The sequence below is a fragment of the Burkholderia torrens genome (assembly GCF_984668525.1).
The window spans coordinates 2567747-3024426 of the sequence record NZ_OZ480212.1 but is presented as its reverse complement, the minus strand read 5'-3'; the positions used below and the strand labels follow the sequence as shown (position 1 = coordinate 3024426).

Below are 456680 nucleotides of genomic sequence, written 5' to 3'. Positions count from 1 at the left end.
TCGACGGATGACGGTCGCGATGACCCGGTCGCCCGCTTCGGCGCATGCGTCGCATATCGCGTGCTGTGCGATGCGGCGCGCGGTGCGGTCGAACGCGGCTATGCATCGCGGTTCGATTACGGGCTGGCGTCGGCGTTGCCCGCGATGGGCACACAACCGGCGTTCGAGCGCGGCGCCGTCGATCTGGCATCGGCCGATCCGTTCACGCTTGCCGAGCCGGATCGCGGCACGCGCGCCGGCACGATCACCGGTAGCCTGCACGCGTCGCTGACGCGCGCCGAACTGCCGGCCGGGGTCGCCGCGCAGATCGTCCGCATGCTCGCGGGGCGCGTCGATCCGAAGCAGCGCGGTGTGGTCGGCGATACCTTCCGCGTCGCATTCGAACCGGATAGCAGCGCGATGCGGCCGGGCCGCGTGCGCGTGACGGCGCTCGACATCCGTTTTTGCGGGCAGCATGTGACGGCCGTGTGGTTTGCGCCGCAAGCGGGCTCGCCGGGCGCCTACTACGACCTCGACGGCATGCCGCTCGCCGGCACCCGGTTTGCGATGCCGGTCGCCGCGACGCGGATCAGCTCGCCGTTCGGCACGCGCGTGCATCCGGTGAGCGGCGCGCGCCACGTGCATTCGGGCGTCGATCTCGCGGCGCCGGCTGGCCGTGCGGTGCATGCGTCGGAGCGCGGCGTCGTGACGTTCATCGGCACCGAGCTGAACGGCTACGGCAAGTACGTGGTGATTCGCCACGACGGCGGCTATGCGTCGTACTACGCGCATTTGTCGGCGTTCGAGCCGACGTTGCGAGTCGGTGTGCAGGTCGTGCGCGGCCAGCGCGTCGGGGCCGTCGGCAGCACGGGAACCGCGACCGGCCCGCATCTGCACTTCGAGGTGCGCAGGCATGCGCGCCTTGTCGATCCGATCGAACTGGTGCACGCAGCCGAAGCGGCGAAGCTGAAGGGGGCGCAGCGCGTGGCGTTCAACGGTGTGGCCCGTGATGCGCGCACGCAGCTCGCGTCGGTGGTTGTGCCACAGCCTGTTGCGATGTCGATGCTTTCCCCGTTGTCTGACGGCTGACCGCCAGCCGCCGACCGTCCGTTGATGCCAGTCGCCATGGCCGGCATCGTTGCGTGGGCCCACCGGCGCTCCATCGTCGCGGCATGCGCGCAACGGCGACGCCCGCACAGTCGGACTGGTCTTACGTCCCGCCTGCGATTTCAGCCCGGTCTGATGGTCCCGCTTTTGCTCCGTCGCTAAGATTTTCGTATGCAACGCGTGTGGCGATTTCCACCGATGGTCATCGCTGCCGCGTTCGCTCCGCAATCGACCTGACCATGGACGTCGGATGGTGCCCGGTGAGGCGCCACGCGCGTCATGCATCACGGTCGCTCTACGCAAAACACGGCGCGAAACGCACGACGACACAACCGGATGAAAAGCCATCTATGTCAAAACTGGATCTCACATCGAAACGCACCTGGGGGGCGCTGGCGGCGATCGCCGTCGTTGCCGGCGCATTGACGTCTGCCCTTGCATGGGCGGCGGGCTGGATCGGCTCGCGCACGACCAGCGCATCGCTGGTGTCGGAGACGCCGCAGCCATTCCCGCCCGGCTTTCGCCGCGCGCACGGCAAGGGCATCTGCTTTGCCGGCACCTTCCGTCCCAACAGTGCGGGGGTGCCGTTGTCGACCGCACGCGTTTTCACGCAGGCGAACATTCCTGTCGTCGGCCGGCTCTCGATCGGTACCGGCAGTCCGCATGCGGCGGACGGCTCCACGACGACGCTGAGCATGGCCCTGCGGCTGACGACCGACGACAAGCAGCAATGGCGCATGGCGATGAACAACCAGCCGTACTTCGCGACACACGAACCGGAGGGCTTTCTGGCCATGCAACAGGCGACGGCGCCCGATCCGGCCACCGGCCAACCCGACCCGGCGCGGCTGGCCGCGTTCCTGAAAGCGTACCCGGAGGCGGAGAAGTTCATGAAATGGGCGGCGCAGGAGCCGGCACCCGGCAGCTTCGCCGGCGCGACGTTCTACAGCGTCAATGCGTTCTATTTCGTGGCCGCCGACGGTCACCGGCAGCCGGTGCGCTGGATGATGCGCCCGCATGATCCGTTCATGTCGATGAGCGAGGTGCAGCTGCAGAAGGCCGACCACGACTTCCTGTTCGAAGGCGTGCGCGCGCGGCTCGCGCAGAAGCCGCTCTATTGGGACTACGTGCTGCAACTGGCAGAACCGGGCGATGTGGTCGACGACGCGTCGCAGCCGTGGCCGGCCGATCGCAAGCAAATTGTCGCCGGCACGCTGGAAGTGACGCGTGTCGTCGAGCAGGCAGAGGGCGCATGCCGCGATATCAACTTCGATCCGTCGATCGTGCCCGCGGGCGTCGAGGTCACGAACGATCCGATCCTGAACGCGCGCTCGGGTGCGTACGCGCATTCGTACAATCGCCGCGAACGGGAAATCGGCTACGGCAAGGCGACCGAGGCGGTCGGCAAGCAGGAGGCCAAATGAATACGCAGAAGACTACGAGCGGCGGCGCGCCGCGTCATTTCAACGCGCTGGCCCGAGGCCTGCACTGGCTGATGGCCGTGATGATCCTGGCCATGTTGTTCATCGGCGCGGGCATGATGACGTCGCTACATCATCGGATCTGGCTGATCGACCTGCATCGGCCGTTGGGTATCGCGATCCTGGTGCTGGCGCTGCTTCGCCTCGCAAACCGGCTGCGCAGCCGGCCGCCCGCATTGCCGGAGAGCCTGCCGTCCTGGCAGGTACTGGCGGCCAAGGCATCGCATTGGGCGTTGTATGCGTTGATGCTGGCAATGCCGCTGATCGGCTGGGCGTTGCTGTCGGCGGGCGGTTTCCCGATCGTCCTGTTCAAGGGCGTCAACTTGCCCGCGATCGTACCGGTCAGCCCGACGCTCTTTGCATGGTTGCGCGATGCGCACGGCCTGCTGGCACGGCTGCTGTTCGTGGTCGTGGTGGCCCATCTGTCGGCAGCCCTCGTCCATGCATGGATTTACCGGGACGGCGTTTTCTCCAGCATGGCGAAGGGCGCGCGCCAACGCGGATAAACCGGCTCGATCCTGATCATCGCCGGAGCCGGTCGAATGACGGCTCCAGCGACGGTCGTCGAGCTATCCGAAATACAGGCTGGCCGGCTCGACGATCGAATCGATAAAGGCGTCTGGCCGAGCGGTCGCCCCGGATGCGGACGGCATGGCATCGTGCGAAGCAACATGGCCAAATTGTCCACGTTCAATGCATGGTCAATCCACTGCGACGTTGTGTCATATTTTCCGATTGATTCGCTTCTTGTCGCTACAACGTTCAACGGCCGCGCGAATGCCGGAAAATTCAACCGGGTTTACTCTTTCCCGGCCGCCATCGTCGTTGCGCAATGCTTTGCCGCAACGCAACATCGCGACTACTCTAGTTATTTCCCGATCCGAAATAAATCACGGTGTGATTACCGATATCACGCCATCGGATCTTGCGATTATTTCAAGACAGGTGATATAACCCGTTGCACGCACCGATTTGCAGCAATAACGTCACCAATAATTGCGAGCGGAAAAATGAGAAGAAAGGCGCGGAACCTGGGTTTGGGTGGGATGGCGATCCTGACCGGTGCGATGCCGGTGGGTGCCTATGCGGCATGCTCGGCCACTGCGCCGGGCAGCGGCACGATGGTCACGTGTACCGGCGCGAATGCGCCATCGGTCGTGGCTGCGGCCGGCAGTACCAACGTGACGATCAATCTCGATTCGACTGTGACGGGCAGCTACGTGCTGACGTCCACGCCTACACCGTTCTCCGTTGACACGTCGAGCGCGATTACCAACAACGGCAACCTGTCGATGTCCGGCAACGGCACGGGCGTCGCAAATCGCGGCGCGGTGCTGCTCGGCGTGAACAACGGCAACACGCTCACCAACGGCGCGACCGGCGTGATTTCGACGACGGGAGCCTTCAACGACGGGATGGCCGCGAACGGCAACAACAACACGCTTGTCAACAACGGCACGATTACAACCACCGGCAACAATGCGTATGGGATGACGGCCGCGTGGGGGCAGAGCAATCCCGGCGCGGCAGGCAACCAGATCGTCAACACGGGCGCCGTGACGACGTCCGGCAACAACGCGCGCGCCGCGTCGCTGCTCGGCGGCAACGGCACGATCACCAACAGCGGCACGCTGACGTCGAACGGCCGCGACGCGCCGGCCGTCTACATGCAGGGCAACAACGACACGCTGGTCAACAGCGGCACGATCCAGACGACCGGCACCGCGACGAGCGGCGGCAGCGTCGATGCAGTCGTGTCGAACACGCTCGGCAGCTCGTTCACTGCGACGATCATGAACCAGGCCGGCGGCAAGATCATCAGCAACAACGGGATCGGCATACGTTCGACCAACGGCGCGACGACGATCACCAACGCGGGGTTGATCCAGGGCGGTGGCGGCACCGCGATCCAGGGCGGCAACGGCAACGTGACGCTGATCCTGCAGACGGGCTCGCAGATGGTCGGCACTGCGAACGGTGGCGGCGGCACCAACACGGTGACGCTGCAGGGTACCGGCACCGCGTCGAACGCATTCACGAACTTCCAGAGCCTGACGATGGCCGGCACCGACTGGACGTGGGCCGGTACCGGCACGTTCTCGACCGCGCTCGTGCAGAGCGGCACGCTGAACCTCACCGGCACGCTCGGCACGACGACGGCGTCGGTCGTCTCGACGGTCAACCCTGGTGCGACACTGCAGGCGAATGCGTCGAACCTGCCGCTGTCGGTCACCGACAACGGGCTCGTGCGCTTCCAGCAGGACATCGCCGGCACGTACACGGGCACGATCAACGGCTCGGGCGCGGTGGAGAAAACCGGTTCGGGTACGTTGACGCTCACGCCGTCCGCGGCGGGCGGCAATACGTATTCCGGCGGCACGACGATCACGCAAGGCACGCTGTCGGTCGCGGCGGACAACGCGCTCGGCGCTTCGTCCGGAAGACTGACTTTCAACGGCGGCACGCTGCAGTTCGGCAGCGCGTTCAACCTCGCGTCGAGCCGCGCGATCTCGACCACGCTGAACAACGGCGCGATCGATACGCAGGGGTTCAACACGACAATCATGCAGGACATCACGGGTTCGGGCGGACTCACCAAACTGGGAGGCGGCACGCTGACATTGAATGGCGTACACAGCACGTATTCGGGTGGAACGAACGTGGCTGCCGGCACCCTCATTGTCGGTGATCTCGATGCGGCGGCGGGACTGCGGGGCGGTGGCCCCGTGACCATCGCGCCCGGTGCGACGCTTGGCGGGTATGGCAGTGTGACGGGTAACGTGACGAACAATGGCACGATTTCAGTCGCGAATGCGCTGCCCAGTCTGGCCAGTGGTTTGCCGGGAGACTTCCGGATATTCGGAAACCTGACGAATGCGGGAGTTGTGGAGCTCCGTGGGCGCGTTGTTGGTAACGGATTGGCCGTGTCGGGCAATTATGTCGGGCAGAATGGAGCGGTCAACATGAATACGAAGCTTGCCGGCGACGGTGCGCCATCGGACACGCTGATGATCGGCGGTGTGCCGGCAGCGGCGACGGCAAGCGGCAAGACGACACTGAACGTAACGAACGTCGGTGGTGCCGGCGCGTTGACCACGTCCGACGGTATTCGGCTGGTTTACGCCGTGAACTTTGCGAATACGGGTAACGCGTTTACGTTGTCGGGCGGTACGGTCAGCGCCGGCGCTTACTCCTATTATCTGGTGAAAGGCGGGGTTACCGCCTTGACGGGGGAGGACTGGTATCTGCGCAGCACGGTTCCTCCACGGCCGGATCAGCCAACGCAGCAACCGCCATTCAGTGTTGCCGACGGTACGCCGGAATCGATCGTCGAGGCTGTCAAGAACGCGGCGCCCGACGCCAAGCCGGAACCTGTTTACCGTCCCGAAGTCCCGCTGTACTCGGAAGTACCGGCTGTCGCGCGCCAGCTTGGCTTGCTGCAGATCGATACCTTCCATGATCGCCAGGGCGAACAGGGACTGCTGGCCGAAAACGGCTCGGTGCCGGTATCGTGGTCACGAGTATGGGGCGGCTACAGCAATATCAAGCAGAATGGCGATGTGACGCCGTCCTATGACGGAACGGTATGGGGGATGCAGGTCGGGCAGGATCTCTATGCGGACAACCGGCCGAGCGGACACCGTAACCACTACGGCTTCTTCCTCGGATTCTCGCGCGCGGTTGGGAACGTGAACGGCTTTGCGCTCGCGCAGCAGGATCTGGGCGTGGGTTCGCTGCAGGTGAATGCGTACAACCTCGGCGGCTACTGGACACACATTGGCCCGGGCGGCTGGTATACGGACGCAGTAGTGATGGGGAGCGCGCTGACCGTACGCACGCATTCGAACAACAATGTGAGTGGTTCGACGGACGGCAACGTGGTCACCGGCTCGATCGAAGCGGGCTTGCCGATTTCGCTCGGCTATGGACTGACGCTGGAGCCGCAGGCGCAGTTGCTGTGGCAATGGCTGTCGTTGGCCCGAGTCAACGACGGCGTGTCGGACGTCACGTGGAACAACGGCAATACGTTCCTCGGCCGAATCGGTACGCGGCTGCAATACGCGTTCGATTCGAACGGCGTGAGCTGGAAGCCGTATCTGCGCGTAAACGTGCTGCGTTCGTTCGGCACCGACGACAAGGCGACGTTCGGCGGTTCGACGACGATCGGCACGCAGGTCGGGCAGACGGCCGGCCAGATCGGCGCGGGGCTCGTCGCGCAGCTGACGAAGCGCGGCAGCGTGTATGCGACGGTCAGCTACCTGACGAACCTCGGCGGCGAGCACCAGCGCACGATCACCGGCAATGCGGGCGTGCGGTGGGCTTGGTGAGTCAAAGGGTAACGGTATGTCGATCGATCGGCCGCGGCGCGAGTTATCGCGGCCGATCCGCACACGTCGTTCACGCAGCCTGTTCGACCGGTAACCAGATCTCCAGCACGCCGGCACCCGTCACCGGATCGTAGTCGCCGCTGTAGCGCTCGAACTCCGGCGCATCCACTGCCTTGAATCCCGACGTCGGCAGCCAGCCGTTCCAGATGCTGTAGAAGGTTTGATGCAGCGTGGAGATATGCCCGACGTGTTCGAACACTGCGTACCGCTGCGGCGCCAGTTCGACCGAGCGAAACGGCGCGGGCAGCCGGTCGCGGCTCGTGACTTCCACACCCGCGATGTATTCGAAGCTGCCGTCCGCGTCGGGGTTGCAGCACACGCCATACGTCGCGTCGCCGACCTGGCCGGCGAAGGTACCGAGGTATGGGATGAACGCTTGCCACAGCGCCGGGATCCCTTCGTTGGTTTCGAACGTATAGCGATCGCTCATGCCCGCGATCAGCCGCGTTCCGGCGGTTTCGAAGCGCGATGGCGTCACGTCGATGATCTTCAGCTCTTTCATGCGAAGCGGCTCCACAAGAGACAACCCGTCGAGAGTGCGCCGTGCCCGCACGTCCTCGGGCGTCATGCCGAAGAGATCGCGGAAGGCGCGCGTAAACGCCTCATGGGAGCCATAGCCGGCATCGAGCGCCACGTGCAGGATGTCCGGCGCGCCTTGCGCCAGCGCATGTGCCGCACGCGTGAGCCGCCGCGACCGGACGTAGCGCATCACCGGCCAGCCGGTATTCATCGAGAACAGGCGCGAGAAGCCGAAGCGCGACATGTCGCAGTTCGCAGAAATCGTGTCGAGCGTCAGGTCTTTATCCAGTTTGGTTTCGATAAACCAGAGTGCTTGTCCAACCGGGTTCATGGCGTGCCAATGAGTGTGTCGGGTGGACTATATGGTATCGGCGGACGGAGCATTTGATCGTTCTTGCGCGGCAGCGATGATCTGGCGGATGCACAAAAGCACATCGCCACGCCGGTCGGCGTGGCGATGATCGACAGGCTGCTGCGGTTTAACCCAGCGGCCAGTTCAAAATAGCGATACCGTCGTTGTAATCGCCGTCGCCGCCATCTTCCGACCCGACGAGCCCGAAGTAGGTCTTCTTGAAGATGTCGACCTGACGCGAGCCGATCTTCGACGGCTTGCCGTTCGCCGTCACGACCACGCGCACCTTACCCTTGCCCGAGTTCACGATCTGCGTGTTCAGGTTCGCGTCCTGCGTGCCGGCGCCCTGGAACGTCGCGGCCGGCTTCGCGTTGTCGTCGACGAACACCTCGATCGTCTGCTGCGCCGACGAGTTGACCAGCGCGGTCACGCCGAAAGCGATGTTCGGCGGCAGGTTGAAGATGCCGTCGCGTTCGCCGCCGCCGGTCGTCGTGGGGTCCGGCTGCGCGGGCGGAAGCGGGGCTTTCGAGAAGTAATTGACCACCGCGCCGACGCCGAACTTCGCCGCGGCACCGGGCAACACGCCCGGCGCGCCGGCCCACGTCACCGTGCAGGCGACGACTTGTCCGGCCGCATCGGCTTTCACCTTGTTCTGCCAGCTGCCGACGTCGAAGCTGTACGGGATCGTCGCGATATCGACGAACACGTCGTACTGCGGCAGTTTTTCGACCAGCTGCGCGGTCATGAACTGGCGCATGCGGTCGAGCACGGCCTGGTCGCCGTTGGCTTGTACGGCGGTGGCGTCGTTGCCTGCGAGTTGCAGCAGCGCATACAGATCGTCATGGGTAAACGGTTGTGACATGTCGTCCTCGTCTGGATGGAAGGTCTCGCGTGCGCGGCCGGTGAACGGGCGGCACCGTGCCGCGCGCGGAGCAAAGCGTGGGACTGCTCGAACGATTCGCAATGTGTGGTTGGCCCCGTCGCCATTGCGATGCTGCGTGACTGGCCGTCGCTCAACCGAGCGGCCAGTTCAGGAACACGATGCCGCCGTTGTAGTCGTCATCGGCGCCGTCTTCCGACCCGACGATCCCGAAGTACGACTTCTTGAAGATGTCGACCTGCCGCGAGCCGAGCCGCGACGGCTTGCCGTTCGCCGTCACGATCACGTGCACGCGGCTCGTTTCGGGTTGTCGTCGATAGAGATGTCGATCGTCTGGTCAGCCGATCGGCCACTGGAGCACGACGATGCCGTCGTTGTAGTCGCTGTCGTGGCCGTCTTCCGACACGACGATCCCGAAGTTGACCGTGTACGGCGAGCCGTCCGACTTCTTGCCGTTGATCGGCGCGAGGCGCGCGTCGGTGGCCGACGGCTTGCCGTTGACCGACACTTCGAAGCGGAGCTTGCCGTTGCCGGAATTGAGCGTGGCTTCGCGCGGGCCGTCGCGCGTCGTCAGCTTGTGATACGCGGCGGGTTCCTGGCTGTCGCCGATAAACAGCTTGATGTGCTGCTGCTCGGCGGCATTCGCGAAGAAAATCGCGCGGAAATTGGTATTCGGCGGAATCGAGAACTCGCCGGCACGGTTGGACGACGTTTGAGAATCGGCCATGCTTGCCTCCTGAGGATTGTTGGATAAGGCTTCAGCCTTGTCGCGCAAACGTTTGCTGTTTGAAACGCGACGTACAAAGCATGGCGAAAAATAAATAAAAAAATATTCGATCGGGAATGGTTATTGTTCAGTAAATCGAAAATCAAGATTAATCGATTTAGTAAAATGAAGTTAATGAACCCAATTTCGACGTATTCGGGAAATTATATCGATGCACGTATCGCTTTCTTGAACGATGCGCGGCCGTACCGGAGAGAAGAGAGGCGGGGAGGTACAGCAGGCAATCGGGCTTCGGAGCAGACGCTCGGCGTTCGCATATGGCAGCGTTGTCGTTTCAACATCAGCATCTCGGTCGTGGCCGCGCCCACCGGCCACCGTCGAACGCCCACGCCGAAGCCCGATTACAGGAGGAGGGGGTGCGGCGACCGATGAAGTGGATGGACCGACTCACTCCGAACATGAATAGGACCTCACCGGCGCCGCACCTGAGAAGCATATCGACGGGGCAGGCCGCCGCCTATCGGACAGGACTGATTCTGCGCACAAAAAGCCGCGCGATTTCCGCGCGCCCGGTTGACAGCCCCGGCCGCCCTGTGATTTGATTCCGGCCATGCAAGCCGCCCAGCCCCTCTTCTCGCTACGACTACTAGCCCGTTTCTCCGGGCTGGGTCTGCGGCTGCGCGCTTTCCATCTGCTTCTTTCCTGAAGCGCCAGATTTCCCCCGTATCACCGACCTGGCCCCGGTTATCGACCGGCGCCTGAGTTCGTCTTTTTTCCGTATCGCTCCGCTCCGTCCCGGTCGCTCAACCGCCAAGGCTGTCGTTCGCCGTACCGCTTTGCCGTTGTGCCGTTTCATCGCTGTCACCGCTGCGCGCGCAGCCGGCCTCTCCCGCTGAAGGCCGCCGCGACGCGGTTTCCCGACCAACCGACCGAGGACCGAACACCATGATGCTGAAGAACCCCGCGACGAAGTACCGACCGTTTACGCCCGTCAACCTGCCGAACCGCACGTGGCCGTCGCGCACGATCACGCAGGCGCCGATCTGGATGAGCACCGACCTGCGCGACGGCAACCAGGCGCTGTTCGAGCCGATGGACGCCGCGCGCAAGATGCGGATGTTCAAGACGCTGGTCGCAATCGGCTTCAAGGAGATCGAGGTCGCGTTTCCGTCGGCGTCCGAGACCGATTTCAACTTCGTGCGCGAGCTGATCGAAGGTGGCCACATTCCCGACGACGTGACGATCGAGGTGCTCACGCAGGCGCGCGACGACCTGATCGAGTGCACGTTCGAGTCGCTGCGCGGCGCGAAGCGCGCGATCGTGCACCTGTACAACGCAACGGCGCCGGAATTCCGCAAGATCGTGTTCGGCCTCGAGCGCGACGGCGTGAAGCAGCTCGCGGTTAACGCGGCGCGCACGATCAAGCGCTTCGCCGACGCGGCGACCGACACGCACTTCACGCTGCAATACAGCCCCGAAACCTTCACGGCGACCGAGCTCGACTTCGCGAAGGAAGTCTGCGACGCCGTGTTCGACGTATGGCAGCCGACACCCGCGCACAAGGCGATCGTGAACCTGCCGGCGACCGTCGAAGTCGGCACGCCGAACTTCTACGCGGACCAGATCGAGTGGATGCACCGCAACCTCGCGCGCCGTGACGCGCTGATCCTGTCCGTGCATCCGCACAACGACCGCGGCACCGCGGTCGCGGCGGCCGAGCTCGCGGTGATGGCCGGCGCCGACCGCATCGAAGGCTGCCTGTTCGGCAACGGCGAACGCACCGGCAACGTCGATCTCGTCACGCTCGCGCTGAACCTGTACACGCAGGGTGTCGATCCGGGCCTCGATTTTTCGCAGATCAACGAAGTCGCGCGCACGTCCGAGGAATGCACGCAGTTGCCGATCCACCCGCGCCATCCGTATGTCGGCGACCTCGTGTTCACCGCGTTCTCCGGCTCGCACCAGGACGCGATCAAGAAGGGCTTCGCGGTGCAGCGTCCCGACGCCGTGTGGGAAATGCCGTATCTGCCGATCGATCCGAGCGATCTCGGTCGCACGTACGATTCGATCATTCGTGTGAACAGCCAGTCGGGCAAGGGCGGTATCGCGTACCTGCTCGAACAGGGCTATGGCGTCGCGTTGCCGCGCCGTTTGCAGGTCGACTTCAGCGCGGCCGTGCAGCGCCTGACCGACGACAGCGGCCACGAGGTGACGAGCGCGCAGATCTGGTCGCTGTTCCAGCAGGAATACGTGGAAGGCGATGTGCCGCTGCGTTATGTCGGCCATGAGCTGACCGAGCGCGACGGCCGCGAGACGATCGTGCTGACCGCCGACGTGCACGGCGAGCGCCGCGTGCTGCGCGGCGAAGGCAACGGCCCGCTCGACGCGTTGATGCATGCGCTGCGTACGCCGCTGCGGATCCAGCACTACGAGGAACGTGCGTTGTCGCAGGGCGCCGATGCGAAGGCGATCGCAATTGCCGAGCTGGCCGGTTCCGGCGTGCGCGGCAGCGCGTTCGGCGTCGGCATCGATGCGAACCTGACGACCGCGTCGATCCGCGCGGTGATCAGCGGTGTCAATCGCGCGTATGCGCGCGCCGACGAAGCGGCGCAGGCGACGTTCTTTGACGTCGAGCGTGCGGTGAAGGCTGTCGCGTAAGGGGCGCGGTGATGGCCGCGCCGGGGGGCTCCGGTGCGGCTGCTTCGCTGGCAGTTTTGTTGCTGCTGCACGACCCGGCAAGTGCGTCGTGCAGCGCTTTCTTCATGAAGTCTACCCACGCGCGCGTTTTCGCATCGACGAGCTGGCGCGACGGATACACCAGAAACACTCTCACGTCGTCTGCGCGATAGTCGGGCAGCACGCGCAGAAGCGCACCCGAACGCAGCGCGTCGTCCACCACGAAATCCGGCAGCAGGCCGATACCTGCCCCTTCCGTTACCGCGATCGCCAGCGATGCCGCAATGTCGGCCGTCATGGCCGGTTCGAACGCGATCGTTTCCGAAGCCGAGCCGTTCGTCAGCGTCCATTCACGCGCCGGGTAGGCGGGCGCGACCAGTTGCACGCAGCGATGCCGTGCGAGGGCGCGCGGCGAGTCCGGCGTTCCGTGGCGTGCGACATACGCGGGCGATGCGCACAGCACGCTGCGGATCCTGCCGACGTCGATCGCGACCTGGTCGGAACTCGGCAGGCTCGGCATCGCGATCACCGCGACGTCGTAACTGCCGCGGATCAGGTCCGGCACTTGCGGTGCGAGCGTCAGGTCGACGCAGACGTCCGGATAGCACGCCTGAAAGCGCGCGATGAGCGGCATCACGAAGTGGTTCGCGATACTCGCGCTGCAGTGCGCGCGCAGCCGGCCGTGCGGATGCCGTTGCGCGCCGCGGGCCTCACGTTCGCTCGCGGCGACGGCGAGCACGATGTCGCGCGCCCGTGCGAGGTAGCGTTCGCCGGCTTCGGTCAGGCACATCGAGCGCGTCGTGCGGTTCAGCAGCCGGATGCCGAGGTGCGTTTCGAGCGACGCGATCGTGCGGCTCACGTACGCGGTCGTGAGGTGGAGCCGCTTGCCGGTCTCGGTGAAGGTCCCCGCGTCGGCGAGCGTGACGAAAACCTGCATGCTTTGAATCAGATCCATCGGCGTGGCGCGCATGTCGGGCGATGCCGCGACTGTAGCGAACGACCCGGCGCGCCGCGCGCGTCCGCCAGCAATCGATCGTCGCAAAACGGACAGTGCGGCTCAGCGCCGCCTGAAGTATTCGCTCGGCGGGACGCCGAGTGCCTTGCGGAACATCGCCGCGAATGCGCTCGGGCTGTCGTAGCCGTGTTCGAGCGCGAGTTCGAGGATCGGCGTGCCGGCCGCGAGGCGCGGCAGGCTCAGCAGCAGCCGGGCATGGCGGCACCACGCGCCGTGCGTCATCCCCGTTTCCCGTTTGAAGATGCGCGCGAGCGTGCGCTCGTTCATGTGCGCGCTCCGCGCCCACGACTGCAGCGTGACGGCCGTCGATGGTGCGCTGATCAGTTGCGTACACAGCGCGGCGAGCGCCGCATGGCGCGGCATCGGCACATGCAGCGACAGCAGCGGCGCGATTTCGATTTCATCGAGGATCAGTGCGAGCACGCGGCCCGCGCGGTGCGCGAGGTCATAGTCGGCCGGTAGGTCGCAGGCGGTCACGATCAGTTCGCGCAGCAGCGTACCGACTTCAATCACGCGGCATTCACGCGGCAGGCTCGGCCGCACTTCCTGCGCAACGAACACCGTGCGCATCTGTACGTCACCGGCCATGCGAATCTCGTGCTGCGTGCCACCCGGCACCCAGACCGCTCGGCCCGTCGGCACGACCCAGCTGCCGGCGTCCGCATGCACGAGCATCACGCCGGAAATCGCGTGAATCAGCTGGCCGTGCCGATGCGAATGCGGCGGATAGGCGATGCCGGCCGCCGCGTCCGACGCGACGGCGGCGATCTGCTTGTGCTTGTCCTTGCGCTCGAGCGCGCTGAAGAATTGATTCACGTGTCCTTTTCTCGACGACGAATGCGCTTTGCGCGCGAGATCGACCGACCGGGTCGAAATTACCATAGGCCCATCGTTTTTGTTCGATTGCCATTGCACGATGCGCGCCTCGTTATTGCCCCCGGTTTCCCTTCGTTCGTCCGTCGTCGTTACGCTGCTGAGCGCGGCGATGCTGGCCGCGTGTTCGGTCGGCGAGCCGTACCGTCCACCCGCACTTGACGCGGTGCGCACCGGGCCGTTCGACGCGGTGGCCGACGTGCCGGTCGCGGCGGCCGGTGAACCGCCGGCGCGCTGGTGGCGGCTCTACGACGATCCCGTGCTCGACGGCCTCGTGCGCGATGCGCTCGCCCGGAACCGCGATCTCGCGGCAGCCGTCGCTCGGGTCGAGCGTGCGCGTGCGGTGTTCGACGAGGCCGGCGCCGCACGGCTGCCCGACACGACGGCCGGGTTCGGCGGTGACTACGGCAAACACGCGCCCGATCAGATCGTCGCGGCGGCCAAGGGCACCGACGCGCGTACGCGCTGGGGCTTCGCGCCGTCGTTCTCGCTGTCGTGGGAGGTCGATCTGTGGGGGCGCGTGCGCAGTCTGGTCGACGCCGCGCGCGCGGACGCCGACGCGGTGCAGGCCGCGTCTGACGCGATGCGCGTCGTGGTGGCCGCCGAGACGACGGCCGCGTATGCGCAGGTCTGTGCGTATGGCGAGCGGATCGACGTGGCCGAGCAGTCGGTCGGGATCGCGGACCGGCTGGCTGCGCTGACGGCGAAGCAGCGCGCGCACGGGCTCGTGTCCGATCTCGAAGTGGCGCGTTCGCGCGCATTCGCGGACGACACGCGAGCCGACCTGCCCGCGCTCGTCGGCTCGCGTCGCGCGGCGCTGTACGAACTTGCGGTGCTGACGGGTCGTGCGCCCGGCGCGCTGCCCGACGCAGCCGCGCATTGCCGCACCGCACCGGTGCTCGCACGGCCGTTCCCGGTCGGCGACGGCGCGTCACTGCTGCGCCGCCGCCCCGACCTGCGCGAGAGCGAACGCCAGCTGGCTGCCGCGAATGCGCGGATCGGCGTGGCGACGGCCGAGCTGTATCCGTCGATTTCGCTCGGCGGCTCGGTGAACTGGCTGTCGACCGGCGGCGATCCGTCGACGCTCGGCGACAAGTACGCGATCGCATGGGGCGTCGGGCCGCTGATTACGTGGCGGTTTCCGAACCTGGCGGCGAGCCGCGCACGGCTCGCGCAGGCGCGCGCCGACGACACACTCGCCCGCGTGCAATTCGATGCGCAGGTGTTGCGCGCGCTGAAGGAAACCGAACAGGCGCTCGCGCAGTACGGCGCCGCGTGGCGCCGCCGCGCCGCGCTCGAAACCGCACGTGGCGAGCATGCGCGCGCCTATCGTCTCGCCGAGCTGAACTACGAGGCCGGCGCACTCGATTTCCTCGGCGTGCTCGACGCGCAGCGCAGCCTCGTCGCGGTCGATGCGGCGCTGGCCGAATCGACGCAGCAGGTCGCGCTCGACCAGGTCGCCGTATTCAAGGCGCTCGGAGGTGGCTGGCAACCGTAGCCGGCTGCGCTCGCTGCGCCCCTGTCCGTTCTCTTGCAAGCCCACTCTTCATTCCGATCATGAGCACGACTGCCGTACCCGAAAAAGCCAAAACCGCCCGGTTCTCCCGGCGCCAACTGATTGCCGCGGGCGTCGTGCTCGCCGTCATCGCGTTTGCCGTGTTCGGCTCGCACTGGTGGACCGTCGGCCGTTTCATCGAGGGCACCGACGACGCGTATGTCCGCGCCGACGTCGTGACCGTCAGTTCGCGCGTATCGGGTTACGTCGCGCAGGTCGCCGTCGACGACAACCAGCCGGTGAAGCGCGGCGACGTGCTCGTGCGGCTCGACGATCGCGACTATCGCGCGAAAGTCGACGAGGCGCAGGCTGCCGTCGCGGCGGCCGATGCGACGCTGCAGGCCGAGCAGGCAGCGGCCGCGACGCTCGACGCTCAGATCGGCCAGCAGCGCAGCCAGATCGCGCAGGCCGACGCCGACGCGGCCGCCGCACGTGCCGAGGCCGCGCGGCGCGACGCCGATGCGACGCGCTACCGGCAACTGCTCGCCGAATCGGCTGCGAGCGGACAGCGCTGGGAGCAGGCCTTCGCGGACGCGCTGAAGGCGCGCGCCGAGCTGGCCCGCGCCGGCGCGGCCGTGCGGGTGCAGACCGACCAGCAGACCGTGCTGCAGCGCCGCCGCGAACAGAGCACGGCCGCGATCGCGCAGGCACGTGCGAGGCTCGCGGCCGTCCAGGCGAAGCTTGCGCTCGCGCAGCTCGATCTCGACCACACGGTGATCCGTGCGACGCGCGACGGCAGTGTCGGCCAGCGCGCGGTGCGCGCGGGCCAGTACGTCGAAGTCGGGATGCCGCTGCTCGCGGTGGTGCCGCTGAGCGACGTGTACGTCGTCGCGAACTTCAAGGAAACGCAGCTCGGCGCGATGCACGACGGCCAGCCCGTCGAGATCGACGTCGACACCTATTCGGGCCGCACGCTGCATGGCCGCGTGATCGGCCTGGCACCAGGCTCCGGCGCGCAGTTCGCGCTGCTGCCGCCAGACAACGCGACCGGCAACTTCACGAAGATCGTACAGCGCATCCCGGTGAAGATCCGCGTCGATGCGCCGCCGGCCGGCGTCGTGCTGCGGCCCGGCATGTCGGTGATCGCGCGCGTCGACACGCGCGGCACGCAGGGGGCCGGCTCGTGACCGCGGCGACCGCACAGGCTGCGCACGAAGACGCCGTTTCGCTGCGCGCGTGGGTCGCCGTGCTCGGCGGCGTGTTCGGCTGCTTCATGGCCGGGATGAACGTGCACGTGACCAACGCATCGTTGCCCGACATCCGCGGCTCGCTCGGCGCGAGCTTCGAGGAAGGCTCGTGGATCACCACTGCATACCTGGTCGCCGAGATCGTCGTGATTCCGCTCACCGGCTGGCTCGTGCAGGTGTTTTCCGCGCGGCGCGTACTGCTGGTCGGCGCGACCGGCTTCCTCGCGTTTTCGCTCGCGTGCTCGGTCGCGCCGAGCATCTCGACGATGATCGTCGCGCGTGCGCTGCAGGGCGCGTTCGGCGGCGTGCTGATCCCGCTGTCGTTCCAGCTGATCGTCACTGAATTGCCGTCGTCGAAGCACCCGCTCGGGATGGCCCTGTTCGCGATTGCGAACAACGTTGCGCAGGCGGCCGGCCCGTCGATCGGCGGTTGGCTGACCGACATGTATTCGTGGCGCTGGATCTTCTACCTGCAGATTCCGCCGGCGATCGCGCTGGTCGCAGCGATCGGCTGGGCGATCCGGCCCGTGCCCGTTCAGTTCGGGATGCTCAGGCGGGCCGACTGGTTCGGCATCGCGACGATGGCGGTGGGTTTGAGCGCGCTGCAGATCGTGCTGGAGGAGGGCGGGCGCAAGGACTGGTTCGCATCGGACCTGATCGTCGAGCTGTCGATCGTCGCGGCGGCGGGGCTGGCCGCGTTCGTCGCGATCGAGCTGCGGCGCAAGGAGCCATTCATCAACCTGCGCCTGCTCGGCCAGTACAACTTCGGGATCGCGAGCCTGATGCAGTTCCTGTTCGGCGCGGTGGTGTTCGGCGTGGTGTTCCTCGTGCCGAACTACTTTGCCGAGCTGCATGGCTACAGCGCGCGCGACATCGGCCTCGCGATGATTCCGTACGGGCTCGTGCAGTTCGCGATGTCGTTCCTGACGCCGCCGCTGATGCGTCGCACCAGCCCGCGCACGACGATCGTGCTCGGCTTCGTGCTGGTCGCGGCCGGCTGCCTGATGAACATCCACCTCGACGCCGATGCGGCATCGAACGTGATCGTCCCGTCGCTGATCGTGCGCGGAATCGGGCAGTCGTTCGTCGTGATCGCGCTGGCCGTGATGGCCGTCGACGGGATCGAGAAGGCGCAGCTCGGCTCCGCGTCGGGCGTGTTCAACATGGTCCGCAACGTCGGCGGCGCGATCGGAATCGCGGTGATGAGCCAGATCGTCGTCGAGCGACAGAAGCTGCACGCGATGCGCATCGGCGAGGCCGTCACGCCGTTTTCCGAGGCGTTCCAGGAACGCATGGCAATGCTCGCGCGGCTGCTCGCACGCGTGCATGCGCCGCGCGCGGACGTGCTGCCCGGCGGGTCGATCTCCGGCGTGCACGAGCTGGCGCTCGGACTCGTGAACCAGCGCGTGATGCGCGAGGCGCTGTTGATGGCATACAGCGATACATTCCTGATCGCCGGAATCGCAATGATCGGGTGTACGGCGGCGGCGTTCGTGTTGAAGGGGAAGAAGCAGGCGTGACGGCGGGAGGGCTTGCCACCGCGCCGTTACGCCGCCACTGGTTCCCACGACAGCAGCGGCGCGAGCGATTTCGCCTGCGGCAGCCGCATGATCGTGTCCAGCGCGGTGGCCTCCAGACGGCGGCGTTGCGCGATATCGTGCACCAGCTCGACGCACGTATCGACCAGCGCGTCATACGGCGCCGCGCGGAATCCGGTTACATAGTCGGAATCGACCGACGTCGTCGGCGAGACCTCACCGACGATCGCCTTGCCGTTCGTCATCAGGTAGAACGCGCGCACGACCTCGAAGATGTGCGACGCGTAGTGATGCAGGTTCAGCACGACTTTCGCCCGCGCGATGAACGCATCGCGCTCGGCGCCATAGATGCCGCCGCTGACGATCCCGACATTCAGTCCGCGTGCCTGAAGCGCTTCGAGCACCGCCGCACGACGCGGCCCGATCGTGCCGTAGAACAGCACGTCGATATCCTGCTCGACGTCGCTCGGAATGCGGCGCAGCTTCGGATGAAAACCGAGCGTCAGATAGCGCGCATGGTCGATGCCGAGCGTCTTCAGCTTCGCGATGTTGCGCGCGCTGTAGTCCCAGGTTTCGTATTTCGACGTCCAGCGATAGATGTTCGTGTTCCACGGCTGTTCGTCGACGTGAATCTGCTCGGTGTTGACGACGATCGTGTCGTCCGGCACGTACTCGGTCGCGGCCGGATCGGCGAGATGGCAGCCGATCAGGAAGTTACGCGCGTCGGACCTCATGTCGTTCTCGCTGAAATGCACGACGTGACCGAGATCTTCGAGCCCGTAGGCGATCACTTCGGCGAGTTCGGTGAATGCGCCCGAGTGCGCGTAGCCGGGCGGGCGGACGATGCAGATGTTGTAGTCCATGACGGGCGCCTCCCTCCGGTCAGCCGACGAGATCGCGAAGATCGGCGGCAGCTTCGTCCAGCACCGGGTTCCAGTCGGCGAACGTCTTCTGACGGTACAGCGACGCGCTCGGATAGAACGGGCTGTCGCGCCGGTCGTGCTGCCACACCCAATGCGGATTCGTATCGAGCAGCACCCATGTGAACTGGCCGAGTGCGCCGCACAGGTGCGACATCGACGTGCAGACGGTAATCACGAGATCGAGCGCGCCGACGAATGCGGCGGTGTCGTCGAGCGTCCGCCATTCGCGCGTTAAATCGTTCACGACGAAGCCGTTCGACCGCGCGGCTTCGACGTCGTGCTGCGCACCGGGCTGCAGCGAGTAGAACGCGACATCCTGCTGCAAGCTGCCGAAGGCTTCCGCGAATCGTTCGAGGCCGACACGGCGAAAGCGGTTGCGCTGGTGCGTGAGGCTGCCCGTCCATGCGAGGCCGACTTTCAGCCGCTTCTCGCCGGCGAGCGCGGTGCGCCATGCGTCGATCGCGCCGGCATCGGCGTGGAGGTAAGGCGTCGTCGTGGCGATCGCGTCGTGATCGAGGCCGAGCATGCCCGGAATGCTCATCAGTGGCAGCTCGAAATCGAACGCGGGGAGATCTCCGATTTGCGTGCTGGTGTCGAACATGTCGACATGTTGCGCGAGACTGCGCTCGAACAGCGCACCGAGCGTCGGGAAGGCATTCCACACGATCCGCCCGCCTTCGCGATGCACGCGTTCCGCGAGCAGCGGTACGTAGCGGCAGAACTGCAGCGCGTCGCCCAGGCCCTGTTCGCCCCACACGAGCAGCGTCTTGCCTTTCAGCGAGTCATCGCGCCAGCGCGGGGCGGGAAAAACCGGCAGGTTGCCGCGCAGCTCACCCGAACCCTCCCAGCGCGATTCGTAATTCCGCCATCCCGAGGCGAAATCGCCGCGCGCGAGCTGGAGCAGCGACAGGTTGTGACGGTAGGTCGGGTTGTGCGGTGCGAGTCCGACCGCATGCGCCGCGTAGCGTTCGGCGTCGCCCCACTGCTGCGCTTCCTTCAATGCGGTGGCCGTGTTGTTCACGGCGAGCGCGTTGTCCGGTGCGAGCGCGACCGCTCGCGTGGCGGCCCGCAATGCGCCGTCGAGATCGAAACGGTCGATGCGGGTGATGACGGCGTTGGTCCACGCGCGCTCGTCGTCGGGGTTGTCGTCGAGCGCACCTTCGATGAGCGCGAATTCCACTTCGGGGTCGCCGCCCGTGAGGCGGATCGCCAGCGCGAGGTTGTTCTTGAGCGACGGCCACGACGGCGCGAGTTCGAGCGTGCGGCGATACGGCGCGATAGCGTCCGCGTGGCGCCCGGCCATTTGCATTGCATAGCCGCAGTTGAATGCAGCCGCAGGTGAATCGGGCCGCAGTTCCCAATGCGCGGCGGCGAGCTTGGCGGCGCGGTAGGTTTCGCCGCGATCGATCAGCGTTTGGGTCGCGGTGGCGACGGCTTCGTCATCCACATCGAGCGACGACGCATCGACCAGCGTGGCGAGCATCGTGTTGTCGATGCCGTGGTCCTGCAAAGCGGTGTCGTCGAAGGAAGGCGTGTCGTGGGTCGTCGTGATCTGCATGTCGGGTCGCTCCGGAAGTCAGCCCGCGCATCGTGGCGGCGGGCTCTTGTGGGGTCGGTTCTGACGCGCATGGTGGCTCGTGCCTGTGGGCACAAAACGGTATGGCGTCGTCTTGACCTCAACTTTATGCAGACGTGTCCGATTGCTAAATAGGACGAGTCCGAATTACCGATGCTGTACGAAAGCGAATGGATCGTTGGCGTCGCGACTCGATCCGCTTGTAGTCCCAGTCCTATTTTTACGTTTGCGGCTCGCCAATAAGACCTGTCCGATAGAGATAGCGTCCGACGATCTTTTTAATACGCAGTATTCCGGCCGACATCGTTCGGCAACTATCAGACAGGGAGTACTGACGATGAGCGCGGCAGATTTTCTGGTGAAAGGCACCGTGATCGGGATGGTTGCGAGTGCGGCAACCGTCGGGCTGATTCACGTGGTGGTCGAGTTCGGCACGCGCTGGTCGTCGAACGGCATGGTCGTGACGATCGCGACCGCGTTGCTGATGACGATGGCGTTGCTGGTGCCACCGGCCGTCGCTGCGTGGCGCAATCGTACGGAGGTCGTCGATCCGTTCTACGAGCCGGCGGCATTGAAGCCGATGTTGCAGGGGCGGACGATCGGTATCGTCGTCGGCATCGTGTTCGGTATTTCGATTGTGACGGGGTGGTGACGATGTCGATGCCCGTTACCGACCGAACCGATACGACCATGGCACCCGCAAGCGCTCCCGTGATCGATGTGCCGACCGTCTGCAGGAAACTTCGCGTGATTTCGCTGCGAGGCGAGCGTGGCCGCCGCGATGCGTTTCGCACGAACAACCCGGCACTCGCATTCGAATTCGTCGATGCGATCGACGGCCGGGCGCTGTCGGATGACGATATCGAACGAAGCGGCCTGTTCGCACCGGCGCTGCCGTACACGCGCGGCGCGATCGGCATTGCGATGACCACGCATCGCCTGTGGACCGACATCGCCGCTGGCACCGAACTCGTCACGATCGTCGAGGACGACGCGATCTTCCGCCCGGACTTCGACGAGACGGCGATGCAATTCCTCGCGGCACACGCGGATCGCCACGACTTCGTCGCGTGGGGCTACAACTTCGACTCGATCCTGCGCGGTGCGATCTTCAACAGCCGCGCGCCGGTGACGATGCATTTCGACGAAGCGGCGCTCGCGCAGGCCGTCGACGATTTCCGCACCGACCGCGGCCCCGTGCTCGTGATGGACCTGCTCGAGTTCTACGGGATTTGCGCGTACACGATCTCGCCGGCCGGTGCGCGCTTCCTGCTCGACCATTGTTTTCCGCTGCAACCGGAGACGCTGTTCTCGCACGGGCTCGGCCGCACACTGCCGAACTACGGGATCGACATCGCGATGAACAAGTTCTATGGCGCGATGCGCAGCGTCGCTGCATTTCCGCCGCTGGCCGTGACGATGAATGCGCGCGAGACGTCGACGATCCAGGTGTGATGCCGATGGATGCGGAACACGACGGCCACGCACACGCGTTTGCGCGGAATAGGACCAGGCTGATTGTGCGGATACCGTGCGCGCTTCGACAATGTAGCGGTCGGGCGTTTGCATGGTTTCCGTTCGACACCTTGTGTCCGAAGTACCCGCTTCGGTTGACGCGCTGCCCGGTCCGGGCGGCGTCTTTTTTTACCTGTCCCGCGAGCGCGAATCGCGCGGCACGGGTCGCGCAAACACGCGTGAATGCCTTGCGGCGGCCGGTGGGCTCGGCCGTATCTGCACCTTTGAGGGTCGCAGGTTGGGAGAACGCTGCCTCATGCGAGCGCAGGGCATTCATCCGTGTTTCATGCGTCGCGGCCAACGACGCCATTCCGATTCTCGACGCGGCCGGCGCGGCCGGCCCGTCTTCCCCGCATACCGTTGCGCGATCACATGCGCACGGCCTTGCCGGCGCCGACGCGATCGGCTGCCTGCGGCGATCCCGCCGCCTTCTCCGTTGCCGCCGACACGCGCGGCATCTCCCTCCATCGATGAAGGAATCGTCATGAAGAAGCATCACATTTCCATTGTTTCCACCCTGATCGCACTCGCGTGCGCCTGCGGTGCCCCCGTCGCGCGCGCCGCAGGCACGAAAACCGAAACGCCGCTGCCGTCGGGCGTCGAAGCGGTCGTCAACGACACGCCTATCGCGCGCAGCGATGTGGACGTCCTGATCCATCAATGGGGTCAGGCCGATACGCCGGCGCTGCGCGAGCAGGCCAGGCGCGAGCTGATCGCCCAGCAACTGGTCGAGCAGGCGGCGGAAAAGGCCAACTACGGCAGCCGCGGTGAAGTGAACCGCGTCGTGATGCGTGCGCGCACGGTCGCGGCGGCGGATCTCTACCTGCGCGACAACCTGCACCCGCAAGCGGTGACCGATGCGCAGGTGAAAGCGCGTTACGACGACGTCGTTGCGAATGCCGCGCAGTTTGAATATCGCGCCGATGTAATCGCGGTGGCCGATCCGGCCGAGGTTAACGCGCTGGTCGCGGAGCTGAAGCAGGGCGCCGCGTTCGACGCGGTGGCGAAGAAGTACAACACGACGCAGAACGGTGGTGTTGCGCAGTGGGTCGAGTTGCGTACGCCGGTGGCTGAAGGGAAGACGGGCGGTTTGCCGTTGCCGCTTGCGCAGGCGATTACGTCGCTGAAGCCAGGGGCTGTCGCAGGTCCGATTCGGGTCGGCAATGCGTTCGCAATCGTGAAACTCGACGAGAAGCGCGCGACGGTCGTGCCGACCTTCGAGGCGGCGAAGAACGTGCTGCGCCAGCAGCTGGAAGCGCAGGCGCAGCAGCGCGCGATGACGGCGCTGGTGGACAAGCTGGCCGGGCAGGCGACGATTCAGCAGTGAGCGGCTTGCGGGTCAGGCATGCCTCATGAACATCGGCCCGTTGCTCGAATCGAGTACGGGCCGATTTTATTTCGGGGCGTGGCCGAACAGTCTCGGGTCGAGTGTGAAGGGCACAGTGCCGACTACCTTGACGGCTTTCATGTCCGGATGCAACGGGTTCAACAATAGATTGAAATCAGTCGGACACACCACCGACGGCACACGCATAGCCAGTTGTTTGCCGGCTTCCAGCCATTGCTGGCCCAGCGTCACCGTGGTTTCGGGATCGCGCGTCAAGTCGGTCCAGCCATCCGGCGGTGTCGGAGTGAACGCGTCGTCATAAATGGCGTCTGGTAACTCCAATGCCACCAAGCGATACCCGCCGGCCGGCATCAAGCCGGCCATGTGCACAAGCGCTTCGAGCAACGCGGTTGAGGCATGAAGACATGTGTACACAACGCGCATTCCGCGTGGGTTCCAACGTCCCCCGGCCAATGCGGCGCCATTGCCGCTCAAGTCATCGGCTCGGTAGTAGCCGCGCCGCTCTTTGGCGAGCCGATACAGTTTCATGCGCCAATTCCGTAAATGACGCGCATCAACAGATCCCGTACACGATCATATCCAGGTTGGGAATCCAGGACTTCGAGCGGCCGCAGGCCGGCGAGCTCTGCATGTGGCAGTTGCATCCATTCAGCAGCAAGCGTTTCATTCTCGAATACGTCCATCGCGAGCCGAAAGACGTAGAGTACGCGTGCGACACGATCGGATTCTGCTGGAGATAGACGTTCCTCGCGCGCGATCTTGCGCAGGATCGTGGAACTCGGGAGGCCGAGTCCAGCGAGCAGCGTTTGGACTGGCACATTCAAGAGAGTCTTCGCGACACGGTCGATAATGCTGGCCTCCATCCCCTCACGAATGTGCCGGCGTTGCTCAAGGGCATCGAACTGGCCGAGGAACATCTCGATATCGTGGCCGTGAGCGCTCACTTGCTTAGAGCCGGCGGTCGGCTTGGCCGCTTTCGCGGCGGCCGGACGAGTAGCTGATTGCCGGCCCGCGGATTGATTCCGTGTCATGGCGACATTCCTCTCAAATGAGAATTTCAATATTCTCATTGTAGAGTCGTTCAAGTGAGAGTCAAGACTTTCCCGTTTGGCAATCACGCTGATGCTCCAGAGGTGAGGGTAATCAACCGCGGCTAGGGGACACCACCGTGGGGAGAAGAATCAGCCCAGTCCGATTGGTTGTAACAATCGTTCACGTTAAATTGAACGGGTGTGGCGCCGGAGCCGCTTCGGCGGCGGCCGCTGGGCCCGGCCGTCGTCATGCTATGTGTTTGATAGCACCTACTCCTAACGCTGCCTCATGCGAGCGCCGAGGCGCTTCCGGCCGCCACACATTTCTTTAAGCCTGCCTCGCAGGCCGTCAGACCGAAGCCGTGATCCCCGCGGGCCCCGATTTCCCTGCCGGCCGCACCACGATTTCCACATGCTGGCCGAACGACGCCAGCGTCAGCATCAGTTGATCCAGCGTCACGTTCCGGAGTCGCTCGCGCTGCTCGGGCGTGACCACCGGCCGTGCCATTTCTGCAAGGGCCGCAGCCTCCTCTTCAGTCAGGCCACGCGACGCGATCAACGCGTTGAGCTTCAGCACGAGTACGGACTTGGCCGCCAGTTCGCCGACATCGTAGTAGTCGAAATCGTCCGGCACGTTGTCGGTGTGTTGATTCGATGCGTCGTGGTTCATTACGCCTCCTCCGCCATCACCGAAAGTTGCCGCCGCTGCCCGGTGCCGCAATCGATATCGGGGAATCCTGCCTTCTCGAGCGAAGTGTCATCCGCAACGTCGATCGGCGTGATCACCAGCCGCTTGTGGGACACCTCGATTTTCAGACGCTGCTCGGGATCGAAGCCGGCCGCCTCGATCCATCGGTCGGACAGCTTCGTCCACAGATACACGACGGGCGGCGCCATGTCGGTCAGCCTGATGTGCGGAACAACGCGGTCAGATTGAAAAGACGGTTGCGGGGAGACAAAACAATCGCGGAAATACGTCGGTGCGTTATGATTCGCGCCAGCCATGGTCAACTCCTTTGTTGAGTTGGTTGTGGTCAGCGGCTCGTTGGTGCTGTTCTCACCAGCGGGCCGCGCTCGTTTACGCAGCGGATTCCCGTCGTCACTCCGGTACATGATTGGCATATCGAAATGACGCGAGATTCCTCGCGAGAACGTGTGACCACTCTAGCGGAGATCGACTGGCGTCAGGACACGGTCATGTACGAATTCATCGCGATTGGCCATCAGGCCAGTTCGTCGAATGCTTGCCACATAACGATTCCCGGGTAATCGCGTGGGCTGATCGATTCAGCGCTTGATCACCGATGTGTTAGAAAACGTGTCATTCGATTGCTTCGACTCAGCCGCCGAACGTCGTTCAAGGATCTCATTCGCCTCCCGCCGATAGCGCTCGAACTCCCGCGCGAACGCCGCTGCATCACCCGCCAGCGCCAGCGCTTCGATCGACGCGCACAGCCCGGAGATCTCCCGTTCCCCGATCATCGCGAACGCACCGCGCATGCTATGAATCTCCGAACGCGCGGCCTTCAGGTCGCCATCCTGGAGTGCACGTGCAATGGCGGCATTCGAGCGACGCGTCGCGTCGGCGAGGACCGTATGCAAGTCCTTTGGCAACGGCCCTGCCGGGCGCGGCAACGCGGGCGCATATACCGGCCGCCGCCACGTCCCTGCGTACTTCGCGATCGCCTGTTCAAGCGATTTCAGCGACGTCGGCTTCGTGACGATCTCGTCGATACCCGCTTCCCACGCCAGCCGCAACTCGTCCGGTTCGGCATGCGCGGTCACCGCCAGGATCGGCTGCACGCGGCCGCGTTCGCGCAGCACGCGGGCGAACGCGTAGCCGTCGAGGCCCGGCATGTTGAGATCGGTGAGCACGACCGCGTAGTCGTGGCGATCCACGAGGTCGAGCGCTTCCGCGACATTCGACGCGATATCGGCCTGATAGCCGAGTACGTCCAGCTGATCGTGGACGAGCGAACGATTGACGGGGTTGTCGTCGACGAACAGCACACGTACGTTCGGTGCATCCTCGCCCGACAGCGCCTGCGCGGCGCCCGGCTGTCGGTCGAGCGGCAGCGGCAACGTGACGACGAAGGTCGAGCCCACGCCCGGCACGCTGTTCGCCTCGATGCGCCCGCCCATCGATTCCGCGAGCTTGTAGCTCAGCGCAAGGCCGATACCCGTGCCGCCGAAACGACGCGCGATCGACTCGTCGGCCTGCGCGAACGGCTCGAACACGTGCGCGAGTTGATCGGCCGTCATGCCGATGCCCGAATCGCTGACGCGGATCGTCACGGGCGTCGCGTCGCCGCTCGGTGCCGAGACCGACAACGCCACCGCGCCGCGATCGGTGAACTTGATCGCGTTGCTGACCAGGTTCACGACGATCTGCCGCACGCGCATCGGATCGCCGAGATACGTATGCGTGACCGCTGGATCGACGTCGATGCGCAGCGCGATGCCCTTCGCGCCGGCCACCGGCTCGAACAGGTCCGCGACGTCGCGCATCAGCTCGTCGATCCGGAAGCCGGTCGCCTCGAGCGTCATCCGGTCGGCTTCGATCTTCGTCATGTCGAGCACGTTGTTCAGCATGTCGAGCAGCATCCGCGCGGCCGACGTGACCGCGTGCAGGCGCGGTTTCTGCCGGCTCGGATCGGGCGCCTTGTCGAGGAGTTCGAGATTGCCGAGCATCGCGTTCAACGGCGTGCGAATTTCGTGGCTGATCGTGGCCAGGAACGTCGACTTCGCGCGGTTCGCGCTGTCGAGCGCGCGCTCGGCGTCGGCGCGCGTCGTGATGTCGGAGAAGCTGCACAGCAGCGCGTCCTTGCCCTTGTAGCGGACGCTCACGAAGTTGACGAGCAGGTCGCGCGTGCGGCCGTCGGCGAGCGTCACAGGCAGTTCGACGTCGAGCTGCACGGGCGAGGCGTCCGCGTGCTCGCGGTAGCGCGCCAGCAGCCGCTCGTGCAGCGGCGGATCGCCGGCTTCGCGGTCGTACAGTTCGAGCATCCGGTTGCGCAGCAGCACCTGGTGCGTATCGGGCGACACGAGGCCGATGCCGAACGGCGCGGTCGCGACGATCGTGCGGCTCATCCGCTCGCTTTCGAACACGCGGCGCGAGCGGCGGAACAGCGGCGCGAACACCCGCAGGTCGAACGCGATCACGAGCGTCCATAGCACGATGAGGATGGTCGCGGTCGTGCCGAATTCGCGCAGCATCGTCGACCAGATCGCATAGGCGATCGTGTGCCATGAATACGCATAGACGATCGCGTAGCCGGTATCCGAGATCCTGTCGGTGATCGTGAACACGCCGTGCCGGTAGCTTTCTTCGAAATCCACGAGGCCGCGGCGCCACGACCCTTCGGCGAGCGCGTGCTTCATCAGCGCGGCGCCGTCCTCCGCGTTGTCGGTGCGATCGACGTCCAGCAGCACGCGGCCGTTTTCGTCGATCAGCATCGCGACCGCGTCGTCGGGCGCGTGCTTCATCCGGTCGGCGATCACGTCGACGTCGAAGTCGCTGACGAACGTCATGAAATGCTGCTGCCCGTCGAACGCGGGTTCGACGAGACGGAACACCGTCTTGCCGGTCAACGGATCGATCGCCGGCGCCTGCCACGCGATCCGGCGCGACAGGCGCCAGTAGCGCGCGATGGCGGGATCGGACCAGTCGGCGACGTCGAATGCGAGGTACTGGATCAGCGCATGCGTGTCCGGCACGCCGATGCGCGCGAGCACGTCGTGATACGGCATCGACGGCGGCGGCGTGATCGCGATCACGTTGCGATCGGGGCTGTACGCATAGCCGCGCACCGCGCGCCCGGTCTGGCGCTCGGCGGCCGCGACGGAAATCGTTTGTCGCTCCATCAACTGCACGTAGCGATCGGTTTCGTTGTCGGCCAGCGCTTCGGGCGACGCCGCCACGAAGATCTCGCTCACGCCGCGCATCGGCGCGAGCAGCACGTGGCCGTCCTTGCGCAGTGCGTCGGACGCTTCCCACGCATGCGGCGGATGGCCGTTCCACAGCAGTTCGGCGTTGATCACCGCACGGCGCATCGACGCCTGCTTCGCGTCCATTTCGAGTTGCACGAGCGCCTTGTGCGTGATGAACAGGTCGCGCCGCTCCGCGATGTAGTCGCGCACCGAGCCGACCAGCAGGATGCCGGCCGTGATCAGGATCACGAGCGACAGCACGACCGCGCCGCCGTACAGCGTGAAACGCTGATAGCGGTTCAGCAGGCTCAGGTCGCGCGCGTCGTCGTCGATCGACGCGAACGGCGCGCTGGCGTCCGTGTGGGACGCGAAGAGGTGGCGGATGGGCATGAGACGAAGACCGGTGAATCAATGCGCAAATCAGGAGACGCGCCGCGGCGAGGCCGGAACGCGAACGATATCCGCGAGCCGCATGAAGGCAGCGCGATGCGCCGCCGGCTCGGGGAACGGGAAAATTATCGGGATAGCAGGCGGGTCTGTATGTAGGGCAGTCCGAAACACTCGCGCGCGATGGATAGGACCAGTCCTATTCGTGCAATCGGTTGCGCGCTGCGTATATAAGGCCGGCGATGCGCTCGTGTCAAACGGAATCGATCAAGAGAACGGAGCGTCGGGTCGCGTGTGACACGACTGATTGTCAAGCATCGTTATGTTAGGACTGGGCCTACGAAATAAGTGATCGCACGTCCGGCCGTCTGATTAACCAAATGACAGCCGATCAATACATTGGCATCTGTGGACGTGGAGCGTCCTTCTCCCTTTTTTCTACAGAGGCTATCAACATGAACAAGAGTTATCGCACCGTTTGGAACGCGACGACAGGTACATGGGCGGCAGCGCCCGAAACGGCGCGCATGCGCACGAAATCGAAGTCGAATTCCGCGATGCGGTCGTCGGTGACGGCCGCGGTGGCGGTCATGGCCGGCGTGGGCGGCGGTACGATGGCGGCTGATGCGAATGCGCAGGCCATGACCGGTGGCGGGCTCAACCTGTGTTCGAACACGACCGCGGCGAACGGGGTGCGATACGGGCAGACCTTTGGCGCACTGACCAACACAGTAAATGCCAACTGTGCACCCATCAATACGAGTCTGCCTTCGTATCAAGGGCATGCGCCTTCCTTTATCCTGGGTAACAACGCCAATACGAACGGTGCTACCGGCACTACGCCCACGGCGTCCGTCATGGGTAGCACTGACGGCCATCTGGTCTTGTACGGCCAGAACGGTGTGCACGTCAGTGGTCCGGCCGACTTCGACAATAACGTCAACATGACGAACCATCAGGTCAAGAACCTTGCCGCAGGTACGACAGGGACGGACGCCGTTAACCTGAATCAGTTGAATTCGGCGATTGCTGCGGCGAAGACTACAGCGAATCCGTACGTGGTGACCAATACCGGTACGTATGCTGCCGCGACGGCAGCGCGTGCGGGCAACAGCGCGACGGCGGTCGGTGCGAATGCCAACGCTGGCGGCGTTTCGGCCGTGGCGCTTGGCGGGAATACCGTTGCGACCGGACAGAATGCGGTGGCGCTCGGCACGCTCGCGAATGCAACGGCCAACGAGACGGTCGCGGTCGGTGTGGGCGCGCAGGCAACGGGCAACAACGCGACGGCGCTGGGCCGTGCCGCGGTGGCGGCTGGTAATGGTTCGCTCGCGCTTGGGTCTGCTTCGCAGGTCGATACCATAAGCTCGATTGCAGTAGGGGCGAACGCGCGCGTCATTACGGGCGGTGTCGCGGGGGCGAACTCGTCGATCGCAATCGGCAATGGTGCCGTAGCAGGCGGGACCAACTCGATCGTCATCGGGACGAATGCCCAGCACAGCGGCTCGGGCGCGACCGTGCTCGGGAGCAATGCCAGTGCGATGGGCGGCAGCATGGGTGTTGCCGTGGGCTACAACAGCTCGGCTGCCGGTGCGTCCGCTGTTTCGGTGGGCACGAATGCAATGGCGAGTGGCCGAAATTCGGTTGCGATGGGTCTCGAGGCATCCGCCACCGCTATCAACAGCGTGGTGGTCGGGTACGGGGCCACCGGTGCAGGTGAAACCAGCACCGCAATGGGCACGGGCGCGCGTGCGACCGGCTATCACGCGGTTTCGCTTGGCGCGAATGCGAACTCGGCCGGTAGGGACTCGGTGGCGCTCGGGACTAATGCGAACGCAGCCAATGCGAATTCCGTCGCGTTGGGCAACCAGTCGATTGCGAATCGTGACAATTCTGTTTCCGTCGGTTCCTCGACACTTCAGCGCCAGATCACCAACGTGGCCGCCGGCACGCAGGGCACGGATGCTGTCAACCTCAACCAATTGAATACGGCGATTGCGAACGTTTCGACGGGCGCAAACCCGTACGTCGCCGTGCGCGGCACGACGGCGGCGAACGCGACGGGTTCTCGCTCCATCGCGATCGGCGACGGCGCATTTGCCGCCAACTCGTATGGTGCGGGCTCGGGCGGCGATACCAACATCGCAATCGGCGCAAACGCACGCACGACGGGCGGCTTCGGAGAAATGGCACTCGGTGAGGGCGCTGCGGTGACGGGGCAGGCGGTCGGCGCGACGGCCATCGGCCGCGGTGCAACCGCGCAAGCGAACCAGAGCGTCGCACTGGGTGACGGGGCAATGGCGGATCGGGCAAATACCGTATCGGTAGGGTCCGCCGCGCAGCAACGTCAAATCACCAACGTAGCCGCAGGCACACAAGATACGGACGCGGTGAACGTCTCGCAACTGAAGGGTTCGGGTCTGATCGGCGACGACGGCAAGGCAATCGCCGCGGTGACGTACGACCGTAAGGCGGACGGCACGCCGAACTATGGTTCGGTGACGCTGGGTCATGGTGAGGGTCCGACGCAAATCAAGAACGTTGCTGACGCGACGGATGACCATGACGCACTGAACCTCGGCCAGTTGAAGGATACAGGCTTGGTTGGCGATGACGGCACAGGCAAGCTGACGTCGCTTGCAGTGACGTACGACGATGCGACGAAGGGCAAGGCGACGCTGGCCGGCGCGGACGGCACGACGCTGTCGAATGTGAAGGCCGGTGCGGCCGACATGGACGCGGTGAACGTTTCTCAACTGAAGGGTTCGGGTCTGATCGGAGACGACGGCAAGTCGATCGCCGCGGTGACGTACGACCGGAAGGCGGACGGCACGCCGAACTATGGCTCGGTGACGCTGGGTCATGGTGAAGGCCCGACGCAAATCAAGAACGTTGCTGATGCGACGGATGACCACGACGCCCTGAACCTCGGTCAGTTGAAGAATGCAGGCCTGGTCGGCGATGACGGCGCCGGCAAGCTGACGTCGCTCGCCGTGACGTATGACGATGCGTCGAAGGACAAGGTCACGCTGGCAGGCGCGGACGGCACGACGTTGTCGAACGTGAAGGCGGGCGTTGCCGATATGGACGCGGTCAACGTCTCGCAACTGAAAGACTCGGGTCTGATCGGCGACGACGGCAAGGCAATCGCCGCCGTGACGTATGACGGCGCGACGAAGGACAAGGTCACGCTGGCCGGCACGGACGGCACGACGTTGTCGAACGTGAAGGCAGGCGTTGCTGACATGGACGCAGTGAACGTTTCGCAGCTGAAGGACTCGGGCCTGATTGGCGACGATGGCAAGGCAATCGCCGCAGTGACGTACGACAGCGCCGCGAAGGACAGCGTGACGCTGGGCGGCGTCGGTTCGACGACGCCGGTCGCACTCCACAACGTGGCGGACGGTGTCCTCTCGGCGACGAGCAAGGACGCGGTGAACGGCTCGCAACTGTTCGCGACGAACGAGAACCTGGGCAAGCTGAAGGATTCGCTGGAGCAAGGCGGCGCGATCGACCCGACGACGGGCGAATCGCTGGCCGTGGTGTACGACAGCAACGCGAAGGACACTGTGACGCTGAAGGGCGCGGACGGCACGACGCTGTCGAACGTGAAGGCCGGTGCGGCGGACATGGACGCAGTGAACGTGTCGCAGCTGAAGGGTTCGGGCCTGATCGGCGACGACGGCAAGTCGATCGCCGCGGTGACGTACGACCGTAACGCGGACGGCACGCCGAACTACGGTACGGTGACGCTGGGTCACGGCGCAGGTCCGACGCAGATCAAGAACGTCGCGACCGGCGTCGACGATCTGGACGCGGTCAACGTCAAGCAATTGAACACGGGCCTGTCCGACCTCCGCGACGAGATGTCCGGCGGCAACCTCCGCTTCGTCAAGGTCAACGCCGACCCGGTCACGGGCACGCCTGCGGTCGCAAGCGGCGCGCTGGCTGTCGCCATCGGTTCCGACGCACGGGCGACCAGCGCCAACTCGCTGGCGCTCGGCAGCGGTGCGCGCGTGACCGGCGCCGGTTCGGTCGCGATCGGCTACAACTCGGTCGCGAACCAGAACAACGTCGTGTCGGTAGGCGACGTGGGCCGCGAACGCAAGATCGTCAACGTGGCGGATGGTGACGTCGCATTCCAGAGCACCGACGCGGTCAACGGCGGCCAGCTCTATGCGGCGCTGAACAACCTGTCGACGTCGGTGACCTCGAAGACGCAGCAGGCGATCGATACCTTCTCGTCGGAAATCGACAAGAAAACGCAGGCTGCGATCGACGAAGTGAATTCGCGTTCGATGCAGCCGATGGATGTGAGCGACCCGCTCGTCGCGATCGAAGGCCTGAAGGGCAACAACGTCGCGTCGCTGAATGGTGCGGATCCGACCCAGGCAACGGCGGCCGCGATCGGCTCGTCGACGGCGGCAAGCGGCGCGAATGCGGTGGCCGTTGGTCTCCAAAGCGGGGCGGGTTCCGACAACTCGGTCGCAATCGGCAGCTTCGCGCAGACCGGTGCTGGCCAGGACTACTCGGTGGCGGTGGGTTCGAACGTCCAGACGAACGGCAAGCAGGCCGTTGCGCTGGGGGCGAACGCGCAGGCGAACGGCGAATACGCGCTGGCCGTCGGCAACAACGGTGCCCAGGCAATCGGCGACGGTTCGATCGCGGTCGGTAATGCGGCGAACGTGCGTGCCGGCTCGACCAACGCAATCGCGATCGGTACGGGTGCGAACGTCGCGCGCAGCGTCGAAGGCGCAATGGCATTCGGCGCGAACGCGACCGCAGGCGCGGCCAACAGCATCGCGCTCGGCGCGAATGCGTTCTCGGATCGTGCGAACGCGCTGTCGATCGGCCGTGCGGGCGCGGAACGCCAGATCGTCAACGTCGCGGCCGGTACGCAGGCGACCGATGCAGTGAACGTTAGCCAGCTGAAGGGCGTGACGGATTCGCTCGGCGGCGGCACGACGATCGGCGCGGACGGCAGCATCACGAAGCCGACGTACAAGGTCGACGGTAGCGACTACCACAACGTGGGCGACGCGCTGGACGCGCTCGCGTCGCGCACCCCTGGCGATCCGAACGCGGTGGCATACGACAGCGCGGCGAAGGACAGCGTGACGCTGGGCGGCGCGGGCGCCACGACGCCGGTCGCACTGAAGAACGTCGCCGACGCGAAGGATGATGGCGATGCGCTGAATCTCGGCCAGCTGAAGAACGCGGGCCTGGTCGGCGACGACGGCTCGGGCAACCTGACGTCGGCTGCAGTGACGTACGACAAGAACGCGGACGGCACGATCAACCACGACAAGGCCACGCTCGCAGGCACGGCCGGCACGACGCTGTCGAACGTGAAGGCGGGTGTCGCCGACATGGACGCGGTGAACGTGTCGCAACTGAAGGGCTCGGGCCTGATCGGCGACGACGGCAAGGCAATCGCCGCGGTCACGTACGACCGCAACGCGGACGGCACGCCGAACTACGGTTCGGTGACGCTGGGTAACGGCACGGGTCCGACGCAACTGAAGAACGTCGCGGACGCGACGGACGATGGCGACGCGCTGAACCTGGGTCAGCTGAAAGACGCCGGTCTGGTTGGCGAGGACGGTGCGGGCAAGCTGACGTCGGCAGCGGTGACGTACGACCGCAACGCGGATGGCACGATCAACCACGACAAGGCGACGCTGGCCGGCACGAACGGCACGACGTTGTCGAACGTGAAGGCAGGCGTTGCCGACATGGACGCGGTGAACGTGTCGCAACTGAAGGATGCGGGCCTGATCGACCCGTCGACGGGCAAGCCGGTCGCGGCGGTGACGTACGACAGCGCGGCGAAGGATACCGTCACGCTGGGCGGAGCAGGTGCAACCACGCCGGTCGCACTGAAGAACGTGGCCGACGCGAAGGACGACGGCGACGCGCTGAACCTCGGCCAGTTGAAGAATGCCGGCCTGGTGGGTGACGACGGCACGGGCAACCTGACGTCGCTCGCGGTGACGTACGACGGCGCATCGAAGGACAGCGTGACGCTGGGCGGCACGGGTGCGACCGCGCCGGTGGCGCTGCACAACGTGGCGGATGGCGTTTTGTCGGCGACGAGCAAGGACGCGGTGAACGGTTCGCAGCTGTTCGCGACGAACCAGAACCTCGGCAACCTGAAGGACTCGCTGGAGCAAGGCGGCGTGATCGATCCGGTCACGGGTGAATCGCTGGCCGTCGTGTACGACAGCGCGGCGAAGAATAGCGTGACGCTGGGTAACGCCGGTACGCCGGTTGGCATCCACAACCTCGCAGCCGGCGCCGTCAACGCGACGAGCAACGACGCGATCAACGGTTCGCAGCTGTTCACGGTGTCGAAGAGCGTCGCGGACAAGATCGGCGGCGGCGCGGGCGTCGGCGCGGATGGTTCGATCACGGACCCGACCTACTCGGTCGGCGGCCAGGACTACCACAGCGTGGGCGACGCCCTCGGTGCGCTCGACAAGAACAGCGGCAACAATCCGCTGGCCGTGGTGTACGACGGCGCGGCGAAGGATGCCGTGACGCTGGGCGGTGCAGGCGCCACGACGCCGGTCGCACTGAAGAACGTGGCCGACGCGAAGGACGACGGCGATGCACTGAACCTCGGTCAGCTGAAGAACGCGGGCCTGGTAGGCGATGACGGCACGGGCAAGCTGACGTCGGCAGCGATGACGTACGACAAGAACGCGGACGGCACGATCAACCATGAGCAGGCCACGCTGGCGGGCACGAACGGCACGACGCTGTCGAACGTGAAGGCCGGTGTTGCGGACATGGACGCGGTGAACGTGAGCCAGCTGAAGGATTCGGGCCTGATCGGAGACGATGGCAAGTCGATCGCCGCAGTGACGTATGACAGCCCGGCGAAGGACACCGTGACGCTGGGCGGCGCGGGCGCAACGACGCCGGTCGCACTGAAGAACGTCGCCGACGGTACGGATCGTCACGACGCGATCAACCTTGGCCAGTTGCAGGATGCGGGCCTTGTTACGCCGGTCGATCCGACGGACCCGAGCAAGGGCCTGACATCGCTTGCCGTGACTTATGACAGCGCGGCGAAGGACACCGTGACGCTGGCGGGCACGAACGGCACGACGCTGTCGAACGTGAAGGCCGGTGTTGCTGACATGGACGCAGTGAACGTGAGCCAGCTGAAGGACGCAGGCCTGATCGATCCGTCGACGGGCAAGCCGATCGCGGCGGTGACGTACGACAGCGCGGCGAAGGACAGCGTGACGCTGGGCGGCGCGGGCGCCACGACGCCGGTCGCACTGAAGAACGTCGCCGACGCGAAGGACGACGGCGATGCGCTGAACCTCGGTCAGCTGAAGAACGCGGGCCTGGTGGGCGACGACGGCTCGGGCAACCTGACGTCGGCTGCAGTGACGTACGACAAGAACGCGGACGGCACGATCAACCACGACAAGGCCACGCTGGCAGGTACGGACGGCACGACACTGTCGAACGTGAAGGCCGGTGTTGCCGACATGGACGCAGTGAACGTGTCGCAGCTGAAGGACGCGGGCCTGATCGATCCGTCGACGGGCAAGCCGATCGCGGCGGTGACGTACGACAGCGCGGCGAAGGACAGCGTGACGCTGGGCGGCACGGGCGCCACGACGCCGGTCGCACTGAAGAACGTCGCCGACGGCACGGAGCGTCACGACGCGATCAACCTCGGCCAGCTGCAGGACGCAGGCCTGGTGGGTCAGGACGGTTCGGGAAACCTGACGTCGCTGGCGGTGGCATACGACAGCGCAACGAAGGACGTCGTCACGCTGAAGGGCGCGAACGGCACGACGATCACGAACGTGAAGGCAGGTGCGGTCACGGCCACCAGCACGGACGCGATCAACGGTGCGCAGCTGCACGGCACGGCGCAGAGCGTGGCCGATTCGCTGGGCGGCGGCTCGACCGTCGGCGCGGACGGCAAGGTGACGAACCCGACGTACTCGCTGGCCGACCCGACGGATGCGACGAAGTCGAAGGACTACAGCAACGTGGGCGACGCATTGTCGAACCTCGACGGCCGTACGACGACGAACACGACCAACATCACGGTGATCAACAAACAGCTCGCCGATTCGGGGCTGGTCGATCCGGTGACGGGCCAGTCGATCGCGGCGGTGACGTACGACCGCAACGCGGACGGCACGCCGAACCTCGGTTCGGTGACGCTGGGCGGCGCGGGCGCGACGGCTCCGGTGGCATTGAAGAACGTCGCGGACGGTGTGGATTCGCATGACGCAGTGAACCTCGGTCAGTTGCAGAACGCTGGCCTGGTCGCGCCGGTCGATCCGACGAACCCGGGGGCGGGCCTGACGTCGCTCGCCGTGACGTACGACAAGCACGCGGACGGTTCGGCGAACTTCGACCAGATCTCGCTGAAGGGCGCGAACGGCACGACGCTCACGAACGTCAAGGCGGGCGCGGTGAACGCGACCAGCATGGACGCCGTGAACGGTTCGCAGCTGTACGGCGCATCGAAGAGCGTGGCCGATGCACTGGGCGGCGGTTCGACCGTCGACGCGAACGGCAACGTGACGAACCCGACGTACACCGTGAACGACAAGACGTACAACAACGTCGGCGATGCGATCGAGAACATCTCGAGCAGCCTCGTCCACGGCTCGATCGGCCTCGTCCAGCAGGACGAGGACACGCGCGACATCACGGTCGCGAAGGACACGGACGGCACGACCGTGAACTTCGCGGGCATGGCGGGCGACCGCGTGCTGACCGGCGTGGGTGCGGGTGCGGTGAGCGCGACGAGCAACGACGCGATCAACGGCTCGCAACTGCACGGCACCGCGCAGAGCGTGGCGGACGTGATCGGCGGCGGGACCACGGTCGATGCGGACGGCAAGCTCGCGGATACGTCGATCGAGGTGAACGGCAACAAGTACAAGACCGTGGCCGAAGCAGTCCAGGCCGCGGCGCAGTACGGTGCGACCGATTCGCTCGCGGTGCGCTACGACCTGAACGGCGATGGCACGCCGAACTTCGGTTCGGTCACGCTGGGCGGTTCGGGTGCGGCGCCGGTGCGTCTGACCAACGTCGCGGACGGCGCAAGCAAGTACGACGCCGTGAACTTTGGCCAGCTGAGTGAGCTGAGCGACCGCATCGGCGGCATCGACGACCGCGTCGGTGCGCTGGAGCAGAACCCGAGCAACCCGAATCCGGGTCCTGGCGGCCCCGGCAACGACTACTTCGCCGGCACCGACGTGGGTTCGGACGGCACGACGGCAGCGAACGCCGGCACCGGTACGGGCAACACGGCTGCGGGCTCGGGCGCGATCGTCAGCACGGGCGCGAACAACGCCACTGTGATCGGCTCGAACGCGAACGTGTCGCAGAGCAACGGTACTGCGATCGGCTCGGGTTCGAAGAGCACGGCGGAAGGCGCCACGTCGATCGGCAGCAATGCCAATGCGTCGGGCTCCAAGTCGACCGCGATCGGCGAAGGCGCGAACGCGTCCGGTTCGAACGCGGTGGCGCTGGGCGCAGGCTCGGTGGCAACGGAAGCGAACACGGTGTCGTTCGGTAACGGTACGGATGACGGCAACCGCCGGATCACGAACATCCGCGACGGTATCAACGAGACCGACGCCGCGACGAAGGGGCAGCTCGATCGCGCCATGGGCGGCTTGCAAGGCCAGGTCAACGACCTGTCGCGCAACGCGTACTCCGGTATCGCCGCAGCCACCGCGCTGACGATGATTCCGGGCGTCGATCCGGGCAAGACGATTTCGTTCGGTATCGGCGGCGCGACCTACAAGGGCTATCAGGCAGTGGCGTTCGGCGGCGAAGCCCGCATCACGCAGAACCTGAAGATGAAGGCCGGCGTGGGCATGTCGAGCGGCGGCAACACCGTCGGCGTGGGCGCTTCGTATCAGTGGTAAGCCGCGGGGCGGGGCGCGAGCCCCGCCCGCGTGCATCGTCCGACTGACTCCATTCAACTATTCAGGCGTCCGCCCTCGCGGCGGACGTTTCACCATGACCATGAAAACCTTGTTGTTGCGCGCCGCATCGATTGGCGCGATCGCGATGGCGCTCGGTGCGTGTACGACGCAATCGGGCCTCACCTACGACATCCGCGCGGTGTCGATTCCCGGCAAGCCGGACAACGTGTTCCGCGTGAGCTGCGACGGGCTGCTCGGCAGCGCGAACGCCTGCGCCCGCGCGGCGGAAGAGTTCTGCCAGGGCAAGGGCTTCACGCCGCTCGAGATGATCGACCGCGTGTACAGCCGTGCGCCGATGAAGGACCCGCGCGAGATCACGTTCATGTGCGGCAAGCCGCAGCCGGTCGTGCAGGCCGCACCGCCGGCCCCCGCCCCGCAACCGGCGCCGCAGCCGGTGCCGCAGCGCCAGGTGCTGCTGCAGGGTGACGCGAACTTCGCGCTCGACAGCGCGGCGCTCACGCCCGAAGCGCGCAGCCAGCTCGACCGCTTCGTGCAGATCAACAGCGGCGTCGACTTCCGCCGCGTCGCGATCACCGGCTTCACCGATTCGACGGGCAGCAACACGCACAACCTCGCGCTGTCGGCTTCGCGGGCCCGCAACGTGATGAACTACCTGCGCAGCAATGGCCTGAAGGCGCAGTCGTTCGTCTCCGAAGGCCTCGGCGCCGCCGATCCGGTCGCGTCCAACGCGACGGCCGAAGGCCGTGCGCAGAACCGCCGTGTCGAGATCCGGATCGATGCGAAATAACGCGTACTGGATCACGCTTCACCGGTACGCGCGGGGATCCGGTCGGCACTGAGCCGATCGAGGGACGCTCCATCCGCCCGCCCTGTACCCGGAACCGCCGGCTCGTCATGAGTCGGCGGTTTTTTTATGGCGACGCACCATCCGCTGGCCGCCGCCGGCCGCGCCGATGGCTGATGCGCCCGTTTTCGTGCGAAGATAGCGCCCAATTACGATCCACGACGCCGCGATGCGCGCCGTCGCCGCCCACCGGGCGGCGAACCGGCCGCGACGATTGCCGCGCAAATCTGGACGACTATGGGAAGCTATCTGATACGCGTGGTACTGGCCGACGACCACCCGGCGATGCTGGTCGGCGTCGAGCACGGCCTGTCGTCGGTGCCGACGATCCAGTTGACCGGCAAGGCCGTCAATTCGACCGAGCTGATCCGGCTCGTCGAGGCCGGCGTGTGCGACGTCGTGGTGTCCGACTATGCGATGCCGGGCAGCGCGCACGGCGACGGCATCACGCTGTTCTCCTATCTCCAGCGCAATCACCCTGCCGTGAAGCTGGTCGTGCTGACCATGCTCGACAATCCGGCCGTGATCGGCGCGCTGACGCGGCTTGGCATCGAGTGCATCGTCAGCAAGTCCGACACGATCGACCACCTGATTCCCGCGATTCACGCGGCTGCTACGGGCGGCACGTATTTCTCGCCGTCGGTCGAGAAGGTCGTGCGTACGCTCACGTCGCATTCGAGCGCGCGGGCCGCCGACCAGAAGCGCGAACTCAGCGACCGCGAACTCGAAGTCGTGCGGCTTTATGCGTCGGGCCTCACGGTCAACGAGATCGCCGACAAGCTCAGCCGCAGCAAAAAGACGATCAGCACGCAGAAGGCGCGCGCGATGGAAAAGCTCGGGATCGAGAAGGACATCGATCTGCTGCGCTACGCGATCGAGCACGGGATCGTCGCCGCATCGGCCAGCGAAGGGCGCGGCGGCGACGCCAAGGAAGAAGGCAGCGTCGATCCGGCCTGACGGCGGATGCAACGATGCCCGCCGCATAGGATGGCGGCGATGAAGGAAGGTGAGCGCGCCGGCTCATACCGGCGCACCGAAGCCCCGGCACCGCAAGGTTGCCGGGGCTTTTTGTTTCAGGTCGTGGCTGCAGCGTTATGCGCTGGCTTCGTCGTTGCGCACGGGCGGCGCATAGCCGTAGTCGGTCACGAGCCCGCACGCGATCGCGTAGCGCACCAGGTCGACATCGCGCTCGATGCCGAGCTTCTGCATCGCCGAGCTTTTCTGCGTGCTGATCGTCTTCTTGCTGCGGTTCAGCTTTTCCGCGATCTCGTTGACCGACAGCCCCGACGCAAAGAGGCGAATCACCTCAACCTCGCGCACCGACAGCGCGGGCGCCTTGCCGCCGATGCTGCCCGTGTTGCGCAGGATCCGGTCCATCGACGGCGACAGGTAGCGGCCGCTCGTATAGGCCGCGTGAATCGCCATCGTCAGGTGATTGGGCATGTCCGACTTGCTGACGATGCACGCGATGCCGATATCGATCAGCGCGCGCAACGCCACCGCGTTCTCCATCATCGTCATCACGACGATCTTCAGGCCTGGAAACCGCTTGAGCAGGGTCGTGAACATCGCGAGGCCGTCGCCGTATTCGGTGCCGGGCATCGCATAGTCGGACACCAGCACGTCGCATGGATGGTTCGACAGTGCATTCATCAGCTCCGTCGAATTGTGCGCAGTCGCGACGACCGAGACGGTGTTCGTGGCCGACAGTTCGTAGCGGGCGCCGACGACGACGGCCGGATGATCGTCGGCGATCACGATGCGAATGGGGAAGGTTCTGTTCATGTTGGTCTCACGCGCTTTGCCGCGCATGGCGGCGCGTGCGTATCACTCGGTTGAAAGAAAGGGATTCGGCGCATACGGGCCGCTGCGGGGTGCGCAACCAAAAGCCCCGCTCTCGATGCGGACGCGCCGACGGCCGGTGGCGACTCCTGGCGGAATCGGCACCGGCCGTCGGCCGAACGGCGGGGGGATCGCTCCCCCCGCTTCGGAGCGATGCGCCGCGCGAGGCGGCGCGATCGGGTCAGAACTCATAGCCGACCTGGGCACGCACACCGGCATCGCCGACCGACGTGAGCGACGCCGCGCCGTTCACCAGCCACTTGCCGTTGCGCGAACGGTAGGTCGCGCCGGCGGCGACGGCCGAGCCGCTCTTGAAGTTCGCGGTGCCGACGGCCACGACCGTCTTGCCCGGCGCCGACGGCGTCATGTTCGGCATCGCCATCGCGGCGGCGATACCGGCGTACGCGTTCTTCGCGACGTCGTTGATCGCGCGGTTCGTGTCGTTGAAGCGGGCGTCGACGGATTCCATCGCACGGTCGAGCTGGCCCTTCGTCGCGGCATCGCTGGCGTTGATACCGTCCGCGATGTTGACGAGGCGGCGGTTGCCTTCTTCCGTGCCGTTACCGAACGACACCGTGTTGGCTTCCGTTGCCACGGAACCCTGGCCGATCGCGACCGAGCCGCTGCCCGTGGCCGATGCGCCCTGGCCGAGCGATGTGCTGTTCTCGCCCGATGCGACCGCGCCCTGGCCGACGGCCGAGCTGTTGCTGCCCGACGCCGCCGAGCCTTGGCCGAGCGCCGTGCCGTTTTCGCCCGAAGCTACCGCGCCTTGACCGAGGGCCGAGCCGTTGTCGCCGGATGCGACCGAACCCTGGCCGATAGCCGAACCGTTGTTGCCCGATGCCACCGCGCCCTGACCGACGGCCGATGCGTTTTCACCCGATGCGAGCGCGCTGTCGCCAATCGCCGAGCTGTTCTCGCCGGATGCCACCGCGCCTTCGCCGACGACGGTCGAGCCGTCGCCCGTACCCGGGCCGCCCGTGCCGGGGTTCGCTTCGAGATCGCCGAGGCGGTCGGACAGGTCGCCGAAGCGGCTCGACAGGTCGCCGAGCTGGCCGCTCAGGTCGCCGTACTGCTTCGCGAACTGCTCCTGCAGGTCGAACAGCTGGCTGCCGTTGATCGCGTCCATGCTCGTCGCGCTGATCTCGCCCGCGGCGACACGCTGCAGCTTCGTGCCGAACGTGCCGGCGAACGTCACCGTGTCGAAATTGAGGCCGGAGTCGTACGTAACCGCGCCGACTTCCTTGCCCGTGTAGTCGATCAGGCCGGTTGCGCGCAACTGCGACACCGTCACGACGTCGTCGTCGTCCACGCCGTTCGCGACGCCGGACAGTACGCGTGCGCCGCCGCTGCCGCCGAAGTTCACGGACTTGCCGCCCGTCGCCGCCGCGACCGTGATCGCGCCCGACGCATCCTGCTGGACGAGGCCGACCGAGCCGCTGCCGATCTGGTCGGCCAGCTTCGTGATTGCACCTTCGTTCACCGTCACGCGGTTGTCGACGTTCGTCACGCGGCCGTCGATGGCGGTGATCGCGGTCTCGTTGTTCGTCGTGCGGCCGTCGAGGTTGGTGATCGCGGTCTCGTTGTCCGTCACGCGGCCATCCAGGCCCGCGATCGCATCGTGGGTCTTGGTGAATTCGGCGTTCATCTGGCCGAGGTTCACCGCGTCCGAATCCAGCGTGCCGGCAGCGACGCCCGACAGCTTGCGGTCGCTCGTCTTGCTGGCGAAGTTCACCGTCGCGCCATCCGTGTTCGCGCCGACCGTCAGGTCGTCGCCCGCGTTGGCCTGCTGAACGAGGCCGAGCGATCCGCTGCCGATCTGGTCGGCCAGCTTCGTGATCGCACCTTCGTTCACCGTCACGCGGTTGTCGAGGCTGGTGATCGAGCCTTCGTTCGCCGTCACGCGGTTGTCGATGTTCGTGATCGTGGTCTCGCTGGTCGTCATGCGGCCGTCGAGATTCGTGATCGCCGTTTCGTTCGTCGAGACGCGGCCGTCGAGGCCCGAGATCGCGGCGTTCGTCGTCGCGAAGCCGGCATTCATCTGGCCGACGTTCACGGCGTCCGAATCCAGCATGCCGTCAGCGACGCCGGCCAGCCGGCGGTTGCTCGTGTTGCTGGCGAAGTTCACAGCCGCGCCGTCGGTGTTCGCGCCGACCGTCAGATCCGCGCCGGCCGCCGATTGCTGGACGAGGCCGATCGTGCCGCCCGACAACTCGCTCAACTGATCGTTGATCGACTTGATCTCGGTCGTATGCGTGGCGATGTTGCCCTTCGCGATCGTCATGTCGCCGTCGAGCGCGGCCACCTGCGTGTTGGTCGTCGACAACGCGGCGTTCGTTGCGGCAATGGCGGCGTTCGTCGTCGCGAGGCCGGCGTTCATCTGGCCGACGTTCACGGCGTCGGCATCGTCCGTGCCGGCTTCGATGCCCGTCAGCTTGCGATTGCTCGTCTTGCCGGCGAAGTTCACCGCGGCGCCGTCGGTGTTCGCGCCGACCGTCAGATCGTCACCCGCGTTGGCTTGCTGGACGAGACCGAGCGTACCGCTGCCGATCTGGTCGGCCAGCTTCGTGATCGCCCCTTCGTTCACCGTCACGCGGTTGTCGATGCTCGTGATCGCGCCTTCGTTGGCCGTCGTGCGGCCGTCGAGGTGGGTGATCGACGTTTCGGTGTTCGTGACACGTCCGTCGAGGTTCGTGATCGCGGTTTCGTTGCTCGTCATGCGGCTGCCGAGATCGGTGATTGCGGTCTCGTTGTTGGTCACGCGTCCGTCGATGGCGGTGATTGCACCTTCGTTGGTCGTCACGCGGCCGTTGAGGCTCGTGATCGCGGCGTTCGTGGTCGACAGGCCGGTGTTCATCTGGCCGAGGTTCACGGCGTCCGAATCGAGCGTGCCGTCAGCGATGCCGGTCAGCCGGCGGTTGCTCGTGTTGCTGGCGAAGTTCACTGCGGCGCCGTCGGTATTCGCGCCGACTGTCAGGTCGCTCCCTGCGCCGGCTTGCTGAACGAGACCGATCGTGCCGCTCGACAACTCGCCCAGCTTGTCGTTGAGCTTCGTGATGTCGGACGTGTTGGTCGAGATGCCGGTCTTGGCAGCCGTCATGTCGTTGTTCAGCGCGGTGATCTGGGTATTGGCCGTCGAAAGCGACGCGTTGGTCGCGGCGAGCGTGGTGTTGGTCGTCGACAGTGCCGCATTCGTCGCTGCGATCGAAGCGTTCGTCGTCGACAGGCCAGCATTCATCTGGCCGACGTTCACGGCATCGGTGTCTGCGGTACCAGAGGCGACGTTGGTGATCTGTCGTCGAAGCGTCGACGAACCGACCGACACGCTGTTGTCGCGGTCCGTGGTCGACGTGGCACCGAGTGCTACTGAGTCGGTGTGGGTCGCCTGTGCATTGACGCCCATTGCCACGCCGTGCGAGCCGCTTGCATTCGAACTCGAGCCGATCGCGACAGCGGCGCCGCCCGCGCTGCTCGACTGGAACCCGAGCGCCGTGCTGTTGTTGCCGCTGGCCACTGCACTGTTGCCAATGGCCGTCGCGTAAGTACCCACGGCGTTCGTGTTCGTGCCGATGGCAAGCGCGGCGGTGCCGGCCTGCGCGGCAACCGTGCTGTTACTCGTATCGATCTTGATGTACGTGTCGTTGACCTTCGTCGACAGCGCGGCATTCATCTGACCGACGTTCACGGCATCCGTGTCGTTGATGCCATCGGCCATGTTGACGATCCGGCGCGTAATTTTCGTTCCGTCTGCATTCGAGACGGCACCGACGGACACGGTGTACTGTTCGGTCGCGACGGAACCGGCACCCAATGCCACGGCATTGGCCGCGCCGGCGCTGGAAAGCACGCCGATTGCAACGGAGTTGGTACCTGTCACGGCCGCACCGCGACCGGCTTGAGTTGCCCCGCCGATGGCCACGCCGTAACTCGCGGAAACCGTGGTGTTCGCACCGATCGCTACACCGGCGCTATTTAGTGATGTGGCATTGTTACCCAGAACACTGGAATTTCCGCCGGCAGCCGAGGAGCTGTTGCCAATGGCGATATCGTTGGCGTTGACGGCGCTAGCGGTCTGTCCGGGGGCAGTCGAAATCGAAATGCCGTTGCCGTTGCTCCATCCGCCGGCCATGACACCGATTGCCCCCATCGTGCCGATCGAACCGCCGCCTGCCACTTGGCACACGCCCGCTGCATCGACCGTGCCGCTCGTCCCGTCTTCGGTCGTACACACTTCTGCCGCCGCCGCGCCGCCGATCGCCGCACCACCCAGCGCGATCGCGATCACCGCTTGCCGTGCCGCGCGCGACGAACCCTTCGAATGCGACTTCGCCGTCTCGGCCGCTGCCGTCCACGTGTTCGTCACGGCATTCCAAACGCTGCGATAGGTCTTGTTCATATCCCTACTCCTTTCAGTTTGTCAGTTCACAAACCGATGGTAGGGATCAGCCTTGTCCTAATCAGTCGTCCTTGGCTGATTCGAGATAGCAGCTGTGTGGGCCCAGTCCTACATGCGTGCGATCACCTCGCTGCCGCTTCCGTTTCCGCGGCGTGCGCCGCGCCCGAGCCCTCGGCCCCCGATTCGTAGTAGCTTTTCATGTGCTCGACGAACGCGCGCACGCGTGACGGCGTGTGCCGGTGTCGTGGATAGACCGCGTAGTAGTTCAGTCGCCCGAGCCGGTAGCCGGGCAGGATACGCACGAGCCGGCCCTCGGCAATATCGCGCGCCACCGTGAGATGCGTGAACGCGGCAATGCCGAGCCCCGCAACCGCGGCCGCGTGAACGGCGGTAATGGCGTCGATCCGCAGCGCGGCTTGCCCTGCGATGCTCGTCGTGTCGCCGTCGCCGTCGTCGGCCGTCAACGTCCAGTCGCCGTCGCCCTGCGGCTTGCGATGCATCAGCAGGTCGTGGCCGGCGAGGTCGACCGGCGACCTCGGCAGGCCGCGCCGCGCGACATAGGCAGGCGCGGCGACGAGGATCTCGTCCGAACGCGTCAGCGTCCTCGCGACCAGTTCCGAATCCGACAGCGTCCCGGTGATCCGCAATGCCACGTCGAAGCCGTCCGCGATGAGATTGACGAAGCGGTCGCTGCACGAAATATCCAGTTGGACCTTCGGATAGCGCGCCCGAAACGCCGGCAGCCACGCGCCCATTTCGAACGTGCCGATCGCCATCGGCATCGACACGCGCAACAGCCCGCTCGGCTCCGCCCGTTCGATCGATAGCGCGTCGGCTGCGGCATCGACGCGATCGAGAATGTCGACACACGACGCGTAGTACCGCTCGCCGTCTTCCGTCAGCGAGAAATGGCGCGTGCTGCGCTGGACGAGCTGTACGCCGAGCCGGGCCTCAAGCTGTCGCAACTGGCGCGACACCGTGGAGTGCGTCATGTCCAGCCGATCGCCCGCGATCGAGAAGCTGCGCGTCTCGACCAGCGTGCGGTATACGCGCATTGCCAGCAGTTGATCCATGGAACGGCTTCCTACGCATGTCCGGTTTGTCCGTCGGCCCGACGAAGATCGCTGGCGCACATCTTATCCCGAGCAGCGGATACGGAAGCACCGGCCGGCTCGCGTCGACGAACGAATAGGACCGGTCCTATTCAGTCTCCTTCACCCGTGATCGATACTCGATTCGATCGCGCGGTCACGCCGTCCGGAACTGTGCGCCGCGCGCACAGGTCATGTGCGCTCGCGCGGTAGCCGGATACCAGCCCGCTCCCTAAACTCGCCTCATCCACTGACGAACCGGAGTACAACATGTCTCACCCCACCATCCTCGCCATCGTCGGCGCTTCGCAGCCGACCGAGCTGTCCCGCACCGGCACGGCGCTGCTCGTCATCGACTTCCAGAACGAGTATTTCAGCGGCCGCATGCCGATTCCCGACGGCATGGCGGCGCTGAGCAACGCGAAGCGACTCGTCGGCATGGCAGATCGTCACGCAATGCCGGTGTATCACGTGCAGCACGTGAACCCGGCCGGTGCGCCGGTATTCGCCGAAGATTCGCCGACCGTCGAATTCCACGATGCGCTTCGACCCGAGCCGCATCATCGCATCGTGCAGAAGTCCAACGTCAGCGTGTTTCAGGGTACCGACATCGAACGACGACTGAAGGCCGACGGCATCGGGACCGTGATCATCGCCGGCCTGATGACGCACGCGTGCGTCGCCGGCGCTGCGCGTGATGCGGCGCCAGCCGGGTTCGAGGTGATCGTCGCGTCCGATGCGGCGGCGACGCGCGATATCGATTCGCCGGCCGGCGGAACCGTCGATCATGCCGAGCTGCACGCGGCGTCGCTGGTCACCGTCGCCGATACGTTCGGCGCGGTGATGTCGACCGACGCGATCCTGGCCTTGCACGTTCGCTGATCGGGCGGTCGGTCCATTGCGCGATCGCGCTCCCACAATTTAAGGAATGCAAATGAAATCAATCCATAAGTATCTCGCCGCTGCCACTGCCGTGTTTGCGCTTGCCGCGCCGTTTGCCACCGCAACGCATGCCTCGGAAAGGGCCAAGGCGGCTCCGCAGCCGCTCGTATCCTTTCCCGTCTCCGACCTGAAATGGCGCGAGTTGCCGGGCACCGGCGGCATCAAGGTCGCCGACCTGCGGGGCAGCATCACCGGACACGGTCCGTACGACGCATTCGTGATTTTCCCGGCCGGCAAGGACAATCCGTATCACCTGCATACGCAGAACCTGCCGACGGTCGTGCTGAAGGGCACGTTCTACGCGATCATCGACGGCAAGCGTACCGAGTACCCGGCGGGTTCCTTCTACAATTTGCCCGCCGACATGCCGCATTACAGTGGTTGCGAGAAGGGCGAGGACTGCCTGCTGTTCCAGTACCAGGCCGATCACTTCGATCTCGTGCCGGTGGCGAAGAAGTAAGCCGGGCGGCAAGCTCCACGGGCGCGCTTCGATCGCGCTTTCGCACGGCTGTTTCAGATCGTCGATTGGGCTGACCGAGCCGTATTCAGACGGGCGGCGCTTGCGTCGCGCGCCGTTGAAGCGCTTCCCGCGCCAGCGTTTCCACATCCGCGAGCCGCGTATCGAACGACGTCATGTCGTTGTCGTGTACAAGGGCCTGCAGTTCACCGACCGCATCCGCGACGCCATGCTCGTGAATCGTCGCAAACGCACCACGCAGCGAATGGAGTTCGTGCCGCAGCGCGGCGACGTCATCGCGTGCCCGTGCATCGCGAATCCCCGCGAGCGATTTCACGAGGCTCGTTTCCAGCAACGTGTGAACGTCCGGCGGCAACGGCCCTTCCGCCAGATCGACGAGCGCGCGCCGGGCCGGTGCCTGCGCGGCGACCGCATGCGCATACCGCCGCACGGTGCGGTCGATCGTATCGAGCAGTACCGGCTTCACGAGCACTGCGACGATGCCCGCTTCCGCGCAGCGCGCATGCTCGGCCGCGCTCGCATGCGCGGTGACGGCCACCACCGGCATCTCCGGATACTGCGAACGCAGCACGCGCGCGAGCGTGTAGCCGTCCATGCCCGGCATGTTCAGGTCGGTCATCACGAGGTCGTAGCGCCCATCGGCACAGCGCCGCAGCGCCGCCGCGCCTTCCTCCGCCGCATCCGCCGCATAGCCGAGCGTGACGAGCTGGCCCTGCAGCAGCGTGCGGTTCACCGGATGATCGTCGACGACGAGCACGCGCGCGGTGACGGCCGGCAGCGCGGCATCGTCGGCCTGCGCAGCGTCGTGTTCGGCGACCTGCGCGTCGGTGGCCGGACGCAGCGGCAGCGTGACGACGAAGGTACTGCCCTTGTCGGGCTCGCTCTTCACGTCGACCGTGCCATGCATCATCTGCGTGAGCTGTTTCGTCAGCGCGAGCCCGAGCCCCGTGCCGCCATAGCGGCGCGTGATCGACGTATCGGCCTGCGTGAACGGGCGGAACAGCCCCGCGCGCTGCGCGTCCGTCATCCCGATGCCCGTGTCGCTGACGCCGATCGCGATCGGCGAAGCCGGGTCCGTGTCGTCGCGCAGGTACACCTCGAGCGTGATTTCGCCGTGGTTGGTGAACTTGATCGCGTTGCCGACGAGGTTCGCGGCGATCTGGCGGATCCGCGTCGGGTCGCCGAGATAGCGCGCGGGCAACGCATCGTCGACGAACACGTCGAACTGTAGTCCCTTCGCTGTCGCGAGCGGCTCGAACATCGCGCCGGTCTGCCGGATCGTTTCCGCGAGGTCGAACGGGATTGCCTCGATCGTCATCTGGCCGGCCTCGATCTTCGACAGGTCGAGGATGTCGTTGATCAGGTCGAGCAGCACCGACGACGCGCCTTCCACCGTGTGCAGCCGTTCACGCTGCGTGTCGGCCAGCGGCTCGCGGCCGATCAGTTCGAGGTTGCCGAGGATCGCGTTCAGCGGCGTGCGGATCTCGTGGCTCATCGTCGCGAGGAACGCGGATTTCGCGTTGTTCGCGGCGTCGGCCGCTCGCGCCGCTTCGTCGAGCCGGCGCTCGATGTTCTTCTGCGACGTGATGTCGGAGAAGTTGCACAGCACGACGTCCGTATCGCGAAAGCGCGTGCGGACCAGATTGACGAGCAGGTCGACGGTTTCGCCGCCGGCGGTGGGCAGCGTCACGTGCAGATCGGGTTGCCATGCGGCGGCGGCAGGTGAGCGGTCGAAGCGTTCGAGCAGCCTTGCCGGCAACGAAGGTTCGCCCGCACGGCGCGCATCGTAGTCGCGCATCGTGTCGTTCTGCAGCAGCACCGTGCTGTCCGCGAGCGACAGCAGCGCGATGCCGGACGGCGCGGCTTCGACGATCGTCCGGTTGAGGTTCTCGCTGTCGATCACGCGGCGCGTGCGTGCATCGTCGGGTTTCAGCACGCGGCGGTCGAAGCGCACGAGCAGCCACCAGACGAGCGCGATCACCGCGAGCATGATCGCGACGTACCAGCCGGCACGCAGGCCGATCGTCGCGAGCAGCGAGCGCAGCGTGAATGCCTGCACGAGCGTCCAGTCGGTTTCGGGAATAGGCTGGCTCAGCGAAAACAGGCCGTCGCCGAAGGCCGTGCGCGGGCCGCCGCGGCGCGCTGCCTCGCGCGTCTGCGTATCGAGGCGTTCGATCGTGGCGCGCGTGCGGTCGTCGTCGGCCGCGGTGCCCGCGCGCAGCAACGTGCGGCCGTGCGCATCGACGACGATCGCCGCGTCGGTCGTATCGCCCGCGGACAGACGCGTGCGCAGCACGTCGACCGGCAGCGTCGACAGGAACACGGCGCGCGGCGATTGCCTTTCGTACACGGCGCCGGCGATCCGGAACACGTCGCGTCGCTGCACGGGGTCGTAGACGGGCGGATGCCATTCGTATTGCCCGGGCGGCGGCGTGCCGACGCCGGCGGCGACCTTGGCGACGAGCGTGGCCGCATCGGTGGCGGGCGACGCGGTGAGCGGATCGGGCGGCACCGGCTCCGGAATCACGACGGCGAAGCTCCGGTCGGGGCGATACGCGTAGCCGGCAATCGCGCGGTCGGCATCGTGCTTCGCGACGTACGCGCCGACGCGATAGCTCATGTCGCTCGCCATCGCGAGATCGTGTGCGTAGCTGTCGGCCGGGTGCGCGAGCGACAGGTCGGCCAGCACGAGCGTCGGCGGGAAAGTCGGGCTGCCCTGGATGACCAACCGGCCGTGGCCAGCCGCAAGCGCGGCCACGCGTGCCGGATCGGTTGCGCGGGAATTCCACACGGCTTCGTCGTGCGTGACGAGCGTGTCCATGCCCGTCGTGCGCATCTTGAATTCGATCTGGACGAGGAACTGGCGCACCGCGAACGTCGTATAGCGCGCCTGGATCGCCTCGCGCGCCATTGTGTACAGCATCAACCCGCTCGCGAGCAGGATCGCGACCGTCACGGCCGCGCCGCCGGCATAGAGCAGCGCGCGCTGGCGGCGACCGACGCGGGTCGGCGCGGCGGACGCGTGCGCCGCGGCGGAGCGGGAATGATCGGGTGCGGCGCGGTGGTCCATCGGGAGCGGGGCGGTCGGCCAGGGTGCCCCCATGATAATGGAGTCCGATCAGTGCGCAATGGGCGCCTGTCAGGGTTGCCGGGTGCCGGCGGGCTGGCCGGCGGCACGGCGGCTGCGCCGCCGGACCGGCTATCGTCGCGGCGCCGCTTCGTCGTCGGCGGCCGGCATCCCCGGCTCGCACGTGACGAGCCGATAGCCGAAGCCGTACATCGTCATCATCTTCACGCCGTGCCGGCCGTCGAGTTCGAGACGGTCGCGCAGATACGCGACGTGCGTGTCGAGCCGCCGGCTGGACGCGGCGACGAGCGACCCCCACACGAGCTGGCTCACATGCGCGCGGTCGAGCGCGCGCCCCATGTTCAGGAAGAACGCGGTCGCGATCTGGAAATGCTTCTCTGTCAGCACGTGCTCGCGGCCGGCGACGTTCACGCTGCGCGTGGCCGTATCGAATTCGAACGCGCCGATGCGCCAGTGGCGATGATGGGTCGCGCGATGATGCGACCAGCGCAGCCAGGTCGCGATGCTGGCGATCAGCGTGTCCGGCGGCACGGCGTATGGATGATGCTCGTTCGCGCCGGCGACGAAACACGCGGAACGCGCGAGCTCTGCGTCGCGCTGGCTGATCGACACGATCGCCACGGTGCCGGCGAAACGCGCGCGCAGCGCACGGATCGCGTCCGTCGTGCGCCGGCAGGCCGTCTCGCACTGCACGATGAAGAGATCGAACGCGCGCGTGTCGCAGGCCGCGAGCAGGTCGGGCAGATACTCGAAGCGCGACGGCCGGTAGCCGGCGCGGCGCAGGATGTCGTCGATGCGCAGGCGATCATAGCCGTAACCGGCGCGACGCAGCCGGTCGTCGAACGTGCCGCGGCTCGGATGGTCGATCGTCAGGATCGCGATGGAGGTGGAAGGAGCGTCGGTCACGATGCGGGCGGGCGATGCCGGTGCGGCGCGGATGCGGCGTGCGTACGCGGTCGGACGAAAAGAGGCGGGATCATGGCCGGACAGGTTCCGGGCAGCTAGCGGCGTGACGCCGTCCAAAAAAGTCCCGCCGGGGAGGGCGGGAAAAGTATCGACTATGGAGCCTGTACTCCAGGAGGCAACGGAGAACAAGCAAGCCGATTCTGGTCGGTTCGGAGTCTGAAGAAAATCAGCCCAGTCTGAAATTGCAGGCGGTGCAATCGATGCCGCCGCGGTTTGGGACTGGGCTGACATCCGGCATAACCGGATTCGGACCACGGGCCGTCTCGATTTGCCGACAATGACGGCAACCCGGCGCCGCGTGCGGCAATCGTTTCGCGTCGTGCACCGGCGTGCTTTCCGGCTTGCCATCGAACATGAAACCGTCTTTCCGAATCGCTGCACTGGCCGCGTGGCTCGCACTGAGCCTCGCCGGCACCGCGTTCGTCATCTCGCGCGCCGTGTCCGACGCGTACAACCGCTTCTTCCAGGATTCGAGCATCACGATCCGCCTGCTCGCGCAGAAAGCCGCGCAGCACGAGGCGATCCTCGCGACGCTCGGCGCATCGTCGCTCGCTGCGCCGCCCGCGCACATGCTCGACAACCTGCGCGAGCGGATGCCGCAGCTCGACGGGCTCGCGTACTGGCGGCCGGGCGCGGGCTGGCAGACCGACGGCGGTCCCGCGCCCGCCGCGCTGCCGCAGCAGCGGCCCGGCAAGCCGTTCACGCTCGCGTTCGACGGCCCCGCCGCGTACTGGCTGATCGCGGGGACCGGCTGGGCCGTGCGCGTCGATCCTCGGCAGATGCTGCAGCCGGGCGATTGGTCCACGGCGATTTCGTCTGCGGCGCTGGAATTGCGCGACCGGCGCGTCGAGCTGCTGCAACGCGTGAATGGCGGTGCGACACCGTTGTGGACGATGCATCTCGAGAAACACCTGCCCGCGCAGCCGCAGGCGTTCGTGCTGCGCACGACGCGCACGCTGACGGCCGCCGATCTGCCGTGGCTGCCGATTGCGCTGTGGAATGCGGTGGCGGCGCTGCTCGCGGCGGGCCTGCTCGGCGCATGGCGGTTGCGCGAGGCGCGGCGCCGCGAGGATGCGCGTGCGCGCCTCGACCGCTTCGGCCGGCTCGACACCTTCGGTGAAATGGCCGCCGGCCTCGCGCACGAGCTGAACCAGCCGCTGACGGCGATCATCAGCCACACGCGTGCGGCCGAACGCCTGCTTGATCAACCCGACGAGCGCGACAGCGTGCGCCGCGCGCTGCAGACGAGCGTCGCGCAGGCCAAGCGCGCGGCGGCGATCCTGGAGCGCTTGCGCGAAGCCGTGACGACCGCACACGGCGGCGAGCGCCGCGCGATCGATCCCGATGCGGTCATCGATACGCTGCTGTTCCTGTACCGAGACGACTGCGCACGCGAGCACATCGCGCTGGGCTGGCACAACGCGGCGGCGGGCGAGCGGCCGTTCGCCGAGCCGATCGCGGTCGAGCAGATCCTGCACAACCTGATCCAGAACGCGCGCGACGCGCTGGCCGGCGCCGGTGCGGGCGTAGCACGCGGCGAGATCCGCATCAGCGGCGCGCGCGTCGGCAGGCATTACCGCTTCAGTGTCGTCGACAACGGCCCCGGCGTGCCGGACGACGCGCTGCCGCGCCTGTTCGAACCGTTCTTCACGACGCGCGCCCGCGGGCTCGGTCTCGGGCTGCCGCTGTGCGACACGCTCGCGCAGCGCCAGGACGGTACGCTGACCGTGCGAAATTTGCCGTCGGGCGGTGTCGAGGCTGCATTACTGTTGCCGCTGGCAGGGGAGGCCGCGTGAACGATTCGCTTCAGCCTCATTCACTGAGCGACGCATCGGTCGTCGCGATCGTCGATGACGACGAAGCCGTGCGCGACGGTCTCGCGCTGCTGCTGCGCACGGTAAGCGTCGCGACGCGCTGCTATCCGGACGCATCGGCCTTTCTTGCCGACGCCGACGATCCGGCGCTCGGCTGCGTGCTGCTCGACATCCGGATGCCGGGGATGAGCGGCCTCGACGCGCTCGACGAGCTGCGCGCACGGCGCGACCTGCCGGTGATCGTGATGACGGGCCACGGCAACGTCGACGCATGCCGGCGTGCGTTCAAGCGCGGCGCGCTCGATTTCCTGCGCAAGCCGGTGGACGACGACGAGCTGATCGACGCGGTGCAGCAGGCGCTGCGCCGCCAGGCCGCGCAACGCGGGCAGGACGATGCCGGCCAGACGCGCACGACCCGTGTCGCGACATTGAGTACACGCGAACGCGAGGTGCTGGAAGGGATCGTGCGCGGCTGGAGCAACAAGGAGATCGCACGCGAGCTCGGGCTGTCGCCGCGCACGGTCGAAACCTATCGCGCGAACGTGTTCGACAAGCTGCAGGTCGCGTCGCTGGTCGAACTCGTGCGCGATTACGCGGCGCTCGCGGGTGGGTCGCCTCCGTAGCGCTACGGAGGCGCGCCCCGTACGCGACCGGGTTCAACGATCGTTGTTCGATTCCTACGATGACGGCTTCTCCGACATGCCATTCATCGTCAAGGAATCGAACGAATCATGATCAAGCGCTTTGCCCTGCCGTCCACGCTCGCCCTGCTGTTCTCGGGTACGGCCTTCGCCGACACCGTCACCGCACCGGAAACGAAGAAGGCCGCCGACCTCGGCGACGCCGGCTACTACGCGACCGGCCGCATCATCGGCGCGTTCGACAACGCGGTGAACATGGAGCTGACGAGCCCGCGTGTCGCGAGCCGCGTCGGCGGCCCGGAGACGGGTTCGAACGTCACCGGCTCGCTCGGCCTCGGCTACCAGTTCGGCAACGGCTGGCGCGCGGAAGGCGAATACGTGTTCAAGCGCAACAACAACTTCACCAGCTACTGGGCGCCGTTCGACGCGAACGCGAACGCGTTCCACGTGTCGGCGCAGCGCCTGATGCTGAACGGCTACAAGGACTTCGACCTCGGCCGCGGTTTCTCCGTGTACGGCACGCTCGGCGTCGGTGTCGCGATCGTGTCGGCCGACGGCTGGCAGACCAACGCGTCGCGCCGCTTCGCGTCGAAGACGCAGACGAACCTTGCCTACTCGGCCGGCGCCGGTGTGAGCTACGCGATCAACAAGCGCTTCTCGATCGACCTCGGGTATCGCTATGTCGACATGGGCAACGTCGAGACCGGCTTCAACACGTTCGCGAACCGCATCAACGCGCGCGACGAGCAACTGAAGGCGAAGCTGTCGTCGAACGAAGTGTTCATCGGGTTGCGCGGGCGGTTCTGACGGACACGTCCGCAGCGGAACGATGCGTGGCATGTGCAGGGACGTATCGTTCGCTCCGACCCCAGAGCGGCAGTAGGACCAGGCTGACTGCCGTATCGGACTGAAGTAACACAGTCCGATTTACCGCAACCGGTGCGACGGCGATACTCGGAGCCATTCGTTCAACTACGGGAGCACGGATTGCCGCGGCGGATGTCGCGCAATGCGTCGTCGACATCATGAGCATGCAGGACATCACCGGGCATTACGCGATTCCGCTCGCGCATCCGTTCTCGGATGTGCCGCCGCCGTACGGCCGGCGACGCCGGCCGTTCGTGGCGAGCCGGCGGCCGCAGCCGATCGTGTTCGATCTGAAGGGCGCGAGTCATGCGGCGGCGCCGTCGACAGGGCAGGTTGCGACGGCGTCACGCGCAACGAAGGCGCACAAGGCAGCAAAGGCCGTGCGTGCGGAGGATTTCGGTTCGGACAACAAAGCGTGGGTCAGGCCGCACCCGATGCGCCGTGGCTGGCGGCTGACGCTGATGGCCTGCGCGCTGTTCGGCGCCGCATGCATCCTCGCGACGCATCTGGTCGACGAGCGTCAGCATGCGGCGGGACACGGCGCGGTGTACGAGGCGTCGATCTCGGTGGCGCCGGCGGCTGCGGTCGCTGCCACGCAGGTCGCGAAGGCTACCGGCCGGCCGGCGGAAGTGGCGATCGTGCAGGCCGATCGTGCGTCGCCGGCGAATGAACAGGTGGCCCACGCGGCGACGGTCGCGGCGGAAGCGGCATCCGCCGAATCGCACGCACGGCACGCCGGCCGTGCAGCACCGGCGAGCGCGCCGGTAGCCGTTGCGATGGTCATCGCATCGGATGCCGTCGTCGCGGAAGCAGCGGCGCCGCGTGCCGAACGCGCATCGTCGGCCAGCAGGAAGCCGGTCGCCGTCGCGGCGCGTTCGGCGGCGAAGCCTGCCGCCACGTTGCGCGGCAAGAAGGCGAAGGATGTGGCATCGAATGCGCATGCCGTGCCGAACGCAGCCACGGCGTCTCGTGGGGTGACGACGCATGCATCGCGGGAGCAGGCCGCACGGGTGGCAGAAGCGCCGGCAGCCGCGCCGGTATCGAGTTCGGCCCGGGCCGTCGGCATGACTGCCGCCGAGTTCACGCAATGGCTCGCGGCGACGCGCGACACGCCCCGGCCGGCAGCGGGCGGCACGGACCTCACGGTCGACCTGCCGGGTCACACGCGGTTGATCGGGCACTGACGTACCGATCGATTGCAGGCGATACCGGATCGATACGCGGAAAGTTCTCCGCTCTTGAGCGGCCGCTCGTTTCGTCTGGCCGCATCTTTTTTTGAGGCATGCGTCGGGTCGCCATGCATGCATCGACCAGCATCACCGCGATCGATGCGTAATGTGAACACAGAATCGGACTCGACCGATTCCCAGTGCTTTTCGTTTCCGTGACAATCGAGTTTCTGCGGCCCGGCACACACCCGTGTGCCGGATCATGGAGATATCTCCTCTTGGCGGCCGGTCCTCTCGACTGGTCGCCTTTTTTTATTCCCGTTCGCTACCGGAGCACATGATCGCGATGCAGATCGACCGCCTGATCCCAGAAATCCTGTTCGGCTTCACGGGCCTGATCGGCATCATTAACCCGTTCGGCATGGCGTTCGTGTTTCTCGAACGTACGCAATCGCTGACCGAAGCCGAGCGCGCGACGCTGTCGAAGCAGCTCGCGACGAACGTGTTCTTCACGCTGCTCGTGATCTTCTTCATCGGCGCGCCGGTGCTGAACTTCTTCGGAATCTCGATGGAGGCGTTGCGGATCGGCGGCGGCTTCGCGGTCGCCGTGGCCGGCTGGTCGATGCTGAACGCGCCGGACGTACCGGCCGGCGGCGACGTCGCCGTGCATGGCGACGATCTGCAGAAGTTGATGTCGCGTGCGTTTTTCCCGCTGACGGTGCCGCTGACGATCGGCCCCGGCTCGATCGCGGCCGGCATCGCGCTGCATGCGAACCGTGCGCATACGGCGAGCGACTATCTGTTGTCGGGCGTGGTATCGGTTGCGGTCGCGGCGCTGGTCGCGTTCGCGATCTGGCAGATCTACAGCCGCGCGACGACGCTCGCGCGCTATCTCGGCAGCGAGGGGACGAAGGTCGCGATGCGCGTGTCCGCGTTCCTGCTGCTATGCGTGGGCGTGCAGATCATGCTGACGGGGTTGGCTGCGTTCGTTCAGACTTTGAGCGGGCAGGCGGGTTGACGAGCGATCCGCCGCAATGCGGGCAGCATCGCGTCTCGCCATCAACGGTCGACTGCTTGCGCTCCAGCGCCGACGCCACCAGTTCCGCGCCCATGATCCCCGTCGGGAACGCGATGATCCCGTAGCCGAGCAGGATCGCGCACGACGTGATCAGCCGGCCGAGGGGCGTGACGGGCGTGAGGTCGCCGTAGCCGGTCGTGCTCATCGTCACGGCCGCCCAGTAGACGCCCACCGGAATGCTCGTGATCCCATGCTCGGGCCCTTCGACGAGAAAGATCACGGTGCCGAGAATCACGACGAGCACGAACATCCCGCCGATGAACACGAAGATCTTGCGCCGCGCGCGCGTGAGCGCACGGATCAGCATCTGGCCTTCCTCGAGATAGATCGACAGCCCGAGGATGCGGAACACGCGCAGCAAACGCAGCAGCCGCACGTCGATCAGCGCGTGCAGGCCGGGGAAGAAGAACGCGAGATAGGTCGGCAGCACCGACACGAGATCGACGATCCCGAAGAAACTGCGCGCGTACGCGGCCGGCTTCTTCGCGGTGCAGAGGCGCAGCAGGTACTCGGCCGAGAACAGCAGCGTGAACGCCCATTCGGCCGCGTAGAGCGTGTGGCCGTATTGCGCGTGCAGTTCCTTCACGCTGTCGGCCATGACGACGAGCACGCTCGCGACGATCAATGCGAGCACGGCGACGTCGAGCTTGCGGAGGAACGAAGGGCGGCGCGCGCACTGCGTGACGGCAGCGCGCACCGTGTCGAAGGAGGATTGGATCGGCGAAATCATGCGCCGCAGTTTACGGACGGCGTTTCGCAGAGCCTATAAGACGTGTCTGATTCCGGCGCCGGCCCGGCTGGCCGCGGCCGACGCGCGGATGTGACGATGCGGCCTCGCGCCGCATCTCATCCGCCGGCCAGCATTACTGCCCGAAGCGTTGCGCGACGGCGTCCTTCAGCCGCGCGGCGGTCAGCTCGCCCATGTGCGATTCGACGAGTTCGCCTTTCGCGTTGAAGAACAGCGTGGTCGGCAGTCCGCGCGATCCATAGGCATGCATCGCGTGCAGCGACGGATCGAGCAGCACGTGATCGAAGCGCAGGCCCTTTTGTTCGAGGAACGCACGCACGACTTGCGCACTTTCGCCCTGGTTGATCATCAGCACCGTGATGCCAGGATGGTCACGCTGCGCCTGTTCGAGAATCGGCATCTCGCGCTGGCATGGCGGGCACCATGTCGCCCACAGGTTCACGACGACTGGCTTGCCGACGAAGCTCGCCGGCAGCACGGGCGCTGCATCGAGTGTTTGAAGCTGCATCGAGGCCAGCGGCGGTGCACTCTGCTGCAACGTCGCCAGCGTGCCTTGCGCGACGCCCCACGCACCGAGGCCTGCGACGATGCCGGCCAGCACCGGTCGCCGCAGCGCGGGCAAGCGGCGCAAGCGCCAGCCCGCGAACACCAGGGCGGCCGCCAGGCCGATGCGCCAGTCGAAGCCGCCGTCGCCGAGCGCGATGATCGAGCGCGGCGATGCCGCATAGTCGCTCCACCACTGCGCGATATAGCCGACGCGCGCGGCAACCAGCCCGAGCAGCAGCACGTCGAGGATCAGGCTCGACGCCGTCTTGTGATGCCCGTCAGGCGGGCGGCGCTGGATGAAACGCGCGACGAGCCACGCCAGCAGCGCGGCGGCGGCTACCGCGACGACGCGGATCGAGAAGGGACCGATGCTCAGCATGAAAAGGAACGGTTGGACGTGGACGGGCGTGGGAGGAGAAGTGATTGTCCGCCGCGGCGATGAAACCGTCGACGGCGATGTCGGCGTTTCGACCGGTTGCCACGTATGGGGGTTCCATTCGAGAACGTAACGGCGTATTGCGGATTCGACGCATGCGCATGGGTCAGGACTGCGCGATTTTCATGCAGACGCCGAGCGAATCAGACCAGTCTGATGGTCAGCGGATTTCCGCTCATCAACAATACGCATACCGGTGAGATGTGGTGTCCTCCGGCATCCCGAACAGGGATCTCTCCTTGACGGCCGCTCCTGTCGCGAGTGGCCGCTTTTTTTGGTGTCGTGCGGGCGGGCGTGAATGCCTTGTGGCGGTCGGTGGGCGCGGCCGCATCCGATGCATATCGGCTGGTTCAACGGAATAGGAACGCTGCCAGATGCGAGCACAGGGCATTCACTCGCGCATTGCCTGACACCCGGTTTGCGACCGGAGAGGTCGTCCGTTGGCGGCGGCACAGGGGCTGCCGCCATGGCCCGACGGGCCGCGCATCCGCGATCCGTCGGGCGTCGGGTCTTACAGCTTCTTCGACGCTGCCGCTGCCGCGTCGGTCTGCGTTCCCGCGGTCGCCGGATCGAGCGTCGCGAGCGTCTTCTCGGTGAATTTCTCGTACAGCCAGTCCATGCGCATGCTGTCGATGCCGGCGATACCGCCGAGCGCATACGACGCCGACACCTTGAAGTGGTCGACCGGATGATTGTCGGCATCGGTGAGCGTGACGGTGCCGTCGACGTAATCGCTGCCGGCCATGAAGCCGAACATGACGGCCGAGAAACTCGAGCGCACGCGAATGCCGGTGACTTCGACGTTCAGGTGCATCGCGTCGGTTGCATCCGCTTTGGCCAGCAACTGGCGTGCGTCCAGTGCGTGTTCGATTTTCTCCTGCAGTTTCTTCGCGTCGAACTTCAGGTTGTCTTTCAACGCTTCCTGCGCGGCATTGTCGAGCGTGACCTTCACGATCACGGGTTTCTTGCCGAATGGGGTCGTCGATGCGGTCACGGCGGCCCCTGCCGGACCGCTGGCGTCGCGCGTCACGCTGCTGGCGCAGCCCGACAGGAAGCCGATCGTCACGAATGCCAGGGCGGCATGACGGATAAGAGATTTCATGATTTGGTCTTTTGATTGAGGTTATTTGAATGGGCGCTATGGCCGAGCGGGAATCTAACACGGCGCGATCCGGTTCAATTCGTCGAATAGATCGAGAATCGATTCGGTGTTCGACCGGCGCGGTGCGTTTGCACCGGAGAATGGCCGGGATAATGTGCGGCGAGCGATGGACGGCGTTGGAGATTTGTTATTGCTTTCGCGGCGGCATCTCTTGGCGGGTGATTACCGGCCGTTGTCCGGTACCGCTTCACCCAACCGATACGCCGTAAAGAACTCATACCACTGCGTCCCTTCCCCGACGGGCACGTCGAGCGCCGTCGTCCGCCGTTTCAGCGCGCCGAACACGTCGTCGATGAGCGCCCTCAGCGTACTGTCGCGGAACGGAACCGGTTGTGTCCGCCCCGCGGCGAACGCGCCGTATGCGATGGCCAACAGGCGTGCGCGGTCATCGGTGTCCGCGATGGCCCGGTTGATCGTTTCGACGAAGTGTGGCCGGTCTTCCGCGTGCGGCGTGGACAGGCACAGGTACACGATCGCCGACAGTTCGTGCCGATCCTTCACCCGCAGCAACGCAGGCAGTTGCGCGACGATCCGTTCCACCGGTTCTTCCTGCAGCGCAGTGCCGAAGTCGAGCACGGCGGTCATCGGGTTGCTGTCCGTTTTCAGGCGTTCGAGCGCAGGCGGTGTGCTTGACGCGCCGTTCTGCATGGACCGCAGCGCATCGGCCACCTGCTGCGTCCATTCCGGAAAGATCATCCGCACGTTGCCGAACTGCTCGCCGCCTTCGGCCGCCGGATTCCACCGATAGACGATCGTGCCGCCGCGAATGAACGGCGAATACAGGTGCTCGGGCGTTTGCGGCAGCGGCCGCCGGTTGATCGGCAGCCAGGCGAGCGTCAGCCAGTCGTAGCGGCCTGTCGCGGGCACCGACGGGCTCGAACTCGCGACGACCTGCCACGTGCCGCGGTTCGCATAGCGGCGACGTGCGTCGGGCACGGTGACGGTCCGGCCTTTCGCGGTGTCGAAATACGTCGTGCCGGTGACGCTCTCGCCGCTGTCCGCCGCCGGCGTGATGGTCGAAATGACCCACGATGCACCATCTGCCGAACGGTAGTCGGACAGCTGCAGCGTCGCCACATCGTGCACCATGCGCGTTTCCGCCGCGACGGGGCTCGGGGGGAGATTGGCGGGAGCGGCCAGGATGCTCGGCATGGACTTTCCTCGGAATCGGGTGCGCATCGTCGAGCGGGGGCGAGGCGCGGCGGTGCGGGTTGTTTCTCGTAACTGTAGGACGTCGCTACAGGTATCGCGAGGAATCCGCCGTGCAGGGAGAGGAATGACATGGATCCATGCAGTGTAGTAACGTACCTACATATATGGATTCCAGGAGTTCATCGTGACCATTACCACGCTCTCGAGTCGTGAACTCAACCAGGACGTGACCAAGGCAAAGAAGGCGACAAAGAACGGCCCCGTGTTCATCACCGACCGCGGCAAGCCTGCCCATGTGCTGCTGAGTTTCGAGGAATACCAGCGTCTCACCCGGCAGCGGCGCAACATTGCCGACTCGCTCGCCATGCCAGGTGTCGAGGACATCGAATTCGATCCGCCGCGCGCAAGCGTCAAGACCAAGGCGGTCGATTTCTGATGATGTTCGTTCTCGATACCCATGTGGTTTCGGAACTCCGGAAAGTGCGGGCGGGCAAGGCGGACAGGAACGTGGCGGCCTGGTGTTCGACCGTCGATGCGTCGGCGCTGTTTGTCTCGGCCATCACGATCATGGAACTGGAGACAGGTGTTTTGCAGATCGAGCGCAGAGACGCGGAACAGGGGGCGCTACTCAGGGCATGGCTTGACGGGCACGTCCTGCCCGAGTTCGCGGGTCGCGTGTTACCGGTCGATACTGCTGTCGCCCAACGATGCGCACGGCTCCATGTGCCGGACCGGCGGTCCGAGCGGGACGCGCTCATTGCTGCGACGGCGATCGTGCATGGCATGACGGTCGTGACGCGCAACGTTGCCGATTTTGTTGAAACCGGTGTTGCCATCCTGAATCCATGGGATTGAGCGAATCAGTCAACTGTCTCACGAGGGAAATCGGATTCCGCGCATCACTATCAACTGGCCGACGCGGCGGCGCTGCCGTTCGATGCGGCCAGCTTCGATTTCGTGATGGCGTACAACGTGCTCATGGATCTCGACGACATGCAGCGCGCGTTGATCACGCATCTCCCATCGTGCGCTGCTCTGCCAGCACGTCATCGAGCGTGCGCCCATGGCCGCGCTTCACGATGCGCAGGTCATAGCCGGCGGCCTCCAGGAGGCGAACGAGCGCAGATACGCTCATGTCGCCTTGCGCGAGTGTCTCCATATGTGCGAGCGTCGTCCGCGCGATATCGGCGTGCTCGGCCAGCTCTTTCTGAGAAAGCCCCGCTGCATGGCGAGCATCTCTCAGCATCTCTCCTACATCTGCCAATGTCGTCATTTGTAGCCCAAGAGATACAAAAACGGACGTGAATAGAGATTCTGTGTCCTGGGGGCTACCAGGCCGTCGAAGCGACCACGACTGTGATCGAGCATCCCGCTCGATTGTGCGGATTAATCCAAGCGGCCGGCGCTTGCTCGAGTTCCAGTATCCAGTGCGTTGAAACAGTGGGCGCGTGTGCCGCTGTTTCTGTGGATCAATGCATGGCCGCTGGGGTGGGTGTTCGCTCCGACGCACTCAGCGCGTCAGCGCCTTCCGGTAAACAACGCCACCCGTTTTCTCCGCGACCGTGTCGTAGAGCCGCTGCGCCGTGTGATTCGTCTCGTGCGTTTGCCAGTACACGCGTTCGGCGCGATGCCGGCGCGCGGCGTCGTACACGGCTTCGATCAGTGCGCGGCCGACGCCCTTGCCGCGTTCGCTGTCGAGCGTGAAGAGATCCTGTAGATAGCAGGACGGCCCGGCGTGCGTTGTGCTGCGGTGATACAGAAAATGCACGAGCCCGACGAGCCGGCCGTTGCGCTCGGCGACGAACGCATGCACCGGTTCGTACCCGTCGAAGAAGCGCGACCACGTGAGCTGCGTGACGTGCAGCGGCAGCGCGGTGTCGTCGAAGCGGCCGTAGAAGCGGTTGTAGCCGTCCCACAGCGGCAGCCATTGGTCGTAGTCGTCTTCCCGGACTGCGCGTACGGTCGGGCTGGTGTCGCTGGCGCTCATATTTGCGAACCTTTCAAAGAGGGGGCGCGTTGCCCGTTCGGCGGGCACGTCGCAGGCCTCTACGATAGGAAGTTCGCGACGCGACGGGTAGGCCCATGACGACCTTGCTTTCTGGTGCCACGGCCACGCATCGAGCATCGGCGCGACCGACAGGGTCGCACCGCCGCGTCACCGCCGCCCCTTACCCGCGCATCGGCGGATTCAACCGCGCGAACGCCTCTTGCCGGCGGTACGGGAAGTACGGATAAGGCGCTTCCACTGCACTCGCCGCATCGAGCTTCGCGACCTGCGCATCGGTCAGCGCCCAGCCGACCGCGCCGAGGTTCTGCCGCAACTGTTCCTCGTTGCGCGCGCCGATGATCACCGACGACACGGTCGGCCGCTGCAGCAGCCAGTTCAGCGCGATCTGCGGCACCGTCTTGCCGGTTTCTTCCGCGATCGCGTCGAGTAGATCGACCACGTCGTACAGGCGTTCGTCGTCGACCGGCGGCCCGTAGCTGGCCGTTTCATGCAGGCGGCTGCCTTCGGGCAGCGGCGCATTGCGGCGGATCTTGCCGGTGAGCCGGCCCCAGCCGAGCGGGCTCCACACGAGCGCCCCGAGGCCCTGGTCGGCGCCGAGCGGCATCAGGTCCCATTCGTAGTCGCGGCCGACGAGCGAGTAGTAGACCTGGTTGGCGACATAGCGCGACCAGCCGTGCCGGTCGGCCGCCGCGAGCGACTTCATGATCTGCCAGCCGGCAAAGTTCGACACGCCGAGATAGCGCAGCTTGCCCGCGCGCACGAGATCGTCGAGCGTCGACATCACTTCCTCGACCGGCGTGCCCGCATCGAACGCGTGCAACTGCAGCAGGTCGATGTAGTCGGTGTCGAGGCGGCGCAGCGCGTCGTCGACGGCGCGTACCAGTCTCGCGCGCGACGTGCCCGCGTCGTTCGGGCCGCTGCCGGTCGGCAGGCCCGTCTTCGTCGAGATCAGCACCTGGTCGCGGCGCCCCTTGATCGCGGCGCCGAGCACACGCTCGGATTCGCCGTCCGAATACACGTCGGCCGTGTCGAACAGGTTGACGCCGGCTTCGAGGCAGATGTCGACGAGGCGGCGCGCTTCGTCCGCGCCCGTGTTGCCCCATGCGCCGAACAGCGGGCCGCTGCCGCCGAAGGTGCCTGCGCCGAAGCTCAGGACGGGAACCTTGAGGCCGGAACGGCCGAGCGTACGGTATTCCATGTGCGTTTCCTTGTGTCGTGTGAGCGGGGCGAGGCCGCATGTCGATCGTCAGGCGACCACTGTACCGTTTGCGACTTTTCCTGATAATCCTGAAGATAGCGAAAATATCCTTCGGAAGAGGCGAACAATGCTGCTCGACAACCTCGCGCTGTTCCTGCGCATCGTGGAGAAGGGCGGGCTCGCCGCGGCGGGACGCGAGGTCGGGCTGTCGCCGGCCACGGTGTCCGAGCGGCTGACGGCGCTCGAGCGCCACTACGGCGCGGCGCTGCTCACGCGCACGACGCGTGCGATCAGCCTGACCGACGAGGGCCGCACGCTCGTTGACGGCGCGCGGCGCCTGCTGGCCGAGGCCGACGAACTCGAAAGCCGCGTGCGGCTGGGCGTGCAGACGCTGTCGGGGCCCGTGCGGTTGAGCGCGCCGGCCGATCTCGGGCGCGAGCGCGTGGTGCCCGTCGTCGATGCGTTCCTCGTCGAGCATCCGGGCGTCACGGTCGATCTGCATCTCGGCGACGGCTACGTCGATCTCGTCGGGCAGGGGCTCGATTTCGCGATCCGCCGCGGCACGCTCGCGGACAGTTCGCTGCGCAGTCGTTCGCTCGGCCGCGCGCGGCGCGTGGTGTGTGCGTCTCCCGCGTATCTGGCCGCGCACGGCACGCCCACGCATCCTGACGATCTTGCCGCTCACGACTGCATCGTGATGCGCTTCGGGCCGGACCTGTATGCCGAATGGCCGTTCAGCATCGGTGGCGAACCGAAGCGCGTGATGGTGCGCGGCCGCCGCGTGGCCAACGACGGCGCGCTCGTGCGTGCGTGGTGCGTCGCGGGGCATGGCATTGCGCTGAAGTCGCTGGTCGATGTCGAGCAGGATCTGGCGTCTGGCGCGCTCGTCGAAGTGCTTCGCGACTTCTCGCCGGGCGAAGTCGACTTGCAGATCGTCTATCCGGGCAGCACCGCGCAGCCGCGGCGCGTGCGTGCGTTGATCGACAGGCTGGCGCAGGCGCTGACGGCGGCGTAACACGTCGCCACGCGTTGCCGCGACGATCTCGCTGCGATCGCATCACCGGCTGAAATCCCTCGCCAAACCATTTGCCCACATTTCGTCATTTAGCTAATATTCAAAACGTCAAACGAAACCGCATCCCATGGACGACGTCACCCGCATCAGCGCCTTGGCCAACGAAAGCCGTCTGGCCGTGCTGCGCTGGCTTAAACAGCCGCGCGAGCATTTCCCGCCGCAGCCGCACGGCGACTTCGACGCGCTCGGCGTGTGCTGCACATACATCACCGAGAAGCTCGGCATCGCACCGGCCACGACCACGCGCCACATGCGCATCCTCGCGGATGCCGGGCTCGTGCGGGCGACCCGCGTCGGCAAGTTCACGTACTACAAGCGGATCGACGGCGCGCTGCAGCAGCTCGGCCGCTATCTCTCGCAACTCTGACTCTCACCGAGGCACCCGACATGGACGAACTGGCACTGCTGGCCGACGCCGACCGGCGCGCGCACGCGTATCTGGCTGCAACGAACGAACGGCGCGCGTTTCCCGACGCAGCCGCGCTGGCCGGCCTCGCCGCGTTCGACGAACCGTTGCCCGATGTGGGCCGCCCGGCCGACGACGTGCTGCGCCTGCTCGACGAGCACGGCACGCCCGCGACGGTCGCATCGAACGGCCCGAACTACTTCGGCTTCGTGATCGGCGCGACGCTGCCGGCCGCGGCGGCGGCCGAGCGATTGATGCTCGCATGGGACCAGTGCGCGTCGTCGTATGCGAATTCGCCGGTGGCCGCGACGCTCGAGCGCCAGGCCGCGCGCTGGGTCGTCGATGCGCTCGGGTTGCCGGAAGGCAGTGCGGTCGGCTTCGGCACGAGCGCGACGGCCTGCACGCTCGTCGCGCTGGTGGCCGCGCGACGCGCACTGCTCGCGCGCAAGGGCTGGGATATCGACGAGGACGGCCTGATCGGCGCGCCCGAAGTGAAGGTCGTGATCTCCGCGCTCGCGCACATCACGGTGAAGAAGGCGCTGCGCGTGCTCGGCTTCGGGATGAAGCGCATCGTCGTGGCGCCGGTCGATGCGCACGGCCGTATCGACCCCGCGCAGTTGCCGCCGCTCGACGACATGACGATCCTCTGCGTGCAGGCCGGCGAAGTGAACACCGGCGAATTCGATCCGTTCGCGGCGCTGATCCCGCCCGCGAAGGCGGCCGGCGCATGGGTGCACGTGGACGGCGCGTTCGGCCTGTGGGCGCGCGCATCGTCGAAACGCGCGCTGACGGACGGCATCGACGGCGCAGACAGCTGGACGACCGACGGCCACAAGTGGCTCAACACGCCGTACGACGGCGCGATGGTGATCTGCCGCGACGCGGCCGCGCTCGCGACTGCGATGAACAGCGACGCCGTGTACCTGAGCGGCGCGCAGGATGCGCAGAAGAACCTGAACCTCGAATTCTCGCGGCGTGCGCGCGGTATTCCGGTATGGGCCGCGCTGCGCTCGCTCGGCCGCGCCGGCCTGGCGACGATGGTCGAGCGGCATTGCGCGCAGGCGGCGCGGATCGCGGACGGCTTGCGTGCGGCCGGCTACGACGTGCTGAACCGCGTCGTGCTGAACCAGGTGCTCGTGCGCGCCGGCACCGACGAGGAAACGGCGGCGATCCTCGACGCCGCGCAGGCATCGGGCGACGTGTGGTTCGGCGCAACCGTATGGCAGGGGCGGCCGGCATTCCGGATCAGCGTGTCGTCGTGGCGCACCGAGGATGCGCACATCGATCGGCTCGTCGCGTTGCTGACGAAGCTGCGCGGCGTGCACGTGGGTTGAGCGTCACCCGCCGTCCGCGGCCGTAACGGTTGCGGACGCAACATTCAGGCATTCGACGAAGCGCAGCGGCCGTGCGCACCCTTGCACGCGTGAAAATGTCGGACAATAGCCGCTGCGCGGGCCGCGCCGGCACCGCGTCCAACAGAAGCATTCACGCTTGCGAGATCCCCATGTCGACTCCCTTTCCCCGGGAACTGCTGAAGGCCGCCGATATCGCGAAGATGGAACCGACGCGCGCGGTGCATTCGCTCAATCCCAATGCCGTCCGACTCAAGCGACAACTCAGCGACCTGACCGGCCTGACGCAATTCGGCGTTCACCTGCTCACGCTGATGCCCGGTCACGAATCGGCCGAATATCACCGTCACCTGTACGAAGAAGAGTTCGTGTACGTGCTGTCCGGCACGGGCTCGGTCACGATCGGCGAACGCGCGAGTGAAATCGGGCCCGGCGATTTCATCGGCTTTCCGCGCGGCGGCGAAGCGCATACGGTGCAGAACACCGGCGAGGCACCGCTGGAACTGCTCGTCGGCGGGCAGCGGCTCGAACACGACGTCTGCGAATACCCGCGAATCGGCAAGCGGCTTTATATCGCGGGCGAGCTCGAGGAGTATGTCGAGTTGCCGAAGCGGCCGTGACGGCCGATTGCACGCCATCTCCGGATTCGTGCGCCGAACGAGCTTGATTTCAATGGAACGGCTGCAGCTAGCGGCTGCCTGCTTCGATGCGTCAGATACCTTTTCTCGCTTTTGCGCTCGCGGCCCTCGTGCCCGGCCTGGTATGGTCGTATTTGGCCGACGGTCCCGGGTCGCTCAAGTATTCCGTACCGATCGCGTACCTCGGCACGGCAGCGTTTGCGATTCCGCAATATCTGCTCGTCACGAAATACTGGCGCGTGTCGATGATTTCATCGTGCCTGTGCGGCAGCATCACGGGGCTGCTGACGTGGATTGCCACCTATTTCATTTACACCGCCATCTGGAATGACGATGTTTTCAAGGAAGGCTTGTCGGCCGCTTTGGGGTTCCTGGCGTTCGTGGGCCTGGGGGCAGTGGCGGGCTTTGTGTTCTGGCTGATGCATCGGTGGCAGCGACCCAAGGCATGAATTTGCTTCTCGCGACCCCGTCGCGCTTATGATGCGGGAACGCCACTGAACGGGATCCACGCCATGGACGCGCCGCTTCCGCCGATGTCTGCCCCGATTGCCGAAACGGCCCCCGACACCGAAGCCGCCGTCGAGCCGCGCGCGTCGCGCGTGCAGCGGCCGGTCGCACTCGTCACCGGCTCGACGTCGGGAATCGGCGCAGCCGTCGCGCGCCGCCTGGCGGCGGACGGCTACGCGGTGATCCTGCACTCGCGCAGTTCGGCCGACACCGGGCGTGCGATGGCGCGCGAACTCGGCGGCGCCTACGTGCAGGCCGATCTCGCGGACGATACGGAGCGCGTGCGATTGATCCGAGATGCGCTCGCCGTGCACGGGCGGCTCGACGTGCTGGTCAACAACGCGGGCGTCAGCCGCGTGATTCCGCATGACGACCTCGCGGCGGCCACGCCCGACGTGTGGCGCGAGATGCACGAGATCAACGTGATCGCGCCGTTTCGGCTGGTGGCCGAAGCGGAGGCCGCGCTGCGCGAGGCGGCATCGCACGGGCGCGCCGGGTGTGTCGTGAACATCAGTTCGCACGCGGGCGTGCGGCCGAAGGGCGCGTCGATCCCGTACGCGGCCGCGAAGGCCGCGCTCAATCACACGACACGGCTGCTGGCACGCACGCTCGCGCCGGCGATTCGCGTCAATGCCGTGGCGCCGGGGCTCGTCGATACGCCGCTGACCGCCGACTGGACGGACGCGCAGCAGCTATGGCGCGAGCGGGCGCCGATGCGTCGCGCGGCGACGCCGGACGACATCGCGCAGACGGTCGCGATGCTCGTCGCGTCCGATTACGTGACGGGCGAGATCGTGATGCTCGACGGCGGCTTGAACCTGACGTGAAGGGGGACACGGCGGCGCGTGCGCGACCGCCGCGGTTGTCGGAAGGCGCGGACGATCAGCCGAGATTCGACCGCAGCCGCGCGAGCGCCTGGTCGTGCGTGCGCTCGAACTTCAGCGGCGTGACCGCGATATGGCCTTCGCCGAGTGCGACCGTTTCCGAATCTGCATCGTCGTCGCGCGGGGCACGCGCGAGCTTCAGCCAGTGATAGTCGATCTCGCGCGGATCGCGTCCCGACACGATCTCGACGCCCTGCAGCGTGCCGGCGCCCTGATTCGTCACCTTCAGGCCGCGCACGTCGTCGGCCGGTCGCGGCGGGAAATTCACGTTGAGGCAGGCGTCGCTGTCCCAGCCGGCGGCGACGAGCCGGCGAATGACGTCCGGCGCATGCGCGAGCGCGGTGCTCCACGGCACCGCGTTGCGATCGATGAATGCCTGGCTCAGCGCGATGGCCGGCACGCCGACCAGCATGCTCGTCATCGCGGCGCCGACCGTGCCGGAAAACACCGTTTCGGTGCCGAGGTTCGCGCCGCGGTTCACGCCGGACAGCACAACGTCGGGCCGCGCATCCTTCATCAGGTGGCTGACCGCGATCGCGACGCAGTCGCCGGGCGTGCCGCGCACCGCGAAGCGGCGCTCGCCCTTGCGATGCACGCGCAGCGGTTCGTGCAGGCTCAGCGAGTGCGACGTGCCGCTCTGGTCTTCCGCCGGCGCGACGATCCACACTTCGCGTGCCAGTTGCGTGGCGACCTGTTCGAGTACTTCCAGGCCGGGGGCGTCGAATCCGTCGTCGTTGGTGAGCAGGACGCGGTCGAACAGCGGGCGGGTTTCTTGCATCGGGACGATCCTCGCGGAGATGGGCGATGAGAGGGGGCGTGCAGCGCCGCTGCCTGCGCGGCGCAAGCCACAAGGCTAGCACTCCGGCGTGAGGATCGTCGTGTCACGCATGCGTCGCAGTCTGGCGCGGACGTGAAAACGGGCGCAGCGTGCGCCCGTTCGTCGTTGAATGTGCCGTCGAGGCGGCGGCCGGAAACGCTCAGCCGAGCAGGTAGCGCAGCAGGCCGGCGGACACGACGCCGACGATGACGGTCGGCAGGATCGACAGGCGCGTCGCCGCGACGAGGGTGATCGCGAGCGCGAGCAGGTCGGCGGGGCGCGTCGACACGAAAGCCGGCGCGATCACCGAGATCAGCACGCAGCCCGGCACGTTCTCCATCACCGACGCCATCCGCGGGCTCAGCGTGCGGTTGCGCAGCAGCACGTAGCCGAGGATGCGCGACAGATAGGTCGTCGACGCCATCAGCACGATCGTCGCGACGGTGCTGAAATCCGGAAGCTCAGGCATCCCGCGGCTCCCACAGCAGCGCTGCGATCAGCCCCGCGCACGCGCCGGCCGCGACGTACCATGCGCCGGGCACGGCGAGATGCGTCGCTGCCGCGACGACGAGGCTCACGAACCACGGGCGGCTCGCGCGCATCCCTTTCCACATGCCGCGCAGCAGCACCAGAAACACGGCCGTGAACGCCATGTCGAAGCCGTACTGCTCGACGTTGCCGATCGTCGGGCCGACTGCCGCGCCGAGCGTCGTCATCGAGATCCACGTCAGGTAGAGCCCCATGCAGATGCCCGCGTAATAGGGCACGCTGATGTGCGTGGCCGAGCGGGCCCTCGCGTCGGCGAGCGACATCGCCCAGCTCTCGTCGCACATGAAGAACAGCGCGACGAACGCGCGACGGCGCGGCAGGCGCCGGATATATGGCTCGAATGCGGCGCCCATCAGTATGTGGCGCGAATTCACGAGGAACGACATCGCGACGATCAGCGCGATGTGCGGCGGCGACGTCCACAGATGGATCGCCGCGAATTCCGAGCCGCCGCCGAAGTTCAGGCCCGTCATCATCGGCACCTCGAACAGGCTCAGCCCTTTCTGCGCGGCCTGCGCGCCCAGCACGAGCGCGAACGGCACGAAACCCAGCATGACGGGCAGCGCCGCGCGCAAACCGCGACCCATCTCGGCGACATAGGCGGGCTTGTCGCGAAGCCCGGACGACGTTGAAACGCTACTGCTCATTACTCCTCCTTCGGGGGAGGGATTGTCTGCTTTTTTGACTCGAATCGGGTTGCGTTGTCGCCAGATTTTTCTCAGAATTTGGCATTGAACGCGTAATACGTGAATTTTTTGGAATCGGATGCCAAATGAAACTTGACGCAATCGACCGCCGGATCCTGAGCGCGCTGCAGCGCGACGGCCGGATGCAGAACGTGGAACTCGCGCACGAGGTCGGGCTGTCGCCGTCGCCGTGCCTGCGGCGCGTGCGGCTCCTCGAGGAAGCGGGCGTGATCGAGAAATATGTGGCCGTGCTGAATCCCGCGAAGGTCGGCAAGGGGCTGACGATCTTCACGCGCGTGTGGCTGAAGGGGCAGGACGCGGAATCGGTGAACCGTTTCTCGGAGGCCGTCCAGCAGATGCCGGAAGTCGTCGAATGCCACCTGATGGCCGGCGATTGCGATTTCCTGCTGCGCGTCGTCGCGGCCGACATCGACGACTACCGGCGCTTCCAGATGGAATACCTGACGCGCATTCCCGGCGTGCTCAGCGTGAAGACCGACATTCCGATGCAGAAGGTCAAGCTCACGTCGGCGCTGCCGACATAGTGCGATGCGGGTAGGCGGCGACGCGTCGACGAATGGTCATCGCGCGGTGACAATCGCCGGATAAACTGGCGAGGTCGGTCACGTCACACGCTTTGCCGGGCGATCGTGCGACGTTCGATGCGCAAGCAACTAACGGTCAATGTCGACGCGATCGCGCGCGTGGCGTTGCGCGCCGGGTCATGCGTTGAAGTGAAGGCGTTTCTTCTTGTCGGGCCATTCATGCAGCCAATCAACACCCCGTGGAATTCGCTGGAAATCGTCAAGCTCGTGCTCGGCGTGCTGACGCCGCTGTCGGTCGCGTGTCTCGGCTGGCTCGTCGCGCGCCGGCTGAAGCGGCTCGAACTCGTGCAGTGGACCAACCAGCGGCTGATCGAGAAGCGGCTGGCGCTGTACGACGCCGTCGCGCCGCAGCTCAATGCGCTGCTGTGCTTCTATACGTGGATCGGCTACTGGAAGGACATCTCGCCGGACGACGTGATCCGCGCGAAACGCGACCTCGACCGCACGTTCCACATCTACCGCTACCTGTTCGACGACGACGTATACGACGCGTATCACACGTACATTCACGCGCTGTTCGACGTGCATACAGGCCCGGGCCGTGACGCGCGGATCCGTTCGCTGATCCAGGCGCCCGACGGCGATCGCAGCGTGCACGGTTCGTATGAGTGGAAGCCGGTGTGGGCCGATCGTTTCGCGACCGCGAACGTCGTGCCGAAGGACGACGTGCTGCGGCATTACACGCAGCTGATGGAGCGGCTGCGCGTGGCGCTGGGCGCGACGCGCTGAAGGCCGCGGCGCCTGCGCGCGTCACGCCGGTATCGAAATCCGCCACCGGGCGGCGCGAAACCCCACCCTCGCACATGAAGCGGGTGCGGCGCACGACCACTGCTGACATGCTCGCGCCATCACTACTCGTGCGAGGTCCGTATGGTCGTCGATACCGGCTGCCAGCCGCTCATGATCCGCTCGCCCGGCGCAGGCCGGCGGCATCCCTTCTACGTGGGTTCTCCCGAAACGCATGACGTGCCGTTGCCGGTCGAGCCGGAGATCGGCGACATCGTGTTCATTCGCGTGACCGCGCGGCCGTTTCTCGAAGTGGCGAGCGCGACGCGCTCGTGGACGAATCACGTCGGGATCGTCGTCGGCGCGCGCGGCGGCGAGGTGCTGATCGCGGAGAGCACGTTTCCGCTGTCGCGCGTGACGACGATGTCGCGGTTTCTCGCGCGCTCCGATCGCGGCGCATGCGTGATCGCGCGACTCAAGCAGCCGCTCGATGCCGCGCAGCGGCGCCGGCTCGTCGACGCGGCGATGCGCCGGATCGGCGTGGTGTACGACACGGGTTTCAATCTCGCGTCGCGCCGGCAGTTCTGCTCGCGGTTCGTGCGCGAAGTCGTGCGCGATGCGACACGGATCGTGCTCGGCGACGTCGAGACCTTCGACATGCTGCTGCGCCGGAATCCCGATCATCCGCTCGGTTTCTGGAAGATCTGGTACTTCGGCCGGATTCCGTGGCGCCGCCGCACGGTGACGCCGGCGAGCCTGCTCGATAGCGGCGCATTGCGGGTGGTGGCGGATACGCGCGAGCGTGTTGAAAACGTGTCCGAAGGTGACAATCCAGGCAGCACCTGAATCGGGCAATGACGCAAGCCGGCGTCACTTCACGGTGGGCGTGCTCGTTTTCGAGCCTTCGGCGGTATCGGCTTGCGTCGCACCGGCCGCTCGTCGCGCAGCAAGCATTGCATCGAGCGGCACGAATTCCTCGCGGTTCAGGCGTTCGTATTCGGCACGTACCTCGGGGTCGGCCAATGCACGCTCGCGCGGGGTGTCATACGGTGTCATTTCATACCTCGCTTATTCGATTGCACCGGTGCGATTGCGTGATTCGTTCGCGACTACGGACGCCCCGCCACCGCAAGCCGCGCGGCCAGCCCCACGAACACCGACCCGAGCAGGTACTGCGGCAGCTTCGACGGCCGGCGGCGCGCGCCGATCCGCTGGCTCAGCCGGCTCGCGGAGAGAATCACCGCGCCGTTCACGACGATCCCGATCAGGTTCAGCACCGTCGCGAGCACGAGAATCTGCACGGCGATCGAACCGTGCTCGGGCCGCACGAACTGCGGGAACAACGCGAGCACGAACAGCGCCATCTTCGGGTTCAGCAGGTTCGTCGTCAGGCCCTGACGGAAGATCGCGGCGGTCGAGTGGCGGCGTGGCGACGCGACGGGCGACAGCGCGGTCGTATCCGACCGGAACGTTTTCCACGCGAGATACAGTAGGTACGCGGCGCCCGCGAAGCGCACGGCGTCATACGCGAGCGGCACCGCGACGAAGAGCTGCGACAGCCCGAGCGCGGCCGCGAGCGCGTGGCAGTAGGTACCGGCCTGGATGCCCGCGAGCGTCGCGAAGCCGGCGCGCCGGCCCTGGCTCACGCTGCGGGACGCGATCAGCAGCATGTCGGGGCCGGGCGTGGCCGTCAGCGCGAGACACGCGCTGGAGAACAGCGCGAGTGTGGAGAGGTCGATCATGGCAGTCCCTTTTGTCGGTGCGACGTAAGGGAGGTCAGTTTAGGAGTGCGCGCGCGGCCGGTCAATCGAACGAACGGACGATGGCCGGACGGTGCGGATCGTATCGCGCCGCATGCATTGCGCACGCGCGATCGGCACACCGCTCACTGCTTGCGACACGCCACCTGATAGTCGATCACGGTGTTCGCCGAAGGTTTGTCCGGCTCGCCGCCGACCGTCGTCACGCCGAGCACGCCAGCCGCATTCCGGTAGCGCAGCGCGCAATACCCCATTCCGGTGCCCGAACACGCTTCGGCTTCGATGATGCCGTGCTTCGCGAGCGTCGCCGCGCCGTCCATTGCGTCCGGCTGTTCGCGCGGGCGCAGCGGTTGCCAGCCATGCGCGATCAGGATCCTGCGCGCCGCGTCGAGCGGCTTGCCGTACACGTTCGGCACGACCGCGCGGCCGTTGCAGTGCGTGCTTTCGGCGGCGACACGGGTCAGCCGCAGGCCGCCGTTGTCTTCATGCAGTTCGCCGACCGGCGGCGCCGGGCCGTCGCCGCCCCAGATCAGCAGTGCGCCGCTCTCCAGCCGATCGGCCGAGCCGAGCTGCCAGCCGGCCTTGCGCGCGGTATAGCCGAGTGCGACGAGCGTCGTGCCGTCGAACACGCCGATGTTGCCGTTGCGCGCGAAGCAGATCGCGCTCGTGCCGGCGCTGAAGCCGCTCGAGAACGTGACGACCGTGTAGCGCCCGAGCGACGCCTCGGACGTCACGATCCAGTCGCGCTTCGCGACTTCACGGCCGGCCGCGGTGGTCGTCTTCGCGCGATATTGCGTGCAAAACGGATCGAGCGCTCCGTTCTCCGGCGAATGCGGCAGCACACCGAGCGGCACCAGCGATGCACCGGCGATCTCGGAGGCCGTCCGCAGCGGATCGGCCGATGCCGTGCCGCCGAATGCGGTACAGGCAACGGCCGCGATCGCGGCGGCAGTAGCGAAACGGTGGACCAAGGGCAGGGCAATGAAACGCGGCACGTGGGCAGTCTCCGGAGCGAGAAATACGGATGCGACGATCGCGGCTTTCCGCGCGCGTGCCGCCGACGACTCAGCCTTTCGCGACGACGTCGATCCGCAGCGCTTCGCCGCCGGCGACGATCGCCAGCAGACGATCGACGTTCGGGTGCGCGCCCGGACGGTTGCGCGCGTCGGCCGTATGCTCGGCGAATATCGCGAGGCCGTGCTCGGCGGCGTTCGCGTCGAGCGTGCCGAATGCCTGCTTCAGGTAGTTGTACACCGCGAGCGAGCCCTGCTTGCCCGGCTGGTTCTCGATGGTCGCGACCACGTCGCCGTTCGCGCCGACGAGATCGATGCGCGCGACGCCGTCGATGGCCGGCAGTTGCGCGAGGTTGTCCTTGAATACTTGGGTCGGTTGAATCACTGAAAACACTCCGTCGGTTTGATCATGGGAAGGTGGCCGGCCGTATGTTATCCGATCGGCGACGCTGCACTTTTCGACGTAACCGAGCGATTTGCACGTGGTCCGACCATCCGGTTCGTCGACGATCCCGGGAACACCGGTGCCTGCTTGCCGGCTTGCCACGAAGCAGCACGAACAGGTTGTGAAGTGACGGATGTCATGAGGATGATTGTGTTGTCCTCGGTTGCCGGGGCGCGGCGACTCCGCGGGCGATTCGATCCGCCTGGGTTTCCCGGCTGCTAGCCCGGCCCATCGCTGGCGGCGGCGAGAAGCGGAACGACCAGATCGCTGATCGGCGTCGGAATGCCGTGAGATCGTCCGTATCGCTGCACGACGCCGTTCCGGCAGTCCCATTCGAGCGGTTGGTTGCCTTGCCGATCGGCAAGAATGGACGTACCCAAATCGGGCGGAAAGCCATGGAATCCGTCGATGATCTCCTGCGGCACTTCATCGCCCAGCTTCGCGCCCTCCGCCCGCGCGACCTCGAGACATTCCCGCAGATAGGCGAGCGACAGTTCGGTAATGTCGCTTCGCGAGTACATGCCGGCGCGGCGACCGGTCAGCACCATGAGTCCCGCCACCGCGTTCTGCAGGAGCTTTCGCCAGGCGAGCGAGATGAAATCCTCCGCAACCTCCGGCGCGCAGCGCGTGCCGTGCAAAGCCGAGACCACCACGTTGCTCGCCGGCGTATCGGGCAGGGTGAGCCGGGGCTTGGCCCGCAGCCACACCGATGCGCCCGATTCGCGCTGCGCCGGAAACCAGACGACCGATGGCACGACCGTGGCGCCGGCCGCATACGGCGCGAACGCGGCTTGTTGCTCGACGCCGTTTTGCAGCACGCAGACGACGGTATTCGCATCGCATAGCGCGGAGACCCAAGGGGCCGCGCTCGCCACCTGCGTCGACTTGACCGCGACGAATACGAGATCGACCTTTTCCTTGACCGCTTGCGGGTCGGTCAGTACGGGTCCGGGCACGACGATCTCGCCGCCATCGAAGCGCAATTTCAACTGCTCGTGCGCCGAGCGGCCGCAGATCACCGGCGTGCGGCCGGCTTCGTGAAGGGCCGCGGCGACGGTCGTTCCGATTGCGCCCGGGCCGACAAGGCCGACGGTCGGGTAGTCAGACTTCGTCATGGTGTTCATCCTGTCGAGTCATCCGCCAGATGCGGGCGCAGCGCGAGGGCGAGCGGAAAAATCGCGAGGGCGGTCAACGCGGTCGCATACGTGGCGCCATGCACACCGATCCAGTCGCCCAGGAAACCGTAGAGCACCGGCGATAGCGCGCCCGATGCGATCGTCCCCGTGTAGAAAATCGCGAATGCGCGCTCGGTGCGCTCGGGCGCGGACATCTCCGGAACGGTTCCGTACAGCACCGACGACGTGCCGTTGAGCATCATACCCAGAATCGGCAGCAGCACCATGGTCAGTGCCAACGGGAGATACATCACCGCGACGATGCACGCGGCCGTACCGCCCTCCGTGAGCAGCACCGTACCGACCACACCCATGCGTGCGCCCAGCCAGCCGCACATGAATTTGCCGGCCGCGCCGCCTATGAAAACGAGCGCAAGGGCTGTTCCCAGCAGTTGAGGCGAGACGCCTTTTGCCTTGAGCAGGAAAGGCAGGAAGGTAAGCAGTCCCATGCGTACCGCCGTGTCGAGCACGCCGATGGAAAACAACGTGGGGAATCCGCTTGCGCCGGTACCACTGCGTCGAGCGGACGCGTGCTCCTTGGCCTCCGACTTTCCGGCGCCACGCGGCACGGCGGGAAACCAGAGCGCGATGACGGCGGCCACGACGCAACCCAATCCGGCGACGATCCATAGCGCGTGACGCCACGGCATCATGGTCACGAGCAGCGAAATGGCGGCCGGCAGCGCGGATTTCCCCAGGTCGCCGGAAAAGTTGTAGATGCTCAATGGGCCTCTCGCGTCGCGTCCGTAGATGCGGGAGACGGCGCCCGATGCGACGGGATGCTGCGTGCTGGAGCCGCCGCCCGAAATCGCCAGCGCCACGCCCAGACCGAGCAGGCCACCCGACATGCCCGCGATCGCATAGCCGAGCGCGGCGAGCAGCGTGCCGATTGCGAGGGTCGTGCGGCTGCCCAGGTGTTGCGCGAGACGCCCCGCAGACAACTGCAGCGTCGCCATCGTGCCGGCATAGATGCCGCGCAGGATCGCCAGGGCCGCAAAGTCGAGCCCGAATTCCGACTGCCACACCGGTAGCAACGCGTAGATCATGTCCGTATAGCCGTCGTGCATGGCGTGCGCAACGCAGGATAGCCATAGCACGCGCCGTCGGGGTGGTGCAGTCTCCTGTATCGCGGGAGGGGAAAAAACCGGCAGGTGCATCGTTATTCGCTCCGTGCGAGCGGTCAGCGGAAGCCGCTGGTGGCATCGCTTTCGCGCTCGATAGGGCAATTTTATGGTCGAGGCGACAGCATTTTCAATTGAGCTAAAATTGCGTCACTGGAGAGAAAAAGTCACGTCATGAGCGGAAACCGGGACGCTGCGAAGCACTGGGGCGAGTTGCCCCCGCTCAACGCGCTGCGCGCTTTCGACGCGGTCGCGCGGCACGGCAGCTTCGCAAGGGCTGCGGTGGAGCTGCATGTCACCCATTGGGCCGTAGGCAAGCAGATCAGGTTGCTGGAGGACTGGTTCGGCCTGCCATTGTTCGACCGTCGTCCGCGCGGTGTCGTGCTGACCGACGAAGGGGCCGCGTTGCTGAATGACGTCAGCCACGCGTTCGAGCGTCTCGGTACCGCGGTGGTGCGGCTGCGCCACGATACGTTCGCGCACCGGATCTCGGGCGTCGTGCGGGTGAATGTGCCGATGAGCTTTGCGCTTTGCTGGCTGCTGCCGCGGCTCGCCGATTTCCATTCGCGGTACCCCGAAATCGACGTCAGGGTGTCGACGACATCGCGCAAGTTGCGCTATGTCGCCGACGCCTTCGACATCGGTGTGCGTTCCGGTCCCGAGCAAGGTGCGGGCGTCGTATCGCGCCCGTTGATGCCCGACCTGCGCGTGCCGGCCTGCAACCCCGCATTGCTGCGCCAGCATCCGATACAGAGCGTGGCCGACCTGCGTCATCACGTCCTGCTGCATTCGGCCACGACGCGCTCTGCCTGGTCGCACTGGTTGCGGGAAGCCGGTGCATCCGATCTGCGGGCCGCGCGCCATGTCGAATTCGATCATGTGAATCTGCAGCTCGGCGCGGCCATCGAGGGGCTCGGCGTGGCCCTGGCATCCCTGCCGCTGATCGGGCGCGATCTCGCCGAGGGGCGCCTCGTGTGCCCGATCGCGTCGCCTGTATGGCGTGCCGACGACTACATGCTGGTGACGAACGCCGATCGTGCCGACGATGCCGCGGTGTCCGCGTTCGAGGCGTGGATGAAAGGCATGGCGAGCCGAGAGGCTGAATAGGCTCGCTGATCGGACCACGCGGCACACCTTCCTCGCTCGCCCGTGAACAGCCGCACCGCATACGCGAGGTTGTGCGCATCGATGACCCATGGCAGCGCGCCGACACGCACGCAGACACGCACGCGAACGCGGTGCCGATCGGTTCGGTCGAGAGATCGGCGATCGCGGCGTCGATCTGCGCGCTCGGCACGGCGATGCGCAGGGCCGACAGCATGAGGCGGTGAGCCGCATCGACACCGCCGGTGGAGGCGCGACGAAGCGCCGGGTTCCCTGGCATTTCCCTGGGCGCTTCGTTACCGTCCGGTTCCAGTCAACACGCCCGCTTCACGCGAACGCTCGATGTCGGGGCTGCGATACGCGCGCTCCGGAATCTCGGCGAGCCGCGACGTATGTACCTGCTGCGGCGCCAGCCCGTAGAACTTCTGGAAGCTCATGATCAGCGGCGACCATTTGTCCGGATCGATGCGGTCCGTGTGGCCGTCCATCAGCAGGTCGGGATGCACGTGCACGCGCTGGATGCGCAACTCGAAGATGCGGATATAACCGCGCAGGTCCGGCGCCTCCTCGCCAATCCCGTGTGCGGCTGCGACGACCGCCTCCATGTGCACCGGGCATTCGAGCGCGCGCGGCGGCGCGACGGTTTGCGACGCGGCTTCGGTCAGCCCGGCCGTGCCGAACTTGTCGGGTTCGAATACGTAGCCTTTCGCGCGCTTGCCGTCGGGCACCGGATACGTGCCCGTCGTGCGCGCGATCCTGTCGACCGCGTCCGCCTGCGCCGACGACGGCAGGTTCAGCACGCATTCGCCGGTGCGCAGCAGGTTGCGGGTGGTCTGCGAACTCGCGGCGATGCCGATCACGCCGCGCCAGCCGAGCCAGAACGCGGACGAGATCGGTGCGAGATTGGCCGTGCCGTTTTCGTTCAGCGTGCTGACCAGCACGACGGGCGTGCCGAAATAGAGGATGTTCGGTTCGGTGACGCAATGCGGCGCATTCATGGCGGGTGCCCTCGGTGACGGATCAGTCCGCATGCTGATCCTGTCGCGGCGGCGCAGCGCTCCGAATCTTGTCGTGTCATTCCGGAAGGGGCGCGGCCGGCATCGCGCGAGCTTTTCCGCTAGAGTAGGAAGTCGCAGGCCGCGACCGCCGCACCACGCGCGCGGGGCGCGGCCCCGTTCCGCCAACGCACACGAGGGCCTGATGGACACCGAGCAACGCTACACCGCCAACGCGCCGACGCGCGCGGAAGTCGACGCACTGGGCGGCGCCACCGTCATCGAATTCGGCGCGAACTGGTGCGGGATCTGTGCAGGCGCGCAGCCCGCGATCGTCGCGTCGTTCTCCGCGCATCCTGCCGTGCGACACCTGAAGATCGAGGATGGCCCGGGCCGCCCGCTCGGCCGCTCGTTCGGCGTGAAGCTGTGGCCGACGCTCGTCTTCCTGCGCGACGGTGTCGAAGTCGCGCGCGTCGTGCGCCCCGCCGACGCGAAACAGATCGAAGCCGACGGCTTCGCCGCGCTGGCCTGAGGTCACGGTGATGCAACAGGCCCTCACGCACATCGGCGTCGACACGCGCGGCAGCGGCCTCGTCGAATTCACGCCGCAGGTGCGCGCGTTCGTCGACCAGCAGGCGATCCGCACCGGCCTGCTGACCGTGTTCTGCCGCCACACGTCGGCGTCGCTGCTGATCCAGGAGAATGCCGATCCGTCGGTGCAGCGCGACATCGAACGCTACTTCGCGACGCTCGCGCCCGAGGACGACACGCGCTACGAGCACGACACCGAAGGCGCCGACGACATGCCCGCGCACCTGCGCACGGCACTCACGCAGGTGCAGTTGTCGATTCCGGTCGAGCACGGGCGCATGGTGCTCGGCACGTGGCAGGGGATCTACCTGTTCGAGCATCGCCGCGCGGCGCACCGGCGCGACATTGTGCTGCATCTGATCGGCGAGTAGGCGGGAACGGCCGATGCGCGTGCTCAGGCGAGCAGCTTCTCGACGAGCGCGCCGAGTTCGCGCAGATGGACGGGTTTCGGCAGGAATTCGTCGAATACCTGCTTGTTTTCACGCAGCGCAGCCGATTCATACGCGCTGACGCCGAGGATGGCTGGATGCCGGCCGTCGTCGTCGGGCTCCGCGACCGCGCGAATGCGCCGCGCAACCTCGAAGCCGCTCAGGTCGGGCAGTTCGAGATCGAGCACGACGATGTCGTAGCGGCCCGTGCCGAAGCGCATGACGCCTTCCTGTCCGGTGCCGCACAGATCGGCCTCGATGCCGAGCGCCGACAGCATCGCACCGAGGGTTTCGCGCGCGTTGTCGTTGTCGTCGACCACCAGCGCGCGCCGGTCGCGGAGCGCGATCGCGGGCGGCAGGGCGGGTGCGTCGCCGGCCACGTGGCCGGCCGTATCGATCACCGGCACTTCGGCCGGCAGCGTCACGACGAATTCGCTGCCTTCGCCGACCACGCTGCGCACGTCCACATGCCCGCGCAGCGTCGTCACGATTTCGCGTACGACCGCGAGCCCCATGCCGATTCCGTCCACGTGCAGCCCGACCGCGTCGTTCGCGCGATAGAACGGCTCGAAGATCTTCGACAGGTGTTGCTTCGCGATGCCGGCGCCGGTGTCGCGCACGGCGATCTTCACCTGCTGGCCGGCCGGCGCGTCGACGACCGTGATCGACACCTTGATCGATCCGCCGACCGTGTACTTGACCGAGTTCTCGATCAGGTTCGACAGCACCTGCCGCAGCAGCTTGCGATCGGATCGGATCGCGAGGCCGGCCGGCTCGACCTGTTGCGCGACCGCGATCCGCTTGGCGGCGATCTTCTCGCGCAGCGGCTCGAGCACTTCGGCGAGCAGCGGCGCGATGCCGACGGTATCCAGCTCGGCGAGCCGCTTCGTCGAGCGCAGCTTGATGTAGTCGGTGAGATCCTTGACGAGCGCTTCCAGCGACAACGCGGAATTCTGCAGCCTCCGGATCGTCTTCAGGTTTGCGTCCGACTGCGGGCGTGCGAGCAGGATCTCGATCGACCCGCAGATCGCCTGCAGCGGCGTGCGCAGCTCGTGGCTGACCATCCCGAGGAACGCGTTCTTTGCCTCGATCATTTCGAACGCGCGATCGGACGCCTTGCGCTCCGCGTCGAGCGCTGCATTTTGCCGTTCGAGCAGGTCGTCGCGCGTGCGCATCGTATAGAACAGCAGCAGGAACAGCGCGCACAGGATCACGCCGAGCACGATACCGAGGGTCAGGATCGCGCGCTGCTTCTCCTTCAGCTGATGGAACGTGAAATCGCGCTGCGCCATCTCGATCGCGCGGAAGTAGTTCGCGAGGCCGTTGACCTTCGGCCAGTACGCATTGACTTCGTCGATCACCTGCCGTGCCTGCTGCGGTGAATCACGCAGCAGCGGCACCTCGCGCTTCAGGCGCGTCATGAATTCGCCGAGCGCGTCGATCTCGTTGCGAGCACGCGGGATGCGCAGCCAGTACTGGGACACCTCGGACGGCCGCTGCAGGAACCCGAACGACACCGACAGGCTGTCGAGTTGCATCTGCACGTGGTCGAAGTCGTCGTCCTCGTGCGTCGCATAGAGGATCAGCTGGCGGTCGAAGCGCGTATAGACGTTACGGTATTGCGCGGCGGTCCAGAACACGCCTTCGCGCGGCCCTTCGAGCACGCCCTCGTTGACCGAGGTGGCGAGGAGATCCCACAGCAGGAACGCCCACGCGGCGAACCCCATGATCCACAGCGAGCCGAGGATCAGGATGATCTTTCTGTTTTTCCACCGCCGCCGCGTCATGTCACTTCACGGTCAGGCCGATGATCTGCCACGCGAACTTGGCTTCGCCGAGCGGCGTCTTCAGTTCGTCGGGATACTGGTCGCGCGGATACATGATCCACAGCGGGCCGTAGTTGTCGTTGCCGAGCACCTTGCCGTTCATCGTCCGCGCGAGGATCACGCCGTACTTGTCGGCGTCCGACACGGGAATCGTGAACGTGTATTCGTCGATGCAGCGGAATTCGATCTGCGTGCCGTGCGCGCCGACCGTCTTCAGCACGTCGGACAGGCGCGGGCCGGTGAAGGCCGCCTTCGGCGTCCAGCTCGTCGACGTGACGATCGTATGCTGCGGCAGCGCCATCAGTTCCTGCTCGGAAAAGACGTAGGTCGTCTTCCCCTGCTGGTTGCTCTTGCCGATCTTGCCGTCGACGGTGAACGTGAACGAAGAAGCGGCCCATGCCGCGGCAGCCATGCCGAGCAGGCACGCCGTCAGCAGGCTCTTGATCCAGATGGTTGAAACACGCATGGCTTTCCCTCGGTCCTGTGGTTCGTGTGGTGGTTTGTCGTTCTGTCTCAGTTCGCGGCGGCCGCGGCCGGCAGCGTGATCTTCAGTTCGCGCGCCACTTCGGCGAACAGGATCGGCAGGCGCACCGGCTTTTCCTCGCAGCGCGCGTTGTAGTGCGACACGATGTGCGCGATCTCGTCCTCGCTGGCTTCGCCGGTCGAGATCTTGCCGGTCAGCAGGAAGATCGGCGCGCCGCTGTTCTCGCTCGAACGGATGCCGCGCACGAGTTCGGCGGCCGTCTGGTCGCCGAGCATCCAGTCAAGGATGTAGCCGTCGAAATCCTCGACTTCCAGCGCCTTGCGGAACGTCGCGCCGTCGAAGTACGGAATCGCATTCACGCCTTTCTCGATGAAGTATTCGCACACCGTCTCGGCGACATCCTGCGAATCGTCGACCACCGCGATCCGCGCCGCATACACGTTCGGCTGCGCCGAGCGCAGCTCGATCACGTCGACCGGATAGGTGCGGCCTTCGCGCGCGTGCTGACGTTCGGTGATGATCCATTCGCCCTGCCACTGCAGCGCGACGAAATCCGTCTCGATCTGGCTGCTGGCCTTCGTCGAGATCGCGGCGCGGCAGCGGAAGCGCTTCGATTCGACCACGAACGTCGCGTCGATCATCTCGGCGGCGGCCGGCTGCGTGCCCTTGTCGTCGAGCAGGATTGCGGGCGGCACGCCGAAATGGGTCGCGATGTCCTGCAACTGCGACAGATTCCACGGGATCAGGCCTTTCATCTTGCGCGTGACGACCGAGAAGCTCAGGCCGAGCACGTTCGCGATCGTCGTGTTGTGACTTCGCGGCGGAATACCGTTCCGGTTCAGTAGGTCGCGCACCTTGTTGGCGGTCATGAGATCGACATTGGCCTGCTCGGTGGTGGACATCGCGATGGGGTCTCCAGGGGTTTTGATGAGGGTGAGCATATCAAACCTGACGCGCTACGCAAACTTTGAAAACGCGAAGGACCTTGACATGCCATTTTTCTCCATTATTATTGCTCACCACGTCACTATTGTTTGTCGCGTCATGTTTGGGGGTTGAAGCTGACGCCAGTCCATACAGCGAAAAGCGGCAGCGATGAAGCAGTGACGGAACGATTCAAAGAGAGCCTGAGAGAGCCTAGGGCGCGTGTCGGCGTTGGCGGATGGAATTGTATCCGCTGCGCCGCACGCAACCGGGTACGAGCTCGCGGGGTGGGATAGCTCGAAGAATTGCGGCGCCAATAAAACTTGAGGAAAGTACCAATGTATCGCCGTTTACTCGCACCGGGGCTGCTGTTGCTGTTGGCCGCGTGCGCGCAGGATCCGTCGGTTACCAGCAACACGGTACGGATCTGCGACGACACAGGTTGTTCCGATCGCCCTAAAGATCAGGTCTCCTATCAAAAAAGGGACGACGCGGAGGACCGTGAAGATCCGCGCATCGCCGCGCTGAAGCAGACCGCGAAGACCCAGCCGAAGGCCGCCTACGACCTCGGCCTGCGTTATTTCCGCGGCGACGGCGTGCGCCAGGACAGCTACCAGGCACTCAAGTGGATGCGCGAGGCTGCCGAGCGCGGCGACCTGCAGGCGCAGAAGGCGCTCGGCAGTTTCTACCTGTTCGGCCTCGAGGAAATGGGCTCCGATGCGCGCGAAGCGGAGAAGTGGCTGTCGATCGCGGCCGCCCGCGGCGACAAGGAATCGAAAAAGCTGCTCGATCTCGCGCGCAAGGCCAAGAAGGAAGACGAAGAAGACTGGAAATGGCGCACGCAATGGCGTGACGTCTATTACGGCTACTGGTACTCGGGCTATCCGTACTACGGCGTCTGGCAGCAGACGTACTGGTACTACTGACCGGGGCAAAGCAACGGGGGCAGCCGCGGGGAGACCACCATCGCGCGCCACGCCGGGGGGCTTATCGAAGTTCGCACGGACACATAAGCCGGACAACGACTCTAATCGATCGACAACGACATGAAGACCAACCTTTCCCAACGTCTCACTCAAGGTGCGCTGGTTGCAGCGCTTGGTGCGTCCGTCGCGGGGTGCGGCGGCGTGGTGACGCCCGGCGGCCAGAACGCCGGCGTGACGGGTGCCGCGGCAGGCGGTGCGAGCGCCGGCGCCGATTCGGGGCTGCAGCGCTGCGCGTCGCCGCTCGGCACGATCGCCGTCGACGACGGCCGCAACGCCGACTGGTGGGGCCCGTTCGGCAGCGCGACCAAGATGACGACGATCGATCCGCTGCTGCGCCTGGCGGTCCAGCAGTCGAACTGCTTCGTGATCACGTCGATCGGCAACCAGAAGAGCGACGCGCGCCTGTCGCGCATCACGCAGCTGCAGCGCAACTCGGGCGAATACCGCGCGGGCTCGAAGCAGCAGAAGGGCCAGCGCGTCGCGGCCGACTACTACATGGAACCGCAGATCGTCATCAACGATTCGCCGATCGGCGGCATCGGCAGCATGATCGGCGGGCTGATCGGCAACAGTGCGGTGGCGGCGGTGGCCGGGCACCTGCAGACGAAGGCGTCGGTCGTGACGCTGACGTTGTTCGACGTGCGCTCGGCGGTGCAGATCGCGGCGTCGGAAGGCAGCTCGACGGCGACCAACTACGGCGCGGCGCTGGGCGGCTTCGGCGGCGGCGTGGGCGGTGCGCTCGCGGGCTTCTCGTCGACGCCGGAAGGCAAGGCGACGGTCGTGGCGTTCATCGACGCGTACAACAAGATGGTCGTCGCACTGCGCAGCTACAAGGCGCAGGACGTCAAGGGCGGGCTGGGCCGCGGCGGCCAGCTGCAGGTCAACTGATGTTCCCGGGCCGGTGGTGTGCCGCCGGCCGATTCCTGAATCCTGATTCGTGACTGTCCGTACGTGTGGCGCGATTCGCGCGTACTGGCTTCGTTCGTGCTGTTCATTCAGAAGGTGATTCCGATGAAAGCCGTTGCACTGATCGCATTGACCTGCCTCGCGCTGACCGCTTGCGGCGGCGGCGACGACAATTCCTCGCCCGCCGGCGGATCGGGCACGAGCAACAACGGTGGCAGCGGCGGCACGGGCGGATCGGGTTCGGGCGGTGCGGGAAGCGGCGGCAATGGCGGTTCGGGCGGCTCGGGCGGCAGCACGCTGACGTGGCGCTACGAAGCGCAGCCTGTCGCGGCCGACAAGGCGAGCTTCCTGACGCTGGTCAACAACGAAGGCGCGAAGGGCTACCGCTATCTGGGTGACTACTTTTACAACGCGGGCAACGGCGGGACACAATCGATTTTCGTGAACGACGGCACCGCGCAGACCTACACGTACCAGCTGCAGACGGCGCCGGCCGACATGGCGTCCTTCGTCAACGCGGCCAACGCGCAAGGGGCGAGCGGCTACCGCTACGAAGGGCCGCTCACGTACGGCGATCTCTATCGCAAGGATGGCGGCTCGTCGGCCACCTACACGTACACGACGACCGGCCTGCCGGCCGATGCCAACGCGTTCCTCACGCAGGCGAACGGCCAGGGCCAGTCGGGCTACTGGTTCCTCGGCCCGATGGCGGTGGGTGCAGTGCAGGCGAACGTGTACATGAAGAACAACGCATCGAGCGCGACCTATACATACGATGCGCTGGCGCCGACGACGAACGTCAGCGATTTCATCGCGCAGGCCAACAGCGAAGGCGCGAAGGGCTATCGCGCGAAGGGCGGAATGGTGTTCGGCTCGACGATCTCGTGGGTCTACGTGAAGGACCAGACGCAGTCGCCGACCTTCACGTACCAGTCGGCCACGATCCAGTCGACCGGCGCGAGCTTCGTCCAGCAGGCGAACACGTTCGGCGCACAGGGCACCGCGTATCTGAGCGATATCGCGCTCGGCGTGTCCTCGCCGGTGATGGCGTCGTACTATGTCACGCCGAAGAACTGCACGGGCTTCCTGTGCACGACGCTGAATCCGCTCACGCAGAACTGAGCGGGCGTTTCCGGCGCGGCGGGACGGGGTTTCGTGCCGAACGCGTCGTATCGAGTGCCTCAGGCGCGCTGCGTCTACCGTGGGTGCGCCTTTTGCCGCCGGCTTGCCGGCGGTATTTCATTTGCGCGGCCGCCAGCCGCGGAGCGACGACGCAACTTGTCCGATCGGATAAGTTCCCCTACGCGATTTCGCGATGAACTTTCGTTCAAGTTCAAAATCATCGGTCAATCAAATCGGACGTGTACTAAAAGGATAATGCACGACTGATTTTCGCAGTGTCGTTTGGCATGATCGGGACATCGCTACCCCAAATGTACCCATCGTGATGCCCGGTCCGGCAGGGAATCTGCCGCATGTCCGTACCCTCGGGCGCCGTCACGCCGAGCCATGCCATACAGCACGCTTCAATCCATTCGCCGCTACCAGAGCATCTCGATGTTCGGGGGCGGCATCGTCGTCACGATCCTGATCCTGATCGCCTGCGGGCTCGGGATCACTTCGATCGTTTACGGTTATCTGGACGGCGAGCGGCGCAATTTCCTGAACGGTGTCGAGGAAACCGCCGACCAGGTGCAGGTGGCCGAGACGTCGTTCCGCAACGGCGTCACGAATACGCAATTGATCTGGCGCGAGCTCGGCGCGGCGCCGGCGGACGTCACAAAGGCGTTCTTCGATAACGGTCAGCAGCTTGCGATCACCCCGTTTCCATCGCTCGTGGTCGGCGTGCCGGGCGCAACCGCGCAACGTGACGAGGTCGCGCGTTACCTTGCACTGTCGTTCCTGCTGTCGCGCATCTGCGCGGCGAGCTCGATCAATCGCGGGCGCACGCTCGAGGGCTACCACTACAGCACGCGAACCGGGATGTTCGGGCTGGTGCCGCACCTGTCGCGCGACAACCCGGCGCTCGCGTCGGCCGATGCGCGTGCGAAGGTGTTCGATGCGCTGCACGTGGATTTCGACGTTCGGCCGCCCGCTCCGAACGATGGGCGGCCGAACGTCCGCTGGCTGCCGCCCTATCTCAATCCGGTCACGGGGCAGGTGCGCATCCGGCTGGCCGCCGAGGCGCGATCCGGCGGCCAGCCGTTCGCGGTACTGGTCACCGAATACGCGCCCGACTACCTGCTGTCATGGCTGCCCGAGCGCACGCCGGCCGGCGCGTTCTTCATCATGTCCGCGGACAATCGGCTCATTGCGATCGATCCCGGTGTCGAGCGCACGCACGCGTTGACCGAGCGCCTGTTGAGTCTTGACGTCGCACTGGGCGACCAAGCGTCCGGCGAGCCGCTCTTTCGCGACGGCGCGATTGTGTTCCGCAGCAGGCTCGCGGCCACGGGCTGGACGATCGCCTATGCGCTGTCGTGGGCCGACGTGGCAGCCGGCATCGGCGTGCAGGCCGGTGCGCTCGCGGCGACGACGCTTTTCGCGATCGCCGTGATGTGGCTGCTGCTCGTCCGGTTCCACCGGCGCGTGCTCGTGCCGGTCTACGCGCGCTCGGCGCGCGTGTTCGACAGCGAGGCGTTGTGCCGCAGCGTGATCGCGATGGCGCCCGTCGGCATCGTTCTCGTGTCGTTGTCCGACCGGCGCGTGATGCTTGCGAGCGACGCGCTGACGCAGATGTTGCTGCCGCACGGCGGCGATCATCACGCGCTTTCCGCGCAGGTGCTGGAGAAGTACGACGCGTTCGTCGCGAACGGCGGAGCCGGCCGGACGATGATGACCGAGCTCGCGCTCGATGCACACGGCGATGCGCCGCTCCATCTCGAGGTCATCGCGCACAGTGCGCGTTACCAGGGCGAGGACGTGCTGATCGCGGCGTTCGCCGACACGAGCGCGCAGCGCCGTCTCGTGCATCAACTCGAGGAAGCGGTGCGCGCGGCCGATTCCGCGAATGCGGCCAAGTCGTCGTTTCTTGCCGCGACGAGTCACGAGATCCGCACGCCGCTGAACGTGATCCTTGGCAATCTCGAACTGCTGGAACGCACGGCGCTCGATGCGTCACAGCAGAGCCGCGTGCAGACGCTGCGCGTGTCGGCCGAAGGGCTGCTCGCGATCGTCAGCGACATCCTCGATTTCTCGAAGATCGAAGCCGGTGCGATGTCGGTCGAGTCGATCGAGTTCGACGTGATTGCGGTGATCGAGCGCGAGCTTGCGGCATTCGCGCCGGTTGCGAAGGCGAAAGGGTTGCCGCTGTTTGCCGATATCGACGCGAGCGGCGCACAGCGCATGCGCGGCGACCCGACGCGGCTCGCGCAGGTGGTCGGCAACCTGTTGAGCAACGCAATCAAGTTCACGAGCGAAGGGCGCATCGTCGCGCGCGTGGCGGTGGCGCGAAGCCCGCGCGGTGCGCCCGAGCTCGCGATCGGCATCGAGGACACGGGCATCGGGATCGATCGTACGCAACAGGCCAGGCTGTTCAAGCCGTTTTCGCAGGTCGACGCGTCGATCACGCGGCGGTACGGCGGCACGGGGCTCGGGCTCGCATTGTGCGATCGGCTGGCCGCGGCGATGGGCGGGACGATCACGGTCGACAGTGCGCCGGGGATCGGCAGCCTGTTCACCGTTCGCCTGCCGCTGCACATGGGCATTGCACCGAAATGTCCCGTCGGCGCAGGGGCGGGCGCCGGCCGGACGCTGATCGTCGTGTCGCCGGAGGACGCATGGCGCGCGTTCGCGTTTCCGCATCTGCGTGCATGGGGTTTCGATGTCGCGATGCATCCGAGTCCGATCGGGATTGCCGCCGGGTGCCTCGCGCGTGCTCACGCGATCGTGCTCTTCGGCGATTCAGACCAATGGCGGCGCGAGGAGCTCGACAGCATCGGCGGCGGTACGCCGGTCGTGCTCGCCACGCCGGACGGCCCGCTACGGCCGGACGTCGTGGGCCGTACGATCCGCGTGTCGAGCTATTCGCTGAACGGGCTGCGCTTGGCGATCGAGCAGGCCCGCGTCGCCCCGGCCGAATTGCTGCGCGGGCGGGGCCGCGCGGCCGATGCCGTTCGGCCGGCGCTGGCGGCAATCAGCGCACGTGTGCCACGCGTGCTGATTGCCGACGACGCGTCAGTCAACGGATCGATTTTCCGCGAGCAACTCGATGTGCTCGGCTGCGTGGTCCGGTGCGTGTCGTCCGGCCGCGCGGCGCTCGATACGCTCGCTGGCGGCGCGTGGGATGTGCTGCTGCTCGGTGCCGACCTGCACGACATGTCGGCGCTCGAGCTGGCGGAAGCTGTCCACACCCGTGCGCTGCCGTGCGACATGATCGTCGTCGCGTCGCATCTCGCGCCCGACGACGCCCGGCGTTACGCGGCGTCGAACGTCGAATGCGTGCTGACCAAGCCGGTGACGCTGGCCGATCTGCGCCGCGGCCTGGCACGCATCGCGCGGCGGCGCGGAATCGCATCTCCCGCCGGTGCGGCGGACGAGCCGCCGGGGGCGGCGGTCACGGCCGCCGCCGCGGCGCACTGGCCGGGACGATAAAAAGAGAAACAACGTCGGCGCGCTGTACACCGGCTGCGTCGGAACGGGGAAGGCAGGCACGCCGCATCGCTTCGGTGCCGCGTGATTTCGACTGAAGAAGGAAGGGTAAGGCCGTGCGCTATATGGGAAAGGTGTTCAGGCTGCTGCTCGGATTTGCGACGCTGCCGGAGAAATCCAGACGGGATTTTCTCATGCAGCTGAACGAATTCATGATGATGTCGCCATCGCAGAAGCGGCGGATCATCACCGAGTGGCAGCACGCCGCGGATGACGGATCGGGCGAATCCGACACCTCCGCGGTCAAACGCTAGAGGGCGGCTCCGGCCGCCGTGCGGAACGCGATGGATCGACGGCGTGGGGGCGCCGCCGATCGAACGCGTGTGGGCGTCGGATCCATGCAGGTTCGTGCTGCAACGCCGTGCCCGGCGAGGCTGCGACTGCATCGGATCGGGTGCGGGCGCAGGCCGCCATGCCGCATCGCACCGCCGCGATGCGGAACCCGTCTATTATCTTAAAATTACGCTGCGCACCGCCCGGTTCGCCGAACGTTGCAACGCGACCGTGTTGCGAGACCGATTCGAATCATGGCGCGTCGCACAACATGGCACGTAGGGCCACGTGTTTCGGGAGAAGAATGGAGATGGATGAATTTTTTGTGCGGGTCATGGTGGCGGACGATCATCCTTCGTCTGCACTCGGGATGTCTCAGGCGCTCGAGGGCGCCAGCACGATCAAGCTGCTCGGCGCCGTCTCGAATTCGACCGACCTCGTGGCGATGCTCGACGAGCAGCAGAGCGACGTGCTCGTGGTCGATTACGTGATGCCCGGCGGCAAGTACGGCGACGGCTTGTCGCTGCTGTCGTTTCTCCAGCGTCGCTACCCGGCGCTGCGCCTCGTGACGATCACGATGATCGACAACCCGAGCGTGCTGCTTGCGATCCAGAAGCAGGGCGTCGGGTGCATCCTGAGCAAGTCCGACGCGATTTCGCATCTGGTCGGCGCGGTGCATGCGGCGTTCGTCGGAGCGAACTATCTGTCTCCGTTCGTCAAGAAGCTGCTGGAGGAGTGCCAGCCGTCCGCGGGTATCCGCACGCTGACCGCCCGCGAGATCGAAGTCGTGCGGCTGTACGGGGCCGGCCTGACGGTCGGCGAGATCGCGGTCCAGCTTCATCGCAGCAAGCAGACGATCAGTTCGCAGAAGTCGAGCGCGATGAAGAAACTCGGCATCGTCCGCGATGCCGACCTGATCCGCTATGCAAGCGAGGGGCAGTTGCCCGAATTGCCCGGGACCGATGCCTAGTCGGGCGATCGCGGCGCGCGCCGGGGAGAGACTCCAAGAACAAGCATGCCCACGAAACTGAAAACGCTGCTTGCGCATGCCGCCGCGGCGGGCCGCAAGCCATTCGACCCGGGGCGCGTGCGGCGCCAGCAGCACGCATTGCTGTACGGCAGCGGCGCGGCGATTACGGCGTTTATCCTCGTGTGCGCGGCGCTCGTCGTGCGGCTCGAAGTGCTCGATTACTTCACGCAGGCTTCAGGGGCGTTTCTGCGGCGTGAGGCGCGGCTATCTGCCGAGCTGCAGGCGACGTACCTGCTGTCGGGGCAACAGGCGAACAACGCGATGAACCTCTGGAGGTTCGACAAGCAGGCATCGCGAGACGTTTTGCGAGAATTCACTGAGGGCCGCGGCAGGATAATCTGGCGCCGATCGGGCCAGATCGCGCTGATCGGACTGGCCGACATCACGCAGGATGATCGGGAGAGCCGGTATTCGCGCTATCTCGGCCTGATCATGCCGCAGTTGGAAGTGGCGCCCAAGGTGACCCCGGTTCTCCCGGGGTTCAACATTTACCTGATCGGTATCGACGGGAATTTCGTGGCCGTGGGCGGGGTCGGGGCCGCCACGCAGGCGGCCGCGTTGCCGGATGGGTTCCAGGTGAAGGGGCTGGCACGGCAGCTGATACCGTCCGATGTAGCCATCCCGCACAACGACGCGGTCCTGATCGAGCGGCGTTTCGATCCGCTGCTCGGGCATCCGATCATGCGCTTCGTCCGCCGGCTGTATGACACCGACGGGCAGCCGTTTGCCTGGAGCGTCGTCGCCGTGCGTTCCCAGGTCGATAGCATCCTCGCGCCGCTTTCAGGCGACGAGGACTATGCACTGATCGATACGCGCGCACAACTTCTGGCTGGCGCGCAGCGCAGCAGCGACATGATTCCCCGCGCGCTCGACCATGCGAACGATCCGCAACGCGAGCGGGTGTTCGTGCATCGCGTCGGCACCCGTTTCGTCATCAGCGACCGCTTGCCGAATTCCGATCTGGTGCTGATGGCGACCTTCTCGTGGCGCAGCGTCATGGGCGCCGTCGCGATACCGGCCGGCCTGACGGTCGCCACCGCACTGCTGACCATTGCACTGCTATGGATCTCGATCGTTACGTTCGATCGGCGTGCGTTGCGCCCCGCCAACCGCCGTGCGATTCGCCTGATCGAGAGCGAGGCCCTCAACCGCACGCTGATCCGCACGGCGCCAGCCGGACTCATGCTGCTGTCGCTGGCCAATGGTGACACGATGGTGCGCAATGACGCCGCCGAGGCCTATGGTGACGCCGGAACGGCGCCGTCGCTCGGCAAGCGCATCTGGCAGGCTTACCACGCCAGTATCGCGGGCGGGCGGGCGCCGCGCGTCGTCGTGCACGAGTTGCCGGTCGACCTCGCCCACGGCCGGACGACCTATCTCGCCGCGCATATCGTCCGTACGCGCTATCGCGGCGTCGACGTGCTGCTCTGCACGCTCACCGACATCACCGCGCGCAAGCAGGCCGAGGACAAGCTGCGCGAGGCGCGGGAAGCTGCGGACGACGCGAACAAGGCGAAGTCGACCTTCCTCGCGACAATGAGCCACGAGATTCGTACGCCGCTGAATGCAATCGTCGGCAATCTCGAATTGATGGCGCGCGCGGCGTTGCCGGCGGACGAGCGGCGGCGCCTGCAGACGGTGATGTCGTCATCGGATGCGCTGCTGCGCGTGATCAACGACGTGCTCGACCTGTCGAAGGCCGAATCTAACCAGATGGTGCTGGAGGCCATGCCGTTCGATCTGCGCGCGGTGTTGCACGACGTCGCGGCGATCTTCCGTCCGCTCGCGGAGGCGAAGCACCTGGCGCTCGACTGCCGGATCGCGCCGGAGCTGGCCGACGGCTATATCGGCGATCCGACCCGGCTGCGCCAGCTCGTATCGAATCTCGTCAGCAATGCAATCAAGTTTACGGAACGTGGTAGCGTCAGCATCGGCGCGCGGCTGGCGCCGGCGGCGGGAACCGCGCAGCGGCTCGAGATCGCGGTGCGGGACACGGGCATGGGCATTCCTGCCGACCGCTTGCCGTCTCTATTCGACGTCTACATCCAGACGGATGCGTCGATCTATCGCCGCTTCGGCGGTACCGGGCTCGGATTGCCGCTGTGCCGCCGGATTGCCCGGCTGATGCACGGCGATCTGGCAGTCGACAGCCGGGCGGGCGAAGGCACGGCGATCACGGCCATGTTGCCGCTGCCCGCCGCGCCTGCCGACTGGCGGCTGGCGTTCGAGGAACCGGATGCCGAGGTGCCGGTCGCGCCGGCCTGGCCGCACGAGGACGAAGCGCCGTTGCGTGTACTCGTGGCGGAAGATCATCCGGCGAGCCGCGCGTTGCTGCGAGATCAACTCGATGCGCTGCACTACGACGCGACGATCGTCGCAAACGGCATCGAGGCGATGCGTGCGTATTTTTCACATCCGTTCGACGTCGTGCTGACCGATCTCGGCATGCCGGAGCTCGACGGGTTCGCGCTCGCAAACTTCTTGCGCGAACAGGGTGCGAAGGTGCCGGTGATCGCGATGACCGCGCATGCGACCGACGAAGACCGCCGGAGGTGCACGGAGGTGGGCGCGGTCGAGGTGGTGCTCAAGCCGCTGTCGATCGATGCGCTCGAGGCGGTCTTGCGGCGGCACGGGATGCGTGGCAATTCCGTGAACACGTATTCCGCCGATTCCGAAGTCCTCCAGCCACCGGCGATGACGGACGAAATACGCGACAAGCTGCGTAGCGCGACGCGGCACTCCTTGGCAGTGGTCGAAGATGCGCTGGCGCGCGGCGATGTCGATTGCCTCGGGCGCGAACTCCATTCGATGCGCGGCGGTTTCGCGCTGGCGGGCATGGTTGAGGCAGGTGATGCGTGTGCGCGCGGCGAGCGCCGGCTCGCCGAAGGCGGCGTGAACGCGCTCTTGCTCGACTGGCCGGAAGCGAGGGGCGTCGTCGAGGCCGCACTGTCGAGATTGGCCGGCACCTGAAAAACGTCGGCTTGGCGACCGTGCGAGGTTCAATACGAGGATGTGTTCTACAGACTTGTATTTCGATCAGGACAGCGTTGCAAGACCCTGTTCGGGCACCGGTCGTTATATTCCTCTTGAAAGAAGACTGGCGGTTTTATGACGTCGGCCTGTTTTCGTATCTTCAGTTGATCCCGCTTGTTCATTGGTGGCCGACGTGGCGCGCGGCCGAAATCGGCGGCCACGCTGATTTTCGGTGCTATTTCGGAGCCGGAAAGCGGCGTCGTACCGTGCCGGAACGTTTATTCGCACCCTATCGCGCGTCTTCGGCGAATCCCCCTGCGCTCGACTCACGCTCGTGACTCTCGGTGCATAGGCGTTCGGCAAGCGTCTTGAATCTTTAGAACTATTTTACATTCCGTTGCGCGGGCGGCCAAAAACATTAATTTCGTACTCGTACTAGATATTTGGGGGTTTATATCGGTCGCGGACTAGATACGGATTTCTTATTGATTGGCATCATTGATCCCGCTCTGTAAGGAGTTAATCAATCACGTTTCATTTGGAGAAAATCGTGGCTCTCAACAAGAAGATTCTCGCATTCGCAGCAGTCGCAGGTATGTTCGCAGCTGGTTCGGCCATGGCGGCCGACGGCACCATCAACTTCACGGGCAACATCACCGCGGCATCGTGCTCGATCACCGGCGGCTCGGGCACGAACGTGACGGGCGGCAAGGGTAGCCAGGACATCGCGGTCAACCTCGGCACGGTCGCCGCGGATTCCATCGGCGGCACGGCAGGCCACGGCATCGCCGGCGGCACGTCGATCAACCTGAATCTCGACTGCGGCAACACGGCGACCGACCTGACGCTCGTCAAGATGAAGTTCGATCCGCAGTCGGGCTCGGGCATCGACGGCAAGAACAACAATCTGCTGAAGATCTCGGGCACGGCAACGGGTGTCGGTATCGGTGTGTACGATAGCAACAACAAGCTGGTGAACCTGGCGGCGAACGAAACGGTCAACGCGCCGCTGGTCAAGGGCGGTACGGACGAAGCGCCGGTTTACACCGCCGCACTGAACATGCGTGCCGGTTACGTCGCGAACGGCGAGAAGATCGACGCCGGTACGGCCAACGGCACGCTGCCGTTCACGCTGTCGTACGAGTAAATCCCCCAATCGAGCGGTGGCATGGCACGTCGTGCCGTGTCGCCGCCGCCTCCAGATTCAATTCCGTCATGAAGAAAAAGCTCATTGCCGGGCTGGTCGCGGCCGGCTCGATGTTGTTCGTGTCCATTCCGTCGCATGCCGGCGTTTCGTTGTCCGGCACGCGCATCGTTTATCCGGCGCAAAGCAAGGAGACGTCGGTCATCGTCAAGAATCAGTCGAAAGACGACGTGATGATCCAGTCGTGGCTTGAATTGCCGGACGGCAACAAAGGCGACCTGCCCTTTGCGATCACGCCGTCGCTGAGCCGCCTCGGCGGTGACAAGCAGCAAATCCTCCGGATCTTCCATGCGGGTGAAGGGTTGGCCGCCGATCGTGAATCGGTGTTCTGGCTCAGCGTGCAGGAGATCCCGCAAAAATCCAAGGGCGACAACTCCCTGCAAATCGCGGTTCGGCAGCGGATCAAGCTCTTTTACCGGCCTGCCGATCTATCCGGCAAGCCCGAAGATGCCCCGGGTCAGCTGAAGTGGCGTTGGAGCGAAAGTCATGGCAAGCCGGCACTGGAAGTCGTCAATGACACGCCGTACTTCGTATCGCTCGGCCACGCGAGTCTCAAGGCCGGCGGGAGCACGTACCCAGTCGTGACCGAAATGATCGAGCCCAAGTCGTCGAAGCGCCTCGCTGTCAAGAATTTTTCAGGAAACGCACTGCCGGCGAATACCAAAATTGAATTCAGTTCGATCAACGACTTCGGCGCAACGGTCGATACGCAATCCGACGTGACGAAGTAACGCGACGGTGTGCGGGTCAAATCGATTCTGCAAGTCTTGATAGATACGTTGTACTAACAAATATTGTATGAGAGGCGCGTAGTCGGACATGAACACTACTGTCAAGAAAATCGTAGAGGCATGCCAGCGCGCGTCCTGTCTGATGGCGCTTGGCGCCGCGTTTGCGCCCGTTGCGGCGCAGGCCGCCGAGTTCAACGAGATGTTCCTCAAGAAGGGGGACGGGCCCGTCGAGCTTTCGTATTTCGAAAAAGGCAGTTCGGTTGCACCGGGCATCTACGATGTCGATGTGTCGCTGAACCAGCAACGTGCGAAGCGCGAGTCGATCCTGTTCAAGTCCGATGCATCGGGCGAAGTCCGGCCCGTCATCACCTACGGATTGTTGAAATCGCTCGGCGTCGATGTGAGGCGTCTCGAGCGAGAACACCGGCTGGAGCAGGGGCTGGCGGATGACGCGCAGATCGACTTTGGTGCGCTGGTGGACGGCGCGTCGACGAGTTTCGACGTCGGGACCCTGACGCTCGACGTCAGCGTGCCGCAGATCTATGCGCCTGGGCAAACGCGCGGCTACGTCGATTCGTCGCTGTGGGACGAAGGCATTACTGCCGCCTATTCGAATTATCAGGCCAACTTCAGTCACAACACCGATTCGGGCTACCGAAGCGACTACGCCTACCTCGGGCTGCGCAACGGGCTGAACATTGGTGCATGGCGTTTGCGCAACGAATCGGCGGTGTCGTGGCGGCGCGGTAGCCCGTCGGATTTCGCAGCGAACCGAACCTACGTCGAGCGCGACCTTCAGCGTATCAAGGGGCGGCTCTCCGCGGGCGAAGTGTATTCGTCCGGCGAGATCTTCGACAGCGTGCGCTTTCTCGGCGTGCAGGTCAGCTCCGATACCGGGATGCTGCCGGACAACGAAGTCGGCTATGCGCCGGTCGTGCGCGGCATCGCGCAGAGCAACGCGGTGGTCGAGGTTCGCCAGAACGGCTACGTGATCTATTCGACGTCGGTGACGCCGGGCGCGTTCGAGTTCCGCGATATCTACCCGAGCGGCTCGAACGGCGACCTCGAGATCCGTATCATCGAATCCGACGGTAGCGTGCGCACGTATCGGCAATCGTATTCCTACCTGCCGGTCATGATCCGTCGCGGCACGATGCGCTATGCATTCTCGGCCGGGCAGTATCGCGGGTACGGGCAGTCGCGGCCGAAGTTCGCGCAGGGCACGCTGGTCTACGGCGTGTCCGACAACCTGACCGGCTACGGCGGCTTCATCGGCGCCGAGCGATACGCGGCGGTCGCACTTGGCGTCGGCTACAACTCGCGATTGGGCGGTGTGTCGTTCGACATCACGCACAGCCAGTCGAATGCGCCGGGCCGCAAGGCGAGCGGGCAGAGTTTCCGGTTCCTGTACTCGAAGACGCTGGCGGCAACCGACACGACGTTCACGATGGTCGGCTATCGCTACTCGACCGACGGCTATCGGACGTTGAGCCAGCACGTCGACGATCTCGATCGCCAGTGGGGCAGCGGGTATCGCCGCCAGAAGAGTCGCGTCGACCTGAACATCAACCAGTCGCTAGGCACGCGCGGGTCCGTGTACGCGAGTGTCGGCGATACGAGCTACTGGAACCAGGGCGGTTCGAGCCGCAACATCCAGCTCGGCTATAGCGGTGCGCTGAAAAATCTGAGCTACAGCGTCGCGGTGGCGCACACGCGGGATTCGGGGCCGTTTGGCCGTTCCGATACCCAGTTCACCGCGTCGGTCAGCATTCCGCTCGGCGGCAGCACCCGATCGCATCGCCTGTTCGCGAACACGGTCGCGTCGACGAACGGCGACATGAGTTCGCAAGTCGGCCTGAGCGGCTTCCTGAACGACTCGAATACCGTCAACTATTCGGTGCAGGGCGACTACCGCAAGCACAACGGTGGTTCGGGTGGCGTGGGCCTCGGCTGGGACACGCCGTTGGCCAAGTTGACGACGAACTACAACCAGTCGGGCCATGGGAAGCACGTCGATGTCGGCGTGGCTGGGTCGGTTGTCGCACATGGCGGCGGCATCACGCTGGGGCAGACCGTCGGCGAGACCTTTGCGATCGCCGAGGTGCCGGGCGTGCGCGGCGCGCGTTTCACGTCGTCGACGAGCATCAGCACCGACCGCCGCGGTTACGCGATCCTGCCGTATGCGCAGCCGTATCGCTACAACTGGCTCAACATCGATACCGAGAGCCTCGGCTTCGATACCGACCTGACCGACAACGCGAAGTCGGTGGTGCCGACGCGCGGTGCAATCGTCAAGGCGAAGTTCGCCGCGGAAACGGGGCGACGGGTTCAGTTCGACGTGACGACGGCAAGTGGCGGCAAGGTGCCGTTCGGCGCGACCGCCTATGACGAGAACGACAAGGTACTCGGCATGGTCGACAACGAGTCGCGCGTGCTTGTGTTCGGCATCAAGGAACAGGGGCGTCTGTCGATTCGCTGGAGCGAGGGCTCGTGCGAAGGCGGCTATGCGTTGCCGGAGCGGAAGAAGGCCGTTGCCTATGAGCGCGTGGCGATGAGTTGCAAGATGGCAGGTCGATGAGTGCCACATGAGGTGGCGGAACCGCTCGTTCTGCGAGCCGCGCGTCGGATTGATCGCGTGGCAAATCGATAACGTGGGCTCATGCCTGTTATATGCGGAAATGGATGCGTGGCGCGCACATCACCGAGCGAATGAGAGTTGGAAGCTATTCCGCGCCGGAAGCGAATGTGCGCAACGAGATTGCGTCGTGCGGTCCGTCCTGCAGGCTACGTACCGGAGGTGTTTATGAAATTACTTGTTATGTGTGCTGTCGCCGTCGCGACGTCGATTCCTGTATCGGCTCTTGCGGAATGCTATGTGCAGGAGGATTACCCCAGTGAACAAAAGGTTCCGTATCAGAAGGTCGAGTTTCCTGCGTTTCAGCCCGCTGCTTTCGATCCCGAAGTGCCGGACGGCACCGTCTTGTACACTGGCAAGGGAACAGGAAGTGGGAAGTCCGGCACAGCATACTGCCCAGATGCCAACGGCATCAAACTCCCTATTGGGAACCGGATATATAGAGGCATCGGTGCCTATAACGCGAACTACCATACCTATGCGACTCCCGTGGCAGGCGTCGGTTATCGTATAAAGGGGGGGATCAATCCAAACCAATGGTGGCCGAACCAGGACTATATGCCTTCCACAGGGGGGCCTTTGTCGAGTTCGAGCGGCTTTACCATCGAGCTTGTCAAGACTGGCCCTATCACGGCGGCAGGGTCCCTGTCCGGCGAGATCGGACAAACATACTACCCGGACCACGGATCCGTGGTGCGCCGTCTTTTCTTGACGGGCGGTTTGCCGATTGTCCCTTCCGTGCCGACCTGTACGGTACAGAACAAGGTGATCGGCGTGCCGCTGGGTTCGATTTCGACCAAGGCGCTTGAGACAGGTGGCGCGTCCGACTACCAGTCGTTCTCGATCAATCTGAGGTGCTCGAACGGGACGGCGGGGACATCGACCAGGATGTATATCACGCTGACCGATGCTGCGAGGCCAGGTAACCGCAGCGGCCTGCTGACACTGGCCTCGTCCGGTTCCAATGCCGCGGCTGGAGTCGGAGTGGAAATCCGTCGAGCGAACGATACCATTGTCAGCTTCGGACCGGATTCCCCCGCGTCTGGCAATCCTAATCAGTGGTTCGTCGGGCAGTACGGCAATACCAGCGTGTCCATTCCGTTGAAAGCGCGCTATCTGAGAGGGACCGGCCCGCTGAAGGGGGGATTGGCCAATGCGGCAGCGACGTTCACCATGAGCTACCAGTAGCACGAGACGACACAGGAGCGGCTGTCGGAGTGTTCGACGACCGCTCGGGTCAGTCTGAATCAGCACCCGATATTGTGGGCCATGAGCGGCGCATCGAAGGCGGGGTGCGCCAGCTTCGATCATCGTTCAATCCGGGTTCGAATGTGCCGCGATGGATATCTCGATCTTCAATCGATGCCTTGCGCAGGACGTCTCGGGTAACGGGATACGAGCCAGTCAATCTTCGTGTGGCAGTGACATCATTGATAACTCATCGTGAACGTTGCATTGGCGTTTGCCGTTCCCGACGTAATGCGTGGGCTGGTTTGCACGTAGCGGGCGCGCAGCGGGATGCTCATGCCTGACGCGCCTTGCGCGACTCGCCCACCCAGCCATTGATTGGTGTTGCCGATCGCGGCGGAATCCGGACCGTATCCGAGCACGTCGTCGTCTTTCAGGAGCTGAATGCCTACGCCGGTGGCGGTCGAGTCCCGCGACAGCGATAGCGTTGTTGACGTATTGCCGGGATTCGTCGCATCGGTCAGCGTGACATACACCTTGGCAGACGTTCCCGTATCGCCGCCCGAGCAGGATACGTCGATCTCGAACGATCGGGACGGCGCGGTCGAGCCGACGCCGGTGAAAACGGTCGATGCCATCGTCTCACCCATCGGTACCTGGATGCGTGGCGTCGTGACCGTGCAGCTCGGAACCTTGGGGGTGACGAGGACGGGTTTGGCGAAGCGATATTCCACCAGCACCTGACCCGAGCCGTTGTTCGCCCGGTAGTTCGCATAGGCACCGCTCAATACGCCGCTTTCCGTTACGTTTCCGGTCTTGATCAGCTGGATCGTGGGTGCATAGTATATGTTCCAAGGCTTGACCAGAGTGTTCGACCCTTGTTCGATGAAAGGCGCCACTTGCCCGGTGGGGGATACGACTCGCAATCCGACGTTCGGCACGGAAGTTGGATAAATCTTGTTGGCATCAGGCACCCCAATGCCGGCGATGTACGTATAGGTACTGGTGGAGCAGGTCGATTTAGGACCCCAAGGGTCAGCCGCATTGGTGAAGGTGAGTCCTGATCCTTCGGCTTGATAGATGATCCCACCGATCGGGATGTCACCGGGACTGAAAGGCGGGGGATTGAATCCGCGAACGGAGACGACGAAATAATCCCGCCCGTCTTTCGTGTTGGCTGTGCATGCGGCAACGGCATGAATCGGCAGTAGTGCTAATAACAATATCGAGTATTTAATCTTCATCGTCTTGTAGGAGGAATTGGAGGCGCCGGAATTCTTCCGTGCTGTCGAGCGAGACAAGCACTGGATCTGGAGCCAATGCTTAACGGGCACCAGCGTGGTCTGCTCTTGCAGGTCTACGATTGTCCATTGGGACAGGGAAGATTGAAGTGGGACAAGTACTAAATCCGATTACCGGAAAGCGAGGCAGATGCGATACATAACAGGCAGGCCGTTGCCGTCGTTACCGGATTGTCCGAATCGGTGTCCCCGTGTGAACCGAATTCGCGTGTCATCTTGCTGTTCGTACTGAAAATCCAAAAGACCGGCTCGCCCGGTATTCCCGGTTGGCCGGTCCATGGGCCGGCAGCCCGGAGGCTGCCGGCCACGCGCGCTCATCCTGCTTGCGACGCGTCATGGCGTTCGGGCATCGGTTCGAACTGACGACACCGAACGCCATGCGGATGGCGCTCAGGGCGCCACGTACCCGTAGTTGACGCCGACCAGCGGGCCGTGGAGCTGGTTGTAGCCCGCCTTGACGTCGATACGGCTGGTGGTCGACGAGCCCTCGATGAAGCCGAAGTTTCCGCCGGCGAGGCCGCCGAGTCGTGCATACCTGCCGCCGGAAACCGTGCCGCTCGACGACGACGACGTGACGACGCCACCGTTGCTGCCGACGAGGCCGCCGACGTAGCTGAAGTCTCCACCCTTCGCCGAGCCGGTTGCGTGCGACTGAGAGACCTGGCCGATGAGGCTGCCGACCAACCCGCCGACGTGGCTGTTCGCACCGGCTTCGACATGACCCGACGCGCGCGACTGCTCGATGCGTCCGGAATCGTTGGCGCCGATCAGGCCGCCTGCCTTCGACAGGTCGCCGGCCTTCACGGCACCATCGGCGCGCGTGTCGAGCACGGTGCCCGTGTTGCTGCCGATGAGGCCGCCGGCCGTGGAGGCCATCCCGGCCGATACGTTGCCGAGTGCCCTGGCCGTTTGGACGATGCCACGGTTGGCACCGACGAGCCCGCCGGCCGTGCTCGAGGCGCCGGCGGTCACGTTGCCGGACGCGCTCGACGATTCGATGCGGCCGGTATTGACGCCGGCGAAGCCGCCTGCAGAGCTTGCGTTGCCGGCGATCACGTCTCCGGATGCATCGGATGTCGCGATGGCGCCCGTATTGATCCCGGCAAAACCGCCAACCGTGCTTGCGTGCTCGCCGGTCGCGGTGCCGGCAGCCAGCGACGTCTCGACGAAGCCGTCGTTCCTGCCCGCGAAGCCGCCGATCGTCGATTTGCCCGCAGCCTTGACGTTTCCGTGAGCGCTCGATGCATGGATTCGGCCGGCCGCGTCGTTGCGGCCGACGAAGCCGCCCGCCGTGCTGTCCATACCGGCGATGACGCTGCCGTTGGCGGTCGACGCGTCGATGTCGCCTTCGTTGTAGCCGGCGAAGCCGCCTGCTGCCCAGGTCGAGTTGCCGGCCGCCACGTTGCCGTTGGCGTGCGAAGTCTTGATACGGCCGAGGTTCGAGCCTGCAAAACCGCCGACCATGCCGGAGGCCGTCGCGACAACGTCGCCGTTCGCGGCGGACCGTTCGATCTCGCCGGAGTTCACGCCGACGAAGCCGCCCGCGATGCCGCGATCGCCGACCGTGACCTTGCCGTTGGCGCGAGACGCCAGGATGGTGCCGGCATTGGCGCCGACCAGGCCGCCGGCAACGGCGTTCTGGCGCGCGGTGACGGCCGCGGACGACGAGGAATCCTTGACGACGCCGCCACGTTCATTAATCCCGACCAGGCCACCGACCATCGCCTTGTCGCCCATGCCGATGACGCTGCCCGTGCTCGACGACGCTTCGATGAGCCCCGTGTTCATGCCGACGAGGCCGCCCGTCGCTCCGTCGAGTGCCGCCGTCACGCGCACGTCGGCGTGGCTGTCGCGGATCGTCGCCGCCGGAATCGGCGGCCGCGCCAGCAGCGAACGGTTTTCGCCGGCCAGACCGCCGATCGACAGGGCATCGCGACCGCCGTCGATGCGCCCGGATACTTGCGCATGTTCAATCGTGCCGTAGTTCGCACCGACGAGCCCGCCGACGATCGTGCGCCCCTGCGTCGTGACGACGACGTTGCTGGCCTTCACGTTCGAGATCACGCCGGTGTTCATGCCGGCCAGCGTGCCGACGAACGTCGGCGAACCGTAGGGCAGACCGTTCGCGGTCGTCGCGATGTTAAGCAGGTTGAGGTTCGCGATGCGGCCCGCGTTCTGTTCGAACAGGCCGACGGTGGTTTGGCCCGGGTTCGAGATGATCAGGCGGCTGATCGTATTGCCGAGGCCGTCGAACGTGCCGGAGAACGCGCCGCCGCCGGCGAGGCTGCGGAAGCGCGCGTTCGCGCCGTCGATCGCGTTGCCCATCACGTAGCGGCCCTTGAGGTTCGCGTCGACGTTGCGCAGATCGGCGAGGGTGTGCAGTACCTTGTAGTCGTCGCCGTTCGAGCGGAACGACGCGTTGTCGCCGGACAAGGTCACGGCGGCGTCGTTCGCGAGCGTATGGCCGTTCGTCGAGTTGAGTTCAAGGTGCGCGTTGCGGCCAGTGAGTTTCAGCGCGTCGTTGATGCGGATCTTGTCGGCGGCATTGACGAAGAGGCGCGCATTCGCGCCGGTCGCCGATACTTTCTTCTGAAGATCGACATTGCCCTTGCGCGAGGTCAGCGTCAGCGCGTTGTTGCTGGTCCACGATACGGGGCCGGCGACGCTCAGGTCGCCTTTCGTATTGACCAGTTCGATGTTGGTCAAGTCGAGGTTCCGTGCAAGCGTGCCTGTACCGATGGTGCGGCCGCCGTTCTCGTCAAGCCCGACGTCGTCCACGCCGGCGTTTGCCGCTTCGATCTTCCACGACCCGGTCTGGCCGTTCAAGCCGAGCGTGTCGACGCGTGTGGTGGAGGCAATCGTCACCTGCTCGCCGCGCGTCAGGACCTCGCCGCCGCGTCCGGCCGTTGCGCTGGCGTCGAGCTTGCCGGCAACATGGACCGTCCCCCCGTCGAGCGTGATTTTGCCGCCGTTGCCGGAGAGTCCCTTCGCTTCGATCGTTCCCGCGTTGTTGACGACCGCGCTCAGCAGATCGCCAGCTGCGCGCGCAGTCATCAGCACTTCGCCGCCGTCGGCGTTCAGCAGACCGCCGTTGCTCGCTTGTGCGTCGACGGCGCCGCCTTCGACCTGCAGGTTGAGCAGGCCGTTGCCGTCGAAGGTCACGTTGAATGCATTGCCGGCGCCGAGCGCGACACGCCCCATCTTCGCCTGGATTACGCCGTTGTTCGACACGCGCGCACCGAGCAGCGCGACGCTGCCGCCATCGGCTGCGGTGATCTTGCCGTCGTTGACGATCGATGCATTCGAGTTGCCGGCGAAGCGATAGTTGCCGGCGAGGAAGTCGGCATCGGCGATGTTCTGCGTCGACGCAACGAGGCCGCCGACGTTGATCTGCGCACCGGAGCCGAACAGCACGCCGTTCGGGTTGACGAGGAAGACCTTGCCGTTGGCGTCGATCTGGCCGTGAATCTGGCTGCCGTTGTTGCCGATCACACGGTTCAGTGCGATCGACTGGCTGCCCGGCTGCTGGAACGACACGCGTTCGCCGCCGGCGACGCTGAAGTCCTGCCAGTTGGTGACGAGTTTGTCGGAGTGCTGGTTGATGGACATCGACTTGCCGTCGTCGCCACGGACGATGTCAGCCTTGCCGGAGGTGATTGCTTCGCCGGTGGGCAGTGCAAAGGCGGGCAGCGCGGCGAAGCCGAGCAGCGAGACGGCTGCGGCAGCAAGGCGCTTGCCGCCGCCGGACTTGCCGCGCCGACGCGCGGTTTCCCCGACGGCGCTCCAGCATCGATGGGTCTGGTTCCAGACCAGTGCGTAGGTCTTGTTCATGTTGTTGATGTCCTCTTGATGAGTGCCGTTGAATTGGCTTTGGTACGATCTGTATACCTAAACAAATCGCCGTTCCGGATCGGAAAAAGTCGCCGACCCGTCGTTGCGCGGATGGCATTGCCATCCGCTCGATGCCTGACCCGATTCGCGTCTGGAAGCGGAAGCGGGCCGGGCGCTTGCTGCTGCTCAGAAATATTGCGTGGCCTGTAGCCAGACGCTTGGCGAGCGCGTGACGTTCGCGACGTTCTCGGCCCGGCCGAACGGAAGTGCGGCGGTCACGCTGACTTGCCGGCTCGAACCGAACCAGCTGGCGCCGGCGCCGGCCGACGACAGCTGCAGCGTGTTGCGGTTGCCGTTCCACGGTTGCTTGTTGACCTGGATGCGGCCGGTGTCGACGAATGTGCTGACCTGGATGCCGGGCGCCGCCTGATAGCGCAGCTCCGCGCTCGCTTGCCAGCCCTGATCGCCGCTACCGGCGCCAAGCGCATACCCGCGCACGCCGTAGGGCCCGCCGAGGCTGAATTTCTCGGAGCCGTCCAGGTTGCGAGATGCGAGTTGTGCACCGAATTGCGTCAGGAGCTGCAGTCGCGCGCCGAGCGCCTGCAGCCGCATTGCGTTGACCGTGAGCTTGGTGAAGCGATCATGCGTTCGGTTCAAGTCGTTCATGCCGAGCGCGTCGTTGCCGCGCAGGCGGCCGGTGCCGAGCGTCACCGAGACGCTGCTGCGGCCGCCGCCGAACCAGCCGTCCTGGCCATAGCCGTTGATGCCGAACGACCAGAGATCGACGTGCTTGTCGCTGACGAGGTTGTAGAAACCGTATTCGTCGCGAAGCTGCTTGTTCTCGTAGGTGACCTGTGCGCTGACGCTCGCGCGGCGGCTGCGCACCAGCGGCTGCGTGACGAATGCGCTGCGCACGCTCGCGTTGCCGTGGTAGTCGAGATCCTTGAACGTGCCGCCGAGCCGGTAGGGCATCGTGGAATACGCGACGCCGATGCGTGTCGATGCCGGGCCCACCGGCACCTGGTATGCGGTGCGGAAGTAGCGCTGGGATGTGTTGCTCGTCAGGCCGCGCAGCGAGAGCCGGTCGCCCACGCGCAGCGGCGCGTTGACGTCGACGCTGGCGCTTGCTCGATAGCGGCCGGTAACGGGATCGCCGAAGTTGTCGACTTCGATCGAACCGCTCGCGAACGGGCCACGTTCGGCGTCGATCACGAGATCCGTCGTGCCCGGCTCGGTGCCCGGCCGCAACGTACCCTTGGCGGAGACGCCCGGCATCTCGTCGAGCAGCGTGAGGCTGCGTTCGAGATCATCGGCGTGCACGATGTCGCCGGACCGCAGCGACGCGAGCGGCTGGCGCAGCGCGCGATCGATCACGCGCGTGCGGTTGTGCAGTTCGAGTTGTCCGTAGTGCCCTTCGACGACCGCAATCCGGATGACACCGTCTTCGATGTCCTGACGTGGCAGATAGGCGCGGGCGAGTACGTAGCCGCGCGAACGATAGTAGGCGGTGACGCGTGCGGCGGCCTGCTGCAACTCACCGAAACCGAGGTCGCGGCCGACGAGGTCGGCGAGCGGAAGCGTCAGCTGCGATGTGGTGAAGCGTGTATTGCCTTCGATGTCGAATGCATGAACGGTGACGCGCGGGCCGGCATCGTCCACGGGCGCGGGCGTTGCCTCGGCCGGCGTGATGTCGATTTCGGGGCGGGGCGTGGCGGGCAGCGACGGCCGGACGGTTTCGATATCGCGCATCGACTGCCCGGCATTGGGGACCTGTGCATAGGCGAGACCGGGGAAAAGCAGGGCCGCGACGAAGTATCCGATTTTTCGGTTCGCGACGGGTGGCGCGTGCGCACCGCAGGGTGCCGTTCGCGGTTCGGGACACGGTGTTGGCGGCAGGCCGGAGGCGGTCACCGACATGCGGACGATCATCGGTGGCCGAGTGCGACAGTTGATGTAAATACCTCACCCCGGATTCAGATGCGTGGACCAGTCTCAGCCTTCTGCGATGGTCCGTTATTGATGCCGGGAATAATACGAAAGCGACGCGCACGTGAAAATCGAACTAGTACTAGCGCATTTGCGAAATTACTCTGTCTTGCCTGATTTTCGCGGATGCGCGTTTGACCAATCGTATCGATGCATCGATCGGAGGCATCGCACGGCATTCGTCGGCCGGTAGAACAGGCGTGCCTCGCGCTTTTCGACTGACGCGAAGGCAGGGCGATACGCGTTGCCGTCACTTGACCATTCTTGATTCCTTGAGTAGGTGACGGAGTCCTGTCGATGAATGGGACAAGACTCATCGGGACGCCAATTTATTTAGTACTTGACCGATTTAAAACGGCAAATCGGGATGGCAGTATCGATACCTGACTCATGTCGGTAAGTGGTGGAGCGGCGATAAGCCGAGCGCAGCATGCTTCGGCGAGCGCTCGAACATCGCGGCCGGTTCGTGAAATTTAATGGTTTGTGACATTGATCGAAGCCCGTCTCCACGACATGTATTTCGTATATCTAAATAATGGAAGAAATCGCGAACCTGTTCAGTCATGGATCGGGCCGGTGGAAAGTGTGCGCGTCGAGCGCGCGCTGCCGTCCCGTCGTCATTGGCTTGCGGTGAGTGATCGATCAGGTTTATGCGCTCGTTCAACCCTATTAGAAACGCCCCCGTCGTTCAGGGAAAGAGCCCCTGGCTACGTCTCGCGGACATCGTCCTGCTCGCCGCCACCGCCTGGATGGCGAAGCGCTGGTTCGACGGATCGCAGCAGTCCGTGTCCGATGCAGTCGTGATTGCGCTGTCGATTTCGTGCGCGCTGGTTCTGTTCCCCTCGGTCGGTACGTATGACAGCGCGGAACAGCGAACGTCGTGGCGCCGCATCTGGTGGATGCCAGGCAGCGTTGCAGTCGCATTGTGTGTCGGTGCGGTGACGGCGGTTGCGTTCAATCCTGCGTACGCACGTTCATTGGAGTGGGTGATCGGCTGGTTCGCATTGGCGACGGTGATGCTGTCGGCGTCGCGAGCGGTGTGCTGGTGGCTCGGTATCGGTACGACGCGACGGGCGGCTCGATGCCGGCCCGTCGCGCTTGTCGGGCATCGCGCTCGCTGTCTCGCGCTTGCAGGTCGAGATCGAGATGATCATGTGGCTGACTTGCCGCTTCAGGTGGCAGCGATTCTCGACATATCTGAACCGCCGGCGGCTGACGTCGACGATGCGCACGTGTTTCGCGATCTCGGCACTTTCGTCGAGTGCGTGCGTCGAGTCGATGCCGGGGAAATCCGGATCGTGCTGCCGTTGTCGGAGGCCGATCGCGTCGGCGCGATCGTTCGCGCGTTCGACAAGGACCTTGTCGACATCCGGTTCATGCCCGACCTGACGGAGGTGACGCCACTGCGCCCTCGCGCGACACGTTCCGGCTATTCGCTCGATCTCGTGGCATCGCCGCTGTCGGCACGGGCACGTGTCGGCAAGGCAATTTTCGATCGCATGTTCGCCGGTCTCGCGCTGATCGCGATCGCGCCGCTGCTGGCGGCGATCGCGATCGCCGTGAAGCTGTCGTCCCGGGGGCCGGTGTTGTTCCGGCAGCGACGCAAGGGCGCTTACGGGCGCGTATTCACGATCTACAAGTTCAGGACGATGCGCGAGCACGACGCATCCGCATCGGGCGAAGTCCGGCAGGCGACACGAGGCGATCCGCGCATCACGCGCGTCGGCGCGCTGTTGCGGCGCACGAGCCTCGACGAGCTGCCGCAGTTCTTCAACGTGCTGATGGGCGACATGTCGGTGGTCGGGCCGAGGCCGCATGCGGTGGAACACGACCTCGTCTACCAGGAGCTCGTCGATGGCTATATCCAGCGCTACCGGGTCAAGCCCGGCATTACCGGCTGGGCGCAAGTCAACGGGCTGCGAGGCGAGACCGACCGTATCGAAAAAATGCAGCGGCGAATCGAGCACGACTTGTACTACCTGCGGAACTGGTCCCTTGCGTTCGACGTGCGCATCGTGCTGGCGACGCTGTTTCACGGGAAGGCACACAGCAATGCGTATTGACGAACACACTTCACGGCAGGCGCGCGTCGCGTCCGCTTGCCGTTTTCTGCCGAAGCCGCGCCACGCAACTGCATGGCTGATGTGCGCCGTACTGACCGGGTGCGCCTATGCGCCGGGCATGCGAATGGCTGCACCGGCAGATGCGCGGAATCCGCAGGCTGTCTATGTCGATGCGGACAGCGACGGCGTGCGAGCCGATCGGCATATCCCGATCGTCGAACTCGATCTCGGTCGCGTCCGACAGATGCGCGGCCACGCCGCGCAGACGTCGCTCGACGTGTCGCGCGCGCTCGCCGGAACGCCGGCGCCGTACACGATCGGTCCCGGCGACGTGCTGCGGATCGTCGTCTGGAACCACCCGGAGCTGGCCGCCGCGCAGGGGCCGCAGCAACCGGGTGCCACGCGCGACGCCGATCCGGCCGCCGGCTTCGTCGTCGATCAGGACGGCGCGCTGTCCTTTCCGTACGCGGGCCGGATCGAGGTCGCCGGGTTGCGGCCGGAACAGGCGCGCGACCGTCTCGCGGCGGCGTTGTCCCGCTACTTCCGCGATCCCCAGATCACGCTCGGAGTTGCGTCGTTCAGGTCGCGGCAGGTGCTGGTCGAAGGCGAGGTGCGCAATCCGGGCGTCCTGCCGCTGAACGATGTTCCGACGACGCTTTACGAGGCGATCGGTCGTGCGGGCGGATTGAGCGATTCGGCCGATCGCAGCCGGATCGAACTGGTTCGCGACGGCACGGCGTACACGCTCGACCTGACGCAACGAACGACCGCGCAAAGCGGCGCGGCGCGCGTTGCGCTGAAGCCGGGCGATCTGCTGCGCGTCGCGTCGCGCAACGACAGCCTCATCTATGTGATCGGCGAGGTCGGCAAGCCGGTGGCCGCGACGCCCGATCGCAACGGGCGCATCACGCTGGCCGATGCATTGGTGCAGGCCGGTGGCCTGAATTCCGGTTCGGCCGATGCCGCACAGATGTACGTGATCCGCGGCTCGCTCGACGAGCAGCCGCAGGTGTTCCACCTCGACGGCACGTCGCCGGTCTCGATGCTCGTCGCGAAGGAGTTCGACCTGCAGCCGAAGGACGTCGTCTATGTCGACGCGAACGGCCTGGTGCGCGCGAGCCGCGTGCTGAACCTGCTGCTGCCGGCCATCAACGCCGGCCTGACGGCCGGGCTGGTGACGAAGTGATGCATGGCGCCGCCGCGCGCCTGTCCCGATACCTCTTATGTATTCCGAATTCATGATCTCCCGCGTTCTCTTCGTTTGCAGCGGCAATCTGTGCCGCAGCCCGATGGCCGCCGGCCTGTTCGCCCGATTGCTGCCCGAGGTGACGGTGATGTCGGCCGGCCTCGATGCGCCGGTCGGCGAACCCGCAGCACCGGAAGCCGTCGCGGTGCTGCGATCGCACGGCATCGATCTGTCCGGCCATCGCGCGGCGCGCCTGTCGGACGCGATGTGCCGGGCGGCCGACCTGATTCTCGTGATGACCGTGGCGCAACGGCGCGAACTCGAAGCACGGCATCAGTTCACGCGCGGCAAGGTGTTTCTCGTGCGCGCGTTCGACCAGGTCGACGTGTTCGATCCGGTCGGCGAACCGCGCGAGCGCTTCGACGCGTGCTACGCACTGCTCGCGACCGGCCTGTCCGACTGGATCGCCCACCTCGGCTACGCGGGCCGGCGTCGATCGGGAGGCTGGCAATGACGAGAACCTCAGCCCAGGAAGGCACATTCGATTTCGCCGCATTGCTCGACACGTTCTTGATCCAGCGCCGGACGATGGCGGTGGTCTTCGCGACGTTCGCGATCGCGGGCGTCGCGTGGGCGATGCTGTCGGCGCCGGTTTATCAGGCCGACATCCTCGTGCAGGTCGAGGACAGCAGCACGGATTCGATGGCACGTTCCGCGTTCGGCGACCTGTCGTCGATGTTCGGCGTCAAGACGTCCGCCGAGACCGAAAAACGTGTGCTCGGATCGCGCTTTGTCGTCGCGCGCGCCGTCGACCGGCAGCGCCTGTTCATCGATGCGCGGCCGGTGCGTTTTCCGCTGATCGGCGGTGCGCTCGCACGAATGAAGGGCGCGGGTGAATCGCCGGACGCGTCCGGATGGGGCGGCTATGCGTGGGGCGACGCGCAGGCGGCGATCGACGTGTTCGACGTGCCGGCACGATTCGAAGGAGAACGGTACGCGCTCGTCGTGCTGCCCGGCGGGCGCTATGTGCTGTCGGGGCCGGGGCTTGCCGGGCCCGCGACCGGCGAGGTCGGGCGGCGCATGCAGTTCGACGGCGCGAGCGGGCCGGTCGCGTTGAAGATCGATGCGCTGCAGGCGGCGCCGGGTACGCGCTTCGCACTGGTCCGGCATGCGCGCCTCGACGCGATCGTCCGGTTGCAGGACGCACTCGGCGTGGCCGAAGCGGGCAAGGATTCGAACGTGCTGAGTGTCCGGCTGCGAGGTACCGACGCACACCGGATCACGGCGACGCTCAACGAAATTGCCGGGTTCTACGTCGAGCAGAATGCTGCGCGCAAGGCGGCCGAGGCCGCGCGATCGCTCGATTTTCTCGAGCGGCAGCTTCCGGAGCTGCGCCGCACGCTCGACGATTCCGAGGCACGGCTGGCTGCCTTGCGCAGCAAGCTCGGATCGGTCGACGTTGCAGGCGACGCGCAGGCGATCCTGCAGGCGGCGGCCGACAACGAGACGCAACGCGTGCAGTTGCGCCAGAAGCGCGCCGAACTGTTGGGCCGCTTCACGGCGGAGCACGAATCGGTCGTGTCGCTCGACCGGCAGATTGCCGTGCTCGATGCGCAGGCAAACGAAATCGGCACCCGGATCGCACAGTTGCCGAAGCGGCAAGGCGAGCTCGTGCGGCTGGAGCGCGACGTGAAGGTGAACAGCCAGCTTTACGTCGGCCTGCTCGACAACATCGAGCAACTGAAGCTGCTGCGCGCGAGCCGTATCGGCAACGTGCGCGTGCTCGATCTGGCCGAGGAACCTCAGCGGCCGATCCGCTTCCGGCGGGTGCTCGGGATCGCGGGCGCATGCCTGCTCGGCGCGCTGCTGGCGATGGCGGCCGCCTACGGACGCGGGCTGCTTTGCCGGGCACCGTCCGATCCGGCGGAACTCGAGGACGCGACCGGCCTGCGGGTGGCTGCCGCCGTGCCGCGCGTGATCGGCAGGCGCGGCGCTGGCTCGGGTCCGCTCGCGAGCAGCGATCCAGACGATCCGGCGATCGAGGCCCTGCGCAGCCTGCGTGCGACGTTGCGGTTCTCGATGCGCACGTCGGGCAACAACGTCGTGCTGGTCACGGGCCCGACGCCCGGCGTCGGCAAGTCGTTCGTGTCGGCCAATCTCGCGCTGGTGCTCGCGGCGGTCGGCCAGCGTGTGCTGCTGGTCGACGGCGACTTGCGCCGCGGCCGGCTCGACGCGATGTTCGGCACCGCGCCGGCCGGTTTCGCCGACGTGCTCGCGGGCGACGCGTCGGTCGATGGCGCGATTCGCGCCACGCGTCATGCCAATGTCGATTTCCTGGCGTCCGGTGTGGGCCGCCGCAATGCCGCGGACCTGCTCAACGCCGGGACGCTGTCGGCCGTCATGGCCGAGCTGGCGAGCCGTTACGACGTCGTCGTGATCGACAGTCCGCCGCTGTTGCTGGTCACCGACGCGACGCTGCTGGCGCCGTTTGCGGCAGGCAATGTCTACGTGGTGGCGCGAGCCGGGCGCACCGAGCGCGGCGAACTGCAGGAAGCGGCGCGCCGTCTGCGCCAGGTCGGCGTCGAGCTCGACGGCGTGATCCACAACGGTATCGATCCGCATGCCGGTCGGTTCCGCTACGGCATGAAGTACGCGACCTATCGATATGGCGCGACGAAGACGCGTGCCGGCGAACCTGGGCAGGAGGTTCGGTCATGACGCGTGCGACGAGACGCGATGCGACGGCGCTCGTACTGCTGGTGCTGAGCGCGGGTGGTGCGGCGGTGCTGGCATTCGCGGTGCAGGCCGTGCTTGCCCGCGCGTGGGATGTCGAGGCCTATGGCCATTTTTCGACGGCGCTGGCCGTCGTGACGATCGCCGCGCCGGCGATCGGGTTCGGCATACCTGCGTTCTGGCTGCGTGCCTACGGGGTTGAAGGGGCGCGCGCGGCGCGCTGGGTGCCGGCGTCGCTGCACTTCATCTGCATCAGTGCGGTGGTCACCGCCGCGGCCGTCACTGCATGGGCGAGCGTCGGCGTGCGCGAGCACGACACGGCGCACCTGTTGCTTTGGATGCTGCCGGCGTTGCTGGGCCAGAGCGCCGTCGAGCTGTGTGGCGCGCGTTACCAGCTCGAAGGCCGATTTGCACGGGTGAGCGCATGGCAGCTCGCTCAGCATGCGGCACGGTTCGTCGTCGCGGTGCTGGCCGTCCGGCTGCATGCCGGCACGACGTTCGTCGCCATCGCATTCGGCGCGATTGCCGTCGGCATGACGGTCGGCGCGTGGCGGTCGATGCGCGTGCTGCGCAACGGGCATGCCGTACTCGATGGCCATGGCAACGGGACGGACGCGGGCGGCCCGGCCGAACCGGTGCCCGGTGTCGCACAGGTTGCGCGGCAGGCACTTCCGTTCGGCGTCGCGAGCCTGCTTTATTTCGCCTATGCGCAGGGCGGCCTGATCGTGGCGGCCGTCATGCTCGGGCCGCGCGATGCGGGCACGTACAACGTCGTCGTCACGACGCTCGCCGCGGTCTACCTGTTGCCGGCCGTGTTGTTCCAGAAGCTGCTGATGCCGCGTCTGCATCGATGGGCGGTGACGGACCCGGCGCGCCTGCGGCATGCGTTTCATGTCGGCAATCGCTGGATGGTGCTGGCGGGCCTGGCAGTGGGTGTGGCGCTCGCCGTGGTTGCGCCGGCCGTCGTGCCGTTCGCGTTCGGCGAGCGCTATCGCGACGCGGTTCCGCTCGTGCAATGGATGGCAGTCTGCGCGCCGCTGCGGTTCGTGACAACCAGCGCATCGTCGGTGATGACGACACGCGATTTTATCGTGCTCCGGAATCGGTGCGCGTTCGTCGCGCTCGCCGTCGGCATCGGGCTCGGCGTGGGCTTGATGCCGGGCTGGGGATTGCCCGGCGCGGTGGCTGCGGCGATTGCGGGCGAGGTGCTCTGGTGTGCGCTGGCATGGGCGACGGGGCGGCGTTGCGTGGCAGCGGTGTCATCCGGGCACGTTCCTGACGGATGCGCCGATGCACGGGCGGCGACGCACGGCGTGTCGGCCGCAGCTGCAGCACGGGCCGAGGCCGATCGTCCGCCGGTCGCGCCGGTCAGCGTGATCGTGCCGTGTCATCGCAGCGTCGCGACGCTCGAGCGGGCGGTTGCGTCGGTTTACGCGCAGACGTGGCGCCCCGCCGAGCTGATCCTGGTCGACGATGCGAGCCCCGACGACACGCTCGCATGCATCGAAAGCCTGCGAACGCGATACGGCGGCGACTGGATTCGCGTGATCGCGTTGTCGCGCAACGGTGGCCCGGGCGTGGCGCGCAACGTCGGCTGGTTGTTCGCGACGCAGCGCTTCGTCGCGTTCCTCGACGCGGACGATACGTGGCATCGCGACAAGATCGCGCGCCAGTGCGGCTGGATGGAAGCCCGGCCCGAAGCGGCCATCACGGGCCATCCGGTGCAGCAGCTGCCGGAGGGGGCCGCGTTGCCGGCCGATCGTGCGGCGCATCGTCCGCCCGTGCCGGTGTCGCGTCGCGCCGTACTGTTCTCGAATCGCTTCACGCCGTCGAGCGTGATGGTGCGCGCCGATGTCGCGGCCCGCTTCGACGAGCGCAAGCGTCACGCCGAAGACTATTTCATGCTGCTGCAGCTCGTACTGGTCGAGCGCGGTGCCGCCTATCTGTTCGACATGCCGCTGTCGCATGTCTACAAGGCGCAGTTCGGCGTCGGTGGGCTGAGCGGCCAGTTGTGGAAGATCCAGCAGGGCGAGCAGCACAACTACCGGCACTTCCGTCGCGTCGGCGCGATCGGCGTCGGCGAATGGTGCGTCCATGCGGCGCTGAGCTTCGCCAAGTATCTGCGGCGATGCGCGCTGTCGGGGCGGTTCGCATGAACGGTCGCGCGTCGTGGGTGCGGAGCGCCCGATGATCCACTACATCGTTCCGCTCGCGATCTTCTATTTCGGCGTCGCACTGTGCGCAACTTATGGCGGCACGAGCCGGGCGGTACTGCTGGCGGCCGCGTTGCCGATGATCGCGCTCGTCGTGTTGCGCGGGCATGCCGGTACCGACACCGCCGCGTATTACGCCGCGTTTTCCGGGCTGGACACGGGGAGCGGCTACGGATCGGAGCCGCTCTTCCACGCGCTGACCACGCTGCTCTGGTCCATCTGGCCCGACCCGCGCTTCGTCGTCAACGGCATCTCGCTGCTGATCGCTTTGACCCTGATGTGGGCGCTCGGCGGCGCGCGATACGGCGCGTGGTTCGGCGGGCTGCTGATCGTACCCGGCATGTTCTACGAGCTGTCGATGAACGTGATGCGGTTCGGGCTCGCGGCGTCGCTGTTCCTGCTGGCGACGCGCGTGCCGGCGCACGAGCGGCCGTGGCGCTACCTCGCCTTCACGGTGCTCGGAACCGGCATGCATTACTCGTCGATCCTGCTCTTCGTCCTGTTTCCCGCCGCGACGCGCCGTGGGCAGGGTCCGGCACTCGCGTTCGGCGTGCTGTGCGCGTGCGTGGCGGCCGTCGCGATGCCGGTCTATCTCGGCGACAAGACCGATCTGTATTCGGGCATGGCCGCGCCGAATGCGTCGTCGGGCTTGCTGTTCGTGCTGTTGCAGACAGCCATGCTCGTCACGTTGTGGCGCTTCCGCGCCGACTTCTCGGTGCCGCGCACCGGCTTCTGGCTGCTTGCCGTGCTGGAGGCGGCGTTCTATGGCCTCACGCGGGTCAGCTATGCCGGCATCCGCTTCCAGCTGCTGCTCACGTTCCTGATGGCCGTGGTGATGCTGCGCCAGTACCGGCCCGCGAGCGGCCGCATGTCGCATGCCCTTGCCGTGTGCCTTTTCCTCATCGGCCTCGTCGCGCTGGCGGGGCGGTTCAACAACATGCTCGACGAGGCCGGTCGCGGCGCCTCTCCGTTCCTGCCGTATCGCGCGCTGCCCGCGCTCGATGCGATCTATCGATAAACAGAAAACCAGACCATGAAAGCTTCTCCCCGAAAAATCGTACACATGACGGAGGCGCTCGGCGGTGGCGTGCTCCACTGCGTCGCGCTGCTCGCGAATGCGCAGGCCGCGGCCGGTGATCAGGTGATCGTCGTGCATTCGATTCGGCCGGATACGCCGTCGCCGGACGTGCTTGACACGTGGTTCGATGCCCGCGTCGAACGTCGCGTGCTGCCGATGTCGACCTCGATCGGGCCGCGCGACGTGCTCGCGCTGTTCCGGGTCGCCGTCTGCTTGCTGCGCCTGCGCGCCGACGTGATCCATCTTCATTCGTCGAAGGCCGGCGCGCTCGGCCGAATGGCTGCGCGCCTGCTCGGCTGCGCCAAGCGAACCCTGTACTCGCCGCACGGCTTCGCGTTCCTGCGCCGCGACATTTCGCGGCGGCGGGCGCAAGTGCTGATCGGCATCGAACGGGTTCTGCACGCGATCGGCGGCCCGCTGGTCGCCTGTTCGCGCAGCGAGGCGCACTATGCGGCGATGCTGCTGTCGCGCAAGCGCGTGTTCGTGGTCGACAATGCAATCGACCTGAGCCGCTTCGTCGAGACCGGCGACGCGCCGGCGCGCGCGGCCGCGGTGGTCTGCACGTCCGGCCGCGTCGTTTATCAGAAGGCGCCCTGGCGGTTCGCGCGGCTCGCACAGTCGCTTGCCGGCCGCTGCGACGTGCGCTGCGTATGGCTTGGCGACGGTGCGCCCGATCAGGTTCGCGCGTGGCTTGCCGATACGCCCGTCGAGCAGTCCGGCTGGATCGGCCCGGATGCGATGCGCGATGCGCTGGCGCGCAGCGACGTCTACGTGTTGCCGTCGCTGTGGGAAGGCATGCCGATCGCGCTGATCGAAGCGCAGGCCATGGGGTTGCCGGCCGTGGCGAGCCGCATCGTCGGCAATCGCGACATCGTCGAGCACGGCGTGACCGGTTTTCTCGTCAACGACGATGACGAATTGCGGCATTACACGGAGCGGCTGCTGCACGATGCGGCGCTGCGGCGACGCATGGGTGATGCGGCCCGTGAACGCGCGTTCGCCCGATTCGGCGCCGTGCGCTTCGTGCGGGAGTTCGATGCGCTGTACGAGGCCGCACACGGGCGCCGCGTGCCACGCGTGCCCGTGCGCCGCGGATGGCGGGAGGAGACGCCATGAGCGAGTCGACCGACATCACGCATCGGGACGTGTGCGCCCGGCCGACGAGGCGACGCGCGGTGCGCATCGCGTTCTTCGGCTTTTACGGCCGCCACAATTTCGGCGACGACCTGTTCGGCTACGTGCTGCAGCGGCTGGCCCGGCGCGCGGGCAATGTACGCCCCATGCTCGTCGGCGCGCCGGTTCGGCCCGAACTGAGCGCGGCATGGCGATGGAAGCCGTTCTCGCGCAGCTTCGGGTGCAGTGGCAGGATCGGCACGATCGCGCGTTTTGCGACCTACTGCGCGGCGCTGGTGCGGGCTGACGTCGCCGCATTCGGTGGCGGCTCACTGTTCGGCGCCCATGCATCGCTGGCATTCGCGCGCCTGATCGTCTTCGGCGGCGCGCTGATGCGCAAGCCGGTCGCCGCACTCGGCGTTTCCGTGGGCCCGTTCGACGACGGCGGGCGCCGCATGCAATTCCTCGCCCTGACGGCGCGGCTCGGCGCGCTCGCGGTGCGCGACGCAGCCTCGCTGGAGGAACTGAACGGCGCCTTCGTGCGGCGGCCCGCCGAGCGGCTTGGCGATCTCGCATTCGCATTGCCGGCGCTTTATCGGCCCGCGCGCGCCGACGGGGCGCGCACGCTGGTTGTCGCGGTGCATTTGATGGGCTATGTCGAGCATGCGGCGGCCATTCTGCGCGACGCGGATCGAAGCGGCCGTTTCGACCGTGTTCGCTTCGTTGCGCTGGACGATGCCAGCGCGCGGGTGGCTGACGCGATACGCAGTCGCCATTCGTCGCGGACAATGGAAATCGATGATGTTCGCTACGGCGATTCGGTCGAGTCGATCGTCGACGTGCTGGCGTCGGCATCGTGCGTCGTGACGTCGAAGCTGCATGGGGCGATCACGGCGCATGCGTACGGCGTGCCGGTGCTGCTGTTCTGCTATCAGCGCAAATGCGCCGATTTTCTCGACGATCGCGGATTGCCCGGGCCGCGCGACCCGATGCCGGCCCCGAGCGATTGCGTGGCGGCGATCGGTGCGCTGAAGGACGTACCGCGCGACGCTGTCGAAGAAGCGTGCTACCTGCGCGCGGAACGGTATCGCCGTGGATTCACCGATTTCATCCGCACCGTTGCCGGATTGCGCGACTGACGATGCTTGAAGCCATGCGGGGGCGGCGGCGCGATGCGCGCCGGTATGGCCCGCCTCGCGCATGCGGCCGCCTCGTCACCCCTCCCCAAAAATCCCGCTATACGCACTCAACGCCGGCACTCCGCCGAGATGCGCATACAGTACCTTCGACCCCGCTTCGAAATCCCAGCACCGTCCCTTGTCGATCACCCCGTGCACCGATTGCCGTTCGTGAACGGGATCGGCCAGCACGCCTTGCACGAACCGTTCTGGCGCATTGGCGCGTCGAAACAGCATGCGCCGGGTGCTGGGCACGGCCGCTGGAGAAGACTGGTGCCAGGCTCACGCGAACCATGCCGCACGGATCCTGACGATCGTGCGACGCATCTGCCCGAACCAGCTCAAAGCGGATAAGCCTGCCACGGCCGGTATCAAGAATGGATGCCGCGAGACCGGCTCCCGTGATTCCTGCCGTGCAGCCGTTCTCCGCGTGCGGCATGTCGTGCGAGTGCCGCGGCCGAGGTCATGCGCGGCACTGTCCAACAGCGATGAAGCACGAGTGCGCGGACGGCGTGCCTGACGATAGGTACATGCAATTGCTTGACATCGATCGACTCGTTAGGTAGCGGACGTGGTCTGGTTGAGAAATAGGACAAAACACGTGAAGATCTCAATATATTTAGTACGTGTCCTATTATGAATGACTTTTTACGATGGCAGTATACGGAATCGCGTTGATTTGGTCCGAAAAACTCTGGAGAAGGGTGCGGCGAGTCCGAGTGTCATTTGGATCAGTATCGTATTGCGTTAATACTATATTTGACGGTTTATGACGATTGTGTGGTTATTCGTCATCAGTCGTTTTTTGTTTTTTGAAATGGCAGGGTAAAACCCGTCGTCGATCTGGCAATCGATCCGTGTCGACGCGACCGCGCGGTGTAAATGCGGCCACGATTACGAGGTGTGCTGGTCGACGGTGATTCCTGCGGACGACCGGTTCGATTCGAGGCAGCTGGAACGCATCGTATGGTTGCAGCAGGGCGTCAGCGACGGATCGCCGCCCTTTGCGCTGTTGTTGAACGACGGGAAATGCCGGGTCGACGTGCGTGGTGCGCCGGGTACGCCGAGTCTGACAATTGCGCTCGGCGAACCGGGGGCAGGCGATCCGATAGGTGCTGCGATCTCGGCCCGACGTTCGCGGTGGCGACGCGCTGACGGATGTCTTTCGAAACGGCAAACGCGTCGCGTCCGTCATGGGCGTATCGAACACGTTTTCGCACGACCGTTACGCCCGCTTCAGGCGCGGTCTCTACAAATGGTGGCGGAAGACACGCCCCTCCGATGTAACCCGATGGCCGATATACCACGGCGACATCGAGATAAAGACACTGCACGGTTCAGTCCCGTGACAGGTATTGAACCGGCCGGTGGATAGGCACGGCTGCAATACCGAAAGGCGCCGCCGTGTCTCTCCCGGGCCGTCGTGATGCTCGATCTCGGTTGGCGCAACTTTTCAGGGCGGCCCGATGCGATCAAACTCGAACGTGATTGCCGTACTCGCCCTATATTTTTGAGGTGGATCGAGATAGGTCTGATTTTGCATCATGGTCGTGATTAACAAAATTAATGCTTTGCTTATCCATAATTTTTGACGTCAAAGAGAAAATAAGTGAATTTCATTTATTTCAAAAACTTCTACGGAGCGAGGATGTGTCGTATCCGGTTGCTGGTGAAGAGCTTTTTTTGGGGGGTGGCCTGTCTGCTGGCTCCGCAAACGAACGCGCTGGCGTGTGAGTTGGGCGTATTTTCGTCAAGCACTTCGGTGAAGGTTCCGGCGAACATCACGGCCTCGCGAGACGCATACGTACCGGGGACACTGGTTGGTCCGAACGCGTTGACATCGGAGAAGACGAGCGTGATTTATAACGATTGCAAAGCGGAGATGACCATTACGGCAACCGCATTGGGGACACCGGTTCCGGGTGTCACGTATCGTGTGGATGGGCAAACTCATCCTGTTTATGAAACGGGTGTTCCCGGTGTCGGCTTTGCCGTCATGGCAGGCGTTCAGCAACAAAGCACGGGCGGATGGACGGTGCTCGGACCCGGGGAAATCGAGGTTGCCAAGGTCCCCGCGAGCAATTACAAGTGGTATACCGTTTTTCGCGTCGCGCTTGTATTTTCGGGTCAGATAGTGACAGGCTCACATACGTCGAAGCCGCGTCCGATGTTCAGATTCAGAATCTCCGGCTCGAACGGATATTCCGACACCCGCACCATTTCGCTCGACCCTTTTACGCTAAATGTAACGGCGAGCGGCTGTTCGCTGACGTCGGCCGCGACCAGCAACATTTCGCTGTCGCGAGTTTATGCCGGCAAGTTGGCTGCGGTCGGCGACGTCTCGGACGTGGTGGGCACGACATCGTTGCAGGTCAGTTGTCGGGGCACGGTCGACGTCTATGTGACGATGACCGACGTCGCGAATCCGGTCAATACCACGGATGTCCTGAGCTTGTCGCCCGGCTCGACGGCGCGCGGTGTCGGTCTCCGGCTTTACCGGGCGAACGACGCGAGCAAGATTTCGTTCGGCCCGGATTCGAGCGCGAAAGGCAACACCAATCAATGGTTCGTGGGCAGGGGCAGGGACAACGCGCTGTCCATCCCGCTGGCTGTGCGGTACGTCAGAACCGGGCTTCTTACGGCGGGGACGGTGAACGCGGCCACGACGTTCACCTTTTCCTATCAATAGCGCCGCCGGTCGGATTGCGAAGCGCGCGCCGGTCGGTCGACGTAGCGGCGCTGCATCAACCCTCGCGGAAGGTGTCGCTATACGCACTCAACGCCGGCACCCCGCCGAGATGCGCATACAGCACCTTCGACCCCGGCTCGAATTCCCCGAGCCGCACCTTGTCGATCATTCCGTGCATCGACTTCCCTTCGTAGACGGGATCGGTCAGCATCCCTTCCAGCCGCGCGCACAGTCGAATCGCTTCGAGCGTGCCGTCGCTCGGCAGCCCATATTCGGGCCCGCCATATCGCGTATCCAGCACGACGTCCTGTTCGACGATATCGCGGCCGAGGCCGACCAGCTCGGCCGTATGCCGCGCAATCCGCGTGATCTGTTCGCGCGTCTGCTCGGGCTTCGCCGATGCATCGATGCCGATCACGCGATCTGCGCGCCCGTCGGCCGCGAAGCCGACGACCATCCCCGCCTGCGTGCTGCCCGTCACCGAGCAGACGACGACGTAATCGAACTTGAACCCGAGTGCCGCTTCCTGCGCACGCACTTCTTCCGCGAAGCCGACGAACCCGAGCCCGCCGAGCGGATGCTCGGAACAGCCGGCCGGAATCGGATACGGCTTGCCGCCGGCCTGTCGCACGCTCTCCATCGCCTCTTCCCAGCTGCGGCGAATGCCGATGTCGAAGCCGTCCGGCACGAGCCGCACGTCGGCGCCCATCATCCGCGATAGCTGGATGTTGCCGACCCGGTCGTACACCGGATCTTCATAGTTGACCCAGTGCTCCTGCACGAGCACGCACTTCATCCCGAGATGCGCGGCGACGGCCGCGACCTGGCGCGTTTGGTTCGACTGCACGCCGCCGATCGACACGAGCGTGTCCGCACCCTGCGCGAGCGCATCGGGGACGAGGTATTCGAGCTTGCGCGTCTTGTTGCCGCCGAATGCGAGGCCGCTGTTGCAGTCCTCGCGCTTCGCATACAGCTCGACCTTGCCGCCGAGATGCGCGCTCAAGCGCTTGAGCGGCTGGATGGGCGTCGGGCCGAACGTCAGCGGATAACGGGGGAAGCGTTGCAGGTTCATCGGCGGGCTCCGGAAGCAATGGACTGGGCGGGACATCGGATCGATCGGGCGGGCCGGCAGGCCGTGCCCCGATGAGAAAAATGATAGGCAGAAGCTCGGGAAATGAGCTTGCGAAATAAATTGCCGTGACCTACGTTATCGACGATAAGTGTGAGAGATAAACAATTTTGGTTCGCTGAAATGGAGATTGACGCAATGAAATTAGATCGCAGCAGCGCAACGGCGGCCGACGCCGCACCGGCGCTCGATCGCATCGACCGCGCGATCCTGCGGCAGCTGCAGCAGGACGCGTCGATCTCGAACGTGAGCCTCGCGGCGAAGGTGAAGCTGAGCGCGCCGGCCTGCCTGCGGCGTGTCGAGCGGCTGAAGGAAATGGGGCTGATCCGCGGCATCGTCGCGTTGCTCGATCCGAAGCCGCTCGGTGCCGGGATGCTGGTGGTGATCGGCTTCGTGCTCGATCGCTCGACGCCGGAAGCGTTCGCCGCGTTCGAGAAGGCGGCGCAGAAGGTGTCGGGATGCGTCGAGTGCCACGTCGTGACCGGCGAATTCGACTACTTCATGCTGGTGCGCACGCGCGACAACGACAGCTTCAACCGGCTGCACGCCGAGCAGCTGCTTTACCTGCCGGGCGTACGGCAGGTGCGCTCGTTCATGGTGCTCAAGGAGATCCTGTCGACGCATGCGCTGCCGCTGTAGCGCGACGAAAAGGCCGATTTCGCGTGGGTGTTCCGCGCGGAACAATTCGCGATTGCACCGTTCAGACGTCATTTCGCGTCCTTGACTATCATGCGCCCATGCGGGGCAGATGCCGCATGTCGCGACAACCCAACTGTGAGGGCATCATGGCAAGACAGACGATGGCGGAATATCTCGCGAAAACGCTCGCGGCAGCAGGCGTCGAGCGCATCTGGGGCGTGACGGGCGACAGCCTGAACGGCCTGTCGTTCAGCCTGAGCCAGATCGGCTCGATCCGCTGGATGCATACGCGGCACGAGGAGAGCGCTGCGTTCGCGGCCGGCGCCGATGCGGCGTCGACCGGTCGGCTCGCGGTGTGCGCGGGCAGTTGCGGCCCCGGCAACCTGCACCTGATCAACGGGCTGTACGACTGCCACCGCAATCACCAGCCGGTGCTCGCGATCGCCGCGCACATCCCGTCGACCGAGATCGGCCTCGGCTACTTCCAGGAAACTCATCCGCAGGAACTGTTCCGCGAGTGCAGCCACTTCGCCGAACTCGTGACGAACGCGTCGCAATTTCCGCGCGTGCTCGCTCGCGCGATGCGCACCGCGATCGAGGAGCGCGGCGTCGCGGTGATCGTGCTGCCGGGCGACATCGCGCTCGGCGACGGCCCGGAAGAAGCGCCGGCATGGAGCGATTCCGCGCCGCCGTCGATCCTGCCGGCCGATGCCGATCTCGACCGGCTCGCGGCGCTGCTCAACGCGTCCGACGCGGTCACGCTGCTGTGCGGCAGCGGCACGCAGGGCGCGCACGACGAAGTGGTCGCGCTGGCCGACGCGCTCGGCGCACCGGTCGTGCATGCGCTGCGCGGCAAGCAGTTCGTCGAATGGGACAATCCGTTCGACGTCGGGATGACGGGGCTGATCGGTTTCAGCTCGGGCTATCACGCGATGGAATCGTGCGACACGCTGCTGATGCTCGGCACGGATTTCCCGTATCGGCCGTTCTATCCGACGAACGCCAAGGTCGCGCAGATCGACTGGAAGGGCTCGCAGCTCGGCCATCGCGCGCCGCTTGCGCTCGGTCTCGTCGGCACGGTGAAGGAAACGATCGCGGCGCTGCTGCCGCGCCTGACGCGCAAGACGCAGCGGCGCTTCCTCGAGAACGCGCTGAAGCACTACGCGGCCGCGCGCAAGGGGCTCGACGATCTCGCGGTGGCCGAGCCGCCGGGCCGCGCGATCCATCCGCAATACCTGACGAAGATCGTCGACGAAGTCGCGGCCGACGACGCGATCTTCACGGCAGACGTCGGCACGCCGACGCTGTGGGCCGCGCGCTACCTGACGATGAACGGCAAGCGGCAACTGCACGGCTCGTTCAATCACGGGTCGATGGCGAACGCGATGCCGCAGGCGCTCGGCGCGCAAGGCGCGCATCCGGGGCGGCAGGTCGTATCGCTGTCCGGCGACGGCGGGCTGTCGATGCTGCTCGGCGATCTGCTGAGCGCGCGTCAGCTCAACCTGCCGATCAAGATCGTCGTGTACAACAACAGCCTGCTGGGCTTCGTGTCGATGGAACTGAAGGCGGCCGGCTATCTCGATACGAACGTCGACCTGAGCCCGACCGATTTCGCGGCAATCGCGAAGGGGGCCGGCATCTTCAGCGTACGCGTCGAGCATTCGGAGAACGTCGAGGAAGCGCTGCGCATGGCGTTCGCGCATGACGGGCCGGCCGTCGTCGACGTCGTCACGTCGAAGTACGAACTCGCGATGCCGCCGAAGATCGAACTCGCGCACGCGAAGGGCTTCAGCCTGTTCATGCTGCGCGCGATCCTCAGCGGGCGCGGCGATGAAATCGTCGAGCTCGCGAGAACCAACCTGCGGTGAGGAGGGACGGGGGCGCGTCGGGGCCGCGCTGGCCCGGTGTCTGTCGGTTGATCGGGCACGAATTGATCAGTCAAATCAGGGTCAATCTTCACGTCGCCTTAAGTTTGCGTTTCCTAGAATCGATTTGATCGTCGCGCTTCCTGCGGCGGACCGATTCGTCCAGGAGGATGCGCATGCCCAAGCCCCGTGTCGCCGTAGCCCTGTTCCACGAAGCCGCCGGCACGTCGAAGCCGGCGGCGCAACTGCTCAAGGTCTGCCCATGATGTGGCCGAACGCATGGCGGGTCTCGGCACTGTTCGTGCGCGAGTGGGTCGGCCGTCCGGCTGCGGTGGGTGCGTTGTGCCCGAGTTCGCGGCATCTGGCGCGCGAGATGGCCGATGCGGTGCCGGACGGCGACGGGCTGGTCGTCGAGCTCGGCGGCGGCACCGGCGCGATCACCGCGGCGTTGCTCGAACGCGGCGTCGCGCCACGGCGCCTCGTCGTGGTCGAACGCTCGCCGGCGTTCGTGCAGCATCTGCGACGGCGCTTTCCCGGCATCTCGATCGTCTCGGGCGACGCGCGGCAGCTCGAGCGGCTGCTGCCGCCCGATGCGCGCGTCGATGCGATCGTGTCGTGCCTGCCGCTGCGCACGCTGCCGCGCGAGGCCGTGGCGGCGATCGTCGATCAATGCCATCGCGTGCTGTCGGCCGACGGCGTGATGATCCAGTTCACGTACGACCTGCGGCCGCCCGGCCGCCATCCGCTCGGCGATTCGGCATTTGTTGCCGGTGGCAGCCGGATCGTCTGGGCAAATATTCCGCCTGCGCGCATCGTGACCGTGCGCAGCGCTGCCGCCGAACACGCCGGGTGACGCCGCCGCGCGCAGGGCGCACCGATGCAGCGCCCTGCCAAATGCTTTCATCAGTCGTACGAATCCTTCGAATCTCCATTCGCGAGATCTTCTCCGACGAGTCTCACGAGGACTCGTGCCTCCTGGCAGCGGCACTGCACGTCAATCTACCGGGCGGGGACCTAGCGTCGCGCGTAGCCCGCCGGACATGAGTCTGCCGACGGCCGCTACACGCGCGCGTCGTCCGCCACGCGTATCGCGGGCCGCGTCGCGACGCGCTTGAAGAAGCGATCGAGCGGCGTCGCATAGCCGCGCGCGATGGCGGCGCTCAATCCGGCCGACAGCACCAGATACGCGACGAGCAACGCCAGCTTGCCGTCGCCGTGCATGCTCGAAGGCGGCCAGAACGTACGCAGCGCGCCGAGCACGATCAGGTGGAACAGATACAGCTCGTAGCTGAGCCGGCCGCTCCAGCGCAGCGGCGCGAGCACGCGGCCGTGCGCGGGCGTGCGTTCCGCATGCGCGCCGATCAGCAGCACGGCCGTGCCGAGCGCCATCGCGGTGACGCCGAGTACGTGGCTTTCGGCGATCGGCCATGCGAGATAAAGCACGACCATCAACGTTGCCGTAAGCCATTGCACGGGCGCTGCCGCAAGCCTCTGCCAACGTGCGCGTTCGGCCAGCAACGCGGTGCAGCAGCCGATCGCGATCCCGTCGAACGACGCGAAGTACGCATAGAGGAACCCGCCTTCGTCGCCGGTGTGCGTGAAGCGGTACACGGGCCCGATCGCGGCGATGAGCACCCAGAACGCGGCCAGCCGCGCGTCGCGGCGCAATGCGATGCATAGCAGCGGAAACGACAGGTAGAACACCTCTTCAACCGACAGCGACCACAGCACGCCGAGCGCGTAGTTGACCCACCCGTACGTGCCGATCAGCACGTTCATCCAGAACGTCAGCGATGCGAGATTCACGAGCCAGAACGACACGGCGATGCCCTCCGGCGCATGGTTCTGGAAGATCGGCACGCCGGCCGCCGCGAGGCCGTTGACGAGCGCGAGCAGCAGGAGCAGGCACGGGACGATGCGCGCGACACGCGACACGTAGAACGCACGCACGTCGACCGCGCCGAGGCTGCCCCAGCGGCGGCGCGCATTCGACGTGATCAGGTAGCCGGAGATCACGAAGAACATCGTCACGCCGTAGTTGCCGTTGCGCGCGATCGCATGCACGGTATCCCAGCCGAATACGCGTGCGAGCGACGTGTCGCGCAGCGAGTAGGGGATGTTGAAGTGATGCAGCAGGACGAGCACGATCGACACGCCGCGCAGCAGGTCGATCCGCGCGTTGCGCGGGCCGGTGCTCATTGCGGCCTGCCCGTTTCGGCGAGGGCCGGCAGCGTCGCCAGGAACGTATCGCGTGCGCGCAGGCCGGCGTTCGGCGTCTGCCGCTCGTCGTCCTGGATCAGGTACGCGAACGCGACCTTGCGCGGCCCCTTGGCCGCCCAGCCGACGAACCAGCCGTACGCGTGCGACGCATCGTACTTGCGCCCCGGCGACCCGGTACCCGTCTTGCCATGCACGATCCAGCCGCCGGGCTGCGTGTCGATCAGCGTGATGCGCTCGGTCATGTCGTACGCGTGCGCGCTGACGGGCAGTGTCCGGTTCGCGACCTTGCGCATGAAGTCGACCTGTTCGAGCGGCGAGATGCGCAGCGACGCGTTGACCCACGCGCCCATCACGCCGTTCAGTTCGCCCGTTGGACTGGTCGCGTCTTCGTTGCCGTAGCCGAACGCGCTCGTGTACTGCTGGAAGCGTGCCTGTCCGAGCGCCTGCGCGACCTGCTCCGAATACCAGAAGATCGACAGTTTCATCCAGCGTGCCGGGTCGGTCGGTTCGCGCCACGGCGCACCGCCCCAGTCGGGGTAGCCGGTGTGGAAGTCGAGCGTGGGTGCGTGCTCGTCCTTCAGCACGCCGGCGTCGAAGCCCATCAGGCTGATCGCGACCTTGAACGTCGATGCCGGCGTCACGCGGGTCGCGCAATCGCCTTGCTGTACGAGCACCCGGCCGGTGGCGGCGTCGGCGACGACGGTGCAGACGGGATGGGCGTGGGAGGACGCAGCGGCCGCGAGGCCGGCGGCGACGGCGAACAGCGCGCGGCGCGAGTGCTTCAAGTGACACTCCTTCGGAGATGGGCGGCAAGCGCGCGGTGCGGGCCGATAGCGGTAGGCCGCGCGCAATGAAGGCGGCGGCCGGCATCGAGGATCGTGGGGATGGCGGCCGTCGCGGAAGCGCACAGTGTATCGACGGATGGTCGTTCGTTGACCTGTCACGGTTGACGGGACAAGCGCACCTTTTCCACCGATGCCGGCGACATCGGCCGGTCGCGCGTTGCGACGACCCATGAAAAAACCCGCCGGCAGGCTTGCGCTTGCGGGCGGGCAAAGACACCTCGGGCAGACCCGCGCGGGTGTCGCGTGAAGAACGGAGAACCGGGTTACATCAGAACTTGTGGCGCAGCGCGACGCGCACGGCCACCTGGTTCGACGTCGACGACGGCGCGTCGGTACCGGGGATGAACGCGTTGTCGAGGATCGAGTTCGTCTTGTCGCCGGCGATGTGCTGGTACGCGGCCTGCACGTACACGTCGGTGCGCTTCGACAGGTTGTAGTCGGCCATCAGCCCGACCGAGTGGATCTTCGGCTTCGCGTCGCCGGTCGACGCGTCGTACTTCTCGAGCGACAGCACATACTGCGCGCCGACCATGAACGCCGGCGTGATCTGGTACGAGCCGTTCACTTCGAAGTTCTGGTACTTGATCGCGCTGACCGTCGCCCCCGGCGCGATGATCGCGCCCGGCGTGCCGAGATAGCCGTTGCCGGTCGGGTTCTTGTAGTTCGAATTCGTGTACGCGAAGCCGACCGTCGCGGGCCCGAACGTGTAGTTGATGCCCGCGCCGAACACGCGCATGCGCTCGGCGATGTAGCTCGCGTCGTTCGCGGTGATCGCGCCGGCCGAGCCGTTGCCCGGACGGTTCGCCTGCAGGTAGGCCGCGCCGATCAGGAGCCCGTTGTTCTGGTACTGCGCGCCGAAGCTGTACGCGCGGTTGTCCGAGAAGTTCGTGCTGTTGCTGAAGCTGTACGCACCGCCGAACTGGAAGCCGCCGAAGTTCGGACTCGCGTACTTCACCGTGTTGTCGAGGCGGAACGAGTTGTCGGTGTTGTCGTTGTCGAACGGGTGCGCGAGCAGGTAGCCGCCCCAGTTGCCGTTGGCGGTGGTCGGCGCGAGATAGTCGACGACGGAGTCGTACTGGCGGCCGAACGTCAGCGTGCCGTACTGCGTCTGGCTCAGGCCGACGTAGGCCTGGCGGCCGAACATGCGGCCGCCCTGGTTGAGGCGGCCGGTGTTCACGTCGAAGCCGTTTTCGAGCTGGAAGATCGCCTTCATGCCGCCGCCGAGATCCTCGCTGCCCTTCAGGCCCCAGCGGCTGCCCTGCGCGTAGCCGCTGGCCATCTCGTAGACGTGGCCGGTGCCGACGTTGTTCGTGTAGTTCAGGCCTTCGTCGATCACGCCGTACAGCGTGACGCTGCTCTGCGCGAACACGGGGGCCGCGAAGGTTGCCGTTACGGCGAGCGCCGTCAGGGTCTTTTTCATTGATGAGATCTCCGGGATATCCAGCTTGTATCGGTTGTCGTGAGCGCGTCCGGCGAGGCGCGCCCCGTCATCCGGGGCGGTCCGGCGCAGCGCGTGCGGCGCGGCAACCGGCGGCGTCGGGCCGTGTCTCCTCCGATGACACCGCGCATTCTTCCGAAGCCAAAACGGATCCGGAAGCGAGTAATTTCGATGGATGGGATCGGGTTCGCCAATGGAGGCGCGACGGGCCGTTTCGACTGTCGAAACGGCGGCCGCGGCACCGCCGTTCAACACGGGCCCGGCAACGGCGGAACGCGGTCGCGAGGCCGCTCGCGCCAGACCGTATCCAGCTGCGTGAATCCCCCCGGGAAGCCCGTCCGGCGGGCCTGACAGCGCATCCAAAGATCGATTGGCGCCGCCGATCGCAATGATCGGAATTACTCGTTTCCCTAAACAAATTGACCGCTCAAACATGCAGGCTGATCGGACGTGGATGCGTTCACGATTCGCCGGTCGCCGCGCATGCCGCGACGCACAAACAACAGATTCGATTCGGAGACGACCCACCATGCAGATTCGACGACTGAAAACGGTCCTTCTCGCCGCCGCGGCGATCCTGTCCGCGCCGGCGGCCCACGCGGCCGCCGGCGCGTGCGCCGACGGCAAGACGGTCCACTTCGCGGGCATCACGTGGGAAAGCGGGTCGTTCGCGACCGAAGTGCTGCGGCAGATCATGGAGAAGGGCTACGGCTGCAAGACCGACGTCGTGCCGGGCAGCACGGCCGCGACCGAAACGGCGCTCGCGCGCAACGACCTGCAGATCTGGGCCGAGCAGTGGACGGGCCGCAGCGAGATCACCGAGAAGGCCGTCTCGTCGGGCGCCGTGAAGCTGATCGGCGACACGCTGCCGGGCGGCACGACCGAAGGCTGGTTCGTGCCCGACTACGTGGTGAAGGGCGATCCGGCGCGCAACATCAAGCCGGTCGCGCCGGGGCTCGCGTCGATCGACGACCTGCCGAAGTACAAGCAGGTGTTCGCCGACGAGGAGGAACCGGACAAGGGCCGCTTCCTGAACTGCCCGACGGGCTGGGATTGCGAACGCGTGAACACGCGCCTGCTGCGCGTGCTGAAGCTCGACCAGTCGTACACGAATTTCCATCCGGGCACGGGGGCGGCGCTGGATGCGGCGATCGTGTCCGCGTACCAGCGCGGCGCGCCGATCGTGTTCTATTACTGGGGCCCGGCCGCGCTGATGGCGAAATACAAGTTCACGGCGCTGAAGATGCCGGCCTACAAGGAAGCATGCTGGAAGACGTTGCGCGACGAGAGCAGCACGCACCAGTGCGCGTCGTCGTACATGGTGTCGCGGCTGACGGTCGGCGTGTCGAAGCCGTTCGCCGATGCGAACCCCGATCTCGTCGGCGTATTCGGCAAGGTGCGCTTTCCGATGAACTTCCTGAACCAGACGATCCTCGAGATGACGACGAAGAAGATCGACGGCGCGGCGATGGCCACGCAGTTCCTGAAGACCCGCCCGGACATGTGGAAGCAGTGGGTGCCGGCCGACGTTGCGCAGAAGATCGCCGGCAGCCTGAAGGGCGCGTAACCTGCGCGCGGCGGCGGGCCCGCGCCCGCCGCCGCCGTCACGCGCCTTCGCGGCGCGACGGAGAATCATCATGAACGGCTTCTTCCTGCACCTGTCGATCGCCGACTGGGTCAACGGCGCGCTCGAGACTTTCGTCGCGCAATACGGCGACGGCTTCCATCACTTCAGCATCCTGGTACTGCGCTACCTGCTCGTGCCGCTCGAAGGCGTGCTGCGCGTGGCGCCGCCGTGGCTCGTGCTGCTGGTCGTCGGCGCGATCGCGTGGAATGCGACGCGCCGCATCGGTCTCGGCGCCCTCTTCATGCTGCTGCTCTACGCGATCGGCTGCTTCGGCCTGTGGGACAAGCTGATGCAGACCCTTGCGCTGATGCTCGTCGCGACGGTGCTGTCGGTCGCGATCGGCGTGCCGGTCGGTATTCTGGCGTCGCGCAGCGCGTGGTTGCGGCGGATGCTGCTGCCGGTGCTCGACGTGATGCAGACGCTGCCGAGCTTCGTGTACCTGATCCCGGTGCTGATGCTGTTCGGCCTCGGCAAGGTGCCCGCGATCCTCGCGACGATCATCTACGCATTGCCGCCGCTGATTCGCCTGACCGATCTCGGCATCCGCCAGGTCGATCCGGACGTGACGGAAGCCGCGCGCGCGTTCGGCACGACGCGCTGGCAGTTGCTCGTCAACGTGCAACTACCGCTCGCGCGGGCGAGCATCATGGCCGGCATCAACCAGACGACGATGATGGCGCTGTCGATGGTCGTGATCGCGTCGATGATCGGCTCGCGCGGGCTCGGCGAGGACGTGCTCGCCGGCATCCAGACGCTCGACGTCGGCAAGGGCACGCAGGCCGGCCTTGCGATCGTGATCCTCGCGATCGTGATCGACCGGATCAGCCAGGGCTTCGGCCAGGAACGGCGCGCGCGGCGACGGCTCGCGCAGCAGCGCCGGCAGAAGGGTGCGTCGCGCGTGCCGTACCGGCTGCCGCGCAAGGCGTCGCCGGCGGGCGTCGATTCGAATCAGGCGACGCAATCGTCGCGCGCATAGGAACGGAGGCAGACATGGCGACCATCGACGTCAAACACGTGTACAAGCTGTTCGGGCCGCAGGCCGCGCATGCGCGCGTGCTCGACCTGCTGCGGTCCGGCAGGCGCAAGGCCGAGGTGCTGGCCGAAACGGGCTGCAGCGTCGGGCTCAACGACGTGAGCCTCGGCATCGAGTCGGGCGAAATCTTCGTGATCATGGGGCTGTCGGGTTCCGGGAAATCGACGCTCGTGCGGCACTTCAACCGGCTGATCGAGCCGACGGCCGGCGAGATCGTGATCGACGGCAGCGACGTGATCAAGCTCGACGCGCACGGGCTGCGCGAACTGCGCCGCTTCAAGGTCAGCATGGTGTTCCAGAACTTCGGGCTGTTGCCGCACCAGACCGTGCTCGACAACGCCGCGTATGCGCTGCGCACGCGCGGCGAGAAGCGGCATGATGCGGCCGACGCGGCGCGCAACTGGCTGACGAAGGTCGGGCTCGACGGCTACGGCGATCATTACCCGGACGAACTGTCGGGCGGGATGCGCCAGCGCGTCGGGCTGGCGCGCGCGCTCGCGGCCGACACCGACGTGCTGCTGATGGACGAGGCGTTTTCGGCGCTCGATCCGCTGATCCGCACCGAGATGCAGGATCAACTGCTCGAACTGCAGGCGACGCTCGCGAAGACGATCGTGTTCATCACGCACGATCTCGACGAGGCATTGCGCATCGGCGACCGGATCGCGATCCTGCGCGACGGCACGCTGGTGCAGGTCGGCACGCCGGACGACATTCTGTCGCGGCCGGCGGACGAGTACGTGCGGCGGTTCGTGGAGAAGCGCACGAGCGTGAACTGAGCCGGCGCGAGAACGGCGCAACGCAGCGCGGGGCGCCGTTTCGAGCGGACGGGAGCCGAAGAAAGAGCGTCCTATCACATTCGAAACATTTCCGAATGGCGCTTTATCCGGGTTTTTAACGCCTTGGCGGAATGAATTCGCACGCGTCCCTGCCGCCGCGCGGGTTTGCGATCGAGATCGAATATCCTGCGCGGCAGGCATACCCGGATGCGCCCCGGCGGCAGTCTCAAAAATGAAACATGGCGCACGTGCCGTGCCCGCTCCGGCTTGATCGGCAAGCACATGAATGCAAAGGGGAAAAGCAGTCGCGCACCACGGATGCCGCGGTACCGTGCCGATCGGCACGTTTCAAAGTTGAATCATGAATGGCGTGCCGGAGTCGGGCGAGGCAGGCCATGTCGCGTGAAAAATCCAACGGTCTCTTTGTATTCGGGCCGCTTGAAGGAGTGGCATCGCCGATGCGTGGTGTCGTCCGGATTGGTGCGGTCGGCCAAGCCGTTCCTCGTTACTTCAGGAGGATTTCATGCGTAAAACTTTATTGGCGTCCGCTGCGCTTCTCGCCTTGGGATGCAGTGGCTACGCGATGGCGAATCCATGCAGCAGCAATGCCAGTTCGACCTGCAGCCAGAAAGCGGATGACGGATCGAACACGCTCAGCAATTCGGTCAGCTCGAGCCAGACCAGCACCACCGGGTCCAATGCAAATGAAGTCTCGCCTGGCGCGAGTGTCTATCAGGATTCGTACAACAGTACCAAGATCGTCGCGATCAGCAAACTCGACGGGTACGTGAGCAATGTCCAGGTCTGGGGCATTGGCAACAGCGCGACCAATTCGGGCAGCGCGGCCGGCGGAAGCGGTGGCAAGGGCGGCAACGGCTACGGCTACGGCGGCGCGGGTGGTAACGGCGGCGGCGGCGGCGCAGGTGGCGCCGGCGGGAAAGGCGGCAGCGCGCATAACGGCAGCGCCACGGCAGGCAACGCCAGCAATGGCAGCGCGACGGCCGGCACCGGCAACGGCGGCGGCGGCGGCACCGGCGGTTCGCCCGACGCCAGCGGCGGGACTGGCGGCAATGCCACGGCGAGCGGCGGCTATGGCTCCGGCAAGGGCGGCGGCGCCATCGCGGCTTCGGTCGGCGTAGGCGGCTCCGGCACGGGCGCCGGCACAGGCTGGGGCGGTGGCACCGGCACGGCCGGTGCCGGTTCCGCGTGGGCCAAGAATCATGGCAGCGGAAGCGCGTCGGCATCGGCCGGCAGCGGCACCGGCACGGGTACGGGCACCGGCAGCGGCTCGGGTAGCGGCATGGGCGGCGCAGGGTCGGCGGGTACGTCGACGGCTTCGGGCGGATCGGGCTCGGGTACCGGCGGCTCGGGTGCGGCGGCGGGCGGCAACGGCGGCGCGGCGGCAGCTACGGCCGGCAACGGCGGAGCCGGCGGCGCGGGCGCGGGCGGCGGTGCGACGAACGGTGGCGCGACGACGACGGCCAGCAACGGCAGCGCCACCGCGGGTAGCGGCGCGGTGGGCGCGATGGGCGGCGCGGGCGGCGCAGGCGGCACCGGCAGCGGCGGCGTCGGTAACGGCGCGGTCGGCGGCGCGGGTGGCGCAGGCGGAGCCAATGCGGTCAATGCGGGGACATTCAACATGTCCAACGCAATGGCGAGCGTTGGCCAGACCGCGGCGGGCATCATGGTCGCCAACCAGAACAGCGGCATGGCGTCGCTCGTTCAGCAGGCTGTGACCGTGCAGGCGAACCTGTCGGTAGGACGTTAGAACGGCCGGTGGGTCCCGGCGGGCCGGATGCATCGACGTGGGCGCAGGCGCTTTCGCGGCTCGCGTTCGATCGCAGATGGACTGACGTGCCGGCAAGGGCGGGACGGCCGAATGGCCGTCTCGCTCTCGTTGGCGCCGGCCGGGCCGATTTCCGTCGATCGACGGTCACGCGGATTCCGCTCCCCGTGCGCCGGGTTCGTACCGGCACGCGCAGGGACCAAGGAGACAGCCATGCGAATCCGAACGGCACTTTCGCAGGTGATATTGCCCGCAGCACTGCTGCCGGGGCTGACGGCCCATGCCACGGCTGACGAGGCGCGAACCGTTGCGGTCGAGGCAGCAGTCGGCGTTGCGCCGGGAGCCGCTCCTTCCCCACCCGCCGCACGCGCGGATCAGGCCGATCCGGCCGCGGCCGTCGCACCCCAGGCGACAGCGACTCTCTCCGCGACTGGCGCCGCGACCGCGCAAGCGGCCAGCTTCGGCGTCGCGATGACGCCGGACCAGCTCGACGAGCATCGGGGCGGCGATGCGCTGATCGGCCAGAATTATCTGACCGGCGCGGTGGCCGATAACGTCGCGAACCGGGTGTCGACCGGCTCGAATTCGATCGCCGACGGCTCGTTCGCCAATGCGAGCGGTCTGCCGACGGTCATCCAGAATACCGGCGCGAACGTGCTGATTCAGAACGCGACGGTGCTCAACGTGCGCTTCGGGAATTGAGCGATGAGACAGGTTGCTGCCGCGTGCGCCGTGGCGCTCGCGTACGCGCTGTCCGGCCCGGTTGCATCGGCGGACGAGATGACGATCGTCGATCCGGCGGGCGCCGGTTATGCGATGCACGTCACGAGTCTCAAGGAAGCGCGGTTCAAGCGCACCGTCAAGCAGCAGTTCGATTTCAGCTGCGGGTCGGCGGCCGTCGCGACGCTGCTGACTTATCAGTACGACTATCCGATGACCGAGCAGACCGCCTTCGCCCAGATGTGGGAGAACGGCAATCAGGAGAAGATCCGCCAGCAGGGCTTCTCGCTGCTCGACATCCGGCGCTTTCTCGAAGCGCACGGCTTCGTCGCGGACGGCTTCGAGTTGCCGTTGCAGACGCTTGCCAGGACGCACACGCCGGCGATCGTGTTGATCACCGAGCACGGCTATCACCATTTCGTGGTCGTGAAGGGGCTGCGTGACGGGCGAGTGCTCGTCGGCGATCCGGCCACCGGCACGCGGCCGATGTCGCTGGCGAGTTTCGAGCAGAAGTGGGAAGACCATGTGATTTTCGTGATCCACAACCGGCCCGGGCTGGCGGTGTTCAACGACCCGCGTGACTGGCGCGTCGCGCCCGGCGCGCCACTCTACACCGGCATCGCTCGCGACGGCCTGTACAACGTCGTGATGCCGAAGCACGGCCCGAGCGACTTTTGAGGATCGTCATGAGATCCGAGACCAGGAAGATCGCCGGCATCGCCGCGCTGGTATGCGGCGCGGCGACGTCCGTGAGTGCGGCGGCGATGCAGGACGGCCTGCCGGCCGCGACCGTCGAGCCTGTCGCGCAGGCGAGCAGTCTCGTGCCGGCAGCCGCCACGAACGCGGGCGTCGATACGGCGGCTGCGGAGTCGGGGGCCGGGGGCGCGCCGATCCTGCGTGCCGGGCCGCTCGCGATGGCGGAGTGCGCGGCCGGGCCGCCGGCCTCGGAATCGGAGTCGGGCGGCGCGCAACGACGGAACTGGCCGGCAACCGGTGCGATCGCGCTCAGCGACGTACGCCTCGATGGGATGCGCGGCGGCTTCGATATGCCGAGCGGCCTGAAGATTTCGTTCGGCGTGTCGCGGGTCGCGTTCGTGAACGGCATTCTGGTCACGACGACCAGCTTCAACATCCCGGACATCAGTCATATCACCGCGCAACAGGCGCAGGCGCTGGCGGCCGCGAACGCGGGCGCACTGATCCAGGTTGGCGCCGGCAACGCCGCGCAGCCCGCCGCGCTGCCTGCGCTGACCGGCGCGGTGATCCAGAACACGTTGAGCAACCAGCAAATCCAGGCGCTGACGACGATCAACACGACCGTCAACACACTGGCGACGTTCAAGAACCTGAACGTGATGTCGACGCTGAACAATGCGCTGCTCGGCGCGTTGCCGGGACGATGAGGCTCGGCGAGTGGCAGACGCGCGGGTAATGGCCCGCCGTCGGCGCACATCGGCGATCAGAATGCAATCGGCACGCGCAGCGTCATGACCACGTCCGGCGTGTCGCGCGTGAGGCCGGCGCCGATCGAAAGATTCAGCGTGGTCTTCGGCGACAGCCGGTACGAGTAACCGAGGAGCAGTGAGCCGAGGATCACGCGTACCGAGCTTGGAATCGTCTGGCCGTTCTGTTTCGTGGGCAGCACGATGCTTTGGTCGTAGCCGAGGCTCACCGCCGCTTTCTCGTTCAGCGCGAGGCCCATGCCGATATTGAAACCCCAGATGTCGCCGGGCTGCAGTTTTCCGATGAAGTCTTTCTGCCCGTCGCGAATCGTGAGGCTGAGATTGTCGCGGCTGAAGCTGTGCAGATAGCTCAGGTTGCCGAAGAACACGACCGGGTCGGATGGAAAGAGCCACGTGAGGCCCGGCTGGACCGCATAGAAGCCCGAGCCCGTCGGCTGCTCGAGCGGCAGGCCGGTGCCGGTGGCATTGCCGACGCAGCGCGTGACGCAGTCGGTGACGACGTCGAACGGACTCTTGCCGGTGGCGGTCTTGAAGCGCAGCCAGCCGATGTAATAGAACTTGTCGGGGCCACCGGTATTGAACTGATAGCGCAGCGTCATCTCGACGTCGCCGAGGCCCTTGCCGTGGCTGTTGAACGCGTTGTCCTGCGCGGAACCGGTGAAGATCTCGCGGCTGATCGTGTCGTTCGTCGAGTACACATAGGGGACGCGGACTTCGACTTCCATCCGGTTGGTGATCCCGTAGCGTACCGCGACCGCGCCGGTCAGCGTGGTCGTCTTGACTTCCCGCACGTCGACCAGGCCGATCAGCAGCGCGGGGATGATCGTGTAGCCGACGAGTGCGACGCGGTTCGACGACGAATAGTTGAACTGGAGCGACGGCTCGACGACGAACTTGTGCTTCGGCGTCAGCACGCCGGGCTGGTCGAAGATGGGCGCGACGGGCGGCGGTGCGGTTTCCGCCACCGGCGCCTGGCCGACCGGCCGGTTCGGTGGCGCGGCGGGCCCGGCCGCGGATTGCACGTTGCCTGGGGCGTTGCCTGCCGTGCCGGCTGCGCCGCCCGGGGCGCCGGTATCGGCCTGCGGCGCCGCGTCGCCGGAGCCGCCGGCGTCCCCGGTGCCCGTACCGCGCCGGGCCGCGAGTTCCCGGTTGTCCAGCGCCCGGCTCAGGCGCGAGAGATTGGCTTCTTCGTCGGCCAGCTTGCGCTTGAGCGCGCTCAGTTCCTGCAGATGATGATCGACTTCATGGCGCAGTGCGGAAATGTTCTCCTGGGTCGACTGGGCGTCCAGCGACTGCGCCTGCGCCTGGGCCTGAAAGAGCAGCACGCTTGCATAGCTGATGGCATGGATGCAGCGAAATGGCATGCGTTTCACGGCGCGTCTCCACGATCGGGCCTGTGGTTTCTCCCGGGACACACCGACGGCAGGCCGCCGTGCGCGTTGTCCGGGATCGCTTCGCGTCACGATCGGAAGCCAACCAGACAAACCCTCGCTCGTGTACGGCGATCGGCGGTCGACGGTCGACACGGCGACCCCCGTTTCTCGGGGACTTTCGTCATAACCGAATGCACGTTTCGAGCCTGTGCGCGCGGGCCGCGCGGTGTGTTCGTGGCAGTGTTTTCCCGTGTGCCGGCGGACGTTGTTCCGACCGGACGATGCATGGGCCGGCGCGTCAGTGCGGGACGGTTTCGCGGGCACGCGTCGGCGCACCGGTGGTTTCCGTGCGTTGCGCATCCGCCAGAATCAGGTCCGCGCCTTTCTCCGCGACCATCATCGTCGGTGCGTTGATGTTGCCCGACGTGATGTTCGGGAACACCGATGCATCGACGATCCGCAGCGCCTGCAGCCCGTGCACGCGCAGCGATGCATCGACCACCGACGTCGCCGCGTCCGGCCCCATCGCGCAAGAGCCGCACAGGTGGTAGATCGAGCCTGACTGCTCGCGGAAATACTGGAGTATCGCTTCGTCCGAATCGACCTGCGGCCCCGGCGAGATTTCCTCGACGGTCATCGACTTCAGCGCCGGCGCGCGCATCAGCGCACGGATCACCTTGCTGCCCTGCACGGCCTCGTCGAGGTCCTTCTGCGTCGTGAGCGCGTTGATGTGGATCTTCGCGGCATCTTCCGCGCGGTTCGACGCGATCTCGATCGTGCCGCGGCTCGTCGGCCGGCACGGATTGAACGCGATCAGGAATCCGGAGTATGGCTCGGGCTTGATGCTCGCGCGGTCGCTCTTCGGAATCCGGTACGACAGCGGGTTGAAGTAGAGCTGGAGGTTCGGTTCCTGCGTATCGCTCGAGCCGCGGAAAAAGCCGCCGGCCTGGTTCACGCTCATCGCGAGCGGGCCGCGCTTCGTCAGCAGGTAGCGCAAGCCGATCTTCATCTTGCCGATGAGCGTACCCATCTCGTCGTTCAGCGTCGGCCGGTTCGCCTTGAAGTAGAAGCTCACGCACAGGTGGTCCTGCAGGTTGCGTCCGACGGCCGGCAGCGCATGCACGAGCGGCACGCGGTGACGCGCGAGCAATGCCGGATCGCCGACGCCCGACAGCTGCAGCAGCTTCGGCGTATCGACCGCGCCCGCCGCGAGGATCACCTCGCGTGCGGCGACGAGCGTTTCGTCGCCATGCTCGCCCGCGACGACCACGCCCGCCGCACGCGTGCCGTCGAACGTCACGCGCCGCACGAGCACGCCCGAGCGCAGCGTGAGGTTCGAGCGGCCCAGCGCGGGACGCAAGTACGCGAAGCTGCTGGAGCAGCGCTCGCCGTTCTTCGTGTTCAGGTCGTAGATGCCGGCGCCTTCGAACCGCGCGCCGTTGAAATCGTCGGTGCTCGGCAGGTTCAGTTGACTGCAGCCCTTCAGGAATTCGTGGACGATCGGATGCACGTCGGCCTTCATCGACGTGATGTGGATCGGCCCTGTCGAGCCGTGATGCTGCGGGTCGGTCGCGCCGGCCGCGTGCGTTTCGAGCTTGCGGAAATACGGCAGCACGTCGTCATACGCCCAGCCGGGATTGCCGGCGTTCGCCCAGTCGTCGTAGTCGCTGCGCTGGCCGCGCACATAGACCATCGCGTTGATCGACCCCGACCCGCCGACGACCTTGCCGCGCGGGCAGTACAGCTTGCGGTCGGCGAGTTGCGCCTCGGGCTCGCTGTAGTACATCCAGTTGTAGCGGCGGTTGTAGTAGGTCTTCGTGAAGCCGACCGGCACCTTGAACCAGAACGACGCGTCGCGTTCGCCCGCTTCGAGCAGCAGCACCGAGTGCCGGCCCGATTCGCTGAGGCGGTTCGCGAGGATGCAGCCGGCCGAGCCCGCGCCGACGATGATGTAGTCGTAGCTCATGTCGTGTCCTGTGCGCTCAGCCCTTCGCGGGCGCGAGATCCTTCACGTCGACGGGTTGCTCGCCCATCTGCAGGTGCAGCCGCTCGCCCGTGTACGGCGTATGCCGGCGCACGACCTCCATGTCGAGCTCGATGCCGAGGCCCGGCTCGTTCGACGGGACGATGTAGCCGTCTTCCCAGCGGATCGGCGTCTTCACGACTTCGGAATGAAACCCGCCCCACGTCATGATGCTTTCCTGGATCAGGAAGTTCGGCGTGCAGGTCGCGAGCTGGATGCTGGCGGCCGCACCCACCGGCCCGTTGTACAGGTGCGGTGCGATCTGCGCGTAGTGCACTTCCGCGAGCGTTGCGATCTTCTTCGCTTCGAGCAGGCCGCCCACGCGCGCGACGTTCAGTTGCAGGATCGATGCGCCGCCAGCCTGCAGCAGCTTGTGGAATTCGTACTTGGTCGTCAGGCGCTCACCGGTCGCGATCGGGATCGACGTGTGCTTCGCGACTTCGGCGATGGCGTCTTCCTGCCCCGGCGGCACGGGTTCCTCGAACCACAGCGGATCGTACTTCTCGAGCCGCTTCGCGAGCCGGATCGCCGACGACGGCACCATCTGCCCGTGCGTGCCGAACAGCAGGTCGGCCTTGCTGCCGACGGCTTCGCGCACGCGCCGGCAGAACAACTCGCAGCGGTCGAGCACGTCGAGCGACAACTGGTGGCCCGAGTAGGCCGTGTACGGGCCGGCCGGATCGAACTTGACGGCCGTGAAGCCGAGCTTCACGTTCTCGGCCGCGCATTCGGCCGCGAGGTCGGGGTCGTCGTAGTCGTACTCGCCCTTCGCGTTCTTCGGATACAGGTACGTGTACGAGCGCAGCCGCTCGTGGACCTTCCCGCCGAGCAGTTCGTACACGGGCTTGCCGGCGGCCTTGCCGATGATGTCCCAGCACGCCATCTCGAGGCCGCTGACGACGCCCATCATCGTCAGGTCGGGCCGTTGCGTGAAGCCGCTCGAATACGCCTGGCGGAACAGCCGCTCGACGTGGTGCGGGTCGTGGTTCAGCAGGTAGCGGTCGAACACGTCGTCGATGATCGGCGCCATTGCCTTCGGGCCGAACGTCGCCGAATAGATCTCGCCGACGCCTTCGATGCCGTCGTCGGTCTTCAGCTTCACGAAGATCCAGTACATCCCGCCGACATGCGGCGGCGGCACGGCGACGATATGGGTTTCGAGCGAAACGATCTTCATGCGGACTCCTGGATGCGGTCGAGGCGGGTTTTGAGGTACGCGGCGGCGCCCGCGCCGCAGAGCGCGATCGCCGCGATATAGCCGAAATAGAGCTGGTAGCCGTGCGCGCCCGGGTACGTCTGCGTCACGTAGCCGTTGATCAGCGGCACGAACACGTCGGGCGAATAGCCGAGCACCGAGATCAGGCCGATTGCGAGACCCGCGCAGTGCGTCGGCACCTTGCAGTCGTCGAGCAGCGACCAGTACAGGCCGCGGATCGCATAAGTCAGGATGCCGATGAACAGCACGAGCACGACGAGCATTGCCTGCGGGCTATGCGCGGGCGCTGCGATCAGCCCGACCAGCGACAGCGCGGCGAGCACGAGCGCCCAGAACAGCACGGACACCTTTGACACACGGTCGCCGAGGAAGCCGCCGCCGATGCCGCCGACCGGCCGCATCCACAGCTTGAGCGTCGTGATGAAACCGGCCGCCGTCGCGCTGAGTCCGAAATTGCCTTCGTGCAGGTACGCCGAGAAGCTGTAGGTCGCCCAGAACACCTGGTAGCCGCAGAACACGATCGCCGCGACGAGCCACAGTTCGGGAATCGCCGCGAGCGTCTTCAGATCGCTCAGGACATTGCCCTTCGCGCGCTTCGTGGCCGCTGCACGGTCGCCGGTGCGCGACGGATCCTTCACCAGTGCCAGCAGGATGCCGAGCGCGATGCAGCAGAACGCGTACAGGTGCACGACGAGCTTGAAGCCGGCTGCATCGGTGCCGCCATGCGTTTGCGTCACGTACGCGAACAGCGTGATCGCGATCGTCGCGAGCAGTGCCTCGACGAGCCCGCGACCGCCGTCGAGCAGCCCGAAGAAGCGGCCCTGTTCGTCGGAGCCGGCGATCATGTTCACGCGCTTGATCACGGCCGCCCAGAACGTGAGGCCGGTGGTCAGCCCCCAGCCGCCGAAGATCAGCACGAGCGTGTTGAACGACGGCCCGGTCGCGTAGACGAGCCCGAGCGCACCCGTCGCGAGCAGCGAGAAGCAGATCAGCCAGCGCGGCGACAGGCGGTCGGCGAGCCAGCCGCTCGGCAGATAGCTGACGAGAAAGATCGTGCCCAGCGACGAGTACAGGTAGCCGAGCTGCACGTCGTCGATCCGGAAGAACTGCAGCATCGTCGGCTGGTACACCTGACGCAGGTACAGCATCGGGTAGATCGCGCCCGCGGCGATCACGAGCAGCAGCAGTTGCAGGTAGCGTTGCGCGCGGGCGGGCTGCGTCGCGTGCGCGTTGTCGTGCAACGCGAGCGATGCGGCTGGTGTCGACGGTTGGGTCGGCATGATGTCTTCCTCCATCAGACTTCCTTCGTCAGGAAGCCTGCAGATTTGTTTTGTGTGGGTTCGTCGGGTCAGGGGTGGCGCGCGCGGCGTGGTGTCGTGACGCGCGCGCCGGAAATGGTGCGTCGGCTTTGCGTCAGTACTTCATGACGACGAGGCGCGTCTGCGTGAATTCGAGCATCCCGTGCTTGCCGTCGTCGCCGCCGAGGCCAGAGCGCTTCCAGCCGGCGTGGAAGCCCTGGTACGGGTCGGCCGGCGTGCGGTTCACGTACAGCTCGCCAGCCTCGATCGCGTTTGCGACGGTCATCGCGGTGCGGTAGTTCTCGGTGTAGAGCACCGACGACAGCCCGAACTGGTGGTCGTTCGCGAAGCCGATGGCTTCGTCGATGGTCCGGTAGCGCAGCACGGGCATGATCGGGCCGAAGGTTTCCTCCTGAACGATCTCCATGTCCTGCCGGCAGTTCGTCAGCAGCGTGGCCGGGTAAAAGAAGCCGCGGCCGTCGGGGATCTTCCCGCCGGTTTCGAGCGTCGCACCGGCCGCGACCGCGCGTTCGACCATGCCGTGGATGTGTGCGCGCGCCGACGCGCTGACGAGCGGACCCATCCGCGTCGCGTCTTCCGAGCGGTCGCCGCTGCGCACGGCCGCCATCTTTTCCTTCAGCAACGCGACGAAGCGGTCGTGCACGCTGTCGTGCACGTACACGCGCTCGATCGCCGTGCACAGCTGGCCGCTATGGGTCGTCTTCGACGCGACGAGCGCGGCGGCCGCGCGTTCGAGATCGGCATCGGGCTCGATGATCGCGGGCGTCTTGCCGCCGAGTTCGAGCGATGGCTTCGCGATGTTCGCCTTGCAGTAGTCGAGCACCTTGCGGCCCGCGTTCACGCTGCCGGTCAACGTGATCATGCCGACCGCCGGATGCGTGCACAGCGCCTCGGCCGTCGCGTGATCCATCGTCAGGATGTTGACGACACCCGACGGGAAGCCCGCATCGTCGACGGCCTTGGCGATCTCGAACGCGGACACCGGCGTGTGGTTGCTCGGCCGCACGACCACGGTGTTGCCGGCGATCAGCGCGGGCGCAACCTTGCGCAGCAGCGTGTAGACGGGATAGTTGAACGGGATGAGGCACGCGACGACGCCGATCGGCTCGCGCTGCAGGAACAGGTTCTCGTCGGGCGTGTCGCTCGGGATGATCTCGCCCTCGATCCGGCGCGCCCACTCGGCGTGGTAGCGCGTGATCTGGCCGGCATAGACGGCTTCGTTCGACGCGTCCTCGACGCTCTTGCCGGATTCCTGCGCGAGCGCCGCGCCGATGTCGGCCGCGCGGGCGGTCAGCGCGTCGGCGAGGCGGTGCAGACAGGTCGCGCGCTCGGCGCTCGGCAGCTTGCGCCATGCCTTCTGCGCGGCCGCCGCGGCCTCGACGGCAGCGAGTGCGTCTGCCGGCGTGGCGGCCGGCACGCGCGCGAACGGCGCCTCGGTGGCGGGATTGTGGACGACGATGAACGCGTCGCTTTGGGGGGCGACGAAACGGCCGTTCACGTAGTTGCGTTCGGTGCGCATGAAGTGACTCCTCCGATGAATGCAGGCGGATCGCTTCGGATGGCGACACGCGCGGTACGGGACGGAGTCATTCTGTTCATGCATTTAGTGCACGACAAACGACTTATTTTCGTGTCGGGCATGAGAAAAACGCACGTTACTCGGTGAATCGACCGGATTCTCCCGTCCGGCAACGCGATTGCGGCCGACGACGCACGCGGCGCAGGCGCCGGCCTTCGGGTATTTTCCGACGGGTCCGAGTGCGGACGGGCGCCGGAGCGGGTAAGGTGTTGCCCGCGATTGGCGGTAGCAGGCTGATCGGGGCCGGGAGGAGCGGCTCGGCTCGCGTGCTAGGTCAGCGGCACCTGCGGCAGCGGCGACGACGGTTCGAGGTGGCGTTTCGCGAGCCAAACTTCCTGCTGGAGCCAGTCGCGGAACTGGACGATGTGCGGCAGGTTCGTCTGCTCGGGACGCGTGACGAACCAGTACGACTGATGGCCGTCGACGTGCACGTTGAGCACTTGCATCAGTTGCCCGGTGGCGAGCTCGCGCGCAACCATGTGGCGGTCGGCGATCGTGATGCCGAGACCGTCGATCGCCGCGCGGATCGCATGGTCGAGCAGGTCGAATTCGTAGCCGCCGCGCGTGTCGACGTCGGCGATGCCGGCCGCCTTCAGCCAGTGGTGCCAGGTCAGGTAGCGCTGGTCGTCGGTCGCGAGCACGTGCAGCAGCGTGAAGCGGTTCAGGTCGATCGGCGCGCCGTCCTGCCGCAGCCGCGCAACCAGCGCGGGCGCGCAGACCGCGATATGCTGCTCCTGCATCAGCAGCGCGTTGTCGAAGCCGTCCCATTCGCCGTCGCCGAACCGGATCGCGCAGTCGAGCACGCGGGATTCGCCGAGGCTGTCGTGGATCCGCGTCGTGAGGCTCAGCTCGAATTCGGGATGCGCGTCGCGCAGCCGGCCGAGGCGCGGCATCAGCCAGCGCGCGGCGAAGGTCGGCGGCACGTTCGCACGCAGGCGGTTCAGGTGGGTTTTTTCCTGCAGGCTGCGCACGGTCAGCTCGATCTTGTCGAACGACTGCTGCAGCGCGCGCAGCAGCACGCGGCCGGCCGCGGTCAGTTCGAGCTGGTGATGGCGGCGCTCGAGCAGCGTTTCGCCGAGTTGGCCTTCGAGCTGGCGGACCTGACGGCTCACCGCGCTCTGCGTCACGTTGAGCAGTTCGGCCGCGCGCGTGAAGCTGCCGGTGCGGCCGGCCATCTCGAAGGCTTTCAGCGCATTCAGCGCCGGCATCTTGCGTCTCACGGGGCGGTGTCGAGTCTGGTGCGGGATGCTCATTGTAGGCGGGAGCCTGGCGCCGCGGGGATGATGAATGACGCGGGGGAGGGCGCCGGACCTCGGGTTTTCACGGCATGACGGCCGGCGCGCTTTTCTGCGATAAAGCTGCCCGCAGGATGGCCGGCGGCGGCGCCCGGCAACAAAGCGAACGATACGAACGAGACGAAAGAAGGGGACACACATCATGCGACGCCTGCCATCGTTGATCGCGCTGCGATTTTTCGAGGAGACCGCGCGTCACCTGAGCTTCAATCGCGCGGCGGTTTCGCTGTGCGTGACGCAAGGCGCGGTGAGCCGGCAGATCCGGCTGCTCGAGGAGGCGCTCGGCGCGCGGCTGTTCGAGCGCGATCACAAGGGCGTGCGCCTGACCGATGCGGGCCAGCGGTTGCTGCCGTTCGTCGGGCAGGCGTTCGACACGATCGAGCGCGGCGTCGACGAAATCGCGGCGACGCGGCCGGGGGCGAAGCGGCGCCTGACGGTGTCGCTGCCGCCGACCTTCGCGACGCAGTGGTTCTCACCGCGGCTCGGCACGCTCGCGGAGGCCGTGCCCGACGTCGAGCTGTCGATCCGCACCGAGCCGGCCGACGATTGTCATTGCCATATCCGCTTCGGGCGCGCGGCACGTGCGGGGATGCAGTCGGAACTGCTGATGATGGAGCGGCATGCGCTCGTCGGCGCGCCGCGCTATCGCGGCGACGCGCTCGATGTGCTGCTCGGCCGGCTGCCGTCTCTGCATGTGCTGCATGAAGGCAAGCGCCTGACGCTGTGGGCCGACTGGTGCGAGCAGGCGGGCGTGCCGGTCGAGCGGATCGGCGACGGCATCGAGTTTTCCACGCTCGAGCAGGCGATCCGCGCGGCGCGCAAGGGCGCAGGGCTCGCGGTGGTCGACCTGAACATGATCGAGGAGGAGATCGGCGAGGGCAGCCTCGTGCGGTTGTCGCCGGTGCAGCCGATCGGGCCGTTCGGGTATTGGCTCGATGTCGAGCCGGAGAGTGTCGCGGTCGAGCATGTGGTCGCGTTTGCCGCGTGGTTGAGGGGGCAGGTGGTGAGGCGGGGGTAGGGGCGTAGACAGTGCGGTACGTGACTGATCGTTCCATGGAGCCGATCGATTCTGTCCGCATCTGTCGTGTATTGCTTCCGGCCTCTGTCAGTGTAAAAGATCGTTACGAGCTGGAGAGCGGCCCTATCGACGTCGAATCGAGCCGAGCCGTCGCTTTCCGTCGCCTCGGGTTACAGATTGGGGTCTAGCCCGAAGTGCATCAGTGTTTCGCGGCGACAACGCGCTTGTGCGTCGGCCATCGTTATGACCTGCAGTTTGCTCTTCGAACGATCGATGCGCCCCTCGGTGAAGACTTTTTTGTGCGGCGGTAATGCCGGCTTGCCAGCCGGTTGCGCGCTGTATTCGACCGCGGGCGAAAGCGCCCCCTGCGCTTGACCGTGATGACATACGCTCGCGACGAGTTCGCCCATGAGCAGCCGGATTTCCGCGAGACGAACAGGGCGATTCTCATTCATCGTGCGACTGCGCCGGGCTACCGGCTTCGCGATCCGGAAGCCGGCGATCGGACGGTGCTTTTCGGTCATTCGTAAATTCCTTTCTCGATCAAGTAATTCTGCAACGCCAGCACTGAATGGCCATGCGGTGCAACTTCGAATGTCATCCAGCGATGTGACCCGACGACTCGCCAGAAGTCTCGCCCGAATCGTGTCGCGTAGAGTGCGCGTAGTGAACGAAGTGAATAGTCCGCCAGACCGACCGGATATCCCGGGAAATACTGGAACAGTCCAGCCTCGTCACCCTGCCGATTTGGAATGGGGGCATCGAAGCCGAACCTGGGCCATGCGTAGTACCCGTGGAGCCGCGGCCCGCCGGGTTCAGGTGCGGCTTTGCGACCGCCTATCGCAAAGGCAATGATTCGGGCAATCCCCAACCTATCGCATGCTCTGACGATCCGCCATAGCATTACTGCACCGAGCCCGGTGACAGCATCATCGACAAGATCGATGGTTCCCAGTTCGAGTATGAACTTGTCCCGGGTGTTAAGCACGGCGACGCGATTCTCGGACAGTATCAACTCAGGGTGCGTGACGCTGAACGTCAACCTGTTCGTGCTGTCGAGATATGCCTGAATGTCCGACCCTGCAGGTGCCCCGCACAACGAAACCAGCAGATCGTCGGAAACGTCGCCGTCCACGCCGAGCAATGCAGCGATATCGAGATCGTTTCGATCGACCGCGAGCCGATCGTCGAAGTACATCGTCTCGTAAGGCAGGACATGGCTTAGGTCGACACGCTGGGCGGGCATGGCTGTGGTGGGAGAGCGGAAAGTCCCCAGCATATCGTCGCGGATGCAGTTCGGAGAGTCCGCCGAACGGCCAGTGCGAGGCGGAATATTCGTGTCCGTGCTCAGCTTGATGCCCCCTCGAACGTCGGCAGCGCCACGCGGCTGTTCGGTTCGTAAAACGACAGAACCCATCCGCGCCCGTCGCGCGCGACAGCAGACTCGGCGAACACGTCGGCATCGGCGGGATAGACCGTCAGGCCGGGTTGAGCCGCGACGATCTTTTCAATCATGATCGGCGTTCGCACGGTGAGGGTTCCGCAAGCCTGCCCTTGCGCGAAAGCCGGACGAATGCCCGCGCCACTGCGCGACCGATCAGCGTCCCGTTCCATTCCATCCATCCGATCGGCGGTAACCGCATGCGTACCGATCCATCCGGAGATCGTCTTCTTGATAATAGTTAATAGCCACGCTACGCTTCGTGCATCGAATTCATTGCGGTCGGGAGGTCGACATGATCAGTGCGGAACTGGGGCAGCAACTGGAGGCTTACGTCGCGAAGCTGGTCGAGTCAGGGCGTTACGGGTCCAAGAGCGAAGTGCTTCGGGAAGGCGTGCGGCTGATCCAGGATCGCGAGGCACAACTGAATGCGCTGGATGCGGTGATCGCGCGCAGCCTGTCGGATGCGGAAGCAGGACGCGGCGCCGATGCGGCAGAGGTCTTCGATCGTCTCGAGGCGAAGTATCGGGCCCAGGCGGATCGCCAGGCGTGACAACCGTGCGAGTGTCCGATTTTGCGATTGCCGAACTCGAAGCGATCGCCGATTGCATCGCACGCGACAATCCGCAACGCGCCATGACGTTCGTACGGGAAATCCGCGACAAGTGCCTGAGCCTCGCCGCGATGCCGCTGGCTTTTCCGCTGGTGCCGCGCTTCGAGCGTCACGGTGTGCGGCACCGCGTGTACGGCAACTATCAGATCTTCTATCGAGTCGTCGGCGATCCGCCGGTGCGGATCGACATTCTTCATGTCCTGCATGGCGCGCGGGACTACGCATCGATTCTGTTCTGAGCCACCGCGAAGCCCATCGTGTCCGAAAGGCACGAACCCGGCCGTGGCCGGGTTCGTGCGTATCGCGTTCGGCTATTGTCGCCGCGCACCGCCAGCCTACCGATGCGAACGCGTCGCTCGCGGTGAAGCCGGCGGGCATGAACCCCGCCCCCACCCTCAATGCCCCGACGCCTCCTCCAGCGTCAGATGCTTCGTCTCCGGCGCCCACGCGATCGATACGATCATCCCCACCAGCAGCACGCCGGCCAGCGCGAACATCGTCGCGTGGAACCCGAGCGTCGCGATGCCGACCGGCAGCAGGAACGTGCCGATCGCCGAGCCGAGCCGGCTGCACGCGATCGCGAGGCCGACGCCGCATGCGCGCACTTCCGTCGGGAAGCACTCGGGCGGGAATACGCCGACGAGATTGCTGAACGCCGACATCGTCAGCGTGAAGACCGCGAATGCGACGATCATTGCGAGCGCTGCCGACGACGGCAGCACCGCGAGCGCGACGAGCGATGCGCACGTCACCGCGAACGAGCCGATCAGGAATCCGCGTCGCGACAGCCGGATCGTCAGCCAGATGCCGATCAGCGCGCCCAGCACGAGGAAGCCGTTCAGCAGCAGGTCCGCGCCGAAGCCTTCGGCGAGGCCGATCGTCGTCAGGATCGTCGGCAGGAACGTGTAGATCGCGAAGTACGGAATCACGAGGCACACGAAGAACGCGCAGTTGAAGAGGGTTCGACGGATCAGGTCGCGCCGGAACAGTCGCGCGAAGCCCGTGTTCGCGTGCGGCTCTGCCGAGCCGTCGAGCATCACGTGCGGCCCGAAATGCTTCGCGACGATCGCGCGTGCTTCCTGCACGCGGCCCTTGCCGAGCAGCCAGCGCGGCGATTCGGGCGTGCCGATCCGCAGCACCAGCACGATCAGCGCGGGCAATGCGGCCGACGCGAGCAGCCAGCGCCATGCATCGGGTGTGACGTCGCTGTACGTGAGGCCCAGCACGTTCGCGGCCACATAGCCGATCGTCCAGATCACGCTGAACGAACCGAGCAGTGCGCCGCGATGCTTGCGCGGCGAGAATTCGGCGAGAATCGCATGGCCGACCGTGAAGTCGCCGCCCATCCCGAAGCCGATCAGCACGCGCAGCACGCACAGTTCGAGCGGCGAGCTCACGAAGCACTGTGCGAACGCGGCCGCCGTGATGATCACGAAGCTCGTCAGGAAGATCTTCTGCCGGCCCATCCGGTCGGACAGCCAGCCGAACACGAGGCTGCCGAAGAAGATGCCGATCAGCGCCGAGCTGCCGATCATCCCCATCCAGAACGCGTCGATCGGCATCTGCTTGCCGAGCGCGGCCAGTGCATAGCCGATCGTGCCGAGCGTGTAGCCCTCGGTGAAATGCGCGCCGAACGTCAGGCCGGCGATCTTCACGTGGAAACGGTTGAGCGGCACGTCGTCGAGCGCGACGGGGTGGTGCGGCGCATCGGCGCCGCGCGACAGCGGCAACGCGCGCGCGGTGCCGGATTGAACGTTGGCTTGGGTCAAGCTGCCTCCTGGATTGTTATGCATGCGGCGCACGGGCGTCGGCCGACGCCGCGTGAGCCGTGCGAGGCGCCGCGCGGCCGGGCGGCGCGCGGCGCGGATCGACCGCGGGGAGCGGTCAGCGGCCGAGGCCGGCCATCAGCGTGTACTTGAGTTCCACGTATTCGTCGAGGCCGTACTTCGAGCCTTCGCGGCCGAGCCCCGATTGCTTCACGCCGCCGAACGGCGCGACTTCGGTCGAGATGATCCCGTCGTTGACGCCGACCATCCCGCTTTCCAGTGCGCCCGACACGCGCCATGCGCGGCCGAGGTCGCGCGTGTAGAAGTACGCGGACAGCCCGAACGGCGTGTCGTTGGCCGCCGCGACGGCTTCGTCCTCGGTCGCGAAGCGGAAGCAGCCGGCGACGGGCCCGAAGGTTTCCTCCTCGGCGATCAGCATGTCGAACGTCATGCCTGCCAGCACGGTCGGCTCGTAGAACGTGCCGCCGAGCGCGTGACGCCGGCCGCCCGTCAGCGCGTGCGCACCCTTCGCGATCGCGTCGGCCACGTGCCGCTCGACCTTGTCGAGCGCCGCTTCGTTGATCAGCGGTCCCTGGTCGACTTCACCGGCGAGCGCATTGCCGACGCGCAGCGTGCGCACGGCATCCGCGAGCTTGCGCGTGAACGCGTCGTACACGCCGTCCTGCACGAGGAAACGGTTCACGCATACGCAGGTCTGCCCGGTATTGCGGAACTTCGACGCGATCGCGCCTTCGACTGCCGCATCGAGATCGGCATCGTCGAACACGATGAACGGCGCATTGCCGCCGAGTTCGAGCGACAGCTTCTTCAGCGTGTCGGCCGATTGCTTCGCGAGCAGCTTGCCGACGCGCGTCGAGCCTGTGAACGACAGCTTGCGCACGACGGACGAACCCGTCAGCGTCTCGCCGATCGCGACCGCATCTCCCGACACGACGTTGAACACGCCGGCCGGCACGCCCGCACGCTCGGCCAGCACCGCGAGCGCGAACGCCGACAACGGAGTCTCCTCGGACGGCTTGAGCACCATCGTGCAGCCGGCCGCGAGTGCGGGGCCGGCCTTGCGCGTGATCATCGCGAGCGGGAAATTCCACGGCGTGATCGCCGCGACGACGCCGACCGGCTCGCGCGTGACGACGATCTGCGCATTCGGCTTCGGACTCGGAATCACGTCACCATACATGCGCTTCGCTTCTTCCGCGAACCATTCGAGAAAACTCGCCGCGTAGGCCACTTCGCCGCGTGCTTCCGCGAGCGGCTTGCCTTGCTCGCGGGTCAGCAGCTCGGCGAGCGCATCGCGGTGTTCGAGCATCAGCTCGCCCCAGCGCTTCACGCGGGCGCCGCGTTCCTTCGCGGTCAGCGCGCGCCATGCGGGAAACGCGCGCGCGGCGGCGTCGATTGCGCGCTGGGTGTCGTCGGCGCCGCCTTTCGCGACCTTTGCGATCGTCTCGCCGGTCGCCGGGTTCAGCACCGGATAGGTCGCGTCGCTCGCGCCGTGCGGTTCATGCCATTCGCCGCCGATGTAATGGCCGGTTCTCAGAAATTCGTTCATCGTGTTTCGTTCCCTCAGTGCTTCAGCCAGCGGCGAAACTGCCGCGCGCCGGGCGCGACTCGCGTGCGATGCGCTTGCCGGCCGTGTAGTCGTTGATCAGGTCGCACGGCGTGTAGTTGCGCTCCAGTTCGTGCAGCTCTTCTTCGGTGAGCTTCGTTTCGAGCGCGCCGAGCGCGCTGTCGAACTGCGCGACGGAATCCGCGCCGACCAGCATGCTCGCGATGCCGGGGCGGCTCAGCACCCACGCCTGCGCGATCTGCGCGGGCGGCACGCCGCGCCGCCTCGCGACCGACGCGACCGACGCGGCGATCGCGAGCGAAGATGCATCGCCGTACATCTGCGCGGTGAAGAAGTCGGTCTGGTTGCGCGTCGATCGCGGCTCGCAGGTGAGCAGGCCGCGCGCGAGCGGGCTGAATACCGACACGCCGACGCCCTGGTCGATGCAGTACGGCACCATCTCGCGCTCTTCCTCGCGATACGCGAGGTTGAGCTGAAGCTGCATGTTGATCGGCTTGTCCCAGCCGTTTCGTTCGCATGCCTGCATGATCTTCGCGAACTGCCACGTGTACATCGTCGAGACGCCGATGTAGCGCGCCTTGCCCGCACGCACGATATCGTGCAGCGCGCTCATCGTTTCCTCGACGGGCGTGTTCACGTCGAAGAAATGCAGCATGAAGATGTCGACGTAATCCATTCCGAGGCGCTTAAGCGAGCCGTCGATACCGTCGAGCACGTGCTTGCGCGAATGGCCGCCCGCGTTCGGATAGCTGCCCATGTCGTAGCCGACCTTGGTCGTCACGACGAGCTCTTCGCGGCGCGCGTTGCGCTTCAGGATGCGGCCGACCACTTCTTCTCCGACGCCCGTCGAATAGAAGTCGGCGAGATCGATGAAGTTGACGCCGGCGTCGAGCGCGCGGCGCACGATCGGCTCGCTCTGCGCTTCGTCGAAGATCCACGGCTTCCATTCGGGCGTGCCCATGTTCATCGTGCCGAGACACAGGCGGGACACCTTCAGGCCGGACTGGCCGAGGCGGACGTATTCCATGCTTCCTCCTGGTGCGGCCTTGCCGGCCGCTCGTTGTCTGTCAGTTCTTCTTCGGCGTGTAGAACGGGTTCGACACGTCGCGTGCGGCGGCGAACACCGCGTCGCGACGCGGCAGCCCTTCCATCGCGGCGACGATCGCGTTGCGGCACGCTCGGTAGTTGTTCTCGAATACGGCGTCGAGGTCGTCGGTCTGCGGGTTGACCCAGTTCGCCGACACGACGACCCAGTCGTTCTCCGCTTCGGGCGGCAGCGTGCCGTTCTCGAGCGCTTCGGCGACGGCCTTCGCGATGCCGGCCTGCGACGCGCCCCACGTGGCATTGCCGTGGAAGTCGCCGGCGATCTGCGCCTTGTTCACGTACAGCGTGAGCGGCTTGGTCGGCACGCCCGGTTGCGCGATCACGACGAACGGCGCATGGCCGGCCGACGGCGTCGCGAGCGCGGTCGCGAACGCCTGCCCGGCCGGGCCGTTGCGCGGGCCGACCAGCACGTTGATGTGCGCGAGGTTGACGCCGGGGCCTTCGAAACCTTCGCCGATGTAAAGCTGCCTGGATTGGGATGCGGTCACTGCGGTGTCTCCTCGATGAAGTTGGGTGTGAGGCGATTGTGGTGGGCCGCGACGCGGCGGGTGAATCGATGTTTTCTGATCGAGGTATGAGTTTTCGTCGTCTCCGGGATTGCCCCGAGCCTGGCGCGCAAACGCCCGCCGGGCGGGCCGTGGCCGCCGTCGTGACGGCAGGCGCGGCGGGATCGGCGGATGGGCGTTCGCGTTCCGGCTCCGGGTTTGTCATACCCGGGCAGGGGTTGGAGGGCCGCGTGCATCTGGACAACAATCGGCGTACTCCGAGCCCTATCTTTCGTCTTCCCTTCCATTTTCGAAAGCGAGTAATTTCGATGGCTGCGATTCAGAAGCCCGATTGGTCGAAGCTCAGTTCCCTCGATCCGGAACTGATCCGCGCATTCGTCGCGGTCGTCGAAAGCGGCGGCTTCACCGCGGCTGCCCGGCAACTGCATCGCACGCAGTCGACGATCAGCCTGCGCATCCGCACGCTCGAGGAGCGGCTCGACACCCACCTGTTCATGCGCAACAGCCGGCGGCTCGAGCTGACGCGAGACGGCGAGAATTTCCTGATCCACGCGCGGCGGATCATCCAGGTCCAGAACGACGCGATCCTCGCGCTGAAACAGGCGAGCAGCGACCGCGGCGTCGTGCGCTTCGGGTTGCCGGAGGACTACGCGGAGCTGTGGCTGCCCGACCTGCTGAAGTCGTTCTATGCGATGCGGCCGGGCGCGCGCCTGCACGTGCATTGCCGCATGTCGCTCGAGCTGCTCGAACGGCTGCAGGCCGGCGAACTCGACGTCGCGCTCGTCGTGCGGCACGGGCCGAATGCGGGCGGGCGGCTGCTCGGCCGCCATGAGGTCGTGTGGGCCGCGCACCGGGATTTCGCGCTCGGTGCGCACGCATCGGTGCCGCTCGCGCTGTTTCCCGAGACGTGCTGCTACCGGCAGCGCGGGCTGCAGGCGCTCGCGACGTCCGAGCGGTCGTGCCACGTCGTCTATACGAGCCAGAGCCCGACCGGCATCAAGATCGCGGTGAACCACGGCGCGGCCGTGACAATGATCGACCGCTGCACGCTGCCCGAGAACTGGCGCGTGCTCGACGAAGCGGACGGCTTTCCGCCACTGCCTGCGGCCGATCTCGAACTGCATCGTTCGCCCGGCATCTGCGATCCGCTGACCGACGATCTCGTGTCGCTGATCGAATCGATGGTCGACGAGCAGCGGCGCGCGTCGCTCGAGGCGTTCGTGTAGCGGGGCGGCGGCGCGGCACGCAGGGCGGGCCGGTTCATTCGGGGCCGGATCCGTGCGGCGCATGGTGTCCCGCATGCCGTTTTTTGCGTCGGCGCGGCATTTTTTTGCACGACGTTTATGCGGTCTCTTCTAAGCTGGGGACGTGTCGAACAGCCGAGACGGCTTCCGTCCGCTCCATGACCTTCATTCATCCCGTTCCCGCCTTCGATGTCGCCGGCCGCCAGTTGCGCGCCGGTGCACGCACCAACGTCATTCCTTTCCCGCCGCCGCGCCCGCGCCTGCAGTTGCCCGTCACGCTGACGGCCGACTCCGGCGAACACGCGCGCGCGCGGCTCGCGGCGCTGCTGCATTCGCCGCTCGGCGTGTATGTCGTCAGCGCCCGCGCGGTGCGCGACGTGATCCACGTTCACTTCGAGATCGCGCCGGAAGACCTGGACTTCACGCTGCACATGCTGATCGCGCAGCAGGCCGATGCGGTGATCGGGCCGGTCGCGCGCCGGTTGCGTGTCGGGCCGCGGGCCCGGTGAAACCGGGAACGATCATTGCTCGTTCGCAGATGGTTCGTGCGCCGCGTCGTACGCGGCGCGACCCCCTGAATACGGAGTGTCCATGTACGTCCCGGAAGAAGTGCATGTCGCGCGGCCGGCAAGCCGCCGCGCGCGGACGGCGTCGCTGCCGTCGGGCCAGCAGCTCGCGCGTCAGCTTCTGACGACGGTACGCGTGGCCGAATTGTTGCTGCATCAGTCGATCGCCTTGCCTGCAAGGCATCAGTGGTCGGTCGACACGGAGCGGGTCGATGCGATCGGCGGGCCGCTCGCGGCCTGGGAGACCTGCGTGACCTGGCGGATCGGCAAGGTATTCGGTGCGGCCGTCAGCCCGGCCGCGCGCGTCAACGATCCCGTCCAGGTCGCAGTCGAGATCCGGCTTTACCTGCCCGAACAGGAATATGTGGCCGAGCGGCGCGTGAGCATCTTCGGCCGCCGCCATGGCCACCGGTTCGGTGCGACGCTGTCGGTCGCGTCGGGTCCGCAGTGGGGCTGGCAACGGGCCGAGCACATCGCGCCGGAATACCGGCACGTACGCGGCGACACGCTCGAGGCGCTCGTCGATGCGGTCGCCGCGAACGTCAACGCGGCGCTGGCCGCGGCCGGGTTCGGCGCGACGCGCTGATCAGGCGTCGCCGGCCTGCCCGGTTTGCCGCTGCAGGTCTTCCATCAGCTGTTCCGCGAGAAAGTCGCACGGCGGCCGCTTCGATTTCGTGCTGCGTGCGAGGATCAGTTCGAGCGGCGGAAGGTCGGGCAGCCCGTGCGAGCGGCCGAGCATCGACAGTTGCGCGGGAATCGCGCAGCGCGCGAGCGGCGCGACCGCGAGGCCGGCTTCGACCATGCTGAGCAGCCCGAGCAGGCTCGGGCTTTCATAGGACGTGCGGTACGGCACCTTCGCGCGTTCGAGGCTGCGGATCGCGTTCTCGCGCGCGACGCTGCCCGGCATGAACACCGCGATCGGCAGCGGCCGTTCTTCCCAGACACGCGGCCCGTTCGTCATCGCGGCCCACGCCATCGGCTCGTGGCGGATGAAGTCGCCGGTCAGCCCCTTGATGCGGGTGCCGCACACGAGATCGACGGTGCCGTCCTTGATCAGCGGCGCGAGCGCGCTGCTCGGCAGCCCCATCACCTGGATCTCGACCTTCGGGTAGGTCGCCGAGAATTTCTTCAGGACGGAAGGCAGCAGCGACGACGCATAGTCGTCCGGCACGCCGATCACGACCTTGCCGGTCACCTCCGGCCGTACCACGGCCGCCCATGCCTCGTCGCGCAGCGCCAGCATTCGTCTGGCGAATCCCAGCAGCACCTCGCCCTCGCGCGTCAGCACGATGCTGCGCGGCTTGCGCATGAACAGCGGCCGGCCGATCGCGTCTTCCAGGCTCTTGATCTGCATGCTCACAGCCGACTGCGAGCGGTTCACGGCCTCGGCCGCGCGGGTCATGTTGCCGGTCTCCGCGACGGCGACGACGGTGGCCAGCACGTCGTGATCGAGCATCTTCATCGGTATCAGGAAAACTGAACGTAACGATCAGCATTATGCGTTTTTATTGTTGCTGTGTGTCTGCCATAGTGCGATCACGCTGGCGTTCGCCCGAGGGCGGCGCGGCGTTCAGGTCGGCCGGTCCGGCGTGCAGCACTGAACAAGGAAGCGTGGTGTATCGATGATCGACCATCCGTTGCGCGCCGCACTGGCCGCGGAATTGCATGCCCGGCCGTTCCTGCGGCTCGCCGAAGCCGTGTCGCTCACGCATTACGCGATCTATGCGGACGGCCAGCCCGATATCCACGAAACGCTGCTGCACGCGCTGTGCCGCGATACCGGCATTGCCGCGCCGCACGAAGGCGCGACGCACTACGCGGTGCAGTCGCCGTGCGGCTGGCACCTGAAGTGGGAGCGCCATACCGAATTCTCGACCTTCACGTTCGTCGCGCCGCGCCGCGATACCGGCTATTTCGACGATCTCGCGATCGAGGGCATTCCGCCCGCGTGGTTCGCGCGGCTGGCCGGCATCCGCTTCGTCGCGGTGCGGATGGAACTGCTGTCGGGCGAGGCCGCGCGGCTCGTGTGCGGCGACCTGCGCCGCTGGATCGATGGGCCCGCGCTCGTCGGCAGCAGCGTGCTCGGCGGCGGCAAGGTGTTCTGCGACTGGCATGTACGTGACGACGGTTTCATGCGTTTTCTCGTCGTCGACGAGGATTTCCGCGAGGAGCAGGGCGGTCGCCTGCTGCAGCGCCTGTATGAAATCGAGACGTACCGGATGATGGCGCTGCTCGCGCTGCCGGTCGCGCGCCGGATGAGCCGCGAGCTCGACGAGATCCACGCGGCGCTGCACGCATTGATGCAGCGGATGGACGCGAGCAGCGCCGACGGCGACGACACGGCGCTGCTCGTCAAGCTCACGCATCTCGCGGTGCGGGTCGAGTCGCTGGCAGGGGCCGGTGCGCGCTTCAGTGCGTCGCGCGCGTACGAAAAGCTCGTGCTGGCGCGCATCCACGAGTTGCGCGAGGAGCGGATCGAAGGGATGCCGACGATCGCCGAATTCATGGAGCGGCGCTTTGCACCGGCGATGGAAACGTGTCGCAGCGTATGGGCGCGCCACGAGCAGATCGCCGCGCGGATCGCCCGCGCGGTCGACTTGCTGCGCACGCGCGTGAACCTCGCGCAGGAAAAGGACGTGACGCGCCTGCTGGCCGGGATGGAGCGTACCGCGCGCAACCAGCTTCATCTGCAGCACGCGGTCGAAGGGCTGTCGGTGGCGGCTATTTCGTACTACGTGCTGTCGCTCGCGACGGCGGCGTTCAAGGCGCTGCACGTGATGAACCTGCCGGTCGATCCGGAACTGGCGGAAGGTTTGCTGATCGCGCCTGTCGTGTTCGCGGTGATTCACATCACGCGGCGCACGCGCGCGCAGCTCGCGCGATCGGAAGCCGCGCATGACGGTGCGCCCGTGCAGGCGGCAGTGTTGAAGCAGGTCGGTTAGACCCTCAAAAACATAATCAAGGAAAGGAGTGGAGATGACTTTTTCGCAGAATCAAGCGGGCTTTTACAGCGGTTTCGACGCGGCGTTCGACGAGCCGGCACCGGACGATGCCGGTGTGCCGGAAGCGGCGCGCGTGACGTCGTATCAGGCCGTGCTGCAGGAACCGATGACGTCGCTCGTCGGGAATACGCTCGACCGGCCGGATGTCGCGGCGGTAGCGATTCTGGGGTACAACTGACGCCCGACGCGGGAGCGTGAGTTGCCCGGCCGCGTGCGGCCGGGTGGTTTGCTGACCGAACCGAAGGGTGATGCTCAGTCGCCGGAGAGATCGCCGATCGACGCGCCGTGAGGAATCTGGCCGGACGTGACTTGCCGGACGTATTCGTCTTGGGCGTCCTTGATGTTCTTGGAGATGTTGCCGAGGACTTTCTTGATGTAGTCCTTGGCGGCGTCGGTCTGGCGAGCCATCCAGCCTTTCTCTTCGATTTCGCGAAGCGTCATGAACACGCCGTCGCCGAGTGCCACGTTGTTGAGTCGCGTGATCGTGTTATGCACGAAGTTGTCGAAGAACGCGATCACTTCCGGCGTCAGCTTTGGCGGATGTACCCATGCGGTGGCCAGTGCGCGCACGGTCTTGTCGGAGATGTCGTCGACTGTCCGGCGCTCGCCGAAGGTGAACTGCGGAACCTTTGAGTTCGGATCCTGGCTCTTGTAGTACCAGTCCCGGCCTTCGTAGTTGGGCAAGCCGCCGCCGTGGGGGAATACCGCGTTGTAGACGTCGGCGTCCACGGTGTTGATGAACAGGCTGTTCCCCGTACTCTCATGCGCTGTACGATCGTGGACGTAACGTGCCCATGACACGAACAGCTTCTGGTGCTCGAGGAAATGCGTTTCGAGTGGGCCGTTCGATTTCGGCAGCATCGCGGTGTAGGCCGCGAAGAGGTCGTTGACGGTCAGGTTCTTGCCGTTGACATTGACGGTCTTCTGGAAATCGAACTCACGTGCTACGCCTGGATTCGTTTGGCGAAGTTGCGAAAGCGGCTTTAACGGCACGCCCGCCGCCCAAGCTCGATCGAGCATGTTTCGGGCAGACACACGAGCCAGTTCAGCCGACTTTTGATCTTCTCCTTCTTTAAATCCTCCTCCTACATCGGACTGACTGCCCGGGTAAACGATTTCGAGCAGGTTCGCGTGGTCAGGTGATTTCCTCGGGGAATCCAGGTTCTTGTAAAACCGTAGTTCTGTCGCGGCAACGTGGTGAACAATCGCCTTGAATTCCTTCTGGAGGTCATATTCTCCAAGCGTCTGTTTGGAAAGACTGAGGAACATTCCCAGCCCCTTGATGGAGAAGCTAATGGCTTTTCCTTCAGCGGGCACGACTCCCAGGACAGGGGCGACCACCTTGGTGAAAATCGAATCGGCATAGGAAGTCGCGACGCAATCGAAGAGACCCATGAAGTCGAACTCGACGGGTATTCCCTTGTACGTTATCTTGCCGCCTTCCTGTTTGCATATCTTCCCGATCAGTTCATTCGCAAATTTTCGGGCAAGAATGCCGCCACGGTCATACCCGAAAACCGCAACTCGAATGCGCTTGATTTCGCGTGGATCCTTCTGGGCACGTTCAACGTTGGCCTTGAAGTCTGCGATCGCCTGCATGAAACGGACATTGAAGCCTGTTCCCATATAGCCCGACGCATACTCGTTGTCACGTACCGGTTGAACTGAATCCGCAAGGATGCCAACGCCTGCAGGGAGAAGATCCATGCCGACCTTCTTGAGGGTCACCGACTCCTTTAGGTTTTGCTTGATGGTTTCGGGGGCTTTATTGATACCTTCGACGATGGCGGAATAACCGCGAGCTACGAGTGTCTTGCCGGCAGGACCATCAAGGGTAGCCTTTCCAATGCCGCTTGCGACCTTTTTCGCCGGATCTTTTACGAATTTCCCTTCAGCCTCTTTGACGAGAGCGGATGCCGTATCACTTGCCGCTTTTCCGACCACGCCGACTGTTTGATTCGACAGATCGCGACCCATTCCTTCGTAGTACATTGCATAGATTCCGAGGCTGTTGTCAGTTTCCTCATGAGCTTTGAAGAGGCGAGCAATGTTTGAAAGGCGATCTTCATCTTGAAGACTTTGCGCGAAGCCGTCGAAGAAAAAGCTCTGATAGATCTCTTGATGGCACCGAAAGCAGGGAGTGGGTGTTTCGGATGGGCGCTGTGCGCTGACGCTCGCGGCGCGTGCGGCACGTGCGGCACCGGACCCCTTTTCCGATGAAGCGGGCTGGGCCCCTTGGGCAGCTATTGTGTCGTTAGGCATGTTTCCCTCGCGAATCTAGTTCGTGTTGGGGATCTGAGGATCGGTCGGATAGTCAACCCACTGCGCTTCTATTTTTCGATCGGGAAGGAAGTGAAATTCGATATATCCCTGGGATTTGTTCGGTAAGGTGGGTACTGGAATATCCGTTTCGTAGATGTCGAACGGCAAATTGTTCTTGTACTGCTCCTGGGTCAGCTCGTACTTGATCTTGATGTGCCAGGTCTTTTTGCCGCGCGGTATGTCCATGCAGCATACGGACTTTCCACCGCCGCCGCGTTTACGAGCGGTAGAGCCGCCGGCCCCGAATTCGTCGATCGAAAAACTGTAGATGCTTCTGTCGGTGTAGTTGTATCCGATGACGTGGTACGGGCCGTAGCTCGCGGTCTGCGCATGCACCCACCAAGCCCCGCCAAGCAGCACCACTGCAATCACGATCGGGTTGCGAATGAGGCGGCGAAGAAAATTCAGCATGTCGATGTTCCTGTCACTCAGTTCGTCGCGGACGACGCGTTGCTCGGTCTGTTAGGGTTGCGCTGATCTGTCCGATACTCGACCCACTTGGCGTCGATCTTGCGGTCGGGCAGAAAATGAAACTCGATGTAGCCGTCGCGCTTGTTCGGCAGCTTCGGGACGGCGATGTCCGTCTCGTAGACTTCCGGCGACAGGTTCTTTGCATCTTCTTCCGGCGTCAGGTCGTATGTGACCTTGATGTGCCAGGTCTTCTTGCTGGGCGGTACTTCCATGCAGCAGGCGGTACCACCGCCGCCACCGAATTGACGGGCGCGAACGCTGCCGGCACCAAACCCGTCGACGACGAAGCTATAGACGCCTCGGTCGGTGTAATTGAAACCTACGACGCGATACGGTCCGTCGCTTCCCGCATGCGCCAACGCAGTCCACAAACCGCCAGCGGCTACCACGCCGACCGCAACGGCCCGCCGCATCCCGTACGTCAATTCGTGCAACATCCTCATCTCCTGTCGCTCAACCCGAGTCAGGCGATGCATCGGTCGCTACTGCTTGGGCATCCAACGACTCGCCGGCATATCCGGCGAGCGGATGCGCATCGAGCAGCGCCGCCCACACGTCCGCGTCGACATCCGCGAGCGTTGACGACATTGGCGGAGGCGCTTCTCCGCGCGCGGCGATTTTCTCGGCGATCGCCGGATGCGCATCGAACGCCGGATGCACGTTCATCCCGATCAGCGCGAAATACGCGAGATCGTTCTCGTTCACGAGTCCATGCCGGCTCCGCGCTCGCGCGACCAGATCCTTCACATAGCGAATGCCCCAGCGGTCCGGCACCGCCGACATCGGCGGCAGGAATTCGTCACGCAACTGGAAATAAAGCGTCTCCGCAAATCCCTCGCGCGCGAGCGCATCGTACTGCGCTTCCGTGAACACAATCGGCGTCGCGGCAGCGGTGGGCAGTGGTCCCTTTTCCTCGCCGACGATGCTCTCCCACGGATCGAATCGATAACGCAGTTCGACGAACGTCGCCAGCAGCTCGCGCCGTTGCGCAGGCGTCAGGATCGGCACGAGGTTTTCGAGAATCGACGGATCGTAGTAGCGCAGCAGCGCCTGACGCGTGTCCGGCAACGTCGCTTCGGCAAGCGGATGCAGATACGCGGCGAGCGCGGGCAATGCATGACCGGTCGCGAGCCACACGACGAGATCCGAATCGCTCCTGGCATTCAGCAGGTCGAACATCGTCGCGCGCGACGCGTCGTCGTCCGCCGTCAGGTCGAGCAGGAACGGGCCGATTTCGGGCCGCGACGCTTCGAGCATCGTGTCCGGATACAGCGACTGCCACGCGATGCCGCGTGCTCGTGCCGCATCGAGCATCGTATCGTCCAGCGCGCCGTCGACGAGCGCCAGCAGGCGCAGCGCGCGGGTTTCCGCGGCTTGCCGCGTGCGATGCCAGTCGCGCAGATCGTCATGCCGTTGCGCGACGGTCGTGCGCGGCCACCGAGCCGGCAGCGGAAGCGCACGCGTCAGGTCGTGAAACGGCTTCATCGAGGCGGCGGATGTCATGTACGGGGCGTCAATGCGGATTTCATTTTTGCGGCGCTGCGTCGGCATTCCGAACACACGCCTTCGGGCAGGCGCGGCAACGGGTAGTCGGTGCTGGCCGGGCCCGAGAAGCTGTGGTTTCCGCCCTTGAAATCCACCTTGCCGGGCGCGTGGATCTCGATGTTGCCGTTGCCGATGCGGATATACGCACCGCCGGAGGTCAGCAGGATCGGCTGCTTGGCCGCGACGTCGATCTGCGCCGTGGCGGCGACGATCTTCACGGTCTTCTGCGCGGTGATCTGGACGTCGTCGTCGTGTGCGCGGACCTCGACCTTGCCCTTGCCGGCGAACAGTTTCATCCCGGCGTTCTGCGCGAACAGGCTGACCGACGCGATCGCGCTGGCGATCAGCGACTTCCCGGTCACGAGATGGGTCGTCTGGCCGCTGACGATGTTGACGTGCCGGTCGGCAACCATCTGCACCGATTGCTGGCTCGCCAGCCCGATGCCGGCCGGGCTGCCGAACAGCATCACGGGCTGCGCGAACGCATTCGCGTTGCCGGTCCCGCCGCCCGACGTGCGTCCGCCCGACGCGGCACCGGGCATGCTCTGCTGGGTCGCGTCGGTGAACGTCTTCAGCGCGTCGCGACCGGGGCTCAGCGTGTCGGCCTGGTGCGTCTCGCTCACGTCGGACAGCGATTCGAGCAGGCCCTCGGCGCCGACGAGCTGCTGCTGTGTCTCGCGCACGTCGAGCGGCTGGCTCGACATGCCCTTCGGATGCGTCGTGACGTACAGGCCCTGGTTCGCGCGTACGGCACCGTAGGCGTCGGTTCGCAGGTCGAAGCCGCTGCCGACGTACGTGCCGCGCGTGTTGCCGGACTGCTCGATCAGATAACCGATATGCAGCAGACTGTTCGCCGTGCTGCTGTACAGTTGCGTGCGGTTTTGCCCGGTCGCGTCGTCCATCACGAGCTGGTTGTAGCCGCCGCCCGCGTATTCCTTCGAGCGGAATCCGGACAGCAGCCCGTCGGTGTGCCATTGCGGTTTGGTCGCGCCGTTGTAGAGCCGCGCGGTGACGATCGGCCGGTCGCAGTCGCCGGACATCCAGTCGACGACCACTTCCTCGCCGATGCGCGGCACATGCACGCTGCCGTACCCGCCACCCGTGTCCGACGACGCGACGCGCAGCCAGCACGATGCGCGCTCGTCGCCTTCATTCTGGCGATCCCAGTGGAACCGGACCTTGATCCGGTTCAGTTCGTCGGTGTGGACTTCCTCGCCCCTCGGCCCCGCGACGGTCGCGGTCTGCAGATGCATCTCGGGCTTCGGGTGCTCGAACGGGCTGCGGAACGGTACCGTCTGGCGCTGTGCCTCGATTTCGACGAGATAGAAGCCTTCGCTGCCATCGGCATGGCGCACGGTCATCGCGCCGGCAGCGTCGCCGAGTTGCGCCTTCATTGCATCGAACCGGGCGGCCAGGCCGTGCGGGAAATGCGACGGCATGGCCGGAATGTTGTTTCTGATCCACCACACCGTCTCGACGACGGCGAACCGGTTACCGTCCTGTTCGGCCGGCGGGTGGGCCGCATGGTCGGTCAGCTCGAACACGCGGCCCGCGTCGATGCCGCGCATCCCGCCGATGCCGTGGAAGCGCTTTGCGCGCGACTCCCATTCTTCCATCCGGATGGTCGACTGGCGGTTGCCGTCACCCTGGGCGCCGTACGTATAGGCGCCCGTATACATGTAGACCTCGGCCTGGTTCGGCAGGTCGCCCTGATCGGGCCGGGTCGGTACGTCGGTGCCCTTCGGATTGAGTGCCGTGCCGGGTGACTTGTAGTCGAACGTGCGCGTCGTGTAGTGGCTGCTCTGCAACGTGCGCGAGCCCGACCACTGGAGGAGCGCCTGGGTCTCGTCGTCCGAGGCCGTGCGCTGGAACGGCACGCGTGCCGGCGCGGCGGTGGGCAGCGAACGGAGCGAATCGGTGATCACCAGCGTGTGGTGCGAGCCATCGGCGGCCTGTTCGAAATAGCCGAACAGGCCTTCGTCCTCGAGCAGGCGATGGACGAAATGCCAGTCGTCCTCGAACTGCATGCAGAACGACCGGTTCCGCAGCGGCGCGGAAAGCGCGAACCGGAACATGCCGGCGGCTTGCGGATGCTGGTTGAAAACGTCGGTCAGGATTTCGTCGGCGGTGCGATCCTGCCAGATGCGCTGGTCGCGGCGGTACCGGAGGAAGCCGAGCCACGGCATGAAACGGATCTGGTACGCGGTGACGCCGCCGTCGAAGCCGAGCCGGCGCGCGGTCTGCACGTAGCCGTGCCATGGCAGATAGGCGTCGCCTTGCTGTTCGATCCACAGCGTGACCGGCTGTGCGATCAGCTTTTTCAGCTCGATATTGTCGCGGGTCGACACGGCGTCGACCGTCAACGTGTAATCGCGGCCCAGCCGGGATACACCGTGAACCGTCTGCGGAAGCAGAACATTCTGGCCCAGCGGCGTGTCGAGCTTGAGCAGGCGAGCTTGCTGAAACAGGCCGCCGCCGATCGCGCGAACCAGTTCTTGGGAATTCATCGTCGTGGCCCTCTTGAATCGAGAACGATGAGCGGGCAGGCGATTCGATCGCCGGTTTTATCGTACAAATTCTCTCGATTCGCGATTTTACAGGATAAATCACACGATTTCGGCGACGTCAGCACCGGCTGGACGTGGTGCCCCGCGCGACACGTGCAGCCGGCCAGACGGTCGTCAGCGGCCGAGCGGGGCGCGCGCGATGGTCCATGTCATCGTGAACGCTCGACCGGCCGCGCCGCCTGCGCGAGCGCCAGCTCGACGAACGCACGCGCGGCCGCGCTGCGGTAAGCGCCCTTGCGCTGCAGCAGCACAGCCGTGCGCCGCAGGACGGCCGGATCGAGCGCGACGGCGACGAGATCGTCGTGCCCGGTCGCGATCGTCGCGGGCAGCAGCGTCGCGAGGTGCGTGCGGCGCACGATCTCGATCACCGCCCCCAGCGAATTCGCTTCCATCAGCACGCGCGGCTGCACATCGTGCACGCGGAAATAACGGTCGATCTGCGCGCGCGTCGCGAACTCCGCGGTGAGCAGTACGAGCGGCGCGTCGTGCAGCGCGCGCAGGCCGGCCCTGCGTTTGCCCGCGAGTGCATGCCGACGGTTCACGACGAGCGCGAGCGTCTCGACCAGCAGTGTCTCCACTTCGATATCCGCCGACTGCACGTCCGCGAACGCAATGCCGACATCGAGCTCGTCGTCGACGAGCAGCGTCTCGATACGCTCCTGTGACATCTCGCGCACCGACAGCGTCACGTCCGGATAACGCCCATGAAACGCCTCGACGAGCGGCCCGACGAGATAGCTCGTGAAAGTCGGCGTGACCGCGATTCGCAGCGAGCCGCGGCTCAGGTCCTGCACGTCGTGAATCGCGCGCCGGCCTTCCGCGAGATCGTGCAGCGCTTGCCGCGCATAGCGGAAATACACGTCGCCGGCGTCCGTCAGCCGCGTGACGCGCCCGGTGCGGTCGAACAGCTGCGCGCCGAGCGTCTCCTCGAGCTGGCGGATCTGCTGCGACAGCGCGGGCTGCGACACGTGCAGCGCGGCGGCCGCACGCGTGAAGCTGCGGTGCTCGGCGACGGCCAGGAAGTAGTTGATATGGCGCAGCAGCATGGCGGATCCTATAAGTCGTGCTTATCGGCTAGATCATAAATCGGTCTTTTACGTTATTGGAAGTCCGGCGTAACCTGCCCTTCATCGATTCCACCTGCACCGGAGAACACGCGATGAAGGACATCATCGAAGGCTTCCTGAAGTTCCAGCGCGACGCCTATCCGGAACGCGCCGCGCTGTTCCGCGACCTCGCACGCAGCCAGAACCCGCGCGCGCTGTTCATCTCGTGCTCGGACAGCCGGCTCGTGCCGGAACTCGTCACGCAGCGCGAACCGGGCGACCTGTTCGTGATCCGCAACGCCGGCAACATCGTGCCGTCTTACGGCCCCGAGCCGGGCGGCGTGTCGGCGTCGGTCGAATATGCGGTCGCCGCGTTGCGCGTGACCGACGTCGTGATCTGCGGCCATTCCGACTGCGGCGCGATGACGGCGATCGCGACCTGCCAATGCATGGACCACATGCCGGCCGTCGGCCACTGGCTGCGCTATGCCGATTCGGCACGCGTCGTGAACGAGGCGCGCACGCATCGCAGCGAACGCGAGCGGATCGACTCGATGGTGCGCGAGAACGTCGTCGCGCAACTCGCCAACCTGAAGACGCACCCCGCCGTGCGGCTCGCGCTCGAAGAAGGGCGTCTCGCACTGCACGGCTGGGTCTACGACATCGAATCGGGCTGCATCGACGCCTACGACGGCGCGACCGGCCGGTTCGTGTCCCTCGCGGACCACCCCGGTGTCCGCGCGACCCCCGCGACGCTCGCCGTCGCGGCCTGAATCCGGATTGCTCCCACCCCACCACGAGGAATTGCCATGATCCAGTCCCAGCACAGCCAGACTGCCCGCCACGCGCTTGCGGAAACCGTCGTCCTCGCGAAGGCGCGCAAGAACCTGTCGTTCGCGCAGCTCACCGAAGGCACGGGCCTGAGCGAAGCGTTCGTCACGGCAGCGCTGCTCGGCCAGCATGCGCTGCCGGCCGATGCGGCGCGCGTCGTCGCCGACAAGCTCGGCCTCGACGACGATGCGGTACTGCTGCTGCAGACGATCCCGCTGCGCGGCAGCATCGACGATCGCGTGCCGACCGACCCGACGATCTACCGCTTCTACGAAATGCTGCAGGTGTACGGCACGACGCTGAAGGCGCTCGTCCACGAGAAGTTCGGCGACGGCATCATCAGCGCGATCAACTTCCGGCTCGACGTGAAGAAGGTCGACGATCCCGAGGGCGGTTCGCGCGCGGTGATCACGCTCGACGGCAAGTACCTGCCGACCAAGCCGTTTTGACGCCGGCGCGGCGCCGCAGCAGCGGTGTCGTGCAGGTTCCGCCCGACGGGCGCCGGCTGCCGGCCGGCGCGCGTTTCCGCCATTCCGTTCGGCGCTCAGGCCGCGCGCGACAGCCGCCCCGGCTGCTCGTTTTCCCCACCCTCCGTTTCGCCCGGCGGCACGTGTGCCGCCGGGTGCCCGCGCTGCCGCGCGGCGCCGTGTCGTGCCCCTCTTTTTCCTGCCTCCCCAAACATCGATCCCGTTCAATGTCCGGAACGGAAATCCGCGATCCAAAAAGTTTTTGACGGGTTTAAAAATTCGCCCTGGAGACGACGGAAACGTGCGGAAAGCCCGATGAAAACCGATGAAATGTTCACGATAGCCGGTGCATCGGCCGATTCCGGCCGCGCCTGACGCCTGAGATTCGCTTACCTGCTCAACACGGACCATCATGAAACGTGATTCATTCAGTACACCTGATGCATTGAATCGTTCAACGGCAGAAATGCTCAAGCCGAACGACGCGTTCGTCCGCATCGAGAACGTCGTGAAGAAGTTCGGCGACAGCACGGCCGTCGACAACGTGAACCTGACGATCGCGAAGAACGAACTGTTCGCCCTGCTCGGCAGCTCGGGCTGCGGCAAGTCGACGCTGCTGCGCATGCTCGCCGGGCTGGAGACGGCGACCTCCGGCAGGATCTTCGTCGACGGCGAGGACCTCGCGTCGCTGCCGCCGTACCGCCGCCCCGTGAACATGATGTTCCAGTCGTACGCGCTGTTCCCGCACATGACGGTCGAATCGAACGTCGCGTTCGGCCTGAAGCAGGAGGGCACGCCGAAGCACGAGATCAAGGAGCGCGTGGCCGATGCGCTCGCGCTCGTGCAGATGAGCAAGTACGCGCAGCGCAAGCCGCACCAGCTCTCCGGCGGCCAGCAGCAGCGCGTCGCGCTGGCGCGCTCGCTGGTCAAGCGCCCGAAGCTGCTGCTGCTCGACGAGCCGATGTCCGCGCTCGACAAGAAGATCCGCCAGAAGACCCAGCTCGAACTCGTGAACATCATCGAGAAGGTCGACGTGACTTGCGTGATGGTCACGCACGACCAGGAAGAGGCAATGACGATGGCCAGCCGCCTCGCGGTGATGAGCGAAGGCAAGATCGTGCAGATCGGCGCGCCGGGCGAGGTGTACGAGTTTCCGAACAGCCGCTTCTCCGCCGAATTCATCGGCTCGACCAACCTGTTCGAAGGCCGCGTGGTCGAGGATGAGCCCGATCACATCTTCGTCGAGAGCGACGACCTCGAAACGCGCATGTACGTGAGCCACGGCATCACGGGCCCGCTCGGAATGCCGGTCGGCATCTCGGTGCGCCCGGAGCGCATCCACGTGTCGCGCGAGAAGCCCGGTTCGAAGCACAACTGGGCGCGCGGCGTCGTGACCGACATCGCGTACATGGGCAGCTACTCGCTGTACCACGTGCGCTTGCCGAGCGGCAAGACGGTCGTGTCGAACCTGTCGAGCTCGCACCTGATGAGCGACAACGCACCGGCGTGGAACGACGACGTGTTCGTGTCGTGGTCGCCGGCCAGCGGCGTCGTGCTGACGCAATGAGGACGACGCGATGAGAACCTCTGCTTCCACGCCCTCCACGCCGGTGTCGACCGGCGCCGCGAGCGCTGGCGCGGCCCGCGCCCGCCCGGGCCGCTTCGCCGCGCTGTCGCGCTTCTTGCCGTCGGGGCGCAGCGTCGCGATCGGCGTGCCGTTCCTGTGGCTCGCGGTGTTCTTCGCGCTGCCGTTCGTGCTGGTGCTGAAGATCAGCTTCGCCGACCAGGTGATGGGCATCCCGCCGTACACGTCGCTCGTCGAGTTCAAGGACGGCGTCGTGCACTTCGCGCTGCAGCTGTCGCACTACGCGTTCCTGCTGCAGGACGACCTGTATATCGCGACCTACCTCAGCTCGCTGAAGATGGCAGCCGTGTCGACCGTGCTGTGCCTGCTGATCGGTTATCCGATGGCGTACTACATCGCGCGCTCGGAGCCGAACCGCCGCAACGTGCTGATGATGGCCGTGATGCTGCCGTTCTGGACGTCGTTCCTGATCCGCGTGTACGCCTGGATCGGCATCCTGAAGGACGACGGCCTGCTGAACCACACGCTGATCGCGCTCGGCATCATCCACACGCCGCTGCGGCTGTATCACAGCGATGCGGGCGTCTACATCGGGATGGTCTATTCGTACCTGCCGTTCATGGTGATGCCGCTGTACGCGCACCTCGTGAAGATGGACCTGACGCTGCTCGAAGCCGCGTATGACCTGGGCGCGAAGCCGTGGGTCGCGTTCACGCGGATCACGCTGCCGCTGTCGAAGAACGGGATCATCGCCGGCAGCCTGCTGGTGTTCATCCCGGCGGTGGGCGAATACGTGATTCCGGAGCTGCTCGGCGGTGCCGACACGCTGATGATCGGCCGCGTGATGTGGGATGAGTTCTTCAACAACATGGACTGGCCGATGGCGTCGGCGGTGACGGTCGCGATGGTGCTGCTGTTGCTGGTGCCGATGGCGCTGTTCCAGTACTACCAGGTCAAGGAACTGGAGGAAGCGAAATGATCAAGCCGAGCAAACCGCTGTCGACGGGCGTCCTCGCCTTCGGCTTCCTGTTCCTGTACATCCCGATCATCAGTCTCGTCGTGTACTCGTTCAACGAGTCGAAGCTGGTGACGGTATGGTCGGGCTTCTCGCTGAAGTGGTACGCGGCGCTGCTGGAGGACGACGAGCTGCTGACGGCCGCGTGGCTGTCGCTGAAGATCGGCCTGCTGACGGCGACCGCGTCGGTCGTGATCGGCACGTGGGCGGGCTTCGTGCTCGCGCGCTTCGGCCGCTTCAAGGGCTTCACGCTGTACACGGGGATGATCAACGCGCCGCTGGTGATTCCGGAGGTGATCCAGGGCATCTCGCTGCTGCTGCTGTTCGTGGCGCTGGAGCAGATGTTCGGCTGGCCGAAAGGTCGCGGGATGCTGACGATCTGGATCGGTCACGTGATGCTGTGCGTGTCGTACGTGGCGATCATCGTGCAGTCGCGCGTGAAGGAGATGAACAAGTCGCTGGAGGAGGCTGCGCTGGATCTGGGCGCGACGCCGCTGAAGGTGTTCTTCGTGGTGACGCTGCCGCTGATCTCGCAGGCGCTGCTGTCGGGGTGGCTGCTGTCGTTCACGCTGTCGATCGACGACCTGGTGCTGTCGGCGTTCCTGTCGGGGCCGGGCTCGACGACGCTGCCGCTGGTGGTGTTCTCGCGCGTGCGGCTGGGGCTGAACCCGGAGATGAATGCGCTGGCGACGCTGTTCATCACGGCCGTGACGATCGGCGTGATCGTGGTGAACCGGATGATGATCGCCCGCGAGCGGCGCCGGATGGCCGACCTGAAGGCGGCGTTCGCGATGGCGTGAGCGTGTGGCCGGGAGCGGTATCGCGCGGCAATGGCGCGGTCGCCACGCAGCGGGCGACGCGCTATAGTCGTGCGATGCCCGCCGCGGTGCTGCATGCCCGGCGGCCCGTTCACGCACGCATTTGCCCGATGACCGCCCATCCCGACGTTACCCTCCGACTGACCGACACCGAGCAGCCGGCCGCACGAGATCTCATCAGCCGCAAGCTCGGCGAATTCAACCACGCGATGACGGGGCGCTCGGATGCGGCCGCGCTCGACGTGTACGTCACCGATCTCGCGACCGGCGAGATCATGGGCGGCTTGACGGGGCGCACGTCGCTCGGTCTCTTCTTCATCGACCTGTTCTACCTGCCCGAGTCGCTGCGCGGCGGCGGCCTCGGCAGCCGGCTGCTGCGCGAGGCCGAAGCGGAAGCGAAACGACGCGGGTGCGCGCGTGCGGTGCTATACACGATCTCGTTCCAGGCGCCGGACTTCTACCGGAAACAAGGCTACGAAGCATTCGGCGAAGTGCCGTGCGAGCCGGAAGGCGCGTCGCGCGTGTTCATGGTGAAGGTGCTGTAAACGCGATTCGCCGGCAATGACGCAGGCTCCTGACACCTGCCGACACGCGGCGATGTCCCGCTGCTACCCAACCGGCACGCTCGAGGATGACCGCGTGGGTGCCGCCCGTGCGACGATCATGTCGTACAGTGCGCGGGCGGCCGGCGACAGCTGCGCGCTCTTGCGCGTGACGAGCACGAGCGTGCGCGACACCGACGGCTCGACGAGCTCGATCGTGCGGATCATCGGATAGGCATTCTTCTGGATCGCGAGCTTCGGCACGACGGCCGCGCCGAGCCCTTCGGCGACGAGCCCGAGCGCCGTCGAGCTGCGCTGCACTTCGTAGAACGAATGCAGCGACACGCCGCTCGTCTTCAATGCACCTTCGAGCAGCCCGCGATTGCCGCTCACTTCGCCGGCGAAGATCAGCGGATGCGGCTGCAGCGCCGCCCAGCGAATGCGCCGCCGCTTCGCGAGCGGATGATCGTCGCGGCACACGAGCAGGTAGGGGTCGTGGGTGAGCGGCACGCTGACGAGTTCGGGGTGCTGATCGCCGGCGATGCTGATGCCGAATTCGGCTTCGCGGCGCAGCACGGCCTGCAGTACCGACGCCGACGCGTGATCGAGGATCTTCACGCGATCGTGCGGCCGGTGCCCGGAGAAGGCGCGCAGGATGCGCGGCAGGTACTGCACGCCGACCGTCGGCACGCACGCGATCGTGACGTCGCCGCGCTGGCTCAGGCCCGTCTCGCGGATTTCGGTCAGCGCGTCGGACAATTCGTTCAGCAGCCGGCGCGCTTGCGGCAGGAAGCGCCGGCCGATCTCGGTCAGCGTGGTGCGGCGCGTGGTGCGCTCGACCAGCGCGACGCCGAGATAGGATTCGAGCTTGCGCAGCCGCTGCGTGATCGCCGTTTGCGTGACGTGCAGCGTGTCGGCCGCTTGCCTGAAGCTGCCGCCGTCCGCGATCGCGACGAAAGCCTGGACACCGAGCGTATCGATCTTCATCAGAATCTTGAATCAATCACGATATTAAATTCATTTTACTGAAGGCCGAGCGCGGTCGCAGAATGCGCTGCATCGGCGGCTGCCTGCCTCCCTCCCGGCACGCTTGCCGCCGCTGCCGACAAGGAGAACCTTCGTGACGACCCCACTCGATCAATACGCGAACCAGTACGTGCGGTTCGAGGACGAACGCACGCGGCCGGTGCGCGACCTGCTGGCCGCCGTGCCCAAGACGCCGATCCATACTGCGATCGACATCGGCTGCGGGCCCGGCAATTCGACCGAGGCGCTGATGGCACGCGCGCCGGAAGCGACGATCCACGGGATCGACGCATCGGCGGACATGATCGCGGCCGCGCGCAAGCGGCTGCCGGCGCTGCGTTTCGACATTGCCGATGTCACGACGTGGGACGACCCGGGCGGCTATGACCTGATCCTGTCGAACGCGGTGCTGCAATGGGTGCCCGCCCACGACACGCTGTTCCCGGCGCTCGTCGGCCGGCTCGCGCCGGGCGGCCATCTCGCGGTGCAGATGCCGGACAACCTCGACGAGCCCGCGCACCGGCTGATGCGCGAGGTCGCCGCAGCCGGGCCGTGGGCCGACAAGCTGCAAGGGGCGGCGCGCACCGAGCGGTTCGATGCGCGGTACTACCACGCGCTGCTGTCGCCGCTGTGTTCGCGCGTGGACGTGTGGCGCACGACCTACTACCATCCGCTGCGCGGCGGGGCGGACGCGGTTGTCGAATGGTTCAAGGGGAGTGCGCTGCGGCCGTTCCTCGCCGCGCTCGACGACGCCGAACAGCGCGCGTTCCTCGAGCGCTATCGCGACGCGATCGCCGGGCCAGACGGCTATCCGGCACTCGACGACGGTACCGTGCTGTTGCCGTTCCCACGGCTGTTCATCGTCGCGACGCGGAAGTGATGCGGCAATGACGCGCCGGGCGGTTGTGCGTCAGCGCACCGGCCGCACCGATGCAGGGTCGACCGTGCGGCTCCGTGCGGTCTGCCCGTCGCGCAGGTCCTTGTACCAGAACAGCGCGACTTCCCCGGCGTTTTCGCCGTCGGCGTACAGGAAGCGGTCGTGCCCGCCGAGGGCGAAGCCTGCACGCGCATAGGTGGAGCAGGCCGCGACATTGTTCGCCTGCGTTTCCAGCCGCATGAAGCCGAATCCGTGGTTGCGCGCCCACGCTTCCGCTGCCGCCAGCAGGAATTGCCCGATACCGACGCGCCGATGTTCCCGGTCGACGGCCAGCTCCGCGATTTCGGCCATGCCGTTCCAGCTCTCGGCGACCGCGACGAAGCCGGCGAACTGCCCGCCCACGGTCGCGCGAAAGAGCGCCGTCCTGCCCGCCGCTTCGTCTGCCCAGCCGGCCGGATCGAACCCGTAGTCCTTGCGGCGCGCGGGCAGTGCACGAAGGTCGAGCAAATCCTGATACGGCGCATTCAGCTCCCATGCGATGTCGAACGAGAAGTCGCAGCGGTCCAGTTCGTCGGCGGCAAGCGAGATCGCCGGTTCGATGCTGATGTGCTCGGATCGGTCCATATGTCGGTGTCCTGTCTTCGGCGGAGGGTGTGGTCTCGTCGGTGACGCGATCGTCGGCGCACTGATACTGATACGCGGCCAATTGCGTCCTCTTCCGTTCTTCGTTCTCTGCATCTGCACAATTCGCTGCACGCGAAACCGGCACGGACCGGCTGAGTGCCCGGCCGCCGATCAGGGGCCAGCTGTACACCGGGCGGCGTCGCACACGTTTGCGACCCGCACGCGCCGGCTGCGGTGCGCGTTCAACCGCCCGATTATGCTGGATTTCGGTGTCGCCGCGGTGCGGGTACCGGTGCGATGACGGCGGGCGCCGTGCGTCGCGTCTCCGATCCGCTTCGGCCGTCGATCGCCGGTGGATGAAAGACGACAGGAACCCGAATCATTGTTGGTTGCTCGTTCGAGCGTGGCGTCCGGCGGCGCGCGTCATGCATGCGCGCCGGCCGGGACGTCGAAACGACGACTTAACCGCGGTGACCTCAGATGCTGATCGCGATGGGGCCGGCGAGCGGCGTGTAGCCGTCGTCGAACAGCAGCCATGCATCGTACTGGCCCGACGCGAGCGTGCTGTTCGCGGTCGACGAGAACAGTAACGAGCCGGTGCTCTTGGGGAGGTACGCCCACGACTTGTAGCCGCCCTTGGTCGGCTGCGCGCCGCGCGGATAGATGCCGACCCAGTTCTTCGGGCTGTGGCGCCACGGCGGCACGACGTAGTCGAACCGTAGCGTGCCGTACGACGACCCCTGCGACGCCAGCGCCGCGACGAATTTCCCGTTCGTATTGCCGATCGCCGAGTCCGTCAGCAACGTGCCCGATTGCGCCTGCACGCAGCCCGCGATACGACGCAGGAAATTCGGATCGTTCGCGTCGCGGATGCTCGCGTCGTACCAGCCGGCGTCGCCGTACCACGTGACGGCCCGCGTCGCACCGGCCGGCACGCTGACCGATTGCGCGCCGTTCATCCCGTACGCGTTGTCGACGAGCTGGAACGTCGTCGCATTCGAGCCGGCCGAGTTGTCGAGCGTGATCTGCACGTTGCCGTTCTGCACGTCATAGCAGAGGCGCACTTCGCCGGTCGATCCCGTGTTGCCCGATGCGCCGATGGTGCCGCGGAACGTTTGCAGGAACCCGTTCGGGCCGTAGATCGAGTAGTCGTAGCCGCCGCCCGAATTCAGGGCGAGCGAATCCGTGAGGCACGCGCCCGTGCCGGCGCCGATCGTGTACTGCCGCGGCGTCGTGCTCGTGCCGTCGACCCACGCCTGCAGGTGCACGCCGGCCGCACCTGTGTTGGTCATCGTCAGCGCGAGTGTCTTGCCGGCGCGGTTGACCTGGCCCTGGACGAAGAACTCGTACGGCAGCCGGCACGCGGTGTTGCGGCCGGCCGTTTGCGCGGGGACCGCGGTGGTGGTGGCCGGGGGAATCAGCACCGTCGAGCCGTTCGGGTCCATGTGGCTGGCCGCGGCCGGGATCGCCGGAATCGTCTGGTCGGGATTCGCGAAATCGAACGCCGACGTGAGATCGCCGCACACCGTGCGACGCCACGGCGTGATGTTGGTCTCCTGCAGCCCGAAGCGCGCTTCCAGGAAGCGGATCACCGACGTGTGATCGAAGACCTGCGAGTTGACCTTGCCGCCCTTCGACCACGGCGAGATCACGAACATCGGCACGCGCGGGCCGAGCCCGATCGGCACGTCGCCGCTTGCGGAGCCGTCCGATGCGGCGCCGCCGCCGGCGACGAATTCCGCGGCGGTCGAAACCGTCGACCGACCAGTGCCGGCGGCGGCGCTCGACGGGACGGCCGGCGGCACATGGTCGAACAGGCCGTCGTTTTCGTCGTACATCACGAGCAGCACGGTGCTGGCCCATACCGCCGGATTCGACGTCAGCGCATTGAGCACGTTGCTCACATACCATTCGCCGCCGCTCGCGGCCCACGACGGGTGTTCGCAATACGCATACGGCGCAGCGATCCACGACACCTGCGGCAGCGTGCCGTTCGCGACGTCGGCGCGCAACTGACTGAACAGGTTCGTGTCGTATTCCGTGCCGCCACCGGTCGGGTCGATCTGCGTGCCGTCGAGCGCCGGTGCGAGCGGGTCATTGGCGCCGAGGTTCTGGTACTGCTTGAAGTTCAGGATGACGTTGTCGCCGTAGTTGCCGTTCCACCAGAGATCCTTGCTCGAACCGTTGTACTCGCCGTAGCCGTGGCCGGAATCCAGCCCGTTGCCCTTGTCCTGGTAGAACTTCCACGTGACGCCGGCCGTGTTCAGGCGTTCCGGCATCGTGGTCCAGCCGGTGCCGGTCATCGTGTTCGTCGTGTACGGCGAATAGCCGGCGACGTTGCCGCAGCAGCCGGTCCACAGATACAGGCGGTTCGGGTCCGTCGGGCCGAGCATCGAGCAGTGGTAGGCATCGCACACGGTGAACGCGCTGGCCAGCGCGTAGTAGAACGGAATGTCGTTCTGCGTGAAGTAGTACATCGTGCCGCTCGTTTTCGCGGCGACCCAGTTGTCGTAGCGGCCGTTGTTCCATGCGCTGTGCGTGCCGTTCCAGCTGTGATCGAGGTCGCCGTAGTACGTATCGCCGTTCGCGACGCCGGAAACGGGCGGCGACGGGTTGAACGGAAACACGTACGACAGCAGCGACGGCTGGCGCCAGACCGGATAGCCGCTGGAAATCACGACCGGCCGTGGATCGCCGAAGCCGCGCGCGCCGCGCAGCGTGCCGAGATAATGGTCGAACGACCGGTTTTCCTGCATCAGGATGACGACGTGCTGTACATCCTGAAGCGTACCGGTGACGGTTGCGGCCGGAATCGACTGCGCGCGCAGGATGCTTTCGGGCAGCATGCCCGTCACCGCGGTGGCGCCGGCGAGTTTCAGCGCATCGGCGAGGAATTGACGTCGTGTCGTGGGTTTGTTTTGCATGATCGCTCTCTGTCCTGGATGACGAGTGGGGCCGGTGCCGGTCAGTGGCACGCGCTTGCGCAGTGCAGGACCGGCGCGGAGGCCAATCCCGGTGCCGATGCGCGTGCGGCGGCGGCCTTGCCGGCCGGGCCCGAGTCACCGTCGCCGCAGGCGGCCAGCGTGCACAGGAGCGCGATCGTGAAAACGGCACGCCAGTGCGGAATGCGGCTTTCCGCATGACGAGGCGGTACGACAGGCTTGCGATCCGATTCGAATCGGATTCCTGATTGATCGGGATGGTTGCTGCGTGCTCCGTATTTCATTTCCCCTCCAGACATGAAAATGGACAGCAGAGAATATCGCCCGAATCAGAACAACTTCATGACAGGCCAGCCGCGTTTGCCGGCAACCTGGGAAAGCTTCGAATCGGGATTGGTCGCGACCGGATGCGTGACGTAGTCGAGCAGCGGCACGTCGTTGATCGAATCGCTGTAGAAGTAGGTCCGTTCGAAATCGGACGGCAGGTAGCCGAGCGATCTCAACCATGCCGCCGTGCGCACGATCTTGCCTTCGCGGAAACTCGGCACGCCGATGCTGCGCCCGGTGAACTGCCCGCCCGGCGTGCCGTCGTCGGTATCGAGCTCGATGCCGAGCAGGTGCTCGATCCCGAACTCGGCCGCGATCGGCCGCGTGACGAAGACGTTGGTCGCCGTCACGATGCAGCAAAGATCGCCGTTCTCGCGATGCCGATCGACCAGCGCGCGTGCCTCCGGTGCAATCGCCGGCCGGATCACCTCGTCCATGAACTGCGCATGCCAGCGTTCGAGCTGCTCGCGCGGGTAGCGCGTGAGCGGCGCGAGCGTCACGGCGAGATACGCGTCCATGTCGAGCGTGCCGGCTGCATAGTGGCCGTAGTGCTCGTCGATCAGCGCCGTATGCGTGTCGTCCTCCTGCCCGCCGACCCGCGTGATGAAGCGGCTCCACGCCTGGTCGCTGTCGAGCGGCAGCAGCGTGTGGTCGAGGTCGAACAGCGCGAGATTCTTGTGCATGGATGGTTCCCTGTATTGCGTGCTTACGCGCCGACGAGCTTCTCAATCGCGTCCTTCGCGTTCTTTCCGTCGATGGTCGTGACGCCGTCGAGCCACTTCGACAGCACGCCGGGGTTCTTCTTCGCCCATTCCTTCGCAACGGCGATCGGATCGGCGTGATTCATGATCGGCACCATCAGCTGGTTCTCCTCTTCCGTCGTGAATGTCAGGTTGGTCAGCAGCCTGCCGACGTTCGGGCAGCGTTCGAGATAGCCGGGCGTGACGAGCGTGTAGACCTTCGCCGATCCGTAGTTCGGGCCGAACACGGTGTCGCCGCCGTCGAGATACGTGATCTTGTAGTTGATGTTCATCGGATGCGGCTCCCATGCAAGGAAGACGATCATCCGGTGCTCCTGCACCGCGCGCGTGACCTGGACGAGCATCCCGGCCTCGCTCGATTCCACCAGCTTGAAGCCGCCGAGCCCGAATTCGTTCTTGTCGATCATCCGCTGGATCAGCGCGTTGCCGTTGTTGCCGGCGCCGATCCCGTAGATCTTGCCGTCGAGCTGGTCGCGGAACCTGGCGATGTCGGCAAAGCGCTTGAGGCCCTTGTCCGACGCGTACTGCGGCACGGCCAGCGTGTAGCGCGCGCCGATCAGGTTCGGTTGCGGCAGCAGGTGCACGGCGCCCGCATCGACGAACGGCTTCACGGTCGGCGTCATGCTCGGATCCCAGTAGCCGAGGAACGCGTCGATTTGCGCCTTCTTCACACCGGCCAGCACGATCGGCGGCGACGCGATCGTCTTGGTCGCCTCGTAGCCGAGCCCGTCCAGCAGCATCATCGCGACGCCGGTGGTGGCCGCGATGTCGCTCCAGCCGACATCGCCGAGCGTCACCTTCTTGCAGACGTCGCCTTCCGATGCGTGAACGGGGGCCGTCGCCAGTGCCGCAAGCAGCGTGGTTGCCAGCATCCATACCTTCCTGATCATGATGGTCTCCTAAGCAAGTGTTCCGGATCGTGTTACCTGATTGGTCTGACGATTGATCGTGTGGATCGGATGAAACAAACGAACTTGGGTCTGGCTTTGTCGTTTTGCGTACCGTATATTAGAACGCACAAAATCGCAACATCGCACAAAAATACAACTTGTCGCATGCGAAGGCGGTTGGGCGAAGTCGGGAAAAGTCGGGCAGCGGTCCGCACGGTCCGTGCTTCATCAAGTGAATTTGCAAGGAAGGAGGCCTCGAATGATCAGTCAGCTGGAAATCATCTCCCGCCTGTTGCTGGCGGCCTTGCTCGGCAGCATCGTCGGCATCGAGCGCGAGCGCCTGTCATGGGCGGCCGGGCTGCGCACGCACATGCTGGTGGCCGTGGGCGCCGCGCTCGTGATGATCGTGTCGGCGTTCGGCTTCGCCGATATCCAGGAGGCGAAGAACGTGTCGCTCGACCCGTCGCGCGTCGCCGCGCAGGTCGTGTCGGGTATCGGCTTTCTCGGCGCGGGGTCGATCATGTTGCGCGGCGAGATCATCCGCGGGCTCACGACGGCGGCGAGCCTGTGGGTCGTCGCGGCGGTCGGGCTGGCGGTGGGCGGCGGCATGTACGTGGCTTCGATCGCCGCGACGGCGATCGTGCTGGCGATCCTGGCCGGGCTGAAGCCGATCGAGAAGCGCTTTTTCGCCGCGCGGCAGCGCTGGGGCGTGCGCATCCTCGCGCGTCGTGGCGCCGTGAAGCTGACGTCGCTGCAGGCGATGCCCGGCATCGACCAGGCGCGCATCGTCCAGTTCATCATCGAGCAGGACGACGCGACGCCCGGCGACGACCGCATCCACGTCGTGTTTTCGAAGATGACGAGCCGGGAATTCCAGGTGGTCCGTCAATCCCTGCAGACCCTCGTCGGCATCAAGGAGCTGGAAGAAAGCGCCGCGTAGACGGCCGTTCGAATAAGATTGACGGACATTTCCGAGGACATTCCATGTGGCAAGAAGAGCGATACCAGAGGATCCGGCTTCTGCTATCGAAGATGCAGCGCGTTTCCACCGACCGGATCATGGCCGACCTGAACGTGTCGCGCGAAACCGTGCGCCGCGATCTCGTCGACCTCGAGGCGCTCGGTGAACTGAAGCGCGTGCACGGCGGTGCGGTGCAGGTCGGCGACGAAGCGCCGATCGCCGAGCGTGCGCAGACGCACGTGAAGGCGAAGCTGGCCATCGCCCGCGCGGCGGCCCGGCTCGTCACGGGCTCGCAGACGCTGTTCATCGACGCCGGCACGACCACCACGCTGCTGGCCGAGGAACTGGCGAAGCTGTCGGGCCTCACGATCATCACGAATTCGATCGACGTCGCGCTGAAGATGCGTTCGAGCGACGCGGAGCAGGGGAAGAACGAAACGATCCTGCTCGGCGGGATGATCGGCAGCCGCGCGGCCGCGACGGTCGGCGACGGCACGGTTGCCGAGATCTTCCGCTATCGCGCCGATCTCGCGTTGCTGTCGCCGGTGGGCGTCGACCCTGTACGCGGCGCGACGAACTACGACCGGATGGAAACCGAGGTGGCGCGCGCAATGGTCAGCAACGCGGCGGAGGTCGCGATCCTCGCCGATTTCAGCAAGCTCGGTACGAACAGCCGGATCGGCTTCTGCGAGCCGGCGCGCATCGGCACGCTGGTGACCGACCAGAAGGCGGAATCGGTCGACAGCTACAAGAGCATCAGGAAGGTCATCAAGAACATCGTGCTGGCATAGCGCCCGCTGGCCCAGGGCGCCGTCGGCCACCCCGAACCGGTTCATCCGGTCGGTCGCGCCCGGTCGCGGCGCGCGGCTGAAACACCCGCTCGACGCGGCCGCCAGGGTGTTGACGGACCGCGGATACAAAAAAGGCGACATCGCGGCCCGCGCCGCGATGTCGCCAACGGCCTGAGCGGCCGCCCTGGTCAGTCGATCGCGCGCATCGAGTGGCGCAACTCCTGATAGCTGCGCAGCCCCGTGACGCCGAGTTCGCGGCCGATTCCGCTGAGCCCGAAGCCGCCCCAGCACACGTGCGGGTAGATCAGTTGCGGCGCATTGATCCATACGAGTCCCGCGCGCACGCGCTGCTGGAACCGCTTCGCAATCTCGGCATCGCGCGTGACGACGGTCGCGACGAGCCCGTAGCGCGTGTCGTTCGCGAGCGCGATCGCTTCGTCGTCGGTGCGGAACGATTTCACGCACGCAACGGGGCCGAACACTTCGTCGGTCCACAGCGGGTTGTCGGCGGCCGGCTCGGCGATCACGACGGGCGCCATGAAGAAACCGTCAGCGCCGGCATCCGCGACCCGTCCGCTGAATGCGACGCGTGCGCCTGCATCGATGCCCTGCTGGAGCATCGCTTCGACGCGCGCACGCTGCGCGGCCGAGATCAGCGGCCCCATCGCGACCTGTTCGGCGTCTGGCGGCGCGACGACGAGTGCGCGCACGGCCGTCTCGAACGCCGTCATGAAGCTGCGGTAGCGGCTGTCGTGCACGAGGATGCGGGCAGTGGCCGAGCACATCTGGCCCGCGTTCGTGAATGCACCGGCGACCGCGAGCGATACCGCGACGTCGAGATCGGCATCCTCGCGCACGATCAGCGACGACTTGCCGCCGAGTTCGAGCGTCACGCGCTTCATGTCGACGGCTGCTGCCTGCATCACCTTGCGGCCGGCCGCCGTGCTGCCGGTAAACGAGATCTTGTCGATCAGCGGATGCGCGGTCAGCGCCGCGCCGACCTCGGCGCCGCCGTTCACGACGTTGACGACGCCGGCCGGCACGCCGGCCTCGACGATGAGGTCGAGCAGCGCGTGCTCGGTCGGCGACGTGAGTTCGGACGGCTTCAGCACGACCGCGCAGCCGGCCGCGAGTGCGGGCGCGAGCTTCCACGCGGTCGTGACCATCGGGAAATTCCACGGCATCACCAGCGCGGCAACGCCGACCGCGTCGTAAAAGCGTTCGGCCGTGACGGCGTCGCTCGGCAGCGCGACGGGCTCGGCCGCGAACAGCGCCGGGTCTTCGCACAGCTTCGCGTAGTACGCGAACGTCGCGACGACGTCGCCGACATCGGCGTCGGCCTCGAACGGCGGCTTGCCGCTCACCTGCATCTGCAACGCGGCCAGGCGTTCGCGCGCCGCTTCGACGCGCTCGGCGATCGTCGCGAGTACGCGGCCGCGCTCGGCGGGCGACGTGTCGCGCCAGCCGGCGAACGCGTCGCGCGCGGCGCGCACCGCGGCGTCGACGTGCGCGGGCGTCGCGAATTCCTGCCAGCCGATCGCGGCACCGGTCGATGCGTTGAAGATCGGCGCGCCGGCCGTGTGGGAATGCGTGCGCACCGGCTGGCCGGCAATGCGGGCGGCGGGCAGGACGAAGCTGGTGGTGGCGCGGGAAAGCTCGGCGGTGGACATGAGGGTCATCCTGTCGATCGGGTTAGCGGTAGGCGACGCCCGGCATCACGCAGAGCATCTCGAACGCGAGGTTCGCGCCCGTGAGCGCGGTCGTGCCGGCCGGATCGTACGGCGGCGACACTTCGACGAGGTCCGCACCGACGATGTTCAGGCCCTTCATCCCGCGAATGATTTCCAGGCCCTGCTGCACGGTGAGGCCGCCGATTTCCGGCGTGCCGGTGCCGGGCGCGAACGACGGGTCGAGGCCGTCGATGTCGAAGCTCAGGTAGACCGGCGTATCGCCGACGCGTTCGCGCACCTGCGCCATCAGCGGCACGAGCGACTTGTTCCAGCATTCTTCCGCCTGCACGACGGTGAAGCCCTGCTGGCGGCACCAGTCGAAGTCGTCCGCATGGTAGCCGGTGCCGCGCAGGCCGATCTGCGTGACCTTGTCGCATTGCAGCAGGCCGTCTTCCACCGCGCGGCGAAACGGCGTGCCGTGCGCGATCTTCTCGCCGAACATCGTGTCGTTCACGTCCGCGTGCGCGTCGATGTGCACGACCGCCACCTTGCCGTACTTCTTGTGCAGCGCGCGCAGGATCGGCCACGCGATCGTGTGATCGCCGCCGAGCGTGATCGGCCGGCAGCCGTTCGCGACGATCTCGTCGTAGGCCTCTTCGATGCGGCGCACCGAGTCCTTCAGGTCGTACGGGTTGGTCGCGACGTCGCCGATATCGGCCACCTGCAGCGAATCGAACGGGGCGGCGCGCGTGGCCATGTTGTACGGGCGCAGCAGCACGGATTCGGTGCGGATCTGGCGAGGGCCGAAGCGCGAGCCCGAGCGGTTCGACGTGCCGAGGTCGAGCGGCACGCCGACGAAACATACGTCGAGGCCGTCGGTCGTCGCGGCCTGCGGCAGCCGCATCATCGTGGCGATGCCGCCAAAGCGCGGCATCTCGTTGCCGCCCATCGGTTGATTGAGTTCGCGAGGCATGGAGCCGTCTCCTTTTTCCGAGGTAAAGCGATCGGCCGATGGTAGAGGAGAACGCCCGCGCGAAGATTTTGAAGTCGCAACGTTTACATCGACGGGTCTCGATGCAAGTGGCGCCGCCGCATCGACGCGGCGCAACCGAAGGCGGCCACGCGTTGGAGGCGGGTGACGAGCGGGTCAGCCGGAGATGGCGGGCGGCGTGGTGCCGTCGTGCGGTCCGGCGAAAGGGAACGCAGCGGCCGCCGAACCCCACGCGGCGAGTTCGCGTTTGGTCCGCACGCCGAGCTTCGCGAACGCGCGCTTCACGTACGACTCGGCCGACGCGACGCGCACGCCGAGGATCCCGGCGGTTTCGGGCACGGTCTTGCCGGAGAGCAGGTGCTTGCAGGTTTCGTATTCGCGCTTCGACAGCTTCACGCCGTCGGCCGCGATGCGCGCATCGAACTGCGCGAGCGGATGGACTTCCGGTGTCGGATGCGCGACGCGCCGCACGGCGGTGGTCGACGCATGCAGTTCGAGCAGCGGGAACAGCACGTCGCTGATGCTGCGGAAGCGGTTCATCTCGGCGAGCGTGAACGGCGGCCGGTCGCGGCCGCGCTCGAGCGCGATCGAGTGCTGCGAATAGCGCGTGCCGCGTGCCAGCACGCATTCGTGGCCGATATGCACGTCGTCGAACAGCCGCTGGCGGAATTCGCCGGGCGGGATCGCCGCGATGTCGCGCACGACGAGCATCGTGCCGGTCTTGCCGCGCAGGCCGGCGAACAGCGGGTCGCTGTCGAGAAAGCGCTCGTAGTAGAGCGTCATCACGTCGGAGATTTCGCTGGATGCGGTGCCGATGCCGCTGCTGCCGATCCATTCGCATCGGTAGCCGGTGGGCATCGTGCCGTCGACGCGCGAGCGCTCGACGTGTGCGACGTCGAGCGGCACGACTTCATTGAGCAGTTGCGTGAGGCGCGGCACGAAGTGAGGCGTGCCGACCGTTTCGATCAGCTCGCCCAGCGCCTTGAACGACACGTTGAAGCGGTCGTTGTCGCGATGGAAGGGGTTCACGTTGAGCAGCATGCGGTTCCCCGGGTGAAAGGCGGCGCGATTGTAGCGTTCGCAACCGGAAACGTCAGTAGGGGGAAACACCGTCGGTTGTCCTGCCGACCTGTTTGCCCCGGAAAACACCGCTTGTCCCCCCCGGAGGGGGGCATACCGGGGCAGTGTAAATGAGTAACTTTGTCTCTGCTTTTTTCAATCAAGAGACGAAAGATTCACATGACCAAACTGATCAAGGACATCCTGCCGCTCGGCGCAGGCATCGGCGAATTCACGAAGCTCGACTTCGGGATGGACGAAAGCGACTGGCGCGCGGCCGAAGGCAAGAGCGGCAACTACATCATCGGCTGGTGGGAAGGGAAAGCCGGCGCGGTGGAGTTTCCGGAAACGGCGGCCGACGAAGCGGTGTGGCTCGTCGAGGGCCGGATCGCGCTGACCGACGTCGAAGGCAACCGCAAGGAATTCACGCCGGGCCAGGGCTACCTGCTGCCGGCCGGCTTCGCGGGCCGCTGGGAGACGATCGAGGACGCGAAGAAGTTCTACGTGCTGCTCGAGAAGTCGTGATGTCCGAAGCCGCCGCCGTGGTGTCGTCGTCCGTGTGACGCGAACCCGGCGGCGGTTTCGTTTTCCGCATGTGATGGGCTGGGATCATGGAAATGGAAGTCAACGAAGCAAAACAGACCGCGCCGGTGCAGGCGAACGCGCTGCGTGGCGCGCCGATCGCGCCGGTCGCGCTGGGCGTCGAGGCGGCGCTCGCGAACACGAAGCTGTTCCCGTACTGGCTCGACAACCCGGCCGCGCCGGCCACCGAGCCGGAACTCGTCGGCGACGTGACGGCCGACCTGCTGATCGTCGGCGGCGGCTTCACGGGGCTGTGGTCGGCCGTGCAAGCGAAGGAACAGATGCCGCACCTGAACGTGGTGCTGATCGAGGCCGGCAAGGTCGCGCACGGCGCATCGGGCCGCGCGGGCGGGATCATCTCGACGTCGGTGATGCACGGGCTGCCGAACGCGGTGCGCGTGTTCCCGAACGACATCGCGGAGCTCGAGACGTTCGGTCATCACAACCTCGACGGCTTCGAGGAAACGCTGAAGCGCTACGACATCGACGCCGACATCGAATGGAACGGCGAGATGACGGTCGCGGTCGATCCCGAGCACCTCGCCCACCTGAAGGGCGACTACGACCTGCATCGCGAGTATGGCCACGACGTCGTGCTGTTGAACCGCGACGAAACGCTCGAACAACTGAATTCGCCGCTGTTCGCGGGCGCGCTGTGGTCGCGCAATCGCAGCGGCATCGTGCATCCGGCGAAGCTCGCGTGGGGGCTGAAGCGCGCGGCGCTGTCGCTCGGCGTGAAGCTGTACGAGCACACGCCGCTCACGACCGTGACGGACGAAGGCAGTACGGTGTTCGTGAAGACGCCGAAGGGCAGCGTGCGCGCGCCGCGCGTCGTGTTCGGCAGCGGCACCGCGAAGGTCGGGATTCCCGACATCAACCGCCGCGTGATGCAGGTGCGCGATCACGTGCTCGCCACCGAGCCGCTGACCGACGAGCAGCTCGCGCGGATCGGCTGGAAGAATCGCCAGGGCGTGTACGACACGCGTACGCAGCTCAACTATTTCCGGCTGACGAAGCACAACAACATCATCTTCGGCGGCCTCGTCAGCTATCACTTCGACGGCGACCCGGAACCGCGCCAGGACAGCCGGCGCGAAACGTACTACCGGCTCGCGGAAGCGTTCTACCGCACGTTCCCGCAACTGAGCGACGTGCGCTTCTCGCATGCGTGGGGCGGCCCGATCGACTACTGTTCGCGCGGCTCGGTGTTCGCGAAGCGCTATCTCGGCGACAAGGCCGTATTCGTCGCCGGCTATACGGGCTTCGGCGTCGCGGCGAGCCGGTTCGGCGCGTTCATGGGGCTGAACATCCTGTTCGACCGGGACAGCCCCGAACGCAAGCTCGACATCGCGAACCAGAGCCCGAGCTACATCCCGCCGGAGCCGATGCGCTGGGTCGCCGCGAAGATCACGTTCCATGCGTTCGACGGCGCGGATGCCGAAGGCGGCTGGAAGCGCGCGTGGATCAGCGGCCTCAAGGCGATGGGCTTCCCGATGTAAGCGACACGGCGGTCCGGGCCGGGCTGCCGCCATACCAAGCTCCCGCGAGGAGACGGTCCGCGCCGCGGACACGGAGAGAGACATCGCATGAACGTTGTGAATCTGCAGGATGAGGCGCGCCAGGAAAACGCGCTGTTCGTCGTCGTGATGCTGCTGCTCGGCATCCTCGGGCCGACGGTCTTTCTCGGCCTGCCCGCGATCGTCGGGCAGGTCGAGCGCCATTGGGGCTTCGGCGAGGCGGCGCTCGGGCTGTCGTGCTTCGTCGAGGTGCTCGGCGAATCGACGGGCACGCTGCTCGTCGCGTTCGTGCTCGGCCGCCAGCCGGTGCGGCTCGTGCTCGCGGGCGCGGTGACGCTCGCGGCCGGCGCGAACTTCGGCACGCTCGCGACGCACGGGCTCGTCGCCTATTCGACGTTGCAGTTCATCGCGGGCGTCGGCTCGGGCGGGCTGAACGGGATCGCGCTGCGCTACCTGTCGTATTCGCGCGCGCCGGAACGCAATCTCGGGATCATGCTGATGGGGCAGGTGATGTGGAGCATGGCGCTGCTCGCCACGATCTTCCCGACGCTGAGCGGCACGTGGGGCGCGCGCGGCGTGTTCGGCTTCGTCGCGTGCGTACTCGGCATGTTCGTGCTCGCGACGCCGCTGTTCCGCCGCGGCGAGACGATGGCCGCGCCGACGCCGATCGGTGTCGCCGGCAGGATCGACCGCAACGGTGCGATGCTCGTGCTGTGCGCGCAGCTCGCGCTGTACGGCGGCGTCGGCGTCGTGTGGACCTTCCTCGAGAAGATCGGCATGGATGCCGGCCTGAGCGGCAAGTCGGTGTCGCTCGTGCTCGGCATCGCGAACGTCGCGAGCCTCGTGATCTGCGCGGCGATGCCGACGCTCGGCGCGGGCGCCGGCCTGCGCCGCTGGACGCTCGTGAACCTCGGCGGCTGCGCGGTCGCGGCCGTGCTGCTCGCGATGCCGGCGTCGGTCGCGACGTTCACGCTCGGCGCGGTCGTGTTCATCGGCTGCTGGACCGGCGGCGCGCTGCTGATCTACGCGACGATTCCGCAGTACGACCTGATCGGCAGGTCGGCCGCGCTGTCGCCGGGCTGCGTCGCGCTCGGCTATGGCGTCGGCTCGGTCGCGGGCGGTTCGCTGATCGAGCGTGTCGGCACGCAGTCGGCGCTGATCGCGGCGATCGTGCTGTGCGCGGTGGCGTTCCTCTGCTACGGGCGGTTGCGGCCGGCCGTGTTCGGCATGGAGCGCTCGCTCGCGGCGGCATCGAAGTGACGGGGTTGCGACGCGTGCCGCTGCCGATGGCGGCGCGTGTCGGGTTCGGTTCATCGGCGAAGTCGGCGGGCGGGGCGCGAGAAGCGCGTCGGGCCGGCCGGGCAACGCGCACACGCGCAGCGGCTTGAAGCATGTTCTCGAATACTTCAGATCTCGATCTCCGGCTCATCCGGGTCTTTCTGGCCGTCGTCGACGCACGCGGCATCACGGCCGCCGAGGCATCGCTCGGCGTGCGGCAGTCGACCATCAGCACGCAGCTGTCGGCGCTCGAGGCGCGCGTCGGCTTCAAGCTGTGCGATCGCGGCCGCGGCGGGTTTCGCCTGACGTCGAAGGGCGAACGCTTCGCGGCCACCGCGCGCACGCTCGTCGCGGCGACCTCCGAATTCGTCGCGCGCGTGCGCGACATCGACCGCAAGCTGGTCGGCACGCTGTCGATCGGGTTGATCGGCCAGGCGCCGCTTGTCGAGAATGCGCGCGTGGCCGATGCGATCGGCGCGTTCCGCAAGCGCGACCAGGCCGTCACGTTCTCGATGAAGGTCGCGTCGCCGCAGGAGCTCGAGGAAAGCCTCGTCAACAACCAGCTCGATCTCGCGATCGGCTATTTCTGGCATCGCGTGCCGGGCCTGCTCTACACGCCGCTGTTCACCGAGCAGCAGGTGATCTACTGCGGGCGCGGGCATCCGCTGTTCCATGCGTCGCGGCCCGTGACGGCGGACGACCTGCAGCTTCACGACTGGGTGTGGCGCACCTACCCGGTGCCCGAGGAGCAGTACCCGCTGCCCGAACGGCGCGTGACCGCGAGCGCGGACAGCATCGAGGCCGCGACGATCCTGATCCTGTCGGGCGGCCATCTCGGCTACCTGCCCGCGCACTATGCGGAGCCGTTCGAGCAGCGCGGGCTCGTGAAGGCCGTCGGCCGCGCGACGTTCAGCTTCGACGTGCCGCTGCATCTCGCGATGAAGCGCAGCACGAGCGACAAGCCGATCGTCGACGCGTTCTGCGAGGACTTGCTGCGCGCATTCAACATCAAGGCGGCGGCGCTCGCCGCGTAAGCACGCAGGCAGCGCGCTCAGCCGTCGACGAGCACCCAGTCGAACAGCTCGCGACGCGTGCGCACGCCGAGCTTCGCGAACGCGCGCTTCACGTACGACTCGGCCGTCGACAGCTTCACGTCTAGCTGCTGCGCGGCCTCGGGCACCGAGCGCCCGCACAGCATCAGCCGGCAGATCTCGTGCTCGCGGCGCGACAGCTGCACGTCCTGGCGTTCGAGGCGTGCGTCGAAGCTCGCCTGCGATTCGACGTTCACCGACACCGCCGCCACGCGCCGTGCCGCGCAGGTGCGCGCATGCAGCTCGAACATCGGGAACAGCAGGTCGACCATCTGGCGGAAGTGGAACAGCTCGTCCGTCGTGAACGCGGCGCGCCCGCCGGAGCGCGCGAGGCCGAGTGCGTACTGCAGGTGCGCGTTGCCGTGCACCAGGATGCATTCCTGCGCGATGCCCGGTTCGTCGAAGATCCGCCGGCGGAACTCGCCCTGCGCGATGCCGTCGACGTGCCGCTGCACGAGCAGCGTGCCGGCCTTGCCGCGCAGCGGCGCGACCAGCGGGTCGCTCTGGCAGTAATCCTGATAGTAGATGTCCATCACGCGCAGCGTATCGGCCGCGAAGCGCAGGCTGCCGCTGCCGAGCCATTCGACGACGAAGCCCGACGTGCTGCCCGTGTCCGCTCGCCAGCGCTCGAGGTGCACGGCGTCGGCGTCGATGCTGTCGTTGACGAACTCCGTGACCGCGCCGACGAAATCCTGCGTGCCGACCGCGCGCAGCGTCGCGCCGAGCGAGTCGGGGCGCACGCCGATCAGGAAATGGCCGCGGGCGGCCGGGTCGGGCTGGAGAAGTCGCATGGTCGGGCGGGAGCGGTCAGGGGACAGTAGGACGTTACGCGAACGCCGCGCCCGCGTCAGCCGGGAATCCACCGGATCAACCCCGCGGATTTCGCGCGTTGTCCCCAAAACGATGACAAGACCGTGCATTCGGCGGCCGGAATTCGCGAAAGCCCCCTTGGCGGGGGGGCATACCGGTGCCAATCGTCTGCCTATAGTGAAAGCGCTTCGAAAACCTGATGATCACAAAGGACAGGCAATGCAGATTCAACCGACGCAGGCCGCCGCGACACCGGCGGATTTCGTTCTGACCAACGCGAAGGTCTACACCGTCGATCCGCACAAGCCGTGGGCGCAGGCCGTCGCCGTGCGCGACGGCCGGATCGTCCACGTCGGCGACACGGCGGCCGTGCAGGCATACGTCGGCGCGGACACGCAGGTCGTCGACGCGGCCGGCCGGCTCGTGCTGCCGGGCTTCGTCGAGTCGCACTGGCACTTCGAGACGACCGCGTTCGCGTTCCAGGCGTTCGTGAACTACGAGGATCCGCAGAAGGTGCTCGGCGCGTTGCGCGCCTACGTCGACACGCATCCGGACGAGCCGGCGATCACCGGGATGGGCTGGGTGCAGGCGACGATCCCGCCGGCGATGCTGCGCAAGGAGACGCTCGACGCGATCTGCGCGGATCGCCCCGTGTGCCTGCTGTCGACCGATTTCCATTCGATGTGGGTGAACTCGAAGGCGCTGGAGATCGCCGGCATCGACGCGTCGACGCCGCCCGTGCAGGAAGGCGCAAGCTGGTTCGAGAAGGACGCGGCGACGGGCGAGCCGACCGGCCTGATCGTCGACGGCGCCGCGTATTCGTTGCTGTTGCAGCGGATCAGCGCGGCCGGCCTGCTGCCGACCGGCATCGACCTGTACCTGAAGTCGATTCCGCCGTGGCAGAAGAAGCTGTGCGCGGCCGGCGTGACGACCGTGTTCGACGCCGGCTTCTTCGACGCGAGCGGCGACCAGTCGCTGCTGTACGAGACGCTGCAGACGATGGAGCGTGCGGGCGACCTGAAGTTGCGCGTGGTCGGCAGCGTCGCGGTGATCGGCGAGATCGACGACCCGGTCGGCACGCTGATCCGGTATCGCGAGCAGTACGATTCGCCGCTCGTGAAGGCGCGCGCGCTGAAGCTGTTCCTCGACGGCACCGAGGCGAACCACACCGCATACCTGCTCGAACCGTACGCGGACCGCCCCGACACCTGCGGCGCGCCGACGATGCCGGCCGACACGTTCAACCGCTATCTGGTCGAAGCCGATCGCGCGAATGCGAACGTGATGGTGCACTGCGTCGGCGACGCAGCGGTGCGGATGGCGCTCGACGGCTTCGACGCGGTCAACCGCTCGAACCCGCCGCGCGACCGCCGCCACGTGATCACGCACGCGTTCCTCACGCATCCGGACGACATCCCGCGCTTCCGCCGCGCGGGCGTGATGGCGAACACGCAGCTGCAGTGGGGCGTGGTCGACGCGTACACCGAGCAATTGCGCGACCACTACGGCCACGAACGCTGGAGCAACATGTACAAGTTCCGCACGTTCCTCGACGAAGGCGTGACGGTGTCGATCGGCATGGACGGCCTCGCGTGCCAGTGCCGCTGCCAGCACAAGCCGCTCGAACACATCGAATCGGGCCACACGCGCCAGCTCGCGGGCGAACCCGACGCGGCGGTGTTCCCGGACATCGCCGAGCGCCTGAGCATTCCGCAGCTGATCGCCGCGTACACGATCCACGGTGCGTACCAGCTCGGGATGGAGCACGAGGTCGGGTCGCTCACGCCCGGCAAGCGCGCGGATCTCGTCGTGCTCGAGCACGACCTGTTCGAGGTCGGCCAGTACGACATCGGCCGCATCGACGTCGGGCTGACGATGATGGGCGGCCGCATCACGCACGTCGGCGACGATTTCGGTGCGCGCACGGGGTTGCAGGCGTCCTGACCGGGCATCCCGGCTGACGAAGCGGTGACGGATGCTTTCGGATGGCTTCCGTCCTCGCGGGTCGGCGCATCCGGCCGGAACCGGATGCGCCGATTGTGCGGCGTGTCCCCCTATTGGCAGGGCAGACCGGCCAATTTCCTCTGGCTACATTTTCCCGGACCGAAGCACACCCCGTTCATCGCGAACGGATCATGATATCGACGGAGGAAAGCATGGCACGGGACTGGAAACACCATCTGAGGACGGCATGCGCGGCGCTCGCGCTGGGCGGGTTCGCGTGCGCGGGCATGCCCGCGCACGCGGCGGACGTCGTCAACGTGTACAACTGGGGCAACTCGATCGGCAAGGCGACCATCGCGAACTTCGAGAAGGCGACCGGCATCAAGGTCGTGTACCAGGAGTTCGATTCGAACGAGACGCTGCAGGCGAAGCTGCTGTCGGGCACGTCGGGCTACGACGTCGTCGTGCCGTCCGACATCTTCTGGGCACGGCAGCTGCAGGCCGGCCTCTATCGCAGGATCGACAAGAGCCAGGTGCCGAACTACGGGCTGCTCGATCCGGAAATCATGAAGGTGCTCGCGAAGGACGATCCGGGCAACCAGTTTGGCATTCCGTGGACCTGGGGCACCGACGGGCTCGGGATGAACGTCGAGAAGGTGAAGGCCGCGCTCGGCAACGACGCGCCGCTCGACAGCTGGGCGCTGCTGTTCGACCCGAAGTACGCGCAGAAGCTGAAGCACTGCGGCGTGTCGGTGCTCGATTCGCCGGTCGATGCGTTCGGCATGGCGTTCATGTACCTGAAGAAGGATCCGAACACGACGAACCCGGCCGACTACCAGGCCGCGTACGAGCTGCTGAAGACGGTGCGGCCATATATCACGCAGTTCAACTCGAGCAGCTACATCAACGATCTCGCGGGCGGCGACATCTGCCTCGCGCTCGGCTGGTCGGGCGACGTGAACTCCGCGCGGATCGCGGCGGCTGCCGCGAAGAAGCCGTATCACATCAAGTACGTGATCCCGACCGAGGGCAGCGCGATGTGGTTCGACATGATGGCGATTCCGAAGGATGCGCCGCATCCGGACGCCGCGCTGAAGTTCGTGAACTTCGTGCTGTCGGAGAAGGAGAGCGCGAACCTGACCAACGACACGTCGTATCCGTCGGCCGTGCCGTCGTCGCGGCACCTCGTGCGCGCCGAAGTGACGGGCGATCCGGCCGTGTTCCCGCCCGCCGACGTGATCCGCAAGCTGAGCGTCAGCAAGCCGGTTCCGCCTGAGCTGATGCGTCTGCAGAACCGTCTCTGGACGAAGCTGAAGACCGAGTAAGCCGGCCGCCGCTTCTCCCCACTCCCGTATACCTTTCGCGCGCCCCGCCGCTGATCGCGGCGGGCGGGGGCGCGCGCGTCCCCACGACCACCGACAACATGAAAATCACACACATGACGGCGCTGTGCCTGCTGGCGTTCGAAGCGGCTTCGACATTCGCGCATACGTCACCGCAGGCAACCGACGCCGGCAAGATGAAGGCGCTGCAGGCGCAGGTCGCCGCGCTGCAGCAGCAGGTGAACGAACTGCGCGCGAGCATGCTGGCCGCGAAGCCCGCCGGCGCCGCAACGCCTGCCCAGGCCGCATCCGGCGGCGCGAACATCGGCACGATCAATTCGGCGGCAGCCGTCGCGCCCGCAGCCGATGCGGCGCCCGCCTTCACGAACGACGACCTGCAGCAGATGCGCGAACAGATCGCAAACGCGTCGCTGAAGGTCGACTCGCTGCAGGAAGCCGCGACGACCGGCCCGCTCGCGGGCCTGAGTATCACCGGCTACGTCGATCCCGTGTACCTGTTCAACCGCGCGCAGCGCACGTCCGGCTTCCAGTTCCTGAATCACGACCCGGGCGCGTACGACTACTACAACAGCACGATCGGCGACGTGTACCTCGACATCAAGAAGACCTTCGGCGTGGGCCCGATGGCGCCGTCGGCGGAGATCGTGATCCAGCCGAACCGCGGCTTCGGCAACGTGTTCAGTAATTCGCACGGCGGCGTCGGCAACAACATCGTCACGCAGGCAGTGGTCACCGTGCCGCTCAGCACGACGCGTACCTTCGAGATCGGCATGATGCCGAGCCTCGCGGGCTACGAGGTGCAGCCGTCGAACCAGATGCTCACGCTCACGCACGGGCTGCTGTACGACTTCAGCGAGCCGGGCAACCTGATCGGCATCGGGCTGAAAGGCTCCAATGCGGCGATGACGCACTTCTGGCAGGTCGTGATCGGCAACGAGGTGCTGCGCACGGCCAGCGCGATCGCGAACGCGGCAAACAACACGACGAAGACCAACTGGACGCCGACGATCACCGCGCGCTTCGACAACGCGACGTCGACGGCGTTCGACTTCGGCATTTCCGGGATGCTCGGCCGGCAGTCGCTGTTCTCGCCTTGCGCGATGGCGGGCGGCTACGGCTACCAGTGCAACGGTTCGTCTCCGACCGGCCTCTACAAGTACGTGGAAGCCGACATGACCTATACGCACGACAAGACGCAGGTTAACGCGCAGGTCGACTACGGCGAGCTGCAGAAGGGCGCCTGGAACGGCGGCACCGCGCGCTGGTACGGGATGTCGCTGCTTGGCCATACGAAGTGGACGACGTCGTGGGTCGGCCGCATGGGCGCGACGCTGCGCTTCGACTACCTGAACAACACGTCGAACGGTGGCGGCGGCACGAACATCCAGTACGGGCTCGCGGGCGGCAACCCGTCGGTGAACGGCACGAGCGGCTTCGGCATCGATCCGTCGTGCTTCCAGGGTTCGGCGACGAACGGCACCGAATGCAAGGGCGCGCAACGCTACGCGATCACGGCCGACCTGCTGTTCTATCCCACGCAGCAGATTACCGTGAAGGTCGAATACCGCCACGACGCGGCGAACCATCCGGTGTTCCTGAAGAGCAACGGCACGTACGCGCGCAGCAACGACCTCGCCGGGATGCAGTTCATCTACGCGTTCTGACGACCGGCACGTTCCGATTCATTCGCATAACGAAACATGGTCCGGGCCGTGCGGGCCCGGATCTCATTCGACCCAGGAGGTTTGATCTTGAAGCTGCACACATTCGCGACCGACATCACCGATCCGCGCGAGCGCGGCCGCCTGATCGGCGCGCGCTTCGCGCCGGCGATCCGCGAGACGGTCGCGCGCTATCTCGCGTTCTTCCCGAAGCTCGGCATCGATCCGCAGCGCGCGCGGGAGATCGGCGAAGCGAGCCTGGCCGCGCTCGACGCATGGTGCCCGCGCCTGGCCGCCGAAGTCGAGGCGATCGCCGACGGCGTCGACCTGCCGCGCTGGCAGCTCGCGTGCCTGAACGCGCGCACCGAGATTCTGGCGACTGCGCCCGCATCGGCCGAAGGCGAATGCTCGACGACCGTCTACGCGCCGGCCGGCCCGCACGCACCGCGCACGCTGCAGACGTGGGACTGGCACGACAGCCTCGCGCCGCAGGGGCTGCTGATACAGTTCGCGACGCCGCAGGGCCGCACCGTCAAGCTGTTCACCGAATTCGGGATGCTCGCGAAGCTCGGCGTGAACGGCGCGGGGCTCGGGCTGCATTTCAACATCCTGCATCACGCGAGCGACAACGACAGCGCGGGCGTGCCGGTGCACGCGATCGCACGGCGCCTGCTCGAAGACGCGACGACGGTGCAGGAGGCGATCGAACTCGCGCGCACCGCGCGCGTGAGCGCATCGACCGTGCTGACCGTGTTCACGCGGCACGACGCGCACCCGCGCGCGGCGAGCATCGAGTTGAGCCCGTCGGGTGTCGGCGTGGTCGTGCCGCGCCCGGACGGCTGGCTGCTGCATACGAACCACTTCCTCGATCATGCGTTGAGCGGCGGCGAATGCATGCCAGACAGCTCGACCACGCGCGAGCGTTTCGCGCACCTGAACGATGTCGTGACGGGCATGACGAGCGCCGATGTGCGCGAACGCGCGGCGGCGATGTGCGGTGCGGCCGGCGACGCGGCCGTCGTGTGCTTCCACCCGGATCCGTCGATGCCTGACACCGAGCGCTGGGAAACGCTGCTGACCGTCGGCATCGATACCGACGCGTGTGCGCTCGACTACGTGGCCGGCAATCCGCACGACCTTTCGCGCGACGGGTTCACGCGGTTCTGACGCGGCACGCGGGCAGTCGCCGAGCAGGGGCGGCACGCGCGTGCCGCCCCTGCGGCGCTCATGCGTCGATGCGTTCGACCTTGCCGACGAGCAACCCGTACGACAGGCTGCCCGCGAGCGCCATCGCGGCGATGTACGTGATGGCGCGCGAGAAGTCCGCGCCGTCGACCAGCAGCCCGATCACGATCGGCGTCGCGATCGCGGACAGGTTGCCGATCAGGTTGAACACACCGCCGGTGAGGCCGAGCAGTCGCGCGGGCGCGAGCCCCGACACGAGCGACCATGTGATCGACGCGAAGCCGTTGCCGAAGAACGCGATCGTCATGAATGCGATCACCCAGCCGGTGGACGTCACGTAGTTTGCGCCGATGATGCAGGTCGAGATCAGCAGCCCCGAGATGATCGGCAGCTTGCGCGCGAAGCCCTGCGAGGCGCCGCGGCGCATCAGCCAGTCCGACAGCACGCCCGAGCACAGCACGCCGACGAACGCGGCGAGGAACGGCAGCGACGCGAGGAAGCCCGACTTGATGAAATCCATCCCGCGATACTTGACGAGGTAGGTCGGGAACCACGTGAGGAAGAACCACAGCGTCGAGTTCAGCGCGAACTGGCCGAGGTAGATGCCCCACAGCTTGCGCCGGCCGAGCACGACGCCGAGGTCGCGCCACGTCGACGGCGCGCGTTCGCTGCGCGCCGCGACGCGGTCCTCGAGATCGACGAGGCCGCCGCCGTCGCGGATCAGCGCGATCTCGGCCGCATTGACACCGCGAAACGCGCGCGGCTCGCGATATACCGCATACCAGACCGCGGCCCACGCGATGCCGGCGAGGCCCGTCGCGACGAACACCATGTGCCAGCCGAGATGCACCTGCAGCCACGCGAGCACCGGTGTGAGGAACGCGAGGCCGACGAACTGGCCCGACGTGTAGCCGCCGATCGCGCTTGCGCGTTCGCGGGTCGGGAACCACGTCGTGACCACGCGGTTGTTGATCGGGTAGGCCGGCGCTTCCAGCGCGCCGACCGCGAGACGCAGCACGATCAGCCCGACGAACGATCCCGCGAAGCCGAGCAGCAGCGTCGCGGCCGACCACAGTGCGAGTGCGCCCGCATACAGCACGCGCGGCGACACCTTGTCGACGAGCCAGCCGCCCGGGATCTGCATCAGCGCATAGGTCCAGCCGAATGCGGAGAACACGAGGCCCGCGCGAACGGGATCGATGTTCAGTTCCTTGAACAGCGCGGGCGCGGCGATCGACAGGTTGCTGCGGTCGAGATAGTTGATCACGACCGTGACGAACAGCAGCGCAAGGATCAGCAGGCGCTTGCGGCTCGGCTGCGTGGTCGCGGCCGGGCGGGCGGCGGAATCGGGTGCGGTACCGCCATGCGCGGTCGAGCGCTCGGGCGGGTTCGCGTGGGTGCGTGACGCGGATTGGGCCACGGTTGTCTCCTGTGTTCTGTGCCCGGCCGGCGCCTGCGAGCAGGGCGGCCGAATCGAAGGGCGTTGGGGCGAACGTTAGAGCCGTGGGTGAGGTGCGTCAACATTTGAGCAGGCATCCCTATTAATGGGACATTGAGCGTTCAATATGTGGGAGAAGCGGCACGCGAGCCGCGTCGTGCATCAGTTGGCCATCGCTTCCTTCGCACTGACCCAGCCTTGCACGACACCGGCGTGCGGATTGCGATACCGCACCTTCAGCCATTGGAAATCGGCGCTCGTGTCGATCAGTTCGACCGTGTCACCCGCGACGACGTAGCGGCGCGTGGGCGCATCGGTCATCGCGTCGTGCAGCGGCAGGCGTGCCGGGCGCACCTTGAACGTGACGGTGCCGCCGCCGTACGCGTCGGGGCGGCGCGACACGCGCCTGCCTTGCGCGTCGTAGGTCAGCAGCATCGACGACGGGCCGGAATCGCCGTCGAGCAGGTCGCGCAGGTCGTCCGGTATCGCCTCGCTGGACTGGTACAGGTACATCTTGCCGCCGGCGTCGAAGCGATACGCATCGGTGTACCAGATCGGGCCGCCGCGGCACGCGCTGTACAGCGTGCGCTCCTTCGGCTTCGCCGCCACGTTGACCAGGTCGTCGCAGTTGCCGTGCGGCATGTTGCTCGCCGGCATGCGCAGCGGTTCGAACTGCTGGCGCGCGGCGTCGTACAGGTAGATGCCGAAGCTGTCGTTGACCATGCCGAGCGTCGCGTGCATGGCGAGATCGCGGTGGCCGTCGAAGTTGTAGTCGTCGGTCGCGAGGTGATAGTGGCCTTCCTCGTCGGCGGCCGTCACGTCGAGCGTCTGCGTTTTCCCGCTCGGCAGGAGGCGGACCGTGACGTGTGCGCTGTCGGCGCGCTCGACACGGGCCGTGACGGTGTCGTCGATCTTGAACGTGAGCAACGGCTTGGCCGCGTGCGCGGCGGGCGCGATCGATGCGCTCGCGGCGAGCAGCAGCGCAGCGAGGCGGGGAAGCGGGTGGAATTGCACGGCGTGCGTCATGAGCAGGTGGTCGGTCAGCGCGGCGTGCTGTCGTCGCGAAACCCGCTCTTGCCGACGAAGATTTCCTTCAGCGCTGCACGTAGCGTGACCGGATCGTACTGGCCGGGCGCAAGCCGGATCACGTAGCGCGTCTGGCCGTCGAGCCGCGCGGCGAGGGCGGGTTCGATCTCGACGTCGATCGTATCGTCGGTCAGCCGCACCGACAGATCCTTGACGCGCAGGTTGACCTGGTCGCGGACCATCACTTCGATCAGTGCATCGTCCGGAAAGCGCGACAGCGCGAAGCAATAGTCCTGCTCCGCATCGTGACAGTAGATGTTGGCGAAGCTTTCGTCGTCGTCGAGATCGGACGTCGCCGCGCCGACGGTGGCGTGAAGTTCCATGAATGTGGATTCCTGCGTAAGAGAGTAGGGGTTATCGGCTTGAATGGAGGGCCGTTTCGATTGCGGCTGCCGCTCCCGGTGTCACGTCGGTGTAGCACGACGCATCGGCATCGCGCGCCTTCAGCCACAGCCCGAATTCGCGCATCACTTCGACGACGGGCCGCAGCCGATCGCCGTCGGCGGTCAGCTCGTACTCGACCCGCACCGGCACTTCCGGATACACGGTTCGCAATACGAGCCCCGCGTCTTCCAGCGCGCGCAGGTCGAGCGTCAACATGCGCTGCGAGATGCCCGGCATGTCGCGGCGCAGGTCGCTGAAGCGCCGCGGCCCGTCGAGCAGATACGACACCAGCAGCAGCCGCCAGCGGCCGCCGAGCAGGCGCATCGCTTCTTCGACGGAACATCCTGTCGCACTCGTTTTCATCGTGCTCGATCCTGGTCGGTAAATTTTTTGTGACTTCGGCACAAACGACTGCCGTCTTCTCAGCCGTGTGCCGATGCGAGATATTAGCGCCCGCGTCGCGGCGAATCGATACATGGACAACTCACCAAGGAAACGCATGAAGCTCTATCACGCTCCCGGCAGCTGTTCGCAGGCGATCTGCATCGTGCTGCGCGAAGGCGGCATCGACGCAGAGATCGTCAAGGTCGACGCGCGCAAGCATGTCGTCGAAGACGGCCGCAACTACTACGACGTGACCGAACTCGGCTACGTGCCGCTGCTCGAACTCGACGACGGCGCGGTGCTGCGCGAAGGGCCGGTGATCGCGCAGTATCTTGCGGACCAGCGCCCGGAAGCCGCGCTCGCGCCGGCCTACGGCACGCTCGCGCGCTACCGGCTGATGGAATGGCTCAACTTCCTCGGCACCGAGATCCACAAGGGTTTCATCCCGCTGCTGTATGCCGTGCAGGCGGGGAAGTACGTCGATCCGGCGAGAACGAAGCTCGACAGCCGCTTTGCCTGGATCGACCGCCAGCTCGACGGCCGGACGTTCCTGACGGGCGACACGTTCACGGTCGCCGATGCGTACCTCTTCGCACTCACGGGCTGGGGCAAGGCCGACTGGATGCGCTCGGTGTACCACGCGGATATCGACCTGAGCCGGTACGGGCACCTGCGTGCGTGGTACGAGCGCGTGCGGGCGCGGCCGGCGGTGCGGGCCGTGCTGGAGGTGGACGGACTACTGGCATAGCGATGCACCATTATTTCAACAATACTTGAAATGTCGAAATGATGGCGCTATCCTTCGCGCCATGGACTCCAATCTCGTCGTGCGCGCCCTGGGCGCGCTTGCTCATGAAGCGCGCCTGGCCATCTTTCGCGCGCTGGTCGTTGCCGGGCCGCAAGGACTGCCGGCCGGCGCGATCGCGCAGCAGATCGGGCTGTCGCCCTCGAGCCTGTCGTTCCATCTGAAGGATCTGTCGCATGCGGATCTGGTCACCGCGCGCCAGGACGGCAGGTTCATCTATTACGCGGCGAATTTCGAATCGATGAGCGGCCTCGTCGGGTTCCTGACCGAGAACTGCTGCGCCGGCGCGGCCTGCGGCGTGCCGGCGGCGCCCGCCTGCTGCGGGGATCGCACATGACCGGCTCGAACGCGGCCGCGTCGCAGGCGGTGGCGGTCAAGCCCGCCATCGGATTCTTCGAGCGCTACCTGACCGTCTGGGTGACGCTTTGCATCGTGCTCGGCATCGCGCTGGGCCTGGCGCAGCCGGGGCTTTTCCAGCGCATCGGCCGCATGGAATACGCCCAGGTCAACCTGCCCGTCGGGCTGTTGATCTGGATGATGATCGTGCCGATGCTCGTCAAGGTCGACTTCGGTGCGTTGCATGAGGTTCGGCAGCACGTGCGGGGGATCGGCGTCACGCTCGTCGTGAACTGGCTCGTCAAGCCGTTTTCGATGGCGTTGCTCGGCTGGCTGTTCATCCGGCAGCTATTCGCGCCGATGCTGCCGGCCGACCAGATCGACAGCTATATCGCCGGCCTGATCCTGCTGGCTGCCGCGCCGTGCACGGCGATGGTGTTTGTGTGGAGCCGGCTGACGGGCGGCGATCCGCTGTTCACGCTGTCGCAGGTCGCGCTGAACGACAGCATCATGGTGATCGCGTTCGCGCCGCTGGTCGGGCTGTTGCTGGGGATGTCCGCCATCACGGTGCCGTGGGCGACGCTGCTCACGTCGGTCGTGCTCTACATCGTCATCCCGGTGATCCTCGCGCAAGCGTGGCGCAGGCTGTTGCTCGCCAACGGGCAGGCGGCGTTCGACCGCGCGATGGCGAAGATCGGCCCCTGGTCCATCGCCGCACTGCTGGCCACGCTGGTGCTGCTGTTCGCGTTCCAGGGCGAGGCGATCCTCAAGCAACCGCTGGTGATCGCGCTGCTCGCGGTGCCGATCCTGATCCAGGTGTTCTTCAACGCGGCGCTCGCCTACGGGCTCAATCGCGTCGTCGGCGAGAAGCACTGCATCGCGTGCCCGTCGGCGTTGATCGGCGCATCCAACTTTTTCGAACTGGCCGTGGCGGCGGCCATCAGCCTGTTCGGCTTTCACTCCGGCGCAGCGCTCGCGACCGTCGTCGGCGTGCTCATCGAGGTGCCGGTCATGCTGCTCGTCGTGCGCGTCGTCAACCGTTCGAAGGGCTGGTACGAGCGCGCGTGACATCATTCAGGAATCCGGAAATGACCGACATCACGATCTATCACAACCCCGATTGCGGCACGTCGCGCAACACGCTGGCGATGATCCGCAACAGCGGCGTCGAGCCGCGCGTCGTGCTTTATCTGGAAGCGCCGCTGGGCGAAGCGGAACTGCGCGCGCTGATCGCGGCGATGGGCATTCCCGTTCGCGACGTGCTGCGTCGCAAGGGGACACCCTATGAAGCGCTCGATCTCGACAATCCGAGATGGAGCGACGCCGATCTGATCGGCTTCATGGTCGCCCACCCGCTCCTGATCAATCGCCCGATCGTCGTCACCCCGCTCGGCACGCGGCTGTGCCGCCCGTCCGAGCAGGTGCTCGATATCCTGCCCGATCCGCAGAAGGGGCCGTTTGCGAAGGAAGACGGCGAAATCGTGATCGATGCGGAGGGCAAGCGTGTCTGACCGCCTGAACGACCTGCCGCAACTCGATGCCACGCTCTTTCGCGTACCGGACGCGAGCCGGCTGCAGCCCGCGCTTCCGTCCACGCATCCGCCTCGCATCGTGCTGCTCTACGGATCATTGCGCGTGCGTTCGTTCAGCCGGCTGCTGGTCGAGGAGGCGGCGCGGTTGCTGACGGCCATGGGCGCCGACGTCCGGATCTTCAATCCGTCCGGATTGCCGTTGCCCGACGATGCCCCCGAGCACCATCCGAAAGTGGCGGAGTTGCGCGAACTCGTGCAATGGTCGGAGGGCATGGTGTGGTGCTCCCCCGAACGGCACGGCGCGATGACCGGCGTGATGAAATCGCAGATCGACTGGATTCCGTTGTCGGTCGGCGCGGTACGGCCGACGCAGGGCAAGACGCTCGCGGTCATGCAGGTCAGCGGCGGCTCGCAATCGTTCAACGCGGTCAACCAGATGCGCGTGCTCGGGCGCTGGATGCGCATGCTGACCATTCCGAACCAGTCGTCCGTCGCGAAGGCGTTCATGGAATTCGGCGACGACGACCGGATGAAGCCGTCCGCGTATTTCGACCGGGTCGTCGACGTCATGGAGGAGCTGGTCAAATTCACGCTGCTGACGCGCGACGTCGGCGCGTACCTGACGGACCGGTACAGCGAGCGCAAGGAAAGCGCCGAACAACTGTCGCAGCGTGTGAACCAGACGCGCATCTGAATCGCTCGCGGGCACGCGGCGCGGCGGGACATCGGTCGCGCCGCGCCGGCGGGCGTGTGCCGGGTGAGCCAGCTCAGCGCCCCAGCGTCAGGACCAGATACCCCGCATAACCCGCGCCGTTCGCGAGCAACGCCCAGATCGCGAGCCCGCGGGTGCGCGCATTGAAGCGCAGCCACGCGGCCGCCGCGAGCGTGATGATCACGCCGGTCAGCACTTCGGGGCGCGGCTCCCACGGCGTCAGCATGATGCCGATCGCCGGCAGCAGCGTGCCCTGGAACACCATCGCGCCGGTGATGTTGCCGAACGCGAGCGTATCCTTCTTGCGGCGGATCCATAGCACGCTGTTGACCTTCTCCGGCAACTCCGTCGCGATCGGCACAATGATCAGCGACAGCAGCAGCGCCGAGATGCCGAGCGCGTGCGATACGCCTTCCACGCCGTGAATGAAGCCCTTCGCTCCGCCGACCAGCAGCACGAGGCCGATCAGCAACTGCAGCACGATCGTCGTGAGATTGGTTGGCAGGCCGAGACGCGACAGGAACATCGCATGCGGCGCTTCGGTGCCGTGCCCGGCATCGACGAGCCGGGTCGACGCACGGAACGTCATCACGACGTACATCACGTAGAGCCCGACCAGCATCGCGGCGAGCAGGGCGCGCACGGCCCAGTTGTGATGCGGGACGAACATCGCGGCGGTGGCCAGCGAGAACGCGACGAGGAAGGTGTTCATGTCGCGCACGAAGCCCGTGCGTTCAGGCGTGATCGTGCCGCGCAGCCCGCGCGAGCGGATCACGGCGAGCGTCATCAGGAACGTGGTGAGCGTCGCGAGCATCAGCGGTGCGCCGAGAATCGCGCCGACGCCGATTTCCTCGTTCACGGCCTGGTTCGCCGTGCCGCCGGCCAGGGCGAGCAGCGGCACCATCGTTTCGGGCAGCGCCGTGCCGACGGCCGCGAACAGCGAACCGGTGACGCCCTCAGAAATCTTCAGGCGTTCGCCAAGATGTTCGAGCGCATTGGTGAAGACCTCGGCCGCGATGAGGATGACGATCAGCATGAACGCCAGTTCGAGGAACATGAAGGTCATGCGGCACCTCCGCAGGCACGTGCCCGGCGGGCGGGGGAGCGCGGAGAGAAGGCGGTGGGGAACATGGGGACTCCGTGGTCGGACGCTGACGAACCATGGCGCATCCGCCGACGTCCGACCAGGAACGACGCGATGCGCCCATGGTCTCGCCAAGCCGATCAGGCCGAACGCGCCACGGCCACAGGCCGAGTGTGTTGACGCGTTCGCTTTCCGGGGGACGGAAAGCAGGCTACTCCCCAAAGACGAAGGGCAGTCTAGCCGAGCGGATTTCTTTCGACAAGCCTTCATCTCGAAAAAATATACCCCTCTACCCTATAGGGAAACCCTCCTGGAGATATACTCCCCTACCCTATACAGGAGCCATCGATGAGTCATACCGTTCGCGAAAAACAGAAGCTGCTGAACCGCGTGCGTCGGATCAAGGGCCAGGTCGAAGCGATCGAGCGCGCGCTGGAGGAAGAGCGCGGCTGCAACGACGTGCTGCAGCAGATCACGAGCTGTCGTGGCGCGATGAACGGCCTGCTGGCCGTCGTGCTGGAGGACCACATCCGGTCGCATCTGGTCGATGCGGATACGCCGGACGCGCACGAGGGCAGCGCGACCGAGCAGCTGATCGATGTCGTCCACAGCTATTTCAAGTAACCGGATCGGATCATGAACGAATTCGACGGCAGGGCCGCCGACAGCTGGCATAGCCATGCGTTTCTGGGCGCCGCGCACGCGCGGAACGAGCGGAAGACCTGGGCGGTCATCGGGTTGTGCACGGCAATGATGATCGCCGAAATCGTCGGCGGCACGCTGTTCGGGTCGCTGGCGCTGGTCGCGGACGGGCTGCACATGTCGACGCACGCGGGCGCGATGCTGATCGCGGCGCTGGCCTATACCTACGCGCGCCGGCATGCGGACGATCCGCGCTTCGTGTTCGGCACCGGCAAGCTCGGCGACCTGGCCGGGTTCACGAGCGCGATCGTGCTCGCGATGATCGCGCTGCTGATCGGCTATGAGGCGATCGCGCGTTTTCTGTCTCCGGTAGCCATTCACTTCGGCGAAGCGATTCCGATCGCGGTGCTGGGGCTCGCAGTCAACCTGGCCAGCGTGTGGCTGCTGAGCGGCGATCACCATCACGGTCACGGCCATCATCATGCGCATGACCACGACCACGACCACGACCACGAAGACGCGCACCACGAGCACGGTTCGCATTCGGCGGCGCATCGCGACCACAACATCCGGTCGGCCTACATTCACGTGATCGCCGACGCGGCCGTGTCGGTGCTCGCAATCGTCGGCCTGCTGCTCGCGCGGGCGTTCGGCTGGGTCTGGATGGATCCGCTGGCGGGCATCGTCGGCGCGCTGGTGATTGCCAACTGGGCCTATGGGCTGATGCGCGACACGGGCGGCATCCTGCTCGACGTCAACGTCGATCGCAAGCTGACGGACAACGTCCGTCGCGCGATCGAGGCGCTCGGCGACAAGGTCAACGATCTCCACGTGTGGCGCGTCGGCCCCGGCCACATGAGCGCGATCGTGTCGGTCGAAACCGGCGATGCCGCGCGCGATGCGCGTTTCTACCATGCGCTCGTCGCGGGCTTCGACGGCATGTCTCACGTGACCGTCGAAGTGATGACGCCCGCGAAGGCCGCCTGATCGTGGCCGTGAAATCGCCGTGTATCGAGCTGTGCGCGTTCGACGGCCGGACGGGTTTTTGTGTCGGCTGCCTGCGCACGCGCGACGAGGCGCGCGACTGGAAGAAGATGACCGACCATCGCCGGCACCAGATACTGAACGACCGTACGCGCCGGCAGGCGAAGATTCGGCGCGAGACGACCGACTAGACCGGACGCACGACCACCGAAGCCTGCGTGCGGGTCACGGGCCTGCGGTAGCATCACAGGCATTCAGCGTCAGGATTCCTGACCGGGAGCCGTCCATGCAGACCGAATCGTCGACCGGCATTCTTCGCCAGATTCCGCGCAGCGTCTGGGTGCTGGGCTGCGTGAGCCTGTTGATGGACGTGTCGTCGGAGATCATCCACAGCCTGTTGCCGATGTTCCTGATGGCGGGGCTCGGCGCGAGCGCGACGACGATCGGCCTGATCGAAGGGATCGCCGAGGCGACGTCGCCGGTCGTCAAGGTGTTCTCCGGCACGCTGAGCGACTACCTGCGCAATCGCAAGTGGCTGGCGGTTGCCGGCTACGGGCTCGGTGCGCTGAGCAAGCCGCTGTTCGCGATCGCGCCGACGATCGGCGTCGTGGTGACGGCGCGGATCGTCGACCGGATCGGCAAGGGGATCCGCGGCGCGCCGCGCGACGCGCTGGTGGCCGACGTCACGCCGGTCCACTTGCGCGGCGCCGCCTACGGGCTGCGGCAGTCGCTCGACACGGTGGGCGCATTCCTCGGGCCGTTGCTGGCCGTCGTCATCATGCTGGCCTGGCGCGACGATTTCCGCCTCGCGTTCTGGCTGGCCGTGATCCCCGGCGTGCTGGCCGTGGCGCTGCTCGCGTTGGGTATCGACGAGCCGGCGCGCGCGCCGGGCGAGACGCGCGTCAACCCGATCCGCCGCGAGGTCGTCGCGCAGCTCGGCGCCCGCTACTGGTGGGTCGTCGCGATCGGTGCCGTGTTCGCGCTGGCCCGCTTCAGCGAGGCGTTCCTGGTGCTGCGCGCGATGGGCAGCGGCGTGCCCGTTGCGCTCGTGCCGCTCGTGATGGTGGCGATGAACGTCGTGTACGCGGTGTCGGCTTACCCGTTCGGCAAGCTCGCCGACACGACGAGCCACACGAAGCTGATGGTGGCCGGGCTCGTCATGCTGATCGCCGCCGATATCGTGCTTGCACACGGCACGCACTGGGGCACCGTGCTCGTCGGCGTCGCGTTGTGGGGGGTCCATATGGGGATGACGCAGGGGCTGCTCGCGACGATGGTTGCGCATGCCGCGCCGGCCGAATTGCGAGGGACGGCGTTCGGCGTGTTCAACCTGCTCAGCGGCGCCGTGACGCTCGTGTCGAGCGTCGTCGCGGGCGCCTTGTGGGACTGGGCAGGCGCCGCCGCCACGTTCTACGCAGGGGCCGTGTTCAGTGCGGCGACCGTCGCGCTGCTCGCCTGCATTCGCAGGTCGTTCGCGACCGAACGGGATCGCTAGCCGGAAGTCGAGGAGCGGTTCAACGCTCCGCGCCGCGCGGAAAGTAGAGCGCGAACGTCGTGCGCCCGTCGCGGCTCGCGACCTCGACCTTGCCGCGATGCAGCTCCATGATCGACTTCACGATCGCGAGCCCGAGCCCGGCGTTGCGCGCCGCGCCGTGCCGCGACGAATCGATGCGGTAGAAGCGTTCGAAGATCCGTTCGACCTGCTCGGGCGGAATCGCGGCGCCGCGATTCGTGACTTCGACGACCGCGTAATTCTGCTGCGTCGAGACGGCCAGCTCGATCGTCGATGCGGCTTCCGCATGTTCGAGCGCGTTCGACGCGAGGTTGCTCACCGCGCGCCGGAACAGCGTCGCATCCGCGACGACCGGCGCTTCCCCGCGCACGTCGATGCGCACGCCGGCCTCGTCGGCCAGTGCCTGGAAATACGACGCGAGCCGACGCAGTTCGCTGCCCGCGTCGAGTTCGGCGGTCTTCAGGTGCTGACGCGCGTTGTCGGTGCGCGCGAGAAACAGCATGTTCTCGATCATCCGCTGCAGCCGTTCGCATTCCTCGATGTTCGAATCGATCAGCGCTTCGTATTCCTCGGTCGTGCGGGCACGCGACAGCGTGATCTGCGACGAACTGATCACGTTCGCGAGCGGCGTGCGCATGTCGTGCGCGAGATCGGAAGAGAACTGCGACAGCCGAACGAACGCGCGTTCGAGGCGGTCGAGCATCCGGTTGACCGATGTCGCGAGCTCGTGCAATTCCACCGGGCCGCCGCGCGCGTCGAGGCGCGCGTTCAGGTTGTGCGCCTCGATGCGCGACGTCTGCCGGCCGAGGCTCTCGACCGGGCGCAGGCCGCGCGACGCGACTGCGTAGCCGAGTGCGCCGACCAGCAGCGCGCCGACGGCTGCCGCGAGCCAGATGTCGACGCGATAGCTTTCGAGCAGCGACTGGCGATCGGTTGCCGTACGCGCGAGCGCGACCTGGATCGCTTCGCCGGACGGTAGCGTTGCTCGGGCGTACACGCAGCGCGACGTGCCGATGCCGGACGGCGAGCAGGTGAACGGGCCGGACGTTCCACCGGCAGGATGCGGTGCCGCGATGAGCGACGCCAGCGTGTTGCCGGCTTCGTCGGCATGCTCGACGAGCTGGCGGTTCCGCGCGTCGTAGATGCCGAGATAGACACCGGGATGCGACAGCAGCACTTCATGAAACACGGCCGGATCGGCGCGCAGCGCGGCCGTCGATCCGCTGGCGCGTGCGAGCTGCAGGAACTGGTTGAGCTTGCCGGAGATCTCGATATCGTCGCGCCGCGTGAGTTCGGCGGACAGCGAACGGTACAGATACGCGCCGGTCAGCGCGAACACGAGCGCGGCGACGGCGGCGAACGCGACCGTCAGGCGCCGCAGCAGCGAATACGAAGCCGGGCTCGCGTTCACGGTCACGAACGATCCTCGAGCACGTAGCCCATCCCGCGGATCGTGTGGATCAGCTTCTTCTCGTAGGCGTTGTCGATCTTCGCGCGCAGGCGCTTGATCGCCGCGTCGACGACGTTCGTGTCGCTGTCGAAATTCATGTCCCAGATCTGCGACGTGATGAACGTGCGCGTCAGCACTTCGCCTTCGCGCTCCGCGAGCAGCTGCAGCAGTGCGAATTCCTGCGCGGTCAGGTCGATACGGGTATCGGCGCGCCGCACGCGGCGCTTGAGCAGGTCGACCTCGAGATCGGCCACCTGCAGGATGTCGCGCACGTTGCGCGGCGCGCGCCGCAGCAGCGAGCGGATGCGCGCCAGGAATTCGGCATACGCGAACGGCTTGAGCAGGTAGTCGTCGGCGCCGAGTTCGAGCCCGGTCACCTTGTCCTCGATCGCCTCGCGGGCCGTGAGCAGCAGCACGGGCGTCTGCTTCTGCGCGCGCAGCCGCTTGAGCACCTCGAAGCCGTCCAGCTCCGGCAGCATCACGTCGAGCACGACAAGGTCGAAATCCTCGTGCAGCGCGAGGAACAGCCCGTCCTTGCCGGTTTCCGCGATGTCGACCGTATAGCTCGCCTCCATCAGCCCCTTCCGGAGGTACGACGCCATCTTGGGTTCGTCTTCGACTATCAGTATCCGCATGGTGAGGCAGGCTGTCCGTGATTCCAGCCGGTCAGTGTAACGCCTGAGCTTACGGCGCCGCGCGTGCGCGAAGGATGACCGCCGAATGACGGGATTGTCATGCAGCGCCAATGCGTCGCGGCACCCGCGTTTCATGAAATTCCGGTCATGTTTCGGCCATGTCGTCGTCACCGCGGCGGCGATAAGCTGCGACCGTCTTGTCCCCCGGCGCGCGCCGTCACGGCGCCGCGCCGGCCCAACCGGTCGTTGTCTGCTTGATTCCGCATCCATGTCGTTCTGGCGCAAATTCCTCCTCGTCGTGCTGCTGGCGCTGAGCCTGCCGATCCAGTCGTTCGCGGCTGCGTCGATGCCGTGCGCGGGCGCTGGCGCTGGCGCCGTGCCGGTAGAGGAGGCCCCGAACGCAATGCCGGCCGCGCAGGCAGGCCATCACGATCACGATGGCCACGCGCGGCATGCATCGTCATGCCCGGCGTGCGTGTCGTGCTGCTTCGGTACGGGCATGTCGGGCGCGCCCGTGGTGCCCGCCGCGGCGGACGTCAGCGTCGCGATCATCTCGCAGCCGCCTTCGGTCGTCGCCGTGTCGTTCCTGACCGGCGGCATCGACCGGCCGCCTCGCCGGATGCCCGTCTAGTTGCTACCCGTGGCCGACCGGCCACGACCTGCCATCCACGCCGGCGGCCGCACCAGGTCCGCCGGGCGATTCACGACGAGATATTTTCATGCGACTGATCACTGCGGCGCTGTTGAGCGCGGCGGCTTTCGTGCCGTCGCTCGCGGCTGCGCAAACCCCGTTACCCGATCCGGCGGACGCAGCCGCGTCGGTGCCGGACGTTACCGTGCCGTCCGCGTTCGACGGCTACCGGCCGTATCGCGACGACGAAGGCCCGGGCTGGAAACAACTGAACCGGGACGTGATGGAGCGGCCTGCGAAACCCGGCAACGCGGCGCGTCATGGCGGCGCGCATTCGACGCACGGAGGGGCCGCGCAATGACGAACCTGGCGATATCGCCGAGGATCGGCGCGGCCGCGGTCACGCTGGCGTTCCTCGCGGGCTGTACGACGTTTTCGAAGGACGGCGGTTTCGACGCCGTGTCGTCCGCCGCATCGGAGCGCATCGGGAAAGACGCGGTGATGGTCAGGACCGACGCCGACCGCGAAGCCGTCGACAAACGGACGAAGGAACTGCTGGCGAAACCGCTGTCGATGGACGACGCGGTGCAGGTCGCGCTGTTGAACAACCGCGGTCTGCAGGCGTCGTACGCCGAACTCGGGCTGTCGGAGGCCGACCTCGTGCAGGCCGGCCGGCTGCCGAACCCGCGCTTCGCGTTCAGCCGCACGCGTGCCGGCGACGGCGAGCTGACGCTCGGCCGCACGTTCTCGGCGAACGTGTTCGCATTGTTGACGATGCCGCTCGCGACGACTATCGAACGTCGCCGCTTCGAGCAGACCAAGCTCGAGACGGCCGACGCGATGCTGAAGGCGGCGGCCGACGCGCGCCGCGCCTACGTGGAAGCCGTTGCCGCGGAGCAGGCCGCGAACTATGCGCGACAGGTGCGCGACGCCGCGAGCGCGGCCGCCGAACTCGCACAGCGCATGCGGCAGGCCGGCAACTTCAGCCGCCTCGACTACGCGCGCGAACAGGCGTTCCATGCCGACGCGGTCGCGCAGCACGCGAAGGCGCGCCAGCAGGCCGTGGCCGCCCGCGAGAAGCTGACGCGTGCGATGGGGCTGTGGGGTGCACACACGCAGTACGCGCTGCCTGAGCGCCTGCCCGACCTGCCGAAAACGCGCCCGGACCTGCCCGATCTCGAACGCTTCGCGATGACCAACCGCTTCGACATCCAGGCCGCGAAGCTGCAGACGCAGGGCGTCGCGTCGTCGCTCGGCCTGAGCAAGGCGACACGCTTCGTCAACGCGGTCGATCTCGGCTACGTGAACAACTACGAGACCGGCAAGGGCCACGAGCACGGCTACGAGATCAGCGTCGAGATTCCGCTGTTCGACTGGGGCGGTGCAAAGGTCGCGCGCGCCGAGGCCATCTACATGCAGTCGGCGAACCGGCTCGCGAAGACGGCCATCGACGCGCGCTCCGAAGTGCGCGAATCGTATGCGGCGTACGTGACGAGCTACGACGTCGCAACGCACTACCGAGACGAGGTCGTGCCGCTGCGCAAGACGATCTCCGACGAACTGCTGCTGCGCTACAACGGGATGCTCGCAAGCGTGTTCGAACTGCTGGCCGATGCGCGCGAACAGGTCGGCGCGGTCAACGGCTACATCGATGCGCTGAAGGACTACTGGCTCGCCGAAACCGATCTGCAGATCGCGGTCGGCGGCCGGCTGCCGTCATCAGGTGTTGCGCCGCGCGCGGCGAATTCCGCCGAATCGGCATCCGAATCCACTCCCAAGGCCGACGCTGCGCCGCAGCCGGCCTCCACCCCCGCGGCGCAACCGCATCCGGAAGGTCATTGACATGGTGTCCCGTCGACAATTTCTCAGCGGCTCGGGCGCCGCGCTGCTCGGTGCGGCGATGGTCAGCAAGGCCGGCGCCGCGTCGCTGCCCGAAGCGCCCACGATGGCGAAGACCGGCACGCAGCCGCCGCTCGTGCCGCCGAACGGCCGCCCGTACACGCCCGTCGCGACGCTGAACGGCTGGTCGCTGCCGTGGCGGATGAAGAACGGCTGGAAGGAATTCCACCTGACGGCCGAGCCCGTCGTGCGCGAGATGGCGCCCGGCATGAACGCGAACCTGTGGGGCTACAACGGCCAGTCGCCGGGCCCGACGATCGAGGCCGTCGAGGGCGACAAGGTCCGCATCTTCGTGACCAACCGGCTGCCCGAGCACACCACGATCCACTGGCACGGGCTGCGGCTGCCGAACGGGATGGACGGCGTCGGCGGCCTCACGCAACCGCACATTCCACCGGGCAAGACCTTCGTCTACGAGTTTCAGCTCGAATCGCACGGCACGTTCATGTATCACCCGCACGCCGACGAGATGGTGCAGATGGCGATGGGGATGATGGGCATGTTCATCGTGCATCCGAAGGATCGCGGCACGATGCCGGTCGATCGCGATTTCGTGTTCCTGCTCGCCGCGTACGACATCGACCCCGGCAGCTATACGCCGCGCGTGAACGAGATGACCGACTTCAACATGTGGACGTTCAACTCGCGCGTGTTCCCGGGCATCGATCCGCTGCCGGTGCGAGCCGGCGACCGCGTGCGGATTCGTTTCGGCAACCTGACGATGACGAACCATCCGATCCACCTGCATGGCTACAGCTTCGAAGTCGCGGGCACCGATGGCGGCTGGATTCCGCCGGCGGCGCGCTGGCCGGAGGTGACGGCCGATGTCGCGGTAGGGCAGATGCGCGCGATCGAGTTCACCGCCGACCGCCCCGGCGACTGGGCGTTCCATTGCCACAAGTCGCACCACACGATGAATGCGATGGGCCACCAGGTGCCGAACCTGATCGGCGTGCCGCAGAAGGATCTCGCGAAACGAATCGGCAAGCTCGTGCCCGACTACATGGCGATGGGCAGCACGGGCGGCGCGATGGGCGGCATGGAGATGCCGCTGCCCGACAACACGCTGCCGATGATGACGGGCACGGGCCCGTTCGGGCCGCTGGAGATGGGCGGCATGTTCACGGTCTGCAAGGTGCGGCAGGGGCTCGGCCGCAACGACTATCGCGATCCGGGCTGGTTCCGGCATCCGAAGGGCACCGTCGCCTACGAATACACCGGCGAATTGCCGGACGGCTGATCCGCAGCAGGCGGCGGCCGTACCGATGCGGCCGCCGGTTTCATTCACTCACACGGGAGTCGACACGATGAAGAAGGGACTGGTTTTGATGGCAATGGGTTGTGCGCTGGTATTTTCCGCCGCGTCGTACGCGGCCGGCGACATGGCCGGCATGGACATGAGCGACGGCGCGAAGCAGGGCGCCGACGCGGCGCAGCCCATGTCGCACGGCGAAATCCGCAAGGTCGATACGGCGGCCGGCAAGCTGACGATCAAGCACGGCCCGCTGGAGAACCTCGGGATGGACGGGATGACGATGGCGTTCAAGGTGAAGGATCCGGCGATGCTGTCGCAGGTCAAGGCCGGCGACAAGATCGACTTCGTCGCCGAGGACGTGAACGGTGCGCTGACCGTCGTCGAACTGAAGAAGCCGTGATGCGGAGCGCGAACATGACGATCACGACGCTCAAGCGGCTGGCCGGCTTCGCCGCGGCCGGCGCGATCCTCGCGGCCGCGCCGGCCGCGGCCTCGGCGCACGGCAAGCTGGAAAGCGCCGCACCGGCGACGGGCGGCACGGTCGACGTGGCGCCCGACACCGTGCGGCTTACCTTCAACGAAGATCTCGAACCGGCCTTCAGCTCGGTGAAGGTGTCGGACGCGAACGGCAACGCCGTCACGCAGGACAAGGCGAAGGTCGATGCGTCGAACCCGCGCGTGATGACGGTCGCGCTGCCGAAGCTCGCGCCCGGCCCCTACACGGTGCAATGGGCGGCGATGACGGCCGACGCACATCGTACGAAGGGCACCTATACGTTCCGGGTGAAGGGATGAACGACGGCATCGTCGGCCTGCTGCGTCTCGTGGCGGTGGCGCTCCAGAACGCCGGGTTCGCCGTCGTCGTCGGCGCGCTGCTCGGCCGCCACTGGCTCGCGCGCGGCGCGTCGGCATGGCAGCACGGCGTCGCACGGCGGCTCGTCGCGACGCTGCGCATCGCGTCGGTCGCGTCGCTGCTCGCGAGCATCACCGCGTTCTGGGCGCACTGCGCGCTGATGAGCGAAGTGTCGTTGCTCGAAGCGGGGCCGGCCGTCTGCGCGATGCTCGTGGGCACGGGGTTTGGCCATGCGTGGCTGGCCGGTGCCGTGTTCATGCTCGTCGTCGTGCTGCTGTCGTTCGTCAGGCGCGCGGACGACGCGCGCTTTCCGCTCGCGATGTGGGCGGCGCTCGCCTGCGTCGCGCTTGCGCGCAGCAACGGCGGACATCCGGTGGATGCGGGATTGTTCAGCGTGCCGGTATGGATCGACTGGCTGCATCTGCTGGCGATCAGCGCATGGGTCGGGCTCGTGCTCGTGACGGCGTTCGGCGTGATGCCGCGGCTCATCGGCATGCCTGCGAGCGAGCGCACGACGGGCGCATCGTTCGTGCAGTCGTTGTCCGACGCGTCGACCCATGCGCTGGTCGTGCTGTTCGCGACCGGCGCTTACAACGGCTGGCGCGGCGTCGATACGCCCGTCAACCTGCTCGCGTCGACGTACGGACAGATCCTGCTGCTGAAGCTCGCGCTCGTGCTGATCGCGGCGGCGCTCGGCGGGCATAACCGTTTCTTCGGGATGCCGAAGCTGTTGGCCGCGCTGAAGGATCCGGCTGCCGCGATGCCGGCGGTTTCTTTGCAACGGTTCGGCGCCGTGTTGCGGATCGAGGCGGTCGTGCTCGGCGGTGTGCTGATGGTGGCGGCCGTGCTCGTGTCCAGCGCGTTCCCGGGGACGGTCTAGCCGGGCGGTGCAAGCGCGAACACACGCGGGGGGATCGTCGCGGGCACGAAGCAGTTGTCGTCAGACGATTTCCCCGCATTTTCAGGCCCGAACGTGCGAGCGGTGGCGACCGCAGCGTGATAACGACGATTACATCGGCCTGTCTCTTCATTACCAAAAACTGTCATTGAGCGCCGCTAAGCTTTCGCCACCCTCACAACCGGGATTCCCCGTCATGCGCTCGACAATCCGTCTGTTTGCCCCGCTATTGTTGCTCCCGACGCTCGCCGCGCCGGTATTCGCCGCCACTGCCGCCCCCGTCAGCCCGAACTGCGGCCGCAGCACGACGCCGATCGCCGACATCCAGGGGCCGGGCGCGCCGTCGCCGCTCGCCGGCCAGAACGTGTCGATCGAAGCCGTCGTTACCGCCGATTTCGGCGGCACGGACGGCTTCGGCGGCTTCTTCGTCCAGCAGGCCGACGCGCAGCGCCGCAACCAGCCGGGCGTGTCCGAAGGCCTGTTCGTCTATGCGCCGAAAGCGCGCGCGAAGGCCGGCGATCTCGTGCACGTGACGGGCAAGGTCGAGGAGAAATACGGGCAGACGCAACTGACGCTGTCGGGCGCGATCGCGGTATGCGCGAATGGCCAGTCGGTCACGCCCGCGACGCTCACGCTGCCGGTCGACAGCCCGGCCACGTTCGCCGCGTACGAGGGAATGCTCGTGCGCCTGCCGCAGACGCTGAACGTCACGGACAACTACGAGCTCGGCCGCTACGGCAGCGTGATGCTCAGCAACGGCCGCCTGCGCACGCCGACGAGCGTCGTGCCGCCCGCCCAGGCGCAGGCGCAGATCGACGCGAACGCCCGCAATCGCCTGATCCTCGACGACGGCTCGAACAAGCAGAACCCCGCGACCGTGCCGTATCCGGCACCCGGCCTGTCGGCCGCGAACACGCTGCGCGCGGGCTACACCGTGCGCGATGTCGAAGGCGTGCTCGAAGTGCGCTACGGCGCATGGCGCGTGCAGCCGCTGCCCGGCGCGGCCGTGCCGGCGTTCGACACGCGTCTGAACCCGCGCACCGGCGCGCCCGCACGCGATCCGAAATCGAACCTGCGCGTCGCGTCGTTCAACGTGCTGAACTACTTCAACGGCAACGGTCTCGGCGGCGGCTTCGACGATCCGAACAACCGCGGCGCGAAGAACTACCAGGAATTCCAGCGTCAGGAAGCGAAGATCGTCAGCGCGCTGAAGGCGATCGACGCCGACGTGATCGGCCTGATGGAAGTCCAGAACAACGGCTACGGCGAACTGAGCGCGGTGCGCCAGCTCGCGGCGAAGCTCGGCAACCACTGGCGCGTCGTCGATCCGGGTTCGTCGCGTCTAGGCGGCGATGCGATCGCGGTCGCGATGATCTACGACAGCCGCAAGGTCGAACCGGTCGGCCGCGCGGCGACGCTCGCGATCGACGACAAGAACCGCCAGCCGCTCGCGCAGTCGTTCCGGCTGGTCAACGGCAACAAGCAGTCGTTGACGGTGGCCGTGAACCACCTGAAGTCGAAGAACTGCCCGGATGCCGCGAACGACGATCTCGACCAGGGCGACGGCCAGGGCTGCTGGAACCCGACGCGCACGCGTGCGGCGGCGAAGGTGGCCGACTGGCTGGCCGGCAACCCGACGGGTGTCGCGGGCCAGGGCGTGCTGCTGATCGGCGACTTCAACAGCTACACGTACGAAGACCCGATCCGCACGCTCGAATCGCGCGGCTACCGCAACCTCGTCGCGCGCTGGATCGGCGCGAATGCATACAGCTACGTGTACAACGGCGAAGCCGGCTATCTCGACCACGCGCTCGCGACGCTGCCGCTCGCGTCGCACGTGAAGGCCGTGCACGAATGGCACATCAACGCGGACGAGCCGCTCGCGCTGCAGTACACGCTCGCGTACAAGTCGGCCGAACAGCAGAAGACGTTCTACGCGCCGGATGCGTATCGTTCGTCGGATCACGATCCGGTGCTGATCGATATCGCGCTGCCGGGCGGCGGGAAGTAATCGCCGATCGGCGCGCGATAACTGACGACGTGCGGCCATGCTGCACGTCGTCATCTGCCCGGAAAATACCGGCCGGATACCGGGTAAATAATTCCGCCAAAGGTGATTCTAATTAATGAAATCGGTATTTTGTGGATGATGCGGTGCGTACCGGTATAACGATTAAAGAAAGCTTGAAGTTAATCGAATCCTGGTGCGATGCGTGAATGCCGCCGTTCGGTCTTAATCGAACCTGAATAATAAAAATGAAAGAAAAATCCTGTCGATCTGAAGGCTTGTCCGTCGCGGCCTGAATGCAGGAAAGGCTTCTGCGTCATGCGCGAAAAGTAAAATATTTGACGCGGCATTGCCGATAAAGCGCACCTTGTGCGAATGATCCCGTTTTCTTTCAAATGCCAGACACTGGCGGCCCTTCGCATCATTGCGGGATTTTTAATATCGGAATGATCTTTGACAACGCGGCGCAGCACCGCCTATTTTTGTCATGTCGTAAATTTTGGTCATATAAAAGTCGTTCCAAACTGCAGGGGGCGCGTCCGAGCACCATTCTCGCCAGCAGTTTGCTGTGTCTGTATCAAGTTCAGTCTCTGAGAAGTCCCATCCCCAACCGCCGACTGCCGACCGTGCAACGCGAGTGGCGGGTCGGCCTGCGCGTTTCGCAGGCGTTGGCGGCGTTTGTGACGCGGTATCCGAAGCCAAAGGAAAGAGATGAAACCAGACAGGAGCAGTACCGTTAGCCGCCGTGTTCGTCACGGCCGGCTGGCCGGGCTAGGTGCATTGACCGTCATGACGCTGGCGCTCGCGGCGTGCGGCGGCGACGATTCGTCGTCCGTCGGCGCGTCGAGCCTCGCGCAGGCCACGGCCAGCCAGCAGGCCAGCGCGCAAGCGGCCGGCAACCAGGCGCCGGCGGCCAACCAGCCGTACGTCGACCAGGTCGCCTACTCGATGAACGCGACCGACGGTCTCGCCGCGTCGCAGGTCTCCGAGAAAGCGGCCGTCATGCATTACCAGTGGAAAGCCGGCGGCACGACGGTCAACTACACGACGACCACCGGCCACCTGACCGCGCAGGATGCGAACGGCAATGCAGAAGCGTCGATGTCGTATGTCGCGTACACCGCGCCGAGTACGAACGGCAAGCCGCGCCCTGTCACGTTCGTCTATAACGGCGGCCCCGGCTCGTCGTCGATCTGGCTGCGGCTCGGCTCGTTCGCGCCGACGCGGGTGGCCACGCCCGATCCGCTGTTCGGCGCCAACTGGCCGAACTATCCGCTCGTCGACAACGCGGAAAGCCTGATCGACACCACCGACCTCGTATTCATCGACCCGCCCGGAACGGGGCTGTCGGAAGCCGTGTTGCCGAACACCAACCAGAAGTACTGGGGTTCCGATGCGGACGTGAACATCATGCGCGATTTCATCCAGCGCTACCTGAACGTCAACAGCCGCGGCACGTCGCCGATCTATCTGTACGGCGAATCGTACGGCACGCCGCGTACCGACATGCTGGCGCTCGCGCTCGAATCGGCCGGCGTGCACCTGACGGGCATCGTGCTGCAGTCCGCAATCCTGAACTACTTCGCCGATGCGGTGGAAGCGGTGGCGATCACGCAGTCGACGGAAGGGCTGCTGCTCGAAACCGATACGGTGGCCGGCTACCTGCCCGGCTATGCGGCGGTCGCGGCGTACTTCCACCAGGTCTCGCCGGCGCCGGTGAACCCGGGCTTGTACGCACTGCAGACGGAACTGTTCACGACGCTGATCTACAACCAGCTGCAGAAGTACTCGCAGTCGTGGGTGTTGAGCCAGCTCGGCATTCCGGATGCGCTCGGCACGCCGGTGTTCCCGAGCGATGCGACGCTGAAGCTGTGGTCGATTCCGTCGAGCCTGACGCAACAGGCGCTGCGCGGCTACTTCAACGCGAATCCGTTCGGCACGAGCCTGCTGCCCGGCACGACGATCGGCCGGTACGACGGACGCGTGTCGTTGCCGAATTCCGATCCGCGGCTGCAGAACGACGGCGATCCGTCCGACATCCTGATTTCGCAGCCGTTCACGAACGCGCTCGCGACGCAGATGCCGGATTACCTCGGCTATTCCGCACCGAACGCGACGTACCTGCCGCTGAACGACAACATCATCGGCGTCTGGGACTTCTCGCACGACGGCCAGCCGATGCCCGACACGATCCCCGATCTGCTTGGCGCGCTGCAGCTCAATCCGAAGCTTCGCGTGCTCGCGGAGAACGGTTATCACGACCTCGCGACGCCGTTCTTCAACACCGAGAAGCAACTCGCGCGGCTGCAGACGGTGAAGGGCCTGCATCCGAAGCTGCAGGTGAACTTCTTCCAGGGCGGCCACATGACCTACCTGGACGACGTCGCCCGCCCGGAGATGAAGCGTGACCTGAAGACGTTCTACAAGGGCGCGCGGATTCCGACGGCGCTGACGCTGCACATGCTGCCGCCGCCGTGGCCGGACGAGAACCCGCCCAGCGTGCCGACCGGCAGCGTGCCGGGTGCGACGGCCGCGACGACGCTGGCGGCGGCTCCTTGAGCGACGGACTCCTTGTCAAAGGAACCCTCTATTCATCCATTGAATGCGAGTGATCATGTCCCTAATCAAATTGATGCGGCGTATGTCCCCGTTGATCGTGCTCGGAGCCGTGATGAGCAGTGCCTACGCGTTGCCGCCGCAAGCGGTGGCGCCGGTGAAGCTGCCGCACGGCGGGCGCGGTGTCGACGGTCCGTTCTTTCCGGCCACGCGGGCGGCGCCGGTGCTGCCGTCGACCGGCGCGACGCTGCAGCAGCAGGCGCAGCAGCGCGTCGATGCACGGCTCGGCGGCAATACCGTGCTGAGCAACGGCGCGGCCGTGACGAAGGCGCAGGCGCAGAGCAGCGGGCTCGGCTTCGTATCGAAGCACTTCGACGAGATCGATGCGAAGCACACCGGCCGCGTGACGATGAGCGATGTGCGGCAGTTCATCCAGCAGCGGCAGGTGCAGGCGCAGCAGGAACAGCAGGACGAGTGACGTAGCAGGCAGCGCGGCGGCCGGTGCGATATTCGTCGCACCGGCCGCCGAGTGGTCGGCGGCGCGGGTGCTGGAACGCTCGGCTTTCATCCCGCATGCCGGCGGAGCCGCGGGTGTCCTATTCCGTCTGCCGCTTGTCGCGTCGCGGCCCGAAGCGCGCGCGATAGTCGCGCGGCGACGTGCCGACGCGTTTTGCGAACGCACGCTGCAACGCGTCCACACTGCCGAATCCCGCGCGTTCGGCGATCCGTTCGAGCGGCCAGTCGGCCCGCTCCAGCAGGGCCTTCGCTCGCTCGACGCGCGCTGCGAGCACGTATTGCGCGGGCGACAGTCCGGTCTCCTTGAGGAAATGGCGCGCAAACGTGCGTTCGCTCATGTTCACGCGGGCGGCCAGCGCGGCGATGCCGAGGTCGCCGACCGGATCGTCGGCGATGTCGGCGAGCAGCGCGCGCATGCGCGGCGTTGCACTTGCCTGGATGTCGAGCCCGACGCTGAATTGCGCCTGTCCGCCGGGGCGATGCATGAATAGCACGAGTTCGCGTGCGACCGCGAGTGCGGTCGGTGCACCGCAGTCCGCCTCGACGAGTGCCAGGCACAGATCGATGCCGGCCGTCACGCCGGCCGACGTATGGAACGGCGGATCGCTCACGTAGATCGCGTCCGGCTCGATCCGCGCGTCGGGACAGAGTGCCTGGAGCGTCGCGCACTGGTTCCAGTGCGTGGTCGCACGCTTGCCGTCCAGCCATCCGCCCGCGGCGAGCACGAACGCACCCGTGCAGATGCTCGCGATCCGCCGCGTGCCCGCGATCCGCGTGCGCAGCCACGGTAGCACGCCTGCCTCCGATGCGGCGTGCCGCAGCGCGGCTTCATGGCCGCCGGCGACGATGAGCGTGTCGATCCGTCCCGGCAGGCTCGCGAGCGCGGCCGTACCGGCGAGGCGCAGGCCCGCATGCGTGACGATGTCGTCGCCGTGTTGCGACGCGAGCGTGAGCCGGTACGGCACGGCATGGTCGGGCAGGTGACGGTTCGCGACCGCGAATACTTCCATCGGGCCCGTGATGTCGAGCGACTGGACGCCTTCGAAGCCGACGACAACGATGTCGCGTGCCGGGCAGGTTGACTGGGACATGGCGGAAAGTGCGGTGGAGTTGTCCTTGTGACCGCGAGCATGATCCTTGTAATTTTCCGGACGTGCAATCGACGGATGCGGGGAGACGATGCGGGTACGGAAGACAGGCGGGGCGGTGTTGTTCGTGTGCGGGCTGCTGGGCGCGTGGGCGGCGCAGCCGGCGCCGGCGATGGCGGAGGACGCGCTGCCGGTCGCACGCGCGCTGACGGTCGGCGTGCCGAAGGCAGGCCGCACGCGGCCGCTCGTTGCGATCGTTGCGGACAACGCCGGCACGGAGACGACGGATTTCATCGTCCCGTACGCGATCCTGAAGACCTCCGGCGCAGCCGATGTCGTCGCCGTGTCGGCCGACGAAGGCGAGGTCGAGCTGATGCCCGCGCTGCGCATGCTGGCCGATACCACGTTCGACCGGTTCGACGCGACCGTTCCCGCCGGCGCCGATGTCGTGATCGTTCCCGCGCTGCATCGAGCCGACCGGCCGGCGTTGCTGGCGTGGTTGCGCAGGCAGGCCGCTGCCGGCGCGACGATGGTGGCGATCTGCGACGGTGCGGAAGTCCTCGCGAACGCGGGCCTGCTGCGGCATCGCACGGCGACGTCCCACTGGTATTCGCGCGACCGCCTGCGTCGCCGCTTTGCCGGGACGACGTGGGTCGACGATCGCCGCTATGTGATGGACGGCGACGTCATGACGACGACCGGCGTATCGGCGTCGATTCCCGCTTCGCTGGCCTTGGTGAGTGCGCTGGCCGGACCGACGGCGGCGGCTGAAACCGCGCGGCGCGTCGGCGCGCAGGAATGGAGCGACGTTCACGACGGCAGCCGGTACGCGTTGACCGCGCGTGCGGTGGCGATCGCGCTGATGAACCGCCTCGCGTTCTGGCGGCATGAGACGTTCGACCTTCCGGTCGAGAACGGCTTTGACGAGCTTCCGGTTGCGTTGACCGCCGACGCGTGGGCGCGGACCTGGCGCAGCGACGTCGTCGCGACGGCGGACGCGCGGGTGGTCGAGTCGAGGCACGGGCTGCGATTGCTGGCGCAGCCGGCGAACGTCCGGCACGAGCATGTGGCGATGCCGGCCGGCCGCCGTGGCGAAGCGGCGCTGCCCGGCGTGCTCGGCGACATCGCGGCACGCTACGGCGACGCGACGTCAGGCTGGGTCGCGCTGCAACTGGAGTATCCGAAGTAGCGGCTGTCGGGTGCGGAGTCCTGGCGTTTCCGGCCGCGCTTGCTTCGCCAATCCCGCGAGCCGGGCATCGCGCGGGGCGGCGTGCATCTCGCGTGGGAACTCGCGCGCTGGCACGCCGAGGGCGCTGGATGCGTATGGAGCACGAGGCTGACTAAGGCGCAATCACCGTCATCCTGAACGGCCCGCCGTTCGCCGCCGCATGAGCGACCGCCTCGTTCGCCTCGTCGAGCGCGAACACGGTCACGTCGAAATGCCCGAGATCGAGCAACCCGCTGCGGACGAGCCCCGTTATCATCGTCACGGCTTCGGTCGGGTACATCCACTTGCCGCGCAGCGTGATGTCGTTGCGCATGATCCACGGATACGGCAGTTCGAGCCCGGCTCCGCCGAGCATGCCCACGCCGCCCATCAGCACCACGCGCCCATACGGGCGCACGGCCATCACGGCAGCCCGCACCGTCGTTGCGGGTACCGACGGCGGCATCAGGTCGATCACGCAGTCGATCGGTCCCGGCGCCGCCTGCTGCATGCGGGTGCGATCCGTGGCTTCGTCGCCGGTCAGCTCGACCGTGCGTATGCGTTCACCGAAGCGGCGTTCGAGATCCGCGAGCGCACGCGCATTGCGGCCAGGCGCGACCACGCATCGCGTGCCCATCGCGAGCGCCACCGCGACGCATGCGCTGCCGAAGTTGCCGGTGGCGCCGCTGACGAGCAGGATCTCGCCGGCCCGCAAGTCCGATGCGAGCAGCCCGCCGTACGGCACGAGCAGCGTATTGAGCGCGCACCAGCGTGCGGCGTCGGCGGGTGCGATGTCGCCGATGCGCACCGCGTTCTCGGTCGGCACGCGCAGCCGTTCGGCGAACGGGCCGTCGTGGAAGTAGCGCTGCAACTGCTTGCCGCCGTCGCCGCGCGCGCTCCAGCCCTGCAGCACGATGTCGGGCATCCGCGCATCGTCGCGTGAGCGCACCGTCGGATCGCAGAATACCCAGTCGCCCGGCTGCAACTGCGTCGCGTCGGGGCCGGTTTGCCGGACCCTGCCGATTGCGCCGCAGCCGGGCACGATCGGCAGCTCGAGCGGATAGCGGCGCTCGCCGCTGAACACTTCCTGCGCATAGGACAGAACCGGCGTCGCGACGACATCCACGACGACTTCGCCGGTGCCGAGCACGGGGGCCGGCATCGTTTCGATCGCGAGCGGCTGGCCGAGCGACTTCAGAATCGCAGCTTTCATGACGCTTCCTGAGGGGGCGGGACACGTCGATTCTGGCAGGCTTAGAATCCGCAACAAGGCCCGGCACGAACCCAGGATTGGCCGATACCACCCTGCACGGAGCGAACCCGATGACCGTCACCACGCGCACCCCGTTCGGCGATTTCCTGCGCTCGCGGCGCAAGAAGCTGCGACCGGACGACGTCGGCCTGCACGACGGCCCGCGCCGACGGACGCCCGGCCTGCGGCGCGAGGAAGTCGCGGAACTGGCCGGGATCGGCGTCGACTGGTATGTGCGGCTCGAGCAGGGGCGCGACGTCAGCCCGTCGGATGCGACGCTCGACGCGCTGGCGCGCGCATTGCGGCTGGACCACGCCGAGGCCGCCCATCTGCGCACACTCGCGCGGCGTGACGTGTCGCATGCGTTCGTGCCGGAGCGCGTGCCGCCGAGCGTCGCGCGGCTCGTCGCGCAGCTTCGACAGCCGGCCTACGTCACCGGGCGGCGCTGGGATCTCCTCGCGTGGAATGCCGCCGCGGCCGACCTGCTCGGCTTCGACCGGCTGGCGGAAGCCGACCGCAACATCCTGGTCTTCATGTTCGTCGAGCCGCACGCGCGGGCGCTCTTCGCCGCGAGCTGGGCCGACGAGGCTCGCCGGATGATCGCGCTGTTTCGCGCGAGCCATGATCTGTTCGCGAACGATCCGGCATTCATCGAGCTGGTGGCGCGCTTGCGCGCGAGCAGCGTCGAGTTCGCGCAAGGGTGGGATGCGCATGACGTGCGCAGCGGCGTGTCCGGCGAGAAGGTGCTCGTGCATGCGCAACGCGGCACGCGGCGCTACGAGTACGCGACGTTCCAGTCGAACGACGATCCCGCGCTGAAGCTGGCGATCTATACGCCGGTAAATGGCGATGAGGTGACGTGATGCTGCGTTGACCGGCATCACCGCGCGTTCACGCAGCGAAGCCTCGGCTGCATGCGTGAACGCGGATGGCACGGTGTAGCGGGGAAGGTGTGCCGGCTCAGGCCGTGCGTCGCGCGGACAGGCGATTCCACAACAGGCCGGAGCGGCTGCCGCTGCGGCAGTACGCGAGCACCGGCTTCTGCAGCGTGTCGACCAGTGCGCCGAATGCGTCGATCTCCGCGTCGCCGATGCGGTCGCGCTCGACCGGCAGGTAGCGTGCTTCGAGGCCCAGTTCGCGGGCCGCGGCGGCGATCTCGTCGAACGCCGGTTGATCCGCGCCTTCGCCGTCGGGCCGGTTGCAGATGACCGAGCGGAAACCCGCATTGCGGATCGCCTTCAGGTCGGCCGGCGTGATCTGGCGCGACGCGGAGAACCCGTTCGACGCCGTCGCGCGGCATTGCTCGATCGCCTTGCGGAAACACGCGATCGCGAAGTCGACGTCCTGCTCCGTCGTGAAGCGGCCGAAGCTCACGCGCACGGTGCGGCCGGCCGTTTCCGCATCGAGGCCGATCGCGGTCAGCACGTGCGACGGTGCGCCGCTGGTCGAGTTGCATGCGGACGTCGACGACACGGCGAGCGCTTCGCCGAGCATGAACGGGAAGAAGCCCGGTGCGTTCACCGTCAGGCTCAGCGTGTGCGGGATGCGGCGCGCGGCGGCTGCGTTCTGCGTGACGTCGCCGAGCGCGGACAGTGCGTCGGTCAGGCGTGCACCGAGCGCGGCGATCCGTGCGGCTTCGCCGTCGAGCTTTTCAGCGGCGAGCTCGCACGCGACGCCCATCCCCACGATCTGATGCGTCGCGAGCGTGCCCGAGCGCAACCCGCGCTCGTGACCGCCGCCGTGAATCTGCGGTGCGATGCGATCGGCGATCTCGCGGCGGACGAACAGCGCGCCGATTCCCTTGGGCCCGTAAACCTTGTGTGCCGACATCGACATCAGGTCGATGCCGAGCGCGCGCACGTCGATCGGCGTCTTGCCGAGCGCCTGGGCGGCGTCGACGTGGAGCAGCGCGCCGGCCGCGTGCACGATGCGCGCGATCGCGCCGATGTCGGTCAGCGTGCCGATCTCGTTGTTCACGAGCATCAGCGATACGAGGCCCGTCTCGGGGCCGATCGCGGCAGCCACCGCGTCGGCGGTGATCTCGCCGTCGCGCGTCGGCGTCAGGAACGTGACCTGTGAGCCATGCTTCGCCAGGTTGGCCATCGTGTCGAGAATGGCCTTGTGCTCGATGCGGCTCGTGATCAGGTGGCGCTTGCCGGTCGCGTTTTCCGCATAGCCTTTCAGCGCGAGGTTGTTCGATTCGGTGGCGCCCGACGTCCAGACGATCTCGTCGGCATCCGCACCGATCAGCGCGGCGACCTGTGCACGGGCGTGCTCGACCTTGTCTTTCGCCTGCCGGCCGGCGGCGTGCGAGCTCGATGCGGGGTTGCCGAAGATGCCGTCGAAGCCGAGGCAGGCCGTCATTGCTTCGATCACGCGCGGATCGGCGGGCGTCGTGGCAGCGTAGTCGAGGTAGTGCAGCGTGTTGGTGTCGCTCATGTCCGTCTCTTGCTGATTGCGTAGTGACGGAAATGATACGGGGGACAGAAGGGAAAAAGGATCCAAAGTTGGCTGGGGATTCAGCTGGATGTGGAATAACGTTTTCTTGGTGTGTCGAATGGAGGAATTTGTTTCTCCATGTGGATTCGCCGGGCCGATCACGTCGCCGTATCGGGGCCGGGTTGGGGCGCTGACCGGTGTGCATCCCGCACCCACGCCAGCAGCGCATGCTCGTACTTCGACGGGATCGTGACCGTGAGAGTCGTGAGTCGCGTGTCGTTGCCCGGCAGTTCCAGATAGCGTTGCCAGGCTTTTCGCACAAGTTGCGACATCGCGGAGCGGGACATGCCGAGTTCGGCGGCCAGCGCCCGTTGTGATCGGCCCTTCACGAAAATCTCGTGCAAGGCCCACTGGTTCAAAGGCTTGATCCGCGTATCCTGCATCCGCAGCAAGCGGAATTGTTCGGCGGTCATGCGTTGGGTCTTCGGCATTCAGATCCGTCCGGAATGCTGAAGCGACGAAACCAACTCTGCGCCGCACGAAGTCTTGTGATGATTGAACGCGGCGGGGCGGCCGTCAACGATGAAGCTTGAGTCGCCTTCGGTAATCGTGCAAGTCCCGTGAATCGGACACGAGCACGTATCGCCGATGCGGGCGACCGCACGCCCCATCACCTCGCTCTTTTCGGCTCCGGTTTCGACCCGGCCGCCGTGGGTATGTGTGTCGTCTACCCGAATAATTCCCCGCATATGAGCTGTCCTCTGAATGATTGGCGCGAGCGGTTGCGTTTGCACGTGACGTCTCGAGCCGGTGTGTGTCACCAGGAATAACCTTGCATGCCGTAATTTGTATCGTGTCGGCGGCCCCACCACGGCAGGTAGGCATTGCTTCCGCCGCGTGCGCGGAACCAGTCCTTGTCGGGATCGATCGGCGTGAGCTTCGACGGAGGAAGGACGACGACCGCGACCGGGTGATCCGGATCGGTCGTGCCGGCGACGAGTGCGTTGCCGCCGAAGTGATTGATCCGGCCGATTGCGAAACGCAGACGATCCGACCCAATAATTATTGGGCAGCATCCCGACTATTGAATTGGCTCGCAATTCTTCCGATCTTCCTCCGATGGTCCGCGGTGTTGGGCCGCATCCATCCAACCCAGATTAAATTGGGTATAGCTGTAGTGACATAACAGCGTGGGCTTTACGGCGACGCTTTTGTCATCGACGGTTAAGGCGTCAAGTGTGAGGGGCACAGAGGGAAATGTAACATCATCTACCGCGATTTGATTGGCTCTATACTTGATGTTGAACTTTCCACCCCAATATTCCGCCGCCTTGCCTGATACAACGCGATAGCCGGTCGGCGCTGTTTTTGGTGAAACATAATACAAGGCCATCGACTGATGTAGCCGCATGTCATCGTCCCCCGAAAATCGAAATAGGTCACTAGGAACAAATAGGTCGGTCGGGTAACCCTTTCTTTCCGAATTCGGCTTCGGTTGTCTGGCAAAAATCCATTGATGTTCGTCATCGTAAACGACCAACTGAATATCTATAGCCACAGGGCTGGCGAGAGAGTTGTAATCTTCAATCTGGCTGTAACGCCGTGCCCCGACCGGATCGCGCCATTTATCGGCAACAAGGTCATCGGGAATTGCAAACACGATTTCTGGGTAGTTATTGAATGCACCCATGAAACGATATTTGGTGCCGGGTACATAGGCGGAGATCGGGCGGCGCATGGGTAAATCCGTACCGTAGACTGTCCAACTAATCGGACGTGCATCCAGAAGGGCTTTCCAATCGGGTTTTGTTCCGCTCTTCAAGGCGACCAGATTTTGCCATTTACAGTCGCTGATCCGATCATGGCAACTATTATACAAATAAAGGCTGATACCCTCGCTTTCCAGCGTCAACCACGGACGTGGTTCAGCCGGAAAGCTATAAATTTTCTCGTAAGATTTCGTTGAAAAATGCGGCACAATCATCGGCGGGCAACCGGCTAGCAACGCACTTATCGGCAGCGCCACGATCAATTTTATCTTTTTCAAATATTTGGATTTTAATGTCCGGGGCATGCTATTCATACCATTCCGCTATTTTCATATCGTCATTGTTAATCTGGAATCATGGTGGTGACGAAAGGAAACACCATGAGCGCCACCAAACCGGGCGCGATAGTAAAAGGCTGCACTCGACTCCTGTTACTAGACGCGGCGGTTACGTTCACATGCAGCGCGCCGCCAAGCCGGTGTGCATCACCACGAATAACCTTGCATGCCGTAATTTGTATCGTGTCGGCGGCCCCACCACGGCAGGTAGGCGTTGTTGCCGCCGCGTGCGCGGAACCAGTCCTTGTCGGGATCGATCGGCGTGAGCTTCGACGGAGGAAGGACGACGACCGCGACCGGGTGATCCGGATCGGTCGTGCCGGCGACGAGTGCGTTGCCGCCGAGGTGATTGATCCGGCCGATTGCGAGCGCGACATCCGTCAATGCACTGCCGGTTCCCATGTCGCCGAGCAGTGCGGCCGTGTTGAATGCCTGCTTCCGGTGTTCGTAATCCGGCAGAATTTCAGTCAAAGTCTGCGCGAGCGCGCCAATGCGTGATGACGATGCGTCACTACCTATGCCTGCGTCGTGAACGATGTAGTTGAGGTCCGGGACTGCGACGCCGGCATTGCGCGCTGCCTGATCGATCGTCGCTTTCCACGTCTGCACGATTCGTTTTGTGCCGACCTTCGATGAAAACTCTTGTGTGTTGCCAGTGGCGGCCTTGCCGATCCATGCAAGCGGTTCGCGCTCGGTGTTGAACGTCGGACCGGCGAGGAACAGCGTGACAAGGTTCTCATTGATCTGTGCATCCGTGGGCGGGAAGTTGGGTGCGTCCCAGTTCACTACCCAGACGCTTTTGTCGGGGTTCGCCTGCAAGTAGTCCAGTGCGTTGTTCAATGAAGTGAATCCGGCGTTCGCGCCGCCTTGTGTGGCTTGTACGTCGGGGAGCGTGTTGCGGCTCCACATCGTTGGAAAATACCGATTCCCGATCGAAAACGTCCTTCGAATGGAGTCCTGCAAGTAGCTTTGCGATTCGGCTGCGTCGAGCCGCTCCGGAACTGCAAGCTCGACACGGATGCCAGCCAACTCACGCCAGTTCTTTTTATCGTCGGGTTTGACCGTGTAGAAGTATTTCGCGTTGCTCGCGTAGCGTGAGTGAAGCAGCAGTGGGAACTTGGTCATGTACTTGCTATAGAAACCTCTGAATGTTTCTGCGCCTTCGTTGCCGTATGCAATACCCGCTACCGACTGGAGCGTTGTAAAGGACTTCGGATCTGTGCGCACCATGTCGTCGTTCTTGTTCGGAGACGCGAGTCCTTGTGTCCACAACAATTGCCATTCTGTCGGGTAGTCCATGCGTTGCAACGGATTCAACCAGATCAAACCCACGACCTGCGCGACGAACGGCTTCGCCGCCTCTTCCGCGGACGGCCCCGCATGCGTTAAGGGTTCCGTCGCGGGGGCCGCGTGCGCTGGCCGTACCGTGGCCGTGGTGAACAGGAGCACCATGAGTGCAGCCAGGCTGGGCACGACTACAAATCGTTTCATCAAATCTCCTATTTCCAGTTGTATCGGGTCCGGTTGTTCTACGTGCGCCATCAACGACGCTATGAGCACGGCCGAGATCATCCATGCTGCGACCGCAACGGCGGCACGTCGCGGCCATGTAGCGATCAGTGCCTTCATATCGCTCCCCCGACCTTCAGATAGAACTGACCTTCTCGTTCATCCGTGATCGTGTCCGGCATGTTGCCTTCACTGCTCTCCGCATGTACCCATTCATGCATCGGAAGCCCGTCAAGCTCTCCGCGCATAAAGTACTGTGTGTACTTCTTGTTTAGGCTAGCGTTGGGAATACCGTCTCCCATCCGCCAATCGGCTTCAATCCGTAGTGCTTTCATTTGCTCAGGCGTCAGATAGCAAACCCCGATCGCCACGTCGTACGCAAGCGCCTTTTTAGCGTGATCCGGATTGGTCATCGTCGTGGAGTGATTTGTCGGGCTATTGGTCGAGCCACGATCGAGCCAATCGACAATCTGCTTGTCGCGCCATTCCTTGTAGCCCTCCGGCATTTCGCTCTTGCCGTCCTCGCCGATCACGTGGCCATCGCCATCGAGCCATTCCGTATTCAGCGTGCGCCGCGCCTCCATCCGCATCAGAGCACGGTCCTCGTAACGCTGTCCGGCTTCGCTCTCTGCCGTCCCTTGCGCGACACTGTCCGCGTTCTTCGCCTCGTACTGATCGTAGGGATCATCAGCGCGCTTGTCGGCGTCTGTCTTGCTTGCGTCTCGCCATGCGGCCGGCGGATCGTTGCCTTCGTTGAAGTCGCTCTTCGCATTGCCGTCCGTCGTTTCGATGGGCTTGCCGAACCGCAACGCTTGCGGCGGGAACGGTTCGTCGAGTGCCGGCGCGTCCGCCACCACGCTCCAGCCCTCCGGCGGATCGGCATTCACGCGGAACATGTTCAACGCCGAGCTGAACCCGGTCACGACGAACATCAGCGGCGCGGTTGCAAGCGTAGCCGCCACGCCCCAGACACTTTCGTTCCCTTTGAGTGCGCCGATGAGATTGAACTTGGCCGGCGGCGAAGGCGGATACCAGAATCCCGAAGTCTTTCCCTTTTGCCGATGCCGCCAGTCGTCTTCCAGATACCGATAGCGCTCCTGCACGCCAACCTGGAAGCCGGAGGCAAAGACGCGCTGCGTCAGCACGCCGGGGACGTTGATATCGTGCAGTTCGTTCTTGTCGATGCCACGCCAGCCGATGCCTTGAACCGTGACCGCCGAAATCACCTGGTCGTGTGGACAGCAATACGCGGTGACGCGACCATATGTCGATTCGTTCAGGCCATGGCGAGCCCGATCCTCTTGTGCCGCATAAGACCGCTTGCTGGTCGGCGATACCCGCTCGTTGGCCATATCTTCATCGATCTTGCCGGCGGGCAGTTCGTAGGCTTTGCGCGTGCCGATGATCGACAGAAACTTGCCGAACGTTTTCGTGCGCGCGGCGTAGGTCTGCCGTCCGCGACGGCCGCCACCGTCCCTGGTCGCGCGTTGCGACCAGGTATCCATGAACGTATCGGATGGATTGGGGCCGTCTGCGCGCGCAAAGCTGTACGGCGCATTCGCCAGTACGTAGGCATCCGCCACGCAATGCCCGCTACGTCCCCACGGATCTTCGACATCGGGCAGTGCATCGCCGAAGAACGCCGCCGTCAGGCCCACGATGTTGCCCTGGCTATGGCATACGACGGTAATTGGCACGTCGGCCTGCATGCGGCGAATCGACTCGATCAGTCTCGCAAGTCGCAACGCCGCGAGCACGCCATATGCGCGGGGTGGCGCGCGATACAGCGGCCGGTTGGTCGGGTTGATTCCCTGGACGGTCAACCACGCGGCCGCGCGGTCGTCGAGGCCGCCGTGCCAGAGATCGGGCAGGCTCGCGCAGCCGTTCGTGAATGGGCCGCCGCCCCAATAGTCCTTCTCATTCAGAAAGATCTTGTCGCCATACTCTTTCAACTCTGCGGCGGTTGCCCGATAGCCCCACCGGAAATGAATGACGGGCGAGAAGGACGGGTCAGATTTGATGTAGTTGCCGGACCAAAGCGTCGGATTCAAAAACCCATCCGGCGTCACGCTTTCCGTGTACTTCGCGGGCACCAATTGCCCGGCATCGATGCCGTGATATTGCAACTGATCGTCCAGCCGCCCGAGCCGTCGGTTCAGACCGTCGCACAGCCCCTGCTCGGCGGCTTCGAACCATTCGCCTTCGGAGTTCACGCCATGGACGAAGATGACGATACCGGGCAACGGCATTTGCTTGATGCAGATCAGCCGGGTGTCTTTCGTCCACATCGAGACTCCGTCGCTTCTACCGACGACGATCTGAGGTGGCTCCGGGCGCGGCGCAGCCGCGTCGGGCACGTCGGCCTTCGCGGCGTGCTCGTTGGTGCGTGCTTCCTCTTCCGGCCGAGGATCGAGAGATGAATCAATCATCCGGACTCCTGCGCTTGCGTTAAACATTCTTCTTGGTGAACTGCACCGCCAGCCTCTCGAACCGATCGGTATCGATCGCCGGCAATTCCCCGGCCGTGTCGGTCGTCAAACTCGACAGCGTTCCCGATGCTGTTTGAATCTGTCCTTCGAATCCCGGTGCCGCGTTACCGTCCGTTGGACGGATCAGCTTCGGGACGCGGCCGAGCGTGCGTTGATCGAATGCCGGCAGGTCGACGCTCATGCTCGCGGGGCCGCCCCATGCATGACCGTCCGATTTCACGGTGAACTTGCCGGGGCATCCCAGTTCGATATCGCTGCCATGCAGCTTGAGATACGCACCGCCGGACGTGACGAATACGACTTCGTCGCTTGCCGTGCCGGCAAGCCTGCCGTTGGCCGCGGTCAACTGGATGTTTTTGCCGGATTCGATTTGCGTGTCGTCGTTCTGCGATTGAAGGACCACTTTCCCCTGATGTGCGATCGCCGATACACCTTTGCCGTGCGCGAACATCGCGACGCCACGCCCGGCATGCAGATTGATTCGCTCGCCGCTCGTGATTTGCATGTGTTGCTGCGCGATCTGATCGATGTTCTCGCCTGCATACGTGACGTGCGTTTTCGGCGTGACGTTCAGCGATCCTGCTTGCGCGCCGAACGCCATGAACGCGGATGCGTCGCCGGTGGCGCCGGATTCCGATTCGCCGGGTTTCCAGTGACGGAATGCGTTGGCGATGTTGTCCTGGCCGGCCGTGTCGGCGGACTGCCCGCCGTGCTGGCCGGCATAATCGCCGAGCGACTTGAAGAGTTCCGTGCATTGATCGAGCAAGCGGATCAATTCATCGCGATCGAGCTGACCCCCGGTTGCATGCGAACGCGCATAGGTCGTCAACAGCATGCCTTGGGCGGCGCGCAACGCCGCAGCGGCGTCGGTGCGCAACTCCGCGCCTTCGCCCCGATCGTTCCCGTGTCCGTCCTTGCGCGGCTGCGTCAGGTAGCCGAGATTCAACTGCGTATGCGCATGTTCGCTTGCCAACTGCGCGGAGATTTGCGACGGCGTATCGTCCAGACGAAGCTGGTTATGACGCCGCCCCTTGATTTCCCGCGTCTTGATCCCGGACACGTAGCGATTGCCAGGAAGCGCGCCGGTATCGCTGAAAGTCGCGGGCGGGTTCGCGCCGTTGCTCAACACCCCGATGATCACCAGACGGTCGGGATCGCCCGACAGATTCCCCAGCAAGACCTCCATGCCGACACGCGGCAGGAACAGCGCACCGAAGCATTCGCCCGCGAGACTCGCCGCGACGCGGATCGGTGCGCTGTCGCCGGCCAGGCCGTTTGTTCCGGCGCCTTGCGCGTGAGCATGGTCCGCCGGATCCAGCCCGTGAATCCGCACACGCACGCGGCCGGCCTTGTCGCAGAACACCTCTTCGCCCTGCGTGCCGACGATCGTGCCGGTCATCAGGTGAACCGGCGGCACGTCGATCGCCGGATCGTAGGCGGGCTTCAGCGGCACGCCGCGTTGCACGCACGTGAAGCTGTTCTCGTAGCGCGTGTCCGTTGATCCCGATGCATCGGGCGGCGGGGCGGTTGGCGTGAGGTTGTGGCTTGCCGTGAACAGCCCGCTTGTGCGGCCCGACAGGTCTTTCGGCAGGTTGTTCCAGATGACGTGTCGAATCGACGTGACGACGAATCGACGACGATCGATCGACTTCATATCCAGCTCGGGGTCGCCCGCCAGCGTGAACCCGTGTCCCACCAGCATGTCGCGCACGGTGCCGATACCGTCGAAGCGCGCGGCTTCGAACTGATGGGCCAGCATCCGGTCGTGCGCGATGCGCGCGTGATCGCGCCACGAGTCGCCGACGTGCGGGATGTCGATCGCGATATCGGTCAGCAGGCGCGCAAGATCGTTCCCCGACTCGCCCTGGCCGATGTCTGTGACGGCCTCGAAGTCGTCCACACGAGCGGTCTTGTAATCCCACGACGGGCGGCGGACCTTGCCGGGCGACAGACGCTGGTCGTACGCGAAGAGGGTGACGGTGTCACGTTGCTCGACGCCGGCGTCGCGCGGGTGGAGGCGTACGGTACCGGCCGGCGCGTCCGGCAGACGGTGCGGATCGTCGCAGAACACGAGCGTGTGAATCGGCCGCTCATCGGTCACGCCGCGTCTCCCGTCGACCGGGGCGGCCTTCGCAAAGACCGTGATGCCTTCCCGGCGCAGCAGCCGCCGGATGAAGCGTGCGTCGGATTCGTTGACCTGCCGCGTCAGCTCGCGTGCCGGATACCGATCGGCCTGCAACATCGACAGGTCGAAATCGAACGCTCGCGCGAGTGCGGAGCTACGCTGTTTCCACTCGTTCATCAGCGTCACCAGAATCTCCGGCACGCTGCGCGAGCGGAACAGGCGGGCGTTCGTGCGACGGTCCATCAGCGACAGCGCGTCGCACACATGCAGCTGATAGACGGTCAGTTCGCCATCGGATTGACCGGTTCGCACTTCGTGCACGATCGCATTGATGGCCCGGATGTTGCCGCGGTCGGTCGTCAGCCGGACCGATACGGGCAAGCCGAGAAACAGCGCAGGTGGCAGATGATCGTAGGTCGACACGCAGGTCAGTTGCCCTTCGATCCCCGACATCAGTCCCTCGCGGATATCGGCGTGATGGAGCGCCAGCAGATGGCCGACCGCGCGTTGCGCCTGCCCGAAATGAAGGGAGACTGGACGCTTGTTCAGGTCGACCAGACCCGACGCAAAGTTTCTCAAGGTTGCTGCTATCGACATAACGACAATCTCGTTATTTTTTGTTCCGGATTCGAATAGGTTCGAATCCGCCTCTCAGGATGACTAGGCAACGGCACTCGGATTTTCGGTGCGAAGAATAGCAAGCTATTTCTATCTTAAGTCGATATTTTTATTTTGAGATGTTGAAAAATTCATTCTGAAACAATGATTAGTGATTGTTTGCTTAGGGTGGATTTTTTATTTAAATGAGAATATATCGAGTCGAATATTCTGAATTGGTATTTGTCATGCCTCGTTTTCCAATATCGTTGGCGTAGGGCTTTTTTGGCTAGGACATGATTGAATTGAAATTTGAGAATTCAGAATTGTCTCGACTCAAAATGAGCAGCGGTACGTCACGCCATTGAAAGCGGTGCGAGCGGGCTTGCGCACTGGCGCGCGATGTGCCGCCCGCGGATCGAATCCGATGGGCGCCGCTGCTCGCTTTCCGTCGGTTGTTGTCGCCGAGGCAACACGGTAGTGTTGTGTTGGCCATTGACGTGCCGCCGGGCCGACACGGAACCTGTGACGAGGCGTGCCGGCATCGGCGAATTTCAAGCGGCGGGTGCGTTGCCGGTCATTCCACCCTATAGTGCTCGTCGTTGATCGATCCGCAAGCAATCGGGGGTTCGTCGTGTTTCACCGGAAATTCAAATCGCGTTGTTCGCGCTTCGCGTGCATCGTCGCCGTGACGACGATGCTGGCGCCCGTCGCGGCGCGTGCGGAGGGGGAGGCCGTCGACGGCACGACGCACGTCGCGTCAGCTGTCGATCACGACACGTCCCCGGCACGTCCGATTGCCGGCGACGATCCGGTTGCCATTCGGGACGCGCTGCAGAAGGTGCACGTCAGCACGCTCTCACCTTCGTTGGGCGATCGCGTTCGCGGCGCGGTCGCCGGTGCCGCCGGCCGGCACGGCCCGACGAATCCCGACCTGGCGGCCGTCGGCCTGGATCGTGACGTGACGTTCGTGGTGCCGGTGCGGTACGGGCTGAGATACCGGTCGCGGCGGCAGCTGCTGACGCTGGATATCGACCTGTTCGATGCGGAGCGCGACGGCCGGGCAGGCATCCTGCTCCACAAGGTGACGACGGGGCCGCGAGGACGCGGGCTCGTGATTGCACCGGAAGCGAAGGCAAAAGGGTACGTCCAGCACGTCGACATCATCGAACTCGAGGCCGGACAAGGCAAAAAAACCACCGTTCGGAGCCGCATGCGGCTTTCGCCCGCCGAGTACGCGCAAACGCATGGCGACTTCGCACTCGTTTTTTCCGGACGCCTGGTGCGGCCTTACCTGACCGAACAAACCGAACATGCCGACCCGAGTATCGAGGAGCCGACGGACATTTCGACGAGGATCTCCACGTTGCACATGGATCTTCACGACATCCGGCTAGTGAGTCCGTCGAGCGGCGTCGTGGTGTCGAAGAAGTTGCGGTTGTCGAAGTAGCGGGTTTCGCCGGGCGGGTCATGCAGCTTTGCGCTTCCCGTCGAGCAGAGGGAAGCGCCGCCGCGACGATGCGATAACCAAAGGCGGTTCTGTCCTTGGACGATATTTTTCCTGGTAAGTGAGCGGTAAGTCGACTGGTCCTACAGTAGCCCCCGTTTCGATTGTCGACTCCAGGAAAATGATAGTGAAAACTGCCTTCCGCCGCGAACGTCCGTTACTGCTGCTTGCCGCTTCATTCGCGTTGTCGTCTGCTTCGGCCTGGGCCGACGACGGCACGATCCTGCCCGATACCGACAATTCAGGGCTGACCATCCTCAACAACGCGACGAACGTCACGCATTGGGGATTGGGTGCCGGTGTCGGCGTCGAGCCGTCGCCTTACAAGGGAGACAGCAGCCGTGTATTGCCTTTGCCACTGCTCTATTTCGACAACAAATGGGTGCGGGCCATCGGTACCACGGTCGATCTGAAAATCGGGAGCTGGAGCGGCGTCAGTGTCGCGCTGCGTGGCCAGTTCTCGCTCTTCGACGGCTACAAGGGCTCGGACGCACCGATCCTGAACGGCATGGAAAATCGCAAGGGCGCGTTATGGTACGGCCCTGCACTGTCATGGAGCACCGGCTTCGGCACGTTGTCGGGCAGCTTCCTGCTCGGCGGAAACAAGGGCGAGCGCGCAAAAATCGGCTTCGAGAAGGCGTTTGCGCTCGGCCAGTTCTCGATCGCGCCACATGTCGGCGTGGAATGGCTGAGCGACAAATACGTCGACTACTATTACGGCGTGCGACCATCGGAGGCGCGTGCGTGGCGCGCGGCCTACAACGCGGGGTCGACAGTGAACGTGTCGGCCGGCACCCGTATCGACTATCAGTTGACGAAGCAGCAGACGATTTCCGTGGACCTCGGCGTGTCGCGTCTCGGCGACGCCATCACCGACAGTCCGATCGTCGGAAGACGGTTCGTTCCCGAGGCCAGAATCGGCTACATGTATCGATTCAAGTGAGTGCGAGTATGCCAAGAGTGGCGATTGTCGAGGATCACGAGCGCCTGGCCGGGTTGTTGGGCCAGGCCTTGGCCGCGGCGGGAATCGAATCCGACCGGTTCGGCAATGTCCGGGAAGCCGCCTACGGTGTCGACCAGGCCGATTACGCGCTGCTGATCATCGACCGCGGATTGCCCGACGGAGACGGTCTGGCGTTCCTGAGGACGCTGCGCGCGGCGGGGCGCATGATGCCTTGCCTGATGCTGACGGCGCGCGACGCGTTGCATGACCGCATCGACGGACTCGAAAGCGGCGCCGACGACTATGTGACCAAGCCGTTCGAGATGAGCGAACTCGTCGCCCGCGTACGCACGCTGATGCGGCGCCCGGCGCTGCTCACGACGCTCGTCGCATCGTTCGCGGATGTGACCGTGGACCCGCCGCAGCGCGCGATGCGCTGTGGCGACCGGACGGTACTGCTGGCGCCGGCCGAACTGCAGGTCATGCTCTGCCTGATCGAAGCGGCCGGCCGGACCGTCCGGCATTCGATACTCGAGCATGCCGCATGGGGGCTCGCGGAGGCCGTCACGCCGAACGCGCTCGAGGTGACCGTGCACCGCTTGCGCAAGAAACTGACGGCGATCGGCGCAACGACGCGGCTCACCAATATCCGTGGCGCCGGCTTCGCGCTGCGGGACGCGTGACGATGCTTCGCCGCGTTTCGCCAGTTGCCACTCACGGGTAGAAATCGCCATGTTCCGTCATTGGGTTCTACGCCTGTCGACGCGCCTGTGGGTGACCAACCTCGTCGCGTTCGCCATCAGCCTGGCGCTGATATCTGCGCTTTCCGTCTATTTTCTCGATCGATATCCCGAGCTCCTGGGACGGCGCCAGCAGATGGAGAGCATCCGTCATATCGTGGCCGGGATGCGTTTCGATGCGGCCGGGCGCCCGGCATCCGTGCGATTGGGCGAGCATCCGGCGGTGATGTTCCGGCTCTTGCCGGCCGACGTGAAGTATCGCGTGCTCGATGCGACGGGGAAGGTGTTGCTGGCGTCGGTGCCTTCGAGCGAAGATCGACCGTGGCTGACGGACGACCTCGCGACGGTGGCCGGCAAGGTACTGCCCGCCACGATCGACGGCAAGGCGTTCGCGGTCGCGACGCAGCGCGCGCTGAACGGCAGCGTCGTCTATTTCGTGCAGGTGGCGTACAGCAGGGAACTCGTCGATGCGCTCGTCAGGACGCGGATCGATCCGATACCGAAGACCATCGCTTATGTGCTGGTCATCGCGACCGTCATTTTCGGACTGACGCTGCCGTTGACGATCAGCCATGTGCTGAAGCCGTTGCGGGAGGTATCGCGTGCCGCGCGGGAAATCGAGCCACGCAACCTGAAGACGCGGCTGTCGTCGGCCGGCATTCCCAGCGAGATCAAGCCGCTGATCGATGCGTTCAACGATGCGCTGACCCGGCTCGAAAACGGCTTCGCGGTTCAGCAGCAATTTCTGGCCGACGCCGCGCACGAGTTGCAGACACCGCTCACGCTCGTCAGAGGCCAGATCGAGTTGCAGCCCGACATCAGACAGAAGGCGCTGCTGCTTCGCGAGATCGATTTGATGGCGAGGCAGGTCAAGCAATTGCTGCATCTCGCCGAAGTCAGCGAAGCGCAGAACTTCAGCTTCGGCGACGTGAACGGCGTCGAAGTCGTGCAGGACGTCGTGAGCCTGCTGGCCGGCAAGGCCGATGCGAAACAGGTGACGCTTCATATCGAAGCGCGCGACGCCACGGCGCCCATGCGGGCGGACAGCGGGGCGCTTTTCATCCTGCTCAAGAATATCCTCGAGAACGCGATCAATGCGTCGCCGTCGGGCGGTGTCGTCGTGCTGACCGTCCTTGATTCGGTGATTCATATTGAAGATGAAGGGCCGGGTATTCGGCGGGAACATCTCCCGCTGCTTTTCGACCGGTACTGGCGGGCGCCCGATTCGCGGTATGACGGTGCGGGCCTCGGGCTGGCGATCTGCAGGGAGATTGCCGAGGCCCATCAATGGAGGCTGACGGTCGATGTGCTGAAGGCGGGGACGCGGTTTAGTGTTTGGTTTTAGGCTGCACGGTTGTCGTGCCTGGCGGCGCAAGCGCGACAGGGGCACATGCATCGTATGCAGGTGTGACGCCGAAGTGGGCGATCCGTCGATATCGTCCGCAAGAGCCGGGCGGTCTGGCAGAACGGGCTCATGCGACGTTCGGGAATTTCGATGAGGCGCCCCTCACGCGCGATTTCCGCAAGCTGGTGGGGAGGGCGCCGCGCGAGTATCGTCGGGATGACCGGTAGAAGTAAGGTCGGCCGCCGGCGTATATGAATAGGTCCTCGCCCTCATGTAAGATGCGCACTGCTTCGTCCGGTCTTGAGAGGGGCCGGATTCTCGCGCCACAACGGCAATTTGCCGAACAACAACAAGGAAGCCACGAGAGATGCCGGGGATTTCCACTGAAGCCTTTTCTGTCTGGCACGCGATCCTGTCCGTTGCCCGGCATGCACCTTCGCCGCACAACGTTCAACCATGGCGCGTGCAACTGATCTCGGACGATTGCGCCGAGCTGTTCGTCGATGGCACGCGTACGTTGCCGAAGGAAGATACGACCGGGGCGTTCCTGTTGTCCGCGATGGGCATGTTCATCGAAGCGATCGATCTGCTCGCGGCACCACGCGGCTTGCGTGTCGAATGGCAGTTGCATCGCCCGGTACGGGAACTGGCGGCCGTCATGTCCCGGCCAACCCTGCCGGAACTGATTCCGTTCGCTGCGTTGCGGCTCGTTGCCAACGTCGGATCGTCGCGCGACGACCCGTCCGCGCTGATGATGGCGCGCCGCACGTCGCGCATTTCGATGGACCCGACACCGGTGCCGGACGCTGCTGTCACGCAACTGACGGCATTGGCCGACGAATGGGGGCATCGATATACCCATGTATCGGGAGCCGAACGGATCGAGCCGATCATCGCCGCGAACATCGACGCCGTGTTCCACGACATGAACGTTGCGGATTACCACGACGAAATCACGGAGTGGTTTCGCTTCACCGAACGCTCGGCGGCACGGCATCGCGATGGTCTCGACTGGCGCTGCATGAACCTGTCGCGCGCGGAGTTCTGGCTTTCCGCGCATCTGTCGAAAATCCTGACGTTCAAGCCGACGCGCTTTTACTTCAAGCACCGGTATCGCGCGCAACTGGGCCACGTACCCGCGATCGGCGTGCTGAGCGGCGACTTCTTCAACCCGGAGAATGCGATCGAGTCGGGCCGATTCCTGCTGCGTTTCTGGCTCGCCCTGACGAGCCTCGGGCTGTACCTGCATCCGTACGGCAACCTGGTCACGAACCCCGACGCCGCCGCGTGGTTCAGTGCACACACCGGTGTTGACCGCGCATGGCTTGTCTTCAAGGTCGGCTACTCGCGTACGCCGCCGCAAAGCCAGCGCAGGGCGCTCGCCGACATCCTCGTCGATGCGCCGGTTTCGTCCCATTCTCCGAGATCCGCATGAATACGCTCCATCGTCTGTTTCTCGAAACCATTCTCTGGACGCTGTGGTTTCTTCGTCGGGTGATCAGTGTCGATGGACGCCTTTACGTGTTCCTCAACGCACCTGTGTTTCAACCGTATCTGGCCTATGTCGGCCGCATGCGCGCCCGCGTGGCGTTCCTCAAGGCGAGCACGGCATGTCCGGCATACGTCGAGTTCCTGAAGGCCGAGGGTTACAAGCCCCGCGGAAGATGGCGGTTATCCGACTTGCCCGCGATGACCAAGGAGAACTACATCAAGCGCTACTCGATCGAGCAGCGCTGCTATGGCGGAGCCATTCCGAAGTCGGGCGTCGTCATCGACGAATCGTCGGGGTCCACCGGTCAACCGAACAACTGGGTGCGCAGCGCGGCCGAACGCAGCGACGTCAAGCGCATCCTGCAACTGAACTATCAGCTGGTGTTTCGCGATTCCGGCAAGATGCTGCTGAACTGCTTTGCGCTTGGGCCGTGGGCAACGGGCATGAACGTGTCGATGTCGCTGGTCGACGTCGGCATCATGAAGTCGATCGGACCGGACAAGGCCAAGCTGATCAACACGCTGAAGCTGTTCGGGCCGAAATATCAGTACCTGATATTCGGCTATCCGCCGTTTATCCGCTCGGTGGTCGACGAATGCGATCTCGACCTGACGCCTTATCACATCGATTTCATCGTTGGTGGCGAGGGCTTGTCGGAAGCGTTGCGCGATCATCTGCTGCGCAAGGCGAGCACGGTCATTTCCTCGTATGGCGCGTCGGATCTCGAGATCAACATCGGCGTCGAGACTCCGACGACGATCGGCTTGCGGCGCGCGTTGCTGAGCCGCCCCGAGTTATGCCGCGAACTGTTCGGTCGCGATACGCCGCCGATGATCTTCCAGTACAACGCGCTCGACTACGTGATCGAAACGAATGCCGACGGAGAACTGCTGGTGACCATCGGGCGCCAGTCCGGTGCGGCGCCGAAGATCCGCTACAACATTCGCGATTCAGGCGGGACATATCGATTCCGCGAGCTGAACAAGCGTCTGTCGGCACATGGCATGCGCCTGACGGAATTCGCGTCGCGGACCAGCCATTTCCCGTTCCTGTTTGTGTACGGGCGCAACGATTCGAGCGTGCCTTTTTATGGCGCGAAGGTGTTCCCGTCCGATATCGAGCAGGTTCTGTCCGCTTCTCCGGCGCTGCACGATGCAATCAGCACGTTCCAGCTCGCGACCACCGAGGATGCGCACCTGACGAGTTTCCTGCACGTTCATCTTGAACGCGCGTCGGGTAGTGTGCCGGTGCAGCTTGACGATGCCGCGCTGCATGCTGAGATGTTCGAGGGTATGAAGCGCGTGAATCAGGATTTTCGTGAGGTATCGAGGTTGTTCGATCCGGCACAGGTGATCGTGCATATGCACGATCACGATACAGGGCCGTTTCAGGGGCGCGATATTCGAATCAAGAACAAGTACATCGCGTGAGGGCGGGAGGGTGATGCGTTCGGGCTGCCTTGTCTCGCGCCGGACCATCCGGCGTTTTCCTCTATCGCTCACCCCGGTCCGGCGGCCTCCGCTCATCGTCTGCGGACTTGAACGCCGACGTACTCCCCGTCTCGTATGAGGGCCGGATCGATGAAGCCTTCCCGCTGAAATGTGGCTTTCACCGGACGGCTTGTCAGCTGCCGATTTTTCGATATAATGAATCAACGTTCGGAATGTCGAACGTTAGAAATCAAGCATCCAGAGTCGGATTTTCCGACGCCAACCTGCCCTCCCGGGCAAGGTGGACGCCTTAGAGGCGATGCGGCCGATTGACGGCAACGAAACGGGAGCAGCATGGCTGGCACCGGTTCGATAATCACTCATCCGGAGCAACCATGAGCCAAGTTTCCTCCGCTTCCCGCCCGACTGTCTGTGAAGACTGGTCGCAGTTCCTTCCCGGTTTCACGTTGACGCATACGGTTCATCTCATATCGAGACGGAATCCGGGCATCGTCTCGACCGCGGCGGCCGTACTCGAAGGGGAAACGGCGACAGTCGATCGGTGGGCCATCACGCGCTGTGGCGACGTTCTCGAGCAGAAGATCGTGCTCGGTGAAATGACGGAAGGGCAAGCGGTGCGGTTGCGTGAGCGGCTTGCGGCGCTGGATGGTGTGCTCCGTACGAGGGTGGAACATCATTTCGTTCGGGCGGGTTAAGCCGTCTTCGGAAATGAACCGGAGGGCGGCTGTTTGCGGGTGCATTTGTGTCGTCGCCGTATCTGTTCGCCAAAAATGAAAGTGTCCCGAGGGAATCGAAAGAGTTTCTGCAGGAACTAATAGGTATGCGACTAGGATGACAAGGTGGGAACTACGTTCGAACGTGGTATCCCTCTCGTGTTGCTATAGTAGCCACTCCTGCTTTGCACTTTTGCTCGATGAAAGCCGGTTTGACTATCCCGTTTGCTGTGAGCCCCTTGGGGCATCTTGTCGCCGCACGTGACCTGCCGAAGCATGCGAAAGGACCGTTTCGCTGCGCCGCCTGCCGAAGCCCGGTGATTCTAAAGCAAGGTGAAGTGAAAGCTTGGTATTTTTCGCACCTGCCGGGCTCGGATTGTGCGAAGGGTTTCGAAACGGCACTTCACATGCTGGCTAAACAGATTCTGCTCGAGCATCGGCGTCTACGTGCGCCCGCGCTGGTCTGTGTGGATGAGGGAGCGCTTGAAAAAGGTATCATGGTATGCGATGAGCACGTCGTCCGCTGGGCTGCGGCGGGTGAAGCCGAGAAGTGGATGGACGGCATTCGGCCGGACTTCGTGGCCGATTGCGGAGACCAACTGCTGATCGTCGAAGTCGTCGTGACCCACGAACCCGACGGCAACAAGCTCGCGCATCTCGCCCGCCTCGCGATTCCCGCCCTCGAAATCGACCTGTCGGATGTCTCACGCGATGTCACCATCGACGCGCTCACGCGTCGCATCGTTGATACGGTTGCAGGCAAGCGATGGCTTTTCTACCCCGGTTGGGCCGAAGCCCAGGCTGTGTTCGACGCACGGTGCCGTGAAGAAGAAGCACGGCTCGAAGAAGAGGGCGCTGAGATTGAGGCTGAATACGCACGGGAGCGGGCCTTGGCCAGACGTGAGCGCGCCGCGGCGGCGGCGCAGCGAGACGCAGCCCGGAGGAAGATTGAGCGGGCGAACAAGCTGTTTCGGCAAGCACCGGACGCAGGCAAGACGGAGTTCCTCGCTGGGAAGCTCGGCCTAGCGGAACAGGATTGGCCGCTGCTGTTTGGCAGCAAGGTGCGCTGGGCCTCTGCCGTGAAGGCGCATGCGCGGATTTGGCAGGCCGATGTCTTCCGAAGATTCATCTATCGCCAACGGGGCAAGCGCGCCGCGTCCGAATTGACGGTTGACTGCGTAGCAGAATGGCTGACCCAGCGCTATGACGTGCTGCCGTCCGCGTCGATGTCGCTCCCGGTCGCGGTGTGGGACTTTATGTCCTTGCTTGCAAGGCACGGCTATCTCCGCCGGAATTCTGGCCAAGAATTCGAGATTCTGAAAGACGTGCTTCCTGAGCATGAGCGACTAGCGCCGACACATCCGCAGAGTCCAGCTGCTTTAGCTACTCGAGGGTTGTTCTGGTCGCGCAGCCTTGGCGACGAAATGCAAATCTATCTCGCCGCTGAACAAGCCGGCGTACGTAAGCCTCACACTGCGATGCAAAGCTTGATGCGTGGGCGGGTGTACCTGGACAGTGAGGCGGAATACACATACAGGGTCTCGGTCGCATTGCAGTTGTCGCTTGAGCAGACAGTCGAGTTTCTTGTGGCGGCCGGATTCTTCGTGCAAATCTGACCTCGTCACCTGGACTGGGAGCTGCAACTGATGTAGGGCGCGCTTGCTCGATACGGTGAAGGTTCGGTAGATAGAACGAGACCGCGGGCGAAAGGCTGCATGCAACGTGGAAAGCCGGCGCCAGAGTTGTCAGATGTGGAGATTGATGTCTACGTTGCAACTAGGCTCTAGGCCGCGAGCGTTCAGTATTTCCGTTTGCGAAGACGTGTCGCTTCGATGCGTGTGTTTCGTGGCGGTCGGCGACTGTCCGGACGCAACTTTGTGGTGGCGGCAACCCTCATTACCGTAAGTCGCACCAGCGAATCACGCCGTGCTTCAGCCAGAAATGGGAGCGGCAGCCTACCGTGCGGTCAACGGACGGCGAAAGACTCGGGAGACGAGTGTTTTTCAGGGTCATCGTCCACCTCGGTCGTTGTCCCTCAATCATGGAGAGTTGGATGGTATCGCCGCATCCACATGGACACCTGAGGGCCGCAAGCCAATATTGGCCACGTTCTCCGACAGCGTATAGCTTACCTGCCCGAAGAGAATCGGGCAGGTCATCAACGACGACAACCGTGTATCGACCGAGCAGGCCATCAACGTAGGCAAGGGCGCGGTTCCACAACCGTGAGAGCACTTGGGGCATTATTTAAAGGTCCATGATTCCGAGGAGAGGTTCTGTTGTGCCGAAGCCAATGCGTTTTGCGAACGCTGCGCATGCCTCTCCATCGTCTCGATAGTTGGTCGCGAGCGGGTCGGACAGACTGATGCGCCACTGAGCGAATTCCGCGTTAGGCTCGACTCGGAAAGGCATTAACCTAGCCAGCAGTTCGTTGACAGCATACGCCGCGACCAACATGTTGAGAGAGATGACGGCTGGGCGGTCGACGTCCATACCTTTTACGTAATCTGCCTTCCGCATTTCTTTATATCGTCCGGGCTCGTGCTTTTTCATGAAGGCCGCGTCGAGGTCTGCCTGCGAATAAACACCCCGACTCATGAGGCTTGAGCCGCCCGGCTGCACCGTGTGGACAGCTCCGGTCACGTGGTCGACGTTGCCCTTGCCATCCGCATCGATCCGGACTCCAATATCGATAAGCGGAATCAGGAAATGTGACGCGATTTTGTTGAGGAGATGTCGACCATCTACCGAATCCAAGCAGCCGAACAAAACGTCGCATTCGCCGAGTGAAAGAATTGTTTCTCGGTCAGTAATGTCATTGGGCAGCGGGCATACCCTTGTGCCAAGGTCCATGTCCAGGATTGCTTCCTGAGCCCGCTCGACTTTCAGGCGTTTTTTATCTGCATCTGAACCACGCGCGTTCAGGACGCGATTGAGGTTCTTCCTTTCGAGGTGGTCCGGGTCGACCGGAACCAGTTCGCCTACGCAGTTGCGCGCGAGCTGCTCAAGGACGATGCTGCCAGTGCCGGAGGCGCCAACCACACCGATGCGCAGTTGCCGCAACGTGCGATACGTTCCTTCGCCAAAGGTCTGGATAAGGCGTAGCGCGTGCTCGGGCGGTTCCGCCTCCTGGCCGCCGTATTCGCTGCGGTGGTGGAACTCGAAATCGTCCCCGGCAATACGAAACAGGTCGATGGGCCCGCCGAGGATACCGTCACGGACATGGCGGCCGAAAAACTTCCCATCAGGAAGCATCACGACGCTTGCGCGGGTCTCGACGTTATCGAGGATATTGTCGACCGCCGAGAAGAACGCCTGGTCGGACTCGTCGTCGTATCGCGAGAACTCCGGATAACCGCTCGGGTGGCTGTGGAATTTGACCACCGTCAGGTGCCTCTTCATCGCTCGATTCAGTGCAGGAAGCACCGTTTCGACAGACCAGACAACTGCGTCCGGTTCGCGTATGCGGCAAGCTTCGTACGGGACCTCTACAACTTCATGTACAAGTAGCTGGCTGCGCCCCACGCCCGAGGCCCAACCGCACAGTGCGATGGCGACTGCCTCCTTGCCATCGCCGGGAAAGAGGTGTCGAAGCAACTGCGCACGATGCTTGCCGGACATGGCCTGCACCGAGAGCCGGTCATTTGTTGTCATTTCGACAGCTCCGCACGCAGGAAATTGTCGACCAGCATCAGGTGTGTTCCGACGTTGTCGATGCCTTGGCGCCACTGACTGTTTGTCGTACGGTGGCGCGACCAGCCCTGCCACGTCTTGCCTTCGAAGACGTTCGTGACCAGAAAACGGATTTGCTTGCCGTCATTCCTCGCCAGCGCCGGATAGAAGTACACCATGTCAATCTGCGTATCCGGATAGCCTTGGGGCAGAATCACGAACATGTCGACTTTCGCCGGGGTGAATCCCGGCGGCGGCTCGAAACCGCGCACCACGATGCGCTTGGCGTCTGACGCGACGGCTTCCCACGCGTAACCCTTGCTGTTCAGGAACTCCGTGTCTTCCTCCATCACCGTGAAGTCCGCGCGGACCAGACCTTCCCCCTCTTGTACCTCTTTCGGGATGGTCGCGAAACGCTCCACGCCGTGGGCGGTGAAGTCGACCGTTTGCTCCGGTGCAACCGGACGCATCTGCCCGTGAACCTTTTCCGACAGAAGATAGCCGGCGCTCGACTTGCCGGCGAGTCCCAGAATCTGCTCGCCGGTCATGTGCGGGACGTCGACGACGTAGTAAGTCTTGTCGATTCGAATCTTGTACTTGTGCCCGTGGGGAATCGGCTTCTTTTCCCGGACGAAAATTTCAACGTCGATAATTTCTTCGCCGTCGCGGCCAACCGCTCCGACGATGATGGTTTCTTCAATGCGTTGCTCGTTTGCAGACATTTCAAACTCCGTTGCGTCGGAATGACGGGCGCCGAAGGGCGATGTTGACGTTCGGCCGGCCCGGTGCCAGACTCCGTCTTACATGTGAGACAGTCTGGCACGACGCGTTTCTTGAGTCAAACGGTATCTGTTGCATATATAAGACAGGAGAAAAATGGAACACGTGAAGATGGAAGTGCTAGCCCTGCACATCCTGCGGCGCAGAGATGGTCGTGGTATCCGAGAGGCGGCCAAGGAAGTCGGCATCAGCCCAGCCACCCTTTCCCGGGTTGAGAATAAGAAGGTCCCTGACTTGGAAACCTTCGGGAAGATTTGTGCGTGGCTTGGCGAGGACCCTGCAACCTTCCTTGGCTTGGTGCAGGCATCCTCATCGGCGCCGCGAGCTCAGGTTCATTTCAAAAAAGAAGTGGCGATACGCCCGGAAAGTGCCAAGGCGTTGAGTGAGATGATTGTTCTCGCTCAGGAGGCGCTTCTGAAGGAAGAGGTCTGAGCATACTGTGCAGCGTGGATACAAAGCCTGGTGCGAGCGGTTTTCAGCCGACACTCGCCGCGAGCTTGATTTGCCTTCGACCGCGCCCTTGAGCGCTCGGCAATTGGCGGCTCATCTTGGAATACGCGTTTGGACGCCCGGTGACGTCCCTGGGTTGGCGCCTGAAGTTAGGGCGGTGCTCCTGCGCAATGACGGCACGCCGAGCTGCTGGTCCGCAGTGACGCTTGTCGTCGGCGAAAAAACACTCGTTATTCTGAATTCGTCACATTCGCCCGCGCGGCAAGCGAGCGACCTGATGCACGAGCTCGCTCATCGCATTCGTAGCCATGAGCCGGAGGAGATGAACATCTCGTCCGAAGGCTTGATGCTGTTGAAAGCGTATGACAAGGAGCAGGAGGAGGAGGCAGACTGGCTGGCTGGTGTGCTCCTGCTTCCCCGCGACGCCCTGGTTCATATCCGGCGCCAAGGGTTGTCCGACGAAGAGGTCACCGCGGAGTACGGTGTGAGTAAGAGGATGTACACCTATCGCGTCTCGATGACGGGCGTGAACCGGCAATTTCGGTGACGAGGGAGCCCCAGCGAAAGCGGAGTGACATGTTTGCGTGGCCTCCTCAGTTGGCACTCAAAGCGTTTGCAGTCGCCGGCGGTATGAGTAAGGAGTGGCACCATCTCCGGCGGGCGTCGGAGATGACCAGAAAAAGGGGCTGCCATGAGCTTTGCCAATGAATTCGCAGTCGTAGACTTGGTGGCAAAGAGCCAACTCGCAACCAGCGGGGTAGATGCATTCTCGCTGTCCATCGTCAAGATGGAGCGGCAAATGCGGAAACTCTTCACATATCTCGTCTATCAGGCTCGCGCTTTCGGTCCTGAAAATGTGGAAGAACTCAGGCAAGCGTTGGGCGCGAGTAGGAAAGCGTACTTCGAAGGGTTCGAGCGAGGCATTAATGAACTTTCCGCAGTCTCAATCGAAAAAATGGTGGGGCAGCAATACGATGGACTTCGCCCCATCCTTGCAGACGCATTGGACGTTCGAAACAAGGTCTTCCACGGCCAATTGACTATGCGTTGTCTCCAGCGAGACCAGCTCGAGGAGTTGACTAAATTTATTAGGTGCTGGTGTAATTTGCTTGCCGACGGGGCAAGCAGAGCAATTGGATACGACGGGTTTGGGCGCAACTCGTTTCGAAAAGGACCCGACGGCTTGGCAGAGACGTTCAAAATTCAGATAGACACGGTGGAAAAGTATCGAGCATTTATCCGTAACCATTTAGAGCGTCCTTGACGCCGAGTCAAGAATAGCTCGGGAAATTGCTGGCGGCAGGCAGGAGGGGAATCTCGTAGCGATAAGAGAACGTTTACTCTGCATCTTTTCAATAAATCGTTGCCAATGGTATCGCAACCACTTGCATCATGCCGAGCTGTCAGAAGCAGAAGTTCAGGTCAAAAAGTTCGTTGCAAAATTCCCACCGTAACCATCCCCACTGTCAGAACTGACAGGACGCCCTCAATTTTCTGCGGCATGGGCCGTAGACACGTTAAGCAATATAGTTTTCGTCTTGGACGTGCGATGCCGATTGCGAAGCGTCAACGCGCAGCGAATCAACGTCTGAGCCTAGCCGTCAGCACGCCCTCATGTCGTTCGATGAGTCAAAATGCGGAAGGTGCATAGCTTGACGGTGCCCTCCCCGTCTATTTCCGGGAGGAACGGAGAATTACGCGAAAATGACCGATAATGGTGCGGCTAGCATGCCTCGCGTGCAAGTTGCTAATGGCCGATACTTCGACCAACCAGTTGTCCGTGCCTTCAACGTGGAAGCCAACAACGCAGTGAATTCGAGCATCGAGAAGTACTTCAAACCTCTCATCGGCAAGCACATTGTCGTGAATCGAATACGCCAGATATCGACGGGTGGTACGTTAGAGCCGTCCGTCTCGGCGTACTTTCTGTATCCAGCGTTTGAGCGTGGAAAGCCAGCGATAGATGCACTCATTGAGGCCTTGAAACTAGAGATTCCGGCTTTTTGCACCACAAAGCGAGAGCGGGCAAGGGCGTTGGCGAAGGATAGAGCAGGGGGATTGGAAACCTTCGAGACGCAAATGTTAGTAGACAAAGCGCGGCGACTGTTCATCAAAGCCACGGCGGGAAAGAGAGACTCTGGCGAAGGCGGGGAGCTATTGCTGTTCGCGTTCATCGAGCACTTCCTTGGGGCGCCCATCATTCTATCGAAGATGAGGTTGAAGACAAACACGCAGATGCCGGTGCACGGAGCTGACGGAGTTCACGCAAAGTGGGACAGCAAAAGCAATCAGCTTGTTGTCATATTTGGCGAATCTAAGGTCCATGCGTCGATTCACGGAGCACTCAGGGCCGCTGCTGAGTCAGTCGGCTCTTTCGTCGCGGATGTCGAGGGCAGGAAGACGCACGAGCTTCTGTTGACGACTGACCACGTCGACCTCGATGGTTTTCCGGAGGAGTATAAGGAGGAACTTATACGCTATCTCCATCCATTCGCTACGGAAGAGGGCACGCGCCGTCAAGAAAGGTTTGCCATCTTGCTTGCATATACGTCGAAAGGATATGCGACGTTAGACAAGCTTACAGCTGCTGACGCGGAGAGGGCGTTCCTAGACGACTACAACAGCAAACTGTCGCCGGCACTGCGCCTCGCAAAGAAACATCTTGCACAGGCTGGTGTGGAACTCGACACAGTCGACCTGTTCATTTTGCCTATGCCGAATGTACAGGAATTTCGCGACAAGTTCGACGAGGTGCTGGGTGGCTGATTTCAGAACAAAATTGGCAGACGCGGTCTCGTCAAGCAGAGAGTTTGGTGCGGCATATGATGTTCTGCAGCGAGACAGTCTGAGCTCGTTATTGAATGGGACTCGCCGACTCAGTCCGGCGCTGGCCACGAAGCTCCTTCGTTCGGCTCTAATCTTCGCTCAGAGTAGCCGTGATTCTCACTTCATGCTAGCGCAGAATATTGCGTATTGCCTCGCGACAGCGCCTATCACCGACGAAGAGCGCATCGTGTGTCGTCATATTATGGCGAGCGTCGGAAATTTTCCGGCGGGGGAATTCATCGCATCGGAAGTGGGGGAGGGGTGCCAACTGCCTTGGCAACTGGCGCTGTCGGAACTGGCGAGACGAGAAGGTAATACGGTGCTTGTGTCGGGAAAACCGGAATTGTTCACCGACTTTCAGCGTAATGTCTGGAATGAATTGCAGCAACGGCAGCACGTCAGTGTTAGGGCGCCGACTTCCGCAGGGAAATCATACATCGTCCAAGCTTTCATCAAAGAAACGCTTGAAAAGTCAGACGCTGTACTCGACATTGCGTACATCGTTCCCTCTCGCTCATTGATACACGAAGTGCAAGGTAACCTCGCCCGGTTACTAGAACAATTGCCGACTCCACCGGTTATCAGCAGCGTACCTCGAGCAAGGCCCGAACTTGCGTCGCATCAATCGCGGGTCTTTGTTTTTACGCAAGAGCGTCTGCGAACCGCTCTCGACCAGAGTGATTTGTCACTCGACATGCTCATTGTCGACGAAGCTCAGCAAATCGCGGACGGTGCGAGAGGGATGCTCTTGCTGGATTGCCTCGAAGACGTCGCGTCAAGAATGCCGCATTCCAGGTTACTCTTCATCACCCCTGGTACGCAGAGCGCAGCTACCATCGGTAGGTTGCTTGGCGTTCACGGCGTGGTGGACGTTGGAACGAATCTGAGGCCGGTGCGGCAGAATTTGATTTTCGTCAATTTCGAAGAGGCCAAGCGTGACGAGCACATGGTGCTGACGCTTCAGCGGCCTGAAGGCGGGCGGCTCACTATCGGGAGGTTGCTGGCCGGGCCTTCGAGTACTGAAATCGGCCGCTTCATCGATGCGATACTTCAGCTCGGAACGGAGGGGCAGAGCCTCGTTTACGCTTCTTCCAAGCATCCCGCGGAGAGTATCGCAAACGAACTGGCAAACGCTAGTAAGCATGAGCCGAACGCCCGTTTGCTCGAGTTGGCCGGATTCATTCGGAAACACGTCCACCCGGAATTTACTCTGGCAAACTGTGTGGAACGCGGTGTAGGGTTTCATTTCGGCAATATGCCGACAAACCTCACAAAGGCCATAGAAGAGTATTTCGTAGAAGGCCTGCTGCATACATTGGTCTGCACTTCGACCCTCCTACAGGGAGTCAACCTTCCTGCGCGCAACATTTTCTTGTACAAGCCGGAGAAGGGTAACCACACGCCGATGAATCCGGACGACTTTTGGAATTTGGCGGGGCGTGCCGGGCGGCTCAAGAAGGATACTCACGGGAACGTCTTCTTGGTTAGCTATGACACATGGAAGAATAGGCCGGCCCACGAACCTCCGTCGACAGAAATTACTGCCGCGTTTACAACGGCACTGACTACGGAGCAGAAGATTCTCCTGAAATTCGCACAGAACGCTAATCACCGGTCCGGCGTACGCCAGACGGCATTCGCCGAAAGCGTGTTTTCTCGTTTGGTTACTGACATCAAGACTGGTGCACTGGAGGAGACGATTCGGCGTGTTGCGCCAAACGGTCTTCACGCTGATGCTGTACAGACGATTGCGGCAGTAGAAGGACAGTTGGATAAGGTGACCCTTCCTCCGGAAGTGCTAAAACGCCATGGGATGATTTCGCCACTACGTCAGCAGCAAATGTATGACGTGCTTCGGTTTGCGGTTCGTGCAGGACAGCTCGAGGAGCACGTTCCTCTTCATCCTCAGCACAAATACAGCGAGGTGAAGACCCGCTTCATGTTCATTCTTTCTCTAATTCATACGAATCTCGAAGGCATTTCGAATCGTGCTCACCGTTACTACAGCTGGTTCGCTTTGTCGTGGATGAGAGGTCGTTCTTTGTACGAGATGATTGATTTCCAGCTTAAAAGGGCCCGGGAAAAGGCGAAAGAGGAAGGGTACGACGGGCTTGTGCCCGCGGGCGAAACAATTAAGAGTGTGATGAAGCAAATCGAGGAGCAGTTGAGGTTCAAATATGTGAAATTCGTTGCTTGTTATATCGACCTACTTCGCTTGGCCGCTTTAACGGAGAAGGGTTTGGATTTGCAAGATATACCTCCTATTCCGCTTTTCTTGGAGCTCGGGGCGTGCTCTGGCACGATGATTGGGTGCATGGACTTGGGAATGTCAAGAATTGCGGCGAGAGAGGTGACGGACGTTTTAGATGGCAGAGACCTGAACTCTGTAATTGTCAAGAAAAGACTGAGGGCGCTATCGCCCGAGCGATTTAGACGGTTGTCACCGTTAGTTAGGCGAGAGTTGCAGAGGCTCGCGCTGATTTAAGATGCCTAAATAATCTTTCGAGAACAAACACGCCTACGGCGCTCGCAGGTGGTCGCTATCAAAGCGGTCACCGACACCAGTGCGACCTTCCTCAATGCCGCCGAGCTGAGAGGATGGCTTGCATCGGATGCCGTGGCCGCTTGGAGTACCACACCGAATTGGCCATCTGCAGAGACTGTATCGATGTGGAATGAGTTCGTTCTCGGATTTGCCCCGCGTGGCGAAAGTATATGGTCAGAGCGGAAGTATCTGGTGCCAGTCGCCTGGCACAATGTGCCGCCGCCTCCTGAGACACCGGTTCGACTTTTTCATCTCGACGATAGTCCCGTCGTCCTAGACGCAACAGGCTTACTTATAGGCACTCTCAGAGCACCCTTAAACGTAATACGCAAAGGAGTTGCACGCGTCTCGGTATCGAGCGAGGCGGGAAAAGTGCTCGTAACTTATTTGGGACCGGATGACCTTTGGACCACATAGTGGACAGGCAGCGGTGCTTATCATTAGAGGCCGCGCTGCCATGCCCTAAGCAGCAGCGACCCTCACAGAACCTTTGCTCGGGGAGCCCGAACGGACTGGCGACATTCGTGACGGGACTGCTAAAGGTCCGCGCGGATGGAGCCGATACAGGTCAGAACACAGATTGCGCGATTCATTCGAGGCTATACCCGGGCGCGCGCTAGCCCGGTTGGTAGGCGGTAATCGGGGGCGGGTCACCACGAAGTTAAGCATCGGGACGCTTTCATTTCTCGCGAACAGTATCGGCTGAAAAGGGCGATCCCCTCACTCCACCGTCACCGACTTAGCCAGATTCCTAGGCTTATCAATATCCGTCCCCCGCGCCAACGCAGCGTGATACGCGAGCAGTTGCATCGGCACCGTATGCAAAATGGGCGAAAGCGGCCCGTAGTATTCATTGAGCCGAATCACCTCGATCCCCGTACTCGGCACCAACCCACAGTCGACATCCGCGAACACGAACAGCCGCCCGTTCCGCGCACTGACCTCATGCATGTTCGACCTGAGCTTTTCAAGCAGCATGTCATTCGGCGCAACCGCGATCACCGGCATTTCATTGCTGACGAGCGCCAGCGGCCCATGCTTCAGTTCCCCCGCCGGATAAGCCTCCGCATGAATATAGGAAATCTCCTTCATCTTCAGCGCGCCTTCGAGCGCGATCGGATAATGCATCCCGCGCCCGAGAAACAGCATGTTGTCGCGTCGCGCGAGCAACTCCGACCACGCCATGATCTGCGGCTCCAGCGCGAGCACTTTCGACATCGCATCGGGCAGGTGCCGCAGCGCGCGCAAATGCTCCTTCTCCTCGTCGTCGCTCAACCGTCCGCGCACCTGCGCGAGTGACAACGTCAGCAGGAACAACGCAACGAGCTGCGTCGTGAATGCCTTCGTCGAAGCGACGCCGATCTCGATCCCCGCACGCGTGACGAACTGCAGCGCACATTCGCGCATCAGCGCACTCGTCGCGACGTTGCAGATCGCGAGCGTGTGCATCATGCCGCTGAGTTTCGCGACATGCACGGCACCGAGCACATCGGCCGTTTCACCGCTCTGCGACACCGCGACGACCAGCGTGCGCGGATTCGGCACGCCGTCGCGGTAACGAAACTCACTGGCAATTTCAACACTCGCCGGCAGCTTCGCGATGCTCTCGATCCAGTACTTCGCGGTCAGCGCCGCATGATAACTGCCGCCGCACGCGAGCAGCAGCACCGAATCGACGTCGTTGAACACACGCCATGCACCGTCGCCGAACAGTTCGGGCATGATCGACGAGACGTCGAGCAGCGTATCGGCCACGGCCTGCGGCTGTTCGAAGATCTCCTTCTGCATGTAGTAGCGATACGATCCGAGATCGGCCGCGCCGCTGTGCGCGGCGACGCGTTGCACCGCGCGCTCGACGCGCTGGCCGGCCGCGTCGACGATCCAGTAGCGATGCAGTTGAATGTCGGCGACGTCGCCGTTCTCCAGATACGCGATGCGGTCGGTGATGCCCGACAGCGCAATCGCGTCGGACGCCAGAAAATTCTCGCCTTCGCCGACGCCGACGACGAGCGGCATCCCGTCGCGCGCGCCGACGATCCGGTGCGGCTCGTCGCGGCACATCACCGCGATCGCATAGCTGCCGCGCAGTCGCGCGACCGCACGCCGGACCGCGTCGAACAGGTCGCCGTCGTACAGGTGGTCGATCAGATGCGCAATGGCTTCGCTATCGGTCTGGCTCGCGAACACATAACCGTGCGCCTGCAGTTCCGCACGCAGTTGATCGCAGTTCTCGATGATCCCGTTGTGCGACAGCGCGATGCGCGCGTTCGCGTCGCTCGGCGAGAAGTGCGGATGCGCGTTGAGCGTGACGGGTGCGCCGTGCGTGGCCCAGCGCGTATGGGCGATACCCGCGTAACCCGACAGCGCCTGCTCGGCGATCTCACGCTGCAGGTTGGCCACCCGATCGACGCTGCGGGCGCGGGCCAGCGCGCGGTCACGGTAGACGACGACGCCGCACGAGTCGTAGCCGCGGTATTCGAGCCGCTTCAGGCCGTCGACCAGGTTCGGCAGGATGTCCCGCTGGGCGACCGCCCCGACAATTCCACACATATCGCGCTCCCTAAATGTCCTGTCTGGATCAGTGAGAGCGATGGTAGAACCAGCTAAATGGAATTAAATTTCAAAATTCGACGAATGATGAAACGGAAGGATGATCGTCTATTATGTTGAAATTAAATTTCACATCCTGACCGGAAGGAGCCGCCGATGGCCGGCATCACCCTCGACGATCTCGACCTGCGCATCCTCGCGATCCTGCAGGACGATGCGTCGGTGTCGAACCTGCAACTGGCCGAGCGTGCGCTGTCGTCGCCGCCCACCTGCATGCGCCGCGTACGGCGGCTGACGGAGGCCGGCGTGATCCGCCGGCAGGTCGCGGTGCTCGACCCGGTCGCGATCGGCACGGCCGTCACCGCGCTGATCGAGATCAGCCTCGACCGGCAGACGGCCGAGGACTACGACGCGTTCGAAGCCTACGTCTGCGCGGAGCCGGCCGTCACGCAGTGCTACCGCGTGTCGCCGGGGCCCGATTTCGTGGTGGTGGCCGATCTGGCCGACGTCGCCGAATACGACGAATTCGCGCGGCGGCTGTTCACCGGCGCGTCGAACGTCCGCAACGTGCGGACGTTTTTCTCGACGCATCGCGCGAAATTCGAAGCGAACGCGCGCGTCGCACATGCGATGCGCAAGCGTACGTGACGCAACCGCATCGTTCGTCGCGCGTCACGCGTCACGCAGCAGCGGCTGCATCCGCGAGTTGCAGCGGCTTGCCGTACCCGAAGCAATGCGCAGGCTCCGGAAACACACGCTCCCGCACGTCGTGCGCGTATTGCCGGATCGCGTCGCGCATCACCGCATTCGCGTCGGCGTAGCGCTTCACGAAGCGCGGCGTGTACGCATCGAACGCGCCGATCATGTCCTCGGTCACGAGCACTTGTCCGTCACAGGCGGGCGATGCGCCGATGCCGATCGTCGGGATCGTCAGCGTGTCGGTCAGGTGGCGCGCGAGCGCTTCGGCGGTGCCCTCGATCACCACGCCGAACGCGCCGGCCTGCTCGGCCGCGCACGCGGCGTCGAACACTTGCGCGGCCGAGCGCGCGTCCATGCCCTGCGCGCGGAAGCCACCCGTCGCGTTGGCCTGCTGCGGCATGAGGCCGACATGCGCCATGACCGGAATGCCGCGGTCGGTCAGGAAGCGGATCGTGTCGGTCATCTCGCAGCCGCCTTCGAGCTTCACGGCCTGCGCACCGGTTTCGGCGAGCAGGCGCGCAGCCGAACGATAGGCCTGTGCAGGCGATTCCTGGAACGTCGAGAACGGCAGGTCGACGACGACGCACGCGTGCGCGGCGCCGCGCACGACGGCCGCGCCGTGTGCAATCATCATGTCGAGCGTGACGCGCAGCGTATCGGGCATCCCGTACAGCACCATGCCGACGGAGTCGCCGACGATGATCACGTCGGCCACTTCATCGACGAGCTTCGCCATCGGCGCGGAATACGCGGTCAGCGACACGAGGCTGCCGATGCCTTTGGTCGAACGGATCGCGGTGACGGTCTTGCGGGTGGTGCGGGTGTGTGCGCTCATGAACGGAAGCCGTGTGAAAGAAGAGCCGCCACGGTAGCATCGCGTTCGTTCGTGCAATGACCCTCGGAGGACGTCTTATGTTGCTGGCGGGACAATCGGGTGACCCTTACGCGGTGCCGCCGATGGCGCGCCTGCCGAGGCCGCTGTACGTGCGTGCGTTCGGGATCCCCGGCAACGTGAGCGTCGACGCGCACAGTCATCCGTGGGCCCAGCTGATGTATGCGACGAGCGGCGTGCTCGAGGTGTCGACGCCGTCGGGCCGTCAACTGCTGCCGCCGCACTACGCGATGTGGATTCCGCCGCACGTGCCGCATGCGGTGTCGACGCGCGATTGTGTCGCGTTCCACAGCCTGTATCTCGATGCAGCGATCGCACGCGACGACGTGAACGACGACTGCACGATCCTCTGCATGACGCCGCTGTTGCGCGAGCTGGTGATCGCGACGGGCGAGTTGCCGGTGAACTACGACGAGACGGGGCCGGACGGCGCGCTCGTGTGCCTGATCGCCGACCGGATCGCGCGCATGCAGCCGGCGCCGCTGACGGTGCCGCTGCCGCGCGATCCGCGCCTGCTGAAAATCGCGCGTGCGTTGCATGCCGCGCCGGGCGATGCGCGCAGTCTCGACGAATGGGGCCATCAGGTCGGCGCGACGCGGCGCACGCTGTCGCGATTGTTCCGGCAGGACACGGGGCTGTCGTTCACCGAATGGCGACAGGCCGTGCGGCTGCTCGCGTCGTTGCCGCTGCTCGATGCGGGCGAGCCGATCGGTGCGGTGGCCGCGCAACTGGGCTACGACTCGACGTCGTCGTTTATCGCGCTGTTCCAGGCGAAGTTCCGCATGACGCCCGGTGCGTATGCGAAGCGCGAGGCGCGGCGGCCCGTGTTGAGCGCGTGATGTGCGCCGTCGATCAGAACGCGAGCGCCTGCTGCACCGGATGATGAGCGCTGCGTGAGAAGCCGGCGCCTTCGAGCGACAGCAGCGCGCGCTTGCGGTCGATGCCGCCCGCATAACCGGTCAGGCTGCCCGAGGCGCCGACCACGCGATGGCACGGCACGATGATCGAAACCGGATTGCGTCCCACCGCACCGCCCACGGCGCGCGCGCCGCTCATCGGCAGTCCGACGCGTTCGGTGATGTCGCCGTACGACACGAGTTCGCCGAACGGAATCGCGAGCAGTTCCTTCCACACGCGTCGCTGAAACGCGGTGCCGCGCAGGTGGATCGGCACCGAGAACGTTTCGCGCGTACCGGTGAAGTATTCGGCGATTTCTTCGGCGACCCTGCGCGCGATCGGCGACATCGCGTGCGCATCCGCTTCGGTCATGATCGAAACCGACGGAAAGTATTTCTGGCCGACGAAGTACAGGCCCGTCAGCGCATCGTCCTCGATGCGCACGGCAATGTCGCCCAGCGGGCTCGGAATCAGGTGGGCCGGTGTCATCGCACTACATCTCCATGAAGGCGCCACACATGCAGTGCGGCGTACGCGCGCCACGGCGCCCAGCGCGCCGCATGCGGCGCAGATGATGGCATGGTCGCGCGTTCGCTGCGTGCGGAAAGCCACGTCTCGTCAGCGGGGAACGCATTCGGCCAGGCCATCGCGCGCATCGCGACGTACTGCACCGCGCGTTCGTCGAAGCCCGGCATGACACGTAGCGCGGCGAGCGTCGCATCGAGCGGCGCCATCGGTTCGAGCGCGAGCGAGCCGTCGTCGACTGCGCGTGCGAGCGACACGATCGCGCGTGCCGCGTCGCGCTCGATGCCGATTGTTTCGAGGGCCGAAGGCGGCAGGGCGGCCAGCGTCGCGGCGGACGGCAACGCGTGCGTGAGGCCCGGCGGCGCGCCTTCCACCGAAGTGCCGAAGCGCTCTGCAATGCGTGCCAGCGCAGGCAGGCCGGCATCCGCAGCCTCGAGCCGCTCGCCCGCGATCGCGCGAATCGCGATCTCGAGGCCGTCGAATGCGCCGGGGACGCGCAGGCCCGGCGAGCCGCTCGCGAGTTCGCCGAGATGCGCGTCGATCACGTCGGGGCGGCTGTCGAGATCGAACAGCCGCCGTACGCGCGCAAGTACGGCCGGGACGACCGGCGTTAGCGCGCGCGACACGGTGACGGCCAGCGCGAAGCGCTGCGGCACGTGGGCGACGGACAGCCAGCCCGTCACGCGGCTGCCGCCGTTCCGGTTCGGCAATTCGACGACACGCACATAACCTTGCGTGCCGATCCGCTCGACGCCGTCGATCTGCCGTTGCGCGAGAAAACGCATCAGGTCGTCCCACGCGAACGGCGGGCGGTACGGCAGCGGGAACGTCATGTCGCCGTCGGCAGAGGCCCCGGCGCCTTTGCGCAGCCGCAGCGGGTTGAGGCCATAGCGCTGGCGGAACAGGTCGTTGAAGCGCCGCACGCTGCCGAATCCGGCCGTCGACGCGACGACGGCCACCGGCAGCGCGGTATCGGTCAGCAGCCGCTTGGCCATCAGCAGCCGGTGCGTCTGCGCGAATTCGACCGGCGACACGCCGAACTGCGCACCGAAGATCCGCCGCAGATGGCGCTCGGTCACGCCGACGCGCCGCGCGAGCGCGTCGACGGAATGCGCGTTCAGGAAACCGTCCTCGATCAGCGTCGCGGCGGCGTCGGCGAGATTGCCGGACAGGTCGAGCAGCCCGTGGCCGGGCGCGAGCTCGGGGCGGCAGCGCATGCAGGGCCGGAACCCGGCTTTCTCGGCGGCCGCGGCGGTCGGGTAGTAGCTGCAGTTCTGCGCTTTCGGCGGCTTCACCGGGCAGACGGGGCGGCAATACACACCGGTCGTCGCCACGCCGACGAAGAACCAGCCGTCGAAGCGGCGGTTCCGCGAAAGCAGGGCGTCGTAGCAGGTGTCGGGATCGAGTCGCATGCGACGACTGTAAACCATCCCCGCGATCGATTCTGGCTGAAATCGGACATGTGTATCGGCGGCCGTCCTCCTGCGCGTGTGTCGGGAAAATCAGGGGAAAAACGGTTAATGCCAATCTGCGGAACAGTCGTCTCTTTTGCCGCGATCAATTTGAGATGACTCATCGAAATCCCCGACTGACAGGGTGCCGGCAGACGTCCTATTCTTTGAAAAACGTTTTCCAGATGAGTTGGTGAAAGGGCCGGTGCGTTAGCGCGCGGGCCGTCCACCCCGGCGCCGGTCGCCGGTCAACGAACACCGTGCGGCGCGACGGGCGCGACCGCGCATCGGAGACATTCATGCAATCTGCCGTCGTCGGCGCCGTGCGCGCAGCCGCCAGCCGCTACCGCTGGACCGTCTGTGCGCTGCTGTTTTTCGCGACCGTCATCAACTACATGGATCGGCAGATCCTCGGCCTGCTCGCGCCGATGCTCCAGCACGACATCGGCTGGAGCCAGGTGCAGTACGGCCGCATCGTGATGGCGTTTTCCGCGTTCTATGCGCTGGGCCTGCTCGGCTTCGGGCGCATCGTCGACTGGCTCGGCACGCGCGTGTCGTACGCGGTGGCGATGCTGGTGTGGAGCATCGCCGCGATGCTGCATGCGGCGGTCGGCTCGGTGACGGGCTTCGCGTTCGTGCGTGCGCTGCTCGGGATCGGCGAGGGCGGCAACTTCCCGGCCGCGATCAAGACGACGGCCGAATGGTTCCCGCGCCGCGAACGCGCGCTCGCCACCGGCATCTTCAACTCGGGCGCGAACATCGGCGCGGTGTTCGCCCCGGCGATCATCCCGGCGATCGCGGTGGCCTACGGATGGCGCGCGGCGTTCGTGATCATCGGCGCGATCGGCCTCGTGTGGCTCGCGGTGTGGCTCGTGCTCTATCGCCAGGCCGACACGCGCGCGCTCGCCGCGGAGTACGACGAGCCGCGCGACGAAGCCGAAGCGCTCGACGCGGCGAATGCGAACGCCGGCGCGCCGCGCTGGGGCGAACTGATTCGCAAGCGCGAGACGTGGGCGTTCCTGATCGGCAAGTTCCTGACCGATCCGGTGTGGTGGTTCTACCTGTTCTGGCTGCCGAAGTGGCTCAACGAATCGCGCGGGATGGACATGCAGCACATCGGCCTGCCGCTCGTCTGCATCTACGCGCTGACGACGGTCGGCAGCATCGGCGGCGGCTGGCTGTCGTCGATGCTGCTGCGCGCGGGCTGGAGCGTGAACGGCGCGCGCAAGACGGCGATGCTGATCTGCGCATGCTGCGTGCTGCCGATCGCATTCGTGTCGCAGGTGCAGAGCCTGTGGGTCGCGGTGCTGATCGTCGGCCTTGCCGCCGCCGCGCACCAGGGCTGGTCGGCGAACCTGTTCACGACGGCGTCCGACCTGTTCCCGCGCCGTGCGGTCGCGTCGGTGGTCGGCATCGGCGGGATGGCCGGCTCGATCGGCGGCGTGCTGTTCTCGGAAGTGATCGGCCAGGTGCTGCAGCGCACCGGCCACTACTGGGTGCTGTTCGCGATCGGCGCGTCGGCCTACCTGATCGCGCTGGCCGTGATGCACGTGCTCACGCCGAAGATGAAGCCCGCGAAACTCGACGCGTGATCGCGTAATTGCATCCCGGCAAACGAACGCGCCGCCCTCGGGCGGCGCGTTTTCTTTTGGCGTGCGTGGCGTGCGCGTGGTCAGCCGGCCGACGCCGTCGAAGCACGCATGATCAGCCGCGGCTCGAACGTCGAATAGCTCGCATCGGTGCGGCCCGCGAGCGCGTCGATCAGCTTCTGCATCGCAAGCTCGCCCATGTTCTCGCTCTGGATGTCGACGGTCGTCAGCGCGGGCGCCGCGTATTCGCCGTACGGCACGTTGTCGATGCCCGCGACCGATACGTCCTGCGGCAACCGGAAGCCGAGCGACGCGGCTTCCTTCATGAAGCCGAGCGCGATCAGGTCGTTGTAGCAGATCACCGCTTGCGGGCGCTGCGGCCCGAGCATCACGCGCGAACACGCGCGCTCGCCGGCTTCGGCGGTCGGCGCGTGCGCATCGTGCACGTCGAGCGTGAGCCCCGCTTCGGCGAGGCAGTCGCGCGCGCCCTGGATCCGCTCGTCGTTCACGCGCGCGGTGCCGAAGCCGAGATAGGCGATGCGCGTGTGGCCGAGATTGAGCAGGTGACGCGCGAGCATGTAGGTCGACAGCCGGTTGTCGATGCCGACGCTCGGAATCGGCAGGCCGGGGCTGCGACGCAGCAGCACGAGCGGCTTGTTGAGGTCGAGCATCCAGCCGGCTTCGTCGTCGGGCATCCGCGTGCTGACGATCAGCCCGTCGACGCGCTGCGCGAGCGCTTCGATCAGCGAACGTTCGCGCGCCTGGCTCTCTTCGGTATCGACGAGCAGCAGCGTGTAGTCATGCTGCAGCGCGACGCGGTTCGCGCCTTTCACGACGTTCGTGAAGTGCGGGTTGCTGATGTCGAGGATCACGAGGCCGATCGTGCGCGTGCGGCCGGTGATCATCGAGCGCGCGAGCGGGTTCGACCGGTAGCCGAGACGCTCGATCGATTCCTTGAGCCGCGCCTCGACGGTCGGCGAGAAGCGCTGCGTGCCGTTCACGTACTTCGATACCGTCGCGACCGACACGCCGGCTTCCGCGGCCACGTCGCGGATCGTCGGGGAAACTTTTTTCATTCGCAGGGTAACGTTTTCGTTCGATTACGCCGGATTGTGGCAGAAAAAGCCGGCCCGCGGCCACCCGTCGATATCGGGAAAATGCGGATGACTGCGAGCAGGTTCGACCATTGACGTTCGGCGCCGCCACCGCGTATAGTTGGAAAACGTTTTCCTATTTGGTCAGATTCAAGGAGATTCGATGAACGCCACATCCACCGCCGCGCGTAAACCGTTCGGGCGCCTGCTGCTGACGGGCGCGGCCGGCAACCTCGGCCGCCAGTTGCGCGGCGCGCTCGCCGACTGGGCCGACATCGTGCGGGTCAGCGACATCGCCGCGCTGGACGATGCGGCCGCGCATGAAGAAATCCGCGTGGTCGACCTGGCCGATCGCCCGGCCGTGATGCAACTCGTCGAAGGCGTGGACGCGATCGTCCACCTCGGCGGCATTTCGGTCGACGCGCCGTTCGACGATCTGGTCGGTGCGAACATCACCGGCACGTACAACCTGTACGAAGCCGCGCGCAAGCATGGCGTGAAGCGCGTCGTGTTCGCGAGCTCGAACCATGCGATCGGTTTCCATCCGGTCACGGAAGTGCTCGACGCCGATGCGCCGCTGCGCCCCGACAGCCTGTACGGCGTGACGAAGTGCTTCGGCGAATCGCTGTCGCGCTATTACTTCGACCGCTTCGGGATCGAGACGGTGTGCCTGCGGATCGGCTCGTCGTTTGAAGTGCCGAAGAATCCGCGCATGCTCGTCACGTTCCTCAGCTATCGCGACTTCATCGAGCTCGTGCGCTGCTCGCTGCTGACGAACCGCGTCGGGCACGCGATCGTGTACGGCGCGTCGGACAACCCGGTGAAGTGGTGGGACAACACGAAGGCCGGCTTCCTCGGCTTCCGCCCGCGCGACAGCTCCGAGCAGTTCGCCGGGCTGTTCCCGGTGACGGCGCCGACCGCCGAGTACGACGATCCCGCGCAGCGGTTCCAGGGCGGCGGCTTCGTTGTCGGCGAGCCGATGGAGCGGAAGGCGTCGTAAGGCGTTGCCGGCATCGCCGGCGTCATGATTCAGCGCAGGATGTCGGTCGCCTTGTGCCGTTCGTCGACGCCGTCGATCAGGATCAGCGGGCCGCTCGCGTGTCGTGCGCGCAGCGGCTGGATCTGCCGGTACGCATCCGAGTCGTACCACGCACGCGCCGTGTCGAGATCGGGAAACGCGATCGCGATCAGGTCGCCGCGCCACACGGCTTCGCGTACTTCCGGCCGTGCGCCGTGAATCACGAAATGACCGTCATACGGCGCGAGCGTGCCGTCGATGCGTTCGAGGTATTCGACGATGTCGTCGCACAGGTCGACGTCGTGCAGGTGGGCGATGGCGTAGGCGGTCATGGCAGGCTCCTTGGTGCGATGCGGTTCGTGAGTCGTTGGAGCCATGATCGCGGCGCGGGCGGCGCGCGTCGATTACCTGCGACGTAAGCAATTCCTCGCAGCTGCAGAAGCATCCCCGTCAATGCTTGCGGCAAGCCGGATCGCTTTCTCGTCGTTCGGCGGAATCGCACCAGTAGCTCGGCCGCCACGCTTCGAACGAAACGGCCTTTGCCGCATTCGCACGCGTGACGCGCACCGGGTCGGCCTTCAGCGCATCGCCGTCCTGCTCGTAGTTGAATCGCCAGTTCCGGAACACTTCGCGATGGAACACCCACGTGTGGTGCGCAACGTCGTAGCGAAACGTTACGCGATCGCGCCAGTGGTTGTGCCCCGCGAATACGCCCTGTTCGACGGTGAACGTGCGAGGCTCGACCGTGAGCGCGTTCTCGGCGACGCCATCGAGATACGGGTCGCCCGTGCCGCCTTCGTCGGCTTTCATGATCACGGTGTCGTTGCGGGCCGCGAGCCGGTAGCGGCCGTTCGCACCCTGCAGGAAGATCAGCAGCGGACGCAGCGACGGCGAACTCATCGAATCGCCGGGCTGATGCGCGACGACGACGTAACCGTTGCGCGTGCCGTCGGTCAGGCGCCCCGATGCGGCATCCAGCGCTTCATAACCGGCAGGCAGTTGCGCGGCGATGTCGGCCGGCAGGTCGGAGGTGTCGGGGCAACGGATCGACGAATGTGCGTCGTCGCACGTCGACGCGAAAGCACTGCCGATGCCGAGCGTCAGCAGCGCGGCGATGAGGAATCCTTTGATACGGGGGATCGTCATGCGGATACGGTCGTGAGGGTGCTCGGCGGAAGCCGGCGCGCATGCGCCGACGCGTCTCGCCGCAGCGCGGGTTGATCGATGGGTGACGCTGTGTAGTCGGTCACGCGCGCTTGCGCGCCGGTCGCACCACAGGTGCGGACTCCAGCGGCTGGCTGGCTTGCTCGCTGAGCCGGTCGAGCATCCGTTGCGCGGCGCCCGCGCAATCCTCGCCTTCGGGCTTGTTCTCGATTTCGTCGATCAGCGTCTCGAGGTGTCGCCGGTTCTGCGCGAGCCGCTGTTCGAGCAGCGCGATCTCGTCGACCTTGTGCCGCAGCGCGACCAGCAGTTCGTCGCGCGGCCACGCGCCGAGGTCGGGCGGCAGCACCGCGCGGATTTCGTCGAGCGTGAAGCCCGCGCGTTGCGCACGGTCGATGATCGCCAGCCGCGTCAACGCTTCCGACCCGTATTCCCGATAGCCGTTCGCCTGGCGGCGGGCCGGCTCGAGCAGGCCGCTTGCTTCGTAGAAACGGATGCGCGACGCCGCGAGGCCGCTCGCCTTCGCCAGTTCGCCGATTTTCATGGTGTGTACTCCAAAAGGGCTTGACCTTAAAGTTGACTTTAAAGTTATCGTTGAGCATCGTCAATCGAGGGTGCCCTCCATGAACCTGTTTACACCGCTGACACTGCCCAACGGGGCGGTGATTCCGAACCGTCTGGCCAAGGCCGCGATGGAAGAGAACATGGCCGATGCGGACCACGCGCCGTCCGACGCGTTGCTGCGCCTGTACCAGGCGTGGGCCGACGGCCAGGTCGGCCTGATCCTGACCGGCAACGTGATGGTGGACGGCCGCGCGATGACGGGGCCGAACGGCGTCGTGCTCGAAAGCGACGCGCATCTGGACCGCTTCCGCCGCTGGGCGCAGATCGCGCGCTCGGGCGGCGCGCACGTGTGGATGCAGATCAATCATCCGGGGCGCCAGATGCAGGCGGCGCTTGGCCAGACGACGCTCGCGCCGTCGGCCGTGCCGCTCGCGCTCGGTGCGTTGTCGAAGCAGTTCCCGGTGCCGAAGGAAATGACGGAAGCCGATATCCGCGATGTGCAGCAGCGCTTCGTGCGCGCCGCGCAGCTCGCGGAGCAAAGCGGCTTCACTGGCGTGCAGGTGCACGCGGCGCACGGCTATCTGCTGAGCCAGTTCCTGTCGCCGCTGACGAACCGCCGGCAGGACCAGTGGGGCGGCAGCATCGAGAATCGCGCGCGCCTGCTGCTCGACATCGTGAAGGCCGTGCGCGCGACGGTGTCGCCGGATTTCGTCGTTGCCGTGAAGCTGAACTCGGCCGATTTCCAGCGCGGCGGTTTCAGCGCGGACGACGCGAAGCGCGTGGTCGAGCTGCTGAATCCGCTCGACGTCGATCTCGTCGAGCTGTCGGGCGGCAGCTATGAAGTGCCGGCGATGCAGGGTGAGGCACGCGACGGGCGCACGCTGGCGCGCGAAGCGTATTTCCTCGAATTCGCGCGTGACATCACGGCCGTCGCGCGGATGCCGCTGATGGTCACGGGCGGCATTCGCCGTCGTGCGGTGGCCGAGCAGGTGGTGAACAGCGGCGTGGCGATGGTCGGCATCGCGACCGCGCTGTCGATCGACCCGAACCTGCCGCGCGACTGGCGCGCGGGCAAGGACAGCGCGCCGGTGCTGCAGCCGATCCGCTGGAAGAACAAGGCGCTGGGTGCGCTAGCCAACATGGCCGTCGTCAAGTTCCAGCTCACGCGGCTCAGCGAAGGGCGGCGCACGCATCCGCAGGTGTCGCCGCTGCGCGCGCTGGTGCGGCAGCAGCTGGCCGCGCAGTGCCAGACGCGGCGTTACCGGAAGTGGATGGCGGGGCGTGCGGCGGGCACGCGTGCGTGATCTGCGCGTGCGTGCCTGCGGCGGTGCGGCCGGCGACCGGCCGGCCGCGCAGCCAGGCATGCGCCGTCAGAACCGGTAGTTCGCCAGCACCTCGAACCGCCGGTCGTTGCCGAGCAGATACTGCGTTTCGTTGTAATACGCGGACTGCACGTAGCGGCGGTTGAAGACGTTGTACGCGCGTGCGGTGATCGTCGTGTCCTTGCGCGGCTTCCACGCAAGGCCGAGGTCGACGGTCGTGTACGACGGCATCACGAGCTGGTTCGCGGTATCGGCGAAGCGCTTGCCGACGTACTTGACGCCCGCGATGCCCGTCCAGTCCGGCGCGAAGCGCCAGCTCACCCACAGGTTCGCGAGCCGCTGCGGCACCGATACCGGCACGTTGCCCGCGCGCGATACCGTCGTGCCGCCCGACGACTGCTGGAAATCGTCGTACTTCGCGCGCAGGATCGACACGTTCGCGTCGACGCGCCAGTCCTTCGCGATCTCCGCGCCGACCGTCGCCTCGAGCCCGCGCGACGACTGCTGGCCGACCTGGATCGACTGGTTCGGGTTCACCGGATCGGCCGTCAGCAGGTTGCTCTTCACGATCCGGTACGCGGCGAGCGTCCATTCCGCCTTGCCATCGAGGAACGACTGCTTCACGCCGATCTCGATCTGCTTGCCGGTCGCGAGCGTGAAGTTCGCCTTCGACGCATTCAGCGACAGCAGCGAGCTGACCGGATCGGCCGCGACCGAATACTGGCCGTACACGGCGAGACCGGGCCGGACGTCGTACACGGTGCCGATGCGCCAGCCCGTGTTCGCGAACACCTTCGTGAATGCGCCGCCGTTCACGAGGTCGTCGCGGTTCACGCTCGCATGGTCGTAGCGCAACCCGCCGATCACCGACCAGCGCGGCGTGATCTCGAGCCGGTTCTCCGCGAACAGCGCGTACTGGTTCGACTGGCTGCGATACTTCGGAACGGTGCCGGCCGCGTTGATGAAACTGCCCGGGGCGAAGTCGAACGGATCGACCGTCGACGTGCCCGAATACGGCGAGTTGTTGTCGTGCTGGAACGTCGTATGGTTGAACTCGAAGCCGGTCGAGAACGTGTTGCGCATGCCGAGCAGCGCGCCGCTCACGGTGGCCGTCGTCACGTTGCCGTACTGCTGCTGGTCGTGGAAGATTTCCGTGTAGCTGCTGCGCCGGACTTGTGCGCTCGACGGCAGGTACGTGTAGTACTCGGCGTCCTTCCAGTGACGATTGCTCTTCATCCGGTACAACGTGGTCGTCACGTTCAGGCTGTCGCTCGGCTGCCAGTTCGCCGATACGGTGGCCCAGCTGTCGCGGAACGCGATGTCGCTGTCGCCGACGTTGTAGTGCTTCCTGTCGAGCGCGCGATCGCGCGTGCCGTTCACGAGCGGCACACCGAAATACTGCATCGGATGCATGAAGCCCTGCGCGTACGACGCCGTTACGTACAGGTCGGGCGTGACGTCGTAGCGCAGCGCGCCGGAGACGGACAGGTTGCGCGAATCGCCGCGGTCGACCCAGTTCGACGAGCGGTTGCCGCTGATGTCGAAGCGGTACGACAGCTTGTCGTTGATCGCGCCGCCGCTGCCGAACGCGGCGCGCGCCGTACCCTCGGTGCCGCCGCCGACCTGCAGTTCGTTGCGGATCGGCGTGCGCGTCGGCTTCTTCGGCACGATGTTGACGATGCCGCCGATCGCGCCTTCGCCGTAGATCACCGAAGCAGGGCCGCGCAGCACGTCGATATGGTCGACCGACCACGTGTCGAACGGGAACGTGACGCCGATCGCGCCGTACGGGCGCACGCCGTCATAGAGCTGCGTGACCGACGATGCGCCGACGAAGCCGCGCGCCGCGAGCTCCGAGTTGCCGTTGCCGGGGTGCGGCGACGCGCTGATGCCGGCGGCGCGGCTCACCGCGTCGATGATCGAACTGTCGCCGCGCGTGTCGAGTGTCGCGCGGTTGATCTGTTCGACGCTCGCGGGTGTCTCGAGCGGCGACAGCCCGAGATGGCTGCCGGTGTCGAGCGGTTGCGAGAGCGCGGGCGCCTTTTGCGCATTGACGCGGATCGGGGCGAGCGTGGCGCCGATGCGGTCGACACCGCTTTCCTGTGCCTGCCCGGCCGGTGAGAAGGCCGCGAGCACGGCGGCGGGCAGCATCAATCTGAACTTCATTGTTTCGGGTTCCTTCGAATGGGGGAAGCGCTGGGGCGATCACACTGCGGCGCGCGGTGCGCGGCCGAACAGCAGCCGGTCGAGCAACCAGACCGCGACGATCGTCAGCCCCATCAGCGGGAAGACGATGCCGAGCAACACGAGCCCCGCGATCCAGCCGCGCATCGGCGGCGTGCCGCGCTCGCGCGACGGGGCGCCCAGCGTGCCGGCCGGGCGGCGCTTCCACCACATCACGGTGCCGGTGACGGCCATCGCGGCCAGCCCGAGCGACAACACCGCGCAAATGATCTGGTTTGCGAGTCCAAAGTAACGGCCCATGTGCAGCGAAGTGCCGTACGATACGGCCTGCGATACCGCGCCGTAGTCGTCATAGCGGATGTCCTTCAATACGGCGCCGCTGTACTGGTCGAGGTAGATGGTGCGCTCCGCCTTCGGGTCGGCCGGGAAGTACGACGCGGTGAACACGCCGTCCGCGCCGGACGGCAGCGCGAGCGTGTAGCCGCTCGTCACGCCGAGCCCGGCGACGATCGCGATCGCGCGGGCCAGCGGCAGCGGTGCGGGCGTCGGCACCGACGGCGAATGCGGTACGCGCACGTTGCCGACCGCCCACGGCGTTCGCGGCAACGGCAGGTCGTCCATCACCATCCCCGGCATCGAGTCGCCGGAATCGTGATGATGGCCGGACGGTGCGGCGGCCTGCGCCGGTGTCGGCTCGGGCGTCGTTGCGGCGCCCGGTCGCGTCGAGCGCACCGGCGAGCCGCCCCATGCGCCTTCCGGCGCGCCAAGGTTCACGGTCGCCGCGAGTGCCTTGAAGTTCTTGCCCCACGAGCCCGACCACGGCAGCCCCGTCAGGATGAACGCGACCGTGCCGGCTGCGAGCCAGATGCCGGCCGTCGCATGGAAGCTCTTCCACAGCGGCCGGCCGCGCAGCGACAGGTCGGGCCGCAGTGCGCGCCCGACGCGTGCAGCGCCGCGCGGCCACCACAGCGCGATGCCGGTGCCGATCATCACGAAGGTCCAGCACGCGGCGAGCTCCATCAGCAACTCGCCCGTCTTGCCGAGCAGCAGCTTGCGATGCAGCATCCGGTCGACCTGCATGAAGCGGTTGTCGACGCTCAGCGTGCCGAGCACGCTGCCGTCGTACGGGTTCACGTACACGCTCTCGCGGCTGCCGTCGCGCAGGCGAAAGACATACTCGGCGCTGCGATCCGGTGCGGTGCTCACCTGCGCGGACACCGGCGTTGCGCCGGCCGGCATCGCGGTGCGTGCGCGTGCGAGCAGCGTGTCGGCGTCGAGCCGCGGCGCCGCGCGCGACTCGACGACCAGCCGGTGCGGATACAGCAACGGCTCGATCTGCGGCTGGAAGCAATAAAGCGTGCCCGTGATCGCGAGGATCACGAGGAACGGCATCACGAACAGGCCGGCATAGAAGTGCCAGCGCCAGAGCGTCCGGTAACCGGCGCTTGCGGAACGGGTGGGCGCGATTGCCCGATCGACGGTGGTCGACATGGTGTCAGGTCCTCGGGTTCGTCGAGCGGCACGGCCGGCGCGGGCCGGCTGCCGTCAACGTGCGTCGCGGCCGCATGCGCGCATCGACGCAACGGGCGGCGCGGCGTCCTGCGCCAACGAGGCGCAACGCGGCGTCGCCCGCGCGGTGCGGGCCTGCGGATGAACGCGTGAATCAGGTCGTGTGAAACGAACGGCGTGAACGCGCATGCACGTCGACGTGCACGCGCCACAGGGCGGAACGTTCAGCAGAACAGAGGAGGGGCGCGGGAAGGCGGGCGATCGTCGAATCTCGATCGCACGTAAGGAAGGCTGTCGAAGTGAACGCGAAACCGTCGTGGTGCGGCGGCGGGAAACAGCAGCACCAGCAGCACGAACGACGCGAGCGCGGTGAACAGCGCGGCACCGAACGCGCACAGGTTGTCGCCGTCGCCGGAGGACGCCGTCTTGCCGCCATGCGCGTCATGCTTGAGCGCATCGACGAGCGCCAGCGCATCGTTGGCCGGCGTGATCGGTGCGCTCGCATCGAAGCGGGCGGCCAGCGCGGCGACGCTGACGATCAGCGGGCCGCGCCCCGAACACAGCACCACCGAGCCCGCATCCGGACCGTCCGGATCGAGCATCACGGCGCCCGACATCAGCGCGCGGGACAGCAGCGTCACGAGGAGGAGCCCCCACAGCAGCTGTCGCGCGACGCCGGGCCGAAGCAGGAAGCGGCGAAGTGCGTTCATGGCGCGCGATTGTACATCCGTTTGCGCGGAGGGGGCGGCGCGCGGCGCTGATGGGCGGGATCAGCCGTTGTGGGTTCGGAAGCGGAACGCCCGGCTGTTCCGGTCCGATTGATCCGGGGCCGGCGCGACGTTCGCGGGGCCGTACGACCAGGTGCCGTCGGCCAGTGCGGTCAGCACGATGCCCGTGTGGCCGTCGTACGGATCCGGTCGAAGTCGGCCGCGTTCACGAGGGGCATGTCGATGGACGGAATCGGGCGCGGCTGTGCCTGCCGTGATGGCCGTCCGTGGCAGCCGATGCGATGTGCCGGTTCAAGCCGGATAGGAGTCGTCCACCTTCAGGTTCGCGAGCCGGAACAGCGTGCGCAGTGTCTGCGGATGAATGTCGCGGTGCGCGGCGAGCGACGTCAGCATGAAGTCGAGCACCTTCGCGTAGCGGAGCAGCACGAGGCAGCGCGCGAGATCCGGCGTGCGGCCGCGCATGTCTTCGGCGAGCGTGACCATTTGCGTCGACAGCGTGCGCGCCATCTCGAGTTCCATCTGCTGTTTTTCGGTCCAGTCGGGCAGCGGCTGTTCGAGCACCTTCGCGAGGAAGAGCTGGAACGACGTATCGGACGAGTTGGGCTGCGCATCCATGAAGAGCCTCGTGCGTGTGCGGATCGTTCGGGCGCATCCGTGGACGCGCCCGTGGGTGGATGTGTGTCCGCGCTTTGATCGGCGCGGTGCTCACCCGAACGGAATGCAGGTTCCGTACCAGCGTCGCCAGACGATTGTTGAGCAATGTTGAGCCGCGTTAAGACGACGTCGGCGAGTCCCGCCGGTACTGGATCGCGGCGGCGGTCGAGGAAGGCATCCATACGCGCGGCGCGACGTGCGCCGGAGAGGCAGGACCGATCGACGAAGCGAAATGCTTCAGGGATGTAACGTAACGCGCGAATGAAACCCGTCGCCCGACTCTGCCGACGGACGGCCGGGACGATGCGTTTCGCACGTCCCGGCCGCGCCCGACGTGCGTTCGCCGGTGCTGAATGCCGGAAAGCGGGCGCCATTCGTCGTACGGCGGAAACCGGCCGCGAATGCACCGGGTGTTTCAAAACCGAGACGTTTACGTGAGGGACGACCCGGGTGTATGGCTGCGAAACTGGCCCAGCGAATTGCCGACCAACTGTCCATGGGCAGACGGCGCGGGTTTGCCAACAATCTCCGGATCATCCCCGCGAGGTTCGCCATGAGCGTCCATGCCTTCTTCTCCGCCAACCTGCTGCTTGCCTATACCGCCTATTTCATCGGCACGGCCAGCCCCGGGCCGAGCAATCTCGCGATCATGTCGGTCGCCGCGAACCAGGGCCGCAAGGCGGCGTTCGCGTTCGCGCTCGGCGTGATTTCGGGGGCGATGTTCTGGGCGACGATCGCGGCGCTCGGCGTCTCGGCCGCGCTGCTCGCGTGGTCGAAGCTGCTGGTCGCGATCAAGGTCTTCGGCGGGCTGTACCTGCTGTGGCTCGCGTTCAAGTCGGGGCGCACGGCGCTGTCGGGCCCGCCGCCGGCAGCGGCGAACGCGGCACGCGAGCAGCGGCTGTCGCGCTTCTACGTGCGCGGCGCGATGCTGCACCTGACCAATCCGAAGGCGATCCTCGTGTGGGTATCGATCGTCGCGCTGTCGTCGAACGGCGCGGGTGCGTCGCACGGCGCCATCGTGCCGGGCTGTCTGGTGATCGGCAGCCTGGTGTTCGGCGGCTATGCGCTCGTGTTCTCGATGGACGGCGCGCGCCGGCTGTACGTGCGCGGCCGGCGTGCGATGGAGGCGTGTCTGGCCGTGGTGTTCGGCGTGGCGGGCGTTCGGCTGCTGGTGACGAACGTCTAGCCGCGCGATGCGTGTGTGAAACCCTCCGCCGCACCGACGTGCGACGGAGGCGCCGGCATCGATCAACCTGGCGTCAGAAAATGAAGCCCGTGTTGATGAACTTCGAGTGGTGATCCGACACGATCGAATCGAGCAACTGCTTGCTGCTGTCGGTCTGCTTCGCGGCGACCATCGAGCGGATCGAGAACGCGCGCAGCGCGTCGCTCACCGACAGCGTGCCTTCCGCCGAATCCTTGCGGCCCGCGAACGGGAACACGTCGGGCCCGCGCTGGCACTGGCAGTTGATGTTCACGCGGCACACCTGGTTCACGAGCGGATCGACGAGCGCGCCGATCTGCGCCGGATCGGAACCGAAGATGCTGACCTGCTGGCCGTGATCCGACGTCGTCACGTAGTCGAGCGCGGTCTCGACGTCGTCGAACGGCGCGACCGGAATGATCGGCCCGAACTGCTCCTCGCGATACAGCTTCATCCCTTCCGACACCGGATACACGACAGCCGGGTAGAACAGCGTCTTGCTGAACTCGCCGCCCGAATGATTGACGACCTGCGCGCCCTTGGCCTCGGCATCGTCGATCGCATCCGTCATGTAGGCCGTGCGATGCATGCCCGGCAGCGGCGTGATGCTGACGCCTTTCTCCCACGGCATGCCGATCTTCAGCTGTTCGAGCGCGGCGGTGAAGCGCTTCAGGAATTCGTCGACGATCGAGCGATGCACGAGCAGCATCTTCAGCGCGGTGCAGCGCTGGCCGTTGAACGACAGCGCACCGAGCAGACACTCCTTCACGGTGAGATCGAGATCGGCGTCGGGCAGCACGATCGCCGCGTTCTTCGCGTCGAGGCCGAGGATCGCGCGCAGCCGGTGCGACTTCGGGTGCTGCTTCTTCAGGTGATCGGCCACCTTGCTCGACCCGATCAGCGCGAGCACGTTGATCTTGCCCGACGCGAGCATGTGCGGCACGACCACCGCGCCCGGTGCATAGATCGTGTTGATCACGCCCTTCGGGAACGCGTCGCGGAACGCCTCGAGCAGCGGCTCGAACAGCAGCGTGCCGTACTGCGGCGGCTTGAACACCACGGTGTTGCCCATCAGCAGCGCGGGGATCAGCGTCGCGAAAGTTTCGTTCAGCGGATAGTTGTACGGACCCATGCACAGCACGACGCCGAGCGGCGTGCGGCGGATCTGGCCGATCGTGCCTTCCGCGATCACGAAGCGCGAGTTCGCGTTGTCGAGTTCCTTCAGCGCATCGATCGTCTGCGTCATGTACGTGACGGTGCGATCGAACTCCTTCTGCGAATCGGCGAGGCTCTTGCCGATCTCCCACATGATCAGGTTCACGACGAGTTCGCGCTGCGCGACCATCCGCTTGATGAAGTCCTGCATGCATGCGATGCGCTGCTCGACCTTCATCGTCGGCCACTCGCCGCGGCCGGCATCGTACGCGCGCACCGCGGCATCGAGCGCCGCGTCGCTTTCCGTTTCGCCCATCACCGGGTAGCTGCCGATCTCGACCTGCTCGACGCTGCCGTCCGCCTGCCGCACGCACACGGGCGACAGCACGGTCTTGGTCGCACCGTCCCACGGTCGCAATTCGCCGTCGACGAGCGACACGCGCTGGTGGATCGGTGCAGTGAGCCGGAACTCGGCGGGGATGTCCTGATAGGCGGGAAACAGCTGCTGCAGGGAGGCGGAATCGGGCATGACGGTCTCGTTTGACGGGGTGTCCTGGAAGGACGGGCGATGCGAATCCTGAGCTGAATGATCCTCGATCCTGAATCGGCATGATGACGCGCACACGGCGATGCGTCACGCGGGAACCTGGCCGAATCAATCAATGGAACCAGTTCCATTAAAAAGGAACGCCGTCGCGAATGCAAGAATTGCCGAATCGCATCGCGCGAGTCGTAAGCATTCAGAAAGACTGTTGCCGAATGACCGGTATAACGTGCCTGGTGCGCTCGCAAACGTTTCACTCTGACCGGATTGAGCGGATAATGGCGCGGCGCGGCGAAGAAAAAAAATGAAGTGAGCCTGAGAGCAGACGTAGTGAAGAACGAAAGTAGGTCCGCCGCGATGCCGATGCGAGGTCGGCTGCCCGGAGCGCCGGGTCGGGGTTGCCCGGTCCGGCGCGCGCCGGACTTTTGCAGCGGCCCACACGAGTCTCTTCCCATCCTCGTCGTCCTGGTTGCTTTCCCGTCCCGGCTTTGGAAATTATCGCGCGAACGTTGCGCGTGTGCGGTGTTTCGTCGATCATGTCGGCGCGCGACAGCGCCACGAATACACAACGATACTGAGAGCGTTCATGCGGGCAAGAACGAAAAGAACCGCTGCCGTGCTGGCGCGGGGGATGGCGTGCCTGTGCGTCGGAATGGCGTTGTCCGGTGCGAGCTACGCGCTGGAAGGCAAGGAATGGAAGCTGATGGTCGCCATGGGCGACTACGCGGTGGATAAAACCCCGCGGAACCTGGCGCGCGTCAGCGCGCTGCTCAAGCAGGGCGCGCATCCGTATGACAAGACGGCGAAGCAGCGCTATGCGATGCCGGATGCCGAACTCACGCCGATGGGGCTGGCCGTCGTCAGCCAGGTGCCGGACGTCGTTGCATTGTTCATCACGTCCGGCGTTGCGATCAACATGCCGATGTCGCCCAAGGGCTGGACGCTGCTGACGTACGCGATCAGCAACGCGACGCTCGGCGAACTCAAGCCCGGCCAGCTCGAAACGATCCGCCTGCTGATCGGCGCGGGCGCGAACGTCAACGCGATCGCGCCGAGCGGCGAGCCGCCGCTGGTGATGGCCGCGAATGCGTACACCCCTTCGCCCGAGCTCATCCGGATGCTGCTGAAGTCCGGCGCCGATGCCCGCGCCGTCGACCCGAACGGATACACGGTGCTGACCGGACGCTCGGCATCCGATCTCGACGTGCTCAAGCTGCTGGTTGACGCCGGCGCCAATCCGTACGCGCATGCGAAGACCGGACAGTCGCCGCTCAGCTTCGTGTGCGAGCGACGCTACGAACTGGACGGGCAGCCCGACCCGACCGCGGCCGAGCGCATCGCGATCCTGCATGAACCCGGCACGCCGATCGAGCCGCAACGGGGCGAGCAACGCGCCCGTTGGGGCGAGACGCCGCTGCTGCGCGCGGCGATCGTGCACAACCCTGACTGCGTGAAGGCGCTTCTCGATGCCGGCGCGGATCCGGATGCGCCCGCGCTGATCGGCGCGGGCAAGGATGACGCCACCGGCACCGTGCGCGAAGCCGTCGTGCGCGGCGCGAAGGCGACGCCCGACGTGTATGACCACCGTGCCGTCGCACTGATCGAAGCAGCCCCACGCAAATAGCCGTCATGCCGTGCGCGTCGTGCGCCGTCGTGTTGCCCATGGGGCGGACACGGGGCGCGTGCGTGCAGGGCCGTCGTGTTCCTCCGGCGCGCTAGCGCCATCTTTTTCGAAACACTGTTCAACCACGGAGAATCCAGACAATGAAACGAATCGCACTTGCCGCGCTCGCGCTGACGATCGCTTCGGGCGCCATGGCCGCGAAAGGCGAGCTCAAGGTATCGGCCGCGCAGATGATCGAGGCTTATACGGGTTCGGGCGGCGACAAGTATTTCGACCAGCCGGTCGCGCTGACGGGCACGCTGCTCAGTCTCGAGCAGGGCTTTACGGGCAAGACGCTGGCGAATATCGGCGAAGACGCGGATGCCGATCAGGCGGTGCGCGCGTCGTTTGTCGATGCGGCGGCCGAGCAGAAGGCGCAGCGGCTGGTCGGCAAGCGCGTCACGCTGCATTGCGTGGGCGATTTTGCATCGGGGATCGCGACCGTCCGCGACTGCCGCCTGAAGTAAGACCGGGCGTCGACGGGCCGCGACGGCCCGTCGACGCACCGGCGAGATGTCGCGATGGCTCGCATCATTCGACGTCCTCGTCGTCTTCCTCATCGGCGTCGTTCGCATCGCCCTCCGGCGCCGCATACGCGCTCGCCAGGTCGGCTTGCCGTCGTGGATCGCGGCCCGAAGTGCGTGTCCTCGAACGACGCATCCCAAGCAGCCCTTCGATCCCTGGGGTCACAACGCACCGCGTCCGCTCAATTTCTTTCGATTTCTTTACGAAGTCCGCGCGTCAATGCGCAAAACTGAAAGTATTTCGTCAGGAATCCACAGTGTCAGCCGGATGTTCGTTGCACGAAGGCGACATGTTGGAAATTGACTAATAACGCGAATCATTCTCGTTTAATATTTCGCTCCGTTACGAGCCGTGACGCGTCGCAATGGCGTTTTCGTGCCGGGCATGCCGGCCGGTGCGACGGGGCGATTCTCTCTGCGCCGTCCGTTGTGCGTAGACACGCGTCCGCGTGTCGATTCGCCGGCTGATGAACCTGCGTCGCCGCCCGCGTTTGCGCTCGCCGTTTTCTCTCTGCCTTTACTTCAACGATGAAATTCAACAAGAGCGCGTGCCACGTCCTTCTGATCGCCTCGTCGCTGGCCGGCACACGCGCCGCCTGCGCGCAGGCAAGCGATACCGCGGCAACCCTGCCCGCGATTTCCGTCAACGCGGCCGCCGAGCATGCGTCGTACGACGGCGGTCATTCGCGCGCGGCGACCAAGACCGACATGTCGCTGATGGACGTGCCGCAGACCGTGAACGTCGTGCCGCACGCGGTGATCGAGGATCAGAACGCGACGTCGCTGCAGGACGCGCTGCGCAACGTGCCAGGCGTCGGCTTCTCGGTCGGCGACGGCCAGCGCGACCAGATCACGATCCGCGGCTTCAACAGCATCACGGACCAGTATGTCGACGGCATTCGCGACGACGCGCTGTACTACCGCGACCTGTCGAACGTCGATCGCGTCGAGGTGCTGAAGGGGCCGGCGGCTGTGCTGTACGGGCGCGGCTCGGCGGGCGGCATCGTGAATCGCGTACTGAAGCGGCCGCAGGCGAACCCGGTGAACGACGTGGGCGTGACGCTCGGCACGCGCGGCGAGCGGCGCGGCGAATTCGACCTCGGCTGGAACGCGAACGACGCGGCGCGCTTCCGCATCACCGGCGCGGCCGAGAACTCGAACAGCTTCCGCGACCAGTTCCAGCTGAACCGCCAGGCGATCGCGCCGTCCGCGCAGTTCAAGCTCGACAGCAACACGGTGCTGAACGTCGAATTCGACTACCTGCACGACCGCCGCACGTCCGACCAGGGTCTGCCCGCCTATCGCGGCCGGCCGGTCGACGTGCCGATCAACACGTACTACGGTTCGGCCGACGGGGTGAACAGTTCGTACAACGACGTCTCCGCGAAGAGCGCGACGGTGTCGCTCGATCACCGCTTCGACGATTCGCTGTCGTTCCACGGCGCGATCCGCGCGTACGACTTCTCGCTCGAGCGGAAGAACTACGTGAACTACGAGCCGATCAAGACCGCCGCGCATCCGGTCGTGACGCTCGACCAGTCGACGCGCCAGCGCACCGATCACGGCATCGACGGGCTGTTCGAACTGACGCAGAAGACCTCGCTGTTCGGCATGCACCACGAGCTGCTGTACGGGCTCGAACTGTCGCAGCAGCAGAAGTTCGACACGATCTACAGCGTGACGAAGGTCGCGACCTACGATTTGTTCAATCCGCAGCAGGTGGTGCTGCCCGGCGTGCCGACCGGCGCGCGGGCCAAGACGAACGCGTCGACGGTGGTCGGGCTCGCGGGCGTCTACGCGCAGGACCTGATCTCGCTGACCGAACACTGGAAAGTGCTCGCCGGCCTGCGCTTCGACTACCTGAACCAGATCCGCCACGACTACACGTCGTCGAACGTCAACCTCGACCGTACCGATCACGCGTGGAGCCCGCGCGTCGGGCTGATCTACGAACCGCTCGACTGGCTGACGCTGTACGGTTCGTTCAGCCAGTCGTTCTCGCCGCTCGCCGATACGCTGATCAGCTCCGGCGCGTACGCGAACGGCGCCGCGCTCGCGCCGCAGAAGACCACCGCGTATGAAGTCGGCTCGCGCTTCGACCTCGGCGGCAAGGCGACGGCCAGCGTCGCGCTGTTCGACATGCGCCAGACCAACCAGCAGATCGGCGATCCGGCGAACCCCGGCTATGCGCTGCCGATCGGCACGCAGCACGTGCGCGGGATGGAACTTGGCTTTACCGGCGAGATCGCGCCGAAGTGGTCGGTGTATGCGGGGTATGCGTACCTGAACGGCACGGTCGACGGTTCCGCGCAATCGACGGCGGCCGGCCTCGCGGTGTCGAGCAACACGCCGGGGCTGATGCCGCGCCACAGTGCGAACCTGTGGCTCAAGCGTGAGTTGCCGTATGGTTTCTACGCGGCGGCCGGCATGCAGTTCCAGTCGGCGCGCTACGCGTCGGCGAGCGATCTCGTCACGCTGCCGTCGTTCACGGTGTTCAACCTGGGTGCCGGGTATCGCAGCAAGAAGGTCGACGTGACGCTCACGCTCGACAACCTGTTCAATCGCCGCTACTTCATCGCCGCGCACGGCAATGCGGACCTCTACAACATGCCCGGCGATCCGCGCACGCTGACCGCCACGGTGAAGTGGCACATGTAATGCACGTGCGGCATGCGCCGGGTGACAATGCGGGGCTTCGTCACGATGACCCGCCCCTCACTGCCCATGATCCGCCAATCGATTGATGTGTCGAGCCTGACCGGCCGCGCCCGCGTGCTGTGCACCGTCTTGTGGCTGGCTTGCGGCGCGGCCGCGGCGCACGCGCAGACGATTCCGGCCGACGCCGAACCCGAATGCCATTCGGTGTACGTCGGCCGTGCGATCACGTTGTCGGGCCGTTACGTAGTGGATTACGGCGACGAAGAGAGCGGAGAGGACGTGTGGTTCGAGGAGGACGACGCATCGGCGCGGCGCCTGCCGGACCGTTCGCAACGCGCGGGGGTGATCCGGTTCACGAACCAGCGCGACGCTCGGCGCAGTCTGCGGCTGCCCGCCGCGCAACCCGAAGGCGTGTGTCGCTTCGACGGGCGCGCGACGCTCGTGATTCGCGATCTGGAAACCGTGTGCCCGGGGCTGGAGGAGCCCGATCACGCGCGGCTGGTGAAGGTCGTGAAGGCCCGCCCGCCGACGCGACATGCGTGCGAGGCCACCGCGCCATGAGGCTGGCTCGACCGCGCCGTTACTCGACGTCCTCGTCATCCTCCAGATCGACATCGTCCTCCGCGCCCTCCGGCGCCGCATACGCGCTCGCCTGTTCGAGCAGCCAGCCGCGGAACAGCTCCAGCGGCTTGCTGTGGCTGAGTTCCGTCGGATACACGAGGTAGTACGCGGAATCGCCGACCGTCGCCGCGTCGCACGGCACGATCAGGCCGAGCTGCTGCAGCTGTTCCTCGACGAAGAACTTCGGCACGAGCGCGATCCCGAGCCCCGCCGCGGCCGCGCTGATCAGCATCGTGTGCAGTTCGTAGCGCACGCCCTGCATCGTGCGGATGTCCTCGACGCCGTGCGTCTCGAACCACTGCGCCCACGCGCCCGGGCGCGTCGTCGAGTGCAGCAGCGGATACGCGAGCAGATCCTCGACGCGCTCGACGGGCCCGTCGAGCAGCGCGGGCGAGCAGATCGGCACGACTTCCTCGCCGAACAGGTAGTCGGACGACGTACCGGGCCAGGTCGGCTTGCCGTAGTGGATCGCAGCCTCGAAGTGCGTGTCCTCGAACGAGAACAGGTCGGTGCGGCTGCCCATGTTCACGCGCACGTCGGGCGTGCGGTCGTAGAAGCTCTTGATGCGCGGGATCAGCCAGTGCGACGCGAAGGTCGGCAGCACCGCGAGCTCCAGGTAGCCGCCGCCGCTGCCGTGCGCGATGATCGACAGCGTGTCGCGGTCGAGCGTTTCCAGCGCACGCCGCACCTGCGTGCCGTACAGCTTGCCGGCGCGCGTCAGCACGACACGCTGCTTCACGCGGGCGAACAGCCGCACGCCGAGGCTCGCTTCGAGCGTCGCGATCTGCCGCGATACCGCGCTTTCGGTCAGGAACAGCTCCTTGGCCGCATGCGTGAAGCTCTCGTGGCGGGCGGCGGCTTCGAAGGCCACGAGCGCACCCATGTTGGGGATCTTGAATTTACGCATGATGTTCGATTCGTCTGACGATCAGGCCCGCACGGCACAAGGCGGAAGGCGGAGCAGGGGAGCGGCCAATAATTCCAAAAACTCATCACATGTCAATTTAATCTCGCTTTACGCCCGGCTGCAACCCTTTGAATAATGCTCCCCACGCAAGGTCAGGCGCCCGTGGGGCGGCCGGCCGACGAGTTGCCGGCACGTTTGCCGGCGGTCCCCCGAGACGAGAATCCTGATGCGCAATCCGAATATCGAGAGCTTGCTGACGAAGCTGCTGGGACAGGCGAAGACCGACGCCCTGTTCTCGACCCTGAACATGCCGGCCATCCTCGAAGAATGGGAAGACGGCGTCGTGACGCGCGCGGAAATCGCGCAAGCGATGAACATGGCGCTGTTCGAAGGGCTGCTCGAGCGTTCGGCGAACGGCCGCGCGTACACGGCCGAAGCGATCGAAAACGGTGGCTCGGTCTATTTCGACCACGGCGCGCTGCGCACGGTGCGCTGGCCGCACACGGGCGCGCTGCCGCCGGGCGAGGCCGCGTTCACGCGCATCCTGCGTCCGCTCGGCTTCCGCCTGAACGGCCGTTACCCGCTCGACAAGCTCGGCATGACGGGCCGCGCGTATGCGCATGAAGACGCACCGGACGAAATCGCGCAGTTCTTCGTCAGCGAACTGCATCCGGAACGTTTCTCGAAGGAATTCCAGCAGGCCGTGACGAACGTCGTCAGCTCGTCGCGCGATCCGCTGTCGCCGGCGGCCGTCGCGCTGCTGTGGGAAGTCGAGCGCGAAGGCTGGCTGCCGCTGGACGCCGCGCACGCGCTGCTGCCGGAAATCGTCGGCGCGTTCGCGCGCCAGCATGACCTGCCGAACGAACTCGACTACGAAACGCTGCTGATGGAATCGGCGGAAATGGCGTGGATCTCGACCGAAGGCAACGCGTTCAACCACGCGACCGACCGCGTCGCCGATGTCTTCAAGCTGTCCGACGACGAGAAGGCGAAGGGCCGTCCGATGAAGCCGGAAGTCGAGCGTTCGCGCTCGGGCCGCGTGTTCCAGACCGCGTATCGCGCCGACACCGTCGAGCGCGAGTTCCGCACGCGCGACGGCGGCACGGTGAAGCGCAACGTGCCGGGCTCGTTCTACGAGTTCATCACGCGCAAGCGCACGTTCGACCAGGCGGCGCGCCGCTGGGTGACCGACCTGCGTTTCGATGCAGGCAACGCGCAAGGCATCTTCAAGATGACGGCGAACGCGGCGAAGTAACGTCGGGAGGGCGGTGCGACTTGCACCGCCGAAGATGGGCCAAGCGGATCGGGCAGGGTGTGCATGCGTCCTGCCCGATTTGCGTTGGATGGACGCGATGCGGTGCAACGCGCGTGCGTTCGCGCGCAGCGGCGGTTCGCCGTGTCGCGGTCGATCGCGGAGTCGGGAAGATGGGGGAAGCGAGGGCGGCGGGCGTGTGCCGTGCGCCTCGCCGTCAGAAGACGTGCGTGATCAGATAGAACAGCACCAGCAGCCCGAACGGCACGCCGAGCAGCCAGGCGATCAGGTATTTGCCCATGTCGTGGTCCTGATGGCCGCGACGCCAGGAGCGCCGCGGCGGGTTGAGATGGCCGGTTGCGTTACAGCTCGCGATCGAATTCCTTCAACTGCTTCTCGGCTGCGTCGCGGGCGATGCCGTAACGCTCCTGGATCTTCCCGGCCAGATAGTCGCGATTGCCTTCGGCGACCGCGAGATCGTCGTCGGTCAGCTTGCCCCACTTGGCCTTCAGCTTGCCGGTGATCTGCTTCCACTGGCCCTTGATCTTGTCCTCGTTCATGGTCTGCTCCTTTCGTAAGGGGAGAAAAGTGCGGCGGTCGGCCGCGGGGTAGCTCAGGCCTTCGCCTTCAGGCCGGATGCGTCGACGTGCTTCACGCCCTTTACGGCGCGCGTCACGGCGATCGCCTTCTTTACAGCGATCTTCGTCGGCAGCACGCCCGTGAGCGTGACGACGCCGTCGACCGTCTTCACGCTGACGTCGACGCTCTTCACGCCGTCGGTGGTCGCGAGTTCACCCTTCACCTTGGTCGTGATCCAGGTGTCGGTGACGGGCTGGTTGGATTCGGCCGTCATGCCGCTGTCGGTCGACGAGGCCTGTGCGTGCGCGTTCGTGAGCGGTGCGGCGGAAAGCAGGAAGGCCGCGCTGGCGGCGAGCAGCGTCGAAAGGTGCGAGGTCTTGTTCATTGGCGTTCTCCTTCGATTGGCGTGATGAATGGATCAGTCGTCGAGCATGGATCGTGCCGCGCTACCGGGCGATCGGCGTGTCGTAGCCGGGTTCGCGCGGCGGCATGTCCGGGCGCGGCACGTCGGGCGGCAGCGGCACCGGCGGATCGGTGCCGGGCGGCGGCTCGGGCGGGTTGTCCGGGGCCGGCTCGGGCCGCGTCGGATCGGGTGTCTGATGCTGCTTCATCCGGTTGTCCTCCTCTGCGGTATGAAAAGGCAGCGCATGAGCGCCGATGCAGTACCAGCGTACCGACGCGAACGCGAGCGGACATCGCGCAAATTCACCGGATCGCCTAGTGCGTTTGCACGGGGACGGAACGGTCGGGCGGGAACGGGAAATGCATCATGACCCGGGCAACGCGGGGCGACCGGCGCGCAGGCCGCGCTGCGCCGCTCGGCGGGGCACCGCACGATGCCAGCGCGGCGTGCGAATGTACTATCGGGGGTAGTGCATCCGCGTCTGTCGCGCCCTTGCGTGGTACGCGATCATCGCGGCACGCACCGGCGGGGTGTGGCCGGTGCAACGGGCGAGCGGCCGGCGGTCATGTTGACGACAGGGACACGATTCGATGAACGAACAAGTAAACGAACAGGCGCTGAAGACGCATACCGACCGGCGCCAACTGCATCAGATCATCGCGGGGCTCACCGAGGGCGTGATCCTGGTCGAGCCCGACCAGCGGATCGTCTGGGCGAACGAGGCCGCGCTCGCGATGCACGGCGTGACCGAGCTGGAGGCGCTCGGCGCGGACGTCACCGAATACCGCGAGCGCTTCCGGCTGCGCTACCGGAACAACCATCCGGTGCGCGACGGCCACTATCCGATGGATCGCGTGATCGCCGGCGAGGAGTTCAGCGACGTGACGGTCGAAGTCGAATCGGCCGCCGACGAAACCGTGAGCTGGGTTCACCGCATCCGCAGCCTCGTGCTGACGAACGCGGCGGGCGAACCCGATTGCCTCGCGCTCGTGCTGCACGACGCGACCGAATGGGCGAGCGCCGAGGAGCGCTTCGAGCGCACCTTCAACGCGAACCCGGCGCCGGCCGTGATCTGCCGGCTCGACGACTTGCGCTACGTGAAGGTCAACCAGGGCTTTCTCGACCTGACGGGCCATGCGCGCGACGACGTGCTCGGCCGCTCGGTGTACGAAATCGATGTGCTCGAACAGGCCGAGCGGCGCGACCTCGCGATCGAGCGGCTCGGCGAAGGCGCGACGATCCCGCAGATGGAAGCCGTGCTGAAAGTCGCGGACGGCAGCACGAAGGCCGTGGTCGTCGCCGGGCAGCCGATCGACATGAACGACGAGGCATGCATGCTGTTCACGTTCATGGATCTCGAGCCGCGCAAGCAGGCCGAGCGCGCGCTGAAGCAAAGCGAGGAACGCTTCGCGACGGCCTTCCGGATGGCGCCGGTCGCGACCGCGATCGTCACGGCCGACCGCTTCGAACTGCTCGACGTGAACGGTGCGTTCGCCGCGATGACGGGCCATGCGCAGGACGACCTGCTCGGCAAGTCGGCGGACGAGATCGGGCTGTGGGCCGAGCACGGTGCGTGGCCGCGCATCGAAGGCCGGCTCGCACGCGACGGCAGCGTGCGCAACGCGGACGTGCAGATCCGCACGCGCGATGGCGACGTACGCGATTGCGTCGTGTCGGCCGACCCCGTCGCGATTCACGGCCGCGACTGCCTGCTCGTCGCGCTGCTCGACATCAGCGATCGCAAGCGTACCGAGATGGAACTCGTCTATGCGATCGAGACGGCGATGCAGGATGCGTCGTGGTTCAGCCGCACGCTGATCGAGAAGCTCGCGAACGTGCGGCGCGCGAATGCGCCGGACGCGGGCGCGCAGCTGTCCGACCTGACCGCACGCGAGCGCGACGTGTTCGACCTGCTGTGCCACGGCCTCGCCGACAAGGAGATCGCGGGCCGCCTCGGCCTCGCGCCGAACACCGTGCGCAACCACGTCGCGACGATCTACGCGAAGCTCGACGTGCACAGCCGCGGCGAGGCGATCGTGTGGGCGCGCGAGCGCGGGATCGTCGGTGCGGCCGAGGTGAACGGTGCGCGCGGCGACAAGGGCGGCGAGAAGGGGGCCGACAAGGGCGGCGCGAAGGGCAAGGACTGACGCCGACGGTACGAATGCACCACGCACATTGGTGCATCCGCATCTACCGCCTGCGGCATTCGCTTGCGATCCTGTCCACTCGGCGGTGCGGCGCAGGCCGCCACATCGCCGGCTCTCCCCAACCATCGCAGGAGACGACCATGGACAGGAATCGCATCGAAGGCAAGCTCAAACAGGTCAAGGGTTCGGTCAAGGAAGCACTCGGCAAGGTGACGGGCGACCGCAAGGCGGAAGCGGAAGGCATCGCCGAACAGCAGGCCGGCAAGATCCAGGAAAAGGCCGGCGAGGCGGCCGATGCGGTGCGCAAGCACACGGGCACCGATCGGCATTGACCGACGACGCGGCGCCTGCGCGGGTACATCGCGAAGGCCGGCCGGGCCGTCGTCGCAGCGATGATGCGCGATCGGCATGACCACGGCCGGCCTTTACCCGGGGGCGCCGCCGCCGTTTCCCATTCAAGCTTTCGACCCACGGCCCGCCGCTGGGTAGCCGTGGGCCGCCCGCGAACACGGAACTTGATGACAAATCCTCACAACATAGTTCCGATATTTCGTTTGCTGCACGGGTATTGGCTACCCACAATCCATTCACCTCTTTCGCGATGAAAGGTTCTTCGGAGACGGAATCGCGGTGATCGGCCGGCCGGTCGGGCGCATCGAATGGCGCCCCGGCCGCGCAAGACGTCACCGGCGCGCAAGAGGTCGCCGACGCGCGGCAAGCGCGCGTTGCACCCCGACCCACAGAAGAAGGATTGCCATGACGTTCCGCATTCGTTCGCTTTCCGGCGTCGCATTGACTGCCGCGCTCCTCGCATTCCAGACGGGCGCGGCCCATGCGCAGGAAACGGTCGTGAAAGTCGGCGTGGCCGGCCCGTTGACGGGCGGCGGTGCCGCATACGGCAAGGACATCGAGAACGGCGTACGCATGGCGGTCGACGAAGCGAATGCCGCGCACACGACGGTCGGCGGCAAGCCGGTGAAGTTCGTGATCGCGTCGCAGGACGACCAGAGCGATCCGCGCACCGGCGTGCAGGCCGCGCAGCAGCTCGCCGATGCGCAGGTCGCCGTCGTGATCGGCCATTTCAATTCGGGCACGACGCTGCCCGCGTCGAAGATCTACGCGAAGGCCGGCATTCCGATGATCACGCCGTCGGCGACGAATCCCGACATCACGCGCGCCGGGCTCGGCACCGTGTACCGCGTGATCGCGACCGACACGCAGAACGCGGGCAACGCCGGTACGTACGCCGCGAGCGTGACGAAGGCGAAGCGCATCGCGATCATCGACGACCGTACCGCGTTCGGCCAGGGCGAAGCCGACGAATTCGAGCAGGCCGTGAAGGCGAACGGCGGCACGATCGTCGCGCGCGAATTCACGAACGACAAGGCCGTCGATTTCAGCGCGCAGCTCACGAAGATCAAGAGCACCAACGCCGATCTCGTGTTCTTCGGCGGTCTCGACGCGCAGGCCGCGATGCTCGTGAAGCGCATGCGCCAGCTCGGCATCCGCGCGCAGTTCCTGGCAGGCGGCGGCGTGATGAACGCGAACTTCATCAAGCTCGCCGGCAATGCGGCGGAAGGCGCGTCGGTGTGGGAATACGGGCAGCCGCTGTCGCGTCTCGCGAAAGGCAAGCAGTTCGAAACGAAATTCAAGCAGAAGTACGGGGTCGACATGCTCGCGTACGCGCCGTTCGCGTACGACGCGACGTGGATCGCGATCAACGCGATGCAGAAGGCGAATTCGACGAAGCCGGCCGATTTCAACGGCGCGCTGAAGGGCACGCGCTACGACGGCATCACGGGCACGATCGCGTTCACGAACACGGGCGACCTGAAGAACCCGAGCTCGACGCTGTATGAAGTGAAGAACGCCGCATGGCAGCCCGTCACGACGAAGTCGGCGGACTGAACGCAACACGCGCGAGCGGACTTTCGCGGCGATGCCGGACGTGCTGAAATAGCCGAAGCGATCGTCGGGGAAGCCTGCCCACGCGACGCCGCGCACGACGCGGCGCGAACAACCCACGGGCGCGGTCGACAGGCCGCGCCTTTCATGTGCAACCGGAGTCAGTCGTGAGTTCTCAAGTCGTCATCGTCGGCGGTGGTGTGATCGGCAGCTCGATCGCTTATTTCCTGCGTGCCACCGATCCCACGGTCGCCGTGACCGTCATCGAACGCGACCCGACCTATGCGCGCTCGTCGTCGGCGCTGTCGGCCGCGTCGATTCGCCAGCAGTTCTCGACGCCGCTGTCGATCGAGATGTCGCTGTTCGGCATCGACTTCCTGCGCACGATCGGCGAGCGGCTCGAAGTGGACGGCAACAAGCCGTCGATCGACCTGCACGAAGGCGGTTACCTGTTCCTCGCGACGCCGGCCGGCGATGCGACGCTGCGCGAGAATCATGCGTTGCAGACGAGCCTCGGCGCCGATATCCGGCTAATGGACGCCGATGCGCTGCGCGCGAAGTTTCCGTGGCTGAACGTCGACGATCTCGTGTCGGGCGCGTACGGCGTGAGCGGTGAAGGCTGGTTCGACGGCTACGGGCTCGTGCAGGCGCTGCGCAAGAAGGCGCAGGCGCTCGGCGCGCGCTACGTGCCGGCCGACGTGAAGGACGTGGTGCGCAACGGCCGCAGGATCACGCATATCGTGACGGGCGACGGCGAGCGCCATGCATGCGACACGCTCGTCAACGCGGCCGGCGCCTGGACGCGCACGCTGTCGTCGATGATGGGCATCGACATTCCCGTGTTTGCGCGGCGCCGCAGCATCTTCAACGTGTCGTCGCCGGCGAAGCTCACCGACTGCCCGCTGCTGATCGATCCGACCGGCGTGTATTTCCGGCCGGAAGGGCGCACGTATATCTGCGGCACGTCGCCGAGCCCCGATCGCGACCCGGACGACCTGCCGCTCGACGAAGTCGACCACGACCTGTTCGACGAGGTGATCTGGCCGACGCTCGCGAATCGCGTGCCGGAATTCGAGGCGCTGCGTGTCGAGAATTGCTGGTCCGGATACTACGAGTACAACGTGTTCGATCACAACGCGATCATCGGCTATCACCCGGAACTCGACAACGTCGTGTTCGCGAACGGCTACAGCGGCCACGGGCTGCAGCAAGGGCCGGCAACCGGGCGCGGCGTCAGTGAACTCATTCTGGACGGGCGTTACGACACGCTCGACCTGTCGTCGCTCGGCTGGGCGCGTGTGCTGGAAAACCGGCCGATCGTCGAAAAGAACGTCGTGTAGCGCGGCGTAACCGCCCGGAAGCGAGTGGGCGGGATTCTCCTTGTGTCTCAAACCCGTTGGCCCGACTGTGTCGGGCCTTTTTTCGTTTCGCGGGCTATCCGACGCCGTAGACGGCATCGCGCAGATCGAGCGTGTACTGGCCGTTCATTCCTTCGTAGAGCGTATTCGACAGTGACACGACGGTCAGCCCACGGGCGCGATCGACGAACCACGAATGCCCGTAGACGCCGCCCCAGCGCCACGTGCCGACGGACTCCGGCGACGCAGCCGCCTGCGGGTCGCGCAACACCGAGAACCCGATTCCGAAGCCCGCGCCGGGCAGGTCCGGCAATTCGAAGTCGCCCGTCTGCACGCGGCCCATCTCGTCGACCAGGTCGGCCGGCAGGATGGCGCCGCCGCCTGCGCGCAGCGTGTCCAGCACCGTCAGCACGTCGCCGGCCGTGCCGACCATTCCGGCACCGCCCGATGCGAACGCCTGCGCATCGAGCGCGCGCGACGGCGAGTACGTGACACCGACGAACCCTTCGTCGATGGGCACGGTTTCGTTCTCGGCGAGCCGGTGCGGCTGCGGCGTATCGTTGACGTAGGGCGTGGCGAGCCGTGCGGGATCGCGTGCGACGAAGCCCGTGTCGCGCGCCCCGAGCGGGCGCAGCACGAGTGCATCGATCGCGTCGGCGAGCGGCACGCCGCAGACGGCCTCGATCAGCGCGCCGATGACGTCGATCGACAGCGAATAGTTCCAGTTGGTGCCGGGCGCGAACAGCAGCGGCACGCTCGCGATCCGACGCAGGTTTTCGGCGAGCGTGATCGACGCGCCATCGAGCCCGTCGGACACGCCTGCACGCGCATAGGTGCCGTTCGCATCGGTCTCGTTGAATCGATAGTCGAGGCCGGCGGTATGCACGAGCAACTGACGCACCGTGATCGTCGGCACGCGGCCGTCGGGTAGCGCCGGGCGGAATTCGGGCAGCCAGCGCGTGATGTCTTCGTCGAGCGACAGCTTGCGCTGCGCGACGAGCGCCATCGCGGCCGCCGAGACGATCGGCTTCGTGACCGACGCGAGCCGGAATTGCGTGTCCTCGCGCATCGGCGTACGCGACTCGCGGTCCGCGAACCCGGCCGCGCGACGGTAGACGAGTTCGCCGTCGCGGGCGACGAGGACGACCGCGCCGACGAGGCGCTGCGCATCGAGCTGGCGGGACAGGACCGCGTCGATGCGCTCGGCGAGTGCGGGGTCGGTGGGCGACTGCAGTGACGAAGCTGAAGAGGAGGTCATCGAGGATTCCGTCGTGAGGAGTCTGATCGACATGTTATGGGCTGCCCGCCGCACGCGTCGTTAACCCTTACTCGGAACAGGGCTACGTGCGCTGCACGGGGCAGCGTTGGCGCGCATCGAACCGGATGGCGGACAAAATATGCCCCAATCGGCCGGCGGCGTTCGTTAGAATCTGCTTTCGTCGAGGAGTGACGCATTTGCATTGGTGCAGAGCAGTATCGAGTCGCAGGCGCTGCGCGCCCTGATTCCATCGTTCATCTTTCACCGGAGGCGAGCATGCCAGGTTTACTTCCCGATGTTGACCGCGAGGGCCTCCTCGAATATTCGGTGGTGTACACCGATCGCTCGGTCAACCATATGTCGCAGCGCTTCCAGGGCGTCATGCGCGACATCTCCGCCACGCTGAAAAAAGTCTACAACGCGAAGTCGGTCGCGATCGTGCCGGGCAGCGGGACGTTCGGCATGGAAGCCGTGGCGCGACAGTTCGCGACGAACAAGAAATGCCTCGTCGTCCGCAACGGCTGGTTCAGCTTTCGCTGGTCGCAGATCTTCGACATGGGCAGCATTCCGTCCGAAACGACGGTGCTGAAGGCGCGCCCGGTCGAAGCGGGGCGGCAGGCTGCGTATGCGCCGGCGCCGATCGACGAAGTGGTCGCCGCGATCCACGCAAACAAACCCGATTTCGTATTCGCGCCGCACGTCGAAACCGCGTCCGGAATCATGCTGCCCGATGCGTACCTGCGCGCGGTGGCCGACGCCGTGCATGCGGTCGGCGGCATGTTCGTGCTGGATTGCATCGCGTCGGGCACCGTGTGGGTCGACATGCAGGCCAGCGGCGTCGATATCCTGATCAGCGCGCCGCAAAAGGGCTGGAGTGCGTCGCCGTGTTGCGCGATGGTGATGTTGAGCCCGCTTGCGCGCGAGCGCATCGATTCGACGACCAGCACCAGCTTCGCATGCGATCTGCGCAAGTGGCTGCAGATCATGGAAGCCTACGAGGGCGGCGGGTTCGCGTATCACGCGACGATGCCGACCGACAGCCTCACGACGATGCGCGACGTGATGAAGGAAACCGAGGCTTATGGTTTCGATAAGGTGAAGGCCGAGCAGCTCGAGCTTGGCGAGCGCATTCGTGCGCTGCTGGCCGAGAAGGGGTTCAGGAGCGTGGCGGCGGCAGGGTTCGAGGCGCCGGGTGTCGTGGTCAGCTACACGGACGACGACGGGATTCGAACCGGGAAGAAGTTCGCGGATGTCGGCTTGCAGATCGCGGCCGGTGTGCCGCTGCAATGCGACGAGCCGGAGGACTTCAAGACCTTCCGGCTCGGGTTGTTCGGCCTCGACAAGCTGCATGATGTCGATGGCGCGGTGAAGCGGTTCTCGGAAGCGTTGAATCGGATTCTTTGACGCATGTTTCGGGCGACGCTGCGCACCGATGTCACTGTCGGTACGAGGTGCGCAGCCGTTCGTTGTCTTCGTGGCCGTCACATGACGGTCGAGCGGGTGCCGTTGCATCGTGTTGCCGATTCGGCATTCGATTCGGTGCGGAACAGGGTGTGCCGGGAAAGGGAGAGGTCATGTTGTCGTGCCGTCTGAGGTGGTATGGGCTCGCGACGTCCCGCATGCTGCGCAGGCATTGGCAGGCGCTTCTCCTGACAGTCATGCTGGTGCTGCCGGCAATGCCGGTATTTGCGCAAACCCGGATGCTCGGCGCCCCGGTGCTCGAAGCGCTCGCACCGTCACATGGCGTCGAATGGCGACTCGCCTGGGTGCATCTGCTCGAGGCCGTAGGCGTGTTATGGATTCTCGCGCAACGTACGGCCGTCACCGGCGGTCCGTTCGGCCGTTTCCTCAAGTCTTTGCCTGTTCCCGACAGCCGGCGCCGCATCGTTGACGCGATCGTCGTGCTCGTCGCGAGTACGCCGCTGTTGCTGCCCGTCGTTGCAGCCGCGGTCGCGCTGGCTTTTCTGCCGCAGAAGGCGAGCAACTATCTGTTCGTTCTGGATCTGTTCCTGATTACGTTGGGATGGCAATTGACGGCGCTGTCGCGTGGCGTGCGCAACGCGATTGCGCTGGTCGTTGCCAATGGTTTCCTCGTCGCGGGCCTTGAGGCCGAGGGGGCGTTACGCATGGTGTTGCTGATCATGCCGTTGCTGCCCGCCACGTTCGCCATCGCCCATACCGCCCCCGTGCGGGCCTCGCGGCCCGAGACGTCGCGAGCTTTCTCGCGCCGCGTCACGGGCTCCGTACGCAGCCATGTGTGGCATGGCTTTTCGCCGGTGACGAGGCTGCAGATCGGTATTCTTCGCGATCGTCTCGCCGCGACCCTCGGGCGGTGCGTAATGATGGGCCTGGTCACGGCTGCGACTTGTCTGCTGATCGGAATCTGGCATTTCGATACGCGTGCCGTCCCCCTGACGTTGATTTCGGAGGGGGCGATTGGACTGATTGCGGCAACCGCCTATCGCGATTTGCGAGCGGCGCACGCGAGGGCCGCCCACTTCATGCAATCTCTGCCGGTTGCGGCTGTCGCCAAGGTGCGGGCCGACTGGCTGACGGTCGTTGCGCTTGCGCTGCCGTTTGCTGCCGTCGTGCCGCTGCTGCTGGTGGCCCATCGCCTCCTGACGTGGTGGTCGGCGGCGGCGCTCCTGTGCGCGGGCGCGGTGCTCGCGGCATGGCTGTATCTGCCGCAACGCTATGCGTCGCGTCAGTCCGTGTTGCTCGGCATCGTCGTGATCGCGGCGTGGGTGACCGTCACCTGGAAAATTTTCGTTTGATCCACTCATCCATGCTCCGATTCGACAATCTCGGCAAACGCTACGACAAGCGCGTCATCTTCCAGGGGCTCAATTACGCGTCCGGTGCCGGATGCGTGGCGCTGTGCGATGAAAACGGCAGCGGCAAATCCACCCTGCTCGGAATTCTCGCCGGAACGATCGACGCCGACGAGGGCGAGGTATGGCTCGACGGCCATTCGTTGCGCACTGCGCCGCTCGATGCGAAGTCCGTCCTGGCGTACGTGCCGGACGATTGCATGGCGTATCCGTTCCAGACCGGCCAGGCGTTTCTCGAACTCGTGGCGTCCGCCAAGAAGACGAGCGTCGATACCCGCACGCTCGATCTCGCGAACCGGTTCGGGCTCGTACCGCACCTGGAGAAGCGTTTCGAGCAGATGTCGCTCGGTACGCGTAAAAAGTTCTTCCTGACGGCGACGACGCTTGGCAAACCGGCTATCGTCATCGCGGATGAGCCGGGGAACGGGCTCGATGCCGCTGCGCGTGCCGTTCTGGTCGACCTGTTCAGGACGCTGGCAGCGGACACCGCCGTCTTCTTTTCAAGTCACGATCTGGCGCTGGTCCGTGCCTGTGAGGCAAGGATGACCAGTTTCGCGGACCTCGCAGCGACAGGTTAAGGGGCAGGGTCGCGTATCGCCGGTGCCGATCACGCCACTCAATGTCCCCGCAAGCAATCCGATGCAAAGCACCCGCAGGTATCCCATTCTGGCCACCCGTTCAGCACAAAACGGTCATCATGTCGTTCCTTGATCCGATTGCCTTGTGCGAGCGTACGATCGGGCCATGTGTCGTCGATGCGGGACGTGCTGACCGGGAAAGGAGACCAGATGCACCGCCAATTTGTCATTCGGGCCGGCCGGCCCGACGATGCGGACGCACTCACGGCGCTGGCATTTCTGTCGAAAGCGCACTGGGGCTACCCCAAAGACTGGCTGAATCTTTGGCAAGCCGATCTCACGGTGACACCCGAGATGATCGAAAGCTCGATGGCGTACGTGGCCGAAACAGAAGAACGGATCATCGGGTTCTGGGTCAGGGCTTCGACCGATTCCGATGAGCTTACGCGCGGATGGCTATTCGTTCATCCGGATCATATGGGGCAGGGCGTCGCGCGTGCGCTATGGTCCGAACTCAGGAAAGACGCCGCCGCGAGGGGAATCAGAAGCTTCGTGATCGAGGCCGATCCCAACGCCGTGCCGTTCTATATGTCGCTCGGCGCAGAGAAGATTGCCGAGAAAGAGTCGACCGTCATACCGGGCCGGTTTGTTCCGATCCTGCGGGTTCCGGTGTGATTCAGTCGCGTGCTGCGATCATCGGGGCGAGCCACCGGAATGCCATGCAGCATGCATTCTCGTATCATCTGTCCGATTCGCCGGGATCGCATCACCTGACCATCCCGCACAAGTGAAAGGACGAGCGATGAAGGACGAAGGCAGCGGCCACGGTGGCGCGATCGAGCGCTACGTGACAGCCAACCCGAAGCGTGCCGGCATCGTGTCCGTTCAAAAGAGCACCGACCCGCGCGATTACCAGAACGCACCGGGTATCGCAGCGGTCATGCCGAAAGCATTTCCCGACGGTTTCGTCGTCGCAGAGCACCAGCATCCGCGTGCACAACTCGTCTACACGACGACGGGCATTGCCGAAATCTTCACGTGCCAGTCGCTGTGGATGATCCCGCCGCATCGCGCGCTCTGGATTCCGCCCGACCTTCCGCATGCGATGCGCGCACACGGTCTCCTCGAAATGCGAACGGCGTACGTCGACCCGCATGCGTACCCGTCGGCTTATCCGAATCAACCGAGACTGGTAGAGGTGTCGCCGCTGCTGCGTGAACTGATCGTGCGCGCGTCGTCTCTCTCGATCGACGCGCATCCCGCCGGACGCGACGATCTCGTCATCCAGCTCATGCTCGCTGAAATCGAATGGTCGCCCGAGCAGCCGTTGAGGCTTCCCTCTGGCCGGGACCGGCGGCTTGCACGCGTTTGCGATGCAATCCTGTCGGATCCGGCCGATCAACGAACGCTGACGGAATGGGCCGATGAAGTCGGTGCGTCGAGCCGAACCTTGGCGCGGCTGTTCCAGGCCGAAACCGGCTTGTCGTTCAGCCAGTGGCGACAGCAGGCCCGGATTTCAGCCGCACGCCCGTTGCTGGCATCGGGTTGCTCCGTGATCGCCGTCGCGGCCGAACTGGGGTACGAAACGACGAGCGCATTCTCGACCGTGTTTCGCCGCTTCACCGGCATGACGCCGAGCGCTTACGCGAAACTGTCCGATTCCGCGTAGCAAACGTCTTACCGCAACACGCGGGATTTGGCGTGCGGGCCTATCGTGTCGGTCATCGAATCCACCGACCGAATGAGGCAAGCCGACATGACGCGCCACGACATCGAATTCCCGTCCGAATCCACGACGCTGCGGGGCTGGTTCTACGAGCCGGCGCAGCGCTCCGCCGACCGCGCAACGCATCCCGCCATCGTGATGGCGCACGGCTTCTCGGCCGTGAAGGAACAGTATCTGGACCGCTACGCGGAGGTGTTCGCCGCGAATGGTTTGGCCGTGCTGCTCTACGATCACAAGAACTTCGGCGCAAGCGACGGGCTGCCCCGTCAGGAAATCGATCCCGTGCAACAGAAGCGCGGCTATCGCGATGCGATCAGCTATCTGCTGACGCGCGCAGAGGTTGATGCCGAACGCATCGGCATCTGGGGCACCAGCTACAGCGGCGGCCACGTGCTCGAAGTCGCCGCGATCGACCGGCGCGTGAAATGCGTGGTGTCGCAGGTGCCGACGATCAGCGGGTATCAGTCGGGCTTGCGCCGCACGCGTTCCGATCTCGTACCGGCAATGCTGGCACGCTTCGATGACGACCGCGGGCAGCGCTTCGCGGGCGGCGCGCCGGCCATGTTGCCGGCCGTCAGCGCCGACCCCTCGGCTGCTTGTGCGATGGCCGGCGCGGATGCGTACCGGTTCTTCACCGAATCGGCCGCGCAGTTTGCGCCGAGCTGGCGAAATGAAGTGACGTTACGCAGTGCAGAGATGTCTCGCGAGAACGAACCGGGCCAGTACGTCGAGCGCATCTCGCCGACGCCACTGCTGATGATCGTCGCCGACCAGGACGTGCTGACGCCGACCGACCTTTGCCTCAAGGCGTGGGAAAACGCGCTGGAACCGAAGCGATTGCTCCAGATCAAGGGCGGCCATTTCACGCCGTATATCGAGCACTTCGACGCAACCAGTCGGGCGGCGGCGGAATGGTTCACGCAGCATCTGGGTGGCGCATGCTGACTTGAGCCCGCGCGCGTACGACTGGCGCCGCCGTTGGTGCTATGCGTGTCGCTTCGGGTTCCATGCCTTGTGGACGAACTCGAGGCGATTACCGTCGAAGTCGGCGACGTTCGCCGCGTAGTAGCCGCGAGCGAAGTAGGTGCGATCCGCCGGTTTCCCCTCGTCGATGCCGCCGGCCTGAATCGCGGCTGCGTAGGCGGCATCGACCAGTTCGTTGGAATCGCAAACGATCCCGAGGTACAGCCCCGTCTCGCCGGGTTTGCGCTGGCGCAGCCAGATACTTGATCCGACAGCGTTGCCCTTGCCGTACACGTCGTCGCCGATGCCGTAGAGATCGGGGACGCCCTCGGGGCCCGACGCGGAGTCGTAGTTGCCGAAGATGCGCCAGCCGAGCGGTTTCAACGCTTCGGCGTAGAAGGCCAGCGACTTGTCGATGTCGGTGACGGAGAGGTAGACGTGGTCGATCATTGGGCTGCCTTCTTCGATGTGGGTGAGGAGGGTTGGAGCATCAGGTTATCGGACGATAGCAAACCCTACGATGCAGTGCACGGCGCCGACGATGGGCAAGCCGGTCGCACGGCAACGCCGGCTCAGGAATGACGGGTCGCAAACTGGCGCCGACGACACCAGCCGTTGCTTCGTCATATGAAGTAATAGCTGTAATCCCGCATGAAATCTTCTTTCCGATGGCTCGGGCTAGACTGGTCTCGCCTTGTCCCCCCCAAGGTGTTTGGTGACTTCCGCTCGGCCCGCGCTTTCCGGCGCGGGCCAATTTTTTTGAGCCGGTGCTGGCGGCGATCGAATGATCGCAAGCCGGATGCGCATTGGACGAAGCCTGGCGTGGCGGTGCTCACTGGTTTTTCGAATTCTTTCAGGCGAGCAAGGTGGCCGACATGCGATCGTCAGGTATCCATCGGATCTCGACAATGTCATGTAGCGCGGCGTGACGGCCCGGTATGGGGTGAGCGGGTGAGGGAAGAGGTGTACTGCCGCCGGCAGTATGTGGCAACATCGCGGTGGTCTCGACATCACACCCGGGTGCAGGCCAGCCCATCTATCCGAGGGGATCTCATGTTTGACCACGTCAAATTCGGCGTCAGCGACTTTGCCGCCAGCAAGGCATTTTTCCTCAAGGCGCTTACACCGATCGGTGCCGTGACGGTGGGCGAGGGCGAGCCTTCTTACGGCATCGAGATCAGTACGCCCGCCAAGGCTTCGCTGTGTCTGTTCCAGTCGGACGAGAAACCGGCGCATCTCCACATCGCGTTCGTGGCCGACAATCGGCAGCAAGTCGATGCGTTCTACCAAGCGGCGCTGGAGGCGGGCGGGAAGGACAACGGCGCGCCCGGGCTGCGGCCGCATTATCACGCGAACTACTACGCGGCATTCGTCATCGGACCGGATGGGCACAATATCGAAGTGGTGTGTCATGAGGCGGAGGGGTGACGCACCAAACACACAAGAGAGCGTGTCGCGATGAGCGAAATGACCATCGATTGGCCTTTCTACATGGTGGTGCTTGCCGCGGGTGTTGAATACTGGCCCGTGACGCTTTGTGTCGGCATGGCTGGATTGTATTTCGGGGCGGCTCGCCTGCGCGGAGGCCGGCGAGTTGTTTGCCTGGTCATTGCACTTTTGTTCGTCCTCGTGGCTGGCGCTGGGATTTACTTATCCCTCGGTTAGGGGGCCGCCAGTCACGCTTGCACTCGGGATCGAGTCTACGCCCGACTGACTCGACAGCGCATTTCGAATCGGAACACTTGCTCTTGCGAAAATACCTGTTGCTTTGGATTCTGGTGATGCACACGGTTGATGCGTCTGCGCAGTTTCCCTTTGCTCAACGCCCCTTCTTCGGCGAGCCACCATTTCGTTTTGGTCTTGGGATGATTTTTAGTTTTCCGGCTCCATCCCCCGACGAATCGCCCGAGGCCGCCTACGAATATTGCACGCAGGCGGCGGTATCCGCGTTGATTCGCTTTGACGATTTCCTCGTTGCGAGTACGTCGTCGATCCTGCCAAGTTCGCCGATCGCACCGCAGCAATTACCGAGGGCCTTTCCGGTGTTTCCTGTTCTGAAACACTCGCCGTCGACATACGAGTTGGATCGCAACCAGTGTATTAGGGGATATGACAGATTGCGAGCGGTGAGGGTCGACATGCCGACGATCGAGCATCTCTATGCGGGCTTGTCGAGATGCGAGCAAATCTACGGTCGCGATCAGATCGCTGATCATGCGCTGTGCGTTGTCACGCTCGCGGAGCATCAAGGGCGGTGAGTCTAATTGTTGCGAATGATCGGACGCTTCAGCTTCTATCGGACGATCGTTTCGAGTCGGACAGCGAGTAAGCTACACTCAGCCGAAACATGCAGTGGCTTGATGTCGACGTGCGGTGCAGACAATAGAAGCACATCCCGGGGCGGGGGCCATCGGCCTCCCGAAAAGACGATGCCAATCAGCAAACTGAAGGCCATGCCGGCGTTTCACATGGACGCGCCGCCGCAGATCCGTCATGCCGTCGCGCTCTTCGCAATTGTCTGGCTCATCGAAGTCGGATTTGCTGTCTGGTTTCAGATGCTGGGTTTCGATCAACTTGGCGAAGTGCCTGCGGAAAAGGCGACGCTTATGCGTCAGGGCGTTGCCTTGATCGCCGTGGTCCAGGCGTTCTGGCTGCTCCTGAACGCCAGCCTGATCATCGGCCTCTGCCAACGACAAAAACTGGCGCGAACGCTGGAACTGGTACTCACGATTGTCACGACGCTAGCCTTCATCGTGATGGCACCCCCGTTCAGGGTGACCCTGATCGAAGTGTCTTTTTTCGCCAATGCGATTGCGACCGTGCTGATTTATACGGACCCGTGTTCGCGATGGTTCCAGGGTACGACTTCTTAAGATCGTCACGTTTGCTATTGCGAATGCTGGCTGGCGAGATGGCGGCTGTCGTGCCACACCGCGAAGACTCAACGGAAAGACGAGCGATGAATTCGAAATGCGTCCGCAGAGTCACGGCAGATGACGTACCGGCGCTTACGCAGATCCGGAACGATGCGCATGCAAAGAAAGTCGCGCATGGCGATTATGTGTGGGGAAAGGAGGGTGACGGCTTCTCCGAGCGGTGGGTAAGGAACAACGTCGCCGAGAAAGCGGTGTATGTCGTCGAACAGGATGGCACGTTGGTCGGGACGTTCTCGCTCAGCCTCGACGATGACCCGCACTGGGGGCCTCAAGAACCGATCGCCGGTTACGTGCATGGGCTATGTGTACGGCAGGGTTTCAACGGGCACGGCATTGGCGACTTCATGCTCGACTGGTGCGCTCACGAGACGAGCCGTTTGAACCGGCGTTTCGTCCGTCTCGACTGTGCAGCGGAAAACACGAAGCTTTGCGCCTACTATGAATCGCTTGGCTTTGTCCGCGTCGGGTTGAAGTCGGACGGCCGTGACTGGTCGCTGTACGAGAAGCCGGCTGATCAACTGTCGACTGGATCACTGACGGATTTCTCGCAAGCGTCTCGTCAATCGAAGTGAAACCAGCAATGATTTTCGGCACAAGCCTGTCGAATCCTCGACAATCCGCGTCATTCAAAAAATCAAAGAGAAGGTGATGTATGCGCAGGACCGGTAAGACGCTCGCGGTGATCTTGAGCTTTGCAGTCGTCGGCATCGCCGACGTTCAGGCAGCCCCCGCCGAATCCGCATTCCCGCGCTTCACACTGACGGAAGGCAAGCTCGACAGCGACGGTCTCCCGCTGTCCGGCGTCAAGCTCTGCATACTCCCCGACCACGCCCCGTGCTTCGAGATGCCGCCGGCGCCGCTTCCCCATTCTTCGAAGGAGCTGTACCAGTTCGGCCTGGATCCGAAGTCCGAGCGGCTGCCGATCGCATCGGGCGGCTCGTGGGTGTTCTTCTCGGGAATGTTCTCGGGCGGCGGCAGCGGGATGCTGGAGCGCGTGGCGATCTTGCGCATCGGCGCGAACGGCAAGATCGAGAACCTGATGCCGAAAGTCACCCAGACGGAGATGGCCGACCGCGCGATGTGGAAGCTGCCGGACGTGTCGCCGTATCCGCTGTTTGTTCGCGCGGACGCCGAGTGGCAAGAGGGCGAAGTGCATTTCGACAAGCACTTCTTCCAAGTCGACGCATGGGTGTTCGATCCTGTCGCCAATCAATACGCGAAGCGCTTTTCTTACCGCACGAGCAAGCGCTACGACAACGGCGAGGGCGGGGACCACGTGCTGGCCTCTGAGCGTCCGGAAATCCTGCGCCGCCTTGCTGCCACCAAGTAACGCGTTATCGCTGCATGTCCCCGTACGTCTCCTTGCACACCGCGCGCAGCGCCTCGACGAGCAGATCGCGTGCGGGCGAACGGGAATCGGCGGAGCGCGTAAACAGCGCAATCGGCGGAAGCGTCCACACGAGCGAGTAAGGCACGATCGCCACGCCGGCGATCCGCACCAGTTCTTCCGCGATGTCGGCCGGCACGATCGACACGGCTTCGTCGCTCGACGCGATCATTTCGCCGATCAGCTTCGACGAATAGCTTTCGACGATCGGCACGGGCGGCGCGATGCCGGCCGACAGGAACAGGTCGGTCACCTGTTCGCGCATCGGCGTATGCGGCGCGCCGAGAATCCAGTCGAGCGCGTGCAGCTTGTGCCAATCCAGCGGCGTGCGCGCGAGCTTGGCCGCAAGACGACGGCTCGCGATCATGCGCGGCTGCTGCTGATACAGCACTTCGAACGACACCTGGCCCAGATCGATCGCCGACGACGCGCGCCCGATCACGATGTCGACGCTGTGGTCCCTGAGCTGCAGCAACAGTTGATCGCTGGTGCCTTCGTGAATCGTCACGGTCAGCCGCCGCTCCATCCGCGCCTGCAGCCGCTTCAGTGCGGCCGACAGCATCTGCCCGGAGATGAACGGAATCACGCCGATATGCAGATGGGCTGCATGCCCGGCGGCGACGGCCTCCATCTCGCGGGCGAGGTGGTCGAGATCCTTGATCATCGCCTTCGCCCGCTCGAGCACGACCGCGCCGAGCGCGGTGGGCCGCATGCCGCGAGACGAGCGCTCGAACAGCGGCGTGCCGAACATGCTCTCGAGCTCGGACAGCGCGTTCGTCACGGCCGGCTGGCTGCTGGCCATGTGCTCGGCGACGCGCGTCAGCGATCCGTGCTGCTGGATCTGCAGCAACAGCACCAGATGCCGAATCTTCAGACGAGCGCCGAGCCGCCTGACCACGTCGTTTGCGTCAAAATTCATTGACTGGTCATGTATTCATCATGAAAAAGTGATGGACCGATATTAAAACAGAATCATCACGTTATGGCGGATCCCTAGAATCACCTTCATGGATCGCGCCGGGACTGGCCTGGCGCCCACGCCGGGACCCAAAACATGAAACAGACAGAGACACAGCAGCAGGCCGCGTTCGACTATCACGAGTTTCCGACCCCCGGGAAAATCTCGGTCGTGGCGAGCAAGCCGCTGGTGACCCAGCGCGATCTGGCGCTGGCCTATACGCCCGGCGTGGCGAGCGTGTGCGAGTCGATCGCCGCCGATCCGCTGCAGGCGCACCGCTTCACGAGCCGCGGCAACCTGGTCGGCGTGATCACGAACGGCACCGCCGTGCTCGGCCTCGGCAACATCGGCCCGCTCGCGTCGAAGCCGGTGATGGAGGGCAAGGCCGTCCTGTTCAAGAAGTTCGCCGGCATCGACGTGTTCGACATCGAGATCAACGAGACCGACCCGGACAAGCTGGTCGACATCATTGCCGGCCTCGAACCGACGTTCGGCGGTATCAACCTCGAGGACATCAAGGCGCCGGAATGCTTCACGGTCGAGCAGAAGCTGCGCGATCGCATGAAGATTCCCGTCTTCCACGACGATCAGCACGGCACGGCCATCACCGTTTCCGCCGCGTTCATCAACGGGCTGAAGGTCGTCGGGAAGTCCATCAAGGAAGTGAAGGTCGTGACGTCGGGCGCCGGTGCGGCCGCGCTGGCGTGCCTGGACCTGCTGGTCGACCTCGGGCTGCCGGTGGAAAACGTGTGGGTGACCGACATCGAAGGCGTCGTCTATCGCGGCCGTACCACGCTGATGGACCCGGCCAAGTCGCGCTTCGCGCAGGAAACCGATGCGCGCAAGCTCGCCGAAGTGATCGGCGGCGCGGATGTGTTCCTGGGGCTGTCGGTCGGCGGCATCCTCACGGCGGAGATGCTGAAGGCGATGGCGGCGCGTCCGCTGATTCTCGCGCTGGCCAACCCGACGCCGGAAATCTTCCCGGAACTGGCGCACGAGACGCGCGACGATGTCGTCATCGCGACGGGCCGCTCGGACTACCCGAACCAGGTCAACAACGTCCTGTGCTTCCCGTACATTTTCCGGGGCGCGCTGGATGTGGGCGCGACGACGATCACGCGCGAGATGGAAATCGCCGCGGTTCACGCGATCGCGGGGCTGGCCGAAGAAGAGCAGAACGAAGTCGTCGCGGCGGCCTACGGGGCGTACGACGTGTCGTTCGGCGCGCAATACCTGATTCCGAAGCCGTTCGACCCGCGCCTGATCGTGCGGATCGCACCGGCCGTGGCCAAGGCGGCGATGGAAGGCGGCGTGGCGACGCGCCCGCTCGCGAATCTCGATGCGTACGTCGAGCAACTGCAGCAGTTCGTCTACCACTCGGGCGCGTTCATGAAGCCGCTGTTCGCGACGGCACGCAAGCTGGTGCGTGACGGCGGCAAGGCGCGGATCGTGTTCACCGAAGGCGAGGACGAGCGTGTGTTGCGCGCGGTGCAGGTGATCGTCGACGAGAAGCTCGCGCGGCCGATTCTGGTGGGGCGTCCGGAGGTGCTGCTGGCGCGTATCGAGCGATTCGGCCTGCGCCTGCGACTCGGTCAGGATGTCGAAGTGACCAATCCGGAGTATGACGAGCGCTTCCCGCAGTACTGGACGAAGTATTGGGAACTGCGCTGCCGCGACGGTATTTCGAAGGAAATGGCGCGCGTGGAAATGCGCCGCCGCCTGACGCTGATCGGCGCGATGATGGTGCAGCTCGGCGACGCGGACGGGATGATCTGCGGGACGGTGGGCGAGTATCACAATCACCTGCGGTTCGTGGACGAAGTGATCGGCAAGAAGCCCGGTGCGTCGACTTACGCGGCGATGAACATCCTGCTGCTCGATCAGCGGACGGTCGCGCTGGTGGATACGCACGTGAACGACAACCCCGATGCGGAGCAGATCGCGGAATTCACGATCGCGGCGGCGCGGCAGATGGAATGGCTGAACCTGACGCCGAAGGTTGCGCTGCTGTCGCGGTCGAATTTCGGGTCGGGGAGCGCGGCGTCGGGCGTGAAGATGCGCCGGGCGCTGGAGATCGTGCGCGAGCAGGCGCCGGATATCGAGGCAGACGGCGAGATGCATGGCGACTGTGCGCTCGACGAAGGGCTGCGGGCGAAGCTGTTGCCGATGTCGCCGTTGAAGGGGGCGGCGAATTTGCTGGTCTGTCCGAATGTGGATGCGGGGAATATCGCGTACAACCTGCTGAAGACCGAGGCGGGGAGCAATGTGGCGGTGGGGCCGTTCCTGCTGGGCGTCAATGCTCCCGTGAACATTCTGACTTCCAGCGCCACCGTGCGGCGGATCGTGAATATGGCTGCGCTGACGGTGATCGAGGCTAATCGGGGTGTGGCGGGGTGATTGATGGGCGAAGGGGCGGCTACTGCCGCCCCATCCATTCCGACAGCTCATGGAGTTGCCGTGGGCTGCACTAGACACGTGGAGTGATCCGCGCTGCTGTGCGAATATCTGCTATTTGGATCCCCTGTGCTGTCAGGGTTTGGCGCATCTCGTTGAATACGGGCTGCTCACCCTTAGGATCTGAAATTGTCAAAATTGCTGTGAAAGGCACGCCATCGTCGGGCATCTCTTCGCCAGATCTCGTCAAATACTCAATGGCTAAACGCCAGTTCGACGATGGGCCTACTCCCCTTGGAAACGTCTTCTCGTACATTTTTACGGGGCTCCATTTCATACCGTGTTCGATCAGTTCAGCTTCGACTATGGGAGCGTCAACTCCGCCGGGAAGATAAACTGCGTCAAGGCGCCCTTTCCAACGTCCGTTAGATTGCTCTTGTTGTAAAGCTGCTTCGATGTTTACACGGACAAATTCCGCGCCAAATCTTGGATCGATCGGTGGCGATGCAACAAGAGTTAATTTGGCACGACCTCTACACTTCCCACCGTCGCCGACGAGGGATGCAGGCCACGGAAATCTGAATACAGCCTGCTGATTACGTCGGATTCGCGATGCGATTACGAGTGTTATTTCGTGATCGTCCTTCTCAAGGATTTCATGTGCGGAGGGAGGGACGCCGAAGCCGACAAGATGTCGAGCGATTTGCGTCAGGGTTCGCTCTTCAAGAGTTCTTGGGATCTTGGCGTGATGTACCAACAGGCCGATCAGCGTCTCCCTCGACACCTCTCCTTCGATCAGGTGATCGAGTACCGATGCCGTTTTTGCCACCAATGGCGTGGCATAACTGGTTCCGCAGCCATCAGTGAGCGCACCATGAGGGGTAATAGAGAACAGGCCGTGTCCCAATGTTGGATGCGCGCTACCCCATCCTCCGATATGGGCTAGATCCGGCTTTCCTCCTGCTCGGAGTCCTGGCCCTCGGCGACTGTAACGACTGGGTGCATGCGCGATTGCAGTTTCGTGGCCCGGCGGATTCACTGCAGCTACGGTTACGCTCCGGACGCTCTCTGCCGGCATGAACAGGCCATCATTCCTAGCCGCCGCGAGGCCGGCAAGTGAAGTTGCTGGGTCGGAAGACCATTCGGCTCGTAAGTCTCTGCCATCCAAGTTGCCAGCGGAAACGAACAACAGCACATCTTGCGCGTCGGCGATCTGATCTAATCGGCTGGCGTACGGGCTATATCTGTCAGGTCGTGCGGGCTGCACCACGTTCAAGCTCATGTTGTACACACGAACACCGTATCTGGCACGCGCGTCAGCAACAGCCGACTCAACTTCATCAAAAAACTGTGGCACGCCGTCGGGATAGTAGCTTTGAAAGACTCCCGGTTGGTCGGTATCGGGAAAGACCGCAATGTCTACCAATTCGGCGCCGTCGGCTTCTGGGCAGCAGTTGGGGCCATTTAGACCCAGGCCTGCTACAGCCAGACCTCCAATAAATGTTCCGTGCCGAGGATCACCGTCGCCATCAGCCATGAGATCCCATTTTCCTGTAACCCAGTCTGAAAGTGATTCACCGACGCCGCCGTCTATGATGCCAAGCTTCGGGTACGACCTCGTGGCGTCTCTAACTGGCAATTCAGCAGATTCTGGTCGCATACGCGGCGATCCTCGCTCTGACTGAACAACAATGCCAGGTAGACTGATGCGGCGCACCAATGGATGTCTATCTAGGAATGCGAGCAACGAAGCATGTCGTGCTGTGCTTGCATCGAAAAGCGCGCTCTCGTGGCGACGTTCCGTTGTTGCTAAGGACAAGCGCAGCAAAGGCGGGGAACCAGATTGACCGAGGCGGATGGATAGCAGCTTCTGGCCCGGTTCTCCCGATGCCAGTGCTTGTACTGAGAGCCCACGGCCGAGGCGAGACATGCCGTCGTAAAACGACTGATACATGCGTCGATGACTCGCATCAAATGTGTCCCACTGGGATCGAAGAGGAGGCGTCTCGAACAGTTCGAGTAGATAGGCACTACCAGTCAACGGATTCGACAGCCACGCGACAGCCTCTTCTACGGAGAAGTCTCGTCGATCGTCTGCGCCATAGATTTCGAATCGATCAATCGCTCCCGTCTCACTGCGGCGTTTGCTCGGATGAGGGATGGCACGCTCCTGCTTCTCTACGAAGCGCCAGTTTGTGTCCGGTTCTGCCCGAAGGATTTCGGATGCAATATCTCGAAGAGCATCGGGCGTTGCCTGGGCAACCATGACCCCTAGATCCGTCCCACCCACTATTGGGGTGCGTGGATTTTTGAACAACGCCTTAATCGGTCGATGACTCTTCGCCCATGCTTCACGACGAAGGATTATCTTTATGTACCCAATGTCGGTCTCGGGCTGAGCTTCCAGGCCACTGGCTATTGAGCGCAGTTGCTCTGCAAGTCGGGTTTTGTGCTGAGAAAACTCTTGGTCCCGATCCGCGAAGAAATCCGTCTGCGGACCACCTCCACCCGTTTCTCGGGCTTCGTGAAAATTCTCCGGATTAAGAACTATCTGGATCGGGCTAACCATTTCATATTCTCCAATGCAAACGCGCTAGCGAGCCGGTCGCCCGATTTGGCGACTCACGGTCGATTTGTCCTTTCCGGCAACCTCTCCGATGTCTGTAAGGGAAAAGTTCAAGTCCGGATCACTCTTCATGACTCTAAACAATGTACCCGGCTCCGCAAACAGCAGCGCTCGTCGCGATTCTTCGACACGAGCAGCGTTTCGGGTCGCAAATTGTTGCAGTGTGTCAAGCAAGCCTCTCGCTGATTCGTCGTTCACGACAGTTGCCTTCTTATATGTCCGAACGAGCATTTCTATCTCGGCGCCACTTGCCCCTTCAGTGAACCAAGCGATAAGACGGAGATGGCTTTCGGGAGGAGTCAAAGGTGCCATAAACGTTCTCGCTATGTCCATTCTCACCTGAAAATCGGGTTTCGGGATTTCTAGTTGGACTTCAAATCTTCGCCAGACTGCGGGGTCAAGTAGGCGAGCGTGATTCGTTACTCCAATGGTGAATCCATTTTCCTTTCGAAGATCAAGATTTTGAAGTAACGCATTAACCACTCGCTTTATTTCGCCAACTTCCTGAGGGTCATCGCGAATTTTTGCTATTGCGTCGAATTCGTCGAGAAGGAGTACGCATTGGTATCGATTGGCGAAGCTAAACAGGTTGGCAATATTCCGCGCCGTCGTACCAAGGAATGAGGAAATCAATCCGTCTAGCTTCACAAGGACAACAGGGAGCTGAAGCTCATGGGCCATCCATAGTGCCAGTCGTGTTTTTCCAGTCCCAGGGGAGCCAAATATTAAACATGTCCTAGCGGGTGGGACGTCCATAGCCTCCAGTGCTTCTGCATGGGTCAGTTCTTGAAGAACGGATGTCACAGCTTGTGTGACCGCTGCGTTGAACAGTGGCGGCTGCGGCTGTATATCGGACGGAAAGATAATTTCAGCAAGGGGGGCCGCTGTCTCTCTGTCAACCGGCGGGAGCGTGTTCCGTGTGAGAGTCTCTCCGCCCCCTACGGTCTTGGAGGCGGTGAGGCGGCTTGGCGCAACTTCAATATTTTTATCGCTAGCTGCGATTAGGCCAGCGAGAGACGCTGCCTGTTTTGTCTCTCCCTGATTAGTAAGAGCGTCACGTAGTCGCTCCACTTGCTTGCGGACTGCTGGCGAGGGGGCTGCCAAGGCAGCACGGCACAACGCCTGCACGATTGGGAAATGTTCCATAACCACTCCAAAGACGGGGCCGCATCGGGTTAGACCCTGAGCGTGAGAAATTGCGCGATTTTGGTGGAATTGTACTGCAATCGTTGCAAGAAAATATATTTTTGTTGCGAGTACTGTGCTGTTTGTTGCGTTCTTTATTGGTGGTGTGGCGGTTGGTGAGGTCGAGGCACGGGCGGCGGCCGGTGTGATGGCAGATCGAAGTCGATCGTGCGCGACTTCTCCTTTAGTTGACGTGTCCGTTTGCGCACCTTGGGCGTCGCCACCGTCAACAACTGTCACGACCGCAAGGCCCGTGAGGCCGCACCACGTCCGGCGAAACAATCGCCCTGATCAAACACCCGTTCGACAAACACCGCCGAAACCCGCATCAACGACCTGATAGCACCACGCCCAAACCTGGGATTTAATGACCAAACCGCAAGACCTAGTGCATAGATATCGTTTGCCGAGCCCTTAATGACTATCGACAATCGTGGCTCGAATTCACCGCCGTGGCGCCAGAAGCGCCCCAGCGGCCGGCACTCGACGGCTATCCCGGCCGCCTGCGCCTTCCAGCACACGACGACATGTACGCGTTCACGCCCTCATTCCAAAACCCTGCCGGCTCGCCGATCCGCGAGTTGTTCAAGTACCTGTCCGAACCGGGCATGATTTCCTTCGCGGGCGGCTATCCGGCCAGCGACCTGTTCGACGTCGACGGCCTGAACGCGGCCGCCGAGCGCGCGTACGCACAGCCGGTCCGCTGCCTGCAATACGGCCCGACCGACGGCCTTGCCGAACTGAAGCAGCAATTGATCGCGCTGATGGCGCGTCGCGGCGTCGCGTGCACGCCGGCCGAACTGCTCGTCACGACCGGCTCGCAGCAGGGCCTCGACCTACTGCTGCGCGTGATGGTGTCGCCCGGCGACGTCGTGCTGACCGAACAGCCGGCGTACCCGGCCACGCTGCAGGCGATGCGTCTGCAGCAGGCGCGCATCGTAACGATTCCCGTCGACGGAGAAGGCCTCGACGTCGATCGTCTCGGCGAACAACTCGCATCGGGCGCGATCGCGCAGCCGAAGCTGCTCTACACGGTCCCGACCTTCGCGAACCCGACGGGCGCGACGCTCACGCGCGAGCGCCGGCTGAAACTACTGCGTCTCGCGGTGCAATACCACTTCCTGATCATTGAAGACGACCCATACGGCGACCTGCGTTTCGCGGGCGAAGCCGTGCCGTCGATGCTCGCGCTGGCCGGCGAAGTGGACGGCGCGCGCGACTGGATCGTGCATTTCGCGAGCGTGTCGAAGATCGTCGCGCCGGGGTTGCGCGTGGGCTGGACGATCGCGCCGGCCGAGATCGCGCGGCGCTGCGTGATCGCGAAGCAGACGGTCGATCTGTGCAGCACGCCGTGGACGCAGGCCACCGCCGCCGAATACCTGGCCGACGGCGCGCTCGAACGCCATCTGCCGCGCATCACGGCCGCGTACCAGCGCAAGTGCGACGCGATGTGCGACGCGCTGCGCGACGGGTTCGGCGATGCGATCGAATTCCATCGTCCGGAAGGCGGGATGTTCGTGTGGGCGCGGATCGGCGCGGTGTCGTCGGACGTGCTGCTGCAACAGGCGATTGCCAACAAGATCGTGTTCGTCCCCGGCAAGGCGTTCTTCGCGGACAACGTCGACGCAGCGTCGCTGCGCCTGTCGTTCGCCGCGCCGGACGTCGATGCGATCCGGGAAGGCGTCGCGCGCCTCGTGCGTGCGTATGGTGCGGCGCTCGCCGCGTGAGGAGACATCAACGTGAATATCACCACCGTCAACGAAACGGTATTGATGGGTGCAGCGTCAGGCGCGGGCGACCAGCGGCCGGCGAAGCATCGCTCGTCGCAGATCAGCGCGGGGCCGCAGTATGTGGCCGACGTGCTCGGCCGCTTCGGCATGGAGCCGGCGACCGATGCCGCCGACGCCGCGCCGGTCGTGCTCGGCTACAACTGAGCCGAGTAGTGCACATGCGGCGGCCGCATTGCATGCGAGTCGCCGTCGCGGCAAACGGTTAAGCTTGCGTGATCGCAACACTCACGATCGCTGCCGCCTCATGTCCGAATCGACTTCCGAATCGCTCACGCAAACGTACGACCGCGTCTGGTCCAGTCTCGAATCCGGCGCGGGCGAAAAGCGCTCGCCGTTCACGATGCTGCAGGCGGCCACGCTCGGCCTCGATGGCGCGCCGAAGGTTCGGACGATCGTGTTGCGTCAAGTGAGTCGAGCCGATCGCGTGCTGTCGTTTCATACCGATGTGCGTTCGGAGAAAGTCGCGGAGTTGCGCCGCGATCCGCGCATCTCGATCGTCGCGAACGATCTCGATGCGCTCGTGCAGATTCGTGCGGAAGGCGTGGCGTCGATCTGCGAAGACGAAGCGCAACGGCGTGCGATCTGGGCGTCCAGCCGTCCGCATACGCTACTGCTGTACCGCGCGCCGTTGCCGCCCGGCACGTCGATCAACTCACCGGAAGAAGCCCATATCGACAGCACCGCGCCATCCGGCGACGGCTACGAAAATTTCTGCCTGGTCAACATGAGGGTCACGCGCATCGACTGGCTCGAACTCGCGCGTGCGGGCCATCGTCGAGCCGCGTTCGACCTGAGCGAAAGCGGCTACGAAGGCCGCTGGATTGCGCCCTGACGCCGACGAAGGACGCTCGAGCCGCTCAAGGCCGCCCGTCCGACGCTGCCTGCCCGGTCATCCACTCGCGCATCACCGCGATCGCATCGTCATCGCGGCGCTCGGCCGGATACACGAGATAGAACCCCACCGACAGCGGAAACGCGAAATCGAACGGCTTGCACAGCCGGCCGGCGGCGATGTCGCGCTCGACGAGCGGATCGGTCGCGAGCGCGATGCCCTGGCCGGCGACCGCCGCATCGATCGCGAGCGACGTCTGGTTGAAGCGCAGCCCTTTGTGCGGGTCGATGTCGACCGGTTCGGGCATCGCTTCGAGGAACTCGGGCCACAGGTCGTGCGCGTCATGCAACAGCACCTGACCGGCGAGCGCCCGCGGCGAAGCCGGCGCGGCCAGTACCGCCGGGCTGCATACCGCACACACGTCGAGCGGGAACAGCGCATGCGCGACGAGATGCTTGCCGAACGGCGGCTTGCCGTAGCGGATCGCGAGATCGACGCCGTCGTGGCGGAACGTCGCGATCTGCGGGTCGGCGATCACGCGCACGTCGTAGTCGGGATGCGCTTCGGTGAACAGCGCGAGCCGCGGGATCAGCCATTTCGACGCGAACGACGGCGTCGTGCTGATCGTCAGCGCGGCGCGGCGCTTCACGAGCTTGTCGGTCGCGTCGGCGATCGCGTGCAGCGCACGCTGCACGTCGGAGAAATACGCGGCGCCGTCGTGCGTGAGCGCGAGGCCGCGCGGCAGGCGCTCGAACAGCTTCAGGCCGAGCACGTCCTCGAGGTGGCGCACCTGCTGCGCGACGGCGCCCTGCGTAACGCCGATCTCGTCGGCGGCGGCGCGGAAATTGAGGTGCCGTGCGGACACCTCGAACGCACGAAGCGCATTCAGCGGCGGCAGGCGGGAAGGGCGTGGCGGCATCGTCAGGCTGTAGAAAAACTATTGGCTGGCGGCAGAAATACTGGTTCGACAGCCGGAATCGATGCGCCTACATTACCATCATGGCGCGCCGAATGGCGGCTGCGCGGCGGCAGAACCGGAACGAGGAGCACATCGTGACTGTAGAAAAAGTGGCGTTGATCACGGCGGCGGGCAAGGGCATGGGCGCGGCGATCGCGCGCGAACTGGCGGCGACGGGCTATCGCGTCGCGCTGATGTCGCCGTCGGGCAGCGCGGTGGCGCTCGGCGAGGAGCTGGGCGGCTTCGGCATCAAGGGCTCGGTGACGGAAGAAGCCGATATCGACAGGCTCGTACAGGAAACGGTCGCGCGCTACGGCCGGATCGACGCGGTCGTGAACAACACGGGCCATCCGCCGAAGGGCGATCTGCTGGCGATCACCGACGACAACTGGCATGCGGGGCTCGACCTGATCCTGTTGAACGTGGTGCGCGTGATGCGCCGCGTGACGCCGATCTTCCAGAAGCAGGGCGGCGGCGCGGTGGTCAACATCTCGAGCTTCGCGGCCGACGCGCCCGAGCAGCCGATGCCCGTGTCGTCGGCGCTGCGGGCGGCGCTGAGCGCGTGGACGCGCCTGTACGCGGAACGCTATGCGGCCGAGAACATCCGGATGAACGCGGTGCTGCCGGGCTTCATCGACAGCTGGCCGGAAACGCCGGAGATCGTCGCGCGCATTCCGGCCGGCCGCTTCGGCAAGACGGGCGAGATCGCGAAGACGGTCGCGTTCCTGCTGTCGGACGGCGCGGGCTACATCACCGGGCAGAACATTCGCGTCGACGGCGCGATCGTCAAGGCGCTCTGAGCGTCTCGATCGACGAGCGAGCGGCGGCGCGGGCCGCTCGCCGGGCACGGCTACAAACGCGTACAAATCAGACAAATCCGGGATACATCAGACCTTTCAAATGGGCGACGCCGCGTGACGAGGGCGCGCCGGATGGAAAGCCTGCGCGCGATCCCGCGCGCGGCATGTTCACTTTCCACTTCACGAAAGGAGATGCCGAACGATGTCTTCCACACCGTTTTCCCCGATGCGTCGCCACCTGCTGGCCACTTCCGTGGCCGCCGGGGTTTCGGCGATGCTGCCCACCGCGCTGCATGCCGCCACCGGCGCGAGCGGCATACGCCCGTTCACCGCGCGCATTCCCGATGAAGCCGTCGCCGACCTGCGCCGCCGCATTGCGGCGACACGCTGGCCGGGCCGCGAGACCGTCGCCGACGAATCGCAGGGCGTGCGGCTCGCGCGCATGCAGGCGCTGCTGCGCTACTGGGGCACCGACTACGACTGGCGCAAGGGCGAGGCGCGCCTGAACGGTTTCCCGATGTTCATCACGGAAATCGACGGGCTCGATATTCACTTCATCCACGTACGTTCGCGGCACGAGAACGCGATGCCGATGATCATGACGCACGGCTGGCCCGGTTCGATCTTCGAACTGCTGAAGGCGATCGGCCCGCTGACCGACCCGACCGCACACGGCGCGAGCGCGGACGATGCGTTCCATGTCGTCGTGCCGTCGCTGCCGGGCTTTGGTTTTTCGGGCCGGCCGACGAAGACCGGCTGGGGCTCGGACCACATCGCGCGTGCGTGGGGCGAGCTGATGGCGCGGCTCGGCTATACGCGCTTCGTGTCGCAGGGCGGCGACTGCGGCTCGGTGATCTCGCACCGGATGGCGATGCAGCGCGTGCAGGGTCTGGCCGGGATTCACGTGAACATGCCGGCGACGGTGCCGCCGGATATCGCGACGCTGCTCGCGACCGATGCGCCCGCGCCGGCTTCGCTGTCGCAGAAGGAAAAGGCCGCGTACGAGAAGCTCGCGACGTTCTATCGCGACAACTGCGGCTACTCGGCGATGATGGTCACGCGGCCGCAGACGGTCGGCTACGCGCTCGCGGATTCGCCGTCGGGGCAGGCGGCGTGGATGTATGACAAGATCTCGCAATGGACGTACAGCGGCGGCGTGCCGGAGCGCTCGATTCCACGCGACGAGATCCTCGACGACATTTCGTTGTACTGGCTGACGAACACCGCGACGTCGGCTGCGCAGATCTACTGGGAGGATCACTCGAACAACTTCAACGCGGTGGATATCTCGTTGCCGGCCGCGATCACGGTGTTTCCGGGGGAGATCTATCAGGCGCCGCGCAGTTGGGCCGAGCGCAGTTATCACAACCTGATCTACTTCAACGAAGTCGACAAGGGTGGGCACTTCGCGGCATGGGAGGAGCCTGAACTGTTTGCGCGTGAAGTACGTGCCGGGTTCCGGCCGCTGCGGCGCGTGTAAGCGCGAGACGGGCGTGCGAACGCAGGCTGGCGGTCATGCGGCCGGCGTTCGCTTTCGTGGGTGTGACGCGTGGTGTCGAGTATCGGATGGGCTCCGGCAATCGTCTCAATGAGATGCAACAGGCGCGGCATCCAGCTCATTGTGATCCGACAGGAAGCGCAAGAGTGTCCAGTTGAATGTCCTGGCGCTGTCGAGATTCGGATGATGCCCGCTTCCCGGCAGTGCACCGAATCGTGCCCCCGGGATCATGGCGGCAAGCCGCTGGCCCTCGATCGCCGGATGAACGCCATCGTCGTCGCTTTGCAGAACCAGCGTCTCGCTGCGGACGAGGTTCAGTCTTCTCCGCACGTCGTAATTCGCGATTCCCGCGCAAAGTCGGGCGAGGAACGCCGGATCGGTTCCTGCCGCATGGGCATGGCCGATCTGATATGCGATCTCGCCATCTTCCGTTTGAGCGTAGTCGGCGCTCACCAATAACGGCCACATTTCCTCGAACCAGCGCGTCGCGCCGTCGCCGCGCTGGAACCTTGCCTTCCAGAGTTCGAACCGGCGCGCGACATCGTCGGCAACCAGGCTCGAGAATCCGTTGCAGACAATCAGCTTGCCGACGCGCGAGGGCGCGTCGATCGCCACCGATAGTGCAATGGCTCCGCCGAGCGACAGGCCGACCAGGTTCGCGCTTTCCAGCCCGAGATGATCCAGCAGGCATTCCAGGCCGCCGGCGAACGCCTGAATGTCGAGCGTGCGATCCGGATAGGACGACGCGCCGTGACCGGGAAGGTCCGGCACGATCACGCGAAAACCGGCCTGACGCAGGAACGACATCTGGCGCGCCCATGCGCGCCCGCAACTGCCTAAATCGTGAATCAACACGACAGGCGTACCACTGCCGACATCAGCGTAGTAGAGATCATGGTCTCCGAATGATAGTTTTGTCATGGGTCTGCTCCGTAGTCGCGCCCAACATGCGCTCTCGCGATTATCTTAATATTGAGATATATTGATGACAAGCACTCACCGAGAACCCCTTCAAATGCGAGGACATTCATGATTGCGTGGGTCAAGGAGGATCATGTCGACCGTGTGGTGGCTCAATGGCGCCACGAACGCCCCGAGCTCGACGTCGCGTCGATGGAGATCTTCGGCCGGCTCGCGCGGCTGACGAAGCACTGCGAGAAGGCGCGGACGGAGGCGCTGTCGCCGTTTGGATTCAAGGAAGGCGAATTCGACGTGCTGGCGACGCTTCGGCGTGCCGGCAAGCCTTACGAGCTGTCGCCGACGCAACTTTATCGCTCGCTCATGATCACGTCCGGCGCGATCACCAACCGGTTGATGCGCCTGGAGCAGGCCGACCTCGTCGAGCGTGTGCCGAATCCGCAGGATGGCCGCGGCCTTACCGTGCGGTTGACGCCGGCAGGCCTCGAGCTGATCGATCGGGCCGTGCACGTGCACGTGGATACGCAGAATCTGCTGCTCGGCGGGCTCGAGGCCGAAGACCGGACGATGCTTGCGGCGCTCTTGAAGCAGGCGCTGCTCGCCTTGCCGGGAGAGGCGCTGCCGCAGGACGACGCCGACCAGGCGTGACGGAACAGGGCGATCGACGATCGCCGCGGCATGACCGGGGTATTGCGCGGTACCGGGAAACAGTCCAATGACAACAACAACGAGGAAAATCGTGCTCAACAGCAACGTATTGCGCCAACTCGATCTGCAAGACGTGATGGTGTTTCTGTGTCTGTACGAACACAAAAGCGCCCGCCGCACCGCCGAGGTCATGAGCATCAGCCAGCCCACCGTCAGCTATTGCCTGAAGCGGTTGCGCAATTGCTTCCACGACGTGCTCTTCGATGTCGATCACGGCAGCCTCGTCGCGACGGCCAAGGCCGAGGCTATCGAGCCCTATCTGCGAAACGTGATCGATGCGGTGAACCACTGCGCCGACATGGATGACGACCAGGTGGTCGCAACGACCCGCCGCGTGATGCGCGTCTGCGCGCCGGAGTACTTCGAGCTGCTGCTGCTGCCGGGCGTGCTCGAGTCGTTCATGAAGCGCGGCCGCGAAACCTCGCTGATCGTCGACCGCCTCGGCCGCGAACTGCCGGTAGAGCGGCTGCTGGCCGGAGAAATCGATTTCGCGATCGGCTTCGGTCCCGGCTATCACCGGCTGCATCCCGACCTGCAATGGGAATCGGTCCTTTCCGACACCTTTGTGTGTCTGACCGCGTCGCGCAAGCTCGCGCCGTCGACGCGCGTCTCGCTCGACGAATTCTGCGACATGGACCACGTGTTCCCGACGCCGTGGGTATCCGAGCGCAACATGATCGACGGCTGGCTCGAGAAGCTCGGCCGCTCGCGCAGTATCGTCGCGCGCGCCAACACATATCAGGCCTGCGTGAACATCGTCTCGCGGCTGCCGGTTGCCTTGACGTTGCCGCGGCGGCTGATCCCGTACCTGTCGATTCCGTCGACCGCGCAGATCTGCGAGGTGCCGCTCGGCTTCCCGACCTTCACGCTGGACGTGATCTGGGCGACGCCGATGGAAAAGAACCCCGACATCCGCACCATGCGCACGCTGTTCAAGGATCTCGCGAGTGCCAACGCGCTCGAGCCGGGGGAGTTGCCCGCATAGCCGCAATCGGCCCGCGCCGGCCGGCGATTGCCGCCGTCCGGTTTATTGCCGGTGAGGAAGCAAAGCCGGGTTTCCTTGCAGTACCCTAAACAAAATTTACATCCACCATTTAATTTTTAAAACGGTGTGCCCAGCCGTGTCGGTAGATTGGTCAGTGTTCGACGAAGCCGTGCTTCGAACGCAAAACTAACCACACTGAGAGGCAACCATGATGGATGTTGTTGACGTAGTCACCGCGCAGGTTCAGCACAAACCGTTGCCGCGTTTCGGCTTCGAGTTGATCGAAAGCCTCGAGCCCGGTCAAAAGGCGATCGACCTTGTCGATACCGACCAGTTGTACGAGCAGCTCGCCCATTCGGGTGTCGTGATCTATCGCAATTTCGCGGATACGCTCGACGATTTCAACCGCTTCGTCAGCCAGCATTCGGCGCGCGTCACGTTCGATCCGGCGCGCAAGACCTCGACGGAAAACACCGCGGAAATCGATGCCGGCGAGCTCGAAATGGGCCTGCACCGTGAGAACGGCAACCTGCCGTTCACGCCCGACCTGCAATGGTTCTACTGCCTCGAGCCGGCTCGCGTCGGCTCCGAGACGACGATCTGCGACGGGCAGCGCGTGCTGCACGAACTGACGCCGGCCGTGCGTCGCCTGTTCGAGCAACGCCAGATCAAGTATTCGCGCCGTATTCCCTGGCCGAACGTGCAACGCTTCCTGAGCGTCGAGCTGCAGGTGCCGGCGCACGAGGTGAACGACTCGCATCTCGAGATCGTCAACCAGCGCGTGCGAGGCCAGCACTATCGCCGCCTCGACCCGTTTCTCGTGTCGTCCGAGCGCGTGACCGACGCGATCACCGCCAGCTGCTTCTCCGGCCGTCGCGCGTTCTGCAACTCGCTGCTCGGCCCGAGCGTGAACTACGAGCCGCCGCTGATCACGTGGGCCGACGGCACCGACATCGATTTCGAGGTGTGGGACGAAATCAAGGACGTGACCGCCCGTTATACGTATGACCTGTTCTGGAACAAGGGCGACATCGTCGCGATCGACAACAGCCGCGTGATGCACGGCCGCCGCCGTCTCGCGGACACGGGGCGCCGCATCTTCGGTGCACAAAGCTATCGCAAGGGAGCAATTGCATGATCAGCGCACTCATCGAACGTCATTTCGCCGAAGCACCGAACCGCATTGTCGTGCGGGAAATGGACGGCCGTGAATATTCGCTGGACGAACTGCGCGCGGACGTGACGCGGATCGCCGGCAAGCTGGAAGATGTATACGGCGATTGCAGCGGTCTCGTGTTCGGTATTGCCGCGCGCTCCAGCTACACGTGGGTGGCGACGATGCTCGCGATCTTCCGCGTGAAGGCCGTGTTGTTGCCGGTGCCGATCGAGTTCTCCGACGAGCAGATCGGCAGCCTGCTGCACAAGGCAACCGCGATTTTCGCGCAGGATGCGAAAACCGCCGCACGCATCGGTTCGATCCTGCCCGGCATCTCATGCATCAACGCCGCGAGCGAGCACGACGGATGGCCTGCGGCGGGTGCACCCACCGGCGAGCGGATCGAGCCGGGCATCTGCGGGATCATCCATACGTCCGGTACGACGTCGAAGCCGAAGGGCGTGAAGATCCGCGACGAGGCTGTCGGCCTGCTCGTGACGAACGTGCTGAAGCGTGTGCCGGCCGGCCCGCTCGACTACCTGTCGATCGTGCCGATGAGCCTGCTGATCGAACAGGTGCTCGGCGTGTTCCTGCCGGTGCTGTCCGGCGGCTCGCTGACGCTGATGCCCGCGAACTACGCCGAGTACGGCGCACGCAGCGGCAATGCGCGCGACTACCTGGACCTGATCGCCCGCGTCGATCCGAATTTCCTGTACCTGCCGCCGAAGCTGCTCGAGGAGGCCGACGCATTGCTGGAGTCGACCAGTACGACGCAACTGTTCGGCCGCCGCAATCCGCACATCATCACGGGCGGCGCGAAGATTCCGGCCACCGTGCTCGAATCGCTGGACAAGCACGGCGTCCAGGTCTACGAGGCCTACGGGCTCAGCGAGAACAGTTCGATCATCTCGCTGAACTATCCGGGGCAGCGCCGCATCGGCTCGGCCGGCACGCTGCTCGACGGGATCGTGCCGGTGATCGTCGACGGCGAGCTGCGCGTGCGCACGCCGACGCTCTGCGCGGGCTACTACAACTCGGACGATACGTCGTGCGAACTCACCGACGGCTACCTGCACACCGGCGACATCGCGGAGATCGTCGATGGGTTCCTGTACATCACCGGCCGCAAGAAGCACGTGATCATCCTGTCGACGGCGCGCAACATCTCGCCGGAATGGGTGGAGACGGTCTACAAGGAAAGCGCGCTGATCGACGACATCGTGGTGTTCGGCGAAGGGCGCGAGGAGCCTGCGGCGATCGTGCTGTCCGAGCACGGCGAAGCGGCGGTGCGCGACGAGATGGCGCGGCTCGAACCGCGGCTGGCGGATTTCGCGCGCGTGCGGCGGGTCCGGGTCGTGACGGACATCGAGCGTTTTCGCAAGGATTACTACACGGTCACCGGGCGGCCGCGCCGTCAGCTGATCGAGCGTGATCATGCGGCGTCGCTGTACTGACCGGGAGCTGAACGTGCACATCGTACGAAGCTTTCATCCGGGCCAGGGCGCCTATCGCGAGATGCAGCTCGCGGTCTCGCAGCACTACTACCAGGCGCACGGCGCGCGTCCGGAGCCTCGCCCGGACCAGTTCTGGTGCCTGACCGACCGCGCGATGACGTTGCCCGGCTACGCATGCCTGGGGCTCAGCTGGGGCGACAGCGCCCCGCTGTTCTCCGAGCACTACCTCGACGAATCGCTGACGAGCCTTTACGGGCTGTCGCGTGCGGAGCTGGTCGAGCTCGGGCAGTTCTCGTCGTTCGGCTCGAAGGGCGCGGGGCGCTACCTGATCGCGAACGTGTTCCGCACGCTGGCCCAGCATCACTACCGGTACGTGCTGATGACGGCGACGGAGCGGGTGCGTCACATCGTGCAGTCGTTGCAGATCGCCTATGACGACCTCGGCCGCGCCTGCGTGAGCCGGGTACGTGACAGGCATGTCGACTGGGGTACGTACTACGACAACTCGCCGCGCGTCATCATGGTGAAGATCGACGACATGGCCAGGCGCAACGATTTGCCGATGTGGAGCCCGCTCGACGATCCGCCGCCGGCGCGTATGCCGCCGAGGCAGGTTGAATGCACCGCAAACGGTCACTGATCCCGACGGGCCGCACGCACTCGCGTCGGCCTGTCCCGTCATTTCAGGAACGTCCCCATGTCCGACTCAAACAGATACGAAAACTTCCTCGTGTTCCTGGCGCCGCTGATCAACAGCGTCGGCGGGATCGCGATCGACCTCTATTCGCCGAGCATCCCGGCCATCGGTCGAGAACTCAACGTCGTGCCGAGCATGATGCAGAACACGATCACGATCACGCTCGTGTTCTATGCGATCGGCCAGCTCGCATTCGGCATGCTGGCCGACTGGTGGGGCCGGCGCCCGTCGGTACTCTTCGGCCTTGCGCTGTTCATCGCCGGCAGTGCGATCGCGGTCGTCGCGCCGTCGTTCGAGGTGCTGATGGCCGGACGCGCGATCCAGGGCTTCGCGATCGGCTCATGCCAGGTCGTCGCGCGCGCCGTGCTGGTCGACCGGCTGAAGGGCGACCGCTTCCGCGTCGCGATCGTCTACCTCAGCCTGGCGTTCGGGCTCGGCCCCGTGATCGCGCCGTATATCGGCGGACACGTGCAGGAGTGGGCCGGCTGGCGCTGGAATTTCGTCGTCTACTGCGGCTACGGGCTCGTCGTGCTGTCGTTCGCGTTCGCGGGCCTGCGCGAGACGCTGCGGCCGGAGCTGCGGCGCACGCCGCGGCAAACCATCGCGGGCTATCGCGAGATCCTGTCCGATCCGCAGTTCCAGTCGGCCGTCGCGATGCTCGGGATGAGCTTCTCGGCATTCCTGATGTGGAACGTGATCGGGCCGTACATCGTGCAGTTCCGCCTCGGGCATTCCGCGTCGTACTTCGGTTCTACCGCGCTCGGCGTCGGGCTGTGCTACCTCGGCGGCACGACGCTGAACCGGAGCCTGATCCGGCGCTACAGCGGCGAGCAGCTGATGCGTGGCGGCATTGTGGCCTTTGCGCTCGGGGTGGCCTGCGTGGCGTCGAGCGGCGGTGAACTGATCCTGGTGACCGCACTCGGCGGGATCATGCTGATCGCGTTTGCGCAGGGCTTCATCTTCTCCAACGCGATGGCGCGCTCGATGGCCCTGTTCCCGGGCCGCGCGGGCGCAGCCGCGAGCCTGCAGGGGTGCCTGATGCTGGCGCTCGGCTCCGTCGTGTCGGGGGTCGTCAGCGCGCTGCCCATGGAGACGAACGCGGCGATTGCCATCATGTTCGCGTGTTTGCTGGGCGTGACCATGATCGGTTTCCGGCAGCTGCATCGACTGCATCCGCAGGTGGCGCGATGAAGACCGCCGTCGCACTCGTGCTGCGGCTCGTACTCGGCGCATTCTGGATCTGGGCCGGCCTGACGAAGATCGTCGGGCACTTCGATGCGGGGCCATTCCTGACAGCTGCCGTCTCGCGATCCACAGCGGCGCCTGAAGCCGTGCGGCTCGCGCTGACCAGCGCGATCGGACACGTGGCGCTGCCGCACGTCGTCGCGGTCAACCTGGCCGTGCCCTGGCTCGAACTGGCGGCGGGGCTGTCGATCCTGCTCGGCATCGCAACCGCATGGGGGGTTGCCGGCGCGGCGGCGATGTCGGTGCTGTTCCTGATGTGCGGGGCGGTCAGTACCAATCCATTGCTGCTGTTCGGTGCCGTCCTGTTGGCCATGTCACACCCGTATGCGCGCGCATGGACCCTTCATGCGTCGCGTTCGCCTGCCGCGACCGTCTGACTTCGTGGCGGGTGTCTTTTCACCGCATGTCCCGTTCGTCCCGGGCATGCGGTTTTTTTTCGTGTCGGGCACGCGAAATATTTAAACAGGGATTCAAAAAATTGACATCCGGGCCGGGCCGCTCCACACAAACTGATGTCATGAATGATTCATTGGGGAGATATCAGTGAGACGCTCAATGCTTTTTACCGCAGGCGTGGTGATCGTCCTGTTCGGCGCGTTGTTCCTGTGGCGCACCGAACGTGTATCGGCCGCCGATCGGCCTGCGCCGCCACCGGCGCCATTGCCGGTCGAAACCGTCGTCGTGAAGCCGCAGGCGACGGCGCCGACGCTCGATGCGGTCGGCTCGCTCGAAGCGGTACGGCAGGTGACGATCGCGCCGGAAGTCGCGGGCCGCATCGTCGGCATCCAGTTCGTCGCGGGCTCGCGCGTGAATGCCGGGCAAACGCTCGTGCAGCTTTACGACGCGCCCGAACAGGCGAAGCTCGCCGGGCTGCAGGCGAAGGCCGACTATACGCGCCGGCAGTTCGCGCGCGCCGAGCAGCTCGTGCCGAACGGGGCCGAGCCGAAGGCGACATTCGACGCACGCCGCTACGAGCTTGACGCCGCGCGCGCCGATATCCGCGAGACCCAGGCGATCATTACGCAGAAGTTGATCCGCGCACCGTTTTCCGGCGTGATCGGCCTGCGCCGCGTGAACCTCGGGCAGTACCTGAACCCGGGCGATGCGATCGCGACGCTCACCGATCTCGATGGGTTGCACGCGAACTTCACGGTGCCGCAGAAGGCGTTGAGCCGCGTGGCGCTCGGCCAGACCGTGCGCGTGACGACGGATGCGTATCCGGGCCGGACCTTCGAAGGGCGCGTGACCGCGATCGAGCCGCAGGTCGGCGACGAGACCCGCAACATCACCGTGCAGGCCACGGTCGCCAATACCGGCCAGTTGCTGCGCCCGGGGATGTATATCGACGCGCATCTGGCGCTGCCGGGGCGCGACGCGGTGATCAGCGTGCCGGATACCGCGGTGCAGACCTCGCAGGCGGGCGACACCGTGGTCGTGGTCGAGCAGCGCGACGGGCGCGGTGTCGGCGTTGCGCGCGTGCGCCAGGTGCGGGCCGGGGCGCGCGAGCGTGGCCGCATCGTCATCGACGACGGGCTGCGCGCGGGCGATGTGGTCGTGACGACCGGGCAGTTGCGCGTTGCGCCGGGCGCGAAGGTGCAGGCGCTGGCCGATGCGTCCACGCAACGGGAGACGGTGCGATGAGCCAGACCACGCAAGGCGCGCGTTTCACCGACATCTTCGTGCGGCGGCCGGTGCTGTCGCTCGTCTGCAGCCTGCTGATCCTGCTGGTGGGCCTGCGCTCGCTCGGCTCGCTGCCGGTGCGCCAGTATCCGATGCTGGAGAGCGCGACGATCAGCGTCGAGACGGCCTATCCCGGTGCGTCGCAGGCGTTGATGCAGGGTTTCGTGACGACGCCGATCGCACAGTCGATCGCGACCGCGGACGGCATCGAGTATCTGACCTCCACGTCGATGCAGGGCAAGAGCGTCGTGAAGGCGCGGCTGCGCCTGAATGCGAACGCCGACCGCGCGATGACGGAGATCATGGCGAAGGTGCAGGAGGTCAAGTACAAGATGCCCGAGGGCGCGTACGACTCCGTGATCACCAAGCTGACCGACGCGCCCACGGCCGTCATGTATCTCGGCTTCTCGAGCGATACGTTGTCGATCCCCGAGATCACCGACTACGTGGTCCGGGTCGCGCAGCCGCTGGTCACCACGGTGCCGGGCGTCGCGTCGGCCGAAATCGTCGGCGGGCAGAATCTCGCGATGCGGGTCTGGCTCGACGCGTCGCGGCTCGCCGCGCACGGACTGTCGGCCGCCGATGTCGCGGCCGCGCTGAAGGCGAACAACGTCCAGGCCGCACCGGGCCAGTTGAAGGGCGCGCTGACCGTCGCCGACATTTCCGCGAACACCGACCTGACCGACGTCGGTGCGTTCGGCAACCTCGTCGTGAAATCGGCTGCGAACGGCAGCTTCGTGCGCTTGCGCGACGTCGCGACGATCGAGCTGGGCGGCCAGCAATACAACGCGAGCGCGTTGATGAACGGGCACCGCGCCGTCAACATCGCGATCAACGCGACGCCGTCGGGCAACCCGCTCGACATCGTGCGCGGCGTCCAGGCGCTGCTGCCGACGATGGAGCGCAGCAAGCCGGCCAGCATCAGGATCGGCGACGTGTTCGACGTCGCGCGCTTCGTCAACGCGTCGATCGACGAGGTGCGCGAGACGATCATCGAGGCGATCGCGATCGTCGTGGTCGTGATCTTCCTGTTCCTCGGCTCGTTCCGCGCGGTCGTGATCCCGGTCGTGACGATTCCGCTCGCACTCGTCGGTTCCGCCACGCTGATGCTGGCGGCGGGCTTCTCGCTGAACCTGCTCACGCTGCTCGCGATGGTGCTGGCGATCGGGCTGGTCGTCGACGACGCGATCGTCGTCGTCGAGAACATCCACCGTCACATCGAATCCGGCGAGCCGCCCGCGCGCGCGGCGCTGCTCGGCGCGCGCGAGATCGCGTCGCCGGTGATCGTGATGACCATCACGCTCATTGCGGTGTATGCGCCGATCGGGCTTATGGGCGGGCTGACCGGCTCGTTGTTCCGCGAATTCGCTTTCACGCTCGCAGGGGCGGTGTGCGTTTCAGCGGTGATCGCGCTGACGCTTTCGCCGATGCTGAGCTCGCTGCTGCTCGACAGCCGAATGTCGGAGGGCCGCGTCGCGCGGGCGATCGAACACACGCTGTCGCGCATCACGCACGGTTACCGCCGCCTGCTGCACGCGAGCCTCGCGGCACGGCCGGCGGTGCTGGTGTTCGGCGCGGGCGTGCTGCTGGGTATCGGCGTGCTGTTCAGCGGCGTGAAGCGGGAACTGGCGCCGCAGGAGGACCAGGGCTCGATCATGCTGCAGGTGAAGGCGCCGCAGTATGCGAACCTCGACTACCTTGAACGCTACGCGCCGCAGGTCGAGAAGGTGTTCCGCTCGTTGCCCGAAGCGGATACGAGCTTCGTGCTGAACGGCGTCGGCGGGGCCAATCTCGGCTTTGCCGGCGTGAACCTCGTCGACTGGTCGAAGCGCACACGCGGTGCGGCCGACCTGCAGGCGCTCGTGCAGGCGCGCGCGAACGCGATCGCCGGCGACCAGGTGTTCACGTTCCTGCTGCCGTCGCTGCCCGCGTCGAGCGGCGGCCTGCCGATCCAGATGGTGCTGCGCGCGCCCGCGGACTTCAAGGACATCTTCGCGACGATGGACAAGCTGAAGGCCGCCGCGTCGAAGAGCGGACTGTTCGCGGTGGTCGACAGCGATCTGACCTTCGACAGCCGCGCGGTCGGCGTGACGATCGACCGCAACCAGGCGAATGCGCTCGGCGTGACGATGAAGGACATCGCCGATACGCTCGCGGTGCTCGTGGGCGAGAACTACGTGAACCGCTTCGACCACAACGGCCGCTCGTACGACGTGATTCCGCAGGTCGCGCGCGCGGAGCGCCTGTCGTCGGAGATGCTGAACCGCTACTACGTGAAAACGCGCGGCGGCAAGATGGTGGCGCTGTCGACCGTCGTGCGCGTGTCGAATGGCAGCCAGGCGAACGCACTTACGCAGTTCAACCAGTTGAACTCGGCGACCCTGTCGGCGGTGGCCGCGCCCGGCGTGACGATGGGACAAGCGGTCGAGTTTCTGCAGAAACAGCCGCTGCCGGCCGGCTATGACATCGACTGGCTCGGTGAATCGCGGCAATTCGTGCAGGAGGGCAATCGGCTGACGGTCACGTTCGTGTTCGCGCTCGTCGTCATCTTTCTGGTGCTTGCCGCACAGTTCGAGAGCCTGCGCGATCCGCTGGTGATCCTCGTGTCGGTGCCGCTGTCGGTGTGCGGTGCGTTGGTGCCGCTGTACCTCGGCTTCGCGACGCTGAACATCTATACGCAGATCGGGCTCGTGACGCTGATCGGCCTGATTTCCAAGCACGGGATCCTGATGGTGAGTTTTGCGAACGAACTGCAACGCACGCAGCACCTCGACCGGCGTGCGGCGATCGAGCACGCGGCCGCGGTACGGCTGCGGCCGATCCTGATGACGACGGCCGCGATGGTCGCCGGGCTCGTGCCGCTGATTTTCGCGCGCGGCGCGGGCGCGGCCAGCCGCTTCGCGATCGGGATCACGGTCTCGACCGGCATGCTGGTCGGTACGCTGTTCACGCTGTTCGTGCTGCCGACCGTGTACACGTTGATCGCGAAGCGTCATCGCGAGGCGGCGACCAGCGAGCGTGCTCGCGTGCTGGAGGCCGTATGAGCGTGCCATCTGAAACGCGTGCCACGGCGGTGCGCAACGGGAGCAACATGAGTCGAATTCGCATGGCGGCGGTTGCGGCGGCCGCGCTCCTCGCCGCGGGCTGCACGATGGCGCCGCACTACACGCGGCCCGACGCGCCCGTCGCGCAGGCGTTCCCGTCCGGCGGCGTCTATGCGACGCAGCTGGGCGCCGCAGCGGGTGCACGCAGCGCGAACGGCCAGGCCGCGGCGGCCATCGGCTGGCGCGAATTCTTCGCCGATCCGCGCCTGCAGCGGCTGATCGAGATCGCGCTGTCGAACAATCGCGATCTACGTGTGTCGGTGCTGAATATCGAGGCGGCGCGCGCGCAGTACCAGATCACGCGCGCGGGGCTGTTTCCGACGCTGGACGGTATGGCGACGGGAAACGTTCAGCGCTATCCGCAGGGTGTCTCGCCGACCAGCCAGGCGATCATCTCGCGCACCTATGACGTCGGCCTTTCGGCGTCGTGGGAGCTCGACCTGTTCGGCCGCGTGCAGAGCCTGAAAGACCAGGCGCTTGCACAATACCTGTCGACTGCATACGCACGGCAGGCGTCGGAAATCTCGCTGGTGTCGCAGGTGGCCGATCAATACCTGACGCTGCTGTCGACCGACGATCTGCTGCAGGTCACGGAGAACACGCTGAAGACCGCGCGGGCATCGTACGGCCTGACGAAGCTGCAGTTCGACAACGGCACCGGCACGGAACTCGACCTGCGTCAGGCACAGACGGTCGTCGAAACGGCGCTCGCGAACCAGCAGGCACAGGCGCGTGCACGCGCACAGGCGCTGAATGCGCTGGTGCAACTGGTCGGCGAACCGCTGCCGGAAGACTTGCCGCCGGGCTTGTCGCTCGATGCGCAGAACCTGCTCCCGGACGTGCCGGCCGGTTTGCCGTCGGATCTGCTGATGCGTCGTCCGGACGTGATGCAGGCCGAGCAGGCGCTGCTGGCCGCGAACGCGAACATCGGTGCGGCCCGCGCGGCGTTCTTCCCGAAGATCTCGCTGACGGCCGCGTTCGGCACGGCGAGCCCGACGTTGGGCGGTCTGTTCAAGGCCGGCACGGCGGCATGGTCGTTCGCGCCGAACATCGCGTTGCCGATCTTCGAAGGCGGCTCGAACATCGCGAACCTCGATCTCGCGCACGTGCAGAAGCGCATCGAGATCGCGAACTACGAGAAGGCGATCCAGTCGGCATTCCGCGAAGTGTCGGACGGCCTCGCCGCACGCGGCACGTACGACCAGCAGATCGCGGCGCTGGAGCGCAACGAGCACGCGCAGCAGCGTCGCTACGACCTGTCGGACCTGCGCTACAAGAGCGGTGCCGACAGCTACCTGTCGGTGTTGACTGCACAAACCGACCTGTACGCGGCGCAGCAGTCGCTGATCAATGCGCGTCTGGCGCGCTGGACGAACCTGGTCGACCTGTACCGTGCGCTGGGGGGCGGATGGATCCAGCATCGTGGCGAGATGCCGCGTCCGGCAGATCAGCCGATCGCATTCAGATAGCCGGGGATGTCCGGGCGCGCGGCCCGGACGCAACCGGCCGGCGGCCGGCCCGGTCGGTACCGTACGACAGGGAGTCGGATCGTGCGTCGGGGTGCCAACCGGTCATGACATCGACGAACGCAGGCCCGCGCAGTCAGGCGGCTTGCGTTCGTTTCTGTTTTATGGCGAAAACAGCGGCGACATGATCGCTGTCTGCGGAAGCAACACGCGCTTTCGCGCACGATCGAATGACATATCGATGAAATACGCCATTCGGCATTGAATAATTTCATCGTAATTATCTGATTCAAAAGCGATTTTGATAAAAATCAAAATATGTCGCATGAATGATCGGGCGTAATTAAACCCTCAATACAATGATTCGCGACGGAAAGGCCAATCGGCCTTTACACGGTTTCGTCCGGTGCAAAAATACGACCCGAGATTTCGCGATGACGAACAACGACGTGCGCGAGTCGCGTGTGTCTTGCAATGGCACGCGGTTGCTTGAAGGCAAGAGGGGAATCGTCGTCGGACTGGCGAACGAGCAGAGTATCGCCTGGGGATGCGCGCGCGCCTTTCGCGCCGCGGGTGCCGAGCTGGCCGTGACCTGGCAATCCGCCCGCGCGTTGCCGTACGTCGAGCCGCTGCTGGAACAGCTGGAGCCGGCGATTGCGATGCCCGCCGACGTGAGTCGCGCCGACCAGATGCGCGAGGTCTTCGACACGATCGGCGAGCAGTGGGGCAGCCTCGATTTCCTGCTGCATGCCGTTGCTTATGCACCCAGGGCCGATCTGCACGCGCGGGTCGTCGACAGTTCGCCGGAAGGGTTCGCGCTCGCGATGGATACCTCCTGCCATTCGTTCATCAGGATGGCGAAACTTGCCGAGCCGTTGATGACCTCCGGCGGCAGCCTGATGGCGATGACCTACATCGGTGCCGATCAGGTGACCCTCGCCGCCGAGCGCATGGCATTACGCGGTCGACGCCGTGCAGCGCTCGCTGCTGTTCTGGGACACGTTGCGCGAGCGCGGCACGCAATACGTCGAGCGCACGGCCCGGGGGCTCACGCCGGTGCTGCATTTCGACTACGAGGTCGTGCTCGACGGCCGGCAGTTCGCGCGGCCCGTCAATTACGCGCTCGTTCACATCCAGCCGCCGGAAGGCGTGATCGTCGATGCCGCGAAGCGGCCTTACCTGATCATCGATCCGCGCGCGGGGCACGGCCCCGGCATCGGCGGCTTCAAGGACGATTCGCAAGTGGGTGTGGCGTTGCGCGCGGGCCATCCCGTGTACTTCGTCGTGTTCTTCCAGGAGCCCGAGCCCGGCCAGACGCTGCTCGACGTGTGTGCGGCGGAACAGGCGTTCGTCCGGAAGGTGCGGGAACTGCATCCGGGCAGCCTCAAGCCGGCGATCGTCGGCAACTGCCAGGGCGGCTGGGCCGCGATGATGCTCGCGAGCTCGTCGGCGGACGATACGGGCCCGATCGTGATCAACGGCGCCCCGATGTCGTACTGGAGCGGTGCGTGGAGCGAGGGGCCCGGCGACAATCCGATGCGCTATGCCGGCGGCCTGCTCGGCGGTACCTGGCTCGCATCGCTCTCGTCGGACCTGGGCAACGGCAAGTTCGACGGAGCCCATCTCGTGCAGAACTTCGAGAACCTGAACCCGGCGAACACGTTGTGGGACAAGTATTACCACGTGTACGACAGCATCGACACCGAGCCGCCGCGCTTCCTCGAGTTCGAGCGCTGGTGGGGCGGTTACTACCTGATGAACCGCGAAGAGATCGAATGGATCACGCGCAACCTGTTCATCGGCAACAAGCTCTGGTCCGGCGAGGTGCGCGACGGCACGGGCAAGGCGTTCGACCTGCGCGAGATCCGCTCGCCGATCATCCTGTTCGCGTCGATGGGCGACAACATCACGCCGCCGCAGCAGGCATTCAACTGGGTCGCGGACATCTACGGCAGCACCGAGGAGATCAAGTCGCGCGGGCAGGTCATCATCGGGTTGATGGAAGATGACGTGGGGCATCTCGGCATCTTCGTGTCGGGCAAGGTCGCCAAGAAGGAGCACGCACAGATCGTCAGCGTGCTGGATGCGGTCGAGACGCTGCCGCCCGGCCTCTATGCGATGTCCATCGAGGAGGTGAAAGGCGCCGACGGGAAGGTCGCCTACGACGTCACCTTCGCCGAGTACCGTCTCGAAGGGATCGCGCGGCACTTCAACCGCTTCGGGCGCAAGGACGAACATGCGTTCGAAGCCGTCGCCGAGCTGTCCGAATTCACGCAGCGCGCCTATGAACTGTTCTTGCAGCCGTTCGTGCAGCAGGCGTCGAACGAACCCACGGCTCGCCTGTTGCGCGATTTTCATCCGCTGCGCTTTCAGCGCTGGGCGTTTTCGGACCTGAATCCCTGGCTTGGCTGGCTGAAGCCGGCTGCCGACACGGTCAAGGCCCAGCGTCAGCCGGCCGACGATATCGAGCCGTGGCGCAAGCTCGAACGCCGCGGCTCGGACATCGTCAGCGCGTCGCTCGATTTTTTCCGCGCGATCCGCGATGCAAGTACCGAGTCGCTGTTCTTCTCGCTATACACGCAGCCGTTCATGCTTCATTTCGCGGAGCAGTATCACGATCGTCACGCGGCTTCGCCGGTCGTGACGGACCCTCGCGACCTGCCGTTCGTGAAGGATGCGCTCGCATCGATCGACCAGGGGGGCTACACCGAGGCGGTGGCGCGCGCGGCATTCCTGCTCGAACGCAGCGGCGAACCGCTTCCGCTGGCGCAGCTCGCGACCGCGCGTGAACTCGCCGAAACCTACGCCGAGTATCTGCCGGACCTGCCGCCCGACCAGTGGCGGCGCATCTATGGCGAGCAGGAGCTCGTCGCGACCTACGCGCCGCACCAGGCCGTCGCCACGCTGCCGGCGCTGCTGGCCCGGCCGGAGGATCGCCAGCGGCTGCTGACGCTGCTGGACAAGCTGCTGGGCGATCCGCGCGTGCAAAGCGCGTCGGTGAGCGAGCCACAGTGGGCGGCCCTGCAACGCATCCGCGCGGTGCTGGGTGCGCCTCCTGCAATACGGCCGGCCACGGGGCCGGTAGCAGCACTCGATCGTGTGCAGTGACGGACAGCAAGGAACCGCGATGGCAACCAGACACGAGAAATACCGCCGTCTCATCGAACACTGCCAGGCGCTGGCGCCGATGCCGACCGCTGTCGTCCACCCGTGCGATCGAAGCTCGCTCGAGGGGGCGCTGGAGGCGGCGCGCAAGCGGCTGATCGAACCGATCCTGATCGGCCCGCGTGCACGGATCGAAGCGACCGCCGCGGAGTTCGGGCTGTCGATCAGCGATCACGAGATCGTCGATGCGCCGTACAGCGAAGCATCGGCGGCGGCCGCGGTGCGGCTCGTCCGCGATGGCCGGGCTTCCGCGCTGATGAAGGGCAGCCTGCACACCGACGAGCTCATGGCCGAAGTGGTGCGGCACGATGCCGGATTGCGCACCGGCCGGCGGATCAGCCATTGCTTCGTGATGGACGTGCCCGCGCACGCCGATCCGCTGATCGTGACCGACGCGGCGATCAATATCGCGCCGACGCTCGAGGAAAAAGTCGACATCCTGCAGAACGCGATCGATCTGGCCCATGCGCTGGCATTTCCGCAGGTCTACGTGGCGATTCTCTCCGCCATGGAGACGGTCAACCCGAAAGTGCCGTCGACGCTCGAAGCCGCCGCGTTGTGCAAGATGGTGGACCGACGGCAGATTACCGGCGCGCTCGTCGACGGCCCGCTTGCGCTCGACAACGCGATCGATCCCGAGGCCGCACGCATCAAGCAGATCGATTCGCCGGTGGCCGGGCACGCGAACGTGCTGATGGTGCCCGACCTCGAAGCGGGCAACATGCTCGCCAAGAGCCTGTCGTTCCTGGCCGGTGCGGACGCGGCCGGGATCGTGCTCGGCGCACGCGTGCCGATCATCCTGACGAGTCGTGCCGATTCGTTGATGACCCGGCTCGCTTCGTGCGCGGTCGCGATGCTTGTCGCGAACGGCCAGCGTGAAGCGGCCAGCCGCGCGGGGTGACGCCATGGCAGACGTGATCCTGGTGCTGAATGCCGGCTCGTCGAGCATCAAGTTTTCCGCGTTCGACGTGCAGCGCGATACGCTCGGGCTGATCGTGCACGGTCAGGTCGATGGTCTCTATACGGCCACCGCGCACTTCAGCGCCGTCGACCATCACGCGGAGCGTCACGAGCAGCAATGGGCCGGCGGCGACACGTTCGGCCATCAAGAGGGGCTCGCGCAGATCGCCGCGTTCCTGGAGGCCCACCAGGAAGGGCACCGGCTCGCGGCGGTGGGCCATCGTGTCGTGCATGGCGGGCAACGCTTCAGCGGCCCGGTGCGCATCACGCCCGAGATCGTGGCCGAGCTGGAAAAGCTCACGCCGCTCGCGCCGTTGCATCAACCGCACAACCTCACGCCCATTCGCATCCTCGAAGCGGTGCAGCCCGGAATCGAGCAGGTCGCCTGCTTCGACACGGCGTTCCACTGCACGCAGCCCGCGGTGTCCCAGGCGTTCGCGCTGCCCGAGTCGATCACCAGCCAGGGCGTGCGCCGCTACGGTTTCCACGGGCTCTCGTACGAGTACATCGCGAGCGTGCTGCCCGACGTCGCGCCACGGGCGGCGCGTGGGCGCACGGTCGTCGCGCACCTCGGCAACGGCGCGAGCATGTGTGCGCTCGTTGCAGGCAAGAGCGTCGCGAGCACGATGGGGTTCACGGCGGTCGACGGACTGCCGATGGGCACGCGGTGCGGCAACCTGGATCCGGGCGTCGTGCTCTTCCTGATGGAAGAACTCGGGATGGACGTGCGCGCGGTCGAGGATCTGCTTTATCGGCGTTCCGGACTGCTCGGCGTATCCGGCATCTCGAGCGACATGCGGACCTTGCTCACGAGCGACGATCCGCATGCGCGCTTCGCGATCGAGCTGTACGTCTACCGCATCGCGCGCGAACTCGGGTCGCTTGCCGCCGCCATGGAGGGCATCGACGCCATCGTCTTCACGGCGGGGATCGGCGAGCATGCGCAGGCGATTCGCGAAGGCGTGATGCGCCGTGCGGCGTGGCTCGGCGTCGAGATCGACGTCGAAGCGAACAGCACGGGCGGGCCGCTCGTCACGACGGCGTCGAGCCGCGTACCGGCGTGGGTGATCCCGACCAACGAAGAACTGATGATCGCGCACCATACGCGCCGGTTGATCCGTTGACGGACGGACGAACACACAACGAAAGGAGCCGTCATGGCCGAACTGTTGCTGGTCAATGTCGAAGAACACGCACGCGACGACGAGGTCGGCGCGTTCCTGAAACGGCATGGATTCTCGCTGTTCGATTCGATCGAACGTGTGCCGGCCGGGATCGGCGACCCCATCGCGCTGCTCAGGTTCAGTACGCTGCCGTCGGTGGGGCTCTACACGCTGCGCGCGCGGATCGACCACATTTCGTGGCGTGGGCGATCGATTCGTGCGCATATTTTGCCGGATCGGAAGGCGTGAACGGATTCGCGCATCGGTGTGGTTCGAGCGTCGATTGCGGGCCGACCGTCATGCGGCCCACCGCCGATACGCGTTTCCCGCACGATTTTTGAATCGCCGTGTGTCGTGTTCGCACTTGGATACGTTGGGATACAAAGCCTCCAGATGGTTCGGATATAAATCTGGTGAAGCGATTCACACGGCGGCGCGGTGCCATGCGCCGCCGCTGCGAACGGCGAAACCGGATTGCCCGCACGTGCGCGGGCCCCTTCCTTAGCGATCGACAATGGAGAACGAGTCATGCCTGATACCGTGAACACCCGCCGCCGCCTGATCCTGGGCTCGACGCTGGCGAGCCTGAGCCTGGCCGACCTCGGCTTCAGCGCGCTCGCGCACGCGCAGTCGGCCCCCGATGCCTCGACCGCGAAGCGCTCGGCTGGCGTCGCGTCGCTGGGCACGATCCACCAGATCGACGCGGGCGTGCTCAACGTCGGGTATGCCGATCTCGGCCCGAAGAAAGGCCCCGTCGTGTTCCTGCTGCACGGCTGGCCGTACGACATCTACAGCTACGCGGAAGTCGCGCCGCTGCTCGTCAAGGCCGGCTATCGCGTGATCGTGCCGTACCTGCGCGGCTACGGCTCGACGACGTTCCGCTCGGCCGACACGGTGCGCAACGGCCAGCAGGCCGTGACGGCCGTCGACATCGTCGCGCTGATGGATGCGCTGAAGATCGACAGCGCCGTGTTCGGCGGCTACGACTGGGGCGCGCGCACGGCCGACATCATCGCGGCGCTGTGGCCGCAGCGCGTGAAGGCGCTGGTATCGGTGAGCGGCTACCTGATCGGCAGCCAGGCGGCAAACGCCAAGCCGCTGCCGCCGCAGGCCGAATTCCAGTGGTGGTATCAGTTCTACTTCACGACCGAGCGCGGCGAACTCGGCTACGCGGCGAACCGCGATGCGTTCAACAAGCTGATCTGGCAACTCGCGTCGCCGAAGTGGCAGTTCTCCGACGAAACCTACGCGCGCTCGGCCGCGTCGTTCCAGAACCCCGATCATGTGGCCGTCGTGATCCACAATTATCGCTGGCGCCTCGGGCTCGCGAAGGGCGAGGCGCAGTACGACGACATCGAGCGGCGTCTGGCGGCCGGGCCCGCGATCACCGTGCCGACGATCACGATGGAGGGTGACGCGAACGGCGCGCCGCATCCGGAACCGGCCGCGTATGCGAAGAAGTTCACGGGCAAGTACCAGCACCGGACGATCTCCGGTGGCATCGGCCACAACCTGCCGCAGGAAGCACCGCAGGCGTTCGCCGACGCGATCCTGCAAGTGGAGCATCTGTGATGCGGGCACGCATGGGTGTGTGGCGGCGCGGTGGGCGCCGTGCGCTCGTCGCGGGTGTGCTGCTGGGCGGCACGTTGTCGGCCAGCGGCCCGGCCGTGTTTGCCGAGCAGCCGAAGCCGGCTGCAGCGGCATCGCCGATCTACGGCGTGACGATCCCTTCCGGCTACCGGAAGTGGGAAATGGTCGCGCCGGCCGAGGAAGCCGCGCCGCTGGATGAACTGCGCGTGGTGCTCGGCAACCCCGTTGCGATCCACGCGCTCGAACAGGCGACGCTGCCGTTCCCGGACGGCACGATCCTCGTGAAGCTCGCGTACAAACGCAAGCAGTCCGACGAGTTCGCACCGGCGACGGTGCCCGGCCAGGCGACGACCGTGCAGGTGATGGTGAAGGATTCGCGCCGCTATGCGGCGACGGGCGGCTGGGGATTCGGGCGTTTCATCAACGGCGTGCCGGCCGATATCGGCCAGCATCAGACGTGCTTTGCGTGTCACCAGGCGCGCGTGAAGAACCACGACTACGTGTTCACGCGGCTTGCGCCCTGACGCGAGATGGCCATTTGACGTGGAAGGAAAGGCGTGCCCTGCGAGGCACGCCTTTTTTCATGGTGCGTGGGGCGTGGCGAAACGCATCGGCAAGCGGGTTTGTATCGCACTGTATCTGCGGCCGTTCCTGAAAAACTGGCATGCAGAAAGCCCGATTTCGGAAACATGCCGGATACGTGGGCGGGTTCTACTGTCGACATGCAGCAAACGTTCGGTGTCAGACGTTCGCACCGGATGCCAGGTGATCGATACCCCAACTTCCTTCCAGGAGAACTGTCATGAAAGCCGCTCGAATCCTCGCCGTTGCCGTCCTCGCCGTCGCTCCCGTGCTGTCATTCGCCGATACCGGCCACAGCCTCACGCGTGCCGAGGTGCGCGCCGACCTCGTCCGTCTCGAGAAGGCCGGCTACAACCCGGCTGGCAGCGACGCGCATTACCCGGACGATATCGCCGCCGCACAGAACGCCGTCGCGGCCGCCGAGCAGGTCGCGCGTTCCGACCAGAACGGCCCGTCGAAGTCGCAAGGCGACAACGTGGCCGACGCGTCGGCGCCTGCCGGCCATCGCGATGCCGCGCAATCGCGCGCCGCACGCAGCGCCGCCGACGACCTGTACGCACATTCGTGATCGGATGCCGCGCCTGCTGCACGCAGGCGCGGCCTTCGCCGCAGCACTTCATTTGAACAACACGACAGAGAAAGGAGCATGACGATGGCCGGTTTGATGAAACGCGTTCTGGTATCCGCCGCGGTGGTCGGCGGATTGTTCGGTGCAGCCACGGCGCAGGCCGCGCCGAAGGAAGACCTGAAGGGCACGAACGTCGTGCTCGTGCACGGTGCGTTCGCCGACGGGTCGAGCTGGAACCGCGTGATTCCGCTGCTCGAGGCGCGCGGGCTGCACGTGGTGTCGGTGCAGAATCCGCTGAGCTCGCTCGCCGACGATACGGCCGCGACGAAGCGCACGATCGACGAGCAGAAAGGGCCGGTCGTGCTGGTAGGTCATTCGTGGGCCGGCGTCGTGATCAGTGATGCGGGCAACGACGACAAGGTGAAATCGCTCGTGTATGTCGCGGCGTTCGCGCCCGACAACGGCCAGTCGATCGCCGACGTTACGCAAGGGCTGCCGGCGCCGGCCTGGGCCGGTGAGCTGCGCAAGGACGCGGGCGGTTTCACGCGCCTGTCGGACAAGGCGATCGCGCAGGATTTCGCGCCGGACCTGCCGCCTGCGCAGCAGCGCCTCGTTGCGGCCACCCAGGGGCCGTGGTATGGCGGTTGCATCTCGGAGAAGGTCACGCAGGCCGCGTGGCATGCGAAGCCGTCGACGTTCGTCGTCGCGACGCAGGACAAGATGATCGACCCGAAGCTGCAGGAAGCGATGGCGAAGCGGATCGGCGCGACGATTGCTCGCGTGAACGGCAGCCATGTCGCGATGCTGAGCCAGCCGAAGGCCGTGGCCGACGCGATCATCGCGGCGGCCGAACGCGCGAAGCAGGATGCGCAGTGAGTGAACGCGGTGCCGCGCTTTCGTGAGGAAGCGCGGCACCGTGAGCGTTTGTGATGCCATTCCACCAGGAGAAGTCATGACCGAACTCTGGCAACTGTCGGCAACCGAACTCGCGAAGCGCGTGCGTCAGCGTGACGTGTCCGCACGCGAAGTGGCGGACGCCGTGCTCGATCGCCTCGACGCGGTGAATCCGGCGATCAATGCAGTGGTCGAACACCGCCCCGACGACGTGCGGCGCCAGGCCGACGAAGTCGATCGCGCGATCGCGCGCGGCGACGATCCCGGGCCGCTCGCGGGCGTGCCCGTCACCGTGAAGATCAATATCGATCAGGCAGGATTCGCGACGACCAACGGCACGCGCCTGCAGGAAAACCTGATTGCGCACGCCGACAGCCCGGTGGTCGCCAACATCCGGAAGGCCGGCGGGATCCTGCTCGGCCGTACCAATTCGCCGACGTTCGCATTGCGCTGGTTCACGTCGAATCGCGTGCACGGCCGCACGCGCAATCCGCGCAACGCGTCGCTGACGCCGGGCGGATCGAGTGGCGGTGCGGCTGCTGCAGTGGCTGCCGGGATCGGCCCGCTTGCGGTCGGTACGGACATCGGCGGCTCGGTGCGTTACCCGGCTTATGCGTGCGGCGTGCACGGGATCCGGCCGTCGCTCGGCCGCGTGCCGGCGTTCAATGCGTCGTCGCCCGAGCGCGCGATCGGGGCGCAGCTGATGTCGACCGCGGGGCCGATCGCGCGCACGATCGACGATCTGTCGCTCGCGCTGCGTGCGTTCGCTGCGCCGGATCCGCGCGATCCATGGAACGTGGCCGTGCCGTTCGACGGCCGCGAGGTGCCGAAGCGCGCGGCGCTGTGCGTGCGCCCGCGCGGCCTGGAGGTCGTGCCCGAAGTCGAGGCCGCATTGCGCGATGCCGCGCGCCGGCTGGTCGATGCAGGCTGGACCGTCGACGAGGTCGACGATACGCCGCCGATGCGGGAGGCCGCGTTGCTGCAGGAACAGCTATGGCTCGGCGACGGCTTCGATGCGTTGGCGAATGCGGTCGAGAACGACGGCGACCCGGGGGCGGCCGCGGTGATTGCCGCCGTGCGCGGCAAGGTGCGCGACCTGCCGGCCGACGTGATCAGCCGTGCGCTCGTTCGGCGCACGACGCTGACGCGGCAATGGCGACTGTTTCTCGACGAGTATCCGGTGTTGCTGCTGCCCGTTTCATCGGAATTGCCGTTCGCCGACGATCTCGACCGACAGGGGCCGGACAGCTTCGAACGCGTGTGGGAAGCGCAGCTCACGTTGCGCGCGCTGCCCGCGATGGGGCTGCCGGGGCTGGCTGTCACGACGTCGCTCGTGAACGGCACGCCGGTGGGCGTGCAGGTGGTGGCCACGCATCATCGCGAGGATCTGTGTCTGCTCGCAGGGCGCGATATCGAGGCGCGTGGCGTGCCGGTCGATCCGGTGTCGTGACGGGCTGACGGCGCGTGCATCGGAGATGCACGCGCCATTCGCGCCTGCCTATACCGGCCTGTACATTCCATTTCGGATTCCATGGCAACGCGGCTCGCGCCGGGTTGATCGTCTCTCCCCCTTTCCTTTCAACTCCCTTCGATGCAAGCCATCGAACGGCCCCCTCCCGCCTTTCCCACCCGCTAGCCATCGCGCTCCAATAGCGCGCGTCTGCTATTGCATTCCCCGCGGCGCTGATTAGGAAATGAATTTTTATTGGTTCTGCTTCCCCGACCGCACTCGCATAGTGGTGCTGACGGCTATAGACAGCACGCAAGCTGCAACGGCCGCATTCCCGGTGTCTTTGTTCATACGAATCTGAGAATACAAGGAAGTGTCATGACGGTTGCATTGGAAGAACGAACCGCTGCGCAGCAGGCGCTCGAAGATGCGCGCACGGCGGCAGCGGAGGCCGGTACGCCTTACGCGGGCGGCGTTGCGCCGGAAGCCGCGTGGGCGCTGTTCTCGGCGGGAGACGCATTGCTGGTGGACGTACGCACGGCGGAAGAACGGAAATTCGTCGGCCACGTGCCGGAGTCGCTGCACGTGCCGTGGGCGACGGGCACGAGCCTGACGCGCAACCCGCGCTTCGTGCGCGAGCTGGAAGCGAAGACCGGCAAGGAGGCAGTCGTGCTGTTGCTGTGCCGCAGCGGCAACCGCTCGGCACAGGCGGCCGAGGCCGCGACGAAGGGCGGTTTCACGCAGGTATTCAACGTGCTCGAAGGGTTCGAGGGCGACCTCGACGAGCGGCAGCATCGCGGTGGCCAGAACGGTTGGCGCTTCCGCGGCCTGCCGTGGGCGCAGGACTGATTCACGGCCGTTACGGGGAGAACAGCAGCATGGCCGCATTCGACATCGACGACATCGTTCAATCGCTGCAGACGGTGCGCCGCGCATGGCGCGAGAAGCAGCGGCGCTCACTCGAACCGGGCGGGCGCGACCTGCCGGCGCGCGAGGCGCTTGCGCAGATCATCGGCGCGCTGAAGGGCGTGCTGTTCCCGATGCGTCTCGGGCCGCCCGATTTGCGGCAGGAGAGCGAGAACTTCCACGTGGCCCATGCGCTCGACGCGGCGCTGAATGCGCTGCTCACGCAAGTGACGCTCGAGTTGCGCTATGCGGCGCGTCACCGTAATACCGATGGGTCGCCGCCCGACAACCTCGACGAAGTCGCGGCGAAAGCCGTGCAGGCCTTCGCCGCGCGGTTGCCCGAGATCCGCCGGCTGCTCGACAGCGACGTGCTGGCCGCGTTCCACGGCGATCCGGCGGCCGGGAGCGTCGACGAGGTGCTGCTGTGCTACCCGGGCATCCTCGCGATGATCCACCACCGGCTCGCGCACGAGTTGTACGGGCTCGGCTTGCCGCTGCTCGCGCGGATCATCGCCGAGCAGGCGCACGCGGAAACGGGCATCGACATTCATCCGGGCGCACGCATCGGCGCGGGTTTCTTCATCGACCACGGCACGGGCGTCGTGATCGGCGAGACGGCGATCATCGGCGAGCGTGTGCGCGTGTACCAGGCCGTCACGCTCGGCGCGAAGCGCTTCCCGCGCGATGCGGCCGGCCATCTGGAGAAAGGGCTCGCACGCCATCCGATCGTCGAGGACGACGTCGTGATCTATGCGGGCGCAACGATCCTCGGCCGCGTGACGATCGGGCGCGGCGCGGTGATCGGCGGCAACGTGTGGCTCACGCAGGACGTGCCGGCCGGCGAAAACGTCACGCAGGCCGTGCTGCGCAGCGAAGCGAACGCCGTGCCGCGTGCAGCGGCGCGCGTCGCCTAGGAGGCGCGATGAGCGACCTCATCCATCACTTCGGCGCCAACGTGCGCAAGCTGCGCGAAGCGCGCACGTGGTCGCAGGAGCAGCTGGCCGAGCATGCGGGGCTGAACCGCTCGTATGTCGGCGAGATCGAGCGCGGCGAGGCGATCGCGTCGATCGTCACGGCCGACAAGATCGCGCGCGCGTTCGACGTGTCGATCTCGACGCTGCTGCCGGGCGTGTACGTCACCTGAGGCCGCTTCGCGACATTTCCCTTTCGGTTGCATGACCTGACGGCTATAGCATGTTGAGCCGGCAGGAGCGTGCTTCCGATAATCACCCAGCGTCATAAGCAATCCCGTTTTTCATCTTAAGAACCCGGAGCCACACATGTCGACCGTTGCAAGCGGCACGGCCGCGCTGAGCGATCACGCCGCCCGCCAACTAGCGAACGCTACCAAGACCGTCCCCCAGCTTTCCACGATCACGCCGCGCTGGCTGACCCATCTGCTGCAGTGGGTGCCGGTCGAGGCCGGCATCTATCGGCTGAACCAGGTGAAGAACCCGGAAGCCGTGCGCGCCGCGTGCACGCAGCTCGAGGACGAAAGCGTGCTGCCGCAGACTTTCGTACCGTACGAGGAACAGCCGCGCGAGTACTTCCTGAATGCGGTCAGCACGGTGCTCGACGTGCATACGCGGATCTCCGACCTGTACAGCAGTCCTCATGACCAGATCAAGGAACAGCTGCGCCTGACGATCGAGACGATCAAGGAGCTGCAGGAAAGCCAGCTGATCAACAACCCCGACTACGGTCTGCTCGCGAACGTGACCGACGAACAGCGGATCTTCCCGCTGACGGGCGCACCGACGCCGGACGATCTCGACGAACTGCTGACGAAGGTGTGGAAGGAGCCGGCATTCTTCCTCACGCACCCGCTCGCGATCGCCGCGTTCGGCCGCGAATGCACGCGGCGCGGCGTACCGCCGCCGACGGTCAGCCTGTTCGGCTCGCAGTTCCTCACGTGGCGCGGCATTCCGCTGATCCCGTCGGACAAGGTGCCCGTCGCGGACGGCAAGACCAAGATCCTGCTGCTGCGCGTCGGCGACAAGCGCCAGGGCGTCGTCGGCCTGTATCAGCCGGGCGTTGCGGGCGAGCAGGGGCCGGGCCTGTCGGTGCGCTTCATGGGGATCAACAACCAGGCGATCGCGTCGTACCTGATCTCGCTGTATTGCTCGCTCGCGGTCCATTCGCCGGATGCGCTGGCTGTCCTCGATGACGTCGAAATCGCCAAGTTCCATGACTATCCCGACACCTACCGTTAATCCCGGCCTGGCCGGCGGCGACGCGCACGCGCTGCCGCACGCGCCGCTGCCGGCAGGGTTGCCGGACCCGGCGACGCTCGCGCGGCTCGCGTCCGAGTTCTTCGCGACGCCGCCCGGGCAGGCCACCGCGCCCGGGCTGTCGGCCGGCAGCGGCGCGGTCGGCGGCGTGCCGTCGGCGTTGCCGGCGGCCGCGCCGATCCTCGCGTCGGTCGGCAACCCGGTGCCGGGCGGTTCGCCGCTCGCGGGCCCGGGCGGAGCGGGTACCGGCGTGCCGGGGCTCGCGTTGCCGCAGGGCAAGGTGCCCGGTGCGAACCTCGCGCCGTCCGCGCCGACGCACGTGCTGTCGCTCGGCAACCGCGCACCCGCGCTCGCGCCGCATGCGGCCGCGCAGAACGGGCTGCCCGACAACGCCGTGTCGATCGCGCCCGCGCTCGAACCGCGTGTCGGCGGCGCGGCGCTCGGCGTGCCGCAGGTGAATGCGCCGGCACCGGAAGGCGCGGCGAAGGCGTCGCCGTACTACTTCACCGACGGTTCGCTGCAAGGCTGGCAGGCGACGCCGCAGGACATCGTCGTGCCGTCGAACGGGCTGGCGTCGCCGGAAGCGTTCGGGCTGCCGGGCGACGATGCGCTGCGCGAACTGCTCGCCGTGCATCGCGACGCGCCGGTGTCGCGCGCATCCGGCGCCGACGTGCCGCGTTACTTCATCGACGATACGCACGCCACGCACTCTACGCACGCAGCCGAGCCGCAAGGCCAGCTGTATCGCGGCGCGCACCCGCCGTTCGACGTCAATGCGATCCGCCGCGATTTCCCGATCCTGCAGGAGCGCGTGAACGGCAAGCAGCTCGTCTGGTTCGACAACGCGGCGACGACGCACAAGCCGCAGGCCGTGATCGATCGTCTCGCGTATTTCTATGCGCACGAGAACTCGAACATTCACCGCGCGGCGCATGCCTTGGCCGGCCGTGCGACGGATGCGTACGAACATGCACGGGAAACGGTGCAGCGCTTCATCGGCGCATCGTCGCCGGACGAGATCGTGTTCGTGCGCGGCACGACCGAGGCGATCAACCTGATCGCGAAGACGTGGGGCGTGCAGAACGTCGGCGAAGGCGACGAGATCATCGTGTCGAATCTCGAGCATCACGCGAACATCGTGCCGTGGCAGCAGCTTGCTGCGCAGAAGGGCGCGAAGCTGCGCGTGATTCCGGTCGACGATTCGGGGCAGGTGCTGCTCGACGAATACCGGAAGCTGCTGAACGACCGCACGAAGATCGTGTCCGTCACGCAGGTGTCGAATGCGCTCGGCACGGTCGTGCCGGTGAAGGAGATCGTCGATCTCGCGCATCGCGCGGGCGCGAAGGCGCTCGTCGACGGCGCGCAGTCGATCTCGCACATGCGCGTCGACGTGCAGGCGCTCGATGCGGATTTCTTCGTGTTCTCCGGGCACAAGATCTACGGGCCAACCGGGATCGGTGTCGTGTACGGCAAGCGCGCGATCCTCGACGACATGCCGCCCTGGCAGGGCGGCGGCAACATGATCGCGGACGTGACGTTCGAGCGCACGGTGTTCCAGCCGCCGCCCAATCGTTTCGAAGCCGGTACCGGCAACATTGCGGATGCGGTGGGGCTCGGCGCCGCGCTCGACTACGTGAACCGCATCGGCATCGAGAACATCGCGCGCTACGAGCACGATCTGCTCGCGTATGCAACGAGCGTGCTCGCGCCGGTGCCGGGCGTGCGGCTCGTCGGCACCGCGCGAGACAAGGCGAGCGTGCTGTCGTTCGTGCTGAAGGGCTATGAAACCGAGGAAGTCGGGCAGGCGCTGAACGAAGAGGGCATCGCGGTGCGCTCGGGGCATCACTGCGCACAGCCGATCCTGCGGCGTTTCGGGCTCGAAGCCACGGTGCGGCCGTCGCTCGCGTTCTACAACACGTGTGACGAGGTCGATGCGCTGGTGCGTGTCGTGAAGCGGCTCGCCACGCGGCGTTGATGGCGATGTCGCCTGCTTGCGGCGGCCCTCGCGGGTCGCCGCAAGCGTTTTCCCATTATCCGGTCAGAACCGCACGACCGGCTTCTTCTCGACGCTGAATCCGTCGCGCAGCACGCACGCGGAATCGGCGAAGTAGCGGCGCGTTTCCGACAGCAGGTCGGTGTTGCCGCGCCGGCAGAACACCACGCCGGATCCCTCCTCCGTCAGCAATTCGTCGATCAGCGATTCGGGTTGCCCGAGATCGGCGAGATGGACGTTCTGTACGCCGTGCGCGAGCGCATCGAGCGCTTCCCGCACGCAAGGCGCCGCATCGGCGGCCGGATGTTCGGCAAGCCATTGCTCGAGTTCCGTGATGCCGTACAACCCTGCAAGCTCGCCGAGTTCGTGCAGCAACGTGCTGTCGACCATCATCACCAGCGTGACGGCGCCCGTGCGTTGCGCAAACAGGCTGCCGACGCGTTCCGGGTGCAGCAGGTGGTCGTGGCCCGCGTCGTCCGGTGCGACCGGCATCACGACGGGCACCAGTCCGTTTTCCAGAAATGCATTCAGCGCGGCGCCGTCGAATCGTGCGACCGCGCTCGTGCGGGTGCGGTCGGGTTCCGCGCTGGCGACCAGCAGGCCGCCGTCGTGACCGTCGATGCCGATCGCCTTGGCACCGTGACTGCCGATCAGGCGCACCAGTTCGTGATTGACGGCGGCCATCGCGGCGTGCGCGGTGTGAACCGATTGCGTATCGGTCGCGGCCGGTCCGGCCTGGACGACGATCGGACGAACGCCGGTGAGTGCGAGCAGTGCGACATCCTGCGCGAAGGTTGCGCGGGTGCGCGCATCGTTCGCGGCACCGCCGTCGACGATGACGACGGTCTGGCCGTGCAGCGCCTGCATGAACGGCAGCGAGCGGGCCAGGCCGGCGACGCGCCGCGACGTGAGAGTGGGACTTTCAGGGTCTGGGAACATGGGAATCCGAAAGGATGAAGGGAGTGCCTGTCGCCGCGCGGTGCGGCGTCAGTGCGTGCGTTGCATCAGCCGGTGAATCTCGTCGGGCGTGCGCGCATCGCGCGACGCCTGCCGGAACGGACGTTCGCTGAAACACCGCGCCGCGTCGGCGAGCAGTTCGAGATGTGCGCGGTCGTCCGCTTGCGGCAGGACCAGCACGATGAATTCGCGCACGGGCTTGCGGTCCGGCGCATTGAACGCGAACGGGTATAGCGCGCGAACGAACAGTGCGGCGGCCGTGTCGAGCCCGTTGACCCGCGCATGCGGAATCGCGACGCCCTGGCCGAGGCCCGTCGAGCCGAGCTGCTCGCGCTTGACCAGTTCGGTCCGGATCCGCTCCGCGGGCACCCTGCTGCTGCGCTCGATATGGCGCGCGACGAGGTCGAACAATTGGATCGCGCTTTCCACCGGCACGTCGAGCAGAATGTGCTCGGGCGGACAGGCGTCGGCCAGCCGGGCCGCGAGCGGCGTGCCGCCGCGTCGGTGGGGAAGGTCGGGTTGGCCGCCGACGGCGGCCTGCTGCGTTTGCATGCGGATCTCTCCGTGTCGGGATGACAGGGAAATCCTAGACAAAACCGCGTAAAGACGGTGTCAGAGACACGGGGGCCCGGTATTAAAATTTCGTATCGATCGTCGATGGAACCGGGCTCGACACGTGTGCCCTCAGGTACCCGACAGCACGAACGGCAGCGTCGTCAGCAGAAAGACCGAAATGCCGACGACCGGCGCACCGAACGCGATCGCCGCGAATGCCACTATGGCGCTCGCCAGCACGAGCGTTCTCGACACCCGGCGGTGCCGGTCGTGCGCGATCGCCTTGTTGTCGCGGGCTGCATCGGTCCGCGCACCGATCACATGTTTCCAGAACGTCAGGCCAAGCATGATTGCTCCTGTGTAAAAGAGGACCACGGCACGGCGCGAGCCGTGCCGTGCAAGCGTGTCAGGTGCGTTTGAGCTTGAGCACGCGTGAAATCTGCGCGGCCGTGAAGCCGCTGTTGCGCACGTAGGGCGCGCAGTCGAGCGGCGCCGTGAGCGATTCGCTGACGACGTACTGGCCGACGAAGCGGTAGGCATCGGTTGCCATCCTGATGAATACCGGAATCGCATCGCGTTGCGCGGCGAGCGTCCTGCCGGCCGAACGCGCAGACGCGCTGCCGTCGCAGAGGATCACGTCGGGTGCGTGCGGGTTGAGGTCCGTGCGCAGGCAGGCGGCCACGACCTTGCCGTTCTTCGTCGGCAGGAATCCCTGCTTGCTCCCGCCGCAGGCGGTGTGGATGAATTCGCGTGTGTACTGCTTGTCGATCTCGAACATGACCGGGCTCCGGTATCGGAAATTTCCGTGAATGAAATAAGGTATGCAAAATAAATGGATTAGATCGGCGGTTCGATGATGCGTCGTTGCACGGGATGTGCCGCGTGCACGCGATCCAGCACACGTGTTGCGATTCGCAATGAGCGCATCGACATCGTGTTCAGGCGTGCGCGGGAATGACTACGGCGCGCACCGTCCGCCAGGTGGCAGGACGGTGGCTCGGGAAAAGCGAGACGCAGGCGTCCTGCCCGTCAGGCAGAGAAGCAACTCGGAGGACGAGGACTTCGGATGCGCATGTCGCGTGCTCGGTGGTGGATGGCGAACCCATTCTAGTGAACGTATTCGCGGGCGCAAGTAAAAAGATCGTAAAGGGTCGTGATGCGCCCGTTACGTGCACTGCCGGAGATGCGCGCTGCTGCGACACGGTGCGGAACGTCGATCCCAAAGAAAAACGCGTGACGACTTCCGTCGCCACGCGCTTCCTGTTCCTGCAGGAGACCGTACGCACGCCGGCGAACCGGCGCGCGCAGCCCAGCCTCAGAAATCGAACCCAGGCCCGCCTGCACCCGGGCCGCCCGGCCCGGCGACCGGCGCTGCATCCTTCGGCGCTTCGAACACGGTCGCATCGGTCGTCAGCAGCAGGCCGGCCACCGACGCCGCGTTCTGCAGCGCCGTGCGCGTGACCTTGGTCGGATCGAGCACGCCCGATTCGACGAGGTCGCCGTACTCGCCGGTTTGCGCGTTGTACCCGAAGTTGCCCGTGCCTTCCGCGACCTTCGCGACGACGACGCTCGCTTCCTCGCCCGCATTCGTGACGATCTGGCGCAGCGGTTCCTCGAGCGCGCGCAGCACGATCTTGATGCCTGCGTCCTGGTCGGCGTTCACGCCCTTCAGTTCGCGGATCGCCTGCCGCACGCGGATCAGTGCGACGCCGCCGCCCGGAACGATGCCTTCCTCGACGGCCGCGCGCGTGGCGTGCAGCGCGTCGTCGACGCGATCCTTCTTCTCCTTCACTTCGATCTCGGTCGCACCGCCGACCTTGATCACCGCGACGCCGCCCGCGAGCTTCGCGACGCGTTCCTGCAGCTTCTCGCGGTCATAGTCGGACGTGGCTTCTTCGATCTGCACGCGGATCTGCTTCACGCGCGCCTCGATGTTCTTCGCATCACCCGCGCCGTCGATCACGGTCGTGTTTTCCTTGCCGACCTCGATGCGCTTCGCCTGGCCGAGCTCGGCGAGCGTCGCCTTCTCGAGCGTCAGGCCCGTTTCCTCGGCGATCACCTGGCCGCCGGTGAGGATCGCGATGTCCTCGAGCAGCGCCTTGCGGCGATCGCCGAAGCCCGGCGCCTTGACCGCGACCGTCTTCAGGATCCCGCGGATGTTGTTCACGACGAGCGTCGCGAGCGCTTCGCCTTCGACGTCTTCCGCGATGATCAGCAGCGGGCGGCCCGACTTCGCGACCTGTTCGAGCACCGGCAGCAGGTCGCGGATGTTCGAGATCTTCTTGTCGTGCAGCAGGATGTACGGGCTTTCGATCTCGGCGACCTGCTTGTCCGGATTGTTGATGAAGTACGGCGACAGGTAGCCGCGATCGAACTGCAGCCCTTCGACGACGTCGAGCTCGTCGGCGAGCGACTTGCCGTCCTCGACGGTGATCACGCCTTCCTTGCCGACGCGGTCGATCGCTTCGGCGATGCGCTGGCCGATCGATTCCTCGCCGTTTGCGGAGATCGTCGCGACCTGCGCGATTTCCTTGCTCGTGGTGGTCGGCTTGCTGATCTTCTTCAGCTCTTCGACGGCCGCGGCGACGGCCTTGTCGATGCCGCGCTTCAGGTCGAGCGGGTTGAGCCCGGCCGCCACGTATTTCTGGCCTTCGCGGACGATCGCCTGCGCGAGCACGGTGGCCGTCGTCGTGCCGTCGCCGGCTGCGTCGCTGGTGCGCGACGCGACTTCCTTCACGAGCTGCGCGCCGATGTTCTGCAGCTTGTCCGCGAGTTCGATTTCCTTCGCGACCGATACGCCGTCCTTCGTGACGACGGGTGCGCCGAAGCTGCGTTCGAGCACGACGTTGCGGCCCTTCGGCCCGAGCGTGACCTTCACCGCGTTCGCGAGGATGTTCACGCCTTCGGTCAGCTTCGACCGTGCGATGTCGCTGAAAATGATTTCCTTGGCTGCCATGATTGCGCTCCGTTATTGATTGACGACCGCGACGATGTCTTCCTCGCGCAGCACGAGAAACTCGTTGCCGTCCACTTTGACGGCTTGCCCGGCGTATTTGCCGAACAGCACGCGCTCGCCGACCTGCAGGTCGGGCACGATGCGCTGGCCGTCCGCGTCCTTGCGGCCGGGGCCGACGGCAATCACTTCGCCCTGGTCGGGCTTTTCGGCGGCGCTGTCGGGGATCACGATGCCCGACGCGGTGGTGGTTTCCTGGTCGAGACGCTTCACGATCACGCGGTCGTGCAAGGGGCGTAGGCTCATCTTTTCGTCCTGTACGGGTCTGTCGGAATTGGCTGGCACTCTTTAGAAGAGAGTGCTGACGAGTATAAAAATGCGCGGCGGCGCGATCCAATAACGGATTTGCACAAGCATTCGCGCCGTGGTGCAAAGCGCCGGAAGCCGGCTATTGCGACACGGCCTGCTGCGCGACCGGCGAGCAGGCCGGGCGGATCGTCTCGCCGGCCAGCACGCGCTTCACGAACGGAATCGAATCGGCGAGCGATGCGTTCACGGTGCCGTTGTGCTCGCGGCCGGCATACAGGTGCGCCTCGACGGTCGTGCCGGCCGCGCACGCATCCTTCGCGAGCGCGAGTTCGAGCGGCGCCAGCCCGTCGTCGGCGCCTGCGCCGATGAAGACGGGCGTGGCGATCTTCAGCGTCGGGTATTTCAGGAAGTCGTCCCACCATGCCTGCAGCCGCGCATCGCCGCCCGGCTTCACGGTGCTCGCGTGCGTGAGGTGGGCAAGCGCCGCGTCGTCCTCGAGCGATGCAAGGCAGCTGATACGCGCCTGTTCGAGAATCGGCAGCGCGCGCTCGGTCAGCACGTCGTCGGCGCGCACCGACGGGTCGACCTGCTGCGCGGACAGCACCGAATAGAACTGGTACGCGAGCGTCGGATCGACGCGCTCGGGATCGCGCCGGTACGTCGTCTCGAACTTCGGCAGCGACGCGAGCGTGGCGCGTGAAGCGTTGTAGATCGTGCCGGTCGCGACGGTCGCACGGATCGCGAGTTCGGGCGCATAGGCGGGCGCGTAGCCGGCTGCCGCGATCACGGCCGAGCCGCCTTGCGACTGGCCGACGAGCACGACTTCGTTCGCGAGGCCCGGCACGCCGCCGAGCACCGCGCGCACGCTGTCGAGCAACGTGTAGCTGTTCGAACGATTGTTGAGCTGCGGGTTCGGGCCCGGGGTGCCGAGGCCCTGGTAGTCGGTCGCCACGACCGCGAACCCTTGCTGAAGCCACGCATTCAGGTAGCGCACATCGCGATACGATCGGCCGAACCAGGACGGCGCGCAGATGTCGGCCATCCCGAACGTGCCGTGCGCCCATGCGACGATCGGCCAGCCGCCGGCCGGCGGCGTGCCGCGCGGCACGAACAGCGCGCCCGACACGGCGATCGGCGTGTGGCCGCCGACACCGTCGGTCGATGCATACAGGATGCGCAGTTGCCGCGCGGCGCTCGCGAGCCCGAGCGTCGCGGGCAGCGGTTCGGAACGCAGCAGCACGCCGGGCGTGGCCGGAATGTCGCGATCCCATGTGTAGAACGCGGACACGCGGCCGTCGCCCTGCAACGGATCGGGTGCGGGAACACGGCCGGGTGAAGCCGCGTGCGAAACGACGGAAGGCACGGCGAGCGCCGATGCGAGCAGCGTGCGTGCGGCGAGGCCGCGCAGGGGAAGGAGCGTCATGGTCGGAAGGAGATCGGTGAGAGCGGATGAGCCGGCCATGCAGGGCCGGCGCGGGCCGACCACGATGCAAGTTTCGAACCAGCGTGCTCGTTGCGTACGCCGCGCATGGCGTGGCGGGCGATCGATCGGCGCTGCGCGGGGCATGCACGCGCACCGGCTGCGCGTCGTGCAGCAATCCCGGCCGGCACGTTGTTGCTCCCGCAACAGACGCAAGCACCCGGACGGCACCGTGCGTGTCGTCCGAGCGCGCCCACGCTGCGTCGGCCGGCCTGTGCTGCCTGCGTCGCCGGCTGGCACGATTGCTGCTGTTCCGGTGGTCGTGCGTCGCTGCGTTGCGACGCGAGTCCATCCGTCCATCCGATCAAGGAAACCGTCTTCATGTCCGTCACCCAAGCCATCGACAGCGGCGAACTCGTGGCATTCGTCGAGCGCGCGACGCGCGAATTCACGCAGGCCGAGCGTGTGCTGAAGGAAACGCGCACGCTGTCCGCGACCAACACGTTCCAGGCGTTCCAGCGCGTGCCGGGCACGGAACTCGTCGTCGCGCTGTCCGCACCGAGCCCGTGGGCTGCATCGCAGGAGATCCAGCCCGTCGTCGTGACGCTCGACGGCGACGTACTGCACGGCGACGCGCGCGCGGGCGGCAACGGCCCGCGCTACGCGGGCGTGTTCCGCGAGGCGCCGGAAGTCGACGTCGTGATTCACGTGCACGGTCCGTACCTCGGCGCATGGGCGAGCGCGCATCGTCCGCTGCCGATCCGCTACGCGCCGGCCGCGCGCTACACGCGGGCCCGCGAGATCCCGGTCTATGTCGATCGCCGTCCCGGCGAGCCGCGCTTCATCGTCGATACGATCCGGCGCGATCCCGACGTGCCGGCGATCATCGAGGCGAACGGCGGTGCGACGTTCTGGGGCAAGTCGATCCTCGACGTGTCGAAGTACATCCTGATCCTCGAGGAAGCCGCGTATTTCCAGGCGCTCGCCGAACCGCTCGGCGGCTCGCTCGACTTCGGGCCGGGCGCGCTCGAACAGCAGTGGAAGATGACCGGGCTGGCATGACGCGGTGCGGCGGCCGGCGCAATCCGGCCGCCGTCATACCGATAGCTCGATGAATTGGTTCGTGGCCGGCGCGCGTCTTGCTATCGTCGAACCTTCCCCGTTCAACACGCCGGTCGTGCCATGGCCATCTTCAGCTTGCCGGACCCGACTTCGCACGCGATCACGATCCGCGCGAAGGCACTGACGTTCGACGACCCCAAATCGCGCGTGCTGCTCGAACGCATCCAGCTCGTCGCACCGAGCGATGCGACGGTGCTCGTCACCGGCGAAAGCGGCACCGGCAAGGAGCTGATCGCGCGCCTCGTGCATTCGCTGAGTGAGCGCCGCGACGGCCCGTTCGTCGCGGTCAATTGCGGCGCGTTCTCCGAGACGCTGATCGAAAGCGAACTGTTCGGCCACGAACGCGGCGCGTTCACCGGCGCGATCAACAGCCAGCCCGGCTGGTTCGAATCCGCGAATCGCGGCACGCTTTTTCTCGATGAAGTGGGCGACCTGCCGCTGTCCGCACAGGTCAAGCTGCTGCGCGTGCTGCAGGAGCGCGAGGTGACGCCGGTCGGCTCGCGCAAGACCGTGAGGATTGACGTGCGGCTCGTCGCGGCGACCAACGTGAATCTCGAAGCCGCGGTGCGCGCGGGCAATTTCCGCGAGGACCTGTACTACCGGCTCAACGTCGTGAAGCTGAGCCTGCTGCCGTTGCGCGAGCGGCCCGGCGACATCGCGCCGCTGATCGAGCATTTCATCGACACCTACGCGAAGCGGCTGCGCGTGAGCGCGCCGACGCTGACCGACGCAGCGCGCGCCCGGCTGCACGCACACGCGTGGCCCGGCAACATTCGAGAACTCGAAAACGTGATCCACCACGCGGTGCTGATCTGCGCGGGCGGTGCGATCGACGTCGGCGACCTGCAGTTCTCGGCGCTGTCGCTTGCGGCCGACATGGCCGATTCACCGGGCGTGGCCGCCGCACCGCCGCGCCGCGCGCGCGACGTCGCCGAAGCAACCGAGGCGCTGCGTCACGCGGTGATCGAGCTGCTGGATCTCGGCACGCCGGCGCTGTGGCAGCACATCGAGGACACCGTCTACCGCAGCGTGTTCGACTACAGCGAGCACAACCAGTTGCGCATGTCGCGCCTGCTCGACCAGTCGCGCAACATCGTGCGCGCACGGCTCGCGCAACTCGGCATCCTGAAGCCGCGCGACGCGGGCGATGCCGACGCGCGGCTGCGCCGTCAGGCGTGATCGCGCCAGCGCAGCGCGCGCTGTGCGATTCGCTCGCATAACGCGCTCATCGCGACGGCCAGTGCCGTCACACCCAGCACACACACCAGCAGCACGTCGGCGCGCGCGCCGGCCTGCGCGTTCTGCATCAGGCTGCCGACCCCGGCGCCCGTATTGAACAGCAGCTCGCTGCTGGTCGCGGTGATCCACGCGAACGGCACGGCCTGCAGCACGCCCGCGAACAGGTCGGGCAATGCGCCCGGAATCAGCACGTCGCGCCACAGGCCGGCACGCGTCAGCCGATACGACTGCGCGAGTTCGACATAGCGCGGATCGACGCGGCGCAGCCCGTCGAAGCTGGCGGTGGTCATCGGATAGAACGCGGCGAGCGCGATGATGAACACCTTCGCGAATTCGCCGGTGCCGGCCCACAGGCTCAGTAGCGGAATCAGCCCGAGCAGCGGCACGTAGCGCAGCGCCTGGAACGCCGGTTCGGCGAGCTTGCGTGCGAGCGTCGAACGCGCCATCGCCGCGCCGAACACGAGCCCCGACGCGACGCCGAAGCCGAGCCCGAGCGTCGTGCGGCGCAGGCTCGCGCCGAGATCGGTCATGAGTTCGCCGCTGCGGGCGAGTTCGACGAGCGCCGCGCCGACCTGCTGCAGCGGCACGAATGCGTATTGATGGGCCGCGTCGCCGGACGACGCGACTTGCCACGCGGCAACCAGCAAGGCCGGCACGACGAGGCCGCGTGCGCGACGGCGCAGCGGGGCGAGCGAGAAAGCGCGGGATGCGAAGGTCATGCCGAAGCGGTTCCAGTCAGGGTCAGCGCGAGGGTGTCTGCCAGCGCAATGCATAGCGTTGCACGAGCGCGATCGATCGGTCGAGCGCGAAGCCGATCAGCCCGATCACCGCGACGTCGACGAGCACCACGTCGAGCCGCAGCATCTGCCGCGCGAGTTCCATCATCTGGCCGATCCCGCTGTCGGCACTGAGCAGCTCGACCGCGACGAGCGCGAGCCACGCGCGCGCGAGCGCGATCCGCACGCCCGTCAGCAGCGGCGGCAGCGCGGCCGGCAGCAGCACATCGCGCAACAGCGCGAAACGGCCGAGCCCGTAGTGACGTGCCATTTCGACGAGATCGCGCGGTGCATCGTGCACGCCGGTGTACGCGGCCAGCGCGACCGGAAAGAACACGGCCTTGCCGACGACGACGAGCTTCAGCGGCTCGTCGACGCCGATCAGCAGGATCAGCAGCGGGATCAGCGTGAGCGTCGGCACTTGCCGCAGCAGGTCGAACGTCGGCCGCAGATAGTCGGCGAACAGCCGGCTGCGCGCGAGCAGGATGCCGAATGCGGCGCCGCCGGTTGCGCCGATGGCGAAACCGAGCACGAGGCGATGCAGTGTGATCAGCAGGTTGTCGCGCAGTTCGCCGGTGTCGAGCAGCATGCGCAACGTCGCCGCGAGGCGCTCGGGCGGCACGACGAGCTGCGGCGGAAACCAGCGCTGCGCGCTCGCGAGCCACCACAGCGCGGCGAATGCGACGGGCGTGACCCACCACAGCGCGTGCTCGCCGAGCCGCGTGACGCCAGGCAGGCGGACTGCGCGCGAGCCGTTCGGCGTGAGGGCGCGTGCCGCCATCAGCGGCTCGCGACGCGCGCGGCGTCGGCGCGCCAATAGCCGTCGAGGCCGAGCTGCTTGAGCGCGGTCGACACGAAGGTCGGCGCGAGCAGCGCGTTCACGTCGACCGGCGCGGACGTCAGGCCGGCCTGGCGGCTATACGCGACGACGTCGCGGTAGTGGCCGGTCAGCGCCGGCGTGAAGAGCGGCGTCCATTGCTCTTTCCACGGCGTCGATTCGTCCGCGTATTCGCGGCGCACGACGCTTTCGGGCTGGCCCGACGCGCTCAGGATCTTTACGTACGCGTCGCGGTTCTGCGGCTGCGAGATCCAGTGCGCGGCGCGCACGTAGGCGGTCGCGACGAGCTGCGTGATGTCGGGGTAGCGCCGCACGAAATCGTCGGACGCCCACAGCTCCGCGCGCATCTTCCAGTCGTCGGGCGCCGTCTTGGTCGACCAGATGATCTTGCCGACCTGCTTGTCGACGAGCGAGTACGCGTCGGACAGCGTGAAGAAGCCGTCGACGCGACCGGCCGCGACGGCTGCCGCGCCGGCCTGCGGATCGAGGTTGTAGATCTTGAAGTCGGACAGCTTCAGTCCGTTCTCGGCGAGCAGCTTGCCGAACGTGACTTCCCACGGCCGGCCGCGATTGAGCGCGATGCGCTTGCCCTTCAGGTCGACGATCGACTTCGCGGTCGAGCCGGCCGGCACGACGAGATACGTGTTGCTGCCGGCGCCGCCCGGCACGATCAGCCGCGTGTGCGTGCCCGACGCGTTGACGACGACCGACGGCAGGTCGCCGTAGCCCGCGAAATCGATGCTGCCGTTCGTGAATGCCTCGTTGACGAGCGTGCCGACCGCCGCGGTCGACACGGGCACCCATTGCAGCTGCACGTGCCTTGCGGCGAGCGCTTTCTCGAGCGACTTGTCGGCGTCGATCAGCGCGGAGGCACCCGCGTATTGCGTCTTGCCGCCGCTCGAATACGCGACGACGGCGATGCGCACGACCTTGGGCGCGTCTTGCGCATGGACGGCCGGTGTCGCGAGCGACGCGGCGGCCAACGGCAGCGCGGCGAACAGCGCGCGCAGCGGGCGGGGCAGCAAGGCGAGGGAGAGCGTGTGTTTCATGATGGTCCCGGGCAGTGAACGGTAAATGGGCTCACGCGCGCTTCTGCAGCGACGGCCGCAGCACGTCGGCGAGCGGGCGCGGGTCGATCCAGTCGGCGACGTCGAAGTCGGCTTTCAGGAAGCCGTGGTCGTGCAGGAACGTCTTGAACTCGTCGAGCGCGGCGACCGATTCGTCATCCAGATTGACGCCGAGGTGGCGATGCAGCTGGTTGCCGTACGCGGCGCGGACCCAGTCGATCGACGATGCGGTTTCGCCGGCCACGTAGTGCGCGGTTTCGTCGGGATGCGTGCTCGCCCATTCGCCGGCGGCGACCACGAGCTTCAGGAAGCCGGCGACGATGTCCGGGTGGTTCGCGAGCACGTCCGCGTTGACCGTCAGCGGGCGCGGCGTGCCGTTGTTGTTGCGGATCGAGCGCTCCGGATGGAAGCCGATGTCGATCACGACGTGCGCGCCGATCAACTGCGCGATCTCGAGGCCTGTCGAGCCCTTCACGTAGATCGCGTCGACTTCGCCGCGCAGCAGCGCACCGGCCTCGGCTGCGTACAGCGCGCGGCTCGAAAAGCCATGCGGCGACGCGAACAGGTCTGCCGCGCGTGCGGGCCCGACGGCCTGCAGCGTGCGTGCGCGCACGTCGACGAGCTCGACGTCGCGCGTGGTCAGTCCGTCGAGGCTCAATGCGTTGACGAAGCCGCGCAGCGCCGATGCGCGAAAGATGTCGATGCGGTCGTCGGGGCGGCTCGGGATCGCGATCCGGCGCCCGCGCAACGCCTTCACCGAGCGGATGCCCGACTCGGGCCGTGCGAGGATCAATTGCGATTCGTCGACCCACGACAGCCCGATCACGCGCGTGTTCGCGTCGCTCGAGCGTGCCCACATCGCGGGGATGCTGCCGCCCTGGCGAAACGACTGCGCGAGCGTGTGATCGCTGATCGACGACACGTCGTGCCGCGTGGCGCCGCGCGGCGAGCGGATCGCGACGCCGTCGGCCGACGTCTCGCCGTTGAGCCAGCCAAGGTGCACGGCGATGCCGAGCGGCGTCGGCACGGGCGATCGGGCGTACCAGAACGTCTGCTGCTTGTCCGATGACGAATCGGGCCTGTCTGTCATGTGTGTGATTCCCCTGTCTGGGTAAGCATGGTCGATGCGCGGTGTCGCCCGCGCGGGCCGTTCCACGTTGCAAGTTCCGGGCCAGTGAGCGGAAACGGCCGTGCGGCATGCGGCGCGGGCATCGTGCGAGATGCGTGGCGCATCGGCCGGCGTGTCGGCTGTTGCATGAGCAACAGTCGCATCGAGTGCTGTTGCACGGGCAGCACCGGTGCGCTCGGTGCAGCAGCACGGCGACAGTTCGCTTTCGCGATGTCGGCACCGCCCGACGCGTGTGCGTCGATGGCCGTCGACGCCCGGCCCGCAAGGCGCCGCGCGTACCGGCCGGCGGCTGCGCACGCGCGGCGGCGAGCGCGTTGGCACACCGCGTGCTTTACAGCGCTGCATACGCGCGGCACGGCGGTGCCGCACGCAATCCGAACGGGCCGACAAGGAGAATCCCGATGGCTGTTGAATTTCTGTGGCGCCTGCCGATGCACGGCGACGGCCGGCGCGCACACGACCTGCATACGCGCGGCGAATGGAACCGCCAGCGCGCGTCGCGCGTCGCGCCGAAAGTCGACGACGATTTCGGCTACATCGACTATCTGTCGCAGGTCGCTCGCGCGGCCGACATCGCCGGCTTCCATGGCGCACTGATTCCGATCTTCCGCTTCACCGAGGAGCCGTGGGTCGTCGCGGCCGCGCTGGCGCGCGAGACGCGCCGGCTGCGGCTCCTGATCGCGCTGCAGCCGCATTTCGTGCATCCCGTCTATGCGGCCCAGATGGCCGCGAGCCTGCAGCGGATCAGCCGCGGCCGCGTCGAGTGGAACGTCGTCACGGGCGGCGGCGGGCCCGACCAGCGCGCGTATGGCGACTTCATCGACCACGACAGCCGCTACGCGCGCACCGACGAATTCCTCGATGTCGTGAAGGGCGTCGCGGCCGGCGCGCCGTTCACGTTCGACGGCCGCTTCTATCGCGTCGAGGAGGGCGGGCTGCTGCCGCCGCTGAGCGGGCAGAAGCCGCCGCGGATCTATCTGGCCGGCGCGAGCGACGCGGCGCTCGCGGTCGCCGCGAAGCATGGCGACGTACACCTGAGCTGGGGCGAGCCGCTCGCGAAGCAGAAGGAAGTGATCGATGCGGCGCGCCGCGCGCTCGACCGGCAGAACGCCGAGCGCGACCTGCGCTTCGGCATGCGCATCGACATCCTCGCGCGCGAAACCGAGGAGCAGGCGTGGGCCGAACTGCGGCAGATGTTCGCAACCGTGGGCGACACGACGCGCAACGGCTTCGGCGGGCGCGGCGAAGCGTCGGAGTCGGTCGGCGCGAAACGCCAGTTCGCGCTGCACCAGGGCAACACGCAGCACTTCGACGACCTGATCGTCGGCCCGAACCTGTGGGCCGGGATGTCGCAGATTCGCGGCGGCCCCGGCTGCGTGATCGTCGGCAGCCACGAGCAGGTGGCCGAGCGACTCGCGGAATACGTCGACATCGGCGTGTCGACGTTCATCCTCGCGAGCAATCCGCATCTCGAAGAGGCATACCGCGTGGGCGAGGAAGTGCTGCCGCTCGTCGACGGCGCGCTGAATGCACGCGGCACGCAGGCGGCGCTGCGCGTGGCCGGCGCTTGAGCGCGGCTTCTTCCCCGCGCGTCACAACGACATCGACAAGGACACTCACCATGACGACACTCGCTGCGCAGGCCACGGCCTGCGACGCACTCTGGTACACGCGCTGCCCGGTGCCGACCGCGCTCGGCATTGCCGTGCATCGCGGCTGGTTCGACGAAGAGTTCGGGCCGGAAGGCATCGTGCTGAATTCGCTGCAGGAGACGGCCGATGCCGACAAGCGCGAATCACACTTCGATCACAGCCTGCCGCACTCGTTCCGGCAGGGCGGCAACATTCCCGCGCTGTGGGCGCGGGCACGCGGTGCCGATACGCGCGTGATCGGCCTGTCGTGGACCAACGAATTCCAGGCGATCGTCACGCTGCCGGAGCGCGGCATTCGCACCGCGCGCGATCTGCGCGGCCGGCGGCTCGGGTTGCCGCGCCATTCGATCAGCATCGACTTCTGGCGGGCCGCCGCGCTGAAGGGCTTCCTGAGCGCGCTCGAGCTGGAAGGGCTCGGCCACGGCGATGCCGAATGGGTCGACCTGCCCGACACGCGCGAGCGCCGCACCGGGCCCGCGTCGTTCACGCGCGGCCCGCACGAGTATGGAATCGAGATTGCGGCGCTCGTGCGCGGCGACGTCGACGCGGTGTTCGTGAAGGGCGTGGCCGGGCTGGAAACCGTGCACCTGATCGACGCGCAGGTCGTCATCGATCTCGGCGCGCATCCCGATCCGCTGGTGCGGATCGGCAACGGCACGCCGCGCACGCTGACCGTCGATCGCGCGCTGATCGACTCGCGCCCCGATCTCGTGAGCCGCTTCCTGTCGGTCGTGGTCGGCGCGGGCGATTGGGCCGCGCGCCATCCGGCGGAGACGGTCGCCTATATCGGCCGCGAAACGCGTGCGTCCGACGAATGGGTGCGCTACGCATACGGCGCGGACGTGCACCGCCATCTGGAGACGGGGCTCGCGCCGACGTCGATCGACGGCCTGGTCGCGTTCAAGGATTTCCTCGTCGAGTGGGGGTTTCTCGAACGCGACTTCGATGCGCGCGCGTGGATCGATCCGGCGCCGTTCACGCAGATCGACCGGCACCGCCATGCGTGGGTCGCGTAGCGCGCCGCGGCGCGTCATTGCAAGGAGGCGAACATGACAGGGCTGACGATCGAATACGGCGTGCCGCCGGCGCGCCGGCATGCGGCGCGTGCTGCGCCGCGCGCGGCGGCGGCGGCGGTGGCGGATGCGGCTGCGGCTGCTGCGGTTGCGCGGCCACCTTCGGTGGCGCCGTCTACGCAGGCGGACGCACGGCCGGTACCGGCGAGCGGATGGCGCGGCGCGGGCGCGATCGCGCTCGCCGTCGCGGCGCTGCATGCGGGCGTCGTGCTGCTGGTTGCGCGCGCACCCGCCGCACCGCCCGTGCAGCCGCCACGGCCGTTGCCCATGACGGTGGAGCTGACGCGGCCGCCCGAGCCGCTGCCGCAAGCCGCGCATCCGCCGCCGCCGGTCGTGCCGCCGAAGCCGTTGAAGCAGGCGCCGAGTCCGCCGAAGCCGCTGACGCCGCGCGCGGCCGTTCCGCGTCCGGCGCCCGCACCGGCTGCGGCGCCGCAAGCGTCGCGCGACACCGCACCCGCGCCGACGGCGCCGGCCGTCGCCGCCCCGGCGGCCCAGGCTCCGACGCCCGCGCCAGCCGCACCCGTGCGCGAGACCGCACCGATCGGCGACGCGGCGTACCTGCGCAACCCGGCGCCCGACTATCCGGCATTCGCGCAGGACCAGGGCTGGGAAGGGCGCGTCGTGCTGCGCGTGCACGTGCTTGCGAACGGCACGCCCGATTCCGTCGACGTCCGCACGAGCAGCGGCCGCCGCGTGCTCGACAACGCGGCGGTGGCCGCCGTGAAGCGCTGGACGTTCGTGCCGGCGAAGCGCGGCGACGAAGCCGTCGACGGCTGGGTCAACGTGCCGATCGATTTCAAGCTGGGCTGACCTGCCGGGCCGCCCGCCACATTTTTCAAGGAACTCACATCATGAACGCTATCCCGACCACCTTCATCGTCCAGGGCGCGCTCTGGCTGCTCGTCGTTTTCTCCGTCGTCACGTGGACGCTGATCGTCGTGAAGGCGATCCAGAGCCTGCGCTCGAGCGCACGCAACCGGCGTTACGTCAGCGCGTTCTGGGCCGCGAACAGCTTCCACGACGCGGCCGCGCTCGACGGCGCGAACAGCCCGGTGGGCGAACTCGCCGCGACGGGCTTCGACGCGCTGCGGCGTGCCGACGAGAGCAGCGCGCACGATCTCGAACACAGCTGGAGCCGTCACGACCTGCTCGAACGCCATCTGCGGCAGCAGATCCACAACGCGCGCCGGCGCGAGGAAGCGGGGCTCGCGGTGCTCGCGTCGATCGGCAGCACCGCGCCGTTCGTCGGCCTGTTCGGCACCGTGTTCGGCATCATCCACGCGCTGACCGCGATCACGCACAGCGCATCGGCGAGCATCGACGTCGTCGCGGGGCCGATCGGCGAGGCGCTCGTCGCGACCGGGATCGGCATCGCGGTCGCGGTGCCGGCCGTGCTCGCGTACAACTTCTTCGTGCGCCACGTGAAGGCCGCATCGGCCGATCTCGACGCGTTCGCGACCGATTTCGTCACGCTCGCGCAGAAGGCCGGCTTCCGCGTGCCGGCTGCCGTGCCCGCTGCCGCACCGGCACGCCGTACCGGCGACACCCGTCAGGAGGCCTTCGCATAATGGCTTTCTCGTCCTCTTCCGACAACGACGACGTGCTCAGCGAAATCAACATCACGCCGCTCGTCGACGTGATGCTCGTGCTGCTCGTCGCCTTCATCGTGACCGCGCCGCTGCTGAACAACGCGGTGCACGTGAACCTGCCGAACACCGTCGCCACCGCGCCGGCCGACCGCAAGCCGAACGTGACCGTGAGCGTCGACGCGAAGGGCGTCGTGTATCTCGACAAGCGCGCGGTCGCGCTCGCGACGGTGCCGGCCGAGCTGGCCGCGCTGAAAGCGGGCCGGCCCGACGTCGCACTCGATCTGCAGGCCGACGAGCACGTACCGTACGGCACCGTCGCGAAACTGATGGCCGCGATCGAGCACGCCGGCATCACGCGCCTGTCGGTGCTGACCGCGCCGCGCGGCTGACGCGCCTTTCACGACTTCTTCTTGCGAACGCATCCATGAGCACCACGGCTTCACACAACGTTCAGTCGATCTGGTACACGCGCTGTCCGGTGCCGACGCCGCTCGGCATCGCCGCGCATCTCGGCTGGCTGGACAGCGAATTCGCCGGCGACGGCATCACCGTGCGCGCGCTGCAGGAAAGCCAGCACGCGGCGCTGCATCACGCGCACGTCGATCATTCGCTCGACAACGCGTTCCGGCAGGGCGGCAGCATTCCCGCGCTGTGGGCCCGCGCGGCCGGCGCCGACACGCGGGTGGTCGCGCTGACCTGGGTCGACGAGGCGCAGGCGATCGTCGCGCTGCCGGAAGCCGGCCTGACGCGGCCGAAGGACCTGCGCGGGCGCCGCATCGGCCTGCCGCGGCGCGACGGCGAGCGCATCGACATCTTCCGCGCGGCCGCGCTGCGCGGCTTCGTCAGCGCGCTGTCGCTCGACGGGCTCGGCCCCGGCGATGTCGAATGGATCTACGTCCCGGCATCGAACCTGCGCGCGCCGGTGTCGATGCCAGCGACGCGCGACGCGGCGTTCAGCCATCCCGCGAGCCTGTCGAGCCGGCGGCTCTATGCGGCGGAGGCGGCCGCGCTCGTGCGCGGCGACGTCGATGCGATCTACGTGAAGGGTTCGCTCGGGCTGGAAACCGCGCACCTGATCGGCGCGCAGCCGGTCGTCGACATCGGCTTTCATCCCGATCCGCAGATCCGCATCAACAACGGCTCTCCGCGGCCGCTGACCGTCAATGCGTCGACGCTCGAGCGCCATCCGGACATCGTCAGCCGCTTCCTCGCACGCGTGACCGACGTCGAAGGCTGGGCGCGCGAGCACGAGCAGGAAGTGCTCGGCTATCTCGGCCGCGAGACCGGCTCGGGCCAAGACTGGCTGCGGCTTGCGTACGGCGCCGACGTGCACCGGCGGCTGCGTACGGATCTCGACGAAGCGTCGATCGCCGCGCTCGACGATTTCAAGCGCTTCCTGGTCGACTGGCGGTTCCTGCCGGCCGACTTCGACGTGCGTGCGTGGATCGACCGGCGCGCGCTCGACGGCATCGCGACGCTGTCGCGGTGAGTACGCCGGCGCGCGTCGCCGACGCATGGCGGCGCGAGCGCTTCACCGGCGGCTTCATGCTGCTCGCGCTCGCCAGCGGCACGACGATCAGCATGGCGCAGCTCGCGACGACGCTGTATGCGCTCGCGCTCGGCGTCGACAGCGCGCGGCTCGGCATCATCGCCGCGATGGAGCCGCTCGGCATCGCGCTGATGACGTTGCCGGCCGGGCTGCTGGTCGCGCGCTACGGCGCCCGGCGCGTGTACTTCGCCGCGAGCATGGGGCCGATGCTGCTCAATCTCGTCGTGCCGTTCACCGGCGCATGGCCGCTGATCGCGCTCACGCAGGCGCTGATCGGGCTGTGCATCCCGTTCCGGATCGTCTCGATCAACGGCGTGTTCCTCGCGCGTCTCGCGCGGATCGGCCTCGCCCGTGCAGGCTGGTATCGCGCGGCCATGTCGGTCGGAACGGGCATGGCCGGGCCGTGGCTCGCGAGCTGGCTGATCGGCGCGCATGGCGCGGTCGCGACGTTCTGCGCGGCGTCGGCGAGCTTCGCGGGCATGGCGTGGTTCAGCCGGGTGCTGCTCGGCGACGCGGAGCCGTCGCCGCGCGGCGCGCAACCCGAAACCGGCGGCCTGCGTGCGTTGCTCGCGCTTGCCTGGAGCCGCGACGTGCGCGAGCAGCTTGCGCTGGAAGCCGTGAACAGCGCGACGCGCTCGCTCGCCGGCACCTATACGGTCGTGCTCGCCATCCAGTCGCTCGGGTTGTCGCAATCGGGCGCCGTCGCGCTGCTGACGCTGCAGGGCGTCGTCGCGGTGATTGCGCTGTTCGGGCTCGGGCATGCGGCGCAGCGGATGACGGCGCGCCGCTGCCATGCCTTCAGCCTCGCGGGCGGCATGGCCGGGCTGCTCGCGCTCGGCCTCGCGCATGACGCGTGGATCGTCGGCGCAGGGCTCGCCGCGCTGTGTGCCGGGTCGTCGCTGCTGCATCTGGTCAACATGCAGCATCTCGGCCGCCACCCGGCCGACAAGAGCCAGGTGTCGAGCCTCTACAACCTCGCGTCGATGACCGGTGCGTTCTGCGGCCCGCTGGCCGGCAGTGCGCTCGTGCCGATCGTCGGGTTGCAGGCCGTGTTTCTGTGCTGGCTGCCCGTCGTCGTGCTGGTTGCGCTCGCGCTGCGGCTCGTTCATCGGCGCCGTGAGACGACGCAGAAGATGCCTGCCAAGCTGTCCTGATGATTTTCCGAGCCGGTGTTGCGTGACAAGCAGCTTGCTTCCGTTCACAGATGCGCATGCAGCAACACCTGCACCGCACGCACGCCGGAAGGCCCGTACGACGGGCTCGTCGATGCTGGCATCCGAATTGCAAGAGAGAACCCGTGCGCAGGTCGCACGTGCGTTCAACCGATCAAACAGGATGACTCATCGATGTTCAGAAAAAAACTTATCGTCACCACGCTGGGGGGACTGCTGACGGGCGGCGCCGTATCGTTGCCGGCGTGGGCAGAGGACGGCGCGGCGACGGCGGCGGTGCCGGACGCGAAGCCGGCGCAACAGGCACCGGACGACGCAGCCGCGGCTGCGCCGAAGCCGGCACGGGCGAACCGCGGCGCGGCCATACGCGAAACGAACCTCGGCACGGTGACCGTGACGGCGCGCCGGCGCAAGGAGAGCATCCAGGACGTGCCGGTCGCGGTGAGCGCGCTGAGCGGCGATGCGATCAAGAACAACGAACTGCGCGTGATCAACGACGTGACGAAGTACGTACCGAACTTCACCGGGCAATCGACGGAGGGCCGCGAACGGCCGCGCTGGTTCCTGCGCGGCGTCGGCAGCAACGATCCGTCGGACCTGTCGCTGAGCCCGATCGGCGTGTACTTCGACGACGTGTACATCAACAGCGTGTTCGGGCAGGGCTTTCCGCTGTTCGACCTCGATCGCATCGAAGTGCTGCGCGGGCCGCAGGGCACGCTGTGGGGCAAGAATACCGTCGGCGGCGCGCTCAGCATCACGTCGCAGAAGCCGACCTTCGACGTGAGCGGCTACGGCAAGCTCGGACTCGGCCAGTACAACAGCCGGCTCGCGGAAGCCGCGATCGGCGGCCCGATCGGCAAGAACGACGTGCTGGCCGCGCGCGTGTCGGTGTATCACGAGAATGCCGACAGCTTCTACACGAACACCGTTCAGCACGGGCGCTTCGGCGGCTTCCACGACAACGCGGTGCGCTTCCAGGTGCTGGCGGTACCGACGTCGGACACCGACTTCCTCTTCAACATCCACGGCCGCAACTACACGGGCGGCGGCAATGCGTGGCACGCGGAAGGCGCGGGGCGCGGCGGCGCGAACCAGTTCGGCTTCGTCGGGTCGAGCGATCCGTACACGGTGTCGCTCAATGCGCCGTCGAGCGATCACATCTCGTCGTGGGGCACGTCGCTGACCGCGCACTGGCGCATCAACCCGGCGGTGTCGCTGACGTCGATCACCGCGTTCGAAGGGCTGCACCGCTGGTACCAGGACGACGAGGACTATTCGCCGTTCGATGCGGCGCGTTCGCATGACCGCCTGTCGAGCCGGCAGTTCTCGCAGGAATTCCGGCTCGAATCGCCGCAGAGCGACCGCCTGAGCTGGCTGGTCGGCACGCACCTGTTCACCGAGCAGCTGGCCGAGCAGGGTGCCGGCGGCGGGCTGCCGGGTGCGCCGTCGCCCGCGTACTACCACCTGACGGACCTCACGCAGCATACGCAGAGCGCGGCAATTTTCGGCAGCGTGAAGTACCGGTTCACCGATCGTTTCAACGTGACGGGCGGGCTGCGCTACACGATCGAGCGCAAAACCATCAACCTGACCGGGCTGCAGGATACCGGCAACGTGACGTTCAGCGATCCGAACAGCTGGTGGGCGCCGTCGTCGGTGTCGTCGCCGCTCGCGGTCAGCGCGCGGCAGAACCAGACGAACACGTGGCGCGCGCCGACCTGGGATCTCACGCCCGAATATGCGCTCAGCAACAACGTGCGCGCGTATTTCCGCTACGCACGCGGGTTCCGTTCGGGCGGCTACAACGGCAATGCATATACGCAAAGCACGCTGTCGACCGTGTCGCCGGAGTACCTGACCGATTACGAAGTCGGCATCAAGAGCGAATGGTTCGACAAGCGGCTGATCGTCAACGCGAGCGTGTTCCACTACGACTATCGCGACATCCAGGTGTTCGCGCTTGCACCGAACCCGTTGGGCGGGCCGCCGGTGTCGACGCTGTCGAATGCGGGGCAGGGGCGCGCGGACGGCTTCGAGCTGGAGCTGAAGGCGCAGCCGGTCAACAGCCTGTACCTGTTCGCGAACCTCGGGATGCTGAACACGCGCTACACCGAGTTCCGCTACGTGCCGACGGCCGTCGGCAACTCGTTCGCGCGTTCGCCGCACACGACGCTGAATGCGGGCTTCGATTATCGCGTGCCGGTGTCGTTCGGCACGCTGACGGCCGGCGGTGACGTGAATTACCGCAGCCACGAGTACTTCAGCGCGACGCGCCAGACGATGCCGCAGCTGTGGCAGGGCGGCTATACGGTGCTGAACGCGCACGTGTCGTACACGACGCCGAACCAGAAGTACATCGTGACGGGCTATGTGACGAACCTGACGAACAAGGTCTACAAGAAGCTCGAGCTGCTGCCGTCGTACGGCGCGTATCCGGCGCTGTACGGCGATCCGCGCACGGTCGGGATCACGCTCACCGCGAAGATCTGACGCGCGAGGCGTGCCGCGGCACCGGCGTGGGGCGGGCCGGTGCCGCGGCGGCTGAGGCGATCGGACTGCATCCCTCGGGCCGTCAGATCAGCAGCGACACCGTCCTGAACAGCGCGAGATCCTCCTTGCGCGCGGATCGTGCATGCCGGCGGATCACCTGCAGCAGGCAGTCGATGAAGCAGCGCGCGGCGTCGCTCAGCGTACTGCTGCGGCGCGTGACGATTCCGAGGTCGCTCGGTTCGAACGTTTCCTTCAACGACAATGCGCGCATCCGTTCGCCGAACGGTGGCACGGCCGCGAGAATCGTCGGGCACCACGTGCACATGTCGGCCTGTTCGAGCATCGTCTGCAACATCGCGACCGACTGTGCACGAACGATGCGCCGTTCGTCGATCCGTGCGCCGTGGCGCGTGAACAGATAGTCGACGAGCGCGGCCTGCCCGTCGGCCGCGAAATTCAGTACCCAGTCGTTGTCGAGCAGGTCGTGGATCGACCGCGCGCGTTCGAGCGGATGGCCGGCGCGCACCATGACCGACGTCTCGTAGCGCAACATCGGTTCGCACGAAAATTCCTGCGTGCCGCCCGGCGGAACATGCCCGAGCGCGAAGTCCATGCTGCCGTCGCGCAGCAGCGGCTGAGCGACGGCGATCAGCGCCTCGTGGAGTTCGAGGCGCACGTCGGGCATCCGCTCGCGAAACAGCAGAACCGCCTCCGCGAGAAACGTCATCGCGAGCCACGGCGTGACGCCGATGCTCAGCCGGCCCTCGATGCGGCCGCGCATCCGCTCGAGATCGCTTTGCGCATGCTCGAGCTGCTTCAGCACGAGCTTCGCGTGCGTGAGCAGCGTTTTTCCGTATTCGGTGAAGCCGATTCCTTCCGGCGCTCGCACGAGCAGCGGCAGGCGCTCGCTCGTTTCCAGTTCGCGCAGTGCGCGCGTGACGGCTGCCTGCGACAGCCCGAGCGCACGCGCCGCGCCGCGAATGCTGCCGGCTTCCGCGCTCGCGACGAGGGCCTGCAATTGATGCAGTTTCATGCTGCTCATGGCGTGATACCCGACAACGAAAGGTTGTCATCATAACGAAAGCGTGGCTGTTCGAAAGGATTTCCGCTGCATACGATTTGGCCACGATTTGTCACGAGAGCAATCGGCAACCGGAACGTGCAAAGGAGAATCGGGGTTGGAACAGGGTCCTATCCGGCCGGAAATAGCCGCGATTGAAACAGAGATGATCGCGCTGCGTCACCAGCTTCACGCGCATCCGGAACTCGGCTTCGAAGAGCATGCGACGAGCGATCTCGTCGCGGGTTTGCTGACAACATGGGGTTATCAGGTCGCGCGAGGAATCGGCGGCACGGGCGTGGTCGGCACGTTGACGCGCGGCACCGGGAAGCGACTCGGGTTGCGTGCCGACATGGACGCGCTGCCGATCCAGGAGACGACCGCGCTGCCGCACGCCAGCCGGCGCGACGGCGTGATGCACGCATGCGGTCACGACGGCCATACGGCAATGCTGCTCGCGGCGGCCCGCTGTCTTGCCGGGTCGGCACGCTTTACCGGCACGTTGAACCTGATTTTCCAGCCGGCCGAAGAAGGGCTCGGCGGCGCGAAGCGGATGATCGACGACGGGCTGTTCAAGCGTTTCCCGTGCGACGCGGTGTTCGCGATGCACAACGTACCGGGCTTGCCGGCGGGCGTGCTCGGCTTCTGTGACGGCCCGGCGATGGCATCGGCCGACGAGGTGCACGTGCGCGTGACCGGACGCGGCGGGCATGGCGCCGCACCGCACGCGACGGTCGATCCGGTGGTCGTGTGCGCGTCGATCGTGATGGCGCTGCAGACGATCGTGTCGCGCAACGTGAATCCGCAGGACCTCGCGATCGTGTCCGCCGGCTCGATTCACGCGGGCACCGCATCGAACGTGATCCCGCCGCACGCGGAACTGGCACTCAGCGTGCGTGCGCTGTCGCCGGACGTGCGTGTGCTGCTCGAACGTCGTATTCACGCGGTCGTGCACGGGCAGGCCGCGAGCTACGGCGCCACGGCCGAGATCGATTATCGACACGGCTATCCGGTGCTCGTCAATCACGCGGCGGAAACGGCGTTCGCGCGCGACGTGGCACGCGAATGGGGCGGCGATGCGGCGCTGATTCCGCATATGCGGCCGATCGCGGCAAGCGAGGATTTCGCGTTCATGCTCGACGTGTGCGCGGGCAGCTACCTGTCGATCGGCAACGGGACCGGGAACGGCGACGGCGCGACCGGATGCGGGCTGCACCATCCCGGCTACGACTTCAACGATGCGTGCCTCGCGACGGGCGCGAGCTACTGGGTCGCGCTGGCGGAACGGTATCTCGCGTGATGCGACACGCGCAAGACCGGCGCTCGACGGGCCGGGCCATTTCGATTCATGCTTTACACAAGGAGACAGGCAATGAAGCAGTGGATGGGAGCACTCGCGGTGGTGCTGGCGGCGGGGACGGCGCACGCCGGTGACTGGACCGGCAAGGAGATCCGGCTCGGTGTCGATCCGACCTACCCGCCGCTCGAATACAAGCTTCCCGACGGCACATTGACGGGGTTCGGGATCGACATCACGAATGCATTGTGCGCGGAACTGCATGCGCATTGCGTGTGGGTCGAGTCGAGTTTCGACGGGATGATTCCCGGCCTGCTCGCGCGCAAGTTCGACGTGATCGCGTCGTCGATGACGATCACGCCGAAGCGGATGCAGCAGATCGCCTTCACGAACCGCATCTCGAATGCGCCTGCGCGGCTGATCGCGCGCAAGGGCTCGCCGCTGCTGCCGACGGCCGATGCGCTGAAAGGCAAGCGCGTCGGCGTCGAGCAGGGTTCCGCGCAAGCCGATTATGCGATCGCGAACTGGCAGCCGGCGGGCGTGCAGATCGTGTCCTACCAGAACCAGGACCAGGTCTATGCCGATCTCGTGTCGGGGCGGCTCGACGCGGCGTTCCAGGCGTCGATCGCCGCCAGCGACGGTTTTCTGAAGAAGCCGCAGGGCAAGGACTACGTGTTCGTCGGCACGCCGATCGACGACGTGAAGTATTTCGGACAGGGAGACGGGCTCGGCCTGCGCAAGCAGGATAGTGATCTGCGCGACGCGTTCAACCGCGCGCTGGCGACGATTCTCGCGAACGGCACGTACCGGAAGATCAACCGGAAGTACTTCGACTTCGACATCTACGGCACGAAGTAACCGCATCAAAGCGGCAAGATGGCGGGAATGCAAATATAAATAAGGAAGCCGAATGAACTGGAGATCGTTTTTCGTCGCGATTCCGGCGCTGTGCGCAGCGCCGGCGTTTGCGCAGGGCAGTGTCACGCTTTACGGCCTCGTCGACGCGGGCATCGACTATACGAGCAACGTCGGCGGCCACGGCGCATGGCAGATGGCGAGCGGTTTCGCGCAGGGAAGCCGATGGGGACTGAAGGGTACCGAAGATCTTGGCGACGGCTTCAATACCGTGTTCCAGATCGAAAGCGGCTTCAACGTGAACAATGGCACCCTCGCACAGGGCGGGCGCGTGTTCGGGCGGCAAGCATACGTAGGACTGGGTAGCACGCGCTACGGCACGCTGACGCTCGGCCGACAATACGATGCGATCGTCGACTATGTCGCACCGACGACCGCCAACGGCAGCTGGGGCGTCTATCCGTTCTCGCACCCGCTCGACAACGACAATACGGGCAACACGTTTCGCGTCAACAATACGGTCAAGTACGCGAGCCCGGATTTCTCCGGCTTCTCGTTCGGTGGCACGTACAGTTTCAGCAACGACACGGGCTTCGCGAACAATCGCCAGTGGAGCGTCGGCGCGCAGTACGAGCAGGGCGGCTTGCTCGTCGGTGCGGCCTTCCTGAATGCCGACAACCCGGGTGCGACGTCGGGCGGCGCGATCGCGAGTTCCGGATCGGTCGGTGCCGATGCGAACTTCGCATCGGCGCGGCTGCGGATCTTCGGTGCGGGCGTGAACTACACCGCCGGGCCCGCGACGGTCGGATTCGCGTACACGAACAGCAACGTCACGCGGCCCACCGCGAACGTCGGCTACCTGTTCGGTGACGAGACGATCGCGCCGTCGGCCGGGCCGCTCGCCGGCGGCACGGTGACGGCGATCAAGTACCAGAACTTCGAGGTAAACGGGAAGTACCAGTTCACGCCAGCCTTGTTCGTCGGCGCGCAGTACGTGTACACGACGGTGCGTTACGACGCGACGACGGGTGCGGCGAAGCCGAAGATCCATTCGGTCGGCTTGATGGCCGACTACAACCTGTCGAAGCGAACGGACATCTACCTGATGGGCGCGTACCAGCGGATCGCCGGCGAGGCAACCGGTTCGTCGCTCGATCAGGCGTACATTCCCGGCGCGGCTGATCTGTCGTCGAATACGAAGCAGTTGATGGCGCATGCGGGGATCCGGCACAGGTTCTGACGGACCCGGGCCGGCCGGCAGGCGGCGGACGGCAGCCCGCCGCCTCTTTCGGTTACTGCGCGACGCGAATCACGACCTTCCCGAAATGCTGCCCCGACTGCAGGTGCGCATACGCCTGCGGTGCTTCGTCGAAGCCGAACACGCGATCGACCACCGGCTTGATCCGCTTCGCCTCGACGAGCCTGACGACGTTGTCGAGCATCGCGCGACTGCCGACCATCAGCCCGTGCAGCTGGCGGATGCCGCCGATAAGCGACAGCAGCCCCAGTTCCGGCCCGCTGAAACTGCTGAGGCCGCCGATCACCGACACGATGCCGCCCATCCTGGTCGCCGCGACCGAGCGCGGCAGCGTATCGCGTCCGCCGACTTCGACGACCAGATCCGCGCCCACGCCACCGGTGAGCCGTAGCACCTCGTGCTGCCACTCGGGCGTGGTGCGATAGTTGATCGTTGCGTCCGCACCGAGTGTGCGAGCGCGTTCCAGCTTCGCGTCGCTCGACGAGGTCACGATCGTGCGCAGACCGGCCGCATGCGCGAGCTGCAGCGCAATGACCGACACGCCGCCGGTGCCGAGCAGCACGACGGTCGCGCCCGGCCCCAGCCCGCCATCGACGAACAGCGCGTTCCACGCGGTGACGCCCGCACACGACAGCGTTGCTGCTTCGTCGTAGTCGAGATGCGCGGGAATCGCGGCCAGCGCGGCTTCGTCCGACACGAAGCGTTCGGCGAGCACGCCGTCGAATTGCGCGCCGGGCGAACCCGACACCTTGTGCGGCGTCGGCGGCCCGTCGATCCAGTGCGGGAAGTAGGTATTGATCACGCGATCGCCCGGCTTGAAGCGCGTGACGTCGCGGCCCGTTTCGACGACTTCGCCGGCGCCGTCGGCGACCGGAATCAGCGCTTCCTTGCCGATACCGAGATAGTCGCCGCGCGCGAACATCAGGTCGCGATAGTTCAGCGCGGCCGAATGGATCTTCACGACGACGTCGGTCGGCCCGACCGCGCGCTGCGTCGCGTCGACGCGCCGGAGCCCGGCAATGCCGTCGCCCGGTTTCACTTGCCATGCATGCATGTCCGCTCCTTTTTGAGATAGTCAGGACTATCATAGTGTTGCGTGCGGGGACGCATTGGCGAGAATTCGGCCAACGATTGTCGCCAGTGCGGACACAAACCAGTCATCCCACCGGAGCGGAATTGCATGGACGAGCGGTTGAGGGGCGTCGCCGAATTCGTCGACGTCGTGGAGTCGGGCAGCTTTGCGGCGGCGGCGCTGCGTCTCGGCATGACACGCTCGGCGGTCGCGAAGATCGTCGCGCGGCTCGAACAGCGTCTCGGTGCGCGGCTGCTGCAGCGCACGACGCGCCAGCTCGGGCTGACCGACGAAGGGCTCGTCTATTACGAGCAATGCCGGCGGCTGCTGGGCGAACTCGGCGAGACCGAGGCCGCGCTCGACGCGGGGCGCCGCGAGCCGGCGGGGCGCGTGCGGATCAGCGTGCCCGTGCTGTTCGGGCGGCAATGCGTGGCGCCCGTCGTGCGGCGTCTCGTCGGGCGGCATCCGCGGCTCGAAATCGACGTGTCGTTCAGCGATCGCGTGGCCGACCTGGTGAACGACGGCTTCGACATCGCGGTGCGGATCGGTGAATTGGCCGACACGAGCGCGCTCGTCGGCCGGAAGCTGGGCGTGCAGCGCATGGGCATTTGCGCATCGCCCGCGTATCTGGAGCGTCACGGGTGCCCGTCGGGGCTCGACGAGCTTGCGTCGCACGTCGGCATCGCGTATTCGCGCGGCGGGCAGCCGGCGCCGTGGCGTGTCATCGGCGCGGACGGTGTCGTGCGCGAGCATCGCGCGGCTGGCCGGCTGCGGCTCGACGACCTGCAGGCGATCGCCGATGCCGCCGCCGCCGGCGCGGGCCTCGCGTGGCTGCCGTGCTGGCTGATGGCGCCGTATGTGCGCGACGGCCGTCTCGCGCTCGTGATGGACAGCAACAGCGTGTCGGGTGCCGAGGTGTACGCGGTGCGGCCGGCGTCGCGCCATGTGCCGTCGAAGGTGCGCGTCGTCATCGATGCGCTGATGGACGAGATTCCGGGCATGCTGGCGTCCGATGACGCCAACGGCGAGCGGACATGACGGTGATCGATTCTCCGACTACGACGCGGCAACCCGGCTGGCTGCAGATCGCGTCGCGGCGTGCGATGCCGGTCGCGGCGGGGCGGGCCGATCGACGGGGCTGCGACGACGGTAAATCGACGGCGGTGGCCGGATGCGTTTCGCGGCGCTGCGGTCCACCCGGGCAGGGCCGTGCGTTTTCCGTGTGGATGAAGAAATACTCGTCGACAAGCAACGGGCCTTTTTGCGCGAGCGACTAACGCTTGCGTCGCCGCGGATCGATGCCGTTTTGTTCGAGCAGTTTGCGCAGCCGCGTGTTGTCGATCCAAAGCGTAGCGACTGCGGTCACCGTCATCAGGGTGGGGAACCATTCGCCTGTCGCGCTGATGATCGCCCAACCTGCGGCCGTGACGATCAGTGCCGTGACGATGAGAAGCAATCGGTCTGCAAGCCAGTTCATTGCGCACCTCGGATCGCAGTGTTCGCCTTCAGGCCCAGATAGCTGTGCGAGCCCGGTGTAAGCACTTCGGGATGGCGCAGAATTTGAGCCATAACCAAAGGATGAATCGCGAGTCCGTAACGTGCGCCCCATCGAGCGACCGCCAAAGACATATTGATTCCTCGCTTGCCGACTCCGCAGGCCAATGATGCATCGGTTGCGACCATCAAGCTGCCAATGACTGCGCCCAGGTAGATGCTGGCAAGAATCGAACCTCCGATGGTGACGCCTTCCAGCTTCGTCGTGGCGCCGATCAGTTCACCGACCGTTGCATCTGCACCTAATGTTTTCAAAACATCCATCATGGCGGCAACGCTGACGATGGACGTTTGCAGCGTTGCGAAAAGCGTTGTTGGAACGGGCATGTGCAGCGCGGTCATGTTTGCATGGAAGGCTGTGGAAAAACTCGGACATTTCGACATCTGGACTATCTCGGGATAAGTCATGCAATCCTTACATATTCCTTTCTCCAAATTGATCGGTAACGCCAGCAGGTTGTCGCGCAGACCGATCGAGTTTAGATCGCGTGATTGTGCCGGTGATGCCCCGCCAATCGTGGCGGGTAGCGTTGATGCCGGCATGTCGACCGGTTGCGGCAACCTCCGCGATTGTCGCTATCGGAGCAGTTTTGCAGATCTTTTTGACCGTCTTGACACCTTTCCTAACGTTTTCGGGACAAGGATGGCGATGGTATGGAGCACGTTGTGGCGACCGGCCGGCGACGTCGCGGCGGCGATCGCCTTCTTCCTGTCCGACGAAGCCGGCTTCGTCACCGGGCAGGTGCTGTCGGTGGACGGCGGCGGCAGCCTCGGCGGGCGCAGCTGACGCACGGCGGCGCGCTGCGCAGCGCATATTCCCCCACCCCGTTAGCATGTGACGAATCCGACTTTGGGCGCCGCGCGGGCGACGCTAAGATCGCCGATCCCGTAGATCGAGCGTCAACAAGAATGAAAAAGTCCGCTTCGCCGTTGCATGCTTTCCGTTTCCGTGTCGTCTGCGCCGCGATTGCCGGCGCGGTGTCGCTCGCCTCGTGCGGCGGCGTCGACAGCGATTCGCCGCCGCCGCAGGCCAATACGACGCCGCCGCAGGCCGCGAAGCGCCCGAACATCCTGTACATCATGGCCGACGACCTCGGCTATTCCGACATCCATGCATTCGGCGGCGAAATCAACACGCCGAACCTCGACGCGCTCGTCGCATCGGGCCGCATTCTGTCGAACCACCACACGGGCACCGTCTGCGCGATCACGCGCGCGATGCTGGTATCCGGCACCGATCACCATCTGGTCGGCGAAGGCACGATGGGCGTGCCGACCGACGAGCGGCGCGGGCTGCCCGGCTACGAGGGCTACCTGAACGATCGCGCGCTGTCGTTCGCACAACTGCTGAAGGATGCCGGCTATCACACGTATATCGCGGGCAAGTGGCACATCGGCTCGGGGATCGTCGGCAGCGCGACGGGCAGCGGGCAGACGCCCGACCAGTGGGGTTTCGAGCGCAGCTACGTGCTGCTCGGCGGCGCGGCGACGAACCACTTCGCGCACGAGCCGGCCGGCTCGTCGAACTACACGGAAGACGGCCGCTACGTGCAGCCTGGCCAGCCCGGGCAGCCGGGCGGTACGGGCGGCAGCCCGGCCGTGTTCTATTCGACCGACTTCTATACGCAGAAGCTGATCTCGTACATCGATTCGAACCAGCGCGACGGCAAGCCGTTCTTCGCATACGCGGCGTACACCTCGCCGCACTGGCCGCTGCAGGTGCCCGAACCCTGGCTGCACAAGTACGCGGGCGTGTACGACGCCGGCTACGACGCGATCCGCAACGCGCGGATCGCGCGGCAGAAGGCACTCGGCCTGATTCCCGCCGACTTCAAGCCGTTCGACGGCCTGCCCGAGACGACGGCCGCGTCGCCCGCGACCGCGAACAACGGCGCCGCGAACGCGAAGTACATCAGCGCTGTGCATACGGCCGCGGACGGCTACAGCGACTACGGTGCAGGCAAGGTCGACAAGCTGTGGGCGAGCCTGTCGCCGGCCGAGCGCAAGGCTCAGGCGCGCTACATGGAGATCTACGCGGGGATGGTCGAGAACCTCGACTACAACATCGGCCTGCTGATCCAGCACCTGAAGGACATCGGCGAATACGACAACACGTTCATCATGTTCCAGTCGGACAACGGCGCGGAAGGCTGGCCGATCGACGGCGGCGCAGACCCGACGGCGACCGATACCGCGAACGGCCAGGACCCGATCTACTCGACGCTCGGCACCGACAACGGCAAGCAGAACGCGCAGCGTTTGCAGTACGGGCTGCGCTGGGCCGAAGTGAGCGCGTCGCCGTTCCGGCTCACGAAGGGCTATTCGGCCGAAGGCGGCGTGTCGACGCCGACGATCGTGCGGCTGCCGGGCCAGTCGCAGCAGCTGCCGACGCTGCGCACATTCACGCACGTGACCGACAACACGGCGACGTTCCTCGCGGTCGCGGGCGTCACGCCGCCGTCGCAGCCGGCGCCGCCGCTCGTCAACACGCTGACGGGCGTCGACCAGAACAAGGGCAAGGTGATCTACAACAACCGCTACGTGTATCCGGTCACGGGCCAGTCGCTGCTGCCGGTGCTCACGGGCTCCGCGACGGGCGAAGTGCACACGACGCCGTTCGGCGACGAAGCGTACGGCCGCGCTTACCTGCGCAGCGCGGACGGCCGCTGGAAGGCATTGTGGACCGAGCCGCCGCTCGGGCCGCTCGACGGTCACTGGCAGCTGTACGACCTCGCGTCGGATCGCGGCGAGACGACCGACGTGTCCGCGCAGAACCCGTCGGTGATCGGCACGCTCGTCGACCAGTGGAAGACCTACATGAGCAACGTCGGCGGCGTCGAGCCGCTGCGTCCGCGCGGCTACTACTGATCGCGGGGGCGACACGATGCGGTTCCGCTTCTGGACGACCGGCGCGGCGCTTGCCGCCACGCTGTTCGCCGCCGCATTCGCGGTGGGCTATGCGAATTCGGCGGCGCCGCCAGGCGGCGCATTCGACGACCTGAATCGCGGCCGCGCGCTTGCGCCGCTCGGTTCGGAACGACAGTGCGAACGTTATTCGGGACTGCCGGCGAAGTGGCGCGACGACCCGCAGGCGGGGATGGTGCACCTGCGCGGCGGCGCGTTCGTGTTCGGCAGCACGCGCGGCTATGCGGACGAGCGTCCGGTCGGCGACGGCCGCACGCGCGTCGGCAGCTTCTGGATCGACCAGACCGACGTGACGATCGCGCAGTTCGCCGCGTTCGTGCAGGCGACCGGCTACGTGACCGAGGCCGAGCAGCAGGGCGGCGCGGCCGTGTTCCACGTGCCGACGCGCGACGAGATGAATGCACGCGACCTCGCATGGTGGTCGTGGGTGAAGGGCGCGTCGTGGCGTCACCCGCGCGGGCCGGGCAGCGACGTCGAAGGGCTCGGCAACCTGCCCGTCACGCTCGTCACGCAGCGCGACGCGCTCGCGTATGCGCGCTGGCTCGGCCGTGACCTGCCGACCGAGGCGGAATGGGAATACGCGGGCAAGGCCGGCCGCGACGATGCATCGCTCGATGCGGCGCCGCGCGATGCGCAGGGCAAGCCGGCCGCGAATTACTGGCAGGGCGCGTTTCCGGTGCTCGACACGGCCGAGGACGGTCATGCGGGGCTCGCACCCGTCGGCTGCTACGCGGCGAACGGCTTCCGGCTCTACGACATGATCGGCAATGCCTGGGAATGGACGAAGGACGCGTACACGGGCCCGCATCAGTCGCACACGAACGGCGACACGGCGGCCGTCGCGCCGCCGACGCGCCGGCACGATACGCCGATGGTCATCAAGGGCGGCTCGTTCCTGTGCTCGCGCGATTACTGCGTACGCTATCGCGCGTCGTCGCGCGAGCAGCAGGAGGCCGACCTTGGTGCGTCGCATATCGGCTTTCGCACGATTCTGAGGGATGCGTCATGAAGAAGGGCTTCGTGCGATTCGTTTCCGTAGGGTTGCTGGCTGCGTGCGGCGTCGTGCATCAGGCCTCGGCCGTTGCGGCAGAAACCGTTGCACCGGCGGTGCGCGTCGGCGTGACGCGCGGCGTGCATGCGCAGATCCTGGACGAAGTGAAGCGGGTCGCCGCCACGCGCGGACTGGGTATCGACGTCGTCGAATTCGACGATGCATCGCGTATCGACGCGGCGCTTGCCAACGGCCGGATCGATGCGGCCAGCTTCGAGGACGCGCAACAGCTTGCCGCGACGCGCACGCAGAAGCGCTACGCATTGTCCGAAGTCGCGCCGACCGTCACGCTGCCGATGGCGTTTTATTCGCGCAAGCTGACAAGCCTGAGCGCGTTGCAACCGGGCGCGACGGTCGCGATTCCCGCCGATCCGCGCGGCATGGCACGCGCGCTCGTGCTGCTGCAGAACGACACGCTGGTGACGCTGCGCGAAAAGGCTGGCCTGCACGCGACGCTGCGCGACGTGACCGGCAACCGGCTCGGGCTGAAACTCGTCGCGCTGCGCCGTGATCGTCTTTATGCGGCGCTCGATACGGCCGCGTTCGTCGCGATCGACAGCGACGACGCCGCCCGCGCCGGGCTGCAGCCCGCGCGCGACAGCATCAGCCTCGAGGATGCGCGCTCGCCGTATGCGAACGTGCTGACGGTGCGCGACGCCGATCGCTCGAAGCCGTGGGTCACGCAGCTTGTCGCCGCGTATCACTCGGACGACGTCGCGCGTTTCATCCTCACGCGCTACCAGGATTCGGTGCGGCGGCCGTGGTAGATAGCTACCTGCTTGCATGCAGCGCATGCGGACGCTGCTGCAACAGCCCGCCGACGCTGTCGTTGCGCGAACTGTTCCGGCATCGGCAACGCTTCGTCGGTGCGCTGACGATCCGTCGCGTGCCGAAGCGGCGGATCGGCGAGCGTTGGCGCGCGGGCGGGCGCGAGCACGCGCTCGATGCCGACGATGTCGCGGCAGCCGATGCGCTGGCCGACCGGCTGTTCCATCGCGTCAGCGGTGCGAATGGCGAATGGATCGCGCTGACGCTGCAGGGCTACGACTATCCGTCGCTCGCCCGTTGCGCGGCGCTGGCCGACGATGGCCGCTGCAGCGTGCATGCGAACAAGCCGTCGATCTGCAGCGCGGTGCCGCTCGATCCGATGCTGCCGGACCGGTTGCAGTCGCGCGTGCTCGCTGCGCGGCGCGACGATGCGGCATGGCTCGGCGCGAACTGCATCGTCGAGGCGGGAGCGCTGCAGTCCTCCGCCGGATCTTCCTTTCCGGTTCCGCTGGTAACGGCCGGGCAGGTCGCGGACCGCGCGGCGCTCGACGCCCATCGTCATGCGCTCGCGTTCGAGCGTGCGGTGTGGCGCGATGCCGTGTTCGCGTCGTTGACCGATGGCGGGCAGGACGTGCGTCATGCGCTGTCGCGGCTCGCACCGGGCGGCTACCTGACCGTGTCGATCGTGCCCGTGCTGCTGACCGTCGCGTCGATATCCGCGCATTGCCGCGCGCTGTGCATCGACTTCGTCGACGCGCAGCTTGCATTGATCGGCGCAAACATAGAAGCGGCGCTCGCACGCCGATGTGCCGACGACCGGCCCGCGACGCAAGAGCTGCGCGGTTTCGCGCAGGCGCTCGAGCGCGCAAGACTCGCGCTCGCGGCGATGCCGTCGCCCGCAGCCGGCGCGCATGCAGATGCGCCGCGGATCGACGCATGGCTCGACGACCGGCTCGCCGCCGATCCGCTCGCCGCATAGCAACCGTCGCATGACGATCGCGGCACGCCGCGCGTGCCGTACACTTGCGCTCTTTCAACCGTCTTCGATGGAGCGTGCATGTACGCGTCGACCTTCATTTTTCGTGCCGGGCAATACGACGACGAGTTCCACCGTCTCGACCGGCAGATCGCCGACATGGCGCGCGCGACGCCCGGCTATCTCGGCGAGGAAACGTGGGAGAACGCCGAAGCGGGGCTGATCCAGAACGTCTACTACTGGGAATCCGAGGCGGCGCTGCAGCAGTTGATGCAGCATCCCGCGCATCTCGAAGCGAAAGCGAAGCACGCACGCTGGCTGGACGGTTATCGCGTCGTGATTTCGAAGGTGCTCCGCGAGTACGGCGACGGCAAGCTGACGCAGCCGCATGCGGGGCAATCGGCGTGAGTGTCGCCGGTCAAGCGGTCGCTCCGGTTTCACCCGGCGCGGCCGGTTCGCTTCCCGCGCGCGTCCAGACCGGAAACGTCGCATTCCGGATCGACGTCTGCGCGTCGATGACCTTGCGGTGATCGATGCCGGGCAGGTCGAGCAGCCGGTCGACCGCCGCCTTCGCGCCTTCGGCGTCCTGCGGGAATCCGCACGCGAGCTGCTCGTTCGTGTCGAACAGGAGCCACCAGACATCCGACACGAACGGCCCCTGGTCGTTGGTTTCGATCACGACGGCACCGAGGTCGGACAGCGCGATCCCGTGCGTTGCACCGGTCTGGTCGGTCGATTCGATGCGTGAGCCGGTCGCCGTCACGGTCCAGCCGCTTTGCCGGCCGGGCGGGCGGCCCGGTGACGGTGCGGTATCGCGTTGTACCGGGCGGCGCGTGCTTGCCGCTGCGGCCGCAACACGTTCCTTCCGCTGGCGCCCGTCGATCCACGGTAACGCGGCGCCGCCAATCATCGCCGCGATCCACAGGTAGTACCCGGCGCCGAACGTGCTGATCTTTTCGTAGTTCGCGTCGGTCGGTATCGCGTGCCACCCGATCGCAAAGACCACGGCCGCGGCGAGCAGCGCGGATACGGTGCGGTTCGGCCTGATCAGCGCGACGACGAGCAGCGGATTGCCGAGCCACGCGAACTGGAGGTCGAGGATCGCGAGCGGCCCGAGCGCGAGCACCATGTAGCCGCGCCACCAGCTCACCGCGCCGGCCGCATTCGGCGGTTCGGCCGCGACGGGCAGCAGCAGCGACGCGACATACAGCGCGACGATCACGGCGCGCGCAAGGTTCAGGCGGGTGGAAGCGGAGCGGATCTGCATGTTGCCTTCTGTCGAGCACGGGCATGCGAAGCGATGAATGCCGGTCGGCCGCGCCGTCATTCACGATGCGTGGCGCGAAGGTGCCCACGCGCCGAAGGCGATTGTGGGCGATTCCCGCCGAGATGTCGAACGCGCGTCGACCCGCGCGGCACCGTCAAAGCGCTTCGACCAGCAACCGCTTGCTCTTTTCGCAGTACTCGTGACACGCGGCCCGCGCGGCGATCGACGCGCCGTGCACGAACCGCGGCGCGTCCGCACGCCGCGACATCGACACGACGATCGACGGCGGCGACGGCTGCAGCGGCAGCTCGACGACTTCGCCGCTTTCGATCAGCGCATCGACGAACAGCACCGGAATCGCGGCGACGCCGAAACCGTCGCGCACCAGCTGCACGATCACCGAGATCGACGGCGAGCCGGTGATGCGCGTCTCCGACAGCGGCACGCCATGCGCATGCGCGAGCGCGCGGACGATGTCTTCCAGCGCGCGATGCGGCGCGGTGCCGCGCCCGTACGTGAGGATCGGCTGGCGCAGCACCTGCCGCGCGAGGCCGGTGCGCGTGTTCGGCAGCAGCCCCGCGCGCGCGATCCAGCGCACCGGGTAGTTCGCGAGCGCGTCGCACACGACCGATGCCTCGTCGCTGCCTTCGACGCGGATGATCAGGTCGAGCTCGCCGGCCATCAGCCGGCGCTGCAGCACGACGCTGACGTCGACGGTCAGGTCGATTTCCAGCTGCGGATAGTCGGCCGCCAGCCGCCGCATGTAGTGCGGCAGCCAGCTGTGCACGACGGTCTCGATCACGCCGAGCCGCAGTTTGCCGCGCAGCGCGCTCTCGCCGGACGCGGCGGCCTGCAGCTCCTGCGTCGCCTCGACCACGGCCTTCGCATAGCCGAGCAGGTACTCGCCGTTCGGCGTGAGCCGGAATTCGCGGCTGTCGCGATCGACGAGCACCGTCTGCAATTCGTCCTCGAGCGCCTTCAGGCGCTGCGAGATCGCGGCCGGCGTCGCATGCAGCGCGGCTGCCGTCGTGCGGAAGTTGCGCAGCTTCGCGAGCGTGACGAAGGTTTCGAGAAAACGCGTGTTCATGGCGGATCGGGCGAGCAGTGGATGCGCAGCTTGCCGGCGACGAAAAATGAACGGGACCGGGGAAAACCCGCGGATCCGTTAAGAAATTCTATACAACAGACGCAAAAAAACTCGTTGGCGTCAAAATTTTTTCCTTTCTATTCTTCGCCATATCCGATGACACACCACCGTCATCCCGACGACATCCCGATCTGCGACGACTCATCATGACGCCTTCCGAATTCCGCCAGTCCGTGCGCCGCGGCGCATTCCGCGGCCCGACCGCCGGCCATTGCGGCCCGTTCGCGCAAGCGAACCTCGCAATCCTGCCCGACGCGTACGCGCACGATTTCCTGCGTTTCTGCCAGGCGAACCCGAAGGCCTGCCCGCTGCTGGGCGTCGGCGAACCGGGCGCGTTCCGGATCGACGCGCTCGGCGAGGATCTCGACATCCGCACCGACGTGCCGAGCTACAACGTATACAGGGACGGGCGCCTGACCGAGCGCGTCGAGTCGCTCGAAGCGCTGTGGCGCGACGATTTCGTCGTATTTGCGATCGGCTGCTCGTTCTCGTTCGAGGACATGCTCGCCCGCGAAGGTATCGGGCTGCGTCACGTCGAGGAGGGTCGCAACGTGCCGATGTACCGCACGTCGATCGCGAATCGCCGCGCGGGCATCTTCGGCGGCCAGCTGGTCGTGTCGATGCGGCCGATGCGCGGCGCCGACGCGATCCGCGCGGTGCAGGTCACGAGCCGGTTTCCGGGCGTGCACGGCGCGCCGATCCATATCGGCCACCCGCGGGAGCTCGGCATCGCCGACCTGAATGCGCCCGAATTCGGCGACGCCGTGACGATCCGCGACGGCGAGCTGCCGGTGTTCTGGGCGTGCGGCGTGACGCCGCAAACCGCGCTGATGGACGCGAAGCTGCCGATCGCGATCGCGCACACGCCCGGCCACATGCTGATGACCGACATCACGAACGCATCGCTGGCCGTATTCTGAATTCCGGGCCGGCAGACGGCCACGCAAGACACACCGCACGCACGATCGCCATTCGAACGCGCATAACGACAGGAGCACCACCATGGAAAGCAAGACCCTCGCGGCACCCGCCGCCGAGCCCGCGAGCCGAGCGAGCAGCGGCCTGTTCTCGTGGTACGCCGATGCACAGCCGCGCGAGCGCCGTGCGTTCTGGAGCTGCAAGGTCGGCTACATGCTCGACGGGATGGACACGCAGATGCTGTCGTTCGTGATCCCGACGCTCGTCGCGACGTGGGGCATCTCGCTCGCGGACGCCGGCTTCATCGGCACGGTCACGCTGCTCGCGTCGGCGCTCGGCGGCTGGATCGCGGGCATCCTGTCCGACCGGATCGGCCGCGTGCGCACGCTGCAGCTCACGGTGTTGTGGTTTGCGGTGTTCACCGCGTTGTGCGGGCTCGCGCAGAACTACCACCAGTTGCTCGCGGCGCGCGCGCTGATGGGTTTCGGTTTCGGCGGCGAATGGACAGCCGGCGCGGTGCTGATCGGCGAAGTGATCCGCGCCCGCGATCGCGGCAGGGCGGTCGGACTCGTGCAGTCGGGCTGGGCGATCGGCTGGGGGCTGTGCGCGCTGTTGTACGCACTGCTGTTCTCGGTGCTGCCGGCCGAGCAGGCGTGGCGCGCACTGTTCCTCGTCGGCCTCGCACCCGCGCTGCTGGTCGTCGCGATCCGCCGCTACGTGAAGGAGCCGGACGTCTACGAGAAGGAGAAGGCCGCGCAGGCAAAAGTGGCCGATGCGCCGCGCCTGACCGAGATCTTCGCGCCGAAGCTGATCACGACGACGCTGCGCGCGGCGCTGCTGACGACCGGCGCGCAGGGCGGCTACTACGCGATCACGACGTGGCTGCCGACCTTCCTGAAGACCGAGCGGCACCTCACGGTGATGGGCACCGGCGGCTATCTCGCGATGATCATCTTCGGTTCGTGGGTCGGCTACCTGACGAGCGCGTACCTGACCGACCGCCTCGGCCGCAAGCCGAACTTCATCCTGTTCGCGGTCGGCTCGATGGTGATCGCATTCGCCTACACGTCGCTGAACCTGACCAACGCGTCGATGCTGTGGCTCGGCTTCCCGCTCGGGTTCTTCGCATCGGGCATCTTCTCCGGGATGGGCGCGTTCCTCACCGAACTGTTCCCGACCCGCGTGCGCGGTTCCGGCCAGGGCTTCTGCTACAACGTGGGCCGCGCGATCGGTGCGCTGTTCCCGTTCCTGATCGGTGCACTCTCGAAGCAGTACGGGCTCGGCACGAGCATCGGCATCTTCGCGGTCGCCGCCTACGGCGTGGTGATCGTCGCCGCGCTGACGCTGCCCGAGACCCGCGGCCGCGAACTCGACGCCGCCTGACCGACGGCAGCGACGGGCCGGCCGGCCCGGCGTTTTTCTTCCCCTTTCATCGAGACCGTGACACGGCGTGCGACGCGCGCCGTGCGGCGGCGCTCGTCCCTCGATTCCACGACGCCTCGACCCGACATCATGACCGACCGACACCTTTCCCCCGTTCCCTCCGACGCTGCGCGCTGGCAATTCTGGATCGACCGCGGCGGCACGTTCACCGACATCGTCGCGCGCCGGCCCGACGGCACGCTCGTCACGCACAAGCTGCTGTCGGAGAACCCCGAGCAGTACCGCGACGCGGCCGTGGCCGGCATCCGCCACCTGCTCGGCGTCGCGGCAGGCGAGCCGATCACGCCCGCGCACGTCGACATGGTGAAGATGGGCACGACGGTCGCGACCAACGCGCTGCTCGAACGCAAGGGTGAACGCACCGCGCTCGCGACGACGCGCGGCTTTCGCGACGTGCTGCGTATCGCGTACCAGAACCGGCCGCGCCTGTTCGATCTCGACATCGTGCTGCCCGATGCGTTGTACGAGACCGTCGTCGAGATCGACGAGCGCGTCGGCGCGCATGGCGACGTCGTCGTGCCGCTCGATGTTCAGGGTGCCGAAGCGGCGCTGCGCCGTGTGTTCGACAGCGGCGTGCGTGCGCTCGCGATCGTGCTGATCCACGGCTACCGCTACACCGCGCACGAACGCGCGCTGGCCGAACTCGCGCGCCGCATCGGCTTCACGCAGGTGTCGGTATCGCACGAAGTGTCGCCGCTGATGAAGATGGTGTCGCGCGGCGATACGACCGTCGTCGACGCGTACCTGTCGCCGATCCTGCGCCGCTACGTCGAGCAGGTCGCGCACGAGATGCCGGGCGTGAACCTGCAGTTCATGCAGAGCAGCGGCGGGCTGACGCGCGCCGACGCGTTCCAGGGCAAGGACGCGATCCTGTCGGGCCCGGCCGGCGGCATCGTCGGGATGGTGCGTGCTGCGCGTGCGGCCGGCTTCGGCCAGGTGATCGGTTTCGACATGGGCGGTACGTCGACGGACGTGTCGCACTACAACGGCGAGTTCGAGCGCGAGTTCGAGACGCAGGTGGCCGGCGTGCGGATGCGTGCGCCGATGATGAGCATCCATACGGTCGCGGCGGGCGGCGGTTCGGTGCTCGGCTTCGACGGCGCGCGGCTGCGCGTCGGGCCCGAATCGGCCGGCGCGAACCCGGGGCCGGCCGCCTACCGGCGCGGCGGCCCGCTGACGGTCACCGACTGCAACGTGATGCTCGGCAAGATCCAGCCCGACCATTTCCCGCGCGTGTTCGGCCCCCATGCGGACGAACCGCTCGACCGCGACGGCGTGGTCGCGAAGTTCGCGGCGCTCGCCGACGAGATCCGCGCGGCGACGGGGCGGCGCGAGACGCCCGAGGCGCTGGCCGAAGGCTTCCTGGACATCGCGATCGGCAGCATGGCGAACGCGATCAAGAAGATCTCCGTGCAGCGCGGCCACGACGTGTCGCGCTACGTGCTGACGACGTTCGGCGGCGCGGGCGGCCAGCACGCGTGCGGCGTGGCCGATGCGCTCGGGATGACGCAGGTGTTCGCGCATCCGCTCGCGGGCGTCCTGTCCGCATACGGGATGGGTCTCGCCGACCAGACCGCGATGCGCGAGCGCGCGGTCGAGGCCGTGCTGTCCGACGCATCGTTGCCGGCGCTGAATGCGGCACTCGACCGGCTGGCCGACGAGGCCGTCGGCGCGCTGCTCGAACAGGGTGTGCCGCCGGAGCGGATCGCGACCGAGCGGCGCGTGCACCTGCGCTACCAGGGCACCGATTCGGCGCTCGACGTGCCGGCCGGCAGCGTCGACGCGATGCAGCAGGCGTTCGAGGCCGCGTACCGGCAGCGCTACGCGTTCCTGATGCCCGGCACGCCGCTGGTGGCCGAGCTCGCGTCGGTCGAGGCGATCGGCCGCTCCGACGCGCCGGTCGACATCGCGCCGCTCGCACCGCGCGAGGCAGGCGAGGCGCCGCAAGCGCACGCGGCCGTGCGCTTCTATTCGGGCGGCCAATGGCACGACGCGGCGCTGGTCGTGCGCGACACGCTGCTTGCCGGCGACGCGATCGACGGCCCGGCGATCGTCGCGGAGAAGAACGGCACGACCGTCGTCGAACCCGGCTGGCGCGCCGAAATGACCGCGCAGGGCAACCTCGTGCTGACGCGCACGACGCCGCTGCCGACGCGCCGCTCGCTCGGCACCGATGCCGACCCGGTGCGGCTCGAGATCTTCAACAACCTGTTCATGTCGATCGCCGAACAGATGGGGCTGCGGCTGCAGAACACCGCGTACTCGGTGAACATCAAGGAGCGGCTCGACTTCTCGTGCGCGATCTTCGACGGCGACGGCAACCTGATCGCGAACGCGCCGCACATGCCCGTACACCTCGGCTCGATGGGCGAGAGCATCCGCACGGTGATCGAGCGCAACCGCGGCCGCATGCGCGACGGCGACGTGTTCATGCTGAACGACCCGTATCACGGCGGCACGCACCTGCCGGACGTGACGGTCATCACGCCGGTATTTGCCGACGGCTCGGACGCGCCGCTGTTCTACGTCGGCTCTCGCGGCCACCACGCGGACATCGGCGGCACGACGCCCGGCTCGATGCCGCCCGATTCGACGCATATCGACGAGGAGGGCGTGCTGATCGACAACTGGCAGCTGGTGTCGGCCGGCGTGCTGCGCGATGCCGACACGCGCGCGCTGCTCGCGTCGGGCCGCTACCCGGCGCGCAACGTCGAGCAGAACATGGCCGACCTGCGCGCGCAGGTCGCCGCGAACCAGAAGGGCGTCGACGAGCTGCGCCGGATGGTTGCGCAGTTCGGCCGCGACGTCGTGCTCGCGTTCATGGGGCACGTACAGGACAACGCCGAGGAAGCCGTGCGGCGCGTGATCGGCGCGCTGCAGGACGGCGCGTACCGTTACCCGCTCGACAACGGCGCGGAGATTCGCGTCGCGATCCGCGTCGACCGCGCGGCGCGGCGTGCGGAAATCGATTTCACCGGCACGTCAGCGCAGCTCGACAACAACTTCAACGCGCCGAAGGCCGTCTGCATGGCCGCCGTGCTGTACGTGTTCCGCACGCTGGTCGGCGACGACATCCCGCTGAACGCCGGCTGCCTGAAGCCGCTGACGGTCATCGTGCCGGCTCGCTCGATGCTGAACCCCGAGTATCCGGCGGCCGTCGTGTCGGGCAATGTCGAAACGTCGTCGGCGATCACCAACGCGCTGTACGGCGCGCTCGGCTGCGTCGCGTCGAGCCAGGGAACGATGAATAACTTCACATTCGGCAACGCTCGCTACCAGTACTACGAGACCATCGCGGGCGGCAGCGGCGCGGGTGACGGTTTCGCGGGCGTCGGCGCGGTGCAGACGCACATGACGAATTCGCGGCTGACCGATCCTGAGGTGCTCGAATGGCGCTACCCGGTGCGGCTCGATTCGCACCGGATCCGCGCCGGGTCCGGCGGCAGCGGGCGCTGGCGCGGCGGCGACGGCGCGGTGCGGCGGATCCGCTTCCTCGAGCCGATGACCGCGTCGATCCTGTCGAACAACCGGATCCACGCGCCGTTCGGCGCGGCGGGCGGCGGCGCCGGCGCGCTCGGCCGCAACACGATCGAGCGGGCCGACGGCACGGTAGAGGCGCTCGACCATATCGGCCGCGCGCAGATGGCGCCGGGCGACGTGTTCGTCGTCGAAACGCCGGGCGGCGGCGGCTACGGCGTGGCGGGCTGACCGCTGCAACCGGCGCGGATATCCGCGCCGGTTGCACGGGAAACATTGCAACGGACTGTGGAATAAAACAACGAATTAACGCACAAACGGAATCAAAAATGACCGAAAGCCGGCACGCGGGAACGTGATCCGACCCTGTCTGGGCGGCGCCGCGAGCACCCCTTCCCGATCGATGGGCGCCGACCGCAAACGTACGACCAGAAAGGCGCTCAGCCGATTCCGCCCGTACCGTTCCGCACGGCCGCAGCCGGTCTTTTACCTGCCGCCAATCATGAAAAATCCGGCTTGCCAATCGAGTCCCGATTCCTTGACACTCCGCTCTAAATGTGAGTGCCAATCTTCATCGTCATTTGATAAGATGGCTCTCATCATTCGTTAGGCAGAACCTGCGCGCATCGCGCGCGAACGCCGGGTCGCATTAGCTGGAAACAAGTACGGGACGAGGACCGCTGTCATGGCAATTGCGGCTGCCCTGTCGGGCACGCGCACTGTGCGTGCCCGGGAAGGCGGTTGGCCTTCTCCTCCGTCTAAACTGTGCGTTTTTTCTGGATCGGGGCGCTCCATGGATGACGAAAACGATAGCGCGGTGCTCGAGGCGCACGTCGGTACGCGCAGCCCCTGCTGGCGTCTCGGCAGCGACAGCAATGCGCTCGAGCTGGCCGCCGTGCGCGGCCTGACCAACGTCGCGGTTGCGCTGACGGGCGAGCAGGCCGCGCGCATCCGGGCGCTGACAGGCGTCACGTCGCACCTCGTGCTCGACATCACGCTGTTCGGCAGTCCGGTCAGCCTCCATCTCGTCGGCAGGAAGGTCAACACGACCGACTGGGCCGGCACGGCCTCGGCCTATTCCGATACGGTGTCCGTCGCGGCCGACCTCTCGCACGGGCTCGCGTTCGCCGAGCAGGTCGTGTCCGAAGTGAATTCGCTCGTCGTGATCCTCGACCGCAACGGAATGGTGCAGCGCTTCAACCGCCTGTGCGAGGAAGTGACGGGCAAGCGCGAGGTCGACGTGATCGGCCGCAGCGCGTTCGAGCTGTTCATGAGCGCCGAGCAGGGCGCGCAGTCGCGCACCAACATCACGGGCTTTTTCGCGAGCAACCAGTCATACGCGGTCGAGCGCTACATCAACACGGTCAATGGGCCGCGCCTGTTCCAGTTCCGCAACAAGTTCGTGCAGAGCGGCAGCGGCATCGAAGAGCAGTTCCTGATCTGCTCGGGCATCGACATTACCGAGGAGCGCCACGCGCAGCAGCGGCTCACCGAGCTCGCGAACACCGACGTGCTCACCGGGTTGCCGAACCGCCACGCGATCAGCGAGCGCATCCATACGGCGATCGCCCACGAGAGCGAGCAGGCGCGCGGCCAGGTCGGCATCCTGTTCCTCGATCTCGACAACTTCAAGCGCGTCAACGATCACTACGGGCACATCACCGGCGACCGCCTGTTGCAGGACGTGTCGGCGATCATCAGCGGCTGCCTGCCCTCCGGCGCGACGCTCTCGCGGCTCGGCGGCGACGAATTCCTCGTGCTGTTCGAACATGGCACGCGGCCGCTGCTCGAAGCGACCGCGCAGATCATCCTTGAGCGGATGCGCACGCCGATCCACCTCGGGCTGATGGAGGTGTACACGAGCTGCTCGATCGGCATCGCGATGTATCCGCAGCACGGCGATTCGCTCGAGACGCTGATCCGCAGCGCCGACACCGCGATGTACGTCGCGAAGGAAGAGGGCAAGCATACGTACCGCGTGTTCTCGCTGGAGATGAACCAGAAGGTCGCGAAGTACATGTGGCTCGACACGAACTTGCGCAAGGCGCTCGAGGAAGAGCAGTTCGTGCTGCACTACCAGCCGGTCGTCGACATCGCGACGGGTGACGTCCATAGCGTCGAGGCGCTGATCCGCTGGCAGTCGCCCGATCGCGGGCTCGTCGCGCCGATCGAGTTCATCCGTTTCGCGGAAGAGTCGGGGCTGATCGCGCCGCTCGGGCGCTGGGTGATGCGTACCGCGGCCGCGCAGGCTGCCGCGTGGAAGGCGAAGGGGTTCGGCATCCGGATCGCGGTGAACCTGTCCGCGCGGCAACTGCAGGACATGAACATCGTCAACCAGTTCGCATCGATTCTCGACGGCGCGGGGCTGAAGCCGGGCCTGCTCGACATCGAGCTGACCGAGAGCTGTTTCATCGAGGACGAGGAGGCGGCGATCGGGCTGATGCGGCAGTTCCGCCAGCTCGGCGCGGAGATCCACCTCGACGATTTCGGCACCGGCTATTCGTCGCTGTCGCAGCTGTCGCGCCTGCCGCTCGACGCGATCAAGCTCGACCGCACCTTCATCACGGGCATCGACCGCAATCCGCGCTCGCAGGCGCTGGTGCGCTCGGTCGTGTCGCTCGCGAAGGCGCTGAATTTCGCGGTGATCGCCGAAGGCGTCGAAACGCATGCGGAAGCCGATTTCCTCAAGCAGCTCGACGTCGATCACGCGCAGGGCTACTACTACGCGCGGCCGATGCCGGCGCAGGCGTTCGAGGCTTGGCTCGCGGAGACGAGGAAGCTCAGGCTGATCGCCTGAGCGTCGTTCCGGAAAAAGGCGCCGCCGGCCATCGGCGGCGCCCGTCGCATTACACCGTGCGCAGCTTCGACACGCGCCGGTTCTGCAGCATCACCAGGCGTTCCATGTAGGCGAGGTCCTTCGGCTCGATCGTGAACGCCGCATGCACCCACGCTTCCGTGATGTCCATCAGCTCCGAGCGCGACAGCTGGAACACCCGCTCGCGGGCGCGCAGCATCGCGCGGATGCCGTTCAGCTTGGGCTTCGCCACGTCGATGAAGGTGCGCGTCGCCAGATACGCATCACCGGCGTCGAACGTCTCGTCGATCAGCCCCTGGTCTTCGTACCACTCGGCCGCATGCGCTTCGCCGGTCGCGATCAGCGATTCCGCGAGGCCGCGGTTCGTCTTGCGCGCGACCAGCGAATAGCCGCCCATGCCCGGGAACAGGTTGAACGCGATCTCGGGGAACCCGAGTTTCACGCCCTTCTGCGCGAGCACGTAGTGATGCGCGAGCGCGGCCTCGAAGCCGCCGCCGAGCGCGCTGCCTTCGACCATCGCGATCGAGATCGCACCGGTGCCGAAGCCCGTGTAGATCTCGTACACGCCGTCGATGCACGAGCGCGCGTAGGCCATCAACTGGTCGCGCCGGCCGCTGCGGATCGCGTCGACGAAGAAGCTCAGGTCGCCGCCGACGTTGAACAGCTCGGGGACGAGCGAGCCCGTCACCCAGAAGTCGAACGTGAGGCCCGAGTCGCGTGCGACGCGCGCGAGATGGATGATGTCGGTAACGAGTTGTTGGTTGAAGCACGGCCGCGGCTCCGATCGCAGCATCATCCACATGACATTACGGCCTTCTTCGTAAAAGGCGGTCAGTTGCGACAGTTCGCCGGCTTCGTAAAACGGGCGGCACGCCGGATGGGATTGGAGTTGCATGGTATGTCCTCGTGAGATGTGGTTTTTGACGACCATCGCGCCCGGTGCCATGCGGGGAATCGGGTTGCCCACAGGGCGCCGGGCGCGAGGCATCGCCATTGTTGCGCGCGCACAAAAGACGAACTGCGGGGAACAACGCACGACCGGGACGCGGTCAGCGATTGCATTCGGGCGGACGGGATGGGCGGGACGCACGGCCGGCGGCGGGTTCGCCGGCTCGCGCGCACGTGTTCAAACGGGCGTTCCGGCGCGTGGCCGCCGGCGCCTTGCGCTTACACGCTGAAAGCGGCGCCGTGCCGTCGGCCGCGGCTCATGGAATGTGCGGACTGGCGCCGCGCACGTGCGTCGATTAGCTTTAAAGGATCACGCCGCGCGTGGCGCCCGGCGCTCCGGGAGGGGACCATGACCGCATTCCAGAAGGTGTGGCAGCTGCTGGTCGGCAAGCCGCTGGATCCGCTCGATCCGCGCACGCGGCATGCGATTGCCGTGACGCCGCTGCTGGCCTGGGTCGGGCTCGGTGCCGACGGGTTGTCGTCGTCGTGCTACGGCCCGGAAGAGGCGTTTCTCGCGCTCGGCCAGCACCATGCGCTCGCGCTGTTCCTCGCGCTGGCGACGGCCGCCACCGTGTTCATCATCGCGATCGGCTACAACCAGGTGATCGAGCTGTTCCCGACGGGCGGTGGCGGCTACCGCGTCGCGACCTCGCTGCTCGGGTCGAAGCCGGGTCTGGTATCGGGCGCCGCGCTGCTGGTCGACTACGTGCTGACGGTCGCGACGTCGCTCGCGAGCGGCGTCGACGCGTTCTTCAGCCTGCTTCCGGTGAGTGCGCAGGCGTTCAAGCTCGCGACCGAAATCGTGCTGATCCTGATGATGACTGGGCTCAACTTCCGCGGGATGCGCGAGTCGATCATGGTGCTGCTGCCGATCTTCATCGGCTTCGTGATCCTGCACTTCGGGCTGATCGTGTATGGCGTCGCCGTGCACGGCAGCAGCCTCGCGATGGTCGTGCCCGACGCCGTGCACGAGGCGCGCGGGATGTCGCAGTCGCTCGGCCTGTTCGTGATGCTCGCGTTGCTGATGCGCGCGTTCTCGCTCGGCGGCGGCACCTATACGGGCCTCGAGGCCGTATCGAACAACGTGAACATGCTCGCCGATCCGCGCGTGCCGAACGGCAAGGTGACGATGTGGTACATGTCGACGTCGCTCGCGTTCACGGCCGGCGGCATCATCCTGCTGTACATGCTGTGGCACGCGCGGCCCGTCGAGGGCGAGACGCTCAACGCGGTCGTGTTCGGCAGCGTGATCGACCAGCTCGGGCTCGGTTCGGCGTTCGCGCGCCACGCGCTGCTCGCGGCCGTGCTCGCGTTCGAGGCGGGGCTGCTGCTGGTCGGCGCGCAGACGGGCTTCCTCGACGGCCCGGCCGTGCTGTCGAACATGGCGTCGGATTCGTGGGTGCCGCGCCATTTCCGCGATCTGTCGACACGCCTCGTGCGGCAGAACGGCATCATCGTCGTCGGCCTGTCGAGCCTGTTGATCCTGCTGTGGACGCACGGCAACGTCGACGTGCTCGTCGTGCTATACAGCATCAACGTGTTCCTCACGTTCAGCATGTCGCTGCTCGGGCTGTGCACGTACTGGTGGCGCCACCGCAGCGAGCGCGGCTGGTTCAAGCATTTCTTTCTGTCCGCGCTCGGGCTGAGCGTGACGGCGACGGTGCTCGTCATCACGCTGGTCGAGAAGTTCACGGCGGGCGGCTGGCTCACGGTGCTCGTGACGAGCGCGGTGATCGCGCTGTGCTTCATGATCAACCGCCACTATGCGGAGACGCGCACGCAGCTCGCGAAGGAGGACGCGCTGTTCTCCGGGAAGCCGCCGGAAGTGGACGAGGCCACCGCGCCGGGCAAGCCCGATCCGTCGCAGCCGACGGCCGTGCTGCTGGTCGGCAAGCATCGCGGTGCGAGCATGCATGCGCTGCTGTGGGTCAACCGGCTGTTTCCCGGCCACTTCCGCAATGTGATCTTCCTCGCGGTCGGTGAAGTCGATGCGAAGGCGTACGACGGGCACGAACATCTCGAACGGCTGCGTCACACGATCACCGAGTCGCTCGACTACTACGTCGCGCACTGTCGGCGCCACGGCATCGCGGCCGACTACCGGATCGCATTCGGCACGAACCCCATCGTCGAGTTCATGAACCTCGCGTCGTCGACGCTCGACGACTATCCGAACGCGGTGTGCTTCGCGAGCAAGCTGATCTTCCGGCGCGTGAACTTCCTGACCGCGTGGCTGCACAACCAGACGCCGGTCGAGCTGCAGGCGCGGCTGCATGTCGAGGGCAAGCAGATGGTGCTGCTGCCGATGAACGTCGGGTAGCGGTGCGGGCGAAGCGACGTCGTGGATCGATGACGATCCTCGCGAAGCTGCCGCGCGCGTCGGGCGATGCGTACGTGTTCGTTCACGTGATGGACGATTCGGCATCGAACAAGCGCACGCTCGTCTACGAGGAAGTCGTGGAGGTGAAGCCGATGCAGACGGGGCAGGTGAAGGTGCTCGATGCTGGTGCGCTGAAGAAGGGGCTGGCCGCGACGGGCAAGATCGCGCTGTACGGCATCTACTTCGATACCGACAAGGCGCAGGTGAAGCCCGAGTCGAAGGCGCAGCTCGACGAGATGGCGAAGCTGCTGGCCGCGAACCCGGCGCTGAAGGTCTACATCGTCGGGCACACCGACAACCAGGGGCAGCTCGCGCACAACGTCGACCTGTCGCAGAAGAAGCGCGCGGAGGCCGTCACGCAGGCGCTCGCGACGACGTACCGCGTCGCGCCGGCACGCCTGGTCGCGAAGGGTGTCGCATCGCTGTCGCCGGTCGCGTCCAATGCCGACGACGCGGGCCGCGCACAGAACCGCCGCGTCGAACTCGTGCAGCAGTAATTCTCGACGTCAGCCGGATGCCCGCGTCGCCACGCGGGCATCGCTCGATTCGACCGACGAATTGCCGGGTGCGTGCCGAGCCCGCGCGATCACGGGCGGTGGTGCGGATGCGAGCGCGCCGAGCGCCGCGAGGCGCGGTGGATCAGCCGGTCGCGCGTGCGGTCGCGGCTGCGCTGGATCGAGAAGAACAGCACCGCGAACACGAGGACCGCGAGCAGTACGAAGGTCTGGACGATACCGTTTCCCATGTTGCCTCCGGCACGGTAGGGACGGGAAATGCGCAACCGGCCGTCAGCCGGCGGGCATCGCGACGCCGGCGAGCGGCGTCGCGATGAAGCGCCTGGCCAGCGCATGCGGCGTGGCGCGTTCGGCGCGGCGATCGTTTCCGACCCCGTGCGAATGACGGATCGCCGTCACGTCAGCATCGGCACGGCTTCGACCAGCAGGAGACCGATCAGCGCGCCGATCGCGGCGCCGATGAGTCTCGGGTGCCACCGTTCGAGATGCAGCTTCGTCAGCAGCGCGCCGAACAGGATCACGCCCAGCAGCGTGAACAGCAGCACGAGGAAGCCGGTTTCGAAATCGCTGTTGATCACCGCCATGATACCTCCTTGCCCATGTCGGGCGCGCCGTGTTCGTCGAGACGGCGCTTGTCCTGGCGAGGTCGCGCATGCAATGCGTGCCTGTCTTGATTATAGGTTGCGCCAGGCCGTCGATCGCGCGTGGCTTGACGCTCGCCGATGCGTCACCCACACTGGGCTGCAAGGCGGTGCGCGACTGGCTCGCGTGAGCGTCGCGCGGCGCGGATCGTCCGTGCCGGTGTGTTGCCGCCGTGTTCCGAGACGAGTGCGACGTGGTGCGTTTTCTTTCCCGATCGGCCGGATTTGCGTTTGCGTGCGCCGTTGCATTCGGCGTTGTTGCGGCCGTGCGGCCGACCGCGGCCGACACGGTCGATGCGGCCGACACGGTCGATGCGGGCGACGAAGCGCCCGTCACGCTCGTCAGCGATGTCCACGAATTCGTGATCCAGCACGACGGCTCGCTCGACGAGCACGACGATTCGACGCTGCGCGCGAACAACGCGAACGGCATCGACGCCGTCGCGCAGCGCTACGTGTGGTTCGACAAGAATCTCGAGAAGGTCGACCTGCTCGCGGCCGAGACGATCGATCGCGACGGCGTCGCGCATCCGGTCGGCGCGGACGGCATCCGCGACGTGCAGGAGCCGCGCTCGGCCGGCGCGCCGACGTTCCAGGACGGGCTGTTGCGCACCGTCGTGTTTCCCGGCGTCGAAGCCGGGTCGAGCACGCGCGTGGCGTTCCGCAAGACGCGCACGAAGCCCGTCAACCGCGGCTACTTCGGCTACTACGTCGAGCCGTCGCGCGAGCCCGTCGACAGCCAGCGGCTGATCTTCGACGTACCGGCCGACATGCCGCTGCATGCGGATGCGCGCGGCTACGTCGCGCTGCCGCCGGTCACGGCGAACGGCCGCACGCGCTATGAATTCGACTACCGGCACGGCCCGTACGACCGAATCGAGAGCGGCGCGGTGGGCTACCCGACCTACGGCGACCGGCTCGTCGTCTCGACGCTGTCCGACTATGCCGCATTCGCCGCGCGCTACCGCAACGCGGCCGTCGACCCGAGCGTGAGCGATCCGGCCGTCGTGCAACTGGCGCGCGCGCTCACCGCCGATGCCGCCGATCCGCGCGACAAGGCGCGCATCCTGTACGACTGGGTGCAGGCGAACGTGCGCTACGTCGGGCTGTTCCTCGGCGAAACGGCTGCCGCGCCGCATCGCGCGACGGACATCCTGCGCAACCGCTACGGCGACTGCAAGGACCATGTCGCGCTGTTCGGCGCGCTGCTCGCGGCGGTCGGCATCCGCAGCGAACCGGTGCTGATCAATCTCGGCTCCGTGTACACGCTGCCGTCGGTGCCCGGTTACGGCGGCGGTGCGATCAATCATGCGATCACGTGGCTGCCCGATCTCGCGCTATACGCGGATACGACGACGGCCGGCATCGCGTTCGGCTACCTGCCGCCGATCGTGATGGATCGCCCGGCGCTGCTGGTCGACACGGGCGTGCTGTCGCGCACGCCGGCCACGCAGCCGCGCGGCCGCATCGCGCGGGTCGAGATCGACGCCGCGCAGCCGGGCGCCGCGCGTTTTCATGCGTACGTCGAGGACAGCGGCTGGACGGCCGAACTCGAACGCAACCTGTTTCGCCGCGCACCGCACGACCGCATCGAGCAGCTTGCGACCGAACGCCTGCGGCAAAGCGGTTTGCGCGGCCGCGCGCAACTGTCGACCAGCGACCGGCGCGTGACCGACGGGCCGTTCGACGTGACGGTCGCCGGCACGCTCGATCATTTTGTGTGGCCCGACGGCACGACCGCGCTGCCTGCGCTGTCGAGCCTCACGGGCGGGATCGCGACGCAGGTCGAGGGCTGGCTGGCCGAGCCCGTGCGCACGCAACCGTGGGGCTGCCTGGGCGGCACGTTCGACGAGACCGGCCAGATCGCGCTGCCGGCCGGTGTCGTCGTGACCGACCTGCCGGCCGACGCCGCCGTGCACGACCGCTTCGTCGACTTCACGTCGCATTACGTGTTCGACGCGGCTGCGCGCGTCGTGCAGGTCACGCGGCGGATGAAGGCGGATTTCGGCCGCCAGGTGTGTACGGCCGACGAATTCACCGCGCTGCGCGCGTCGCTCGAGCGCATCGAACGCGACACGCAGGCGCAGATCGTCGTGCGCGCGAACGGGCGTTGAGCGGGCGTTGAACGGCGCGGGCACGGCATTCGCTACGCACGGGCGAATGGCCGGAACCGGCCGACGTGCAGGAGGACATCATGACGGAACGGGATCACGAGATCGCCGAACTCTCGAAGGAATTGCTGGGCCGGATCGTGCAGGGCACGGTCGCTACCGGTGCTGCCGTGAACGCGCAACAGTGCGCGGCGCTCGCCGTGCAGTGCGCAACGGCGCTGGTCGACGCGCTCGAGGCACACAGCGGCCGTTGAGCGCTGAAGGAGCGCCGGGCGTTACGCTTCGGCGCGCACCTCGCCATCCGCGCGCACCGCGCCCGGCGGCTTGCCGACCACGCGCTTGAACGCGCGGCTGAACGCGGCCAGCGAACCGTAGCCGAGCCGGTACGCGACGGCTTCGATCGTCTCGTGGTCGCGCGCGATCCACTGCGCGGCGAGCCGCATCCGCAGCTCGGTCAGGTAGCGTACGGGCGTCATGCCGGTCGCCGCGAGAAACCGTTCGGCGAACACCGAGCGCGATACGCCCGCTTCGGTCGCGAGTTCCGCGACGCTCCAGTTGCGGCCCGGGTCGCGATGCAGCGCGACGATCGCGCGGCCGAGCTTCGGCTCGCGCAGCGCCTGCACCCAGCCCGTCGCGTCGCCGCATCCGCATTCGACCCAGCCGCGCACGATGAATGCCGCGACCACATCCGCGAGCCGTGCGAGGATGCCCGCGAAGCCCGCGCGCGCCGTGCACGCTTCGCGCTCCATCGCGTCGAGCATCGGGCGGATTTCCGGGTAGCGCGCAAGCAGCGTGCCGACGTGCATGAACTCCGGCATCGTGCCGACCAGCGGCTGCATGCCGCCGAGATCGAGTTCCATGCACGCGCTGAAGATCAGCGCATCGCCGGCGCCCGGTTCGGTCGTCGCGCAACCGGCCGGCGACGCGCCGGCCGATGCCACCGACGCGACCGTATCGCAGATCTTCGCGATCTCGAAGCCGTTGATCTCGCGGCACGGCACATCCGGATCGGACACCAGCGCGTGCATGCCGCCGTGCGGCAACAGGATCGCGTCGCCGGCCTCGAGCCGCATCGTGTCGCCCGACGCGGCGCGCAGCAGCACGGGCCCGCGCACGATGAAATGGAACTGCGCGCGGCCCGTCCCGTGGCCGAAATTCAGCCCGAACGGCCGTGCGACCTGGATGCGGCGGTACTGGACGCCGCTCAGGCGCATCCCCAGCAACAACTCGCTGACGAGGTCGTGCGTGTCGGGAATCGGGGGCAGAAGTGGCTCGGACATAGCGAGATTCGGACGAACGATCAATAACGACGGATTGTATGTCATAGACCGTCCTGACGTGGTTCCTTACGATACGCCCTCATCAGTACTTTCCCTAACCGACACGGAACCCCGCATGAATCCCGGAATCTCCTCGGCCGCCTCGACGGCGGCCCCCCGCGAACCGGCCTGGGGCGCGGTATTCGCGATGACGCTCGGCGTGTTCGGGCTCGTCACGGCTGAATTCCTGCCGGCGAGCTTGCTCACGCCGATGGCCGACAGCCTCGGCGTGACCGAAGGCGTGGCCGGGCAGGCCGTCACGGCCACCGCGACGGTCGCGCTCGTCACGAGCCTGCTGATCTCGGCGCTGACGCGCACGATCGACCGGCGGCGCGTGCTGCTCGTGTTCTCGGTGCTGCTCGTCGCGTCGAACCTGGCGGTCGCGTTCGCGCCGAACCTGGCCATGCTGCTGGTCGGCCGCGTCGTGCTCGGCATCGCGCTCGGCGGCTTCTGGACGATGGCGACGGCCACCGCGATGCGGCTCGTGCCGACGGCGATGGTGCCGCGTGCGCTGTCGATCATCTTCAGCGGCGTGGCCGTCGCGACGATCGCGTCCGCGCCGATGGGCAGCTACTTCGGCCACCTGATCGGCTGGCGCAACGTGTTCCTGATCGCGGCCCTGCTGGGCGGCATCGCGTTCGTGTCGCAGATCCTCACGCTGCCGTCGATGCCGCCGAGCGGCACGACGCGGCTGCGCACGCTGATCGACGTGCTGCGCCGGCCGACCGTCGGCCTCGGGATGTTCGCGACGATCCTCGTGTTCACCGGGCATTTCGCGTTCTTCACGTATCTGCGGCCGTTCCTCGAGCAGGTGGCCGGTGTCGGCGTGAACGGGCTGTCGGCGATCCTGCTCGGCTACGGCATCGCGAACTTCGTCGGCACGTCGCTGGCCGGCCGCGTGCTCGAACACCGGCTGCGGCCGATGCTGATCGGCATGCCCGCGTTGATGGTCGTGCTCGGCATCGCGCTCGTCGCGCTCGGCCGCGCGCCGATGATCGACGCGGTGCTCGTCGCGTTGTGGGGCATGGCGTTCGGCGGCGTGCCCGTCGCGTGGTCGACGTGGGTCACGCGTACCGTGCCCGATGAAGCGGAGAGCGCGGGCGGGCTGATCGTCGCGGCGATCCAGCTGGCGATCGCGACGGGCGCGGCGGCCGGCGGCGTCGTGTTCGACGCGAACGGCGCGGCCGGCGTGTTCGTCGGCGCCGCCGTCGTGCTGGCCGTCGCGGTCGCGACGATCGTGACCGGCGTGCCGAAGCGGGTTGGCGTGGTCGCGTCCTGACCGGCCGAGCGGCACGCGTGGCGCGGGCCGTCGGGCCTGCGATCGTCCGCGCGTCAGGCGGCGTCGGCGCCCGCGATGCGGTCGAGTTCCGCGAGCGCGTCTGCCGGCAGGTCGAGGTCGGCTGCCGCGAGATTCTCGCGCAGATGTGCGACCGACGACGTGCCGGGAATCAGCAGCAGGTTCGGCGCGCGGCGCAGCAGCCACGCAAGGGCGACCTGCATCGGCGTCGCGCCGGTACGGGCCGCCACGCCGGACAGCGTCGACGACTGCAGCGGCGAGAAGCCGCCGAGCGGAAAGTACGGCACGTACGCGATGCCGTCACGGGCAAGCGCGTCGATCAGCGCATCGTCGCCGCGGTGCGCGACGTTGTAGTGATTCTGCACGCAGACGATGTCGCAGATCCGCCGGCCTTGCGCGACCTGCGCGGGCGTGACGTTGCTCAGGCCGATGTGCCGGACGAGCCCGCGCCGCTGCAGCTCGGCGAGCGTGGCCAGCGGCGCTTCGATCGATCCTTCGGCCGGCCCGTGCGGGTCGAACATGATGCGCAGGTTGACGACGTCGAGCACATCGAGCCCCAGGTTGTGCAGGTTGTCGTGCACGGCCCGTTCGAGTTCGTCGGACGCGAACGCGGGCAGCCACGATGCGTCGTCGCCGCGGCGCGCGCCGATCTTCGTGACGATCACGAGATCGTCGCGATACGGATGCAGCGCGTCGCGGATCAGCCGGTTGGTGACGTGCGGGCCGTAGAAGTCGCTGGTGTCGATATGGTCGACGCCGGATTCGACGGCTTCGCGCAGGACGTTCAATGCTGCTTCTCGATCTTTGGGCGGGCCGAATACACCGGGGCCCGCGAGCTGCATCGCGCCGTAGCCGATCCGTTTGACGCGGCGATCGCCAAGCTTGAAGGTGGCGGTATGGCGAATATCGGGCATGACCGTACTCCTGTCGAAGAGATGAATGAATACGTTCAGCATAGGGACGAGTCATCTGCGCGATAAGCCGTCATAATCCGCACGGGTTGTACGAAAAGGCGAACAATGCAAGCCGATCTGGGTGATCTGAATGCGTTCATGGCTGTCGCGCGCGCCGGCGGGTTCCGCGACGCCGCCCGCGTGACGGGCCTCAGTGCGTCGGGGCTGAGCGAGGCCGTGCGCCGGCTGGAGGCCCGGCTCGGCGTCCGGCTGCTGCACCGCACGACGCGCAGCGTCGTGCCGACCGAAGCCGGCGAGCGTCTGCTCGCGCGTCTCGGCCCCGCGTTGACCGAAGTGGCGGCGGCGCTCGACGGCATCGGCGAATTCCGGGGCCGGCCGACGGGCACGCTGAAGCTCAATGTGCCGCTCAGCGCGTCGCGGCTCGTGCTGCCCGCGATCGTGCCGCGCTTCCTCGATGCGTACCCGGAAATCCGTCTGGAAGTGATCGCCGACGAAAATTTCGTCGACGTGCTGGCGGCCGGATGCGACGCGGGCATCCGCTACGACGATCGGCTCGAACAGGACATGATCGCGGTGCCGATCGGCCCGCGCATCCAGCGGTTCGCGACCGCGGCGGCTCCCGGCTATCTCGACCGCCATGGCCGGCCGCGGCATCCGCGCGACCTGCTCGATCATCGGTGCCTGCGTGGGCGCTTCGCGAGCGGCGTGATGCCGGCGTGGGAATACGAGCGCGACGGCGAGGTCGTGCGGATCGAGCCGGCCGCCGGGCCGCTGCTGGTGCAGATCGGCGGGGCGACGGAGTTGCTGGTCGATGCGGCGATCGCCGGTACGGGTATCGTGTATCTGTTCGAAGACTGGCTGCGCCCGCACCTGGAGAGCGGTGTGCTCGAACCTGTGCTCGAACCGTGGTGGCGGCCGTTTTCAGGTCCGTTTCTCTATTATCCGGGGCACCGCCTCGTGCCGCCGGCCCTGCGCGCATTCGTCGATTTCATCAAGGCGTCCTGAACGTGGCGGGCGGGCGATGCCCGGCCCGCCGCTCAGCGCACCGGCGCGTGCGCGTCGAGCAACTGCCGGTGGCGCGCGTCGGTCGCGTCGTCGGCCGGAAACATGCACTCCATGCGCAGTTCCTGCGCGGCCGCGCTTTGCGGCGTACCGACCGTCGTGATCAACGAGAAGTAACGCAGCACGACGCCTTCGTGGATGAAGCCGATCGGGACGACCGGCAGCGACGGCGCGGCGGCCGGCGCCGGCGGCGTCTTCCAGTCGCGCGGGGTAGCGGGGCAGGCGAGCAGGTCGTCGAGCAGCTGCCGGGTTTCGTCGTCGATCACGCGGCCGACCGATTCGCGATGCACACGCTGCAGCAGGCTGCGCGACGCGGTGCCCCAGTCGGCGACGAACGGCTGCATGCCGAGCGGATCGAACATCAGGCGCAGCAGGTTGCGCGGGCCTTCGCGTGCCGCCATGTCGATGAAGCAGCCGAAAAAGCGCGGTGCCGCATCGTTGGTCATCAGCACGTTCCAGTGACGGTCCATCACGATCGCCGGGAACGGCTCGTGCTGGCGCACGACGCGTTCGAGCGCGCGAATCACGCCGTGCATCTCCTGCGCGTCCCACGGTGCTTCCGAATACACCGGTGCATAGCCGGCCGCGAGCAGCAGCGCGTTGCGCTCGCGCAGGGGCACGTCGAGCGTCTGTGCGAGCGTCAGCAGCGTATCGCGGCCCGGCACGCTGCGCCCGCTTTCGATGAAGCTGATCTGGCGCTGCGAGATGCCGGCGTCGAGCGACAGGTCGAGCTGGCTCACACCGCGCACGTCGCGCCAGTAGCGCAGCAACCGGCCCAGTTCGTGCGGCGGCGAGTCCGGATCGCGGCGGGTGGCGTTCATCGGATGTCCCTGGTCGTTCCGTGATCGACGCGAACGACTATATCGGACTCACGCGGCCCGCGCATGCCACGCGAATGCGTCGAACGGCGCTTCGAGCGCGGGCCGCGCGACGCTGCCGACGTAGTTCGTGATCGTCGAGGCGGCGACGACCGCGATCACTTCCAGCAACTGCTCGGCACTGAATCCGGCGTCGAGGAACGACTGCCGGTCCACCTCGGCGATGCGGCCGCGCGTGTCGATCAGCGTGCGTGCGATGGCCGACAGCGCGGCCAGTTTTGCGTCGGCGGGCAGGTCGCCGCGCCGGATCGCGTCGACGTCGGCGGGCGCCACGCCCTGTTTCAGCGCGAGCGCGGTGTGGAACGCGACCGGCCATTCGCTCGCGTTCGTGACCGCGTTGGTGAGCAGCAGCGTCTGGATCTGCGGCTCGGTGAGGCTGCTCGCGTGCACGCGCTCGAACAGGCCGATGAAGCCGTTGATCAGCACCGGCGACGCGGCCATCGCCGCCGCGATGTTCGGGACGATGCCGAAGGCTTGCTGGAGTTGCTGGAGAACGGGCTTCGATTCGGCCGGCGCGGAATCGATCGTATGAAGCGGATAGGCGGACATGATGTTTCCCGGATGATGAGCGCCGCCGGAATGGCGGCGCGACATCCGAAGCGTAGGAGCGTGCGCGTCGCGCGCCAATTACATGGGATGTAATCGGGTGATGCGCACGCGACGCGCGGCCGTCCCTAGCTACCTTGCTTGACCATCGACGCCAGCGTCTTCATCGCCTGCAGGTACGGATACGGCCCGTGGCTGATGCGCGCCACGCCGTAGTCGGCGAGTTCGGCAAGCGTAGGCGTTTCCGACACGCGCATCACGTTCACGGGCAGCGGCGACGCGGCCGTCAGCGCGCGGATGAGCGCCGGCGACCGCAGGCCCGGCACGAAGAGGCCGTCGGCGCCGGCGGCCGCATACGCGCGAGCGCGAGCGAGCGTCGCGTCGAGCAATCGTTCGTCATGCGAATCGGCGGTTGCAACGAAGAATACGTCGGTGCGCGCGTTGATGAAGTAATCGGCGCCTGCGCGATCGGCCGCCTGCCGTGCCGCCGCGATACGGGCCGCGGCTTCTTCGGTATCGCGCAGTGCGCCCGTCGCCGGAACGCTGTCTTCGAGATTGCAGCCGATCGCGCCGGCCTGGATGCTCAGCGTGATCGTGTCGCCGACATCGTCCGGCCGCTCGCCGTATCCGCTTTCGAGATCGACGGTGACGGGCAGGTCCGTCGCGCGCGTGATCCGCTCGAGCACCTCCATCATCAGCGCGCGCGGCATCTGCTCGCCGTCGGCGAAACCGTTCGCGACCGCGACCGACCAGCTGCCCGTCGCCAGCGCGACGGCGCCGGCGTCGGCCACCGTGCGCGCGCTGCCGGCGTCCCACACGTTGAATAGCGCCAGCGGCTGGCCCGCGCGGTGTAGCGACCGGAAAACCGCGCCTTTCTCGTTGCTGCTCATGCTCGCTCCTCCTTGTGAATACCGGATCGGTTGTCGTGCCGAGCGATATTGCCACCGAATCGGGCGCCGCGACGGATTCGTACGATCACAACTGACAAGGAATGGCAGGAGGCACGCGGCCGGCCGCGCACCGGCTCAGCCGCGTGCGGCCGGATCGACCGACAGCGCGCGCAACTGGCCGCGCAACTGATCGACTTCGCCGGGCGCGAACGGACGCTCGATGTCAGCATGTGTCTGCTGCCACAGCGGGAATGCTTCGGCGAGCAGGTCGTGGCCGGCCGGTGTCAGTTCGAGCAGGCGGCTGCGCCGGTCGTCCGGGTCCTGCGCGATCGTGACGAGGCCGCGCCGCTCGAGCGGCTTGAGCGCGGCCGTGAGCGTGGTGCGGTCCATCGCGAGCAGCGACGCGACCGATTTCATCGGCGCCGGTTGCGGCCGGTTCAGCGACATCAGCAGCGAAAACTGGCCGTTGGTGAGGTCGAGCGGGCGCAGCACATCGTCGAAGATGCGCGCAAGATTGCGTGCCGCGCGCTGCATGTGCAGGCACAGGCAGCAATCGCGCACCATCAGCGTCGATTCGAAAGGAAGCTTTTCTTTGCGTGCCATGTTGCAATTGTGTTGATATCAACCTATCTTGTCAAGGTCGAGGCGCGGCAGCCCGCCGCGCCCGTCATCGGAGGAGAAGGCATGAGTGCGCAACAGCAGTTGTATCTCGCCGTATTTCTCGGGAGCAAGGATAGCCCGGCCATGAAGGCGTGGGTGGCGCTTCCGGAGGAAGAGCGGCGCACGCGCGAGCGCGACGGCATTGCCGCGTGGCATGCATGGGTCGACCGTCACCGCGACGCGATCGTCGAGATGGGCGGGCCGCTCGGCAAGACCAAGACCATCGACGCGGGCGGCATCGAGGACACGTCCAACGCGCTGAGCGGTTTTACCGTCGTGCGCGCGGCGTCGCACGATGCGGCGGCCGCGCTGTTCGAAGGCCATCCGCATTTCACGCTGTTCCCGGGCGAGTCGATCGACGTGATGCCGGTGCTGGCGGTTCCCGGCGCGTGAGCGGCCCGTGGTGCCGGGCGTCGCGTCGGCGCATCGATGCTTCGACGCGCCGTGGCCGGCATGCGGATAGTGTTCCGACATTCTGGAGGGAGACTGGCGATGAAGCTTTACGGTTTTGCCGGCACGCGTTCGCAGCGCGCGCTGTGGGGGCTGAAGGAACTCGATGCGGATTTCGAATTCGTGTCGGTCAACCTGCTCCAGGGCGAGCACAAGCGGCCCGAATTCCTGCGCCTCAATCCGGCCGGCAAGGTGCCCGTGCTGGTGGACGGCGACCTCGTGATTCCCGAGTCGGCCGCGATCGTGCTGTATCTCGCCGACAAGTATCCGGAGAAGGCGCTGCTGCCCGTCGATCCGGCGCTGCGTGCGGAGGCCTATCGGTGGGTCATGTTCGCGGTGACGGAGCTCGAGCAGCCGCTGTGGCGGATCACGCGGCATACGTTCCTCTATCCGCCGGAGAAGCGTTCGCCGGCCGACATCGAACTGGCGCGCGAGGATTTCACGACGATGGCCGCGATCCTCGACAAGCATCTCGAAGGCCGCGAATTCATCGTCGGCGATTCGCTGACGGTGGCCGATTGCGTGACGGTCTACCTGATCGACTGGGCGAGCGAATGCCATCTGATCGAACCGTTTCCGCAGCTGCGCGCGTATCTCGAGCGGCTGTACGCACGGCCGAAGGCGCCGCAGCGCATCGCGGACGCACGCAAGGCGGCGTGACGGCACGACGAGGGCCGCACGCGGTTGCGGTCACGACGCGCTGTTGGGGCCGCCGAGCGCGCGGCACAGCATCGACAGGTCGCGCAGCGTCAGGTGCGGCGTCGCGGCATGTTGCGACGCGTGTTCTTCGTCCGGGCGAGGCTCGCGGACGACCCATGCGGCCTGAAGCCCTGCATTCAGCGCGCCGACGATATCGAGGTGGAAATCGTCGCCGACATGCAGCAGTTCGGCCGGACGCACGTCGAGTGCGTCCGCCGCCGCATGGAAGATCTCGGGTTCCGGCTTCGCGAAGCCGAATGCACGCGCGCTGAGCGTCGTGCGGAAGAATTCGCCGCCGCCGGTCAGCCGGAGATCCGCGTTACCGTTGGTCACCGCAATCAACGGAAAGCGGGCGCTCAACCACGCGAGTGCCGGCAACGCGTCGTCATAGAATTCGACACGGTTGCGCGCGGCATAGAAGACGTCGTACGCCGCGTCGGTCAGCGAAACATCTTCGTTCGCGCGTTCCAGTGCCAGCCGGATCGAGCCGATTCTCATCGCGCGAAAGTCGCCGGCGAGGTCCGGGCGCAGCCGTTCGTATTCCTCACGTAGTTCGCTCAATGCCTGTTGCGTGGGCAGCACGCTCGCGGTATTGGGCGCGTGCTCGATCAGCCACGCGCGCAGCATTTCCTCGGCTCGTACGACGGACGGCCCGAACGGCCACAGGGTGTCGTCGAGATCGAACGAGAGGGCGGAAACTTTGGCGAGACGCATGGCGGTTGAACGAGGAGGGTGGCTTACCAGGGCCACGGAACGGAGGTGCCGGTGCCGTTGTCGAGGGCGTGCCGATACAGGAAGCGTGCAACGGTCAGGTCCTGAAGCGCGAGCCCCGTCATGTCGAAGACGGTGATCTCGTGCGCGGCCCGGTCGACCGGCGCCGCACCCGCGAGGATGTCACCGATTTCGGTGCGCGGCAAATCGGGTGCCCACTGGCACTCGCCGATGCTGCGCGCCTGATCGTGATCGTCGACGAAAATGCGCGCGCGTTCCAGCACGCCGGCCGGGAGTTCGCGCTTGCCTGCCGTATCGGCGCCCACGCAGGTCAGGTGCGTGCCCGGCTGCACCGCATCCGCGTCGAACAATGCGCCGCCGCCGGGCGTGGCGGTGATCACCACGTCGCTGGTGGCCACCGCGTCGTTCCGGTCGCGCGCGACGCCGATCGCGCATCGGTCGACGAAAGCCGATTCGAACCGCCGGTCCGGCTCGCCGCTCACATTCACGTACTGCACCGTGCAGCGTTGCGGCAGCAGCCTGAGCGCGTAGTCGAGCTGGACGCGCGCCTGCACGCCCGTGCCGAACACGCAGATTCGCGTGCTGTCCCGGCGCGCCAGCTGTTGCAGCCCGAGTCCGCCGGCTGCGCCGGTCCGCGCGGTGGTGATCGCGTTGCCGTCCATGATGCACAGCGGGCGCCCCGTGGCCGGGTCGAACAGCGCGACGGTGGCCTGATGCGGCTCGCCGCCGCGCGCGCGGTTGCCGGGCCAGAACCCGGCCGCCTTGAAACCGAGCAGGTCCTGGCCCGCGACGTCGCCCGACTTGATGCCGAACACGCCGCCGGTGTGCAGCTTCTCGCGTACCACCGGGAACACGCGTCCGGCCCGCCGGCTGTGCAGCACGAACGCTTCGCGGACCGCCGCCATCACCTGCTCGGCCTGAAGGGCGGGTTCGACGGCATCGCGGTCGAGAAGAAGGAGTCGGGCGTCTGTCGGCATGTCGGGTACGCCTTTTCGGCGCAAGGCGAAGCGGGGAGGTTTAAAGTGTGTCCAGATTTAGACAAATAGTCAATTCTGGCGCAAGGCGGTGTGGATGACGCGATGCGCCTACCATCCGTAGAAGCGTGGCCAGGTCTGCGCGATACCGCCTTCGCCGATGGCCTGATACTCCGGGTGCTGCGCGCCGGTGGCGCACGCGTGATTCGGCAGGATGCGCAGGCGCGTGCCGATCGGCAACCGCTGCGCGATGCCCAGGTCCGGCGTGCCCGTGCGCGACACGATCCCGTGCTCCTGGTTGGCCGCGCTCATCACGTAGTCGCCGAGCACGTCGCCGCCTTCGGTGCAGACCAGCCCGTAGCCGAAATCGCGCGCCTGGCGCTGGGTGCCGCGGTCGCGGCTCATCGCCATCCAGCCCGCGTCGACGATCGCCCAGCCTTTCTCTTCCTGGTGGCCGATCACGGTGGTCAGCACCGACAGCGCGATATCGGACAGGTCGCACACGCCGATGTTGTGCATCACGAGGTCGAACATCACGTACACGCCGGCGCGTACCTCGGTCACGCCGTCGAGGTGTTGCGCCGACAGCGCGGTGGGCGTCGAGCCGATGCTCACGACCAGGCAGGGCAGCCCGGCCGCCCTCAGGCGCTGCGCGGCCTGCACGGTGCGGCTGCGCTCCTGTTCGGCGATCGCGGCCAGCGCTTCGTGCGTGTCGTACTCGTAGCTGGAGCCCGCATGGGCCAGCACGCCGCCGAGCACCATTCCGCCGTCGACCAGCGCACGGCCGACGTCGATCAGCAGGTCGGCATCGGGTGGAATGCCGGAGCGATGGCCGTCGACGTCGACCTCGATCCACACGTCGAACCGCTCGCCGTGTTCGCGCCCGAACGCGGCGATCGCGTGCGCGGCCGGCAGGCTGTCGGCGACGATCTTCAGGTCGCAACCCTGCCGGCGCAGCGCAAGCGCCTGGCCCAGCTTGGCGGGCACCATGCCGACTGCGTAGACGATGTCGCGGACGCCGCCCGCGAAGAACTGTTCGGCTTCCTTGAGCGTCGACACCGTGATGCCCTGCGCGCCGGCCGCGATCTGCGCGTCGACGACGTGCCGGCATTTGGTGGTCTTGACGTGAGGGCGGAACGTGACGCCGAGCGCGTCCAGATGCGTCTGCATGCGGTCGATGTTGGCGCGCATGCGGCCGACATCGATCAAGGCGGCTGGGGTGTTGAGGGTTTGAAGGTCCACGATGCGTTCGATGATGAGGTGGTCGACGCGGACACTTTAGGGCGATCGATGTGCACCGTGTTTAACGCAGCACTAATCCGCCATTAAGCCGCATTTAATCTGCGCGAATCGAGCGGATCGTGGCGCCGTTCAGGCTTTGCCACGCCACGGCGGCGGATCGAGAAACTGCCGCGCGGCGTCGAGAAACACCCGTTGCCGCGCGGAACGGCCGGTGCGGGACGGCAGCAGCGCTGTTACCGGCGCGGGCGGCAGGCGCCAGTCCGGCAACAACCGGACGAGCTTGCCGCTCGCCAGCAGCGGGGCGACGTCCCACTCGGAGCGCTCGACGATGCCGAGGCCGGCCAATGCCCATTCGGTGATGACGGTGCCGTCGTTCGACGACAGCGCGCCGGTGACACGAATGACGGCAGCCCGCCGCGGCTCGCCCTTGACGTCGCCGTCGGGCGAGAAACGCCAGCGCGGAATGTCCTCGTCGTTTTCGCGCAGGCACAGGCAGTCGTATCGCACGAGATCGGACGGGTGATTCAGGTCCTTGATGCGGCGCGCATAAGCCGGGCTCGCACACAGGAAGCGCTCGTTGGGGGCGAGCGGGTAGCCGACCCACGACGACGACTTGAGGCTGCCGACATGGACGACCACGTCGGCGCCCGACGCGCCGGTCAGCGGGCTGTCCGACAGGTGCAGCGAGATTTCGAGCTTCGGATGCGCACGCTGGACGTCGCGCACGATCCGTGCGACGTACTTGCGCCCGAAGCCGAGCGGCGCGACGACGCGCAGCGTGCCCTGCACGTCGCCGTGGTCGCCCGCGATGCTGACCGGCAGCGCCTCCACGCGCTCCAGGATGCCGACGGCTTCCTGGTACAGCCGCTGCCCTTCGTCGGTGAGCGCGATCCCTTTCGGCTGCCGCACTGCGAGCCGTGCGTTCAGGCGCGCTTCCATCCGCTGCAGGCGAATCGTGACTGCGGGCGGCGTGAGATCGAGCAGGCGCGCGGCAGCGGCCAGTGAGCGCGACGCGCCGATCGCGCGGACGAGTCGAAGGTCGTCGAGGTCGAGCATTTCTTCAGCTTTAATGCTTGGGATGTCGAGCATTAAACCGCACATCGCACGGCGAAGCTAGCGACGCGGCGTCGGCCCGCGACGACGACAGCCGGACCCGTCAGTCCCGTTCGCTCGATACATCGGGTCTTCCGGTCGCGCGTGACGCCCGACCGCACGCTGTCCTACGCGTGCAGCCCGAAGATCAGCGATCGGTGCGCACCCACGCCGGCCGCGACGCCCGACGCGGATGCGAACGTCGCGTTGGTCATCAGGCTCGACGCGTCGCCCGCGGCATACACGCCGGCGACGCTCGTCTGCTTCCACGTATCGACGCGAATCGCGTTGCCGAGCGGTCCTTCGTCGAATGCGCAGCCGAGCTGCTGCGCGAGGTCGCTGGCCATGTCGGTGCGCGCGCCGACGAACAGCGCGTCGATCGGCACGACCCGCCCGTCGGCGAGCCGCAGCGCGTCGATACGCGGCGCGTCGCCGAGGAGCTCGACAACCGGCGAGCGCTCGATGCGCACGCCGCGCGCGGCGAGCAGCGCGGCTTCTTCTTCGTTGGCTTCGACCACGCCCTGCGTGAACCACGTCGTCGGGCCCCAGTCCGGAATCAGGATCGCCTGATGGACCGAGAGCGGATGCGTCGCGAGCACGCCGAGCCGCCGGCCGCTTACCTCGTATCCATGGCAGTACGGACAATGCAGCACGCTGATGCCCCAGCGTTCGACGAGCCCCGGCAGCGCGGGCAGTTCGTCGCGGATGCCGGTCGCGAAAATCAGCCGGTCGGCGCTCGCGCGGCGGCCGTCGCCGAGCGTCACGCGAAAGCGTCCGTCCGCATCGCGCTCGGCCGTGCGCACGTCGCCGTCGATCCGCTGCACGGTCGGATACGCGGCGAGCTGCGCGGTGGCTTCGGCGACGATCTGCGCGGGCGGCTTGCCGTCCTGCCCGAAAAAGCCGTGCGCGTGTTCGGCGAACCGGTTGCGCGGCCGGCCGGCGTCGATCACGAGTACCCGGCGGCGCGCCCGTGCCAGCTGCATCGCAGCCGACAGCCCGGCAAAGCTGCCGCCGACCACGATCACTTCATGATGGTTGTCCATGCATCGACTCCTGTCCTGAACCTGCGTGAATGACACACGTGTTCCGCTGGCGGCCAACTCATGGAACACGAGAAGTTGCATGATAGGACGATGGTATCATTCATGCAACTTCAGAAGTTTCGAGAGAGAGAGAGGGAGTCCCGCCCGTGAGAACCGACAGCCGTTTGTCGCGCATGCTGCATGCGCTGATCCACATGGACCAGGCCGACGGCCCGCTGACGTCGGAGACGATCGCGACGATGCTGGCCACGAATCCGGTCGTCGTGCGGCGCCTGCTCGGCGGGTTGCGCGATTGCGGCTACGTGCAGTCGGAGAAGGGGCACGGCGGCGGCTGGGTGCTGAGTGTCGCGCTCGACGACATCACGCTGCTCGACGTCTATCGCGCGGTGGGCGAACCGCCGCTGTTCTCCGAACTCGTGCCCGAGGACGAGCCGGAATGCCTGGTCGAACAGGCGGTCAACGCGCATCTGTCGGCGACACTGAAGGAGGCCGAAGCGTCGCTCCTGGCACGCTTCGGCGAAGTCACGCTCGGCATGCTGTCGCGCGATTTCGAAGCGAAGGCTGCGCTGCGGGGTTACACGCGCTGACGCGGCGCGGCATCCCGATCGAGCGCGCCCGACGTGCGATCCGGCACGATCCGGCGCGGCCAAAACCGTCGCGCCGCGATGTTCTGTCCCCCAACTTCTGCCCGGTTCGCCCGCCACAGGGCAAAATACGGGTTTTCCGCACCCGCGAGGGCGCGACCGAATCACGCGCCGGGCGGCGGCAGTGCGCATGCCGCACGCCGCCGCCCGGCGCCCAGGCAAGATCGCTCGCCACGCTGCGAGCCCACAGGAGTCCAGACCCCATGCCCGAATCCAACCTGTCCTTTTTCGGCCGGCTGTCGCTTGCCGTCGGCACGTTCTTCTCCGTGCTCGGCAATCGCGAGTTCGCAGCCGGCGTGCTGCGCGTGCGCGATGGCGCCCCGGCACCGGTCGTGCCGACCCCTGCCCCGGCTGCCGCGCCCGTCGCACCGGCGCCCGCACCCGTGAAGGCGCCGGCGCCCGAGCTGCGCGAAGCGAGCCCGCAGGCTGCGCTGCAACTGCTCGGCCTGCTGCAGCGCGATGCGCGCTTCATCGACTTCGTCGAGGAAGACATCGCCGGCTACGCGGACGCCGACATCGGCGCGGCCGCGCGCCTCGTGCACGACGGCTGCCGCGCCGCGCTGCGCGAACATTTCACGATCGTGCCGGTGCGCGATGAAGCCGAAGGCAGCCGCGTGACGCTGCCGGCCGGCTTCGACGCGACGGCCGTGCGCGTGACGGGCAACGTGGTCGGTTCGGCGCCGTTCACGGGCACGGTCAGCCATCGCGGCTGGCGCGTGGCCGACGTGCGCCTGCCGAAGCTGACGGGCAGCCACGACGCATCGGTGGTCGCACCGGCGGAGGTGGAACTGTGAGCGATCCGCGCTATTCGATCGGTATCGACCTCGGGACGACCCACTGCGCGCTGTCGTATGTCGACAGCAGCGCAAGCGACGGCGAAACGATCACGCAGCAGGTGCTGCCGATCGCGCAGCTGACCGCACCGGGCGCGCTGGAATCGCGCGACCTGCTGCCGTCGTTCCTCTACCTGCCGCATGAAAGCGAACTGACGCAGGGCGACCTGACGCTGCCGTGGACGGCCTCGCGCGCGTTCGCGGTCGGCGAGATGGCGCGCACGCGCGGCGCCGGCACGCCGATCCGCCTCGTGTCGAGCGCAAAGAGCTGGCTGTGCCACCCGGGCGTCGACCGCCGCGCGGCGATCCTGCCGAGCGATGCGCCGCCGGAAGTCGCGCGCGTGTCGCCGCTGGAAAGCTCGATCCGCTACCTGACGCACCTGCGCGAAGCGTGGGACCACGCGCATCCAGACGCGCCGTTCGCCGACCAGGACGTGACGGTCACGATCCCCGCTTCGTTCGATCCGGCCGCGCGCGAACTGACGGCCGAAGCGGCACGTGCCGCCGGCTATTCGCGGATGACGCTGCTCGAGGAGCCGCAGGCCGCGCTGTACAGCTGGATCCAGAAGAGCCAGGGCGGCTGGCGCAAGCAGGTGCAGGTCGGCGACCTGATCCTGTGCGTCGACGTCGGCGGCGGCACGACCGACCTGTCGCTGATCGCGGTGGTCGAGCGCGACGGCAATCTCGAGCTGCACCGCGTGGCCGTCGGCGAGCACATCCTGCTCGGCGGCGACAACATGGACCTCGCGCTCGCGCACGTGGTCGCACGCAAGCTCGCGCAGCAGGGCACGCAGGCCGACCCGTGGCAGCTGCGTGCACTTACGTACGCGTGCCGCTCGGCGAAGGAAACGCTGCTGTCCGACCCGGCGACCGACGCGGTGCCGCTCGTCGTGCCGAGCCGCGGCTCGAAGCTGATCGGCGGGTCGATCCGCACGGAACTCACGCGCGCCGAACTCACGCAGACGATCCTCGAAGGCTTCTTCCCGCAAATCGACGCGGCCGCGCGCCCGGTGAGCCGCGCGCGGGTCGGCCTGACGCAGCTCGGCCTGCCGTATGCGCAGGACGCGGGCATCACGCGCCATCTCGCGGCGTTCCTCGGCCGCCAGGTCGCGGCGCTCGACTCGCTCGAAGGCGTGCAGCGCACGCTGCCGCAGGGCGCGACGTTCCTGCACCCGACCGCCGTGCTGTTCAACGGCGGCGTGTTCAAGTCGACGCTGCTCACGCAGCGCGTGCTCGACACGCTCAACAGCTGGCTGGCCGCCGAAGGCGCGCCGCCCGCGCGCCTGCTCGAAGGCGCCGATCTCGACCTCGCGGTCGCGCGCGGCGCGGCGTACTACGGCTACGTGAAGCGCGGCCGTGGCGTGCGCATTCGCGGCGGCACGGCGCGTGCGTACTACGTCGCGATCGAATCGGCGATGCCCGCGGTGCCGGGGCTCGAACCGCCGGTGCAGGCGCTGTGCGTCGCGCCGTTCGGGATGGAGGAGGGCTCCGACGCGGCGCTGCCGCCGCAGGAGTTCGGCCTCGTCGTCGGCGAACCGGTGCAGTTCCGCTTCTTCGGTTCGTCGGTGCGCCGCCAGGACCAGGTCGGCACGCTGCTCGACTACTGGTCGCCGGAGGAGCTGCAGGAGCTGGAGGAAATCCAGGCGACGCTGCCCGCCGAAGGGCGCACGGTCGGCGAAGTCGTGCCGGTGAAGCTGCATGCGCGCGTGACCGAAGCCGGCACGCTCGAGCTCGAGGCGATCCCGAGCGGCACGAACGAGCGCTGGAAGGTCGAGTTCGACGTGCGCGGCGCCGCCTGAGCGCGATGAAGCGTTATACGGTCGGCATCGACCTCGGCACGAGCAATACGGTCGTCGCGTACGTCGAGGCCGGTTCCGACGCGATCCGCGTGTTCGACGTCGAGCAGCTGGTCGGCCCCGGCGCGGTGGCCGCGCAGCCGCTGCTGCCGTCGGTGCGCTATCACCCGGCGGCCGGCGAACTGCCGCCCGACGCGTTGCGATTGCCGTGGGCGGCCGATGCGAAGGCGAACGCCGCCGGTGCGCCGCCGGCCGTGATCGGCCGCTACGCGCGCACGCTCGGCGCGCAGGTGCCGGGCCGGCTCGTGTCGAGCGCGAAGAGCTGGCTGTCGCACGCCGCGGTCGACCGGCTCGCGGCGATCCTGCCGTGGGGCGCGGCCGACGGCGTCGACAAGGTGTCGCCGGTCGACGCGAGCGCGAGCTATCTCGCGCATGTGCGTGACGCGTGGAATGCGTGCTTTCCCGATGCGCCGCTCGCGAAGCAGGACGTGATCCTGACGGTGCCCGCATCGTTCGACGACGGCGCGCGCGCCTTGACGGTCGAGGCCGCGCGGCGCGCGAAGCTGCCCGCGCTGCGGCTGCTGGAAGAGCCGCAGGCTGCGTTCTACGACTGGCTGTACGGCCAGCGCACCACGCTGCGCGAGTCGTTTGCCACGCCGCGCCGCGTGCTGATCTGCGACGTCGGCGGCGGCACGACCGACCTCACGCTCGTCGATGTCGCGCCGGGCGACGACGGCGAGCCGACGTTCACGCGCGTCGGCGTCGGCAATCACCTGATGCTCGGCGGCGACAACATGGACCTCGCGCTCGCGCGACTGGTCGAGACGCGGTTGACCGAGCCCGGCACGCGGCTGTCGGCCGCAAGCCTGTCGCAGCTCGTCGAGCGCTGCCGCGCGGCGAAGGAGCGGCTGCTCGGCGACGATGCGCCGGCGTCCGTCGCCGTCACGCTGCTCGGCGCGGGCAGCAAGCTCGTCGGCGGTGCGCGCTCGGCCGAGCTGACGCGCGAGGAAGTCGAGCAGATCGTCGTCGACGGGTTCTTTCCGCAGGTCGAAGCCGGTGAGCTGCCGCGCCGTGCGCGTGCGGCGATCGTCGAATTCGGGCTGCCGTATGCGAGCGACGCGGCCGTCACGCGGCACGTCGCCGCGTTCCTGAATCGTCATGCGGAAGGCCCGCTGCCCGACACGCTGCTGCTCAACGGCGGCGTGTTCCGCGCGGGCGCGCTCGCCGGCCGTCTCGCGCAGACGCTCGGCGCCTGGCGCGGCGCGCCGCTCGACGTGCTGCACAACGCGCATCCGGACGTGGCCGTCGCGCGTGGAGCGGTCGCGTACGGGCTTGCGCGTGCCGGGCACGCGCCGCGTATCGGCGGCGGGTCCGCGCGCAGCTATTTCCTCGTGCTCGACGACGGCGCGGCCGACTCGACCGCGCGCGGCGTCTGCCTGCTGCCGCGCGGTACGGAAGAGGGGCACGAGATCCGGCTCGACGATCGCACGTTCGCGCTGCAGCTCGGGCAGCCGGTGCGTTTCCACCTTGTGTCGACGGTGGCCGAGACGAAGTATCGACCGGGCGATCTCGTCGATCTCGATGGCGGCGATTTCGTGCGGCTGCCGCCGATCGCGACGGTCGTCGATGCGAAGGCGGGCTGCGACGCCCGCGAAACGCCGGTGAAGCTCACGGCGTCGCTGACCGAGGTCGGCACGCTCGAAATGCACTGCATCGCGACCGACGACGCGGCGCGTCGCTGGCGGCTCGAGTTCCAGTTGCGCGGCGATGCGCCGGTTCAAGGCGACGATGCGGGGCCCGCGCGGCATCCGCGTCTCGACCAGGCGATCGAGCTGATCGAGCGCTCGTTCGGCAGCAAGGCCGCGGGCGTGACGCCGAAGGACACGCGCCGGTTGCGCGCGCAACTCGAACAGGTGCTCGGTGCGCGCGACGAGTGGGACGTCGCGCTCGCGCGGAAACTGTTCGATGCGCTGCTCGCACGCGCCCGGCGGCGGCGCCGTTCGGCCGATCACGAACGGGCGTGGCTGAACCTTGCCGGTTACTGCCTGCGTCCGGGTTTTGGTCATCCGCTCGATGCATGGCGCATCGAGCAGCTGTGGCCGCTGTTCGACGACGGGATTCAATACGTGACCGACGGACAGGTGTGGTCCGAGTGGTGGACGCTGTGGCGGCGCGTGGCCGGCGGCCTCAACGACGATGCGCAGACGCAGGTGCGCGACGCGATCGCGTTCCTCGAGCCGTCCGACGACAAGCGCCGCAAGCTGCCGTTCGATCCGGGCAAGGTCGGCCCGGCCGACATGACGCGGCTGTCCGCGTCGCTCGAACGGCTGCCCGTCGAGCGCAAGGTCGAGCTGGGCGAGCGCCTGATCGCGCAGTTGCAGAAGCCGGCCGAGCGGGCGCTGTGCGCGTGGGCGCTCGGGCGCATCGGGGCGCGCCGGCCGTTCTACGGCAGTGCGCACAGCGTCGTGCCGGCGGAAGTCGCCAACGGCTGGCTCGACGCGTTGTTCGCGCTCGACTGGAAACAGGTCGAGCCGGCCGCGTTCGCGGCTGCGCAGATCGCGCGGATGACGGGCGATCGTTCACGCGATTTACCGGACGACACGCGTGAGGCCGTCATCAAGCGCCTGTCGGCCGCGCATGCATCGGCGGCCTGGATCGACATGGTGCGCGAGGCGATCGCGTTCGACGAAGCCGACACGGTGCGCGTGTTCGGCGAGACGCTGCCGGCGGGGTTGAAGCTGCTGGGTGGTTGAGCGCCGTGCTGGATGCTTCGGCCTCGTTCGCAGGACGAAGCATCCGGTTGCATCGGCCGTGACCTGGGGCCGATGTGCTTTCCCTTCAGGCGTGCGGTTCCGCTTCGCGCTGCCGTTCCGCCGCTTCGACTTCCGCTGTTTCGCGTGCCGCATGACGCCGCGCGAGATGAATCCCCGCGAGCATGCAGCGCACCGACCCGCCGGCCAGTTCGATCGTCGGTACGTCGAGCGGCAGCAGCCGCGCGGAGCGCTCGATCACCGTGCGCTGGTCGGGCGTGAGGCAATCGAACGCGCGTCGCGACAGCGCGAGCACGCGGCCGTCCTTGCCCGACAATTCCAGCGTATTGCCCGCGAAATTCGCGATCTGCGCGTGGTCGAGCGCGATCACCGCGCGCCCCGTTTCGGTCAGGCGTTGCGCGATTTCGCCGCGGCGCCGGCTGTCGGCGATCAGGTCGAGGCCGACCATCGCGAATTCGGTCGCGACGCTCATCATCACGTTCGTGTGATAGATCGGCCGCCCGTTCGCATCGGCCGTATCGAAGCAGATCGGCTCGAAATTGAAGTTCGTGCAGAAGCGTTCGAGCGCGACCGGATCGGCGCGGCGCGAGCGCGCGGTGTACGCGATCCGCGCGACGTGGTCGAGCACCATCGCACCGGTGCCTTCGAGGAACACGTCGTCGTATTCGAGCCCCGAGTAGTCGATCACGTCCTGCACGCGGTATTCGGCCTTGAGCGTCTCGATCACGTCCGCGCGTCGCTCGCGGCGGCGGTTCGGACTGCACATCGGAAACAGCGCGACATGGCCGCCCGGATGCGTCGAGAACCAGTTGTTCGGGAACACGGAGTCGGGAGTGTCGCGCTCGCCGTGGTCGTCGAACACGTGCACGCGCACGCCCGCATCGGCGAGCGCCTGCGCGGCGGCAGTGACTTCGTCGCGTGCGGCGTCGGATACCGAGGCCGTGTCGATGGCGCCGCCGCCGGGCGTGCGCTGGAACGCGTTGTCGGCCGCGGTCTGCGGGTTCGGCAGGAAGCAGTGCGGCCGGATCATCACGACGGCGGCCGGCGCCTGGATCGATACGAGATTCATGAAAGGCAGGAGCGAAGGGCGGGAAAACGGGCGGCGCACGGGCCGCCCGGGGATGACGGTCAGCGCGCGAACGCGGCGACGGCTTCGGTCACGAACGCCGCGTGACCCTGCGCGATCGCGGCCGGGTCGTCGATCAGCGCGAACAGGTTCTTCGGGTCGACGGCCGGCGGAATCAGCGCGATCTCGACGCCCGCGTTGTGCTGCTGCGCGAGCGCGTACAGGTAGCGCAGCGCCGAGTAATCCTCGAGCGCGAAGCCGACCGAGTCGAACACCGTGACTTCGTCCGCACGTTCGCGGCCGGTCGTCTCGCGCTGCAGCACGCGCCACAGCTCGGTGACGGGGAAGTCGGCCGGCATCTGCTGGATCTCGCCCTCGATGCGCGACTGCGGCTCGAATTCGACGAACACGCGGCCCGCGTGCAGCACGCCCGCCTCGAGTTCGGTCTTGCCGGGGCAATCGCCGCCCACGGCGTTCAGGTGCATGCCGGGCTCGATCATGTCGGCCGTGACGATCGTCGCGTACGCCTTGTCGGCGGTGACGGTCGTTACGATGTCGGCGCCGCGCACGGCGTCGGCGGTCGATGCCGCGCGCACGACGCGCAGATCGGGATACGCGGAGAGGTTCCGCACGAGCTTGTCGGTCGCTTGGCGGTCGACGTCGAACACGCGAATCTCGTCGATGCCGAGCAGCGAGTGGAACGCGATCGCCTGGAATTCGCTCTGCGCGCCGTTGCCGATCAGCGCCATCTTGCGCGAATCGGGGCGTGCGAGCAGCTGGGCGGCCAGCACCGACGTGGCGGCCGTGCGCAACGCGGTGGTGAGCGTGAGTTCGGCGAGCAGCAGCGGGTAGCCGGTATCGACTTCGGCGAGCGCGCCGAACGCCATCACCGTGTGCATGCCGCGCGCCGCGTTGACGGGGTGGCCGTTCACGTACTTGAACGCGAACAGCGACGCGTTCGCGACGGGCATGAGCTCGATCACGCCGTCGCGCGAATGGCAGGCGACGCGCGGCGACTTGTCGAAATCGGCCCAGTGCAGGTAATCGGCGCGCAGCGTGTCGACGAGTTCGCGCAGGAACGTCGTCACGCCGGTCCTGGCGATCAGGCGGGCGGTGGCGGGAACGTCGAGGAAGCGGGTCATCGGTCTGTCTCCATATTCAGTGCCGGTACGGGTGTCCTGGCGTTCTGGTCGACCGGGCGGTGTTTCGGCGCGAGCCTCGGGCTTCCTGGAAAGCGCGGCGCGGCGTGTCCGGCCGGTCGATGGAGTCATTATTTCCGCGAGTCGAGCCAACAAAAAGACAGCAAAAGTGGCATATTTATCGATAGACTTGGCAAATTGCCAGACTATTCCGGCAGTTTGTCCGGTTTTCGCTGGTCAAAATGTGCAGCCTCCGGCACGCTGGCGGCCGGCTCGCGCCCAACAGGAAGCCCCGTTCATGATCACGCTTGATGACGTCGACCGTCAGCTCATCGCACTGCTGCGCGACAACGCGCGACTGCCCGTCGTCGCGCTGGCGAAGGCATTGCGCGTCGCGCGCGCGACCGTGCAGAACCGGCTGACGCGGCTGGAGAAAAATGGCGTGATCGTCGGCTATACGGTGCGGCTCAAGCCGGCGGCGGAACGCCACCGGATTCGCGCGCTGATGTCGATCGCGGTGCAGGGCAATCGCGGCGCGGAGGTGGTGAAGGTGCTGCGCGGGCATCCGAACGTCGCGTCGATCCACAGCACGAACGGGCGCTGGGATCTCGTCGCCGAACTGCATGCCGATTCGCTCGAGCACTTCGATCGCGTGCTCGGCGCGATCCGGCTGATCGACGGGATCGCGAATACCGAGACGAGCATCCTGCTGTCGACGCACAAGGCGTGACGCGGGCGGAACCCGCGTCACGCCGCTCCGTGCGGTCAGGCGCCGGCCGCCGGCTCCGGAAACACCGGCTCGCCCAGCGTCAGCATCAACCGGTTCGCCCACGCGAAGATCGCGATCGCGTGCGACAGGTCGAGAATCTCTTCATGCGTCAGCCCTTCGGCTTCGAGTGCGTCGATCGCGCTTTCGTCGATCGCGTCGGGCCGTTCGGTCAACGCGATCGCATAGCGGATGATCGCGCGTTCACGCGCCGTCGTGCCGGCCGTCGCGGGATCGTCGAATACCTGCTCGATCGCATCGGTGCGTTTCGCGAGCTGCGCGAAGCGCTGCGCATGCACCGACGCGCAATACACGCAGCCGTTCACGCGCGACACGGCCGTGCTGGCCAGCTCTCGTTCCGCGCGCGACAGCCCACCGGGGCCGTACATGATCGCGTTGAACACGCCCGAGCGTTGCCGCAGGATCTCGGGCAGGTGCACGAGCAGCAGGTAATAGTCGGACGTCTTCGCCTGCGGGTGGCTCGCTTCGAGCACGGCGAGCTGATCGGGCGTCGCGGCATCGAGCGATACCGTGTCGAGCCACGCGCGCCAGCCGAGCGTGTCGGATGTGAAGCCGTGAGTGTTCGTCGTCACGCGGCCTCCTTGCCGGCACGGGCCTGAAGCGCCTGCGCGGCAACGGCGACGCGCAACTGATAGGCGACGAACGCCACGAGCTGCGACAGCGCGACGATCACGGGTGTCGTGAGGCCGGCCGACTTCAGTGCGTCGAGATCGGATGCGCGGGCATCGACAGGCGAGAGCGTCAGGCGCTTCGCGTGCGCGAGAAGCGCGCCGAGGCGTCGAGGCAGTGCGTCGAATGCATCGGCATCCGCGTGTTCGATGTCGCGTGCCGTGCCGCCCGCGTCGAGCAGTCGGGCGCGATACGTGTCGGCCAGCGCGTGTGCATTCGACTTCCGCGCGACATACCGCGCCGCATGCAGCCGCTCGACCAGCGAAAGATCGGGCAAGGCGGGATCGAGCAGCGCGGCTTCGCTCAGCTGCGTATGCAGCAGCACCTTGTCGCGTGCGCGGCGCAGCGTGGCGATGGCATCGCCGTCGCGCAGGCCGGCCACCGCGTCGATCGTATCCGGCACGGCGGCCGGCGTGATGGAGTCAGTCATCGTTTCGGTTTTCCTTCTTCGTCGGTGTGATCGATGGCGTGCGCTCACGCATCGGCGTCGTGCCATTCGTCGCCTTGCAGTTCGGCATTCGCGTACGCGACGAGCGCGTCGTAATGCCGGTCGCGATCGGCGTCGAACAGTCGGCTCGCAATGCCGCGCGCGAGCCGCTTCGCGCCCGCGCTGATCGCCGGGATATCGCCGGACAGCTTGCCGTGGCTCAGGCTCGCCGCGTGGTTGAAGCAATGGATACGCGTGACGGCCGGGCATGCGCCGCGCTCACGCTCCTGGAACGTGAACGCGGGACCGAGGTCGGGCGATTCGGCGAGTTCGTCGAGCCATAGAGCCGGTTCCGGCCGGTAGCGATCCTTCCAGCGCCGCACGTGCGCGCCGAACGACGCGAATTCCTCGCGCGTCGTCCAGTCCGAATGAAAGCCCGTCGCGAAGATCAGGAAATCGACGGTGTAGCGCCCGCGCGGCGTCGTGACGTCGAGGCCGTCCGCGTGGTCGGCAAGCGTTTCGATCGGGCTGCTTGCATGAAAATGTGCGTGCTCGTGGCGCGACACGCGCAGCACGCTGTCGCGCGGCGGTGGCGTCTGCGACGTCAACGCGTAGTGCATGAAGCGCCACTTCGTCGCGTCGTCGAGATCGGCATAGCCGTGCACGAGCCCCGGGCTGCCGATGCCGGTCAGCTTGTTGATGCGCGGAATGTCCGCGCGGCGGAAGAACAGGTCGACGCGCGCGGCGCCGGCTTCGAGTGCGGTGCCCGCGTTGTCGAATGCGGACGCGCCTGCACCGACGACGCCGACGCGCTTGCCCGCGAGCGCCGCGAAGTCGATCGGCTCCGACGAATGGGCCCAGCGCGCGCGTGGCACGCGGTACGCGACGGGCGGTACATATGGGCCGCCGAGACCGTCGCGGCCGGTCGCGAGCACGACGTGCCGCGCGAGCAGCGTCTGCGCTTCGCCGTTGCCGCGCACGTCGAGCGCGAGCAGCCCGTCGTCGCGCGTGCGCAGCGCGACGAGCGCCGTGTCGTTGCGCACCTGCAGGTCGAGCACGCGCCGATACCAGCGCAGGTAGTCCATCCATTGCGTGCGCGGAATCTTGTAGAGCGCGTCCCAGGCGTCGCGGCCGAATTGTGCTTCGAACCATGCGCGGAACGTCAGTGCGGGCAGGCCGAGCGCGGGGCCCGTGAGCTGCTTCGGCGAGCGCAACGTTTCCATCCGCGCGAACGTGATCCACGGGCCTTCGTAGCCGGCCGGCGCGCGGTCGATCACGCACTGGTTGTCGATGCCGAGCAGGCGCAGTTCGGCGGATGCCGCGAGCCCTGCCATGCCGCCGCCGACGATCGCGACGTCGAGCACGCGTGCGCCGTCCGCTTCGCGCGGCGGCACCCACGACGGCGCGGGCAGGTCGAGCCAGCGCAGATCCTGCGCGAGCCGTGCCTCGAGTGCGTCGAGCGGTGTCGTCATGCGGCCTCCGGGCGCGTGCGGCGGGCACGTGCGGTGCGTGGCGGACGTGGCGGCCGCTCGTTGCGCAGCCGGTCGCCGCGCAGCAGTGCGTCATGCGCGGCCGCGTCGTGGAAGATCACGTCGTCGAGCAGCGCGCCCGTCGTGCGGTGCAGCGCGTCGAGCAGCGCATCGACGGCTGCCGTGCGCGGCTTGCCGGCCGGCGTTGCGACGCCGAACGCGAACGGGATGTCGACGTCGAGCGGCCGCGCGACGACACCGTCCACCGGCAGCGCGACGCCCGTCGCCGGATCGACGATGCCGATCCCGATGCCCGCGCGCGCGGCCATCACCGCATTCAGCGATGCATTGGTCTCGATGAACACGCGCGCATCGACACGGGCAGCCGCGAACGCGGCGTCGATGCGCTGGCGCAGCCGGTGCCGGTTCGCGACCGTCACGATACGGCGCTGCGCGAGATCGCGCAGCGCGATGCGCGGCTTCGCCGCGAGCGGATCGCCGGCGGGCAGCACGGCGACGCAGGGTGTTTGCGCGATCCAGTGCACGTCGAGCCCGGCATGCGCCATCGGCAGCGTGACGACGCCGACGTCGGCCGTGCCGGCCAGCACTTCATGCACGACATGCTCGGCCGATTCGCTGCGCAACTGGTAATGCGGCGCGTGCGCGTCGTCGGGCAGCGCGGCGAGCGCGGCCGGCACGAGCGTGGCCGCGAGCGACGGCGTCGCCGCGATGCGCACGGGTTCGGCCGTTTCGTCGCCGAGCGCGCGTGCGCGTGCCTCGATCGCACGCAGGCCGACCAGCGAGCGTTCGACTTCCTCGTACAGCAGGAAGGCGCGCCGCGTCGGCGTGACGCGCGGGCCGTGCCGGTCGAACAGCGCGTAGCCGAGATCGGCTTCGAGCTCCTGGATCTGCCGCGTGACGGCCGGCTGCGAGCGGCCGAGCAGTTCGCCCGCGCCGGTCACGCTGCCGGCCGACATGACCGCGGAAAAGGCTTCGAGTTGATGCAGCTCCATGACGCGTTCCAATGATGCGATTTGCGCATTGTAGAAGTCCGAGCATGCATGATTCATATAATGATTCCTGCTATCGACAGCGCCAAAACTGCGAAGCGTGCGATGGCGGCGGCGGCCGGTTGCGCCAGCATGCGCATCGGTTGCGCGTGGCGGCGCGAAGGAAACGTCAATCGAATCAAAGCGATGCGACGTGTGTCGATGGATCGCGCAAGGGGGGGCGAACGCATGCGCGGTCGCGAGCGCGATCCGCTTCGCGCCGCACGCGATATCGATATGCGCAAAACTTCGTTGGATCGCCCTGAGCCGGATGGTTACATGCCCTCACTCTTTTCGACTGACTGAAGCTGGGGGACGCATGAACGTTTCGGGGAACGACGCACGCGGCGCATGGCGGCGCGTGCTGGGCACGGTAGCGGCGCTCGCTGCCGCATGGGGCTTGTCGACGGGCGGTGCGCTCGCGGCCGGCGTGTCGGGCGAGCCGGTGGTGGTCGGCGTGAGCGGGCCGCTCACGGGCCAGGACGCGCAATACGGCGAGCAATGGAAGCGCGGCTTCGATCTCGCGCTCGACGAGATCAACGGCAGCGGTGGCATTCACGGCCGGCCGCTCGCGATCGACTTCCAGGACAGCCGCAGCGATCCGCGCCAGGCCGTCGCGATCGCGCAGAAGTTCGTCGCCGATCCGCGCATCGCGATCGAACTCGGCGACTTCTCGAGCGCGACGTCGATGGCCGCGTCGCCGATCTACCAGCGCGGGCAGCTCGTGCAGTTCGGCTTCACGAACTCGCATCCGGATTTCACGAAGGGCGGCGACTATCTGTGGAGCACCGCGCTGAGCCAGGCCGAGGAGCAACCGCTGCTCGCGCGCTATGCGGTGAAGGAACTCGGCTTCAAGCGGATCGCGGTGCTGTATCTGAATACCGACTGGGGCCGCACCAGCAAGGACATCTTCGCGAAGGCGGTCGCCGGGCTCGGCGCGCAGGTCGTCGCGGCCGAAGGCTACCAGCCGGCGGAGAAGGATTTCCGCTCGACGCTCGTGCGGATCGGTGAATCGAAGCCCGATTCGATCGTGCTGATCTCGTACTACGCGGACGGCGCGCAGATCGTGCGCCAGGCGCGTACATCGGGGCTTACGCTGCCGATCGCGGCGGTCGGCTCCGTGTATTCGCCGAAGTTCCTCGAGCTGGGTGGCACGGCCGTCGAAGGCGTCTATACGGAGTCGAACTTCTTCCCGGCCGAACCACGCCCCGAGGTGCAGGCGTTCGTGCAGCGCTACCGCGCGAAATTCCATACCGATCCCGACTCGTTCGTCGCGCGTGCCTATGATGCGCTGATCCTGTCGGCGGAAGTGCTGCGCCGCTACGGCACGACGCGCCAGGCCGCGCACGATGGCTTCGCGAAGGTCAGCGACGTGCCGAGCGTGATCTTCGGCAAGGTCCGGTTCGATCCGCAGACACGCCGCGTCGCCGGTGCGCGCACCGTGTACCTGGTCGTGAAGCAGGGGCAGTGGGCGCTGTGGGATGGCGCAAAGCCGCAGCTCGCGGCACGCTGAACCTGACATGAACCGAATGCACGTGACGGACGCATCGTGATGGCTTCCTGGCTCGACTACACGCTCAACGGCCTCATCGTCGGCAACATCTACGCGCTGCTCGCGGTCGGGCTCGCGCTGATCTTCGGCGTGTCGCACCTGATCAACTTCGCGCACGGCTCGGTCTACATGGTCGGCGCATTCATCGGCTGGCTGTGCCTGACGCGCTTCGGGCTGCCGCTGCCGGTCGCGCTGGCGGCGGTCGTCGTCGGCTGCGGCGCGCTCGGCGTCGCGATCGAGCGGATCGGGCTGCGGCCGCTGCGCCATGCCGCGCGCATCGCGCCGCTGCTCGCGACGATCGGCATCAGCTTTATCCTCGACCAGCTCGCGCAGCTCGCATTCGGCGCGGACCCGCGCGCGGTGCCGACGCCGCTGCCCGACTGGCACGTGCGGATCGCCGGTGCGACGCTCGGCTCGCTCGACCTGCTGATCGCGGGCATCGGCATCGCGGCGGCCGCGCTGCTGTACGGCTTCCTGCGCTTCACGCGGCTCGGCTGGGCCGTGCGCGCGACCGCGCAGGACCGTGACGCGGCGCTGCAGATGGGCGTCGACGTCGATCGCGTGAACCAGACCGTGTTCGCGATCGCGTGCGCGCTCGGCGGCGTGAGCGGGCTGCTGGTCGGCATGTACTACAACAGCATCGATCCGGCAATGGGCTTCCAGGCGACGCTGAAGGGCGTCGTCGCGCTGCTGATCGGCGGGCTCGGCAACGTGCCGGGCGCGATCGCCGGCAGCCTGCTGCTCGGCCTCGTCGAAAGCTACGGCGTCGCGCTGTTCGGCACGAGCTATCGCGACCTGTTCGCGTTCGGACTGCTGATCGTGTTCCTCGTATGGCGGCCGAACGGTTTGTTCAGCGCGAACCGCGCGCTGCCGCCCGAGCCGATGACGGGCACCTTCCTCGCGGCCGCGAAAGCCGTGCGCGTGCCGCGCCCGGTGCTCGTCGTGCTGATCGCGCTGGCGGCCGTACTGCCGTGGCTCGGCGCGTCGCCGTACGTGCTGCAGACGCTGACCAACGCGTGGCTGTACGGATTGCTCGCGCTGAGCCTCACGCTCGTCGCGGGCACGGTCGGGCAGATATCGCTCGGCCACGCGGCATTGCTCGTGATCGGCGCGTATGCGTCGGCGCTGCTGTCGTCGGATCTCGGCTGGTCGCCGGCCGTGACGATTCCGTGCGCGGGCGTCATCACCGCGGTGCTCGGCACGCTGCTCGTCTATCCGGCATTCCGGCTGCGCGGGCACTATGTGTCGATCGCGACGCTCGGTATCGGCGAAGTGGTGAGCCTCGTGATCCTGAACTGGGACGGCTTGACGCGCGGCCCGCTCGGCGTCACCGGCATCGCGCCGCTGCCGTGGGCGACGACCGCGCGCGCCGCGTACTGGTTCACGTTCGCGGTGCTCGTCGGGTTCGCGCTCGTACAGGTGAGGCTGCTGCGCTCGCACCTGGGCCGCACGCTGCGCGCGGTGCGCGAGGACGACGTCGCCGCGCGTGCGCACGGCATCGCGCCGAACCGCTACAAGGCGATCGCGTTCGCGGTCGGCGGCGTCGCGGCCGGTGTGAGCGGCGGCATTGCCGCGCACCTGTACAGCTACATCAATCACCAGACCTTCGATTCGCAGGTGTCGATCCTCGCGCTGACGATGGTGATCCTCGGCGGGCTCGGCAACGTGCTCGGCGGCATCGCGGGCGCGATCGCGCTGATCGGGCTGCCCGAGCTGTTCCGCTGGGCAGCCGACTACCGGATGCTGATCTACGGCGTCGTGCTGCTGCTGCTCGTGCGGTTCCGGCCGCAGGGCCTGCTCGGCACGGTGTGAGGAGGAATGCGATGACGACTCACCGACCCTTGCTCGACGTGCAGGGCCTGACGCGCCGCTTCGACGGCGTGACCGCGCTCGATGGCGCGAGCCTGACGCTCGCCGACGGCGAGCTGCTGAGCGTGATCGGGCCGAACGGCGCCGGCAAGTCGACGCTGTTCAACCTGATCGCGGGCGCGGACCGGCCCGATGCCGGCCGCGTGACGTTCGACGGCCGCGACATCACGGGCACGGCGCCCGAGCGCCTCGCGGCGCTCGGCATCGCGCGCACGTTCCAGCATGGCCGCGTGTTCGGCAACCTGAGCGTGCTCGACAACGTGCTGATCGGCGCGCATGCCAGGCTGCGCGCGGCGCGGCCGGGCTGGCCCGCGCTCGGCGCGGCGGCCGAGGTGCTGCGCGCGCTCGTGCGACCCGCGTCGGTGCGCCGCGAGGAAGCCGCGTTGCGCGAGGAAGCGCGCGCGATCGTCGCCGGGTTCGGCGAGCGGCTCACGCCGCGCATCGATCATCCGGCGCACAGCCTGTCGTATGCGAACCGGCGGCGCGTGGAGATCGGCCGCGCACTCGCGCTGCATCCGCGCCTGCTGCTGCTCGACGAACCGACGGCCGGGATGAACGAGACGGAGACGGCCGAGATGCTGCAACTGATCCAGTCGCTGAAGGCGCGCGGCCTGACGATCCTGCTGATCGAGCACAAACTCGAACTCGTGATGCGCGTGTCCGACCGCGTGATGGTGCTCGACAACGGCGTGAAGATCGCCGAAGGCGCGCCGCGCGACGTGCGGCACGATCCGCGCGTGATCGAAGCCTATCTCGGCCGCCGCCATGCGGGCGGCGCGCCGGCCGACCGCACCGCGCAGGCGGCCGCATGACCGCGCTTTCCACCGGACCCGATACGACGATGACAGACGCGCTGCTGAAACTCGAACACCTCGACACGTTCTACGGGCCCGTGCAGGTGCATTTCGACGTGAACTTCGAAGTGGGCCGCGGGCAGATCGTCAGCCTGCTCGGCGGCAACGCGAGCGGCAAGTCGACGACGATGAAGCTGATCCTCGGGCTGATGCGGCCGAAACGCGGCGTCGTGCGTTTCGACGGTGCCGACGTGACGGCGCTCGCGACGCCGCAGCGCGTGCGGCGCGGGATCGCGGCCGTGCCCGAGGCGCGGCGGCTGTTCGGCGACATGAGCGTGCGCGAGAACCTGCTGATGGGCGCGTACACGCGCGCCGACCGCACGGCCGTGGCCGACGACTACGAGCGCGTGCTCGACCTGTTTCCGCGGGTACGCGAACGATTGACGCAGCGCGCGGGCACGCTGTCGGGCGGCGAGCAGCAGATGCTCGCGATGGCGCGTGCATTGATGGCGCGGCCGAAGCTGAACTGCATGGACGAGCCGACGATGGGGCTGTCGCCGCTCTACGTCGACAAGGTGCTCGAACTGATCGACGCGATCAACCAGCAGGGCGTGACGGTGTTCATGGTCGAGCAGAACGCGAGCCTTGCGCTCGAGATCGCGCACTACGGGTACGTGCTGCAGACGGGCCGCGTCGTGCTCGAAGGGCCCGCGAAGACACTGCTCGACGACGAGCGCGTGCGCGATGCGTATCTGGACGGGGAGGCCGTCGCGGCGTAGATGGCGAGGCCGTCCATCGGCGAAAAACCGACGGATACCGAATTGTCAGGTAGATTGGCGCTCAGTCATCGCTACCGGGAGCGCTACGCCATGTTGACCTACGCCATTCAGAAGACCGGCTACGATTTCAATCAGCTCGATCCGCAGGGCGCGACGGACTACGCGTCGTTCACGCAGGCGTTCGACGCGTTCCCATGGGCGGCGCAGCACGCCGAATGGAACGACACGCAGGACGGCCCGTTGCCCGCGCTCGTGCTGCAGCAGGCCGACGATCAGCGCGAGCTGTGGGTGACCGCGCTGACGGATGCGCATTCGGACGGTTTTCAGCTGAACGTCGTTTCGATGCGGATGAAGAAGGGGCTCTTCGGTATCGGGAAGGGCAAGCTGGAGCAGCACATCGACACGATCGACGTCGATACACGTGTCGATGTGGATACGTTGTGCAGGCTGTTCTGCGATCGCCAGTACGACGAACTAGACCGGCTGGTGGCGCAGCATGCGGAACGCAACCGGTTCAACGACGACAACGACAACGAAGATTGAGCGTCTGCCGCGCATGGCACGGCACGGATTCGACGGTTTATGCCTTTTCCGCGCCGGCCCCCGGTGCCCGTGGAAACGTCAATATCACCGCGAACCCGCCGGCATCGGGAAACGCAAACCCGACGCGCCCGCCGTGCGCTTTCATCACTTCCTGCACGATCGCGAGCCCGAGGCCCGACCCCGTGCGCCGCTCGCTGCCGTCCGGCGCGATCCGCACGAACGGTTGCAGTGCCGCGTCCCAATGCTCGCGCGGTATCCCGCGGCCGTTGTCGGTCACGGTCAGCGTGACCGCGCCGTCGACGTTGCCCGTGGTCGCGGCCGACACGACGATGTCGTCCGCGTGACCGTGCAGCAGCGCGTTGTGCAGCACGTTCGACAGCGCTTCCTGCAGGCTGATCGCGTCGCCGTCGATCCACGCCAGCGGCGCATCGCTCGCGAACGCAACGGCGACATCGCGCTCGCCCGCCAGCGGAATCGTGCGGCCGAGCACCTCTTTCGCGAGCGCGACCAGTTCGACGGGTTGCAGCGGCACGGCCTCGGTACGATGGATCACCATCGCGTGATTGAGCAGCTGGCCGGTGAGCCGCCCGACGTCCGAGGACGTCGCGCGCAGCGCGTCGAGCCGCGCCGCGTGACGCGCGGGATCGGATTCGCCGTCGAGCAGCTCGATCTGCGCGTCGAGCCGCGCGAGCGGCGTGCGCATCTGATGCGCGGCGTCGGCGATGAAGCGCTGCATCGCGTTGATGCGTTCGGCGAGACGGTGCATCAACCCGTTGATCGAGCCGATGATCGCGTCGATCTCGCTCGGCGTGTCGACGGCCACCGGCCGCAGGTCGGCCGGGTCGCGCGCGGCGATGATCGTGCCGATCTGCGCGAGCGGGCGCAGGCCGCGCCGGATCGCGAGGCCGCTTGCGCCGATCGCGAGCACGCTCATCAGCAGGATCAGCGTCCACACCTTGAGGCTCATGTCGTTCGTGAGCTGCTGGCGCGCGTTGGTGGTTTGCGCGACCGTCACGAGCGCCCAGCCCGGCGTGCTTTCCTCGGGCATGTAGCGGGCGATGGTCGCGGTGCGGATCCGGTGCCCCTGGTAGACGCCATTCGCGAACGCCGGGCCCTGTTTCGCGGCGGCGAGCGTCGCGGGGCTCGCGAGATCGTTGTAGCCGGCCACGACGATGCCGCGCGAATCGACGACCTTGTAGTAGACGAGGTCGTAGCGCGACAGCGTCGACAGTGCGGCCACCGGCGGATTCAGCGCAAGCACGCCGCCCTGCACGTAGAGGTTTTCCGCGACCTGGATCGATGCGCCTGCAAGCAACTGGTCGTATGCGCGTTCGGCGGCGACACCCGCGTAGTAGCGCGCGATCACCGCGAGTGCGAGCGCGCCGGTTGCGACGACGAGCGCGACCAGGAGCAGCGTGCGCCCGAACAGCGTCTTCGGGAACCAGTCAGTGCGCGGCAATCTGATACCCCATCCCGCGTGCGGTGCGGATCTCGACCGAGCTGCCCTGCAGCTTCCTGCGCACGCGCGTCACGTACTGTTCGACCGCGTTCGTGGTCGGCTCGTTGCCGAAGCTGAACAGCTGGTTCAGCAGTTCGTCCTTCGAGAAGATCCGCTGCGGCCGGCTCGCGAGGATTTCGAGCAGCGCGAACTCCTGGCGCGACAGCGACAGCGGCTGCCCGTCGAGTTCCGCGAGGCGGCTGCTGCGGTCGATCACGAGGCCGCCGAGCGTCAGCACGTCGTTCGCATGGCCGCTGTTGCGGCGCAGGAGCGCCTGCACACGGGCGTCGAGCTCGCGATAGTCGAACGGCTTCACGAGATAGTCGTCGGCGCCGAGGCCGAGGCCGCTCACGCGGTCGTCGATCGCCGAGCGCGCGGTGACGAGCAGCACGGGTGTCGTGCTGCCTGACGCGCGCAGGTGGCGCAACACCGTGAAGCCGTCCATGCCGGGCAGGTTCGCGTCGAGCACGACGAGGTCGAAGCGCTCGACGCGCAGCAGCCCGTGTGCGGTCGCGCCGTCGGCTTCGAGGTCGACCGCGTGGCCGAGCCGCGCCAGGCGGCTGCGGATCGCCGCGCCGATTTCGGCATCGTCCTCCACGACGAGAATGCGCATGGTGCCGTTTTGCAGGTAGGTGGGTTAGGGGTTTTCCCGAGGGCGGGATGTCAGCATTTTCTCAGACTCGGTCGATAACCTGTGTCGAGCCGGAAGCAGCAGACAAGGACGGCATTAATACCAGAATTATTCAAGGAGACGGCAACATGCAGCATGTCACGGGCGCGACGAACGCGCGACGCGGCGCGACGGCAGCCTTCGCGGGGCCGTTTGCCGTCCGTCGCATGGCGGCACGCGCATGACGACGCTGCCGCGCCGCCGCGCACTGATCGCCGCCGGGCTCGGCGCGCTCGCCGTGCCATCGCTCGTGCGGGCGAAGCCGCGCACGGTCCGGATTTCCAAAGGCTATGGCGTGCTGTACCTGCCGCTGCTCGTGATGGAGAAGCAGCGGCTGTTCGAACGGCACGCGGCGCGTCATGGCGTGCGCGACGTCGCGGTCGACTGGGTGCTGCTCGACGGCGGCAACTCCGTCAACGACGCGATGATGGCCGGCACGCTCGATTTCGCGGGCGCCGGCGCACCGGGTTTCATCGAGCTGTGGGCGCGGGCGCGCGGCATTCCGAATGTCGAGGTGATCGGCATCAGCGGACTGTCGACCACGTCGCTGTCGCTGAACGCGAACCGTCCGGGCCTCGTGTCGCTGCGCGACTTCACGCCGTCCGACCGCGTCGCGGTGCCGGGTATCCGCACATCGCTGTCGGCCGTCGTGCTGCAGATGGTCGCGAGCCGGCAGCTCGGCCCGACGCATTTCGCGCAGCTCGATTCGATCACCGTGAACCTGCCGCATCCGCAGGCGATGCAGGCGCTGATCCGTCGCGAGAACGGCGTCACCGCGCACTTCACGTCGCCGCCGTTCTCGACGCTCGAGTTGCGGCAGCCGGGCATTCACCGCGTGGTGAGTTCGGTCGACGTGCTCGGCCCGCTGACGCTCGACGTCGTGTTCGCGCCGAAGCGGCTCGTCGATACGGAGCCCGCGCTCGCCGTCGCGTTTCTCGGCGCGCTCGACGAAGCGAACCGCCTGATCGCGCAGGACCCGCGTGCGGCGGCCGCGCTGTATGCGGCGTCGTCGGGCGTCGGCGTGTCGCACGACGACGTGATGCGGATGCTCGCCGCACCCGACACGCGCTTCTCGGTGCTGCCGAACCAGCTGATGGACTACGTCGAATTCCTGTACCTCGCCGGCACGATCAAGGCGAAACCGCGCGCGTGGCACGAGATGTTCGCGCCGATGCTCGACGACTACCGGTCGGGCTGAACGCCGCCGCCTCCATTCATCGAGACGCCCCGCGCCCGCGTGTGTGCTGCGCGCGGCGCCGATTCAACCGATATGCAACCGATACGCAACCGATTCACGCAAGGAGCCTGAAGTGAACGCTACCGACACCCTGGACCCCGCGTCCGCCGAAGAACAGCGCATCATGTCGACGATGGCGCGGCGCCTGCTGCCCATCCTCGTCGTGATGTTCCTGATCGCGTTCATCGACCGGCAGAACGTCGGTTTCGCGAAACTGCAGATGGTGCACAGCCTCGGGATGACGGAGGCCGCGTTCGGGCTCGCGTCGTCGCTGTTCTTCATCGGCTACCTGCTGTTCGAGGTGCCGAGCACGCTCGCGCTGCATCGCTACGGCGCACGCGTGTGGCTCGCGCGGATCATGCTGACGTGGGGCCTCATCACGGTGCTGATGGGCTTCACGACGTCGATGCCCGCGTTCTGCTCGCTGCGTTTCCTGCTCGGCATCGCCGAGGCCGGCTTCTATCCGGGCGTGATCTACTACCTGACGCTGTGGTTTCCGCAGAGCTACCGCGCGAAGGTGCTCGGCATCTTCACGCTCGGCAGCGCGCTCGCGAACATGCTCGGCTCGCTGGTCGGCGGCGTGCTGCTGAGCCTGAACGGCGTGTGGGGGCTCGCGGGCTGGCAGTGGGTGTTCGTGGCGACGGGCATTCCGGCCGTGATCGTCGCCATCGTCGTGTTCCGCGTGCTGCCGGCGTCGTTCCGCGAAGCGCCGTTCCTCGACGAACGCGAGAAGGAGATCGTCGCGGCGGCGCTGGAGCGCGAGAAGCCGGCGCAGGCCGAGCACGGCCAGCCGTGGAAGGCGCTGCTCGATCCGCGCGTGATGCTGTTCGCGGCGACCTACATGCTGATGTCGACGTCGCTGTACGGCGTCACGTACTGGCTGCCGACGCTCGTCAAGTCGTTCGGCGTGTCGAGCAGCACGAACGGTTTCCTGAGCATGCTGCCGTGGGCGCTCGCGGTGGTGCTGCTGGTGTGGCTGCCGGCGAAGCTGCGCCGTGCGAAGAGCATCCTGCGCACGATCGCGATCGTCGCGGCGCTCGGCGCGCTCGGCTTCCTGCTGAGTCTCGTGCTGCCGTCGACGCCGCTGCGCTTCGTCGCGCTCGTGCTCGGCGGCGCATGCATCCCGCTGCTGTATCCGTGCTTCTGGTCGATGCCGCCGCGTTATTTCACCGGCGCACGGGCGGCGGCGAGCGTCGCGGCGATCAACTCGATCGGCAACCTGGGCGGTTTCTTCAGCCAGAACCTGATGCCGTTCGCGGGCAAGGTGACGGGCACCGCGTTCGGGCCGATGATCGTGCCGATCGTGTGCCTCGCGCTGCTCGGCGTCGGCGCGCTGGTTGCGTGGACGCGGTCGGAGCGGGCGATGGTGGCGGCTCGGGTGTGATGGGGTGCGCCGCTATCGCATCATCAACTGGTCCCCGACGAACTTGAAGTTGGCCGACGCGTTCGTGTTCGACAGCAGGTACTTGAGCGCGTGGATGTCCGGCGCGGTCGTCGTGAAGCGGTTGTCGCCGTCGAAGATGAAATCCCACGTGATGATGCTGCGGCTGCCGCCGGGATTGTCCACGTGGATTTCCTTCAGCGACGCAAGCGGATACGCGCGTTCGTGCCAGTCGAACAGGTGCCGCACGTAGAGGTGATCCGGCGTGACGATCTCGTAGCGACGCAGGAAGGGCGTCGCGATGACGAGCACCACGGTGGTCAGGATCAGCAGCGAGCGGGCCGCACGCCACACGACGGCCCGCGACGCGCGGCCGCGTGGCTTGGTACGGTAGCGCCGGTATGCGGACGGTACGATCAGGCCGACGCCGAACCACCAGGCGATCGCAATGAATCCGATCGGCACGTTCAGGAACGGCACTGAAAAGGCGCCGACGAAGTTGGTCGGAAAATCCGTGAGCCGCGCGGTCGACACGAACCCGAGCGCGATGTAGCTGCCGGCCGGATGCGGAATGAACACGGCTGTCGTCAGCGCCTGCAGCGCGAGCAGGACGGGCCAGCACAGCAGCGATACGGCCAGCCAGCCGACTGCGGCGATGAAGAAGGAGAGGATGTAGCTGCGGAGGGTTTTCATCGGGGCGAAGGGGTGAAGTCCGGTCGGCCGGTGCAATAGAACGGCTGATGTAGCGACCCGCGACGAATTGTAGCGTCGTGCGAAGGCCGGTACGGACAATGTCGCGATGGGGTGATGACACGCTCGAAGTGCCGGGCAGCACATGAATCGCAGTCTGTGAACCGTTGCGTATCATGCGCGATGCGCTACCACGCGTCGCAAATGCGACGTATGGAGCGAGCAATGAAATTGACGATGGCGAATATGTCTCGAGATGGCGTTGAGCGTCGACGCGTGCAGCGCGAGTTCGTGGCGCGCGGCTTGGCATCGCGCCACGAGGCGCGGCGGACCGGTGAATATATCGAAGCGGCAGACGTTCAGGCGGAACTCGAGCGCATGTTGAAAGTGGCACGTGCGACAAAGGCCGCCGGCTAGGCCATCGCGGTTCAGCGCTTTCCATTGCCGCCGGGGTTCCCCCGCTCTATCTCGGCGAACCCCCATCCGCCCCATGCGCGACCGCCACCGGCGCATGCGTCAGCGGAATCTCGACCTCGACCGTCGTGCCTTCGCCGAGCGTCGTCGCGATCCGCAGCGTGCCGCCGACCAGATACGCGCGTTCACGCAATCCCACCAGCCCGAACGACCCCGACTTGCGCGGTACGCCGGGATCGAATCCCGCGCCGTCGTCTCGGATCGTCAGCTCGATCACATCGCCGCCGTGCACGAGTTCGACGTCCGCGTGCGACGCGGCCGCATGCCGCGCGACGTTCGCGAGCGCTTCCTGCGCGATGCGGAACACGGCCGTTGCATACGGCTCGTCGAGCTGCAGCTCGGGCGGCTCGACGTGCAGCGCGCACGCAATCCCGTGACGGTGCCGGAAATCCTCCACGAGCCATTGCATCGCCGCGGCGAAACCGAGGTCGTCCAGCATCAGCGGGCGCAGGTCGGACGCGATGCGCCGTGTCGCGGCCACCGCGCCGCGCGCGAGCATATGCATCGCCGCGATCTTGCGCGCGAGTTGCGCGTCGTTCTGCGGCACGCGGTCGATCAGCCATTCGAGATCGTTCTTCAGCGTCGCGAGCGTCTGTGCGAGTTCGTCGTGCAGTTCGCGCGCGATGCGGCGCTGCTCGGCTTCGCGCGCGCTGGCACTGATCGCGGCAATCTCGCGCAATTCCTCGCGGGACGCCTGCAGCGCCCGCTCGGCGCGCACGCGCTCCTCGACTTCGCGCCGCAGGTCGCGGTTCGACGCGCTCAGTTGCGCCGTGCGCGCGGCGACGCGCTGTTCGAGCCGTTCGTTCGCGTCGTTCAGCTGCGCGCTCTTCTGCACGACGAGCAGATGCTGGTAGCGCGCGCCGGCCAGTGCGCGCACGGTCTGCGCATGCAGCCGGCCGTTCTCGAACAGCATCGCGAACAGCACGACGCCGGACGCGACGAGGCCGTACGCGCGCCCCGCGTAGAAACCGAGATCGTAGCGCCCGTGGTTCAGCATCGACGACAGCGCGATGTCGAACAGCCACGCGACGAGCACCGTCATCACCCACAGGTCGAGTACGGAATGGCGGCGCCGCTGCCACCACATCAACATCAGCGCGACCAGGTTCAGCCCCCAGACGACCGTGATCGCGTTCGTCATCGTCGCGGTCATCCGGTTGCCGTTCATGATGCGCGGCAGCTGGTCGTGGCCGGCCGTCGAGAGCAGCGTGAGCGCGACCGTCGCGGCGACTGCCGACGCGATGCAGAACACCACCGGAATCGCCGCACGGCGCTGCGGGGCCGGGATCGGGCGGGCGCGCGACTCCGCGCGCAGCAGCGCGTAGGCGGACACCGCCAGCGGAAAGCCGCCGTGCCAGAACAGGTACAGCCACGCGGTGGTCTGGTCGCCGCCACCGAGCAGGCCGTGCGGCGCAAACAGCCCGGGGAACGTCAGCATGTGCGTGCCGGCCATGAAGCCCGTGAACAGGTAGCCGCCCGCCAGCACGAGCAGCGGCTTCTGGCGCAGGATCGCGTACTGGCCGAGCAATAGGCCTGCCGTCACCATGTCGTTGACGACGATCGCCGACTGGTACACGGGAATGAACGCCCAGCCCGGCGCGAGCGGCATGCCCGCGAACGGCGCGAGCGCGGCGAAGATCACGGCAGATACGAGCACGGTCGCGAGCGCGAAGCGCCGTTCGCGCCGGTCGGGCGGCAGCGACGACATGAACAGGTGCGATGCGTCCGGATCGTCGTCGGGCGGCGCGGGCGGGAAGCGGGGGGCGGCTGTCATGCGTCGTCGGCATCGGGATAGAGATCGTGGCGCACCGCGTAGCGGACCAGTGCGGCTTCGTGCGGCAATTCCATCTTCTCGAGGATCCGCGTCTTGTACGTGCTGACCGTCTTTGCGCTCAGCGCGAGTTCGGACGCGATCTGCGTGACGGTCTGGCCGGCGACGATGCGGCCCATCACGTCGAACTCGCGCGCGGACAGTCGCTCGTGCGGCAATGTCCGATCCGGCGCGCGCAGCGTGCGCGCGAGGCTTTCGGCTGCCGACGGGCTCACGTAGACGCCACCCGCCGCGACCTTGCCGACCGCTTCGACGAGCTCGGCGGTCGCGCTGTCCTTCGTCAGGTAGCCGGTGGCGCCGGCCTTGAACGCGCGCGCGGCGTACTGCGCCTCGGCGTGCATCGTCAGCACGAGCGTGCGCAGCGACGGCGCATGACGCTTGACCATCCGGATCAGCTCGATGCCGGTCGGCGCGGGCATCGACAGGTCGAGCAGCAGCACGTCGGCGACCGCGCGCTCGGCGAGCGCGAGCGTGGCCGAGCCGTCGCTCGCCTCGCCGACGATCTCGAAGCCGCCGGCCATCTCCAGGATGTGTCGCAGTCCGTCCCGCATGACTGCATGATCGTCAGCCAGAATTACCCTGATCATCTAGCGGCCCTCTTCGGGATGACGCCGCGAACGGCTTGTCCGGTTATCGTCGCGGCGTTCTTCTGACCAATATATTCCGCCGAATCCGAAAACGGTACTCATTCGGGAAATTTTCGGGATGGCTGGTCGCGGAATGTGTACTGAAACGAAATAATCGACGGGAAAGGGCGCGGCGGGTAGTGCCTGACGATTAGGGTATTCCCTGGTCGTCGCCGTGCTCGGCATGGACCGGCAACGCGCGACGCGAACCGCTACGAATCGGGACTAAACTGGTGCCCGATACCACGCCACCCGCCGGGGAGCCTCGCGATGATCGACCTTGCCGAAATCCTGTCGTCTGCCTTGCCCGCCGCCGTCGCGTGGGCCGAAGCGGAGGCGGCGCGCGGGATCGCGCAGGGCGCGCCGCTGACGCCGGCGCAGGCCGACGACGCGCGCACGGTGGGCGTTGTGCGGCCGGAGCAGATCCGCGTGGTGATCGTCGAGCGCATGCCGTTTCCCGATACGCCGTCGCTGGCCGCGATCGCGCGCGACACGGGGCTGCTGTCGCCGGGGACGATCGGCCTGACGCTCGGTCATGCGGTGTACGTGCTGCGCGGGCAGGGCACGCGCCGCCTGCTGACCCACGAGTTCCGTCACGTGCATCAGTTCGAGGCCGCCGGTTCGATCGGCGCATTTCTTGCGCGCTACCTGCAGGAGATCGCGACGGTCGGCTACCACGATGCGCCGCTCGAGGCCGACGCGCGGCAGCACGAGTTCGATTGACCGTTCACGCCGGCGCGACCGCGCGCACTTCGCCATGACCGTTCCCCCTGCCATCGCCGATCCGGTGTTCGTCCGCCGGGTCGTTTCGCTGCGGGGCATGCGATGAGCGACACGATTCACGCGTGGATCGGCGCGATCGGCGCGCATCCGCTGCTCGTGCTGGCGATCGTGTTCGTGACGGCGTGCGCCGAGGCGATCGCGCTGATCGGCACGGTCGTGCCGGCCGGCGCCGTGATGTTCGCGGCCGGTGCGCTGATCGGCGCGGGCGCGCTCGACGGGTGGACGACGATCGGCGTCGCGGCCGTCGGCGCGGTGCTCGGCGACGGGATCAGCTACGAGCTCGGGCGGCACTATCGCGGGATGATCCGCAACGCGTGGACGCGCTTCGGCCATGCGAACGCCTATGCGCGCGGCGAGGAGTTCGTGCTGCGTCACGGGATGAAGAGCATCGTGCTCGCGCGCTTCCTTGCGCCGGTGCGTGCGGTCGTGCCGGTCGTCGTCGGCTGCGCGACGCTGCCGCGCCGGTCGTTCTATCCGGTCAACGTCGTGTCGGCCCTCGTATGGGCGCCCGTGCACGTCGCGCCGGGCATCCTGTTCGGCGCGTCGGCCGCGCTGGCCGCGGCGATCAGCGTACGGGTCGCCGCGATCCTGCTGGTCGTTGCCGCGCTGGTCGTGCTCGTGTGGATCGGCGTACGGGTCGCGCTGCGGCGCGGTTGGCCGCTGCTGCGCCGCACGCTCGCCGAAGCCGTGCACGCGTGCACGCATCGCTGGCCGCGGTTCGGCGCGCGGCTGCACGGCGCGATCGCATACGTGCGCGGCCTGCCGGGTGCGGTGCCCGTGCTCGCGCTGCTGTTCGTCGGCTGCGTGTGGCTGTTCGCGGGGATCGTGCAGGATGTCGTCGCGAACGATCCGCTGATGCACGCGGATATCGCGCTGTATGCGTTCCTGCAGAACCTGCGCACGCCGCCCGTCGATGCCGTGATGAGTGCGCTTGCCGTGCTGCACGGGCACGATACGGGGCTGATCGTCGCGGCTGCGTTTCTGGTCTGGCTGATGATCCATCGCTGCTGGTTGACGTCCGCATGGTGGCTCGCGACGGTCGGCGTCGCCGTCGTGCTCGTGCCGGCGTTCGCCTCGGGCATACCGGGCGCGACGCCTGCGAGCCTGCCGCCCGGCGCGCTGCACGTGCCGCTGCCCGATGCGGACGCCGCGTTCGCGATCCTCGCGAGCAGCGGCATCGGCTGGGTGCTCACGCGCGACCGGCCCGCGCTGTGGCGCATTCCGGTCGTGACGGCGGTCGTATTGTGGATCGTGCTCGGCGGTTTCGCACGGCTGTACGTCGGCGGCACCTGGCTGTCGGGCCTGCTCGGCGGCTGGAGCCTCGGGCTGGCCTGGTTCGCGCTGCTCGCCGGCGCTTATGCGTACTGGCGCGTGCGCGAGCACGTGCAGCCGCGCGGCGCGCTCGTCGCGGTGCTCGTGGTGCTCGCGACGGCCGGCGTATGGACGGTCCCTGCGCAATGGCAGCTCGATCGCGCGGCGCGCCCGCATGTCGGCGACGTGGTCGCGATGACGGTCGATCAGTGGCTGCGCGGCGGATGGCAGCGCGTGCCGACGCGGCGCACCGAGATCGGCGGCGACCGCGAGGAGTACCTGCCGCTGCAATGGAGTGCGACATCGGACACGCTCGACCGGCATCTCGCGCAGGCCGGCTGGCAGCGCGCGACACCGTGGTCGCCGGCCACCGCGCTGCGCTGGCTGTTGCCGCAGGCGCCGGCCGACGCGCTGCCCGTGCTGCCGCGCTACACGCACGGCGAAAGCACGCGCCGCGTGTTCGTGCGCATCGATCCGACCCACCCGGACAGCCGCCTTGTGCTGCGGCTGTGGCGTTATCCGTACGTGCTGCAGGACGCGCTCGGCACGCGGCCGCTGTGGTACGGCGCGCTGTATCGCGAGGCGCTGCACCGGCCGGCGCGGCTGATGACGGTCGTGCGCACGACGACGATCGACGATGCGGCGGCGCTCGCGCAGGCGCTGGCGGTCGAGCCGACGATCGAGCGTCCGCCGGCGGGGATGACGGCCGCGCCGGCCGCGATGCTGCTCGTGTGGATGGTCAGGCCGTGAGCGGGAGTTCAGGTTTGTGGACGAGCAGGGCGGCGACGGGAAAGCTTGTCCGCTTCGGTGACCGCTCCCAAGGCAAGGAGAGCCGCGGCGCGATTATCGGGATCGCCGAACGATTCTGTCGCGACTTTCAGATAGGCTGCCAAAAGTTCGGGGTGGGTGCTAAGTTCGACGACTTCCGCGTCGTGATGTGATACGGCGCCTTTGAATGGGTTCATGGTCGCTTCGTTGATGGTATCGGTTGGGATAGGGCTCGCGAATGGCCCTGGATGTCGGCGTCACGCGCGGATCGCTGCACAAGCGCTCGCACCCTCCGTCGCATATCGGGACCAGCGTCACGGCAATCTGATTGAGCGAACGGTGTCCGTCATTGTCGACGTCCGGGTGCTTGATGGTCCTTGTATCTACCCAGATGTTTTGTTCATCGATGCCCAACTGGACCAGGTAGGTTTTCAGTGCAACGGCGCGTCGCTGAGCGAGGGCGGCCGGATCTCGTTCCCCGACGTAACCCCCTGCGTAGACGATTCCACGAATGCCGGAGTCCGGCCAGTTGCGGGCCTCCAGAACCATTTCAGCGATCCGTATCCGTGCCTTGTTGGGGATGTCGATGGAGTTCAGCGGCAACGTATCCTCCATGTCCGTCGAAATCGTGCAGGCGTATGCGAGCGGTGTTGCGACGAGTATCAAAAGCCCGAACAGGTGCGCAAAGAGAATGGGGCGCATCACGCGAGTTCCTTATTCGTCGAAGCCGACGTAGCACGCAAGGCTGTCTGCGTTGCGAATGGCTTTGTCAGGACTGGATTGTGCCCAAAAGGTTAAACCGATTGAAACGCCATACATTTCGTCGGTGGAGTCGAACACATCCGCGAAATGCGTGCATTCGTGAATGAGTGTGAGTAGTTGGCATCCGCGCCAGCGTTGCGCCGGCGGCGACGTGCAAAAATGCGAATAGATCGCGATGATACGCTTTTCGGAATCGGGCTTGCATACCGCAGCATCCGTGTGGCCGTTGTCCGGGAAAACGGTGCACGTGATGTTTCGTTGTTTCTGCTGATCCCACCTGATGACGTTCTCCGGTTTGAGCGATTGCATGACGTCCAACAGCTTTGACATTCCGGGTTGCAGGGTATCGCGTACGATGTCGTCGCTTCGGCCGAACCACTTCCGCGCGCGCAACTGTTCGGCATCGTCCCATCGCGCCAGTCCGGCAACTCGATCCTGAATCAAAGGAATTGCCATGTCGCGAAGTCGGACGATAGATGCCCGGAATGTTTTGTTCGACATGTTGTGGCATATCGGTGTCAGGTCCAGTTTGATATCCCGGATCGAGTTCGCTGTCGTATTTGTGGAAACGGTGCCGACTGATTCCCATCCGTCGTCGTGCAGCGGATCCGCGTTTCTATTGCACATTGGTTACGTCCCCCGATATATCTCGATGTCGATTACGTCGTGAACGGATGTCTGGACCCGGCATGTCAGACCTTTTTCATCGGTCCGTCCCTCGACAAGCTGGCCTGAAGAATCCGTGATTCGATAACGGATGTTGGCGAGCGGCCATCCGGAAATTTGATCGATCAACCGGATTTGTTCGTCGTGAACTGCCGGTGCGGGCATTGCGGCGCAGTGGTGGAAGGGGCTCGATTCCGCGAGCGGTGCGTTTCCCGACGACTGTAGAAATATCCCGGGGTTGCTGCCTACGATGACGCGATTTTTCATGCATGGGCACGCTACCCGGTCACCGTCGACCACTACGTTTCGGCCGATTTCCGATATGCCCTTTCCGGACCCGATAATTTCGAAGGCGCCCTCGCAATTTCCGCATGTCGCTTTATCGCCGCTCAATGCGACACGTTTTCCACGGTCGTAAATCGTCGAAGAGATTGCGATGACGAAGCCGCGCGTTGTTGTCGGATCGTTATCCCGGACAGCCGCTTTTCTCATTGGAGTTGCTCACTTTTCTGGTGTTTGTTGTCGCATGTTCGACGCTGCCCCACGGTTTTCGAGGATCGACGGCAGCGAGCGCTGACCGACGCCGAGCCAGGCAGATGGGGAGAGCCACTGCTATTTGGCCGTTCCGCAGTTTTCTCCATCAATTTGGGATGCTGATGATAAGGCAGGGCGGTCGAGAAAAGTCGTGTTATTGAGATGGGGGAAGGTCGATTGTTGCAGATTGTCAGAGTGATCGGAGAAGCATAAATGGCGTGTGATGGCGTAGATTCACTTGGTTCAGACTGAGACGAAACAGAGTTCACGAATCGGCCAAGCAGACGTGTCCACGTTGCCCGACCTGTCCCGACGCAGACCTTGCGAGCATGCGCAACGCATCCCGCGCCGAGCGCAGATAAAACGCCTACACGTGAAACACACGGAAGCGCACCGTGCATCAGAAAGCAGCACTCTCTGGCCGCCGGCGTGGACCAGAATCGGCGGCAGGCCGCGAGGCCCGGCTTCAGCAACCCGTCGAGTTTCCGCCAGGCGCCCAATCGCTGATACGGAACGCCGCCGGTTGCGTATCGCAGCGCGGCGAGGCGACGCGAGAAGGCGACCCGCGATGAATCGCGGTACGATCGCTCGTTTGCCTGTCTTGCCTGTCGACATCACCATCACGAGAGAACCCGCATGATCACGATTCGCCCGATGACCGAGGACGATTTCCCGCGCTTCTGGCCGACCTATCGCGCCATCGTCGCTGCTCAGGAAACCTACGCTTTCGATCCGGCGCCGACACAGGAAGCGGCGTGCGCATTGTGGCTCGCGGCGCCGCTCTGCACGTGGATCGCCGAAGAAGACGGCGTCGTGCTCGGTTCGTACTACCTGAAGGCGAACGCGGCGGGGCCCGGCAAGCACGTGAGCAATTGCGGCTATATGGTGAGCGAGGCCGCGCGCGGCCGCGGCGTCGCGCGCCTGATGTGCGAGCACTCGCAGCAGGTTGCGCGCGAGCGCGGTTTCCTCGCGATGCAGTTCAACTCGGTGGTGGCGACGAACGAAGTCGCGGTCGCGCTGTGGCAGAAGCTCGGATTCGAGATCGTCGGCCGGTTGCCGCGCGCATACCGTCACGCGCGGCTCGGCTTCGTCGACTGCCTCGTGATGTTCAAGTGGCTCGGCGACACGCCTGCCGCCGAAGCCTGAGCACGCGACCCGCCGCGTCGTCAGACGGCGAACGCGCCGTCGAACACGACCCGCTCGTCGAGTGCGAGCGTGCCGCGCGCGAAGATGAGGTCGAGGTGGTGGCTGCCGTTTTCGCCACCGCCGAGCCCGAGATGCAGGCCCGGATGGCGTTCCTCGAACCCTGCGTTGCGGCCATAAAGCCCGCGGATCCCGAGGTTCGTGCCGATGCCGAATTCCTCGATGCGCCGGTGATTCGCGTGCCGGTCGAGATAGGTCGAGAAATCGCGTCGAAAGCCTGCGTCGTCGGTGTCGAAATCGACGATCGTGCTGTTCTCGACCTGCAGCGTCGCGAGTTGCTCGGCCACCTTGTACTTGATCGCGAACGGCACGGTGCCGAGAAACGTGCCGCTGAACACGACCGAGCCGCTCAGGTCGGTCACGTGCGTCGCGATCTCGCCGGGCACGACGTCGAGATTGCCCATGCCGTCCACGCTCGTCCATTTCTGATCCGGTGCGAGCGAGCCCGTCAGCGTATTGCCGGCTTCGTCGATGAAGCGGATCTGCGATGCGTGCGTGGCCGCGTCGATCAGCCGGCCGTTGCGTGCGGCGATGTCGTCGAGCGATTCGGCGAATGCCTCGTCGAGGTGCGGGCCGTAATCCTTGAATAAAACCGACTTGCTCCAGTGCTCGACGATCGCCGGGCGAATCGCGGCGAGGAACGGCGGACCGCTCGGCGACGGTGTCGGCAGGCACGACGAGTCGTATAGCAGTACGAAAAGGTCGGCGTCGTTGAGCGCGGCGGCGATGTCGGCGGGTGCGGTGCTTTCGAGGCAGAGGGTCGTGGCGTCGAGCGATTCGGGCAGGGCGGAAAACGCGCGCAACGCGATGTCGCGGTTGCGGGTGTCGTAGCCGACCAGCAGTTTTCCCGATTCGCCGCGGGCCAGCTTGTCGCGCAACGCGGGGTGAAACCCGAGCGCGCGGTGCAGGTTCAGCATGCGTATCTCCGGAAGCGGCGGAAGGGCCGCGGCCCTTCCGCGAGAACGGGTGGCCCGCTCAGACCGGCCAGAGCGCGGTGCCGAACGGCACCACGGCGTCCTCGACCATCATGTCGACGGCCTCGGGGTGCGTGTCTTCCTGCATCCAATCAAGCAATTCGATCTGCTGGGTGTCCTGCATGTCAATTCTCCTGTGGTAAACATGAGTGATTCAACATGAAAGCGCGGTAAAAAATATTCCCGCTCCTCGTTCAGCATTTTGTGAATGCCGGACAAGTGGCGTCGATATTAGTCTGACGAATTTGCGAATGCAATGCGTTGCAAGGATTTTAGCCAGAGCGTGCTAAACACGCGGAATTTCCCGTCCGTCGCGTTTTCGACGCGAACAAGCCGAATCACGAGCGGCGTCGATTTTTTATCGAATATTGGGGCCGTGATCGATTGCTCGATTAACGCGATTTTTCAAATCGAGCATCCAATTGCATCGATCGTTTCTTTTTCCGTCATTCACGAACGATGCATGCGCCGCAGGACCGTTGCCGGTTTCAGCCCAACAGGGCCTTGCCGAGCGGTTTGACCGGCTCGGACCGGAGGACGAGGGAAGTCGTGACCGCGCCGAAGCGGGCGATTGCGTCGATGAGGGTCTCGAGCTGGCCGGGCGTCGGCACGAGCACCTTCAGCAAGAAGCAATCCTCGCCGGTCATGCGATGAATCTCGATGACGTGCGGCATCTCGGCGAACGCACTCAACGCGGGCTTGATGTGTTCGTGCGTCGTTCTCAGCCGGATGATGGCCATCATCCCCAACCCGAGCGCGACGGGATCGATCCGCGCGGTGTAACCGGCGATGATGCCGCGCTCCTCCAGGCGCTTGACGCGCTCCGACGTCGCCGGCTGCGACAGGCCGATGCGCCGGCCGACTTCGGACAACGGCGTGCGCGCATTCTCCTGCAACGCTTCGATGATCGAAATATCCAGGCGATCCAGTTCTCCATCGGGCATCTCGGTGTTCCTGTTCCGTTGATTCATCGGAATTCTGTCTCAATATCCGATGACTTGCCATTCCGTGTGGAAGCCCGGCGGGTCAGACTGGGAGCCCTCATGTTCAGGGAGACGGGAATGGATCGAAGCATCGTCATCGTGCCGGGGATCGGCAACTCGGGAGCGGATCACTGGCAGACCCACTGGGAAGCGGCGTTTCCACGTGCCGTGCGAATGGCGCCGGCGTCGTGGGACACCCCCGACTTGACGGACTGGATCGGGGCGCTCGATGCGGCCGTCGCGGAGGCCGGGACGCCGCCGGTCGTGGTGTGTCATTCCCTCGGGTGCCTGTTGTTCGCGCATTGGCGTGCCGCCGCAACGCGCGCTGTGCACGGGGCGTTTCTCGTGGCTGTGCCGGATCCGGACGGTCCGCGTTTTCCGGTCGAGGCACGGGCGTTCGCACGTGTGCCGGATGAGGATTTAGGCGACCGGCCGGTGGTGGCGATCGCAAGTTCGGACGATCCGTATGACCCGTCCGGGCGAGCCATCGCATGGGCGGCGGCCCGCGGCGCGAAGCCGCTGGTGCTCGGCGCGCGCGGCCATTTGAACGCGGCTTCCGGGTTGGCGCAGTGGCATGAGGGGCGCGCGCTTTTCGCCGCCTTTGCCGCCGGACTGGGCGCGTAGCGCACGCGTGCCGGGCGCGCGGCCGGTCAAGTATCATGGGCCGATCGGCGCACCGGTTCCGGCCATCGGGATCGACGCCCGCCACAACACGGTTTCCGTATCGGCCACGCCACGCGTGTCGTCGGTGCGGGCCCGAGGTCCGCACCGGCCTCGAACCACGATGGAGACACCGCGATGCGCGCAGCGCCGCAACCGGAGCACGCCGGCCCCTCGCGGCCGGACGCCGGCGCAACCGATCCCGACCGCATGGCCGCGTGGCGGCTCGCGATCGGCCTGTCGCTCGGCAGCGCGATCGCGCTCGGCCTCGCACGCTTTTCGTATGCGTTGCTGCTGCCGCCGATGAAGGCCGATCTCGGCTGGACGTTCGCGCAGGCCGGCGCGTTGAACACCGCGAACGCGGCCGGCTACCTGATCGGTGCGCTCGCGTTTCCGTTGCTGTCGCGGCGCTGGCGCGCGGGCACGCTGCTGGCGGCTGGCTGCGCGCTGACCGTGGTGCTGATGGCGACGTGCGGGCTCACGTCGGGCATGCACGCGCTGCTCGTGCAGCGGCTGGCAACGGGTGTCGGCAGCGCGCTGATCTTCATCAGCGGCGGTGTGCTGGCCGCGCGGCTCGCGTCGGCGTCGCCGCGCGATGCGGGGCTGCTGCTCGGCCTCTATTACGGCGGTACGGGTTGGGGCATCGTCGCGTCGTCGCTGCTCGTGCCGGCCACGCTCACGCAGGGCGTGCACGGCTGGCAGCCGGCATGGTTCGCGCTCGCGGCCGCATGCGTGCTGTTTTCGGCGGTGGCCGTGTCGGCCGCGCGCCGCATCGAGCATGGGCATGCGGCGCCGGCCAGGCCGCACGGCGGCGCGGTGCCGGCGGCAACCGCAAGCCCGGCCCGCTTCGCACTCGCGCTGGCCGGCTACGGCCTGTTCGGTGTCGGCTATATCGGCTACATGACGTTCATCGTCGCGCTGCTGCGCGGCGCGGGCATGAACGGCACGGTCGTTTCGGCGTTCTACGTGATGCTGGGTGTCGCGACCGTCGTGTCGGCGCGACTGTGGTCGGCGCTGCTCGACCGGATGCGCGGCGGCCAGGCGCTCGCCGTGCTCAACGCACTGCTCGGCATCGCGACGCTGATGCCCGCGATGTTCGTGCATCCGGCCGCCGCGTTTGCGTCGGGTGTGCTGTTCGGCGCGACGTTCCTGTCGGCCGTCGCGTCGACGACGGCCTTCGTGCGGCACAACCTGCCGCCCGACGGCTGGGCGAAGGGGATCAGCGCGTTCACGACGGTGTTTGCGTTCGGCCAGATCGCGGGGCCGGTCGCGATCGGCTGGGTGTCGGACAGCGCGGGGCTCGCGCGCGGGCTCGTGTATTCGGCGCTGACGCTGTTCGCGGGCGCGGCGCTTGCGGCCGGGCAGCGCGCATTGCGGCCGCCCGCGTAGTCACGCGAACGTCACCGCACGCAGGCGGTGCGCGATACGCGATGAAACGCGCGGCTGAAGTAGATGAGACTGTCGCCGTCGTCGCGCACGCGGATCGACGTCGCCTCGATGAACATCACCGAATGCGAGCCGACCTCCTTCATCTCGGCGATCGTGCCCTGCAGGCTCGCGAGCGCGTCGCGCAGCACGGGTACGTCCTGCTCGCCCCGATCCCACACGGGCAGGTCGAAACGCCGCTCCATCGGCAGGTCGGTGAGCCCTGCGAAGTGTCGTGCGAGCTGCTCGTGCTCGGCCGGCAGCACGTTGATGCAGACATGGCGGTTGCGCTCGAAGGTCGCGTGCATCGCGCTCGACCGGTTCAGGCACACGAGCAGCGTCGGCGGCGCATCGGTGACGGAGCACACGGCGCTCGCGGTGATCCCGCAGCGGCCGTGCGGCCCGGCCGTGGTGATCACGTTGACGGCTGCGCCGAGGTGGGCCATCGCCTGGCGGAAGGCCTTCTGCGCGTCGGTCGGTTCGACGCGGGCCGGTCGCTGGATATCGGTCGTGGAAGACATGGGCGCTCCTGGTTGGACGAAAGCAGCGATCGCGTCGCGCTGCCGGTGCAGCGCCGGATCGCCGACGATGACCCGAGCGTACGTCGCGAAAATGCGGCCGACCATTCGCACGATTGGCGATCGGGATGGCGTTCCTGCCGACGCGTCTAAAGGTTCTACCTAGATGCGTGCCGCCGCGTGCGAAAAAAACCGCGATTACGCGTTCGTGCGGCACGTGCAGGGGTTTGCAGCGGGTTTTCGGCTCGTTATGATGTGCCGCACATCCCCAGCGAACGACGCTCGCGGCACGCCGGTCACCGGCCTCTCGCGCAGCGCGTGCGATACCCATACCGATATTCAGCGAGACACCCGCGATGACGACGTCACCCGCACCGATCGTATACATCGTCGACGACGACGGCGGCATGCGGACGTCGCTCGCATGGTTGCTCGAATCGGTCGGCATCGCGTCCGAAGGGTTCGCGAACGCGGCCGATTTTCTCGCGCGCTTCGACGTGAACCTGCCCGCGTGCCTGGTGCTCGACGTGAGGATGCCGGAGAAAAGCGGCTTCGACGTGCAGGCCGAACTGAATGCGCGCGGCGCGACGCTGCCGGTGATCTTCGTCAGCGGGCACGGCGACATTCCGATGTCGGTGCGCGCACTGCAGAACGGCGCGATCGATTTCGTCGAGAAGCCCTACAACTCGCAGCAGATGCTCGAACGCGTACAGCGCGCGCTGCGGCTCGCGCAGCAGCGGCATGCGGTGAGCCAGCGTCACCGCGAGCTGCGCCAGCGGCTCGATGCGCTGACCGCGCGCGAGAAGGAAGTGCTGCGCGGCGTGGTGGACGGCAAGGGCAGCAAGCAGATCGCGGCGGACCTGTCGATCAGCGTGAAGACCGTCGACGTGCATCGCGCGAGCATCAAGGAGAAGCTCGGCGCGACGTCGATCGCCGCGCTCGTGCGCGACGTGATGGTCGTGTGGGGCGACGACGGCGAGTCGTCGCGATGAGGCGCCGGCGGGCTCAGCGCATGTACAGCCCGCCGTTGATGTCCCAACATGCGCCGTTCGCGAAATGCGCGTCGCCCGATGCGAGCAATACGGCTGCATCCGCGACGAACGCGGCCGACCCGAGCTTGCCGCCCGGCAGGCTCGCGAGTACCTGACGCAGCTTTTCCGGCGCGACGCTTTCATACACGATCGGCAGGTCGAGCGGGCCCGGCGAGATCGCGTTGACGGTCACGCCCTGCGCGGCGAGATCGCGTGCGAACACCTTGGTCAGCGTCAGCGTGCCGCCTTTCGCGGCCGCGTAGTGCGCACCCGTCGCCGAGCCGCCGTTCTGCCCCGCGAGCGACGCGATGTTGACGATGCGGCCCGCGCCGCGTTCCGCGAAATACCGGCCGAACACCTGGCAGCCGAACAGCACGCTGCGCAGGTTTACGTCGATCACCTGGTCGAACTGCTCGGCTGTGATCTCCATCGCCGGCACCACCTTCGACGCGCCCGCATTGTTGACGAGCACGTCGATCGTGCCCCAGCGCGCGACGAGCGCATCGCGCGCGGCTTCGAAATCGCGTTTCGACGTGACGTCGAGCGGCAGCGCGATCGCGCGTTCACCGCTCGGGTCGAGGTCGCGTGCATGCGCGTGAATGGCGTCGGCGGCGATATCGGCCAGCGCGACGCGGTAGCCGGCTGCATGAAAGCGCTCGGCGATGACGGCGCCGAGCCCGCGCGCGGCGCCGGTGACGAGGACGACTCGATCTGACATGGTGTGTGGTTCCCAAGTTCGCGGGCGCACGCCGGTTGAAGCGGCGCCCGCATCGTGATTCATGCGGCGAGTGCCGCTTCGAAATGTGCAGCGATCGCGCAGACCTGTTCGTCCGCGCCCTTGCGCCCGACGATCTGCAGGCCGGCCTTCAGCGGCGAGCCGGCGAGCGGCAGCGGCAGGCTGAGCGCCGGATGGCCGCTCAGGTTGAACGGCCGGATCAGCGACGACATCGCGATGACCGACATGCCGTCACGTGCCTGCTGCAGCGTGATCGGCAATGCAGGCAGCGTCGGCAGCACGAGCACGTCCGCGTGGTCCAGCGCTGCATCGACCTGCGCGGTGAAGCGTGTGCGGACGGCCTCGGCATCCTCGATTGCCGCGGGTGTCGTCGTCGCGGCCGAGCGCAGGCGCGCGTCGAGATCGGCGCCGAGCCGGCCGGTTTCGACCAGATGACCGAACGCGCGGGACGTTTCCGCATTGATGACGGTGAGCCCGGCCGCGAACGAGGCCGGCATGGCGTCGAGCGCGACTTCGTGCGAGCGCAGGCCCGATGCAAGAACGGCCGCGTCGAGCGCGGTGGCGATCGCCGGATCGGCTTCGACGGTGATGCGCGCAACCGTGCAACCCGACGCGGAGACAGTGGCTTGCGCACGATCGAAGCCCGGCGCGATCGCGGCCATCACCGCGACAAGCGTGCGGATATCGCGGGCGAACGGCCCGACGCAATCGAGCGTCGTGTCGGTGGGTGCGACGCCGCGCCGCGATACGCGGCCGAACGTCGGCTTCAGCCCCGCCACGCCGCAGCACGCGGCGGGCCCGCGAATCGAGCCGCCGGTATCGGTGCCGAGCGCTGCGTCGACGGCGCCGAGCCCGACGAGCGAGGCGGAGCCGCTCGACGAGCCGCCGGGAATGCGCGTCGGATCTTGCGGATTGACGGGCGTGCCCGTGTAGTCGTTGATGCCGGTCATCCCGAACGCGAGTTCGTGCATGTTCGCCTTGCCGGCGATCTGCCAGCCGGCGTCGAGCAGCAGGCGGACCACGTCCGCATGCCGGGCGGCCGGCGGCGCGCCGGCGAGCGCGCGGCTCGCCGCGCGGGTCGGGTGGCCCGCGATGTCGATCGTATCCTTGATCGCGATCGTGGGGCCGGGGCCGCCGAGCGTGAAGGTGTCGATGAAGCCTGTCATGGTCGGTATCGTGCGAAAGCAGGGGGAAGCATCAGGACCGTGGCGCGGCGGCGAGCGGCCAGGGGCCGTCGAGCACGCGCTCGGTGCGGAAATGGCGGATCAGCCATGCGGAGCCATTGGCAGCCGGCGCGAAATCGACGGTCAGCCGTGCGGCGATCAGCTCGGCCGTGCCGCTCGCATAGCGCGATGCCTGCAGCATGATCCAGCGGCCGCGCGCGCTCGCGTTGCCGGCGCCGATCTCGATCGATTCCGACGTCAGGAAGTGCAGGTTCGCCGAGAAATGCGGATCGGGCGGCAGGTAGCGGCCCAGCATCGCGACGATCGCGGCCGTGCCTTCGAGGCGGCCGAACTTCTGCGCGTACTGCGGGCCGATGCCTTCCCACACCGCGTCGGCGCAGAACAGCTCGGCGAGCGACGGGCCAGCGCCGGCATCCTCGGGCACGTCGCACAGCGCCATGTAGCGCGTGATCGTCGCGCGCACCGCGCGCTCGGCGTCGAGCGCCGCCATGCGCTGGACGAGCGCGTCGATCAGCTCCGGCGACAGGTCTGCCATCGCGCGCCTCACGCGGCGGGCTTCGCGGCCGGCGGCACGGCCAGCGCGCGGCCGACGCGCGCCTCGATCTTGCCGTAGCGCCACAGGTTGTATTCGCCGACGGGCGTCGTGCGGTACAGGTTGCACACGGCGACCGTCGTGTCGAAATCGGCGACGTCGGCCATGATGTAGAAGGTCCACGGCGCGCCGTCGGCCTGGCCGACCACGAGGCGATCGTCGTCCATCACGCCGAGCACGCGCACGCCGGGCATCGCTTCGACGGCCGCGAGCATCGCGCCGTACGCCTGCCACACTTCGCCGATCTTCTCGCGCGGCAGGTCGAAGAAGTTCTGCGACACGCCGCAGCAGAACAGGACGCGCAGCGGCAGCGAATTCGAATCGGACATATCAGGTTCTCCAGAGGAATCGGTGGAGCGCATGAAGCGGCGGGTAACGCCGTTTCGGCATCGGCTTCATGCGCATTCGAAAAATGGCTTGGGTCGACGCAGGTTACAGATAGCCGGGAAACGGCGTCACGCCGGTGAATACCGCACCGGCGCCGTCGAAGTTGCCCTCGCCGAGAAACGCGTGCTGCGTGACGACCATCGCGTCGCGCAGCAGCCGCTGCAACGGATGCGTGCGATAGATCGCCGCCGTGCCGCCGAGACGGTACGCGCGTTCGACGACGCTCGCGCCTTCGCGTGCGATCTGCGTCGCCGCGAGCCGCAGCAGGCTGACCTGGTCGGGCGTCACCGGGTTGCCGGCGAGGATCGATTGCCACACGCCGTCGGTCGCGTCATAGAAGAATGCGCGTGCCGAACGCAGTTGCGCTTCGGCCTTCGCGAGCTCGATGCGGTAGTACGCGCGATCGGCGAGACGCGGCGCGCCGGTCGTCGTCTGCCGGCCGCCGGACATGCGGTTCACGACGTCGAGCGCCGCACGCGCGAGCCCGAGGTTGACGACGGCCAGCACTTGCGCTGCGTACGCGACGGTCGGGTAGCGGTACAGCGGCTCGTCGACGGTCGGCTCGCCGCCACGCACGAAGGTCCACGCCTCGGGCACGAAGCGGTCGTTCACGCGCAGGTCGTGGCTGCCGGTGCCCTGCATGCCGACCACGCTCCAGTTCTCGACGATCTCGACGTCGGCCGCGCGGAACACGGCCGTGCGCGGCTTGTTCGGCGCGGCGTCCTGCGCGCCCGGCACGGCGATGCCGACGCCGAGCCAGTCGGCGCCCTTGCAGCCGCTCGCGAATTTCCACGTGCCGTTCACGCGCCAGCCGCCCGGCGCGGCCTGCGCGGGCTGCACCGGGAACAGGCCGCCCGCGAACACCTGGTCGGGGCCACTCGCGTACAGCTCGGCCTGGGTCTCGAGCGGCAGCGCGGCGAGATAGACGTTCGCGGAGCCGAAGCTCGCGACCCACGCAGCCGAACCGTCGGCGGTCGCGATCCGTTCGATCATGTCGAGGAACGCGGTCGGCGCGAGTGCATCGCCGCCGAAGCGGCGCGGCGTGCCCGCACGATAGATGCCGGCCTGCTTGAACAGCGCGATCACGTCGCGCGGCACGTGCGACAGGCGATCGAATTCCTCGCGGCGCGCGGCGACGGTCTCGATCACCGCGTCGAGCGGCGACGACGGCGCGGCAACGGTGCCTGCCACGGGCGGCGAGGACGGTGCGGGTTCGACGGCGAGGGCGGCTTGCGGCATGGTTGTCTCCTGGGGATAGGGTGCGATGTCGGGTTCGGTTGCGGGGGGCAAGGCAATGGAGCCAGTCTAGAAACGCCGAAAACACGCAGCAATTGGTGCGTTGGGCCGCGCGACTGGTGAGGTTCCGTGCCGGCCTAAAGAAATCTTCAGATGCGATCGGCGCGCACCGGTGCTATGTTGGGTTTCCGGCCGCGCGATGCCGCGCGCCTTCATCCGAATCCGATCATGAGTTTTCCCGACGAAGACGATTTCCACCGGCTGCTCGACGCGCTGACGACCTGCGTGCTGCTGCACGACGCGCAGACGAAGGCGATCGTGTGGGCGAATCGCGCCGCGTGCATCGCGCTCGGCTTTTCCGTCGAGGAATTGCTGCCGCTGAAGGCGCCGGACATGACGCGTCCCGAACCGAAGTACCAGCGCGAGATCGCGGTGAGCGCATGGGATCGCGCGCTCGTTGACGGGCCGCAGGTGTACGAATGGTGCTATCGATCGCGTACGGGTGTCGACATGCTGTCCGAGGCCACCGCGACCTACGTGCCGCTGCGCGGGCACGATGTCGTGATGGTGCAGTTCCGCGACATCAGCGCTGAAGAGGCGGTCCGCCAGCAACTGCGCCGCTACGAGGCGCGGCTGCGCGAATTCATGCAGGATCTCGACGAAGGCATCGCGGTCGTGACGCCGCACGGCGGCGTGCAGTTCATCAGCGAGTCGGGCCGCCGCGTGCTCGGGCTCGCGCCCGACGAATCGCTCGGCGAAGTGCTCGACTACTGCTCCGAGGCCGATCGCGACCGCCTTGTCGCACAACTGCGCGATGCGCCGTCGGCATACCCGTCCGCGCCGCAGCGCTACCGGATCGTGCGGCGCGACGGCTCGCCGTGCTGGCTGCGCATCCTGTGCCGGCAGGTCGAGATCGAAGGCGATCTCGACGGGCTGCTCGTGCAGTTCCGCGACGTGAGCGACGAGGTCGCGATCGAGGACGCGCGGCGCGCCGAAGCGCGGATGCTCGAATACGCGGGACGCTACAACGCGATGGGCGAGATGGCCAGCGTGATCGCGCACGAGCTGAGCCAGCCGCTCGCGGCCGTGCGCAACTTCATCGAAGGCGCGGTGCGGCGGCTGAACGGCAATGGCGCCGTCGACGACGCGATCTGGGGGCTGCGCAGCGCCGACCGGCAGGCCGAGCATGCGGCGCTGATCATCAAGAGCGTGCGCGAATTCATCGTGAAGCGCGAGCCGGTCGTCGCGGTCGCCGACCTGCGCGACATCCTTTCCGACGCGGCTTACTTCATCGAGCTGCGTGCGAAGGAAGCCGACGTGACGGTCTCGATCGTGCAGGCCGACGTGCCGCTGCCGATCCGCTGCGAGCGCGTGCTGATCGGGCAGGTGATCCTGAATCTGGCATTCAACGCGATCGAGGCGTTCGCCAGTTGCGAGCGCGTGCCTCGCATGCTGACGCTCGGTACGGCGAACGTGGCCGGGCACGCGGAGCTGCGCGCGATCGACAACGGCCCGGGCATTGCGGAAGATGCGCACGACCGGCTGTTCGACGGTTTCTCGTCGTCGAAGGCCGGCGGCAACGGGATCGGGTTGTCGCTGTGCAAGAGCATCGTCACGCGTCACGGCGGGCGGATCGCGGCGAGCCCGGCCGACGGCGGCGGCCTCGACTGCCGCGTGACGTTGCCGCTCGCCAGCGCGCACGCGTAGCCGCTGCGTCGTGTCATGGCCGGGCAGCGACGCGCGGCGCATGGTCAGCGCCCCAGCGCCCGCGCGGTCTGGCCGCCGATGCCGAAATCGGTGTTCGGAATGTCCTTGATGATCACGCGGGTGGCCTGCAGCGGCGCATCGAGCACGTTCGCACCCGCATCGGACAGCGCAGCGATCAGCGCGCGCTTCTGTTCGTCGGTGCGGCCGGCGATCAGGATCGCGAGGATCACCGGCAGCGACGGCGGCGCGCCGTCGGCGGCACTGCGGCCGCCGAGGCCGACATGCGTCGCGGGTAATTCGGTCAGCAGCACGCGCACCGATTCGATCGGTGCGCCGATCGATTCGACGGTCGCACCGGTCAGCCGTGCGATCAGTTCGGCCTTGCGGGCGTCGTCATGGCCGGCCGGCAGGAAAACTTCGAGTGTGGGCATGGTGGTCCGGAAAGGTGAAGGTTGCCGGCTCACCTTTGCACTTTTGCAGCGGTGAACCGGCGACGGCTTACAGCAGGAAGCCGATCGCGCTGAGCGCTTCGGTCGAGTCGATCAGGCGCACGACCTTCTCGGCGATCCGCATCTCGCCTTCGGCATCGACGTGCAGCTTGTGCGTGACGTCGGCCGCGAACAGCGTCGCGACGCCGCGCTTGTACGCGACGACGACCTGCGCCGATTTCAGCTCGACGGTGCCGGCGCTGCTGCTTTCCAGTGTGAAGCGTGACACGGTGCGCACCGTGCGCGCCGCGTCGGTCGCCGATGCCGAGTAACCGGACACCATCCGCTGCACGCGCTTCTCGCGCATGTCCCGGTCGTCGAACACGTAGTTCAGCGTCGCCGCGAAATCGGTCGTGTCGGGATCGATCGGCACCACGTAGTGGCCGGCCGGATCCCACAGGTCGAGCCACGCGCGGTAGTCGCGGCGGTCGAGCATCTCGGCTTCGCGCCACACGAATTCGACCGCGCGGGCGAAGGTCTGCTCGGAAAAGAGGGCGTTACGGTCGTCCATCACTGTTGCTCCATCATCTTTCGCCATTGCTGGTAGGCCTCGCGCATGCCGGTCTCGTCGGTCGCATGGGCGGTTTTTTCGCCGTTCGCGGCGGTCGTCTCGCGGTTCAGCCCGCGGTTCACGAGGATCGGCACGTCGGGGCCCGCATGCGCGCCGCGCTGCACGCGCTCCCACGCTTCCGCGTCGTCGGGGCTGCCGAAGCCGAACGGGCCCTGGAAATGCTCGTGGATGCGTAGCCGCTCGCGGTTCGCTTCGTCGGGGCCGCCGTCCATCGCGAGCGCGACGTGGCGGATCTCGGTCTCGTTCGCGGCGATCGGCCGCAGCACGCGGAAGAACGCCATCGACAGCGCGAGGTTCGGGAACAGGTTCAGGTTGAAGCCGACGCCCATCAGCGAGCGCACGATGCGGCGCACTTCTTCCGGCGCGTGGCGCTCGGCGAGCTTCGCGGCGAGCGGCGCGAAACGCTCGGGTAGCGGCGCGCCGTCGTCGTCGTCGAGGTCGATCAGCTCGGGCATCAGCACCGCGAGGCTGTGGCCGTTGCCGAGCCCGCGGCAGAACGCGTGCTCGCTCGTCATGAAGCTCGTGATTGCGGCGGCCGTCTCGTCGTCGATCGACTTCATCCACGACTTGTGCACGACCGGGAAGTGGTAGAGGTCGGTCGTATTCTCGAGCTGGATCTTCCAGTTGCCCTTGAACTTGAACTTGTGCTCGCCGTTCGCCTTGATCGGGTAGCCGGCGCCCTGTTTCATGAACAGGTCGATCCACGGCCTCGCGCCGCCGAGGAAATCCTCGAGCGGTTCGATGTCGTCGTTGAGGCTTGCGAAGATCAGCCCCTGGTACACGCCGACGCGCAGCTTCACGAGCGGCAGGTCGCCTTTCTCGCACACGCCTTCGTAGCCGTCGCCGTACGGCAGCGCGCGCAGCGTGCCGTCGAGTGCGTACGACCAGCTGTGATACGGGCACGTGAAGCCCTTCGCATTGCCCTTGTGCGATTCGCACACGG

Annotated in this window: 407 protein-coding genes, 8 pseudogenes and 2 riboswitches (2 of these 417 running past the window's edge); of the genes and pseudogenes, 238 read left to right on the top strand and 177 right to left on the bottom strand. The window is 66.1% G+C overall.

The genetic code is table 11. The annotated features are described in order from the left end of the window. The 4 genes from AC5LXX_RS29795 to AC5LXX_RS29780 all read left to right on the top strand — a co-directional run. Positions 1 to 1068: the 3' portion of a M23 family metallopeptidase gene (locus tag AC5LXX_RS29795; protein WP_493412136.1), read on the top strand. 306 nt of this gene lie to the left of the window's left edge; 1068 of the gene's 1374 nt are visible here — the last part of the coding sequence; its start codon lies off the left edge, out of view; its stop codon occupies positions 1066 to 1068. 83 nt (positions 1069 to 1151) lie between these two features. Continuing rightward, positions 1152 to 2510, top strand: coding sequence for a catalase family peroxidase (locus tag AC5LXX_RS29790; protein ID WP_493412135.1), 1359 nt, complete (start codon positions 1152 to 1154; stop codon positions 2508 to 2510). Next, entirely contained in the window at positions 2507 to 3073 is a 567-nt protein-coding gene (locus tag AC5LXX_RS29785; protein WP_493412134.1) for a cytochrome b, read from the top strand. The genes AC5LXX_RS29790 and AC5LXX_RS29785 overlap by 4 nt, the downstream gene beginning before the upstream one ends. A 540-nt stretch (positions 3074 to 3613) precedes the next feature. Next, positions 3614 to 6895, top strand: coding sequence for an autotransporter family protein (locus AC5LXX_RS29780; protein WP_493413442.1), 3282 nt, complete (start codon positions 3614 to 3616; stop codon positions 6893 to 6895). A 70-nt stretch (positions 6896 to 6965) separates the two neighbouring features. On the opposite strand, the gene AC5LXX_RS29775 is transcribed toward AC5LXX_RS29780, so the two are convergent. The 4 genes and pseudogenes from AC5LXX_RS29775 to AC5LXX_RS29760 all read right to left on the bottom strand — a co-directional run bounded on the left by AC5LXX_RS29775 (position 6966) and on the right by AC5LXX_RS29760 (position 9433). Further along, on the bottom strand, positions 6966 to 7805 hold the full coding sequence (locus AC5LXX_RS29775) for an AraC family transcriptional regulator (protein WP_493412133.1): 840 nt from the start codon (positions 7803 to 7805) through the stop codon (positions 6966 to 6968). Between the two features lie 148 nt (positions 7806 to 7953). Continuing rightward, the gene (locus tag AC5LXX_RS29770; RefSeq protein WP_322082509.1) at positions 7954 to 8688 is read right to left on the bottom strand and encodes a fucose-binding lectin II; all 735 of its coding nucleotides are present in this window, start codon (positions 8686 to 8688) and stop codon (positions 7954 to 7956) included. A 151-nt stretch (positions 8689 to 8839) separates the two neighbouring features. Then, positions 8840 to 9001: pseudogene (locus AC5LXX_RS29765) on the bottom strand (fucose-binding lectin II); the annotation flags it as partial. 42 nt (positions 9002 to 9043) lie between these two features. Beyond that, positions 9044 to 9433 (bottom strand): fucose-binding lectin II, encoded by a 390-nt coding sequence (locus tag AC5LXX_RS29760; RefSeq protein ID WP_493412132.1) that lies wholly within the window; start codon positions 9431 to 9433, stop codon positions 9044 to 9046. A 948-nt stretch (positions 9434 to 10381) separates the two neighbouring features. Here AC5LXX_RS29760 and leuA point away from each other — a divergent pair. After that, on the top strand, positions 10382 to 12091 hold the full coding sequence (gene leuA / locus AC5LXX_RS29755; RefSeq protein ID WP_493413441.1) for a 2-isopropylmalate synthase: 1710 nt from the start codon (positions 10382 to 10384) through the stop codon (positions 12089 to 12091). Here leuA and AC5LXX_RS29750 read toward each other — a convergent pair. Together AC5LXX_RS29750 and AC5LXX_RS29745 are read right to left on the bottom strand one after the other, a co-directional pair. Then, complete coding sequence (locus AC5LXX_RS29750) at positions 12009 to 13064, bottom strand: LysR family transcriptional regulator (RefSeq protein ID WP_493412131.1); 1056 nt, start codon at positions 13062 to 13064, stop codon at positions 12009 to 12011. The genes leuA and AC5LXX_RS29750 overlap by 83 nt on opposite strands. A gap of 102 nt (positions 13065 to 13166) precedes the next feature. Further along, entirely contained in the window at positions 13167 to 13940 is a 774-nt protein-coding gene (locus AC5LXX_RS29745; protein ID WP_493412130.1) for an AraC family transcriptional regulator, read from the bottom strand. Positions 13941 to 14109: 169 nt separating this feature from the next. On the opposite strand from AC5LXX_RS29745, the gene AC5LXX_RS29740 reads away from it, so the two are divergent. From AC5LXX_RS29740 to AC5LXX_RS29730, 3 genes are read left to right on the top strand one after another with little or no spacing between them, the layout of a single operon-like run. Continuing rightward, positions 14110 to 15495, top strand: a complete 1386-nt coding sequence (locus AC5LXX_RS29740) for an efflux transporter outer membrane subunit (RefSeq protein ID WP_493412129.1) — start codon at positions 14110 to 14112, stop codon at positions 15493 to 15495. 59 nt (positions 15496 to 15554) lie between these two features. Then, a complete protein-coding gene (locus AC5LXX_RS29735; RefSeq protein ID WP_493412128.1) occupies positions 15555 to 16679 on the top strand; it encodes an HlyD family secretion protein in 1125 nt (374 codons plus the stop codon). After that, entirely contained in the window at positions 16676 to 18259 is a 1584-nt protein-coding gene (locus AC5LXX_RS29730; protein ID WP_493412127.1) for a DHA2 family efflux MFS transporter permease subunit, read from the top strand. Before AC5LXX_RS29735 ends, AC5LXX_RS29730 begins: the two co-directional genes overlap by 4 nt. A 26-nt stretch (positions 18260 to 18285) precedes the next feature. Here the strand turns inward: AC5LXX_RS29730 and AC5LXX_RS29725 are convergent, their stop codons facing one another. Further along, positions 18286 to 19140 carry a CgeB family protein gene (locus AC5LXX_RS29725; RefSeq protein ID WP_493412126.1) on the bottom strand — a complete coding sequence of 285 codons (855 nt, stop codon included), beginning with the start codon at positions 19138 to 19140 and terminating at the stop codon, positions 18286 to 18288. A gap of 19 nt (positions 19141 to 19159) precedes the next feature. Further along, positions 19160 to 20758, bottom strand: coding sequence for a hypothetical protein (locus AC5LXX_RS29720; RefSeq protein WP_493412125.1), 1599 nt, complete (start codon positions 20756 to 20758; stop codon positions 19160 to 19162). Positions 20759 to 21113: 355 nt separating this feature from the next. Between AC5LXX_RS29720 and AC5LXX_RS29715 the strand changes: the two genes are divergently transcribed. The 3 genes from AC5LXX_RS29715 to AC5LXX_RS29705 all read left to right on the top strand — a co-directional run bounded on the left by AC5LXX_RS29715 (position 21114) and on the right by AC5LXX_RS29705 (position 23618). Beyond that, positions 21114 to 21428, top strand: a complete 315-nt coding sequence (locus AC5LXX_RS29715; protein ID WP_493412124.1) for a hypothetical protein — start codon at positions 21114 to 21116, stop codon at positions 21426 to 21428. 95 nt (positions 21429 to 21523) lie between these two features. After that, positions 21524 to 22231, top strand: a complete 708-nt coding sequence (locus AC5LXX_RS29710) for a glycosyltransferase family 25 protein (protein ID WP_493412123.1) — start codon at positions 21524 to 21526, stop codon at positions 22229 to 22231. A 133-nt stretch (positions 22232 to 22364) separates the two neighbouring features. Then, complete coding sequence (locus tag AC5LXX_RS29705) at positions 22365 to 23618, top strand: peptidylprolyl isomerase (protein WP_493412122.1); 1254 nt, start codon at positions 22365 to 22367, stop codon at positions 23616 to 23618. Positions 23619 to 23684: 66 nt separating this feature from the next. Here the strand turns inward: AC5LXX_RS29705 and AC5LXX_RS29700 are convergent, their stop codons facing one another. The 5 genes from AC5LXX_RS29700 to AC5LXX_RS29680 all read right to left on the bottom strand — a co-directional run bounded on the left by AC5LXX_RS29700 (position 23685) and on the right by AC5LXX_RS29680 (position 28990). After that, positions 23685 to 24167: an RES family NAD+ phosphorylase gene (locus AC5LXX_RS29700; RefSeq protein ID WP_493412121.1), complete on the bottom strand. Its 483-nt coding sequence runs from the start codon at positions 24165 to 24167 to the stop codon at positions 23685 to 23687. Beyond that, entirely contained in the window at positions 24164 to 24670 is a 507-nt protein-coding gene (locus AC5LXX_RS29695; RefSeq protein ID WP_493412120.1) for an Xre family toxin-antitoxin system antitoxin, read from the bottom strand. The genes AC5LXX_RS29700 and AC5LXX_RS29695 overlap by 4 nt, the downstream gene beginning before the upstream one ends. Positions 24671 to 25019: 349 nt before the next feature. Then, complete coding sequence (locus AC5LXX_RS29690) at positions 25020 to 25340, bottom strand: XRE family transcriptional regulator (protein ID WP_493412119.1); 321 nt, start codon at positions 25338 to 25340, stop codon at positions 25020 to 25022. Next, positions 25340 to 25783 carry a SymE family type I addiction module toxin gene (locus AC5LXX_RS29685; RefSeq protein ID WP_493412118.1) on the bottom strand — a complete coding sequence of 148 codons (444 nt, stop codon included), beginning with the start codon at positions 25781 to 25783 and terminating at the stop codon, positions 25340 to 25342. The genes AC5LXX_RS29690 and AC5LXX_RS29685 overlap by 1 nt, the downstream gene beginning before the upstream one ends. 174 nt (positions 25784 to 25957) lie before the next feature. Further along, a complete protein-coding gene (locus tag AC5LXX_RS29680; protein ID WP_493412117.1) occupies positions 25958 to 28990 on the bottom strand; it encodes an ATP-binding protein in 3033 nt (1010 codons plus the stop codon). 455 nt (positions 28991 to 29445) lie between these two features. Here AC5LXX_RS29680 and AC5LXX_RS29675 point away from each other — a divergent pair. From AC5LXX_RS29675 to AC5LXX_RS29665, 3 genes and pseudogenes are all read left to right on the top strand, one after another. Continuing rightward, positions 29446 to 38907, top strand: a pseudogene (locus AC5LXX_RS29675) (YadA-like family protein); the annotation flags it as partial. A 94-nt stretch (positions 38908 to 39001) separates the two neighbouring features. Continuing rightward, positions 39002 to 39715 carry an OmpA family protein gene (locus AC5LXX_RS29670; protein ID WP_493412116.1) on the top strand — a complete coding sequence of 238 codons (714 nt, stop codon included), beginning with the start codon at positions 39002 to 39004 and terminating at the stop codon, positions 39713 to 39715. Between the two features lie 294 nt (positions 39716 to 40009). Next, positions 40010 to 40729, top strand: coding sequence for a response regulator (locus AC5LXX_RS29665; RefSeq protein ID WP_175930314.1), 720 nt, complete (start codon positions 40010 to 40012; stop codon positions 40727 to 40729). Positions 40730 to 40864: 135 nt separating this feature from the next. On the opposite strand, the gene AC5LXX_RS29660 is transcribed toward AC5LXX_RS29665, so the two are convergent. The 3 genes from AC5LXX_RS29660 to AC5LXX_RS29650 all read right to left on the bottom strand — a co-directional run bounded on the left by AC5LXX_RS29660 (position 40865) and on the right by AC5LXX_RS29650 (position 47083). Beyond that, positions 40865 to 41557: a response regulator gene (locus AC5LXX_RS29660; RefSeq protein ID WP_493412115.1), complete on the bottom strand. Its 693-nt coding sequence runs from the start codon at positions 41555 to 41557 to the stop codon at positions 40865 to 40867. A gap of 238 nt (positions 41558 to 41795) precedes the next feature. After that, positions 41796 to 46010 (bottom strand): ESPR-type extended signal peptide-containing protein, encoded by a 4215-nt coding sequence (locus AC5LXX_RS29655; RefSeq protein WP_493412114.1) that lies wholly within the window; start codon positions 46008 to 46010, stop codon positions 41796 to 41798. A gap of 122 nt (positions 46011 to 46132) precedes the next feature. After that, positions 46133 to 47083, bottom strand: a complete 951-nt coding sequence (locus AC5LXX_RS29650) for a LysR family transcriptional regulator (protein ID WP_493412113.1) — start codon at positions 47081 to 47083, stop codon at positions 46133 to 46135. A 288-nt stretch (positions 47084 to 47371) separates the two neighbouring features. Here AC5LXX_RS29650 and AC5LXX_RS29645 point away from each other — a divergent pair, with 288 nt between their 5' ends. After that, on the top strand, positions 47372 to 47983 hold the full coding sequence (locus tag AC5LXX_RS29645) for an isochorismatase family protein (RefSeq protein ID WP_493412112.1): 612 nt from the start codon (positions 47372 to 47374) through the stop codon (positions 47981 to 47983). A 52-nt stretch (positions 47984 to 48035) separates the two neighbouring features. Continuing rightward, complete coding sequence (locus AC5LXX_RS29640; protein WP_493412111.1) at positions 48036 to 48503, top strand: cupin domain-containing protein; 468 nt, start codon at positions 48036 to 48038, stop codon at positions 48501 to 48503. Positions 48504 to 48588: 85 nt separating this feature from the next. Here AC5LXX_RS29640 and AC5LXX_RS29635 read toward each other — a convergent pair whose 3' ends face one another. Both AC5LXX_RS29635 and AC5LXX_RS29630 read right to left on the bottom strand, forming a co-directional pair. After that, on the bottom strand, positions 48589 to 51624 hold the full coding sequence (locus AC5LXX_RS29635) for an ATP-binding protein (protein ID WP_493412110.1): 3036 nt from the start codon (positions 51622 to 51624) through the stop codon (positions 48589 to 48591). A 96-nt stretch (positions 51625 to 51720) separates the two neighbouring features. Continuing rightward, entirely contained in the window at positions 51721 to 52515 is a 795-nt protein-coding gene (locus AC5LXX_RS29630) for a winged helix-turn-helix transcriptional regulator (RefSeq protein WP_493412109.1), read from the bottom strand. Between the two features lie 413 nt (positions 52516 to 52928). Here AC5LXX_RS29630 and AC5LXX_RS29625 point away from each other — a divergent pair, with 413 nt between their 5' ends. The 5 genes from AC5LXX_RS29625 to AC5LXX_RS29605 all read left to right on the top strand — a co-directional run bounded on the left by AC5LXX_RS29625 (position 52929) and on the right by AC5LXX_RS29605 (position 58084). After that, entirely contained in the window at positions 52929 to 54371 is a 1443-nt protein-coding gene (locus tag AC5LXX_RS29625) for a sensor histidine kinase (protein WP_493412108.1), read from the top strand. Beyond that, positions 54368 to 55012 carry a response regulator transcription factor gene (locus tag AC5LXX_RS29620; protein WP_493412107.1) on the top strand — a complete coding sequence of 215 codons (645 nt, stop codon included), beginning with the start codon at positions 54368 to 54370 and terminating at the stop codon, positions 55010 to 55012. Before AC5LXX_RS29625 ends, AC5LXX_RS29620 begins: the two co-directional genes overlap by 4 nt. Before the next feature lie 108 nt (positions 55013 to 55120). Beyond that, positions 55121 to 55837 carry an outer membrane protein gene (locus AC5LXX_RS29615; protein WP_493412106.1) on the top strand — a complete coding sequence of 239 codons (717 nt, stop codon included), beginning with the start codon at positions 55121 to 55123 and terminating at the stop codon, positions 55835 to 55837. Positions 55838 to 56061: 224 nt separating this feature from the next. Next, positions 56062 to 57081, top strand: a complete 1020-nt coding sequence (locus AC5LXX_RS29610) for a serine protease (RefSeq protein WP_493412105.1) — start codon at positions 56062 to 56064, stop codon at positions 57079 to 57081. 331 nt (positions 57082 to 57412) lie between these two features. Further along, a complete protein-coding gene (locus tag AC5LXX_RS29605) occupies positions 57413 to 58084 on the top strand; it encodes a MarC family protein (RefSeq protein WP_493413440.1) in 672 nt (223 codons plus the stop codon). On the opposite strand, the gene AC5LXX_RS29600 is transcribed toward AC5LXX_RS29605, so the two are convergent. The 4 genes from AC5LXX_RS29600 to AC5LXX_RS29585 all read right to left on the bottom strand — a co-directional run bounded on the left by AC5LXX_RS29600 (position 58029) and on the right by AC5LXX_RS29585 (position 62188). Next, on the bottom strand, positions 58029 to 58874 hold the full coding sequence (locus AC5LXX_RS29600) for an ion transporter (protein WP_493412104.1): 846 nt from the start codon (positions 58872 to 58874) through the stop codon (positions 58029 to 58031). The genes AC5LXX_RS29605 and AC5LXX_RS29600 overlap by 56 nt on opposite strands. Positions 58875 to 59007: 133 nt before the next feature. Next, positions 59008 to 59817 carry a TlpA family protein disulfide reductase gene (locus tag AC5LXX_RS29595; protein WP_493412103.1) on the bottom strand — a complete coding sequence of 270 codons (810 nt, stop codon included), beginning with the start codon at positions 59815 to 59817 and terminating at the stop codon, positions 59008 to 59010. 568 nt (positions 59818 to 60385) lie between these two features. Next, positions 60386 to 60976, bottom strand: coding sequence for a DUF4410 domain-containing protein (locus AC5LXX_RS29590; protein WP_493412102.1), 591 nt, complete (start codon positions 60974 to 60976; stop codon positions 60386 to 60388). 222 nt (positions 60977 to 61198) lie between these two features. Next, a complete protein-coding gene (locus tag AC5LXX_RS29585) occupies positions 61199 to 62188 on the bottom strand; it encodes a hypothetical protein (RefSeq protein ID WP_493412101.1) in 990 nt (329 codons plus the stop codon). Positions 62189 to 62372: 184 nt separating this feature from the next. On the opposite strand from AC5LXX_RS29585, the gene AC5LXX_RS29580 reads away from it, so the two are divergent. The 3 genes and pseudogenes from AC5LXX_RS29580 to AC5LXX_RS29570 all read left to right on the top strand — a co-directional run. After that, positions 62373 to 62624, top strand: coding sequence for a type II toxin-antitoxin system Phd/YefM family antitoxin (locus tag AC5LXX_RS29580; protein ID WP_493412100.1), 252 nt, complete (start codon positions 62373 to 62375; stop codon positions 62622 to 62624). Beyond that, the gene (locus AC5LXX_RS29575) at positions 62624 to 63043 is read left to right on the top strand and encodes a type II toxin-antitoxin system VapC family toxin (RefSeq protein WP_493412099.1); all 420 of its coding nucleotides are present in this window, start codon (positions 62624 to 62626) and stop codon (positions 63041 to 63043) included. The genes AC5LXX_RS29580 and AC5LXX_RS29575 overlap by 1 nt, the downstream gene beginning before the upstream one ends. A gap of 30 nt (positions 63044 to 63073) precedes the next feature. Continuing rightward, a pseudogene (locus AC5LXX_RS29570) lies at positions 63074 to 63196 on the top strand (methyltransferase domain-containing protein); the annotation flags it as partial. 1 nt (position 63197) lies between these two features. Here the strand turns inward: AC5LXX_RS29570 and AC5LXX_RS29565 are convergent. The 3 genes from AC5LXX_RS29565 to AC5LXX_RS29555 all read right to left on the bottom strand — a co-directional run bounded on the left by AC5LXX_RS29565 (position 63198) and on the right by AC5LXX_RS29555 (position 65394). Further along, positions 63198 to 63461, bottom strand: a complete 264-nt coding sequence (locus AC5LXX_RS29565) for a helix-turn-helix domain-containing protein (RefSeq protein ID WP_493412098.1) — start codon at positions 63459 to 63461, stop codon at positions 63198 to 63200. Between the two features lie 237 nt (positions 63462 to 63698). Beyond that, on the bottom strand, positions 63699 to 64175 hold the full coding sequence (locus AC5LXX_RS29560; protein ID WP_493412097.1) for a GNAT family N-acetyltransferase: 477 nt from the start codon (positions 64173 to 64175) through the stop codon (positions 63699 to 63701). A gap of 181 nt (positions 64176 to 64356) precedes the next feature. After that, complete coding sequence (locus tag AC5LXX_RS29555; protein ID WP_493412096.1) at positions 64357 to 65394, bottom strand: aldo/keto reductase; 1038 nt, start codon at positions 65392 to 65394, stop codon at positions 64357 to 64359. 127 nt (positions 65395 to 65521) lie between these two features. Here AC5LXX_RS29555 and AC5LXX_RS29550 point away from each other — a divergent pair, with 127 nt between their 5' ends. The 6 genes from AC5LXX_RS29550 (at position 65522) to AC5LXX_RS29525 (ending at position 70199) form a co-directional block, all read left to right on the top strand. Then, positions 65522 to 66409: a LysR family transcriptional regulator gene (locus AC5LXX_RS29550; protein WP_493412095.1), complete on the top strand. Its 888-nt coding sequence runs from the start codon at positions 65522 to 65524 to the stop codon at positions 66407 to 66409. A gap of 127 nt (positions 66410 to 66536) precedes the next feature. Beyond that, complete coding sequence (locus AC5LXX_RS29545; RefSeq protein WP_493412094.1) at positions 66537 to 66836, top strand: ArsR/SmtB family transcription factor; 300 nt, start codon at positions 66537 to 66539, stop codon at positions 66834 to 66836. 20 nt (positions 66837 to 66856) lie between these two features. Then, positions 66857 to 68209, top strand: coding sequence for a pyridoxal phosphate-dependent decarboxylase family protein (locus tag AC5LXX_RS29540; RefSeq protein WP_493412093.1), 1353 nt, complete (start codon positions 66857 to 66859; stop codon positions 68207 to 68209). A 170-nt stretch (positions 68210 to 68379) separates the two neighbouring features. Further along, on the top strand, positions 68380 to 68847 hold the full coding sequence (locus AC5LXX_RS29535) for a cupin domain-containing protein (protein WP_124454431.1): 468 nt from the start codon (positions 68380 to 68382) through the stop codon (positions 68845 to 68847). 86 nt (positions 68848 to 68933) lie between these two features. Then, positions 68934 to 69314, top strand: coding sequence for a hypothetical protein (locus AC5LXX_RS29530; RefSeq protein WP_493412092.1), 381 nt, complete (start codon positions 68934 to 68936; stop codon positions 69312 to 69314). A 63-nt stretch (positions 69315 to 69377) separates the two neighbouring features. Next, a complete protein-coding gene (locus tag AC5LXX_RS29525; protein ID WP_493412091.1) occupies positions 69378 to 70199 on the top strand; it encodes an SDR family NAD(P)-dependent oxidoreductase in 822 nt (273 codons plus the stop codon). Between the two features lie 55 nt (positions 70200 to 70254). On the opposite strand, the gene surE is transcribed toward AC5LXX_RS29525, so the two are convergent. The 3 genes from surE to AC5LXX_RS29510 all read right to left on the bottom strand — a co-directional run bounded on the left by surE (position 70255) and on the right by AC5LXX_RS29510 (position 72269). Continuing rightward, positions 70255 to 71034: a 5'/3'-nucleotidase SurE gene (gene surE / locus AC5LXX_RS29520; protein WP_493412090.1), complete on the bottom strand. Its 780-nt coding sequence runs from the start codon at positions 71032 to 71034 to the stop codon at positions 70255 to 70257. Between the two features lie 199 nt (positions 71035 to 71233). Beyond that, positions 71234 to 71542 carry an AzlD family protein gene (locus tag AC5LXX_RS29515; RefSeq protein WP_069749621.1) on the bottom strand — a complete coding sequence of 103 codons (309 nt, stop codon included), beginning with the start codon at positions 71540 to 71542 and terminating at the stop codon, positions 71234 to 71236. Next, positions 71535 to 72269, bottom strand: coding sequence for an AzlC family ABC transporter permease (locus tag AC5LXX_RS29510; protein ID WP_493404128.1), 735 nt, complete (start codon positions 72267 to 72269; stop codon positions 71535 to 71537). The genes AC5LXX_RS29515 and AC5LXX_RS29510 overlap by 8 nt, the downstream gene beginning before the upstream one ends. 125 nt (positions 72270 to 72394) lie before the next feature. Between AC5LXX_RS29510 and AC5LXX_RS29505 the strand changes: the two genes are divergently transcribed. The 3 genes from AC5LXX_RS29505 to AC5LXX_RS29495 all read left to right on the top strand — a co-directional run bounded on the left by AC5LXX_RS29505 (position 72395) and on the right by AC5LXX_RS29495 (position 74485). Further along, on the top strand, positions 72395 to 72853 hold the full coding sequence (locus AC5LXX_RS29505) for an Lrp/AsnC family transcriptional regulator (protein ID WP_059237883.1): 459 nt from the start codon (positions 72395 to 72397) through the stop codon (positions 72851 to 72853). 219 nt (positions 72854 to 73072) lie between these two features. Further along, positions 73073 to 73642 (top strand): hypothetical protein, encoded by a 570-nt coding sequence (locus AC5LXX_RS29500; protein WP_124454443.1) that lies wholly within the window; start codon positions 73073 to 73075, stop codon positions 73640 to 73642. Positions 73643 to 73783: 141 nt separating this feature from the next. Next, positions 73784 to 74485: a YebB family permuted papain-like enzyme gene (locus tag AC5LXX_RS29495; protein WP_493412089.1), complete on the top strand. Its 702-nt coding sequence runs from the start codon at positions 73784 to 73786 to the stop codon at positions 74483 to 74485. A 24-nt stretch (positions 74486 to 74509) separates the two neighbouring features. Here AC5LXX_RS29495 and AC5LXX_RS29490 read toward each other — a convergent pair whose 3' ends face one another. From AC5LXX_RS29490 to AC5LXX_RS29465, 6 genes are all read right to left on the bottom strand, one after another. Beyond that, on the bottom strand, positions 74510 to 74695 hold the full coding sequence (locus AC5LXX_RS29490) for a hypothetical protein (RefSeq protein WP_493412088.1): 186 nt from the start codon (positions 74693 to 74695) through the stop codon (positions 74510 to 74512). A gap of 53 nt (positions 74696 to 74748) precedes the next feature. Then, positions 74749 to 75381, bottom strand: coding sequence for a LysE family translocator (locus tag AC5LXX_RS29485; protein WP_493412087.1), 633 nt, complete (start codon positions 75379 to 75381; stop codon positions 74749 to 74751). Between the two features lie 143 nt (positions 75382 to 75524). After that, positions 75525 to 76376, bottom strand: coding sequence for a hypothetical protein (locus AC5LXX_RS29480; protein WP_493413439.1), 852 nt, complete (start codon positions 76374 to 76376; stop codon positions 75525 to 75527). A gap of 88 nt (positions 76377 to 76464) precedes the next feature. Then, positions 76465 to 76797: a DUF2322 family protein gene (locus tag AC5LXX_RS29475; protein ID WP_085038374.1), complete on the bottom strand. Its 333-nt coding sequence runs from the start codon at positions 76795 to 76797 to the stop codon at positions 76465 to 76467. Between the two features lie 278 nt (positions 76798 to 77075). Further along, on the bottom strand, positions 77076 to 77972 hold the full coding sequence (locus AC5LXX_RS29470) for an oxidoreductase (RefSeq protein WP_493412086.1): 897 nt from the start codon (positions 77970 to 77972) through the stop codon (positions 77076 to 77078). Positions 77973 to 77977: 5 nt separating this feature from the next. Further along, a complete protein-coding gene (locus AC5LXX_RS29465) occupies positions 77978 to 79189 on the bottom strand; it encodes an MFS transporter (protein WP_493412085.1) in 1212 nt (403 codons plus the stop codon). Positions 79190 to 79327: 138 nt separating this feature from the next. Here AC5LXX_RS29465 and gcvA (AC5LXX_RS29460) point away from each other — a divergent pair, with 138 nt between their 5' ends. Next, a complete protein-coding gene (gcvA, locus tag AC5LXX_RS29460; RefSeq protein ID WP_493412084.1) occupies positions 79328 to 80260 on the top strand; it encodes a transcriptional regulator GcvA in 933 nt (310 codons plus the stop codon). Positions 80261 to 80553: 293 nt separating this feature from the next. On the opposite strand, the gene AC5LXX_RS29455 is transcribed toward gcvA (AC5LXX_RS29460), so the two are convergent. After that, a complete protein-coding gene (locus AC5LXX_RS29455) occupies positions 80554 to 81255 on the bottom strand; it encodes a flavin reductase family protein (protein ID WP_493412083.1) in 702 nt (233 codons plus the stop codon). Positions 81256 to 81457: 202 nt separating this feature from the next. Here AC5LXX_RS29455 and AC5LXX_RS29450 point away from each other — a divergent pair, with 202 nt between their 5' ends. Both AC5LXX_RS29450 and AC5LXX_RS29445 read left to right on the top strand, forming a co-directional pair. Beyond that, a complete protein-coding gene (locus AC5LXX_RS29450; RefSeq protein ID WP_021160574.1) occupies positions 81458 to 81784 on the top strand; it encodes a thioredoxin family protein in 327 nt (108 codons plus the stop codon). Between the two features lie 10 nt (positions 81785 to 81794). Next, complete coding sequence (locus AC5LXX_RS29445; protein WP_124454458.1) at positions 81795 to 82214, top strand: secondary thiamine-phosphate synthase enzyme YjbQ; 420 nt, start codon at positions 81795 to 81797, stop codon at positions 82212 to 82214. A gap of 23 nt (positions 82215 to 82237) precedes the next feature. Here the strand turns inward: AC5LXX_RS29445 and atsR are convergent, their stop codons facing one another. The 3 genes from atsR to AC5LXX_RS29430 are packed head-to-tail and all read right to left on the bottom strand — an operon-like array spanning position 82238 to position 85483. After that, positions 82238 to 84058 carry a hybrid sensor histidine kinase/response regulator AtsR gene (gene atsR / locus AC5LXX_RS29440; RefSeq protein WP_493412082.1) on the bottom strand — a complete coding sequence of 607 codons (1821 nt, stop codon included), beginning with the start codon at positions 84056 to 84058 and terminating at the stop codon, positions 82238 to 82240. A 1-nt stretch (position 84059) separates the two neighbouring features. Next, positions 84060 to 84563 (bottom strand): putative pterin-binding protein, encoded by a 504-nt coding sequence (locus tag AC5LXX_RS29435; protein ID WP_493412081.1) that lies wholly within the window; start codon positions 84561 to 84563, stop codon positions 84060 to 84062. A gap of 47 nt (positions 84564 to 84610) precedes the next feature. After that, positions 84611 to 85483 carry a response regulator gene (locus AC5LXX_RS29430; RefSeq protein WP_322082490.1) on the bottom strand — a complete coding sequence of 291 codons (873 nt, stop codon included), beginning with the start codon at positions 85481 to 85483 and terminating at the stop codon, positions 84611 to 84613. Positions 85484 to 85843: 360 nt separating this feature from the next. On the opposite strand from AC5LXX_RS29430, the gene AC5LXX_RS29425 reads away from it, so the two are divergent. From AC5LXX_RS29425 to AC5LXX_RS29375, 11 genes are all read left to right on the top strand, one after another. Beyond that, on the top strand, positions 85844 to 86431 hold the full coding sequence (locus AC5LXX_RS29425; RefSeq protein ID WP_493412080.1) for a tetratricopeptide repeat protein: 588 nt from the start codon (positions 85844 to 85846) through the stop codon (positions 86429 to 86431). Between the two features lie 120 nt (positions 86432 to 86551). Then, on the top strand, positions 86552 to 87379 hold the full coding sequence (locus tag AC5LXX_RS29420; RefSeq protein ID WP_493412079.1) for a hypothetical protein: 828 nt from the start codon (positions 86552 to 86554) through the stop codon (positions 87377 to 87379). A 123-nt stretch (positions 87380 to 87502) separates the two neighbouring features. Further along, on the top strand, positions 87503 to 88519 hold the full coding sequence (locus AC5LXX_RS29415) for a hypothetical protein (protein ID WP_493412078.1): 1017 nt from the start codon (positions 87503 to 87505) through the stop codon (positions 88517 to 88519). 387 nt (positions 88520 to 88906) lie between these two features. Continuing rightward, positions 88907 to 91990, top strand: a complete 3084-nt coding sequence (locus tag AC5LXX_RS29410) for an ATP-binding protein (protein ID WP_493412077.1) — start codon at positions 88907 to 88909, stop codon at positions 91988 to 91990. 122 nt (positions 91991 to 92112) lie between these two features. After that, on the top strand, positions 92113 to 92301 hold the full coding sequence (locus tag AC5LXX_RS29405) for a hypothetical protein (RefSeq protein ID WP_124456678.1): 189 nt from the start codon (positions 92113 to 92115) through the stop codon (positions 92299 to 92301). A 329-nt stretch (positions 92302 to 92630) separates the two neighbouring features. Continuing rightward, complete coding sequence (locus AC5LXX_RS29400) at positions 92631 to 93290, top strand: response regulator (RefSeq protein WP_124456671.1); 660 nt, start codon at positions 92631 to 92633, stop codon at positions 93288 to 93290. 45 nt (positions 93291 to 93335) lie between these two features. Further along, positions 93336 to 96320: an ATP-binding protein gene (locus AC5LXX_RS29395; protein WP_493412076.1), complete on the top strand. Its 2985-nt coding sequence runs from the start codon at positions 93336 to 93338 to the stop codon at positions 96318 to 96320. A gap of 553 nt (positions 96321 to 96873) precedes the next feature. Continuing rightward, positions 96874 to 97470, top strand: coding sequence for a fimbrial protein (locus AC5LXX_RS29390; protein WP_226105285.1), 597 nt, complete (start codon positions 96874 to 96876; stop codon positions 97468 to 97470). Between the two features lie 68 nt (positions 97471 to 97538). Next, positions 97539 to 98258: a fimbrial biogenesis chaperone gene (locus AC5LXX_RS29385; protein ID WP_493412075.1), complete on the top strand. Its 720-nt coding sequence runs from the start codon at positions 97539 to 97541 to the stop codon at positions 98256 to 98258. A gap of 88 nt (positions 98259 to 98346) precedes the next feature. Next, entirely contained in the window at positions 98347 to 100836 is a 2490-nt protein-coding gene (locus AC5LXX_RS29380; RefSeq protein WP_493412074.1) for a fimbria/pilus outer membrane usher protein, read from the top strand. A 225-nt stretch (positions 100837 to 101061) separates the two neighbouring features. Next, a complete protein-coding gene (locus tag AC5LXX_RS29375) occupies positions 101062 to 102081 on the top strand; it encodes a fimbrial protein (RefSeq protein WP_493412073.1) in 1020 nt (339 codons plus the stop codon). A gap of 239 nt (positions 102082 to 102320) precedes the next feature. Here AC5LXX_RS29375 and AC5LXX_RS29370 read toward each other — a convergent pair whose 3' ends face one another. From AC5LXX_RS29370 to AC5LXX_RS29360, 3 genes are all read right to left on the bottom strand, one after another. Beyond that, positions 102321 to 103325, bottom strand: coding sequence for a fimbrial protein (locus AC5LXX_RS29370; RefSeq protein WP_493412072.1), 1005 nt, complete (start codon positions 103323 to 103325; stop codon positions 102321 to 102323). Between the two features lie 447 nt (positions 103326 to 103772). Beyond that, positions 103773 to 107213 carry a GLUG motif-containing protein gene (locus AC5LXX_RS29365; protein WP_493412071.1) on the bottom strand — a complete coding sequence of 1147 codons (3441 nt, stop codon included), beginning with the start codon at positions 107211 to 107213 and terminating at the stop codon, positions 103773 to 103775. A 186-nt stretch (positions 107214 to 107399) separates the two neighbouring features. After that, positions 107400 to 108962: a ShlB/FhaC/HecB family hemolysin secretion/activation protein gene (locus tag AC5LXX_RS29360; RefSeq protein ID WP_493412070.1), complete on the bottom strand. Its 1563-nt coding sequence runs from the start codon at positions 108960 to 108962 to the stop codon at positions 107400 to 107402. 887 nt (positions 108963 to 109849) lie between these two features. Between AC5LXX_RS29360 and AC5LXX_RS29355 the strand changes: the two genes are divergently transcribed. The 8 genes from AC5LXX_RS29355 to AC5LXX_RS29320 all read left to right on the top strand — a co-directional run bounded on the left by AC5LXX_RS29355 (position 109850) and on the right by AC5LXX_RS29320 (position 120724). Beyond that, positions 109850 to 111262, top strand: a complete 1413-nt coding sequence (locus AC5LXX_RS29355) for an undecaprenyl-phosphate glucose phosphotransferase (RefSeq protein WP_493412069.1) — start codon at positions 109850 to 109852, stop codon at positions 111260 to 111262. Between the two features lie 124 nt (positions 111263 to 111386). Continuing rightward, on the top strand, positions 111387 to 112448 hold the full coding sequence (locus tag AC5LXX_RS29350; RefSeq protein WP_493412068.1) for a polysaccharide biosynthesis/export family protein: 1062 nt from the start codon (positions 111387 to 111389) through the stop codon (positions 112446 to 112448). Between the two features lie 52 nt (positions 112449 to 112500). Next, entirely contained in the window at positions 112501 to 112962 is a 462-nt protein-coding gene (locus AC5LXX_RS29345) for a low molecular weight protein-tyrosine-phosphatase (protein WP_493412067.1), read from the top strand. Continuing rightward, complete coding sequence (locus AC5LXX_RS29340) at positions 112959 to 115166, top strand: polysaccharide biosynthesis tyrosine autokinase (protein ID WP_493412066.1); 2208 nt, start codon at positions 112959 to 112961, stop codon at positions 115164 to 115166. Before AC5LXX_RS29345 ends, AC5LXX_RS29340 begins: the two co-directional genes overlap by 4 nt. Continuing rightward, positions 115163 to 117337: a glycosyltransferase gene (locus AC5LXX_RS29335; protein WP_493412065.1), complete on the top strand. Its 2175-nt coding sequence runs from the start codon at positions 115163 to 115165 to the stop codon at positions 117335 to 117337. Before AC5LXX_RS29340 ends, AC5LXX_RS29335 begins: the two co-directional genes overlap by 4 nt. A 31-nt stretch (positions 117338 to 117368) precedes the next feature. Next, the gene (locus AC5LXX_RS29330; RefSeq protein WP_493412064.1) at positions 117369 to 118412 is read left to right on the top strand and encodes an EpsG family protein; all 1044 of its coding nucleotides are present in this window, start codon (positions 117369 to 117371) and stop codon (positions 118410 to 118412) included. 15 nt (positions 118413 to 118427) lie between these two features. Then, positions 118428 to 119588: a glycosyltransferase gene (locus tag AC5LXX_RS29325; protein ID WP_493412063.1), complete on the top strand. Its 1161-nt coding sequence runs from the start codon at positions 118428 to 118430 to the stop codon at positions 119586 to 119588. Next, on the top strand, positions 119585 to 120724 hold the full coding sequence (locus AC5LXX_RS29320) for a polysaccharide pyruvyl transferase family protein (RefSeq protein ID WP_493412062.1): 1140 nt from the start codon (positions 119585 to 119587) through the stop codon (positions 120722 to 120724). Before AC5LXX_RS29325 ends, AC5LXX_RS29320 begins: the two co-directional genes overlap by 4 nt. Before the next feature lie 75 nt (positions 120725 to 120799). Here the strand turns inward: AC5LXX_RS29320 and AC5LXX_RS29315 are convergent. After that, a pseudogene (locus tag AC5LXX_RS29315) lies at positions 120800 to 120964 on the bottom strand (1-aminocyclopropane-1-carboxylate deaminase); the annotation flags it as partial. 1408 nt (positions 120965 to 122372) lie between these two features. Here AC5LXX_RS29315 and AC5LXX_RS29310 point away from each other — a divergent pair. Further along, positions 122373 to 123452, top strand: coding sequence for a fimbrial protein (locus AC5LXX_RS29310; RefSeq protein WP_124456658.1), 1080 nt, complete (start codon positions 122373 to 122375; stop codon positions 123450 to 123452). A 55-nt stretch (positions 123453 to 123507) separates the two neighbouring features. On the opposite strand, the gene AC5LXX_RS29305 is transcribed toward AC5LXX_RS29310, so the two are convergent. Beyond that, the gene (locus AC5LXX_RS29305) at positions 123508 to 124524 is read right to left on the bottom strand and encodes a 1-aminocyclopropane-1-carboxylate deaminase (RefSeq protein WP_493412061.1); all 1017 of its coding nucleotides are present in this window, start codon (positions 124522 to 124524) and stop codon (positions 123508 to 123510) included. 195 nt (positions 124525 to 124719) lie between these two features. On the opposite strand from AC5LXX_RS29305, the gene AC5LXX_RS29300 reads away from it, so the two are divergent. The 3 genes from AC5LXX_RS29300 (at position 124720) to AC5LXX_RS29290 (ending at position 127938) form a co-directional block, all read left to right on the top strand. Beyond that, positions 124720 to 125220 carry an Lrp/AsnC family transcriptional regulator gene (locus AC5LXX_RS29300; RefSeq protein WP_493412060.1) on the top strand — a complete coding sequence of 167 codons (501 nt, stop codon included), beginning with the start codon at positions 124720 to 124722 and terminating at the stop codon, positions 125218 to 125220. Positions 125221 to 125366: 146 nt separating this feature from the next. Continuing rightward, entirely contained in the window at positions 125367 to 127088 is a 1722-nt protein-coding gene (gene poxB, locus AC5LXX_RS29295; RefSeq protein WP_493412059.1) for a ubiquinone-dependent pyruvate dehydrogenase, read from the top strand. Positions 127089 to 127347: 259 nt separating this feature from the next. Continuing rightward, complete coding sequence (locus AC5LXX_RS29290) at positions 127348 to 127938, top strand: class I SAM-dependent methyltransferase (protein ID WP_493412058.1); 591 nt, start codon at positions 127348 to 127350, stop codon at positions 127936 to 127938. A 206-nt stretch (positions 127939 to 128144) separates the two neighbouring features. Here AC5LXX_RS29290 and AC5LXX_RS29285 read toward each other — a convergent pair whose 3' ends face one another. The 3 genes from AC5LXX_RS29285 to AC5LXX_RS29275 form a co-directional block, all read right to left on the bottom strand. Further along, positions 128145 to 129284: an acyltransferase family protein gene (locus tag AC5LXX_RS29285; RefSeq protein WP_493412057.1), complete on the bottom strand. Its 1140-nt coding sequence runs from the start codon at positions 129282 to 129284 to the stop codon at positions 128145 to 128147. Next, a complete protein-coding gene (gene blaOXA, locus AC5LXX_RS29280; RefSeq protein WP_493412056.1) occupies positions 129281 to 130090 on the bottom strand; it encodes an OXA-1043 family class D beta-lactamase in 810 nt (269 codons plus the stop codon). The genes AC5LXX_RS29285 and blaOXA overlap by 4 nt, the downstream gene beginning before the upstream one ends. A 328-nt stretch (positions 130091 to 130418) precedes the next feature. Continuing rightward, a complete protein-coding gene (locus AC5LXX_RS29275) occupies positions 130419 to 131570 on the bottom strand; it encodes a porin (RefSeq protein ID WP_493412055.1) in 1152 nt (383 codons plus the stop codon). A gap of 547 nt (positions 131571 to 132117) precedes the next feature. Between AC5LXX_RS29275 and AC5LXX_RS29270 the strand changes: the two genes are divergently transcribed. The 7 genes from AC5LXX_RS29270 to AC5LXX_RS29240 all read left to right on the top strand — a co-directional run bounded on the left by AC5LXX_RS29270 (position 132118) and on the right by AC5LXX_RS29240 (position 138936). After that, entirely contained in the window at positions 132118 to 133155 is a 1038-nt protein-coding gene (locus AC5LXX_RS29270) for an ABC transporter substrate-binding protein (protein WP_493412054.1), read from the top strand. Positions 133156 to 133225: 70 nt separating this feature from the next. Further along, a complete protein-coding gene (locus tag AC5LXX_RS29265; protein WP_493412053.1) occupies positions 133226 to 134191 on the top strand; it encodes an ABC transporter permease in 966 nt (321 codons plus the stop codon). A gap of 14 nt (positions 134192 to 134205) precedes the next feature. Further along, positions 134206 to 135027 (top strand): quaternary amine ABC transporter ATP-binding protein, encoded by an 822-nt coding sequence (locus AC5LXX_RS29260; RefSeq protein ID WP_493412052.1) that lies wholly within the window; start codon positions 134206 to 134208, stop codon positions 135025 to 135027. 523 nt (positions 135028 to 135550) lie between these two features. Beyond that, a complete protein-coding gene (locus tag AC5LXX_RS29255; protein ID WP_493412051.1) occupies positions 135551 to 136795 on the top strand; it encodes a hypothetical protein in 1245 nt (414 codons plus the stop codon). 111 nt (positions 136796 to 136906) lie between these two features. After that, entirely contained in the window at positions 136907 to 137515 is a 609-nt protein-coding gene (locus AC5LXX_RS29250) for a hypothetical protein (protein WP_493412050.1), read from the top strand. A gap of 3 nt (positions 137516 to 137518) precedes the next feature. Next, positions 137519 to 138211 carry a C39 family peptidase gene (locus tag AC5LXX_RS29245; protein WP_493412049.1) on the top strand — a complete coding sequence of 231 codons (693 nt, stop codon included), beginning with the start codon at positions 137519 to 137521 and terminating at the stop codon, positions 138209 to 138211. A gap of 8 nt (positions 138212 to 138219) precedes the next feature. Beyond that, a complete protein-coding gene (locus AC5LXX_RS29240) occupies positions 138220 to 138936 on the top strand; it encodes a hypothetical protein (RefSeq protein ID WP_493412048.1) in 717 nt (238 codons plus the stop codon). Between the two features lie 56 nt (positions 138937 to 138992). Here the strand turns inward: AC5LXX_RS29240 and AC5LXX_RS29235 are convergent, their stop codons facing one another. The 6 genes from AC5LXX_RS29235 to AC5LXX_RS29210 all read right to left on the bottom strand — a co-directional run bounded on the left by AC5LXX_RS29235 (position 138993) and on the right by AC5LXX_RS29210 (position 147714). Continuing rightward, positions 138993 to 140369, bottom strand: a complete 1377-nt coding sequence (locus AC5LXX_RS29235; protein ID WP_493412047.1) for an acetate kinase — start codon at positions 140367 to 140369, stop codon at positions 138993 to 138995. Between the two features lie 298 nt (positions 140370 to 140667). Next, a complete protein-coding gene (locus AC5LXX_RS29230; RefSeq protein ID WP_493412046.1) occupies positions 140668 to 142335 on the bottom strand; it encodes a GMC family oxidoreductase in 1668 nt (555 codons plus the stop codon). A 16-nt stretch (positions 142336 to 142351) separates the two neighbouring features. Then, positions 142352 to 143569, bottom strand: a complete 1218-nt coding sequence (locus AC5LXX_RS29225) for a mandelate racemase/muconate lactonizing enzyme family protein (RefSeq protein ID WP_493412045.1) — start codon at positions 143567 to 143569, stop codon at positions 142352 to 142354. Then, complete coding sequence (locus tag AC5LXX_RS29220; RefSeq protein WP_493412044.1) at positions 143566 to 144888, bottom strand: MFS transporter; 1323 nt, start codon at positions 144886 to 144888, stop codon at positions 143566 to 143568. The genes AC5LXX_RS29225 and AC5LXX_RS29220 overlap by 4 nt, the downstream gene beginning before the upstream one ends. 133 nt (positions 144889 to 145021) lie before the next feature. Beyond that, entirely contained in the window at positions 145022 to 146446 is a 1425-nt protein-coding gene (gene aldA / locus AC5LXX_RS29215) for an aldehyde dehydrogenase (RefSeq protein WP_493412043.1), read from the bottom strand. Between the two features lie 329 nt (positions 146447 to 146775). Then, positions 146776 to 147714 (bottom strand): LysR substrate-binding domain-containing protein, encoded by a 939-nt coding sequence (locus AC5LXX_RS29210; RefSeq protein ID WP_493413438.1) that lies wholly within the window; start codon positions 147712 to 147714, stop codon positions 146776 to 146778. Positions 147715 to 147943: 229 nt separating this feature from the next. Here AC5LXX_RS29210 and AC5LXX_RS29205 point away from each other — a divergent pair, with 229 nt between their 5' ends. After that, a complete protein-coding gene (locus AC5LXX_RS29205) occupies positions 147944 to 148819 on the top strand; it encodes a LysR family transcriptional regulator (protein ID WP_493412042.1) in 876 nt (291 codons plus the stop codon). A 170-nt stretch (positions 148820 to 148989) separates the two neighbouring features. On the opposite strand, the gene AC5LXX_RS29200 is transcribed toward AC5LXX_RS29205, so the two are convergent. From AC5LXX_RS29200 to AC5LXX_RS29190, 3 genes are all read right to left on the bottom strand, one after another. Further along, complete coding sequence (locus tag AC5LXX_RS29200) at positions 148990 to 149343, bottom strand: hypothetical protein (protein WP_493412041.1); 354 nt, start codon at positions 149341 to 149343, stop codon at positions 148990 to 148992. After that, positions 149340 to 150017 (bottom strand): hypothetical protein, encoded by a 678-nt coding sequence (locus AC5LXX_RS29195; RefSeq protein ID WP_493412040.1) that lies wholly within the window; start codon positions 150015 to 150017, stop codon positions 149340 to 149342. The genes AC5LXX_RS29200 and AC5LXX_RS29195 overlap by 4 nt, the downstream gene beginning before the upstream one ends. A gap of 149 nt (positions 150018 to 150166) precedes the next feature. Continuing rightward, a complete protein-coding gene (locus AC5LXX_RS29190) occupies positions 150167 to 150433 on the bottom strand; it encodes a hypothetical protein (RefSeq protein ID WP_493412039.1) in 267 nt (88 codons plus the stop codon). Between the two features lie 122 nt (positions 150434 to 150555). Between AC5LXX_RS29190 and AC5LXX_RS29185 the strand changes: the two genes are divergently transcribed. After that, positions 150556 to 150813, top strand: a complete 258-nt coding sequence (locus AC5LXX_RS29185; protein ID WP_071333298.1) for a type II toxin-antitoxin system ParD family antitoxin — start codon at positions 150556 to 150558, stop codon at positions 150811 to 150813. A gap of 5 nt (positions 150814 to 150818) precedes the next feature. Beyond that, positions 150819 to 151112 (top strand): type II toxin-antitoxin system RelE/ParE family toxin, encoded by a 294-nt coding sequence (locus AC5LXX_RS29180; protein WP_493413437.1) that lies wholly within the window; start codon positions 150819 to 150821, stop codon positions 151110 to 151112. Positions 151113 to 151268: 156 nt separating this feature from the next. Here AC5LXX_RS29180 and AC5LXX_RS29175 read toward each other — a convergent pair whose 3' ends face one another. From AC5LXX_RS29175 to fae, 4 genes are all read right to left on the bottom strand, one after another. Continuing rightward, positions 151269 to 152642 carry an MFS transporter gene (locus AC5LXX_RS29175; protein WP_493412038.1) on the bottom strand — a complete coding sequence of 458 codons (1374 nt, stop codon included), beginning with the start codon at positions 152640 to 152642 and terminating at the stop codon, positions 151269 to 151271. A 115-nt stretch (positions 152643 to 152757) separates the two neighbouring features. Further along, positions 152758 to 154209, bottom strand: coding sequence for an NAD-dependent succinate-semialdehyde dehydrogenase (locus AC5LXX_RS29170; RefSeq protein WP_493412037.1), 1452 nt, complete (start codon positions 154207 to 154209; stop codon positions 152758 to 152760). 22 nt (positions 154210 to 154231) lie between these two features. After that, entirely contained in the window at positions 154232 to 155254 is a 1023-nt protein-coding gene (locus AC5LXX_RS29165) for an aldo/keto reductase (protein ID WP_493412036.1), read from the bottom strand. Between the two features lie 40 nt (positions 155255 to 155294). Beyond that, positions 155295 to 155819, bottom strand: coding sequence for a formaldehyde-activating enzyme (gene fae, locus AC5LXX_RS29160; protein WP_493412035.1), 525 nt, complete (start codon positions 155817 to 155819; stop codon positions 155295 to 155297). Positions 155820 to 156145: 326 nt separating this feature from the next. On the opposite strand from fae, the gene AC5LXX_RS29155 reads away from it, so the two are divergent. The 3 genes from AC5LXX_RS29155 to AC5LXX_RS29145 all read left to right on the top strand — a co-directional run bounded on the left by AC5LXX_RS29155 (position 156146) and on the right by AC5LXX_RS29145 (position 158233). After that, entirely contained in the window at positions 156146 to 157063 is a 918-nt protein-coding gene (locus tag AC5LXX_RS29155) for a LysR family transcriptional regulator (RefSeq protein WP_493412034.1), read from the top strand. A gap of 176 nt (positions 157064 to 157239) precedes the next feature. Continuing rightward, positions 157240 to 157590 (top strand): hypothetical protein, encoded by a 351-nt coding sequence (locus AC5LXX_RS29150; protein WP_493412033.1) that lies wholly within the window; start codon positions 157240 to 157242, stop codon positions 157588 to 157590. Positions 157591 to 157672: 82 nt separating this feature from the next. Beyond that, entirely contained in the window at positions 157673 to 158233 is a 561-nt protein-coding gene (locus AC5LXX_RS29145) for a hypothetical protein (protein ID WP_493412032.1), read from the top strand. Here AC5LXX_RS29145 and AC5LXX_RS29140 read toward each other — a convergent pair whose 3' ends face one another. Next, complete coding sequence (locus AC5LXX_RS29140; protein WP_124456650.1) at positions 158234 to 159109, bottom strand: LysR family transcriptional regulator; 876 nt, start codon at positions 159107 to 159109, stop codon at positions 158234 to 158236. A gap of 160 nt (positions 159110 to 159269) precedes the next feature. Here AC5LXX_RS29140 and AC5LXX_RS29135 point away from each other — a divergent pair, with 160 nt between their 5' ends. Both AC5LXX_RS29135 and AC5LXX_RS29130 read left to right on the top strand, forming a co-directional pair. Then, a complete protein-coding gene (locus tag AC5LXX_RS29135) occupies positions 159270 to 160589 on the top strand; it encodes a DUF3422 family protein (RefSeq protein WP_493412031.1) in 1320 nt (439 codons plus the stop codon). Positions 160590 to 160623: 34 nt separating this feature from the next. Then, positions 160624 to 160827 (top strand): hypothetical protein, encoded by a 204-nt coding sequence (locus tag AC5LXX_RS29130; protein ID WP_124702055.1) that lies wholly within the window; start codon positions 160624 to 160626, stop codon positions 160825 to 160827. A 74-nt stretch (positions 160828 to 160901) separates the two neighbouring features. Here AC5LXX_RS29130 and AC5LXX_RS29125 read toward each other — a convergent pair whose 3' ends face one another. From AC5LXX_RS29125 to cynR, 6 genes are all read right to left on the bottom strand, one after another. Then, complete coding sequence (locus tag AC5LXX_RS29125; RefSeq protein ID WP_493412030.1) at positions 160902 to 162911, bottom strand: T6SS phospholipase effector Tle1-like catalytic domain-containing protein; 2010 nt, start codon at positions 162909 to 162911, stop codon at positions 160902 to 160904. 15 nt (positions 162912 to 162926) lie between these two features. Continuing rightward, positions 162927 to 163382, bottom strand: coding sequence for a DUF3304 domain-containing protein (locus AC5LXX_RS29120; protein WP_493412029.1), 456 nt, complete (start codon positions 163380 to 163382; stop codon positions 162927 to 162929). A gap of 17 nt (positions 163383 to 163399) precedes the next feature. After that, positions 163400 to 163879: a DUF3304 domain-containing protein gene (locus AC5LXX_RS29115; RefSeq protein WP_493412028.1), complete on the bottom strand. Its 480-nt coding sequence runs from the start codon at positions 163877 to 163879 to the stop codon at positions 163400 to 163402. Between the two features lie 16 nt (positions 163880 to 163895). Beyond that, on the bottom strand, positions 163896 to 164945 hold the full coding sequence (locus tag AC5LXX_RS29110) for a DUF4123 domain-containing protein (RefSeq protein ID WP_493412027.1): 1050 nt from the start codon (positions 164943 to 164945) through the stop codon (positions 163896 to 163898). Beyond that, positions 164942 to 167494 carry a type VI secretion system Vgr family protein gene (locus AC5LXX_RS29105; RefSeq protein ID WP_493412026.1) on the bottom strand — a complete coding sequence of 851 codons (2553 nt, stop codon included), beginning with the start codon at positions 167492 to 167494 and terminating at the stop codon, positions 164942 to 164944. The genes AC5LXX_RS29110 and AC5LXX_RS29105 overlap by 4 nt, the downstream gene beginning before the upstream one ends. A 209-nt stretch (positions 167495 to 167703) precedes the next feature. Then, the gene (cynR, locus tag AC5LXX_RS29100; protein ID WP_493412025.1) at positions 167704 to 168600 is read right to left on the bottom strand and encodes a transcriptional regulator CynR; all 897 of its coding nucleotides are present in this window, start codon (positions 168598 to 168600) and stop codon (positions 167704 to 167706) included. A gap of 113 nt (positions 168601 to 168713) precedes the next feature. On the opposite strand from cynR, the gene AC5LXX_RS29095 reads away from it, so the two are divergent. From AC5LXX_RS29095 to AC5LXX_RS29070, 6 genes are all read left to right on the top strand, one after another. Next, entirely contained in the window at positions 168714 to 169373 is a 660-nt protein-coding gene (locus tag AC5LXX_RS29095) for a carbonic anhydrase (RefSeq protein WP_124456640.1), read from the top strand. A gap of 36 nt (positions 169374 to 169409) precedes the next feature. Beyond that, positions 169410 to 169880, top strand: coding sequence for a cyanase (cynS, locus tag AC5LXX_RS29090; protein ID WP_047901820.1), 471 nt, complete (start codon positions 169410 to 169412; stop codon positions 169878 to 169880). Between the two features lie 484 nt (positions 169881 to 170364). Then, positions 170365 to 171465, top strand: coding sequence for an ABC transporter ATP-binding protein (locus AC5LXX_RS29085; protein ID WP_493412024.1), 1101 nt, complete (start codon positions 170365 to 170367; stop codon positions 171463 to 171465). Positions 171466 to 171475: 10 nt separating this feature from the next. Continuing rightward, complete coding sequence (locus AC5LXX_RS29080) at positions 171476 to 172462, top strand: ABC transporter permease subunit (protein WP_493412023.1); 987 nt, start codon at positions 171476 to 171478, stop codon at positions 172460 to 172462. After that, positions 172459 to 173298 carry an ABC transporter permease subunit gene (locus AC5LXX_RS29075; protein ID WP_493401781.1) on the top strand — a complete coding sequence of 280 codons (840 nt, stop codon included), beginning with the start codon at positions 172459 to 172461 and terminating at the stop codon, positions 173296 to 173298. Before AC5LXX_RS29080 ends, AC5LXX_RS29075 begins: the two co-directional genes overlap by 4 nt. 128 nt (positions 173299 to 173426) lie before the next feature. Further along, positions 173427 to 173861, top strand: a complete 435-nt coding sequence (locus AC5LXX_RS29070) for a GNAT family N-acetyltransferase (protein WP_493412022.1) — start codon at positions 173427 to 173429, stop codon at positions 173859 to 173861. 63 nt (positions 173862 to 173924) lie between these two features. Here AC5LXX_RS29070 and AC5LXX_RS29065 read toward each other — a convergent pair whose 3' ends face one another. Further along, positions 173925 to 174845 (bottom strand): LysR family transcriptional regulator, encoded by a 921-nt coding sequence (locus AC5LXX_RS29065; protein WP_493412021.1) that lies wholly within the window; start codon positions 174843 to 174845, stop codon positions 173925 to 173927. A gap of 133 nt (positions 174846 to 174978) precedes the next feature. On the opposite strand from AC5LXX_RS29065, the gene tam reads away from it, so the two are divergent. Then, on the top strand, positions 174979 to 175764 hold the full coding sequence (gene tam / locus AC5LXX_RS29060) for a trans-aconitate 2-methyltransferase (protein ID WP_493412020.1): 786 nt from the start codon (positions 174979 to 174981) through the stop codon (positions 175762 to 175764). 30 nt (positions 175765 to 175794) lie between these two features. On the opposite strand, the gene AC5LXX_RS29055 is transcribed toward tam, so the two are convergent. The 4 genes from AC5LXX_RS29055 to AC5LXX_RS29040 form a co-directional block, all read right to left on the bottom strand. After that, positions 175795 to 176385: a GNAT family N-acetyltransferase gene (locus AC5LXX_RS29055; protein ID WP_493412019.1), complete on the bottom strand. Its 591-nt coding sequence runs from the start codon at positions 176383 to 176385 to the stop codon at positions 175795 to 175797. Positions 176386 to 176861: 476 nt separating this feature from the next. Next, positions 176862 to 179309: a phosphocholine-specific phospholipase C gene (locus tag AC5LXX_RS29050; RefSeq protein ID WP_493412018.1), complete on the bottom strand. Its 2448-nt coding sequence runs from the start codon at positions 179307 to 179309 to the stop codon at positions 176862 to 176864. Positions 179310 to 179656: 347 nt separating this feature from the next. After that, positions 179657 to 180337, bottom strand: a complete 681-nt coding sequence (locus AC5LXX_RS29045) for an HAD family hydrolase (protein WP_493412017.1) — start codon at positions 180335 to 180337, stop codon at positions 179657 to 179659. Positions 180338 to 180360: 23 nt separating this feature from the next. Beyond that, positions 180361 to 181305 (bottom strand): choline ABC transporter substrate-binding protein, encoded by a 945-nt coding sequence (locus AC5LXX_RS29040; RefSeq protein WP_493412016.1) that lies wholly within the window; start codon positions 181303 to 181305, stop codon positions 180361 to 180363. A gap of 259 nt (positions 181306 to 181564) precedes the next feature. Here AC5LXX_RS29040 and AC5LXX_RS29035 point away from each other — a divergent pair, with 259 nt between their 5' ends. Together AC5LXX_RS29035 and AC5LXX_RS29030 are read left to right on the top strand one after the other, a co-directional pair. After that, a complete protein-coding gene (locus tag AC5LXX_RS29035) occupies positions 181565 to 182245 on the top strand; it encodes an MgtC/SapB family protein (protein ID WP_493412015.1) in 681 nt (226 codons plus the stop codon). Positions 182246 to 182289: 44 nt separating this feature from the next. Further along, entirely contained in the window at positions 182290 to 183057 is a 768-nt protein-coding gene (locus AC5LXX_RS29030; protein ID WP_493412014.1) for a DeoR/GlpR family DNA-binding transcription regulator, read from the top strand. 188 nt (positions 183058 to 183245) lie between these two features. Here the strand turns inward: AC5LXX_RS29030 and AC5LXX_RS29025 are convergent, their stop codons facing one another. From AC5LXX_RS29025 to AC5LXX_RS29015, 3 genes are all read right to left on the bottom strand, one after another. Next, a complete protein-coding gene (locus AC5LXX_RS29025; protein WP_493412013.1) occupies positions 183246 to 184727 on the bottom strand; it encodes an aldehyde dehydrogenase family protein in 1482 nt (493 codons plus the stop codon). A gap of 22 nt (positions 184728 to 184749) precedes the next feature. Beyond that, complete coding sequence (gene speB / locus AC5LXX_RS29020; RefSeq protein ID WP_176051433.1) at positions 184750 to 185700, bottom strand: agmatinase; 951 nt, start codon at positions 185698 to 185700, stop codon at positions 184750 to 184752. 174 nt (positions 185701 to 185874) lie between these two features. Next, positions 185875 to 186759, bottom strand: a complete 885-nt coding sequence (locus AC5LXX_RS29015; protein WP_493412012.1) for a helix-turn-helix transcriptional regulator — start codon at positions 186757 to 186759, stop codon at positions 185875 to 185877. A 198-nt stretch (positions 186760 to 186957) separates the two neighbouring features. Between AC5LXX_RS29015 and AC5LXX_RS29010 the strand changes: the two genes are divergently transcribed. From AC5LXX_RS29010 to AC5LXX_RS28995, 4 genes are all read left to right on the top strand, one after another. Then, the gene (locus AC5LXX_RS29010; protein WP_493412011.1) at positions 186958 to 187302 is read left to right on the top strand and encodes a cupin domain-containing protein; all 345 of its coding nucleotides are present in this window, start codon (positions 186958 to 186960) and stop codon (positions 187300 to 187302) included. A gap of 86 nt (positions 187303 to 187388) precedes the next feature. Continuing rightward, positions 187389 to 188858: an NAD(P)/FAD-dependent oxidoreductase gene (locus AC5LXX_RS29005; RefSeq protein ID WP_493412010.1), complete on the top strand. Its 1470-nt coding sequence runs from the start codon at positions 187389 to 187391 to the stop codon at positions 188856 to 188858. A gap of 87 nt (positions 188859 to 188945) precedes the next feature. Further along, complete coding sequence (locus AC5LXX_RS29000; protein ID WP_493412009.1) at positions 188946 to 190136, top strand: MFS transporter; 1191 nt, start codon at positions 188946 to 188948, stop codon at positions 190134 to 190136. Positions 190137 to 190267: 131 nt separating this feature from the next. After that, positions 190268 to 191188, top strand: coding sequence for a LysR family transcriptional regulator (locus AC5LXX_RS28995; protein ID WP_048249168.1), 921 nt, complete (start codon positions 190268 to 190270; stop codon positions 191186 to 191188). A gap of 17 nt (positions 191189 to 191205) precedes the next feature. Here AC5LXX_RS28995 and AC5LXX_RS28990 read toward each other — a convergent pair whose 3' ends face one another. Beyond that, entirely contained in the window at positions 191206 to 192036 is an 831-nt protein-coding gene (locus AC5LXX_RS28990; protein WP_493404032.1) for a helix-turn-helix transcriptional regulator, read from the bottom strand. Between the two features lie 238 nt (positions 192037 to 192274). Between AC5LXX_RS28990 and AC5LXX_RS28985 the strand changes: the two genes are divergently transcribed. The 4 genes from AC5LXX_RS28985 to AC5LXX_RS28970 all read left to right on the top strand — a co-directional run bounded on the left by AC5LXX_RS28985 (position 192275) and on the right by AC5LXX_RS28970 (position 198170). Further along, positions 192275 to 193999, top strand: coding sequence for an amidohydrolase (locus AC5LXX_RS28985; protein WP_493412008.1), 1725 nt, complete (start codon positions 192275 to 192277; stop codon positions 193997 to 193999). 212 nt (positions 194000 to 194211) lie between these two features. After that, positions 194212 to 195324 (top strand): polyamine ABC transporter substrate-binding protein, encoded by a 1113-nt coding sequence (locus AC5LXX_RS28980; RefSeq protein ID WP_493412007.1) that lies wholly within the window; start codon positions 194212 to 194214, stop codon positions 195322 to 195324. Positions 195325 to 195422: 98 nt separating this feature from the next. Further along, positions 195423 to 197006 (top strand): DUF3138 family protein, encoded by a 1584-nt coding sequence (locus tag AC5LXX_RS28975; protein ID WP_493412006.1) that lies wholly within the window; start codon positions 195423 to 195425, stop codon positions 197004 to 197006. Between the two features lie 87 nt (positions 197007 to 197093). Next, positions 197094 to 198170 carry a C45 family autoproteolytic acyltransferase/hydrolase gene (locus AC5LXX_RS28970; RefSeq protein WP_493412005.1) on the top strand — a complete coding sequence of 359 codons (1077 nt, stop codon included), beginning with the start codon at positions 197094 to 197096 and terminating at the stop codon, positions 198168 to 198170. 58 nt (positions 198171 to 198228) lie between these two features. On the opposite strand, the gene AC5LXX_RS28965 is transcribed toward AC5LXX_RS28970, so the two are convergent. From AC5LXX_RS28965 to AC5LXX_RS28950, 4 genes are all read right to left on the bottom strand, one after another. Next, the gene (locus AC5LXX_RS28965) at positions 198229 to 199608 is read right to left on the bottom strand and encodes an MFS transporter (RefSeq protein ID WP_493412004.1); all 1380 of its coding nucleotides are present in this window, start codon (positions 199606 to 199608) and stop codon (positions 198229 to 198231) included. Between the two features lie 180 nt (positions 199609 to 199788). Continuing rightward, positions 199789 to 200652 carry an XAC2610-related protein gene (locus AC5LXX_RS28960; protein WP_493412003.1) on the bottom strand — a complete coding sequence of 288 codons (864 nt, stop codon included), beginning with the start codon at positions 200650 to 200652 and terminating at the stop codon, positions 199789 to 199791. A gap of 14 nt (positions 200653 to 200666) precedes the next feature. Next, on the bottom strand, positions 200667 to 201035 hold the full coding sequence (locus AC5LXX_RS28955) for a hypothetical protein (RefSeq protein ID WP_493412002.1): 369 nt from the start codon (positions 201033 to 201035) through the stop codon (positions 200667 to 200669). A gap of 31 nt (positions 201036 to 201066) precedes the next feature. Beyond that, positions 201067 to 201459 (bottom strand): winged helix-turn-helix transcriptional regulator, encoded by a 393-nt coding sequence (locus tag AC5LXX_RS28950; RefSeq protein ID WP_493412001.1) that lies wholly within the window; start codon positions 201457 to 201459, stop codon positions 201067 to 201069. A 136-nt stretch (positions 201460 to 201595) separates the two neighbouring features. Here AC5LXX_RS28950 and AC5LXX_RS28945 point away from each other — a divergent pair, with 136 nt between their 5' ends. The 5 genes from AC5LXX_RS28945 (at position 201596) to arsH (ending at position 204847) form a co-directional block, all read left to right on the top strand. Beyond that, positions 201596 to 202228, top strand: coding sequence for a glutathione S-transferase C-terminal domain-containing protein (locus tag AC5LXX_RS28945; RefSeq protein ID WP_493412000.1), 633 nt, complete (start codon positions 201596 to 201598; stop codon positions 202226 to 202228). A 61-nt stretch (positions 202229 to 202289) separates the two neighbouring features. Beyond that, positions 202290 to 202622, top strand: a complete 333-nt coding sequence (locus tag AC5LXX_RS28940) for an ArsR/SmtB family transcription factor (protein WP_124456991.1) — start codon at positions 202290 to 202292, stop codon at positions 202620 to 202622. Then, the gene (arsB, locus tag AC5LXX_RS28935) at positions 202619 to 203689 is read left to right on the top strand and encodes an ACR3 family arsenite efflux transporter (RefSeq protein WP_493411999.1); all 1071 of its coding nucleotides are present in this window, start codon (positions 202619 to 202621) and stop codon (positions 203687 to 203689) included. The genes AC5LXX_RS28940 and arsB overlap by 4 nt, the downstream gene beginning before the upstream one ends. A 20-nt stretch (positions 203690 to 203709) precedes the next feature. Next, positions 203710 to 204132 carry an arsenate reductase (glutaredoxin) gene (arsC, locus tag AC5LXX_RS28930; protein ID WP_493411998.1) on the top strand — a complete coding sequence of 141 codons (423 nt, stop codon included), beginning with the start codon at positions 203710 to 203712 and terminating at the stop codon, positions 204130 to 204132. After that, positions 204110 to 204847 (top strand): arsenical resistance protein ArsH, encoded by a 738-nt coding sequence (gene arsH / locus AC5LXX_RS28925; RefSeq protein ID WP_493411997.1) that lies wholly within the window; start codon positions 204110 to 204112, stop codon positions 204845 to 204847. The genes arsC and arsH overlap by 23 nt, the downstream gene beginning before the upstream one ends. Before the next feature lie 73 nt (positions 204848 to 204920). Here the strand turns inward: arsH and AC5LXX_RS28920 are convergent, their stop codons facing one another. After that, a complete protein-coding gene (locus AC5LXX_RS28920; protein ID WP_493411996.1) occupies positions 204921 to 205931 on the bottom strand; it encodes a sodium:calcium antiporter in 1011 nt (336 codons plus the stop codon). Positions 205932 to 206011: 80 nt separating this feature from the next. Beyond that, positions 206012 to 206181, bottom strand: a riboswitch (yybP-ykoY riboswitch). 116 nt (positions 206182 to 206297) lie between these two features. Here AC5LXX_RS28920 and AC5LXX_RS28915 point away from each other — a divergent pair. The 4 genes from AC5LXX_RS28915 (at position 206298) to AC5LXX_RS28900 (ending at position 209070) form a co-directional block, all read left to right on the top strand. Next, positions 206298 to 206573 carry a metal/formaldehyde-sensitive transcriptional repressor gene (locus AC5LXX_RS28915; protein WP_493411995.1) on the top strand — a complete coding sequence of 92 codons (276 nt, stop codon included), beginning with the start codon at positions 206298 to 206300 and terminating at the stop codon, positions 206571 to 206573. 12 nt (positions 206574 to 206585) lie between these two features. Then, positions 206586 to 207578: a CDF family Co(II)/Ni(II) efflux transporter DmeF gene (dmeF, locus tag AC5LXX_RS28910; RefSeq protein ID WP_493411994.1), complete on the top strand. Its 993-nt coding sequence runs from the start codon at positions 206586 to 206588 to the stop codon at positions 207576 to 207578. A gap of 2 nt (positions 207579 to 207580) precedes the next feature. Beyond that, on the top strand, positions 207581 to 207766 hold the full coding sequence (locus AC5LXX_RS28905; protein WP_493411993.1) for a DUF1289 domain-containing protein: 186 nt from the start codon (positions 207581 to 207583) through the stop codon (positions 207764 to 207766). Between the two features lie 95 nt (positions 207767 to 207861). Next, entirely contained in the window at positions 207862 to 209070 is a 1209-nt protein-coding gene (locus AC5LXX_RS28900) for an MFS transporter (protein WP_493411992.1), read from the top strand. Between the two features lie 19 nt (positions 209071 to 209089). Here the strand turns inward: AC5LXX_RS28900 and AC5LXX_RS28895 are convergent, their stop codons facing one another. Next, positions 209090 to 210499 carry a heavy metal sensor histidine kinase gene (locus AC5LXX_RS28895; RefSeq protein WP_493413436.1) on the bottom strand — a complete coding sequence of 470 codons (1410 nt, stop codon included), beginning with the start codon at positions 210497 to 210499 and terminating at the stop codon, positions 209090 to 209092. Positions 210500 to 210501: 2 nt separating this feature from the next. Next, on the bottom strand, positions 210502 to 211173 hold the full coding sequence (locus tag AC5LXX_RS28890) for a heavy metal response regulator transcription factor (RefSeq protein WP_124457052.1): 672 nt from the start codon (positions 211171 to 211173) through the stop codon (positions 210502 to 210504). A 268-nt stretch (positions 211174 to 211441) separates the two neighbouring features. Here AC5LXX_RS28890 and AC5LXX_RS28885 point away from each other — a divergent pair, with 268 nt between their 5' ends. From AC5LXX_RS28885 to AC5LXX_RS28840, 10 genes are all read left to right on the top strand, one after another. Continuing rightward, the gene (locus tag AC5LXX_RS28885; protein WP_493413435.1) at positions 211442 to 211804 is read left to right on the top strand and encodes a hypothetical protein; all 363 of its coding nucleotides are present in this window, start codon (positions 211442 to 211444) and stop codon (positions 211802 to 211804) included. Positions 211805 to 211892: 88 nt separating this feature from the next. Next, positions 211893 to 212165, top strand: a complete 273-nt coding sequence (locus AC5LXX_RS28880; protein ID WP_322084686.1) for a hypothetical protein — start codon at positions 211893 to 211895, stop codon at positions 212163 to 212165. Then, on the top strand, positions 212162 to 213646 hold the full coding sequence (locus AC5LXX_RS28875) for a TolC family protein (protein WP_493411991.1): 1485 nt from the start codon (positions 212162 to 212164) through the stop codon (positions 213644 to 213646). The genes AC5LXX_RS28880 and AC5LXX_RS28875 overlap by 4 nt, the downstream gene beginning before the upstream one ends. A gap of 1 nt (position 213647) precedes the next feature. Continuing rightward, entirely contained in the window at positions 213648 to 214943 is a 1296-nt protein-coding gene (locus tag AC5LXX_RS28870; RefSeq protein WP_322084688.1) for a multicopper oxidase family protein, read from the top strand. A 67-nt stretch (positions 214944 to 215010) separates the two neighbouring features. Beyond that, entirely contained in the window at positions 215011 to 215358 is a 348-nt protein-coding gene (locus tag AC5LXX_RS28865; RefSeq protein WP_493411990.1) for a copper-binding protein, read from the top strand. 14 nt (positions 215359 to 215372) lie between these two features. Further along, positions 215373 to 215753: a copper homeostasis periplasmic binding protein CopC gene (gene copC / locus AC5LXX_RS28860; protein ID WP_493411989.1), complete on the top strand. Its 381-nt coding sequence runs from the start codon at positions 215373 to 215375 to the stop codon at positions 215751 to 215753. Beyond that, positions 215750 to 216691, top strand: a complete 942-nt coding sequence (locus AC5LXX_RS28855; RefSeq protein ID WP_322084691.1) for a CopD family protein — start codon at positions 215750 to 215752, stop codon at positions 216689 to 216691. The genes copC and AC5LXX_RS28855 overlap by 4 nt, the downstream gene beginning before the upstream one ends. A 214-nt stretch (positions 216692 to 216905) precedes the next feature. Further along, positions 216906 to 218720: an ExeM/NucH family extracellular endonuclease gene (locus AC5LXX_RS28850; protein ID WP_493411988.1), complete on the top strand. Its 1815-nt coding sequence runs from the start codon at positions 216906 to 216908 to the stop codon at positions 218718 to 218720. 708 nt (positions 218721 to 219428) lie between these two features. Next, a complete protein-coding gene (locus AC5LXX_RS28845; protein ID WP_493411987.1) occupies positions 219429 to 221276 on the top strand; it encodes a S10 family serine carboxypeptidase-like protein in 1848 nt (615 codons plus the stop codon). A 43-nt stretch (positions 221277 to 221319) separates the two neighbouring features. Further along, positions 221320 to 221751 carry a 2-oxoglutarate dehydrogenase gene (locus AC5LXX_RS28840; protein WP_124457041.1) on the top strand — a complete coding sequence of 144 codons (432 nt, stop codon included), beginning with the start codon at positions 221320 to 221322 and terminating at the stop codon, positions 221749 to 221751. A gap of 118 nt (positions 221752 to 221869) precedes the next feature. On the opposite strand, the gene AC5LXX_RS28835 is transcribed toward AC5LXX_RS28840, so the two are convergent. After that, positions 221870 to 222880 carry a GlxA family transcriptional regulator gene (locus tag AC5LXX_RS28835; protein WP_322084694.1) on the bottom strand — a complete coding sequence of 337 codons (1011 nt, stop codon included), beginning with the start codon at positions 222878 to 222880 and terminating at the stop codon, positions 221870 to 221872. Between the two features lie 88 nt (positions 222881 to 222968). Between AC5LXX_RS28835 and AC5LXX_RS28830 the strand changes: the two genes are divergently transcribed. Continuing rightward, complete coding sequence (locus AC5LXX_RS28830) at positions 222969 to 224066, top strand: DJ-1/PfpI family protein (RefSeq protein ID WP_493411986.1); 1098 nt, start codon at positions 222969 to 222971, stop codon at positions 224064 to 224066. A gap of 151 nt (positions 224067 to 224217) precedes the next feature. Here AC5LXX_RS28830 and AC5LXX_RS28825 read toward each other — a convergent pair whose 3' ends face one another. Then, positions 224218 to 225297, bottom strand: a complete 1080-nt coding sequence (locus AC5LXX_RS28825) for an MDR/zinc-dependent alcohol dehydrogenase-like family protein (RefSeq protein ID WP_493411985.1) — start codon at positions 225295 to 225297, stop codon at positions 224218 to 224220. A gap of 110 nt (positions 225298 to 225407) precedes the next feature. On the opposite strand from AC5LXX_RS28825, the gene AC5LXX_RS28820 reads away from it, so the two are divergent. Further along, the gene (locus AC5LXX_RS28820; RefSeq protein WP_493411984.1) at positions 225408 to 226199 is read left to right on the top strand and encodes a helix-turn-helix transcriptional regulator; all 792 of its coding nucleotides are present in this window, start codon (positions 225408 to 225410) and stop codon (positions 226197 to 226199) included. 97 nt (positions 226200 to 226296) lie between these two features. Here the strand turns inward: AC5LXX_RS28820 and AC5LXX_RS28815 are convergent, their stop codons facing one another. From AC5LXX_RS28815 to AC5LXX_RS28780, 8 genes and pseudogenes are all read right to left on the bottom strand, one after another. Next, on the bottom strand, positions 226297 to 227775 hold the full coding sequence (locus tag AC5LXX_RS28815) for an aminotransferase class V-fold PLP-dependent enzyme (protein WP_493411983.1): 1479 nt from the start codon (positions 227773 to 227775) through the stop codon (positions 226297 to 226299). A gap of 158 nt (positions 227776 to 227933) precedes the next feature. Beyond that, on the bottom strand, positions 227934 to 228266 hold the full coding sequence (locus AC5LXX_RS28810; protein ID WP_493411982.1) for a TrfB-related DNA-binding protein: 333 nt from the start codon (positions 228264 to 228266) through the stop codon (positions 227934 to 227936). Beyond that, a complete protein-coding gene (locus AC5LXX_RS28805; RefSeq protein WP_493413434.1) occupies positions 228267 to 228524 on the bottom strand; it encodes a PAAR domain-containing protein in 258 nt (85 codons plus the stop codon). A gap of 68 nt (positions 228525 to 228592) precedes the next feature. After that, positions 228593 to 228811, bottom strand: a pseudogene (locus AC5LXX_RS28800) (virulence factor); the annotation flags it as partial. Positions 228812 to 228856: 45 nt separating this feature from the next. Then, positions 228857 to 229858: a hypothetical protein gene (locus AC5LXX_RS28795; protein ID WP_493411981.1), complete on the bottom strand. Its 1002-nt coding sequence runs from the start codon at positions 229856 to 229858 to the stop codon at positions 228857 to 228859. 171 nt (positions 229859 to 230029) lie between these two features. Next, positions 230030 to 231511 (bottom strand): virulence factor, encoded by a 1482-nt coding sequence (locus tag AC5LXX_RS28790; RefSeq protein WP_493411980.1) that lies wholly within the window; start codon positions 231509 to 231511, stop codon positions 230030 to 230032. After that, positions 231508 to 233820, bottom strand: a complete 2313-nt coding sequence (locus tag AC5LXX_RS28785) for a T6SS effector phospholipase Tle3 domain-containing protein (RefSeq protein ID WP_493411979.1) — start codon at positions 233818 to 233820, stop codon at positions 231508 to 231510. Before AC5LXX_RS28785 ends, AC5LXX_RS28790 begins: the two co-directional genes overlap by 4 nt. A gap of 19 nt (positions 233821 to 233839) precedes the next feature. Further along, positions 233840 to 236602 (bottom strand): type VI secretion system Vgr family protein, encoded by a 2763-nt coding sequence (locus tag AC5LXX_RS28780; protein ID WP_493411978.1) that lies wholly within the window; start codon positions 236600 to 236602, stop codon positions 233840 to 233842. A 697-nt stretch (positions 236603 to 237299) separates the two neighbouring features. Between AC5LXX_RS28780 and AC5LXX_RS28775 the strand changes: the two genes are divergently transcribed. From AC5LXX_RS28775 to AC5LXX_RS28740, 8 genes are all read left to right on the top strand, one after another. Further along, on the top strand, positions 237300 to 238052 hold the full coding sequence (locus tag AC5LXX_RS28775) for a hypothetical protein (RefSeq protein WP_493413433.1): 753 nt from the start codon (positions 237300 to 237302) through the stop codon (positions 238050 to 238052). Positions 238053 to 238236: 184 nt separating this feature from the next. Further along, complete coding sequence (locus AC5LXX_RS28770; RefSeq protein WP_493411977.1) at positions 238237 to 239052, top strand: MipA/OmpV family protein; 816 nt, start codon at positions 238237 to 238239, stop codon at positions 239050 to 239052. A gap of 8 nt (positions 239053 to 239060) precedes the next feature. Continuing rightward, positions 239061 to 239735 (top strand): response regulator transcription factor, encoded by a 675-nt coding sequence (locus AC5LXX_RS28765; RefSeq protein WP_124451581.1) that lies wholly within the window; start codon positions 239061 to 239063, stop codon positions 239733 to 239735. 49 nt (positions 239736 to 239784) lie between these two features. After that, positions 239785 to 241137 (top strand): sensor histidine kinase, encoded by a 1353-nt coding sequence (locus tag AC5LXX_RS28760; RefSeq protein WP_493413432.1) that lies wholly within the window; start codon positions 239785 to 239787, stop codon positions 241135 to 241137. A 463-nt stretch (positions 241138 to 241600) separates the two neighbouring features. Then, positions 241601 to 242572 (top strand): hypothetical protein, encoded by a 972-nt coding sequence (locus AC5LXX_RS28755; protein ID WP_493411976.1) that lies wholly within the window; start codon positions 241601 to 241603, stop codon positions 242570 to 242572. Then, the gene (locus AC5LXX_RS28750; protein WP_493411975.1) at positions 242458 to 244059 is read left to right on the top strand and encodes a phenylacetate--CoA ligase family protein; all 1602 of its coding nucleotides are present in this window, start codon (positions 242458 to 242460) and stop codon (positions 244057 to 244059) included. Before AC5LXX_RS28755 ends, AC5LXX_RS28750 begins: the two co-directional genes overlap by 115 nt. A gap of 249 nt (positions 244060 to 244308) precedes the next feature. Continuing rightward, positions 244309 to 244412: riboswitch (SAM-I-IV-variant riboswitch) on the top strand. Positions 244413 to 244454: 42 nt separating this feature from the next. Beyond that, positions 244455 to 244775 (top strand): hypothetical protein, encoded by a 321-nt coding sequence (locus AC5LXX_RS28745; protein ID WP_493411974.1) that lies wholly within the window; start codon positions 244455 to 244457, stop codon positions 244773 to 244775. A 218-nt stretch (positions 244776 to 244993) separates the two neighbouring features. After that, positions 244994 to 246409 carry a competence protein CoiA family protein gene (locus tag AC5LXX_RS28740; protein ID WP_493411973.1) on the top strand — a complete coding sequence of 472 codons (1416 nt, stop codon included), beginning with the start codon at positions 244994 to 244996 and terminating at the stop codon, positions 246407 to 246409. 280 nt (positions 246410 to 246689) lie between these two features. On the opposite strand, the gene AC5LXX_RS28735 is transcribed toward AC5LXX_RS28740, so the two are convergent. The 3 genes from AC5LXX_RS28735 to AC5LXX_RS28725 are packed head-to-tail and all read right to left on the bottom strand — an operon-like array spanning position 246690 to position 249187. After that, positions 246690 to 247037, bottom strand: coding sequence for a ubiquitination-like system serine protease family protein (locus AC5LXX_RS28735; protein WP_493411972.1), 348 nt, complete (start codon positions 247035 to 247037; stop codon positions 246690 to 246692). 3 nt (positions 247038 to 247040) lie between these two features. Then, entirely contained in the window at positions 247041 to 248447 is a 1407-nt protein-coding gene (locus AC5LXX_RS28730; RefSeq protein WP_493411971.1) for a ThiF family adenylyltransferase, read from the bottom strand. Continuing rightward, complete coding sequence (locus AC5LXX_RS28725) at positions 248444 to 249187, bottom strand: multiubiquitin domain-containing protein (protein WP_493411970.1); 744 nt, start codon at positions 249185 to 249187, stop codon at positions 248444 to 248446. The genes AC5LXX_RS28730 and AC5LXX_RS28725 overlap by 4 nt, the downstream gene beginning before the upstream one ends. Positions 249188 to 249341: 154 nt before the next feature. Here AC5LXX_RS28725 and AC5LXX_RS28720 point away from each other — a divergent pair, with 154 nt between their 5' ends. The 5 genes from AC5LXX_RS28720 (at position 249342) to AC5LXX_RS28700 (ending at position 255006) form a co-directional block, all read left to right on the top strand. Then, a complete protein-coding gene (locus AC5LXX_RS28720; RefSeq protein WP_493411969.1) occupies positions 249342 to 249677 on the top strand; it encodes a helix-turn-helix domain-containing protein in 336 nt (111 codons plus the stop codon). Positions 249678 to 249852: 175 nt separating this feature from the next. Continuing rightward, a complete protein-coding gene (locus AC5LXX_RS28715) occupies positions 249853 to 250242 on the top strand; it encodes an ImmA/IrrE family metallo-endopeptidase (RefSeq protein WP_493411968.1) in 390 nt (129 codons plus the stop codon). A gap of 144 nt (positions 250243 to 250386) precedes the next feature. After that, positions 250387 to 250959, top strand: coding sequence for a hypothetical protein (locus tag AC5LXX_RS28710; protein ID WP_493411967.1), 573 nt, complete (start codon positions 250387 to 250389; stop codon positions 250957 to 250959). A gap of 527 nt (positions 250960 to 251486) precedes the next feature. Next, positions 251487 to 252461 carry a HamA C-terminal domain-containing protein gene (locus AC5LXX_RS28705; RefSeq protein ID WP_493411966.1) on the top strand — a complete coding sequence of 325 codons (975 nt, stop codon included), beginning with the start codon at positions 251487 to 251489 and terminating at the stop codon, positions 252459 to 252461. Further along, positions 252454 to 255006 carry a DEAD/DEAH box helicase gene (locus tag AC5LXX_RS28700; protein WP_493411965.1) on the top strand — a complete coding sequence of 851 codons (2553 nt, stop codon included), beginning with the start codon at positions 252454 to 252456 and terminating at the stop codon, positions 255004 to 255006. The genes AC5LXX_RS28705 and AC5LXX_RS28700 overlap by 8 nt, the downstream gene beginning before the upstream one ends. A 780-nt stretch (positions 255007 to 255786) precedes the next feature. Here the strand turns inward: AC5LXX_RS28700 and glmS are convergent. Beyond that, entirely contained in the window at positions 255787 to 257616 is a 1830-nt protein-coding gene (glmS, locus tag AC5LXX_RS28695) for a glutamine--fructose-6-phosphate transaminase (isomerizing) (RefSeq protein ID WP_493411964.1), read from the bottom strand. Between the two features lie 156 nt (positions 257617 to 257772). On the opposite strand from glmS, the gene AC5LXX_RS28690 reads away from it, so the two are divergent. Next, a complete protein-coding gene (locus tag AC5LXX_RS28690) occupies positions 257773 to 258264 on the top strand; it encodes an Lrp/AsnC family transcriptional regulator (RefSeq protein WP_048251710.1) in 492 nt (163 codons plus the stop codon). Positions 258265 to 258295: 31 nt separating this feature from the next. Here AC5LXX_RS28690 and panB read toward each other — a convergent pair whose 3' ends face one another. Further along, positions 258296 to 259150 (bottom strand): 3-methyl-2-oxobutanoate hydroxymethyltransferase, encoded by an 855-nt coding sequence (panB, locus tag AC5LXX_RS28685; protein WP_493411963.1) that lies wholly within the window; start codon positions 259148 to 259150, stop codon positions 258296 to 258298. A gap of 77 nt (positions 259151 to 259227) precedes the next feature. Here panB and AC5LXX_RS28680 point away from each other — a divergent pair, with 77 nt between their 5' ends. Beyond that, the gene (locus AC5LXX_RS28680; RefSeq protein WP_493411962.1) at positions 259228 to 260046 is read left to right on the top strand and encodes an AraC family transcriptional regulator; all 819 of its coding nucleotides are present in this window, start codon (positions 259228 to 259230) and stop codon (positions 260044 to 260046) included. 13 nt (positions 260047 to 260059) lie between these two features. Here AC5LXX_RS28680 and AC5LXX_RS28675 read toward each other — a convergent pair whose 3' ends face one another. Next, entirely contained in the window at positions 260060 to 260593 is a 534-nt protein-coding gene (locus AC5LXX_RS28675; protein ID WP_493411961.1) for a methylated-DNA--[protein]-cysteine S-methyltransferase, read from the bottom strand. Next, complete coding sequence (locus AC5LXX_RS28670; RefSeq protein ID WP_493411960.1) at positions 260590 to 262059, bottom strand: bifunctional transcriptional activator/DNA repair enzyme AdaA; 1470 nt, start codon at positions 262057 to 262059, stop codon at positions 260590 to 260592. The genes AC5LXX_RS28675 and AC5LXX_RS28670 overlap by 4 nt, the downstream gene beginning before the upstream one ends. Positions 262060 to 262379: 320 nt before the next feature. Here AC5LXX_RS28670 and AC5LXX_RS28665 point away from each other — a divergent pair, with 320 nt between their 5' ends. Next, on the top strand, positions 262380 to 263672 hold the full coding sequence (locus AC5LXX_RS28665; protein WP_493411959.1) for an MFS transporter: 1293 nt from the start codon (positions 262380 to 262382) through the stop codon (positions 263670 to 263672). An 80-nt stretch (positions 263673 to 263752) separates the two neighbouring features. Here the strand turns inward: AC5LXX_RS28665 and AC5LXX_RS28660 are convergent. Next, positions 263753 to 264856 (bottom strand): annotated as a pseudogene (locus AC5LXX_RS28660) (LacI family DNA-binding transcriptional regulator). 70 nt (positions 264857 to 264926) lie between these two features. Between AC5LXX_RS28660 and AC5LXX_RS28655 the strand changes: the two are divergent. Then, on the top strand, positions 264927 to 265763 hold the full coding sequence (locus AC5LXX_RS28655; protein WP_493411958.1) for an NAD-dependent epimerase/dehydratase family protein: 837 nt from the start codon (positions 264927 to 264929) through the stop codon (positions 265761 to 265763). A 29-nt stretch (positions 265764 to 265792) separates the two neighbouring features. On the opposite strand, the gene AC5LXX_RS28650 is transcribed toward AC5LXX_RS28655, so the two are convergent. The 3 genes from AC5LXX_RS28650 to AC5LXX_RS28640 all read right to left on the bottom strand — a co-directional run bounded on the left by AC5LXX_RS28650 (position 265793) and on the right by AC5LXX_RS28640 (position 267486). Then, positions 265793 to 266113 (bottom strand): DUF1330 domain-containing protein, encoded by a 321-nt coding sequence (locus AC5LXX_RS28650; protein WP_493411957.1) that lies wholly within the window; start codon positions 266111 to 266113, stop codon positions 265793 to 265795. Positions 266114 to 266231: 118 nt separating this feature from the next. Next, a complete protein-coding gene (locus tag AC5LXX_RS28645; RefSeq protein WP_493411956.1) occupies positions 266232 to 266927 on the bottom strand; it encodes a hypothetical protein in 696 nt (231 codons plus the stop codon). A gap of 100 nt (positions 266928 to 267027) precedes the next feature. Next, entirely contained in the window at positions 267028 to 267486 is a 459-nt protein-coding gene (locus tag AC5LXX_RS28640) for a MerR family transcriptional regulator (RefSeq protein WP_493411955.1), read from the bottom strand. A 79-nt stretch (positions 267487 to 267565) separates the two neighbouring features. On the opposite strand from AC5LXX_RS28640, the gene AC5LXX_RS28635 reads away from it, so the two are divergent. Further along, positions 267566 to 268810 (top strand): NADH:flavin oxidoreductase/NADH oxidase family protein, encoded by a 1245-nt coding sequence (locus tag AC5LXX_RS28635; protein WP_493411954.1) that lies wholly within the window; start codon positions 267566 to 267568, stop codon positions 268808 to 268810. A gap of 66 nt (positions 268811 to 268876) precedes the next feature. Here the strand turns inward: AC5LXX_RS28635 and AC5LXX_RS28630 are convergent, their stop codons facing one another. From AC5LXX_RS28630 to AC5LXX_RS28615, 4 genes are all read right to left on the bottom strand, one after another. Then, positions 268877 to 270994 (bottom strand): TonB-dependent receptor, encoded by a 2118-nt coding sequence (locus AC5LXX_RS28630; RefSeq protein WP_493411953.1) that lies wholly within the window; start codon positions 270992 to 270994, stop codon positions 268877 to 268879. Between the two features lie 39 nt (positions 270995 to 271033). Further along, positions 271034 to 272503, bottom strand: coding sequence for a PepSY-associated TM helix domain-containing protein (locus AC5LXX_RS28625; RefSeq protein WP_493411952.1), 1470 nt, complete (start codon positions 272501 to 272503; stop codon positions 271034 to 271036). Between the two features lie 242 nt (positions 272504 to 272745). Further along, positions 272746 to 273231 (bottom strand): DUF2946 family protein, encoded by a 486-nt coding sequence (locus tag AC5LXX_RS28620; RefSeq protein ID WP_493411951.1) that lies wholly within the window; start codon positions 273229 to 273231, stop codon positions 272746 to 272748. Positions 273232 to 273540: 309 nt separating this feature from the next. Beyond that, positions 273541 to 273864 (bottom strand): DNA-binding protein, encoded by a 324-nt coding sequence (locus AC5LXX_RS28615; protein WP_493411950.1) that lies wholly within the window; start codon positions 273862 to 273864, stop codon positions 273541 to 273543. 592 nt (positions 273865 to 274456) lie between these two features. Here AC5LXX_RS28615 and AC5LXX_RS28610 point away from each other — a divergent pair. Next, positions 274457 to 275089 carry a LysE family translocator gene (locus tag AC5LXX_RS28610; protein WP_493411949.1) on the top strand — a complete coding sequence of 211 codons (633 nt, stop codon included), beginning with the start codon at positions 274457 to 274459 and terminating at the stop codon, positions 275087 to 275089. A gap of 73 nt (positions 275090 to 275162) precedes the next feature. Here AC5LXX_RS28610 and AC5LXX_RS28605 read toward each other — a convergent pair whose 3' ends face one another. Continuing rightward, entirely contained in the window at positions 275163 to 276791 is a 1629-nt protein-coding gene (locus AC5LXX_RS28605; protein WP_493411948.1) for an NADP-dependent glyceraldehyde-3-phosphate dehydrogenase, read from the bottom strand. 601 nt (positions 276792 to 277392) lie between these two features. Here AC5LXX_RS28605 and AC5LXX_RS28600 point away from each other — a divergent pair. The 4 genes from AC5LXX_RS28600 (at position 277393) to AC5LXX_RS28585 (ending at position 282212) form a co-directional block, all read left to right on the top strand. Next, positions 277393 to 278430, top strand: coding sequence for an ankyrin repeat domain-containing protein (locus AC5LXX_RS28600; protein WP_493411947.1), 1038 nt, complete (start codon positions 277393 to 277395; stop codon positions 278428 to 278430). Positions 278431 to 278570: 140 nt separating this feature from the next. Then, positions 278571 to 278936 carry a hypothetical protein gene (locus tag AC5LXX_RS28595; RefSeq protein WP_493403978.1) on the top strand — a complete coding sequence of 122 codons (366 nt, stop codon included), beginning with the start codon at positions 278571 to 278573 and terminating at the stop codon, positions 278934 to 278936. A gap of 585 nt (positions 278937 to 279521) precedes the next feature. Next, positions 279522 to 281651, top strand: coding sequence for a TonB-dependent receptor (locus tag AC5LXX_RS28590; RefSeq protein WP_493411946.1), 2130 nt, complete (start codon positions 279522 to 279524; stop codon positions 281649 to 281651). A 27-nt stretch (positions 281652 to 281678) separates the two neighbouring features. Then, complete coding sequence (locus tag AC5LXX_RS28585; RefSeq protein WP_493411945.1) at positions 281679 to 282212, top strand: hypothetical protein; 534 nt, start codon at positions 281679 to 281681, stop codon at positions 282210 to 282212. A 19-nt stretch (positions 282213 to 282231) separates the two neighbouring features. Here AC5LXX_RS28585 and AC5LXX_RS28580 read toward each other — a convergent pair whose 3' ends face one another. Then, positions 282232 to 283179: a LysR family transcriptional regulator gene (locus AC5LXX_RS28580; RefSeq protein ID WP_493411944.1), complete on the bottom strand. Its 948-nt coding sequence runs from the start codon at positions 283177 to 283179 to the stop codon at positions 282232 to 282234. Positions 283180 to 283405: 226 nt separating this feature from the next. Here AC5LXX_RS28580 and AC5LXX_RS28575 point away from each other — a divergent pair, with 226 nt between their 5' ends. Beyond that, positions 283406 to 284434, top strand: a complete 1029-nt coding sequence (locus tag AC5LXX_RS28575) for a DUF1338 domain-containing protein (protein WP_124451535.1) — start codon at positions 283406 to 283408, stop codon at positions 284432 to 284434. A 359-nt stretch (positions 284435 to 284793) separates the two neighbouring features. On the opposite strand, the gene AC5LXX_RS28570 is transcribed toward AC5LXX_RS28575, so the two are convergent. The 3 genes from AC5LXX_RS28570 to AC5LXX_RS28560 all read right to left on the bottom strand — a co-directional run bounded on the left by AC5LXX_RS28570 (position 284794) and on the right by AC5LXX_RS28560 (position 285621). Beyond that, a complete protein-coding gene (locus AC5LXX_RS28570; RefSeq protein WP_096475163.1) occupies positions 284794 to 284991 on the bottom strand; it encodes a CsbD family protein in 198 nt (65 codons plus the stop codon). A gap of 53 nt (positions 284992 to 285044) precedes the next feature. Then, positions 285045 to 285395, bottom strand: coding sequence for a BON domain-containing protein (locus AC5LXX_RS28565; protein ID WP_493411943.1), 351 nt, complete (start codon positions 285393 to 285395; stop codon positions 285045 to 285047). A gap of 61 nt (positions 285396 to 285456) precedes the next feature. Further along, complete coding sequence (locus AC5LXX_RS28560) at positions 285457 to 285621, bottom strand: hypothetical protein (protein WP_185658161.1); 165 nt, start codon at positions 285619 to 285621, stop codon at positions 285457 to 285459. Positions 285622 to 286003: 382 nt separating this feature from the next. Here AC5LXX_RS28560 and AC5LXX_RS28555 point away from each other — a divergent pair, with 382 nt between their 5' ends. The 4 genes from AC5LXX_RS28555 to AC5LXX_RS28540 all read left to right on the top strand — a co-directional run bounded on the left by AC5LXX_RS28555 (position 286004) and on the right by AC5LXX_RS28540 (position 290805). Next, positions 286004 to 287560 (top strand): PAS domain S-box protein, encoded by a 1557-nt coding sequence (locus AC5LXX_RS28555; protein WP_493411942.1) that lies wholly within the window; start codon positions 286004 to 286006, stop codon positions 287558 to 287560. Between the two features lie 140 nt (positions 287561 to 287700). Further along, positions 287701 to 287892: a CsbD family protein gene (locus AC5LXX_RS28550; protein ID WP_124451529.1), complete on the top strand. Its 192-nt coding sequence runs from the start codon at positions 287701 to 287703 to the stop codon at positions 287890 to 287892. A 424-nt stretch (positions 287893 to 288316) separates the two neighbouring features. Beyond that, on the top strand, positions 288317 to 289468 hold the full coding sequence (locus AC5LXX_RS28545) for a branched-chain amino acid ABC transporter substrate-binding protein (RefSeq protein ID WP_493411941.1): 1152 nt from the start codon (positions 288317 to 288319) through the stop codon (positions 289466 to 289468). Between the two features lie 164 nt (positions 289469 to 289632). Further along, positions 289633 to 290805 carry an NAD(P)/FAD-dependent oxidoreductase gene (locus AC5LXX_RS28540; RefSeq protein WP_493411940.1) on the top strand — a complete coding sequence of 391 codons (1173 nt, stop codon included), beginning with the start codon at positions 289633 to 289635 and terminating at the stop codon, positions 290803 to 290805. A gap of 94 nt (positions 290806 to 290899) precedes the next feature. On the opposite strand, the gene AC5LXX_RS28535 is transcribed toward AC5LXX_RS28540, so the two are convergent. Further along, a complete protein-coding gene (locus tag AC5LXX_RS28535) occupies positions 290900 to 292081 on the bottom strand; it encodes a serine hydrolase domain-containing protein (RefSeq protein WP_493411939.1) in 1182 nt (393 codons plus the stop codon). Positions 292082 to 292357: 276 nt separating this feature from the next. Here AC5LXX_RS28535 and AC5LXX_RS28530 point away from each other — a divergent pair, with 276 nt between their 5' ends. The 6 genes from AC5LXX_RS28530 (at position 292358) to AC5LXX_RS28505 (ending at position 298161) form a co-directional block, all read left to right on the top strand. Next, positions 292358 to 293485 carry an aminotransferase class V-fold PLP-dependent enzyme gene (locus AC5LXX_RS28530; protein WP_493411938.1) on the top strand — a complete coding sequence of 376 codons (1128 nt, stop codon included), beginning with the start codon at positions 292358 to 292360 and terminating at the stop codon, positions 293483 to 293485. 215 nt (positions 293486 to 293700) lie between these two features. Further along, positions 293701 to 294855 (top strand): DUF6136 family protein, encoded by a 1155-nt coding sequence (locus AC5LXX_RS28525; RefSeq protein WP_493411937.1) that lies wholly within the window; start codon positions 293701 to 293703, stop codon positions 294853 to 294855. An 11-nt stretch (positions 294856 to 294866) separates the two neighbouring features. Beyond that, on the top strand, positions 294867 to 295490 hold the full coding sequence (locus tag AC5LXX_RS28520; protein WP_493411936.1) for an ABC transporter ATP-binding protein: 624 nt from the start codon (positions 294867 to 294869) through the stop codon (positions 295488 to 295490). A gap of 210 nt (positions 295491 to 295700) precedes the next feature. After that, positions 295701 to 296165, top strand: coding sequence for a GNAT family N-acetyltransferase (locus AC5LXX_RS28515; RefSeq protein ID WP_493411935.1), 465 nt, complete (start codon positions 295701 to 295703; stop codon positions 296163 to 296165). Further along, entirely contained in the window at positions 296101 to 297159 is a 1059-nt protein-coding gene (locus AC5LXX_RS28510; RefSeq protein WP_493411934.1) for an AraC family transcriptional regulator, read from the top strand. Before AC5LXX_RS28515 ends, AC5LXX_RS28510 begins: the two co-directional genes overlap by 65 nt. Before the next feature lie 87 nt (positions 297160 to 297246). Further along, the gene (locus AC5LXX_RS28505; RefSeq protein ID WP_493411933.1) at positions 297247 to 298161 is read left to right on the top strand and encodes an alpha/beta hydrolase; all 915 of its coding nucleotides are present in this window, start codon (positions 297247 to 297249) and stop codon (positions 298159 to 298161) included. A 39-nt stretch (positions 298162 to 298200) separates the two neighbouring features. Here the strand turns inward: AC5LXX_RS28505 and AC5LXX_RS28500 are convergent, their stop codons facing one another. Continuing rightward, positions 298201 to 298629 (bottom strand): VOC family protein, encoded by a 429-nt coding sequence (locus tag AC5LXX_RS28500; RefSeq protein WP_175901115.1) that lies wholly within the window; start codon positions 298627 to 298629, stop codon positions 298201 to 298203. Between the two features lie 603 nt (positions 298630 to 299232). Between AC5LXX_RS28500 and AC5LXX_RS28495 the strand changes: the two genes are divergently transcribed. The 6 genes from AC5LXX_RS28495 (at position 299233) to AC5LXX_RS28470 (ending at position 302445) form a co-directional block, all read left to right on the top strand. Beyond that, positions 299233 to 299607 (top strand): VOC family protein, encoded by a 375-nt coding sequence (locus tag AC5LXX_RS28495; protein WP_493411932.1) that lies wholly within the window; start codon positions 299233 to 299235, stop codon positions 299605 to 299607. Between the two features lie 30 nt (positions 299608 to 299637). Continuing rightward, a complete protein-coding gene (locus tag AC5LXX_RS28490) occupies positions 299638 to 299844 on the top strand; it encodes a hypothetical protein (RefSeq protein ID WP_493411931.1) in 207 nt (68 codons plus the stop codon). Between the two features lie 83 nt (positions 299845 to 299927). Then, positions 299928 to 300437 (top strand): hypothetical protein, encoded by a 510-nt coding sequence (locus AC5LXX_RS28485; RefSeq protein ID WP_493411930.1) that lies wholly within the window; start codon positions 299928 to 299930, stop codon positions 300435 to 300437. Between the two features lie 171 nt (positions 300438 to 300608). After that, positions 300609 to 301052 (top strand): hypothetical protein, encoded by a 444-nt coding sequence (locus AC5LXX_RS28480; RefSeq protein ID WP_493411929.1) that lies wholly within the window; start codon positions 300609 to 300611, stop codon positions 301050 to 301052. Positions 301053 to 301138: 86 nt separating this feature from the next. Beyond that, positions 301139 to 301687 (top strand): GNAT family N-acetyltransferase, encoded by a 549-nt coding sequence (locus tag AC5LXX_RS28475; protein WP_493411928.1) that lies wholly within the window; start codon positions 301139 to 301141, stop codon positions 301685 to 301687. A gap of 80 nt (positions 301688 to 301767) precedes the next feature. Next, a complete protein-coding gene (locus AC5LXX_RS28470; protein WP_493411927.1) occupies positions 301768 to 302445 on the top strand; it encodes a hypothetical protein in 678 nt (225 codons plus the stop codon). 4 nt (positions 302446 to 302449) lie between these two features. Here the strand turns inward: AC5LXX_RS28470 and AC5LXX_RS28465 are convergent, their stop codons facing one another. After that, on the bottom strand, positions 302450 to 303421 hold the full coding sequence (locus tag AC5LXX_RS28465; protein ID WP_124451500.1) for a LysR substrate-binding domain-containing protein: 972 nt from the start codon (positions 303419 to 303421) through the stop codon (positions 302450 to 302452). 135 nt (positions 303422 to 303556) lie between these two features. Here AC5LXX_RS28465 and AC5LXX_RS28460 point away from each other — a divergent pair, with 135 nt between their 5' ends. Further along, positions 303557 to 305857, top strand: a complete 2301-nt coding sequence (locus AC5LXX_RS28460; RefSeq protein ID WP_493411926.1) for an NADP-dependent malic enzyme — start codon at positions 303557 to 303559, stop codon at positions 305855 to 305857. A gap of 70 nt (positions 305858 to 305927) precedes the next feature. Here AC5LXX_RS28460 and AC5LXX_RS28455 read toward each other — a convergent pair whose 3' ends face one another. Next, a complete protein-coding gene (locus AC5LXX_RS28455; RefSeq protein ID WP_493411925.1) occupies positions 305928 to 308423 on the bottom strand; it encodes a S8 family peptidase in 2496 nt (831 codons plus the stop codon). Between the two features lie 24 nt (positions 308424 to 308447). Beyond that, positions 308448 to 309626 (bottom strand): AAA family ATPase, encoded by a 1179-nt coding sequence (locus AC5LXX_RS28450; protein WP_493411924.1) that lies wholly within the window; start codon positions 309624 to 309626, stop codon positions 308448 to 308450. Positions 309627 to 310192: 566 nt separating this feature from the next. Here AC5LXX_RS28450 and AC5LXX_RS28445 point away from each other — a divergent pair. From AC5LXX_RS28445 to AC5LXX_RS28435, 3 genes are all read left to right on the top strand, one after another. After that, positions 310193 to 311392: an aminotransferase-like domain-containing protein gene (locus tag AC5LXX_RS28445; protein WP_493411923.1), complete on the top strand. Its 1200-nt coding sequence runs from the start codon at positions 310193 to 310195 to the stop codon at positions 311390 to 311392. Positions 311393 to 311404: 12 nt separating this feature from the next. Next, positions 311405 to 311599 carry a hypothetical protein gene (locus AC5LXX_RS28440; protein WP_493411922.1) on the top strand — a complete coding sequence of 65 codons (195 nt, stop codon included), beginning with the start codon at positions 311405 to 311407 and terminating at the stop codon, positions 311597 to 311599. 100 nt (positions 311600 to 311699) lie between these two features. Beyond that, positions 311700 to 312287, top strand: coding sequence for a pyridoxamine 5'-phosphate oxidase family protein (locus AC5LXX_RS28435; protein ID WP_493411921.1), 588 nt, complete (start codon positions 311700 to 311702; stop codon positions 312285 to 312287). Positions 312288 to 312312: 25 nt separating this feature from the next. On the opposite strand, the gene gcvA (AC5LXX_RS28430) is transcribed toward AC5LXX_RS28435, so the two are convergent. Then, on the bottom strand, positions 312313 to 313206 hold the full coding sequence (gene gcvA / locus AC5LXX_RS28430) for a transcriptional regulator GcvA (protein ID WP_124451478.1): 894 nt from the start codon (positions 313204 to 313206) through the stop codon (positions 312313 to 312315). Between the two features lie 134 nt (positions 313207 to 313340). Between gcvA (AC5LXX_RS28430) and AC5LXX_RS28425 the strand changes: the two genes are divergently transcribed. Beyond that, complete coding sequence (locus tag AC5LXX_RS28425) at positions 313341 to 314045, top strand: SDR family oxidoreductase (protein WP_282507772.1); 705 nt, start codon at positions 313341 to 313343, stop codon at positions 314043 to 314045. Between the two features lie 202 nt (positions 314046 to 314247). Next, positions 314248 to 315525: an epoxide hydrolase family protein gene (locus AC5LXX_RS28420; RefSeq protein ID WP_493411920.1), complete on the top strand. Its 1278-nt coding sequence runs from the start codon at positions 314248 to 314250 to the stop codon at positions 315523 to 315525. Between the two features lie 105 nt (positions 315526 to 315630). Here the strand turns inward: AC5LXX_RS28420 and AC5LXX_RS28415 are convergent, their stop codons facing one another. Continuing rightward, positions 315631 to 316464, bottom strand: a complete 834-nt coding sequence (locus tag AC5LXX_RS28415) for an alpha/beta fold hydrolase (protein ID WP_124451472.1) — start codon at positions 316462 to 316464, stop codon at positions 315631 to 315633. 108 nt (positions 316465 to 316572) lie between these two features. On the opposite strand from AC5LXX_RS28415, the gene AC5LXX_RS28410 reads away from it, so the two are divergent. The 25 genes and pseudogenes from AC5LXX_RS28410 to AC5LXX_RS28290 all read left to right on the top strand — a co-directional run bounded on the left by AC5LXX_RS28410 (position 316573) and on the right by AC5LXX_RS28290 (position 344440). Continuing rightward, the gene (locus tag AC5LXX_RS28410; protein ID WP_493411919.1) at positions 316573 to 317109 is read left to right on the top strand and encodes a MarR family winged helix-turn-helix transcriptional regulator; all 537 of its coding nucleotides are present in this window, start codon (positions 316573 to 316575) and stop codon (positions 317107 to 317109) included. A 91-nt stretch (positions 317110 to 317200) separates the two neighbouring features. After that, complete coding sequence (locus tag AC5LXX_RS28405; RefSeq protein WP_124451468.1) at positions 317201 to 318154, top strand: LysR family transcriptional regulator; 954 nt, start codon at positions 317201 to 317203, stop codon at positions 318152 to 318154. A gap of 208 nt (positions 318155 to 318362) precedes the next feature. Continuing rightward, positions 318363 to 319292: a TauD/TfdA family dioxygenase gene (locus AC5LXX_RS28400; protein ID WP_124451466.1), complete on the top strand. Its 930-nt coding sequence runs from the start codon at positions 318363 to 318365 to the stop codon at positions 319290 to 319292. After that, on the top strand, positions 319289 to 320764 hold the full coding sequence (locus AC5LXX_RS28395; RefSeq protein ID WP_322082240.1) for an AMP-binding protein: 1476 nt from the start codon (positions 319289 to 319291) through the stop codon (positions 320762 to 320764). The genes AC5LXX_RS28400 and AC5LXX_RS28395 overlap by 4 nt, the downstream gene beginning before the upstream one ends. Positions 320765 to 320777: 13 nt before the next feature. Then, positions 320778 to 321404, top strand: a complete 627-nt coding sequence (locus AC5LXX_RS28390) for a thermostable hemolysin (protein WP_493411918.1) — start codon at positions 320778 to 320780, stop codon at positions 321402 to 321404. A gap of 57 nt (positions 321405 to 321461) precedes the next feature. After that, complete coding sequence (locus AC5LXX_RS28385; RefSeq protein WP_493411917.1) at positions 321462 to 322652, top strand: multidrug effflux MFS transporter; 1191 nt, start codon at positions 321462 to 321464, stop codon at positions 322650 to 322652. After that, a complete protein-coding gene (locus AC5LXX_RS28380) occupies positions 322649 to 323083 on the top strand; it encodes a DoxX family protein (protein ID WP_493411916.1) in 435 nt (144 codons plus the stop codon). The genes AC5LXX_RS28385 and AC5LXX_RS28380 overlap by 4 nt, the downstream gene beginning before the upstream one ends. Before the next feature lie 166 nt (positions 323084 to 323249). After that, the gene (locus AC5LXX_RS28375; RefSeq protein ID WP_493411915.1) at positions 323250 to 324347 is read left to right on the top strand and encodes an efflux RND transporter periplasmic adaptor subunit; all 1098 of its coding nucleotides are present in this window, start codon (positions 323250 to 323252) and stop codon (positions 324345 to 324347) included. Next, positions 324344 to 327430: an efflux RND transporter permease subunit gene (locus AC5LXX_RS28370; RefSeq protein ID WP_493411914.1), complete on the top strand. Its 3087-nt coding sequence runs from the start codon at positions 324344 to 324346 to the stop codon at positions 327428 to 327430. The genes AC5LXX_RS28375 and AC5LXX_RS28370 overlap by 4 nt, the downstream gene beginning before the upstream one ends. 47 nt (positions 327431 to 327477) lie before the next feature. Further along, positions 327478 to 328959, top strand: a complete 1482-nt coding sequence (locus AC5LXX_RS28365) for an efflux transporter outer membrane subunit (RefSeq protein WP_493411913.1) — start codon at positions 327478 to 327480, stop codon at positions 328957 to 328959. 431 nt (positions 328960 to 329390) lie between these two features. Further along, positions 329391 to 329963: pseudogene (locus tag AC5LXX_RS28360) on the top strand (SDR family oxidoreductase); the annotation flags it as partial. After that, the gene (locus tag AC5LXX_RS28355; protein ID WP_493411912.1) at positions 329929 to 332064 is read left to right on the top strand and encodes a DUF3141 domain-containing protein; all 2136 of its coding nucleotides are present in this window, start codon (positions 329929 to 329931) and stop codon (positions 332062 to 332064) included. The pseudogene AC5LXX_RS28360 and the gene AC5LXX_RS28355, both read left to right, overlap by 35 nt. 19 nt (positions 332065 to 332083) lie before the next feature. After that, entirely contained in the window at positions 332084 to 333022 is a 939-nt protein-coding gene (locus tag AC5LXX_RS28350) for a phosphate acetyltransferase (RefSeq protein WP_493411911.1), read from the top strand. Between the two features lie 4 nt (positions 333023 to 333026). Next, positions 333027 to 334205, top strand: a complete 1179-nt coding sequence (locus AC5LXX_RS28345; protein ID WP_493411910.1) for an acetate/propionate family kinase — start codon at positions 333027 to 333029, stop codon at positions 334203 to 334205. 33 nt (positions 334206 to 334238) lie between these two features. Beyond that, entirely contained in the window at positions 334239 to 334493 is a 255-nt protein-coding gene (locus AC5LXX_RS28340; RefSeq protein WP_493411909.1) for an RNA-binding protein, read from the top strand. Between the two features lie 279 nt (positions 334494 to 334772). Beyond that, positions 334773 to 335816 (top strand): alpha/beta fold hydrolase, encoded by a 1044-nt coding sequence (locus AC5LXX_RS28335; RefSeq protein WP_493411908.1) that lies wholly within the window; start codon positions 334773 to 334775, stop codon positions 335814 to 335816. Then, positions 335816 to 336358 (top strand): cytochrome P460 family protein, encoded by a 543-nt coding sequence (locus tag AC5LXX_RS28330; RefSeq protein ID WP_493411907.1) that lies wholly within the window; start codon positions 335816 to 335818, stop codon positions 336356 to 336358. The genes AC5LXX_RS28335 and AC5LXX_RS28330 overlap by 1 nt, the downstream gene beginning before the upstream one ends. 278 nt (positions 336359 to 336636) lie before the next feature. Next, a complete protein-coding gene (locus AC5LXX_RS28325; RefSeq protein ID WP_493411906.1) occupies positions 336637 to 336984 on the top strand; it encodes a DUF4148 domain-containing protein in 348 nt (115 codons plus the stop codon). An 84-nt stretch (positions 336985 to 337068) separates the two neighbouring features. Continuing rightward, the gene (locus AC5LXX_RS28320; protein WP_493411905.1) at positions 337069 to 337860 is read left to right on the top strand and encodes an alpha/beta fold hydrolase; all 792 of its coding nucleotides are present in this window, start codon (positions 337069 to 337071) and stop codon (positions 337858 to 337860) included. Positions 337861 to 337936: 76 nt separating this feature from the next. After that, positions 337937 to 339328 carry an amidase family protein gene (locus tag AC5LXX_RS28315; protein WP_493411904.1) on the top strand — a complete coding sequence of 464 codons (1392 nt, stop codon included), beginning with the start codon at positions 337937 to 337939 and terminating at the stop codon, positions 339326 to 339328. Between the two features lie 378 nt (positions 339329 to 339706). Next, positions 339707 to 340177 (top strand): rhodanese-like domain-containing protein, encoded by a 471-nt coding sequence (locus tag AC5LXX_RS28310; protein ID WP_493411903.1) that lies wholly within the window; start codon positions 339707 to 339709, stop codon positions 340175 to 340177. Between the two features lie 29 nt (positions 340178 to 340206). Next, a complete protein-coding gene (gene epsC, locus AC5LXX_RS28305; protein WP_493411902.1) occupies positions 340207 to 341148 on the top strand; it encodes a serine O-acetyltransferase EpsC in 942 nt (313 codons plus the stop codon). Positions 341149 to 341156: 8 nt separating this feature from the next. Then, a complete protein-coding gene (locus AC5LXX_RS28300; protein ID WP_089453685.1) occupies positions 341157 to 341378 on the top strand; it encodes a helix-turn-helix domain-containing protein in 222 nt (73 codons plus the stop codon). A gap of 136 nt (positions 341379 to 341514) precedes the next feature. Then, entirely contained in the window at positions 341515 to 342447 is a 933-nt protein-coding gene (locus AC5LXX_RS28295; RefSeq protein WP_006479760.1) for a family 2A encapsulin nanocompartment shell protein, read from the top strand. After that, a complete protein-coding gene (locus AC5LXX_RS28290) occupies positions 342422 to 344440 on the top strand; it encodes a family 2A encapsulin nanocompartment cargo protein cysteine desulfurase (protein WP_493411901.1) in 2019 nt (672 codons plus the stop codon). Before AC5LXX_RS28295 ends, AC5LXX_RS28290 begins: the two co-directional genes overlap by 26 nt. A 63-nt stretch (positions 344441 to 344503) precedes the next feature. On the opposite strand, the gene AC5LXX_RS28285 is transcribed toward AC5LXX_RS28290, so the two are convergent. From AC5LXX_RS28285 to AC5LXX_RS28255, 7 genes are all read right to left on the bottom strand, one after another. Beyond that, entirely contained in the window at positions 344504 to 345397 is an 894-nt protein-coding gene (locus AC5LXX_RS28285) for an amino acid kinase family protein (protein WP_493411900.1), read from the bottom strand. Between the two features lie 48 nt (positions 345398 to 345445). Further along, positions 345446 to 345967, bottom strand: a complete 522-nt coding sequence (locus AC5LXX_RS28280) for a PTS sugar transporter subunit IIA (protein ID WP_493411899.1) — start codon at positions 345965 to 345967, stop codon at positions 345446 to 345448. A 132-nt stretch (positions 345968 to 346099) separates the two neighbouring features. Further along, on the bottom strand, positions 346100 to 346318 hold the full coding sequence (locus AC5LXX_RS28275) for a hypothetical protein (protein ID WP_493411898.1): 219 nt from the start codon (positions 346316 to 346318) through the stop codon (positions 346100 to 346102). 58 nt (positions 346319 to 346376) lie between these two features. Continuing rightward, positions 346377 to 346748 carry a DUF6697 family protein gene (locus AC5LXX_RS28270; protein WP_493411897.1) on the bottom strand — a complete coding sequence of 124 codons (372 nt, stop codon included), beginning with the start codon at positions 346746 to 346748 and terminating at the stop codon, positions 346377 to 346379. Between the two features lie 537 nt (positions 346749 to 347285). Next, positions 347286 to 348926 carry a chaperonin GroEL gene (gene groL, locus AC5LXX_RS28265; protein ID WP_493411896.1) on the bottom strand — a complete coding sequence of 547 codons (1641 nt, stop codon included), beginning with the start codon at positions 348924 to 348926 and terminating at the stop codon, positions 347286 to 347288. Between the two features lie 12 nt (positions 348927 to 348938). Then, a complete protein-coding gene (locus AC5LXX_RS28260; RefSeq protein WP_011356207.1) occupies positions 348939 to 349229 on the bottom strand; it encodes a co-chaperone GroES in 291 nt (96 codons plus the stop codon). Between the two features lie 142 nt (positions 349230 to 349371). Further along, entirely contained in the window at positions 349372 to 350655 is a 1284-nt protein-coding gene (locus AC5LXX_RS28255) for a lipase family protein (RefSeq protein WP_493411895.1), read from the bottom strand. A gap of 378 nt (positions 350656 to 351033) precedes the next feature. Here AC5LXX_RS28255 and AC5LXX_RS28250 point away from each other — a divergent pair, with 378 nt between their 5' ends. Then, positions 351034 to 351714 (top strand): class II aldolase/adducin family protein, encoded by a 681-nt coding sequence (locus AC5LXX_RS28250; RefSeq protein WP_124451408.1) that lies wholly within the window; start codon positions 351034 to 351036, stop codon positions 351712 to 351714. Between the two features lie 120 nt (positions 351715 to 351834). Then, a complete protein-coding gene (locus AC5LXX_RS28245; RefSeq protein ID WP_493411894.1) occupies positions 351835 to 352953 on the top strand; it encodes a sigma-54 interaction domain-containing protein in 1119 nt (372 codons plus the stop codon). Here AC5LXX_RS28245 and AC5LXX_RS28240 read toward each other — a convergent pair. From AC5LXX_RS28240 to AC5LXX_RS28225, 4 genes are read right to left on the bottom strand one after another with little or no spacing between them, the layout of a single operon-like run. Next, a complete protein-coding gene (locus tag AC5LXX_RS28240) occupies positions 352944 to 353732 on the bottom strand; it encodes an ABC transporter permease (RefSeq protein WP_493411893.1) in 789 nt (262 codons plus the stop codon). The two genes, AC5LXX_RS28245 and AC5LXX_RS28240, sit on opposite strands and share 10 nt — an antisense overlap. Positions 353733 to 353754: 22 nt before the next feature. After that, entirely contained in the window at positions 353755 to 354570 is an 816-nt protein-coding gene (locus tag AC5LXX_RS28235; RefSeq protein ID WP_493411892.1) for an ABC transporter permease, read from the bottom strand. Beyond that, positions 354570 to 355676: a PhnD/SsuA/transferrin family substrate-binding protein gene (locus tag AC5LXX_RS28230; RefSeq protein ID WP_493411891.1), complete on the bottom strand. Its 1107-nt coding sequence runs from the start codon at positions 355674 to 355676 to the stop codon at positions 354570 to 354572. The genes AC5LXX_RS28235 and AC5LXX_RS28230 overlap by 1 nt, the downstream gene beginning before the upstream one ends. 31 nt (positions 355677 to 355707) lie before the next feature. Next, positions 355708 to 356784 carry an ABC transporter substrate-binding protein gene (locus AC5LXX_RS28225; RefSeq protein ID WP_493411890.1) on the bottom strand — a complete coding sequence of 359 codons (1077 nt, stop codon included), beginning with the start codon at positions 356782 to 356784 and terminating at the stop codon, positions 355708 to 355710. Positions 356785 to 357224: 440 nt separating this feature from the next. On the opposite strand from AC5LXX_RS28225, the gene AC5LXX_RS28220 reads away from it, so the two are divergent. The 8 genes from AC5LXX_RS28220 to AC5LXX_RS28185 all read left to right on the top strand — a co-directional run bounded on the left by AC5LXX_RS28220 (position 357225) and on the right by AC5LXX_RS28185 (position 366348). Next, entirely contained in the window at positions 357225 to 358394 is a 1170-nt protein-coding gene (locus tag AC5LXX_RS28220; RefSeq protein ID WP_493411889.1) for an LLM class flavin-dependent oxidoreductase, read from the top strand. A gap of 50 nt (positions 358395 to 358444) precedes the next feature. Continuing rightward, complete coding sequence (locus AC5LXX_RS28215) at positions 358445 to 359491, top strand: ABC transporter substrate-binding protein (RefSeq protein ID WP_493411888.1); 1047 nt, start codon at positions 358445 to 358447, stop codon at positions 359489 to 359491. Positions 359492 to 359524: 33 nt separating this feature from the next. Continuing rightward, a complete protein-coding gene (locus AC5LXX_RS28210) occupies positions 359525 to 360358 on the top strand; it encodes an energy transducer TonB (protein ID WP_493411887.1) in 834 nt (277 codons plus the stop codon). 41 nt (positions 360359 to 360399) lie between these two features. Then, a complete protein-coding gene (locus AC5LXX_RS28205) occupies positions 360400 to 361116 on the top strand; it encodes a MotA/TolQ/ExbB proton channel family protein (protein WP_493411886.1) in 717 nt (238 codons plus the stop codon). Then, positions 361116 to 361526, top strand: coding sequence for an ExbD/TolR family protein (locus AC5LXX_RS28200; RefSeq protein WP_124451389.1), 411 nt, complete (start codon positions 361116 to 361118; stop codon positions 361524 to 361526). Before AC5LXX_RS28205 ends, AC5LXX_RS28200 begins: the two co-directional genes overlap by 1 nt. A 35-nt stretch (positions 361527 to 361561) precedes the next feature. Continuing rightward, positions 361562 to 362626 carry an ABC transporter substrate-binding protein gene (locus AC5LXX_RS28195; protein WP_493411885.1) on the top strand — a complete coding sequence of 355 codons (1065 nt, stop codon included), beginning with the start codon at positions 361562 to 361564 and terminating at the stop codon, positions 362624 to 362626. Then, a complete protein-coding gene (locus AC5LXX_RS28190) occupies positions 362623 to 363840 on the top strand; it encodes an MFS transporter (protein ID WP_493411884.1) in 1218 nt (405 codons plus the stop codon). The genes AC5LXX_RS28195 and AC5LXX_RS28190 overlap by 4 nt, the downstream gene beginning before the upstream one ends. Positions 363841 to 364032: 192 nt before the next feature. After that, positions 364033 to 366348, top strand: a complete 2316-nt coding sequence (locus AC5LXX_RS28185; RefSeq protein WP_493411883.1) for a TonB-dependent receptor — start codon at positions 364033 to 364035, stop codon at positions 366346 to 366348. A gap of 82 nt (positions 366349 to 366430) precedes the next feature. On the opposite strand, the gene AC5LXX_RS28180 is transcribed toward AC5LXX_RS28185, so the two are convergent. Continuing rightward, a complete protein-coding gene (locus AC5LXX_RS28180) occupies positions 366431 to 367390 on the bottom strand; it encodes a LysR substrate-binding domain-containing protein (protein WP_493411882.1) in 960 nt (319 codons plus the stop codon). 184 nt (positions 367391 to 367574) lie between these two features. Here AC5LXX_RS28180 and AC5LXX_RS28175 point away from each other — a divergent pair, with 184 nt between their 5' ends. The 3 genes from AC5LXX_RS28175 to AC5LXX_RS28165 all read left to right on the top strand — a co-directional run bounded on the left by AC5LXX_RS28175 (position 367575) and on the right by AC5LXX_RS28165 (position 370800). After that, positions 367575 to 368708 carry a M20 aminoacylase family protein gene (locus tag AC5LXX_RS28175; protein WP_493411881.1) on the top strand — a complete coding sequence of 378 codons (1134 nt, stop codon included), beginning with the start codon at positions 367575 to 367577 and terminating at the stop codon, positions 368706 to 368708. Between the two features lie 72 nt (positions 368709 to 368780). After that, the gene (locus AC5LXX_RS28170) at positions 368781 to 369563 is read left to right on the top strand and encodes an ABC transporter substrate-binding protein (RefSeq protein WP_493411880.1); all 783 of its coding nucleotides are present in this window, start codon (positions 368781 to 368783) and stop codon (positions 369561 to 369563) included. Positions 369564 to 369615: 52 nt separating this feature from the next. Beyond that, the gene (locus AC5LXX_RS28165; RefSeq protein WP_493411879.1) at positions 369616 to 370800 is read left to right on the top strand and encodes a porin; all 1185 of its coding nucleotides are present in this window, start codon (positions 369616 to 369618) and stop codon (positions 370798 to 370800) included. A 52-nt stretch (positions 370801 to 370852) separates the two neighbouring features. Here the strand turns inward: AC5LXX_RS28165 and AC5LXX_RS28160 are convergent, their stop codons facing one another. Beyond that, a complete protein-coding gene (locus tag AC5LXX_RS28160; protein ID WP_493411878.1) occupies positions 370853 to 371872 on the bottom strand; it encodes a zinc-dependent alcohol dehydrogenase family protein in 1020 nt (339 codons plus the stop codon). 126 nt (positions 371873 to 371998) lie between these two features. Between AC5LXX_RS28160 and AC5LXX_RS28155 the strand changes: the two genes are divergently transcribed. Beyond that, the gene (locus AC5LXX_RS28155; RefSeq protein WP_493411877.1) at positions 371999 to 372928 is read left to right on the top strand and encodes a LysR family transcriptional regulator; all 930 of its coding nucleotides are present in this window, start codon (positions 371999 to 372001) and stop codon (positions 372926 to 372928) included. Next, positions 372925 to 373167, top strand: coding sequence for a hypothetical protein (locus tag AC5LXX_RS28150; protein ID WP_493411876.1), 243 nt, complete (start codon positions 372925 to 372927; stop codon positions 373165 to 373167). The genes AC5LXX_RS28155 and AC5LXX_RS28150 overlap by 4 nt, the downstream gene beginning before the upstream one ends. Here AC5LXX_RS28150 and AC5LXX_RS28145 read toward each other — a convergent pair. Together AC5LXX_RS28145 and AC5LXX_RS28140 are read right to left on the bottom strand one after the other, a co-directional pair. Next, positions 373164 to 373367 carry a hypothetical protein gene (locus tag AC5LXX_RS28145; protein ID WP_493411875.1) on the bottom strand — a complete coding sequence of 68 codons (204 nt, stop codon included), beginning with the start codon at positions 373365 to 373367 and terminating at the stop codon, positions 373164 to 373166. The two genes, AC5LXX_RS28150 and AC5LXX_RS28145, sit on opposite strands and share 4 nt — an antisense overlap. After that, positions 373364 to 373987: a hypothetical protein gene (locus AC5LXX_RS28140; protein ID WP_493411874.1), complete on the bottom strand. Its 624-nt coding sequence runs from the start codon at positions 373985 to 373987 to the stop codon at positions 373364 to 373366. Before AC5LXX_RS28140 ends, AC5LXX_RS28145 begins: the two co-directional genes overlap by 4 nt. Before the next feature lie 139 nt (positions 373988 to 374126). On the opposite strand from AC5LXX_RS28140, the pseudogene AC5LXX_RS28135 reads away from it, so the two are divergent. The 6 genes and pseudogenes from AC5LXX_RS28135 to AC5LXX_RS28110 form a co-directional block, all read left to right on the top strand. Continuing rightward, positions 374127 to 374231: pseudogene (locus tag AC5LXX_RS28135) on the top strand (SDR family oxidoreductase); the annotation flags it as partial. A 122-nt stretch (positions 374232 to 374353) separates the two neighbouring features. Next, positions 374354 to 376312, top strand: a complete 1959-nt coding sequence (locus AC5LXX_RS28130) for an arylsulfatase (protein ID WP_493411873.1) — start codon at positions 374354 to 374356, stop codon at positions 376310 to 376312. A gap of 16 nt (positions 376313 to 376328) precedes the next feature. After that, the gene (locus AC5LXX_RS28125; protein WP_493411872.1) at positions 376329 to 377378 is read left to right on the top strand and encodes a formylglycine-generating enzyme family protein; all 1050 of its coding nucleotides are present in this window, start codon (positions 376329 to 376331) and stop codon (positions 377376 to 377378) included. Next, positions 377375 to 378187: a MetQ/NlpA family lipoprotein gene (locus AC5LXX_RS28120; RefSeq protein ID WP_493411871.1), complete on the top strand. Its 813-nt coding sequence runs from the start codon at positions 377375 to 377377 to the stop codon at positions 378185 to 378187. The genes AC5LXX_RS28125 and AC5LXX_RS28120 overlap by 4 nt, the downstream gene beginning before the upstream one ends. Next, entirely contained in the window at positions 378181 to 379167 is a 987-nt protein-coding gene (locus AC5LXX_RS28115; RefSeq protein ID WP_493411870.1) for a flagellin N-methylase, read from the top strand. Before AC5LXX_RS28120 ends, AC5LXX_RS28115 begins: the two co-directional genes overlap by 7 nt. 78 nt (positions 379168 to 379245) lie before the next feature. Beyond that, positions 379246 to 379572, top strand: a complete 327-nt coding sequence (locus AC5LXX_RS28110; RefSeq protein ID WP_124451363.1) for an antibiotic biosynthesis monooxygenase family protein — start codon at positions 379246 to 379248, stop codon at positions 379570 to 379572. A gap of 10 nt (positions 379573 to 379582) precedes the next feature. On the opposite strand, the gene AC5LXX_RS28105 is transcribed toward AC5LXX_RS28110, so the two are convergent. Both AC5LXX_RS28105 and AC5LXX_RS28100 read right to left on the bottom strand, forming a co-directional pair. Next, the gene (locus AC5LXX_RS28105; RefSeq protein ID WP_493411869.1) at positions 379583 to 380431 is read right to left on the bottom strand and encodes a hypothetical protein; all 849 of its coding nucleotides are present in this window, start codon (positions 380429 to 380431) and stop codon (positions 379583 to 379585) included. A 154-nt stretch (positions 380432 to 380585) separates the two neighbouring features. Beyond that, on the bottom strand, positions 380586 to 381518 hold the full coding sequence (locus AC5LXX_RS28100; RefSeq protein WP_124451359.1) for a LysR family transcriptional regulator: 933 nt from the start codon (positions 381516 to 381518) through the stop codon (positions 380586 to 380588). A 206-nt stretch (positions 381519 to 381724) separates the two neighbouring features. Between AC5LXX_RS28100 and AC5LXX_RS28095 the strand changes: the two genes are divergently transcribed. The 4 genes from AC5LXX_RS28095 (at position 381725) to pdeR (ending at position 390213) form a co-directional block, all read left to right on the top strand. After that, positions 381725 to 382498: a putative hydro-lyase gene (locus AC5LXX_RS28095; protein WP_493411868.1), complete on the top strand. Its 774-nt coding sequence runs from the start codon at positions 381725 to 381727 to the stop codon at positions 382496 to 382498. 82 nt (positions 382499 to 382580) lie between these two features. After that, a complete protein-coding gene (locus AC5LXX_RS28090) occupies positions 382581 to 383879 on the top strand; it encodes an MFS transporter (RefSeq protein WP_124451354.1) in 1299 nt (432 codons plus the stop codon). A gap of 129 nt (positions 383880 to 384008) precedes the next feature. Then, positions 384009 to 387647: a hydantoinase B/oxoprolinase family protein gene (locus AC5LXX_RS28085; protein ID WP_493411867.1), complete on the top strand. Its 3639-nt coding sequence runs from the start codon at positions 384009 to 384011 to the stop codon at positions 387645 to 387647. Positions 387648 to 388209: 562 nt separating this feature from the next. After that, the gene (gene pdeR / locus AC5LXX_RS28080) at positions 388210 to 390213 is read left to right on the top strand and encodes a cyclic di-GMP phosphodiesterase (RefSeq protein ID WP_493411866.1); all 2004 of its coding nucleotides are present in this window, start codon (positions 388210 to 388212) and stop codon (positions 390211 to 390213) included. A 49-nt stretch (positions 390214 to 390262) separates the two neighbouring features. Here the strand turns inward: pdeR and AC5LXX_RS28075 are convergent, their stop codons facing one another. Beyond that, positions 390263 to 391126, bottom strand: a complete 864-nt coding sequence (locus AC5LXX_RS28075; RefSeq protein ID WP_124451348.1) for a crotonase/enoyl-CoA hydratase family protein — start codon at positions 391124 to 391126, stop codon at positions 390263 to 390265. 402 nt (positions 391127 to 391528) lie between these two features. Between AC5LXX_RS28075 and AC5LXX_RS28070 the strand changes: the two genes are divergently transcribed. Together AC5LXX_RS28070 and AC5LXX_RS28065 are read left to right on the top strand one after the other, a co-directional pair. Next, positions 391529 to 393499, top strand: a complete 1971-nt coding sequence (locus tag AC5LXX_RS28070; protein ID WP_493411865.1) for an APC family permease — start codon at positions 391529 to 391531, stop codon at positions 393497 to 393499. Positions 393500 to 393528: 29 nt separating this feature from the next. Then, on the top strand, positions 393529 to 394056 hold the full coding sequence (locus AC5LXX_RS28065; RefSeq protein WP_493411864.1) for an OmpA family protein: 528 nt from the start codon (positions 393529 to 393531) through the stop codon (positions 394054 to 394056). 89 nt (positions 394057 to 394145) lie between these two features. Here AC5LXX_RS28065 and AC5LXX_RS28060 read toward each other — a convergent pair whose 3' ends face one another. Genes AC5LXX_RS28060 through AC5LXX_RS28050 form a run of 3 tightly spaced genes read right to left on the bottom strand, consistent with a single transcriptional unit; the run spans position 394146 to position 394658 of the window. Then, on the bottom strand, positions 394146 to 394304 hold the full coding sequence (locus AC5LXX_RS28060; protein ID WP_322082286.1) for a hypothetical protein: 159 nt from the start codon (positions 394302 to 394304) through the stop codon (positions 394146 to 394148). 43 nt (positions 394305 to 394347) lie between these two features. Then, positions 394348 to 394473: a hypothetical protein gene (locus AC5LXX_RS28055; RefSeq protein ID WP_493411863.1), complete on the bottom strand. Its 126-nt coding sequence runs from the start codon at positions 394471 to 394473 to the stop codon at positions 394348 to 394350. Next, the gene (locus AC5LXX_RS28050) at positions 394470 to 394658 is read right to left on the bottom strand and encodes a hypothetical protein (protein ID WP_493411862.1); all 189 of its coding nucleotides are present in this window, start codon (positions 394656 to 394658) and stop codon (positions 394470 to 394472) included. The genes AC5LXX_RS28055 and AC5LXX_RS28050 overlap by 4 nt, the downstream gene beginning before the upstream one ends. A 251-nt stretch (positions 394659 to 394909) precedes the next feature. Here AC5LXX_RS28050 and AC5LXX_RS28045 point away from each other — a divergent pair, with 251 nt between their 5' ends. Then, complete coding sequence (locus AC5LXX_RS28045; protein ID WP_493411861.1) at positions 394910 to 396829, top strand: DUF3857 domain-containing transglutaminase family protein; 1920 nt, start codon at positions 394910 to 394912, stop codon at positions 396827 to 396829. Positions 396830 to 396909: 80 nt separating this feature from the next. Then, positions 396910 to 397080 carry a hypothetical protein gene (locus AC5LXX_RS28040; protein ID WP_185658156.1) on the top strand — a complete coding sequence of 57 codons (171 nt, stop codon included), beginning with the start codon at positions 396910 to 396912 and terminating at the stop codon, positions 397078 to 397080. A gap of 21 nt (positions 397081 to 397101) precedes the next feature. On the opposite strand, the gene AC5LXX_RS28035 is transcribed toward AC5LXX_RS28040, so the two are convergent. Next, the gene (locus tag AC5LXX_RS28035) at positions 397102 to 398151 is read right to left on the bottom strand and encodes an AraC family transcriptional regulator (protein WP_493411860.1); all 1050 of its coding nucleotides are present in this window, start codon (positions 398149 to 398151) and stop codon (positions 397102 to 397104) included. A 70-nt stretch (positions 398152 to 398221) separates the two neighbouring features. Here AC5LXX_RS28035 and AC5LXX_RS28030 point away from each other — a divergent pair, with 70 nt between their 5' ends. Continuing rightward, the gene (locus AC5LXX_RS28030) at positions 398222 to 399424 is read left to right on the top strand and encodes an MFS transporter (RefSeq protein ID WP_493411859.1); all 1203 of its coding nucleotides are present in this window, start codon (positions 398222 to 398224) and stop codon (positions 399422 to 399424) included. Positions 399425 to 399477: 53 nt separating this feature from the next. Here AC5LXX_RS28030 and AC5LXX_RS28025 read toward each other — a convergent pair whose 3' ends face one another. Next, the gene (locus tag AC5LXX_RS28025) at positions 399478 to 400356 is read right to left on the bottom strand and encodes an aldo/keto reductase family oxidoreductase (RefSeq protein ID WP_493411858.1); all 879 of its coding nucleotides are present in this window, start codon (positions 400354 to 400356) and stop codon (positions 399478 to 399480) included. Positions 400357 to 400461: 105 nt separating this feature from the next. Here AC5LXX_RS28025 and AC5LXX_RS28020 point away from each other — a divergent pair, with 105 nt between their 5' ends. Further along, entirely contained in the window at positions 400462 to 401361 is a 900-nt protein-coding gene (locus AC5LXX_RS28020; protein WP_493411857.1) for a LysR family transcriptional regulator, read from the top strand. A gap of 32 nt (positions 401362 to 401393) precedes the next feature. Here AC5LXX_RS28020 and AC5LXX_RS28015 read toward each other — a convergent pair whose 3' ends face one another. From AC5LXX_RS28015 to AC5LXX_RS28000, 4 genes are all read right to left on the bottom strand, one after another. Beyond that, positions 401394 to 402239, bottom strand: a complete 846-nt coding sequence (locus AC5LXX_RS28015) for a helix-turn-helix domain-containing protein (protein ID WP_493411856.1) — start codon at positions 402237 to 402239, stop codon at positions 401394 to 401396. A 48-nt stretch (positions 402240 to 402287) separates the two neighbouring features. Continuing rightward, positions 402288 to 402845, bottom strand: a complete 558-nt coding sequence (locus AC5LXX_RS28010) for a carboxymuconolactone decarboxylase family protein (RefSeq protein WP_493411855.1) — start codon at positions 402843 to 402845, stop codon at positions 402288 to 402290. A 125-nt stretch (positions 402846 to 402970) separates the two neighbouring features. Then, positions 402971 to 403732, bottom strand: coding sequence for an isocitrate lyase/PEP mutase family protein (locus AC5LXX_RS28005; protein ID WP_493411854.1), 762 nt, complete (start codon positions 403730 to 403732; stop codon positions 402971 to 402973). Positions 403733 to 403867: 135 nt separating this feature from the next. Continuing rightward, the gene (locus AC5LXX_RS28000) at positions 403868 to 404335 is read right to left on the bottom strand and encodes a MarR family winged helix-turn-helix transcriptional regulator (RefSeq protein ID WP_493411853.1); all 468 of its coding nucleotides are present in this window, start codon (positions 404333 to 404335) and stop codon (positions 403868 to 403870) included. 81 nt (positions 404336 to 404416) lie between these two features. Between AC5LXX_RS28000 and AC5LXX_RS27995 the strand changes: the two genes are divergently transcribed. Together AC5LXX_RS27995 and AC5LXX_RS27990 are read left to right on the top strand one after the other, a co-directional pair. Then, positions 404417 to 404785, top strand: coding sequence for a hypothetical protein (locus AC5LXX_RS27995; RefSeq protein WP_493411852.1), 369 nt, complete (start codon positions 404417 to 404419; stop codon positions 404783 to 404785). Between the two features lie 99 nt (positions 404786 to 404884). Beyond that, on the top strand, positions 404885 to 405502 hold the full coding sequence (locus AC5LXX_RS27990; RefSeq protein WP_069749899.1) for a glutathione S-transferase family protein: 618 nt from the start codon (positions 404885 to 404887) through the stop codon (positions 405500 to 405502). A 30-nt stretch (positions 405503 to 405532) separates the two neighbouring features. Here AC5LXX_RS27990 and AC5LXX_RS27985 read toward each other — a convergent pair whose 3' ends face one another. The 5 genes from AC5LXX_RS27985 to AC5LXX_RS27965 form a co-directional block, all read right to left on the bottom strand. Continuing rightward, the gene (locus AC5LXX_RS27985; RefSeq protein WP_493411851.1) at positions 405533 to 406255 is read right to left on the bottom strand and encodes an HAD family hydrolase; all 723 of its coding nucleotides are present in this window, start codon (positions 406253 to 406255) and stop codon (positions 405533 to 405535) included. Positions 406256 to 406278: 23 nt separating this feature from the next. Beyond that, positions 406279 to 407250 (bottom strand): ornithine cyclodeaminase family protein, encoded by a 972-nt coding sequence (locus tag AC5LXX_RS27980; RefSeq protein WP_493411850.1) that lies wholly within the window; start codon positions 407248 to 407250, stop codon positions 406279 to 406281. 108 nt (positions 407251 to 407358) lie between these two features. Beyond that, positions 407359 to 408489: a DSD1 family PLP-dependent enzyme gene (locus AC5LXX_RS27975; protein WP_493411849.1), complete on the bottom strand. Its 1131-nt coding sequence runs from the start codon at positions 408487 to 408489 to the stop codon at positions 407359 to 407361. Between the two features lie 129 nt (positions 408490 to 408618). Further along, a complete protein-coding gene (locus tag AC5LXX_RS27970; protein WP_493411848.1) occupies positions 408619 to 409578 on the bottom strand; it encodes a LysR substrate-binding domain-containing protein in 960 nt (319 codons plus the stop codon). 131 nt (positions 409579 to 409709) lie between these two features. Next, entirely contained in the window at positions 409710 to 410624 is a 915-nt protein-coding gene (locus AC5LXX_RS27965; RefSeq protein WP_493411847.1) for an NAD(P)/FAD-dependent oxidoreductase, read from the bottom strand. A 146-nt stretch (positions 410625 to 410770) separates the two neighbouring features. Here AC5LXX_RS27965 and AC5LXX_RS27960 point away from each other — a divergent pair, with 146 nt between their 5' ends. From AC5LXX_RS27960 to AC5LXX_RS27945, 4 genes are all read left to right on the top strand, one after another. Next, positions 410771 to 411211, top strand: coding sequence for an Rrf2 family transcriptional regulator (locus AC5LXX_RS27960; protein WP_493411846.1), 441 nt, complete (start codon positions 410771 to 410773; stop codon positions 411209 to 411211). A gap of 260 nt (positions 411212 to 411471) precedes the next feature. Continuing rightward, entirely contained in the window at positions 411472 to 412062 is a 591-nt protein-coding gene (locus AC5LXX_RS27955; protein WP_322082299.1) for a DUF2760 domain-containing protein, read from the top strand. Continuing rightward, entirely contained in the window at positions 412059 to 413900 is a 1842-nt protein-coding gene (locus AC5LXX_RS27950) for an Hsp70 family protein (RefSeq protein WP_493411845.1), read from the top strand. The genes AC5LXX_RS27955 and AC5LXX_RS27950 overlap by 4 nt, the downstream gene beginning before the upstream one ends. 5 nt (positions 413901 to 413905) lie before the next feature. Next, positions 413906 to 416650 (top strand): Hsp70 family protein, encoded by a 2745-nt coding sequence (locus AC5LXX_RS27945; protein WP_493411844.1) that lies wholly within the window; start codon positions 413906 to 413908, stop codon positions 416648 to 416650. Positions 416651 to 416735: 85 nt separating this feature from the next. Here AC5LXX_RS27945 and ctlX read toward each other — a convergent pair whose 3' ends face one another. Then, positions 416736 to 417737 (bottom strand): citrulline utilization hydrolase CtlX, encoded by a 1002-nt coding sequence (ctlX, locus tag AC5LXX_RS27940; RefSeq protein WP_493411843.1) that lies wholly within the window; start codon positions 417735 to 417737, stop codon positions 416736 to 416738. Between the two features lie 59 nt (positions 417738 to 417796). Continuing rightward, positions 417797 to 418876 (bottom strand): ornithine cyclodeaminase, encoded by a 1080-nt coding sequence (gene ocd / locus AC5LXX_RS27935; protein ID WP_493411842.1) that lies wholly within the window; start codon positions 418874 to 418876, stop codon positions 417797 to 417799. A 295-nt stretch (positions 418877 to 419171) separates the two neighbouring features. Here ocd and AC5LXX_RS27930 point away from each other — a divergent pair, with 295 nt between their 5' ends. Further along, on the top strand, positions 419172 to 419603 hold the full coding sequence (locus tag AC5LXX_RS27930; RefSeq protein ID WP_059237585.1) for an Lrp/AsnC family transcriptional regulator: 432 nt from the start codon (positions 419172 to 419174) through the stop codon (positions 419601 to 419603). A gap of 35 nt (positions 419604 to 419638) precedes the next feature. Here the strand turns inward: AC5LXX_RS27930 and AC5LXX_RS27925 are convergent, their stop codons facing one another. From AC5LXX_RS27925 to AC5LXX_RS27910, 4 genes are read right to left on the bottom strand one after another with little or no spacing between them, the layout of a single operon-like run. Then, a complete protein-coding gene (locus AC5LXX_RS27925) occupies positions 419639 to 420232 on the bottom strand; it encodes a peroxidase-related enzyme (RefSeq protein ID WP_493411841.1) in 594 nt (197 codons plus the stop codon). Beyond that, on the bottom strand, positions 420229 to 420759 hold the full coding sequence (locus AC5LXX_RS27920; RefSeq protein ID WP_493411840.1) for a CMD domain-containing protein: 531 nt from the start codon (positions 420757 to 420759) through the stop codon (positions 420229 to 420231). Before AC5LXX_RS27920 ends, AC5LXX_RS27925 begins: the two co-directional genes overlap by 4 nt. Before the next feature lie 44 nt (positions 420760 to 420803). Next, on the bottom strand, positions 420804 to 422228 hold the full coding sequence (locus AC5LXX_RS27915; protein ID WP_493411839.1) for an NAD(P)-binding domain-containing protein: 1425 nt from the start codon (positions 422226 to 422228) through the stop codon (positions 420804 to 420806). After that, complete coding sequence (locus AC5LXX_RS27910) at positions 422225 to 423238, bottom strand: LysR family transcriptional regulator (protein ID WP_493411838.1); 1014 nt, start codon at positions 423236 to 423238, stop codon at positions 422225 to 422227. The genes AC5LXX_RS27915 and AC5LXX_RS27910 overlap by 4 nt, the downstream gene beginning before the upstream one ends. Positions 423239 to 423298: 60 nt before the next feature. Between AC5LXX_RS27910 and AC5LXX_RS27905 the strand changes: the two genes are divergently transcribed. The 6 genes from AC5LXX_RS27905 to AC5LXX_RS27880 all read left to right on the top strand — a co-directional run bounded on the left by AC5LXX_RS27905 (position 423299) and on the right by AC5LXX_RS27880 (position 428811). Next, entirely contained in the window at positions 423299 to 423580 is a 282-nt protein-coding gene (locus AC5LXX_RS27905; RefSeq protein WP_493411837.1) for a hypothetical protein, read from the top strand. 13 nt (positions 423581 to 423593) lie between these two features. Next, positions 423594 to 424787 carry an ABC transporter substrate-binding protein gene (locus tag AC5LXX_RS27900; protein WP_493411836.1) on the top strand — a complete coding sequence of 398 codons (1194 nt, stop codon included), beginning with the start codon at positions 423594 to 423596 and terminating at the stop codon, positions 424785 to 424787. A 39-nt stretch (positions 424788 to 424826) separates the two neighbouring features. After that, positions 424827 to 426638 (top strand): ABC transporter permease, encoded by a 1812-nt coding sequence (locus tag AC5LXX_RS27895; protein ID WP_322082367.1) that lies wholly within the window; start codon positions 424827 to 424829, stop codon positions 426636 to 426638. Between the two features lie 11 nt (positions 426639 to 426649). Then, positions 426650 to 427507 carry an ABC transporter ATP-binding protein gene (locus AC5LXX_RS27890; protein WP_493411835.1) on the top strand — a complete coding sequence of 286 codons (858 nt, stop codon included), beginning with the start codon at positions 426650 to 426652 and terminating at the stop codon, positions 427505 to 427507. Further along, positions 427504 to 428268: an ABC transporter ATP-binding protein gene (locus AC5LXX_RS27885; RefSeq protein ID WP_493411834.1), complete on the top strand. Its 765-nt coding sequence runs from the start codon at positions 427504 to 427506 to the stop codon at positions 428266 to 428268. Before AC5LXX_RS27890 ends, AC5LXX_RS27885 begins: the two co-directional genes overlap by 4 nt. Before the next feature lie 90 nt (positions 428269 to 428358). After that, positions 428359 to 428811: a hypothetical protein gene (locus AC5LXX_RS27880; RefSeq protein WP_493413431.1), complete on the top strand. Its 453-nt coding sequence runs from the start codon at positions 428359 to 428361 to the stop codon at positions 428809 to 428811. A gap of 37 nt (positions 428812 to 428848) precedes the next feature. Here AC5LXX_RS27880 and AC5LXX_RS27875 read toward each other — a convergent pair whose 3' ends face one another. Continuing rightward, a complete protein-coding gene (locus AC5LXX_RS27875) occupies positions 428849 to 430270 on the bottom strand; it encodes a sensor histidine kinase (protein ID WP_493411833.1) in 1422 nt (473 codons plus the stop codon). Continuing rightward, the gene (locus tag AC5LXX_RS27870; RefSeq protein WP_124451285.1) at positions 430257 to 430922 is read right to left on the bottom strand and encodes a response regulator transcription factor; all 666 of its coding nucleotides are present in this window, start codon (positions 430920 to 430922) and stop codon (positions 430257 to 430259) included. The genes AC5LXX_RS27875 and AC5LXX_RS27870 overlap by 14 nt, the downstream gene beginning before the upstream one ends. Positions 430923 to 430969: 47 nt before the next feature. On the opposite strand from AC5LXX_RS27870, the gene AC5LXX_RS27865 reads away from it, so the two are divergent. The 3 genes from AC5LXX_RS27865 to AC5LXX_RS27855 all read left to right on the top strand — a co-directional run bounded on the left by AC5LXX_RS27865 (position 430970) and on the right by AC5LXX_RS27855 (position 433600). Then, positions 430970 to 431164 (top strand): hypothetical protein, encoded by a 195-nt coding sequence (locus tag AC5LXX_RS27865; RefSeq protein ID WP_493411832.1) that lies wholly within the window; start codon positions 430970 to 430972, stop codon positions 431162 to 431164. Further along, positions 431161 to 432177: an ABC transporter substrate-binding protein gene (locus AC5LXX_RS27860; RefSeq protein WP_493411831.1), complete on the top strand. Its 1017-nt coding sequence runs from the start codon at positions 431161 to 431163 to the stop codon at positions 432175 to 432177. Before AC5LXX_RS27865 ends, AC5LXX_RS27860 begins: the two co-directional genes overlap by 4 nt. Positions 432178 to 432289: 112 nt before the next feature. Further along, positions 432290 to 433600: an MFS transporter gene (locus tag AC5LXX_RS27855; RefSeq protein ID WP_493411830.1), complete on the top strand. Its 1311-nt coding sequence runs from the start codon at positions 432290 to 432292 to the stop codon at positions 433598 to 433600. Positions 433601 to 433612: 12 nt separating this feature from the next. On the opposite strand, the gene AC5LXX_RS27850 is transcribed toward AC5LXX_RS27855, so the two are convergent. Continuing rightward, positions 433613 to 434290 (bottom strand): hypothetical protein, encoded by a 678-nt coding sequence (locus AC5LXX_RS27850; RefSeq protein WP_493411829.1) that lies wholly within the window; start codon positions 434288 to 434290, stop codon positions 433613 to 433615. A gap of 222 nt (positions 434291 to 434512) precedes the next feature. Between AC5LXX_RS27850 and AC5LXX_RS27845 the strand changes: the two genes are divergently transcribed. Further along, positions 434513 to 434704, top strand: coding sequence for a hypothetical protein (locus tag AC5LXX_RS27845; RefSeq protein WP_493411828.1), 192 nt, complete (start codon positions 434513 to 434515; stop codon positions 434702 to 434704). Between the two features lie 46 nt (positions 434705 to 434750). Here the strand turns inward: AC5LXX_RS27845 and AC5LXX_RS27840 are convergent, their stop codons facing one another. Then, entirely contained in the window at positions 434751 to 436535 is a 1785-nt protein-coding gene (locus AC5LXX_RS27840; RefSeq protein ID WP_493411827.1) for an MASE4 domain-containing protein, read from the bottom strand. Further along, positions 436532 to 437179, bottom strand: a complete 648-nt coding sequence (locus tag AC5LXX_RS27835) for a response regulator (protein WP_493411826.1) — start codon at positions 437177 to 437179, stop codon at positions 436532 to 436534. Before AC5LXX_RS27835 ends, AC5LXX_RS27840 begins: the two co-directional genes overlap by 4 nt. A 309-nt stretch (positions 437180 to 437488) precedes the next feature. Here AC5LXX_RS27835 and AC5LXX_RS27830 point away from each other — a divergent pair, with 309 nt between their 5' ends. Further along, positions 437489 to 437941 carry a hypothetical protein gene (locus AC5LXX_RS27830; RefSeq protein WP_493411825.1) on the top strand — a complete coding sequence of 151 codons (453 nt, stop codon included), beginning with the start codon at positions 437489 to 437491 and terminating at the stop codon, positions 437939 to 437941. Positions 437942 to 438043: 102 nt separating this feature from the next. After that, positions 438044 to 440062 (top strand): VTT domain-containing protein, encoded by a 2019-nt coding sequence (locus AC5LXX_RS27825; RefSeq protein ID WP_493411824.1) that lies wholly within the window; start codon positions 438044 to 438046, stop codon positions 440060 to 440062. A gap of 159 nt (positions 440063 to 440221) precedes the next feature. Here AC5LXX_RS27825 and AC5LXX_RS27820 read toward each other — a convergent pair whose 3' ends face one another. The 3 genes from AC5LXX_RS27820 to AC5LXX_RS27810 all read right to left on the bottom strand — a co-directional run bounded on the left by AC5LXX_RS27820 (position 440222) and on the right by AC5LXX_RS27810 (position 442000). Next, positions 440222 to 440782, bottom strand: coding sequence for an OmpA family protein (locus AC5LXX_RS27820; protein WP_493411823.1), 561 nt, complete (start codon positions 440780 to 440782; stop codon positions 440222 to 440224). A gap of 12 nt (positions 440783 to 440794) precedes the next feature. Then, a complete protein-coding gene (locus tag AC5LXX_RS27815; RefSeq protein WP_493411822.1) occupies positions 440795 to 441343 on the bottom strand; it encodes a M35 family metalloendopeptidase in 549 nt (182 codons plus the stop codon). A gap of 129 nt (positions 441344 to 441472) precedes the next feature. Continuing rightward, on the bottom strand, positions 441473 to 442000 hold the full coding sequence (locus AC5LXX_RS27810; RefSeq protein ID WP_493411821.1) for a PAAR domain-containing protein: 528 nt from the start codon (positions 441998 to 442000) through the stop codon (positions 441473 to 441475). Between the two features lie 678 nt (positions 442001 to 442678). On the opposite strand from AC5LXX_RS27810, the gene AC5LXX_RS27805 reads away from it, so the two are divergent. Further along, the gene (locus AC5LXX_RS27805; RefSeq protein WP_493411820.1) at positions 442679 to 443188 is read left to right on the top strand and encodes a GNAT family N-acetyltransferase; all 510 of its coding nucleotides are present in this window, start codon (positions 442679 to 442681) and stop codon (positions 443186 to 443188) included. Between the two features lie 20 nt (positions 443189 to 443208). Here AC5LXX_RS27805 and AC5LXX_RS27800 read toward each other — a convergent pair whose 3' ends face one another. The 3 genes from AC5LXX_RS27800 to AC5LXX_RS27790 all read right to left on the bottom strand — a co-directional run bounded on the left by AC5LXX_RS27800 (position 443209) and on the right by AC5LXX_RS27790 (position 445163). Continuing rightward, the gene (locus tag AC5LXX_RS27800; protein WP_493411819.1) at positions 443209 to 444162 is read right to left on the bottom strand and encodes a CgnE/CgnB domain-containing protein; all 954 of its coding nucleotides are present in this window, start codon (positions 444160 to 444162) and stop codon (positions 443209 to 443211) included. A 58-nt stretch (positions 444163 to 444220) separates the two neighbouring features. Further along, positions 444221 to 444343: a hypothetical protein gene (locus tag AC5LXX_RS27795; RefSeq protein ID WP_006766865.1), complete on the bottom strand. Its 123-nt coding sequence runs from the start codon at positions 444341 to 444343 to the stop codon at positions 444221 to 444223. A 364-nt stretch (positions 444344 to 444707) separates the two neighbouring features. Beyond that, entirely contained in the window at positions 444708 to 445163 is a 456-nt protein-coding gene (locus AC5LXX_RS27790) for an Lrp/AsnC family transcriptional regulator (protein ID WP_493403846.1), read from the bottom strand. Between the two features lie 117 nt (positions 445164 to 445280). On the opposite strand from AC5LXX_RS27790, the gene AC5LXX_RS27785 reads away from it, so the two are divergent. After that, positions 445281 to 445826, top strand: a complete 546-nt coding sequence (locus AC5LXX_RS27785; RefSeq protein WP_493411818.1) for an RBBP9/YdeN family alpha/beta hydrolase — start codon at positions 445281 to 445283, stop codon at positions 445824 to 445826. A 174-nt stretch (positions 445827 to 446000) separates the two neighbouring features. Then, complete coding sequence (locus AC5LXX_RS27780; RefSeq protein ID WP_493411817.1) at positions 446001 to 447251, top strand: YbfB/YjiJ family MFS transporter; 1251 nt, start codon at positions 446001 to 446003, stop codon at positions 447249 to 447251. A gap of 11 nt (positions 447252 to 447262) precedes the next feature. Here AC5LXX_RS27780 and hpaC read toward each other — a convergent pair whose 3' ends face one another. Continuing rightward, positions 447263 to 447808 (bottom strand): 4-hydroxyphenylacetate 3-monooxygenase, reductase component, encoded by a 546-nt coding sequence (gene hpaC, locus AC5LXX_RS27775; RefSeq protein ID WP_322082323.1) that lies wholly within the window; start codon positions 447806 to 447808, stop codon positions 447263 to 447265. A gap of 353 nt (positions 447809 to 448161) precedes the next feature. Between hpaC and AC5LXX_RS27770 the strand changes: the two genes are divergently transcribed. Next, on the top strand, positions 448162 to 448797 hold the full coding sequence (locus AC5LXX_RS27770; RefSeq protein ID WP_493411816.1) for a response regulator transcription factor: 636 nt from the start codon (positions 448162 to 448164) through the stop codon (positions 448795 to 448797). A gap of 13 nt (positions 448798 to 448810) precedes the next feature. On the opposite strand, the gene AC5LXX_RS27765 is transcribed toward AC5LXX_RS27770, so the two are convergent. From AC5LXX_RS27765 to AC5LXX_RS27745, 5 genes are all read right to left on the bottom strand, one after another. Then, a complete protein-coding gene (locus AC5LXX_RS27765) occupies positions 448811 to 449554 on the bottom strand; it encodes an SDR family NAD(P)-dependent oxidoreductase (protein ID WP_282507659.1) in 744 nt (247 codons plus the stop codon). A 59-nt stretch (positions 449555 to 449613) separates the two neighbouring features. Beyond that, a complete protein-coding gene (locus tag AC5LXX_RS27760) occupies positions 449614 to 450738 on the bottom strand; it encodes an amidase (protein WP_493411815.1) in 1125 nt (374 codons plus the stop codon). A gap of 31 nt (positions 450739 to 450769) precedes the next feature. After that, positions 450770 to 451291: a nuclear transport factor 2 family protein gene (locus AC5LXX_RS27755; RefSeq protein WP_493411814.1), complete on the bottom strand. Its 522-nt coding sequence runs from the start codon at positions 451289 to 451291 to the stop codon at positions 450770 to 450772. 8 nt (positions 451292 to 451299) lie between these two features. After that, entirely contained in the window at positions 451300 to 451677 is a 378-nt protein-coding gene (locus tag AC5LXX_RS27750) for a hypothetical protein (protein ID WP_493411813.1), read from the bottom strand. Between the two features lie 103 nt (positions 451678 to 451780). Then, positions 451781 to 452974 carry an acyl-CoA dehydrogenase family protein gene (locus tag AC5LXX_RS27745; RefSeq protein WP_493411812.1) on the bottom strand — a complete coding sequence of 398 codons (1194 nt, stop codon included), beginning with the start codon at positions 452972 to 452974 and terminating at the stop codon, positions 451781 to 451783. Between the two features lie 150 nt (positions 452975 to 453124). Between AC5LXX_RS27745 and AC5LXX_RS27740 the strand changes: the two genes are divergently transcribed. Continuing rightward, a complete protein-coding gene (locus tag AC5LXX_RS27740; RefSeq protein ID WP_493411811.1) occupies positions 453125 to 454678 on the top strand; it encodes a sensor histidine kinase in 1554 nt (517 codons plus the stop codon). Between the two features lie 44 nt (positions 454679 to 454722). Here the strand turns inward: AC5LXX_RS27740 and AC5LXX_RS27735 are convergent, their stop codons facing one another. The 3 genes from AC5LXX_RS27735 to AC5LXX_RS27725 all read right to left on the bottom strand — a co-directional run. Further along, positions 454723 to 455109, bottom strand: coding sequence for a tautomerase family protein (locus tag AC5LXX_RS27735; protein ID WP_493411810.1), 387 nt, complete (start codon positions 455107 to 455109; stop codon positions 454723 to 454725). Positions 455110 to 455176: 67 nt separating this feature from the next. Continuing rightward, positions 455177 to 455680 (bottom strand): aromatic-ring-hydroxylating dioxygenase subunit beta, encoded by a 504-nt coding sequence (locus tag AC5LXX_RS27730; RefSeq protein ID WP_493411809.1) that lies wholly within the window; start codon positions 455678 to 455680, stop codon positions 455177 to 455179. After that, a protein-coding gene (locus AC5LXX_RS27725) for an aromatic ring-hydroxylating oxygenase subunit alpha (RefSeq protein WP_493411808.1) crosses the window boundary here: on the bottom strand, positions 455677 to 456680 show its 3' portion. It continues 280 nt past the right edge of the window; only the last 1004 of its 1284 coding nucleotides appear in the window; its start codon lies beyond the right edge, outside the window; its stop codon occupies positions 455677 to 455679. The genes AC5LXX_RS27730 and AC5LXX_RS27725 overlap by 4 nt, the downstream gene beginning before the upstream one ends.

What these genes read in the sequence shown, in the direction of transcription:
- AC5LXX_RS29015 (WP_493412012.1), bottom strand. Translation starts at nt 186,759, where the DNA reads ATGCTGCTCAACGTGAACCCCTTCCATCGCGACAACGACCGCTTCAAC.
- AC5LXX_RS27910 (WP_493411838.1), bottom strand. Translation starts at nt 423,238, where the DNA reads ATGGAGCTGCATCAACTCGAAGCCTTTTCCGCGGTCATGTCGGCCGGC.
- AC5LXX_RS29725 (WP_493412126.1), bottom strand. Translation starts at nt 19,140, where the DNA reads ATGGACTACAACATCTGCATCGTCCGCCCGCCCGGCTACGCGCACTCG.
- AC5LXX_RS28625 (WP_493411952.1), bottom strand. Translation starts at nt 272,503, where the DNA reads ATGTCGACCACCGTCGATCGGGCAATCGCGCCCACCCGTTCCGCAAGC.
- AC5LXX_RS29645 (WP_493412112.1), top strand. Translation starts at nt 47,372, where the DNA reads ATGTCTCACCCCACCATCCTCGCCATCGTCGGCGCTTCGCAGCCGACC.
- AC5LXX_RS28225 (WP_493411890.1), bottom strand. Translation starts at nt 356,784, where the DNA reads ATGACAGACAGGCCCGATTCGTCATCGGACAAGCAGCAGACGTTCTGG.
- AC5LXX_RS28200 (WP_124451389.1), top strand. Translation starts at nt 361,116, where the DNA reads ATGGCTTTCTCGTCCTCTTCCGACAACGACGACGTGCTCAGCGAAATC.
- AC5LXX_RS28435 (WP_493411921.1), top strand. Translation starts at nt 311,700, where the DNA reads ATGTCCGAATCGACTTCCGAATCGCTCACGCAAACGTACGACCGCGTC.
- AC5LXX_RS29220 (WP_493412044.1), bottom strand. Translation starts at nt 144,888, where the DNA reads ATGCCGACCCAACCGTCGACACCAGCCGCATCGCTCGCGTTGCACGAC.
- AC5LXX_RS29120 (WP_493412029.1), bottom strand. Translation starts at nt 163,382, where the DNA reads ATGCTGAATTTTCTTCGCCGCCTCATTCGCAACCCGATCGTGATTGCA.
- AC5LXX_RS28515 (WP_493411935.1), top strand. Translation starts at nt 295,701, where the DNA reads ATGCACCGCCAATTTGTCATTCGGGCCGGCCGGCCCGACGATGCGGAC.
- AC5LXX_RS27945 (WP_493411844.1), top strand. Translation starts at nt 413,906, where the DNA reads ATGAAGCGTTATACGGTCGGCATCGACCTCGGCACGAGCAATACGGTC.
- AC5LXX_RS28610 (WP_493411949.1), top strand. Translation starts at nt 274,457, where the DNA reads ATGAGCGTCCATGCCTTCTTCTCCGCCAACCTGCTGCTTGCCTATACC.
- AC5LXX_RS28730 (WP_493411971.1), bottom strand. Translation starts at nt 248,447, where the DNA reads ATGACAACAAATGACCGGCTCTCGGTGCAGGCCATGTCCGGCAAGCAT.
- AC5LXX_RS28335 (WP_493411908.1), top strand. Translation starts at nt 334,773, where the DNA reads ATGCCTGATACCGTGAACACCCGCCGCCGCCTGATCCTGGGCTCGACG.
- AC5LXX_RS28170 (WP_493411880.1), top strand. Translation starts at nt 368,781, where the DNA reads ATGAAGCAGTGGATGGGAGCACTCGCGGTGGTGCTGGCGGCGGGGACG.
- glmS (WP_493411964.1), bottom strand. Translation starts at nt 257,616, where the DNA reads ATGTGTGGAATTGTCGGGGCGGTCGCCCAGCGGGACATCCTGCCGAAC.
- AC5LXX_RS27920 (WP_493411840.1), bottom strand. Translation starts at nt 420,759, where the DNA reads ATGACTGACTCCATCACGCCGGCCGCCGTGCCGGATACGATCGACGCG.
- AC5LXX_RS29395 (WP_493412076.1), top strand. Translation starts at nt 93,336, where the DNA reads ATGCCCACGAAACTGAAAACGCTGCTTGCGCATGCCGCCGCGGCGGGC.
- groL (WP_493411896.1), bottom strand. Translation starts at nt 348,926, where the DNA reads ATGGCAGCCAAGGAAATCATTTTCAGCGACATCGCACGGTCGAAGCTG.
- AC5LXX_RS28270 (WP_493411897.1), bottom strand. Translation starts at nt 346,748, where the DNA reads ATGTTCGAGATCGACAAGCAGTACACACGCGAATTCATCCACACCGCC.
- AC5LXX_RS28585 (WP_493411945.1), top strand. Translation starts at nt 281,679, where the DNA reads ATGCGGGGCTTCGTCACGATGACCCGCCCCTCACTGCCCATGATCCGC.
- surE (WP_493412090.1), bottom strand. Translation starts at nt 71,034, where the DNA reads ATGCAAGAAACCCGCCCGCTGTTCGACCGCGTCCTGCTCACCAACGAC.
- AC5LXX_RS27835 (WP_493411826.1), bottom strand. Translation starts at nt 437,179, where the DNA reads ATGATCAGGGTAATTCTGGCTGACGATCATGCAGTCATGCGGGACGGA.
- gcvA (WP_124451478.1), bottom strand. Translation starts at nt 313,206, where the DNA reads ATGCCGCCACGCCCTTCCCGCCTGCCGCCGCTGAATGCGCTTCGTGCG.
- AC5LXX_RS29635 (WP_493412110.1), bottom strand. Translation starts at nt 51,624, where the DNA reads ATGGGGGCACCCTGGCCGACCGCCCCGCTCCCGATGGACCACCGCGCC.
- AC5LXX_RS28475 (WP_493411928.1), top strand. Translation starts at nt 301,139, where the DNA reads ATGAATTCGAAATGCGTCCGCAGAGTCACGGCAGATGACGTACCGGCG.
- AC5LXX_RS29065 (WP_493412021.1), bottom strand. Translation starts at nt 174,845, where the DNA reads ATGAAGATCGATACGCTCGGTGTCCAGGCTTTCGTCGCGATCGCGGAC.
- AC5LXX_RS27970 (WP_493411848.1), bottom strand. Translation starts at nt 409,578, where the DNA reads ATGCTCGACATCCCAAGCATTAAAGCTGAAGAAATGCTCGACCTCGAC.
- AC5LXX_RS28060 (WP_322082286.1), bottom strand. Translation starts at nt 394,304, where the DNA reads ATGGGAAACGGTATCGTCCAGACCTTCGTACTGCTCGCGGTCCTCGTG.
- AC5LXX_RS27785 (WP_493411818.1), top strand. Translation starts at nt 445,281, where the DNA reads ATGGATCGAAGCATCGTCATCGTGCCGGGGATCGGCAACTCGGGAGCG.
- AC5LXX_RS29505 (WP_059237883.1), top strand. Translation starts at nt 72,395, where the DNA reads ATGAAACTTGACGCAATCGACCGCCGGATCCTGAGCGCGCTGCAGCGC.
- AC5LXX_RS28815 (WP_493411983.1), bottom strand. Translation starts at nt 227,775, where the DNA reads ATGAGCGACACCAACACGCTGCACTACCTCGACTACGCTGCCACGACG.
- AC5LXX_RS28110 (WP_124451363.1), top strand. Translation starts at nt 379,246, where the DNA reads ATGTACGCGTCGACCTTCATTTTTCGTGCCGGGCAATACGACGACGAG.
- AC5LXX_RS29115 (WP_493412028.1), bottom strand. Translation starts at nt 163,879, where the DNA reads ATGTTGCACGAATTGACGTACGGGATGCGGCGGGCCGTTGCGGTCGGC.
- AC5LXX_RS28650 (WP_493411957.1), bottom strand. Translation starts at nt 266,113, where the DNA reads ATGACCGCCTACGCCATCGCCCACCTGCACGACGTCGACCTGTGCGAC.
- AC5LXX_RS28960 (WP_493412003.1), bottom strand. Translation starts at nt 200,652, where the DNA reads ATGACGCACGCCGTGCAATTCCACCCGCTTCCCCGCCTCGCTGCGCTG.
- AC5LXX_RS27985 (WP_493411851.1), bottom strand. Translation starts at nt 406,255, where the DNA reads ATGCGTCTCGCCAAAGTTTCCGCCCTCTCGTTCGATCTCGACGACACC.
- AC5LXX_RS29125 (WP_493412030.1), bottom strand. Translation starts at nt 162,911, where the DNA reads ATGCCTAACGACACAATAGCTGCCCAAGGGGCCCAGCCCGCTTCATCG.
- AC5LXX_RS28670 (WP_493411960.1), bottom strand. Translation starts at nt 262,059, where the DNA reads ATGGTTTACAGTCGTCGCATGCGACTCGATCCCGACACCTGCTACGAC.
- AC5LXX_RS29330 (WP_493412064.1), top strand. Translation starts at nt 117,369, where the DNA reads ATGATCCACTACATCGTTCCGCTCGCGATCTTCTATTTCGGCGTCGCA.
- AC5LXX_RS28975 (WP_493412006.1), top strand. Translation starts at nt 195,423, where the DNA reads ATGAAAATCACACACATGACGGCGCTGTGCCTGCTGGCGTTCGAAGCG.
- atsR (WP_493412082.1), bottom strand. Translation starts at nt 84,058, where the DNA reads ATGACGCGGCGGCGGTGGAAAAACAGAAAGATCATCCTGATCCTCGGC.
- AC5LXX_RS29260 (WP_493412052.1), top strand. Translation starts at nt 134,206, where the DNA reads ATGGCGACCATCGACGTCAAACACGTGTACAAGCTGTTCGGGCCGCAG.
- AC5LXX_RS29680 (WP_493412117.1), bottom strand. Translation starts at nt 28,990, where the DNA reads ATGCCCATCCGCCACCTCTTCGCGTCCCACACGGACGCCAGCGCGCCG.
- AC5LXX_RS28320 (WP_493411905.1), top strand. Translation starts at nt 337,069, where the DNA reads ATGGCCGGTTTGATGAAACGCGTTCTGGTATCCGCCGCGGTGGTCGGC.
- AC5LXX_RS28160 (WP_493411878.1), bottom strand. Translation starts at nt 371,872, where the DNA reads ATGCATGCATGGCAAGTGAAACCGGGCGACGGCATTGCCGGGCTCCGG.
- AC5LXX_RS29035 (WP_493412015.1), top strand. Translation starts at nt 181,565, where the DNA reads ATGATCAGTCAGCTGGAAATCATCTCCCGCCTGTTGCTGGCGGCCTTG.
- AC5LXX_RS28365 (WP_493411913.1), top strand. Translation starts at nt 327,478, where the DNA reads ATGAGTCGAATTCGCATGGCGGCGGTTGCGGCGGCCGCGCTCCTCGCC.
- AC5LXX_RS28250 (WP_124451408.1), top strand. Translation starts at nt 351,034, where the DNA reads ATGTCCGTCACCCAAGCCATCGACAGCGGCGAACTCGTGGCATTCGTC.
- AC5LXX_RS28575 (WP_124451535.1), top strand. Translation starts at nt 283,406, where the DNA reads ATGCGCAATCCGAATATCGAGAGCTTGCTGACGAAGCTGCTGGGACAG.
- AC5LXX_RS28465 (WP_124451500.1), bottom strand. Translation starts at nt 303,421, where the DNA reads ATGAATTTTGACGCAAACGACGTGGTCAGGCGGCTCGGCGCTCGTCTG.
- AC5LXX_RS27755 (WP_493411814.1), bottom strand. Translation starts at nt 451,291, where the DNA reads ATGGCAGACCTGTCGCCGGAGCTGATCGACGCGCTCGTCCAGCGCATG.
- AC5LXX_RS27885 (WP_493411834.1), top strand. Translation starts at nt 427,504, where the DNA reads ATGACCGCGCTTTCCACCGGACCCGATACGACGATGACAGACGCGCTG.
- AC5LXX_RS28835 (WP_322084694.1), bottom strand. Translation starts at nt 222,880, where the DNA reads ATGTCCCAGTCAACCTGCCCGGCACGCGACATCGTTGTCGTCGGCTTC.
- AC5LXX_RS28185 (WP_493411883.1), top strand. Translation starts at nt 364,033, where the DNA reads ATGTTCAGAAAAAAACTTATCGTCACCACGCTGGGGGGACTGCTGACG.
- AC5LXX_RS29550 (WP_493412095.1), top strand. Translation starts at nt 65,522, where the DNA reads ATGCTGCTCGACAACCTCGCGCTGTTCCTGCGCATCGTGGAGAAGGGC.
- AC5LXX_RS29290 (WP_493412058.1), top strand. Translation starts at nt 127,348, where the DNA reads ATGATGTGGCCGAACGCATGGCGGGTCTCGGCACTGTTCGTGCGCGAG.
- AC5LXX_RS29750 (WP_493412131.1), bottom strand. Translation starts at nt 13,064, where the DNA reads ATGGATCTGATTCAAAGCATGCAGGTTTTCGTCACGCTCGCCGACGCG.
- AC5LXX_RS28825 (WP_493411985.1), bottom strand. Translation starts at nt 225,297, where the DNA reads ATGAAAGCTGCGATTCTGAAGTCGCTCGGCCAGCCGCTCGCGATCGAA.
- AC5LXX_RS28955 (WP_493412002.1), bottom strand. Translation starts at nt 201,035, where the DNA reads ATGGAACTTCACGCCACCGTCGGCGCGGCGACGTCCGATCTCGACGAC.
- AC5LXX_RS28990 (WP_493404032.1), bottom strand. Translation starts at nt 192,036, where the DNA reads ATGCGACTTCTCCAGCCCGACCCGGCCGCCCGCGGCCATTTCCTGATC.
- AC5LXX_RS29525 (WP_493412091.1), top strand. Translation starts at nt 69,378, where the DNA reads ATGGACGCGCCGCTTCCGCCGATGTCTGCCCCGATTGCCGAAACGGCC.
- AC5LXX_RS29055 (WP_493412019.1), bottom strand. Translation starts at nt 176,385, where the DNA reads ATGGACCGATCCGAGCACATCAGCATCGAACCGGCGATCTCGCTTGCC.
- AC5LXX_RS29240 (WP_493412048.1), top strand. Translation starts at nt 138,220, where the DNA reads ATGAGATCCGAGACCAGGAAGATCGCCGGCATCGCCGCGCTGGTATGC.
- AC5LXX_RS29555 (WP_493412096.1), bottom strand. Translation starts at nt 65,394, where the DNA reads ATGGAATACCGTACGCTCGGCCGTTCCGGCCTCAAGGTTCCCGTCCTG.
- AC5LXX_RS28420 (WP_493411920.1), top strand. Translation starts at nt 314,248, where the DNA reads ATGTCTTCCACACCGTTTTCCCCGATGCGTCGCCACCTGCTGGCCACT.
- AC5LXX_RS29720 (WP_493412125.1), bottom strand. Translation starts at nt 20,758, where the DNA reads ATGCAGATCACGACGACCCACGACACGCCTTCCTTCGACGACACCGCT.
- AC5LXX_RS28370 (WP_493411914.1), top strand. Translation starts at nt 324,344, where the DNA reads ATGAGCCAGACCACGCAAGGCGCGCGTTTCACCGACATCTTCGTGCGG.
- AC5LXX_RS29625 (WP_493412108.1), top strand. Translation starts at nt 52,929, where the DNA reads ATGAAACCGTCTTTCCGAATCGCTGCACTGGCCGCGTGGCTCGCACTG.
- AC5LXX_RS28840 (WP_124457041.1), top strand. Translation starts at nt 221,320, where the DNA reads ATGCGAGTGATCATGTCCCTAATCAAATTGATGCGGCGTATGTCCCCG.
- AC5LXX_RS28010 (WP_493411855.1), bottom strand. Translation starts at nt 402,845, where the DNA reads ATGTCCGCCTATCCGCTTCATACGATCGATTCCGCGCCGGCCGAATCG.
- AC5LXX_RS27770 (WP_493411816.1), top strand. Translation starts at nt 448,162, where the DNA reads ATGACGACGTCACCCGCACCGATCGTATACATCGTCGACGACGACGGC.
- AC5LXX_RS27880 (WP_493413431.1), top strand. Translation starts at nt 428,359, where the DNA reads ATGTTGACCTACGCCATTCAGAAGACCGGCTACGATTTCAATCAGCTC.
- AC5LXX_RS27800 (WP_493411819.1), bottom strand. Translation starts at nt 444,162, where the DNA reads ATGCTGAACCTGCACCGCGCGCTCGGGTTTCACCCCGCGTTGCGCGAC.
- AC5LXX_RS29455 (WP_493412083.1), bottom strand. Translation starts at nt 81,255, where the DNA reads ATGAATGCGCCGCATTGCGTCACCGAACCGAACATCCTCTATTTCGGC.
- AC5LXX_RS28555 (WP_493411942.1), top strand. Translation starts at nt 286,004, where the DNA reads ATGAACGAACAAGTAAACGAACAGGCGCTGAAGACGCATACCGACCGG.
- AC5LXX_RS29400 (WP_124456671.1), top strand. Translation starts at nt 92,631, where the DNA reads ATGGATGAATTTTTTGTGCGGGTCATGGTGGCGGACGATCATCCTTCG.
- AC5LXX_RS28005 (WP_493411854.1), bottom strand. Translation starts at nt 403,732, where the DNA reads ATGAGCAGCAACGAGAAAGGCGCGGTTTTCCGGTCGCTACACCGCGCG.
- AC5LXX_RS29335 (WP_493412065.1), top strand. Translation starts at nt 115,163, where the DNA reads ATGACGCGTGCGACGAGACGCGATGCGACGGCGCTCGTACTGCTGGTG.
- arsH (WP_493411997.1), top strand. Translation starts at nt 204,110, where the DNA reads ATGCGGAGGGCAAGCGTGTCTGACCGCCTGAACGACCTGCCGCAACTC.
- AC5LXX_RS29370 (WP_493412072.1), bottom strand. Translation starts at nt 103,325, where the DNA reads ATGAAGATTAAATACTCGATATTGTTATTAGCACTACTGCCGATTCAT.
- AC5LXX_RS28210 (WP_493411887.1), top strand. Translation starts at nt 359,525, where the DNA reads ATGACAGGGCTGACGATCGAATACGGCGTGCCGCCGGCGCGCCGGCAT.
- AC5LXX_RS29210 (WP_493413438.1), bottom strand. Translation starts at nt 147,714, where the DNA reads ATGCCGGCGCTGAATGCGCTGAAAGCCTTCGAGATGGCCGGCCGCACC.
- AC5LXX_RS29405 (WP_124456678.1), top strand. Translation starts at nt 92,113, where the DNA reads ATGGGAAAGGTGTTCAGGCTGCTGCTCGGATTTGCGACGCTGCCGGAG.
- AC5LXX_RS29575 (WP_493412099.1), top strand. Translation starts at nt 62,624, where the DNA reads ATGATGTTCGTTCTCGATACCCATGTGGTTTCGGAACTCCGGAAAGTG.
- AC5LXX_RS29780 (WP_493413442.1), top strand. Translation starts at nt 3,614, where the DNA reads ATGGCGATCCTGACCGGTGCGATGCCGGTGGGTGCCTATGCGGCATGC.
- AC5LXX_RS29075 (WP_493401781.1), top strand. Translation starts at nt 172,459, where the DNA reads ATGATCAAGCCGAGCAAACCGCTGTCGACGGGCGTCCTCGCCTTCGGC.
- AC5LXX_RS27965 (WP_493411847.1), bottom strand. Translation starts at nt 410,624, where the DNA reads ATGGACAACCATCATGAAGTGATCGTGGTCGGCGGCAGCTTTGCCGGG.
- AC5LXX_RS27760 (WP_493411815.1), bottom strand. Translation starts at nt 450,738, where the DNA reads ATGACAGGCTTCATCGACACCTTCACGCTCGGCGGCCCCGGCCCCACG.
- AC5LXX_RS29410 (WP_493412077.1), top strand. Translation starts at nt 88,907, where the DNA reads ATGCCATACAGCACGCTTCAATCCATTCGCCGCTACCAGAGCATCTCG.
- epsC (WP_493411902.1), top strand. Translation starts at nt 340,207, where the DNA reads ATGGCCGCATTCGACATCGACGACATCGTTCAATCGCTGCAGACGGTG.
- AC5LXX_RS28130 (WP_493411873.1), top strand. Translation starts at nt 374,354, where the DNA reads ATGAAAAAGTCCGCTTCGCCGTTGCATGCTTTCCGTTTCCGTGTCGTC.
- AC5LXX_RS28775 (WP_493413433.1), top strand. Translation starts at nt 237,300, where the DNA reads ATGCTGGCGCCCGTCGCGGCGCGTGCGGAGGGGGAGGCCGTCGACGGC.
- AC5LXX_RS27805 (WP_493411820.1), top strand. Translation starts at nt 442,679, where the DNA reads ATGATCACGATTCGCCCGATGACCGAGGACGATTTCCCGCGCTTCTGG.
- AC5LXX_RS28590 (WP_493411946.1), top strand. Translation starts at nt 279,522, where the DNA reads ATGAAATTCAACAAGAGCGCGTGCCACGTCCTTCTGATCGCCTCGTCG.
- AC5LXX_RS28915 (WP_493411995.1), top strand. Translation starts at nt 206,298, where the DNA reads ATGAGTCATACCGTTCGCGAAAAACAGAAGCTGCTGAACCGCGTGCGT.
- AC5LXX_RS27820 (WP_493411823.1), bottom strand. Translation starts at nt 440,782, where the DNA reads ATGCGCCCCATTCTCTTTGCGCACCTGTTCGGGCTTTTGATACTCGTC.
- AC5LXX_RS28690 (WP_048251710.1), top strand. Translation starts at nt 257,773, where the DNA reads ATGGCCGGCATCACCCTCGACGATCTCGACCTGCGCATCCTCGCGATC.
- AC5LXX_RS28445 (WP_493411923.1), top strand. Translation starts at nt 310,193, where the DNA reads ATGTACGCGTTCACGCCCTCATTCCAAAACCCTGCCGGCTCGCCGATC.
- AC5LXX_RS29695 (WP_493412120.1), bottom strand. Translation starts at nt 24,670, where the DNA reads ATGACACGGAATCAATCCGCGGGCCGGCAATCAGCTACTCGTCCGGCC.
- AC5LXX_RS28380 (WP_493411916.1), top strand. Translation starts at nt 322,649, where the DNA reads ATGAAGACCGCCGTCGCACTCGTGCTGCGGCTCGTACTCGGCGCATTC.
- AC5LXX_RS28205 (WP_493411886.1), top strand. Translation starts at nt 360,400, where the DNA reads ATGAACGCTATCCCGACCACCTTCATCGTCCAGGGCGCGCTCTGGCTG.
- AC5LXX_RS28675 (WP_493411961.1), bottom strand. Translation starts at nt 260,593, where the DNA reads ATGACACCGGCCCACCTGATTCCGAGCCCGCTGGGCGACATTGCCGTG.
- AC5LXX_RS28125 (WP_493411872.1), top strand. Translation starts at nt 376,329, where the DNA reads ATGCGGTTCCGCTTCTGGACGACCGGCGCGGCGCTTGCCGCCACGCTG.
- AC5LXX_RS29510 (WP_493404128.1), bottom strand. Translation starts at nt 72,269, where the DNA reads ATGAGCAGTAGCGTTTCAACGTCGTCCGGGCTTCGCGACAAGCCCGCC.
- AC5LXX_RS28285 (WP_493411900.1), bottom strand. Translation starts at nt 345,397, where the DNA reads ATGTTCCCAGACCCTGAAAGTCCCACTCTCACGTCGCGGCGCGTCGCC.
- AC5LXX_RS27830 (WP_493411825.1), top strand. Translation starts at nt 437,489, where the DNA reads ATGATCGACCTTGCCGAAATCCTGTCGTCTGCCTTGCCCGCCGCCGTC.
- AC5LXX_RS28520 (WP_493411936.1), top strand. Translation starts at nt 294,867, where the DNA reads ATGCTCCGATTCGACAATCTCGGCAAACGCTACGACAAGCGCGTCATC.
- ocd (WP_493411842.1), bottom strand. Translation starts at nt 418,876, where the DNA reads ATGACCCGCTTCCTCGACGTTCCCGCCACCGCCCGCCTGATCGCCAGG.
- AC5LXX_RS28480 (WP_493411929.1), top strand. Translation starts at nt 300,609, where the DNA reads ATGCCAATCAGCAAACTGAAGGCCATGCCGGCGTTTCACATGGACGCG.
- AC5LXX_RS29470 (WP_493412086.1), bottom strand. Translation starts at nt 77,972, where the DNA reads ATGACGAAGTCTGACTACCCGACCGTCGGCCTTGTCGGCCCGGGCGCA.
- AC5LXX_RS27845 (WP_493411828.1), top strand. Translation starts at nt 434,513, where the DNA reads ATGAAATTGACGATGGCGAATATGTCTCGAGATGGCGTTGAGCGTCGA.
- AC5LXX_RS29385 (WP_493412075.1), top strand. Translation starts at nt 97,539, where the DNA reads ATGAAGAAAAAGCTCATTGCCGGGCTGGTCGCGGCCGGCTCGATGTTG.
- AC5LXX_RS28795 (WP_493411981.1), bottom strand. Translation starts at nt 229,858, where the DNA reads ATGAATAGCATGCCCCGGACATTAAAATCCAAATATTTGAAAAAGATA.
- AC5LXX_RS29500 (WP_124454443.1), top strand. Translation starts at nt 73,073, where the DNA reads ATGCAGCCAATCAACACCCCGTGGAATTCGCTGGAAATCGTCAAGCTC.
- AC5LXX_RS28495 (WP_493411932.1), top strand. Translation starts at nt 299,233, where the DNA reads ATGTTTGACCACGTCAAATTCGGCGTCAGCGACTTTGCCGCCAGCAAG.
- AC5LXX_RS28595 (WP_493403978.1), top strand. Translation starts at nt 278,571, where the DNA reads ATGAAACGAATCGCACTTGCCGCGCTCGCGCTGACGATCGCTTCGGGC.
- AC5LXX_RS29145 (WP_493412032.1), top strand. Translation starts at nt 157,673, where the DNA reads ATGTACGTCCCGGAAGAAGTGCATGTCGCGCGGCCGGCAAGCCGCCGC.
- AC5LXX_RS28635 (WP_493411954.1), top strand. Translation starts at nt 267,566, where the DNA reads ATGAACCTGTTTACACCGCTGACACTGCCCAACGGGGCGGTGATTCCG.
- AC5LXX_RS29105 (WP_493412026.1), bottom strand. Translation starts at nt 167,494, where the DNA reads ATGAATTCCCAAGAACTGGTTCGCGCGATCGGCGGCGGCCTGTTTCAG.
- AC5LXX_RS28095 (WP_493411868.1), top strand. Translation starts at nt 381,725, where the DNA reads ATGACGCCTTCCGAATTCCGCCAGTCCGTGCGCCGCGGCGCATTCCGC.
- AC5LXX_RS29085 (WP_493412024.1), top strand. Translation starts at nt 170,365, where the DNA reads ATGCTCAAGCCGAACGACGCGTTCGTCCGCATCGAGAACGTCGTGAAG.
- AC5LXX_RS28950 (WP_493412001.1), bottom strand. Translation starts at nt 201,459, where the DNA reads ATGAAAACGAGTGCGACAGGATGTTCCGTCGAAGAAGCGATGCGCCTG.
- gcvA (WP_493412084.1), top strand. Translation starts at nt 79,328, where the DNA reads ATGAGCGGAAACCGGGACGCTGCGAAGCACTGGGGCGAGTTGCCCCCG.
- AC5LXX_RS29360 (WP_493412070.1), bottom strand. Translation starts at nt 108,962, where the DNA reads ATGCGCGATATCGAAACCGTCCGGCCGTCGCTGCCCGCCACGCCCCGC.
- AC5LXX_RS28615 (WP_493411950.1), bottom strand. Translation starts at nt 273,864, where the DNA reads ATGGATGCGCAGCCCAACTCGTCCGATACGTCGTTCCAGCTCTTCCTC.
- panB (WP_493411963.1), bottom strand. Translation starts at nt 259,150, where the DNA reads ATGAGCGCACACACCCGCACCACCCGCAAGACCGTCACCGCGATCCGT.
- AC5LXX_RS29255 (WP_493412051.1), top strand. Translation starts at nt 135,551, where the DNA reads ATGCGTAAAACTTTATTGGCGTCCGCTGCGCTTCTCGCCTTGGGATGC.
- AC5LXX_RS28995 (WP_048249168.1), top strand. Translation starts at nt 190,268, where the DNA reads ATGTTCTCGAATACTTCAGATCTCGATCTCCGGCTCATCCGGGTCTTT.
- AC5LXX_RS29785 (WP_493412134.1), top strand. Translation starts at nt 2,507, where the DNA reads ATGAATACGCAGAAGACTACGAGCGGCGGCGCGCCGCGTCATTTCAAC.
- AC5LXX_RS28750 (WP_493411975.1), top strand. Translation starts at nt 242,458, where the DNA reads ATGGCTTGTCTTCAAGGTCGGCTACTCGCGTACGCCGCCGCAAAGCCA.
- AC5LXX_RS27825 (WP_493411824.1), top strand. Translation starts at nt 438,044, where the DNA reads ATGAGCGACACGATTCACGCGTGGATCGGCGCGATCGGCGCGCATCCG.
- AC5LXX_RS28980 (WP_493412007.1), top strand. Translation starts at nt 194,212, where the DNA reads ATGGCACGGGACTGGAAACACCATCTGAGGACGGCATGCGCGGCGCTC.
- AC5LXX_RS29530 (WP_493412092.1), top strand. Translation starts at nt 68,934, where the DNA reads ATGCGTCAGATACCTTTTCTCGCTTTTGCGCTCGCGGCCCTCGTGCCC.
- AC5LXX_RS27865 (WP_493411832.1), top strand. Translation starts at nt 430,970, where the DNA reads ATGTCAGCATTTTCTCAGACTCGGTCGATAACCTGTGTCGAGCCGGAA.
- AC5LXX_RS29155 (WP_493412034.1), top strand. Translation starts at nt 156,146, where the DNA reads ATGGCTGCGATTCAGAAGCCCGATTGGTCGAAGCTCAGTTCCCTCGAT.
- AC5LXX_RS29040 (WP_493412016.1), bottom strand. Translation starts at nt 181,305, where the DNA reads ATGATCAGGAAGGTATGGATGCTGGCAACCACGCTGCTTGCGGCACTG.
- AC5LXX_RS28120 (WP_493411871.1), top strand. Translation starts at nt 377,375, where the DNA reads ATGAAGAAGGGCTTCGTGCGATTCGTTTCCGTAGGGTTGCTGGCTGCG.
- poxB (WP_493412059.1), top strand. Translation starts at nt 125,367, where the DNA reads ATGGCAAGACAGACGATGGCGGAATATCTCGCGAAAACGCTCGCGGCA.
- AC5LXX_RS27740 (WP_493411811.1), top strand. Translation starts at nt 453,125, where the DNA reads ATGCGATCGGCGCGCACCGGTGCTATGTTGGGTTTCCGGCCGCGCGAT.
- AC5LXX_RS29300 (WP_493412060.1), top strand. Translation starts at nt 124,720, where the DNA reads ATGAAATTAGATCGCAGCAGCGCAACGGCGGCCGACGCCGCACCGGCG.
- AC5LXX_RS27765 (WP_282507659.1), bottom strand. Translation starts at nt 449,554, where the DNA reads ATGTCAGATCGAGTCGTCCTCGTCACCGGCGCCGCGCGCGGGCTCGGC.
- AC5LXX_RS28985 (WP_493412008.1), top strand. Translation starts at nt 192,275, where the DNA reads ATGCAGATTCAACCGACGCAGGCCGCCGCGACACCGGCGGATTTCGTT.
- AC5LXX_RS29595 (WP_493412103.1), bottom strand. Translation starts at nt 59,817, where the DNA reads ATGCTGAGCATCGGTCCCTTCTCGATCCGCGTCGTCGCGGTAGCCGCC.
- AC5LXX_RS27750 (WP_493411813.1), bottom strand. Translation starts at nt 451,677, where the DNA reads ATGTCCGATTCGAATTCGCTGCCGCTGCGCGTCCTGTTCTGCTGCGGC.
- AC5LXX_RS29535 (WP_124454431.1), top strand. Translation starts at nt 68,380, where the DNA reads ATGTCGACTCCCTTTCCCCGGGAACTGCTGAAGGCCGCCGATATCGCG.
- AC5LXX_RS28850 (WP_493411988.1), top strand. Translation starts at nt 216,906, where the DNA reads ATGCGCTCGACAATCCGTCTGTTTGCCCCGCTATTGTTGCTCCCGACG.
- AC5LXX_RS28410 (WP_493411919.1), top strand. Translation starts at nt 316,573, where the DNA reads ATGATTGCGTGGGTCAAGGAGGATCATGTCGACCGTGTGGTGGCTCAA.
- AC5LXX_RS29025 (WP_493412013.1), bottom strand. Translation starts at nt 184,727, where the DNA reads ATGTCCACCGCCGAGCTTTCCCGCGCCACCACCAGCTTCGTCCTGCCC.
- AC5LXX_RS28885 (WP_493413435.1), top strand. Translation starts at nt 211,442, where the DNA reads ATGTCGTTCTGGCGCAAATTCCTCCTCGTCGTGCTGCTGGCGCTGAGC.
- AC5LXX_RS28025 (WP_493411858.1), bottom strand. Translation starts at nt 400,356, where the DNA reads ATGCCCGATATTCGCCATACCGCCACCTTCAAGCTTGGCGATCGCCGC.
- AC5LXX_RS27900 (WP_493411836.1), top strand. Translation starts at nt 423,594, where the DNA reads ATGAACGTTTCGGGGAACGACGCACGCGGCGCATGGCGGCGCGTGCTG.
- AC5LXX_RS27840 (WP_493411827.1), bottom strand. Translation starts at nt 436,535, where the DNA reads ATGACAGCCGCCCCCCGCTTCCCGCCCGCGCCGCCCGACGACGATCCG.
- AC5LXX_RS29045 (WP_493412017.1), bottom strand. Translation starts at nt 180,337, where the DNA reads ATGCACAAGAATCTCGCGCTGTTCGACCTCGACCACACGCTGCTGCCG.
- AC5LXX_RS28470 (WP_493411927.1), top strand. Translation starts at nt 301,768, where the DNA reads ATGCGCAGGACCGGTAAGACGCTCGCGGTGATCTTGAGCTTTGCAGTC.
- AC5LXX_RS29190 (WP_493412039.1), bottom strand. Translation starts at nt 150,433, where the DNA reads ATGGAACGGGACGCTGATCGGTCGCGCAGTGGCGCGGGCATTCGTCCG.
- cynR (WP_493412025.1), bottom strand. Translation starts at nt 168,600, where the DNA reads ATGCTGCTGCGCCATATCAACTACTTCCTGGCCGTCGCCGAGCACCGC.
- AC5LXX_RS28140 (WP_493411874.1), bottom strand. Translation starts at nt 373,987, where the DNA reads ATGCCGGCATCAACGCTACCCGCCACGATTGGCGGGGCATCACCGGCA.
- AC5LXX_RS27995 (WP_493411852.1), top strand. Translation starts at nt 404,417, where the DNA reads ATGAGTGCGCAACAGCAGTTGTATCTCGCCGTATTTCTCGGGAGCAAG.
- AC5LXX_RS28805 (WP_493413434.1), bottom strand. Translation starts at nt 228,524, where the DNA reads ATGCGGGGAATTATTCGGGTAGACGACACACATACCCACGGCGGCCGG.
- AC5LXX_RS28780 (WP_493411978.1), bottom strand. Translation starts at nt 236,602, where the DNA reads ATGTCGATAGCAGCAACCTTGAGAAACTTTGCGTCGGGTCTGGTCGAC.
- AC5LXX_RS28855 (WP_322084691.1), top strand. Translation starts at nt 215,750, where the DNA reads ATGAACGACGGCATCGTCGGCCTGCTGCGTCTCGTGGCGGTGGCGCTC.
- AC5LXX_RS29285 (WP_493412057.1), bottom strand. Translation starts at nt 129,284, where the DNA reads ATGAGCACCGGCCCGCGCAACGCGCGGATCGACCTGCTGCGCGGCGTG.
- AC5LXX_RS28870 (WP_322084688.1), top strand. Translation starts at nt 213,648, where the DNA reads ATGGTGTCCCGTCGACAATTTCTCAGCGGCTCGGGCGCCGCGCTGCTC.
- AC5LXX_RS29185 (WP_071333298.1), top strand. Translation starts at nt 150,556, where the DNA reads ATGATCAGTGCGGAACTGGGGCAGCAACTGGAGGCTTACGTCGCGAAG.
- AC5LXX_RS28765 (WP_124451581.1), top strand. Translation starts at nt 239,061, where the DNA reads ATGCCAAGAGTGGCGATTGTCGAGGATCACGAGCGCCTGGCCGGGTTG.
- AC5LXX_RS28880 (WP_322084686.1), top strand. Translation starts at nt 211,893, where the DNA reads ATGCGACTGATCACTGCGGCGCTGTTGAGCGCGGCGGCTTTCGTGCCG.
- AC5LXX_RS27860 (WP_493411831.1), top strand. Translation starts at nt 431,161, where the DNA reads ATGACGACGCTGCCGCGCCGCCGCGCACTGATCGCCGCCGGGCTCGGC.
- AC5LXX_RS29030 (WP_493412014.1), top strand. Translation starts at nt 182,290, where the DNA reads ATGTGGCAAGAAGAGCGATACCAGAGGATCCGGCTTCTGCTATCGAAG.
- AC5LXX_RS28150 (WP_493411876.1), top strand. Translation starts at nt 372,925, where the DNA reads ATGACGGTGATCGATTCTCCGACTACGACGCGGCAACCCGGCTGGCTG.
- AC5LXX_RS29270 (WP_493412054.1), top strand. Translation starts at nt 132,118, where the DNA reads ATGCAGATTCGACGACTGAAAACGGTCCTTCTCGCCGCCGCGGCGATC.
- AC5LXX_RS29380 (WP_493412074.1), top strand. Translation starts at nt 98,347, where the DNA reads ATGAACACTACTGTCAAGAAAATCGTAGAGGCATGCCAGCGCGCGTCC.
- AC5LXX_RS28215 (WP_493411888.1), top strand. Translation starts at nt 358,445, where the DNA reads ATGACGACACTCGCTGCGCAGGCCACGGCCTGCGACGCACTCTGGTAC.
- AC5LXX_RS29005 (WP_493412010.1), top strand. Translation starts at nt 187,389, where the DNA reads ATGGAAATGGAAGTCAACGAAGCAAAACAGACCGCGCCGGTGCAGGCG.
- AC5LXX_RS29540 (WP_493412093.1), top strand. Translation starts at nt 66,857, where the DNA reads ATGGACGAACTGGCACTGCTGGCCGACGCCGACCGGCGCGCGCACGCG.
- AC5LXX_RS27895 (WP_322082367.1), top strand. Translation starts at nt 424,827, where the DNA reads ATGGCTTCCTGGCTCGACTACACGCTCAACGGCCTCATCGTCGGCAAC.
- AC5LXX_RS28605 (WP_493411948.1), bottom strand. Translation starts at nt 276,791, where the DNA reads ATGCCCGATTCCGCCTCCCTGCAGCAGCTGTTTCCCGCCTATCAGGAC.
- AC5LXX_RS29670 (WP_493412116.1), top strand. Translation starts at nt 39,002, where the DNA reads ATGACCATGAAAACCTTGTTGTTGCGCGCCGCATCGATTGGCGCGATC.
- AC5LXX_RS29740 (WP_493412129.1), top strand. Translation starts at nt 14,110, where the DNA reads ATGCTGGCCGCGTGTTCGGTCGGCGAGCCGTACCGTCCACCCGCACTT.
- AC5LXX_RS28175 (WP_493411881.1), top strand. Translation starts at nt 367,575, where the DNA reads ATGATCGCGCTGCGTCACCAGCTTCACGCGCATCCGGAACTCGGCTTC.
- AC5LXX_RS29345 (WP_493412067.1), top strand. Translation starts at nt 112,501, where the DNA reads ATGATCTCCCGCGTTCTCTTCGTTTGCAGCGGCAATCTGTGCCGCAGC.
- AC5LXX_RS28735 (WP_493411972.1), bottom strand. Translation starts at nt 247,037, where the DNA reads ATGCCCCAAGTGCTCTCACGGTTGTGGAACCGCGCCCTTGCCTACGTT.
- AC5LXX_RS28340 (WP_493411909.1), top strand. Translation starts at nt 334,239, where the DNA reads ATGGCCGAACTGTTGCTGGTCAATGTCGAAGAACACGCACGCGACGAC.
- AC5LXX_RS29655 (WP_493412114.1), bottom strand. Translation starts at nt 46,010, where the DNA reads ATGAACAAGACCTATCGCAGCGTTTGGAATGCCGTGACGAACACGTGG.
- AC5LXX_RS29230 (WP_493412046.1), bottom strand. Translation starts at nt 142,335, where the DNA reads ATGAGCTACGACTACATCATCGTCGGCGCGGGCTCGGCCGGCTGCATC.
- AC5LXX_RS29715 (WP_493412124.1), top strand. Translation starts at nt 21,114, where the DNA reads ATGAGCGCGGCAGATTTTCTGGTGAAAGGCACCGTGATCGGGATGGTT.
- AC5LXX_RS28255 (WP_493411895.1), bottom strand. Translation starts at nt 350,655, where the DNA reads ATGACGCTCCTTCCCCTGCGCGGCCTCGCCGCACGCACGCTGCTCGCA.
- AC5LXX_RS27735 (WP_493411810.1), bottom strand. Translation starts at nt 455,109, where the DNA reads ATGCCCACACTCGAAGTTTTCCTGCCGGCCGGCCATGACGACGCCCGC.
- AC5LXX_RS29665 (WP_175930314.1), top strand. Translation starts at nt 40,010, where the DNA reads ATGGGAAGCTATCTGATACGCGTGGTACTGGCCGACGACCACCCGGCG.
- AC5LXX_RS29135 (WP_493412031.1), top strand. Translation starts at nt 159,270, where the DNA reads ATGATCGACCATCCGTTGCGCGCCGCACTGGCCGCGGAATTGCATGCC.
- AC5LXX_RS27955 (WP_322082299.1), top strand. Translation starts at nt 411,472, where the DNA reads ATGCCCGAATCCAACCTGTCCTTTTTCGGCCGGCTGTCGCTTGCCGTC.
- AC5LXX_RS29585 (WP_493412101.1), bottom strand. Translation starts at nt 62,188, where the DNA reads ATGCCGAGCATCCTGGCCGCTCCCGCCAATCTCCCCCCGAGCCCCGTC.
- AC5LXX_RS27780 (WP_493411817.1), top strand. Translation starts at nt 446,001, where the DNA reads ATGCGCGCAGCGCCGCAACCGGAGCACGCCGGCCCCTCGCGGCCGGAC.
- AC5LXX_RS28345 (WP_493411910.1), top strand. Translation starts at nt 333,027, where the DNA reads ATGGCAGACGTGATCCTGGTGCTGAATGCCGGCTCGTCGAGCATCAAG.
- AC5LXX_RS29365 (WP_493412071.1), bottom strand. Translation starts at nt 107,213, where the DNA reads ATGAACAAGACCTACGCACTGGTCTGGAACCAGACCCATCGATGCTGG.
- AC5LXX_RS29340 (WP_493412066.1), top strand. Translation starts at nt 112,959, where the DNA reads ATGACGAGAACCTCAGCCCAGGAAGGCACATTCGATTTCGCCGCATTG.
- AC5LXX_RS29590 (WP_493412102.1), bottom strand. Translation starts at nt 60,976, where the DNA reads ATGAAATCTCTTATCCGTCATGCCGCCCTGGCATTCGTGACGATCGGC.
- AC5LXX_RS28155 (WP_493411877.1), top strand. Translation starts at nt 371,999, where the DNA reads ATGGACGAGCGGTTGAGGGGCGTCGCCGAATTCGTCGACGTCGTGGAG.
- AC5LXX_RS29420 (WP_493412079.1), top strand. Translation starts at nt 86,552, where the DNA reads ATGAAGACCAACCTTTCCCAACGTCTCACTCAAGGTGCGCTGGTTGCA.
- AC5LXX_RS29225 (WP_493412045.1), bottom strand. Translation starts at nt 143,569, where the DNA reads ATGAAGATCGTTTCGCTCGAAACCCATATCGTCGCCGTGCCGCCGCCG.
- AC5LXX_RS29000 (WP_493412009.1), top strand. Translation starts at nt 188,946, where the DNA reads ATGAACGTTGTGAATCTGCAGGATGAGGCGCGCCAGGAAAACGCGCTG.
- AC5LXX_RS28090 (WP_124451354.1), top strand. Translation starts at nt 382,581, where the DNA reads ATGGAAAGCAAGACCCTCGCGGCACCCGCCGCCGAGCCCGCGAGCCGA.
- AC5LXX_RS28240 (WP_493411893.1), bottom strand. Translation starts at nt 353,732, where the DNA reads ATGACCTTCGCATCCCGCGCTTTCTCGCTCGCCCCGCTGCGCCGTCGC.
- AC5LXX_RS29265 (WP_493412053.1), top strand. Translation starts at nt 133,226, where the DNA reads ATGAACGGCTTCTTCCTGCACCTGTCGATCGCCGACTGGGTCAACGGC.
- AC5LXX_RS28195 (WP_493411885.1), top strand. Translation starts at nt 361,562, where the DNA reads ATGAGCACCACGGCTTCACACAACGTTCAGTCGATCTGGTACACGCGC.
- AC5LXX_RS29205 (WP_493412042.1), top strand. Translation starts at nt 147,944, where the DNA reads ATGCGACGCCTGCCATCGTTGATCGCGCTGCGATTTTTCGAGGAGACC.
- AC5LXX_RS29735 (WP_493412128.1), top strand. Translation starts at nt 15,555, where the DNA reads ATGAGCACGACTGCCGTACCCGAAAAAGCCAAAACCGCCCGGTTCTCC.
- AC5LXX_RS28845 (WP_493411987.1), top strand. Translation starts at nt 219,429, where the DNA reads ATGAAACCAGACAGGAGCAGTACCGTTAGCCGCCGTGTTCGTCACGGC.
- AC5LXX_RS27790 (WP_493403846.1), bottom strand. Translation starts at nt 445,163, where the DNA reads ATGCCCGATGGAGAACTGGATCGCCTGGATATTTCGATCATCGAAGCG.
- AC5LXX_RS27990 (WP_069749899.1), top strand. Translation starts at nt 404,885, where the DNA reads ATGAAGCTTTACGGTTTTGCCGGCACGCGTTCGCAGCGCGCGCTGTGG.
- AC5LXX_RS28395 (WP_322082240.1), top strand. Translation starts at nt 319,289, where the DNA reads ATGATCAGCGCACTCATCGAACGTCATTTCGCCGAAGCACCGAACCGC.
- AC5LXX_RS29080 (WP_493412023.1), top strand. Translation starts at nt 171,476, where the DNA reads ATGAGAACCTCTGCTTCCACGCCCTCCACGCCGGTGTCGACCGGCGCC.
- AC5LXX_RS29600 (WP_493412104.1), bottom strand. Translation starts at nt 58,874, where the DNA reads ATGATTTCGCCGATCCAATCCTCCTTCGACACGGTGCGCGCTGCCGTC.
- AC5LXX_RS29150 (WP_493412033.1), top strand. Translation starts at nt 157,240, where the DNA reads ATGACCTTCATTCATCCCGTTCCCGCCTTCGATGTCGCCGGCCGCCAG.
- AC5LXX_RS28235 (WP_493411892.1), bottom strand. Translation starts at nt 354,570, where the DNA reads ATGGCGGCACGCGCCCTCACGCCGAACGGCTCGCGCGCAGTCCGCCTG.
- AC5LXX_RS28180 (WP_493411882.1), bottom strand. Translation starts at nt 367,390, where the DNA reads ATGAGCAGCATGAAACTGCATCAATTGCAGGCCCTCGTCGCGAGCGCG.
- AC5LXX_RS29685 (WP_493412118.1), bottom strand. Translation starts at nt 25,783, where the DNA reads ATGTACCGGAGTGACGACGGGAATCCGCTGCGTAAACGAGCGCGGCCC.
- AC5LXX_RS29560 (WP_493412097.1), bottom strand. Translation starts at nt 64,175, where the DNA reads ATGAGCGCCAGCGACACCAGCCCGACCGTACGCGCAGTCCGGGAAGAC.
- AC5LXX_RS29690 (WP_493412119.1), bottom strand. Translation starts at nt 25,340, where the DNA reads ATGAACCACGACGCATCGAATCAACACACCGACAACGTGCCGGACGAT.
- AC5LXX_RS28565 (WP_493411943.1), bottom strand. Translation starts at nt 285,395, where the DNA reads ATGAACAAGACCTCGCACCTTTCGACGCTGCTCGCCGCCAGCGCGGCC.
- AC5LXX_RS29435 (WP_493412081.1), bottom strand. Translation starts at nt 84,563, where the DNA reads ATGCGTGTTTCAACCATCTGGATCAAGAGCCTGCTGACGGCGTGCCTG.
- pdeR (WP_493411866.1), top strand. Translation starts at nt 388,210, where the DNA reads ATGGATGACGAAAACGATAGCGCGGTGCTCGAGGCGCACGTCGGTACG.
- AC5LXX_RS29140 (WP_124456650.1), bottom strand. Translation starts at nt 159,109, where the DNA reads ATGAAGATGCTCGATCACGACGTGCTGGCCACCGTCGTCGCCGTCGCG.
- AC5LXX_RS28315 (WP_493411904.1), top strand. Translation starts at nt 337,937, where the DNA reads ATGACCGAACTCTGGCAACTGTCGGCAACCGAACTCGCGAAGCGCGTG.
- AC5LXX_RS29305 (WP_493412061.1), bottom strand. Translation starts at nt 124,524, where the DNA reads ATGAACCTGCAACGCTTCCCCCGTTATCCGCTGACGTTCGGCCCGACG.
- AC5LXX_RS28030 (WP_493411859.1), top strand. Translation starts at nt 398,222, where the DNA reads ATGAATCCCGGAATCTCCTCGGCCGCCTCGACGGCGGCCCCCCGCGAA.
- AC5LXX_RS29320 (WP_493412062.1), top strand. Translation starts at nt 119,585, where the DNA reads ATGAGCGAGTCGACCGACATCACGCATCGGGACGTGTGCGCCCGGCCG.
- AC5LXX_RS28050 (WP_493411862.1), bottom strand. Translation starts at nt 394,658, where the DNA reads ATGGCGGTGATCAACAGCGATTTCGAAACCGGCTTCCTCGTGCTGCTG.
- speB (WP_176051433.1), bottom strand. Translation starts at nt 185,700, where the DNA reads ATGCCTCGCGAACTCAATCAACCGATGGGCGGCAACGAGATGCCGCGC.
- AC5LXX_RS28545 (WP_493411941.1), top strand. Translation starts at nt 288,317, where the DNA reads ATGACGTTCCGCATTCGTTCGCTTTCCGGCGTCGCATTGACTGCCGCG.
- AC5LXX_RS28260 (WP_011356207.1), bottom strand. Translation starts at nt 349,229, where the DNA reads ATGAGCCTACGCCCCTTGCACGACCGCGTGATCGTGAAGCGTCTCGAC.
- AC5LXX_RS27850 (WP_493411829.1), bottom strand. Translation starts at nt 434,290, where the DNA reads ATGAAAACCCTCCGCAGCTACATCCTCTCCTTCTTCATCGCCGCAGTC.
- AC5LXX_RS28745 (WP_493411974.1), top strand. Translation starts at nt 244,455, where the DNA reads ATGAGCCAAGTTTCCTCCGCTTCCCGCCCGACTGTCTGTGAAGACTGG.
- AC5LXX_RS28600 (WP_493411947.1), top strand. Translation starts at nt 277,393, where the DNA reads ATGCGGGCAAGAACGAAAAGAACCGCTGCCGTGCTGGCGCGGGGGATG.
- AC5LXX_RS29050 (WP_493412018.1), bottom strand. Translation starts at nt 179,309, where the DNA reads ATGCAAAACAAACCCACGACACGACGTCAATTCCTCGCCGATGCGCTG.
- AC5LXX_RS28875 (WP_493411991.1), top strand. Translation starts at nt 212,162, where the DNA reads ATGACGAACCTGGCGATATCGCCGAGGATCGGCGCGGCCGCGGTCACG.
- leuA (WP_493413441.1), top strand. Translation starts at nt 10,382, where the DNA reads ATGCTGAAGAACCCCGCGACGAAGTACCGACCGTTTACGCCCGTCAAC.
- AC5LXX_RS27930 (WP_059237585.1), top strand. Translation starts at nt 419,172, where the DNA reads ATGATCACGCTTGATGACGTCGACCGTCAGCTCATCGCACTGCTGCGC.
- AC5LXX_RS28645 (WP_493411956.1), bottom strand. Translation starts at nt 266,927, where the DNA reads ATGACGATCCCCCGTATCAAAGGATTCCTCATCGCCGCGCTGCTGACG.
- AC5LXX_RS27810 (WP_493411821.1), bottom strand. Translation starts at nt 442,000, where the DNA reads ATGAGAAAAGCGGCTGTCCGGGATAACGATCCGACAACAACGCGCGGC.
- copC (WP_493411989.1), top strand. Translation starts at nt 215,373, where the DNA reads ATGACGATCACGACGCTCAAGCGGCTGGCCGGCTTCGCCGCGGCCGGC.
- AC5LXX_RS28530 (WP_493411938.1), top strand. Translation starts at nt 292,358, where the DNA reads ATGCCAGGTTTACTTCCCGATGTTGACCGCGAGGGCCTCCTCGAATAT.
- AC5LXX_RS29515 (WP_069749621.1), bottom strand. Translation starts at nt 71,542, where the DNA reads ATGCCTGAGCTTCCGGATTTCAGCACCGTCGCGACGATCGTGCTGATG.
- AC5LXX_RS28890 (WP_124457052.1), bottom strand. Translation starts at nt 211,173, where the DNA reads ATGCGGATACTGATAGTCGAAGACGAACCCAAGATGGCGTCGTACCTC.
- AC5LXX_RS28580 (WP_493411944.1), bottom strand. Translation starts at nt 283,179, where the DNA reads ATGCGTAAATTCAAGATCCCCAACATGGGTGCGCTCGTGGCCTTCGAA.
- AC5LXX_RS28295 (WP_006479760.1), top strand. Translation starts at nt 341,515, where the DNA reads ATGTCGACCGTTGCAAGCGGCACGGCCGCGCTGAGCGATCACGCCGCC.
- AC5LXX_RS28230 (WP_493411891.1), bottom strand. Translation starts at nt 355,676, where the DNA reads ATGAAACACACGCTCTCCCTCGCCTTGCTGCCCCGCCCGCTGCGCGCG.
- AC5LXX_RS28065 (WP_493411864.1), top strand. Translation starts at nt 393,529, where the DNA reads ATGACGATCCTCGCGAAGCTGCCGCGCGCGTCGGGCGATGCGTACGTG.
- AC5LXX_RS29170 (WP_493412037.1), bottom strand. Translation starts at nt 154,209, where the DNA reads ATGAACGAATTTCTGAGAACCGGCCATTACATCGGCGGCGAATGGCAT.
- AC5LXX_RS28350 (WP_493411911.1), top strand. Translation starts at nt 332,084, where the DNA reads ATGGCAACCAGACACGAGAAATACCGCCGTCTCATCGAACACTGCCAG.
- AC5LXX_RS28220 (WP_493411889.1), top strand. Translation starts at nt 357,225, where the DNA reads ATGGCTGTTGAATTTCTGTGGCGCCTGCCGATGCACGGCGACGGCCGG.
- AC5LXX_RS28560 (WP_185658161.1), bottom strand. Translation starts at nt 285,621, where the DNA reads ATGAAGCAGCATCAGACACCCGATCCGACGCGGCCCGAGCCGGCCCCG.
- AC5LXX_RS28105 (WP_493411869.1), bottom strand. Translation starts at nt 380,431, where the DNA reads ATGCAGATCCGCTCCGCTTCCACCCGCCTGAACCTTGCGCGCGCCGTG.
- AC5LXX_RS28760 (WP_493413432.1), top strand. Translation starts at nt 239,785, where the DNA reads ATGTTCCGTCATTGGGTTCTACGCCTGTCGACGCGCCTGTGGGTGACC.
- AC5LXX_RS29485 (WP_493412087.1), bottom strand. Translation starts at nt 75,381, where the DNA reads ATGATCGACCTCTCCACACTCGCGCTGTTCTCCAGCGCGTGTCTCGCG.
- AC5LXX_RS28940 (WP_124456991.1), top strand. Translation starts at nt 202,290, where the DNA reads ATGGACTCCAATCTCGTCGTGCGCGCCCTGGGCGCGCTTGCTCATGAA.
- AC5LXX_RS27915 (WP_493411839.1), bottom strand. Translation starts at nt 422,228, where the DNA reads ATGACGACACCGCTCGACGCACTCGAGGCACGGCTCGCGCAGGATCTG.
- AC5LXX_RS29495 (WP_493412089.1), top strand. Translation starts at nt 73,784, where the DNA reads ATGGTCGTCGATACCGGCTGCCAGCCGCTCATGATCCGCTCGCCCGGC.
- AC5LXX_RS29565 (WP_493412098.1), bottom strand. Translation starts at nt 63,461, where the DNA reads ATGACGACATTGGCAGATGTAGGAGAGATGCTGAGAGATGCTCGCCAT.
- AC5LXX_RS28020 (WP_493411857.1), top strand. Translation starts at nt 400,462, where the DNA reads ATGCAAGCCGATCTGGGTGATCTGAATGCGTTCATGGCTGTCGCGCGC.
- AC5LXX_RS28100 (WP_124451359.1), bottom strand. Translation starts at nt 381,518, where the DNA reads ATGAACACGCGTTTTCTCGAAACCTTCGTCACGCTCGCGAAGCTGCGC.
- ctlX (WP_493411843.1), bottom strand. Translation starts at nt 417,737, where the DNA reads ATGAATCTCGTATCGATCCAGGCGCCGGCCGCCGTCGTGATGATCCGG.
- AC5LXX_RS28790 (WP_493411980.1), bottom strand. Translation starts at nt 231,511, where the DNA reads ATGAAGGCACTGATCGCTACATGGCCGCGACGTGCCGCCGTTGCGGTC.
- AC5LXX_RS27745 (WP_493411812.1), bottom strand. Translation starts at nt 452,974, where the DNA reads ATGCCGCAAGCCGCCCTCGCCGTCGAACCCGCACCGTCCTCGCCGCCC.
- AC5LXX_RS29640 (WP_493412111.1), top strand. Translation starts at nt 48,036, where the DNA reads ATGAAATCAATCCATAAGTATCTCGCCGCTGCCACTGCCGTGTTTGCG.
- AC5LXX_RS28725 (WP_493411970.1), bottom strand. Translation starts at nt 249,187, where the DNA reads ATGTCTGCAAACGAGCAACGCATTGAAGAAACCATCATCGTCGGAGCG.
- AC5LXX_RS28145 (WP_493411875.1), bottom strand. Translation starts at nt 373,367, where the DNA reads ATGAACTGGCTTGCAGACCGATTGCTTCTCATCGTCACGGCACTGATC.
- AC5LXX_RS28900 (WP_493411992.1), top strand. Translation starts at nt 207,862, where the DNA reads ATGCAGACCGAATCGTCGACCGGCATTCTTCGCCAGATTCCGCGCAGC.
- AC5LXX_RS28810 (WP_493411982.1), bottom strand. Translation starts at nt 228,266, where the DNA reads ATGCCGAAGACCCAACGCATGACCGCCGAACAATTCCGCTTGCTGCGG.
- AC5LXX_RS29200 (WP_493412041.1), bottom strand. Translation starts at nt 149,343, where the DNA reads ATGACCGAAAAGCACCGTCCGATCGCCGGCTTCCGGATCGCGAAGCCG.
- AC5LXX_RS29325 (WP_493412063.1), top strand. Translation starts at nt 118,428, where the DNA reads ATGAAAGCTTCTCCCCGAAAAATCGTACACATGACGGAGGCGCTCGGC.
- AC5LXX_RS29110 (WP_493412027.1), bottom strand. Translation starts at nt 164,945, where the DNA reads ATGACATCCGCCGCCTCGATGAAGCCGTTTCACGACCTGACGCGTGCG.
- AC5LXX_RS28300 (WP_089453685.1), top strand. Translation starts at nt 341,157, where the DNA reads ATGAGCGACCTCATCCATCACTTCGGCGCCAACGTGCGCAAGCTGCGC.
- AC5LXX_RS29790 (WP_493412135.1), top strand. Translation starts at nt 1,152, where the DNA reads ATGCGCGCAACGGCGACGCCCGCACAGTCGGACTGGTCTTACGTCCCG.
- AC5LXX_RS28720 (WP_493411969.1), top strand. Translation starts at nt 249,342, where the DNA reads ATGGAACACGTGAAGATGGAAGTGCTAGCCCTGCACATCCTGCGGCGC.
- cynS (WP_047901820.1), top strand. Translation starts at nt 169,410, where the DNA reads ATGATCCAGTCCCAGCACAGCCAGACTGCCCGCCACGCGCTTGCGGAA.
- AC5LXX_RS29770 (WP_322082509.1), bottom strand. Translation starts at nt 8,688, where the DNA reads ATGTCACAACCGTTTACCCATGACGATCTGTATGCGCTGCTGCAACTC.
- AC5LXX_RS28640 (WP_493411955.1), bottom strand. Translation starts at nt 267,486, where the DNA reads ATGAAAATCGGCGAACTGGCGAAGGCGAGCGGCCTCGCGGCGTCGCGC.
- arsC (WP_493411998.1), top strand. Translation starts at nt 203,710, where the DNA reads ATGACCGACATCACGATCTATCACAACCCCGATTGCGGCACGTCGCGC.
- AC5LXX_RS28680 (WP_493411962.1), top strand. Translation starts at nt 259,228, where the DNA reads ATGTTGCTGGCGGGACAATCGGGTGACCCTTACGCGGTGCCGCCGATG.
- AC5LXX_RS28830 (WP_493411986.1), top strand. Translation starts at nt 222,969, where the DNA reads ATGCGGGTACGGAAGACAGGCGGGGCGGTGTTGTTCGTGTGCGGGCTG.
- AC5LXX_RS28945 (WP_493412000.1), top strand. Translation starts at nt 201,596, where the DNA reads ATGAAGCTCTATCACGCTCCCGGCAGCTGTTCGCAGGCGATCTGCATC.
- AC5LXX_RS29250 (WP_493412050.1), top strand. Translation starts at nt 136,907, where the DNA reads ATGGCCGTCTCGCTCTCGTTGGCGCCGGCCGGGCCGATTTCCGTCGAT.
- AC5LXX_RS29195 (WP_493412040.1), bottom strand. Translation starts at nt 150,017, where the DNA reads ATGTACTTCGACGATCGGCTCGCGGTCGATCGAAACGATCTCGATATC.
- AC5LXX_RS27815 (WP_493411822.1), bottom strand. Translation starts at nt 441,343, where the DNA reads ATGTCGAACAAAACATTCCGGGCATCTATCGTCCGACTTCGCGACATG.
- AC5LXX_RS29355 (WP_493412069.1), top strand. Translation starts at nt 109,850, where the DNA reads ATGCGCTCGTTCAACCCTATTAGAAACGCCCCCGTCGTTCAGGGAAAG.
- arsB (WP_493411999.1), top strand. Translation starts at nt 202,619, where the DNA reads ATGACCGGCTCGAACGCGGCCGCGTCGCAGGCGGTGGCGGTCAAGCCC.
- dmeF (WP_493411994.1), top strand. Translation starts at nt 206,586, where the DNA reads ATGAACGAATTCGACGGCAGGGCCGCCGACAGCTGGCATAGCCATGCG.
- hpaC (WP_322082323.1), bottom strand. Translation starts at nt 447,808, where the DNA reads ATGTCTTCCACGACCGATATCCAGCGACCGGCCCGCGTCGAACCGACC.
- AC5LXX_RS28525 (WP_493411937.1), top strand. Translation starts at nt 293,701, where the DNA reads ATGCTGCGCAGGCATTGGCAGGCGCTTCTCCTGACAGTCATGCTGGTG.
- AC5LXX_RS27870 (WP_124451285.1), bottom strand. Translation starts at nt 430,922, where the DNA reads ATGCGCATTCTCGTCGTGGAGGACGATGCCGAAATCGGCGCGGCGATC.
- AC5LXX_RS29545 (WP_493412094.1), top strand. Translation starts at nt 66,537, where the DNA reads ATGGACGACGTCACCCGCATCAGCGCCTTGGCCAACGAAAGCCGTCTG.
- AC5LXX_RS28385 (WP_493411917.1), top strand. Translation starts at nt 321,462, where the DNA reads ATGTCCGACTCAAACAGATACGAAAACTTCCTCGTGTTCCTGGCGCCG.
- AC5LXX_RS29375 (WP_493412073.1), top strand. Translation starts at nt 101,062, where the DNA reads ATGAAATTACTTGTTATGTGTGCTGTCGCCGTCGCGACGTCGATTCCT.
- AC5LXX_RS28655 (WP_493411958.1), top strand. Translation starts at nt 264,927, where the DNA reads ATGAACGCCACATCCACCGCCGCGCGTAAACCGTTCGGGCGCCTGCTG.
- AC5LXX_RS29450 (WP_021160574.1), top strand. Translation starts at nt 81,458, where the DNA reads ATGGACACCGAGCAACGCTACACCGCCAACGCGCCGACGCGCGCGGAA.
- AC5LXX_RS28035 (WP_493411860.1), bottom strand. Translation starts at nt 398,151, where the DNA reads ATGACATACAATCCGTCGTTATTGATCGTTCGTCCGAATCTCGCTATG.
- AC5LXX_RS28740 (WP_493411973.1), top strand. Translation starts at nt 244,994, where the DNA reads ATGAAAGCCGGTTTGACTATCCCGTTTGCTGTGAGCCCCTTGGGGCAT.
- AC5LXX_RS28665 (WP_493411959.1), top strand. Translation starts at nt 262,380, where the DNA reads ATGCAATCTGCCGTCGTCGGCGCCGTGCGCGCAGCCGCCAGCCGCTAC.
- AC5LXX_RS29070 (WP_493412022.1), top strand. Translation starts at nt 173,427, where the DNA reads ATGACCGCCCATCCCGACGTTACCCTCCGACTGACCGACACCGAGCAG.
- AC5LXX_RS28015 (WP_493411856.1), bottom strand. Translation starts at nt 402,239, where the DNA reads ATGAACGCCACCCGCCGCGATCCGGACTCGCCGCCGCACGAACTGGGC.
- AC5LXX_RS29130 (WP_124702055.1), top strand. Translation starts at nt 160,624, where the DNA reads ATGACTTTTTCGCAGAATCAAGCGGGCTTTTACAGCGGTTTCGACGCG.
- AC5LXX_RS29425 (WP_493412080.1), top strand. Translation starts at nt 85,844, where the DNA reads ATGTATCGCCGTTTACTCGCACCGGGGCTGCTGTTGCTGTTGGCCGCG.
- AC5LXX_RS28460 (WP_493411926.1), top strand. Translation starts at nt 303,557, where the DNA reads ATGAAACAGACAGAGACACAGCAGCAGGCCGCGTTCGACTATCACGAG.
- AC5LXX_RS27890 (WP_493411835.1), top strand. Translation starts at nt 426,650, where the DNA reads ATGACGACTCACCGACCCTTGCTCGACGTGCAGGGCCTGACGCGCCGC.
- AC5LXX_RS29760 (WP_493412132.1), bottom strand. Translation starts at nt 9,433, where the DNA reads ATGGCCGATTCTCAAACGTCGTCCAACCGTGCCGGCGAGTTCTCGATT.
- AC5LXX_RS28505 (WP_493411933.1), top strand. Translation starts at nt 297,247, where the DNA reads ATGACGCGCCACGACATCGAATTCCCGTCCGAATCCACGACGCTGCGG.
- AC5LXX_RS28920 (WP_493411996.1), bottom strand. Translation starts at nt 205,931, where the DNA reads ATGACCTTCATGTTCCTCGAACTGGCGTTCATGCTGATCGTCATCCTC.
- AC5LXX_RS28070 (WP_493411865.1), top strand. Translation starts at nt 391,529, where the DNA reads ATGACCGCATTCCAGAAGGTGTGGCAGCTGCTGGTCGGCAAGCCGCTG.
- AC5LXX_RS29615 (WP_493412106.1), top strand. Translation starts at nt 55,121, where the DNA reads ATGATCAAGCGCTTTGCCCTGCCGTCCACGCTCGCCCTGCTGTTCTCG.
- AC5LXX_RS28400 (WP_124451466.1), top strand. Translation starts at nt 318,363, where the DNA reads ATGATGGATGTTGTTGACGTAGTCACCGCGCAGGTTCAGCACAAACCG.
- AC5LXX_RS29350 (WP_493412068.1), top strand. Translation starts at nt 111,387, where the DNA reads ATGGCTGCACCGGCAGATGCGCGGAATCCGCAGGCTGTCTATGTCGAT.
- AC5LXX_RS29660 (WP_493412115.1), bottom strand. Translation starts at nt 41,557, where the DNA reads ATGAACAGAACCTTCCCCATTCGCATCGTGATCGCCGACGATCATCCG.
- AC5LXX_RS28415 (WP_124451472.1), bottom strand. Translation starts at nt 316,464, where the DNA reads ATGACAAAACTATCATTCGGAGACCATGATCTCTACTACGCTGATGTC.
- aldA (WP_493412043.1), bottom strand. Translation starts at nt 146,446, where the DNA reads ATGCGCACCGAACGCAACTACGTGAACGGCCGTTTCGTCGCCCCCCAA.
- AC5LXX_RS29465 (WP_493412085.1), bottom strand. Translation starts at nt 79,189, where the DNA reads ATGCACCTGCCGGTTTTTTCCCCTCCCGCGATACAGGAGACTGCACCA.
- AC5LXX_RS28865 (WP_493411990.1), top strand. Translation starts at nt 215,011, where the DNA reads ATGAAGAAGGGACTGGTTTTGATGGCAATGGGTTGTGCGCTGGTATTT.
- AC5LXX_RS28330 (WP_493411907.1), top strand. Translation starts at nt 335,816, where the DNA reads ATGCGGGCACGCATGGGTGTGTGGCGGCGCGGTGGGCGCCGTGCGCTC.
- AC5LXX_RS28310 (WP_493411903.1), top strand. Translation starts at nt 339,707, where the DNA reads ATGACGGTTGCATTGGAAGAACGAACCGCTGCGCAGCAGGCGCTCGAA.
- AC5LXX_RS28455 (WP_493411925.1), bottom strand. Translation starts at nt 308,423, where the DNA reads ATGGTTAGCCCGATCCAGATAGTTCTTAATCCGGAGAATTTTCACGAA.
- AC5LXX_RS29775 (WP_493412133.1), bottom strand. Translation starts at nt 7,805, where the DNA reads ATGAACCCGGTTGGACAAGCACTCTGGTTTATCGAAACCAAACTGGAT.
- AC5LXX_RS29245 (WP_493412049.1), top strand. Translation starts at nt 137,519, where the DNA reads ATGAGACAGGTTGCTGCCGCGTGCGCCGTGGCGCTCGCGTACGCGCTG.
- AC5LXX_RS29275 (WP_493412055.1), bottom strand. Translation starts at nt 131,570, where the DNA reads ATGAAAAAGACCCTGACGGCGCTCGCCGTAACGGCAACCTTCGCGGCC.
- AC5LXX_RS28550 (WP_124451529.1), top strand. Translation starts at nt 287,701, where the DNA reads ATGGACAGGAATCGCATCGAAGGCAAGCTCAAACAGGTCAAGGGTTCG.
- AC5LXX_RS28085 (WP_493411867.1), top strand. Translation starts at nt 384,009, where the DNA reads ATGACCGACCGACACCTTTCCCCCGTTCCCTCCGACGCTGCGCGCTGG.
- AC5LXX_RS28165 (WP_493411879.1), top strand. Translation starts at nt 369,616, where the DNA reads ATGAACTGGAGATCGTTTTTCGTCGCGATTCCGGCGCTGTGCGCAGCG.
- AC5LXX_RS28275 (WP_493411898.1), bottom strand. Translation starts at nt 346,318, where the DNA reads ATGCTTGGCCTGACGTTCTGGAAACATGTGATCGGTGCGCGGACCGAT.
- AC5LXX_RS29650 (WP_493412113.1), bottom strand. Translation starts at nt 47,083, where the DNA reads ATGGATCAACTGCTGGCAATGCGCGTATACCGCACGCTGGTCGAGACG.
- AC5LXX_RS29700 (WP_493412121.1), bottom strand. Translation starts at nt 24,167, where the DNA reads ATGAAACTGTATCGGCTCGCCAAAGAGCGGCGCGGCTACTACCGAGCC.
- AC5LXX_RS29165 (WP_493412036.1), bottom strand. Translation starts at nt 155,254, where the DNA reads ATGGAATACGTCCGCCTCGGCCAGTCCGGCCTGAAGGTGTCCCGCCTG.
- AC5LXX_RS27905 (WP_493411837.1), top strand. Translation starts at nt 423,299, where the DNA reads ATGATTCCTGCTATCGACAGCGCCAAAACTGCGAAGCGTGCGATGGCG.
- AC5LXX_RS28000 (WP_493411853.1), bottom strand. Translation starts at nt 404,335, where the DNA reads ATGGCACGCAAAGAAAAGCTTCCTTTCGAATCGACGCTGATGGTGCGC.
- AC5LXX_RS29095 (WP_124456640.1), top strand. Translation starts at nt 168,714, where the DNA reads ATGAAGGACATCATCGAAGGCTTCCTGAAGTTCCAGCGCGACGCCTAT.
- AC5LXX_RS28290 (WP_493411901.1), top strand. Translation starts at nt 342,422, where the DNA reads ATGACTATCCCGACACCTACCGTTAATCCCGGCCTGGCCGGCGGCGAC.
- AC5LXX_RS29490 (WP_493412088.1), bottom strand. Translation starts at nt 74,695, where the DNA reads ATGACACCGTATGACACCCCGCGCGAGCGTGCATTGGCCGACCCCGAG.
- AC5LXX_RS28075 (WP_124451348.1), bottom strand. Translation starts at nt 391,126, where the DNA reads ATGCAACTCCAATCCCATCCGGCGTGCCGCCCGTTTTACGAAGCCGGC.
- AC5LXX_RS29430 (WP_322082490.1), bottom strand. Translation starts at nt 85,483, where the DNA reads ATGTCCACCACCGAGCAGGCCAATGTCGATCTCATGACCGCCAACAAG.
- AC5LXX_RS29605 (WP_493413440.1), top strand. Translation starts at nt 57,413, where the DNA reads ATGCAGATCGACCGCCTGATCCCAGAAATCCTGTTCGGCTTCACGGGC.
- AC5LXX_RS29445 (WP_124454458.1), top strand. Translation starts at nt 81,795, where the DNA reads ATGCAACAGGCCCTCACGCACATCGGCGTCGACACGCGCGGCAGCGGC.
- AC5LXX_RS28500 (WP_175901115.1), bottom strand. Translation starts at nt 298,629, where the DNA reads ATGATCGACCACGTCTACCTCTCCGTCACCGACATCGACAAGTCGCTG.
- AC5LXX_RS29610 (WP_493412105.1), top strand. Translation starts at nt 56,062, where the DNA reads ATGCAGGACATCACCGGGCATTACGCGATTCCGCTCGCGCATCCGTTC.
- AC5LXX_RS27980 (WP_493411850.1), bottom strand. Translation starts at nt 407,250, where the DNA reads ATGCCGACAGACGCCCGACTCCTTCTTCTCGACCGCGATGCCGTCGAA.
- AC5LXX_RS29010 (WP_493412011.1), top strand. Translation starts at nt 186,958, where the DNA reads ATGACCAAACTGATCAAGGACATCCTGCCGCTCGGCGCAGGCATCGGC.
- AC5LXX_RS27795 (WP_006766865.1), bottom strand. Translation starts at nt 444,343, where the DNA reads ATGCAGGACACCCAGCAGATCGAATTGCTTGATTGGATGCAGGAAGAC.
- AC5LXX_RS28245 (WP_493411894.1), top strand. Translation starts at nt 351,835, where the DNA reads ATGGCCATCTTCAGCTTGCCGGACCCGACTTCGCACGCGATCACGATC.
- AC5LXX_RS28630 (WP_493411953.1), bottom strand. Translation starts at nt 270,994, where the DNA reads ATGAAGTTCAGATTGATGCTGCCCGCCGCCGTGCTCGCGGCCTTCTCA.
- AC5LXX_RS28710 (WP_493411967.1), top strand. Translation starts at nt 250,387, where the DNA reads ATGAGCTTTGCCAATGAATTCGCAGTCGTAGACTTGGTGGCAAAGAGC.
- AC5LXX_RS28490 (WP_493411931.1), top strand. Translation starts at nt 299,638, where the DNA reads ATGAGCGAAATGACCATCGATTGGCCTTTCTACATGGTGGTGCTTGCC.
- AC5LXX_RS28280 (WP_493411899.1), bottom strand. Translation starts at nt 345,967, where the DNA reads ATGCAAACGCAGCAGGCCGCCGTCGGCGGCCAACCCGACCTTCCCCAC.
- AC5LXX_RS28040 (WP_185658156.1), top strand. Translation starts at nt 396,910, where the DNA reads ATGACGGAACGGGATCACGAGATCGCCGAACTCTCGAAGGAATTGCTG.
- AC5LXX_RS29415 (WP_493412078.1), top strand. Translation starts at nt 87,503, where the DNA reads ATGAAAGCCGTTGCACTGATCGCATTGACCTGCCTCGCGCTGACCGCT.
- AC5LXX_RS28570 (WP_096475163.1), bottom strand. Translation starts at nt 284,991, where the DNA reads ATGAACGAGGACAAGATCAAGGGCCAGTGGAAGCAGATCACCGGCAAG.
- AC5LXX_RS28620 (WP_493411951.1), bottom strand. Translation starts at nt 273,231, where the DNA reads ATGAACGCACTTCGCCGCTTCCTGCTTCGGCCCGGCGTCGCGCGACAG.
- AC5LXX_RS28325 (WP_493411906.1), top strand. Translation starts at nt 336,637, where the DNA reads ATGAAAGCCGCTCGAATCCTCGCCGTTGCCGTCCTCGCCGTCGCTCCC.
- AC5LXX_RS28450 (WP_493411924.1), bottom strand. Translation starts at nt 309,626, where the DNA reads ATGGAACATTTCCCAATCGTGCAGGCGTTGTGCCGTGCTGCCTTGGCA.
- AC5LXX_RS28785 (WP_493411979.1), bottom strand. Translation starts at nt 233,820, where the DNA reads ATGATTGATTCATCTCTCGATCCTCGGCCGGAAGAGGAAGCACGCACC.
- AC5LXX_RS28535 (WP_493411939.1), bottom strand. Translation starts at nt 292,081, where the DNA reads ATGACCTCCTCTTCAGCTTCGTCACTGCAGTCGCCCACCGACCCCGCA.
- AC5LXX_RS28820 (WP_493411984.1), top strand. Translation starts at nt 225,408, where the DNA reads ATGACCGTCACCACGCGCACCCCGTTCGGCGATTTCCTGCGCTCGCGG.